The organism is Citrobacter sp. MGH103, assembly GCF_001034475.2.
Classification (GTDB): Bacteria; Pseudomonadota; Gammaproteobacteria; order Enterobacterales; family Enterobacteriaceae; genus Citrobacter; species Citrobacter freundii.
In genome coordinates this window covers 1,325,265-1,786,637 of sequence record NZ_CP073043.1, presented here as the reverse complement: position 1 = coordinate 1,786,637, position 461,373 = coordinate 1,325,265, and the positions used below count along the sequence as shown (strand labels likewise).

Below are 461,373 nucleotides of genomic sequence, written 5' to 3'. Positions count from 1 at the left end.
TCGTAGCGATTGAGTACGATCTGTCGCGTGGTATCGCCAGGGACAGTAACCACTTCCGTCACCACCCCGCGCGCAGGTGAAGAAGCAACATCGTTAACAGTTGAAAAATGAAGTGTCTTGCCACACCGCTGTTGCACGTTGTTATTCACAACATCGGTACTACAGGTTGGTTCGGTTACTCGTCCACTGATTGTTAAGGTCGCGGTATCGGAAGCAAACGCAGATGCACTTATTCCATAAGTCAAAATGATAGTTCCCATCAGCGAGCTAATTTTCATTTTTATCGTCACCTCTGTCGTTAACATCAAATAACATGCAGATGGCCTGTCAGCGTAATATGGGCAAAACGCGCTGTTCAATCCAATTGAAATTGTAGATTAATGAGATAGATTTGATCAATTGCAATGATGCATTGAGGTGATTCATTCGGAAAAAGGCATGAATTATAAACGCAGAATGAACAATATCGTAATATTTTTAAATTTAATATATTCACCGCATCAATAATACATTAATGCGGTGAATATCTGTAACGCTATAAATTACACCGCGCGGAAAGCAATCTCGCCCGGAATAACTTCTCCCTGCCAATACAGCTGTGCCGCCACACGCCCTGCAAGGTCGCGGTAAATGGCGGTAAATTCGCTGTCTGGACGGCTGATAACCGTCGGCGTACCGCGATCGAGGTCTTCACGCAGAGAAATATGCAGCGGCATTTGTCCCAGCAGTTGGGTGTGGTACTGCTCGGCCAGTTTCTGCGCGCCGCCGGTGCCAAAGATTGGCTCATGGTGACCGCAATTGCTGCAAATATGCATACTCATATTCTCAACAATACCCAATACCGGCACTTCGACTTTTTCGAACATCACAATGCCTTTTTTCGCATCGATCAGCGCGATGTCCTGCGGCGTAGTGACAACAACCGCGCCCGTTACCGGAATGTTCTGCGCCAGCGTCAACTGGATGTCACCAGTGCCCGGCGGCATATCCAGTACCAGATAATCAAGATCCGGCCATAAGGTTTCCTGCAACATCTGCAACAGCGCTTTACTGGCCATCGGGCCGCGCCACACCATCGCGTTATCGTCAGTGACCAGATAACCAATGGAGTTCGTTGCCAGACCATGAGACATGATCGGCGCCATGTGGGTACCATCTGGCGAGGTTGGACGCTGGTTTTCCGCGCCAAGCATTGTCGGGATAGACGGACCATAAATATCGGCGTCCAGAATCCCCACTTTCGCCCCTTCTGCAGCCAGTGCCAGCGCCAGGTTCACGGCGGTAGAAGATTTACCCACGCCACCTTTACCTGAACTGACGGCGATGATGTTTTTCACACCATTAATACCTGGCTGATTTTTCACGCGTTTCAGCGTCGCGATGTTATGCGACAGTTTCCAGTCGATCGCTTTCGCGCCGGTAATACGCAGCAGATCGGCGCTACATTGCTCTTTTAAGTCCTCAAACGCGCTATGCCAGACGAACGGCATGACCAGCTCAACGTGCAACGTGTCATCCATCCAGGCGACGTGGTGCAACGCTTTAAGCGTCGTCAGATTATGCTTCAGGGTTGAATGCTGAAAATTCGCCAGCGTCCCGGCAACCATGGCGCGCAGGGTCTCTGGTGATTTGGCCTGGGATTGTGCGTTCATCCCGACTCCTTTTTGTTGTTCTGAATATACAATAGTCACCAGGTAGTTTACTCCAACCGCAACAATTATTCATTTACGGATAAATGCCCTTATCGCTTGGCGCAGTAATTACCATTTTGGTACTATCAAAGCCCTTTTCACTACAAAAGAAGTAATTGCCCACTATGACTCAAGTCGCGAAGAAAATTCTGGTAACGTGCGCGCTGCCGTACGCCAACGGCTCAATCCACCTCGGCCATATGCTGGAGCACATCCAGGCTGATGTCTGGGTCCGTTACCAGCGAATGCGCGGCCACCAGGTTAACTTCATCTGCGCGGACGACGCACACGGTACGCCAATCATGCTGAAAGCACAGCAGCTTGGGATCACGCCAGAGCAGATGATCGGTGAAATGAGTCAGGAGCATCAGACTGATTTTGCAGGTTTTGACATCAGCTATGACAACTACCACTCGACGCACAGCGAAGAGAACCGTGAGCTGTCTGAGCTGATTTACACGCGCCTGAAGGAAAACGGTTTTATTAAGAACCGTACAATCTCCCAGCTTTACGATCCGGAAAAAGGCATGTTCCTGCCGGACCGTTTCGTTAAAGGCACCTGCCCGAAATGTAAGTCTCCGGATCAGTACGGCGATAACTGTGAAGTCTGCGGCGCAACCTACAGCCCAACCGAACTTATCGAGCCGAAATCCGTTGTGTCTGGCGCGACGCCGGTGATGCGTGACTCCGAACACTTCTTCTTTGACCTGCCGTCATTCAGCGAAATGCTGCAGGCGTGGACGCGCAGCGGCGCGTTACAGGAGCAGGTCGCCAACAAAATGCAGGAATGGTTCGAATCCGGCCTGCAACAGTGGGATATTTCCCGCGATTCCCCGTACTTCGGTTTTGAAATCCCGAATGCGCCTGGCAAGTACTTCTACGTCTGGCTGGACGCGCCAATTGGCTATATGGGTTCATTCAAAAACCTGTGCGATAAGCGCGGTGACACCACCAGCTTTGATGAATACTGGAAGAAAGATTCCGACGCCGAGCTGTATCACTTCATCGGTAAGGATATCGTTTACTTCCACAGCCTGTTCTGGCCTGCCATGCTGGAAGGCAGTAACTTCCGTAAGCCAACCAACCTGTTCGTCCACGGTTATGTGACGGTGAACGGCGCGAAGATGTCTAAATCTCGTGGCACCTTCATTAAGGCAAGCACCTGGCTGAAGCACTTCGATGCCGACAGTCTGCGCTATTACTACACGGCGAAACTATCTTCACGTATTGATGACATCGACCTGAACCTGGAGGACTTTGTTCAGCGCGTTAATGCCGATATCGTCAATAAAGTAGTCAACCTGGCATCCCGTAATGCAGGCTTTATTGCTAAGCGTTTTGACGGCATTCTGGCGACTGAGCTGGCCGACCCGGCGCTGTATAAAACCTTCACCGACGCCGCAGCAGCGATCGGCGAAGCATGGGAAAGCCGTGAATTTGGTAAAGCTATTCGTGAAATCATGGCGTTGGCCGACGTGGCAAACCGCTACGTTGACGAACAAGCACCGTGGGTTGTGGCTAAACAGGAAGGCCGCGATGCCGACCTGCAGGCAATTTGCTCCATGGGCATTAACCTGTTCCGTGTGCTGATGACTTACCTGAAGCCGGTTCTGCCAACGCTTGCTGAACGTGTGGAAGCGTTCCTTAACTGCGAACTGAGCTGGGATGCCATTGAGCAGCCACTGCTCGGTCACAAGGTCAACACCTTTAAAGCGCTGTACAATCGCATCGACATGAAACAAGTTGAAGCGCTGGTGGAAGCGTCGAAAGAAGAAGTGAAAGCCGCTGCCGCACCAGTAACCGGTCCGCTGGCGGATGACCCGATTCAGGAAACCATCACCTTTGACGATTTCGCCAAAGTTGACCTGCGCGTAGCGCTGATTGAAAACGCCGAATTCGTGGAAGGTTCCGACAAACTGCTGCGTCTGACGCTGGATCTCGGTGGTGAGAAACGAAACGTCTTCTCTGGTATTCGTTCTGCGTATCCGGATCCACAAACCCTGATTGGCCGCCAGACCATTATGGTTGCTAACCTGGCTCCTCGTAAGATGCGCTTCGGCATTTCTGAAGGGATGGTAATGGCCGCAGGTCCTGGCGGGAAAGATATCTTCCTGTTAAGCCCGGATGAAGGTGCAAAACCGGGCCAACAGGTGAAGTAAGTCAAGTATCTCAAGCGCTGCAACCGCAGCGCTTTTTTATTGCATCAGTTCTTCCCCTAATCTGAAATTCTCCCCTGCTCCATTTCCGGACTGCTCAGCCGCGGCAATTCGCCTTATTCTATCTCTCACTGGTGTTCGATATTCATAAAATGGAGTTTTACATGAAAGCGTTGCAAAAATTAGTTTCTCTGGCAGCTGCATCAGTTGTTGTTTTTTCCCTGGCAGGATGCGGTGATAAAGTAGAGACAAAAACATTTAATGCCAACCTCAACGGTTCGGATATCACTGTCTCTTACACCTATAAAGGTGATAAGGTCCTGAAGCAAATCTCTGAAAGTAAAATCAGCTATGCGTCAGTCGGTGCCAGCAATAAAGAAGAAGCAGCAAAAGTATTCGACGCATTAAGCGCCAAATATCAAAACATTACAGGCATAGAAGAAAAACTCATCTATTCAGATACTTACGCGCAAGAAAATGTCACTATCGATATGGAAAAAGTTGATATAAAAGCGTTGCAGGCCATTTCAGGGATGAAACTATCTGAAAACGCCGATAAAAACATCAGCATGAAGCAAATGCAAACGGTAATGGAATCGGCGGGTTTTAAAGAAGTGAAGTAAAGCATCGGCGACCCGATTTTGATCGTGGTCGCCAGCGCTGCTTTACGCTTTCTTTTTATGCTCTCGCGACGTTAAACCACGCAGAAAATAACGCAGGAACTGATCGCCGCATTCGCGATAATTCTTATGATCCGGTGCGCGCATCATGGCGGTAATTTCCGGCATCGACACACGGAATTTCTGCTCGGTCATAATTGCCAGAATATCATCGGTTTTCAGTGAAAAAGCGATACGCAGTTTTTTCAGCACCGTATTGTTGTTAACACGACGCTCAAGCGCCAGTTCCGGTGCAGAATCATCTTTACCACGCAGATGATAAATCAGACCGTTTAAAAAACCGGAGAGAATGATATCCGGGCAGCGAACAAACCCGTCTTCATCTTCTTTTGTCGTCCAGGTATCGAAATTTGCGGAGATGGATTCCATGTCAGCAAGCGCAAGAATACGCACCATGTCGTTATTGTTCGCTTTCAGGGTGTAGCGCAGGCTACGAAGAATATCGTTACTTAGCATAGAGCCTTCAACAGTCGGTGATGCAATGGCGCGCAGTGTATCAGTTTTACAGTCCAATCGCCTCTTTTAGACTTTTAAGATAACGACGACTCACCGGAACGGTCAGCCCGTTACGCAAAATCAGTTCCGCCTGGCCGTTGTCTTCCAGACGGATCTCCTGCAATTGCGCCATATTTACCAGATATTGTCTATGACAACGCAGCAGAGGAGTACGGCTCTCCAGCGTCCTGAGCGTCAGCTCAGTGAAGCCTTCTTTACCATCACTGCTGGTCACATATACGCCACTCATACGGCTGCTGATAAACGCCACGTCATCCATTTGCAGCAAATAAATTCGGCTGTGGCCGCTGCACGGAATAAACTTTAGCACCTGCTGATTTTCTGGCAGCAGTGATACATCCTGCTTCGTGCGCTCCTGACGCAAACGGATCAGCGTTTTTTCCAGCCGAGCTTCTTCGATCGGCTTGAGCAGATAATCAAACGCATGTTCTTCAAAGGCTTTCACCGCATACTCATCAAAGGCGGTCAGAAAAACAATGTACGGACGATGCTCGGGATCAAGCATGCCAACCATTTCCAGGCCGCTGATTCGCGGCATCTGAATATCAAGGAACAGAACATCCGGACGCAATTTATGTACCGCGCCAATGGCTTCCACCGCATTCGAACATTCGCCGACAATCTCGATGTCGCTTTGCTCCTGCAACAGGATCCGCAGATTTTCCCGGGCTAACGGTTCGTCATCGACAATTAGCACTTTGATCATGCCAGTTCCTCCAGAGGAAGTCGTAAAGTGATTCGGGTAAAGCGGTCAGGTTCACACGCTACGCTGATGCCAAAATCATCGCCAAACCGCTCGCGCAGTCGTTTATCGACCAGATTCATACCCAGTCCACTGGCTTCTGATGTTGGCTGATACAGCCCGGCATTGTCTTCGATATCCAGCATCAGATATTGCCCTTCTCGACGGGCGGTAATCGATACCTCACCGGTATCCAGCAGCTGAGAAGTACCGTGTTTGATGGCATTCTCCACGATGGGTTGCAGAGTAAAGGCGGGTAATTGCTGATGCGAAAGTTCTTCTGGCACCGTCAAAGTCACCTGAAGACGCGATTGGAACCGTGCCTTTTCAATTTGCAGATAAGCATTAACGTGTTCAATTTCATCGGCCAGCGTCACAATTTCCGACGGGCGTTTTAAATTTTTACGAAAGAACGTCGACAGATACTGCACCAGTTGGCTGGCCTGCTCGCTATCACGTCGGATCACAGCTTTGATGGTGTTGAGCGCATTAAACAGAAAATGGGGATTGACCTGGGCGTGCAGGAGTTTTATTTCCGACTGCGTGAGCATCGCTTTTTGCCGCTCATACTGCCCGGCCAGGATCTGCGCCGAAAGCAGTTGGGCGATCCCTTCCCCCAGCGTGCGGTTGATTGAGCTAAAGAGGCGGTTTTTGGCTTCATACAGTTTGATGGTCCCCATCACCCGCTGGTTTTCACCCCGCAAGGGGATCACCAGCGTCGAACCTAATTTACATTGCGGATGCAAAGAGCAGCGATAAGGGACTTCATTGCCGTCGGCATAAACCACCTCTCCGGTTTCAATCGCCCGTTGGGTGTACGAGGAAGAGATAGGTTTGCCCGGCAGATGATGGTCGTCACCAATACCGGTAAATGCCAGCAGTTTCTCACGATCGGTAATCGCCACCGCACCGATATCCAGCTCTTCATACAGCACCTGAGCAACCTTCATGCTGTTAACCTCGTTGAACCCCTGGCGCAAAATACCTTCCGTTGAAGCGGCAACTTTGAGCGCGGTTGCGGAAAAAGCGGAGGTATATTTTTCAAACATCGCCCGTTTATCGAGCAAAATACGCATAAATAAGGCGGCGCCGACAGTATTGGTCACCATCATAGGCGCGGCAATATTGCTGACCAGTCGATAGGCATCATCAAACGGCCTGGCGATCAATAAGATGATCAACATCTGCACCAGTTCAGCAACAAAGGTAATGGCGCCCGCCGTCAGCGGGCTGAATACTTTATCGGTACGACCACGACGGGTGAGCACGCTGTGCACCAGTCCGCCGAGCAACCCTTCCACAATGGTCGAGATCATGCAGCTAAGCGCCGTCATGCCGCCCATTGAATAACGATGTAAACCACCGGTCAGACCGACTAAGCCGCCAACCACAGGGCCGCCAAGCAGCCCGCCCATTACCGCACCAATAGCGCGAGTATTCGCAATGGAGTCATCAATGTGCAGCCCGAAATAGGTACCCAAAATGCAGAAAATGGAAAAGGTAACGTAGCAAAGCAGTTTGTGCGGCAGCCGGATAGTCACCTGCATCAGCGGAATAAACAAACGCGTTTTGCTCATGAGCCACGCGATAACGAGAAACACGCACATCTGCTGAAGCAGCAGCAACACCAGATTAAACTCGTACATACCCGCCAACCACACATCTCTTAAAAGCGCGTAACATACATGGGCTGCGCGTAACTTTCTTTGAAGTGTTGCAAAAAAAAAGGAATTTGTGAGAACGATCACTCGAAAGCGCGAGCATGACTACAAACTCACCCATTTATTGATCAAAAAACAGACAAAACTACCTGGTTCGCAAAAGAGCGTCTAAAGTAAAACTGGGACCTCGCAAGCATAAGTGAGACGACGATGGCGCTTTACACAATAGGTGAAGTGGCTTTGCTTTGTGATATCAACCCTGTCACTTTACGTGCGTGGCAGAGGCGTTACGGATTACTGAAACCGCAACGGACAGACGGCGGACATCGCCTGTTTAACGACGCGGATATCGATCGGATCCGTGAGATAAAACGCTGGATCAACAACGGTGTCCAGGTCAGCAAGGTTAAAATGTTGCTCAGCAATGAGAGCATTGATGTGCATAACGGTTGGCGTGAACAACAAGAGACGCTGTTGAGCTATTTGCAAAGTAATAATCTGCATAGCCTCAGACTGTGGATCAAAGAGCGTGGTCAGGATTATCCCGCACAAACGCTCAACACCCATTTATTCATTCCGTTACGCCGACGTCTGCAATGTCAGCAGCCGATCCTCCAGGCGTTACTGGGGATCCTCGACGGCGTACTGATCAACTACATCGCGATTTGTCTTGCCTCAGCACGCAAGAAACAGGGCAAAGATGCTCTGGTGGTTGGCTGGAACATTCAGGATACGACCCGCTTATGGCTGGAAGGTTGGGTCGCCAGCCAGCAGGGGTGGCGCATTGACGTCCTTGCCCATTCGCTGAACCAACTGCGACCGGAGCTGTTTGAAGGTCGCACCTTGCTTGTCTGGTGCGGCGAGAACCAAACGCCCGCTCAGCAACAGCAGCTGAATGAATGGCGCGCGTTGGGTCACGATATTTATCCACTCGGTATTTAATATTCTATTAACAAACGTGTACAATCCTTGAATTCACATAAGGAGTGCATAATGAGCGCAGCTAAAATCGGTGTCATTACCCTCTTCCTGCTGATGGCCATCGGCGGTATCGGCGGCGTCATGCTGGCAGGTTATACCTTTATTTTACGTGCCGGGTAAGATGTCTCGCTAATTTCTCAAAACCGCGGTCAACAATTACCGCTGCCAGCGCGACCAACAGCGCCCCCTGAATTACATAGGCGGTATTGAACCCACTCAGCCCGATAATAATCGGCGTACCCAGCGTGTTCGCTCCAACGGTTGAGGCGATGGTTGCGGTGCCTATATTAATAATCACCGACGTGCGAATCCCGGCCAGAATAACCGGGGCCGCCAGCGGTAACTCTACTTTACGCAGCCGTTGCCCCTGACTCATGCCCATTCCACTGGCAATATCCATCACGCTGGAAGAAATGCCGCCAAGTCCCGCCAGGGTTGCCTGCAAGATCGGTAATACCCCATACAGGATCAGCGCAATAATTGCCGGTTCAGGACCAAATCCCATCACCGGTACAGCGATCGCCAACACCGCAACTGGCGGAAATGTCTGCCCCACGGCGGCAATCGTTTCCACTATCGGCCTGAATTCCGCGCCCCAGGGTCGGGTTACCGCAATTCCCGCCCCAACGCCAATAATGATGGCGATCAGGCTTGAAATCCCCACCAGAGAAAAATGGGCCAGCGCCAACGCCGTAAAACTTTCCTGCTGATACACGGGACGTGGCAGCTCAGGAAACAGCGAACTAAACAGGGTCTGACTGTGAGGCAATCCAACCAACAGGATCAGAAACAACGCAACAAGCCACAGCAGTGGATCAGCAAGACGTTTCACGGGTCGGCATCTCCGAAAGCAAATCGCGAAAATGGAGCGTTCCGCAGGGTAACCCCTGCAGCGTCACGACCGGTAAAACGTCGCAACCGCGCGCCACGAACACCGATAACGCATCACGAAGCGTCATCTCATCCACCAGCGGCTCGCCGTCTGAGTGTTCTCCGCGACGGATAAAATCGCCTACCGTACGCAGCGACAACAGCCGTACGCCCAGTTCACTGCGGCCAAAAAAGGTTTGTACGAAATCATTCGCTGGCGCAGTGAGCATCGACAGCGGCGTGCCTTGCTGCACGACCTTTCCTGCATCCATCAGCACCAGATGCTCCGCCAGCCTTAGCGCCTCGTCGATATCATGCGTCACCAGCACAATGGTACGCCCGAGCAGACGGTGAATACGCGTCATCTCCTGCTGCAGCGCACCGCGGGTGACCGGGTCCAGCGCGCCAAAAGGCTCATCCATCAATAGCACCTGCGGATCTGCCGCAAGGGCACGCGCAACCCCGACCCGCTGCTGCTGTCCGCCGGAAAGCTGATGCGGATAACGGTGGCGCAAACTTTCCTCAAGACCCAGCAGCGCCATCAGTTCGTCTGTTCGGTCATCAATACGTGAGCGCGACCACTTTTGCAGTTGCGGTACGGTGGCGATGTTCTGTGCGACGGTCCAGTGGGGAAACAAGCCAATAGACTGAATCGTGTACCCCATGCGCCGTCGTAGCTCCAGCACCGGCAGGCTACGAATTTCTTCTCCGGCAAAGCGGATCTGCCCGCTGTCGTGTTCAACCAGCCGATTGATCATCTTTAGCGTGGTGGACTTCCCCGAACCTGACGTGCCGATTAGCACCGAAAAGCTGCCCTCCCCTAACTGCAGGTTAAGGTCATCAACGGCTTTTTGCTGACCATAGGTTTTACTGACCTGGCGAAATTCAATCATTATTCGATACCTTTAGCAGCGCGAGACCTAAATCAAACAGCGCATCAATCAACACTGCCAGCACAACGACCGGGATCACGCCCAACAGCACTAAATCGACGGCGCTACTGAGCAATCCCTGAAAGACCAGCGCGCCAAATCCCCCTGCGCCAATCAGCGCAGCAATCACCGCCATTCCCACGGTTTGCACCATCACCACGCGCAAACTGCGTAAGAAGACAGGCAGCGCCAGGGGAAATTGCACCGAGACAAACCGTTGACGCGCGCTCATCCCCATAGCCCGGGCGCTTTCCAGCACATCGCGCGGAACCTGATTCAACCCAGCCACAACGCCACGTACCAGCGGTAACAACGCATACAGCACCAACGCAATAAGCGCAGGCGTCATACCGGTTCCCGCGACGCCGAACTTGCCCAATAAAGGAAAGTGCTTCACCAACCCGGCAAGCGGCGCAATTAACAGGCCAAACAGCGCGACGGAGGGAATGGTCTGGATGATGTTCAGTAGTGCAAATACCGGCCCCTGACGGGCGACAGAGAAAGCACACCAGATGCCCAGTGGCACACCAATAAGCAGCGCGGGCACCACGGTAGCGAACAGAATTGTCAGATGCTGCGCCAGGGCGTCGTTGAAGATATCCTGGCGGTTGGCATATTCTTTAAGCAGGGATAGATCGTTAAACGTGCCGGAGAACAAAAGCACCAGCGGCACAATGAATATTTGAGCATGCAGCGCCCAACGCCACAGTGCCTGAGCGGTGATGCGACGAATAGCGTCACTGGCGGCCAGCAGCATCAGCCCCACGCCCAACCAGAATCCACTGCCCAGACTGGTTCTGGCCAGCGGACTCCCTGTCTTCGCCAGATACGTTGCCGTTGTACCTGCGGTTACCAGTGCGGCGATCACCAACAGTTGGCAAACGATAAGCGCCAATATATTGCCGGACCTTCCCGGTACAACGCTCAGAAGACACAGCAGCAAACAGGCCACCGCCAATCCCCATGCCGTGTCGTAGCTGATATCCCAGAGTTGACGACCTTCGCCGGACACCAGACGATTAGGTGCATAGCTAATGAAAGGCAGCGCTGCCGCCGCGAAAGTAAGAAGCACCAGCAGCAACAGCACCCGATTGACTGAAATATTCGACAAAACACCCACCCGCTGCAAACGCCGTTACTTCACCCATCCTTTTTGCTTCAGGTAATCTGCTGCGACTTTTTTCGCATCCAGTCCCTCCACGGCAATGCTGGCATTCAGTTGTTGCAACGTTTTTTCATCCAGGCTGGCAAATACCGGTTGCAGCCACTCTCCCATTTGCGGATAGTCTTTTAGCACCGACTCACGTACGACGGGTGCTGGCGCATAAATGGGCTGGACACCTTTTGGATCGCTTAAAGTTTGCAGACCGAGCGCCGCAACCGGGCCATCGGTGCCATAAGCCATCGCCGCATTGACTCCGGAGGTCTGCTGCGCCGCCGCTTTAATCGTCACCGCGGTATCTCCCCCAGCCAGCGACAACAGCTGATTTTGATTCAGTTTGAAATCATAAGCTTTTTCAAACGCAGGCAGCGCGTCAGCCCGTTCGATAAATTCAGCAGAGGCGGCAAGTTTGAACGTTCCTCCGTCCTTCAGGTAACGGCCTAAATCAGCAAGGGACTCAAGTTTGTTCTTTTGCGCAACATCCTGGCGTACTGCAATGGTCCAGGTGTTGTTGGCGGGTGCAGGGGTTAGCCAGACCAGCTTATTTTGCTCTGCATCCAGCTTTTTCACTTTGTCGAATCCAGCCTGCGCATTTTTCCACGCGGGATCATTTTCATCTTTAAAAAAGAATGCGCCATTACCGGTATATTCCGGATAAATATCCAGCTCACCGGAGGTGATTGCCCCACGCACCACTGGGGTGGTACCAAGCTGTATTTTATTGACGGTTTTCACGCCATGGCTTTCGAGCACCTGCAAAATAATGTTGCCGAGCAGCGCCCCTTCGGTATCTATTTTTGAACCGACCGTGACGGGTGACGCGGCCTGTAAGGGTAGGCTTATCGCAGCTAACAGCGCCAGCGAACCCACCGATACTTTTGAGATTATCATGCTGTACTCCTCATCCTTTTGCGGCCCTTTTCAGAGACTTGAGGAAAAAGCATAGTCGAAAAATCAGGGCTTAACCTGGCAATTGGGGAGTAAGAGAGGGATTCGTTAGCAATAACGTGATGAGAAATAAGAAGCAGACGCGGCGCATACACCTAAAGATAAAGGCCGGAAACCCGGCCTTTACTCGCTAATCAATTACAGCAGTTCAAATTCGCCCTGCTTCACTCTGGCGGAATCCACGCCGATGAAAACGTTAAATTTGCCAGGTTCTGCATCGTATTGCATACGCTGATTCCAGAACTTCAGCGCGTCAATGTCAATCGGGAAGCTGACAGTCTGGGTTTCACCCGGCTTAAGATTCACTTTCTCAAAACCTTTCAGCTGTTTTACCGGACGACTCATGGAAGCGGTCACGTCCTGCAAGTACATCTGAATCACCGTCGCACCTTCGCGCTTGCCGGTGTTGGTCACCTGCACGCTGGCCGTCACGGTCCCGTCACGCTTCATCGTTGGAGAAGAGAGCTTCACATCAGAAACCGTGAACGTGGTGTAACTCAGGCCATAACCAAAGGGATACAACGGACCATTCGCTTCATCAAAGTAGCGCGACGTGTACTTGTTCGGCTTATCTGCGTTATACGGGCGACCGGTATTGAGATGGCTGTAATAGACCGGGATCTGTCCGACAGAGCGCGGGAAAGACATCGGCAGCTTGCCTGACGGGTTGTAATCGCCAAACAGCACATCGGCGATGGCGTTACCGCCTTCCGTCCCGGCAAACCAGGTTTCGAGGATCGCATCGGCCTGTTGATCTTCTTTAACCAACGCCAGCGGACGTCCGTTCATCAGTACCAGAACCAGAGGTTTACCGGTGGCTTTCAGCGCGGCAATCAGGTCACGCTGACTCTGTGGAATAGTGATATCGGTGCGGCTGGAAGCTTCATGCGCCATACCTTGCGCTTCGCCGACTACCGCAACCACCACGTCAGACTGCTTCGCTGCGTTCACGGCTTCATCGATCATCGCCTGCGGCGAGCGCGGGTCAACCTTCACCGCCTCTTCATACAGATTGAGGAAATCGACAATGCCTTTGTCGTTGGTGATATTCGCCCCTTTGGCGTACAGCACTTTGCCCTGATCGCCGACGGCATTTTTAATCCCCGTCAGTACCGTTACCGACTGATCGGCAACACCGGCAGCGGACCAACTGCCCATCACATCACGCTTGCTGTCGGCCAACGGACCGACGACTGCCACGGTGGCGGATTTTTTCAGCGGCAACGTTTCCAGACGGTTTTTCAGCAGCACCAGGCTTTCTCGCGCTACTTCACGCGCCTCTTTACGGTGCAAACGGCTTTCCGCGTTGGTGTCCTGTGGGTCAGATTCTTTGGCCCCCAGATGACTGTACGGATCGTTAAACAGCCCCATATCATATTTCACGTTAAGCACGTGGCGCGCGGCGTCATCCAGCTCCGCCATCGTCACTTTGCCGGATTTAATCAAGCCCGGAAGATATTTGCTGTAATACTCATCGCTCATACTCATGTTGATGCCGGACTTGATCGCCACGCGCACCGCATCTTCAGGATCGGAGGCGGTACCGTGCTTAATCAGTTCTTTGATCGCACCGTGATCGGAAACGGTGATGCCCTTAAAGCCCCACTCATCACGCAGCACGTCTTTTAACAGCCATGCATCTGAGGTTGCAGGCGTACCGTTTAGCGAATTAAGTCCTACCATTACCGCACCGCTACCAGCGTCCAGCCCGGCTTTATACGGCGGCATATAGTCGTTGAACAGACGCTGTGGGCTCATATCGACGGTGTTATATTCCTTGCCACCTTCAACCGCGCCATAAGCGGCGAAGTGCTTGACGCTGGTCATCACCGAATAGCGATCCGCCGGGCTTTTACCCTGCATCGCTTCAACCATGGTTTTACCCATCGTAGCCGTTAAATACGTGTCTTCACCAAAACCTTCTGAAGCACGGCCCCAACGCGGATCGCGAGAGACATCGACCATTGGCGCCCAGGTCATATTCAGACCATCATCGGCGGCTTCATACGCGGAAATACGGCCAACGGTTCTGACCGCATCGAGATTAAAAGAGGACGCCAGGCCGAGACTTATCGGGAACACGGTACGTTGGCCGTGCAATACGTCGTAGGCAAAAAAGAGAGGAATTTTCAGGCGGCTGAGTTCCATCACTTGATCCTGCATTTTGCGGATATCCTGGCGCGTGACGGTGTTAAAAATTGCCCCAACCTGCCCGTCTTTGATCATCTCGCGGATGGCTTCTTTCGGGTTATCAGGCCCGACGCTTATCAAGCGTAGTTGCCCAATTTTCTCATCCACGGTCATCTGTTTAAGTAAATCGGTAACGAATGCATCCCGCGCTTCTGGCGTCAGAGGATGGTTACCAAACAGCGTGTCCGCCTGCGCTGGTTGCAACGCCAGACTCACCGCGACACCTACAGAACATAGCCATTTCATGTTGATTCTCTCTTTATTTTTTCCCGACGAGGCAGCGAAAATATAACAAAAACCGCAGTTTGCCGTAAGACTAAACGGGAGCGATAAAGAAAGCTAAGGTTATTCTCCTAATTTTCAAAACCAGCGCAAATCATTAGAAGACGAACCAGAGACAATATGAATGAGAAAGCGTATTGTCATACAAAGCGCTATGCTTGTTCCTGATATTGAGTCCCACCACAAGGAGTGGAGAATGTCTTCCATTACAACAGATAATAAAGCTTTCCTGAATGAACTGACCCGTCTGGTTGGTCATTCTCACCTGCTCACTGAACCTGCTAAAACAGCCCGCTATCGCAAGGGATTCCGCTCCGGCCAGGGCGAAGCGCTCGCCGTCGTGTTCCCCGGCTCGCTTTTAGAGCTGTGGCGCGTTCTCAATGCTTGCGTCGCCGCAGATAAAATTATCCTGATGCAGGCCGCCAATACCGGCCTGACCGAAGGCTCTACGCCGAGCGGAAATGATTACGACCGCGAAATTGTCATTATCAGCACCCTGCGCCTGGATAAACTGCACGTCATCGGCAAAGGCGAACAAGTGCTGGCTTATCCCGGTACAACGTTGTATTCGCTGGAAAAGGCGCTCAAACCGTTTGGCCGTGAGCCACATTCTGTGATCGGGTCATCCTGTATTGGCGCTTCGGTAATTGGCGGCATTTGCAACAACTCCGGCGGCTCGCTGGTACAGCGCGGCCCGGCATATACCGAGATGTCGCTGTTTGCGCGTATTGACGAACAAGGTAAATTGCAGCTGGTCAACCATCTGGGTATCGAGCTGGGCCAGACCCCGGAACAGATCCTGAGCAAACTTGATGACGAGCGGATTAAAGATGACGATGTCCGCCACGACGGGCGACACGCGCACGATCACGACTATGTCACCCGCGTCAGAGATATTGAGGCGGACACGCCCGCCCGCTATAACGCCGATCCGGATCGCTTGTTTGAATCATCCGGTTGTGCAGGTAAGCTAGCGGTTTTCGCCGTGCGTCTGGACACCTTCGAAGCCGAAAAAAATCAGCAGGTCTTTTACATCGGTACCAATCAGCCTGAAGTGCTGACGGAAATCCGCCGTCATATTCTGGCAAAATTCGAGCACCTGCCGGTCGCTGGTGAATATATGCACCGCGATATTTACGACATCGCCGAGCAATATGGCAAAGATACGTTTCTGATGATCGACAAGCTCGGCACCGACAAAATGCCGTTCTTTTTCACCCTGAAAGGTCGCACCGATGCGATGCTGGAAAAAGTGAAAATTTTCCGTCCGCATTTCACCGACCGGGCAATGCAGAAATTTGGTCATTTGTTCCCCAGCCACTTACCGGCACGCATGAAAAGCTGGCGCGATAAGTACGAGCATCACCTGCTGTTAAAAATGGCCGGTGGCGGCGTGGCTGAAGCACAAAACTGGCTCAGCGAATATTTCAAAACCGCTGAAGGCGACTTCTTTGCCTGTACCCCAGAAGAAGGCAGCAAGGCGTTTTTGCATCGCTTTGCGGCGGCTGGCGCGGCGATTCGTTATCAGGCCGTACATGCTGATGAAGTAGAAGATATTCTGGCGCTGGATATCGCGCTGCGTCGTAACGACACCGAATGGTATGAGCATCTGCCGCCAGAAATCAACAGTCAACTGGTGCATAAGCTCTATTACGGTCACTTTATGTGCTATGTATTCCATCAGGATTACATCGTGAAAAAAGGCGTGGATGCACATGCGCTAAAAGAGCAGATGCTGGAGCTTCTGCACGAACGCGGAGCACAGTATCCGGCAGAGCATAACGTCGGACATCTGTATAAAGCACCGGAAACATTAACCCGTTTTTACCGCGAGAATGACCCCACCAACAGTATGAATCCGGGTATTGGTAAAACGAGTAAGCAAAAGTTCTGGAAAGAATCGTAGGCCCGATAAGCGTAAGCGCCATCGGGCACGTTGCCGGGGGCGCTTCGCTTGGCCAGCCTACGGTTTAATCGTTTTGCGCGGTTTGCTCACCCGTAGCTGAACCTGCCGCCGCCATCTGCGCCGCTTTTTGCTTTTTGTAGCTCAGCGCTGCCGCCGGAACCGGCATCACCTTGCCGGTTTCAATCCAGGTGCGTAAACGGCTGGCATCGGCAAAGTGGGTATATTTACCGAACGCATCCATCACCACCAGCGCCACCGGTTTGTTATTGATCACGGTGCGCATCACCAGACAGTGGCCTGCCGCATTGGTAAATCCGGTTTTGGTTAACTGAATATTCCAGTTATCGCGGTATACCAGATGGTTGGTGTTACGGAATGGCAGCGTATAAGCCGGGTTGGCAAAGGTCGCCATATCTTCACGCGTAGTGCTTAACTGGCCAATCAGCGGATACTGCTTGCTGGCGATCAGCAGCTTGGTTAAATCACGAGCTGTCGAGACGTTATGAATCGATAAGCCGGTTGGTTCCACAAAGCGTGTCTGAGTCATGCCGAGCGCTTTCGCTTTGGCATTCATGGCTTTAATAAACGCGTTATAACCGCCAGGGTAATGATGCGCCAGACTGGCTGCCGCACGGTTTTCTGACGACATCAGCGCCAGCAGCAGCATGTCTTTACGGCTAATTTCACTGTTCAGTCGCACACGAGAGTAGATGCCTTTCATTTCCGGTGTCTGACTGATATCAACTTTCAGTTTCTCATCCAACGGCAGTCGTGCATCAAGCACCACCATCGCGGTCATTAACTTGGTAATCGACGCAATCGGACGCACAAGGTCCGGGTGGTTCGAATAGATAACTTTGTTGGTATTCAGATCAACAATCATCGCGCTACCGGACGCTATCTCAGGTTGAGAAGCCGCTGCGGTAGTTGCCGTTTTCGCCACGGCTTGGGGTGCAAAAGGAACGGCCAGCACCAGGGCAAGGCTTAATAATGAAACTCGGAATTTCAGCATGATGAGATTTCTGATAATGGTTCACGCACGTCACAACGCACACCGCCAGAGACTAAGTATTATCTCAAGCTAGCTCAGGCATCATAGCGATCCGGCAGGTTTGCCGCCACAGGAGAATCGTCTCGAAATGCTGCGTTGCTGACTTTTACGTCAACAACGCAGCGCAGACAGGTTTATCCGTCAGAATAATCGGTAGCCGTAACCCCACAGGATTACCGTAATAGCCAGCAGAACTTCCAGTACCAGCACACCGATCGCCAGCGTCGAACTGGAAAAACTTAACCCTTCCTCGCGTGTGATATTCAGGAACGTAGGTATACCGAGATAAAGTAAATAGCCGGTGTAAAACAACGCGATGGTCCCCACCAATGCGCACAGCCAGACCAGCGGATAAAGTGCGACCAGTCCGCTTAAAAACAGCGGCGTCGCGACATATCCTGCAAAAACCATACAATGCGCCAGCGATGGGCGCTGCGGGTAATTACGCGCCATCCACCAGATAACCCGTCCCATGACGGCGACGCCCGCCAGCATCACCCCGTAAAACAGAATTGCCATCGCAAATCCGGTCAACAGAGACAGCTTCAGGATATTGCCATCGCCAAAATTCCAGCCGATTTGCGTGGTGCCGATAAATGCGCAAACCACCGGGATTGCCGCCATCAGCAGTACATGGTGGGTATAGTGATGCGAAACGCTTTCGTTTTCGCTGTTGATCACGTGCATTTCACGATCGGGATGGGAAAACAGCCCCCAGACATGGTTCATACCGCCCCCTTGTTGTCAGCTCCGGACCTCAACACTTCAAGTATAATTCAGCTTTTGATTATTTTATGTACACAGAAAAAATACCGAAGCGCCGGGTAAAAAGTTTGTTCAGGCGTAGGCATGATAAGCGAAGCGCCATCAGGCATTGGAGAGCTGAGCGACCTTAAGCGCTACTACGCGGCTTTTCCGGCATCAAACAATCATAGGGTGTATGCTATTAGCAGTGGAGGTCATACAATCGTATGGATATAAATCATTATGTTGCGCAATACGGCTATGCTGCGTTAATCATCGGCAGTCTGGCGGAAGGCGAAACCATTACCCTGTTAGGCGGCGTTGCGGCGCATCAGGGCGTCCTGAAATTTCCCCTGGTGGTACTCTCGGTCGCGCTGGGCGGGATGATTGGCGATCAGTTGCTTTATTTACTCGGACGTCGTTTTGGCGGCAAAATTTTACAGCGTTTCTCGCGCCACCAGGCGAAAATTGATTACGCACAGAAGATGATCCAGCGACGTCCTTACCTGTTTGTGGTCGGTACGCGCTTTATGTACGGCTTTCGCGTTATTGGTCCCTTACTGATTGGCGCCAGTCACCTGCCGCCGAAGATCTTTTTACCGCTAAATATTCTTGGCGCGTTTGTCTGGGCATCGTTATTTACTACCCTGGGCTACATCGGTGGTGAAGTGATAGCGCCGTGGCTGCACAGCCTTGACCAGCATATCAAGCATGGCATCTGGCTGGTGCTGGTTATCGGGATTGTCGCGGGCGTCCGCTGGTGGATGAAACGGCGAAGCACGCGTAAAGCGCAATGAAGATGGCCCGACAGCGGAACACCGTCGGGCCGATTAATCAGGACGCGTGATAACCGCCGCCCAGCGCACTGGTCAACTGAATTGAGGCATCCAGCCATTGGCCCTGCAAAAGCAGACCGTTGCACTGCTCACGTAATGCCGGGATCTTTGCCTCGCTGACCCTGGAGCCCGCAATAATACCCGCATTAAAGCGCGCCTGAGCCAGCCCCACTACGCGCTGAGCGTCATGTTCAATCTGCTGCTGATGCTGATTTTTCTGCGCTAATGTTTCTACCTGCGATGCAGCACGTGCCACGTCATTCACCGCATCCACCACCGCTTTGTTGTAATTCGCCACCGTCAGGTTGCTTTGCGCTTTCGTTATGTCGAGATTCGCGTTCAGCCTGCCGCTGTCAAAGATAGGCAGTGTCAGCCCGGCGGTTACGCCCATTTGCTGCGCGGAATGGCGGAACAGGTCACTCAGATGTAACGCATCCTGTTGTAAAAATGCCATCAGATTCACATCGGGATAAAACGCCGCTTTCGCCGCATCAATGCTGCTCAGTGATGACTCAATGTACCAGTGCGCCGCCTGTAAATCCGGGCGGCGGGCCAGTAGCGAGTAACCCAATTGTGACGGGAGCTGGCTTTCGACCGCGGGCAGTGGGGTCGAATGGAGCTTCAGGGCCGTGGACTGGGCATTGGTCAGCGCGCTCAGCCGTGCTTCAATCACCTTCATTTTGCCGCTGACATCATTCAACTGCTGCTCTGTTTTGCTGGAATCAATATCGGTTTCAACGCCTTCCACTGAAGAAGTTAGACCGTTTTGATACAACTGACGATCGACGGTTATCACATTTTGCTGCTCGCTCTCGATTTGCGTCAGTACGGTTTTCAGCGCCGCCTGCGTCTGCCATTCCCAGTAAAGGCGGGAGACACCGCTCGCCAGCAGCTGCCGGGTTTGCTCGCGCTCAGCCTCACGTGCCTTAACGGCCCCAATACGCGCCGTCACTTCAGCCCGATTTTTACCCCACAGATCCAGATTCCAGCCAGCGGTTAAACCAAAGGTTCCATTGGTGTACCATGGTCCTGTTGTTCCGGCGGCCGGATCGGTAATGGCAAACGGTCCCATCAGACCCTCAGCTGACATTCTCTGACGCTCAACGTCTGCGGAGAAGTCGATCTCCGGGCCATCCTGTGCTTCCACGGCCTTAGCCTGCGCCTCCGCCAGTTGAATGCGCTGTTCCGCTACCTGCATATCAGGAGAATTTCGCAACGTGCTGTCAATCAACGCATTAAGTTGTGGGTCGTGATATGCCCTCCACCACTGGTTGTCCGGCCAGCCATTTTTTAACGCGGCAGGCAATGTGGTATCGACATTCGCAGCAGGGGTCTGCTGTGACAGAGACTGGCGGTCATCATGCATAGGCGCACAGCCTGCCATCAGAACAAAAAGCGGCAACAATGCCGTGGTGATAAACACAGAATTACGATTCATGGAGATATACAGGTAAGAAAAGATGTGCAGAGATTACGACTTGTCGCTTTTGCTTTTTTAGTTACGCGTGGCAATACATCTTTGGCAATAAAAATATAAAATCAGAAAAATATACACCTCGCGAATAATATAGGTTAAATAGTTTTAATAATTAATGGATGGAGATTTTATGTCACAGAATATCTATGACGATCCTGAGTTCTTTGCTGGATATGCCACACTGGATCGTTCAGTAAAGGGGCTCGACGGCGCGCCAGAATGGCCGACAATACAAGCGATGCTCCCCTCTCTTCAAGGCAAAAAAATTCTTGATTTGGGCTGTGGATATGGCTGGTTTTGCCGCTACGCGCGCGATAATCAGGCTGCCAGTGTAGTGGGACTGGATATTTCACAAAAAATGTTAACTCAGGCGCACAGTATGACGCAGGGTAATGGCATCGTTTATCAGCGTGAAGATCTTGAAACGCTTACCTTGTCCCCAAATTCCTTTGATCTGGTTTATAGCTCGCTTGCCTTGCACTATTTGCACGATATAGAACGATTATTCGTAACCATTTACCAGTCATTAACACCGGGAGGCATGTTGGTTTTCTCTGCTGAGCATCCAATTTATACCGCACCGCTTAACCAGGGCTGGATCAAAGATAAAACCGGGCAACTCTCCTGGCCGATTAATCATTATCAGCAGGAAGGTGAGCGCATCAGTAACTGGTTTGCTGAGGGCGTCAAAAAACAGCACCGTAAGCTGGCGACCTGGATTAATGCGCTGATTGGGGCCGGATTCGACATGGTTTGTGTCGATGAATGGGGACCTTCCGCGCAACAGATTGCTGAAAACCCAGCGTTAGATGAAGAAAAAGAGCGGCCGATGGTGTTTCTGCTCAGCGCACGTAAACCAGCATAACAGCGCCTCCAGGCAGAATGATTAATACTTTCCTATACTCAATCTGAACTTACCAAAAAAAGGAAAGTTAATGAAAATTCTGCTGTGGGTTATTCTGATTATTTTTCTGATTGGACTGTTGGTGGTAACAGGCGTGTTTAAGATGATTTTTTGATATTGCTGCCTATCAGCCAGCCCGGATAAGGCATTAGCATTTAATCCGGTCTGGCGCATCAGCTGTGTTCAAAGGGTAATAGCCTGAATCGCACGCGCGATATCCGGCGAATTGTTTAACGCACGAATTTCCTGAAACAGCGCGGTTGCCTCTGAATATTCTTTTCGCAGATACCCTAACCACTGCTTAATCCGCGCTACATGATACAGCCCGGTGTCCCCCTGCTTTTCAAGACGGGTATATTTTTGCAACAGCATCACGACATCAGGCCACGGCATACGCGGCTCGTTGTATTTCACCACGCGGCTCAGGTTTGGAATATTTAATGCGCCACGTCCGATCATCACCGCATCGCATCCGCTGATGGCCATACAATCCTGGGCGCTCTGCCAGTCCCAGATTTCGCCATTCGCGATAACCGGAATAGTCAGTCGCTGGCGGATCTCGCCAATCGCCTGCCAGTTGATATGTTCTGCCTTATAGCCCTGTTCCTTGGTTCGACCATGTACCGCCAGTTCGCTGGCGCCAGCCTGCTGCACGGCATCGGCAATTTCAAACTGCCGATCGCTGTTATCCCAACCCAGACGCACTTTCACCGTCACCGGGAGATGAGCCGGGACCGCCTCGCGCATAGCTTTTGCGCCCCGGTAGATAAGCTCAGGCTCTTTCAGTAACGTTGCGCCACCGCCGCTGCCGTTCACCAGCTTCGACGGACAACCACAGTTCAGATCGACACCGTACGATCCCAGTTCTACCGCACGCGCCGCATTCTCCGCCAGCCACTGCGGGTACTGCCCCAACAGCTGAATGCGAACCAACGTGCCGGATGGCGTCCGGCTGTTGTTATGCAGTTCCGGGCAGAGTCGATGAAATACTTTTGCCGGCAGGAGCTGATCCACCACGCGCACAAACTCGGTGATGCACAGATCGTAATCATTCACTTCAGTCAGCAGCTCGCGCACCAGTGAGTCGAGCACGCCTTCCATCGGCGCCAGTAAAACACGCATATCGTCACCCGTAAAAAAAGAGGCGCTATGGTAGCGCCTCCGTTCGGGAGATTAAAGAGGCTCAGCGTGGCAGCAGGCAGTTATCTTCTTTCCAGCCGTATAACCATTCCATACCGCGATAAAATTCCGCCTGCGATTTGTCTTTCCACAACAGATTACGCACCTGACGCTCGACGCCTGCGGCATGGTAGACGCGTCCCATTTCGCGCGTTGACCAGACGATGCGTGCGGTACGCGGAATACGCACCGACTCATACAGCGCAAAGGCATCAGCCGCATCGCCGTCACACTGCTGTAACGCTTTACCTAGCGTGACAGCATCTTCCAGCGCCATACAGGCTCCTTGCGCCATATATTGCGCCACCGGGTGCGCGGCGTCGCCCACCAGCGTGATGCGGTCGGTTCCCCATTTCTCTACCGGCTCACGATCGGCGGTTGACCAGCGCCGCCATGACGTCGGTTTATCCAGCATCTGACGCGGACGCGCATGGATCCCGGCAAAATAGGAGAGCACTTCCTCTTTACTGCCATCCTTCACGCCCCACTCTTCCTGCTGACGACTGTGGAAGGTCACCACCAGGTTGTACTGTTTGCCGCCGCGCAGTGGATAGTGCACCAGGTGACAATGCGGTCCGGCCCACAATACCGGCGCGTTAATGCGCAAATCTTCCGGCATATCATCACAATCAATCACGGCGCGATAAACGACGTGCCCGGTAACGCGTGGCGCATCGCCAATCAGAGACTGACGAACAACCGACTTCACGCCGTCACAGCCCACCAGAATATCCGCCGTCCAGCTGTTGCCGTGCTCGTCAAAGACCGTCACGTCATTCTCTGTCTGGCGAATATCAACCACGTTAGTTGAAGTGCGATACTCAACGTTAGGATGCACCAGTGCCGCTTCCCAAACGCTGGCGTGAATATCAACCCGATGGATAACCGCATAAGGACCGCCAAAGTGATCGCGGAACGCCTGCCCGGTTTCTATCCGTACTACCTCTTTCGCATTTACCGCATCCATCATCGTGATGTGGTCGGTAAAAACGGCGCGTTGACGGGCAACTTCCCCCACGCCAAGGCTGTCCAGAGCAGAGAATGCATTCGGCCCGAGCTGAATACCCGCGCCAATTTCACCAATTTCGTGCGCTTTCTCCAGCAACATCACTTTAATGCCCTGACGGGCCAGCGATAGCGCGGTCGCCGCGCCGCCAATCCCGCCACCCACGATAATTGCGCGTGTCACTTTAGCCATTGTCGTTATCCTTATCAGGCTGGAATTTTGTCTTGTTGATTCTCGGGCGCGGCGGCGATAAACGCCGGAAGCTGGGTACAGGCATCATATACCGCCTTACAGCGTGGATATCCGCTCAGATCGCAACCCATCCGCAACGCGTTTGCCCACTGCGGGATCAGACAGCAATCCGCCAGCGTCGGTACGTCCCCCACGCAAAACGTCCCCGAGTGACTCTGGCGCAACATCTGTTCCACCGCGCTTAACCCTTGCTGGATCCAGTGGGCATACCAGCGTTTTTTATCTTCTTCACTGACCTTTAGCTCTTCGCTCAGGTAGCGCAGCACCCGTAGATTGTTTACAGGGTGAATATCGCAGGCGATGGCATAAACGATTTCCAGCACCTTACTACGCGCCGGGAAATCGGCGGGCAGCAGCGGCGACTGTGGAAAGTGGCCATCCAGCCAGTCGGTTATCGCCAGAGACTGCCCGAGTGATTCTCCGTCATCGGTCACCAGCGTCGGCACCAGTCCCACCGCATTCATTCGCCGGTAGGCCAGTTCGTTCTGCTGACCAATGCGAATATTGACGCCCACCGTCTGGTAATCGAGCCCCTTCAGCGCCAGCGCAATGCGTACACGATATGACGCGGAGCTATTAAAGAAACTGTACAGCTTCATTATCCACCTCAGACAATCTTCACGGCGATGGGGGTTAAACCGTCTACGTTTCCGGTGATCACATCCCCTTTCACTACCGCCCCTACGCCTTCGGGTGTACCGGTGTAGATCAGATCGCCTGGCTGCAGTTCGAAAAAGCCTGACAGATAGCTGATGGTTTCATTCACAGACCAGATGAGGTGGCGAATATCGCTACGCTGGTGATCGTCGCCGTTGACCTGCAACCAGATTGGCGCATGGTTAACATCCACACTTTCGCTGGCTTTATGCAACGGCGCGATGGGCGCGGAGAGATCAAACGCTTTGCCGATTTCCCATGGACGCCCCATCTGACGCATCTCCATCTGCCGGTCACGGCGGGTCATATCCAGACCGGTGGCATAGCCCCAGATATATTCGTGCGCTTTTTCCAGCGGAATATCGCTGCCCTTTTTACCAATCGCCACCACCAGCTCTATCTCATAGTGATAGTTATCGGTCTGCGATGGGTACGGCAGTTCAAGGATCTGACCAGTTGCCACCGGGACTACCGCATCAGCAGGTTTACAGAAGAAGAACGGGGGTTCGCGATCCGGATCAAAGCCCATTTCACGCGCATGAGCGGCATAGTTACGGCCCACACAATAAACGCGGCGTACGGGAAATTGTTCATCACTACCAACCACCGGAACGGTAACAGGCGCTTGTGGTTCGAATACATATTGCGTCATTTTCTCTCTCCCAAATTAATAGCGTGCTTCACGGAACAGCCCCAGCGCTTCCTGAACCGGTCTGTCCGAAAAACTGAATAAGACGGTATCTTCGTGGGTCTGGAACGACACGCCGTGCCAGGTCGGCACCACAAAAATATCTTTTGGCGAAAAGTTGAAGGTCTCGTTACCGATGGTGACCTGCCCACTTCCTTCCACCACGTGATAGATAGTGCTGTCAGTGGTACGCGCCATTCGTGAGGAAAAGCCCTGCGGCAACAGTTGCAGGAAGGTTCCCATCGAAGGCATGGGATAACCGCCGGTTACCGGGTTGACGTAACGCATCTTGTAACCGTCCCACTCATCGGCGTCGCCCATACGGGTCAGGTCATGTAGCGCTTCACGGCTGCGATCGTAGCGATAGTTAAAAATCGGCGATGAGTTACCCTTCTGATGGCGCAGCGGCAGCATATTGGCCGCGTAGCGCGGTAAGTAATCCCCTTCCTGGCGCGTGACCGGCTGCTGATCTTCCGGGTAGTCTTCCGCAAAGCCGCAGCCCAGCAGGTTCACCAACGGCAGATCCAGACCGTCCAGCCACACCACCGGTTCACTGCCCGGGTTGCCGTGATCGTGCCAGCGCCACTGCGGCGTCAGAATAAAATCGCCTTCATGCATCTGGGTGCGCTCGCCATCCACAGCGGTAAATGCCCCTTTCCCTTCGACAATAAAGCGCAGCGCAGACTGGTTGTGGCGGTGACTCGGCGCAACCTCGCCCGGCATAATTAACTGCAATCCTGCGTACAGCGTTGGGGTGATTGAAGACTGTCCGCGCAACATTGGGTTTTCCAGCACCAGCACGCGGCGAATCGCCTCTTTCGCGCCAATCAGATCGCCACTTTCTAACAGCAGAGGGCGGATCTCCTGATAGTTCCAGTACGCAGGCGCGCAATGTGCGTTCGGTGTTGGCGGCACCAGGCGGTGCAGCGACTCCCACAGAGGGGTCAGATTCTGCCCGGAAATATGCTGGTAAAACTGCTGACGGCTGTTCTTAACATCCTGATTCAGTTCAGACATAGGGATTCTCCTTATTCATTCACAACACCTGCGCGAGGCAGCGTATTTGAGGCAGAGGCCGACTGGCGGATAACAACCGTCAGCAGCGTAAGCATCACCGCGCTGATGGCCGCCGGGACGGCAATAATGAAAAACAGGTTATCGAATGAGAAATTCATCGCCATCATCACGCCGCCAGAAAGCGAGCCGACAATCGCGCCGCAGCGCCCCACCGCATTAGACCAGCTGACGCCCGTCGCCCGGCTTTGTGTCGGATATAGCGTGGCGGTTAACGCATTTAGACCAACCTGAGAACCGCTGATACCAATGCCGGTGCCAAAAATAGCCAGAGCCATCAACCACAGACCGTTCTCGCTCAGGCCAATCATGACGATGCACACTGCGCCCAGTGCATAACTCACGGCCAGCACGCGGAAAGGATTGTATTTATCCATCAGCACGCCCAGCGCCAGCGCCCCCAGCGTTCCTCCAATCTGGAAGGCGGCAGTTACCCATGAGGCATGCTGCAGATCAATTCCACGATGGTTTAACAGCGTTGGCATCCAACTGGAAAGCAAATAAATAATCAGCAAGCTCATAAAGAACACTACCCATAGCATCAGGGTAATAGGCAGCTGTCGCCCGACGAACAACTGGCGAATGCTTCCTTTAGCAATCGCGGTGCCCTCGTTGAGATAAAAATGGGTAGTGTCATAACGTTCCCGGGTGATGGCGCTAACGGTTCTGGCAATCACGTTTTGCGGCAGTTGGCGACGAACCTGCCAGCGCGGGGATTCCGGAAGCGCAAACAGCAGAGCCACAAACAGCATGAGTGGTAGAACGCCTCCCAGCACCAGAATGCCGTGCCAGCCAATGACCGGCACCAGTTGCGCGCTCACAATTCCACCCATCGCCGACCCCAGGGTAAATCCACAAAACATCATGGTCACCAGCGCGCCACGCCGCCGCGCTGGCAGGTACTCTGACGTCATGGTGATGGTATTTGGCATCGCGCCGCCCAGACCTAACCCGGTAAGAAAGCGCAAAATAACCAGCGTTTGTAGATCGGGAGAAAAAGCCGAAATCAGGCTCAGGGCGCCGAACAGCGCCACGCAGAGTTCAATCACCCGTTTGCGGCCAAAACGGTCAGACAATGGGCCGCAGAGCAATGCGCCAGCGGTTAGCCCCAACAGGCCTGCGCCAAACAACGGCGCCAGATCGCCGGCAGTCAGCTGCCAGTGAGTACGAATGTCGGGAGCGATAAAGCCAATAGCTGCGGTATCAAATCCGTCGAGCATGACGACCAGAAAACAGCAAATGATAACGCGCCACTGGGTCTTACCGACGGGAGCGGAATCGATCAGTGCTTGTAGATCACGTTGATGAGTCATAGTGAATGCCTCAGTGCAGGTAGAGTAGATGTCTGTTTTGTTTTAGGTATGTTGCGACTTTGTATGTTTGGAGATGAAATGTACAATGGCTTTTCATGCAGAGGCATAACCTGGAGGTTATAGCAAATGGCAAATTGGGCGCAGAAACTTAAGTTGCAACACCTGCAAACGCTTATCGCGCTGGGCGAACAGGGAAATCTGACTCACGTCGCACGGATGATGAATATCACCCAGCCAGCGTTGTCAAAATGGTTATCACAGCTCGAAGATGAGATTGGCATCACCCTCTTTGAACGTCATAGCAAAGGCTTGCGTCCTTCCGAAGGCGGCAAACTGCTACTGCAGCATGCCCAACGCCTGCTCAATGATATGGAACGTTCGCAATATGAAATCGCCCGTTTTAAGCAAGGCGGCCTGGTGGGAAGTCTGAAGATTGGCTGCTCACCCGTGGCGACCGACTGCGTTTCACTGGCAATACTGGGTTTGCTCAAAGAGTTGCCAACCCTGAACCTTAATATCGAAGAGAAAGTGATGACCCCGCTGCTGCACGATCTGCTCGCGGGTTCGGTGGATGTCGTCGTCGGTCGCGTCGGTGGCCGGGCGCTTCAGTTGCCGCTCAATTACCAGGTGCTGTATACCGAGCCGGTCTGTTTCGTCGCCCGTCCCGATCATCCCTTGGCAAAATATCCCTTGCTCACCTGGCACGATCTGGCGAACTGGCGCTGGATTGTCTGGCCGACAGGAACCCCTATCCGGATAAGCATTGATAACGCGCTGGTTGATAACGGCGTCATGTTGCCGGAAAACATCATTGAATCGGCGTCGATCAACGTCAGTACCAACCTGCTGCAAAGTAGCGATATGATCTCTATTCTTTCTTTGCGTCTGGCACAACGGTATGCCGCCCAGGGACAGCTGGCTATTCTGAATCTGCCGAAGATTGAACAAAAAGGCAGCGTCGGCGTATTCTGGCGCAACAACGAAACACCTACTACCGCCCTGAATCGTTTTTTGTATTATCTGGCACAGGCTTAGCGCGGAGAGTTAGGGCCATCGCCCGATGTTCCAGATATCTATTTCCTCTATGCTTAGAATTCATGATGTGATCGGTAGCACGTTTTTAAGTTTAATTGTATGATGAATCAGTCTCGTCAAGGGTTTCAACTATGAGCAAAGCACTGAACGTTATCTGGCAATATTTGCGCGCATTCGTCCTGATTTATGCCTGCCTCTACGCAGGTATTTTTCTTGCGTCGCTACTTCCTATCACCATTCCGGGCAGCATTATCGGCATGCTGATTCTGTTTGTCTTACTGGCTTTGCAGGTGTTACCGGCAAAATGGGTTAACCCTGGCTGCTACGTGCTGATTCGTTATATGGCCCTGCTGTTTGTCCCGATTGGCGTGGGGATCATGCAGTACTTTGACCTGCTCCGCGCACAATTTGGTCCGGTAGTGGTGTCCTGTACCATCAGTACGCTGGTCGTTTTCCTGGTGGTGAGCTGGAGCTCGCACATTGTGCACGGTGAACGCAAAATCGTTGGGCAAAAAGGGTCTAAAGAATGATGTCGTATATCTGGTGGTCGTTACCTCTTACGCTGGCGGTATTTTTTGGCGCACGTAAGCTGGCTGCACGATTTAAAATGCCGCTATTGAACCCGCTGCTGGTTGCCATGGTGGTGATTATTCCCATTCTGCTGCTGACCGGCATTCCCTACGATCACTATTTCAAAGGCAGCGAAGTACTGAACGATTTACTGCAACCTGCCGTGGTCGCGCTGGCCTATCCGTTATACGAACAGCTGCACCAAATTCGCGCCCGCTGGAAATCAATCATTGCTATCTGTTTTGCCGGGAGCGTTGTGGCAATGGTAACAGGTACAACAATCGCTTTGTTGATGGGCGCATCACCGCAAATTGCCGCGTCTATCATGCCAAAATCGGTCACCACGCCTATCGCTATGGCCGTGGGAGGCAGTATTGGCGGCATTCCGGCTATCAGCGCCGTGTGCGTTATTTTTGTCGGTATCCTCGGGGCAGTATTTGGTCATACGTTGCTTAATGCGATGCGCATTCGCACCAAGGCCGCTCGGGGGCTGGCAATGGGCACCGCGTCGCACGCCCTGGGTACCGCACGCTGTGCAGAACTGGACTACCAGGAAGGCGCGTTTAGCTCTCTTGCGCTGGTTATTTGCGGCATTATCACCTCGTTGGTTGCCCCATTCCTGTTCCCGATTATTCTGGCGGTGGTGGGTTAACCTTCATTTTTTAGCTATTTATTTGCGATGCGTTGCACATTTTTCATTTAAGTTTCATAAGTTGCATACGTAATGGGATTTAGATCACATATAAAGCCATAACAGGTCCGTAAACTACGATTCCATTACATTGTTATGAGGCATCGCCATGCATCCACGTTTTCAAACTGCTTTTGCCCAACTCGCGGATAACTTGCAATCAGCCCTGGCCCCTGTTCTGGCGGATGCGCATTTCCCCGCCATGCTGACTGCTGAGCAGGTCTCTTTGCTGAAACGCGAATCGGGACTGGACGAAGACGCGCTGGCATTCGCTCTGCTGCCGCTGGCTGCGGCCTGCGCACGTACTCCACTGTCCAATTTCAACGTTGGGGCTATTTCTCGCGGCATCAGCGGCAACTGGTACTTCGGTGGGAACATGGAGTTCCTGGGCGCAACCATGCAGCAAACTGTTCATGCCGAGCAAAGCGCTATCAGCCACGCCTGGCTGCGCGGTGAAAAAGGGCTCGCTGCCATCACCGTCAACTACACGCCGTGCGGCCACTGTCGCCAGTTTATGAACGAACTAAACAGCGGACTGGATTTACGTATTCATCTGCCGGGACGTGCGCCACACGTGCTGCGCGATTATCTGCCAGATGCCTTCGGCCCGAAGGATCTGGAGATTAAAACGCTGCTGATGGACGATCAGGATCACGGCTTCGCACTGCAGGGCGATGCGTTGACCCAGGCAGCAATCACCGCAGCCAACAGATGTCATATGCCGTACAGCAAATCCCCAAGTGGCGTGGCGCTGGAGTGTAAAGATGGTCGTATTTTTAGCGGCAGCTATGCTGAAAATGCCGCTTTTAACCCAACCCTGCCACCACTGCAAGGCGCGTTGAACCTGTTGAATCTGAACGGTTATGATTATTCAGATATCCAACGCGCCGTGCTGGCTGAAAAAGCCGATGCGCCGTTAATTCAGTGGGATGCGACATCTGCCACGCTGAAAGCACTGGGCTGCGACAATATAGAGCGCGTGCTACTCGACTAAGTCGTGTTGCCCGATGGCGTAACGTCATCGGGCAACAGTGACTAAAATCCCCTCAATCAGATTACTGTTTCTTGCGCTACGTCTTCCGGTACAGTAGCCTGATTGAAATTCCATCCAAATAACGAGTTTTCTGCATGTTAAAGCGCGTGTTTTACAGCCTGTTAGTCCTGCTGGGCTTGCTGCTTTTGACTGTGCTTGGACTCGATCGGTGGATGAGCTGGAAGACTGCTCCCTACATTTACGACGAACTGCAGGATTTACCCTACCGCCAGGTAGGAGTGGTTCTGGGCACGGCGAAGTATTACCGCACCGGCGTCATCAATCAGTATTACCGCTACCGCATTCAGGGCGCATTGAACGCCTATAACAGCGGGAAGGTAAACTATCTGCTGTTAAGCGGCGACAACGCACAGCAAAGCTACAACGAACCCATGACGATGCGTAAAGATCTGATTGCCGCAGGCGTCGATCCCGCTGACATCGTGCTTGATTACGCCGGGTTCCGAACGCTCGACTCCATCGTGCGTACCCGTAAGGTGTTCGATACCAACGATTTCATCATTATTACCCAGCGATTCCACTGTGAACGTGCCTTGTTTATTGCGCTCCATATGGGTATCCAGGCCCAGTGCTACGCCGTACCTTCGCCAAAAGATATGCTCACCGTGCGGGTACGTGAATTTGGCGCCCGTTTTGGCGCACTTGCCGATCTCTACATTTTTAAACGTGAACCCCGCTTTTTAGGCCCACTGGTCCCTATCCCAACCATGCATCAGGTACCGGACGATGCACAGGGATATCCGGCAGTCACGCCTGAACAACTGCTCGAATTACAAAAGAAACAAGGAAAATAAGCATGGATGTACAAACCCTTTTCGTCGTGTTGGCCTTTCTGCTCATTCCCGTGTTTTGTTTTCGTGAAGCCTGGAAAGGCTGGCGCTCGGGAGCCGTAGATAAAATTAAAAAGAATGCGCGCGAACCGGTTTTCGCTTATCGCAATCAAGAGCCGCTGCAATTTTGGTCTTACGTACTGGTTTATGCTGGATGCGGGTGCTTATCCTTCGGTATGGTTATTTACTTAGTTTTTTATCGATAACGCATTTGCCTTTATATTAGCGTTTGAGAATAGCTAATATTTTGATAATAGTTACCATTTCAAGATAAGGGATTAATGCTGCCCGTCAGCATTTCCCTCAAACTATCTTCTATTTGTGAATCCTTTCACAGAATACTCTTCCTGCAGTGCTTAGCCTTAAGAATAGCCTTTCACTTTTTATATTTTGTTATTAACGGTTTGCCTTAATTTACTCAAGCATTAAGGAAGAAAATATGCCACAACAAAATTATCTGGATGAGCTCACGCCTGCTTTTACCCCATTATTAGCAATAAAAGAGGCTTCCCGCTGTTTATTATGTCACGATGCCCCCTGTAGTCAGGATTGCCCGGCGCAAACCGACCCGGGGAAATTTATTCGCTCCATTTATTTCCGTAATTTTAAAGGCGCAGCCGAAACTATCCGCGAAAATAATGCGCTCGGTGCGGTGTGCGCTCGAGTTTGCCCAACCGAAAAATTATGCCAGCGCGGGTGTACGCGTTCAGGAATTGATAAACCTATCGATATTGCGCGTCTGCAGCGCTTTATTACCGATTTTGAACAGCAAACCGCGATGAAAATCTATCAGCCGGCAACAAAAACGCTGGGCAAGGTCGCTATTATCGGTGCAGGTCCGGCAGGATTACAGGCCAGCGTAACGCTGAGCAATCTTGGTTATGACGTAACCATCTTCGAAAAACAGGCTCAGCCAGGCGGCTGGTTGCGCTATGGCATCCCAGAGTTTCGTTTGCCGCATTCGGTTTTGGATCATGAAATTGCCCGTATCGTTGAAATGGGCGTGACCATCAAGTGCAATTGTGAAGTCGGCAATGCCCTTTCCGTTGAGCAACTCAAAGCAGAATATCGCGCCGTACTGGTTACCCCAGGTATGTCTTACGGCTCAACATTGCCTCTTTTTGAGAAAGCGAATCACGTTGAAATTGCCGTCGATTTTCTGCAAAGAGCCCGGCAATCAATCGGAGATATTACCGTCGCCAAAAGTGCATTGATCATCGGCGGTGGCGACGTGGCGATGGATGTCGCCAGTACGTTGAAACTGCTGGGCTGCCCGTCAGTCACCTGTGTCGCGCGTGAAGAACTGGCTGATTTTCCGGCCAGCGATAAAGAATTCAGCAGCACCCAGGCATTAGGCGTGTCGATTATTGACGGTTTCACGCCCGTGGCGGTAAGCGGAAATCAAGTTACCTTTAAGCACGTACGCCTGCCAGGCGAACTCATGCTAGAAGCCGAGCACATTATTCTTGCCGTTGGTCAACACGCTCAGCTTGATAATTTCGCCACGTTAAAGCCACAGCGCAATCTAATCAATACGCAAAACTACCAAACTGCTGATCCGGTTCTGTTTGCTGCAGGCGATATTGTTGAAGGCGATAAAACGGTCGTTTACGCCGTGAAAACCGGAAAAGAAGCCGCTCAGGCCATTCATCACTATTTAGAGGGAGCTTGCTCATGTTAACGAAAGATCTTTCTATTACCTTTTGCGGCGTCAAATTTCCCAACCCGTTCTGCCTCTCTTCCTCCCCGGTGGGCAACTGTTATGAAATGTGCGCCAAAGCCTATGATAGCGGTTGGGGCGGCATTGTTTTTAAAACGATCGGGTTCTTTATTGCGAATGAAGTTTCCCCACGTTTTGACCATCTCAGCAAAGAAGATACCGGCTTTATTGGCTTCAAAAACATGGAGCAAATTGCCGAGCATCCGCTGGAGGAGAATCTGGCTGCTATTCGGCGACTGAAACAAGACTACCCGGATAAGGTTCTGATTGCGTCGATCATGGGGGAAAATGAGCAGCAATGGCAGGAACTGGCCCGCCTGGTTGAAGAAGCGGGTGCAGATATGATCGAGTGTAACTTCTCCTGCCCGCAAATGACCTCGCATGCTATGGGCAGCGATGTAGGACAAAGCCCTGAGCTGGTTGAAAAATACTGTCGGGCGGTTAAACGCGGTTCGTCCCTGCCAATGCTGGCTAAAATGACACCAAATATTGGTGATATGTGTGAGGTGGCGCTGGCGGCAAAACGCGGAGGAGCCGACGGCATCGCGACCATCAATACGGTTAAATCCATCACTAACATCGACCTGAACAGGAAAATCGGGATGCCGGTCGTCAACGGTAAATCTAGTATTTCCGGCTACTCCGGCAAGGCCGTTAAACCTATCGCCCTGCGATTTATCCAACAACTACGCATGCACCCTGAACTGCGGGATTTTCCGATTAGCGGCATTGGAGGAATTGAGACCTGGGAAGATGCCGCCGAGTTTTTACTGTTAGGCGCTGCCACGCTGCAGGTGACCACCGGGATCATGCAGTATGGATATCGGATTGTGGAGGACATGATCAGCGGGCTGTCACATTACCTCGCCGATCAAGGGTTTGACTCACTGGAGGAGATGGTGGGTCTGGCCAATGCCAATATAATCCCCGCCGAGGAGCTTGACCGTAGCTACATTGTCTATCCGAACATCCATCTTGATAAATGCGTCGGCTGTGGTCGTTGCTACATCTCCTGCTATGACGGCGGGCATCAGGCGATGGAATGGAATGAGGAAACCCGTACACCGCACTGCAATACAGAAAAATGTGTGGGATGTTTATTGTGCGGTCACGTTTGCCCGGTAGCCTGTATTGATCTGGGCGAGGTGAAATTTAAACCCGGAGAGAAAGAACATGCGTTAACGTTGTAACGCGGATAAAAAAGCCCGGTGCAGGTTGCGCTGCTCCGGGCTTTTTACGTTGTACGATTACTTCTTACGCGCGTACTTCAGTGAGTCCAGCGCGACCGCGAAGATGATAATGCCGCCCTTGATAATATACTGCCAGTAAGGGTTTACGCCGATGTAGGTCAGACCGTAGTTGATGACGGTGAAGATAATCACACCGGTCACCACGCCAAACACGGTACCTACCCCGCCGCTGAACGACACGCCACCAACCACGCACGCCGCAATCGCATCCAGCTCATACATAAAGCCGAGGTTGTTGGTCGCCGAGCCGATACGCCCGGCTTCCAGCAAACCACCGAAGGCATAGAACACGCCAGACAACGCATAGATAATCAACAGGTTCAGCGCAACGTTTACCCCAGACACTTTCGCTGCTTCCGGATTTCCGCCGATGGCGAAAATGTTTTTACCGAAGCGGGTCTTGTTCCACAGCACCCACACAAAGGCCACGGCAATCAGCGCGTAGAAGGTGATGTAGGAGAGTCGGAAACTGCCCAGTGCAATAAAGCCCTGTGCAAAGGTTGAAAATCCGCTATCAAAGCCAGAGATTGGCGATGCACCGACGAAGTCGTAGTACAGGGAGTTGATCCCGTAAACGATAATCATCGTACCCAGGGTGGTAATAAACGGCGTCACGTTCAGGTAAGCAATGATAATACCGTTCACCAGACCGATAATGGCACCAATCACGCAGACAATCAGCACCACTACAATGATCGGCATCGTCGCCATTTCCGGGAACACCTTGTTGGCATTCTCCATCGACTGCAACAAAGTCGCTGCAACCACTGCCGCCAGGCCAACCTGACGCCCCGCCGACAGGTCGGTCCCTTGGGTAACAATCAGTCCAGCCACACCCAATGCGATAATAATACGCACCGAGGATTGTGTGAGAATATTACTCAGGTTTAGTAAGCTTAAGAAAGTGGGATCCTGGAAAATAATAATCGCCAGCAAAACCAAAAGAACAACGTAAATTCCGCCTTCTTTCAGGTAAGTAAGAAAACTTTTCTTATTTAACGCATTCATGAGGAGCCCCTAATCTTAAAGGTGCAAAGACGCAAGACGGAGGATTTCGTTTTGCGTTGTTGTTTTAGTGTCAACAATTCCGGCAACGAGACCATTGCTCATCACCAGAATACGATCGGTAATACCCAGCAGCTCCGGCATTTCAGAGGAAATAATAATAATCCCCTTATCCTTTTTCGCGAGTTCAGCAATTAACTGGTAAATTTCAAATTTCGCGCCAACATCGATACCACGCGTCGGTTCATCCAGCATCAGTATTTCTGGCTGCGTTAATAACCAGCGGCCGATAACCACCTTTTGCTGATTACCACCGGACAGTGAACCGATTTGCGTACGATGGCCTGGCGTTTTCACCCTCATGGAGTCAATTACCCACTGGGTATCACTCTTCATGCGGGAATTATCCAACAGACCGACTTTGTTTTTGTAATTTTGGATATTAGAAATTAACGAGTTAAAACCAATGTCCAGATACGCATAAATACCGGTTGAGCGGCGCTCTTCCGTGACCAGCGCAAAACCATGGTTGATGGCTTCATTTGCACTGTGGTTATTAATCTTTTTGCCATGTAGCGTAATCGTACCCGATGATTTCTCACGAATACCAAAAAGCGTTTCAACAATATCCGTGCGTTTTGCGCCGACCAGACCGGCAATCCCGAGAATTTCCCCTTTGTGTAAATCAAACGAGATATCACGAATCGACGGCTGACGCAGCGAGGTCAGGTTACGCACTTGCAGAATGACTTCACCAGGTTTGTTTTCTTTATCCGGAAAACGTTGGTTCAGTGAACGCCCTACCATCATGGCGATGATCTTATCCATATCCAGCCCTTCCAGCGGCTGGGTCGCAATCCACTGGCCGTCGCGTAGAACGGTAATTTCATCACACAGCTGGAAAATTTCTTCCATTTTGTGAGAAATATAAACAATACCGCATCCACGCTCTTTCAGCTTACGGATGATGGTGAACAGATGATTAACTTCTTTCTCGGTTAACGATGAAGTTGGTTCATCCATGATGACGATTTTGGCGTCATAGGAGAACGCCTTCGCAATTTCAATCATCTGCATTTGTGAAACGGATAATGTGCCGACGCGCGCACGCGGATCGATATCAATATCCAGTTCATCAAATATCGCTTTGGTATCGCGGTACATTTTTTCCTGATCGACAAACATGCCTTTGGTGGGATAGCGTCCCAGCCACATGTTGTCCATCACAGAGCGTTGTAATACCAGGTTTAATTCCTGGTGTACCATCGAAATACCATTCTCAAGCGCTTCCTTAGCAGAATGAAAGTCGATTTCTTTACCCTGAAATAAAATACTGCCGGAATCTTTTTGATAGATGCCGAAAAGACATTTCAATAATGTTGATTTCCCCGCGCCATTCTCCCCCATTAAGGCGTGAATAGAATGCGGGCGGACTTTTAAATTGACATTATCAAGCGCCTTAACGCCGGGGAAGGACTTGTTGATGCCGGTCATTTCCAACAAGTATTCGCCTGACGACTGAGTATGTGTGCTGACCATAATTATACCTTGTTGGCCTTGCAGAGTGCGTTATTAAGGGCGCAATGAAATTGCGCCCACAGACGGAGTATTTACTTATTGGTGAACTCGGCCAGATTATCTTTATCGACACCTACGTACGGAACGCGAACAATCTTGTTCTCAATTTTCCAGTTAGTACCATCTGCCGCACCTTTGCCATCAGCCAGGTTTTTCGCCAGATCAAAGGTGGCTTTCGCCTGGTTATTAGCATCGTTCAGCACGGTACCGGCCATAGCGCCAGATTTCACCAGCGCCAGTGCTTCAGGCAGGGCATCCACGCCAAATACCGGTACGCTGGTTTTATTGTGTGCCTTCAGCGCTTCAACTGCGCCCATTGCCATCGCATCGTTGTTGGCGATAACGACTTCGATTTTGTTCGCGTTCGGACCGGACATCCACGCATCCATCTTATCTTTCGCCTGAGCGGTATCCCACATTGCAGTATCTAACTGCAGTTGCTCAGTTTTAATGCCTTTGTCGTTCAGCTCTTTAATCACGTAAGTAGTACGTGCTTCAGCATCCGGGTGTCCCGGTTCGCCTTTCAGCAGAACAAACTGAATTTTGCCGTCTTTGTTCAGGTCCCAGTTCGGGTTAGCTGCCCAGTGTTTGGCAATCAAATCACCCTGAATAATACCGGACTCTTTAGAGTCAGTACCGACGTAATACGCTTTGTCATAGCTGTCCAGCGCCTTGCGAGAAGGTTCTTTGTTAAAGAACACGATCGGTACGTTCTGTCCGCGTGCTTTTTCAATGACCGTGCCTGCAGCTGCCGGGTCAACCAGGTTAATCGCCAGTGCTTTAACGCCTTTTGCCAGCAGCACGTCGATCTGATCGTTTTGTTTGGACTGGTCGTTCTGCGAGTCGTTCATCAGCAGTTGTACATCTGGCGCCGCTTTGGCATCTTTTTCAATAGCCTTACGTACCACTGACATAAAGTTATCGTCATACTTATAGATAGTCACACCAATACGGGTATCAGCAGCGTGCGCAGCCGCGCCGAATAACATGCTTGCCATTACAGCAGACAGGGTCAACACCTTCTTATTCATGGTATCTCCGGTTTTATTATGCAGGGTAGTACTTGAGATAAATGCTCGGCAGGCAGAACGTTACTGAAGTGTTACTGAACGCCGAAGCTCACTTTTAAAAATATTTCTTCCGTGTCTGGCAACGCTCCCAAAACAGGCTTTAATTATCGTTTAAGGCAGCTATACCTCGATGAAAGTGATTATTCACCGTTACATAGTAGTTACAGCGCAACAAACAGTGTCATCATAGCTATCGCATTGTTAATATACTGTGAATTTACTCACATATTGAAAGCGGTTACATCGCGCTGCATTATAAGTTAGTGATCGGTGCCGCATTCTGCCGCAGCGCCACTGAATGGCGACGTACCAGCGTCGGCATAAAGCAATGCGTCGCCTGCGGATCCAACGTGCCAGCCGCGCCCTGTAGTGCAAGCTCCGTCGCCATTTTTGCCATAGAGGCAATGGGATAGCGCACGGTGGTTAACTGCGGATCGGTGTAACGCGCGATGGGAATATCATCGAAGCCAATGATTGAAAGGTGTAATGGAATAGCGATACCGTTATCTTTTAGCGCTGTCAGCGCGCCAGCGGCCATATTGTCGTTATAAGCGAAGACTGCCGTCAGTTGTAAATTGCGCCCCAGCAGTTCCACCATCGCAGACTCTCCGCCCTGCATATCGGGCGAACCGGTGCCGACCCAACTTTCTGCCGCAACAATCCCCTGCTCTTTCAGAGCAGTTAACCACCCTTCTTTGCGCATGGTGTCATCTTCAATGCGATGGCTTGATGCCAGATAACCGATGCGTTGATGACCATTATTCAGCAACATACGGGTCGCCATTTTAGCGCCGCTGATGTTATCCAGGCAGACGCAACGGTGGGCGTAACCCGGTACCAGGCGATTGATCAGCACCATGCCGGGGATTTGATCCATAAACTCGGCCAGTTCCCGATCGCTCAGTGCTTTAGAGTGTACAATCAATGCGTTACAGCGTTGGCGAATCAACACCTCAATGGCATGACGTTCTTTTTCCGCCTCATGGTAGCTGTTGCCAATCAGGACATACTTCTGATGCTGTTGGGCAACCATATCCACGGCTTTTACCAGCGCGCCAAAAAACGCATCTGATACATCCATGACGACAACACCAATCGTGTCGCTTACCTGCGTCGCCAGCGCTTGTGCGTTGGCATTAGGTCGATAGCCAAGCTGAGTGACTGCTTTCATTACCGCTTCACGCGTATCGGGACTCACCAGCGCACTGTTGTTCAGTACGCGGGAAACGGTCGCTACAGAAACGCCAGACTGCCGTGCCACATCACGAATGGTTACCATATTCACTGCCCTGTTTTAGATTGCGGCTGCCCACAGACACCCCAGGCTGGGTATTTTGTCAGCACAATGAAACGGACTGCGTGAGTGATGTCACAGGAATGAAAGCGCTTACATCCATTTTGTTAATGAATGTGATCCAGATCGTTATCTGGATGTTCGCGGTAATGATGTCCCTGCAGCACGCAGGGTTAATTGACGCCACAGCCATTCCACCGGGCCCTGGCGGTAATAACGTAGCCATATCACGGAGAAAAGTAAGTTAATGACCCAGACCGGGATGACGAAATACAGCAGCTCCAGCCGGTCGAATTTCATAAATAAGCCGAATTGATAGAACAGCGTGGTACAGATTAAGGTTTGTAACAGATAGTTGGTTAACGCCATGCGTCCCACACAGGCGACAGCAATGACCCATTTTAAACGGCTAAGCTGCGGCCAGAAACCGTACATCAGCGCGGCGTAACCAATGGTCTGCATCGGCGCTCCCAGCTCTCGCGGGGCTTGTAACAGGAAAGCACACCAGCGGTAGGCCCAGTCCAGATTCCACTGAGCGATGATAGCAGGCAGGTTTATCGCCATCCCAATAATGACCAGCAGCACGCCGGTACGTCGATAGTGTTGCAAACTGTACTGCCCTTTTAGCCAACCGCTGCGCATTAATGCCGCGCCGAGCAGCATCATCCCCGCCAGTTGCCAGCCGTACTGAGCACCCAACGCCAGCAAGCTATTGGACATCATATCCACGCGATTGCTGATTGCTTCCATTCCGCCGTTCACTTTCCAGTATTTTTCATACAGCAACGCTGAAGCATCCGGCGTCCAGGCGCGGCTGGTTTCGCTCCCGGAGATCACACCCAACAGCAGCAGTACGCCAACGCCCACCAGATACAGCAGCACACCAGTATTAAATAAGCTTTTTACCGACGGCGCATCCCGGATCAGCCGCCAGCAAATCAGGCCGATCAAGCCATATGCCAGCAGGATATCGCCATCCCAGAAGAATAAACCGTGAATAAAACCCAATAGCACCAGCAGCGTAAGCCGTGACTGGATCCAGCGTTTACCGCGTGGGAGCAGCATTTGCAGACCGGCACCGAACAGCAGCGCAAACAGCGTGAGGAATTTTACCTGCGCAAAGAGATCGAGCAGCGCCCAGGTCCAGGCATCGGATAAGGTGATGTCGCCATACCACGCAGGATTGAGATATGCCGCCTTTGGCAAGCCAAAGGCGCTAATATTGAGAAGCAGGATACCAAGAATGGCGACGCCACGAATAAAATCCAGCGTGACATTACGCTCCATGGTTCCTGCCCTAATCAGTTGTGATGACGTACTGCGCGCAGGAATTCCTGACGCGTGTTCTGGCTGGACTTAAACAATCCACCAAGAGAAGTGGTGGTGGTCGCACTGGTCGCATCACGAATGCCGCGCGCTTTCACACAGTAATGCACCGCATCAATCGACACCGCCACATTATTCGTCCCGAGCAGCGTTTGCAGCGCGGTGAGAATTTGCTGGGTCAGGCGTTCCTGTACCTGTGGGCGCTGGGCGAAGAACTGCACAATGCGGTTAATCTTCGACAGACCAATAACCGAATCTTTCGGAATATACGCCACCGTCGCTTTGCCATCGATAGTGACAAAGTGGTGTTCGCAGGTGCTGGTCAACGTAATATCGCGGACCGTGACCATCTCGTCCACCTTCATTTTATTTTCAATGACGGTGATTTTCGGGAAGTTGGCGTAATCGAGGCCGGAGAAAATCTCATCGACATACATTTTCGCAATGCGATGCGGAGTTTCCATCAGACTGTCATCGCTCAAATCGAGATTGAGCAATTGCATAATCTCGGTCATATGGCCAGAAATAAGACGTTTGCGTGTTTCGTTATCCATCTCTTGCACGGGCGGGCGCAGCGGGGTTTCGAGACCACGCGCAACCAGCGCTTCATGAACCAGTGCCGCTTCTTTACTGAGTGATGACATTTCTTCTTCTCCTGCAGGTGGGGCGCCTCTGCCCTGCATGGGGCAAAGTTTTTAGGCTGTATCACAGCCAGAACATTGTGCGTGAGGCGGCGCACATAATCCAGTATTCACCGCGATAATTATTGAAATTGGCACAGCCTTTCAGCTGTAGCAACTTCACTTTCTGTTCAGCCCGGTGACGTCGAGTGTTAATGTAAAGTTATATAGATGATGAAGTATGTTTGCTCAATGCGGAAGTGAAAGTTACTCACAGTGCAATGAATAATCTGTATTATGGTGAGTTCGCAAACACATACAGGTTCAACACAACAAGGAGCCACGCATGGAAATGCTTGAAGAGCACCGCTGTTTTGAAGGCTGGCAGCAACGCTGGCGTCACGACTCCACCACGTTAAATTGCGCCATGACCTTCAGTATTTTTCTTCCACCACCCCGCGATAACGCCCCGCCTCCGGTGCTGTACTGGCTGTCGGGCCTGACCTGCAATGATGAAAACTTCACCACCAAAGCCGGCGCACAGCGCATCGCGGCTGAGCTCGGTATTGTTCTGGTGATGCCAGACACCAGCCCGCGCGGCGAGCAGGTTGCCAACGATGATGGTTACGATTTAGGCCAGGGCGCGGGATTTTACCTCAATGCCACTCAGCAGCCATGGGCAACGCATTTTCGTATGTATGACTATCTGCGTGATGAGCTTCCGGCACTGATTCATTCGCAGTTTAACGTCAGCGATCGCTGCGCCATCAGCGGGCACTCTATGGGGGGTCACGGCGCATTGATTATGGCGCTGAAAAATCCCGGGAAATACACCAGCGTTTCAGCCTTTGCGCCGATCGTAAACCCTTGTCGCGTTCCGTGGGGCGAGAAGGCTTTTAGCGCTTATCTGGGTGAAGATAAAACACAATGGACTGAGTGGGATAGCTGCGCGTTAATGCTGGCCAGTAAGCCCACAGACGCGATTCCGACGCTAATTGATCAAGGAGACAGCGATCAGTTTCTTGCCGATCAGTTGCAGCCAGCAGTGCTGGCCGAAATAGCCCGTCAGACTGCATGGCCAATGACGCTACGCATCCAGCCAGGTTACGACCACAGCTATTACTTTATTGCGTCGTTTATTGAGGATCACCTGCGCTTCCACGCCCAGTATTTGCTGAAGTAATTTCTGAGTTGAGGGCGTAAGCCCTCTTCATTTCTCCATCATTCCTTCACTTTTTCTCCTTTTTTCTTCCTTCACTATCTTATTGATTAAAAAAGTATTTCACCCCAAATCACATCAAACACAAATGATTTCTATTATCATTTGTGTTTACAAATATTCATACTTTTGTACAATCCTCCCGCTTCTTTACTGAAAAGAGTCCTTAAAAGACAAATACATACAATTGTCATGGCCTTTCACATGACGCGCAGTTTGATTCATTTAAATGGAATGATACAAATGACTATACCTCACGTTAAGGCTGTAGCTGCCGCAGTATGCGTCGCCAGTCTCCCATCACTCGGCCATGCCGCTGAACAAGATACCGTGGTAGTTACCGCTACCGGCTTTGAGCAGAAAATTCAGGATGCCCCGGCTTCGATATCTGTTATTACCAAGCAGCAGATTGAGGACAAAGCCTATCGCGATGTCACCGATGCGCTAAAAGATGTCCCTGGCGTCGTCGTCACCGGCGGGGGGAGCAGCAGCGATATCAGTATTCGCGGTATGGCTTCGCAATACACGCTCTTCCTGGTCAACGGTAAACGCATCAGCACCCGCGGCACACGTCCTAATAGCGACAACTCAGGTATTGAACAAGGTTGGCTGCCGCCGCTTGAATCCATCGAGCGTATCGAAGTCATCCGTGGCCCGATGTCATCCCTGTACGGCTCCGACGCGATGGGCGGTGTCATTAACGTCATCACCAAGAAAGTGTCGAATACCAAAGCCTGGACCGGTTCTCTGCACGGCGATGCCACTTTCCAGGAAGACAGAGACTCCGGTGATATTTACCAGACCAACGCCTATGCATCTGGGCCACTGATTGACGGATTACTTGGCGCGAAGGTGACCGGGTTATTCTCCCATCGGGCGGAAGATAAAATCCTCAATGGCTACAATGAACAGCGTATGCGTAACGGGGGCTTAACCCTGAACTTTACGCCAGACGATAAAAACGATATCGATTTCGATTACGCACGTGAATTGCAGGATCGCGACAGTACCCCAGGCAAATCTATGGCTGAGGAAAACTGTCGTAACGGAAGCTGTAAGCCGAACAGCAAAAGCGAAAGCAAGTATGTGCACACGACGTATTCTTTAACCCATAGCGGTTATTACGATGACTTCAACTCCACCAGCTATGTCCAGCAGGAAGAGAGCGAAAACCCGGGTCGCCAGATGAAGTCCTACAACACGATTTTCAATAACCAGAACCAGGTATTCCTTGGAGCGCATACCCTGACGCTAGGCGGGCAATACCGTTATGAAAAACTGCGCGATAACGGCAACCAGCTGCAAGCGGCTGATGGGCTGAACAAACTGACCCGCTGGAGCTGGGCGTTGTTTGCTGAAGATGAATGGGCCGTTACCGATACCTTTACGCTGACCGGCGGTCTGCGTATGGATAAGGATGAAAACTACGGTGACAACTGGACGCCACGCGGCTATGGCGTATGGCATCTGAGCGATCAATGGACCTTAAAAGGCGGCGTTTCCGCGGGCTATCGCGCCCCGGATCTGCGCCAGTCTTCTGCCAGCTGGGGACAGGTCACTGGCGGCGGTCGTCTGAACGGAATCATTGTCGGCAACCCGGACCTGAAGCCGGAGAAAAGCCTCAGCGAAGAAATCGGCTTACTGTGGGATAACGGCGATAACCTCAACGCGGGCGTCACCCTGTTCAATACCGACTTCAAAAACAAAATCACCGAAGTGCGCCGTTGTAACAGCAGTTCCGATCCGGCCTGCACCATCGGCAATACCCATTATGACTTCGTCAGCGATCGCGTTAACGTCGATAAAGCCAATATGCGTGGCGTAGAATCCACCTTCGGCTGGAAGATTTCGTCAGACGTCAACTGGACGGCGAACTACACTTACACGGAATCTGAACAGAAAAGCGGTCAGTTCTCCGGCCAGCCATTGAACAAAATGCCGAAGCATATGTTTAACACGACGCTGGACTGGCAGGCCACGCAAGATCTCGGTTTCTGGAGCCGCCTGAATCTGCGTGGAAAAACGTCTGAATACCTGAGCCGTACTTCCATGGCACAGGGTACGCCGTCCTATACGCAGGTCGATGTGGGTTTACGTTACTATGCCACCAAGGATCTGTTGATGACCGCTGGCGTGTATAACGTGCTGGATAAGCAAATCGATTACGATACCTACGACACCGTTCTCGATGGTCGTCGTTACACGGTTGGCATGACTTACAGCTTCTAAGTCTGACGCAGTAAAAGACCACCTTCTTAGAAGGTGGCTTTTGAAAATGCCCCCTGTAAGGGGGGCTACTTTCACCTTTCGCTTACTACTCTAGCAATTCCATCTGTTGTTCATGTGTTTGTTCCGTTTTCTCCTGATGCCGCACATATCTTCTGATAATTTCCTCGTTCACTCCTACCGTATCTACAAAGTAACCACGCGACCAAAAATGGTTTCCCCAGAGCTTCTTCCTGATGTGTGGAAAACGATTGTAGAGCCTGATGGCACTGCGACCTTTCAAATGGCCCATTAGCGTTGATATTGAGATTTTAGGTGGGACGATGACGACTAGATGTACATGATCTGGCTGGACATTTAACTCCAGAACTTCACAATCCTTGATTCCGCAGAGAATGTAGATTGTCCTGTAAAGCTCCTTGCCCAGCTTGTCTTTGAGGATCCTGAATCGATATTTTGGTGTCCAGACTATGTGGTATTTGCAACGCCAATATACATGTGATGAACTCCTGTAAAGCCCCATGTTGGTTTGTCTCCTTTTACTTGTGGTGAGTAAGCAGAGATATTCCGGCATGGGCATTCTTCAGGCTATAGCCTTACAGGATCAATCACCACCTCCCTAGGAGGTGGTTTAGGGGTGACAATAAAAAACCCCGGCACTCATCATGCCGGGGTTTTTGTTATGCTTTTTATACTGTTATTTTTTTACGCGACCCGGGAATTTCATTTCGCTGTAGCGAACAAAATGGGTTCCTTTGGTCAGCTTATAGCCAAACCAGATAATCAGGAACAGCGGGATACCAATATAGGTAGCCATCACGCCGCCCCAGTCAATGCTGTCTTTCAGGAACGCTTCGTAGTTCTGGCCGAGAGTGATAATCAGGCACAGCACAAAGGCGAAGATCGGACCCAGCGGGAAGAAGCCAGAACGGTACGGCAGATCCTTCACATCGTGGCCCTGCAGCACATAACCGCGACGGAAGCGATAGTGGCTAATGGCGATCCCCAGCCAGGCGATAAAGCCCGTCATTCCGGAAGTATTCAGCAGCCACAAGTATACGGTCTGATTGCCAAACATCGAGGTCAGGAAGCACAGCCCCGCCACCACGGTGGTCGCATACAGCGCGTTACGCGGTACGCCGCCGCGAGACAGTTTGCCGAAAATACGTGGCGCTTTACCGTCACATGCCAGGGTGTAAAGCATACGCGTGGAAGCGTACATCCCGGAGTTACCTGCAGACAGCACCGCCGTCAGGATAACTGCGTTCATCACCGCTGCCGCAGACAGCAGACCCGCATGCTGGAATACCAGCGTGAACGGGCTAACGCTGATGTCTTTCACATCGTTACGCAGCAGGCTTGGATCGGTGTACGGAATAATCAGGCTGATAATCAAAATCGCGAACACATAGAACAGCAGGATTCGCCAGAATACCTGACGTACCGCACGTGGAATGTTCTTTTCAGGATCTTCAGATTCACCTGCCGCGATACCGATAAGCTCCGTCCCCTGGAAGGAGAAGCCGACGATCATCGCCACACCAATCATCGCAGCAAAACCACCGGCAAACGGTGCATCACCGGTCGTCCAGTTGCTCCAGCCCACCGGCTGAGCGCCTTTGAAGATACCGAAAATCATCATTACGCCAACTACGATGAAGATAATGACGGTGGTAACTTTGATCAGTGAGAACCAATATTCCGCTTCACCAAATCCGCGAACGGAAATGTAGTTCAGCAGGAAGATCACGCCGAGGAACAGCGCACTCCAGATCCAACCCGGCGTGTCCGGGAACCACCAGCTCATCACCAGCTGTGCGGCCACCAGGTCAACGGCAATCGTTACCGCCCAGTTGTACCAGTAGTTCCAGCCCAGCGCGAAGCCAAAGCCTTCTTCTACGTAGTTCTGACCGTAGGTGGAAAACGAGCCAGAAACCGGCATATAGGCCGCCAGTTCACCGAGGCTGGTCATCAGGAAATACACCATCAGACCGATCAGAATATAAGAGAACAACGCGCCGCCAGGACCCGCTGCAGAAATAGTTGCACCAGATGCAACGAAAAGACCTGTACCGATGGAGCCTCCAATGGCAATCATCGTCAGGTGACGCGCCTTCAGTTCACGACGTAGCGTGGGCGCTTCTGTGGTTTTAGTTTCGGAAACCATGTGAAAATGCTATCCATCCAAAAAATGAGGCGCGATTGTAGCAGACGAAACGGCATTCTTCCGGCACAAATGCGCTGTTATAAGAGACCTTCATGACTGGCCGCGGATTATAAGTAAAGCAGAAAATAGAGGGTGCAAGGCGGTTAAAACGCAACCGCCATTATGCAAAAAGGAGTCATTACGACAGTGAACGTCCTATTCCCCCTGCTCTACCTGGTCGCTGTAGCGCAAAAAGCGCGTAATGGCATTGGAGATATGTTTTTGTCGATGATGAACACGCCACAGCGTGCGGACCAAACGTGGAAGCGGCACAGGAACTTCGCTCAGCGTTCCCGCCTGTAACTGCTCGGCAATGACCCGCCGTGACAAACAGCTGATCCCGAGGCCATGGCGCACCGCATGCTTAATGGCCTCGGAGTTACCCAACTCCATTGCCATCTGAAATCTCGGCAAATGAGACAACAGCAGGTAATCCACCAGTTCACGCGTACCCGATCCTCGTTCACGCAGGATCCACGGCGAAGCAGCCAGTTGTTCCAGCGTAACGGGTCCCTTTGTAAGCGGTGACGACGGTGCGGCGAACACCACCAGCTCGTCTTCCAGCCACGGTTCAGAGATAATTTCCGTACTGTGACACGGCCCTTCAATCAGCCCGATGTCTACCCGGAAATCCAGCACCGCATTGATCACGTCCTGGCTGTTGCCCACGCTAAGCTCCAGCGGCAAATCAGGGAAATCATGCCGATAGCGGGCGATCATGGCAGGGAGAATATAGTTGCCAATGGTGCTACTGGCATAAACCCGGATAGCGCCATTATCTTCGCGGAAAAGCTGTTCGATTTCGGTCGTTTGCTCGAGTAGCGCCAGCGCCCGTGGGTAGAGCAAGCGCCCGTGTTCGTTGACCACCAGTCGTTTACCAACACGGTCAAACAGTTGCACGCCGAGTTGCCCTTCCAGATCGGTAAGTGCCGCACTCACCGCCGACTGCGACAATGCCAGCATGACAGACGCCTGGGTCGTTGAGCCGCTTTTTAATACCTCAGCAAACACTTCAAGTTGTCGCAGGGTGATATGCATAGTCGTTTTCCACCGGATAACCGTTACTTATACCCTAAATAATTCGAGTTGCAGCCAGCGCACATGCAACCTGAAGTATGACGGGTATACCACTTATATAGATTAATTATAAATATATAATCAATTTTATTTTTAAACCACTTCGCCGTACTCTTTTACCCAGATAAAGGAGAAGGATATGACAGAACTCACCTTGCAGACTCATCGTCGTACAGCGTGGCATTTTATTCCGGGGCTCGCCCTGAGTGCAGTTATCACTGGGGTCGCCTTATGGGGTGGATCCATTCCCGCCGTTGCAGGTGCCGGGTTCAGCGCCCTCACCTTAGCAATCTTACTGGGGATGGTTCTCGGCAACACCGTCTATCCGCACATCTGGAAAAGCTGTGACGGCGGTGTGCTGTTTGCTAAACAACATTTATTACGTCTGGGGATCATCCTCTACGGCTTCCGCCTCACCTTCGCGCAAATTGCTGACGTCGGCGTCAGCGGTATCGTGATTGATGTGTTAACGCTAAGCAGTACCTTTATGATTGCCTGTTTCCTGGGGCAAAAAGTGTTTGGTCTGGACCGCCACACCAGTTGGCTGATTGGCGCGGGGAGCAGCATTTGTGGTGCCGCCGCCGTGTTGGCAACCGAGCCGGTAGTGAAGGCGGAAGCCAGTAAGGTAACCGTCGCTGTCGCCACCGTAGTGATCTTCGGTACCATCGCTATCTTCCTGTATCCGGCAATGTATCCGCTGCTGGCACACTGGTTTAGCCCGGAAACCTACGGCATTTACATTGGTTCCACCATGCATGAAGTGGCACAGGTAGTGGCTGCCGGGCACGCCATTAACCCGGATGCGGAAAATGCCGCAGTTATTGCCAAAATGCTGCGCGTCATGATGCTGGCACCGTTCCTTATCCTGTTGGCCGCTCGCGTTAAACAGCTGTCTCCGGCTTCCGGTGGTGAGAAGAGCAAAATCACCATTCCGTGGTTTGCCATCCTGTTCATTGTGGTCGCGATTTTTAACTCGTTCCACTTTCTGCCGCAGTCGGTAGTGAACATGCTGGTAACACTGGATACCATTTTGCTGGCAATGGCGATGGCCGCACTGGGGCTGACCACTCACGTTAGCGCCCTGAAAAAAGCCGGTGCTAAACCGTTACTGATGGCCCTGCTGCTGTTTGTCTGGCTGATTGTGGGCGGTGGCGCGATTAACCTCGCTATCCACGCGCTGATGGCATAAACGAGCACGACTCCCCCCCATTAACCCGCTATACTCTCCCCTTTTGAGTATGGCGGGTTTAATTTATGAAATATATTGGAGCGCACGTAAGCGCCGCTGGCGGTCTGGCTAACGCCGCTATTCGAGCCGCAGAAATCGAAGCGACCGCATTCGCCCTGTTCACCAAGAATCAGCGTCAGTGGCGTGCCGCGCCGCTGACCACCGAAATCATTGATGATTTCAAATCTGCCTGCGAGAAGTATCACTATACTTCCGCACAAATCCTGCCTCACGACAGCTACCTGATTAACCTCGGTCACCCGGTCAGCGATGCGCTGGAAAAATCGCGTGACGCGTTTCTTGATGAAATGCAACGCTGCGAACAGCTTGGCTTATCCCTGCTTAACTTTCACCCGGGCAGCCATTTGATGCAGATTCCGGAAGATGAATGTCTGGCGCGCATTGCGGAATCGATCAACATTGCCCTTGCCCAGACCCAGGGCGTTACGGCGGTCATTGAAAATACCGCCGGACAGGGCAGTAACCTTGGCTTTAAGTTTGAGCACCTGGCCGCCATTATCGACGGCGTAGAAGATAAATCCCGTGTCGGCGTCTGTATTGATACCTGCCACGCCTTCGCGGCCGGTTACGATTTGCGTTCCGTTGAGGAATGTGAAAAGACGTTTGCGGAATTTGAACGAATTGTCGGCTTCAAGTATCTGCGCGGTATGCACCTGAACGACGCCAAGAGCACGTTTGGCAGCCGCGTTGACCGTCACCACAGCTTAGGTGAAGGCAATATTGGCCACGATGCCTTCCGTTGGATCATGCAGGACAATCGTTTTGACGGCATTCCGCTGGTGTTGGAAACCATTAATCCAGATATCTGGGCAGAAGAGATTGCCTGGCTGAAAGCCCAGCAAACTGAAAAAGCGGTGGCCTAATCATGAACGACAGGGAAAAGCAGATCCTTAAGATCTTGCGCCGCAATCCGTTGATTCAGCAGAATGAAATCGCCGATATTTTGCAGATCAGCCGTTCACGCGTCGCTGCGCATATTATGGATTTAATGCGTAAAGGCATGATCAAAGGTAAAGGTTATATCCTTACCGAACAGGATTATTGCGTGGTTGTCGGTGCTATCAACATGGATATCCGGGGTGTTGCAGACATCCATTATCCGCAGGCAGCCTCTAACCCTGGCAGCATTCATTGCTCAGCAGGCGGTGTAGGACGTAACATCGCCCACAACCTGGCGCTGTTGGGCCGCGACGTACATTTAATTTCCGCTGTTGGCAGTGACTTCTATGGCGAAACATTGCTGGAACAAACGCGTCAGGCTGGGGTTAACGTTTCCAGCTGCATCCGTCTGCATGGACACAACACCTCAACCTACCTGTCGATCGCTAATCAACAGGAAGAGACCGTACTGGCCATTAACGATACCCATATCCTGCAACAATTGACGCCGCAGTTGCTTAACGGTTCGCGAGATTTGATTCGCCATTCCGGTGTCGTACTGGCCGATTGCAATCTGACCGCCGAAGCCATTGAGTGGGTCTTTACTATTGCCGATGATATTCCGGTATTTATTGACACCGTTTCAGAGTTCAAAGCGGAAAAAATGAAAACCTGGTTTACGCGTATTCATACGCTAAAACCCACGCAGAAAGAGCTGGCGATTTTATGGGGCCAACCTATTCATACTGATGCGGATCGCGTACTGGCCGTCAATAGCCTGCATCAGCAAGGGGTAAAACGCATTTTTGTCTGCCTGGAAGATGAATCCGTTTTTTGCAGCGAAAAGGACGGCGAACAGTTTTTATTGACGCCGCCTGAGCATACGGTGGTAGACAGTTTTGGTGCCGATGACGCTTTTATGGCGGGATTACTGTACAGCTTTCTGGAAGGCAGTGAGTTTCGTGAAAGCGCGCGCTTTGCCATGGCCTGCGCAGCATTATCGCGGGCCAGCGTCAGTATCAACAACCCAACGCTCTCTGCGGATAACGCTCTGTATTTGCTGCAAACAGCTTGAATGTCTGCCGGATAGCGCTACGCTTATCCGGCCTACAAACTTTATTTTATGCCAGTCCGATAAAGAAACCGGCTATTGTGGCGCTCATCAGGTTTGACAGCGTTGCTGCTGCCAGCGCACGCATTCCAAGTTGCGCGATTTCCGGCGCACGCTGTGGCGCAATCGCCGAAAATGCCCCGACCACGACGCCAATCGAACCGAAGTTCGCGAAACCACACAACGCAAACGAGATAATCGCGATGGTCTTCACGTCCAGCGTTCCGCCCGTTTGCAGATACGGCGAGAAGTTGAGATAAGCAACAAATTCGTTGATCGCCAGCTTCTGTCCAATCAGACTACCTGCCAGCGTCGCATCGCTCCAGTCCACGCCCATAATCCACGCCAACGGGGCTAACGCATAGCCAAAGATCCCTTCCAGAGTGGCGTGGCCAAAACCAAACCAACCGCCAATTCCGCCGATAATGCCGTTAATCAGCGCGATAATGGCGACAAATGCCATTACCACCGTCGCAACGCCTGCGGCGATCTTCAGCCCGGTCATAGCCCCACTGGCCGCCGCTTCGATGATGCTTTTCGGTGGTGTTTCAGTAAATGACAGGTTTTCAAAGGTGACGCGAGATTCTTCCGTTGCCGGACTCAGCATACGCGCGAACAAAATACCGCCAGGGATTGCCATCAATGATGCCGCCAGCAAATAGTCAATCGGGACGCCCATTCCGGCGTAACCAATCATCATTGAGCCAGCAATCGAGGCCATCCCGCTACAAATAGCGGTAAACAGTTCATTACGATTAAGGCGGTCAATAAACGGTTTCACGATTGCCGGGATCTCGTTTTGCCCGAGGAAAATCGTGGTTACTGCGACAAATGACTCGATCTTACTGATGTTCAACGCCTTCTGGAAAATACCGCCGAGGATGCGGATCAATAGCCCCATCACGCCAATGTAATAGAGCAGACTGATGAGTGCGGTCACAAAAATGATGGCCGGGAGCACCCGGAAGGCGAAGATAAACCCTGCCCCGTCAAACAGCACATCCATTTTTGGCCCAACCAGGGAGCCGAAGATAAATGCGCTACCCGCGTCACTATATGACATCACCTTGTGGACGCCGAGCGCGGCCTGTTCAACCAGCCATTTTCCCGGCGGGAAATAGAGCATAATACCGCCGATGGCAATTTGCAGTACCAGCGCAGCCCCAACGGTGCGCAGACTAATACGTTTTTTATTTACTGACAGCAGAAACGCGATGGCCAGTAATACCACCATACCCACAACACTTCTCATTATATCCATAATGAAATTCCCTTCATGCCAGGAAACCCGGCGTTATCGCCAGGTTTTGGTAGGTTTGATATTCGCGGGCGACCGCATTCTGCCCGGGAAATTCTGTCAGGCGAGGCGTTGATACTCCTTCGCAATTTCACAGGCCAGCACAGCGTTGTTGAACACCAGTTGAATATTTGATTTCAGGCTGTCGCCACCGGTCAGCTCCGCAACTCGCGCCAGCAGGAACGGCGTACTTTCTTTACCCACGACGCCCTGCTCTTCCGCTTCTTTTACCGCCCGATCTATTGCCGCATTAATTTTCTCTTCTGCCATGGCAAACTGCTCCGGGATTGGATTAGCGACAACCAGGCCTCCATTAAGACCCGTTTGCCATTTCACCGCCATCGCGCGGGCAATCTCTTTAGCGCTGTCCAGACGGATACTGACTTCAAACGGACTGGTACGACAGAAAAATGCCGGTAACGCTTGGGTTCGATATCCAATTAACGGCACGCCAAAGGTTTCTAAATATTCAGTCGTTAAGCCAAGATCCAGAATAGATTTAGCACCAGCACAAATTACCGTGACATTGGTATGTGCCAGTTCCTGCAGATCCGCGGAAATATCAAACGTATGTTCAGCACCACGATGAACGCCACCAATTCCCCCGGTCGCAAATACTTTAATTCCAGCCAGCGCGGCAATAATCATCGTAGAGGCAACGGTGGTGGCACCATTTTTCCCTGCCGCGACCACAAATGGCAAATCACGACGACTTACTTTCGTAACGCTATGTCCTTCTCGTCCAAGCAATTCAATTTCATCTTTACTTAAACCTACTTTCATTATTCCGCCGATAATGGCGATGGTCGCAGGAACAGCGCCGTGCTTACGAATAGTCTCTTCTACTTCAATCGCTGTCTGAGCATTCTGCGGAAATGGCATTCCATGAGAAATAATGGTTGATTCAAGCGCAACAATCGGTTTTTTACTGTTTAATGCTTCCTGGACTTCTGGTGATATTTGTAATAATTCAGAGGAAAGAGTTAATTCAGACATTCTGTGTTCTCCACTATTGAGCTAAGGAAGGTGCGAATAAGCAGGTCATTTCTTCCCAAGCTGACTCGCTGATTAAAATTTCGCGGATCTGGGCCGATTTTTTTCCCGCAAACACATCGAATCAGCCTATTTAGGCTATTTTTTCCACCATTTCTGGCGTTATTTCCGGTTTTTACTGAGATCTCTCCCACTGACGTATCATTTGGTCCACCCGAAACAGGTTGGCCAGGGTGAATAACATCGCCAGTTGGTTATCGTTTTTCAGCAGCCCTTTGTATCTGGCTTTCACGAAGCCGAACTGCCGCTTGATGATGCGAAACGGGTGCTCCACCCTGGCACGGATGCTGGCTTTCATGTATTCGATGTTGATGGCCGTTTTGTTCTTGCGCGGATGCTGCTTCAAGGTTTTTACCTTGCCGGGACGCTCGGCGATCAGCCAGTCCACATCCACCTCGGCCAGCTCCTCGCGCTGTGGCGCTCCTTGGTAGCCGGCATCGGCTGAGACAAATTGCTCCTCTCCATGAAGCAGATTACCCAGCTGATTGAGGTCATGCTCGTTGGCCGCGGTGGTGACTAGGCTGTGGGTCAGGCCACTCTTGGCATCGACACCAATGTGGGCCTTCATGCCAAAGTGCCACTGATTGCCTTTCTTGGTCTGATGCATCTCCGGATCGCGTTGCTGCTCTTTGTTCTTGGTAGAGCTGGGGGCCTCAATGATGGTGGCATCCACCAAAGTGCCTTGGGTCATCATGACGCCTGCTTCGGCCAGCCAGCGATTGATGGTCTTGAACAATTGACGTGCCAGTTGATGCTGCTCGAGCAGGTGGCGGAAATTCATGATGGTGGTGCGATCCGGCAGGGCGCTATCCAGGGATAATCGGGCAAACAGGCGCATGGAGGCGATTTCGTACAGGGCATCTTCCATGGCACCGTCGCTCAGGTTGTACCAATGCTGCATGCAGTGAATACGCAGCATGGTCTCCAGCGGATAGGGCCGTCGGCCATTGCCCGCCTTGGGATAAAACGGCTCGATGACAGCGGTCATATTCTGCCATGGCAGAATCTGCTCCATGCGGGAGAGGAAAATCTCTTTTCGGGTCTGACGGCGCTTAGTGCTGAATTCACTATCGGCGAAGGTGAGTTGATGGCTCATGATGTCCCTCTGGGATGCGCTCCGGATGAATATGATGATCTCATATCAGGAACTTGTTCGCACCTTCCCTAACATTCGCAACAGACAAATCAGGGTTATTGGTATATTCACAGGCTAATGCCATTGATGAACACCCCTGCGCAAATCGAACCGAATCAATAAAGGGCATGCCGTCTACCCAGCAGGCGGCCAGTCCAGCCATCATCGCATCACCAGCCCCTGTGACATTAATGACGCGAGTTTTAATGGGGAGCGACCAACCACAACTCCCCGCAATATCACTGTAATAAACGCCGTCGCCGCCCATGCTGAGCACCAGCCGGTTTAAGCCGCGATCATGAAACCACGCGGCGACTTTGCTAACGTCATCACGCCCAGAAAGCGCAATACCGCTGAGCGTTTCGGCTTCAAGGCGGTTTGGTTTGAGGGTGTGAATTTTTGCAAAGCGGCCGCGAATTTTTACGCACTTCCAGGCCGACACCGGGTCAACAAACACCGGAACATCTCCGGCGTTTTCCAGTACCCATGCCAGAGCGTCTTCGCTGATATTGCAATCGGCGATAATGACTTTTGCCTGCCTAATAAAATCAAAATGCTGTGATAAAAATTCTGCTGAAATATGCTCGGTGATACTCATATCATTAATAGCCACCAGCATTTCACCAGTATTATCAAGCAGCGATAAATAACTGGATGTATTCTCTCCGGAAACGATAAGACACTTGTCGACATGTACTCCTGATTGATTGGTTTGTGCCAATAATGATTGACCATAAAAATCGTTACCAACCGCTGTTAGCAACCAAGAATTTTTACCCAGCAGCGCGAGATTATGTGCGATATTGCGTCCAACGCCACCGGGAGTGAATTTTATCTTACCTGGATTCGAATCCGCATAATTTAGAGAAGCATGCGAATACCCAGCAACATCCATATTGGCCGAGCCAATCGTTACGATGTATTCCTTTTCACGCATAGCACGTCCCCTGGCAATTAATTTGCCACAAATGAGTTCGTTAAAAATAACCAACGCCACACATCATGTTATTAGAGCATATGTTCACTATCAAACATGTGTTCATAGTAGGCGTGTTTTTGACAAAGTAAATCCATCCACAAGCTATAAAGTCGATAGATATGAACAGAATCACAATTTTTTATAGATACAGTTTGTCAGGGAGAGAGAAAATGAGAGGTAGTACACAAATTGATCAGGTTAAAAAGCATCTTTGGTCATAACCCGAGGTTTTTCAGACGCGCCAGGCGAACTGGCGCGTATCAACTAAGTGAAACCAGATCCTCTGGCATATGGTTGTACAAAATCCGCCAGAAGTGCTCAGCGGTTTTATTCAAACGTGTATCCATTCTATAAATATAGGCCTGAATAGGCACCATCAACTCCGGCGTGTCCAGACAAACCAGGCGTTTATCGCGTAGTTCGTTCACGATCGTCCACGCTGGCAGCCAGGCAATACCATGCCCATCCAATGCCATATTCTTCAATAGCTCACTCATCGAAGACATAAACAGCGTACGCGCTGAAATACTCCCCACCTCCGCCAGGTGACGGTTAACCAATCTTCCCATGTAGGATGTGCTGGTATAGTTCAGTATCGGCACCTGCGGCTGATAGATATCAAACAACGCCTGACCCTGTGAATCCGCAGCACAGACGGGATACAGCTCAGACTCAAACACCTTCAAGCCGCAGAAAGGTGACTGCATTAAGTCTTCATCGCGAAAGGAGATAATGAAATCACTTTTCCCCTCGCGCAGCGTATTCACTGCCTGGACTACGTCAATCGCTTCGACGTGGTACACAAACTCCTCGCCCCATGCCGACATTGAATGTACTAATCTGGGCAACATCGTCAGCGACAGAGAATGCGCTGCCGCTATTTTGATATTGGGAACGCCAAGCAGGTTGTGACCACTAAGCTCATCTAAGTTACATTCCAGCTGTTGCAGCAGGCTACGAGTCTGCGAATGGAATAACTTACCCTCCTCCGTCAGCTGCAGTGGACTCGTCGTACGGTCAAACAGCAACACCCCAACGGCGGATTCGAGCGCCTTGATCCGCCGGCTAAATGCCGGTTGGGATAGGTTGCGCTCCTCCGCGGCCTGGGAAAAATGACGACACGCTTCCAGCGTCAAAAAATCATATAACCATTTTGTCTCGATATTTTTCATGCCTGTCACGCGGATGTTTAAATATGTCAATTAGTCTTAAGCATCATGCCTGAATATGCCCGGAGATGATATTCAACATCAGCATCTGGTGATTCGTTTTTTGCATAACACCTTCGTTTTTGACATTAACATGTTTCTTTACCCATCGACCACGACCTCTTATCGCCGCGGAATTTCAGACACCAGCCTGATTACTGGCCTGCTGAGGTGGCAAAAGAAACTGCACCCATGCAGTTTTTGCATTGAACCATACATTATTGCATTTCTCCTCACGACACACTGCTGTTAAACATAGACACCAGACACACACCAGCCCTGATATTAAATATCGGTAATAGAGGTATATATTGTGAAAGGTTTAATTGGCGTACTTGGTGGTATGGGACCTGCTGCAACCGTCGATCTTTTTAATAAATTCGTCACCTTTACCGCAGCGCAACGCGATCAGGAACATATCCCATTAATTATTTCATCCATCCCTGATATTCCAGATCGAACTGATGCGTTAATGCATCATGGTCATTCCCCACTTCCGGCAATGCGTGATTATATGCATAAACTGGAAGATGCTGGTGCGGAGTGTATTGTGATCCCCTGTAATACTGCCCACTTTTGGTTTAATGAATTAAAAGAGTGCTGTCATACAGAGTTACTCAGTATCGTTGAAACCACCATGAATGAAGTCAAAAACTGCGGAAAATCGCGTATCGGTTTACTTGCTACCAACGCCACCCTTTACATGGGACTCTACCAAAAAGGCATAGAATCTCTTGGCTTAACCTGTGTCAGCCCTGATTCATCCGGTCAGGAAAAAGTCATGGATAGTATTTATTGCTTAAAAGCCGGCGATCTTAAGCGGGCACAAACGCTGATGAATGAACAGGCTGAAATGCTCTTTTCACGCGGTGCAGAAGTCATTGTACTGGGATGTACTGAAGTCCCCGTCATTCTTGCCAACGCAGTCAAAAACTCCCCAGATAAATATATTGACTCAACCGGTTCATTAGTACGCGCCGGTATTAAATGGTACGAAAAACGGGTTGGCAAACATCATCTTCTGGCGCAATAACAGCCGTCACCAGATTAATAAAGCATTAGACAAACACTTATTTTAATAACAAATTATTCTCTGGCGGAGGCCATTATGGTTTGGTTAGAAATTATCGTCGTGTTGGGTGCAATATTTTTTGGTATCCGCCTCGGCGGAATAGGTATCGGTTTATGCGGCGGGCTGGGGCTGGCTATTTTAACATTGGGATTTGATCTACAAATTGGTTCGCCCCCCGTTGACGTTATTCTCATTATTATGACAGTTGTCGTGGCAGCATCGGCGCTACAGGCCGCCGGAGGTATGGATTATCTGGTTCGCGTAGCCGGTAATTTCATGCGGCGTAATCCTAAATATATCAATATTATTGCACCGATTATCACCTGGTCGATGACCATTATGGCCGGAACAGGGTTCATTGTATTTTCTACCCTACCGGTGATTGCCGAAGTCGCCAAAGAGTCCGGTATCCGCCCTTCTCGTACGCTCGCCGGCTCCGTGGTCGCCTCTCAGGTGGCGATATCCGGTTCGCCGATCAGTGCCGCAATGGCGGCGATGCTGACCATTATGGAAGGCAACGGTGTCACCTTTATCCAGGTTATGGCGGTATGTCTGCCAGCTTCGTTTGTTGCCGCGATGGCCGCCGCTTTTATCGCCTCACGTCAGGGATGCGAGCTACAAGATGATGAAGTCTATCTTGAACGCCTGCAAAAAGGGTTGGTGCGTAAATATGAAGGGCAAAACAGCACTGTACCGGGTGCCAAACTCTCAGTCGCCCTGTTCATGTTGGCAACGGTCGTCATCGTTATTCTTGCCGCCTGCCCGCAGCTACGCCCCGGATTTGATGCCGGCAACCCAATGAATACCCGGGATATCATCATTATTTGTATGCTATCTGCCGCTTGCCTGATGGTGGTGTTATGCAAAACATCAACCGATGCTATTGTCCTGACCTCCACATTTCGAGCAGGGATGAGTTCACTGGCCGTCATTCTCGGGATTGTTACATTGGGAACGACCTTCATTGATGCCCACTTAGCGGAGATTAAGGATATCGCAGGCGATATTCTACGGGCTTATCCGATGCTGTTGGCGCTGGTGCTGTTTGGTACCTGCGCGCTTCTCTACTCGCAAGGCGCCACAACGCCGCTGATTATCCCTCTGGCCGTTGCACTCGGCGTACCTACATGGGCGATTCTGGCCTCCTATGTGGCGGTAACCGGGGTGTTTGTTCTACCAACATACCCGACTTCGCTGGCGGCAATGGAGTTCGACACCACAGGGACAACACGCGTGGGCAAGTATGTCTTAAACCATCCGTTTATGCTGCCAGGACTGGGTGGGATCATTGCTGGCGTTGCCTTTGGTTTTATCATAGCGCCAATGATTGCCTGAACCGTTTTACATATCTATCTTCAGGCAGCAGTTAATCGATAAAAAAAGGGGCAGAGAAATCTCTGCCCCTGATGTCAGCATTAAATCATGCCGCTTTTGCCACAACCTCATCTTCCGGGCGCTTCAGCACCGCGTAGGAGAGACCGGCTACCAGCGTACCGGCAATAATGGCCAGCAGGTATCCCAGTACCGGCGTAATTGCGCCTGGAATTAACAGAACGAAAAGCCCGCCGTGTGGCGCCATCAGCTTCGCACCCACTGCCATCGAAATAGCACCGGTAATCGCACCACCAACGATACAGCAAGGCAGAACGCGCATCGGGTCACGGGCTGCGAATGGAATAGCCCCTTCGGTGATAAAGCACAGGCCCAGTACCAGCGCTGCTTTGCCGCCTTCCTGCTGAGCTTTGTCGAACTTACGGCGCGCAACCAGCGTTGCTAAACCCAGAGCCAGCGGGGGAACCATACCTGCCGCCATGATAGCCGCCATCGGCGCATAAGTTTGCGTACTCAGCAGACCCACACCGAAAGCATACGCCGCCTTGTTAACCGGACCACCCATATCGGTACACATCATGCCGCCAAGAATCGCTCCAAGCAGCACCGCATTCGCCGTACCCATGGTTTGCAGCCAGTGGGTCAGACCTTCCAGAATGCCAGCCACCGGTTTGCCGATCAGGTAAATCATGGCCAGACCAACCACCAGGCTTGAGAACAGCGGAATGATCAGGATCGGTTTCAGCGCTTCCATACTCTGCGGGAGTTTCAACTTCGTGCTGATAAGCTTCGCCACATAACCGGCAAGGAAACCAGCAATAATCCCGCCAATAAAGCCGGAACCGGTGCTCACCGCCAGCATACCGCCGATAAGACCCGGCGTCAGACCAGGACGGTCAGCGATGGAAAACGCGATATAACCTGCCAGAACCGGCACCATCAGCGCAAAAGCTGAACCACCGCCAATCTGCATCAGCGCCGCCGCCAGCGTACCCTGCTCTTTAAACGCTTCGATACCAAAAGCGAACGAGAGTGCAATACACAGACCGCCAGCAACCACCATCGGCAGCATGTAAGAGACGCCCGTCAGCAGGTGACGATATGCCCCCGCGCTCTCTTTCTTACTTTCGGTTGCTGAAGTCTGCGCTTTACCGGTTGGCTGGTACGGGGTTGCTTCTTCCAGCGCTTTGTCCAGCTCCTGCTTGGTTTTCTTCAACGCAAGACCCGTAGAGGTGCGGTACATCGGTTTGCCGGCAAACTTCGCCAGATCAACTTCAATATCAGCTGCCACAATCACCAGATCCGCCTGAGCCACTTCTTCCGGCGTAATGGCATTGCCTGCGCCAACAGAACCTCGAGTTTCGACCTTCACCCACCAGCCACGTTTTTTCGCTTCTGTTTCAATCGCTTCAGCAGCCATAAACGTATGAGCAACGCCGGTCGGACACGCCGTCACTGCCACCACGCGTTTTGGACCACTGCTGGCGACAGGTGCTGTTGCAACCGGGGCACTGTAAGGTTTTGCATGGCCCTTCGCTTCGCTGAGGAACAGTTCAGGGTGCGCAACCGCACGACCAATGTCGCCCAGCCAGACTTTTTTGCCGTTCAGCGAACTGTCGGCAGGAAGCGTATCGCCCAGAACAATTGCCAGTTCGGCATCATTCGGATTATCAATAATTTCCAGATGTGCTTTCTGTGCCGCCGCTCCAAGCAGGGTTTTCGCCATGTAAGCGCGAGCCTGGCCGAGATTAGCGTCAATAATCAGCAGCGTTTTCATTATGCCTCTCCTGCTGTCAGTTAAACGGTTTTAAGTCGACACGCGCCATCATTGCGGCCAACTGAGGACGATCGGTAATGCCTACATTACTTTGGCTTACTGCCAGGGCGGCAACAGCCGTCGCCAGACGCAGGGTATGTTCACTGGACTCACGCATCAGCAGGCCGTAAATCAGACCGCCAACCATTGAATCACCCGCGCCGACGGTGCTGACCACCTCAACTGACGGCGGTTTAGCAATCCATTCACCTGAAGCGTTAACCCACAGCGCACCTTCCGCGCCGAGTGAAATCACCACGTGAGCAATACCCTGCTCGCGCAGCGCATGCGCCGCATCAATCACATCTTTCATTTCCGGCAGTTTGCGGCCTGCCCAGATTTCCAGCTCACGACGGTTTGGTTTCACCAGCCACGGTGCAGCTTTCAGACCCGCCACCAACGCTTCACGACTACTATCAAAGATAATGCAAGGACACTGACTGCGCAGGCGCGTCATCCAGTCGGTGAAGGCTTCCGGGCTCACGCCGGTCGGCAAACTGCCGCTGACGCACACCATGTCGAACTGGCCCAGCCAGCTCAGCGAGTCATTCACAAAGCGTTCCCAGTCAGCCGGGGTGACTTCAAAGCCGGAGAAATTAAAGTCAGATACTTCACCGTCTTTTTCGGTCAGTTTGACGTTGATACGGGTACGCCCTTGTACAACCTGAAAACGGTTGGCAATACCCAGCTCGCTGAACAACTGCTGAAAACCATCCTGGTTGTCTTTACCCAAGAAGCCGCCCACAGTGACATCGATACCTAAATCCTTCAAAACCTTAGCGACGTTAATTCCTTTCCCTGCCGCGTGCAGACCGGTAGTTTTAACCAGGTTCACTTCACCGCGTTCAATTTCCGGGCAAAAACCCACCAGGTCGTAAGCCGGGTTAAGGGTTATAGTCGCAACACGTCTGCTCATTACGCGCCCTCCCCCAGACCTGCCACGATGGCTTCGCCAATCGCCTTCAGCGCCTGTTCAGCATCTTCACCCTGGGCGGTAAAGCGCAGGTGATGTCCTTTTTTCACACCTAATGCCACAACTTTCATCAGACTGCGTCCATTCGCCGGTTTGCCGGTTCCATCAAGATTTGTCACGGTAATTTCACTGTTAAATTGTTTAATCGTATTCACCAGCATGGTGCCCGGGCGGGCATGTAAACCATGCTCATTGCGCACAATAAATTCGGCGCTCAGTACATCATCAGTTAAGGCTTCATCGCTGGTCAGCAGCGCCAGCACCGTTGCCGCATCGGCTTTCAACAAACGGTCAGCTTTATTATTCAGCAGCAGATCGCCAAGGCGCTTCAGCACGGCAACCGGTTGATCGTCATTCATGGCGACGGTCACCAGCAGGGCTGCCGCTTCACCTTCTACATCGAATGTTGTTGCTGCACGGCTGACCGCAACAGCGCTACGCACGTTGCCTTCAGCACAGTCATTCAGCCAGATCCCCTGACCGAGATTCATCGGCTGCTCATTGATTGCTCTGGCCACAAAGGTGGCGTCAACCGCACCGACTTCTTTCAGTCGTGCCGCGTTGAGTGCCTGCAGCGTCACCAGCGAGTTGGCCACGACATCCAGCGACAGCGTTTCGTTATCAAGCTTCAGCTGTTCGCTTTGCTTTTCGCCCATCAGCAGCGCACGCAGTTCTTCCGCCGTGGTCGCAGATTTCAGCTGTTCAGCGACGGAGTCATCGCTCAGCACGTGTGTCAGCTGACGCAGTAAACCGAGATGTTCATCAGAGCTTGCGGCGATGCCGATTGCCACATAAGCAACCTGCCCTTCGCCCCAGGTCACGCCCTGCGGAAACTGAAAAACCTGCACACCGGTTTTCAGCACCTGATCGCGCGTGTCCGTCGTACCGTGAGGAATCGCAATACCGTTGCCGAGGAACGTGGACGTCTGTTGTTCGCGCGCCAGCATGCCATCGACGTAGCCTTCCGCGACGTTACCCGCCTGCACTAAGGCAGCGGCAACCTGGCGAATAGCCTCTTCTTTATTCCCGGCCTGTTCGCCCGGGTGAATATCCTGAACAGATAACTGGAACATGGTTCTCCTCTCCCGCTGATTTGAAACGATTCAGCTAACATGAGAAAAAGGCGTCATCTGACTCCATCAGTTATGGCGAGATGACGCTGAAACGTTTCAAGAAGTCTTGCTCTTTTTTCTTCAGCACACAAGTAAAGTTGACAAATTACTTGCTGAATTTAGAGATAACGCACATTTTCTCTGCGAGGGAGAAAAAACTGCTGACGGAAAAACGGCGTCAGCTTGTCAGATTCAGCAACGTCAGCAAACAGCATTCTTTGACTGAAATGCTATTTTGATTTTTGATGCCGATTTTGATTTGGCTCCCTGTTTATTTTCTGACAAGCGGCGTAAACTCCGCGTCTCTTCACATCATTGATATCAAAACATGCATAACACCCCCGTAGCCGCCACACCCAAGGCGTTTGATTTAACGTCTTCGGCGTTCCTGCTTGTCGCATTTCTGACGGGTATCGCCGGTGCGTTGCAGACGCCAACGCTTAGCCTTTTTCTGACGGATGAAGTCCATGCCCGTCCCGGCATGGTCGGGTTCTTTTTTACCGGCAGCGCCGTGATCGGCATTTTGGTGAGTCAGTTTCTGGCCGGGCGCTCGGATAAAAAAGGCGATCGCAAAAACCTGATTGTGTTTTGCTGCGTGCTGGGGATGCTGGCCTGCGTGCTGTTCGCCTGGAACCGTAACTATTTTATTCTGCTGTTTATCGGGGTATTCCTCAGCAGCTTTGGATCGACTGCCAACCCGCAAATGTTCGCTCTCGCCCGTGAACACGCCGACCGCACAGGTCGGGAAGCCGTCATGTTCAGCTCAATATTACGTGCGCAGGTTTCGCTGGCCTGGGTAATTGGCCCACCGCTGGCCTACGCGCTGGCCATGGGGTTCAGCTTTACGGTGATGTATCTCAGCGCAGCGGTGGCGTTTGTTGTCTGCGGCGTAATGGTCTGGTTATTTTTACCTTCGATGAGTAAAAACGTGCCGCTCGCAACAGGCGCAGTTGAGGCCCCACGCCGCAATCGACGCGACACGCTGCTGCTGTTTGTTATCTGCACATTAATGTGGGGCACTAATAGTCTCTATATCATTAATATGCCGCTGTTTATCATCAACGAACTGCATCTGCCGGAAAAACTGGCTGGCATCATGATGGGTACCGCAGCCGGACTGGAAATCCCGACCATGTTGATTGCTGGCTATTTTGCAAAGCGTCTGGGCAAACGTCTGTTGATGAGAATTGCTGTCGTCGCCGGGTTCTTCTTTTATGCCGGTATGCTGCTGGCTCACTCTCCGGCGATATTACTTGGCTTACAGCTGCTGAACGCGATTTACATCGGCATCCTCGGCGGGATTGGCATGCTCTATTTCCAGGATCTGATGCCAGGACAGGCAGGCTCAGCAACGACCCTCTATACGAATACCATTCGCGTGGGCTGGATTATTGCCGGATCGCTGGCGGGGATTGCCGCTGAAATCTGGAACTATCACGCGGTGTTCTGGTTTGCGCTGGTAATGATCGTCGCCACCGTCGTGTGCCTGGCGCGCATCAAGGACGTTTAAGGCGCGGTCAGCGCTTCAAGCTCGATGAGATATACCATGGCCTGGTGCGTCGTCTGTCCGCACATTTCCGCACTGGGCTGTAAACCGCCGCACACTTTTGGTCGTAGCGGCGAAGCAAAAATTTTGCAACGCAGGGATTCATCCAGCTGAACGCATGGCGTATTAGCAGGTTTGCCTAACATATAATTATTCACTGTTTAAAATTCACATTCCTGCTGTTAGCATCAGATCTATCTGATCAATCAATACCATCCGAAGGGAATCACACTCAATGAAACCCAAGCTATATTCGTACGTGCGTTTTTCATCTGTGAAACAACGGGAAGGTAACTCCCTGGAGCGTCAGCAAGATACCGCTCTAAAAATTGCGGCCCGTTATAATCTCGAACTTGATACAACGGCTTTCCACGATCTCGGCATGTCTGCGTTCAAAGGAAAAAATGCTCATGAAGGGAAGCTATCGGAGTTCATCAAGCAGATTGGGGCGAAGGTTCCCGTTGGCTCGTGGCTAGTCGTCGAAAATCTTGACCGCATTAGTCGTGATGATGCCTGGAGCGCTTTGGATATATTCAAGAACATACTTAGCAGGGGGATAGTCGTTGTTACTGGCATGGATGAGAAGGTCTATAAGTACGCGGACGTAAAGAATAATCCAACCGATTTAATCATTTCATTGTTGATGTTCACACGCGCCCACGACGAGTCGTTGACAAAAAAGAATCGAGTTGAAGCCCAGGCCCGTTCGTTGATACGACACAACCTGACAAGAGAATCGGGAACACCAGCAAAAGCAATAGAATCAGTCGGTCAGAATGTTTGGTGGGTAGATACAAAATCAGGATACGTTACTCCACATCCTCTATATTTTACCGCAGCTCAGAAGATTATCGAACTTAAACAAAACGGTGAAACTCTTCTTGGAATCCAACGATATCTTAACGAACATTACCCTGCCCCTAAAAAGAGGGTTTATAAAGACCAGACAGGTCAAGCGCTGACACCCAAAACTGAACAATGGGGTAAACATTTGATCAGGACATTTTTGAACCCCACTGTTCACGGACAAAAAACCTTTACGCTGGATAAACGTGATGAATCAGGTGTCATCATATACGATTCCGAATCAGATGAGCCGTTAAAAGAAACATTCATTATCCCTGATTACTACCCTGCTCTTATGTCGGAGGTGGACTACTTGACACTTTCGAAATTAGATCGACACCGCGCCATCACTCGTAATTCATCAAAATATCCAGCAGGTAATCCTGAACCAGAAATCCCGCTACTCTCAGGTATCGGTATTCTTTTTTGCGGAAAATGTGGTTCTTTCATGTTCAAATCTGGTTCAAGTGAAAACAAGTACCGTTATATATGTGGTTCAAAAATCGTTCAGGGTAAACCTTGCGGTAAAAAAGGTTTTACGTCATACCAGCTTGAGCACACTGTTTTGCAACTAATCGCTGATCACGTCTGGAACAACCACCAAGAAGATAAAACGGCTTGGTACGAATCTGAGATTGAAAAGGCATCTGAAGCTGTTAAAAAGCTGCTAAAGCTGGCAACTTTGACAGATGACCTCGAAGAATTGGCAGATCAGATTAATGCCAATAAACAGAAAAAAATAACGCTTGAGCGAGAATATCAACAGTACAAAATCAGCCGCTCAGAAATTCAAACTACTGGCTGGGATCAATTCCGAAATTTCGATGTTCATGACACTAAAAACCCTGATCGTAAGCGAATTAGGCTGAAGATAAAGCAAGCTATCAAACGTATTGATTGCTATGACATTGATGGGCGGTATGGTCATTTTGAAGTAACCTTCGCCGACGAGACAAAACAGAGAATCGTGATTAAGTTCAATCGAAACCGATCACCTGGTGTTTCGTATGTAGAAGCACAGACAGTAAATGATCATGACTTACTAAAAATGCAAGGACTTGTGTTGCACTCCTTCATTGATGAACTGATTTCACCTGAAAAATTTGCACAGCATATTAAGGACAAGCATGAAGTCAGCATTCTAAACCCGACGTTTATAACCAAGCTGGAGGATGGTGTAAACCAAAACGAAGGTAATGGATTGGCTATCAAGGTAGCTAGCACTACAAGTAAATCGTATGCAACTGTCAACGGTATTAAATACGAGATTAACTCGCTGGAAGACTTAGAAAAACTTTTACAGTAAATCACTCTCCCCTTGCATACCTGTCAAGGGGAAGCCTACCAACGCCCTCAATAGCCCTATCTCCGTTTCCGTTACATCAAAGCAATCTCGGAATTATACACACCACAATCGATCGTTTTTATAGATCGATTTTACATTATTGATAGATTTTACAGATCAATGTAAGATCATGATTCTTCGAGTAGTGTTTCTCACTAGCAAGACTCACGGGATGGTGATCTGCCCCCGATGGAGTGCAATAGAAAGAAGGTATCCAGAATGACTATCCTTATAAAAACGTTAAAAATCATGGCATCAGGCGTTGTTCTCATTTCAGCTATAACCGCCGCCTCCAGTACCGTCTATTTCTTGCCAGAGGCGAAATCAGCAGGTGTCGCCAGCAACGACAAAAACGCCCTGATGTTTCTCGGAATGGACAGGGATGTAAATCTGAAGGGAATATGCTTCGCGATAACAAAGCAATCATCCTCGATCGTGCCGCTGGTAGATATCACTGCTACAACTGATAACGGCAGATTCACGATGCACGGACTACGCCCAAAGAATAACGACGATACGAAGGAATTAGTCTGTTCACTTGGTTCAGAAGCTGGGGATTTCTTGACTGGCATTGCGAAGTCAACCACCGTCAACGTGAAACTAGATTTCAATGGCGAGATCCGCAGTTACAGTTTCAACACTACAGAGTTCAGAAAAATACTGACTGCCAATGGTCAAGGAGTGTGGGACAAAGCAGCTAAAGATTATGCTCAGGGAGTTCGTGCACCCATTTTCTATAATAACAACCGCGAAGCCACCAAAAACAATGCAGTAACCTCAAATGTCGATACACACAGTTATAAAGCAAGCGATGAGAAACTAAATTCGGTCTGGAAAAACCTTAGCCCTGAAACTAGAAAACGATTACTCCCTTCCCAAAGAGAATGGATAAAGCAAAAATCCGGTTGCAATAATGAACAGAAATGTCTTACCGACATGACGAAAAACCGTATTCGTGAACTGGAGTCTGAAAATGAAAAATAATGCCCTGACTTTGGTTTTAAAAAACGACTGGATAACTTCGTCTTCTAGTCAAACCTATAACGGAAAATACATGGTTGGACATTTTCACCTGACAGATACGTTTATCGTTGAATATATGAATCTGATACATGGAGTCGAAATACCTGATTCATGGGTCAGCAGCGGCTTCACTAATACATCAGATACCAACACCCGTAAGGTTATGTATATGGAAGGCTGCGGTATGTTATCTAACGATACAATGAATGAGATCCGTAATGCAGTGAAGATTCCGTCTGACGACGTGAAAATTTACCACAATGGTAATAAGATTGTTAAGATAGAATTTATGGAAGATTACAATGAAATCACGAATTGAATATCGCATAAAACAATCAGTCATAACTGTTGCTATCACCTTCAGTTTTTACGTATTTCAGGGGATTGCAATAACTCCATGCCAAGCAAAATCAACTGAAGTAAAACCGACTTTACACGCAAATACTGTTTCTTTACAGCAAATCTCGCAATTATCTAGACCATCTATCATCGATATACTTCCGAGACTTTATACAGCTGAAGAGGTTTATTCACGATTTAAAGAACATGAGTTTAGTGCAACTAACGATTTCAAAAAGTGCCGATTGATGGTTACAGGTAAAATAAAAAAAATCGGTACTGTTACATTCAGTAAGAATCCGTTAGTTACATTGTATATTTCTGGTTCAAATGAAGGACTAAAGTTTATTTTTGAAAATACGGATTATAATAACGATAAGGTAGCAAAGTTAAACGTTGGAGATACAGTAATTATTGCAGGATGGCATGCACGTCCTGGAACATTTGAAGGTATTTTTTTAGATGATTCGCAAATCATGACTGGTATGATTTCAAAAAAGAAAAGGCAAATGTTGGCTGTGAATGGTGGAGTCTATGATCGGGAGATTTGTCTTAAGTAACATTATTTATTCTCTTCAAATGCAGGGGCCAAGCCCCTGCATCTTTCTTCAATGGACACTGTACCAAGGGGAATAAAACCTGTAAGGAGCTACATTAGCGTTTTTTTTTATGACATACGACTCGAAATATCGCGACAGAACATTAAAGCAGGACCTGCCCTGCAAAATGACCAATCCCCATCGACAAAAACATAGCCAGTGTACTCCAGAACATAATTCTTATGATCGCCCTGACAGGAGGTGCTTTACCTGCAACAGAGGATATATAACCAAGGACCACCAGTGAAAAAAGGGTGGAAAGGATAATAAACAAAAAAACCTGCTTTGGAGGAGATAACCATGCAACTATTAAAGGTAACACGGCACCAGCAGAAAAACTCAGAGCAGAAAAGACAGCAGCCTGAAGGGGCTGTGCAGAGTTTGTATCCGTCAGCCCAAGTTCTTCACGGGCATGAGCATCCAGAGCATTTCTCGCCATGAGCTGCTCTGCAACCCTATAGGCAAGCACAGGATCCAGTCCACGTTGTATATAAAGTGAAGTCAGTTCCTGCATTTCACCTTCATAATCGGTTTCCAACTCCCTTTTTTCCTGAGCAAGTGCAGCGTTTTCGGTATCAGCCTGAGATGAGACTGAAACATATTCTCCCGTTGCCATCGACATCGCACCAGAAACCAGTCCGGCAACACCAGCAAGTAAAACTCCCGAAGAACTGGTGTTTGCTGACGCAACACCAAGGACAAGGCTTGCTGTCGAAACAATTCCGTCATTTGCCCCCAGTACAGCCGCCCGAAGCCATCCCACTTTTTCGATGCTGTGTCGTTCAAGATGCATATCTTTGCTTTCCTTCAACTACGCACACTAATCGGAATTACGGACATATAAGAATGCCTTGACAGATAATTAAACTATTGTAGTCAATTTTATCCAGCCATTACAGCACACTTTATTAATCATCAATCTATCACACTATTCCGTAACGGAATTTTTCCTTTGGCTACGGATGGTGAGAAATATATGCAGCAACCCCATCGAACCATGCGCCCAGAAATAGGTTTCAATAAATACAGTCAGAAACTTATGCAAATTTAGGACACTTTCTGTCAGCACTGGCGACATTCCAGGAATTGTATTGAGTGCAAACCAGAAACCACCACATGATGCAACGCCCAATAGCGCAAGTACACCAAGCCCCTGGACTAAGGCAGCAATCCCACCAGCATGAGCTTCAGGGAGACGGAATGACATCAGCATTTTGATATCTTCAACCACACCTCGAAAATCAAGAGTCAGCCAAGCAAAATAGTAATGAAATCCTCGTTGTGTCAGCATCCATGCAAGCATGATTAACCCAAGAACAATCAGTGATAATCCAGTGATAACATGGAACCATGTAACGAACCCTGTGAGAGTATAGTCACTGAGAGCATCGCTTTCGGTAAGATTTGAACTAACAATCTGCAATAAAATCAATACAGCTAAGATGATATGAAGCACACGTAGAAATGGTGTGTCTTTGTGAGGGAGAGCATTACGTAAATTTTCATTCATAATTTAGCCACTTTGTTAGGGGTGGTTGACCAAATCAACATGCCTTTTTATTAACGAAACCTTAACTTATCGGAACTAAACAATACTCTTTAATCAGAGAATGGTATCTAAACCTATAGTACATCACATCAGTAATATGAAGAGATTACCATGAAGAAGTGTTTTTCCAGCCAAGAGATCATCAGTATGTTTCAGTGAAGCACGAAGCGGGTATATCCGCCCCGTGCAACATCAATAGGACTTAGCTTATGTTGAGGCAATGTAGCATCGGTAAGCATGTTTGCGACCCCAACATTTTTATATGTACTGAGCAGATAAGATAACGTATTAGAATTTCTTCACCAGGGCATAACTATCCATTCTAATACAAGCAGCTATATCATGTCAGTTCCGGGATATCTTTCCAGCATATCTACTTTCTCCTGATAGTTCCCGGTTCAGTCAACGCCAAGTTTATTATGGTATTTTCTCATCATACTGCCCAGTTTCTGTGCTGCAATTTTCCCAGCGTCAAGACCTTCCTTTTCAGCGGTACTTTCAACAGCAGTTACCTCATCAATCAGAAGTGACATACCTGCAACATACGTTTCCCTGTCATACCCCTCTACCGGGCCGTTCAAGATGGACTCTGCTGTTGATTTCAGATCCTGCATATCTTTCCTGAAAGATGTAACGTCCTCCTCCTTAAGTGCTGCGCGGTAGCTTTTATTCATCATCTTCATGGCATGTTCAACACCGTCAGAACCAGCTATTACACTGGTAGATAAAACAAGGGCTGTTCCTATTATAACACTATGCATAATTTTTCTCATAATAACCCCACATTGTTTACTATCATTTAAAAAAATCACAATCCGAAGACGTAACATTGAGCAAAGAAAATAATTATTTGCCAATTTCCCCGAAGAAAATCAGCATTAAAATTATTGTTTATGATTATTTACACTTCCATAATCAAGGCCACTTCCCTCCTTAAAAAAAGGGTCAACATGCGTCATGACATTTAATACATGATGATTATCTAAAACTGATTTCCTGGCTAAAACAGCAATGTCATGCCCTACTTTCACTGATAAATTACCATTAATTTCCAGATGAACATCAACAACAACAAGATCTCCCATTTTACGGGTTTTGAGATCATGGATACCTTCAACTCCAGGCGTTGACAATAATGTGGTTTTTATTTTATTTTCAGTTTCAATATCCACGGATCTGTCCATCAAGTCATGAAGCGAATCTGACATAAATGAATATCCCATTCTGGTTACAATCAGTCCGACAACCATTGCAGCAACTGGGTCGAGTAATTTAAAACCTGATAAGTTCCCAATAATACCAATAGCCACAACCAAAGACGAAGCGGCATCAGAGCGTGCATGCCAGGCATTAGCGACCAGCATAGTGGATTTTACTCGGGTTGCTACGGCAAGCATATAGCGAAAAAGAAGCTCTTTGATAACCAGTGCGGCTAAAGCCACCCACAGAGCAACAATATGTACCTGAGGAATATCATCTGGTTGTTTCATTTTATTTACTGCTGACCATAACATGCCGATGCCAACAATAAATAAAATTGTCCCCAGAATTAATGATGCACCATTTTCATAACGATGATGACCGTAGTGATGGTCATCATCGGGATTTTTTTTACTTTTATGGTTTGCAATGAGTACAACAAAGTCTGAGACTAAATCAGACAGGGAATGAATACCATCCGCGATAAGTCCCTGAGATCCAGAAAATATACCAGTAATCACCTGCCCGGATGTCAGAAAACAATTAACAAGCACACTAACCCACGTACTTTTACGGGCCGCGATGAAACGCTCATGAGAACTAATATCAATATCATCCGTAAATTTGTTTACCTGCACCAGAAACTCCTTATAACAGCATCAACAGTTAATACTAAACAGACTATCCTTCCCGGACAGGTTCTGTGGCGAAAATATAATAATTGGTGAGATTTATTCCTGTAAAGGACGTGCCATGTTTGTGATGACATTCATTTATCATAATTTTTAAACATTAATTTATTCTTAACAGAATATGAAAAAATTGACAGTTACCACAACTATACGCTTACGTTCAGTGTTACGTATTCGGCAAACTAAAATTATTTTACAGGTTATTATGGCAAAAAACTGGTTATGTAGATGCTAGACTATTCCGGTCCCCAGTAGTGGCTCGCTGTAATTGATAAAGACCTACTGAAATGCAAACTGAGTGGTTCAGTTACAGGAACTGACTACATCGTATACCCCAAGCATGATCTGAGAACATTCAATACAATATCTCTTTTAGGTATACCTGATAAAGACCATGATAAGAAGTCTCAATACAATCAAATTCAACCCTATTGACTACAAAACAATGTAATGTATCATATGGGTATTGATTTGATACTTAAAAGAGAATTCATAATGAATGTCCGTATCTACTGCCGTGCATCTACTGAAGGCCAACATGCTGACCGTGCATTAGTTAGCTTGCGCGAATTTGCGCAAAGCAAAAACTGGTCGATTGCCGGAGAATACATTGAGAATGCCAGCGGTGCGAAGCTGGAGCGTGTGGAACTAATGCATCTTCTTGAAGAAGCACAACCTGGCGATCTGCTTCTTATTGAAGCGATTGACCGTCTCAGTCGTCTTCAACATGAAGAATGGGCTGAACTCAAAGCTACGCTGAACAGTAAAGGGCTGGTTATTGTATCAATGGATTTGCCAACAAGCTGGCAGATGGTTGAAATGTCTGGTAGTGACCTAACCAGCGGCATTTTGAGAGCAGTTAATGCCATGCTGATCGATATCCTCGCGACAATGGCACGACAAGATTATGAAACCCGGCGTAAACGCCAGGCACAAGGGATCGCAAAAGCAAAACAGGCAGGTTTGTATACGGGGAAAGAAAAAGATATGCAAGCCCGTGAAGTGGTTCGGGAAATGCTGGCACAGAACGTTAAACCAGCCCACATCATGAAAGCAGCAGATATCAGTCGCGCCACCTTTTACCGAATCAAGAAGGAGTTAGTAAGCTAATTATATTCGATTCTGACCGGATTAATGCGCATGACCTGCTCCCCGTTGATTAGTACACCCCGATGTTAGTAATGTCTTCATAAGCCACATGAGGACATCCCCATGAAGAAGCGTTTTTCCGACGAACAGATCATCAGTATTCTCCGCGAAGCCGAAGCTGGGGTACCCGCCCGTGAACTCTGCCGCAAGCATGCCATTTCCGATGCCACGTTTTACACCTGGCGTAAGAAGTATGGCGGTATGGAGGTGCCTGAAGTTAAGCGCCTGAAGTCGCTTGAGGAAGAGAACACCAGACTCAAGAAGCTGCTTGCCGAAGCCATGCTGGATAAAGAGGCGCTTCAGGTGGCTCTTGGGCGAAAGTACTGACGACAGACCAGAAGCGGGAAGCCGTGATGTTGATGTGTGATGCGACCGGTCTGTCGCAACGTCGTGCCTGCAGGCTTACAGGTTTATCCCTGTCGACCTGCCGCTATGAGGCTCACCGTCCGGCTGCTGATGCGCATTTATCAGGGCGCATCACTGAGCTGGCACTGGAGCGCAGGCGTTTTGGCTACCGTCGTATTTGGCAGTTGCTGCGCCGTGAAGGGCTTCATGTTAATCATAAGCGCGTGTACCGGCTTTATCACCTCAGTGGCCTGGGCGTAAAACGCAGAAGACGTCGTAAAGGGCTGGCAACAGAACGTCTGCCGCTGCTCCGTCCGGCGGCGCCCAATCTGACCTGGTCGATGGATTTCGTCATGGACGCACTTTCCACCGGTCGCAGGATCAAGTGTCTTACCTGCGTCGATGATTTCACAAAGGAATGCCTGACGGTCACTGTTGCCTTTGGGATTTCAGGCGTTCAGGTCACGCGTATTCTGGACAGCATTGCACTGTTTCGAGGCTATCCGGCGACGATAAGAACTGACCAGGGGCCGGAGTTCACTTGCCGTGCACTGGATCAATGGGCCTTTGAGCATGGTGTTGAGTTGCGCTTAATCCAGCCGGGCAAGCCAACGCAGAACGGATTTATTGAGAGCTTTAACGGACGATTTCGCGATGAATGTTTGAATGAGCACTGGTTCAGCGATATCGTTCATGCCAGGAAAATTATTAATGACTGGCGGCAGGATTATAACGAATGCCGCCCGCACTCCACGCTGAATTATCAGACACCGTCTGAATTTGCAGCGGGCTGGAGAAAGGGTCATTCTGAGAATGAAGATTCCGACGTTACTAACTGAGTGTTGTATCTAATCGTGGGGGCAGGTCACGCAGACAGAACGTACTCGAATCTGACCATCCGTCCTGAGCGAAGAGGACGTTCGTTGTTTATTACTACCGGATCCACTTTGATAAAATCTGCGTATTTAATTGACAGCGAGCAGGCCAACCTGCGGAACGTTCAGGCTGATACGACTGTAAGAAGGAAAAAATAATCTTTCATTTTAGCTTCATCATATTTTGTGTGAGCACCTCGAAAGGTACAACATCACCAATTGTGTAATTGAGTTGAAAATACTGCCTAAGCTCAACGCCCCCCATAATGCGGGGTGAACCAGACTGATTGGCAGTTCGGTTAATCATTGCCGTGATGGAAGACATGCCATCATGAAGAACAATCTTGATGTTCTCACCGTCTTTACCAAACTTTTGAGAACTTACTACCGGCACATTAAAGAATCCTCTTCGCCAGTACGTATCTGTCATGTTGAAAGTGAATTGTTTAATACTGCTATGTGTGATGATTTCAGCTTCAGTTGATATTACTTCCTCACACTTCAGTTCTGGCCTCTGAATTCCATTCCATTCAGGGTTAATGGCACTAATGATGGAATCCTCAAGACCAGCAGCAAGATTTAAGTGAAATTGCCCGTAGTGCATCAGTCCCGAATCTGGAAGCACTAAGATATCAACGGCAACATTATTAGATAGCATCTCAATGATGTTAGCGTTATTTTTTATATTCGTAGTCTGGGAAGGGCCTGGACGTGAATAATGGTACATCCTGTTACGTAATAGACGAGTGGTTTTACCAACGTATTTTACCTCACCATCACAAACAAATGCATAGAGGTTGTTCTTAACATCTGTGAATCTGTCATCGAGATGGTACTTCAGGCTACCGTCTATAATCTGCCAGAATCCCACCTTGATAAAACCAATCTCAGTCAAACGATTCATGTTAGGGTTCCATATGGAATAGTAAAAGCATTATACATGCTGAACTCCTCACTGTAGCTTAACAAAATTTGATGTCAGTAATGTCCGCTGTTGACTCGGAGCGGAATGTCAAATTGGGTCTGGCTTTGTGACAAATGTTACCAACGGTGCAAATCTGAGCTAATACATTTTATTATTCGGTTCTGACCGTACAGTGATCATTGAACAAAACATTCTGCGGGTTGTGAATTCATAACACACTCACTACGTTCGTGTCCTTCGCTTCAAATGTTGAAGAGATATCCTGAATTACGAGCGAAGTGAGTTCCGTCAAGCGAAGCGAAGACGGATGGTTTACAACTGGTTAAAAACCAGTCCAAAAACTACATTTTTCTCTATATATAAAATATAATATTATAATTATGTAGTTCTATAGTTTATCTGTTAACACTCACTTCGTTCGTGTCCCTCGCTTCGCTCGGAATTTTGAAGTAATGTATACAGCTATAAGCAAAGCAATTATCGTTAAGTCATCAAACACATGACCGAAGCATCAAGTTAATCATGTATTGGTCATGCTCTCAAACGTCCTGAGTGCGATCCTAAGCGCTTTTCATGACATGGGTAATGCAATCGCATAACTTACAAAGAAAAACGCACTACGGGCTTCCTGTGCGATATTTACGAATCCAGTGCTTTACGACTCAATTTCGATGTTGAGTACATGCGTGTTCCCTTCCCTGTTTGCAACTTACCGCGTTCTTTTGCCAGGTAAGATAGCCAGAATATCGGACCTTCAAGTGATGAAGGATATTCACGATGAATGACGTAGTGATCGGGATAGTCCTTCGTAGCTTTAGACAAGTTTACCAGCGTTGCTTTACCACCTGTCAGTTTCATCCAGATTTCCGTAATAATACCAGCGATCCCTCTTTCAGGAGTTCCAAACCACCTTACCGAACGATTTGGAAGTGCAATCCAGCAATGGTAATGGGGCTGTGATGCCTTTTCCTGTTCGCAAACCCAACCGTACGCAAAATCGATAATAGGTTCCGATAAACCGTTGTTCCCTGACTCCAGGCGGGCACGTAATCGTTTGAACAGTTTGCGTATGTATTCGTTAGAGCGAAAAGGTTGAGCCAATCGAAGATTGTATCCTCTTTGAAATTGGGGAGCACAGCAATGAAACGATACAGGAAAACCAGTGTGTAAGATCTGGAAGGATGATGAATCACGAACGAAGAACATTACAGCTTTAAACAAATACAATTAACGTATATTCAGATCACTGTCTTTTACCTTACCAAATCTACCGACCTAATTATTACCGACGAGTCGCGTAGCGACGAAGTTTCACGAGGCGAAGCCGAAGTGACACACAGCATTTTTGAATGTTAACAGTAAGACTATCACTTGTTCGCTTCGCTCACTGCGTGATACTTCGTCGCTACGCGACTCGTAGTAGTTATATTATGTTATTAAAAGTTCTGATTAGGCTGATCCCTGTCATCCGTTCGCTACGCTCACGTCTGAACTCGCTTCGCTCGAAACCTTTCAGAATTATTGCTTGGGTATGATTTCAACGAGGCGCAGCCGAAGTTGCTATATATTATAGGTAAAAACAAAACCCATACAAACCAATGAGTTACAAGTATACACGTCTTTTTCATGTCTCTTTTAAGGCGTTTTAATGCAAATAAAAACTTATATATATCAGCAAGTTAAAAATACATATCTTTGCATGTCGCGTTTTTTGGGACATGCAAATTTTGATTGCCCACGAAAGATGATAAATAATGGCATCAACAACGAATCTAGGTAGACGAAACCATGAATTTACACTTTACAATTTTTCCCAAAAGAATACAAAAAGAACCCTATTTCCTTCGCGAATCCACGGTAAAACTGAACCGAGTTGGCAATAACCGAGTAAAGTCGCAATTCATTTTTAAACGTTCTTTCAGCCAAATAGCACTCATTCTGGACCTCGATAAAAGTGAAGTGGACCGGGTCAGAAAAATTAAACAACGGCTTCCTGATCATAAATTGATAGGGATTGCCCGCTGGATCATTGCACCACTTGAAAACAGCCAATCGGCTTTATGTTATCTTTTTGTCTGTGAAGACAATGTCGCGTACCTATCTGCACCTGAGATGGTTTTTACTAATGACATCATATCAATAGACTCATCAACCAGACGTTCGGTCTATAAAACAACTTACAACCTAACTAACCCCGATACGAAATATGGGTATATTAACCTTCGTTTTCATTCTGAATACAAACTGGTTACAAAAAGACGTGGTCCATCAAAAACTAAAAAATTATCCGAAGGTAAACCGCCTTCTGACTATGCATCTTTGTTGGTTGAGTATGAAGCTTTACGCAAGGAAGTCGAGCGGTTAAAAAAATATGATAACGCAGAATGAAATTATAGATGGAAACTGTTCCCAATCGAAGGTGCTGTTGCTTCCTCTAACTGGATAAGGTAAATAAAAGCTTCTTCACGGTTCGTAGAACACATATCTATCGACGGTTGTAGACTGCCGCATACTTTAGGGCGCAGGGGTGAGCCAAAGATGCTACATAGGTTATCCTCCGATAACTGAACACATCTTACATTAGCTGGTTTCCCCTGCGGCATTCCCGGAATTGGACTTGAAATCGAAGGTGCAGTACAACAAGCCCCGCAATCGATACGACACTTCATTATAGAATCCTTGCTCATCCCCCACTCAATTATTGACAGTAACAGAATGTCCTACTGACTGGTAGCCTGCCATCTATATCTATGCTTTCAGAATGTAGCCGTTAACTTCTAATGTATTGAAAAAATAAGTAAAAACATAAATTCGTTCCCATGCTTTTCTTAACCTATTCTTTTTTTCAGTGTAAAATCTTGCTCAGAAGTACTGTCATGCAACTTATTACATGGAGTTACTATGGGCTTTTATGTTAAGAAGAGCATTCGCGTTGGACCGATGAGATTCAACCTATCCAAATCAGGAGTCGGTGCATCTATTGGTATAAAAGGACTGAGGATTGGTACTGGCCCAAGAGGAAATTACATCCACATCGGCGCTGGCGGGGTCTATTATCGTGCTTCGCTTTCACCAAGTATGATCCCACAGGACGGCAAGAAGGTTCAACGTGTACCTGATGAATCCCCAGTAGAACATGACAATACGCATGCACCTCTTGAGGAAATCGAGTCATCTCATATCTCGGAAATCGTTGATTCCAATTCCCGAGAACTGCTTGAAGAGTTGAATAACAAACGTAAGAAGTTACAAATATGGCCCTTCGCTATTTTCCTTTCGATTGCAATTTTACTTTACGGTTTTTCACAGGCATGGCCTGAGTGGTGCCTGGCAATAGGATTTATCGCAGGGGGAGCTGTTTCCGTTTTTGCTTACATGTACGATCAGCTAAGAAAGACCACTGTTCTTTTTTATGACTTTGATGACGAAATGATGGCATGTTACCAGCAACTTCATGATAGTGGGGCTATGCTTGCAAGCTGCTCAAAGGTATGGCATGTAGAAGCTTCTGGAGCTGTTTATGACCCTAAATATCATGCCGGAGCAAGTAACTTGCTACGTAGAAAAACAACCTCTATCAGCAAATCAAATCCTCCCTTCGTTAAAACAAATATTGAGACGATTGCCATCAATGTAGGTCGTCAAACATTACATTTCTTTCCAGATAGAGTACTCGTTTTTGACCGTGACGGTGTCGGTGCTGTTAGTTATGACCAACTATTCATTAACGTTGGTAATAGTCAGTTCATTGAAAGCGAAAGTGTGCCCGGAGATGCCTTAGTCGTTGGCAGGACATGGAAGTATGTTAACAAATCGGGTGGTCCTGACAGACGATTTAAAGACAATACAGAAATTCCTATATGTCTATATGAAAATCTTTCGTTCACAAGTCATTCTGGACTAAATGAGTTATTACAGCTGTCTAAAATTGGGTATGGGGAATGTTTTTCACATGCAATTGAAACACTTAGCAAGAAAGTCATATCTTCTTAGTTAAGTCGTTTTTATACTGTGAATAATTGACTATTGGGCTTGCCATCAGGCATGCCAGGGATGGGACTGGAGATTGAAGGCGCGGTGCAGCATGCACCACAATCCGGACGGCATTCCATACAGTACTCTCTTTATCGTAAACCATCGGATTGTGCGGGAAGCACACAGTACCACCTTTTTGGCACCAGCAAAAGCATGAATTCCGCTTGCCTGAATGCCCCGGCGCGAGTAGTTTTACGCGATATTTTAGACACTCCTCACTACAGGATTTTTTCGATGCCAAGAGCGAACGAAATTAAAAAAGGTATGGTACTGAACTACAACGGCAAGCTGCTGATTGTAAAAGATATCGATATTCAATCACCGTCTGCACGTGGTGCAGCTACGCTGTACAAAATGCGTTTTTCTGATGTGCGTACCGGTCTGAAAGTTGAAGAGCGCTTCAAAGGCGACGATATCGTGGATACCGTCACCCTGAGCCGCCGCGGGGTTGATTTCTCCTACGTCGATGGCAACGAATATATCTTTATGGATAAAGAAGACTATACCCCGTATACCTTCACCAAAGACCAGATTGAAGAAGAGCTGCTGTTCATGCCGGAAGGCGGTATGCCGGATATGCAGGTACTGACCTGGGACGGCCAACTGCTGGCGCTTGAACTGCCGCAGACCGTAGACCTGGAAATCGTTGAAACCTCACCGGGTATTAAAGGTGCTTCAGCGAGTGCGCGCAACAAGCCAGCAACCCTGAGCACCGGTCTGGTGATCCAGGTTCCTGAGTATTTGAGTGCGGGTGAAAAAATCCGTATTCATATCGAAGAGCGTCGCTATATGGGCCGTGCAGATTAATCTCCTGTCGTTACAGGTGAACCAAAGATAATGGCATGTTATCTCTGGCAAAATGTTCCGTTCACTTTAGTGGTATCACTTCTCTGAAACCATACTGCCTGTGAACGTGTTAAGGGTACTATCGCCGTACCCTTAACAATCCCGGCTCCCGGCGGGAAAATTGCCACTTCGTGGTTCCCTCCGCTTATTCCTCCAGGCTACCGGGCCGGGCGCGAGGTAGCGTCCCTGCAAAACGCGCCCTGAACCCGCATCCATGCGGGTTCTCCCGGCCTTACGGAAACACGTCGGCAATTTTCAGCCGGACCAGCCCACACCTGACCACCTGCGTTTTTTGTTTAAACAGCAAAACAGATTTAACTGGAAGCCAGAGCGTTAAAGCGATGACCCCGGTCCGGCTGAAAATCGATGAGGCGTTGACGGCTGACCGGGGCTGCCCGCAGGGATGCGGGCAGAGGGGACGGCCTGCAAGGATGCAGGCTCGGCACCGACCCGACAGGCAGACGGCATAAGACGAATAACTCGCGCAGCGACGATTTTCCCGCCGGGAGCCTGGGATGCAAGGGAGGCGGCGGTGAGCCTCCCTTGCACGTTCACGGGTAACGGCGTTTCAGAGAAATGACTCCACTGAGGTGAACGGAACCCTATGCCGCAATCAAATATTCTCCATAATGCTTTACTGACTGGCATTACAGCGCAGGCTGTCCCTTTGTCATTTTTAGCGCTGACTGCTGAAATAAAAATCATCCATCAGCAGCGACTCCAGATACTGTTCATCCTCTTGCATAAAACGCACTATCAGATTAACCGCCTGAGGATAAAACCCCTCGTTATCCCGCACCAGACAAGCGTCGCGAAATAACGGTGCCCAGCACAGAATATGATGATGCAAAAAGTAATACTGCGCGGAGAATTTCTCCTCTTTAGCAACCATCCTCGCCATTAATGCCAACTGTACGGCAATATGATCGGAGGGTTCATTCTCCCGAGCCGCCAGCCCTTGCTCAACCAGCAGCACATTCATTTGCAGACGTTCTTCTGCCGCCGTCGTGTGTGGATAGTGCCCCGCATAGGGAGAAACACTAGCCGGCGGGGCCAGCAGAAACAACGAGGCAAAATCTGCGGCCAGCTCCAGCTGTCGGGAGTCGCGCCGCAGAACCCGGCCCAGGGTACGCTCAAAACGTTTAACATTGGCAGATAATCCGGGGATCGCCTCGAGTGAGGCAATCCATGCCTGGCTATTGCCATTTTCCAGACTGGCGAGCTGTTTTTCATCCAGCTCACGAAATAACAGTTGCGAAAACCACTGGTACACAGCCGCCCGCTGCTGATGAATTTGATTATGCTGCACTGGTCCCCTCCTCTTTCACAATCTGCGGACCACCGAAAGCCGTCACCTGCGGGGCTTTCTGCTGATAACGCTCGACCTCCACCAGCACGGTATGTGCTGAAGGCCCCTGGGCCAGCTGTGAAGTACCGATATCCGCACTCAGCACGTTCGGGTCGCCATAGGTGCATAATGTCCCGGCTTTCCCCCCTTCCTGCGGGGAGTACCACGCGCCTTCATGAATACGGACCACGCCAGGGGTAAAATCCGGACTGATTACCACGCCAGCCAGTACCTGACCACGAGCGTTAAAAACGCGGGCGATATCACCGGCTTTTAAGCCACGAGTGGTGGCATCCTGTTCGCTGATATAAAGCGGCTCTCTTCCGGCAACTGCATAGGTGTTGCGAAACGCCTCGCTTGAGCACAACTGGGAATGTAGACGTTTATCCGGATGGCAGGATTGCAAATGCAGCGGGTATTTATCTTTTTTGCCGCTATGGGTACGCTCAAAGGGTTCCATCCACACCGGATGCCCCGGACAATCCTCATAGGCAAAGCCCGCGATGGTTTTGCTGTAGATTTCAATAAGACCTGACGGCGTTCCCAGCGGATTCAGGTCTGGCTGCTCACGAAACTCACCGTGACGTACCCACGGCTGACCCGGCGGATATTCAATATATCCGTCACCCTGCCAGAACGTTGTAAAGTCCGGTAAGGTAACACCGAGCGACGCCCCCATCTTCACACCTTCGTCATAAAGCGCCTGTATCCACTGCATTTCATTCCGGTTTTCACGGTACACCGCTTCCTTATCAAATCGCTTACACAGCCCGGCAAAGATGTCAAAATCATGCCGCGCTTCGTATTGCGGTTTAACAATCTGATGCAGCGCCATCAGCCCTTTATTCGAATGCGTGCCAAACTGCTCAATATCGTTACGTTCAAAACGGGTAGTCACAGGCAGAACGATATCGGCAAAACGGCACGACGCGGTCCATTGGTGATCTAACACCACCACGGTTTCCAGCTTCTTCCATGCCTCAATCATACGGTTCCTGTCCTGCTGGGCGTGGAATGGATTGGCCGCACTGTAGATCGCCATTTTGATGTCAGGATACGTTAACGTCTCACCGTTGAAGGCAATCTTGTTGCCTGCCGCAAGCAGGCAGTCAACGATACGCGAAGTGGGGATATGCTCCGAGGCGCCGCGAAAATCCGCTTTGTACTTCGCCTGCGGGGGATTAGTAATACTCCCCAGCCCGGAGAGCACTGGCCCGGTCGATGTTACCGTCCCACCGCCGTTATAGTGCCAGCCAAATCCGACCCCGCCGCCGGGCAAACCAATTTGACCGACCATGCTGGCCAGTACCACCAGCATCCACGGATACTGCTCACCGTGGTGCATGCGTTGTACGCACCAACCGCCCATAAACTGTGTCCGGCCTTTCACCAACAGGCGGGCGAAGTCTCGGATCTGCTCTGCTGTCAGCCCGCAGATTTCTGCCGCCCATTCGGCATTTTTCGGCTGTTTATCACTCTCGCCCAGCAGGTACGGTAAAAACTGTTCAAAGCCGACGGTGTAATCGGTAATAAACGCCGTGTCGTACAGTTTTTCTTCGTACAGGGTATGCGCCAGTGCCAGCATTAACGCGACGTCGGTTTGTGGCCGCAACGCCAATTGCTCGCAGCCAAGATAGTTTTGAGATTTGCTACGCACTGGATCAACGCTGATAACGCGCATCTTATTCTGCGCTACCGCCTCTTTAATCTGCTGCCAGTAGCCAAACGCATCGTGATCGGGAACCAAAAACTCGATCTGCAAGTTCTTGATCGGATCGCAACCCCACAACACGATGGTATTGCTGTTTTGAATCACCAGCGGGAGTGACGTCTGCTGCTCATAAACTTCCAGTGAACCAATCACATGCGGTAAAATGACCTGGGCCGCTGCCGCAGAATAGTCGCCGACAGTTGTCACATAGCTACCATGCAGGCCAAGTCCCCGGTCCATCGCCCCGCCCGCTTTATGGTATTTGCCTACCATTTGCCAGTCAGCAAGCCCGGTAAATACGCCTGATGAACCATAGGTTTTTTGCACCCGCTCCAGCTCTTCGTAAAACAAATCCAGCGCCTGATCCCAACTGACCCGTACAAAACGGTTATCTCCGCGCTGGCTGCGATCCGACTTCTCACGTTTAAGCAGCCAGTCCAGACGCACCATCGGGTAGCGCACCCGCGACGGGTTGTAGACCACTTCACGCACCGCGTTCAGCATATCGCAGGGATATTTGTCATGTTTGAACGGACGGATTTCGGTCCACTCACCGTTGACCACTTTGGCTTCAAAAGCGCCATAGTGCGAACCTGATTGAATCCACTGTTCGGGATTTTCCCCCGCCGCCCACACTTTTGATATCAGCGGATTAGGCGCCAGTGCGCTGGCAGCACCCACCGCCAACATACCGCTGAGAAAACGGCGGCGGGACGGATTAAAGTCATGAATATCCATACATTATCCTTACTTTTTGTTGGTGTCAGACACATCGCTGGCGTGGGTCTGGAGGTATTTCAACAACGTACGTTCCTCCACCGGATTAAGCCGGTAATAGGTCGACATGGCTTTCAATCCAGCGATCCAGCCATTAGCGGTATATCGGGTCGTAGGAGGAGTGCTATGACAGGCGCTACAGGTGGATTGCAGCATTTGATCTGAGTACTCCCAGATTGGCGCAAGTGTGCTGATAAAGTCCTGATCGGTGGTCCAGGCGGTGACGCTCACCTGCTGCCATTCCTGATGTGAATCAGGATCGACCTGGGTTTGTAGCACTTTTACGTTCGCCATCAGGGGCTCATCGAGCACGGCGGAGAAAACGCGTTTCCCCATATACTGGGTGATCACCCGTCCACGCCCTTTGCTTTCACGCCAGCCCGTAATTTCGAGCTGGACGTTACTGCCTTCTTTTTTCAGCACCTTGGCCTCGGTGGCGGGAAATAACAGCGCCTTCCCTGCCGGACTTTCTGCCGTTGCCGCCAATGATTTTTCGCTTAATGAGAACAGTGTGGACGCATCCGTTGGCGTATCTCCCTGACGCTGTAGCTGCTTAAAGCGATCGCGAAAACCGCTGCTCATATCGGGTTTGTGATGGGCTATTCCTTTGTGGCAATCGATACAGTTACTGTCTTTTGCTGCCGCCGCGGTCATTTGCGCCGCCGCATTTGCCGATTGCTTGCCATGATCCATTGCCTCATAGCTATGGCAGGATTTACACGCCGCTGAATTATTCGCGCTCATGCGCGCCCACTCCCGTTGGGCCAGCTCCGAGCGTTTGGCAGCAAACTTTTCCGGAGTGTCGATAGAAGGAGAAATAAAGGTGTGATAGAGATCGTTTAAGGCTTCAGTTTTACGAATAAGCGTTGGCACAACGCCCGGTGGAATATGACAATCCTTACACTCAGCCCGCACGCCAGACGCGTTGCGAAAATGCACGCTGGTTTTATATTCCTCCCCAGCCGTGCGCATCGAGTGACACGATAAGCAAAATTCGGTGGTACTGGTGTAATGAACGCCTTGCCACGTTCCCCAAATAGCCAAGGCCATTACTACCGCCCCGACGAATGCGCACCACAATGCGTTCTTTCTTATCCACGACATGCTTGCCTCCATTTTTTAATAGCGACACGCTAAGGGATAATAAAAATCAAAAATAGAGACAGCGAAAGCAGATTATAGGAACAGCATCCACTCTATGAGGTGAGTCAAATAGTAAAGATCAGAAATTCGTAATATAGTGACCATCTGTAAATAAGGAATTTTTTATGCTAACACTGACGCTCAATAGAGAAAGCCGTACTCCGCTGCAACTGCAGATATTTCAATTTTATTTCCAGGCAATTCAGCAGGGTGATTTGCTTTGTGGAGACAAACTCCCCTCTATTCGCGAGCAGGCTCAGGTATTGCACGTTGCTAAAATAACGGTAGTGATGGCCTATGATAAGCTGATGGCGGCTGGGTTAATCAAGAGCCGACACGGCATTGGCTATGAAGTGATATTCACCACGCCTGTACGTATAACCCCAACTCATGTGCCCGTAACCCAAGGCTCCCCACCGGTAAAACCTAAAGCTGCCGGGGTCTCTACCGATGTTTACGCCGAGCCTGGACGAGAGTGCTACTGCCGAATGGGCGTCCCCGACCCCAACGCTTTTCCCTGGTCAAGCTGGCGGAAATGGAATAATGCTCCAAGCATACTTAAAGAACAATTATTTACCCGGTATCATTCACCAAATGGATTATTTTCACTACGTGAGCAACTGGTCAGATACCTTAATTTATCCCGCGGAATTAATACCCGAGCAGAGAACATCATCATTACCAACGGGATTCAGGAAGGATTATCACTGCTCAGCCAAATATTTATTATTCATCATGCTGTCAGTCAGCAAAAAAAGTGCCATATTGTGACCGAATCCCCTTGTTATTCTGGCGCATGGCATCTTTTTAATTATTACGGTGCAGACATTACGTCAATTACCGTAGATAACCACGGGCTGCAAACAGATAATTTACCCGAATATGAAACCCAGCTTTGTTATGTTACTCCAGCTCATCAGTATCCGATGGGAAGTGTGCTTTCGCTGGAGCGCCGTCAGTCATTATTAACGTGGGCGCAACGCGTCGGCGCTTACATCATTGAAGACGATTACGATGCCGTTTTTACCTATGGGGACAATCCCCTTCCCGCGCTGAAAGCCATGGATTATCACAACCGGGTTATCTATATGGGGACATTTTCTAAAACACTGGGGCCAGGCGCACGGCTTGGCTATCTTATTTGCCCTGATGAACTGCTTCCGGCGGTACAGAACATGAAAGCGCTCAATAACAACGGCAGTCAGTGGTTGTTGCAGCAATTTTTAGCCGAACTGATGCAAAATCAGGTTTTTTATACGCATATCAGCAAGCTGGCCTGCAGCTATGCGACGCGCCTCACTCTGTTACGCGATGGCCTGTCCACTCTGTTTCCCGAAGGGAAAATCGCTGGCGCAACGGCAGGTCTGCACCTCTCGTTACGCATTGCCAGACATACCGAATTCATCGCCAGGTTGCAACAAAGCTGCCTGTTGGCTGGGATCCGTTTCGACACTCTGCCGGATATAGAAAATGGATCAGAAGCCGCATGGCGCAAAGAAAACAGCGATGCTGTTATGTTTTTTGGTTTTGGTGGATTGCAGATACAGCAGATCAATAAAGTGCTGACAGTGCTGGAGCAGGCGCTCGCGCAGCCTTGATGAATAACAGGGATTGCGCCTGTAGCGCAATCCCTGTTGTTAGACTTACAGCAGGTCGCGGAACTGCGTTTGTTTCAGCGCCAGCTCAACGCCGCGGACTTCTGCCAGTCCTTTCAGGCGACCAATCGCCGAGTAGCCCGGATTGGTTTTCTTGTGCAGATCGTCAAGCATCTGGTGCCCATGATCCGGACGCATTGGGATAGGACGCAGGTCGCCCGCCTTTTTACGCCGCTGTTCTTCGCTCAAAATGGCAGCCACCACCGATACCATATCCACATCACCCTGCAGGTGCGCACCTTCGTGGAACGTTTTCGGGTTATCTTCACGACAGGTCGAGCGCAGGTGCGTGAAGTGGATACGATCGCCAAAGGTTTCGATCATTTTCACCAGATCGTTATCAGCGCGCACGCCGTAAGAGCCGGTACACATGGTGAAACCATTATTAATACTGTCGACGGTTTCTTTCAGCCACTGCATATCTTCGATAGTCGAAACGATACGCGGCAGACCGAGGATCGGGCGCGGCGGATCGTCAGGATGCACGGCCAGACGCACGCCGACTTCTTCTGCCACTGGCACAATCGCCCGCAGGAATACCGCCATATTTTCGCGCAGATCGTCTTTACTGATGCCGTCATATTCAGCAAGGCGCGCACGAAACTGATCCAGCGTATAGCCCTCTTCTGCACCAGGCAGGCCAGCAATGATATTGCGTGTCAGCTTTTCAATTTCTGCATCGCTCATAGCATTGAAGTAGTCCAGCGCCTGGCGTTGTTCTTCGTCGGTATAATCCGCTTCAGCTCCCGGGCGTTGCAGAATGTGCAGCTCGAAAGCTGCAAAGGCAATCTGGTCAAAACGCAGCGCTTTGGAACCATCCGGCAGCTGATATTCGAGGTCGGTACGCGTCCAGTCGAGGATCGGCATGAAGTTATAGCACACGGTATCGATGCCGCAGGTCGCAAGATTACGGATACTCTGCTGATAGTTGGCAATCCACGTTTGATATTGACCTGAACGCGTTTTGATATCTTCGTGGACAGGGATACTTTCCACCACCGACCAGGTCAGCCCTTTTTCAGCCAGAATGGCCTGACGCTGTTGAATTTCTTCTACCGGCCACACTTCACCGTTAGGAATATGGTGCAAGGCGGTTACAACACCCGTTGCGCCAGCCTGACGCACATCATCAAGCGATACCGGATCGTTAGGTCCGTACCAACGCCAGGTTTGTTCCATTGTTTTACCCCACAAGTTGTTATACCAAATTAAGTCACCTTAATGACGACTACCATACAGGCATCCGTTAGATGATCAACACATTGCCGATGATTGGTTGATCAAGCTCACATTCCCCGGATAAATGAGGCACACCAATTCAATTTGCTGTCATATAACTTTATACTGCCATTGTTAATTAATGGTTAATCAGGTGTATTTAATGAAAACTATTGCCTCAGCGCCACTGGCGGAAAATGTCATGATGCCGCAGTACGACCGCCAGCAATTAAAAACGCGGATTGTACATTTTGGTTTCGGTGCTTTTCACCGCGCCCATCAGGCGTTACTCACCGACAGGGTGCTGAATGCGCAGGGTGGAGACTGGGGTATTTGTGAGATCAGTCTGTTCAGCGGCGATCGACTGATGAGCCAACTGCGCGAACAGGATCATTTATTTACCGTGCTGGAGAAAGGAGCCAACGGCAACCAACCGATTGTTATCGGCTCCGTCAACGAATGTCTCAACGCCAGGCTGGATTCACTGGCGGCTATTATTGAAAAATTCTGCGAGCCTCAGGTGGCTATTGTCTCGTTAACCATTACGGAAAAAGGCTACTGCATCGATCCGGCTACAGGCTCGTTAGACCTCAGTAATCCACGTATTGCTCACGATCTGCAAACACCGACTGAACCGCACTCTGTCCCCGGAATTATTGTTGAAGCGCTACACCGCCGGCGTGAACGCGGGCTACAGCCGTTTACCGTCCTCTCTTGCGATAATATCCCGGACAATGGTCATGTGGTAAAAAACGCCGTACTGGGAATGGCGGAAAAACGTTCACCAGAACTGGCAACCTGGATTCAGGAGCATGTCAGCTTCCCGGGTACCATGGTGGATCGCATTGTTCCTGCCGCTACCGAAGAGTCACTGGCTGAAATCGCACGCGAGCTGGGCGTTGCCGATCCTTGCGCAATCAGCTGCGAACCGTTTATCCAGTGGGTGATTGAAGATAATTTTGTGTGTGGCCGCCCACAATGGGAAACGGCGGGTGTTCAGATGGTCGAAAACGTCTTGCCGTGGGAACAAATGAAACTGCGGATGCTGAACGGCAGTCATTCGTTTCTGGCTTATCTCGGTTATCTGGCCGGGTTCCAGCACATCAGCGACTGCATGCAGGACAGCGCATTTCGTGAAGCCGCCTACCGTCTGATGCTCAACGAACAGGCGCCTACGCTGCAAATTATCGACGTTGATTTAGACCAGTATGCCCTTAGCCTGTTGGAGCGTTTTGCCAACCCAGCGTTGAAACATAAAACCTGGCAAATTGCGATGGACGGTAGCCAGAAATTACCCCAGCGCATGTTGGAAGGGATCCGCGTACATTTAGCCCGCCAAAGTGAGTGGCCATTGCTGGCGCTCGGTGTCGCAGGCTGGATGCGTTATGTGAGCGGCGTGGATGACTTAGGCGCCGCAATTGATATTCGTGACCCACTAAGTGAGAAAATTGCCGATCTGGTTAAACAGAGTACTGAATCAGAACGTGTCAGCGCCCTGCTTTCGCTGCGCGAAATTTTCGCTACCGATCTCGTCCAGAATCCGCAGTTTGTCGCGGGCATTCAGCAGGCCTGGCAACGAATTGCCCAATACGGTGCGCATCAGGCTGTCATTGATACGTTAAAAAGTTAACGATTTCTGCCATTAAACAGGACGAAGCGCGTCTTCGTCCTCTCACCCCTTCTCTTTTTCACCGTTTTTCGCCAGGATTGTTAAATGCCATTACGGTAATTTATGATTCTGGAGTAAATGTGACTAAAACCAATCTCATCACCGGTTTTCTCGGCAGTGGCAAAACCACCTCTATTCTTCATTTATTGGCAAACAAAGATCCTGCTGAGAAGTGGGCCGTGCTGGTTAATGAGTTTGGCGAAGTTGGCATTGATGGCGCGCTACTGGCTAACAGCGGCGCACTGCTAAAAGAGATCCCCGGCGGCTGTATGTGCTGCGTTAACGGTCTGCCGATGCAGGTTGGTCTCAATACGCTGCTACGTCAGGGAAAACCTGACCGTCTGCTCATTGAACCCACCGGCCTCGGCCACCCTAAACAGATTCTGGATTTACTCACCGCACCGGTTTACGAACCGTGGATCGATCTGCGTGCGACCCTCTGTATTCTTGACCCGCGGCTGTTACTGGATGAAAAAAGCGTCGCCAATGACAATTTCCGCGATCAGCTGGCCGCCGCAGATATCATTGTTGCCAACAAAACCGACCGTGCCACGACGGAAAGCGAAAACGCCCTACAAAGCTGGTGGCAACACTATGGAGGTAATCGCCAGTTAGTTCATGCCGACCATGGACAAATTGACGGACAGCTACTGGATTTGCCCCGACTAAACCTGGCAGAGCTTCCTGCAAGCGCGGAGCACGCCCATAGTCATGCCGACAAAAAGGGGCTGGCAGCGTTGAGTCTACCCGCACAGCAGCGCTGGCGTCGTAGCCTGAACAGCGGACAGGGCCATCAGGCCTGCGGTTGGATTTTTGACGCCGATACGGTGTTCGATACTATCGGTCTGCTGGAATGGTCGCGTCTCGCTCCTGTTGGACGTGTGAAGGGGGTAATGCGTATTAAAGAAGGACTGGTACACATTAACCGCCAGGGAGACGACTGGCATATAGAGACGCAAAACGTCGCGCCACCAGATAGTCGTATTGAACTCATCGCCGATACCGAGACCGACTGGAATGCGCTACAGAGCGCATTGTTGAGACTTCGTTTAGGCGCTAGCGCGTAAGGTTGCCTTCGTTTTTTAGCAATGGTAAACGACGATGAAAACCCGATACCCTCTAATCCTCCTGCTTAATATTGCGGGCCTGGCACTGTTTCTGTCCTGGTATATTCCAGCCGGGCATGGGTTCTGGTCTTCACTGGATACGGGCGTTTTCCGCTTCTTTAACCATAAACTGGTGGAAAGCCCGCTGTTCTTATGGGTTGTTGCTATAACCAATAACCGGGCATTTGATGGCTGCTCATTGCTGGCAATGGGCGCATTGATGCTGCACTTTTGGCTCAAAGAGACATCGGAAGGTCGCCGACGCATTGTGGCTATCGGTTTGGTTATGCTGCTTACCGCAGTGATATTAAATCAGCTGGGCCAGGCGCTTATTCCCGTTAAACGTGCCAGCCCAACCCTGATGCTGGATAATATTTATCGCGTCAGTGAACTGCTGCATATTCCGACCAAAGATGCGTCGAAAGACAGTTTTCCTGGCGATCACGGCATGATGTTGCTTATTTTTTCCGCATTCATGCTGCGTTATTTCGGAAAAGTCGCAGGAATAATCGGCCTTATTATCGCTGTGGTTTTTGCCTTCCCACGCGTAATGATTGGCGCCCACTGGCTCACCGATATCGTGGTTGGTTCCATGACGGTGGTCCTGATTGGCCTTCCCTGGTGGCTAATGACGCCATTAAGCGACCGATTAGTCACTCTGTTCGTAAATTATCTACCCGGCAAAAACAAACAATTTTTAAACAAATAACGCAGAGTAATTAACATCATCAGGGATACTTCTGATTCCCTGATGATGCCTGGCAATATTTCATCATTCTGATTGTCATTCTCCTGTCATCTTATTCATGTTTAAAATGAGTAAGTTGCGTATTTTTCACCCTAATTGTTCTTAATTTAGACAATGCCGTTTATTCACTTTCTGTATCAATTTTTCTTATAAGAAATCACGTAAAATCACTCGCATTGACCGGAACGATCGGGTAATCTCGAACACGTTTTGCCTCGCGGGATAATTATTCCCTTTCAGAATAAATTTGTGCGTTCTGCCACAGATTTGACCTTAAGGAATTGTCTCATCGTGCGATGGTAATTAGTCTCGTCACGTTTGGCATTTTTTATAACGATATTTATCGTTAAGGACTTCAAGGGAAAACAAACAAAATGGTCAAATCTCAACCGATTTTGAGATATATCTTGCGGGGCATACCCGCGATAGCAGTTGCGGTTCTGCTTTCTGCATGTAGCACAACGAACACCGCCAGGAATATGCATTCTGAGACGCATGCTGTGGGCAATGGAGATAACTCTTCACTGCAAGCCTCTCAGGATGAATTTGAAAATATGGTACGTAATATCGATGTTAAATCACGTATTATGGACCAATATGCTGACTGGAAAGGCGTGCGTTACCGCCTTGGCGGCAGCACCAAAAAAGGTATTGATTGTTCAAGCTTCGTACAACGTACGTTTCGTGAGCAATTTGGTTTAGAACTTCCTCGCTCAACCTACGAACAACAGGAAACGGGTAGATCCGTTTCGCGCACTAATCTGCGTACAGGCGATCTGGTTCTGTTCCGTGCTGGCTCTACTGGCCGACACGTCGGTATTTATATCGGCAACAACCAGTTCGTACATGCCTCGACCAGCAGTGGCGTTATCATTTCCAGCATGAACGAGCCTTACTGGAAAAAACGTTACAACGAAGCTCGCCGGGTTCTGAGCCGCAGTTAATTTCGTTTGGCAGCTATCCCTTGGCTATCCTGATGAGACATATAAAAAAGCACTGCTACGGCGGTGCTTTTTTTTGCTTTGCCCTTGTGACTAAGAAAAATCTCACAACATGAGTCATTTCAGGTTATATTCATACAGGATAAGTGGTTACTTCAGGTAAACATAAGGAACTATGTTAAGGCGCTCCTCTTCTTCCGATCGGAAACTCCTGCTCACCTGCGTTATAACGGGGATAGTCGTCGCGTTACTCGTCAGCTCACTGCAGTTTTTTATGTCATGGCATCAACGAAACGCAAAGTACGACACGCTAACGTCTAACATACAAAACTATATTGAAAGTTTCTTCGCTGACCTTGAAACCACCACCAACACACTACAACCTCTGGTAAAAGACACCTGCTCGCAAGCTTCAGCTCAACTCACTTCCAGCGCCGCGTTTAGCCTGAATGTGCGGGCCTTTTTGCTGGTAAAAGACGGTATCGCTTTCTGCTCTTCAGCAACCGGTTCAATGAATACGCCTCTTCAGCAATTGGTTCCCGTGCTGGACATGACGAAAGATATCGATATGGATCTCCAGCCCGGTACGCCAATGATGCCGAATAAACCGGCAATACTCATTTGGTATCGCAATCATTCATTACAGAACAGCGGCGTTTTTGCCACCCTGAATGTTAACCTGGCACCCTATCTTCTCTATAACGCCCGGCAAGATGATTTCAACGGTGTGGCACTCATCGTCGGGAAGACGGCTATCACCACGTTTTCCAAACAATTAATCCCCGTGTCTGAACTCCCTGCTCTCCCATCATATAATGCAGCCTTGTCTACATTCCCGTTGGAGGTGCGTTTTTACGCGGATCGGTGGACATATAAAGATGTGGGATACGCCATCATGCTCGGATGCATGGCCGGGATCATGACCGCCCTCCTTCTCTGGTACTACATCTACAGCATCCGTTTACGCCCAGGCAAAGATATCCTCAACGCCATCAAACATAACCAGTTTTATGTGGTGTACCAGCCAGTCGTAGAGATGCAAACGCTCGAGGTGAAAGGCGTCGAGGTACTGTTACGTTGGAATCACCCAACAACGGGTGAGATCCCACCGGATGCCTTTATTCATTACGCTGAATCACAGAAAATGATTGTGCCGCTAACCCAGCACCTCTTTAAGTTGATAGCCCAGGACGCGCCGATGCTGCAAAAAGTATTGCCCGAGGGCGCAAAACTGGGGATCAATATCGCGCCAACGCACTTACACGGCGAGACGTTTAAGGACGACATTCGGCACCTGCACGCTTCGCTTCCCGCAAACTATTTTCAGATAGTACTGGAAATCACTGAACGAGATATGCTCAATCAGCACGAGGCTACAAAGCTATTTGAATGGCTGCATTCCGCAGGTTTTGAGATTGCCATTGATGATTTTGGCACCGGTCATAGTGCGCTTATTTATCTGGAACGCTTTACCGTTGACTACCTGAAAATCGATCGCGGCTTTATTAACGCCATTGGGACGGAAACCCTGACCTCTCCGGTTCTGGACGCCGTGTTGACACTCTCTAAACGTCTTAATATGCTGACGGTTGCTGAAGGGGTAGAAACACCTGAGCAAGCCCATTGGCTGCGCGATCGTGGGGTGCATTTTTTCCAGGGGTACTGGATTAGCCGACCATTAAAGCTTGCTGATTTCGTGCGTTGGATGGCACAGCCCAATAAGCCGACGTGGTGATCGCAGTATGCGATTCATATACTCTCACTCGCCACTACATCCCTTATCTTTCAGGCATGATGCCCGTCGGGTTGTGGCAGGAAAAGGAAATCGCTTTTATATGATCCCTCGCGTATTGCTGCTGTTTATCGCCCTCATCGGGTTTAGCGCCGAGGCGCAGTCCATCAAAGAAAGCTATGCTTTTGCTGTACTGGGTGAACCTAAGTACGCGTTTAACTTTAATCACTTCGATTATGTTAATCCCGCAGCCCCTAAAGGTGGTCAAATCACCCTCTCCGCCATTGGCACATTTGACAACTTTAACCGCTATGCAATGCGAGGTAATCCCGGCGCACGTACCGAAACGCTTTACGATACGCTGTTTACGACCTCTGACGATGAACCTGGTAGCTATTACCCGCTCATTGCCGACAGCGCACGCTATGCTGACGACTATTCCTGGGTAGAAATTGCCATTAATCCACGAGCGCGTTTTCACGATGGATCACCCATTACCGCCCGCGACGTCGCATTCACCTTCCACAAATTTATGACTGAAGGCGTGCCGCAGTTTCGTCTGGTCTACAAGGGAACAACGGTAAAAGCCATCGCGCCATTAACCGTACGCATTGAATTAGCCAAACCGGGTAAAGAGGACATGCTCAGCCTGTTTTCATTACCCGTGATGCCAGAGAAGTACTGGAAAGATCATAAGCTCAGCGATCCCTTATCCTCGCCACCGCTCGCCAGCGGCCCTTATCGCATTACCAAATGGAAGATGGGCCAGTATATTGTCTATTCGCGCGTCAAAGATTATTGGGCCGCTAATCTCCCCGTCAATCGTGGACGCTGGAACTTCGATACCATCCGCTACGACTATTATCTGGATGATAACGTCGCCTTTGAAGCGTTTAAGGCCGGTGCGTTTGATCTGCGTCTTGAAAATGATGCCAAAAACTGGGCGACGCGTTATACCGGGAAAAATTTTGCGAATCATTACATCATCAAAGATGAACAAAAAAATGAATCCGCCCAGGATACGCGCTGGCTGGCCTTTAATATTCAGCGTCCGGTGTTCAGTGACCGACGGGTGCGGGAAGCCATCACGCTGGCCTTTGATTTTGAATGGATGAATAAAGCCCTGTTCTATAACGCCTGGAGCCGGACCAACAGCTATTTTCAGAATACCGAATATGCTGCGACAAAATACCCCGATGCAGATGAACTGGTGATTCTCGCGCCCTTGAAAAAAGATCTCCCTCCTGAGGTCTTCAGCCAAATCTATCAGCCGCCAAAATCAAAAGGCGATGGCTACGATCGTGAGAACTTGCTGAAAGCCGATACCTTACTGGAACAAGCCGGATGGGTACTCAAGGGGCAGCAGCGCGTAAACAGCGTCAGCGGTAAACCTCTGAGCTTTGAACTATTGCTCCCGGCGGGCAGCAACAGTCAGTGGGTGTTGCCGTTCCAGCACAACCTGCAACGCTTAGGCATTACCATGAACATCCGCCAGGTTGATAACTCACAAATCACCAACCGCTTACGCAGTCGCGACTATGACATGATGCCAAGGTTGTATCGCGCAATGCCGTGGCCGAGTTCAGACCTGCAAATTCTGTGGGCTTCTCAATATATTGACTCCAGCTATAACGCCCCCGGTGTGCAAAGCCCTGTTATCGATAAGCTGATCGGTCAAATCATTGCCGCGCAAGGTGATAAAGCCAAACTGATCCCACTCGGCCGGGTACTGGACAGAGTTTTAACCTGGAATTACTACATGTTGCCGATGTGGTTTATGGCCGAGGATCGTATCGCCTGGTGGGACAAATTTTCGCATCCGGCTATTCGCCCAATTTATACCATTGGCCTCGACAACTGGTGGTATGACGTCAACAAAGCGGCGAAACTGCCCGCAGCCAGACGGCAGGGAGAATAGATGGGCGCTTATCTGATTCGACGTTTGCTGCTGGTGATCCCAACGCTTTGGGCCATCATCACCATCAACTTTTTTATCGTGCAAATTGCCCCCGGCGGTCCGGTTGAACAGGCCGTCGCCGCCATTGAGTTCGGGCAAAGCGGGGCATTACCTGGCGCGGGTAGCGAAGGCGTTCGCGCCAGCCATGCGCAAACCGGCGTTGGTAACATCAGCGACAGTAATTATCGCGGCGGCCGGGGTCTGGACCCGGAAGTCATCGCGGAAATCACTCGGCGCTACGGGTTCGATAAGCCCATTCATGAGCGTTATTTCAAAATGCTTTGGGACTATATTCGTTTCGATTTCGGCGACAGCCTGTTTCGTAGCGCCTCTGTGCTGACGCTTATCAAAGACAGCCTGCCGGTTTCGGTTACGCTGGGCCTATGGAGTACGCTCATCATCTATCTGGTGTCGATACCGCTTGGGATCCGCAAAGCGGTTCAAAACGGCAGTCGGTTTGATGTCTGGAGTAGCGCATTTATTATTATTGGCTATGCCATTCCGGCCTTTCTGTTTGCCATTTTGCTGATCGTCTTTTTTGCCGGAGGCAGCTACTACGACCTGTTCCCGCTGCGCGGGCTGGTTTCCGCCAATTTTGACTCCCTGCCCTGGTATCAGAAAGTGACCGACTACCTTTGGCATATTACCCTGCCGGTGCTGGCGACGGTAGTTGGTGGGTTTGCCGCGCTGACTATGCTGACCAAGAACTCATTTCTGGATGAGGTGCGCAAACAGTATGTCGTCACCGCACGCGCTAAAGGAGTCAGCGAGAAAAATATTCTGTGGAAACATGTGTTTCGCAATGCCATGTTGCTGGTGATCGCCGGCTTCCCGGCGACGTTTATCAGCATGTTTTTTACCGGTTCGCTGCTGATTGAAGTGATGTTCTCGCTTAACGGTCTGGGACTACTGGGGTATGAATCCACCGTATCACGCGACTACCCGGTAATGTTTGGCACACTCTATATCTTCACCCTGATCGGTCTGCTGCTGAATATCCTCAGCGACATCAGCTATACGCTGGTCGATCCCCGTATTGATTTTGAGGGACGCTAATGTCGCGATTAAGCCCCGTCAATCAGGCCCGCTGGGCGCGCTTTCGCCACAACCGCCGCGGCTACTGGTCGCTGTGGATTTTTCTGGTGCTGTTCGGTCTTAGTCTGTGTTCAGAGCTGATTGCCAATGATAAGCCGTTACTGGTGCGCTACGACAATAGCTGGTATTTCCCCCTGTTCAAAAACTACAGTGAAAGCGACTTCGGCGGACCGCTGGCGACCCGGGCTGATTATCAGGATCCGTGGCTACAGCAGCGCCTGGAAAACCAGGGCTGGATCCTGTGGGCACCAATACGCTTCGGGGCGACCAGCATTAACTTTGCCACCGATAAGCCCTTCCCTTCCCCGCCTTCTGCACAAAACTGGCTGGGAACAGACGCCAACGGCGGTGATGTACTGGCACGGATCCTCTACGGCACACGTATTTCGGTCTTATTTGGCTTAATGCTCACCCTGTGTTCGAGCGTGATGGGCATTTTGGCTGGCGCAATACAGGGCTATTATGGCGGCAAGGTGGACCTGTGGGGGCAACGATTCATTGAAGTTTGGTCCGGTATGCCAACGCTGTTTCTCATCATTCTACTGTCGAGCGTTGTCCAGCCTAACTTCTGGTGGCTGCTGGGTATTACGGTGTTGTTTGGCTGGATGAGCCTGGTTGGCGTGGTGCGCGCGGAATTTTTACGTACCCGAAACTTTGATTATATTCGTGCCGCTCAGGCGCTCGGCGTGAGCGATAGCAGTATTATTCTGCGCCATATGCTACCCAATGCGATGGTTGCCGCTCTGACCTTTTTACCGTTTATTTTGTGCGCCTCGATAACCACTCTAACCTCGCTGGATTTTCTTGGGTTTGGCTTACCGCTTGGCTCGCCATCGCTGGGAGAACTTCTGTTACAGGGTAAAAACAACCTGCAGGCACCGTGGCTTGGCATCACCGCGTTCATCTCCGTTGCCCTGCTCTTATCGCTTCTGATCTTTATTGGTGAAGCGGTACGCGACGCGTTCGATCCCAACAAGGCGATTTAAGATGACACAACCTCTGTTAGCTATTGACAATTTATCGGTAGGTTTTCGTCAACAAGAGACCGTGCGCACCGTGGTCAACAGTCTGTCACTGCGCGTTGATGCCGGACAAACGCTGGCGCTGGTGGGTGAGTCCGGCTCAGGTAAAAGCGTGACCGCGCTATCTATTTTACGGTTATTGCCCTCCCCTCCGGTCGTCTACCTTTCCGGCGACATCCGTTTTCATGGTGAATCATTACTTCACGCCGATGAGCAAACGCTTCGCGGCGTGCGGGGGAATAAAATCGCCATGATTTTCCAGGAACCAATGGTGTCACTGAACCCGCTCCACAATCTGGAAAAACAGCTTTATGAGGTGCTGTCGCTGCATAGGGGAATGCGTCGGGAGGCCGCGCGAGCAGAAATCCTGACCTGTCTGGATCGCGTCGGCATCCGTCAGGCGGCCAAACGTCTCGCAGACTACCCGCACCAACTGTCCGGCGGGGAACGCCAGCGCGTGATGATTGCCATGGCATTGCTAACACGACCGGAGCTGCTGATTGCCGATGAACCGACTACCGCGCTGGACGTTTCCGTTCAGGCACAGATCCTGCAACTGCTGAGGGAACTACAGCGCGAGCTGAACATGGGATTACTGTTCATCACCCACAACCTCAGCATTGTGAAAAAGCTGGCCGATACCGTGGCAGTCATGCAAAACGGTCAGTGCGTTGAGCAAAATAAAGCAGCACAGTTGCTCACTGCGCCCACGCATCCCTACACGCAGAAATTGCTAAACAGTGAACCTTCCGGCGACCCGGTACCTTTACCGGCCGGACAAGCCCCGCTGCTGGAAGTGGAAAAACTGCACGTCGCCTTCCCCATCCGCAAAGGTATCCTGAAGCGTGTGGTGGACCACAACGTCGTGGTTAACAATATCAGTTTCTCTCTGCGGCCCGGTGAAACGCTGGGGTTGGTAGGTGAGTCTGGGTCGGGGAAAAGCACTACCGGACTGGCGCTCCTGAGGTTAATCTCCTCACAGGGAAGTATTGTGTTCGATGGTCAGGCGCTGCATACCTTAAATCGTCGCCAGCTGTTGCCGGTCCGTCACCGTATTCAGGTGGTATTTCAGGATCCCAACTCCTCGCTTAACCCACGCCTGAGCGTGCTACAGATTATCGAGGAGGGGTTACGCGTTCATCAGCCAACCCTGTCAGCCGAACAACGCGAGGCGCAGGTGAAAGCGGTGATGACGGAAGTGGGACTGGATAGCGAAACGCGGCATCGTTACCCGGCTGAGTTTTCCGGCGGTCAGCGTCAACGTATTGCCATCGCCAGAGCATTGATTCTCAAACCTTCCTTGATTATCCTGGATGAGCCAACATCATCGCTAGACAGAACCGTACAGGCGCAAATCCTGACGTTGTTAAAGTCCTTACAGGAAAAGCATCGGCTGGCTTATATTTTTATCAGCCATGATTTGCACGTAGTACGCGCGTTATGCCATCAGGTTATTGTGCTACGTCAGGGAGAGGTTGTGGAGCAAGGGCAATGCGAGCACGTATTTAACGCGCCACAGCAAGCCTATACGCGTCAGCTGCTTGCGCTAAGCTGACGCTCAAAACGGATTGTTATTTGAAAACGGCTCTGCGATGGCCACGCCGAAGTTTTTCAGTCTGCAGGTCGCGGCAAATTCATCCTGGCGATTCACAAACAGGCACGGCTCCCCTTCGCATTCCAGTACGGAACAAGGAACCTCAATGTCGCTGAGGGCCTGGCTGAGCTTATGCATGACTGACCATGCGCTGTCACCATCAGGGCTGAGCAATTTGAGCGCCACCAGGCTGTTCTCATTGCTCTGACCGTTTTGCGGAATCGGTTCAACCTTTGAACCTGCGAAACCCACCGACCAACGATAGCTCTGCGGCAGACGATGAACGATTGAGAGTTGTAATGTCATCACTTTCTTTCCCTGGAAGCACAATCACTTCACAATTATTTTACATCAATATTAACACATCATTGACAATACGTCTTCAGACAGTTGGTAAACGTTTACACCCTGTCTTTATGCCGCTTTCCGAACCAGGTAATTAAAATTATTCAATGGTTCTGGCATATTTCCGGGCTATATGTACTCGTTTCTGCGATCTAACTCAACCTTTTTAACTACAATGATGTGACTTTTTACATAAATTGATTTTACATAAAATAAACATAACCAGGGGAAATGATAGATTTGCGGTTGATGTATATCAACTCTGGAGGCCTTAAGGCCCCCAGGATGTGTAATAGATCACCGTTTTTGGGCGCGACTGGCGTAAAGACAGAAGAGAATTGAACAGGTAGCGCAAAATGCGATCGACCATATCATTGGCCAGGCCGAGTTAAAGGTCGCCAGAGACAACAGCGCCCCAACGATGGCGCCAATGCCGAAGCGGAATGTCCCTGCCAGCGATGACGCCGTTCCTGCCATATGTGGAAATTCATCCAGAATAACCGCCATGGCGTTAGATGACACCATCGACACACAGCCAACAAACGCCGCAACGCCCACAACCAGGGCCCAGAACCCCAACCCAAACAGTGTGCTAAAGACCATCCAGCCAGCCATCACGAACTGGATCCACAGACCGGTACGGAACATATTCAATGCCCCAACCCGACGCACAAAGCGGCTGTTGATGATAGTCATCACGAACAGGAATACGATGTTCAGTGCGAAGTAATAACCGAAATGTTGCGGTGAAACGTGGTTGATCTCAATGTAGACAAAGGGTCCGGCGCTCAGAAACGAGAACATCCCGGCAAAACTGAATCCGCTGGCCAGCATATAGCTCAGCACACGTTTATGACGAAACAGCGAGGCAAAGTTGCCAATAGTAGTACGCAGGCGAAACGGCTGGCGACGCTCTACCGGCAGAGTCTCTTTGATCAGTGTAAGGATCATCACCGACGCCAGAATAGCTGCCATGGCGAGGATCCAAAAGATATAGTGCCAGCTCAGCCATACCAGCACCCAGCCACCGATAATCGGTGCCATTAATGGCGCAATTGTCGTGACCAGCATGACGAATGACATCATGCGCGAAAACTCTTCTTTCGGATAGATATCACGCATCAGGGCGTTGATAACCACGCTCGCCGCCGCCGCAGCCAGGCCGTGGAAGAAACGCATCACGATCAGTTGATCGATGGTTTGCGCCAGTGCGCAGGCCACTGCCGCCGCCGCAAACACCAGCGTCCCGCCCAGGATCACTGGCTTGCGTCCAAGGCTGTCTGCCATTGGACCATAGAACAGTTGCCCCACTGCGAACCCCAGAATATAGGTACTGAGGGTCATCTGCGCGCTACCTGCTGGCACACCAAACTGTTCAGAGATAACAGGCAGCGCCGGAAGATACATATCAATCGACAACGGCATCAACATGGCTAACAAGCCAAGGATAAAGACAATGGCAATTGACGAGTTCTGCCGGGTGGTCACATTTAGCTCCTGAAATTAACGCGGGGTTAAGTTAACGCTGGCGATTTCTTCTTCAGTCAAAGGACGGTATTCACCTGGCGCCAGATCCTCATCAAGCCTGATGTCACCAATCCGTTCACGGTGCAGTTCCACAACGTGGTTACCCACCGCGGCAAACATACGTTTAACCTGATGATAGCGCCCTTCGCTGATGGTCAAGCGCACCTGAGTTGGCGTAATCACTTCCAGCACGGCCGGTTTGGTCAGGTCTTTCTCATTGTGCAACTGTACGCCATGGGCAAACTGTTCGGCGGTATCATCTGCCACTGGCGACTCCAGCGTCACCAGATAGGTTTTCTCACAATGGTGACGAGGAGAGGTGATGCGATGCGACCACTGTCCGTCATCGGTCATCAGTACCAGTCCAGTGGTGTCGATATCCAGACGCCCTGCCGCATGCAGTTTGTAGGCAACCGGTTCATCAAGGAAATAGAGCACCGTCGGGTGATCGGGATCATCCGTTGAGCAAACATAACCCTGAGGCTTATTCAGCATAAAATAGCGCGGGCCATTTTGTTGAACCAGGGAATTACCGTCATATTCTACGTCGTGTTCTGGCAGCAGCTTAAAAGCGCTATTTCTGACGATTTCACCGTCGACGGTAACGCGGTTAGCACGGATCTCACGCCCGGCAATAGCGCGGCTGACGCCGAGTTGCTGAGCGATAAATTTATCAAGTCGCATGTGTGTGATTTTGCCTGTAAAAATACGAGAATCGGGTTTACGCCCGAAAAGTGGGACCGTTATCCGCCCAGTATAGCGGCGTTACACCATCCCTCAAGAGAAATGATTCATGGCATACTACTCCTTGTTATTGTTTATCATAGTGAGCCCATGATTTTTACTCTTCGCCCGTACCAAAAAGAAGCCGTGGACGCCACGCTCAACCATTTTCGCCACCACCGCACCCCGGCGGTTATCGTCCTGCCAACCGGCGCGGGCAAAAGTCTGGTGATTGCCGAGCTGGCCCGCGTAGCGCGTGGTCGCGTACTGGTGCTGGCGCACGTCAAAGAACTGGTCGCACAAAACCATGCGAAATATTGTGCGCTGGGGCTGGAAGCCGATATTTTTGCCGCAGGCCTGAAGCGTAAAGAGAGCCACGGAAAAGTGGTATTTGGCAGCGTACAGTCGGTAGCGCGTAATCTGGACGCCTTTCAGGGAGAATTCTCCCTGCTTATCGTCGATGAATGCCATCGCATTGGCGATGATGAAGAGAGTCAGTATCAGCAAATCCTCACTCACCTGACCAAAGTAAATCCTCACTTACGCCTGCTCGGACTTACCGCCACACCTTTTCGTTTGGGCAAAGGCTGGATTTATCATTTTCATTATCACGGAATGGTGCGCGGCGATGAAAAAGCACTGTTTCGCGACTGCATTTATGAATTACCGCTGCGCTACATGATTAAACACGGCTACCTGACGCCGCCAGAACGCCTCGACATGCCGGTAGTGCAATATGACTTCAGCCGCCTGCAGGCGCAAAGTAACGGCCTGTTTAGCGAAGCGGACCTGAATCAGGAGCTGAAAAAGCAGCAGCGAATAACGCCGCATATCATCAGCCAGATTGTCGAGTTTGCCCAGACGCGTAAAGGGGTGATGATTTTCGCCGCCACAGTTGAACACGCCAAAGAAATTCTGGGTCTGCTGCCTGCTGACGACGCCGCACTTATCACCGGAGACACGCCTGGCGCCGAACGCGACGTGCTGATTGAAGAGTTCAAAGCCCAACGTTTTCGCTATCTGGTGAATGTGTCGGTCCTGACCACTGGCTTCGATGCCCCGCACGTCGACCTTATCGCCATTCTGCGCCCGACCGAGTCAGTTAGCCTTTACCAACAAATTGTCGGTCGTGGGCTGCGCCTGGCGCCGGGTAAAATCGACTGTCTGATCCTCGATTATGCTGGTAACCCGCACGACCTGTACGCGCCGGAAGTTGGTGCGCCGAAAGGGAAAAGCGACAACGTTCCGGTACAGGTGTTCTGTCCTACCTGCGGCTTTGCCAACACCTTCTGGGGCAAAACAACGGCCGACGGCACGCTGATTGAGCACTTTGGCCGCCGCTGTCAGGGATGGTTTGAAGATGATGACGGCCATCGCGAACAGTGCGATTTTCGTTTCCGTTTTAAAAACTGCCCGCAGTGCAACGCGGAAAATGACATCGCCGCCCGCCGTTGTCGGGAGTGCGACACGGTACTGGTTGACCCGGATGACATGCTGAAAGCTGCGCTCAGGCTTAAAGATGCGCTGGTTCTGCGCTGCAGCGGGATGGCGCTACAAAATGGGCAGGATGAAAAAGGCGAATGGCTGAAAATTACCTATTACGATGAAGATGGCGCCGACGTCAGCGAACGCTTTCGCCTGCATACTCCCGCGCAGCGAACGGCCTTCGAGCAACTGTTTATTCGCCCGCACACCCGAACGCCCGGCATTCCCTTACGCTGGATAACCGCTGCCGATATCCTCGCCCAGCAGGCGCTGTTACGTCATCCTGATTTCGTGGTCGCGCGCATGAAAGGTCAGTACTGGCAGGTCCGTGAAAAGGTCTTCGATTATGAAGGACGCTTTCGTCGGGCACATGAATTACGCGGTTAATCGTACTTTTGATTGATGTACCAGCCGTTTGAGTATAGAATCTCGCCCGCTTTTGCATACGCAAAGCAGATCACTTACCTGTTGCTGGGTCGCCTGTAGCAGGAATTATTAAAGAGAGATTTAAATGTTTACTATCAACGCTGAAGTACGTAAAGAGCAGGGTAAGGGTGCGAGCCGCCGCCTGCGTGCCGCTAACAAGTTCCCGGCAATCATCTACGGTGGCGCAGAAGCCCCGATTGCTATCGAACTGGATCACGATGCAGTTATGAACATGCAAGCTAAAGCTGAATTCTACAGCGAAGTTCTGACCATCGTTGTTGACGGTAAAGAAGTTAAAGTTAAAGCTCAGGCTGTACAGCGTCACCCGTTCAAGCCGAAGCTGTCTCACATCGACTTCGTTCGCGCGTAATCGCAAACAAGTTGAAGAAAAACCCCGCCAAGGCGGGGTTTTTTTATGGGATTTTGTAATCGATACTGATGGTTCTCGTCGACCGGATAAGGCGTTTACGCTCTCACCCGGCAAACGGTTTTATTTCCCGCCCGACGTGCGACGCTGCAGCTGGTCGCGCAGGTTCGGCGGCGTACCTTTGATGGTCAAAGTATCTGTAGCCGGATCCCAGAAAATACGTTCACCCAGTAGCATGGCGTCGAAGTTGATGGTTAACCCACCGCCGCTTCCGGCAAATTTGGTTAACTGACGCAGCGTACTGCGATCTGCCGGGAAGCTCTCTTCCAGCTCGTAGCCTTTATCAGCGGTAAATTCGCTGAAGCTAACTTCACTGACGCCGGAAAGCTCTTTGGACAGCGACTCCAGCTCGATCTCTTCACCGGCTTGTAGCTGTTCGTTGCAGTAGCTGTACACCTGCTGACGCACGTTCTGGCGTTCAGCTTTATCGAGCTGCGCCTCGGCAGTAAAGTCATCGACCGCCTGCAGCAGGCCACGGTTTTGCGCTTTGGCGTTCAGACCTTCGCTGGCACCGAGGAAATCCATAAAGAAATCGGCGACTTTGCGCCCTACCCGCCCTTTCAGGAACGTCAGATAGCGCGTGGACTCCGGATTGGTTTCCCATTCGGTTAAATCAATACGCGCCACGATATCCGCATGATTGATGTCCAGATAGTGCGTCGGATTGATATCCAGATTTTCATTGACGCGCATGCTGCTTAAATTGTTCAGCACGGCGACCAACAGATACTCTACCGCCAGATAGCGGTAATGGCAGAACAGGACAATGCCGCCGTCGGCAAAAGGATATTTCGCCAGCTCGTCCCGCAAGCGTCCGGTCGCGGCACGACTAAATGCCAGAAAATCCTCTTCGCCCTGACGCTGTAAACGCAGCGTTTGTGCCAGTTCACTCTCTTCGCTAAACAGGCCATAAGCTTTATTCTTGGCGCTATATACCCGATGCAGCTCAGCCATCATATCGACAACCGTCGCTGTCGGTTCCAGTAATGAATCGCGCAAGACCAGCTCAAGGTTCTGCTCGTCACGTTTGATAAGCTGGTGCAGGGCAATCTGGTTGATATCCAGACTCATGATAAACTCTCCTTTTAGACCGGGCGGTATTCAACCACCTGCCGGGCAGTGACGCAATAGAAGATAAAAAAGCAGAAAAAAAACTGTCTGTACGGTAATATGTTGCCCTTTCATGAACAGACTGATTTCGATTTATGCCACAAATTTCCCGCTATAGTGACGAACACGTTGAACAACTGCTGAATGAGATGCTCAACGTACTGGAAAAACATAAGGCGCCGACCGACCTTTCCCTGATGGTACTGGGAAATATGGTGACTAACCTTATCAATACAAGCATCGCACCGGCCCAGCGCCAGGCGATTGCCAACTCTTTTGCCCGCGCATTACAGTCTTCGGTAAACGACGACCAAGCGCATTAAGAGCCTGCTCCGGGGAAACGAACAACAGTTTATGGTAACTCATCGTCAGCGCTACCGTGAGAAAGTCTCCCAGATGGTTAGCTGGGGGCACTGGTTTGCCTTGTTCAACATTCTGTTGGCCGTGGTACTCGGTAGCCGTTACCTGTTTGTCGCCGACTGGCCGACAACGCTTGCAGGTCGTATTTATTCCTATGTAAGCCTGGTCGGACATTTTAGTTTTCTGGTGTTTGCCACCTATCTGCTAATCCTGTTTCCCCTGACGTTTCTCGTCATGTCCCAGAGGCTGATGCGATTCTTATCAGCTATTCTGGCGACGGTGGGCATGACGCTGTTGCTAATCGACAGCGAAGTTTTCACCCGCTTCCATTTGCACCTCAACCCGATCGTCTGGGAACTGGTCATCAATCCTGACCAGAATGAAGCGGCGCGTGACTGGCAACTGATGTTTATCAGCGTGCCAGTGATTTTGTTAATTGAAATGCTGTTTGCGACCTGGAGCTGGCAAAAGCTGCGTAGCCTGACGCGTCGTCGCCACTTCGCCAAACCATTAGCCGCATTCTTCTTCATTTGCTTTATCGCCTCGCACGTGGTGTATATCTGGGCGGATGCCAATTTCTATCGCCCGATTACCATGCAGCGCGCGAACCTGCCGCTCTCCTACCCGATGACGGCGCGTAAGTTCCTGGAAAAACATGGTCTGCTGGATGCGCAAGAGTATCAGCGTCGCCTGATCGAGCAGGGGAATCCGGAAGCAGTTTCCGTGCAGTACCCGCTGAGCGAACTGCGCTATCGCGATATGGGCACCGGCCAGAACGTCCTGCTAATCACCGTCGACGGCCTGAACTATTCACGCTTTGAAAAGCAGATGCCTGCGCTGGCTGAATTCGCCGGGCAGAATATCTCCTTTACGCGTCACATGAGCACCGGTAACACCACAGATAACGGGATTTTTGGCCTGTTCTACGGCGTCTCACCAAGCTACATGGATGGGATTTTATCGACCCGAACGCCTGCGGCGTTGATTTCCGCGCTGAACCAGCAGGGCTATCAGTTAGGGCTATTCTCCTCGGATGGCTTTACCGGCCCGCTTTATCGCCAGGCGCTGCTATCAGATTTCTCCATGCCAAGCGTGCAAACGCAATCTGACGAGCAAACTGCAAGCCAGTGGATTAACTGGCTGGGACGCTACGCGCAGGAAGATAACCGCTGGTTCTCGTGGGTCTCCTTTAACGGGACCAACCTTGATGAGAGTAACCAGAAGAATTTTGCCAAACGCTATGCCAGCGCCGCTCAGGATGTGGATGCCAACATCAACCGCGTTATTAGCGCCCTGCGCGACTCCGGCAAACTGAACAACACGGTGGTGATTATTACCGCAGGTCGGGGCGTGCCACTGACGCAGGAAGAGAACAACTTTGCCTGGTCGCGAGGCCATCTGCAGGTTCCTCTGGTTATTCACTGGCCGGGAACGCCTGCACAGCGCATCAATAGTCTTACCGATCATACGGACCTGATGACAACGCTGATGCAGCGCCTACTGCACGTCAGTACACCTGCTAACGAATACTCGCAGGGGCAGGATCTGTTCAATGCAACTCGCCGCCATTACTGGGTTACTGCCGCTGACGGCAGCACGATGGCCGTTACCACACCCGAGATGACGCTGGTGCTGAACAACAACGGTAATTATCAGACCTATAATTTGCGCGGCGAGAAAATAAAAGATCAGAAACCGCAGCTAAGTCTGCTGTTACAGGTTCTGACGGATGAGAAGCGATTTATTGCTAACTGATTAATTATAAATCAGTTAGCGAGACATGCTCTTGCATTCGTAGCGGAAAGCAGTAGTATTAGCAGCCATAGCGTCGGCACGTAGCGCAGCCTGGTAGCGCACCGTCATGGGGTGTCGGGGGTCGGAGGTTCAAATCCTCTCGTGCCGACCAAAAATCCTCGAAGAACCAGCCTGTTACGGCTGGTTTTTTTATGCCTGTTTTCTAAGTGGGGAAGCTCTGGGGAATGAATGGGGAGAAACACCGCTCAAATATAGAATTTGCCAGGCATGGTAACTGCTGTGTGTAGTCGATGATGAAAAACCGGGTGCCTGCTGACATCCACAGACACCCGTAATCACACAGCAGTGCATATTGGATACGCTATATCCGTAGCGAGTGGGTAGATTTATAGTCATTTCAAAGACAATTGTCATTAAATCTTTGTGATTGATATCTAATATTTTTAACTAAAATATTACCAATTTCATGAGCGGTTAATTAGCCATCAAACAAGCATAATTATCCTTTCCCATTGGTGTGTTTCTATCTACATAATCGGGCAGTCATCAAACTCCGCGTTCCTGGCATCATTAATGATGTACGTGATAACTCCAAATATTGCGTGTGAGGAATTGTAGCCATCACCATCTTCTGGCAGCGCTCCCGTTCTCCAGATTTATCAGGTGGGGCTGAAGGTGGCTTCATTGTCCAGTTCCAGCTGACCTTGCTCAGTTCCTGGACAAACCGCTATGTGGTGACGGTCTTCCGGCCACTAGGTTCTTTCTGTATCGAAGCATGCCAGGCCATTTCAATATCGCTGCGTCGTGGCATCAATTAACCCCTCTTGAATACCGGATAAAAACACAGTATAAATACTGTATATATATCCAGTAAAAAGGCTACAAGCAATGTTCGTGGAACTCGTTTATGACAAAAGGAATTTTGATGGTTTGCCCGGAGCAAAAGATATCATTCTGGGAGAATTGACTAAGAGGGTTCAGCGGCTCTTCCCCGATGCTGATGTTCGGGTTAAACCGATGATGACACTACCGGCGATCAATACTGACGCCAGTAAGCATGAGAAGGAGCAGATAAGCCGTACTGTTCAGGAAATGTTTGAAGAGGCTGATATGTGGCTGGTTTCAGATTAAACGCCTTGAACCGTCATATTGCTTAAGTACAATCCGCCGTGACTGGCAATCATTCAATACTCGCACTATCGAACGTTCGCCAGTCGGCCGCAATCATGCTCTTGCATACGGTGTGGTTGCGGCAACTCTCGTTACGACTCACCATCAATTGGCCAGCCAGGTCATCTTTAATGATTTCCGTTATTACGCCAAATATCGGCAAAGGAACACTGCTTGATATGATTCAGCAACCTATGGCTATCATATATTAGGACAAAGCGACAATTTCAAGAAAAATAATACCAATGAAAATTATTCACCATTGAACAATCCTTTGCAACAACCAGTTATAGTAAGTGGCTTCAGAAATACCGGCCTCCCGGCAGACATCTTTAACGATTCGTCCGGATTCAACCGATTTAATTACGGCAATGATCTGATGCTCAGTAAAACGGGCTTTACGCATAGTGATCTCCTTTGTTGGCAGATTGATTATGCCGGAGGATCTCTAAATATGAATGGCACGATTATGCGGGATACTTACATCTGTACAGGTTTTACTACTTACCCATGCACAAATTGGGGTAAAATTTATCCTCTCATCAGCGTGATGAATCTGGACGATTGATGCGCTGAAAACAATAATGATACTAATAAAAACTCAGGAGAATAGTATGCCTGAAGCAACGCCTTTTCGGGTGCTGATTGTTGACGACCACCCACTGATGCGGCGAGGAATTAGTCAATTATTGCAACTTGATCCCGCCTTTAACGTAGTCGCGGAAGCGGGTGATGGCGCCAGCGCTATCGACCTGGCAAACCGCCTGGACCTTGATGTGATCCTACTGGATCTCAATATGAAAGGGATGAGCGGACTGGATACCCTGAATGCGCTGCGTCGGGACGGCGTCACCGCGCAAATTATTATTCTTACCGTATCGGATGCCGCCAACGATGTGTACGCTCTAATTGATGCCGGCGCGGATGGTTATTTGCTTAAAGACAGCGATCCTGAAGTCCTGCTGGAGGCTATTCGCAGTGGTGCCAAAGGTGGTAAAGCCTTTAGTACCCGCGTCAGCGAATATTTGCGCGAGCGCGACCTGTTTGGCGCTCAGGAAGACCCATTCAGCGTTCTCACCGAACGCGAACTGGATGTGTTACATGAACTTGCTCAGGGGCTGTCGAACAAACAGATTGCATCAGTGCTGAATATTTCTGAACAGACGGTGAAGGTGCATATTCGCAATCTGCTGCGCAAACTCAACGTGCGTTCTCGTGTAGCTGCCACCATTCTATTTTTACAAACACGCGGCATGCAGTAATCAGATATTGCCCGATAGCGCTACGCTTATCGGGCCTACAAGTCACGTGCATCAGTAGGCCGGATAAGACGCTTTGCGTCGCCATCCGGCATCTTCCACTCTTACTTCTCCTGCGGCGTTAGCTGCTCCATCGCCTGCTTAATGCTGCGTTCTATCACCGCCCGACGGGTATCATTGGCCGGTAATAATTTCAGCATCATCTCCCATGCCGCAACCGCCTCGCCAAAGCGCTGCTGTTCAAAAGCGTTAAACGCATACATGCTGAGAACCCGCACGTTGGCATGTTCGCCGCGTACCAACTGGCGTAGCAGCTCCCCTCCTCGACGGTTATCGTCAGGATCGGAAGAACGGGTCAGCGCTTCCGCATAGCCCAGCGCAGCATCGCTGTTTTTCGGATCCAGTCGATAAGCATTGGCATAGGCTTCAGTGGCCGTACTGGCGTTACCAAGTACCATGCCAATGCGCCCAAGCATGATCCAACCTTCAACGTTGGTAGGATCGGCTTGTAAGCGAGTGCGCAGACCCAACGCCAGACGCGTCATATCTTCTTCATTGAGCGGATCAGCTTTTGGATCCAACGCCCGCTCCAGCAGCGCCGGAGCCTGAGCGGTGGCCTGTTGCCAGGCCTGAACCTGCTTATAGTTGCCGGTTTCAAAATAGCTCACCGCACCCACGACCAGCGCCACCACGATGCCGGGCACAAACAACCCGAATCCACCGCGCTTGCCATCCGGGATAACGTCATCAGGAAACTCTTCCTGTTTCACCCGGACACGTCGGCGAGTACGGGCGAAAATAATCCAGCCACCCAGACCAATCGCGACCACCGGCATCACCCACAAAAGCACAGTAAGCGGCGTCAACGGCGGATCGTAAGTGACGAAGTTGCCGTAGCGCGCCACCATGTAGTCGACAATCTCTTTCTGACTTTTTCCTTCCTGCATCAGTTCGTACACTTTCTGACGCAGGTCGGTGGCAATCATCGAGTTAGAATCGGCAATACTGTTGTTCTGACATTTAGGACAGCGCAACTGTTCGGTAAGCTGACGGAACTGCTGCTCCTGCGCTTCATCCTTAAACTGCATCACATCGATGGTCGCAAGCGCGGATCCCGAGATAACCAGCATCAGCAGGCCCAGTAAAAATCTCATTGCGCAGCCTCCTTACTGTACTTATCCCACAACGGTTTGATCTCGCTCTCCCACACCCTGGCATTCAAATCACCGGCGTGGCGATAGCGAATAATACCGTTACCGTCGATCAGGAACGTCTCCGGCGCGCCGTACACGCCAAGATCCAGACCAAGCATACCGTCGCCGTCAAACAGGCTTAATGAGTAAGGATTGCCCAGCTCCTTCAACCAGACAATGGCTTTCTGACGATCGTCTTTATAGTTCAGACCCACTACCCGCACGCCCTGCGCAGACAGCTGATTCAGGTACTGATGTTCGGCGCGACAGGTCGGACACCAGGTCGCCCAGACGTTCAGCAGTACCGGTTTGCCCTGGGTCAGCACATCGGCCTGATAATGCTGACCCGGATTTTCCAGCGACTCCAGGCGGAATGTCGGAACGGGTTTGCCGATCAGCGCCGACTCCAGATTAGTGGGATCGTCCCCCTGAGCGTTACGCGCCAGCTGCCACAGCAGCGCCGCCGCAATGATCAGAAAAATAATAAACGGAATTAACAGTGCGTTGCGCTTCATACAGCCTCCGACGCATTTTTTTGCACCGCGGCGCGAGGACGCGTGCGCTGACGATAGCGTGGATCAAACAGGCAGAACAATCCGCCCAGCGCCATCAGCAATCCTCCGGCCCAAATCCAGCGAATAAACGGTTTGTAGTACAAACGCACAGCCCATGCGCCGTTATCCAGTTCTTCACCCAGCGCAGCGTACAGATCGCGTGTGAATCCGCCGTCAATTGCCGCTTCGGTCATCATCGAACTGGTGCTGTTATAGAAGCGTTTTTCCGCATGCAGCGTGGCTTCTGGTTTACCATCTCGGGTAACGCCAATAATGGCGACACCGCCCCGGTAGTTAGGTCCGGTAATATCTTTCACTTCGCGGAACGTGAACTGATAGTTATGGATACTAACGCTATCACCTGCCTTCATGCGCACATCACGTTCAACACTGTAGTTCTGGCTAAAGGCAATACCGACAATAGTAATCGCCAGCCCAACGTGGCCCGACACCATGCCCCAATAGCTTGGTGTTAACTTCGTTCCGCGGGAAACACGCAGGAACGCTTCGGACACCGCCAGCACGAATATCCAGCATGCCATCGCCAGCCCCACGACGGTCATCGCCGCAATGCGATCCTCAAACAGCCACGGCAGCAGCAGCGACATAACAAGCGTGGTGACAAACGCGACAAGCAATAGTGTTTTCAGCTTACGCGGTCGGTCACGGCCCCAACGCACTAATGGCCCTATTCCCAGCAACAGCGCGAACGGTGCCATCAGCCAGGTAAACATGGTGTTGAAGAACGGCTCGCCAATCGAAATGCTACCCAGCCCCAGCTGTTTGTGCACCAGCGGCAGCAGCGTACCCAATAGCACCACCAGCATGGCGGCAATCAGCAGAACGTTGTTGCCCAACAGCAGAGATTCACGCGACCACAGCGCGTTGTTTACCCGTGAGCGGACCTTGTGACCGCGAACCGCAAACAGCAGCAGGGAGCCGCCAATCACTAATACCATAAAGGCCAGAATAAACATCCCGCGCGACGGATCGGAGGCAAAAGCATGCACCGACACCAGCACACCGGAGCGCACCAGGAAAGTCCCCAACAGGCAAAGCGAGAAGGCGCAGATTGACAGCAGCAGCGTCCAGGCTTTAAAGCTGGCACGCTGTTCGGTGACCGACAACGAGTGCATCAGCGCCGTTCCCACCAGCCATGGCATAAACGAGGCGTTTTCAACTGGATCCCAGAACCACCAGCCGCCCCAGCCCAGCTCGTAATAGGCCCAGGCGGAACCGAGCACAATACCCAGCGTCAGGAACACCCACGCCGCCAGCGTCCACGGACGCGAAAAACGGGCGAAGGTACTGTCCAGTCGGCCACTCATCAACGCGGCAATCGCAAACGCAAAGGCCACGGAGAAACCGACATACCCCATGTACAGCAACGGCGGATGGAAAATAAGCCCCGGATCCTGCAACAGCGGGTTCAGGTCGCGCCCTTCAATAGGGAAGTTGGGCAACGTACGGGCAAATGGATTGGAGGTAAACAGAATAAACAGCAGAAAGCCAACGCTGACCATCCCCATCACCGCCAGCACGCGGGCGACGATGTCCAGCGGCATACGCTGGCTGAATGCCGCAACGGCGAACGTCCAGCCGCTCATCAGCAGCACCCACAGCAGAAGAGAGCCTTCATGCGCGCCCCAGGTTGCTGCCACCCGATACCAGACCGGAAGCTGGGTATTGGAATTGCTGGCGACGTAGGTGACGGTAAAGTCATTAACCACGAAGGCGTTGACCAGAATCAGGAACGCGCCCATCACACAGATAAATAACACCCAGGCAAAGGGCCGCGCGGAAGCCATCATCCGCACATCGCCGCGCGCTACGCCCCACAGCGGATAGACCGACAGCAGTAACGCCACGCCTAGCGCAAGGCACAACAGCGCATTGCCAATTTCAGGCATCATGACGTTTTATCCTTATACACGCTTTCCGGACGACGATGGTTTTCCTGCATCGCTTTTTCAACTTCCGGCGGGGTGTAATTTTCATCATGTTTGGCCAGAACCTCTTTGGCCTGTACATGATTTCCCTCGTTCAGTTCGCCCTGAACAACAACACCCTGCCCTTCGCGGAACAGATCCGGCAGAATACCTTCATAGGTTACATCCACTACACCTTCGGCGTCATAGATGCTGAAATTCACCTTCAACGACTGCGGATCGCGCTTTACGCTACCGGGCATCACCATACCGCCCACGCGCAGGCGCTGACCGACTTCAGGCATCTGCTGCGTTTCGCGCTTACCGTAGAGTATCTCTCCCGGCGTATAGAACAGGTCAATATTGGAACGTAGCGCATAAAGCACCAGCGTAATGGTCAAAGCCAGACCCGCCAGTACCGCACAGGCTATCCATAACCGATTTTTACGTCGAATATTCACGCCGCCTCCCGTTGCACTTGCGCCGCACGCATACGTGCTTCTCTCGCCCGCTGCTGCGCTACACCGCGTAAAATTGCGCGATGCTGTAACGTGGAATGCACTACCAGCACCACCAGCGGGATAACACTCATCGCTACGGCAAGCCAGACATACAAGGCGTAGCCGCCCATCGCGAAAAAATCACTCCATGATGCAAATGCAGGGGTCATTGGCGGCCTCTTTTTAAGATCAGTTCGCTCACCCACGGGCGGCGTTTTTCCATCATCAAAATCAGGTTACGCATGCGCATCAGCGCCAGCGTGACAAACAGTAACAGGTAGCCGACGATCGCCAGACGCAGAGGCGTACGCATCGCCGGATCGATGCTTTGCTGCATGCGGGTAGAACCCTGATGCAGCGTATTCCACCACTCAACCGAGTAGTGGATAATCGGTAAGTTGACCACGCCAATCAGCACCAGAATACCGGCGGCACGACCTGCCAGACGGCGGTCGTCAAAGGCATGCCACAGCGCAATGGCGCCAACGTAGAGAAACAGCAGCACCAGTTCAGAGGTGAGTCGGGCATCCCAAACCCACCAGGTTCCCCACATCGGCTTGCCCCATGCGGAACCTGTCACCAGCGCAATAAAGGTAAACACTGCACCAATCGGCGCCATCGCAGCCAGCGCCAGATTGGCCATTTTCATCTGCCAGACCAGGCCGATAAACGCGGCAACGGCCATCGAGGCGTAAATGCCCATCGACCAGATTGCCGCCGGAACGTGCAGATAAATAATGCGATAGCTCTGCCCCTGCTGATAGTCTGCAGGCGCAAAACCAAAGCCCCAGATCCATCCCGTTATCAGTACCACCGCGCTGGCAATCGCCAGCCACGGGATAAACCAGCCACAGATCTGATAGAGCCGAGGGGGCATCGCCAATTGATGAAGTGTTTTCCACATAGTTCAGTCACCAGACTCCATAAATTAAAATCCGTTGTGCCGGAGCGCCTTGCCCGGCATGCACATCTAATTCTCGTTACTGCACGCTTATCCGTAACGCCGCGGCTGTGGCAAACGGGCTTAACGTGGCGCTGCCGACCAGCAACGCACCCAGAATCGCCATGTACCCTTCAACCGGTAAGTGCATAGAAGCCGCATCCATCGCGGCGGTCGCAAAAATCAGTAAGGGTATGGTGAGCGGGAGTACCAGCACGCTTAACAGCACGCCGCCGCGCTTTAAGCCCACCGTCAACCCTACGCCCGGCGCGCCGAGAAAACCCAGCGTCGGCGTTCCGAGTAACAAGGTCAGCGCCATAATTTTCCAGCCGTACATATCCATGCCCAGCAGCATCGCCACCAGCGGCGAGAGGATCAGCAACGGCAGACCTGTCACGACCCAGTGCGCCATCACTTTCGCCAGCACCACGGCCGGTAGCGGTAACGGCAGCAGCATCAGTTGCTCAAGGCTGCCGTCCTGCAGATCATCACGAAACAGGCGTTCCAGCGCCAGCAATGACGCCAGCAGCGCCGCAACCCAGATGATGCCCGGCGCAATGCGCGCCAGCAGCTGTGGCTCCGGCCCAATACTCAGGGGGAACAGCGTAATAACAATCAGGAAGAACCATAAAGGATTAGCAATTTCCGCACTATGACGAAACGCAACTCGCAGTTCTAAACGAAAGATTCGCCACATCATTGCGTTGCCCTCTCACTGGTCAGCGCAATACGTCGCACTTTATCGGTTTCAACATTGAGCGGTTGGTGGGTGGTGAGAATAACAATACCGCCCTGCTCCGTATGCTGCGCCATACGCTGAGTCAGTCGCTCAACACCGTTCACATCAATGGCGGTAAAGGGTTCATCGAGGATCCACAGTCGGGCGCGGGTCAGCCACAAACGGGCCAGCGCCACGCGCCGCTGTTGTCCGGCGGAAAGTTGGTTCACTGGGATATCTTCATATCCGGCAAGTCCCGCCTGCGCCAGCGCAGCCAGACACTGCGCGATGTCGCCGTCATGATGGAAGAAACGCAGGTTCTCCAACGCCGAAAGCCGGGTTTTTATCCCCGGCTGATGTCCAATCCACAGTAGTTGCTGATGGTAGCTGTCCCGCACGTGATGCAGCGGTTGCTCTTGCCAGCAAACCTCCCCTGCGTCGGGACGCGCCAGCCCGGTAAGCAACCGCAGCAGAGTGGTTTTCCCTGCGCCGTTGCTGCCGGTAATTTGTACCCATTCCCCTGCGTTGACGCGAAATGACAACTCGCTGAACAGTATTCTGTCATCCCGCTCGCAAAGTAATTCTCTGGCTTCAAGCATACCTGGTTATCTACATCCTGTTAAAAGCCCGGTTTGACTTCACGCATATCAGGCAGTTTGTGCGCTATCCCTTTATGGCAGTCAATACAGGTTTGCCCGTCTTTCACGGCCTGGTCGTGCATTTTGGCCGCGACGCCTTTCTGGGCGGTTAAATCCATAAACTCGAAGTTGTGACAGTTTCGACACTCTTGCGAATTGTTATCTTTCATACGCCGCCACTCATTTTGCGCCATCGTTAAACGATGATCTTCAAATTTCTGCGGTGTATCTATTAACCCCAGTGCTTTCGCGTACAGCTCTTTACTGGCCTTGATCTTACGGATCATTTTCGGGCCCCACTCGTGTGGGACGTGGCAATCAGGGCAAGTCGCTCGCACACCACTGCGGTTGTTGTAGTGTACGGTTTCCATGTATTCCTGGTACACCGTATTGCGCATTTCGTGACAGCTAATGCAGAACTCTTCTGTATTGGCCTTTTCCATACCGGTATTAAAGCCGCCCCAGAAAATAATGCCGCCCACAAAGCCGATTAACAACAGCGTGCCGAGCGCCAGACGGCTGGGGCGACGCCACCATTGCCAGACGCGCTTAATCCAGCCTGGTTTACGGTTAGAATTTTCCATAATGACCTCTTATTTCCCGTAACCTTTCGAGGGGGTGAAGGTATTTTCAACAATCGGCGCGGCGTCAGCCTGCGGAACGTGACATTGCAGGCAGAAATAACGACGCGGCGCAACCTCAGCCAATACCTTGCCGTCGCTGTCCATAAAGTGCGTCGGACTGATGCGCGGCGCACCGGTGGTGCGATAGCTTTCCACACCGTGGCATTGCAGGCAGCGGTTAGTGTTCGTCGTCACCTGATACCCTTCAACGCTATGCGGAACCATCGGCGGCTGATTCACATAGTTCAGCGGCATGCGCTCTTGCTCTTTCGGCATGCGAATCGCCCCTTCCTGTGTTCCTGAGACTTCCGGTGACTGGCTCAGATCCACTCCGTTTGCAGCCCAAACTGCCCCACTGACTAGCAAGGCCAGCGCGGCCATCCATTGACTCAGCGCTTTAATCAGGTCATGGCTTTTCATGATTTCGCTCCCGAACTCCATCGTGTTGTTATTGTAAAAACATCCTCAGAACAGACATCCACACAGCGACCGCAGGCCATGCAATCGCGACTGGTTACCTGCACCGGACTTTGCTCATCCAGCACCGGCGCACGTAGCACATGCGGTTCCGGGCAAACATGAAAACAATCCATACAGCGGTTACATCTGTTACGTTCTTTTGCCGAAACGGTTAATGCACCTTTGCTTCCCACCACGCTATACAGCGCACCCAGTGGGCAGAGATGCCCGCACCAGCCATGCTCAACGACCAGTAAATCAAATAAAAACAGCGCGAGGATCAGCAACGCTCCGCTACCGAATCCCATTACCAGGCTACGTCCCAGCAAAGAAACCGGGTTTATCCACTCCCACAGCAGCGTACCAGTCAGCGCTGAACCGACCAGAATGACCACCAGCAGGACGTACCGTATATGGCGCGGCAGGGTCGCAGACTGATTCAGGTCAAACCTTCTGCGCAGCCAGCTGGCTAAATCGGTGACCGGGTTCATGGGACAAACCCAACTGCAAAACAGTCGTTTACCGGCCAGGGCATACAGCACCGTAATGATGGCTGCCCCCGTTAATGCCACCGTCGCTGGCAGATGCCCGCTGGCCAGGCTTTGCAGAGTAATCAGCGGATCGGTGAACGGGATAGCGTCCAGCAACAGGCTGCTACTGTAGTTGCCATGCAGGATCCAAACACCAAGCCACGGGCCGCTAAGGAACATCGCCAGTATCAGAAACTGACTCAGACGACGCAGCAGCAGCCAGCGATGACTCCTCCACCATCCTTTTTTTGCCTGCGCTTCACGCCCGGCATCACGTTTACGATTTGCCATTGTTCCCCTCCAGCCAACCGAAGCGGTAATGGTGTCCTAACTCCCCTTTCGCCAGCGACAACGGCAGCACTTTTATTGCTGGCTGCTCCAGTACGCAGACTTTTTCGCATTTCCCGCAGCCGGTACAGGCATCGCTGTGCACGGTAGGAATAAACCGCGCATGTTTGCCGGTACGCATGTTACGGTCCAGCTCCAGGGTGATCGCCTCATCGATTTTCGGGCACTCGCGATAGCAAACGTCACAGCGTAATCCCTGATAGTTGAGGCAGTTTTCGTGATCCAGCAGTACCGCCAGCCCCATACGCGAATCGTCAATGGATTCAATTTCTCTGTCCAACGCGCCGCTGGGGCAGACTTTGGCGCACGGAATGTCCTCACACATTTCGCAGGGAATATCACGGGCGATGAAATATGGCGTACCAGCCGCCAGCCCGGAGGCCAGCGTCGCCAGCTTCAGCGTGTCATACGGACATGCCTGAACGCACTGACCGCAACGTACGCAAGCGCTGGCAAATGCCTCCTCGCTCAGTGCACCTGGCGGGCGCAACCGCACGCCGGTTGCGCGTGCGGTTTGTTGTTGCAACCCCAGCGCCACGCCAACGACGGCCAGCCCGCCCGCTGCGCGAACCATATCGCGCAGAAAGCGGCGGCGGCCATTTTGGGGTTTTGCTGACCGGGACATAACGCGTTACACCTTCGCCAGTTTCACGGCGCACTTCTTGAAATCCGTCTCTTTGGAGAGCGGATCCGTCGCATCCAGCGTCAGGTTGTTCACCAGCTGTGCGGCGTCGAAGAACGGCATGTACACCAGCCCCTGCGGCGGACGGTTACGACCGCGTGTTTCAACAATCGAAATCACTTCGCCACGACGGGAAATCACTTTGACCTTATCGCCACGACGCAGATCGCGTGCTTTTGCATCCAGTGGGTGGATAAACAGCACGGCTTCCGGGAAAGCGCGGTGCAGTTCAGGCACACGACGCGTCATACTGCCGGTATGCCAGTGTTCCAGAACACGTCCGGTGGATAGCCACAGGTCATATTCTTTATCCGGCGCTTCAGCAGCAGGCTCAAACGGCAGCGCGAAGATAACCGCTTTACCGTCCGGTTTACCGTAGAACTTGTAGCTTTCACCTGCTTTCACGTAAGGGTCGTTGCCTTCGCTGTAGCGCCACTGGGTCTCTTTGCCTTCGACGACCGGCCAGCGTAAACCGCGGGCTTTGTGGTAATCGTCAAATGGCGCAAGGTCATGCCCGTGACCGCGACCAAACCAGGCGTACTCTTCGAACACCCCTTTTTGCAGATAGAAGCCCAGCTCGCGGGATTCATCATTCAGTTGATCTTCAGCCAGTTCAGTCACCGGGAATTTTGTCACTGCTGGCGTGGCAAACAGCACGTCATACAGCGTTTTGCCGCGCAGCTCCGGTTTTTGTGCCAGCAGCTCTTCGGGCCACACTTCTTCTGTTTTGAAGCGACGAGAGAACTGCACCAGTTGCCACAGATCCGACTTCGATTCGCCCGGTGCTTTAATCTGCTGACGCCAGAACTGTGTACGGCGTTCAGCGTTACCGTAGGCACCTTCTTTCTCTACCCACATCGCAGTCGGCAGGATCAGGTCAGCAGACAAGGCGCTGACCGTCGGGTACGGATCGGAGACGATGATGAAGTTACGCGGATCGCGCCAGCCCGGCATACGCTCCTCATTGATGTTCGGACCAGCCTGCATGTTGTTGGTACACATCGCCCAGTAGACATTGAGCTTGCCATCTTTCAGCGCGCGGTCTTGCGCCACGGCGTGCAGACCGATTTTTGCCGGAATGGTCCCTGACGGAATATTCCAGTGCTTCTCGCAGATATCGCGGTGTTTTTCGTTTGTCACCACCATGTCCGCAGGCAGACGATGGGAGAATGTGCCGACTTCACGCGCGGTGCCGCAGGCGGAAGGCTGGCCGGTCAGAGAGAACGGGCCGCAGCCTGGCTGGGAGATTTTGCCAGTCAGCAAGTGCAGGTTATAGACCAGGTTGTTGGCCCACACGCCGCGGGTGTGCTGGTTAAAGCCCATCGTCCAGTAGGAGATGACTTTTTTCTTCGGATCGGCATACAGCTGTGCCAGCTGTTCCAACTGATCTTTTGGTACGCCGGTCATTTCGGCGGTTTTATCCAGCGTGTACTCAGCAACGAAGGCTTTGTAATCCTCAAAGCTCATCGGTTCAGAGGCATCGGATCCCGGGTTTTTCGCCGCTTTTTCCAGCGGATGGGTCGGACGCAGACCGTAGCCGATGTCCGTCACGCCTTTACGCAGGTTGACGTGCTTGCTAAAGAAATCCTGGTTAATCGCATTGTTTTGAATGATGTAGTTCGCGATGTAGTTGAGGATCACCAGATCGGTTTGCGGCGTGAAGACCATACCGTTATCCGCCAGCTCAAAGCTGCGGTGCTGGAAAGTGGAGAGAACTGCGACGTTGACGTTAGGATCGGACAGACGACGGTTGGTGATGCGCGACCACAGGATCGGGTGCATCTCTGCCATATTCGCGCCCCACAGGACGAAGGCGTCTGCATGTTCGATATCGTCATAGCAGCCCATCGGTTCATCCATACCGAAGGTACGCATAAAGCCGACTACCGCTGAGGCCATGCAGTGACGTGCGTTCGGGTCGATGTTATTGGAACGGAAACCCGCTTTAAACAATTTGGCAGCGGCATAACCTTCCCAAATCGTCCACTGGCCAGAGCCGAACATGCCGATAGATTCCGGGCCTTTCTCTTTCATCGACGTTTTGAATTTCTCTTCCATCACGTCAAAAGCCTGGTCCCAGCTAATCGGGGTGAACTCGCCTTCTTTGTGATATTTGCCGTCTTTCATGCGCAGCATCGGCTGCGTTAAACGGTCTTTCCCGTACATGATTTTCGGCAGGAAGTAACCTTTGATGCAGTTAAGCCCACGGTTAACCGGCGCATCCGGATCGCCCTGGCATGCCACAACACGCCCTTGCTGCGTTCCGACCAATACGCCGCAGCCCGTCCCGCAAAAACGGCACGGGGCTTTGTCCCATTTGATGGCTTCTTGCTGACCGACTACCGCGCGGGCAACGCCCGGCACGCTTAACCCGGCAGCCGCCGCAGCGGCCGCAACGGCGTTAGCTTTCATAAAGCTACGACGACTGAGTTTCATGGTGTTTCCTCACCTTGCTCATCCTGCTGGTGATAAACCAGCGACACCGCCAGCACGCCCGCAACGTTGCGCACTGACTCAATTGTTTTCATTAGCGTTTCACTTTGCTCAGCTTCCACCACCACAATCAACTGACCACTTTCCACATCGCTGAGGGCAACTTCGCAACCGGGAAAGGAACGCAACTGCGTGGCGATATCGTTGATATGCTGGCTTTTGGCCTGAACGACCAGGCTGCAGACCTGCCAGTTATTGTCCATGGTTGTACTCCGCGTTAATGGCTGATACCGGGCAGATAGCGACACAGGCGCCACATCCGTTACAGTCCTGATTGTCGAGCTGCGGCTGATAAATGCCGGACAGCGTGGGGCGAAAGGTTATTGCCATGGGCTCACAGCTATCCTGACAGCGGTGACATTCAACGGACTGATGTGCGAGACAGTTTTCCCCAATCGTAAAGTTCAGATCCCATGCCCTGGTGTGGCGCGGAAGAAAAAGTGATTCGGGACAGGCTTCTGCGCAGGCATAGCAAAAGCTGCACTCGCCGTGTTTGAAATTTACGCTCGGGTAACCACCCTGGCCTCGCTGCAGGATGTCGGTTTCGCACGCCTGGATGCAGGCGTCACAACGGAGGCAATGGGCCAGAAAGTGAGAGTCTTCCTTGCTCCACGGCGGACGGATCCCTGCGCTGGCGTTTCGCCAACTGCCTGTCAACATGCCTCGACGGGATAAATCAACCATGACATTGTCCTTCCATAATGACGCCCTCCCTCGGCGGGTTGAACGACATAAAAAACTGCACTATTTATGAGTAGTTATTTTTAGCCGTAAGATATTTCAGGATGTGTTAGAGGTGCATACCCCAATTGGGGTAAATGCTGTTGCCGGATCAAAGGAGTGTTGAGTTGGCGGGAAAAAATGCGCTTTTGCTCACATTTCAATGAGTTATATAACAACGTATATAGCGACTTATTCAAAAAGACAAAGATCTCAACATTAGGATAATTCCTAGAATATATCGCTACATTGATAGTAAATTTCTATCTAATACACCTTAAATATAAGTAAATTCAGATTAATAGATTATCCAAATATGTTAACCTGCTACAGACTCGTTCATAAGACAGAAGAAAGGAAACACTGTGAACAATAAGATGAAGACAATTGTCCCTGCCGTACTTTTCGCCGCCTTTGCCAGCACCTCTGCATGGGCTGCCAGTAACGAAGCCGGCGCTCAACCGCTGGAAAAAGTCGCCCCTTATCCTAAGGCGGAAAAGGGTATGAAGCGCCAGGTTATCCAGCTTACCCCTGAGAAAGATGAATCTACTCTGAAAGTAGAACTGCTGATCGGACAAACGCTGGAAGTTGACTGCAACCAACACCGCCTGGGTGGCGAACTGGACAGCAAAACGCTGGAAGGTTGGGGATATGACTACTACGTCTTCGACAAAGTCACATCTCCGGTTTCAACCATGATGGCCTGCCCGGACGGTAAGAAAGAGAAGAAATTCATTACTGCGTATCTGGGTGATGACGGCATGCTCCGTTACAACAGCAAGCTGCCGATTGTGGTCTACACCCCGGAAAACGTGGACGTTAAATACCGTATCTGGAAAGCAGAAGATAAAATTCAGGACGCAGTCGCGCGCTAAGTCAGGATGTGCCGGATGGCGGCGTACCGCCTTATCCGGCCTACAGACGCATAAAACAGGCCGGATAAGCGCAGCGCCATCCGGCATTGTATTTACAGTGCGATATCCGCGACGGCTTTCTGTTCAGGCTGCGGTTGTGCCTGAGGTTTCAGCTGTGGTTTCGGTGCTTCATCAGCAACCTGCGGCTTGTCATATTTCAGACCCAGAACCTCACTGGTGTACTGCAACTCTTGTTCCGTAGCCTCAACGTTACCGTTCAGCTTAGTACCATAAGACGGAATGATGGTTTTCAGCTTCGCCTGCCACTCGGGGCTGGCCACTTTATCTTTAAACACTTTTTCCATCAGATGCAGCATGATCGGTGCCGCGGTTGATGCGCCCGGAGAAGCTCCCAGCAGCGCAGCAATCGTGCCTTCTTTATCGCTGACGACTTCAGTACCCAGACGCAACACGCCGCCCTTCTCCGCATCGCTTTTGATGATCTGCACACGCTGGCCCGCCTGCCATAAACGCCAGTCTTCTTTTTTCGCCTGCGGATAGTACTCTTGCAGCGCAGCAAAACGGTCGTCGTCGCTGAGCATCACCTGGCTCACCAGATATTTCACCAGATCGAAGTTATCCAGACCCACGTTGACCATCGGCATAAAGTTCGACGTGGTGGTCGAGCTGAGCAGATCCCACAATGAACCGTTTTTCAGGAACTTGGTGGAGAATGTCGCGAATGGCCCAAACAGCACAACGCGCTTGCCATCAAGGATACGCGTGTCGATGTGCGGTACGGACATCGGCGGCGCGCCAACGGAGGCCTGACCGTACACTTTCGCCAGGTGGCGGTTGACTACGTCCGGATTGTCCGCAACCAGGAACTGCCCGCCCACCGGGAATCCGGCATAGCCTTTCGCTTCCGGAATGTCGGTTTCCTGCAACAGCTTCAGCGCAGCGCCACCGGCACCGATAAAGACAAACTTCGCCTTGATATCATGTTCCGCTTCGTTATTTTTCAGATCGGCGACCGTGACCGTCCAGCTATTGTCGGCATTACGCTTAAAACCGCGCACTTCGGTGCTCAACTGCAGCGCAAAGTTGGGCTTTTTCTGCAATGAGGTAATCAACTGGCGCGTGATTTCGCCGTAGTTCACGTCAGTACCAATCTCGGTACGCGTTGCTGCGACTTTCTGTTTTGGATCACGACCTTCCATGACCAGCGGCGCCCACTCTTTAATCTGCGCGTGATCTTCAGAATAACGCATACCGCGGAATAACGTGCTCTGTTGCAATGCGGCGTAACGGGCACGCAGGAAGTTGACGTTCTCGTCACCCCAGACAAAACTCATGTGCGGAACGGTAGTGATAAACGAGCGTGGTTCATGCATCACGCCATTATTAACCTGATATGCCCAAAACTGGCGGGAAATCTGGAAGGCTTCGTTAATGTCGACTGCCTTTTCAATGCTGATGCTACCGTCTGCCTTTTTAGGCGTGTAGTTCAGCTCCATCAGTGCGGAGTGTCCCGTTCCGGCGTTATTCCAGCCATTTGAGCTTTCCTGCGCTACACCATCCAGTCGCTCAACCATGGTCATTGACCATTGCGGCTCCAGCTCCTGTAAATAGGTTCCCAGCGTGGCGCTCATGATGCCGCCGCCAATCAACAGTACATCCGTTTCCTGCTCTTCCGCCGCTTTCGCTTTTGCCGCCATCGAGACAACATTCAGCCCTACAGCCATGGTGAAGAGCATGGCAGTCACTTTTTTCATAATGTTAATGCCTTACTTTTAGTATCGCTTTTTTGCTTTTAATGCAGGTGAAAATCGAGCGGCATCAACGGTAACACTTAAGTAAAAATAATTAAATATTGTTTATAAATTATATTTAATTTTTAAAAATGTTATTAATACGTTGATAGTTTATATGGTTATTGACAATCATTTCTGGAAACCAGTCCGTCAGACGGGTACTATGCTGCGCTTTGCTATTCACCGCACGGATGCCTGTCGGTCTGCTGTATCAGGCCATTTTTGACCTGAGTGTAACTATGTCTGCAACTCAACATTCCTCTGTCGCAGTCGCGGAAAACGCGACCCGTGCCGTGCTCCGCCAACCCCGTCTGCTGGTTCGCGAAACACTGGCCGGTGTGGTAACCGCCCTGGCGCTGATCCCGGAAGTGATCTCGTTTTCCGTTATCGCAGGCGTTGATCCTAAAGTCAGTCTGATCGCCTCCGTCGTACTGTGCCTGGCGATGTCCTTTTTAGGTGGTCGTCCCGCAATGGTTACCGCCGCTGCAGGATCGGTTGCGCTGGTGATTGGTCCGATGGTGCATCAACACGGCGTGCAATACATCCTGCCTGCAGTGGTGCTGGCCGGGATGATTCATATCCTGTTTGGTGTATTGGGAATGGCACGTCTGATGCGATTCATCCCTACGGCCGTGATGACCGGATTTGTCAACGCACTAGGTATTTTGATTTTCTTTGCCCAGGTCCCTCATTTCTGGGGGAAAAGCCCGCTCATCTGGGGGCTGTTTGTCCTGACGCTGCTGATTGTACTGTGGGTTCCGCGGTTTATTAAAGCCATCCCCGCACCGCTTATCGCCATCGTGCTACTGACCTTATTCACTGTCACCAGCGGGCAACTGTTACCGACCGTCGGTGACGAAGGTTCGATGAGCGGCGGCCTGCCGGGTTTCACCCAGTTGTTGGTTCCGCTCAACCTGCAAACGCTGGCGATTATCTGGCCCTGCGCGCTGAGCATCGCTTTTGTTGGTTTGATGGAGTCGCTGTTAACTGCCCGTCTGGTGGATGACCTGACGGTGACGCCGTCGAATAAGAATCGCGAGAGTGCTGGGCTGGGGATAGCCAATATTCTGGCCGGATTTTATGGCGGCATCGCCGGGTGCGCGATGATTGGTCAAACCATCGTTAACGTCGAGATGGGCAAAGGACGCAGCCGCGTCTCGACGGTTGCCGCCGGACTGGTATTACTACTGTTAGTCACTGGATTAAGCGAAGTGATGGCAGAAATACCCATGTCGGTGCTGGCGGGAATTATGGCGATTGTGGCGGTAAAAACCTTCAGTTGGCACAGCATTCAGCCCACCACGCTGAGGAAACTCCCCGTCACTGAAACGCTGGTGATGCTGGTGACCGTCGCTGCCACGGTGTCCACCGGCAACCTGGCGATTGGCGTGGTTGCCGGGGTAATGGCGATGCTCATTCTACCGCGTATCGTCAGAAACAAACGCGCAGCTACATCAGAAACAGCGTTGCCAGACCGAGAAAAATAAAGAAACCGCCGGTATCGGTAATAGCCGTAATCATGACGCTCGAGCCGACCGCCGGGTCGCGCCCGAGCTTCACCATCGTCATCGGAATGATGACCCCCATTAATGCTGCCATCAACAAATTAAGCATCATCGCCAGGGTCATTACTCCGCCGAGCGCCATGTCATCGTACAGCCACCAGGTAATACCGCCCATAATTCCGCCCCATACGAGGCCATTAATCACTGCCACGCCCATTTCGCGCAGGATCAAAAACGTCAGGTTCCCCGGCTGAATATTTTGTAGCGCCAGCGCGCGAACGATCATGGTGATGGTTTGATTCCCGGTATTGCCGCCAATTCCCGCCACAATTGGCATCAGCGAGGCCAGCGCCACCAGTTGCGAAATCGTATGTTCAAAACCGTCGATCACCCGCGAGGCGATAAAGGCGGTACAGAGGTTAACGGCCAGCCACGCCCAACGGGTTTTTACCGCTTTGGTAACGGGCGCAAACACATCCTCTCCGGCGCTTAAGCCCCCCATTCGACGTAAATCGGTATCAGTTTCTTCATAAACCACATCGACGATCTCATCGATAGTTAAGCGGCCCATCAGCTTGCCTGAAGGGTCAACGACTGCAGCACTGACCAGGTCGTCACGTTCGAAGGTACGTGCAGCGTTTTCAGCGATATCGTCCGGAGAAAAGGTGAGCGGGTCATCTTCCATCACCTCGCTGACTTTGCGTTGCACATCATTGAGCAGAATACAGGTTAGCGTCAATTCGCCAACCAGCACTTTATTGCGATCGGTCACGAAGAGTTTATCGGTGTTCTCCGGCATTTTGCCCAACCGTCGCAGGTAGCGTTGCACCACTTCCAGCGTCACGTCCGGACGCACGGTGATGACTTCGAACTCCATAATCGCGCCGACGCGATTCTTCTCGTAATGCATTACCTGGCGGACACGCGCCCGCTCTTCGGCTGGTAACGTCGCCAGCAACCGTCCAGTGAGGTTACGCGGGAGATGCTGCACCAGATAAATCTGTTCATCGATATCGAGATATTGCAGCGCATCCAGTATTTCGCGGTCACTCATCTCATCGATCAGGTCGTCCCAGACGTTTTCAGACGCCTCAAGCAGGACGTTACCGCGCTTTTCATTTTCGACCAGTCGCCACAGGGCGTGACGCTCTTCTGAAGGTAATGCTTCGAGGGTATCGGCTAAATCGGGAGGCGGCAGGTGGGCGACCAGCGCCCCTACCTCAGCAATATCGTCGGCTAACGTACCGACGTCATATTGCTCAGCCAGGGTAAGCTTGCCCAACAGTGTTGAAATAATGGCTTTATCAGTGGTCAGCAGCCAGATAAGGCGCGCACGCTCTTCATCACGCAGCCTGGCGCTGTTTTTGTTTATTACGGACATTAATCATAAATCCATGATATGAAATATCATTAATCATGATGCCGATTTATGTAAATAACAATAAACAGTGCCGCCGGGTGGCTAAAAAACCGGCGGCACGTGGGATCAGGCTGTGCGAGCCACCGCGTCACGCGAGGCGGCTTCACGTTCATCGCCCAGCAGTTCACTCAACTGTCCGTTACGCATTTCCAGCAGACGATCGGCGTGAATAAAATAGTGATCGTCGTGGCTAATGGCGAAAATGGTTTTGCCCATTTCCTGCATCAAAGGCAATAGCACCTGATAGAACTCCCGGCGGAAATGGGGATCCTGATCGGCAGCCCATTCGTCCAGCAGAATGATGTCGCGCTCCTCCGCCAGAGCCAGCAGCAGCGCCACGCGTTTCTTCTGCCCTTTCGACAGTTTCAGATTGAGGATACGGCCATCGCTCAGCTCCAGCTTGTGCCCCATCTTCAGATGTTCCAGCCACTTCGCAACCAACTGCGGATTAGCCTCTTTACCTTCCGGCCCCAGCAGTTTGTCGAACAGCCAGACGTCAGTAAACACGGCGGAGAATAGCTTGCGGTAGTCTTCCGGTTTTTCAACGGCAACGGCCTTACCATCAAGCAATATTTCGCCTGACTGCGGCTGGTATAGACCGGTCAGTAACATCGCCAGCGTAGATTTCCCGCTACCGTTACCGCCAATCAGAAAGATCAGTTCACCGCGATGAATCGTCAGATTCACTGGTCCAACGGAGAAGGCGTTATCCTGATAGTGGAATACCACGTTACGTAACTCCAGCGTCTGCCAGTTCGGAAACGCATTTGGACGCGGGAATTCGGCCTTAAAGGGCGCAAGGGCAAACCTGTTCAGCTTGTTGAAGGCCACCTGCGCGGTGAGCAGCGTCGGTAGCGCGCCAACGGCAGAGAGCAGCGGCGTGCGCAGGAATAACAGCGTCAGCGAATAGGTCGCCGCTACGGCGGTATCGGCCCATCCCAGACTGTTAGCCATCCAGAACACCAAACCAATGGCGCCCAGCATCATAATGTTCGACCAGTTGACTGCGCTCAGGTGGAAAGTATCGGCGCGAATAATATGGTGACGGTACTCTTTGGCATCCGGGACGTACATCTGATTAAAGATATGCTCGGCACGCTCACGGTTGAGCGTCAGCTCTTTGCGCCCTTCCAGCACCGTTTGATAATCGTTGTACAACTTATCTTCAGTTTCGCGCAAGGTAGCCATGTGTTTATACACCCGCGCCACCAGCACAAATCCGCCCCAGATGGTGATTGCCATCCAGATTGCCGTCACCAGCAGCATTTTAGTCGACAGCATCGCCAGATACGCCGCCGATCCGACGGTCAGGATAATCCCCTGTACCAGCTCAGGCAGGCGGACAAAGGCGATGGTGATGTTGCGGATGTCGCTGGTTAAACCCGCCAGCAACGAGGCGCTGCCAAGCTGTTCGATACGCTCGACGTGGGTGTCCAGAATCCGTTTGATAAATTCGCTACGCAGTCGGTAGACAAAGTGGTGTCCCAGCGTGGTGAGCGCCAGTTGTGAACCGAGGGTGACGGCCATCAATAACAGCAGCAGGCCAAGAAACTCCGGTAGCACCATCAGAGTGGTGTCGACCGTTTCAATCAAACGCTGGTTGATAAACGCAATCAGCCCAATCCCCAACGCGGCGCTGGCGAGGCTGAGCGCCATCACGCTGATAAATGGCCAGCGATACTGCCGCCAGACAAGAAGTAAAAGTTCCATGCGAACAACCCGGGCAAGTAATAACAGCCCGCAGTTTAAACATCTCTTCGCTGACAGCAATAATAATTCTTATTTTTATTCTTTTTTACCTGCCTGACGAAACGTCAGATTGTAACGACAGTCTCCGGTCAACGGATGATACCCCGTTTTAAGCGGCTGGATCCCATGATAAAACAGCCGCGAATTACCGCCCCACACCACGACATCGCCATGCTCCAGCAGCAAACGCTTTAAAGGGTCATTACGGCGCAATCCGCCAAATTGAAAGATGGCCGGTAGCCCCAGCGATACAGAGACAATCGGCGCCCGCAGGTCGGGCTCGTCTTTATCCTGATGTAAGGACAGTTTTGCCCCTGGCGTGTAGCGGTTAATCAGGCAGGCATCGGGTTGAAAATCAGCATAGCCCGCCGCCGTCGCCGCCTGTTGACACAGGTCAGCAAATGCATCCGGCAGCGGCGGCCAGTGCACGCCGGTGAGTGGATCAAACGGAGAATAAAGATAGCCATGCTGATCCGTCGTCCAGCCCAGATGGCCGCAGTTGGTCATTGCCACCGACATCGTATAGCCGCCGGGCGTTACCATCTGACGAAACGGCGACTGTCTGGCGACAGCCGCTATCGCCTGCAGTAAAGTGGGTGCAGAGTCAAAAGCGAAACGTCGCAGAATAACCGCACCTGAAGCCAGCGGCTCCTGCCAGGGTTTAGCATCCGCAAAAAGATCGAGCATTATGTTTCCTCGCCAGTAGTTTCCCGTTGCAGTAACTGCGCCTTGCGCGCAATACCCCATCGGTAGCCCGAAAGTGCGCCATCACCACGGATCACCCGGTGACACGGTATAACAATCGCCAGTTTGTTGGCCCCACAGGCACTGGCCACCGCGCGTACCGCCTTCGGTTTGCCGATGGCGCTGGCCAGCTGTTGGTAGCTCATTGTTTCGCCGCACGGAATTGCGCGCAGCGCCTGCCATACCTGCTGCTGAAATGCGGTGCCCCGGATATCCAGGGGTAGCGATAGCGACGCGTCACGCGAGTTGATCGCGGCGATCACTTCGCGCACGCGCTGCTGAAAATCGGCATCTGCAGGAACATCCTGCGCGGCGGGAAACAGCTCATGCAGATCCGCAACTAACGTGGCGTCATCATCACCAAGTAAGATCGCACAGATACCCCGCTCGCTTTCTGCCACCAGACAACGACCCAGAGCGCAATCTGCGAGGGTATAGCGTACAAAAACGTTGTCGCCACCTTTACGAAATTGCTTTGCGGTCATGCCTAATGTCTGATCCGCTTTGCGGTAATAGCTGCTGCTGTCGGGGAATCCGGCGTTGAGAATCGCCTGCGTAACCGGAACACCTTTCGCCAGAGCATCGCGCAGACGGCGGGCACGCCAGGACTGCTGCCACGCTTTCGGGGTCATGCCTGTCGTAGCTTTGAACAAGCGATGTAAGTGATACGGGCTCATTGCCACCTGTTGTGCCAACTCGTCCAGCGTAAGAGGTGACTCTTGCTCCAACAACTGGCAGGCGCGGGCAATTTTGTCCAGTCGATGCTGTTGCGCGCTGTCTTTATCCGGCTGGCAGCGCTTACAGGGGCGAAACCCGGCAGCCTGCGCCTGCTGAGCATCAGAGAAAAAGCAGACATTTTTGCGCAGCGCATGTTTTGCCCGACAGGACGGACGGCAGAAAATACCGGTGGTCTGGACGGCAAAAACAAAATGACCGTCGGCGTCGGCGTCACGAGCCAAAACGGACTGCCAACGGTCATCGTCAGTGATGCGTAAACGATTTTTCATTTCGGACTCCTTTGTTAAGCATAGCGCTTAGCGTCAGTGTGTCCCCATAGCCGGATACAAAAACCCGCAATCTTGCTTTTTAATTTTTTCCGCTGACCAGAAAGCTTGTGAACTGCGGCGACATCCAGGTGTTAAACCCTTCGCCCTCTTTCATAATCATATAGACCGCCAGCCCTTCACGACGCACAACTTCTTTGGCCTTTTCCGGGCCGAGCACCATCAATCCAGTATCCCAGCCGTCAGCTTCCAGCGCCGTTGGCGCAATCACCGTTACGGATACCAGGTTGTGTTCAATCGGACGACCGGTTTGTGGATCGATAACATGGGAAAGACGCTTGCCATCCAGCTCATAATAGTTACGGTAGCTGCCGGAGGTGCTAATGCCATGCCCGTTTATGTCTACAATCGCCTGCACCGCGTTTTCACGATCGGTCGGTTTCTGAATTGCGACTCGCCACGGATGCCCTTCAGCATTCATACCGCGGCTGTTTAGCGCACCACCAACGGAAACCAGATAACGGGCGATCCCTTCCTGCTCCATTAATCGTGCCAGATGATCGGCGGCGTACCCTTCGCCAACGGTAGAGAGATCCACATACAGATCCGGCAAGTCTTTTTGCAGGTAATTCTGATGCGCTTCATTCACAACCTTTAGATGTGAAAGTCCGGTTTTCGCTTTTGCAGCGTCAATTTGCTCTTGGGTGGGAATATGCAACGGTTGCTGATCTGGGCCAAAGCCCCACAGATTGACTAACGGCCCCACGGTGATATCCATAGCCCCATCGGTTTTTGCGCCAATGCGTAGCGCCGAGGTCACGATATCCGCCATGGCGTCGCTAACCGGCCATGGTGACAAACTATTCGATAAGTTAAAGCGCATCAATGCAGAGTCATTTTTATAGGTGGAGAGCAGTTGATCATCGGCATCAAGCTGAGTCTGGATCTTCACCTGTAGTTCTGCGGCGCGTTTTGCATCGACGCCCACGACACTGACCCGCCAGAAAGTGCCCATGGTTTTACCTTCCAGAACGGTGGCTGGCGTTGTGGTCTGAGCAGGTTTCGGGGCTTCATCGCACCCGACAAAAAAAATCGTCACCGCCAGCAGCGCTGCGCGATAAAATTTCATTTCCATACGTAATTATCCTCATGCGAACGCGCGCAAGAGTACACCAAAAATCGTTGTTTGTACGGCGGAAAAACAGCATTAAAAAAGGCCCCGCAGGGCCTTTGATAACAATAAATGTAGATTAGAACTGGTAAACCAGACCCAGCGCTACGATATCATCGGTACCGATACCTGCGTCACGGGTGAACTGATTGTCATCCAGCAGGTTGATTTTGTAATCAACATAGGTGGACATGTTTTTGTTGAAGTAGTAAGTCGCGCCAACATCAACATATTTCACGATGTCTTCGTCGCCATAGCCACGGCCCAGGTCTTTACCTTTAGACTGCAGGTAAGCCACGGACGGACGCAGACCGAAGTCGAACTGGTACTGAGCAACCGCTTCGAAGTTCTGTGCTTTGTTAGCCCAACCCAGGGAGCCTGCACGCGTTGCGTTGTAGGTCTGAGTGTACTGAGTTGCAAAGTAGAAATTGTTCGCGTCGTATTTAATACCACCGGTATAGGTTTCAGCACGGTCGCCGGTACCGAAGTTCAAACGGTTCTGTTCGTCGGTACGTTTGGAACTGGTGACTGCAGTACCCAGAGAGAAGCCTTCGCCGATATCATAAGTGATAGATCCGCCAACGCCGTCGCCATTCTGACGCAGTGCTTCACGACCGTTGTTGGTCACGCCAGTGAAAGTTCTGCCGGTATCGTCTTCGCCACTCACGCTACCGTTTTTACCCTGGTACTGAATGGCAAAGTTCAGGCCATCAACCAAACCGAAGAAGTCGGTGTTACGGTAGGTCGCGAAGCCGTTACCACGCTGCTGCATGAAGTTGTCAGAACCGTAGGTGTCGCCGCCGAATTCCGGCAGAACGTCGGTCCAGGACGTTACATCGTAAACTACGCCGTAGTTACGACCGTAGTCGAATGAACCCACGTCTGCGAATTTCAGACCCGCAAACGCCACACGGGTCCAGGCGTTGTTTTCATTTTCTGCGGAGTTACCCTGAATCTGGTATTCCCACTGGCCGTAACCGGTCAGTTGGTCATTAACCTGAGTTTCGCCTTTGAAGCCGATACGCATATAGGTTTGGTCACCGTCAGCGCTTTTGTCATCGGAGAAATAGTGCAGACCGTCGACTTTGCCGTACAGGTCTAATTTGTTGCCGTCTTTGTTATAAATTTCAGCCGCATTCGCTGCGCCTGCTACCAGCAGTGCTGGTACCAGGAGGGACAGTACTTTAACTTTCATGTTATTAACCCTCTGTTATATGCCTTTATTGCTTTTTTATGCCACTGCATACTGATTAAGGTCATTAACCAGTCGGCAACTTCATTCTCCGCAAAAACACAGAATAATCCAACACGAATATGATACTAAAACTTTTAAGGTGTTTCATTTATCTGCATAGATGTTTCAAAATATTAATACAAGGGAACTTTTTTAAAATCAAAAAATAGGCAAAATAAGCACAAATAATCAAGAATCATATTGATGCCATTTAAAATCAACAAGTTACACGAAAAAATCTTATAGCACTGAATGACAAAAAAAAATCTTCACTCGCAACTAAAATAGACCCGCTATCATCATTAACTTTATTTATTACCGTCATTCATTTATGAATGTCTGTTTACCCCTATTTCAACCGAATGCTTAGCGTTCGGTTTTTTTTTACCCTTCTTTACACAAAACTTACCTTTCTGTGCTACCGATGCAAAACTATAACGACTATTAACTATCTCATAGCACTGCACTCAGATATAAGCCTGACAAATAATTGATTGTTATTTAATGCTAAATGTATACTTTCCGTACGAATATTTGTACCCGCCGTTATCCACTGTACACCTTTGCACCGTCACGGGTGCAACCAAATGAGGCGTAAAAAATGCAACCTCTGCCGCGCGGTGTAAGTGTGGTAATTCATACATTACCCTTTATACTGCCCCTTCATCTTTCGCGTCGTTTAACAGGTCATAAACACGAATGAGTCAGTCTGACACAACGGTTTCCACCCGATTCTCCCTGTTGCCAGGAAGTATTACCCGTTTCTTCTTATTACTGATCGTTGTGCTGTTGGTGATGATGGGTGTTATGGTCCAGAGCGCCGTCAACACCTGGTTAAAAGATAAGAGCTATCAGATCGTCGATATTACCCATGCCATTCATAAAAGGGTCGATACCTGGCGATACGTGACCTGGCAAATCTATGACAATATTGCCGCCTCAACCAGTTCGCCGGGTGCAGAAGGGCTGCAGGAAACGCGTCTGAAACAAGATGTCTATTATCTTGAGAAGCCACGCAGAAAGACCGAGGCGCTGATTTTCGGCTCGCATGACAGTTCTACATTGGAAATGACCCAGCGCATTTCAACATATCTGGATACGTTGTGGGGCGCAGAGAATGTCCCATGGTCAATGTATTACCTGAATGGTCAGGACAACAGCCTGATCCTAATCTCGACGTTACCGCTGAAAGATCTTACCTCCGGTTTTAAAGAATCGACGATTGGGAATATTGTCGATTCCCGGCGCGCTGAGATGCTGCAACAGGCTAATGCGCTAGATGAACGTGAAAGCTTCTCTTCACTACGCCGTCTGGCCTGGCAGAACGGGCATTACTTCACGCTACGCACGACCTTTAATCAGCCAGGACATCTGGCAACGGTTGTCGCCTTTGACCTGCCGATTAATGACTTGATCCCGCCCGGTATGCCGCTGGACAGTTTCTATCTGGAACCTGATGCCACCTCAACGACCGAGCACCTGAATGAAAAAGAGTCTCCTGACAGCGTCAGCATTAATTTCAACAACAGTAAAATTGAGATCTCTTCAGCGCTAAACTCAACGGATATGCGGCTGGTATGGCAGGTTCCGTTTGGCTCATTGCTGCTCGACACATTGCAAAGCATTCTGCTACCGCTTTTGCTGAACATTGCGTTGCTGGCCCTGGCGCTGTTTGGCTACACCACTTTTCGCCACCTCCCAGTCCGTTCCACCCAAGTGGCGCCAAACCTTGCGGCAAATAATGAACTGCGCGTTCTTCGCGCAATCAATGAAGAGATTGTTTCCCTTCTGCCGCTGGGATTACTGGTACACGATCAGGAAGCAAATCGTACGGTTATCAGCAACAAAATTGCCGATCACCTGCTGCCGCATTTAAATCTGCAAAACATTACCAACATGGCAGAGCAGCATCAGGGAATCATTCAGGCCACCATCAATAATGAACTGTATGAAATAAGACTGTTTCGCAGCCAGATCTCCCCGAGAACGCAGATCTTTATCATTCGTGACCAGGACCGCGAAGTGCTGGTCAATAAGAAGCTGAAACAAGCGCAGCGGCTGTATGAGAAAAATCAGCAGGCCCGCGCGGCCTTTATGCAGAATATTGGCAGCGCGCTGAAAGACCCCGCGAAAACGTTGGCTGCCAATGCCGCCGCGCTCAATACACCGGACAGCCAGAAACTGGCAAATCAGGCCGACGTTCTGGTGCGAATGGTGGACGAAATCCAGCTAGCCAACCTGCTGGAGAACGATGCCTGGAAAGGTGAATCCACACTGTTTTCCGTGCAGGCATTAATTGACGACGTAGTTCCGGAGGTTCTGCCAGCCATTAAGCGTAAGGGGCTGCAGCTACTGATTAAAAATCACCTTAGCGCCCATGATGAACGCCGTGGCGATCGCGATGCCTTGCGCCGTATTTTGCTGCTGTTGATCCAATATGCGGTAACCACCACGCAGATTGGTAAAATCACGCTGGAAGTCGACCAGGATGAGTCAGAGGCTGAACGCCTGACCTTCCGCATTCTGGATACCGGGCAAGGCGTCACATTGAATGAAGTTGATAATCTCCATTTCCCGTTCATCAATGACACGCAGGGCGATCGGTATGGCAAAGCCAACCCTCTGACGTTCTGGTTGTGCGATCAGTTAGCCCGTAAGCTTGGCGGACACCTGAATATCAAAGCGCGGGAAGAACTTGGAACACGTTATATCGTCCATGTTAAAATGCCGCTGCACGATCAACATGCTGATAGTGAAGAGCGCCTGTTGGATGACGTCTGCGTAATGGTTGATGTCACCTCAAATGACGTACGTAGCATTGTATTACGTCAGCTGGAAAACTGGGGGGCAACCTGCATCACGCCCGATGAACGGTTGAATAGTCAAGAATATGATCTCTTTTTAACGGATAATCCGTCTAATCTTACTGCTTCAGGCCTACTTTTAAGCGATGATGAGTCTGGCGTGCGGAAAATTGGCCCTGGCCAACTGCGCGTTAACTTTAATATGAGCAATGCTATGCAGGAAGCTGTCCTTGAGCTGATTGAAGAGCAACTGGCGCAAGAAGGGTTCCAGGAACTCCCCCTCGGCGGAGATGAAAACGCCGAACTTCATGCCAGTGGTTACTACGCTCTCTTTGTAGACACAGTACCGGATGACGTTAAGAGGTTGTATACTGAGGCGGCTATCAGCGATTTCGCTGCGTTAGCCCAAACGGCCCATCGCCTGAAAGGCGTGTTTGCCATGCTTAATCTGGTACCCGGCAAGCAGTTATGTGAAGCGCTGGAACATCTTATTCAAGAGAAAGATGCTCCAGGTATAGAAAAATACATCAGCGACATTGACGTTTACGTCAAGAGCTTGCTGTAGCAAGGTAGCCCAATACATGAACACTATGAACGTAATTATTGCCGATGACCACCCGATTGTACTGTTCGGTATTCGTAAATCACTTGAGCAAATCGAGTGGGTAAATGTTGTCGGCGAATTTGAAGACTCCACTGCACTGATCAACAATTTGCCTAAGTTGGATGCGCATGTGTTGATTACCGACCTCTCTATGCCGGGAGATAAATACGGTGATGGGATCACGTTAATTAAATATATCAAGCGTCATTTCCCGAGCCTGTCGATTATCGTTCTGACCATGAACAACAATCCGGCTATTCTGAGCGCGGTACTGGATCTCGATATTGAAGGGATCGTACTGAAGCAAGGTGCGCCAACCGATCTGCCGAAAGCGCTTGCCGCACTGCAGAAAGGTAAGAAATTCACCCCGGAAAGCGTGTCTCGTCTGCTGGAAAAAATCAGCGCCAGCGGCTACGGCGACAAACGTCTGTCACCGAAAGAGAGTGAAGTTCTGCGTCTGTTTGCCGAAGGTTTCCTGGTTACTGAAATCGCGAAAAAACTCAACCGTAGTATTAAAACCATCAGCAGCCAGAAAAAGTCGGCAATGATGAAACTCGGTGTGGAAAACGATATCGCCCTGTTGAATTACCTCTCTTCCGTAACGCTGAGTCCCTCAGACAAAGAGTAATTCTTTTAACACCAAAGTGCCTGATGGCACGCCGTTTATCAGGCCTACGAATGACACTGCGTGGTGCGTGTTCCGTAGGCCGGATAAGGCAAGCGCCGCCATCCGGCATCTGTTATTCCCGCGCCTTCCTCACCCTTTCCGCATAGACTGTCAGCGTTTGCTTCAATACATCCAACGTCACTGGCTTAGACAGACAGCTATCCATACCCGATTCCAGGCAACGCTGCTTCTCTTCGGCCAGCGCGTTGGCCGTCACGCCGACAACTGGCAGCGTTAACCCTAACTGGCGGATACGCTGGGTCAGGCGATAACCATCCATGTTTGGCATGTTGACGTCACTCAGCACAATGTCGATATGATTTTTGCTGAGCACATTGAGCGCATCCACACCGTCATTCGCGGTTTTACACTGATATCCCAACGATCCCAATTGATCGGCCAGTAAGCGCCGGTTTATAGGGTGATCGTCAACAACCAGGATCATCATGTCATCGTTCGTCGCACCGGCTTTATCCGGGGTTGGCAGCGCCGTGGAGAGCTCTTCACTCCCCAACTCTACACTGTAGATATGTGCCAACAGCGCAGGCAGTTCGTGCGGTGACGCCACGCTGTGTATCCATTCTCCAGGCTCTCTTTCCAGCGGAATGCCAATATGTCGGCGGCAGAAAATCACCGCTGCTCGCCCCTGCCAGGCCTGTTCCAGCACATCGTCGGCCACCAACAGGTCATCCGCATCGGGCTGTTGTCCCTCATATCGCAGCACCGTCATCCCATTACGCGTCAGGCTGGATTCGAGGAAATGGTACAGTGACGCATTACGTACTGCCAGCCAGCAGCGCGTGCCAGCCAATCCTTCAACACCCTTTTTCAGCGGATACTGTGCGCCATAAAGCGGAATACGCAGCGTAAACTGGCTCCCCATTCCCGGCTCGGAATCGACGGAAATATCCCCATCCATCATGCTGATCAGTTTTTCACAGATCGCCAAACCAAGTCCCGTTCCCTGGAAATTACGCTGTACGCCAGTCCCCACCTGGAAGAAAGGATCGAACAACCGAACCACCTCTTTGGCAGGGATCCCTACACCCGTATCACGCACTCGAATGCTCAGGTAGTCGCCGCTGCACTGCACGTGCAACACAATACAACCGGTATCGGTAAACTTGATTGCGTTACTCAGTAGATTAGAAATCACCTGTTGTAAACGCATCGGATCGCCATTCAGCGCCACAGGCACATCCGGATCGATAAAGCAGTACAACCCCAATTGCTTGCGGACCACCAGCGGCAAATAGTTAGCCGTAATATGGTTCATGACTTCACGCGGTGAAAACTCTCGCGGTTCAATCTTCAGCTGTTCAGATTCAATCTTTGAGAAGTCGAGAATATCGCTGATAATTTTCAGCAGCAGGCTGGAAGAGTTATTCATCGCCGTTACCAGACGATCCACCCCACTCGGTAACTCTTTGGTTTGCAACAAATCAAGGTTACCGATAATGCCATACAGCGGTGTACGTAGCTCATGGCTCACCGTCGCAAGGAACATCGATTTTGACTGGCTAGCCTGTTCCGCCGCCTGTGCCATCTCCTGCAACGACTCTTCCATTTTAACGCGCGCACTGACATCAACAAGGACACAAATTGCCACGTTTTCATTACGATAGCGCGAGTGCACAAAGCTGATTTGCAGATTGGTATTGTTGCTGGTCAGCACATCAACAAAATTGACCTGTTGGCCGCAAATAATTTGCGTCAACCGCTGACGGTCTTCATGCGTCAGCATGTTCAGATAGGTGTGCGCCAGTTCGTTACTCAGGATATTAATGCCATCCATCGTGCGCAGAATACAAATACCTACCGGCGCAGAAGCCACGATTTTACGGTTAAACTGCTCATGTTCTTCCAGCCGCTGAGCATCACTTTCCGCTGGAATAAAAATGCGCCGTTCATACATGCGCGTGAGCATAAACAATGCCGCCCCGACCAGCACGTTCAGCAAGATAGCGTTCAGGATCATCATGCGGATCCGCTCCAGTACCAGGTCGACAGGAACGGAGTACACGATGCTCAGGGAGGACGGAGGCAGATTTTTCTTCAATACCAGCTCGCGGAAACCCGGCGTGTAACCAAACCAGGAGCGCTCCTGCATCCAGTGGGGCTCAGCCTTAATATTCCCTTCAGGGCCGGTGAGAGAAATTAGCGCATGGCCATTTTCGTCGAGGATGGTCACACCCATCGGTAAACTGCCCGGCGTGAAGAAATTCTCCATGCGAATAGGCTGCTCTACGCCCAACAGCGCCTGGAGACGATTGGCGAGGTAAACCGGCGTCAGTGCATAGAAATACCCTACTCCCGGACGCGGCCCCTGGCTAATCCAGAACAAGTTGTTGCCGTTTTCTTCTTGCGTTGCATTGCGATACTTAATAATGCGCTCATGCAGAGCCTTCAGGGCCTCGTCTCGTTCGACGGGCATATCACGCAAACCGAAATTGGCCATACAGAGGTTGTCGCTGCCGATCAGGAACACTCGATTTAAATCATAAGCGGCGGAAAAGTTGTCGCGCCAGTAGCGCATAAACCATGCCAGTGATTCCAGGGAACCTCGCCAGGCGTTGCCCATTACGGAACAGTCGGAGTCGGCAAACAGCGGCTCAAAATTAGGCACGACGGTTTTATCGTCTCGCGCCCGCAACGACATCACGCCGTTTTCCGCCGTTAAGCGATTTTCGGCAATATATTTCAGCTCTTTAATCACATCAGAGGTGCGCTGAATGTAACGTTGAGCCTGATCGGAACTGAGATTAAGCTCCTGATGGATTTCAGACTCTCGCTGGTGCAGCGCATTCACAATGTAGAACACGGAGGCAAACGCAATCAGACACCAGATAACGAACGCCAGCGCTCTGAACAGGTAGCGTGAGACTTTTAGGGTTGAATGAACGGAAGCAAGGTATTTCAAAGGGGCGAAGCTCCGCCTCAGGGCATTAATAGAGTGTGGTTAAGGTAGCGGTAAATGTCCGGCGTCGCAATGCCCTCTCTTTACGGGAATATGATACACCGCTCTGAAACCATTGTCTTAACCCGTGATAATCGTCGTTTGCCTGAAAAACACTGCACGGATGTCAGAATGCGCGACCTGAGATGGCTGGCTCGTCGGTTATACCCACGACGATTACGCAACCAAATGATCATGATGGCCATTCTGATGGTCATCATTCCGACGATATCTATAGGCTATATCGTAGAAACTGAAGGCCGTTCAGCAGTCTTATCTGAAAAAGAGAAAAAACTTTCATCGGTGATAACCCTGCTAAACGATGCGCTAGGCGACCGCTTCAGTCACTACCCTGACCTGCCGCGTGAAGCGCGTATTCGCGCGCTTAATCATGAGTTGGGCCCCGTCACCGAACGGATTACGCAGGCGTTTCCCGGCATTGGCGCAGGGTATTACCACAAAGCGCTGGATGCCATTATCACCTATGCCCCCTCTGCGCTCTACCAAAGCAACGTCGGTATTACCATCACCGAGGATCATCCCGGACGCGAAGTGATGAGTAGCAACTCGCCAGTGGTCTATTCAGGGCGACAAGTACGCGGCGATATACTCAACTCCATGATCCCCATAGAGCGCCAGGGTGAAGTTATTGGCTATATCTGGGCCAATGAACTGACGGAAGATATCCGCCAACAGGCCTGGAAAATGGACGTCAGAATTATTGCTGTCCTGGTTGCCGGGCTCATCTGTAGCCTGCTGCTCATCGTGCATTTTTCACGCCGCCTCAGTGCGAATATCGACATTATCACCGATGGACTCTCAACGCTGGCACAAAAAACGCCTGCCCGATTGCCTGAACTCCCCGGCGAGTTGGGACAAATCAGCCGTAGCGTCAATGCGCTGGCGCAAACGCTACGAGAAACCAAAACCCTTAACGATCTGATTATTGAAAATGCTGCCGACGGCGTGATTGCCATCGACAGACAGGGTGACGTCACCACCATGAACCCGGCGGCAGAGCAGATAACCGGCTATACGCTGCATGAACTGGTTGGACAGTCTTACGCGACGCTCTTTGCCAACACGCAGTTTTATAGTCCGGTACTGGACACCCTTGAGCACGGTACTGAACATGTAGCCCAGGAGATTAGCTTTCCGGGACGTGAACGCACTATTGAAATCAGCGTCACCACGAGCAGGATCCATAACGCCCACGGCGAGCTGATTGGCGCACTGGTTATTTTCTCCGATTTAACCGCGCGTAAAGAGACCCAGCGTCGGCTGGCGCAAACTGAAAGGCTTGCCACCTTAGGTGAGCTGATGGCCGGCGTCGCACATGAAGTGAGAAATCCGCTGACCGCAATCCGTGGCTACGTCCAGATCATCCGCCAGCAAACCTCTCTGCCGGAGCATCAGGAATATTTATCTGTTGTGCTTAATGAAATTGATTCCATCAATAAAGTTATTCAACAACTGTTAGATTTCTCGCGACCGCGACAAAGCCAGTGGCAACAGATCCAGCTCAATGCGCTAATTGAAGAAACGCTAATTCTGGTGCAAACCGCTGGCCTTCAGGCACGGATCGCCTTTATAACGGAATTAGATCCCAGCCTGCCGCCGATCGTCGCCGATCGCGAGCTTCTCAAACAGGTGGTCCTCAATATTTTAATCAATGCGGTACAGGCGATCGCTGCACGAGGAGAAATTCGCATTCGCACCTGGCAATACTCTGCCTCGCAACAGGCCGTGATGATTGAAGATAATGGCAACGGTATCGAACTCGCCATCCAGAAGAAAATATTCGATCCCTTTTTTACGACAAAAGCATCCGGCACCGGACTTGGACTGGCGCTGAGCCAGCGCATCATCAACGCGCATCAGGGGGATATCCACGTAACCAGCCAGCCTGGCTGCGGGGCGATATTCACCCTGATGTTGCCTCTTAACCCGCAGGGAAATCCGTCAGAATGAAAACGACCTACCGTATTCTCATCGTGGATGATGAAGACAATGTTCGCCGTATGCTTGCTACAGCATTTTCCCTGCAAGGGCATGAAACGCATTGTGCCAGCGACGGGAAAGCTGCGCTGAGCCTGTTTAGCGAAACGCAGCCAGATGTGGTGCTGATGGATATTCGTATGCCGGAAATGGATGGCATCGACGCACTGAAAGTCATGCGTGCGCAGCAACCACGGATCCCCGTCATTCTGATGACCGCCTACGCCGAAGTGGAAACCGCAGTAGAAGCTCTGCGCAGCGGCGCATTCGACTACGTGATTAAGCCCTTTGATCTCGACGAGCTAAGCATGGTGATTCAACGCGCATTGCAACTGCAGGAGATGAAACAGGAAATCCGCAATCTGCATAAAGCGTTGAGCACCAGCTGGCAATGGGGACATATTCTGACCAACAGCCCACGAATGATGGATATCTGTAAAGACACGGCGAAAATCGCCCTCTCACAGGCAAATGTCCTGATAAGCGGTGAAAGTGGCACAGGAAAAGAGCTGATCGCCCGCGCCATTCACTACAACAGCAAACGCGCCAACGGCCCGTTTATCAAAATCAACTGTGCCGCCCTGCCGGAATCGCTGCTGGAAAGCGAGCTGTTTGGTCACGAAAAAGGCGCGTTTACCGGGGCGCAGACGTTGCGCCAGGGGTTGTTCGAACGCGCTCATCAGGGAACGTTATTGCTTGATGAAATTGGTGAGATGCCGCTGGTGCTGCAGGCCAAACTGCTGCGTATTTTGCAGGAGAGAGAGTTTGAACGCATCGGCGGGCACCAGACCATTCGCGTTGATATTCGTATCGTCGCCGCCACTAACCGCTGCCTGCAAACGATGGTGAAGGAAGGAACGTTTCGCGAAGATCTGTTTTACCGACTCAACGTTATCCATCTGACTTTGCCTCCCTTACGCGAGCGTCGGGAAGACATTGCCTTATTAGCGAACCATTTTTTACAAAAATTCAGCTCTGAAAATCAGCGAGATATTATCGAGATCGACCCGACGGCGATGTCGATTCTCACCGCCTGGCCCTGGCCGGGTAATATTCGCGAACTGTCAAACGTCATCGAGCGTGCAGTTGTGATGAATACCGGCGCGGTGATCTTTGCCGACGATCTCCCCGACCCGTTCCGCAGCCCGGTTAGTGCAATGACAGAGACAAAACCAACTTACTCCGGGGAACGCAATCTGAAAGAAGAGATTAAGCGTGAAGAAAAGCGCATTATCCTCGAAGTCCTCGATAATCAGGACGGCAATCGTACCCGCACGGCGTTGATGCTGGGGATTAGCCGTCGCGCTCTGATGTATAAATTACAAGAGTACGGCATCGACCCATCGGGTTCCTGATACGCTAATTTGCTATGCAGAATTTTGCACACTGCGCAAAACTCTGCATAGTCCCCTCATCTTCCTCCCAGCAAAATAAGAAAGATTATCATTTAATTTCAATGCGTTAAATAATCTCATTTCACCTTTATCATTCTGGCACCCTGCTTGCAATTCCCTGAACGTACCCAAAATGGAGTATGCAAAAAGGGAAACATAATGAAAACAAAACTGATTACCTTACAAGACGCTGCGGGCTTCTTTCGTGACGGCATGACCATCATGGTCGGTGGTTTTATGGGGGTTGGCACACCACCTCGTCTGGTTGAAGCCCTGCTGGAATCCGGCGTCCGGGATCTGACGCTAATTGCTAACGATACCGCCTTTGTCGATACCGGTATCGGCCCCCTGATCGTCAATGGGCGGGTCAGCAAAGTGATTGCCTCACACATTGGCACCAACCCGGAAACGGGTCGCCGCATGATCGCCGGTGAAATGGACGTTCAACTGGTTCCGCAAGGTACCCTGATCGAGCAAATCCGCTGCGGCGGCGCGGGTCTTGGCGGCTTTCTGACGCCCACCGGCGTCGGCACCGTCGTGGAAGATGGCAAACAGACCATGACGCTCGAGGGTAAAACCTGGCTGCTTGAACGCCCATTGCGCGCCGATTTAGCGCTTATTCGCGCCCACCGGGCTGACATGCTTGGCAACCTCACCTATCAGCTCAGCGCCCGTAACTTTAACCCTCTAATTGCTCTCGCCGCTGACATCACGCTGGTTGAACCGGATGAAATGGTTGAAACAGGTGAGCTGCAGCCTGACCAGATTGTTACCCCCGGCGCCGTTATCGACCATATCGTCATTCCACAGGAGAGCTAATCATGGATGCTAAACAACGTATTGCGCGCCGTGTGGCGCAAGAGCTTCGCGATGGCGATATCGTTAACTTAGGTATCGGCCTGCCAACCATGGTAGCCAATTATTTGCCCGCGGATATTCACATTACGCTGCAATCCGAGAACGGTTTTCTGGGACTGGGTCCTGTCACCACCGCGCATCCTGACCTGGTGAACGCGGGCGGTCAACCGTGCGGTATTTTGCCGGGCGCGGCGATGTTTGATAGCGCCATGTCATTTGCGTTGATTCGCGGCGGTCACGTTGATGCCTGTGTGCTTGGCGGGCTGCAGGTCGATGAGCAGGCTAACCTCGCCAACTGGGTGGTTCCCGGAAAAATGGTACCCGGCATGGGTGGCGCAATGGATCTGGTAACCGGTGCGCGTAAAGTCATTATCGCCATGGAACATTGCGCGAAAGACGGCTCAGCGAAAATCCTGCGTCAATGCACCATGCCGCTTACTGCGCAACATGCTGTGCACATGCTGGTCACTGAGCTTGCCGTATTTCGCTTTATTGACGGCAAGATGTGGCTGACTGAAGTCGTCGAAGGATGCGACATCGCCACGCTGCGTGAAAAAACCGAAGCCCATTTTGATATTGCCGACGATCTTCGCATCCTGCGAGGTGACGCATGATTGGCCGCATCGCTCGCTTTATGACGCGGGTGGTCAGCCGCTGGCTGCCCGATCCGCTGATTTTCGCCATGTTGTTAACGTTGCTGACCTTTGGCATCGCGTTATGGTTAACGCCGCAGACGCCCATCAGCATGGTGAAGTTCTGGGGTGACGGTTTCTGGAACCTGCTGGCGTTTGGTATGCAGATGGCGCTGATCATCGTAACCGGCCATGCGTTAGCCAGTTCCGGGCCGGTGAAAAGCCTGCTGCGTACGGCGGCATCTGCCGCCAAAACCCCCGCACAGGGCGTAATGTTGGTCACTTTTTTTGGTTCGGTGGCCTGCGTGATTAACTGGGGATTTGGTCTGGTGGTCGGGGCGATGTTCGCCCGCGAAGTCGCCCGTCGGGTACCGGGTTCCGATTATCCGTTATTGATTGCCTGCGCTTATATCGGGTTTTTGACCTGGGGTGGCGGTTTCTCTGGCTCAATGCCTTTGCTGGCGGCAACGCCCGGTAACCCGGTCGAGCACGTAGCGGGCCTGATTCCTGTCGCGGATACTCTCTTCACCGGCTTCAATATCTTCATCACCGTGGCGCTAATTGTGGTGATGCCGTTCATTACACGCATGATGACGCCAAAACCTTCAGACGTGGTGAGCATCGATCCAAAACTGTTACTGGAAGAAGCAGATTTTCAGAAGAAACTGCCGCCAGATGCGCCACCATCTGAAAAACTGGAAGAGAGCCGCATTCTGGCGCTGATCATCGGGGCATTAGGCATTGCCTATCTGGGCATCTACTTTGCCGAGAAAGGTTTCAACATCACCATCAATACCGTCAACCTGATGTTTATGATTGCCGGTCTGCTGCTGCACAAAACGCCGATGGCCTATATGCGCGCGGTCAGCGCTGCCGCACGGAGCACCGCCGGAATTCTGGTGCAATTCCCCTTCTACGCGGGCATTCAGTTGATGATGGAGCACTCCGGTCTCGGTGGGCTCATTACCGAGTTTTTCATCAACGTTGCCAACAAAGATACCTTCCCGCTGATGACCTTCTTCAGTTCAGCACTGATTAACTTTGCCGTGCCATCCGGCGGTGGCCATTGGGTTATTCAGGGACCGTTCGTCATGCCTGCCGCTCAAGCTCTGGGTGCCGATCTTGGCAAATCTGTCATGGCCATCGCCTACGGAGAGCAATGGATGAATATGGCACAGCCGTTCTGGGCACTCCCTGCTCTGGCCATCGCCGGATTGGGGGTACGCGACATCATGGGGTACTGCATCACCGCCCTGCTCTTCTCCGGCGTCATTTTTGTTATTGGATTGACCTTGTTCTGACGGCAACCTCTTATTTAAAGGAACTGAAAAATGAAAAACTGTGTCATCGTCAGCGCGGCTCGTACCGCAATCGGCAGTTTTAACGGCGCACTGGCAACTACGGGGGCCGTCGAGCTTGGAGCAACCGTCATTAGAGCCGCTCTTGAACGCGCTCACCTTGACCCACAGCGCGTGGACGAGGTGATTATGGGCAACGTGTTGCAGTCAGGGCTCGGGCAAAACCCGGCGCGTCAGGCATTATTAAAAAGCGGTCTGTCCGACACCGTTTGTGGCTTTACCGTCAACAAAGTGTGCGGCTCCGGCCTGAAAAGCGTGGTGCTTGCCGCCCTGGCAATCAAAGCGGGACAAGCCCAGGCGATCGTCGCGGGGGGGATGGAAAACATGAGCCTGGCCCCCTACCTGTTAGACGCGAAAGCCCGTTGGGGATATCGCCTTGGCGACGGGCAATTGTCTGACGTCATTCTGCGCGATGGACTGATCTGCGCCGAGCATGGTTACCATATGGGGATCACCGCAGAAAATGTTGCCAAAGAGTATGGCATCAGCCGCGAAATGCAGGATGAACTGGCTCTGCAGTCACAGCGTAAAGCCGTTGCCGCAATCGAATCTGGCGCATTTCAGGCTGAAACCGTGCCCGTGAGCGTGTCATCACGGAAGAAAACCATCATTTTTGATCGTGACGAATTCCCCAAAGCTGACTCGACGGCAGAAGGTCTCGCCGCCTTACGTCCTGCCTTCGATAAAGCAGGAAGCGTCACCGCTGGCAACGCCTCGGGGATCAACGACGGCGCGGCGGCATTAGTGATAATGGAAGAGTCTGCGGCACTGTCGGCAGGGTTAAAACCGCTGGCGCGGATCAAAGCCTGGGCCAGCGGCGGCGTGGCACCTGCTATGATGGGAATGGGGCCGGTTCCAGCCACCCAAAAAGCGTTACAACTGAGCGGGCTGCAACTGTCCGATATCGATCTTATTGAAGCCAACGAAGCCTTTGCCGCGCAGTTCCTTGCCGTCGGCAAAACGCTGGGGTTCGATCCGCAAAAGGTGAACGTCAACGGCGGGGCAATTGCGCTGGGACATCCTATTGGTGCCAGCGGCGCGCGAATTCTGGTTACGCTGCTACATGCGTTACAGGCACGGGATCAAACGCTTGGACTTGCCACGCTGTGCATTGGCGGCGGTCAGGGAATCGCGATGATCGTGGAGCGCATGAACTAAAAAAAAGGGCCGGAGTTCTCCGGCCCTTCTTATTACGTTTTAATTACTCTTCAGCGTCATCCGCTGCATCATCATCGCTTTCCGCTTCAGGCGCGATATCCTCTTCACCTTCAGCTGCACTTCCGTCGATGGAGTCGAGCTCTTCATCATCAACCGGTTCAGCAACGCGTTGCAGACCCACAACGTTTTCGTCTTCCGCAGTACGGATAAGGATAACACCCTGGGTATTACGCCCTACCACGCTGATTTCCGACACGCGAGTACGTACCAGCGTACCTGCATCGGTGATCATCATGATCTGGTCGGTATCTTCAACCTGTACTGCGCCAACAACGGAGCCATTACGCTCGGTGACTTTGATGGAGATAACACCCTGCGTACCACGAGACTTGGTTGGGTATTCGCTTTCCGCTGTACGCTTACCGTAACCGTTCTGCGTGACGGTCAGGATTGCCCCTTCACCGCGTGGAACGATCAGGGAAACAACGGAGTCTTCACCTGCCAGTTTGATCCCGCGAACACCGGTCGCCGTACGACCCATCGCGCGAACTGCGTTCTCTTTAAAACGCACCACTTTACCGGCAGCAGAGAACAGCATAACTTCGTCATTACCGGACGTCAGATCAACGCCAATCAGTTCGTCGCCTTCGTTCAGGTTGACGGCGATAATACCGGCAGAACGCGGACGGCTGAATTCGGTCAATGCCGTTTTCTTCACGGTACCGCTGGCGGTTGCCATGAAGACGTTGACGCCCTCTTCGTACTCGCGTACCGGCAGAATTGCGGTGATACGTTCGTTAGCTTCCAGCGGCAGCAGGTTAACGATTGGACGTCCACGCGCACCACGGCTCGCTTCCGGCAGTTGATAAACCTTCATCCAGTACAGACGACCACGGCTGGAGAAGCAGAGGATCGTGTCATGGGTGTTGGCCACCAGCAGGCGGTCGATAAAGTCTTCTTCTTTAATGCGTGCTGCAGATTTGCCTTTACCGCCACGACGCTGCGCTTCGTAATCGGTTAACGGCTGATATTTCACGTAGCCCTGATGAGACAAGGTCACGACAACATCTTCCTGGTTAATCAGATCTTCGATGTTGATGTCAGCGCTGTTCGCGGTAATTTCGGTCCGACGAGCGTCACCGAACTGTTCACGAATCAGCTCCATCTCTTCACGGATAACTTCCATCAGACGATCTGCGCTGCCCAGAATGTGCAGCAGTTCAGCGATCTGTTCCAGCAGCTCTTTGTATTCGTCGAGCAGTTTTTCGTGCTCAAGGCCGGTCAGTTTCTGCAAACGCAGATCCAGAATAGCCTGAGCCTGCTGTTCAGTCAGATAGTACTGACCGTCACGCACGCCAAATTCCGGCTCCAGCCATTCAGGACGCGCGGCGTCATCACCAGCACGTTCCAGCATGGCGGAAACGTTGCCCAGTTCCCACGAACGCGCAACCAGCGCGGCTTTCGCTTCTGCCGGGGTCGGCGCACGACGGATCAGTTCAATGATCGGATCGATGTTCGCCAGCGCAATTGCCAGCGCTTCAAGGATGTGCGCACGGTCGCGGGCTTTACGCAGTTCAAAAATAGTACGACGAGTTACGACTTCACGGCGGTGACGTACGAACGCGGCAATAATATCTTTCAGGTTCATGATCTTCGGCTGGCCATGGTGCAATGCAACCATGTTGATACCGAAGGAAACCTGCAATTGGGTCTGGGAGTAAAGGTTGTTCAGAACCACTTCCCCGACCGCATCGCGTTTCACTTCAATCACGATGCGCATACCGTCTTTGTCAGACTCGTCACGCAGCGCGCTGATGCCTTCTACGCGTTTGTCTTTTACCAGTTCGGCGATTTTCTCGATCAGGCGCGCTTTGTTTACCTGATACGGAATTTCGTGGACGATGATGGTTTCACGACCCGTTTTGGCATCTGCTTCGACTTCCGCGCGTGCGCGAATGTACACTTTGCCACGACCGGTACGGTAGGCTTCTTCGATACCACGACGACCGTTGATGATCGCTGCAGTCGGGAAGTCCGGACCCGGAATATGTTCCATCAGCCCTTCAATGCTGATGTCTTCATCGTCAATATATGCCAGACAGCCGTTGATCACTTCAGTCAGGTTGTGCGGCGGAATGTTGGTCGCCATACCTACCGCGATACCGGACGAACCGTTCACCAGCAGGTTAGGAATTTTGGTCGGCATGACATCAGGAATTTGTTCGGTGCCGTCGTAGTTATCGACGAAATCAACCGTTTCTTTTTCCAGGTCAGCCATCAGCTCATGGGCGATTTTCGACATACGGATTTCCGTATAACGCATCGCCGCTGCGGAGTCGCCATCGACAGAACCAAAGTTACCCTGACCATCTACCAGCATGTAACGCAAGGAGAATGGCTGCGCCATACGAACAATGGTGTCGTAAACGGCGGTATCACCATGAGGGTGGTATTTACCGATTACGTCACCAACGACACGGGCAGATTTTTTATAGGCTTTATTCCAGTCGTTGCCCAATACGTTCATGGCGTAAAGTACGCGACGGTGAACCGGCTTCAGGCCATCTCGGACGTCTGGCAGCGCACGGCCAACAATGACCGACATCGCATAATCCAGATAGGAGCTCTTCAGCTCTTCCTCAATGTTGACCGGTGTAATTTCTCTCGCAAGGTCGCTCATCTAACCGCTATCCCTCTACTGTATCCCGGATTCAAAGGTCGCAAATTATAACACATACGTGAAGATTCAGGTAAATGGATTCCCCCTGACAGAGGCTTTATTCATCCCGTCAGGCTGATATACTCATTTGCATCGCAAATTTAGGAGTAGAAGCCCCAATGAATGCCGAAAAACCCCCGGTTACTCACAACGTTGACCATGAAGAAATTGCCAAGTTTGAAGCAGTCGCGTCACGTTGGTGGGATCTTGAGGGTGAATTTAAGCCACTGCACCGTATTAACCCGCTGCGTCTGGGCTACATTACTGAGCGCTCAGGTGGCCTGTTTGGTAAAAAGGTTCTCGACGTCGGCTGCGGCGGCGGGATTCTGGCGGAAAGCATGGCGCGCGAAGGCGCAACCGTCACCGGGCTGGACATGGGCTTTGAACCTTTACAGGTCGCAAAACTGCATGCGCTGGAGAGCGGCATCCAGGTGGAGTACGTTCAAGAAACTGTCGAAGAACATGCGGATAAGCATGCGCATCAGTATGACGTTGTGACCTGCATGGAAATGCTGGAGCACGTACCAGATCCGCAGTCGGTGGTCAGGGCCTGCGCCAGACTGGTTAAACCGGGCGGCGAAGTCTTTTTTTCCACGCTTAACCGCAACGGCAAATCCTGGCTGATGGCGGTGGTCGGAGCGGAATATATTCTGCGGATGGTGCCGAAAGGCACGCATGATGTGAAAAAATTCATTAAGCCCGCTGAACTGTTAGAGTGGGTTGACCAGACCGTGCTGAAAGAGCGTCATATGACCGGCCTGCACTACAACCCCATCACCAACACCTTCAAACTCGGTCCGGGCGTTGATGTGAACTATATGGTGCATACCACCGCCAAAAGCGAATAAACCAGCGCTCATGGCCTTATGACGCTGGATTGTAGGCCGGATAAAGCGCGCCAGCGCCGCCATCCGGCACGACTCCGGGCTTTAACGCCTGATGGCGCTTCGCTTATCAGGCCTACGTTATTACGCATCGCCTACCAATCCTGAGTAGTACCGGTACAGCAATTTTTGCGCCAGATCATAAGAACTTTCCTTACCTTAGATGAAGAAATCAGCACTCGATCAAAATTTCTATTTTTTTTCTCAATTATTGACATCCCCGCCAGGCCTTATAAGACGCGCACTTAGCGATCCTCACCCTTTTGCAACCTCAATTTAACCTCAAAATCAACTCTTGTGCTGAAAAGAATCCCTACTAGAATACTCACCATATAGCGTCTATTTTATCAAACAACCCCTACATATAGTATTTATCCACAGACTTAGTCACAACATGACTCTGTGGATAATATGGGGGATATTTTTTCTTTCACGGACAGGTAAAAAACCACATGAATCAGAGTCTGCTGGTGACAAAGCGTGATGGTAGTACAGAGCGCATCAATCTCGACAAAATCCACCGAGTTCTGGATTGGGCGGCAGAAGGACTGAATAACGTATCGATCTCTCAGGTCGAGTTGCGCTCCCACATTCAGTTTTATGACGGTATCAAGACCTCCGATATCCATGAAACAATCATCAAAGCTGCCGCCGACCTGATCTCCCGCGAAGCGCCGGATTATCAGTATCTGGCCGCCCGTCTGGCGATTTTCCATCTGCGCAAAAAAGCCTACGGCGAGTTTGAACCGCCAAAACTGTTTGACCATGTCGTGAAAATGGTTGAAATGGGCAAATACGACAATCATCTGCTGGAAGACTACACGGAAGAAGAGTTCAAGCAGATGGACTCGTTCATCGTACACGATCGTGATATGACCTTCTCCTACGCTGCGGTGAAGCAGTTAGAAGGCAAATATCTGGTGCAAAACCGTGTTACCGGTGAGATCTATGAAAGCGCACAGTTCCTCTACATTCTGGTAGCAGCCTGCCTGTTTTCTAACTATCCGCGTGAAACACGTCTGCAATATGTAAAACGTTTCTACGACGCTGTTTCTACGTTCAAAATCTCGCTGCCGACGCCGATTATGTCCGGCGTGCGTACCCCAACGCGTCAGTTCAGCTCCTGCGTACTGATCGAGTGCGGCGACAGCCTTGACTCCATCAACGCAACCTCCAGCGCGATTGTGAAATACGTTTCTCAGCGTGCCGGTATCGGCATTAACGCCGGTCGCATCCGTGCGCTGGGTAGCCCGATTCGCGGCGGTGAAGCGTTCCACACCGGTTGTATTCCGTTCTACAAGCATTTCCAGACTGCGGTTAAATCCTGCTCTCAGGGTGGCGTACGCGGCGGTGCAGCCACGCTGTTCTACCCAATGTGGCACCTGGAAGTTGAAAGCCTGCTGGTCCTGAAAAACAACCGTGGCGTCGAAGGCAACCGCGTTCGTCACATGGACTACGGCGTACAGATCAACAAACTGATGTACACCCGTTTGCTGAAAGGCGGCGACATCACCCTCTTTAGCCCGTCCGACGTCCCGGGTCTGTATGACGCGTTCTTCGCCGATCAGGATGAGTTCGAACGTCTGTACACCCAATATGAAAACGACGACAGCATCCGCAAACAGCGCGTGAAAGCGGTTGAGCTGTTCTCACTGATGATGCAGGAACGTGCCTCTACTGGTCGTATCTATATTCAGAACGTTGACCACTGCAACACCCATAGCCCGTTTGATCCGGTTGTCGCGCCGGTACGCCAGTCCAACCTGTGCCTGGAAATCGCCCTGCCGACCAAACCGCTGACCGACGTTAACGATGAAAACGGCGAAATTGCGCTGTGTACGCTGTCCGCATTTAACCTGGGCGCTATCGAAAGTCTGGACGAACTGGAAGAGCTGGCCGTACTGGCGGTACGTGCGTTGGATGCGCTGCTCGATTACCAGGATTATCCGATTCCGGCCGCCAAACGCGGTGCGATGGGTCGTCGTACGCTGGGTATTGGCGTTATCAACTATGCCTACTGGCTGGCGAAAAACGGTAAACGTTACTCTGACGGCAGCGCCAATAACCTGACTCACAAAACCTTTGAAGCGATTCAGTATTACCTGCTGAAAGCGTCTAACGAGCTGGCGAAAGAGCAAGGCGCATGCCCGTGGTTTAACGAAACCACCTATGCGAAAGGCATTCTGCCGATCGATACCTATAAAAAAGACCTGGATGCTATCGTCAGCGAATCCCTGCATTACAACTGGGAAAGCCTGCGCGAATCAATTAAAACTCACGGTCTGCGTAACTCCACGCTCTCCGCTCTGATGCCGTCCGAGACCTCTTCGCAGATCTCCAACGCCACCAACGGTATTGAACCACCACGCGGTTACGTGAGCATCAAAGCATCGAAAGATGGAATTCTGCGTCAGGTCGTGCCGGACTACGAACACCTGCATGACGCATACGAACTGCTGTGGGAAATGCCGAACAACGACGGCTACCTGCAGCTGGTAGGTATCATGCAGAAATTTATCGATCAGTCGATTTCTGCCAACACCAACTACGATCCGTCGCGCTTCCCGTCCGGAAAAGTACCGATGCAGCAGTTGCTGAAAGACCTGCTCACCGCCTACAAATTTGGTGTCAAAACGCTGTATTATCAGAACACCCGTGACGGTGCGGAAGACTCTCAGGACGATCTGGTACCGTCCATTCAGGACGATGGCTGCGAAAGCGGCGCATGTAAGATTTAATCTTTTGCCGGGTGGCGTAGCGCTTACCCGGCCTACAAATTAATTCGCGGTATTGTAGGCCGGATAAGCAAAGCGCATCCGGCAGTACATTCCAGACAGGATTCACATCAATGGCATACACCACTTTTTCACAGACGAAAAATGATCAGCTTCTGGAACCGATGTTCTTCGGCCAGCCGGTGAACGTCGCCCGCTACGATCAGCAAAAATATGACATCTTTGAAAAACTGATCGAAAAGCAGCTCTCTTTCTTCTGGCGTCCGGAAGAGGTCGATGTTTCTCGCGATCGTATCGATTTCCAGGCATTGCCGGAACATGAAAAACATATCTTCATCAGCAACCTGAAGTATCAGACGCTGCTGGACTCCATTCAGGGACGTAGTCCAAACGTCGCGCTGCTGCCGTTAATCTCGATCCCTGAACTGGAAACCTGGGTGGAAACGTGGGCGTTTTCTGAAACAATCCATTCCCGCTCCTACACTCATATTATTCGCAATATCGTTAACGATCCGGCGGTGGTGTTTGACGATATCGTCACTAATGAGCAAATCCAGAAACGCGCAGAAGGTATTTCCAGCTACTACGACGAACTGATCGAGATGACCAGCTACTGGCATTTGCTCGGTGAAGGTACGCATACCGTTAATGGCAAAACGGTTGTCGTAAACCTGCGTGAGCTGAAGAAGAAGCTGTATCTGTGCCTGATGAGCGTCAACGCGCTGGAAGCGATCCGCTTTTATGTCAGCTTCGCCTGCTCCTTCGCATTCGCCGAACGTGAACTGATGGAAGGCAACGCGAAAATTATTCGTCTGATCGCCCGCGACGAAGCCCTGCATCTGACCGGTACTCAGCATATGCTGAACCTTCTGCGCAGCGGTGTAGACGATCCGGAGATGGCGGAAATTGCCGAAGAGTGCAAACAAGAATGTTACGACCTGTTCGTACAGGCCGCGCTGCAGGAAAAAGAGTGGGCGGACTATCTGTTCCGTGATGGCTCAATGATTGGCCTGAATAAAGACATTCTGTGCCAGTACGTTGAGTACATCACCAACATCCGTATGCAGGCTGTCGGACTCGATCTGCCATTCCAGACACGCTCTAACCCGATCCCGTGGATCAACACCTGGCTGGTGTCTGATAACGTCCAGGTCGCACCGCAGGAAGTGGAAGTCAGCTCTTATCTGGTCGGTCAGATCGATGCCGAAGTCGATACTGACGATCTGAGTAACTTCCAGCTCTGATGGGCCGCGTGACTTTGCGCATCTCTGGCACACAACTGCTGTGCCAGGATGAACATCCTTCCCTACTTGCCGCACTCGAGTCGCACGATGTTGAAGTCGAATATCAGTGTCGTGAAGGCTACTGCGGCTCCTGTCGTACCCGCCTGGTGGCAGGACAGGTTGACTGGATTGCCGAACCTCTGGCCTTCATTCAGCCCGGTGAAATTTTGCCCTGTTGTTGCCGGGCAAAAGGCGATATTGAAATAGAGCTGTAACGCAAGGCGGGATAAAAATTGTTACTGGCAAAAGAGCCGCCGATGAACGGCAGCCCTTTATTTCTCCTGCAGGCATGTAGGAAAACGTTAACAGCAGACGGCCTTATCTAGCAGTTAATCACGTTTCGTCCAATAAGGCCTGTGACCGGAGGTGCATCACAGGCCTTATGCCATTACTCTTTATTCAGGAATTTCACTGCTTTGTCGGGGAAGTCGGTGAACAGCCCGTCAACACCCGCTTTGTTATAAAGAATGTCATACAGCTGGTTTACGTCAGTGGTGTAATCCGGCAGTTGATCGGCGCGAACGGTATAAGGATGCACCACCATCTTATTCTGATGTGCGTCCTGCACCATGCCAGTTAACGAGATATTGCCCTTCTTCGACTTCTCATCAATCAGCATGTGGTAGTCCGGCCCAATGCCGTCCGCATACTGCGCAACCTGCTTCATGGCACCCGGTTTAAACATCCAGTCGTAGTTGTAATTAACCCAACTGCCGTCCGGCTTTTTCTCCTGAGTTTCATTCCAGTCAGTGTACGCAATCAACTGTACCAGATTGAGATCCATCCCCATCTTCGGTTCCAGTTCATTCTTAATGCGCTTTAACTCTGCGACATCAAAACACTGCAGATAGACCTTATCGTTCTTGTCGGTGTACCCGTACTTTTTCAGTACTTCCAGCGTTTTAGCCGCAATGTCCTTCCCTTCCTGATGATGGAACCACGGCGCTTTCATTTCCGGGTAAATGCCGATGTTTTTACCGGTTGAATGATTTAATCCCTGAACGAACTCAATCTCTTCTTCGAAAGTGTGCACACGGAAATCAGATTTACCCATCGGGAAACGCCCCGGGTAGGTCTGGACCTTTTTGCCATTTTCGATATCAAAGCCTTCGGTAAATTTCAGCGACTTAATCTCATCCAGCGTAAAGTCGATAGCATAGTAACGCCCATCTTTACGCGCACGATCCGGGAAACGCTCGGCAACATCGGTGACGCGGTCAAGATAGTGGTCATGCAGGACGACCAGATGGTCGTCCTTAGTCATCACCAAATCCTGTTCCAGGTAATCCGCTCCCTGAGCATAGGCCATCGCTTTCGCAGGTAACGTATGCTCCGGTAGATAACCGCTGGCGCCACGGTGCGCAATCACGATTTTATCTGCGGCAAGCGCCGCGCTGCTCACAACCATACCTGCCAGCATCAGCGCCACGCTGAGACTTTTCAATGTGGTTTTCATCTATTAGCCCCCGTTACGCTTGAGCTGCATCTCTTCGTGATGGCGTTTTTCGCCAATCATGACGACTACCAGCAGAATAACCGCCAGCACGCTACCACCAATCATCACCATAAAGCCGCCGTCCCAACCGAAGAAGTCAACGGTGTAGCCGACAATGGCGCTCGCAGCCACAGAACCGCCGAGATAACCGAACAGACCAGTAAAGCCAGCCGCCGTACCTGCCGCTTTTTTCGGTGCTAGTTCCAGCGCATGCAGACCAATCAACATGACCGGGCCGTAGATCAGGAAGCCGATGATAATCATACAAGCCATATCTACGTTCGGGTTGCCTGCCGGGTTCATCCAGTAAACGATGGTCGCAATCGTCACCAGCGTCATAAAGAACACGCCTGTCGCGCCACGGTTTCCACGGAAGACTTTATCCGACATCCAGCCACACAGCAGCGTGCCCGGAATACCCGCATATTCATACAGGAAGTAGGCCCAGGATGATTTATCCAGTGCAAAATGCTTCACTTCTTTCAGGTAAGTCGGCGACCAATCCAGGATGCCGTAGCGCAGCAGATAAACAAACACGTTGGCGATAGCGATGTACCACAACAGTTTGTTCGGCAGTACGTACTGCATGAAGATCTGCTTCGCAGTCAGCTCTTCTTCCGCTTTCTCGTTGTAATCGTCCGGATAATCGTTCTTGTACTCTTCGATTGGCGGCAGACCACAGGACTGCGGAGTGTCACGCATCAGAGCAAAAGCAAACAGCGCGACGACGATCGCACCGAAAGCAGGCATGTACAGCGCCGCTTTCCAGTCATTGAACCAGGCCATACCCAGCAGGAATAACAGAGGAGGCAGACCGCCACCCACGTTATGCGCACAGTTCCAAACGGAAACGATGCCGCCACGCTCTTTCTGCGACCACCAGTGCACCATGGTACGACCACACGGCGGCCATCCCATCCCCTGGAACCATCCGCAGAGGAACAGCAGCACAAACATAATCGCAATGCTCGATGTCGCCCACGGTACAAAGCCCATAAACAACATCACTGCCGCAGCCAGTATCAGACCCGCAGGCAGGAAAACGCGCGGATTCGAGCGATCCGAAACGGACCCCATGATGAATTTCGAAAATCCGTAAGCAATGGAGATACCGGACAACGCAAAACCCAGATCGCCACGCGAGAATCCCTGCTCAACCAGATACGGCATCGCAAGGGCAAAGTTCTTACGTACCAGATAGTACGCGGCATAACCAAAGAAAATCCCCAGAAAAATCTGCCAACGTAATCGACGATATGTCGGGTCGATCTCCGCTGCAGGTAAACGCGCCGTGTGTGACGCTGGTTTAAAAATGCTCAACATAGTGTAGCCTCCGTGGCCGTCTTTCATTCGAAGTAAACACTGCAGTTCGTCATTACTACCCTACCGCTCCCAGTGTGGCCGCGATGTTAAGGAAAGATACATAACAAAAATGTGAAACGCAGCACATATTGTTACAGATTTATGACAAATGTTCATAAAGGCGCACGAAATCACGTTTCATTTTCGAATAATGAGCGATTATGCGCGAAATCAAACAATCCATGTTTTTTATGTGGCTAAATGATAAAAAACGAACTGTGAGGAAAAACAATGAAAACTCGCGACTCGCAAACAAGTGACGTGATTATCATTGGTGGAGGAGCAACAGGTGCAGGGATCGCACGCGATTGTGCGCTGCGCGGGTTGCGCGTCATCTTAGTGGAACGCCACGATATCGCCACAGGTGCGACCGGGCGCAACCACGGCCTGCTGCACAGCGGTGCACGCTACGCCGTCACCGACGCTGAATCTGCCCGTGAGTGCATCAGCGAAAACCAAATTCTGAAACGTATCGCCCGCCATTGCGTTGAGCCAACGGACGGTCTGTTTATTACCCTGCCGGAGGATGAGCTCTCCTTTCAGGCGACCTTTATTCGCGCCTGTGAAGAGGCAGGGATTCGCGCAGAAGCGATTGACCCTCAGCAGGCACGTATTATCGAACCTTCCGTGAATCCACAGCTGATTGGTGCGGTAAAAGTGCCGGACGGCACGGTTGATCCTTTCCGCTTAACCGCCGCCAACATGCTGGATGCGCGTGAGCATGGCGCGGTTATCTTAACGGCGCATGAAGTCACGGGACTTATCCGTGAAGGGGCAACGGTTTGCGGCGTTAACGTGCGCAATCATCTGACGGGCGAAATGCAGTCCCTGCATGCACCGGTTGTGGTCAACGCTGCCGGGATCTGGGGTCAACGCATTGCGGAATATGCCGATCTGAGCATCCGTATGTTCCCGGCCAAAGGTTCGTTGCTGATTATGGATCATCGCATTAACCAGCATGTCATCAACCGCTGCCGTAAACCGTCTGACGCCGATATTCTGGTGCCTGGCGATACCATCTCATTGATCGGTACCACCTCGCAGCACATTGATTACGATGATATCGACAGCAACCGCGTCACCGCAGAAGAAGTCGACATTCTGCTGCGTGAAGGCGAGAAACTGGCGCCGATTATGGCGAAAACGCGCATTTTACGCGCCTACTCCGGCGTGCGTCCGCTGGTAGCCAGCGACGACGATCCCACCGGGCGTAACGTCAGCCGTGGGATTGTGCTGTTCGATCACGCCCAGCGTGACGGACTGGAAGGGTTTATCACCATTACCGGCGGCAAACTGATGACCTACCGCCTGATGGCGGAGTGGGCTACCGATGCCGTTTGCCGTAAGCTGGGCAATACCCAGCCTTGCACAACCGCAGACACCGCGTTGCCTGGCTCACAGGAATCTACCGAGCATACGCTTAAACGCGTTATTTCGTTACCTGCGCCGCTACGCGGTTCGGCAGTCTATCGCCATGGGGATCGTACCCCAGCGTGGCTGAGCGAAGGCCGTCAACATCGCAGCCTGGTCTGTGAATGCGAAGCGGTCACCGCAGGCGAAGTGCAATACGCCGTCGAGAATTTAACCGTCAACAGTCTGCTCGATTTACGTCGCCGTACCCGCGTCGGAATGGGGACCTGCCAGGGCGAATTGTGTGCCTGTCGCGCCGCAGGTTTGCTGCAACGTTTTAATGTCACTACCGCAGCACAATCCATTACTCAGCTTTCCGACTTCCTCAACGAACGCTGGAAAGGTGTGCAGCCTATCGCCTGGGGAGATGCACTGCGCGAAAGCGAATTCACTCGCTGGGTTTATCAAGGGTTGTGTGGTCTGGAAAAGGAGCACCAGGATGAAATTTGATACCGTCATTATCGGCGGCGGCCTCGCTGGACTGCTATGTGGCCTGCAACTGCAAAAAAGCGGACTGCGCTGCACGATTGTTACCCGCGGCCAAAGCGCCCTGCATTTTTCCTCCGGCTCACTGGATTTGCTCAGCAGCTTACCCGATGGTCAACCGGTGACGGATATAGAAGCGGGTTTGAATGCACTGCACACTCAGGCACCCGCACATCCGTATAGCACCATCGGAACGCAGAACGTTCTGGAACTGGCCCAGCAGGCGCAAAATTTACTGGAAGAATGCGGAACGCATTTGCAAGGCAACGTGCATCAGGCACATCAACGTGTTACCCCGCTGGGCACCCTGCGCTCAACCTGGTTAAGCTCCCCGGAAGTGCCGGTCTGGCCGCTGTCCGCGCAGCGTATATGCGTTGTAGGGATTAGCGGGTTACTGGATTTTCAGGCGCATCTCGCCGCGGCGTCATTACGCCAACGTAATCTCAGCGTCGAGACGGCAGAAATCGAACTGCCGGAACTGGATGTCCTGCGTGATAACCCAACCGAGTTTCGCGCCGTTAATATTGCGCGCCTGCTGGATAACGAAGATAAATGGTCGCTGCTCTATGACGCATTGCTGCCAATGGCAAAAACCTGCGACATGATAATCATGCCGGCCTGCTTTGGTCTGGCAGATGAGCGGCTCTGGCAGTGGCTTAACGAGCGCCTCCCCTGCTCGCTGACACTGTTACCGACCCTACCTCCTTCGGTACTGGGCATGCGTTTACACAACAAATTGCAGCGCCAGTTTGTGCGCCAGGGTGGTGTGTGGATGCCGGGTGATGAAGTGAAGAAAATCACCTGTCAGGACGGCGTGGTCAGCGAAATCTGGACCCGAAATCATGCCGATATCCCGTTGCGGCCACGTTTCGCCGTGCTCGCCAGCGGCAGTTTTTTCAGCAGCGGGCTGGTCGCCACGCGTGAGGCAATCCACGAACCAATCCTGGGACTGGATGTACAGCAAACAGCTACCCGCGCCGAGTGGTATCAGCGTGATGTTTTCGATCCACAACCGTGGCAACTGTTTGGCGTCACAACCGATGCCACATTGCGCCCATCACTGGCGGGAAAAACGATAGAGAACATGTACGCCATCGGTTCCGTCCTCGGCGGATTCGACCCTATCGCCCAGGGTTGCGGAGGCGGCGTGTGCGCAGTCAGCGCCTTACATGCCGCACATCATATTGCGAAACGTGCAGGAGGACAGCAATGAGCGACACACGTTTTGAAAGTTGTATCAAATGTACGGTGTGCACCACCGCCTGCCCGGTAAGCCGCGTCAACCCGAGCTACCCGGGCCCTAAGCAGGCCGGCCCGGACGGTGAACGTCTGCGCCTGAAAGATGGCGCACTATATGACGATGCGCTGAAATACTGCATCAACTGTAAGCGCTGCGAAGTGGCCTGCCCGTCAGACGTGAAAATCGGCGATATCATCCAGCGCGCGCGCGCCAAATACGACACGACGCGCCCATCGCTGCGTAACTTCGTCTTAAGCCATACCGATTTAATGGGTAGCGTTTCCACCCCCTTCGCCCCAATAGTGAATACCGCCACCTCACTAAAACCGGTACGTCAGTTGCTGGATTACGCGCTAAAAATCGATCATCGCCGTACGCTGCCGAAGTACTCCTTTGGCACCTTCCGCCGCTGGTATCGCAGCATTGCCGCACAGCAGGCGCAGTATCAGGATCAGGTCGCCTTTTTCCACGGCTGTTTTGTGAATTACAACCATCCCCAGCTTGGCAAAGACCTGATCAAGGTGTTGAATGCGATGGGAACCGGCGTGCAACTGCTGAGTAAAGAGAAATGCTGTGGCGTACCGCTGATTGCTAACGGATTTACAGATAAAGCGCGTAAGCAGGCGGTCAGCAACGTGGCCTCACTCCGGGAAGCGATTGATGGCAAAGGCATTCCGGTGATCGCCACCTCATCAACCTGTACCTTTGCGCTACGTGATGAATATCCAGAAGTGCTGGATGTCGACAACTCAGGCCTGCGAGAACACATTGAACTGGCAACCCGCTGGCTGTGGCGCAAGCTGGATGAAGGTAAAACGCTGCCGCTGAAAACGCTGCCGCTGAAGGTGGTCTATCACACGCCATGCCATATGGAGAAAATGGGCTGGACGCTCTACACGCTGGAGCTACTGCGACAAATTCCGGGGCTGGAGCTGACAGTGCTGGACTCTCAGTGTTGTGGGATTGCCGGGACTTACGGCTTTAAAAAGGAAAACTATCCGACTTCACAGTCTATTGGCGCACCGTTATTCCGCCAAATTGAAGAAAGCGGCGCTGATATCGTCGTCACCGACTGCGAAACCTGTAAATGGCAGATTGAGATGTCTACCAGTAAGCGTTGCGAACATCCTATCACCCTGCTTGCCAAAGCGTTGGGGTAACTCAGTTGCCCGGTGGTGTTTGCTACCGGGCATTTTTGCGCATCCAGTTCCGCTTATTTGAATACGTTGCAGTCGGGCGTATTTATCTCTGATTCACCCACGCAAAAAATCAATTTCTCATATGCAGCGCTTGTTAAAAGTAGATACCGTCACGCCATATTCTCTTTCTGGTGACGGACTACCATGGCTAAACCCACTACATCCACACCGCATGATGCGGTTTTTAAAAAGATCATTTCTTATCCTGAGATGGCCCGGGATTTTCTGGAGATTCACCTCCCCGCCACATTACGTGAGATATGCAATTTGCAAACGCTGAAGCTGGAGTCCACCAGTTTTATCGAACAGGATCTCCGCGCGTACTACTCCGACGTATTGTGGTCGCTAAAAACCCACGAAGGTGACGGCTATATCTATTGTGTCATCGAACATCAGAGTACAGCCGTGCAGCACATGGCATTCCGCCTGATGCGCTATGCCACCGCTGCGATGCAGCATCATCTTGATGCCGGGAATAAAACGCTGCCGCTGGTGATCCCAATGTTGTTTTATCACGGTCAACAAAGCCCCTATCCCTGGTCACTCAACTGGCTGGATGAATTTGACAATCCACAGCTGGCACGACAGCTTTATTCAGAAGCCTTTCCGCTGGTCGATATTACCGTGATACCTGACGATGAAATCGTGCAACATCGGCGTGTTGCGCTGCTTGAGTTGATGCAAAAACATATCCGCGATCGTGATTTGATGGGATTAGTGGACCGACTGGTCTCGTTATTAGTTACAAGCACCGCTAATGACAGCCAGCTACAAACGCTATTAAATTACCTGCTACGGTACGGCGACGTTTCTCACGTCAACGAATTTATCCATAAAGTTGCCGAACGTTCCCCTCATAACAAGGAGAGGCTGATGACAATCGCAGAGAGGCTCAGACAAGAAGGTCACCACGATGGGCTGCAACAAGGGTTACAACAAGGATTAGAACAAGGAGTACAAAAAGGTACGCAAGAAGAAGCAACACGGATTGCTCGCATGATGCTGGAACATGGTATTGATCGTGAAATCGTACTGGGCATTACCGGTTTTTCTGCTGACGACGGGGCGGCTAGCAACCATTAGCACAGATCTCAGGCCCGATAGCCTTATACCATCGGGCCTGATATTAGTAACTGCTTTTTAACGTTTGTGCTGATTTCTCCGGCTTAAACATTGCCAACCGGCGATCCAGCGCTTCGGTATAAAGCATGGTATCGACGCCTACAGCGACAAAATTCGCGCCCCACTGCAAACATTTTTGCGCCATTGCCGGATCGACTGCGAGGAAACCGGCGGCTTTTCCGGCTGCGCGGATACGGCGAATGCTTTGCTCGATGATCTCTTGTACTTCCGGGTGTCCGGCGTTATCCGGATAGCCCAGTGATGCAGAAAGATCCGCCGGGCCGATAAAGACACCGTCAATACCTTCAACGTCCAGAATCGCATCCAGATTATCCAGTGCGGCTTTACTCTCGACCTGCACAAGCAGGCACAGTGATTCATTGACCCGTTCCATATAATTGTCGATACGTCCCCAGCGCGCCGCCCGCGCCACGCTGGCACCAACGCCACGCTCCCCGAGTGGTGGATAACGAGTCGCAGAAACCACCTGACGCGCCTGCTCCGCACTGTCGACCATAGGAATCAGCAACGTCTGCGCACCAATATCCAACACCTGCTTGATCAACGCTTTACTGCCCTCAACGGGACGGACTACCGGCTGACTGGCATAAGGCGCAATCGCCTGGAGCTGGTGGTAGAGATCCTGCACCGTATTCGGCGCATGTTCACCATCAATCAACAGCCAGTCGTAGCCCGACGTCGCGGCAATCTCCGCCATGTAGGAGGTGGTCGAACTGAGCCACAGGCCAACCTGGACTTCCCCTTTCCGCAATCCTTCTTTGAAGGGGTTTGATAACAATGCGTTCATAACGATCCTTACAATTAATGATGCACAGTACCTGCTTGTGAAACCGAACGGTTCACACTCAGCGTAAAGATGATAAGCGAGCCAATCATCGCGACGCCCGCCAGGACCAGCAGACCTGCCGCATCGCTGGCAAACAACGTTTCAGCTTTGACGCGCAGAATGGGGGCAATAAAGCCGCCTACGGCACCAAACAGGTTGACGAAGCCGATCCCCGCCGCCAGAGCTGTCCCGGAAAGAAGCTGCGTTGGCATCGTCCAGAACACCGGCTGTACGGCGATGAAACCAACCGCAGCGACGCAAAGCGCCACGATCGCCAGTACCGGTGAAACCAGCCCGGACAAGCCAATGCCAATCCCGGCCGCCAGCAGTGTCAGCGCAGCAACGTTACGTCGATCGCCAGTGCGATCGGAATAACGCGGAATAAGCCAGGTGCCAAACAACGCCGCTACCCACGGTATCGCCGTCACGACTGAAGCCGTAAAGCCGACCTTTGTTCCCAGCAATGCGGCAACCTGAGTGGGCAGGAAGAAGATCAAGCCATACACCGCGACCTGAATCGTCAGATAGATGATCGCCAGTTGCCAGACGCGGCCATTACGCAACGCGTCCGACAGGCGCGAAGTGACCTTTTTCTCCTCTTCACTCGCCAGTTGGCTAATGAGTGCAGCCTTTTCCTCGGCGCTAAGGAAACGCGCTTGCTGTGGCGTGTCGTCAAGCCAGAAGAAGGTAAAAACGCCTGCACCTACAGCCAGTAAACCTTCGATAACGAACATCCAGAACCACCCCGGATGTCCCATAAAACCGTGCATCTCCAACAGTGCACCTGAAAGCGGCGATCCCAGGGTTAATGCCAGCGGCGCACCCATGTAGAATAGCCCCATGATGCTGGCGCGATTACGCTGGGGGAACCACTGCGACGTCAGGTATATCATACCGGGGAAGAAGCCTGCTTCTGCCGCACCCAGCAGAGTACGGATGACCAGAAACTTTGCTTCTGTGTCCGCCCATGCCATCGCCGCGGAGAGAAATCCCCACAGTAACGTGGTGGTGCCAATCCAGGTTCTGGCGCCAAATTTACGCATCAACAGGTTGGCAGGAACGCCCAGAAAGGCGTAAACCACAAAGAAAATCCCCGCCCCCAACGCATAAGCCTCATTGCTCAGGCCGGTATCAATCTGATAGGTCTCTTTGGCAAAACCGATGTTCGAGCGGTCAAGAAACGCCAGCACATACAGCGCCAGCATAAAGGGAATCAAACGGGCGCGGTTTTTCTTCACCACACCGTCAAGTAACGTGGTACTCATCGCAAGATCCTCAAAGAAATGAGGGCGTTGCCGTGGCAATGGCAACGCACAGGTCATTAGTGGCTATAAGGGCGCTTCAGATTGCAGTCGCGGTTAAGTTCGACGCCAAATCCCGGTTTGTCGAGCACCGACTTATGAATGCGGCCATTGACGGGTACGGGTTCGTCCAGAAGGATCGGATCAAACTGTGGACGCATCGTTGAGCAATCCGGGCTGGTCATCAAAAACTCACTGAATGGGGTGTTGGTGAACGTAATCACCGCATGATGCGAGTAGACCGATGAGCCATGCGGCACCACCAGCTGTCCGCGTGATTTCGCAATAGCGGCAATTTCTACTAACGTGGTTAACCCACCGCACCAGCCTACATCCGGCTGCATTATGTCGATGCCGGTTTCAGATAGGGTGCGGAAAGATTGTAGCGTTCCATGGTGTTCACCGCTGGTGACCATCATCCCTGCAGGGGCGTTGCGTTTCAGTTCGCGATAGCCTTCATACTGCTGCGGTGGCAGACACTCTTCGATCCACTTCAGATTATACGGCGCGCAGGCATGAGCCAGTTTGGTGGCATAGTTCACATCCTGACTCATCCAACAGTCGAGCATCAGCCAAAAATCAGGGCCACATTTTTCGCGCATATCAGCGACCATTGCTGCATCTTTGCGGATCCCGGCATCCCCATCTTGCGGCCCCCAGTGAGTTGGCATTTTGCCGCCAATAAAGCCCATCTCCTTTGCCAGATCCGGACGCGCGCCCGTCGCGTAGAATTGAATTTCGTCTCGTACCGCGCCACCCAACAGCTTGTAGACCGGTAACCCCACCACTTTGCCGAACAGATCCCACAGTGCCAGATCTACGCACGAGATGGTGTTCATCACCAGACCGCCAGAACCGGAGTAATACATTGTTGCGCCGAGCATCTGGTCATGAATGAGTTTGATATCGCTAACGCATTTCCCTTCAATAAAACGATTGAGATGCTTTTCTACAATAAAGCAACCCATCTCCCCTGCCGTCGACACGGCAAAACCGGTCTGCCCGTTTTCAGCTTCTACCTCAACAATCAGCGTTCCTAACACGTTGATACCAAAAGACTGACGCGATTGCTCGTATTCATGGTATTTACTCATTGGCGTGGCGATATGATCGTCAATCCAATGGTTAGCGCTCTGATCGTGATAGTCACCACCGCCAGCGCCTTTTTCCGCCGTGGCACCACCGGTAAACCAGGCGCGGACGTGTTTAATTTTAGGTAGGGTCATGATGTTCTCCTTTTTATGAAGCAAGTGAGTCGAAGGGACTTTTCCATCCCAGCAGGCGTGAAATATCTTTGGCGCAGGAAATCGCTTTACCAGCCAGATAATCACGGTTCTCTTCGTTAATTTGCAGACGCGTGCCAACCACTGAAATCGCGGCGGTCAGCTCATTGCTAGCGTTAAAAACTGGCGCAGCGACGCAGCGAACATCGGGATAATCTTCGCCATTATCAAAGCTCCATCCACGCTGACGAATACGCTCAAGCTCGTCCTTCAACTGCTGTGGTTTGGTGATAGTGGTCGGCGTTGCCTGTTCCCATATCAGTTGTTCAATAATGGCTTTACGTACGGCGGCAGGTTGCCAGGCCAGCAGACATTTGCCGATACCCGAGCGATAGAGCGAAAGACTTTTCCCTTCGTGGGAGCGCACGCTGATAGTCGATGACGACTCTACTTTCAGGATGTAATACGCGCTTTCGTGGTCGATGATCCCCAGATGGCAAAGCAGTCCGGTCTCATCCATCAGTTGTGTCAACCGTGGACGGGCCAGTTCACGTAAATCCATCTTGCTCAGGGCATGTCCCGACAGTTCAACCAGCTTGGTCCACAGGCAGTAATTCTCCTGATGATCAATGCTGATGAAGCGTTGACGTTTCAGTTCGTTCAGTAACAGATACGCGGTACTTTTTGGAATACCCAGCGTTTCTATGATGATGGCGGCACTGCATGGGCCGATACGCGCAATGAGATTGAGTATTTCAATCGCCCTGGTGAGCGCGGGAACTTTACTTGATTCCAACATACTGGACTCCAGTCTGAGATACTGGAATCAGTGTGGTGAGTTAAGGTGGTTAAAATTGTGAAGTGCATCAAATCCTCCCGCTCTTCCAGTAGGCTGGAGAAAAAACGAGTGCAATTGTGAACTAACGCACAGATTTTTTTACAGGGAGTACAATAGGTTGGACTGAAAATGGGAAGGCCAGCATGCCTTCCCGTTACGAGAAGTAGAGAGAGAATAAATCAGGCAGGTAGCATCAGAGATTCCACTACGTCGATCCAGCCGTGCTCACTGGCAATATCCTGTCCGTTAAGCCAACGGCGCAGCATATTTAGCGCCATCATTGCGCACACTTCCTGACGAATCGACAAGCTGTAGCGATTAGCGTTCAGCCGAACGCGCAAACCATATGTCCCATTGGGGGTGGCCAGTGCAAAGTTAATATGTTCGTTTTCGAAAGCTGATATCGCCAAAGCCAGCCCGGCATAATGTTTGCTACGTCGCTCGGTTACCCAATGCGCCGTTTGCGCCAGCGTTTCTTCCTGGGGCGGAACAACTTCGCTCGCCAACAACGGAGCATTAGCGCGAGAAAGCTGCAACGCGACCAGACCACCGGTAAATTGTTCGCTCAGCGTCAGGCTGTATTGCCGTTCCTGTAACGTGCGGGCAATTTGTGCGGGCAAGCCTTCCGTACCTTCGAAAATCATATTCTGTCCGGCAACTCGCTTAACTTCTGGCCACAGCGCCAACATCGCTTCACGTTGGGAATTCGGCCCGGTCAGCTTAAGCTCAATAATCGGCATTGAGGAGCGATATCCCATTGTTACGCCCGGTGGCAAAGTCAGCGGATCCAGGCTTTGTGCCAGCTCACTTTCAGAACGGCCAAAGGTGGTTAATCGCAGGCATAACGGGGGCTGAGCCAAAGAGAAACGCTCACGCAAACGCGGCAGGATCTCATGCTCAACCATGACTTTAAATTCTGACGGTACACCCGGTGTAAAGAACATCAGGCAGCGGTTAAGCTTCAGGGCGAACCCGCACGCGGTACCCACCGGATTATTGATAAACTCAGCGCTGGCCGGAAGTTCAGCCTGTTTGCGGTTGCTCGGCGCCATCACGCGGCCACGATCGCGGAAATATCGCTCCATCTCGGTCAGCCATGCTTCATGCAGCACCAGCCCTTCGCCTTTTGCCGTTGCCGCTGCCAGCGCGCTCAAATCATCGCTGGTTGGCCCCAAACCGCCATTAACGATCAGTATATCGGCGTGTTCGCTACGCTCACGCAAAACGGCGACTAAATCGTTAAGATTGTCACCTACCGTGTTGCGGCGTGTTAGCGGTAAACCCTGATTAAAGAAAAAATCGGCCAGCCAGGCGGCATTGGTGTCGACGATTTGTCCGTGCAACACTTCATCCCCGGTGGATAGCATCTCCACGTTTAACATCGTGTTCTCCTGCTTTTATGATGAAAACACTATAACTCATGGAGGGGGGAAGGCGCGACTGAACGCCGCGCCAGAAATGTTAGAAGCTGGCGTTAACCCCAACGTACGGGCCATCAGCAATTGCGTTATCACGGTTACCATCTTTACCTGCCAGGTTCAGGTAACGATAACCGGCTTCGATGCTCAGCGGACGCATAATGGTCAAACGCGCACCGGCATTTGCTTCTTCATAGCTGTCGATACCGCTGGAAAGCGAATCAGGAGAGTAATAGTACTCACCAAACAGACGAATGCTGTCGCCGATCGGCCACTGTAAACCACCACCGACAGCCGCAGCATAACCTTCATCGCCATCGTTTGGATTGGTATAAACACCTTTACCACCAACGGTCGCCAACAGTGGACCCAGCGGGATATTCAGCCCCAGGCCCAGCCCAGCAACATCGCCGTCGTCATCATTATGCATCCAGTTGCCGCTGACGGCCAGACCAGTGGTCTCAGTACCCATACCGAATCCAAGGTTGGTGTAGTCTTCGCCAGCCTGACCATTGATGCTAATCGCGTTTGCCGAAGCGGAAACAAACAGCATTCCGGCAAAACCCAACAGTAAACTTTTTTTCATTTTCTATCCTTTCCTGCAAGAATCAAAACATAGCCCCAAAACCGGTGAATTGTACTGTCAGATGACGAGGAATCAATGAGCTAAAAAAGCGATGCAAGACCATATTGTAACTAAATACTACTTAATGAGATTAGATAAGGTTAAATTTTTGTATGTAATCTATCGTTTGCATCCCTGAACGCCATTTTCAACAACAATCAATTTTTCCTCGCCCGTACGGACTTAATCGTCGATGAAGCGTTTTTTCTCCAGCCAGCAAAAGGTAAGATAGACGGATGATGGAATTCTTAATACCCGCCCTGGAAGGACTTGACCTATGCGCCAAAGAACAATTGTTTGCCCATTAATTCAAAACGATGGCTGCTATTTACTCTGCAAAATGGCTGACGACCGCGGTGTGTTTCCCGGTCAGTGGGCGCTGTCTGGCGGTGGCGTTGAGCCGGGTGAGCGCATCGAAGAAGCTTTGCGCCGGGAAGTGAGAGAGGAGCTGGGCGAGCAGCTGGTGTTATCAGAAATTACGCCATGGACTTTCAGTGACGATATTCGTACTAAAACGTACGCGGATGGCAGCCAGGAAGAGATTTATATGATTTATCTCATCTTCGATTGTGTGGCAGCTAATCGTGAAGTGAACATTAACGAAGAGTTCCAGGCGTTCGCCTGGGTTAAAGCGGAAGATCTTGGCACCTACGACTTAAATATCGCCACACGTAAAACGTTAACCTTGAAAGGGTTACTGTAAGTCCCCCGAGTTTAAACGTAATATAAACAATGATCACATTAGCGGTATTGCTCTCAGCATTCAGCAACAGAGAACAATACCGCCATAATGACTAAAAACTATTTATATTCAAACAAATAAACCACTCCCCACTGTCTTTGTTATTATCTCCCAAACCTTAAACCCTTAAGGATAAATTAACCTTCGGCCATTAACCTTTGTAGCCTGATGAAATAATTAACGACGCCCCTGTTTAGTCCTAAAAATAAAACTTCGGTAGCGTTAAATGGCTTGAAGGAATAATGATGTCTGACTTTTTGCCTTTCTCTCGCCCGGCAATGGGTGCTGAAGAGCTTGCCGCTGTAAAAGCGGTGCTGGACTCTGGATGGATAACCACTGGCCCGAAGAACCAACAGTTGGAAGAAGCCTTCTGCCAGCTCACAGGAAATCAACACGCCGTCGCCGTCTGCTCTGCCACGGCAGGTATGCACATCACACTGATGGCGTTGGGCATAGGTGCAGGCGATGAGGTCATTACGCCGTCGATGACGTGGGTTTCTACCCTCAACATGATTGTCCTGCTGGGTGCGACGCCAGTCATGGTCGACGTCGACCGCGATACACTTATGGTCACACCTGAGCAAATTGAAGCCGCCATTACCCCACGAACCAAAGCCATTGTTCCAGTACATTACGCAGGCGCCCCCGCCGATCTTGACGCGATTTATGCCATTGGCGAGCGTTATGGCATCCCGGTAATAGAAGATGCGGCCCATGCCGTAGGGACATTGTATAAGGGCCGTCATGTCGGGGCGCGCGGTACGGCAATCTTCTCGTTTCACGCCATCAAAAATATCACCTGCGCAGAAGGTGGACTGATTGTTACCGACGACAGCCAGCTTGCCCAGCGGCTTCGCAGCCTGAAGTTTCACGGTCTGGGCGTTGATGCTTTTGATCGACAAACCTATGGCCGGGCACCGCAGGCCGAAGTGCTTGCGCCAGGATACAAATACAACCTGACGGATATCAATGCCGCTATTGCGTTGGTACAGCTTAATAAGCTGGAGCAACTGAATTCACGCCGGGCGCAAATTGCCCAGCAATATCAGCAGGCGCTGGCTGATACGCCATTTCAACCGCTGGACCTGCCCCGGTGGCCGCACGTTCATGCCTGGCACTTATTCATCATTCGTGTTGACGAAACCCGCTGCGGGCTGAGCAGAGATGCCCTGATGGAAGCGCTGAAGACTAAAGATATCGGCACCGGTCTGCATTTTCGTGCAGCCCATACGCAAAAATATTATCGCGAACGCTTCACTACCCTTTCGCTCCCAAATACTGAATGGAACAGCGCGCGCATCTGCTCGCTGCCGTTATTCCCAGACATGACCGAAGCGGATACCCAGCGGGTCATTACGGCACTTCGCGAGATTGCAGGACAATAATCATGTTTGAAGCAGCACCAATCAAAAAAGTCTCGGTGGTCATTCCCGTTTTTAATGAACAGGAAAGCCTGCCAGAGTTAATCAGACGCACCAGCGCCGCCTGCGAGAAATTGGGTAAAGACTATGAAATTCTGCTAATCGACGACGGTAGCAGTGACAATTCCGCTCAGTTGATGATGAATGCCTCCCAGGCACCAAACAGCCATATTGTTTCTATTTTGCTGAATCGCAATTACGGACAGCACTCGGCGATTATGGCCGGTTTCAGCCATGTCACTGGCGACTTGATCATCACACTGGATGCCGATTTGCAGAACCCGCCGGAGGAGATCCCTCGGTTGGTCGCCACAGCAGATGAGGGGTTTGATGTGGTGGGCACGGTGCGCCAGAACCGGCAGGACAGCGTATTTCGTAAGACCGCCTCACGAATGATCAACCATCTGATCCAACGAACCACCGGTAAAGCAATGGGCGACTACGGCTGCATGCTACGCGCCTATCGCCGTCACATCGTCGATGCCATGCTGCATTGCCAGGAGCGCAGCACCTTTATCCCTATTCTGGCCAACATTTTTGCCCGTCGCGCTACGGAGATCCCGGTACATCATGCAGAGCGCGAATTTGGTGACTCCAAATACAGCTTCATGCGTCTGATCAACCTGATGTATGACCTGGTGACTTGCCTTACCACAACACCGCTTCGCATGCTGAGTCTGTTGGGCAGCGTGATCGCCGCCACGGGCTTTACCTTATCAGTCTTGCTTGTTGTTCTGCGCCTGACGCTCGGCCCACAGTGGGCAGCGGAAGGGGTATTCATGCTGTTTGCCGTCCTGTTTACCTTTATCGGCGCACAGTTTATTGGCATGGGTTTACTCGGCGAATATATCGGTCGCATCTATAACGATGTCCGCGCCCGCCCCCGCTATTTTGTTCAACACGTTATCCGCCCACAAACCACGCAGTCAACCGAGGAAAACCGCGCATGAAAGCCGTCGTATTTGCCTATCACGATATGGGATGTCAGGGTGTCCAGGCCTTGTTGGATGCAGGTTATGAAATCGCTGCCATTTTTACGCACACCGACAATCCGGGTGAAAAAGCGTTTTTTGGATCTGTTTCCCGCCTCGCGGCCAGCGCCGGTATTCCGGTTTACGCCCCGGACGAGGTTAATCATCCCCTGTGGATTGAGCGCATTAGCCAACTGGCACCCGATGTTATCTTCTCGTTCTACTATCGCCATTTACTGAGTGATGAGATCCTCAGCCTTGCCCCTAAGGGTGCATTTAATCTGCACGGCTCGCTGCTCCCGAAATACCGTGGCCGCGCGCCGCTGAACTGGGTACTGGTCAATGGTGAAACCGAAACCGGCGTCACGCTTCACCGGATGGTCAAACGCGCGGATGCGGGCGCCATTGTCGCCCAGCAGCGGGTTGCTATTTCGCCCGATGATGTGGCGTTAACGCTGCACCATAAGTTGTGCCAGGCTGCGCGTCAGTTACTGGAAGAGGCGCTGCCCGCGATTAAAACGGGAGATTATGCAGAACACCCCCAACAGGAAGCAGAGGCGACCTGTTTTGGTCGCCGTACGCCGGAAGATAGCTTCCTCGACTGGAACAAACCAGCTGCAGAGTTGCATAACCAGGTACGCGCCGTCAGCGATCCATGGCCGGGCGCATTTAGCTATGTTGGCACGCAAAAATTCACCGTCTGGTCGTCACGTGTTTGCAAAAATGACCGCACAGCCCAGCCAGGAACCGTCATCTCCGTTTCTCCTTTGCTGATCGCCTGCGCTGATGGCGCACTGGAGATTATTACCGGGCAAGCTGGCGATGGTATTGCCATGCAGGGGTCACAGCTGGCGCAGGTTCTGGGCCTGGTACCAGGTTCTCGCCTGAACAGCCAGTCAGTTACTACCGCTAAACGCCGTACTCGCGTGCTGATCCTTGGCGTCAATGGCTTCATTGGTAACCATCTGACCGAACGCCTGTTGCAAGAAGACAATTACGAAGTGTATGGACTCGACATTGGCAGCGACGCCATTAGTCGTTTTCTGCAGCATCCACGATTCCATTTCGTCGAAGGCGATATCAGCATTCACTCCGAATGGATTGAATATCATGTGAAAAAATGCGACGTCGTGCTGCCGCTGGTAGCGATCGCCACGCCAATCGAATATACCCGCAACCCGCTGCGCGTGTTTGAGCTCGATTTTGAAGAGAACCTGAAAATCATTCGCTACTGCGTGAAATACCGTAAGCGCATCATTTTCCCGTCAACCTCCGAAGTCTACGGCATGTGTACCGACAAAGTTTTTGATGAAGACAGCTCGAACCTGATCGTCGGTCCGGTGAATAAACCACGCTGGATCTACTCCGTTTCCAAGCAGTTGCTGGACCGCGTAATCTGGGCATACGGCGAAAAAGAGGGATTGCGCTTCACCCTGTTCCGTCCGTTTAACTGGATGGGACCGCGTCTGGACAGCCTTAACGCCGCGCGTATCGGCAGCTCACGCGCCATTACTCAATTGATCCTCAATCTGGTGGAAGGTTCACCTATTAAGCTGATTGAAGGCGGTAAGCAAAAACGCTGCTTTACCGACATTCGCGATGGTATCGAAGCCCTGTACCGCATCATTGAAAACGAAGGCGGACGCTGCGACGGTGAGATTATCAACATCGGTAACCCGGAGAATGAAGCCAGTATTCAGGAACTGGCAGAAATGCTGCTTACCTGTTTTGAAAAACATCCATTGCGTAACCACTTCCCGCCGTTTGCCGGTTTCCGTGACGTCGAAAGCAGTAGCTACTATGGTAAAGGTTATCAGGACGTTGAGCATCGTAAGCCCAACATTCGTAATGCAAAACGCTGCCTGAACTGGGAACCCACCATTGAGATGCAGGAAACGGTAGAAGAGACGCTGGACTTCTTCTTACGCAGTGTGGATATCACGGAACACACATCATGACCAAAGTAGGCTTGCGCATTGATGTCGATACTTTCCGGGGGACGCGCGAAGGTGTGCCCCGCCTGTTGGAGACATTGAACCGGCATAACGTTCGGGCAAGTTTTTTCTTTAGCGTTGGACCTGACAACATGGGGCGCCATCTCTGGCGTCTTGTGAAGCCACAATTTCTGTGGAAGATGCTGCGTTCAAACGCAGCATCGCTCTACGGATGGGATATATTGCTCGCGGGAACCGCATGGCCGGGAAAAGAGATTGGCCAGGCCAATGCGGCGATCATTGCGCAAACCGCCCTGATTCATGAAACCGGTTTGCATGCCTGGGATCACCATGCCTGGCAAGCGCGAAGCGGAAACTGGAATGATAAACAGCTGATTGATGATATTTCACGAGGCATTACCGCCCTTGAAGCCATCATCGGACAACCGGTTACCTGTTCTGCGGTTGCCGGATGGCGTGCCGACAACCGCGTCGTCGAGGCAAAAGAAACGTTCCATTTACGCTATAACAGCGACTGTCGGGGAACGTCTTTATTTCGTCCTGTACTGGCGTCCGGGAAAACAGGTACGCCGCAAATTCCCGTCACGTTACCAACATGGGATGAAGTGGTTGGTCAGGAGGTCCAGGCGGTGGACTTCAACGCTTATATTCTCTCCCACATCCAGATGAGCAGAGGAACACCGGTGTACACCATTCATGCGGAAGTTGAAGGCATCGCCTTTCATCAGAATTTTGACGAGCTGCTTACTCGCGCCGCCGACATGGGGATGACATTTTGCCCGCTTGGCGAGCTGTTACCAGACGATATCAGCACGCTGCCAACAGGGCAGATCGTGCGGGGAAAAATACCGGGCAGAGAGGGATGGCTCGGCTGCCAACAACCGGTGAGTGCGACACAATGAAACCTGCTGCCCGCTACACTCTGGCCTGTATCGCGTTTATTGCGCTGTATTTTATTCTCCCTATCAACAGTCGCCTGCTCTGGCAGCCTGATGAAACGCGCTATGCCGAAATCAGTCGGGAAATGCTGACGTCCGGCGACTGGATCGTGCCGCACTTTTTAGGACTCCGTTACTTCGAAAAACCGATTGCCGGATATTGGTTAAACAGCATCGGACAATGGCTATTTGGTGCTAATAATTTTGGCGTCAGAGCGGGGGCTATTTTTGCCACCTTGCTGACGGCGCTACTGGTAGCCTGGCTTGCCATGCGGTTATGGCAGGATAAGCGTACCGCCGTACTCTCTTCTGCTATCTTTTTAACGTTCTTTTCAGTTTACAGCATCGGTACCTACGCGGTACTTGATCCCATAATTGCGCTTTGGCTGATGGCGGGCATGTGCTGTTTTTGGGAAGGCATGCAGGCCACCACCAGAACGCGCAAAATCATCGCTTTTTTGCTGTTAGGGTTAACCTGCGGCATGGGCGTGATGACCAAGGGCTTCCTTGCGCTTGCCGTTCCTGTGCTCAGCGTACTGCCGTGGGTTTTCGCGCAAAAGCGCTGGAAAGATCTCATACTCTACGGTCTGCTGGCGGTTATCGGCTGCGTCGTGATTGTGCTGCCGTGGGGAATAGCGATTGCCCGGCGTGAGCCGGATTTCTGGCATTACTTCTTCTGGGTTGAACATATTCAACGCTTCGCACAGGATGATGCCCAACACAAGGCTCCCATCTGGTACTACATTCCGGTATTCGTGGCTGGCGCATTACCATGGCTCGGGCTGCTCCCCGGCGCGCTGCGTACGGGCTGGCGTGAGCGGGATGTTCCGCGCAGCGCGCTGTACCTGTTAAGCTGGATTGTCATGCCAATCCTGTTTTTCAGCATCGCCAAAGGAAAACTGCCGACCTATATTCTTTCTTGCTTCGCCCCGCTGGCGATATTAACGGCGCGCTTCGGCCTGCAGGCCGCGGAAAAAGGCTCCGCCGCACTGCGTGTGAATGGCTGGATCAACGTGCTGTTCGGCGTGACCGGCATTGTCGCCACATTTATTGTTTCCACATTGGGTCCGTTAAAGACGCCGGTCTGGTCGCATATCGAAACGTATAAGGTGTTTTGCGCGTGGGGCATTTTTATCACCTGGGCACTGTTCGGCTGGTATACGCTAAATAACCGCGAGAAGAACTGGAAATTCGCCGCGCTGTGTCCGCTGGGACTCGCGCTGTTGTTTGGTTTCTCAGTCCCTGACCGGGTGATGGAGTCTAAACAGCCGCAGTTTTTTGTCGAGATGATTAAAGAGTCGCTGGAGTCGAGCCGTTACATTCTCGCCGACAACGTTGGCGTTGCCGCAGGGCTGGCCTGGAGCCTGAAACGTGACGACATCATGATGTACGGCCAAACGGGCGAGTTAAAATATGGCCTCAACTACCCGGATGCTCAGGGGCGTTTTGTTAGTCGGGAAGACTTTGCCGACTGGTTAGCGCAACATCGTCAGCAAGGAAATATTACGCTCGTGCTCACGATTGATAAGGATGAAGATATTAATCAACTCGCCATCCCTCCCGCTGATTACATTGATAATCAGGGGCGACTGGTTCTGATTCAGTATCGACCAAAATGATCTGGATAGCCTTAGTTCTCGCCAGCCTGCTCAGCGTCTGCGGCCAGCTATGCCAGAAGCAGGCGACCCGACCAGTGTCCGTTCGTGCGCGAAAACGCCACGTCACGCAATGGATTGGGCTTGCTCTGGCAAGCCTCGGTCTGGCCATGCTGCTATGGCTGGCGGTACTGCAGAACATTCCTGTCGGCATCGCCTACCCCATGCTGAGTCTTAACTTTGTATGGGTGACGCTGGCCGCGTGGAAAATCTGGCGCGAACCCGTCACTACACGCCACTGGCTGGGAGTTGGGCTGATCATTACCGGCATTTTTATTCTTGGGAGCGCAGTGTAATGGGCATCTTTTGGGGATTATGTAGCGTTATTATCACCTCCGCAGCCCAGTTGAGCCTCGGCTTCGCAATGGATAATCTGCCGCCAATGATGCAGCCGCTGGCGTTCATCTCCGCCGTATTCTCTCTCAGTATTGGAGCGTTTGCTTTATCTGCCGGGCTGGCAGGCTATTTGCTGTCGGTTATATGCTGGCATAAAGCCCTGCACCAGCTCGCGCTGAGCAAAGCTTATGCCCTGCTCAGCCTGAGCTATGTGCTGGTTTGGGTTGCATCAATGATTCTGCCCGGCTGGCAGGGAACATTTTCAGTAAAGGCGCTGGTTGGGGTACTGTGCATCATGGCGGGTTTAATGACGATTTTTCTGCCTGCAGACAAGCACCGGCGCTGAGCTCATTTATCTGCCGACAGTCGTAACAGGCGCTCCCATTCGTCACATATGTACTGTCTGGCATCGATTATTTTAATCACGCGGGATGCATCACGATTAACACAATACTGCGCATCTTTCAGCGGTGAAAGAAGATCGCCAGGTTTAACCCGCTCGAAAGATTGCGCCTCAGCGAGCATCTTAAGCGAACCACCACTATCGCAAAGTACGATATAGAGCCTCCCTGCTTTCTTGTGACAGCAAGACTTCTTCACATGCCATTCCATAGCGCACCTTTTGTTAATAAATTTCACACCAGGTTACACTTTAGCAGATAAACAAAAGGACAATAGCTGCGGAATGACAAAAATGAGAAATGTAATTAATGCTTTCTTAATGTTAATGATGAAGCACTTACCCAATCCGACAACGCACGACGCGAGATTTTAATCCCTCCGGCTTTAAGCTCGGGTGGCAATGTCAACCAACATACCGGTTGCTGAAAGCGGGCCAGCTTATCTTTTACCCACTCTGCCAGATTAGTTTCTCCAGTATTAGCGTCATACTCAACGACCGCCACCGGGCGATGGCCAAATTCTTTGTCTTCTATCGGCACAATAAAGGCCTGCAGAACATGTGGGTGTGCGGCAATCACGCGTTCCACCTCTTCCGGCTGTATGCCTTCCCCGCCGCTAAAGAACAGATTGTCCATACGACCGACAATGGTTAACTTGCCGTCCTTCAACACGCCGCGATCGCGGGTTGCAAACCAGCCTTCCGCGTTCACTAAAGGCATAAGCTGTCCGTTACGCCAGTAACCTTGCGCCATGCTGGCGGCTCGTAGCCAAACTTCGTCATTAACGATCCTGACTTCCCGCCCTGGTAAAGCAGAGCCCACATCCGCCAGGCCATCTGCCTCTTTCGCACAAACCGTAGAAGCAAACTCCGTCAATCCGTAACCGCACCAGCAACGAATCCCCTGTTCACGCGCCTGTTCCGTCAACTCAACAGGAATTGCCGCACCGCCCAGCAGCACCGCTTTTAGCGTGACTGGTGTGTTATTAACAAGTAAGCGCCACAGTTGCGTGGGCACCAGTGAAGCGTGAGTGCATCCAGCCAGCATTTGATCCAGCGGCTGTTTGTCGCGCACGGTCATTCGCGCTCCGGCGAACAACCATCGCCACAAAATGCCCTGCCCGGAAACATGAAACAGCGGCAATGAGAGCAGCCAGTCATCCTCAGCACCAAACGGCATTAATGACAGTACGCCCTGCGCGCTTGCCAGATGCGCCTGACAGGTATGCACCGCCGCCTTTGGTAATCCGGTAGAACCTGAGGTTAACGTCATCGTGCTCAAACGCTCGGGCAACCATGCGGCGGCGTGATCGCCTGGCAACGACTGCATCTGTAACGGACTGAGTTCCGGGAGTGCGATAGCAGCCTCCAGATCCAGCGCAAAACGTAGCGTTAAGTCCGGGACCAGCGCATCAAGCAGCGACTGAGGCAACTGTGGGTTCACAGGTAAAACCCGCGCCCCACACTGCAGCAGCGCGAGCCAGGCCAGCAAAGCGCGCGGATGATTCCAGGCGCGAAGCAGGACGCCATCGCCTTCTTCCACGCCCTGAGCGGCAAAACCGCAGGCCAGATGGTCGATGCGCGCGCAGAGCTCGCTCCAGCTTAATGCCTCATCGTTGAGGCGTAAGGCTGGCGCCTTCGCACGAACCTGTCGCCAGTGACGCCACGGCCAGTCACTGGGTTGTATCAGGCCCGATAAGCTCACGCTATCGGGCATTTCCTGCTGGGTCATAGCAGACGTTCCAGCGCATCAACGTCGATACACGGCAATGCGCTACCCGGCCAGGTGCGTACCTGCTGGCACTGCATCAGGCTCAGGGTATCCAGACCCGGGATGGTTTGCGGCGTCAACCAGGCGGCAATTCGCGCCAGCTGGGTTAAGCCCAGACTCGACTCGATTGACGAACTGATAACGGCAGTAAGACCAAGCGCATGCGCCGCTGCCACCTGTTCACGGACTTTATCGAGACTGCCGGTCAGCGTAGGTTTGATAACCACAGCCTTGACGCCCTCTTCGGCTTCGAAGGTGAAATCCGCTTCACGCAGACTTTCATCCCAGGCGATGGCAATGCCGGTTTCACGCGCGAAGGCACGAGAATCATCACGGGTTTTGCACGGTTCTTCGAGGAAGGCAATGCGTCCGCGGTACTCCGGATTAACGTATTTCGCGAACTGCTGAGCTTTCAACGGCGTCCAGGCCCGGTTGGCGTCAAGTCGCAAATGCAGCTCCGGGATCGCCTCAAGTAACAGATTGGCTACCATGCCGTCGCGAACCGCTTCATACAGACCGACCTTAATCTTCGCCACTTTTTCGCCCGGCATGTCCGCCAGTTGCAGTACCAGATCGTCAGGATCGCCCGTACACAGCGGTGCAGCACGATAGTCTGCGTCCTGTGGCAATACGCCAGCCAGTTCGGCCAGCGCACAGCTTACGCCAAAGGCGACCGAAGGCAGTTGCGGTAAGGAGGCATCCCCTTGCAGCCAGCCTTTCACCCAGGCCAGCAACTCGGTTTGCGCTTCTTCCCAGCTTTCCTGACTGAAGCCCGGCAGCGGGGAGATTTCTCCCCACCCTTCACGCTCACCGTCACGAAGACATACGTATAACCCGTCACGCGTTTTTAACCGCCTGTCGCGCAGAATCACCCCCGCGTCCATGGGGATCTGCCAGCGGTATACCTGCGCGCTACGCATTACGGATTCCGTTTGAATTTGCTGAAATCAGGCTGACGTTTCTGGTTAAAGGCGTTACGGCCTTCCTGACCTTCTTCCGTCATGTAGAACAGCATAGTGGCGTTACCTGCCAGCTCCTGCAGACCTGCCTGACCATCACAGTCGGCGTTCAGTGCAGCTTTCAGGCAGCGCAGCGCCATTGGGCTGTTTTGCAACATTTCGCGACACCAGCGTACTGTCTCTTTTTCCAGATCCGCCAGCGGAACCACGGTGTTGACCAGCCCCATATCCAGCGCCTGTTTCGCATCGTACTGACGGCACAGGAACCAGATTTCACGCGCTTTTTTCTGACCGACGATGCGCGCCATATAGGAAGCGCCCCAACCGCCGTCGAAGGAACCGACTTTAGGACCGGTCTGACCGAAGATGGCGTTTTCAGCCGCAATGGTCAGGTCACACATCATGTGCAGCACATGACCGCCGCCAATGGAGAAACCTGCAACCATCGCCACGACCGGTTTCGGACAGGTACGAATCTGACGCTGGAAGTCCAGCACGTTCAGGTGATGCACACCGGAGTCATCCTGGTATCCGCCGTAGTCGCCACGTACCTTCTGATCGCCGCCTGCGCAGAACGCTTTGTCACCAGCACCGGTCAGAATAATTACGCCGATGTTGTCATCATAGCGAGCATCCGCCAGCGCCTGGATCATCTCTTTCACAGTGACCGGACGGAAGGCATTGCGTACCTGCGGACGATTAATGGTGATTTTTGCGATACCGTCGGTGGATTTCTCGTAAAGAATGTCGGTATAGCCTTCAGAGCAATCGTGCCATTCTACTGGTGCGTAAAGCATTGTTTCATCAGGATAGATCATAAAATGTCCTATAGTCAGCGACGCAGAATCTGAGCCAGACAGTCCACTACACCCGCGGGGTTGTCCCGATGCGCGTTGTGTCCGGCATTACGAATCACATGGTTTGGTACTGATATTTCCGCCACCAGAGCGCGGAATTTATCGTCACGTTCACCACATAAATAATAAAACGGAAATGTGCACGTCGTGAGTTGCGCACGTAAATCAGGTTGTACGGCAAGCGAGGTGGCCTCCAGCATTGCCGCCAGCGTTTGCCCATTATTCTGGCTACGCAGAGCGACCAGCGCCTCTCTTTGTACCGTGTTCAGCGAGGAAAAAACGGGCTGTTGATACCAGTCATTAAACACCTCACGTAGCGGCTCTGCGCGAAAACGCGCAGCCCAGCGGCCATCCGAGAGACGACGCTGAACGCGCGCCTCTTCGCCTTGCAAGCCTGGATGTCCACCTTCTACCACCAGACCACAAAGCCCTGGCATCTCCTGACAGGCCGCCATCATCGCGACTCTGCCACCAAGAGAGTATCCCACCAGCCAGTAGTTGTGTATGTTGTAACTAAGTAGAGTATTACGCAGCAAAACGTTTACGTCATCGAATCCGCTCACGCTGATGTCAGCAGAGCCACCGTGTCCCGGCAGATCGATGTATAGCCGCGAATAATCCTGAAACGCTTCGCCGACCGTCTGCCATTCCCGACAATCGCCAGAGAAACCGTGCAGGAAAACCAGCCAGGGAAATCCCGCCTGGCCCTCTTTCGCCTGCGCATGCAGGATCATAGATGACTTACCTTCGCCAGCAGTTGCTGCAAGGTTTGCGCCCCGTCAGTTTCATTCACCACCAGCTCAATCACCGTGGCCGCAGGAGTACGCCAGGCGTTAGTCAACGCGCTCTCCAGTTGCTCCCAGTTTTCCGGGCGCTGGTATTTAAGGTTAAACATGGCGGCAGCATGCTCGAAATGTACGTTCTGCGGCATCAGATAGAACCGTTCGCGTTCGCTGGCTGGCGTCGGCAGCAGAGAAAAAATCTGTCCGCCGTTATTGTTGACCACTATCAGGACAAACGGTGCAGAAACCTGGCGCAATAACGCCAGCGCATTCAGGTCATACAATGCAGATAAATCGCCAACAATCGCCAGCGTCGATTTCGCGCTGGCACGCTGTACACCTGCAGCCGTTGACAGCAGGCCGTCAATACCGCTCGCGCCACGGTTGCTATAGACCGGGTAACCAGCCGGAAGCTGCGACAGCGCATCAATCAGGCGTACCACCAGACTGTTACCCACGAACAGCTGCCCCTGCTCCGGCAAGTATTCGCGAATACGGTGGGCTAATTGCGCTTCACCAAACGCCTCACGACGGGCTTCTACCGCCTGCCAGGCCAGTTGCGCCAGACGAGGGATTTCCACGTACCAGGGCTGACGTTTCTCCGCCGGATGCAGCTCCAGCCAGTCGCCAACTTTCGCCGCCAGCCTGCGGCCACGATGGTGAGCCGGATCGAGGCGGCCTTCGATATTATCGACAATCCAGTATTCCTGCGGATCGCAACTGGCCTGCCATTGCAGGAGTCGTTTTCCGGTCAGGCTGCTGCCAAGCTGCACCACAATCTGCGCCTGCTGTAACTCAGCTACCGCTTTCGCATTTCCCAGCCACAGGTCGGCGCACGGCAGCGGTTGTCCGGTTTGCGACAGAACATCACCAATCAGCGGCCAGCCTAACGTCTGCGCCCACTGCGCAACTTTCTTACCTTCTTCAGCGCTCATGCGGCCCGCAATGACTACGCCGCGTTTTTGTCGCCAGAAAAACCAGTCGCGCTGTTTGTCGCTTTCCAGCCGACGCGCTTCTCGCAGCCAGGGTTTATCGTCCTGCCACCAGTCGCCGAGGCGCTGCTGCCAGGCAATCCCCGTTTCGTCCATATCGCCATACAGCGGTTCCGCAAACGGGCAATTGATATGAACCGCCCCGCTATGCAGGGTTGCTAACGCATTATCAATAGTGGACACCAGCCAGCTTGCCGGAATGTCCTGAGTCGGACGCGGTAAAGAGAGCGTTTGCGATGGATGCGAGGCAAACATTCCGGCCTGACGAATCGCCTGGTTCGCACCACAGTCGATAAGCTCTGGCGGTCGGTCTGCCGTAAGTAAAATTAGTTTTTCACCGGTCAGGCCCGCTTCAATCAACGCGGGATATAAATTCGCCACCGCGGTACCGGACGTCACAATCACGGCGACAGGCTGACGGCTAACTTTTGCCAGACCTAAGGCCAGATGCCCAAGACCACGCTCGTCAAAATGGGTGTGATGGATGAATGCGGGGTTTTCCGCTGCCGCCAGCGTCAACGGTGTAGAACGAGAGCCAGGGGCAATGCAGACATGCCTGACGCCGTGGCGAGTGAGTGCTTCCAGAATGACCGCCGCCCAGCGTCGGTTAAATGCGCTTACTGACATGAGATTGTCCGGTATCAATATTGCGACACAGTATAAAGAATCGAATAAATGGATTTTTGATATGAGTCGGTAATGTGTGACTCATTAGGCTTCCATCTGTAATAAAGTACGTAAACCCGCCGCTTTGTTGTCTATTTCTTGCCATTCCTGCTCAGGATCTGAACCACGTACGATCCCTGCCCCGGCATACAGGCGCACCACGTTTGCGCTAATTTTCGCCGAACGTAGTGACACGCAAAACTCACTTTGGCGCAGTGAAAGATAACCCGCAGAACCGGCATACCACTCACGTTCAAAGGGTTCATTTTGTTGGATGAATTCACGCGCCAGCTCTCGCGGAATACCGGCGACAGCCGCCGTGGGCTGGAGTTGCATCAGGCAAAGCGTATCGTCGGCCTGATTCAGTTCCGTCCAGATGCAACGGCGCAGGTGCTGCACTTTACGCAGCCTGAGCACCTGTGGCGGCAGCACGTCGAGAGTTTGCGTACAGCCTTGCAGGCGCTGGCAAATATCTTCAACCACCAGCATATTCTCACGCTGGTTTTTATCATCTTTCATTAGCCATTCACCCAACTGCCAGGCCCGATGATCCTCTGGATGATTGGCCACGGTTCCGGCCAGCGCCTCGGTGCGCAGCGCCGTGTCTCGCCGCCGATACAGACGCTCAGGGGAAGAGCCAAGAAAAGCGGAGTCGGCAGAGAATGCCATAAAGAAATGGTAGCAGTTCAGGTTTAAGCGACGGCTGGATGCCATCACGGCCGCGGCATTAACCGACTGAGAAAACTGTAAGTCGGTCGCCCGTGCCAGCACAACCTTATCGAGGTCTTCTCCTGCGATTGTTTGCGTGGCGAGTTTTATCAGATTTGTCCAGCCAGCTTTATCCGGCCAGTTCTGTTCTCCCGTCAAACTGAGACGCAACGCGGGTAGCGGCTTAACATTGGCGAGCGATGAGATAAACGCCACCGCCTGCGCGGCGTCGTCACGTAACGATACGTCGCTGTAGAGATGTAAGCGTAAGCTCGCCACTCCGGCGCAACGTCGCCACTCCAGCCGCGGCAGCAGCAAATTGCCACGCTGTGGCTCAAAGGCATTCAGGCCCCAGATGCGCAGGTCGGGATGATTATCATGCTGGTGTAAAAATTGCTGGGCCGATTCCAGCGAGGAAAATGCGGCGACGGCCCCTAATACAGCGGCCTCTTCGTCGCCGTTACGCTGCTGCCAGTAAAACTGGGGCCAGACGGGTTGACTGGCCAGCCATCCTAAAGCGTCAAACGCATCATTCAGTGGGAAAGGTATATCGTAAATACGAATTCCAGGTGCTGCTGGCATCTCTTGCGATAAATGACGCATCAGACTTTCCAGCGCAGTAGTGATTGAATGCACGCGGACCTCTCCCTGTTAAAAACCTCACATTATACGGGGTACTGAGCAGAAAAAGCAGTACCCCCAGTTAGGGAGTACGTACAAATGCGATGACAGAACGGAATTTATCGCCGTGCTAACAATAATCCCATCACTAAACCGACTGTGGCGCCAACGCCGATCCCGCGCCAGGGTTTTTCGTGCACATAATCATCCGCCCGACAAACAGCTTTTTTCGCACGGTAATAGTAGCTGTCAGAAGCATGGCTGACGCGATTTCTCACCTCTTCTAACGCCCGTTCTGCCCGCGCTTTTAACTCAAGGTATTTTTGATCTGCTGGGTCGCCAGAAGAACGCAGCACCTCTTCCAGCGTTTCACTTAATAATTCCAGATCATCATCGATACGTGATTCATAAGAATGAAAAGACATTATATTCTCCCTTTCAATTGACGTACCCGCTAACTATAGACAACCTGGACTGTTTGCGCCTGTTTACGCCTGATGTGCTTCCCGCGCCATTCCGACGTGTGGAATACCGTCTTCGTCATAGATATCCGTTACCGGAACAAAGCCAAAGCGCGCATAGAACGATTGCAGATGCGCCTGCGCGCCCAGATATAACGCCTTGTGTGGCCAGTGTTGCGCGCAGGATGCCAGCGTCTGGGCCATCAGCTGTTGCCCCAGTTTTTCACCGCGCAGCGCTTCGCTTACAATCACCCGACCAATCACCACCGGCTCCAGCTCGTCATCGCTTTTCAGAATCCTCGCATACGCCACCAGCTCATCGTTATGCCAGCCCAGAATATGGCGATTCTCTCCAACCAGGTCATCGCCATCCACATCCTGGTACGGACACTGTTGCTCAACTACAAACACCGCGCATCGCAACTGAAGTAGTGCGTACAGTTGTTGGGTACTCAGCTTTGCATGGTGGAGATCTTGCCAGTGAATCATTGTCTGCCCCTATGTTGTGATAACCTGAACACCCTGCCTTATTGATGGCGAAAAGTGTAACGCGAAGATGGAATTACTATTTTTAGGCACGTCAGCGGGAGTCCCCACTCGCTCACGCAATGTAACGGCAATTTTACTGAATCTGCAACACCCGACTCAGGCGGGGCTGTGGCTTTTTGATTGCGGTGAAGGGACGCAGCATCAGATGCTCACCACTCCTTTCAATCCAGGAAAACTCGATCGTATTTTTATCAGCCATCTGCACGGCGATCACCTGTTTGGTTTACCGGGACTACTGTGCAGTCGCTCAATGGCCGGCAATGTCCAGCCTCTGACGCTTTACGGGCCAAAAGGGTTGCGAGAGTTTACCGAAACCGCATTACGTCTGAGCGGCTCCTGGACCGATTATCCGATGGAAATTGTGGAAATCACCGCAGGTGAGATTGTCGATGACGGCCTGCGTAAAGTCACGGCGTACCCGCTGGCGCATCCGCTGGAGTGCTACGGTTTTCGCATTCAAGAGCATGACAAACCCGGTGCGCTTGACGCTAACGCCCTGAAGGCGGCAGGTGTTAAAGCGGGCCCGTGGTTTCAGGATTTGAAAGCCGGGAAAACTATCGTGCTGGAGGATGGACGTACGATCCACGGCGCCGACTTCCTCGCCCCGGCCACCAGGGGAAAATCAGTCGCTATTTTCGGTGACACAGGACCCTGCGCGTCCGCCATTGAACTGGCTCGAGGTGTAGATGTCATGGTACACGAAACCACGCTGGATGCCTCAATGGAGGAGAAAGCGAACAGTCGCGGGCACAGCTCAACCCGACAAGCCGCACAGCTGGCGCTGGATGCCGGAGTGGGACGCCTGATCATGACCCACGTTAGCTCACGCTATGATGAAAAAGGCTGTCAGCGTTTGCTTGAAGAGTGCAAAGCGATTTTTCCAGACACGGAACTGGCTCACGATTTCGCCATTTTCAGCGTTTAACGCTTTATTTTTCCGCCTCAGTGCCGATAACAGTGGAAAGGCTGGCTTTCACACTGAGGACAGGATGAACAATTTCCAGAAAGATATTGATGACAGGACAAACCTAACCCTGTCTAACCGTTTTGAACTACTGCTATTTCGCCTCGGCAAATCTGTTGAGGAGCAGAAATCAGAGCTATTTGGCATCAACGTATTCAAGCTGCGTGAAATCGTGCCGATGCCGACCTTTACGCGTCCGGCTGGTATGAAGGCCCCGCTGCTGGGTATGGTTAATATTCGCGATCAGGTGATCCCGGTGATTGACCTGCCCGCCGTCGCGGGCTGTAAACCAGAGACCGGACTCAACATCCTGTTGATCACAGAATATGCCCGCAGCGTCCAGGCGTTTGCGGTGGAGTCAGTGGAAAACATTATGCGCCTGGACTGGCAACAGGTGCATACCGCCGAGAAAGCCGTCAATGGTCGCTATATCACCAGTATCGCTTGCCTGGACGACAACAAAGAGACCAACAACCTGGCGCTGGTGCTCGACGTTGAGCAGATCTTGTATGACATCGTACCGGCGAACCACGACCTGCGCGCAACCGATCTGAAAACCAATAAATTCAACATCACGCCGGGTGCGGTGGCGATTGTGGCAGATGATTCAAAAGTGGCCCGTGCAATGCTGGAAAAAGGGCTTAACGCCATGGAAATCCCGCATCTGATGCATGTAACGGGCCAGGATGCGTGGGAAAAAATACAGCAGCTTTCCGCAGAAGCACTGGCGGAGGGCAAGCCTATTAGCGAGAAGATCGCCCTGGTACTCACCGATCTCGAAATGCCGGAGATGGACGGTTTTACGCTTACCCGCAAAATAAAAACCGACGAACGCCTGAAGAAGATCCCGGTCGTTATCCACTCTTCGCTTTCCGGTAGTGCGAACGAAGATCATGTTCGCCGAGTAAAAGCGGATGGCTACGTGGCCAAATTCGAAGTCAATGAGCTTTCTTCAGTGATCCAGGAAGTGATGGATCGCACAGCAAAAGGCATCAGCGGTCCGCTGGTGAGCCGTCAGCTATTGAACTGACCGTATTTCACGCATAAAAAAACCCGCCTCGGCGGGTTTTTTCGTTACTGCATGTAGCCTTACATCAGCGGAGTCGCTAACTGCACAATGCTGATCAGCGGTTGCGGGTAAATACCCAGCACCAGTACCAGCAGGGCAGAAATCAGCACCACGATACCGCCCGCGCTGTACTGCCAGTTGGATGGCGCATCGCGGTTCAGCTGTTGCGGTGCGCTCAGGTACAGGCTCACGGCAACACGCAGGTAGTAGTACAAACCAATCGCCGAACCGACCACCACAGCGGCAACCAGCCACCACAGGTTAGCCTGCACACCGACTGCCAGTAAGTAGAACTTACCGATAAAGCCCAGCGTCATCGGGATACCGGCCAGAGACAGCATCATTACCGTCATCACTGCCGCGAGGATCGGACGATGCCAGAACAGACCACGGTAGGAGAACAGAGAGTCCGCATCCGGGCCACGGTACGGGCTGGACATCAGGCTGACCACACCGAACGCGCCGAGGCTGCTGAACAGGTAACCGGCCAGGTAAACGCCAACCGCTTCCATCGACATCTCGCCGCTCTGCAGAGCAATCAGCGCCACCAGCAGGTAGCCGAGATGAGAGATAGAAGAGTAACCGAGCAGACGTTTAATATTGGTCTGGCTCAGCGCCATCAGGTTACCGAAGATGATGGAAGCAAAGGCAATCACGCCCAGTACAATACGTACCGCTTCGCTATCCCCTACCGGTGCGTACAGGAACAGACGCATCACCACGCCGAAGATAGCGATTTTGCTCGCCGTCGCCAGGAAGGTGGAAACCGGAGCCGGAGCGCCCTGGTAAACGTCTGGCGTCCACAGGTGGAACGGAACCAGCGAAAGTTTAAAGCCGAGGCCAACAATCATCAGACCGAAGCCCGCCAGCAGCAGCGGTTCGTGCAGCATGCCGTCGCCGAGGCTCTTACCGAGCGCAACAAACGACAGATTGCCAGACTGCGCGTACACCAGCGCCATACCGAACAGCAGGAAGGAAGACGCTGCGGCAGACAGAATGGTGTATTTGATACTGGCTTCCAGCGAACGTTTCTGACGGAACGCATAGCCAACCAGACCAAACAGCGGCAGAGAGATCAGCTCAATACCAAGGAATAGCGCCGCCAGATGGTTAGCATTAGCCAGCAGAATACCGCCGAGCGCGGCAATCAGCACCAACAGGTAGAACTCTTCCCGGTTGTCATCGTAGCCTTCCAGCCACGGGTAAGCGAAGGTACAGGTGGCAAGACTCGCCAGCAGCACCAGTCCGGTGTAGAGCATGGCGAAACCGTCAACCCGCATCAGCGGGGTGACGTCCATGGCGCCCGCCTGGCCAACAAACCAGAGCGAAACCAGCGCGGCGTTAAGCCCAATGACCGATAACGTGGCATTGAGGAAGTGATTGCGTCGCCACGCAATGGAGAGCATCACAACCACCACCGTCAAGCCGACGATCAGCAGCGGTAGCAGCGCAATCAGGTGTTGTGGAGTTATTGTCATGGCGATTTACGGCCTTGTAGTAGTAACGGAATTAACAAACCACTGCTGGATGTTGCTCATCGCAGAATGCGAGGTATCCAGAATCGGCTGCGGATAGAAGCCAAGCAGTACCAGAAGCACGACCAGCAACAGGATGATAAACAGCTCACGCAGCGACATCCCTGGCAGTTCAACACTGGCAATCTGGCTCTTCGCTTTACCGAAGTAAGCGCGATGCAACATCGCCAGCGAGTAAACAGAGGCAAACACCAGACCAAAGGTCGAGATCACGGTAATGACCGGAACCACCTGGTAGCTGCCAAACAGAATCATAAATTCACCAACGAAGTTACCTGTACCCGGCATACCCAGAGTACACACGGCGAAGAACATTGACAGCGCAGGCAACCATTTCATTTTGCCCCACAGGCCGCCCATCATACGCATATCACGCGTGTGCAGACGTTCGTACAGCTGACCACACAGAATGAACAGACCGGCTGCGGACAGACCGTGCGCAATCATCTGGATAACAGCCCCCTGGTACGCCAGCTGGCTGCCGGTGTAGATAGCAATCAGTACGAAGCCCATGTGCGATACGGAGGTGTAAGCGATCAGGCGTTTGATATCGTACTGATTAAAGGCCATCCACGCGCCGTAGAAGATACCGATAACGCCCAGCCACATTGCGATAGGTGCAAACTCCGCCGACGCGTTCGGGAACAGCGGCAGAGAGAAGCGCAACAGACCGTAAGCCGCGGTTTTCAGCAAGATCCCTGCCAGGTCAACGGAACCTGCCGTCGGCGCCTGGGAGTGTGCATCCGGCAACCAGCCGTGCAGCGGAACCACCGGCATTTTCACCGCGAAGGCGATGAAGAAGCCCAGCATCAGCAGATATTCCACACCGTGGGACATCGGGGTATTCAGCAACTCTTCATAGTTGAAGGTCCACACACCGGTCGCTTTATAGTGCACAAACACCAGCGCCAGGATGGCAATCAACATCACCAGACCACTCGCCTGGGTATAAATGAAGAACTTGGTCGCCGCCGTGATACGCGTTTTACCGTCAGAGGCTTTATGCCCCCACAACGCGATCAGGAAGTACATCGGCACCAGCATCATTTCCCAGAAGAAGAAGAACAGGAACATGTCGATGGCAAGGAACACGCCGATCACGCCGCCTAAGATCCACATCAGGTTCAGATGGAAGAAGCCCTGGTATTTTTCGATTTCATTCCAGGAGCAAAGTACCGCCAGAACACCGAGCAGACCGGTCAGCACTACCATCAGCAGCGACAGACCGTCGATAGCCAGATGAATAGAGATGCCAAAACGTGGGATCCACGGCAGGACAAACTCAGACTGCCACTGCGGAATGCCAGCGGATTGCGTCAGTGAATAGCCGCCCTGCAACCACAGTTGCAGGCCAAGCGCCAGCGTCAATCCCATGGTAATCAGCGCGATCCAGCGCGGCACCTTCACGCCAAAGCGTTCGGTCTGCCAGCACAGGAAGCCACCGATAAAGGGAATTAATATTAGCCAGGGTAGTAACATGGCGATCTTTATTCCTTGTTAAAGTCCCATCAGGACCTGATTTTCAACGAATTCTCAAACAGAAAATTCACTTCGGATTGCGGCTTTTTTTTGCCCGGTGGCGCGAACGCTTACCGGGCCTACAGATTCCCGTAGGTCGGATAAGCGCGAGCGCCATCCGACATCAACCCCACAATCCTCAAACTCAACGCAGTACCATCAACAGTGCCAGCACAACGACGGCGCCGATGCTCATTGATGCGACATACCAGCGCAGATAACCGTTCTCGCTCAACAACAGGCCTTTACCTGCAAAGCGGGAAAGGATCGCCGGAATGTTCATCATTGAGTTGAGCGGATCGCGTTTCAGCAACCAGGCAACACCCAGGAACGGCTTGACGAACACTTTGTCATACAGCCAGTCGAAGCCCCAGGCGTTATACCACCAGGTACCCAGCAGGCGGCCCGGCGCACTGTTGGCAATCGATGTCACAAGCTGGCGTTTACCCAGCCACAGCCATGCTGCGATCAGGATGCCCGCAATCGCTACGATACCGGAGGTAATTTCCAGCGTCATGACGCGACCATGCTCAAGCTCGGTCGTCGCAGGCAGTACACCCTGCAGCGGCGGCACAATCAGCGCGCCAACGAAGGTGGACAGGATCATCAGCACAATCAGCGGCAGATGATGGGTAATCCCCTTCCCTGCATGAGCGTGAATTTGTTCTTTACCGTGGAACACGATGAAAATCATACGGAAGGTATACAGAGAGGTCATGAACGCACCGACCAGACCTGCAACCATCAGATTAATATGACCATTCGCCATTGCACCGGCCAGAATCTCATCCTTACTGAAGAAGCCAGCGGTAATCAGCGGCAGAGCCGACAGCGCCGCGCCACCGATCAGGAAGCAGAGATACACCAGCGGAATTGACTTACGCAGTCCGCCCATCTTGAAGATGTTCTGTTCGTGGTGGCAAGCCAGGATAACCGAGCCGGATGCCAGGAACAGCAGCGCTTTAAAGAAGGCGTGCGTCATCAGGTGGAAAATCGCCGCATCCCACGCCTGTACACCGAGAGCCAGGAACATATAACCAATCTGGCTCATGGTGGAGTACGCAAGAACGCGTTTGATGTCGGTCTGTACCAGCGCAGCAAAACCCGCCAGCACCAGAGTGATGGCACCGATAATCCCCACCAGGTGCAGAATTTCTGGGGTCATCAGGAACAGGCCGTGCGTACGTGCAATCAGGTAGACACCGGCGGTAACCATCGTCGCAGCGTGGATAAGCGCAGAGACAGGCGTCGGGCCGGCCATCGCATCAGCAAGCCATGTTTGCAACGGCAACTGCGCAGATTTACCGACCGCACCGCCCAGCAGCATCAGGGTTGCCCACATCAGCATGTTGTTACCATCTGCAAAGTGCGCAGGCGCCAGTTCCACCATTTCGCGGAAGTTCAGCGTGCCCAGCTCGTTGTAGAGGATGAACAGCGCGAACGCCAGGAATACGTCACCAACACGGGTTACCACGAAGGCTTTCATTGCCGCAGCGCCATTCTTCGGATCGGTGTAGTAGAAACCAATCAGCAGATAGGAGCACAGGCCCACGCCTTCCCAGCCGAGGTACATCAGCAGCAGGTTATCCGCCAGCACCAGAACCACCATGCTGGCGATAAACAGGTTGGTGTAGGCGAAGAAACGAGAATAGCCCTCTTCTCCGCGCATATACCAGGAGGCGAACATGTGGATCAGGAAACCAACGCCGGTCACCACGGAGAGCATGGTCAGCGACAGGCCGTCCAGCACCAGGTTAAAACCGATGTTGAAGTCGCCGACTGACATCCAGGTCCACAGCGGCTGGCTGTAAGCCTGCTGGCCATTGGCAAAGAAATCAACGCCAACAAACGCAGTCACCAGCGCGGCCAGACCAATCGACCCGACACCCACGGTAGCGGACAGATTTTCTGACCAACGACCACGGGAAAACGCCAGTAATACAAAGCCAATAAATGGCAGAATAATGGTTAAGGCAAGCATGTTCATCCACGCATCTCACTTACTGAATCGATGTTCAGGTTCTGGCGACGGCGATGAAGTTGCAGCAACAGCGCAAGTCCAATGCTCGCTTCCGCAGCCGCAAGGCTGATGGCGAGAATGTACATCACCTGACCATCGGTCTGGCCCCAGTAGCTTCCGGCGACCACAAAGGCCAGCGCGGAGGCGTTAATCATGATTTCCAGTCCGATCAGCATAAACAGCAGATTGCGGCGGATAACCAGACCGGTCAAACCCAGGACGAATAAAATCGCAGCGAGGATCAGTCCATGTTGTAAGGGGATCATGCGTGCTCCTCCGTTTTTCTTTTCGCGCGGTCATCAGTGCGATTGCTCAGCACTTCACCTGAACGCTCTTCGCGCCCCACGTGGAAGGCCACAACCAGGCCCGCCAGCAGCAGCATCGAAGCCAGTTCGACCGCCAGTACATACGGTCCGAACAGGGAAATACCGACTGCTTTCGCGCTAATTGGCGTCCCGTCGATGCCCTGATCGTTTACGCCCAGAATGGCGTAAACAATGACCACCAGCATGATGGCCGACAGAATCGCCGGACCAATCCACACCTGAGGTTTCAGCCACTGGCGTTCCTGTTCAATTTCAGAACCACCGAGGTTGAGCATCATTACCACGAATACGAACAGCACCATGATAGCGCCCGCGTAGACGATAATTTCCAGTGCACCGGCGAAGTAAGCGCCTAACGAGAAGAACACCCCGGAAATCGCCAGCAGCGAAATAATCAGATACAGCAGTGCGTGTACCGGATTGGTGTGGGTGATCACCCGCAAGGTTGCGAGAATGGCTATCAGGCCACAGATATAAAAAGCGAACTCCATTGCCCCTCTCCTTACGGTAACAGGCTCTTGACGTCGATAGGCTTAGCTTCGTTCTCTGCTTCGCCCTTATCTTTGCCGTCGATTGCCATACCTGCGATCCGGTAGAAGTTATATTCCGGGTATTTGCCCGGACCGGAGATCAGCAGATCCTCTTTCTCGTAAACCAGGTCCTGGCGCTTGTACTCACCCAGCTCGAAATCTGGAGTCAGCTGAATAGCCGTTGTCGGACAGGCTTCTTCGCACAGACCGCAGAAAATGCAGCGTGAGAAGTTAATGCGGAAAAACTCTGGATACCAGCGGCCATCTTTGGTCTCTGCTTTTTGCAAAGAGATACAGCCTACCGGACACGCTACCGCACACAGGTTACAGGCAACGCAGCGCTCTTCACCGTCTGGATCACGAGTCAGAACGATACGACCACGAAAACGGGGCGGTAGATAGACCGGCTCTTCCGGGTACATCTGCGTTTCGCGTTTCGCGAACGCATGCAGGCCGATCATCCAGATACTGCGTACCTGGGTGCCGAAACCTACGAACAATTCTTTTAAGGTCATGGTCTTTGTGTCCCTTATTGCGCCTGCCAGAGAATGACAGCCGCCGTTACCAGCAAGTTGACGAGCGTCAGCGGCAGACAGACTTTCCAGCCGAAGGACATTACCTGGTCATAACGAGGACGCGGTAACGACGCACGAATCAAAATGAACATCATCATGAAGAACGCGGTTTTCAGCGCGAACCAGACGAATGGCGGTAAGAACGGGCCATGCCAGCCACCGAAGAACAGGGTAACCATCAGCGCAGAAATGGTGACGATACCGATGTACTCACCCACGAAGAACAGACCGAATTTCATACCGGAATATTCAATGTGGTAACCGTCGGCCAGTTCCTGCTCGGCTTCTGGCTGGTCAAACGGGTGACGGTGACACACCGCCACGCCCGCGATGGCAAAGGTGACAAAACCAAAGAACTGCGGAATAACGTTCCAGATATCAGCCTGGTTGTTGACGATGTCGGTCATGTTAAATGAACCGGCCTGCGCCACCACGCCCATCAGGGAAAGTCCGAGGAACACTTCGTAGCTCAGGGTCTGCGCAGACGCACGCATCGCACCGAGCAGGGAGTATTTGTTGTTACTGGACCAGCCGGCGAACAGCACCGCGTATACCGCGAGGCCCGCCATCATCAGGAAGAACAGGATCCCGATGTTCAGGTCAGCAACCACCCAGTTCGGACTCACTGGCACGATGGCGAAAGCCAGCAGCAGCGAGGTGAAGGCGATCATCGGTGCCAGGGTAAAGATGACGCGATCCGAGAATTTCGGGATCCAGTCTTCTTTAAAGAACATCTTGATCATGTCCGCAACCAGCTGGAGCGAACCGCCCCAGCCAACACGGTTCGGTCCGTAACGGTTCTGGAACAGACCCAGCAGACGACGTTCGCCAAAGCTCATGAATGCCCCGCAGGTGACCACCACCAGCAGGATCACCACCGCTTTGAGAATGCTCAGCAGGATCTCAATCAGATCGGGTGTAATCCAACTCATTGTTGTGCCTCCTGCAGATCCTCAAGACGCGCACCTGCCAGAACCGGCGCGATGCCAGGCATGCCCATCGGTAAACCAACCTGCCCTGCCGTTAATCCTTCAGCGATTTCAACCGGCAGCGTAACCGTGTTGCCATCGTAGCTGAAAGAAACGCGCGTACCGGCATTAACACCCAACTTCGCGGCATCAGCCGGGTTGAGTTTGATGTACGGCTGCGGCATACGGGTCTGGAAGACCGGCGCACGCTGGGACATTTCATCACTACCAAACAGGTGATAGTAAGGCGCAATACGCCACTGACCTTCCTGAGCCTGGAAGCTCGCCGGAACGGTTGTGAAGTACTCCATATTCCCCGCAGAAGCTTCGATCAGGCGCACGCCCGGATCGCCATGACGCAGTTTACCGCCCACTTCATCCTGGAACTTGTTCCACGCCTGTGGGGAGTTCCAACCCGGAGCCCAGGCAAACGGAATTTGTGAACGCGGTGCAGACGGCTGGTTGTTCCCTTCCATAGAGAAAGCGAACATGGTGTCTTTGTCCTGCGGTTGACGCGGTTCGTGTACGCTGATGTTGGCGCGCATTGCGGTACGCCCACTGTAGCGGTGCGGTTCACGCGCCAGCTTCTGTCCACGGATACGGAAGCTTGCGTCCGGCGCGGCATCTTTAATGCCCGCCAGCTGCGGCAACTTCTCAACGACCGCGTCGATAACGTGGTCGAGCTGCGTCCAGTCCACTTCACGGCTCTGCACGGTGCTGTGCAGCGAGTGCAGCCAGCGCCAGCTTTCCAGCATTACGGTGTTGCTGTCGTAGTAGGATGGGTCATAAACCTGGAAGAAACGCTGGGCGCGGCCTTCGTTGTTAATCACCGTACCATCGCTTTCGGCGAAGCTTGCAGCGGAAAGCACCAGATGGGCGTTTTCCATAATTGCCGTACGCTGATGGTCAACGACCAGTACCAGCGGCGCTTTCGCCAGCGCGGCATCAACGCGAGCGGCTGAAGCATGGCGATGCAGGTCATTTTCCAGCACCACAACAGCGTCAGCGCGGCCTGTTTCCAGCTCGGTCAGCGCATCGTCAAGGGAACCACCGCCAATCATGCCGAGGCCCATGCTGTTAACCGAGCGAGCAATCATGGTGATGCCAACGTCTGCGCCACGGCCTTTCAGCGCCTTCGCCACGTTGGCAGCCGCCTGAATCACTTCGGCGCTACCGGCGTTGGTGCCGGAAATAATCAGTGGTTTCTTCGCCCCGGCTAGTGCCTGAACGATAACGTCAATTTTGTTCTGCAGGTCACGGTCGATACCGTCAACCGCCGGCGCGTTGTTATCCAGCGCGTGGGCGATAGCGAAACCTAAACGCGCCTGATCTTCAACCGGTGCACGATAGGTCCAAGCGGCGATATCGTCCAGACGGGTGTTATCGACGTTGGTAACGAATAGCGGATGCTTAGCACGCTGGCCGATATTAAGGATTGCTGCGATCTGCCAGTCAGCCACTTTCTGTGCCGCCGCCATTTCACGCGCTTTACCTTTCACCGCCTGACGCACCGCCAGCGCAACGCGTGCGCCGGTCTGGGTGACATCTTCGCCCAGCACCAGAACCGCATCATAAGATTCGATTTCGCGCAGTGCCGGAGTATGAATCCCGCCGTCACGCAGTACGCTCAACGCCAGTTGCAGACGATCCAGTTCGCCCTGAGCGATACCGGTATAGAAGTTATCCGCACCGACCAGTTCACGCAGCGCGAAGTTACTTTCAACGCTGGCGCGCGGGGAGCCGATACCAATCACTTTCTTCGACTGACGCAGAATATCTGCCGCGCCCTGCATCGCCTGCTCGGCGTTCAGCGTGATCAGGTCATCGCCACGACGCTGTACCGGCTGACGCGGACGGTCTTTCAGGTTCACGTAACCATAGCCGAAACGACCACGGTCACAGAGGAAGTAGTGGTTAACGGTACCGTTATAACGGTTTTCGATACGACGCAGTTCACCGTAGCGCTCGCCCGGGCTGGTGTTACAGCCGATGGAACACTGCTGGCAGATGCTCGGCGCAAACTGCATGTCCCATTTACGGTTATAACGCTCGGAGTGCGTTTTATCGGTGAAGACGCCGGTTGGACAAATTTCAACCAGGTTGCCAGAGAATTCGCTTTCGAGCGTACCGTCTTCCGGACGACCGAAGTAGACGTTGTCATGTGCGCCATACACGCCCAGATCCGCACCATCGGCGTAATCTTTGTAGTAACGTACACAGCGATAGCAGGCGATGCAGCGGTTCATTTCGTGAGAGATGAACGGCCCCAGGTCCTGGTTACGGTGAGTACGCTTCGTGAAGCGGTAGCGACGGAAGCTGTGACCGGTCATGACGGTCATATCCTGCAGGTGGCAGTTGCCGCCCTCTTCACAGACCGGACAGTCGTGCGGGTGGTTAGTCATCAACCACTCCACGACGCTTTCGCGGAACTGCTTCGCTTCTTCGTCATCAATAGAAATAAAGGTGCCTTCGGTGGCCGGTGTCATACAAGACATCACCAGGCGACCACGCGTGTCTTCCGCGTTCTGATATTGCTTCACCGCACACTGGCGGCAAGCACCGACGCTTCCCAGCGCCGGGTGCCAGCAAAAGTACGGAATATCAAGGCCAAGAGACAGACAAGCTTCCAGCAGGTTGTCCGCTCCGTTGACCTCATATTCTTTGCCGTCTACATGAATCGTAGCCATAGTCAGCATGCTTCCAGTTGGCTCGGTCGTAACCGAGCGTTAATCGAATTTCTTATCGCGACACAGGGCTAACCCTGTGATCACCAGCGCTCTTTCAGCAGGTTCGGCTGAATACCACCAATAGCGTGGGTATTGCTGAAGGTCTGCTTGATGCCAGCTTCGAATTCTTCGCGGAAATATTTAATGGCGCTCTGCAGCGGTTCCACTGCACCCGGTGCGTGTGCACAGAAGGTTTTACCCGGGCCGAGGAAACGACACAGTTGCTCAAGTGTCTCGATATCCCCAGGCTGGCCTTCGCCACGCTCAAGCGCGCGCAGAATTTTCACACTCCACGGCAGACCATCACGGCACGGCGTACACCAGCCACAGGACTCGCGGGCAAAGAACTCTTCGAGGTTACGCACCAGAGGAACCATGCCAATCTCGTGATCGACAGCCATTGCCAGCGCGGTGCCCAAACGGCTACCTGCTTTACCAATGCTTTCGAATTCCATCGGCAGATCGAGGTGTGCTTCGGTCAGGAAGTCAGTCCCCGCGCCGCCAGGTTGCCAGGCTTTGAACTTCAGGCCATCGCGCATGCCGCCCGCGTAATCTTCGAGGATCTCACGCGCGGTAGTACCGAAAGGCAGTTCCCACAGGCCAGGGTTCTTCACACGACCGGAGAAGCCCATCAGCTTGGTGCCCGCGTCTTTGCTCTTCGAAATGTTCTGGTACCACTCCACGCCGTTCGCGAGGATAGCCGGTACGTTACACAGGGTTTCGACGTTGTTTACGCAGGTCGGCTTACCCCATGCGCCAGAGCTTGCCGGGAACGGCGGCTTGGAGCGTGGGTTAGCACGGCGACCTTCGAGGGAGTTGATCAGCGCGGTTTCTTCACCGCAGATGTAACGCCCTGCCCCAGTGTGGACAAACAGTTCGAAGTCGAAACCGGTGCCCATAATGTTTTTGCCAAGCAGACCGGCTTCGGTCGCTTCGGCGATAGCGCGACGCAGATGCACGGCTGCTTCGATATATTCACCGCGCAGGAAGATGTAACCACGGTACGCTTTCAGCGCAAACGCGGAAATCAGCATGCCTTCCACCAGCAGGTGCGGCAGCTGTTCCATCAGCAGACGGTCTTTATAGGTGCCCGGCTCCATTTCATCGGCGTTACACAGCAGGTAACGGATGTTCATGGATTCGTCTTTCGGCATCAGGCTCCACTTCAGACCGGTGGAAAAGCCCGCGCCTCCGCGCCCTTTCAGGCCAGCGTCTTTTACCTGATTAACGATTTCGTCCGGTGACAGCCCGGTCAGGGCCTTACGCGCACCTTCGTAGCCGTTCTTGCTACGGTATTCGTCCAGCCAGACCGGCTGTTTGTCATCACGCAGACGCCAGGTCAGCGGATGGGTTTCGGGAGTACGGATAATGTCTTTCATTTATACCGCTCCAGCAGTTCGGGAATGCCTTCCGGGGTCAGATGAGCGTGAGTATCCTCATCGATCATCATGTTTGGCCCTTTGTCGCAGTTCCCCAGGCAACAGGTCGGCAGCAGCGTAAAGCGACCATCAAAAGTCGTCTGCCCCGGCTTGATGTTGAGTTTTTTCTCAAGCGCGGCCTGGATCCCCTGGTAGCCGTTGATATGGCACACCACGCTGTCGCAATAGCGGATCACGTGGCGACCTACCGGCTGGCGGAAGATCTGGCTATAAAACGTAGCAACACCTTCTACGTCGCTTGCCGGAATACCCAGCACATCAGCGATCGCATAGATCGCCCCATCCGGCACCCAGCCACGCTGTTTCTGAACGATTTTCAGCGCTTCAATGGACGCCGCACGCGGGTCTTCGTAGTGGTGCTTCTCGTGCTCAATCGCTTCACGCTCAGCCGCACTCAGCTCAAAAGCCTCGGTTTGTGGTTGTTGATTCTCGTGCATAATTAGCGGTCCACATCTGACATAACAAAATCGATACTACCCAGATGGACGATTAGGTCGGACACCAGGCTGCCACGTACCGCTACCGGGATCTGCTGCAGGTGCGCATAGCTCGGGGTACGGATACGGGTACGGTAACTCATGGTGCTGCCATCGCTGGTCAGGTAGTAACTGTTGATACCCTTGGTCGCTTCCACCATCTGGAAGGACTCGTTTGCCGGCATAACCGGACCCCACGAAACCTGCAGGAAGTGGGTGATAAGGGTTTCGATATGTTGCAGCGTGCGCTCTTTCGGTGGCGGCGTCGTCAGCGGGTGATCCGCTTTGAACGGGCCTTCCGGCATGTTATTGAGGCACTGCTCAAGGATGCGCAGACTCTGGCGCAGCTCTTCAACTTTCAGCATCACGCGGGTATAGCAGTCGGACACACCGCCGCCAACCGGGACCTCAAAGTCAAAGTTTTCATAACCAGAGTACGGACGCGCTTTACGCACGTCGAAATCAATACCGGTCGCACGCAGCGCAGCACCGGTACAACCCCAGTCCAGCGCTTCTTTCTTACCGTAAGCGGCAACACCCTGCGAACGGCCTTTCAGGATGGTGTTACGCAGCGCGGCTTTCTCGTAAGAATCCAGACGTTTTGGCATCCAGTCGAGGAAATCACGCAGCAGTTTGTCCCAACCGCGCGGCAGATCGTGTGCCACACCGCCGATACGGAACCAGGCCGGGTGCATACGGAAACCGGTGATCGCTTCCACGACGTCGTAGATTTTCTGACGGTCGGTAAAGGCGAAGAATACCGGGGTCATCGCGCCGACGTCCTGAATGAACGTGGAGATGTACAGCAGGTGGCTGTTGATACGGAATAGTTCAGACAGCATGACACGAATCACGTTGACGCGATCCGGCGTGGTGATGCCTGCCAGTTTCTCAACCGCCAGTACGTAAGGCATTTCGTTAACGCAGCCGCCGAGGTACTCGATACGGTCGGTGTACGGAATGTAGCTGTGCCAGGACTGACGTTCGCCCATCTTTTCAGCGCCACGGTGGTGGTAGCCGATGTCAGGTACGCAGTCGACGATTTCTTCGCCATCAAGCTGCAGCACAATACGGAACGCACCGTGGGAAGACGGGTGGTTAGGACCGAGGTTGAGGAACATGAAGTCCTCGTTTTCGGTGCTACGCTTCATGCCCCAATCTTCAGGTTTGAAGGTCAGCGCTTCCATTTCCAGATCCTGTTTGGCTTTAGTCAGCTCAAACGGGTCGAATTCGGTTGCACGCGCCGGGTAGTCTTTACGCAGCGGATGGCCTTCCCAGGTATGCGGCATCAGCAGACGCGTCAGGTGCGGGTGACCTTCGATGTCGATGCCAAACATTTCCCAGGTTTCACGCTCATACCAGTTGGCGTTCGGGAACAGTTTGGTGAAAGTCGGTACGCGCAGATCGTTTTCAGACAAAGCCACCTTGAGCATGATATCGCGATTGCGTTCAATGGAGATCAGGTGATAGAAAACGGAAAAATCCGCGGCGGGTAACCCTTCGCGGTGCGTACGCAGACGTTCGTCCATGCCGTGTAAGTCAAACAGCATGACGTAAGGTTTCGGCAGTCTCTTTAAGAAATCGCCAACTTCCAGTAATTGTTCACGCTTGACCCAAACAACGGGTACCCCGGTGCGAGTCGCCTGAACGGTAAAGGCATCCGGCCCAAAACGGTTGCGCAGTTCGCCAATGACCGGGTCATCAAGGTGATCCCGTGTTTGCCATGCGGCGTCTTGCGCGGTTAAGTCGGTCATATTGTTCACCATTGCAAATGGTCCGTGGTGGTCGGCAGTGCTTCGCGCTATTTATGTAGTGATAAGCGAAGGAAGTGCTGCTGCCGACAGGCGCAAATTAAATCTCGTCTGGTGTACGAAGATTCGTTACAGCAATACGTTCGCCGCGTTTACGCTCGCGTTCTGACTGCATATTGGCGCGATAAACGCCCTGATCGCCAACCACCCAGGAGAGCGGACGGCGTTCTTTGCCAATGGAATCTTGCAGCAGCATCAGAGCCTGCATATACGCTTCTGGGCGCGGCGGACATCCCGGGATGTACACATCGACCGGAATAAATTTATCAACGCCCTGCACCACAGAATAGATGTCGTACATCCCGCCGGAGTTGGCGCATGCGCCCATGGAAATAACCCATTTCGGTTCCAGCATCTGATCGTAGAGGCGCTGAATAACTGGCGCCATTTTGGTAAAGCAGGTTCCGGCTACGACCATCAGGTCAGCCTGACGCGGCGATGCACGCAGTACTTCCGCACCAAAACGGGCCACATCGTGCACGGCGGTAAACGAGGTCACCATCTCAACGTAGCAGCAGGAAAGGCCAAAGTTATATGGCCAAATTGAGTTTTTACGGCCCCAGTTAACCATGTCATGCAGTTTGCCCATGAACACGTTTTTGTTAACTTCTTGTTCCAGGGGGTCGGTTACGATCTCCTGTTTTTGCAGGGGGTAACGGTCGTTCTCACCGTTAGGATCTATGCGGGTGAGCGTATAATCCATCTTAATGCCTCGCGGTTAGCGTTGACGATTAGCGATACTGTTCGTTTCCGGGTTCATACGCTCGCGGCGTGAACGCGCGGGCGTCCAGTCCAGCGCGCCAATACGCACCAGATAAACCAGACCTGCCAGTAACACAAAAATAAAAATTGCAGCTTCCACAAAGCCAATCCAACCGCTTTCACGGATAGAAGTTGACCATGCGAACAGATACAGCGCTTCAACGTCGAAGATAACGAAGAACATGGCTACCAGATAAAACTTGGCAGACAGGCGCAGGCGGGCGGTGCCGACCGAGTCGATACCTGATTCAAACGGCACGTTTTTAGATCTCGCGCGTGCGCGACCCCCTAAAAACCAGCCGCCGACGAGCATCAGGCAACACAGGCCAATGGCAACGATAAGAAAGATAGCGAATGCCCAGTGATGAGCGATGATTTCAGTGGATGTTGACATACTCATTGCTTACTCATCAAAAGTAGCGCCAAATTCTCTGCTCTTTTCGGCAGATGAACGCCACATCGATTCATGGGGAGGAATAAAAAAAACCTTACAATCACTGTGAAAAATCATTTTATACAGCTAATTGATGGGGTTTTTTACTCCTTTCTATAACCTTTTGTCAACTTTAACAAAAGTTTCCTCACATTATTTTACACTAATCCAACTTCATTAACATAAAGTGCTCTTTAGACCCATTTCGATTGCATCATCGGTCATTTTTAATGTTGTTGAATCGTGTCCGTAGTGAAGTAAAAAAGATAATACACGTCTATTTTGACAGGAATTCACCCAGATGCCTCCCCCTAAATGGGAGTATTTTCTTGATCTGTGACACGCTTTTGTTAATTCACCATAAAAAACAGCAACAATTTCTCTAGTTTTTTAACATGGAAACATTTAGCAACGCGGCTGATTATTTTTCACCCTATTGTCAGTCTGTTTTTTTACCTGCTGATTTTGTTAAGTTTTAGTATATGAATGAACAGAAAGCAGTAATATTTGCATAAAAAAAGAGCCGCTGGATGTTTTTTCATCATCAGTGGCTCTTTTTTACACTTACATTTTTAAACGTTTTTTGTGACGCTTTACTCAAAGTCGCCTTCAACAATCAGCGAGTCATCTCCCCCTTCAGGGGTAAACTGATTGTATTGCCAAGGATTTTGATATGTCTGCATCGACTTAAAGATAGCCTGAGCTAATTCATTTTGCGTGGCCGGATCGCTGCACAACAGATACTCGGTATCAGGCAGAGGTGGTAATCCGTCCGCCGCACCCAGTACGCGTAAATCCGGGCTCATCATTTCTACAGGACGCGCAGTAACGCCAAGCCCTGCTTTTACCGCCGCGCGGACCGCAGGTAATGTTGAAGCGACATAAGCCAGACGCCACGGGATCTGTGCGGCATTCAACGTCGCCAGCACGATATCGCGAAACGGGCTGGGATCGTCCAGCAGAACTAACGGCACGGGTTCGCCTTTTTGCAGGATATATTCGGCTGCGCAATACCAGTGCGTCGGTGAAGTCCGCAAATTCAGGCATTCAAAATCGTCAGGGCGATTCGTGGTTACCACTAAATCCACTTCTTGCGACTTAAGCATCTCCACCATGTAAGCATTGCGTTTCACTCTTACATCAAGGGCAAGTTTCGGATAAACCGAACTAATGCGGTTAAGCAGAAATGGGAGTATGGTGTCGGCGGATTCATCAGAAGCACCGATAGTTAACACCCCCTGAAGATTGTTAAACATCAATGATGAGCATGCCTCATCATTGAATCGCAGTATTTTCCTGGCGTAACCCAACAGTTGGATACCATGTTCGGTCAGCAGTTTGTTGCGTCCATGACGCGCGAACAACTCTTTCCCCACAAGTTGCTCAAGGCGCTGCATTTGCTGACTTACCGCAGACTGAGTTCGACATACTGCAGCTGCCGCAGCCGCGAAGGTATTTAGGTCGGCAACAGCAACAAAGGTTCTCAGCAGATCGAGGTCGAGGTTAATTATCGGACGATTTGCATTTATCATAGTTTTTCACTTACTCGCGGGTCATACCGGGTTAATGCTGTGCATTCAGAATCAAACAACTCCATTTGTAATGTGCCTCCCTTCAGTTTCGCTTAGTGTAACCAAGTGAAAATAAGGATGTATTTGGTTTAACAAACGAAACAATGCTCTTTCTGAGCTATTTTAAAACCCGTGATATTCATCGGAATATAGCAACGAGAAAGAGCCGTATTTTTAGCTGCCGGATGATTCTGACTAATGGAAAACATGTAAATTTTGTAAATTTAAAAAATAGTTAACGAACAATAATTTACACATTAAAAACTAACTTTTCAGTATGTTATGAACAACCAACAAACATTTGAATTATCGTAAAACTCGTACTACACACCATTTCATAGGAGTTATCTTAACCTAAAACCACTATATTTATAAGTGTTATTGCGAATAATTCCGGGCGAATTGGTGTTATGTCAGTGCAACGGTTTTCGTATTATTAGTCCACTCAATTTGATGTCGTTTAAATAATAAATAATAATTAATTAAGAATCTCTCAATTCATTAATTATGCTTAACAATGGATTCACACCGCGTCACGTAGGGATCAGACCGATAACAGAATTCGTGGATGAAACCTCAGTATTTTCGAATCCCGCCGTATCGCACAGATATCGGCTGCATTTTGTTTTATAGGGCTAACTTTTTTCGACCAGACAAATCACCATACCAAAGCCAACAAAGCAAAATATAAATCATAAAAAACACAACAATCCAGATTATTGCACTGTAATAATTGCATAATTTAGTTATTAAAAGTTAATTATTGTCCTCCTGCTTTCCAAAATCTTCTACTAAAGACCCTTCAAAACTCACCGTCGTGGGAGTACATTGTGCTGGGCTGACTTCCACGGCAGGGAGTGGCATTCACAGCTAAAAAGGTCAACGTTCATGTCCCCCATTGAAAAATCCAGCAAATTAGAAAACGTCTGTTATGACATTCGCGGCCCGGTTCTGAAGGAAGCAAAGCGCCTGGAAGAAGAAGGCAACAAAGTTCTGAAACTGAACATCGGCAACCCTGCGCCTTTCGGGTTTGAAGCACCAGATGAAATTTTAGTGGATGTGATCCGCAATTTGCCAACTGCGCAAGGATATTGCGATTCCAAAGGCCTTTATTCAGCCCGCAAAGCAATCATGCAGCATTACCAGGCCCGCGGGATGCGCGATGTAACCGTAGAAGATATCTATATCGGTAACGGCGTATCCGAATTGATTGTGCAGGCCATGCAGGCATTGCTGAACAGTGGGGACGAAATGCTGGTTCCTGCACCTGATTATCCACTGTGGACGGCGGCGGTTTCGCTCTCTGGTGGTAATGCCGTGCACTACCTGTGTGATGAATCATCAGACTGGTTCCCGGACCTGGACGATATCCGCGCCAAAATTACGCCGCGTACGCGTGGGATCGTCATCATCAACCCCAACAACCCAACCGGCGCTGTTTATTCTAAAGAGCTGCTGATGGAGATTGTTGAGATTGCTCGCCAGAACAACCTCATCATCTTTGCAGATGAGATTTACGACAAAATTCTCTACGATGACGCCGAGCACCACTCGATAGCGGCAATGGCCCCGGATCTGCTGACTATTACCTTTAACGGCCTGTCAAAAACCTATCGTGTTGCCGGTTTCCGTCAGGGCTGGATGGTACTGAACGGACCGAAGAAACATGCCAAAGGGTATATCGAAGGCCTTGAGATGCTGGCTTCTATGCGCCTGTGTGCGAACGTCCCTGCACAACATGCCATTCAGACCGCGCTGGGCGGATATCAGAGCATCAGCGAATTCATCATGCCTGGCGGACGTCTGTATGAGCAACGTAACCGCGCCTGGGAACTGCTCAATGATATTCCTGGCGTCTCTTGCGTAAAACCGCGCGGTGCACTGTATATGTTCCCGAAAATTGACGCCAAGCGCTTCAATATTCATGACGACCAGAAGATGGTGCTCGACTTCCTGTTGCAGGAAAAAGTACTGCTGGTCCAGGGGACGGCATTCAACTGGCCGTGGCCGGATCATTTCCGCATCGTTACGCTGCCGCGAATTGATGATATCGAAATGTCGTTGAGTAAATTTGAGCGTTTCCTGTCAGGGTATCGCCAGCTGTAACCACGCAAAGTGCTACCGGGTTTGCATCCGGTAGCACTCTCTGCGCAAAATACCGTTACTGAAGTCACTGAGTAAGGGTCGTTATGAAGCAGAGCCACTTTTTTGCCCACCTCTCCCGTCTGAAACTCATTAACCGCTGGCCGCTGATGCGCAACGTGCGCACCGAAAACGTGTCCGAACACAGTCTGCAGGTTGCTATGGTTGCTCATGCGCTGGCCGCGATCAAAAACCGTAAATTTGGTGGTCAGGTAAATGCTGAGCGTATTGCCCTGCTGGCGATGTATCACGATGCGTCAGAGGTGTTAACCGGCGATCTCCCTACCCCAGTGAAATATTTCAACTCGCAGATTGCTCAGGAATATAAAGCGATAGAGAAAATTGCCCAGCAAAAACTGGTCGATATGGTTCCCGATGAGTTACGCGATATTTTTGCACCGCTCATTGATGAACATGCCTTAAGTGAAGAAGAAAGATCGATTGTTAAACAGGCCGATGCCCTGTGCGCGTATCTGAAGTGCCTGGAAGAACTCTCCGCCGGTAACAACGAATTTCTGCTGGCGAAAACACGTCTGGAAAAAACGCTGGAGTCACGACGCAGCGAAGAGATGGACTACTTTATGGACGTGTTTGTCCCAAGCTTTCACCTTTCATTAGATGAAATCAGCCAGGATTCACCGCTTTAAACGATTTTGCCGGATGCGTCTAACGCCTTATCCGGCCTACAGGTAACGTGATATCCGTAGGCCTGATAAGCGCAGCGCCATCAGGCGTTTACTGCGGCGGTCAAAACGGGAACAGCATCGGGATCATCACCACGCACACTGCCATGACAATCACCGTAAACGGTACGCCAATCTTCACGAAGTCGCTAAAGCTGTAGTTACCCGGCCCGAGCACCAGTGTGTTTACCGGTGAAGACACTGGCGTCATAAAGGCTGCGGAAGCCGCCATCGCAATCACCATCGCAAACGGATACGGCGAAACGCCCATCGACTTTGCCGCCGCCAGCGCAATCGGCGCCATCAGTACCGCCGTCGCGGTGTTAGAGATAAATAACCCAATGGTCGCGCACAGCACGAACAGGCAGCCCAGCATCATATACGGGCCGTACCCACCACCAACGTCCATTAGCCCTTTCACCACCAGATCGACGCCGCCCGTTTTCTGTAATGCCAGCGCAAAAGGCATCATCCCGACAATCAAAATAATGCTTGGCCAGTGAATGGCTTTGTAGGCGCTTTCGGCATCGATGCAGCGGAATTTTCCCATCAGCAAACAAGCGATAATCGCGGCAACCGTATTAGGGATTTCATCTGTGAGCATTAACGCGACCATCAGTACCAGACAGAAAATCGCATGCGGCGCCTGGCTGTGCGCCGGAGAAGCTTCACTGACTTCCACAGGCATATTTAGCACCACAAAATCGCGCCCTTTTTGTCCAAGCAGCGTGATCAGCTTCCAGTTGCCCACCACTAAAATGATATCGCCCATCAACAGCGGCTCATCAACCACCGCCCCGGCCAGCGCCGTACCATCGCGCTTCAGCCCAACGACATTCAGCCCGTAACGCGTACGAAAAGCGATTTCCCGTACCGTTTTGCCGATCAATTCCGACTCAGGGATCAGAGAGATTTCGGCCATGCCCACATCAAGCGCCTGCTCGGAGAAGTATTCTCCACGCAGCACCATCGGTTCCAACAGTTGCTCAGCGCAAAATTCACGCAGGTCGACATCGGCCGCAGACATATCAATCAGCAATACGTCACGAGCACGAAACTCAGAAACCCCGTTTACGTCAACGATCACGCGACGAAAGCGACGCCAGCGCTCCACGCCAATCACGTTTGCCCCGTAGCGCTCACGCAGTTTCAGGTCGTCCAGACGCTGGCCTATCATAGGAGAACCCGGGCGAATCGCCAGGCGACGCGCGCGCCCGGTCAGGCGATATTCTTTAATCAGATCGCGAAAGGTCCGGCGCTTCCAGCCGTCGCCCGGCTGCCCGGAGTCTTCACCCTTCAGCATAAAACGCATCACCAGCATATAAATTATGCCAAGTACCAACACCACCAATCCCAGTGGGGTTACGCTAAAAAAGCTAAAACCATTAAGTCCTTCACGTAACAGTTCACTGTTGACGACCAGGTTTGGCGGCGTTGCCACCAGCGTCATCATGCCGCTTATCAAGCCGGCAAAACTTAGCGGCATCATCAGGCGTGAAGGGGAAATTTCCATGCGCATGGAAACACTTAAGACAACCGGAATAAAGATGGCGACCACACCGGTCGAACTCATGAATGCACCGAGACCAGCTACGGTTATCATCAGCAACACCAGCATTTTGACTTCACTGCTACCGGCGACCTTCACCAGCCAGGCGCCCATTACTGTCGCCACACCGGTACGCACGAGGCCGTCACCGATAATGAATAAAGCCGCTATCAAAATAACGTTAGGATCGCTGAACCCTGAAAAAGCCTCTGTGATGCTCAATGTTCCACTCAGAACAAAGGCAATAATGACCAGCAAAGCGATCGCGTCCATACGCACTCTGCCAGTTGCAAACAAGACGACGGCAATCGCCAGCAATGAGAGAACCCATATCAATTCACCGTTCACAACATATCCTTGTTAAATGAGAGGGATGGACTGATTCTGCCATAAAAAAGCCCCAACAATCTGGGGCTAAATCATGATCAGGTATTTCTTATAACGACCACATTTCCGTTGGGTTGTTTGGTCACAGAAATATGTTCCAGACTGGTCAGCGAAAAATCAACCTCGTCCAGACGCGGCGTATCAGTTGGCGCGTTGACCGCGATGACATGACACCCAGCTGCCAGTCCTGAAAGCACCCCGGCGGGGGCATCTTCCACCACGGCACATTCCTGCGGCGCCAGGCCCAGAAGCTGAGCGCCTAACAGATACGCGTCTGGCTCTGGTTTCCCTCTTTTTACCCGCTCGGCGGTGACAAACACTTCAGGAGCAGGAAGCCCAGCAACACGATGGCGCGCCCGTGCGACCGGCATAGAGCCTGAGGTCACAATCGCCCATGGAATACCCGCTTTATTGAGATGGTTGAGTAAATCAACAGCCCCAGGCAGCGCAGTGATCCCGGCGGTTTCTGTCGCTTCGATCTGCTCCAGACGGGTAAACTCCGCGGCGATCTCTGCCTCAGATTTGCCCACCATAAAGTGTCGCAGGGAGGTAATGGCCTGCTTGCCATGAATAAAGCCGAGCACCTCGGCGTGATCGAGGCCAAAACGATCGGCCCAGTTGCACCACGCACGCTCTACTGCGGGTAAGGAATCGACCAGCGTTCCATCCAGATCAAACAGAAAACCTTTGCACTGCACGCTCGCCCCCTCAGGCATTAATGATTTGGTTAATTTCATTCGCGCTCAGGTGATACTGGCGCGGGCAAGAGTGCCAGACATTCAACATACGCTGATATTTTTCCCACATCGGGGTCTGGGCGTTGAAGCCATGCGTACCCGCATCAAAGTGGGTATAGCGACCTTCCACATTCACCATAAAGCGAACGTATCCGAGGAAACGGGCTTCCGTTGCGGCGTCAAAACCGAGGAAAGTCACGCGGCGCTCATCAATAGCCTGTGCATCCTTAAGATTAGTCCAGGACACATGTAATGCGTGATACATCTCCATAATATCGATAATCGTACGACAGGTTTCTTCCGTCAGTTCACCAAACTCACGATCCAGCTCACGCATCTGCAAGCCGTAACCGCGTTCAATAATCGTCTGCAAACGACGATAACGCTCGGCGTTAGTTGGGTCGAGCATAGTCATCATTTTGTACTGATTCGACAAAATCAGACGTTGAGCGTTGGTCATTTCCATTTGGGACTCCTGTATCACTACTACTGCGATGAAAAAAAAGAAGGCATCTTGTGCCTTCTTTTATATGCGTAATCAGGGGTCAATTACAAATCATCAAGGAAAGTTTTATCCAGTTGTTTGAAGGCGCGCTTAAGCGTGTCAGCCAGCGCCTGGTAATCCGGCTTTCCTTCTACCGGAGAGAGCGCCTGCCCGGCTTCTTGCAATTTACCTCGAACTTCGTAGAACCAGTTGAGTATTGAAGGCGGTAGCGGCGTTACGGAACGTTTACCCAGCCACCACATGCCCTGCATCGGCAGGCTGAGCGCAAACAGCGCAGTCGCCACGGCCGGTCCCAACTGTCCCCCTAGCGCAATTTGCCAGCATAAGGTGAAGACGGCGATAGGCGGCATAAAACGGATTGCGTAACGTGTCATACGGATCACACGGTTCTCTACAAACACGGGCGCGAGGCGCTTTTCCATTGGCCACGTCTTCGCGTAGTGCTGCCCCCGGCGAAACAAGCTAAAAAAATTGACGGAACGATTATCCGGTGTCGACATGGCGGTTACCTCAACTTCACATATAAAAATTAAAAAAATTGTGCAAAACAACAACTACAAGGGACATCGTTCAAAACATTTTGTCTTTGATACCCACATTCAGGTATCCTGTGCCGGCCTGTAAGGCCTTTAGTCCAAAATCATTGAGTCGTCAAATTGACACATAGTATGCCATTGGCTGAAAAATACGCAAAATGACATAGACTCAAAGGTATTTATTCCATCGTGCCCAAAAAGACCATGGCGCATGATGTTAATCATAAACGTCGGTGTCATCATGCGCTACGCTCTATGACTCCCTGACGTTTTTTTAGCCACGTATCATAAATAGGTACTTCCATGTCGAGTAAGTTAGTACTGGTTCTGAACTGCGGTAGCTCCTCACTGAAATTTGCCATCATCGATGCAGTAAACGGTGAAGAATACCTTTCTGGTTTAGCCGAATCTTTCCATCTCCCAGAAGCACGTATCAAATGGAAAATGGATGGCGGTAAACAAGAAGCGGCTTTAGGTGCAGGCGCCGCTCACAGTGAAGCGCTGAATTTTATCGTTAATACTATTCTGGCACAAAAACCAGAACTGTCTGCTCAGCTGACTGCGATTGGTCACCGTGTTGTTCACGGCGGCGAAAAATACACCGGCTCTGTAGTTATCGACGATTCCGTTATTCAGGGTATCAAAGATGCAGCCTCTTTTGCACCGCTGCACAACCCTGCACACCTGATCGGTATCGCTGAAGCGCTGAAATCCTTCCCGAATCTGAAAGACAAAAACGTGGCCGTATTCGACACCGCGTTCCATCAGACTATGCCGGAAGAATCTTACCTCTACGCCCTGCCGTACAGCTTGTACAAAGAACATGGCGTTCGTCGTTACGGCGCGCACGGTACCAGCCACTTCTTCGTCACTCAGGAAGCGGCTAAAGTGCTGAACAAACCGGTTGATGAGCTGAACATCATCACTTGCCACCTGGGCAACGGCGGTTCTGTATCTGCTATCCGTAACGGTAAATGTGTTGATACCTCCATGGGTCTGACCCCACTGGAAGGTCTGGTGATGGGTACGCGTTCCGGTGACATCGACCCGGCGATCATCTTCCACTTGCACGACACCCTGGGCATGAGCGTTGACCAGATCAACAAAATGCTGACCAAAGAGTCCGGCCTGCTGGGTCTGACCGAAGTCACCAGCGACTGCCGCTATGTTGAAGATAACTACGCGACTAAAGAAGACGCTAAACGTGCAATGGACGTTTACTGCCACCGTCTGGCGAAATACATCGGTTCTTACACTGCGCTGATGGATGGTCGTCTGGATGCCGTTGTCTTCACCGGTGGTATCGGTGAAAACGCCGCGATGGTTCGTGAACTGTCTCTGGGCAAACTGGGCGTTCTGGGCTTTGAAGTAGACCACGAACGTAACCTGGCCGCACGTTTCGGCAAATCTGGTTTCATCAACAAAGAAGGTACCCGTCCTGCGGTGGTTATCCCAACCAACGAAGAACTGGTTATCGCGCAAGACGCGAGCCGTCTGACCGCCTGATTTCACACCGCCAGCCTAGCTGGCGGTGCTGTTTTGTAACCCGCCTGAAACGGGCGGTAACGAAAGAGGATAAACCGTGTCCCGTATTATTATGCTGATCCCTACCGGAACCAGCGTCGGTCTGACCAGCGTCAGCCTTGGCGTGATCCGCGCAATGGAACGCAAAGGCGTTCGTCTGAGCGTCTTCAAGCCGATCGCTCAACCGCGTGCCGGTGGCGATGCGCCAGACCAGACTACCAGCATCGTCCGTGCTAACTCCTCTCTGCCAGCCGCTGAGCCGCTGAAGATGAGCCACGTTGAATCTCTGCTGTCCAGCAATCAGAAAGATGTGCTGATGGAAGAGATCATCGCGAACTACCACGCGAACACTAAAGACGCTGAAGTTGTCCTGGTTGAAGGCCTGGTCCCAACCCGTAAACATCAGTTCGCGCAGTCTCTGAACTACGAAATCGCGAAAACGCTGAATGCAGAAATCGTCTTCGTTATGTCTCAGGGCACCGATACCCCGGAACAACTGAACGAGCGTATTGAACTGACTCGCAGCAGCTTCGGTGGCGCGAAAAACACCAACATCACCGGCGTAATCGTTAACAAACTGAACGCACCGGTTGATGAGCAGGGCCGTACTCGCCCGGATCTGTCCGAGATTTTCGACGACTCTTCCAAAGCGAAAGTGATCAAAGTTGATCCGGCTAAACTGCAAGAATCCAGCCCGCTGCCGGTTCTGGGCGCGGTGCCATGGAGCTTCGATCTGATCGCTACCCGTGCAATCGATATGGCGCGTCACCTGAACGCCACCATCGTAAACGAAGGCGATATCAACACCCGCCGCGTGAAGTCTGTGACTTTCTGCGCACGCAGCATTCCGCACATGCTCGAGCACTTCCGCGCAGGTTCTCTGCTGGTAACATCTGCCGATCGTCCTGACGTGCTGGTTGCAGCATGCCTGGCAGCGATGAACGGCGTAGAAATTGGCGCCCTGCTGCTGACCGGCGGCTACGAAATGGACGCGCGCATTACCAAACTGTGCGAACGTGCATTCGAAACCGGCCTGCCGGTATTCATGGTAAACACCAACACCTGGCAGACCTCTCTGAGCCTGCAGAGCTTCAACCTGGAAGTTCCGGTTGACGATCACGAGCGTATCGAAAAAGTTCAGGAATACGTTGCTAACTTCATCAACGCTGACTGGATTGAATCTCTGACCGCAACGTCTGAGCGCAGCCGTCGTCTGTCTCCACCAGCGTTCCGTTATCAGTTGACCGAGCTGGCACGTAAAGCGGGCAAACGCGTTGTTCTGCCGGAAGGCGACGAACCGCGTACCGTTAAAGCGGCAGCCATCTGTGCTGAACGTGGTATCGCAACCTGCGTACTGCTGGGTAACCCGGATGAGATCACCCGCGTTGCGGCCTCTCAGGGCGTTGAACTTGGCGCTGGCGTAGAAATCGTTGATCCAGATGTGGTTCGCGAAAGCTACGTTGCTCGTCTGGTCGAACTGCGTAAGAACAAAGGCATGACCGAAACCGTTGCCCGCGAACAGCTGGAAGACAACGTGGTTCTCGGTACCCTGATGCTGGAACAGGACGACGTTGACGGTCTGGTTTCCGGTGCCGTTCACACTACTGCGAACACCATTCGTCCACCGCTGCAGCTGATCAAAACTGCACCGGGTAGTTCCCTGGTGTCTTCTGTGTTCTTCATGCTGCTGCCGGATCAGGTTTACGTTTACGGCGACTGCGCGATCAACCCGGATCCAACCGCAGAACAGCTGGCAGAAATCGCTATTCAGTCCGCTGAATCCGCGATCGCCTTCGGTATCGAACCGCGCGTTGCGATGCTCTCCTACTCCACCGGTACCTCTGGTGCAGGTAGCGACGTAGAGAAAGTTCGTGAAGCGACTCGTCTGGCGCAGGAAAAACGTCCTGACCTGATGATCGACGGCCCGCTGCAGTACGACGCCGCCGTTATGGCTGACGTTGCGAAATCCAAAGCGCCGAACTCTCCGGTTGCAGGTCGCGCTACCGTGTTCATCTTCCCGGATCTGAACACCGGTAACACCACCTACAAAGCGGTACAGCGTTCTGCCGACCTGATCTCCATCGGGCCGATGCTGCAGGGTATGCGCAAGCCGGTGAACGACCTGTCTCGTGGCGCGCTGGTAGACGATATCGTCTATACCATTGCACTGACCGCGATCCAGTCTTCCCAGCAGCAGCAGTAATCTACCGAGTGTGCCGGATCTCTTATCCGGCAACACATCTACTTATCAAACCGGAAATAGCTGATATTTCCGGTTTTTTTATGTCTGTTTCCCCTTTGGCATAATCTGAAATATTTGCCTGAATGCGCTGCATCAATGAATAACTATTCTTCTGTTCGCATACTTACCCTCTTTGCGTTGCAACAGGGATAGTCTTTCATGTCAGCAGTAACAGAATCACGGCCAGCCAAAAAATGGGCGATGCCCGACACGCTGGTGATTATTTTTTTCGTCGCCATTTTAACCAGTCTGGCGACATGGGTTGTTCCCGTCGGGATGTTCGACAGCCAGGAAGTGCAATATCAGGTTGATGGACAAACCAAAACCCGTAAGGTGGTTGACCCCCATTCCTTTCGTATTCTGACCAATGAAGCTGGTGAAGAGCAGTATCACCCAGTTAAGTTCTTTACCACCGGAGATGAGCGCCCTGGCCTGATGAACTTCCCGTTTGAAGGCTTAACCTCCGGCTCTAAATTCGGCACCGCCGTTGGCATCATTATGTTTATGCTGGTGATTGGCGGCGCGTTTGGCATCGTGATGCGCACCGGAACCATTGATAACGGCATCCTGGCGCTCATCCGCCATACCCGGGGTAACGAGGTCTTGTTTATCCCAGTGCTGTTTATTCTCTTCTCCTTAGGCGGCGCGGTGTTTGGCATGGGGGAAGAGGCGGTTGCCTTTGCCATTATCATCGCGCCGCTGATGGTCCGGCTAGGTTACGACAGTATCACCACCGTTCTGGTTACCTATATCGCGACTCAGATTGGTTTCGCCAGCTCATGGATGAACCCATTTTGCGTGGTGGTCGCGCAAGGCATTGCGGGCGTTCCGGTGCTCTCCGGCTCAGGTTTGCGTATCGTGGTGTGGGTCGTTGCCACAATGATTGGCCTGACCTTCACGCTGGCCTATGCGGCGCGCATCAAAAAGAATCCGCAGCTGTCGCGCGTGCATGAATCAGACCGTTTCTTCCGCGAACAGCAGGATGAAGTCATTGAGCGCCGCTTCACGCTCGGCGACTGGCTGGTGCTGATGGTGCTGACGGGCGTGATCGTGTGGGTCATCTGGGGCGTTATCGTCCACGCATGGTTCATTCCTGAGATCGCCAGCCAGTTCTTCACCATGGGACTGTTGATTGGCATTATCGGCGTGGTCTTTCGGCTCAACGGCATGACGGTCAATATTATGGCATCTTCATTTACCGAGGGTGCGCGGATGATGATTGCTCCTGCCCTGCTGGTTGGTTTTGCCAAGGGCATTTTACTGCTGGTCGGTAATGGAGAGGCGGGTGAAGCCAGCGTGTTAAACACGCTGCTGCACAGTATTGCCAACGGCATTAGCGGTCTGGATAACGCCATAGCAGCGTGGTTTATGCTGTTGTTCCAGGCGGTGTTTAATTTCTTCGTCACCTCCGGCTCCGGTCAGGCAGCGTTGACCATGCCGCTGTTAGCGCCGCTGGGCGATCTGGTTGGCGTCAACCGTCAGGTTACCGTGCTGGCCTTCCAGTTTGGCGACGGATTCAGCCATATTATCTATCCGACGTCGGCATCTCTGATGGCTACGTTAGGTGTTTGTCGGGTGGATTTTCGTAACTGGCTGAAGGTAGGTGCTACGCTGTTGGGGCTGCTGTTTATTATGTCCAGCGTGGTGGTGATTGGCGCACAAATGATGGGCTACCATTAAAAAGCGCACGTCCGGCCTACTCGATTTCTCGACGCAGTAGGCCGGATGAACAGAGGTTACTCAGCTTCTTCCTGCTTTTCGGCTTTCGCACCTTCATTCTTGGCGTTGCGGGTCATCCACAGCGCCAGGGCTTTCAGGGAGTCCGGTGTAAATTCGTCGCAGCGCGCGGTAATTTCTTCCGGCGTCAGCCAGCAAACTTCGCTAATTTCTTCTTCCTGCAGCGCGAACGGTCCGTGGGAAACACAGCTAAACAGCCCGCCCCATACGCGACAGTTCTGGTCTTCAAAGTAAAACTGACCATGCTCGGCAAACGGCACGCCCGCAATCCCCAGTTCCTCTTCTGCTTCACGGCGCGCTGATTCCAGCATCTGCTCGTCAGCCTGAACAACACCGCCTGCGGTGGCATCCAGCATACCGGGCAAAAAATCTTTTGTCTCAGTGCGACGTTGAACCAGAATTTTGCCCATACCATCATGCACAACGATATACGTTGCACGATGGCGTAAGCGTTGCGCCCGCATTTGTTCCCGGCTGGACTGTGCAATGACTTCGTTGTCTTCATTCACAATATCCACCCATTCAGTACTTGCCAAACGACGCTGTTCCACCATCAGGAAACCTTCTTTTTTCTGGCGCTCTTACGGCGCGTTTATGTTTGTGGGGTAAATTACGGATTAATCTCGACCTGTGCAATAACACTTTGATCATTGAGTGCCGTTACGCTGAGAACATTATCATCCAGAATCCCGTAACTTGCCGCAAAGCCCCCTTTAGGGATGCTTACCGAGCCGGGATTGAAATGATAGATATCCTCGCGCCGCTCAGCAACCGGCAGATGAGTATGCCCATAAACCAGAACATCGCCCGCATTGAGCGCCGGCATATTTTGCGGGCCAAAAAGATGTCCGTGCGTCAAAAAGAGTCGCTGGTTTTCTGTCAGAATTTGCTGCCACGGCGCAGTCATCGGAAAATGCAGGAGCATCTGATCTACTTCGCTGTCGCAATTACCACGCACCGCAATAATTCGCGATGCCTGTTCATTCAGCCGTTCTGCAACCTGCGCAGGTGCATAGCCTTCTGGAAGCGCATTACGCGGCCCGTGGTTTAAAACATCACCCAATATCACCAGCCATTGCGCACCGTTTGCGTTAAACAGTTCGAGCACGCGTTCCGTGGCTGGCAACGAACCATGAATGTCCGATGCGAACATCAGTTTCATCACTCACTCCTCGTTGAAAAGTACCTTGTAATGATACTGGATTACGGCCCGTTTTTCAGCAGGAACGCTTCGCTGAAAGCGCGATAAAACGCTGTACTGAAGCGCGCTGCCACTGGAAGGTAGCGTATTCCGCAAGCGCTTCCGGAACCTCATCGCCATTCAGGACCAGACGATTAAGCATTAGCGCTAAATCACAGTCAGCGATACACCATTCGCCAAATAAATTCTGCTTACCGTGGCTCAGTAAACTGCCGGCAGTAGCGAACAATTTTTCCGCACTGGCTTTTCCCGCTTCGCTTAACGGTCCTTTCTTCACGCCAGCAAAAACCACATCCGTTGAGCGTTCCTCACGGATAGGCATTAAATCGCTGCGGATCCACGCCTGAACCTGGCGCGCCCGCGCGCGTTTTTGCACATCGTGCGGATAGATACGCTCCCACTGTGGCGGCGCAAAGCTCTCTTCCAGGAATTCCGTAATCGCTGATGATTCGCTCAGTTCAAAACCATCGATCTCAAGAACCGGTACGCGGCGCGTCAAGGCGTAACCTTGCCATGAAGGTTGCAAATGTTCGCCACTGTTGAGGTCAACAGTTTTCAGCGTAAAAGGCAGCCCTTTCTCTTGCAGAGCGACATAAACAGACAGCACGTAAGGGGAGAAAAAATTGGCATCTGACCACAGCGTAATTGCAGGTTTGCTCATAATGTCCTCTGAAGTGTATTAGCTTGCTTTCAAAATATAGAGTCTTTCTCTCGCTGTCACTTGATGAAAACTCAAGCACGCCAACAGGCTCTATACTTGTTATGACCCGGTTCATGACAAAACGGATGCTGAAAATGATCGATCTCTATTACACGCCATCGCCAAACGGTCACAAAATCACGTTGTTTCTTGAAGAGGCGCAGCTGCAATACCGTCTGATTCATGTCGATATCAGCAAAGGTAGCCAGTTTCACCCCAATTTTCTGCAGATCTCACCGAACAATAAAATCCCGGCCATTATCGATCATGCCCCGGTGGACGGCGGAAGGCCCATCAGCTTGTTTGAGTCCGGAGAAATTTTACTCTATCTGGCGGAAAAGAGCGGTAAGCTGCTCAGCGGTGAATTACGCGAACGCCACACCACGCTGCAGTGGCTGTTCTGGCAGGTCAGCGGTCTGGGTCCTATGCTGGGGCAGAATCATCATTTCAGTCATTACGCTCCGCAAACGATCCCTTACGCCATTGAAAGATACCAGGTTGAAACCCAGCGCCTGTACAACGTGATGAATAAACGTCTGGAATCGTCACCCTGGCTGGGAGGCGATCACTACAGCATTGCCGACATTGCAAGCTGGCCGTGGATCCACGCCCATCAGCGTCAGCGCATCGACCTCGACAACTACCCGGCGGTCAATAACTGGCATGAACGCATTCGTACACGTCCCGCGACTGAACGCGCCATGCAGCACGCACAAAGCGAGAAGCGATGACGCAATTCGGTTCTCGTGTATCATGCAAAGGTTCATACATGGAGGAAACCTGCAATGTCACAACCTGACGCTATTATTCGTATAAAAAACCTTCGTCTGCGCACTTTTATCGGCATCAAAGAAGAGGAGATCCTTAACCGCCAGGATATCGTCATCAACATTGCCATTCACTATCCGGCAGACAAAGCCCGTACCAGCGAAGATATCAACGACGCGCTGAATTATCGCACAATAACCAAGAGCATCATTGCCCACGTGGAGGGTAACCGCTTCTCATTGTTAGAAAAATTAACTCAAGATGTGCTCGATATCGCACGCGAACATCACTGGGTCACTTATGCTGAAGTGGAGATAGATAAACTTCACGCATTGCGTTACGCCGACTCAGTTTCTATGACACTGAGCTGGCAGCGCTAAAACGTAACCCGGGAGGCGACATGCAGATTCTGATTACCGGCGGTACTGGCCTGATTGGACGTCATCTGATCCCCTGCCTGCTGGAACTGGGGCATCAGATAATTGTAGTGACACGTACCCCTGATAAGGCTCGTCAGATTCTCGACTCTCGGGTCACGTTATGGAAAGGACTGGAAGAGCGGCAACATCTCAATGACATTGATGCCGTGATTAACCTTGCCGGAGAACCTATTGCCGATAAACGCTGGAGCGCACAGCAAAAGGAACGCCTGTGCCAGAGCCGTTGGGGCATTACGCAGAAACTGGTCGATTTAATCAATGCCAGCGAGACGCCGCCCTCAGTGTTAATCTCCGGTTCCGCTACCGGTTACTACGGCGATTTGGGCGAAGTTGTGGTTACGGAAGAAGAGCCACCGCATAACGAATTTACCCATAAGCTGTGCGCCCGCTGGGAGCAAATTGCCAGCACTGCGCAAAGCGACAAAACCCGCGTGTGTATGCTGCGTACCGGCGTGGTACTAGCCTCTGCTGGCGGTATTCTGGCGAAAATGGTCCCGCCGTTTCGTCTTGGCTTAGGCGGCCCAATCGGTAACGGACGACAGTATATGGCCTGGATCCATGTTGATGATATGGTCAACGGAATTATCTGGCTGCTGAATAATGATCTACGCGGTCCCTTCAATATGGTTTCGCCATACCCGGTGCACAATGAGCAGTTTGCCCACGCGCTGGGACACGCTCTAAACCGCCCTGCCATTCTGCGCATTCCCGCCACCGCTATGCGGCTGCTGATGGGCGAGTCTTCGGTGCTGGTCCTCGGCGGGCAGCGAGCATTGCCCAAACGCCTGGAAGCGTCCGGTTTTGCATTTCGCTGGTACGATTTAGAAGAAGCGTTGGCGGATGTGATCCGATAATCCCGTAGCTCTATTCACGGTCGCTGTTGTGGTGGTAAGGTTATAGGCCAGATTTCCGCAATGGCGACGTTATGGCGATAATTTCGACTCCCCGACTTACCCTCTCCTTATTTAAATTTTCTGACTGGTCATTTTTCCAGAGATTACGTGAATGCCCGGAAGTCATGCGCTATATGGGTGATATTGCCCCAGCGAAAGACACGCGTCTGTTATTCGCCAGACGTCTGGCTGCACAGCATACTTTTGTCATCCGCGAGCATAACAAATCAACACCTCTCGGTGATATTGGTCTGCAAATCAGCCATTTATACCCACACGAGGCCGACCTCGGCTACGCCATTTTGCCAGAAGCTCAGGGGAAAGGGATTGCCAGCGAAGCCGTGACGGCAGTGTGCCAGTACGCTTTCGAGCGCACGGACGTCACGGCGATAAACGCTTACGCACTCGCGGAGAATAAGGGTTCTGTTCGTATTCTGGAAAAAACGGGGTTTGTGCGTACCCAGGTACTGGAAAAGGCGTATGAGATTGATGGCATCGCCTACGACGACTGGGTGTTTCGGCTGGAGCGCGACGCGCTAAAATTGTAAGCCCGGAAAATGTAACGCCTCCGGGCAGGTGATTTACTTCAACGAACCTTTGAGGAACTGCTGCAAACGTGGGCTTTGCGGATTACCGAATACCTGCTCCGGGTCGCCCTCTTCCTCAATTTTCCCCTGATGCAGGAAAATCACGTGCGTGGAAACATGACGGGCAAACCCCATTTCGTGAGTCACCACCACCATGGTTTTCCCCTCTTCGGCCAGCTGTTGCATAATGCGCAGCACTTCACCCACCAGCTCAGGATCTAGTGCCGATGTGGGTTCATCAAACAGCAACACTTCCGGCTCCATCGCCAGCGCACGGGCAATGGAAACACGCTGCTGCTGACCACCGGACAGATGCACCGGATATTTGCCCTGCGCGCGCTCATCAATGCCCACTTTAGCCAGATACTTCACCGCACGGTCGCGGGCTTCCTGTTTGCTCAGCCCCAACACCTGGATCGGCGCTTCCATGACGTTTTCCAGCACCGTCATGTGGCTCCACAGATTAAAGTGCTGAAAGACCATCGTCAGACGCGTGCGCAGCAGGCGCAGCTGATTTTTGTCCGCAACCTTGAGCTGACCGTCTTTGTCGCGCACCAGACCAATATTCTGACCACTGACTACAATCGACCCGGCGCTTGGTTTCTCAAGAAAGTTAATGCAGCGCAGGAAGGTACTTTTACCGGAACCTGACGAGCCAATAATACTGATAACATCACCCGCGTTGGCCTGCAGCGACACCCCTTTCAGCACTTCATGTTCGCCGTAGTGCTTATGTAAATCGATAACGTTTAATTTATTTTCAGACATCGTGTTACTCGAATCATTTAGAGGATACATGCTGCAACCAGCGTTTTTCCGCTTTACGGAACAGACTGATCAGGACATACGAAATAATCAAATACAGTACAGCGGCAATACCGAAGGCGGTAAACGGCTGATACGTTGCCGAGTTGATATCGCGGGCGATTTTCAACAGGTCTGGTACCGTTGCGGTAAACGCCAGCGCCGTGGAATGCAGCATTAAAATGACTTCATTGCTGTAAGCTGGCAACGCAATACGCAGCGCGGAAGGTAAAATAATGCATCGATACAGTTTGAATGACGAGAAACCGTATGCGCGAGCAGCCTCAATCTCACCGTGAGGCACAGAACGGATAGCCCCGGCGAAAATCTCAGTGGTATAGGCGCAGGTATTCAGCGTCAACGCCAGCACGGTGCAATTCAGCCCGCTGCGGAAAAACGCGTTGAGGAAGTCCGTGCCTTTGACGATCTCCAGCGTATACATCCCGGAATAAAACACCAGTAGCTGAACGTACAGCGGCGTGCCACGAAAAATATAGGTGAACAGCCAGATAGGAAACTGGATAAATTTATTACTGGAAACGCGGCCAATAGCCAAAAAGAGCGCAAGTATTCCGCCCATCACTACTGACGAAATCAAAAGCCACAGGGTGATAGCGACGCCAGTGTAGCGATATCCGTCGGTCCACAGCAGGGACTTCCAGTATTCCTGAATAATCTCGATCACAGGTCAGCCCTCTTTACACCCACGGAATAGCGGCGCTCAAGGTACAGCAGCACACCATTAGAAACAGTGGTAAACACCAGATAGATGACCCCGCACACGACGGCAAAATAGAACGGCTCCCAGGTACTCTTCCCGGCAAGCTGGGTCGCTTTCACCACGTCTTCCAGGCCGAGCAGCGACACCAGTGCCGTAGCCTTAAGAATAACCTGCCAGTTATTACCTATTCCCGGTAAGGCATAACGCATCATCGCCGGGAACATAATGCGACGAAATATTTGTGAGCTGGTAAAGCCAAACGCCGTCGCGGCTTCAATATGGCCTTTTGGTACAGCCATAAACGCACCGCGAAAAGTTTCGGTAAAGTAGGCACCGTAGATAAATCCAAGGGTGATAATGCCCGCAACCATCGGATCGATATCAATCTGGCCGATACCGATGGCATCGGTAATGGTATTCAGCGCGATTTGTAATCCGTAGAAGATGAGCAGCATTAAGACCAGATCGGGCACGCCGCGGATTAGCGTTGTGTACCCTTCGAAAATAAGCCCCATTGCCCGGCTTTGCGACAGCTTTGCTGCTGCGCCGACAAGACCTATCAGAACCGCCAGTACCACCGAGCTGAGTGCCAGCTCCAGCGTAACAATTGCGCCCTGTAAAATTACACCTGAAAAGCCATACAACATGCTGCCTGTCCTGTCGTGTGTGGTGGAGTAGTAAGCCTCTTTTGATATTTTGTCTCGTCACTTTATGCCTGATGGCGCTTCGCTTATCAGGCCTACAAGCTTTCGTCGTAGGCCTGATAAGGCGCAGCCGCCATCAGGCAATAAGTCGATCAAAAATCTACGGGCTTTATCAGCACCTGCGGTAATTAACCGCCGTAAACATCAAAATCGAAGTACTTTTTCGCCAGCTTCTCGTAAGTACCGTCAGCTCGCATTTCGGCAAAGGCTTTGTTCAGCGCTTCGCGCAGCTCGTTATCGTCTTTGCGCAGCCCCATACCGGTACCCACGCCGAACAACTTCTCGTCTTTCACAGACGGACCGCCGAATTTGTAATCTTTACCGACTGGCTGTTTCAGGAAGCCTTCGCTGGCCGCGACTTCATCCTGGAACGCGGCGTCAATACGCCCGGCAGTCAGGTCAGAATAGATATTGTCCTGCCCCTGATAAGAGACAATCTCAATACCTTTTGGCGCCCAGTGTTCGTTGCCGAACGTTTCCTGGGTGGTGCCCTGCAGCACACCAACACGTTTACCTTTCAGCGACTCAATGGTCGGCTGAATAGCTGAATCTTTAGCGACAACCAGACGCGAGTCGGCTGCATAAAGCTTGTCAGTAAAAGCGATTTCCTGCTGACGTTTTTCAGTAATGGAAAGCGAGGACATGATGGCATCGATTTTCTTCGCTTTTAGCGAAGGGATCAGCGCGTCCAGCGGGTTTTCCACGAAGGTACATTGCGTATTAATACGTTTGCACAGCTCTTTAGCCAGATCGATATCAAAACCGACTAATTCACCCTGGGCATTTTTCGATTCGAACGGCGCATAAGTAGGATCGGTACCGATACGAATTTTTTGCGGAATGGCTGCAAATGCTGCGGTAGCACTGGAGAAAGCCAGAACCAGAGAAAGAGACAACACCAGTTTTTTCATAACTATCCTCAACAGACTGTCTTTTATAGGGGATCTTTACAGGACCAGGTGCAGTTATCGTGCCATTAATCAGGCCGACAAGGCAAAGCATTCTACCCTGCCGGCGGTATTTATTTGCATGAAAAGCGCTTAAGTATGCACTCATGCTTATTAAGTCAGCTATAAAAGCACCAAAACAGTGCACTGAATGTATTATGCACCGTAATGGTTACCCGCAATGGTGCAGTCAATTCCCCACGCCGCTGTATTAATCGCCGTAGACATTAAAATTAAAATATTTGCTCGCCATTTTGTCGTAGGTGCCGTCTTTGCGCAGTTCACCCAGCGCTTTATCAAAAGCGGCTTTCAGCTCGGTGTCATCTTTGCGCAAACCAATCCCGGTTCCGTCGCCAAAGTATTTTTTATCTTTCACCGAAGGACCTGCAAAGTCGTAGTCCTTACCGGCAGGTTGCTTCAGGAAGCCTTCGCTGGCCGCGACCTCATCCTGCAACGCTGCGTCGAGACGGCCCGCCGTCAGATCAGAATAGATAAGATCCTGGTTCGCATAGGCCACCACATCCACGCCTTTACTACGCCAGTTGTCATTGGCATAGGCTTCCTGAGTAGAGCCTTGCAACACGCCAACGTGTTTACCCTTGAGGGAGTCCAGAGTCGGTTTAATTGGGGAACCTTTCGCGGCGATCAGCCGTGAGTCTGCTGCGTAAAGTTTGTCTGAGAATGCAATCTCTTGCTGACGCTTCTCGGTGATAGAAAGCGAGGAGATAATGGCATCAATTTTTTTCGCTTTCAGCGACGGGATCAGCGCATCAAAGTCGCTGGCAACCCAGGTACATTTGATCTGCATGCGCTTACACATCTCATTTCCCAGATCGATATCAAAGCCGACGAAGTCGCCTTTGGCATCTTTAGAGGAAAAAGGTGCATACGTTGTATCTGTACCAATACGAACCGTCTGCGGAAGTGCTGCGTAGCTGGCCGCGGTGGCGGAGAGTCCTACCAGCAAAGACAAAGCAAGAACCGTCTTCTTCATACATAACCCTCAAGTGGCGTAATTTTATTATGTTTTACGTTGTGTTGTGTGTTTGCAGACTTTTTCATGCAGGTCTTATGCCATTTTCGCGTCGATGAGGATATTCGACGTTAAATATGTTAATAAAACGTTGCAATAATGTCCTGATTTTGAAGATAGCAGGTCTGACGGTTGAACCGCAGCGTTTCGTTGAGTTTTAACGAATTAAATGTTGAGGATATGATCGCGGTTACAAAATTGCCCTGAAACAGGGCAACGGATATTTCTTTGCACGCTGATGGAACGGCTTACGCCCCTTGCCAGCGGGTGAACAGGTCCTGCGGAAGGGTAATATCAAACTGGTCAAGCACGCGATTAACCGTTTGATTAATCACATCATCGAGCGTTTGTGGACGATGATAGAACGCCGGGACTGGTGGCATAATCACTGCGCCAATTTCTGCCGCCTGAGTCATGAGGCGCAGATGCCCCAGATGCAGCGGCGTTTCGCGTACACACAGCACCAGCGGACGACGTTCTTTCAACACCACATCTGCCGCACGGGTAAGCAACCCATCGGTGTAACTGTGGACAATGCCGGAAAGGGTTTTGATTGAACACGGCAGGATGACCATGCCGGCGGTCTGAAAAGAGCCGGAGGAGATACTGGCGGCGATATCGCGCGTATCATGATTCACATTTGCCAGCGCCTGCACGTCACGCACAGAGAGGTCCGTTTCCAGTGCCAGCGTCTGCCGGGCAGCGGCACTCATCACCAGATGGGTTTCCACATCGGTAACGTCACGCAAAACCTGCAGCAGGCGCACGCCGTAAATTGCCCCGCTTGCGCCAGAAATACCAATGATGAGTCGTTTCATGTGTAATAGCCCTTACTTGCTCAGGGCCGACTTTGCAGGAAATTACGGTGAGTTGCAAGCAAGGGTGCAGGTTGCGCCCTTGCTTGCGAGCAAACATTAACCTTCGTTGTGCATTTCAAGGTTTTCCGCTTCGTTCTGACGCAATACCGCTTTAGCATCATCATTACGCAGGGAGTCGAGGAAATCGAGATATTGCTGGTCGACGTCTTTGGTGACGTACACACCGTTAAACACTGAACATTCAAACTGCTGAATATCCGGATTCTCAGCACGGACAGCTTCAATCAGATCGTTCAGATCCTGGAAGATTAGACCATCTGCGCCGATTATCTGGCGAATCTCGTCCACTTCACGACCATGCGCAATCAGCTCCGTCGCCGTAGGCATATCGATGCCATAAACGTTCGGGAAGCGAATTTCCGGGGCGGCAGAAGCCAGATAAACCTTCTTCGCTCCGGCTTCACGCGCCATCTCGATAATCTGTTCTGAAGTGGTGCCGCGCACGATGGAATCATCCACCAGCAGCACGTTTTTATCACGGAATTCCGCACGGTTAGCGTTCAGCTTACGGCGTACTGATTTACGGCGCAGCTGCTGGCCCGGCATGATAAAGGTACGTCCCACATAGCGGTTTTTCACAAACCCCTGACGGTACGGCTTACCGAGAATACGGGCAATTTCCAGCGCGATATCGCAGGAGGTTTCCGGGATTGGGATTACTACGTCGATGTCCAGATCTTCCCACTCACGGGCAATTTTTTCGCCAAGCTTAGTCCCCATATTCACACGGGCGCTGTAGACAGAAATCTTGTCGATAAAGGAGTCAGGACGAGCGAAGTAAACGTATTCAAACAGACACGGATTGCTCACCGGGTTATCAGCACACTGACGGGTAAACAGCTGGCCTTTTTCGGTGATATACACCGCTTCGCCAGGGGCTACGTCGCGCAGGAATTCAAAGCCCAACGTGTCCAGCGCTACGCTCTCAGACGCCACCATGTACTCGGTACGGCCATCGCCAATATCGCGTTTGCCCATTACCAGCGGACGGATACCGTTAGGGTCGCGGAAGGCAACCATACCGTGACCGATAATCATCGCCACGCAGGCATAGGCGCCGCGAATCTGGCGGTTGGTTGCCGCAATGGCAGCAAAAATATTGTCGGCCTCCAGCGGGTAATGGCGGAAGTTATCCAGCTCGCTGGCGAAAATATTCAGCAGAATTTCAGAATCTGAAGTGGTATTGATGTGGCGGCGCTTTTCTTCAAACAGCTTTTTACGCAACTCATGCGCGTTGGTCAGGTTGCCATTATGGGCAAGCGTGATGCCATACGGTGAGTTGACGTAAAAAGGTTGAGCTTCGGAGGCGCTGGAGCTGCCAGCCGTTGGGTAACGCACATGACCGATGCCCATATTGCCCTGCAAACGCTGCATATGGCGCGCTTCAAAAATATCGCTCACCATTCCGTTTGCTTTACGCAAGCGGAAGCAGTTGTTGGCATCAATGGTGATGATGCCCGCAGCATCCTGACCACGATGCTGGAGCACCGTTAACGCGTCATAAATCGACTGGTTTACCGGCATAACACCGGCGATACCGACAATACCGCACATACGTCTTTTCCTCGTTCAGCAACGACCCAAAGTTTATACTTTGGGCAAGAAACTTGACGAGCTTTGCAGATAGTCAAAGAACCATCTGATGATGAAACTGAACTGCGGAATCAGCTGCGACTTACCCCAGTCTTCACTTTTCGACAGACCGGTAAAGGTATCGAGAAAGAACAGTATGGCGGCAACGATCAACGCTCCACGCAAAGCACCGAAGCAGATCCCCAACACCCTGTCGGTACCCGACAGTCCTGTTTTCTCTACCAGTTGGCCTATCACAAAGTTAACGATAGCGCCGACGATAAGTGTCGCGATGAACAGTATCGCGATAGCAATCCCATTTCGAACCAGTTCGTCTTCAAAGCCCGTAAACCAGACAGACAGGTAAGTGTAGTAATGGCTGGCGACAAAGAAAGCACAACCCCAAGTCACCAACGATAATGCTTCACGAACAAAGCCACGGATCAGGCTAACCAGACAGGAAAAACCAATCACCGCGATAATGGCGTAATCAATCCAGACCATATGTGTCCCACGATTTTACGCCCTGTCGTCCTGTTCGGGGCGCATTCTAACAGAAAAAGAAAACGTTTGCGTAGGGATTTCCTTTCCACGCGTAAATAAAAATGGCGCTGAAAAAATCTTCAACGCCATACCGTTTTATGCCTCTTCGGGCACTGCCGGATAGCGGTGAAAACACCGTATCCGGCCTGAATCAGAGCTGCGCCGTAAACAGCGCAATCCCTTAATTAGGGGTGTACCCCATCACGACGCCACTCAGACCAGAGATCTTCTGCAGCTCGCCCAGCGAGTTCTTTAGCTTATCTTTGGAGGCGTCCGGCCCGACGAGAATGCGGGTTATTTTACCCTGCACCGGCGTTGACGGGGAAGTATATACCCGGAAGCCCGCGCCACGAAGTTTACCCACGATCTCATTGACCTTATCCGCATTTTTCAGCGCACCGAGCTGTACAACGTACGCTTTGCCGGTTGGGGCTGGCGCTTCTTCAGCGGCCGGTTTCGGCGCTGGAGTCGGTGCCGGCGTCGGAGCGACGGCAACAGGCTGCGGTTTCGGTTTAGGTTTCGGTGGTTCCACAGGCGCAGGGACAGGATCTAATTCCGCGCTGTTTGCCGTCGTCAAACGTGATGGATCCAACGATGGCGCGGCAGCATCACCCGCACGCACCTCTTCTGCCGCCCCTTCCGGCGGCTGAGTCGGCAGCGCCTGCGTCGCTGCAGGCATCATGTCTGGTTCATCGCGATCACCGGGTTTAGGCACCAGTGGGATCGCTGCAAATTCATCCTGATAATGCTTTTTCTGCCCGTCAAGCAGCCCGGGAAGCACAATTACCCCGAGCGCGACTAGCACAATTGTGCCGACTAATCGATTCTGAAACTTACTCGCCACCGCTTCTCCCCACGTCTATTACTTCCATGACATGTGCGACAGTGTGAAAGGATCCACACACCAACACGGTATCTTCTGGCTTCGCCTCAGCAAGTGCTGCAGACCATGCCTGCGCCACGCTGTCATAAGCGTTGCCTTTGCCCAGGTGCTCCAGCAGTTGTTCTGCCGTTGCGCCACGCGGCCCTTCCAGGGGCGCACAGTACCAGACGTCAACCACGCTTTTTAACCAGGCTAACGTACCGGCAATATCTTTATCATGTAGCATACCGATAACCGCAAGTACACGCCCGCTTTTCACTAACTTTTTCAGACGTCCGGTCAGATACTCTGCCGCATGCGGATTATGGGCAACATCGAAAATCACTCGCGGCGACTCGCTCACAATCTGGAAGCGCCCCGGTAAAATCGCGCGTTCGATGCCGTCACGAATCGCCTGCTCGCTAACGTTCAGCCCGCTTGCGCGCAGCGCGGCCAGTGCGGTAGCAGCATTAGGTTGTGGCACCTGCGGCAACGGCAAATGCGCCAACGTTCCATGAGCATCCGTAAACGACCAGTCGTTCTCAGTGACCGCATAGCGCCAGTCCACGCCGCAGCGTTGCAAAATCGCCCCGCACTCTTGCGCGACATCCGCGATGGTGTAAGGCATTTCAGGTTCGCCGACGATAGCCGGTTTCTCTGCACGGAAAATGCCCGCCTTCTCACGACCAATACTTTCGCGATCCGGGCCCAGCCAGTCAGTATGGTCAAGCGCAATACTGGTGACTACAGCGACATCGGCATCGACGATATTGGTGGCGTCAAGGCGGCCGCCTAATCCCACTTCCAGAATAACGACATCCAGTTGGGCCTGTTTAAACAGCCAGAGTGCCGATAACGTACCGTATTCAAAGTAAGTCAGGGAAATATCACCACGAGCGTCTTCAATCTCAGCAAACGAGGCGGTATGGGCTGATTCCGGCAGTTCCCCCCCCTGCACGCGTACGCGTTCCGTGTAACGCACCAGATGAGGCGAACTGTACACCCCAACTTTATAGCCTGCCGCAGTCAGCACAGACTCCAGCGTACGACAGGTCGTGCCTTTTCCGTTGGTTCCTGCCACCGTAAACACAAATGGCGCGGGTTTCAATACACCCAGTTTGCGCGCTACCTGGCTTACGCGTTCAAGGCCAAGATCGATGGTTTTACTGTGCAGGTTTTCCAGATAAGAAAGCCACGACGCCAGGGGCGACGCGGCTTGAGGAATACGTTTATTGTCCATGATGCCTGTAATTTTATTACGTAGATTAAAGCAAAAGGCAGCGCCAGTTGGCCCTGCCCTTTTTTACTCGTCGTCTTTCAAGCTGCAGGTGTGTTGGCTGCTCTCGCTCACCCGAATCACTTGCCCGTGCAAGCTCATCGGGGTTCACTCTCTTTCCGCCTTCCTGCAACTCGAAATCCATAGAGTAAGTTATCAGGCTTCTGATTCCTGATCGGGTACCGGAGATACCACCTCGCCTTCACGCGGCTCATCCGGATTCGGCGCAGGAAGATTCATCAGCTTCGCCAGGATACTTGCCAGTTTCAGGCGCATTTCCGGACGGCGGACGATCATATCGATAGCGCCTTTTTCAATCAGGAACTCGCTGCGCTGGAATCCCGGCGGCAGTTTCTCACGTACGGTTTGCTCGATAACACGCGGACCCGCGAAGCCAATCAGTGCTTTCGGCTCTGCAATGTTGAGATCGCCCAGCATCGCGAAGCTTGCGGAAACACCACCCATTGTTGGGTCGGTCAGTACAGAAATATACGGTAAACCGCGTTCCTGCATTTTCGCCAGCGCAGCAGAGGTTTTTGCCATCTGCATCAGAGACATCAGCGCTTCCTGCATACGCGCCCCGCCAGAAGCGGAGAAGCAGATCAGCGGACAGTTGTCTTCCAGTGCCTGCTCAACGGCACGGACAAAACGCGCACCGACCACAGAGCCCATGGAGCCGCCCATAAACGCGAACTCGAATGCCGCAGCAACGACCGGCATACCATGCAGCGTGCCTTTCATCACCACCAGCGCATCTTTCTCGCCGGTTTCTTTCTGCGCAGAAGCCAGTCTGTCTTTGTATTTTTTAGAGTCACGAAACTTCAGCACGTCTTTCGGCTCAAGCTCGCTACCCAGTTCCACAAGAGAACCTTCATCTAACAGGCTATGCAGGCGATTGCGCGCCGACATGCGCATATGATGGTCACACTTCGGACAGACCTCAAGATTACGTTCCAGCTCAGCACGGTATAAAACCTGACCGCAGCTATCACACTTGGTCCACACCCCTTCAGGAATGCTTGCCTTGCGGGTGGGAGTAATGTTGCTTTTAATTCGTTCAATCCAGCTCATTGGTGACCTTTCTGCCTGAACCCTAGTCAGCTTTGTTATAAGGGGCGCATAATGCCATTTTTGCCCCTAACAGACCATGAATGTTGCACATTAAAACATAACAGCCCGAAACTTTGGATAAAAAAGTGGTCGAACCGCTGAGTTACTTTCTATTTTGCAGCCCGTGACGCAGCACGTTTATGGCGAATTACTTCAATCACCCCCGGCAATACGGAAAGGACGATAATCGCCACAATCAGTAATTTCAGGTTTTCCTGGACAATCGGCAGATCGCCGAACAGGTAGCCTGCGTAGGTGAACAACAATACCCACAGCAATGCACCTACGACGTTATACATCGCAAAGTGACGGTAGGACATATGTCCCATACCGGCAACAAACGGCGCAAATGTGCGCACGATAGGCACGAAACGCGCCAGGATAATCGTCTTACCGCCATGACGCTCGTAGAACGCATGGGTTTTATCCAGGTAGCTGCGGCGGAAAATTTTGGAGTTCGGGTTACTGAAAAGTTTTTCCCCGAACAATCGGCCAATCGTGTAGTTCACTGCATCGCCCACAATCGCCGCCACAATCATCAGCGCCACCATCAGATGAACATTGAGATCATTGGTCGGCAGCGCAGAAAGCGCACCAGCAACAAACAGCAGCGAGTCTCCCGGCAGGAATGGTGTCACCACCAGCCCGGTTTCGCAGAACAGGATCAGAAACAGAATCGCGTATACCCAGATACCGTATTCCGCGACCAGCTCCGCCAGGTGCACATCAATGTGCAGGATAAAATCAATAAGAAAGTAAATCAGGTCCATAGTTATGCCTTTATACGACTCAAATTAGTCCGCCAGAAATAGCGGGCCCATAGGCGGTTTTGGCAGGTCGAACCGGTCCGGGTAATCTACTGCAACCAGATACAGTCCTTCCGCTTTCGCCGTTGCCGCTGCCAGCGTTCTGTCCTTTGCCGCTAACAGTTCTGCTATCCAGCTCTCCGGCTGGTTGTTGGCGCCAACTTCCATCAGGCTGCCGACAATATTCCTGACCATATGATGTACAAAGGCATTCGCTTTAATATCCACCACCACATATGCACCGAAACGTTCGACGTTAATGTGCATCACGTTACGCCACGGTGTGCGCGACTGACACTGCACCGCCCGGAACGAGGTAAAATCATTTTCGCCAATCAGACACTGGGCTGCACGATGCATACGCTCAGCGTCCAGCGGTTCATAATAATGGGTTACCCCTTTACCCAAAACCGCAGGGCGCAACCGATGATTGTAGATGATGTAGCGATAACGGCGAGCCGTAGCGCTAAATCTGGCATGAAAATCATCAGGTACAGCTTTCACCCAGCGCACGGCGATGTCACCAGGTAAATTCGCATTTACCCCCAGTGTCCAGGCCGCATCTTTACGCTGGGCAGTGGTTTCAAAATGCACGACCTGCCCAGTGCCATGAACGCCCGCATCCGTGCGACCTGCACAAAAAACATTAATGCGTTCGTTCGCCACCTGAGAAAGCGCTTTTTCCAGTTTTTCCTGAACGCTACGCACTTCGTTCTGGCGCTGCCAGCCATAATATTTGCTGCCGTCATACTCAATGCCCAGCGCAATTTTATGGGTTGACGGCTGTTGCTGGTCAGACATTAGTACAGGTACTCCTGCACCAGTTTTTCCGCAATTTTCACCGCCATTAACGCGCCGCCAAAGCGTACGTTGTCTGCCACAGACCAGAACTGAACTTGCTCCGGCATACCGTAATCGTTATGCACGCAGCCAATAGAAAGGTGCGGCGTGCCCGATGCATCGCCAACCTGGGTCGGGAAGTCGGTTTCTTCCGACAACACCACGTCTTCGCCGCGTGAAAACGCATCACGTGCTTCTTCCGCCGCCAACGGGCGCAGAGCCTCAAAATTCACCATCTGCGCGTGGCCATAAAACACCGGGGACTGCACGATGCTGGCTGAGATAAGCAGACCGTCATCCTGCATAATTTTGCGCACTTCATCAACAATACGACGCTCTTCACGCACGCTGCCTTCGCGATCGGGCAGCAGCGGCAGCATATTGAACGCCAGCTGACGACCAAAGAAATCATCTTCGTCAATCGGGATGCCGTTAAGCAATTTCGCGCTTTGTCCGGCCAGTGCGTCTACGGCTTTTTTGCCGTGAGCGGAAGCCGAAATAATATTGGTCACCGTAATCCGTGACAGCCCGCCGTCATCAATCAATGGTTTCAGCGCAGACAGCAACTGGCTTGTCAGGCTGTTTGGTACCGCAATCACATTGCGGTTACGGTAATCCGCCAGCACGAACGGGTTAACGTCCGGAACCACCAGCGGAACGTCTGGTTCAAGCGCGAACAGACCGCTGCTGTCAATCACCAGGCAACCCGCATTTGTTGCTTCTTCTACCCATGCGGCGGTGGCTTCAGTGCCCGCAACAAAAAATGCCAACTGTGCCTGCGTCCAGTCAAAGTCTGCAACGTCCTGCACTATGACCGATTTACCGTTAAAACGCAGATGCTCACCGGCGCTTTCATTACGCGCCAGCGCATAAATTTCACCGACCGGGAACTGGCGTTCAGCCAGCGTATCGAGCAGGGCTTCGCCTACGGCGCCCGTTGCGCCCAGAATGGCAATATTCCAGCCTTCAGACATGGTGATTTACTCCAAGAAATACGTAAGCGTCCCTGTCGCATTATTCGACAGGGAGCATTAAGAAGACATTAATGTGCCGGATGATGAACAGCGTTAAAACCCAGCTTACACAATAAGGCAGCAGCCGTTGCGTCGTCACACATCACATATAAAGACGACCATTCACGACGCTCAAGGTAATTTTTACGCAGTTTATCAAACTCACCCGGAATTCCAGCGACTTTACGCAGCGGCGCATCATCGCGGCGCACATCATACACTAAATGCACCAGCCTTTTCAGCGTTGGCTGATCTAACGGGCCATGCAGGGTGATACGACCAAATTCCGGCGTGGGTAACAGGGTACTGAGCGCAACGTGCTGCTCGTGACCAATAAACTTACTATAGGCCTCAAAGACCTGCGTGGTGCCACGCGCTTTTCCTTCGAGGGTATACCCGGCAATGTGCGCCGTGCCGATATCGGCTTTCTCCAGCAACGCCACATTGAGATCCGGCTCTCCTTCCCAGACATCCAGCACAACGCTCAGCGACTGACCTGCATTCAGCCGGCTCAGCAATGCTGTATTGTCGATGACCGGCCCACGGCAGGCGTTGATCAGAATAGTGCCCGGCTTCAGTCGGCTAATCAGCGCATCATCCGCCATGTGCAGCGTTTTGTAGGGTCCGTCCTTAAACAGTGGCGTATGGAAAGTCAGCACATCGGCTTGCTCTACCAGTTCGTCCAGTGAGCGGAAATCGCCCTCGTCACCGCGATCGGCTCGCGGTGGATCGCACAGCAGCGTGCGGATCCCCAGCGCTTCCAGACGCGCCTGCAAACGCCCACCCACGTTGCCCACACCCACAATGCCTACGGTGCGATCGCGTAACGCAAACCCGTCACGCTCCGCCAGCATCAGCAACGCTGAAAAAACATATTCTACGACCGCTATCGCGTTACAACCGGGCGCGGCGGAAAAACCGATCCCCGCCTGTGCAAGCCAGGCGTCATCCACATGGTCTGTGCCAGCGGTTGCCGTACCGACAAATTTAACCGGTTTTCCGCCAAGCAGTGATTCATTTACTTTCGTCACCGAGCGCACCATTAAAGCATCCGCATCATCCAGTTCAGCAACGGGAATCGGACGACCGGGAACCGCTTTGACCTCCCCCAAACGACTGAACAGTTCGCGGGCATAGGGCATATTTTCATCAACGAGGATTTTCACGTCTTTCGCACCTGTTTGAGAACGAGAGTTAACCGGGCAAGTGTGCCATAATCTCGCCGCCAGGCATACTGCGAGACCTGGTCAGCACAGATTTAAGGAACAGAGATGATGCAGCCCATTTCAGGTACGCCCGCACGCCCTCCCGGCGAAGGCCAAAATGCCCCTTCCGCTGCGGGTGAACAACCGTTATCCACGCAACAACGTACTGTGTTGGAACGACTAATTACCCGTTTGATTTCACTCACCCAGCAGCAAAGTGCTGAGGTGTGGGCCGGAATGAAGCACGATCTGGGCGTCAAAAGTGATACTCCGCTGCAGTCACGTCACTTTCCAGCCGCTGAGCAAAACCTTAACCAACGGCTGGGAGTTGCTCAGCAAAATCATGTTAATCGTCAGGTGCTTTCGCAGCTCACTGAATTACTGAGCCAGGGAAATAATCGCCAGGCGGTGAGTGATTTTATCCGTCAGCAGTATGGGCAAACGGCACTCAGTCAGCTCACGCCTGAGCAGTTGAAGAACGTACTCACACTGCTGCAGCAAGGGCAGCTGTCGATACCACAGCCGCAGCAGCGCCCGGCAACCGATCGCCCGTTGCTCCCCGCAGAGCACAATACGCTGAACCAGTTAGTTACCAAACTGGCGGCGGCCACGGGAGAATCCGGGAAGATGATCTGGCAGTCGATGCTGGAGTTGTCTGGCGTAAAAAGCGGTGAGCTGATCCCTGCCAAACAGTTTACGCACCTGGTCACCTGGCTGCAGGCGCGCCAGACGCTCAGCCTGCAAAGCGCCCCGACGCTACAAACGCTCCAGGCTGCGCTGAAGCTGCCATTAGAGCCGAATGAGCTGACAGCAATAAAAGAGTACGCGCAGCAGACGTATCAGATCCAACCACAATCGATTCTGACCACGGTGCAGGTACAGGACTTGCTCAATCAAATTTTCCTGCGTCGCGTGGAACGAGAACGCGAGCTCAGCGATCCGCGTCATCTGCAACCCATTTACAGCCCGTTCGCGCCGATGATTGAAACGGTTAAATCTCTGTCGGCACGACCGGGACTGTTGTTTGTTGCATTGATGATTGCGTTAGCCATTTTCTGGCTGGTCGCTTAACCTTTACGCAGCGTAAGCAACGTTACAATAATCCCCACCACGGCTGATATCGCCCCGGCAAGGAACACTGAGGAATAACCGTACGCGGTAGCCAGCACCCCGGCGACCGGACCGCTTATGCCGTAGGAGATATCCTGAAATGCGGCGTAACCGCCCAGCGCCGTACCGCGAACCTGCGCGGGTACTCGCTTCACCACCTCGACGCCCAAGGCCGGGAAGATAAGCGAACACCCGGCCCCGGTTAATGCCGCTCCAAGCAGTGCAACCCAGGCTGTTGGGGCCTGCCACAACAGAATCAGTCCTGCGGTTTCCACCAGCAAAGAGACAACGGCAACCTTCACGCCGCCGAACCGGTCCGGCATCCAGCCAAACAGAATGCGCATCAGCACAAACGCCCCGCCAAACGCGGTCAGGGTGAACCCCGCCATCGTCCAGCCGTTGCTGACAAAATAGAGTGAAATAAATGTACCGATCACCGCAAAGCCAACGCCCTGCAGCGCCAGGCCCAGGCCCGGTTTCCAGATAAGCCCTACCACGCTCCATAACGAAGGACGTTCTCCTGCATGTGCAGGCACTTTACGCACGGTGCCGTTGAATGCCCATGCCAGCAGCGGTAATACCATCGTCGTCCCCGCCAGCGCCGCGAAGCCAAAGTGGCTGTGGATCAACAAGCCCAGCGGCGCACCGGCGGCCAGCGCGCCGTAAATCGCCATTCCGTTCCATGACATCACCTTACCGGAGCGTGTTGGGCCGACCAGCCCCAGCCCCCAGGTCAACGTTCCGGTGAGCAGTTGGCTTTCGCCAAAACCGAGGATCAAACGACCGACGATTAGCAACGCAAATTTTACGGGAACAGAAACAGGTAATAGCGCGGCTAAAAGCCACGCCGCACCCGCCAGCCCACAGGCAAACATCCCCTGTAGCGCCGAGCGTTTGGCACCATATTGATCGGCTAACCGCCCGGCGTAGCCGCGTGTTAATACCGTCGCCAGAAACTGTACGCCGACGGCGATGCCGACCATGGTATTGCCATAGCCCAGCTCCTGGTGCACAAACAGAGGAATGACGGGCAAAGGTAAACCGACCGTCATATAGGTCAGGAAAACCGCAAAAGCGATGCGAAACAGCGAAACGTTCGCCGAAGGTGTTTTTTCTTGTTGGGTTACAGCTGTCATGCGTTACTCCAAAATGCAGAGTAAGGCGAGGAATGCCCACGCCCCCTCTACCTGACTATCAGGATTAAGGTGCGTTGGATAACGTTAAACGCTTACGCATTATCAAGAGGATAATGTTGAAGCTGGAGTCTGCCTGCGAGTGCCCCCGACTGTCAACTGTGAAAGCACAGGTGCGTATATCAAAATGCTGACTTCTCTACAAACAAAAAGGGAAATACCGCATCAATGCCTTTCGCTCTGAACTTCCCGGTTACCTGCTCACGTTGATGCGGCGTCAGGAGTCGGAACATCATATCCCAAATCTCTTTAGGTTCGGCTTCCTGCGCGATATTGTGGTCTGGTGCTACTGTGTTCTCGTTTTCATTCAGATACGAGCGTACATACAGCGGAAACACTGAAATATGAAATTCCTCGGCCTTAGACTTCGCGCGCTTACGTTTGACACCCGCTTTTCCTTCACTGTAGGTATTTAAGCGCAAGCGTACAGCGGGTGCGCTTCTCGGAAACCCTGGCAATTCAAGACACTCCTTCACCGTGAACCACTCTTTTACCATCAGTTTCTTTCCTTTCTGCTGATGAAATAAAAATATTTTTTCTTTTCCGCGAAATTTCAAATTAATTCTGGCAATATTCCTACGATAAAAAGAAAGTAACGTTCTTTTGTCTTTCTAATTTATAACCTGAAAAATATCGGTGCCGATAACACATCTTCTTAGGATTACAGAATGGAACACAAAAGCCAAGACTGGCATCGTGCAGATATTAAAAGTGCACTGGAAAAAAGAGGTATTACGCTCAGAGAGCTTTCGCGTTCAGCGGGGTTATCTCCCGACTCTTTACGCAATGTATTTACCCGCAGTTGGCCTCGGGCGGAGCTGATCATCGCGCAGGCGCTTGAAACTACGCCGGACGTAATTTGGCCATCACGCTATCTCTCTAAATCAGAGAAACAACCCCCCAAAAAAAAATAACCATCAATTATAAATAAATTAATAAAAATTCATTCAACCAATTAATTTATATTAAAGGCTAATGTATTAAAGATATTAATAGCATTATCGGTCATTTTTATCAGTTTGAATCCTGTTAAAGAAATACACGTTGTTATTACATAATCAATTAACAGGAACATCGATGAGCTGGAATAAAACAACAGCAGTTAATCACGCTAAATCACACGCGGGGTCACATTCTCAAGGACGCTGTGCGGAATATACCCGCAAAGCCATTCAGGCAGGAGGCATCACTCTTGGGCATACTTATCATGCCAAAGATTATGGCCCCATGCTAAGAAGTGCCGGTTTCAGCCCCATCGGCACATTTGAACAGCCCCGGGCAGGAGATGTCATCATCATTCAGCCTTATGAGGGAGGAAACCCAAGCGGGCATATGGCGATATTTGACGGTCAGGCGTGGTACTCCGATTTTAGACAACGTGATATGTGGGCCGGACCTGGCTATCGGGCGGCAAAACCGTCATTTACTATTTACAGGAAACCATAATGAAATCGCTCTCGCTGGTTGCTCTGGTTTTGTTACTTTGCGGCTGCTCTGCGGCGCGCCACGACAGCTCCCGGGATGTAAAACTATTCTATCTCGCATGGATGTCCGCTTACACACAAGAGCGGGATACATCCGCACTCATGCAACGCTATGTGGCGAAAGACGTTATCAATCGTCTGGCTCTGATTGACAGCCTTTACGAGCAGGAAATACTGAATTCGGACTACTTTATGTACGTTCAGGATTACGATCCGGAGTGGATCCCGCTGTTACGGGTTAAACCCGCTCAGCCGTTTCTCGGTGGCGAAACGGTGGAAGTACAATTAGGCGGGCCGAGGGGAGAAGCCCCCATACAGCTGGAGGTGTATACGCGTTGGGAAGAAGGACGCTGGAAAATTTACCGCGTACGGGATCTGGACAATCAATTTGAACACCCTATCTACAGCGCCGGTGATATTGCACGCGCTAAAACCTGGTCCGCACAAATCGCGCCGGAATACGAAAAGATGAACAGATAAAAAAAGGGAGCCATCAGGCTCCCCTCTTGCATAATCTTTCAGTCTTACGCTTACAGCTTACGCATAACCAGCGTAGCGTTGGTGCCGCCAAAACCGAAGCTGTTAGACATAACAGTCGTCAGCGCCTGCTCGGTCGGTTTGGTCACGATGTTCAGACCTGCCGCCTGCTCGTCCAGTTCTTCAATGTTGATGCTTGGCGCGATAAAGCCGTGTTCCAGCATCAGCAGAGAGTAGATAGCTTCCTGAACGCCAGCCGCGCCCAGTGAGTGACCGGTCATGGCTTTGGTTGCGGAGATTGCCGGGCTGTTGTCGCCAAACACTTCACGAATCGCACCCAGCTCTTTCACGTCGCCTACCGGAGTAGAAGTACCGTGGGAGTTCAGGTAGTCGATCGGCGTGTCTACGCCGTGCATCGCCATCTGCATGCAACGTACTGCGCCTTCGCCAGACGGAGCAACCATGTCTGCGCCATCGGACGTTGCGCCGTAACCGACGATTTCCGCATAGATGTGCGCGCCACGTGCCAGCGCGTGTTCCAGCTCTTCAACCACGACCATACCGCCGCCGCCTGCAATAACGAAACCGTCACGGTTTGCGTCATAGGTACGGGAAGCTTTCGACGGATCGTCATTATATTTGGTAGACAGCGCGCCCATGGCGTCGAATTCACACGCCATTTCCCAGCACAGCTCTTCGCCGCCGCCAGCGAAAACGATGTCCTGTTTGCCCAGCTGAATTTGCTCTACCGCGTTACCGATACAGTGCGCGGATGTCGCACAGGCAGAGCTGATAGAGTAGTTTACGCCGTGGATTTTGAACGGCGTTGCGAGGCAGGCAGAAACGCCGGACGCCATCGCTTTGGTGACCACATACGGGCCAACCGCTTTCAGACCACGCGGGCTACGCATTGCGTCAGCACCGAACACCTGAAAACGCGGGGAGCCGCCGCCGGAACCTGCAATCAGGCCAACGCGCGGGTTGTTCTGGTAATCTTCTGCTGCAAGGCCGGCATCAGCCACTGCCTGTTCCATAGAAAGGAATGCATAGATGGATGCGTCGCTCATGAAGCGCACTACTTTGCGGTCAATGAGGCCAGTGGTATCCAGTTTTACGTTGCCCCATACGTGGCTACGCATGCCGGAGTCCTTCAGCTCCTGAGAGAAAGTGATCCCTGAACGTCCTTCACGCAGAGATGCCAGGACTTCCTGCTGGTTATTACCGATGCTGGAAACGATGCCCAAGCCAGTAATCACTGCACGTTTCATTCAATACCTCTGTAAGTCGCACTATTTTAAAGTTTCGAGTGGCACAATAGCGTACACTTGTACGCCGAACAAGTCCGATCAGCCATTTAATGTGGAAATTTGCGCAGCCAGGCACTCATCGCTAAGATCGGGGCACAGCCTGCCAGACGAGTAACTTACGTGAAACAATACGCTATACAACCTGCCAACCTTGAATTCAACGCTGAGGGTACACCTGTTTCCCGAGATTTTGACGATGTCTATTTTTCTAATGATAACGGGCTGGAAGAGACACGTTACGTCTTTCTCGGCGGGAATCATCTCGCCCAGCGATTCCCTGCGCATTCACGTCCCCTCTTCGTGGTGGCAGAAAGCGGGTTTGGCACCGGACTTAACTTCCTGACACTCTGGCAGGCATTTGCCGAATTCCGCGATACCCACCCTGACGCTACCCTGGAAAGATTACATTTCATCAGTTTTGAAAAATTTCCGCTGACGCGTGAAGATCTGACCTTAGCCCATCAGCACTGGCCAGAACTTGCCCCGTGGGCCACGGCGCTACAAGAGCAATGGCCGCTGCCGCTGGCGGGATGCCATCGCCTGCTCCTTGATGAAGGACGCGTCACGCTGGATCTGTGGTTTGGTGATATTAATGAACTGACCAGCAAGCTGGATGACTCCCTGAATCAAAAAGTGGATGCCTGGTTTCTGGACGGTTTCGCGCCGGCAAAAAATCCGGATATGTGGACGCCAACGCTGTTTAACGCAATGGCCCGTCTGGCTCGCCCCGGCGGCACGCTGGCGACCTTCACCTCAGCAGGCTTTGTGCGTCGGGGATTGCAGGAAGCCGGATTTACGATGCAAAAATGCAAAGGCTTTGGTCGCAAACGAGAAATGCTTTGTGGCGTAATGGATAAGACGCTGGCGCTCCCCTCCTCGGCACCCTGGTTTGCACGTACCGGAACAGATAAACGCGAAGCCGCCATTATTGGCGGGGGGATTGCCAGCGCATTGCTGTCGTTGGCGTTACTACGCCGCGGCTGGCAGGTCACGCTCTATTGCGCCGACGACAACCCAGCCGGGGGTGCATCCGGCAATCGCCAGGGCGCTCTTTATCCGCTACTGAGCAAGCATGACGCGGCCATTAATCTCTTTTTCCCCACCGCGTTTACTTTCGCCCGCCGGCTGTATGACGCCCTCCCCGTTGAGTTCGCGCATGACTGGTGCGGCGTGACGCAACTGGCGTGGGATGAGAAAAGCCAGCAAAAAATCGACCAAATGTTGTCCCTTGAATTGCCCGATGCGCTCGCCGTCGGGGTTGACGCAGAGCAGGTTTTACAAACGACAGGCGTAAAAACCGGATGCGGCGGGATTCAGTACCCCGCCGGAGGATGGCTATGTCCGGCACAGTTAACCGCCGCCGTATTCGACTATGCCGCAACGCTGGGATTACGCACCCGGTATCAACATACGCTGGCCTCACTGTCTCGACAGACAGAAAACTGGAAATTGGCGTTTGCCAGTGGAGCAACCGCCACTCACGCTGCGGTAGTTCTGGCTAACGGGCATCGCATTAACAGCGTTGAACAAACGCAGTCGCTACCGGTGTACTCCGTAGGCGGTCAGGTGAGTCACATTCCTGCTACGCCTTCGCTTTCAGCGCTGCGTCAGGTGCTGTGCTATGACGGCTACCTCACGCCGCACAACCCGCAAAACCAGCAGCACTGCATTGGTGCCAGCTATCATCGCGGAAGTGAAGAAACGGTGTATCGCGCTGACGATCAGCAGCAAAACCGTCAGCGCTTAATAGATTGTTTCCCGAATGCCGCGTGGGCAAAAGAAGTAGACGTTAGTGGCAATGCCGCCCGTTGTGGAGTGCGCTGCGCCACGCGCGATCACATGCCAATGGTCGGCAACGTCGCGGATTATGACGCCACGCTCAGCCAGTATGCCACTCTTGCCGAAGACAGAGAGCACGCCGTAAACGCCCCGGTTTATTCCGATTTATTTATGTTGGGTGCGCTGGGCTCGCGCGGGCTGTGTACTGCCCCGCTATGTGCAGAAATTCTGGCATCGCAAATGAGCGATGAACCTATCCCTATGGATGCCAGCACGCTGGCTGCGCTGAATCCGAATCGTCTGTGGGTAAGGAAGTTATTGAAGGGTAAAGCGGTGAAATAAGATACCATCTCATCATTGCCTGATGGCGCTACGCTTATCAGGCCAACAATCCCCGTCCACGTAGGCCGGATAAGACGCCTTCGCGTCGCCATCCGGCACAATCCACTGCAATTATTATTGCGTTGCCTTTTGAAATAAAGTGTCCCACATCTCTTTCACTAACGCCTGGTCACGCGGCGAGAGTTCGCCAGCGCTGATGGCTTTTTCCAGGCTGCTGGTCACATTGGCGTACAATGCCTCAGCGGAATGGTCCTCGCCAGCATCCAGCTCAGCCACAGCCAGCGTCAGGTGCCCACGCAAATAACCACTGGCAAACAACTCATCATCGCTGGCGTGCTCTACCATATCGTCGATTAATGCCAGAATGCGTGATTCAAACTCCGCGATCATCTTCTTTCCTCATTGTAAACGTGGCAGCGGCTTCAGTTGAGCGCTTCGGGCCACGGGAATTGTTCCGCCGTAAGTTCAGGCGTGTGATAATAATTCTGTAACGCGTTAATAAAACGCGCCGGACGTTCAGGGATCCCCTTTTCCAGGTACTCCATTACCTGAGCATGAACACGGCGCTGGAATACCACGCGGTCCGGTTCAAAGTCCCCTTCGAGGTTGTCGCAACTGACGTTAAACGGGTACCCCGCCGCCATGCAAAACAACCAGTCAAACGCCTGCGGCTTCACTTCCACATCTTCAAACTGGCATTGTGTCTTCGCGTCGCGTCCGTCCGGGCAGTACCAGTAACCAAAATCGACCAGCTCACGACGAGCTTTACCGGCGATGCACCAGTGTGAAATTTCGTGTAACGCACTGGCGTAGTAACCATGCGCAAAAACGATACGGTGATACGGTAATTCCGCATCCGCAGGAAGATAGATCGGTTCGTCGTCGCCTTTAATCAGACGGGTATTAAATTCATCGGCAAAGCAGCCGTTAAAAATCTCAATTAACTGTTCGTAGTGGTGCGTATTATTCATTAATTCATCCCCAGCCAGTGGAGAATCTCCTGTCCATGATTATCATAAAGTAGCTTGGCGCTCATCACGGCGGAGACAATAACGATCATTGGCCGAATGAGTTTTTGTCCTTTGCTGAGCACCAGTCGAGAGCCCATCCGCGCGCCAATAAACTGGCCAATGAGCATCACAAAACCTGTCGCCCAAATCACTTTGCCGCCGAGGGCAAACAACAACAACCCACCGATATTCGATGTGGCATTTAATACTTTGGCGTGGGCCGTCGATTTCGCCAGGTTGTATCCGCACAGCATGACAAAGGCCAGCGCGTAGAACGACCCTGCCGCCGGACCAAAAAAGCCATCGTAAAAACCGACGCAGCCTCCCGCCACCAGCGCGAAAGGTAAACCGTGCAATCGACGCTGTCGGTCCTCTTCCCCCACTTTCGGCATCAACAGAAAGTAAAGGCCAATACAGATAACCAGAACCGGCAGGATCTGGCGCAGAACATCTGACTGCACGTGCTGAACCAATAGCGCCCCGCTCATTGATCCGACAAACGTCATGAAGATATTGAGCTTCTGATCCGCCAGATTAACCACGCCACGACGAATAAAATAGAGGGAGGAAGAGATAGATCCCCCGCAGGCTTGCAACTTATTGGTCGCCAGCGCTTGCGCTGGTGGCATCCCGGCCGCCATCAATGCCGGGATGGTGAGTAGACCACCGCCTCCGGCCAGAGAATCAATAAAACCTGCCAGCATCGCCACAAAAAAAAGCACACCTAACAGCAGTGGCGACACCATAAACAGAGAGGCAAAATGATCCATTAGAGTACATGCTCGTCCAGTAGCGCCTGGCAGGAAGGCGGCAACGGCGGCGGTGTCTTCTTCTCAGGCTTGGTGGTTCCAGGTTTTGGAGGTTCGAACCAGCTTTGCAGCTCTGCGCCACAGCCGTCACCCGGTGGCGGTAACGGTTGATCTTCGCACTCAAGGCTGTCGGCAGGGCAACGTAACCGCACGTGCATATGCGCACGATGCTGGAACCATGGCCGCACTTTACGCAACCAGTCCCTGTCGGTCCCTGCATCCAGACAAAGTTGTTGCTTAATCGCCGGATTCACGAAAATACGCGTTACTTCATTATCTTTTGCAGCCAGCCTTACCAGGCTAAAAATCTCCGGTTTCCACAGTGATGGCACAACACGTTTGCCGTCCTGTGAGACCAGATCTAACGCCTGCGGCCGCAGCAGTTGCGACTGGGTCCAGCGCGTTTTCGGCAGTTGCAGGAAAATATCCACATCCAGTCCCGTCTGGTGGCTGGCGTGACCGCCATTGAATCGCCCACCGGCCGGCATACCCATATCGCCGATTAACACCGTGCCCAGCCCCTGACTATTAGCCTGATTACTCAGACGCTGGATAAACCTCACCAGATCCGGATGGCCAAAGTAACGACGCTGATCGGTGCGCATCACCTGATAATGTTCTGACTGTACAGGCAGCGTATCTGCGCCAACAATACAGCCATTGGAAAACGCGCCGATAGACTGCGCGCTGCCCGCAACCGGATGGGTAATTTTCTGCCAGGGCGTCGCCGCCAGACAGGCGGTACTGGCAAACAGAGCCAGCGCCGCAAGTGCCGTTTTTTTCATCTCTTACCAGCGTGGAATATCGGTCTTCACGTCCGCATTTTGCGCCCGCTGACGCAGCAGGTGATCCATCAATACGATCGCCAGCATCGCCTCGGCGATCGGTACGGCGCGGATCCCAACGCACGGATCGTGACGACCTTTAGTGATCATTTCGACTTCTTCACCAAAGCGGTTAATGGTGCGCCCTGGAACGGTAATACTGGACGTCGGTTTCAGCGCCATATGAGCAATGATTTGTTGCCCGCTGCTGATCCCACCCAGAATGCCGCCCGCATGGTTACTCTGGAAACCTTCTTTGGTGATTTCATCTCGGTTCTGGCTGCCACGCAGCGCAACAACGTCAAATCCGTCGCCAATCTCAACGCCCTTAACGGCGTTAATGCTCATCAGCGCATGGGCGATGTCAGCATCCAGGCGGTCGAATACAGGTTCGCCAAGACCCGCAGGCACACCGCTTGCAACAACGGTCACCTTCGCCCCGATGGAGTCGCCCTCTTTCTTCAGCCCGCGCATCAGTTCGTCCAGCGCTTCGAGTTTATCCGGGTCCGGACAAAAGAACGGGTTAAGTTCCACCTGGGACCAGTCTTTGATCTCCAAAGGAATATCACCCATCAGCGTCAGGCAACCACGAATCTCAACGCCGAACTTTTCCGCCAGATATTTTTTGGCAATCGCTCCGGCCGCCACGCGCATCGCTGTTTCACGTGCGGACGAACGTCCGCCACCACGGTAGTCGCGCAGGCCATATTTTTGCTCATAGGTATAGTCGGCGTGTCCTGGACGAAAAACGTCCTTAATCGCGCCGTAATCCTGTGAACGCTGATCGGTATTTTCGATCAGCAGGCCAATGCTGGTGCCAGTGGTAACGCCCTCGAACACCCCGGAGAGGATTTTCACCTGATCCGGCTCACGACGCTGCGTAGTGTAGCGCGATGTGCCAGGACGCCGTCTGTCGAGATCGTGCTGCAGGTCAGCTTCTGTCAGAGAAATGCCCGGCGGAACACCATCGACAATACAACCGAGCGCCAGCCCGTGTGATTCGCCGAAAGTGGTTACGCGAAAGAGTTGTCCAATTGTGTTTCCTGCCATCACGGCTCCGTTATGAGTGTTGTGTATGTGCGCGTGTAATTAGTCTTTATAAATGCTGAAGTGCTCACGAGCAGCAACTAACTGCTCTTTGGTCAGCATGAATACGCCGTCACCGCCGTTGTCGAACTCCAGCCAGGTGAACGGTACATCCGGATATTGCTCTATCAGATGTACCATGCTGTTTCCGACTTCACAAATCAGAATACCGTTATCTGACAGGTAGTCTGGGGCGTTCCCCAGAATGCGGCGGGTAAGTTTCAGCCCATCACTGCCGGACGCCAGACCCAGCTCAGGTTCGTGACGATATTCGTTTGGCAGATCGGACATATCTTCCGCATCGACATACGGCGGGTTGGTCACAATCAGGTCATACTGGACTTTCAGCAGATCGCGGAACAGATCGGAACGGATCGGCGTGACGTGATGGATCAGGCCGTGTTCTTCAATATTGTGTTCGGTCACCGCCAGTGCGTCAGTGGAGATATCCACCGCATCAACTTCGGCTTCCGGGAAGGCATACGCGCAGGCAATGGCAATACAACCGCTGCCGGTACACATATCGAGGATATGCTGCGGCTGCTCATTAATAAGACCCGCAAAGCGGTTATTGATAAGCTCGCCAATCGGTGAACGCGGAACCAGCACGCGCTCATCAACATAAAACTCATGCCCGCAGAACCAGGCTTTGTTGGTCAGATAAGCAACCGGAATGCGCTCGTTGACGCGGCGAATCACGCGTTCAACAATACGATGACGCTCGCTGGAGGTCAGACGCGCTGTACGCATGTCTTCCGGAATATCCAACGGCAAATAAAGTGACGGCAGCACCAGTTGTACGGCCTCGTCCCATGGGTTATCCGTGCCATGGCCATACCAGATGTTCGCCGCGCTAAAACGGCTGACCGCCCAACGCAACATGTCCTGAATGGTATGCAGTTCACTCACTGCTTCATCGACGAAAATTTTATCCACGTATTCCTCCAGGGCATGCTCGTATTAATTTCGGCGGCTAGTTTGCCACGAAGACGGCGATAAATCAGCATTCACACAGGGCCTGAGCGCGAAAATTGCGTTTTAAGCGATCGGATGCCCGCCGAGTCGGGTTAAACTAATGGAAAATAAAAGTTGAGACTCTCGAATGAAAAAGAAAACATCGCTCAGCGAGGAGGATCAGACGCTGTTTCGCCAGCTGATGACCGGCACGCGTAAAATTAAACAGGACACCATTGTTCACCGACCTCCACGTAAAAAAATTGCCGAGGTTCCGGTTAAAAGACTGCTACAGGAGCAAGCTGATGCCAGCCACTATTTCTCGGATGAGTTTCAGCCGCTGCTGAATACGGACGGCCCGGTAAGATACCTGCGTGCCGACGTCAGCCATTTCGAACTGAAGAAAATGCGCCGTGGCGATTACTCTCCGGAGCTGTTTCTCGATCTGCATGGGCTGACCCAGCAGCAGGCCAAACAAGAGTTAGGTGCGCTGATTGCCGCCTGTCGTCGTGAGCATGTATTTTGCGCCTGCGTGATGCATGGCCACGGAAAACATATTCTGAAACAGCAAACGCCGCTCTGGCTGGCCCAGCATCCGCACGTGATGGCTTTTCATCAGGCACCGAAAGAGTACGGTGGCGACGCCGCGCTGCTGGTGCTAATTGAAGTAGAAGAGTGGCTACCGCCCGAACTTCCGTGATGCAGAAAAACAGAAAGAGCCGCGTTTGCGGCTCTTTGCATTTTCGGATGAGGGCTGCGCCTTATCCGATACCAACCTTTTTAAATCGCTTTTGCCATTTTCAGGTTACACGGGCTCATCTGCCAGTTAAAAGTCCCCTTCCCGCTCTCATCAAGCGTTACGCTGGCAATCGCTGATGTGGTAAACATCGGCGGTGTTTCACCTGGGCAAAGCTCAGACACCAGATACCCCACTAAAGGCAAGTGAGAGATAACCAGTGCCGTGGCGATACCTTCATTGGCCAGAGCCTGTAAATAGGCACTGACCAGACCGACATCGCCGCAGGGAGTCAACTCCGGCAAAACATCCACACCGGTTGGCAGATTCATACATTCCCCCACCACATCCAGCGTTTGTTCGGCTCGTAGGAACGGGCTCACCAGAACACGTTCGATATCCACTTTTTGACCTTTCAGCCAGTTCGCCATCAGGCGAGATTCGTCACAACCACAGGAGGTTAAGGGACGAACCGAATCACTGGCGGCATCGAGGGCCGCGTCGCCGTGACGCATGATAAAAACTTGCATATTGCACCGCTTTTGTTAACCAGAATCACCAATACCTTTATTCACAGCCCCTATTGGCTGTGATAACGATATGGTGGCCGGCATTGTGCCTTATCCATTCACCGAATGAAACGCTGTTTTTTACCTCAACGGCGTAAGTATAGTCAATCTCTGTTTACATTTTGAGCGCGAGCCATACATTCAGTGCGGATTCATCCTACCTTTGACCTCATGAATTCAGGTCAGTTTCCCCAATATTCCAGAATCTTTCACTGTGTGCCGCCATCTGCAATAACTGCTCACACGGCGCAAACCGCGAGCCGTATTGCGTGGTCAGCCGTTGCAGAGTCGCAACCACTTCTCCCGCGCCGAGTGAATCCATATACCGGAACGGGCCGCCGAGGAATGGCGGAAAACCAATACCAAATACAGCGCCGATGTCGCCATCACGTGCGCTACGGACTATCTTCTCGTCGAAACAACGAGCTGCTTCATTGAGCATTAACATGACGCACCGCTCTGCTACCTGCGCAGCGGTAAGTCGGCCCTGACCCTGAACGCCAATAAGCGTATAAATTGCAGGGTCGACCTGTTTTTTGCTTTTACGCCCTTTCACACCATAAAGATAGAAACCCCGACCATTTTTTCTACCTTTGCGATCGTCATTCAAAATTGAAGCAACAACATTTGCAGGCGCGCTAAAACGTTCTCCGTATGCAGCCTCAAGCACTGGTATAATTTTAGTGCCCGTATCAATTCCGACCTCATCCAAAAGTTGGATTGGCCCAACTGGAAAACCAAACTTAACCAGCGCGGCGTCTATGGTTTCGACCCGCTCGCCCTCGGTCAACATACGAATCGCTTCGTTAATGTAAGGCGCTAAAATGCGGTTAACGTAAAAGCCGGCCTTATCTCTGACCACTATCGGCGTTTTGCCCTGTTTTTTCGCTAACTTAACGGTAGTTGCAATCGTCTGCTCGGAGGTCGTGGCATGTGGGATCACTTCGACCAACGGCATTTTTTCCACCGGACTAAAAAAGTGTAAACCAATCACTTGTTCAGGCCTGGTAGCATTCGCAGCAATATCGCCAATGGGCAAAGATGAGGTGTTAGAAGCAAAAACGGTATGAGGTGCGCAATTTTGCTCAACTTCTGCCACCATCCGTTGTTTTAGCGACAAATCTTCAAACACGGCTTCAATAATCAAATCGCGATGCGCAAAGCCACGGTAGTCGATCGATCCCGAAATCAGCGCCAGTTGTTTATCGCGTTCGCTGGCTTTGATATGACGGCGACGAACCTTCGTTTCAAGCTGATCCCAGCTATACTTCAGCGCATGGTTGATTCCCTTAGCGTTTATATCTTTGATGCGCACAGGCAAGCCGCCTTTACAGGCCGTCACATAAGCAATACCGCCCCCCATCAGACCGCCGCCCAAAATGCCAACGCTGTCCAGCGGGCCGGGCTTCGCATCACTTCCCGGATCCTTTTTCACGTCGGTGTTGGCAAAAAAGATGTGCCGTAGCGCCTGAGACTGGGATGTCATCGCCAACTCACCAAACGCGCGGGCCTCTGCGTCGTAACCACTACTGCTGCCTTGCGCTAGCCCGGTTTCGATGACCTCAAGGATACGTTCTGTTGCAGGGTAGTTACCTTGCGTTTTTTGCGCCGTCTTTTTACTGGCCATGCGGAACAACAGCGCCCGCCCCAGCGGCCCCGCCAACACTCGCTCTCTCACGGGCAGTGTTCGTTGCGCAGAACTGTCCTTTTTAGCCAGTTCAACGGCCGCTTCCAGCAAAATGGAATGCGGTACAACCTCATCCACTAAACCAACTTTCAGCGCCTGTTTTGCGCGTAATTGTTTTCCGGTGAGGATCATATCCAGTGCGGTACTGACGCCAATCAGGCGCGGCAGCCGCTGCGTACCACCGGAGCCGGGCAACAAGCCAAGTTGTACTTCAGGTAAACCCAGTACGGTTTTAGCATCATCGGTACAAATACGGTTGTGGCACGCCAGCGCCATCTCCAGGCCACCGCCGAGGCATGCACCATGAATCGCGGCGATAACCGGGATCGGTAAAGCATTAATTTCAGCCATCATCTGCTGCCCCTGACGGGCCAGCGTTTCGGCTTCCTGCGCGCTGCGACAGCTACCAATCATGTTGATATCTGCCCCGGCAATGAAGTTATCGGGTTTAGCCGAAATAAACACCACACCACGCAATGCTTTGTTATCGCGGATTTGTTTCAGAATGGCCCGCACCTGAGAAGCAAACTCTGCTTTCAGGGTGTTCATTTTCTCTCCGGGCACATCAATGGTGACAACAGCAACGTTATCCAGACGTACGTTTAGTGTAAAAGCCGATGTCATTTCCATTATTCCGCCTCCAGAACCATTGCCGCACCCAGACCACCAGCTGCACAGGCTGTCACTAAACCAAAACCGCCGCCACGACGACGCAGCTCATGGAGGGTTTGAGTGATCATGCGCGCACCGGTGGCAGCAAAGGGGTGTCCATAGGCAATCGATCCGCCCAGCACGTTAAATTTACTGTCATCAACCTCGCCAGTGGCATGCCCCCTGCCCAGCACGTCGCGGGCAAAACGTTCGCTACCCAACAGCTGAAGATTCGCCAGCGTTTGCGCGGCAAAGGCTTCATGCATATCGATCAGGGTTAAATCTGCCATCGTCAGACCGGCTCTCTCCAGGGCAAGCGGTGTTGACCACGCCGGTCCCAGCAGCATGTCCTGCCAGACATCGATGGCGGTAAAAGCAAAACTACGCAAGTACCCCAGCGGCACCAGCCCCAACTCTTTCGCACGCGACTCTGTCATCATGATCACGGCGGCTGCGCCGTCCGTTAGCGGGGTACTGTTTGCCGCGGTGACGGTGCCGTGCTTGCGGTCAAACGCCGGACGTAGTTTGGCGTAATCGGCCAGCGTAGAGTTACCGCGAATGTTGTTATCTTCTGAAAAAGGATCTTTAAACGGTGGCGCGTAGGTAGTCATTACCTCATCTGCCAGCTTTCCTTCAGCCCATGCCTGAGCGGCACGCTGATGAGAGCGGTGCGCCAGAGCATCCTGCTGCTCTCGGGTAATACCATAGGTTTTGGCCATTTGCTCAGCCGTATCCCCCATACGCAAACCGGTAGAATACTCGGCGACGGCTGGCGGCACAGGCATCAGGTCACGTAAGCGCAATCGGGAAAAGAGTTTAAGACGTTGACCGGTTGTCCGGGCCTTATTGACATCCACCAGCACCCGCGCCAGCTTTTTACTAACGCCAATAGGCAAGACTGACGAGGAGTCCGCACCACCCGCAATTCCAGCACGAATAGACCCCGCCATCAGACTTTCCGCGACATTCGCCACCGCCTGGAAACTGGTCGCGCAGGCCCTGCTCACGCTGTATGCATCGGTATGTACATTCATGCCGGTTCCCAGCACAATTTCACGAGCAATATTTGGTGCTTCAGGCATTTGCACCACCTGACCAAAAACCAGTTGCTCGATCACATCGGCAGGAATTTCGCTGCGCGCCAGCAGCTCACCGACGACCATTTTACCTAAATCAACGGCGGGAATGCCATGAAACGCGGTAGCCTGACGAGCAAATGGCGTACGCAATCCACTTACAATGGCAATACGGTCGCCCTGGCGGGTAACCAGCGGTAAAGCCTGACTCATAACACTCCCCTGTAAAAAAATAAAATAAGTGGTCTGACCTGATCATAGTCTTAACCAATTTTTTACATTTAGCCAAGCGGGGAGAAAAGAAAGTGGGAGCTAAGACACAGTGAATAATCACTGACAGTTACGAAAAAGCCCTTGCTATCAGATAGCAAGGGCTTTTGCAGAGGGGATTAACGCAGGCCCAGCTGGAAAATCAGCGTTTCAGCTTCACAGGCAAAAACAAAGTCGATATCCAGACGCACACCTTCTGACACTTCAGTAAAGGTCGAAGTGATTTGGCAAGGCTCAGATTCCACGCCACGTGCCTTTTCAGTCAGAGCGGCCAGTGTTTCTTCTGCCTCTGCGCGATTCGCGAACACACGGCTGTAGGACGCGGTGCAATCGGAGTTGTCCATGATGGTGCCAACATCCATACAGCAGCAAACCGGGGTTTCATCAGCACTGCATTTACTCATTGTAGATTTCCTCTGTATTCGCACCTGAGGTGCCAGATAAACGATAGGGATATTTTACGCTCCCATTATTCGCCTCTCCAGTCGTTAATTGTACGAAATGCGATAAGTGACCGAAATCACACTTAAAAATGATCTAAAACAAAAATCGCCCAAACAGGTGAGTGCGCACCTCCGCAATTTTGCCAGCTGGATCGCGTTTCTCTGATCAAATTTGAAAATATTTATAAACATACTTGCAACATTCCAGCTGGTCCGACCTATACTCACGCCACTGGTCTGATTTCTAAGTCGTACCTCAGACCCTACACTTCGCGCTCCTGTTACGGTATGTAACATTGTTTGTATAAAAATAAATCTATGAGGTTATGGTCATGAGCCAGAAAACCCTGTTTACAAAGTCTGCTCTCGCAGTCGCAGTGGCAATTATCTCCACACAGGCCTGGTCTGCAGGCTTTCAGTTAAACGAATTTTCTTCCTCTGGCCTTGGCCGGGCATATTCGGGTGAAGGCGCAATTGCAGATGATGCAGGAAACGCCAGTCGTAACCCGGCACTGATTATGATGTTCGATCGCCCTACTTTCTCAGCAGGTGCGGTGTATATCGATCCAGACGTTAATATTTCCGGTAAATCGCCATACACCGGACGCAGCACTGATGCGGACAACATCGCGCCTACGGCGTGGGTTCCCAATGCTCACTTCGTGATGCCTATCAACGAACAGTTTGGTTGGGGTGCTTCCGTTACCTCAAACTATGGTCTGGCTACCGAATTTAACGACAGCTACATCGTTGGTGAATACGGCGGTAAGACCGACCTTAAAACGGTCAACCTTAACCTGAGCGGTGCCTACCGTCTGAATGATAGCTGGAGCTTCGGTCTCGGTTTTAACGCCGTTTATGCTGATGCAAAAATTGAACGTTATTCTGGTGAGCAAACGGCTGCATTACCGAAGGTCAGCAACAAAATTGCCAGCCTGAAAGGGGACGAATGGGGCTACGGCTGGAACGCCGGGATTTTGTACGAACTGGATAAAAATAACCGTTATGGTTTAACGTACCGTTCTGAAGTTAAAATTGATTTTGATGGCGATTATAAGAGTGGCATCCGTACCCAGGCGAACGCCATACCTGGCGCTGGCACTACATTCCCATGGGGAACGACCAATGCCACCGTCCCGGGTTCTCTGACGCTTAACCTGCCTGAAATGTGGGAATTGTCAGGTTATAACCGTATTGCACCACAGTGGGCTATCCACTACAGCATGGCCTATACCAGCTGGAGTCAGTTCCAGGAGCTGAAAGCAACAGGTTCCAATGGACAGACACTGTTCTATAAAGAAGAAGGCTTCAAAGATTCTTACCGCATTGCATTGGGTACGACTTACTATATGGATAAAAGCTGGACGTTCCGTACCGGTATTGCTTATGACGATAGCCCGGTTCCAGCAAGCAAGCGTTCCATCTCGATTCCGGATCAGGATCGCCTGTGGTTGAGTGCAGGTACAACTTATGCGTTCAATGACGATGCCTCTATCGACGTCGGTGTGTCTTACATGCACGGACAAAAAGTAACAGTGCAAGAAGGCAACTATACTTTCGACTCTGAAGGTAAAGCCTGGCTGTTTGGTACAAACTTCAACTACGCATTCTGATTTTCTTCATACGTAAAAAAGGTGAGCTTTTTAGCTCACCTTTTTATTTGCCCAATTCCTTACTCAGAATCGATCTCTTTTAAATCGTCCTGAATGTCTTTCGCGTTCGGGTTTTCTTCTGGTTTGAGTTTCCCACCGTTCGCAATAAAGTCATGACGCTGGAAGTAAGCTTCACGCACCATAATGTAAGGATCGGAAGACTGACGCAGCAGACCGTCAGAATCGAGCAATTGCGCGCGAGTTTCAATCCCTTCAACCGTCCATTTGCCTATCGACAACGGCCAGGTCAGCCAGGACAGTACCGGATACAGGGTATCGACCATATCGCCGCCGTCATCACGCAGTGTGAAACTACCGTAGAACGGAAGCTGCATATACGGCCCGTAACCCACGTCATAGTGGCCTAACGTACTGCCAAAGCGGTGTGGTTCAACGCGCTGCAACTTCGGATTAGCCATACCTGCCACATCGATAAAGCCGCCCATACCTAACAGGGTATTCAGGAAAAAACGGGTAAAGTGCACCATCCCCTGATAAGGATCGCCTTGCAGGAAATAGTTGACCATGACGGCCGGTTCTTCAAGGTTCCCCGTAAAGTTGCTTAAACCATTACGCGCCGGCTGCGGAACATAATCACGCCAGGCCACTGCTACCGGTCGAACAACATAGGGATCCAACACGTTAAAGTTGAAGTTGTACATGGTACGGTTGAACCCTTCAAATGGGTCCGAACGCCCCTGCTGCTCAGTACCGGAGCTCGCACACCCCACCAAAAGTGTGGTTCCCAGCGCAAGCGCCGACAGGCGAAGCTTCATAAGTATCTCCCTGTGTTTTATGGCTATCGCTGATTGCCATCCATGACGGAACGATGACGTATCCGCCTGTTTAGATGTGAGCGATTGTAACAGCACGTCAAATGATGTCTATATACCCTGTCTTACTGATTTGATCATAGCCTGGTAATACGTACTCCGCGGCGGTTCTATTCTAACTAACCCGATAAAAACAAACGTTACCATTTTTGCTATCTCAGACTTTCTCCCGCTGATTTTCAGACAAAAGCCGCTACGCTTTAGCAATACGTGCTTATTCAGGATTCGGCCATGAATGACATCAAGAAAGATAAGATTGATCGACACAGCGACGAACTCGAAGTGGAAAGCGATGAAAAACTAACAGGGAAAAAGATAGAGCTTGATGAGGACAGACTCCCCTCCCGCGCCATGGCGATCCATGAACATATTCGCCAGGATGGGGAGAAAGAGATGGAGCGCGACGCAATGGCCCTGCTGTGGTCAGCCATCGCAGCAGGACTGTCGATGGGCGCCTCGCTACTGGCTAAAGGGATTTTTCACGTACAGCTGGAAGGTGTGCCAGGGGGATTTTTACTCGAGAACCTCGGTTATACTTTCGGCTTTATTATTGTCATTATGGCCCGCCAACAACTCTTTACCGAAAATACCGTCACCGCCGTACTGCCGGTGATGCAAAACCCTACCCTCGGCAATTTTGGCCTGTTGATGCGCCTGTGGAGCGTGGTACTGCTGGGTAATATTATTGGCACCGGGGTTGCAGCATGGGCGTTTGAACATATGCCGATTTTTGATGAAGAGACCCGCGATGCTTTCGTCAAAATTGGCATGGATGTGATGAAAAACACTCCTGTGGAGATGTTTTCCAACGCCATCATTTCTGGCTGGTTAATTGCCACGATGGTGTGGATGTTCCCCGCTGCCGGGGCGGCAAAAATTGTGGTCATTATTCTGATGACCTGGCTGATTGCGTTAGGTGATACCACGCATATCGTCGTTGGCTCCGTGGAAATTCTCTATCTGGTCTTTAATGGCACGCTGCACTGGAGTGATTTTTTCTGGCCCTTTGCGCTACCAACGCTCGCCGGGAATATCTGTGGCGGAACGTTTATTTTCGCGCTGATGAGCCATGCGCAGATCCGCAATGATATGAGCAACAAACGCAAGGAAGAAGCCCGGTTACAAGCAAAGCGTGATGAGCAAACGCAGAAAAACCAGAAAAAACAGGCCTGAATGGTGACTGTTTGAGCAGTCGGGCGGCCTGAGACTTACCGTTGTGAGTAAAAAACGCTATACTCGTGCCGCTTCGTCCCCTTAGTTAAATGGATATAACGAGCCCCTCCTAAGGGCTAGTTGCAGGTTCGATTCCTGCAGGGGACACTCTGAAATTAATGCATCCTGTTTAAATCCAATCAATTACCAGCCAGTTCATCACTGGGCCAGGCGGTAGAACGGCACATTCCTCACTGTTGCAGTAAGATTGTCGGACACCATTGTCTGCTTGGTAGCTATCCGCATCCCTGCTTTTCTCAGCCTCAACACATCAGCGGCAATACGCTGGCTGCCAAACCAGAAAAGCCCGTCCAGCGCAGTGACATCAAGGCCCGATTCAAGTGCCAGCTTCAGACGTTCGCGTGGTGCTTTTACTGTTTTAGCAATCTGCTGATATGGCGCTTCGCTTGAACCTGCAGGGCTAATGCGCCGGATTCGATGCGACAGGCGGTACTGAAATTCATCCGGTATCCCACCGAGACTCGCTTTCAGGCTGTAAACACAACCAAAGCGTTTTCCGTTAAAGATGACGTTTTTCTGACTAAGCTGCAGCTCTTCACGCACGCTGGCAATCAGTTGCGGGGTACGGAGTAATAACAGGCGGAAAGGCAACTCAAAACTGGTCACGTAATCCACATTCAATAAAGCAATACGCAGACGCTCTTGCGGTCCCGCCTTCAATTCGCGACATTCAGTAATAACATCAGCCCACTGGCCGGTAAGGCGGGAACTCTCAGTCGCCTCAGTAAAGCTGTATTTTTCAGTCTCATAATCAATACGTTCAGTCACACGGAATTCCCTTCTGGCCACATCTCGGTATCGGTTGTTCACTTTACCAGCGACAAGATTGCTATGTCAGGAATCTTTTCTTAACCCGCCCAATATTTGCTTCATACCATCACACTAAGATGACGACAACTGACCGATCCGGCGCGTTTACCGGATCGGTACAGCGGCGTCATGTCAGACAACAAAACGATTGACCAGCCCCTTCATGGTGACCGACAGATTGTCCAGCCGCTGGCTGTCGCTCGCGGCCTGAGAAACCAGCGCCGCATTTTGCTGCGTAACCTGCTCCATCGGTCGCAGAGCTTGGTTTATCTGGGTTACCCCTTGCGACTGTTCCGTCGCCACACGCGCGATATCCGCAATATATTGCTTCATACTGGTGGTATTGTCCGCTGCCGCTTCCAGCGCGGTAGCAGACGCCGTGACCCGCTCAACGCCCTCACTAATTTTAACCATATTCTGCGCAACCAGCTCGCGGATCTGGTTAGCTTCTTTGGCGCAACGCTGCGAAAGATTCCGCACTTCACTGGCCACAACCGCAAACCCCCTGCCCATCTCTCCTGCCCGCGCAGCTTCCACTGCCGCATTCAGCGCCAGTAAGTTAGTCTGAAACGAGATATCATCAATTGAGGTCACAATATTCGATATTTTCTCACTGGAAGCGCGAATATCCCCCATACTCTGGTTCGCCGCAGAGGCAACGTTACTGGCCTGTCGGACCTCTTTTTCCAGCCTGATTGTCAGATGCTCCGCTTCGCGGGCATTATCCGCTGTTTGCGTAATCGCAGTTGATAGCTGCTCCATACTGGCCACGGCTTGTACTATTGATGCAGCCTGTTCATCTGTACGTTGAGCCAAATCCTGATTTCCCACCGTAATACTGCTGCTGGCATCGGACAAAACCACGGCACCTTGTTTAATCTCCTGTACGATATGCTGAATACTTTCCAGCATCGTGTTATAGGCACGATTAAGTGAGGAAAGCTCATCTTTACCCGGCGTCGCCAGACGTTGAGTCAGATCGCCATTCATCCCCGCAATCTTGCGCAGCGTGTCGCTGAATTGGCGATGCATATTGATTGCGATGGCTCCAGCGAAGGTCAATGATGCCAGTAGCGCTAACAAGCTGACGACCATATATATTTGCCAGTTTTTTCGTGCATCCTGCGCGAGTTTTTCTGCATTCGCCAACAGAAGATTTGCCGTCACATTTTCTATCTGCCGCATCACTTCAATACGCTGGGTTTGTACTTTGAACCAGGTAGTAGGATCGACACCAAATCCACCGTTCTCGACATGATTAAACGCGGTTTCACGAAATGAGAGGGCTTTTGACGCTTCTGCAGATTGTAAGCGATTTTTCAACATGGCCGCCTGTTCCGGCGAGCTCAGGCGCAACGATTGTGCCAGCCAGACGTTCTGTTTACTGACGACATCACTGAGCTGATGTAACTGTCCGTCGGCGAAATGACCGGAGGAAAAGATATTTGATAACAGTGCCCGTTCAATACCCGCTTGTTCTTTCAAATTCAGCAGATTGTAGTAGGCGGCGAATGCGTTTGCCATTTCGCCAGAATCCGTCAACTGCCCCAACTTGCCGACAAAACTCAGCACATCAGCAATGACGTTGGTGTAAAACTTAACCACATCTGCGGCCGGAAGCCCCAACTGCGTGATATTTTCCCGGATGGTGGCGAGCGAAAGAATGTTTTTCTTAAACGCAGCGACAGAGGTAGCAACATCCCCTTCCGGTAATGCAGTATCGGACAACGAGCGCACGAATACCTCGATCTCGCGATCGGTCAAAGCCCGCTGTGCGTTTAACTCATCTTTAAACGTAGTCCCTGCAGCCCCCAAAAATCCGACACTCATTCCCCGTTCTTTTTGCAGTTCATGCACCACATTTCCGGCACTGCGTGCGAGCGCTGTCAGTTGGGCAATATTCTCCATCTGCCGTTCTGTCTCAATGCGCGTCAATATTCCTGAACCTGCAAACCAACACAACGCCAGTAATAGTGGTTGTAGCGCGATTATTAACTTCATTTTCATCGGCATTCGATAAACCCACCACATGCCACTTCCCTCCATTGTCCATATTTTCATTATGGTTATCGGCGTAAAGAAGCGGCTCTTTAAATTTGAGCAATGGGCAACTGTTTGTTTTTTAGATTAAATATTTACCAGAATAACTCTATTTAATTACTTCAATCAGAATAAAACGCTGACTAATGTGAATCTGCAAACCTATGCTCCATTTTATTAACTTATTCGGCATATTATTTTTTATTAAAAAAATCAGGTAATCATCAACTGATTCAGCAAGGGAGAGAGACTCAGGACAGTGATAGCAGTCGAGATAACAACCGTGACTGCGGCCATCATTATGGCGTCCCGCCGAACGTTAAGGTTATAATCCTTACAACGATTTTTTGGATTAGAAGCGACAATGACAAAACTTACCCTACAAGAACAGATGCTTAAAGCGGGTCTGGTCAGCAGCAAAAAAATGGCGAAAGTGCAGAGAACGGCGAAAAAATCGCGCGTTCAGGCTCGTGAAGCCAGAGAAGCGGTTGAAGAGAATAAAAAAGCGCAGATCGAGCGTGATAAGCAACTCAGCGAACAACAGAAGCAGGCCACGTTGTCTAAAGAGTATAAAGCGCAGATCAAGCAACTAATTGAAATGAATAAAATCACCATTACCCGTGGCGATATTGGTTACAACTTTACTGACAATAATCTGATCAAAAAAGTCTATGTTGATAAGGTGACTCAGTCTCAGTTGATCAAGGGCCGCCTGGCTATTGCCCGTCTGACGGCTGAAAGTGGTAGCGAGAGCGAATACGCCATCATTCCGGCAGTCGTCGCCGACAAGATTGCCCAGCGCGATGCAAGCTATATCGTGCTTAATTGCGAACTGAGCCAGGAAGCTAAGGATGAAGACGATCCGTATGCTGATTTTGTCATTCCTGATGATCTGATGTGGTAAGCAAAACCCCTCAATAATCACCCGGAATTTCGTCACATATTTCGGTGAACGCTCACGCCGCCACCGAAATACTGTCAACGCCTCTTCATCCCCACATTCCGCCTGCTAAAACTTATAGTGTTCTTTGCTCAGTCCGTATTTTCTCATGCGTAAATAGAGTTTTTTACGCGGGATTTGTAAATACTCTGCGACTTCATTAATACGCCCCTGATGGATATTTAGCGCTTCAGTAATGATCTGCCGCTCGTACTCGTCGACCCGACGATCGAGCGGTGTCGGTTGAGGCAAATGCAGTTGCGGATTCGCGGTTTCAGCCAGTGGCAATAGCCCAACGGCAAAAAGTTCGGCGGCATTGGCCAGTTCCCGAACATTGCTTAACCACACGCGACGCCGCATACCTTTTAGTAATTCCCCGTCAACCTCAGGCACAGGATGGTTCAGACGCAGACAGGCTTTCTGCAGATAATGGCGAAACAGCGGTTCAATATCATCCGGGCGCTGAGACAACGGCTGGCAACCAATTTGCGTCATCGCAAAACAGTAATAGAGTTCGGCCACAATCTGGTTGGTTGCCGCCAGTTCCACCAACGAAGTGGCGCCAATGCCAATTAAGCGAAACGGACGTCGCTCCTGACTTTGCAAATGCACCAACTGGTGTTGCTGTTCACGCGTCAGGCACTCAATATGGCTCAGAACCAGCGTTCCCCCTTGCGCCTGGGCAATAAGGTCATTGAGTTGTTCCGAGTTCCCGGGCGTCAGTTCACCGCGAATAAACGCGCCTTCAGCGCTGCGCCCAAGTTGATGTAAATAACGGGCCCCGGTCATACGCCCGGTTCCCGGCTCGCCATAAAACCAGACGGCAATATCCGTTTCCGCCAGTTGCCGTAAACGCTGGCGATACTGATTAACCCAGTCACTGTAACCGACCAGTTCAACTTGTAGCTTTTGCTGGCAATAGTGACGACGTGCAATCACAGATTTTCTCTGACGCAACGCATCCTCTACCAACACCAGCAGTTTGCCAGGATCAACCGGTTTTTGCAGAAAGTCCCACGCCCCTTTCTTCACCGCGTCCACCGCCATCGGAACATCGCCATGCCCGGTGATCAACAGGATCGGAAGCTGATTGTCATCCTGATGAAACAACGTCATCAGGTCGATTCCGTTACAGCCAGGCATACACACATCGCTCAGGACAATCCCTGGCCAGTCGGCCTGCAACCAATTTCGGGCATCAAAAGGGTTACTGCATGCGAATACATGATATCCCTCCTGTTCAAGCAACAGGGTGTAAGCGTCGAGAACATCGGCATCATCATCAATAAGCAGAACAGAATATTCATCACTCAACATCGTTTACATCCGTCAGATTAAATTGCAGAACGACGCAGGCATTGCGCCCCGGGGTCGACGCCAGGCGCAGTTCGCCGTTCATTTGCATCATTAACGATACACAAATCGATAAGCCAATACCGAGGCCAACATCCTTACTAGTGGTAAACGGTTTTAACAGTGATGGTAATAATGCCCCAGGCCAGCCGGGGCCATTATCGCTGATAAAGACGCACAACCGGCTGCCTTCGGCCTGCCAGTGAACATCTATTTTCGCCGCAACCGGACAGGCATCCAGCGCATTTGCCAGGACGTTTACCAGCACCTGCTGAATACGCACTTCATCACCAGCCACCCACACGCTCCGGTCTGGGAGCATCAACGTACCCTGCTGTGGCTTATGCCGCATGGACAACAGTTCCCAGGCAGCGTTGAACGTTTGTCGGAGATCGACCGGATGCAGAGGCGTATCTGGCTCGGCCCGGCGCGCAAACTGACGCAGCGAACGGATAATGGCATCAATGCGAGTAATCAGTCCCTCCGCTTTGGTTAATGTGCTTCTGGCCTGAGCGGATTGCCCCTGTTCAATTGCCCTCCCCGCCGTAAACAGGTACATCGACAGCGCATTCAGCGGTTGATTAATCTCGTGCGCCAGCGTGGTCATAGTCTGGCCGACCACCGCCAGTTTTGCGGTTTGGATCAGCTCATCCTGCGTTGCGCGAAGATCGGATTCAATCTCTTTGCGCTCGGTCACTTCCTGCTCCAGCTGATTTTTTTGCGCACTCAACTGGCCCAGAGTATGGCGCAGCAAGCCTGCGATACGCCCCAGTTCATCGCGTCCATATACCGGGATAGTGGCATCCGTTCTGCCAAGACCAATTTGCACCACGGCCTGGTTGAGCGCAGTAAAACGTTTCACCAGACGCGAACGAATGAAGTAGTGATTAAGCCCCCAGGCGAGAAGTAGCGCCAGCAGCGTCGCCAGCAGGATAAGTCCACCGCTGACACGAACAATTTGTTCCAGCCGTTGGTTAAACGTCTGCATTTGCTGATGGCTACTCCCCAGTTGCGCTTCAAGCAGTGTTCGAAAGCGCCCAAGTGTGGCCTCTCTGGCATGGCTGGCATCAACGAGCGCTTTTTGCGCGGCGACATAATCGCGCATGGTATCGGGCATTTTATTTTTCATCATCCCGATTTCCAGCAGCTCATCGATAGTTTGTCGCAGTGTGATAGTGCTGGGCCAGTCATCAAGGGTACGGATATTTTCATCCGCCGTTTTCTTCAGATTTTCCAGGTAGCGGATGTGATTCTCCACCAGCATTCCGTCGTCGCTACCCGATTTCAGTTCATTAAGCCTGTCGCGTAAATCATCAACGATCTGGTTTTCAATTCTTGCCAGGGTGTAAACCTGCTGCTGCTCGTTTTGCACCTCTCGGGCACGTTTGAGATACAGCGCCGCATCACCATTTTTGGCCTCGATTTGATCCAGCAACGTCCCCTGCTGCCAGGTAAAATCCTGCACCAGTGAATTCAGCTCAGTAGTAAAATCATCATGTAGCCAATCAATGCGCGCGGAAAGTTCGCTCACTTTTTCGCGTACAAGGAACATGTTGTAGAGCACCCGGTCCAGTTCTGCCATCAGCGCCCGGCTGTCTTGCAAAATCACCGCCAGCTGCTGCTGTTCTGCTGGTTGTAACCCCCTGCTCAGCACTTCGATTTTATCCAGATGCGAGATTATCTGATTGCGCAGTTGCAGCCTTACCGTCGTATTGGGAGCCAGCAGGAATTCATTAAGCTGGTCCACAACCAGGTTGAGATTCCCTTCAATCAAAAAAGCGGAATGCACGCGCGGGAAGTAATCATCAAGCGAATAGCGTATCTGCGAGCTCTGCTCATGCCAGGAGTACAAACTGACGCAGCTTACGCTCAACGTCAGTAATGCGCCCGTCAGAAAGGCTCCTCGCAGACTGCTGCTGATGCTGAGCTGACGCAGACGGTGCAGTATCGATCCACCTTTCATTTTAATTCTTCCAGTTTTGATATCGCCTGACGCTGATTTTTAAGAAACCAGAGCTGCCACTCCATCATCTGCTGTTCGGCAATGCTTTTATTATCAAACTGCGCAAGCCAGGCTTCATCTTCACTACTTTTGGCATCTATCGGAACGCTGGTCAGTAAGGCTCTGATTTCGGGTAGCGGGCGTTTCAGGCGAGCTTCCGCACTGTATAGCGCCCGCCATGCATCCTTTAGTTGCGCAAGACGAAAACTGATTGCGGTATCAAACATCCGCTGCACCAACTGTTGCCGCTTAAGGATCAGCCGATAATTAAGCGCAGGCTGGTTCATTAAAATAGCCTGCTGAGCAGCGCGGGGATTATCAGATGCGAGCTGCGTTACCGGGTATTTCCCCGTATTAGCATCCGCAAGGATCCGCTGTCCCTCCGGGCTTAACAAATAGCGGATAAAACGACGCGCTTCATTGGGGTGCTGGCTGTTATTGAGAACAGCAACATAGGTTGGCGATACTGCCGAGCGTGGAAAATAAGTAAACGCCAGGTGAGGATCGTTAAGCAACAAGTTGGCATAATTATCAATGACCGGCCCCGCAACGCCAAGGCCGCTCTTAATTTTGTCGGCTACGCCAAAACTGCGTGATGAAATCGTCACCAGATTTCCAGCACTCGCCAGTAATGTCGCCCAGCCCTCTTCCCACCCTTTTTGCTGTAGCAACGACTCAACCATCAGATGGTTGGTATCGGAACGCGAAGGGCTACTCATTAACAAAGCGTTCTGATATTTAGGATGCGTTAAATCCCCCCAGTCAGCAGGAGGCGACAAATGACGCGCCGCCAGCGCAGAACGGTTAATCAACAGGCCAAAACCAGATATCGCAACAGCCACGGAGGTAGAACGAATCGAGTCCGGCACCAGCCGCTGGCTTTCCGGCAGCACATTATCGAAGGGCGCCAGCTTCTGATGCTCCTGAAGATGCTGCAACAGCATGGGCGACGAGGTCAAAATCAAATCGACGTTCTCCGCATTGGCAGTATCAAGCAGTTGTTCCAGTGAACTGCTGGTCCGGTTTAATGTGCGAATCATCACCGACCCCGGTTCCGTCTGCCAACGCTGAATAATCCAGGCCGTTGCCCCCGGTGAAAAGGTTGTTGCCATTACCAGCTCTTTACCCTGCGCCAGATAACTCACCGACAGCGACATAAAACAGAGCAAGATCGCCCAACAACGCCCCCGGCCCAAAAGTCTGTTTGTGATCCCGTTCATAAATACCAACATGTGCAAAAAATAATATTGAGACAAAACTTACCCGTTTATCACTGCCAGAGGGAAGAATAAGGTTATTCGTAGAATAACCAAACGGAAAGTGACGGCATCGGTAAAGAATACCCGAAAACGCAGCCTGAATTTGTTAATATCCGCACACGCCGATGATAAAAACGTCCGTAAAAGAATAGAATTGAAAATCCATTATTTAAAAAGAGTCAAAATCAGCCACGCAATCCACAAATTGTGTCAATAGTGACTCATTTCATCAACTTGAGTTTCTCTGCCGTCTATTTCACTCTTCACTGCGAAAAATCCTGATATTCACATCAATATAAATTTAGGTGATGATATGTTATCAATATTTAAAGCAGGGCCAGCGGCAAATAAAGTCCCGGCGGAGAAAGTCCAGGAAACTTATGGCCGATACCGCATTCAGGCATTACTCAGCGTATTTCTTGGCTATCTTGCGTACTATATTGTGCGCAATAACTTCACGCTCTCAACACCGTACCTGAAGGAACATCTGGATCTCAGTGCCACACAAATTGGTCTACTCAGCAGCTGCATGCTTATTGCTTATGGGATCAGTAAAGGCATTATGAGCAGCCTGGCAGACAAGGCCAGCCCTAAGGTCTTTATGGCATGCGGCCTGATTCTGTGCGCCATTGTAAACGTCGGTTTAGGATTCAGTACTGGATTCTGGATTTTTGCCGCTCTGGTCGTTTTCAACGGTTTATTCCAGGGTATGGGCGTTGGCCCTTCATTTATTACCATTGCCAACTGGTTTCCACGTAAAGAACGTGGGCGCGTTGGCGCATTCTGGAATATCTCTCACAATGTTGGCGGTGGTATTGTTGCCCCGATCGTGGGTGCCGCCTTTGCCATTTTGGGGAGCGAGCACTGGCAAAGTGCCAGCTATATTGTTCCGGCCGGTGTGGCCGTCCTGTTCGCTTTTATTGTGCTAATGCTGGGGAAAGGTTCACCCCGCCAGGAAGGCTTACCGGCTCTGGAACAAATGATGCCGGAAGAAAAAGTCGTATTAAATTCCCGACACGCTGTCCAGGCGCCAGAAAATATGAGTGCCTTCCAGATCTTCTGCACTTATGTGCTGCGTAATAAGAATGCCTGGTATGTTTCACTGGTAGATGTCTTCGTCTATATGGTGCGTTTTGGCATGATTAGCTGGTTGCCTATTTATCTGTTAACCGAAAAACATTTTTCGAAAGAGCAAATGAGCATCGCTTTTCTGTTTTTTGAATGGGCGGCAATCCCTTCAACATTACTGGCGGGTTGGCTTACCGATAAACTGTTTAAAGGCCGTCGCATGCCGCTGGCCATGATTTGTATGGCGCTGATTTTCGTCTGTTTGATCGGCTACTGGAAAAGTGAATCCCTGCTGATGGTCACTATTTTTGCCGCCATTGTGGGTTGCCTGATCTATGTTCCACAGTTCCTCGCTTCTGTTCAGACGATGGAAATCGTCCCCAGCTTCGCAGTGGGGTCTGCGGTAGGTTTACGCGGATTTATGAGCTACATTTTTGGCGCGTCGCTGGGAACCAGCCTGTTTGGCGTAATGGTCGACAAAATGGGATGGCATGGCGGATTCTATCTGTTGATGGGTGGGATTGTCTGCTGCATCCTGTTTTGCTACCTCTCTCATCGTGGCGCGCTGGAGCTCGAACAACAGCGAAAAAATGCTCAGCAAGAGGAAGCCTCACTCCAGTTGGCGGATGCCCGGTAATTCATTTCGCTCTCACAAAAAAGTGCCAGCGATGCTGGCACTTCAATAACTCAGATAAATAAAAAAGCTCAACGTGATAATTTATTGCTAAACGTAACATTCCAAATTATTGCTTACCGTAACCCACCATAAAGCGAATAATCAAACCGCAAGCAGGAGCAAGAAACAGGAATAACCCGGTTACCATTTCGTTACCGTTGGTCAATCGCATAGTAAAAAAGTAAATTAATGCCGTAAGAATGGCCATGCCGAGAAAAGCGCTGATTGACGCCGCAGCGCCCATAACCTGCCAGATATAGCAACTGACGCACAAAATGCTCAGAGCGAGAAAGATCCAGAAATAGAGCATAGCGATACCTCCTGTTTGCCGTAAACTTAACGTAAGTCCTTACACTCCCTTAACTTTATATTCTAAGACAATTCCTATCCTCGTGCAATTTCAGCAACATCTTAGTTACAAAAATCCTTCACCTGCATACTATTACTCTTTCGGGCAGACATTTATTTAATCTGCATAAAAACAACGGATTATATATAGGTTAATTTTTGTTCTTAATCGCCTTAAAAACATTTACGAATCTTGAGTAATTATTTCTGGCTGACATTAATTTTCGGGTGTACATTGTGCGTCCGATCATTCATGCCCCCTCGTGGTTTTGTCCTGACTCAGTTTTACACTCTTTACAGGAACCAATGTCGTTCATGGCGGCCTAACGATCAGTACAGAGTGTAAAGCGAAAGACAAAGAATCTTCGCGATACATCTATTTCGTATCAACAACAGGTGCTTATGTTCCCCCAATGTAAATTTTCACGCGCGTTTTTGCATCCGCGCTACTGGCTCACGTGGTTTGGTGTTGGAGTGCTCTGGTTACTGGTACAGCTTCCCTATCCCGTATTGTGTTTTCTTGGTACCCGTACAGGAACGCTGGCTCGTCCATTTTTAAAACGCCGTGAATCTATTGCACGTAAAAATCTCGAACTCTGTTTCCCAAATTTGTCGCAGGAAGAAAGAGAGAAACTGGTCGATGAGAATTTCCGTTCACTCGGCATGGGGCTACTTGAAACAGGTATGGCCTGGTTCTGGCCGGACCGTCGAGTGCGTAAATGGTTTGATGTAGAAGGACTGGACAACCTGAAGCGCGCCCAGTTGCAAAATCGTGGCGTGATGGTTGTCGGCGTACACTTTATGTCGCTTGAGTTGGGTGGCCGCGTAATGGGGCTTTGTCAGCCAATGATGGCGACCTATCGCCCGCACAACAATAAGTTGATGGAGTGGATCCAAACCCGTGGTCGTATGCGCTCCAACAAGGCGATGATCGGCAGAAATAATCTGCGTGGTATTGTCGGTGCTCTGAAAAAAGGAGAAGCCGTATGGTTTGCCCCCGATCAGGACTACGGTCGTAAAGGAAGCTCGTTTGCCCCCTTCTTTGCCGTCAAAGATGTGGCAACCACCAACGGTACCTACGTGCTGTCGCGTTTGTCTGGTGCAGCGATGCTGACCGTAACCATGGTGAGAAAAGCAGATAACTCTGGTTATCGCCTGTTCATCACGCCTGAAATGGAAGGTTACCCGTCTGATGAGTGCCAGGCAGCGGCCTATATGAATAAAATTATCGAAAAAGAGATCATGCGCGCCCCCGAGCAGTATCTCTGGATCCACCGTCGCTTCAAAACGCGCCCGATGGGTGAAGCCTCGTTGTATATCTGAAAAGAAAGGCCTTGCGGCCTTTCTTTTTTTCTACGGCTGAATTACTTCACGCCCCATTTATTGTGGAGTTCAGTCATTCGTTCGCTATAGCTTCGGGCAATGCAGGCTGGCTCATCATCCTTCTCCTTCCAGCACTCGTTGCGTCCTTTGATCCAACCGCGCTGCTCTGCTTTTAACATCGGATCATTCTTCGATTTAGTCAGTGCCTGTTTAAAAATTTCGTTCAATTTCAGATCCATTGCAGAGAGCGATGGGCTCTGGCAAATAATATCTTCCGCACTTCCCTTTTGAACAGCAGAGCAGGAGTAAGACGGACCTGCGTTGGTCGATTTTTTCGCTGGAGAATAATCAATATTATCCTCCGGCAGGCAAACCCCGTGCTTACGATTAGGTCCAGTCCAGGATACGTCCGGATTTCCGTCATCTTTGCGGGAGATAGAAACGGTATTTTTACCACTTGTCGCCTCCCAATAGTTTTCATTGAAAGCCTTCACCGTCGCCTTCCCGCCATCAATCCAGACATTGCCTTTACCATCACTATTCACACCACCAATACTTGCGCAGCTGAAATTGAACGCCAGCGGCGAGGCCGCCATCGACGTCAACGGCGTAAGAGCGAGTGCTAACATCATTAACCTGGTCATTTTTAACCTTTTCATTATTAAATTTCGCGAAAAATTAACCGCATTAACATCATGGCGATATGAGAACTATCCGAGTAAGCATTCCGTCGCTCAATAGCAATTTATTACCGAAAGAAATTAAACTGTCGCCGAATCACGACACTTGTAAGTTATTAAAATTAAATAAAAAAATGCCTCTTGTCTCACCTCATTTTTAGGCGTACATTAGCGCCGTCTGGAGCATTAAAGCTCAGAATTCTGAGGTGATGCAGCCAAGTAAACGAGGGGAATTCTCCATTTCGTTTATGCGTGCATCAGCTCTCTGTCAGGTAAGCATATGTTCATTTAGACATACCCAAGGTATGCGGAGAGATGAAAAGTGAAATATTTCTTTATGGGCATTTCTTTTATGGTCATCGTTTGGGCCGGTACTTTCGCCCTGATGATCTAAATTAAAAGACGCAGCAAAAAACAGGAGCCATCAGGCTCCTGTTTGCATTTTGGGGGAACATTCGGTCAGTCGGTACTTTCAGAAGTCGATTTTGCACTGGTCGGTAACAGGCCATCTGCACGGAACATTGCTTTGATACCGCGAATAGCCTGACGGGTACGGTCACGGTTTTCAATTAACGCAAAACGCACATGCGTATCACCATAATCACCAAACCCAATCCCCGGTGAAACGCATACCTTCGCTTCATTCAGCAGTTTCTTGGCAAACTCAAGTGACCCCATCCCGGCGTATTGCTCTGGAATTTTCGCCCAAACGTACATCGAGGCCTTGGGCATCTCGACCATCCAGCCAGCTTCATGCAGCCCTTTGACCAGCACATCACGACGACGTTTATATTGCTCTGCAATATCTCGCACGCACTGCTGATCGCCTTCCAGCGCGGCGATAGCCGCAACCTGTAACGGTGTAAAGGTCCCGTAATCGTGATAGCTCTTAATTCGCGCCAGCGCGTTCACCAGCGTTTTATTGCCCACCATAAAACCGATACGCCAGCCCGCCATGTTGTAGCTTTTCGACAGAGTGAAAAATTCAACTGCGACATCGCGAGCGCCCGGTACCTGCATTATCGATGGCGCTTTCCAGCCGTCATAAACAATATCAGCGTAGGCCAGGTCGTGAACCACCAGCACGTCATAGCGTTTAGCCAGAGCCACAACTTTTTCGAAGAACTCCAGCTCAACGCATTGTGACGTCGGGTTCGACGGGAAACCTAAGATCATCATCTTCGGTTTCGGATAGCTTTCGCGAATCGCGCGCTCCAGCTCATTAAAGAAATCGACGCCTTCGACCAGCGGCACAGATCGTACCTGCGCGCCGGCAATCACCGCGCCATAAATATGGATGGGATAACTTGGGTTGGGTACGAGGACCGTATCACCGTGATCGAGCGTTGCCAGCATCAGGTGCGCAAGTCCCTCTTTGGAACCGATGGTCACAATGGCTTCGGATTCAGGATCGATCTCAACGTCATAGCGTTCCTGGTACCAGCGGGAAATCGCCCGACGCAGACGCGGAATACCGCGAGAGGTGGAATAACCGTGCGTATCCGGGCGCTGCGCCACGGTACACAGTTTTTCAACAATGTGAGGAGGCGTGGCCCCATCCGGGTTCCCCATGCTGAAGTCGATAATATCTTCGCCGCGCCGACGCGCAGCCATCTTCAGTTCAGCCGTGATGTTAAAAACGTACGGGGGAAGGCGATCAATACGCGTAAAGCGACGTTCAGGGCGGGAGTCAGCCATAATATCCTCAGATTAACGTTAGCGCCCGGACCGTCCGAGCGACGCTGCCACGATGGTGGCACGTTTAGAAAATAGCCTGAATAATTTCCTTCTGTCGAGAGGCAAAACAAAATATTTTTTCCTGACAAAAAAGAGGAACAACACAGTAAAATGAGGAAATATTCATTTTCACAACCCGCTTAAAATTACCATCATTTAACATTTTGTTGTTAAATACATTACCTTGAATGCAGCGCTGACAGGACAGGTATTGTAAATACAACAATCATGCAACAATCCCCTTTTAATATTATGGTTTTTCCTCATTAGGCACAGGCTGCGTGGGTGCTGGTCATCCTGGCCCAGGTTACCTATCATAGAGGTTTAACCCTTGCGCAAGAGTCACCCGTGCACGAAATATTCAATATGCTGCTGGCGGTATTTGACCGGGCAGCACTGATGCTGTTCTGTCTGTTTTTCCTGATTCGTATCCGCCTGTTCCGCGAACTGTTGCACAAATCAGCCCACTCCCCAAAAGAGCTGCTCGCCGTTACCGCGATTTTCTCAATGTTTGCCCTGTTCAGTACCTGGTCCGGCGTACCGGTTGAAGGCTCACTGGTTAACGTGCGTATTATCGCGGTCATGTCAGGGGGGATTCTGTTTGGCCCGTGGGTCGGTATCATTACGGGCCTCATCGCGGGTACCCACCGCTATCTGATCGACATCGGCGGCGTCACCGCCCTGCCCTGTTTTATCACCAGTATTCTGGCAGGCTGTATTGCCGGGTGGATCAACCGTAAGATCCCTAAAGCGCAGCACTGGCGAGCGGGCATTTTAGGCGGAATGCTGTGCGAATCCCTGACGATGATCCTCGTCGTCGTCTGGGCCCCCTCTATCACATTGGGACTGGATATTGTCTCAAAAATCGGTATCCCAATGATCCTGGGCAGCGTCTGCATCGGCTTTATCGTCATGCTGGTGCAAAGCGTGGAAGGCGAGAAAGAGGCCAGCGCCGCGAAGCAGGCCAAGCTGGCGCTGGATATTGCCAACAAAACCTTGCCGCTTTTTCGGCAGGTTAACAGCGAGTCGCTCCGCCAGGTATGCGAAATTATTCGCCATGACATCCATGCGGACGCCGTCGCGATTACCAATACCCAACACGTTCTGGCCTACGTTGGCGTGGGGGAACTTAACTACCGTGATAACGATGATTTCGTCAGTCCTACCACGCAGCAGGCGATCAATTACGGAAAAATCATCATTAAAAACAATGATGAAGCGCATCGCACACCGGAAATACACTCCATGCTGGTGATCCCGCTGTGGGAGAAAGGTGTTGTCACCGGTACGCTAAAAATCTACTACTGTCACGCCCACCAGATAACCTCCTCGCTGCAGGAAATGGCTATTGGCCTGTCGCAAATTATCTCGACTCAGCTTGAAGTTTCCCGGGCGGAACAGCTACGCGAAATGGCAAATAAGGCAGAGCTACGCGCACTACAAAGTAAAATAAATCCTCATTTCCTGTTTAACGCCCTGAACGCGATTTCATCCTCGGTACGACTTAACCCAGACACCGCACGCCAGCTCATTTTTAATTTGTCGCGTTATCTTCGCTACAATATCGAATTAAAAGACGATGAGCAGATCGATATCAAAAAAGAGCTGTATCAAATCAAGGATTACATCGCCATCGAACAAGCGCGTTTTGGCGACAAACTAACGGTTATTTATGATATCGATGAAGAGGTAAGCTGTTATATTCCCAGCCTGCTGATTCAGCCGCTGGTAGAAAACGCTATCGTCCATGGGATTCAGCCCTGCAAAGGGAAAGGTGTGGTCACCATCAGCGTGGCGGAGTGTGGTAACCGGGTACGGATAGCCGTGCGGGATACGGGCCACGGTATCGATCCAAAAGTGATTGAACGGGTCGAATCCAATGAAATGCCGGGCAATAAAATTGGTCTGTTGAATGTGCACCATCGCGTTAAGCTGCTCTACGGTGAGGGATTACATATCCGCCGTCTGGAGCCAGGCACTGAGATTGCCTTTTATGTACCGAATCAGCATTCGCCCGCAGCCGCACCGGCCACATTGTTGCTTTAACCAGGAGTGAAGTCGTGAAAGTCATCATTGTTGAAGATGAATTCCTGGCCCAACAGGAACTGAGCTGGCTGATAAAAGAGCACAGCCAGATGGAGATTGTCGGCACGTTTGACGATGGTCTGGACGTGCTGAAATATCTCCAGCACAACCGCGTTGACGCCATTTTTCTGGATATTAATATTCCCTCGCTGGACGGCGTATTGCTGGCACAAAATATCAGCCAGTTCGCGCATAAACCCTTTATTGTGTTTATTACCGCGTGGAAAGAACACGCCGTTGAAGCCTTCGAACTGGAAGCTTTTGACTACATTCTGAAGCCGTACCAGGAATCACGCATTGTCAGCATGTTGCAAAAGCTGGAAGCCGCCTGGCAACAGCAGCAAACGGGAGCTTCGCCCGCCAGTCCGATGGCCCGTGAAAACGACACGATCAACCTGATCAAAGATGAGCGGATCATCGTGACCCCGATCAACGACATCTACTACGCAGAAGCCCATGAAAAGATGACGTTTGTCTACACCCGGCGCGAATCGTACGTGATGCCGATGAACATCACCGAATTTTGCAGCAAACTGCCGGCTTCGCATTTCTTCCGCTGCCACCGCTCGTTCTGCGTGAATCTGAATAAAATCCGCGAGATCGAACCCTGGTTTAACAATACCTATATTTTGCGCTTAAAAGATGTTAGAACCATTTAGTAATGTCACTTTTTATCCAGATAGAAACGTCACCTTAGAGTAAGCTAAACTGAATGCAATTCTAAGGGACTCAACGCATGTTGGTGACCATGTCAGATAAAGAGATCCACCGCCTACCGGTGATACAGGCAGTTTGTGAAAAGCGTCTACGCCGTCGTGATGCAGCATCACAGCTTGGCATTTCAGAACGTCAGGCGCAACGACTTATCAATCGTTACCGAGTTTCTGGTGCTGAAGGACTTGTCAGCCGCAAACGCGGCCAGCCCAGCAACCGCCGGTTGACCGAATCTCTCAAACTACGAGTACTCACGCTGATACGTGAAAACTACAGTGACTTTGGGCCCACACTGGCCGCAGAAAAACTCAGAGAGCGCCATAATATCCGGCTTTCAATCGAGACCGTCCGCAACTGGATGACGTCTGACGGACTCTGGGTCCCGCATGCTCGCCGTAAGTCACGGGTTTATCAACCCCGACATCGGCGTGATTGTCTGGGTGAACTTATCCAGATCGACGGCTCCCACCATGACTGGTTTGAAGGCCGTGCGCCAAAATGCTGCCTGCTGGTCTTTATCGATGATGCCACCGGGCGTCTGATGCATTTGCGGTTCAGCGAGTCAGAAACAGCCTTTGACTACATGCTGGCAACCCGGGAATACATCGAGCAGCATGGGAAGCCGGTATCGCTGTACAGTGACAAACACGCAATATTTCGCGTCAGTGGTCCGGAGAAACGCAATACCACCGTTACCCAGTTCGGACGTGTGCTTTATGACCTGGCAATCGAGCTTATTTGTGCCAACAGCTCTGAAGCTAAAGGCCGCGTGGAACGTGCGAATCAGACACTTCAGGATCGGCTGATCAAAGAAATGCGTCTGGAAGGTATAACCGGCATTGAGGCCGCAAATGCCTGGCTTGCCACTTTCATCGCTGACTTTAACAGCCGGTTTTCACGACCGGCTAAGTTCCCCAAAGATTTGCATCGTCCGGTGCAGGAAAGCCCCGATGAATTAAGAGACATCTTTGCCTGGCATGATGTTCGTACCGTGTCGAAATCACTGACCTTCCAGTACGATAAGATCCTTTATCTCATGGACACCACAGAAGAAAATAGCCGTCTTGCCGGTGAAAAAATTAAAGTACTGGATTATCCCGATGGCACCCTCGCCTTCCTCTATGGGCACCGGAGCCTTAAGTGCCAGGCATTTGATAAGCTGGCCTGTGTCGACCAGGGGCAGATTGTTGATAACAAACGTCTCGGGACTGTACTCCGACTGGCTCAGGTAAAACAGGATGAGCGGGAAAGCGAAGGCAAACGGGAACGAAGCAAAAAATCGCCCAGCCGTAAGGCTCAGGTGCGCATCCAGGAACAGCTCCGGGCTATCAATCCCGTTCTGGCAGACCCGAGCTTGTTTGTGGCAAGTTCAAAGCGATAGAATCGACCATCAGTGCTGCAAAGTACCGGAACAGTGAGTCCCCAAAAGGATACTTGAGATGATTAAATTCCCGACTACAAAGCGCGTTGATTTGTATAAAACTGCTGTCAGCTCTGAGCAATTACATCTAGATCTGGTTGCGGCTCAGGAGTTCATGTTCGATGCCTGGGAAAATGATGACCTGGAAGTTGTGCTGAAACTCATCAGAAAAGCTATCAAGAAATCCCCGCTCTGTGCTGACGCATACTCATTCTACTGCGAGATATCTCAAGAACCTCCTGAGTCAAAAATCGGGAAGCTGGAGACTGCTTTGTACGCAGCCAGCATTGCACTTGGCGAGGATTTTCAGGAGTTCGCAGGACGTTTCTGGGGATTTGTCGAAACACGTCCATATATGAGAGCAAAAGCAGCTTTGGCTGAGGCCTTATGGGAGTCTGGTAATTTTTATCCGGCTATGGCTCATAGCCGCGAAATGCTGAAGCTCAACCCGAACGATAACCAGGGGATTCGTCATTTATTAGCGAACTATTACCTTGAGCTTGAAATGGTGGATGATCTGGCCTTGCTACTGGACGATTATCCTGGGGATATGCGTTCGTTTTTTCAGTATACACGCGCCCTACTCGCCTACCGACAGTCATCCCCGGATGCCGATGATATCGCTAAAGCTGCGATTGATTCTAATAGACACATCCCCGGCTTGTTATCGAAGTGCAGATTACAGATCAAGTCTAACAGTGGATATATCACGTTAGGTGGAATGGATGAAGCCATTTATTATGTGAATCATAATATAAAGCCTTGGATTCGCACCTCTGGCGCAATTGATTGGATTGTAAATAATTCATTAAGTAAAATATAAGGATTTAGTTTTAATGTTTAATCTAATTATGGGCGGAGAACCTGACTATTTTGAACATTGGCCCATGTATGAACGGGTTAGTGGGAGTTGTGATTTTCCTATATCACGTATGTTAGAAGGCACCTCTGATGACATCCGGTTGAAGTTAACGCCTTTGAATGATAAAGCATTATCTTATATTGAGAAATTACCTACGCTTTTTATGTCAGAACTTTATTCCCGAGACAATGTTGAATACATTACTTTGCGACTTGGTGTAATTTCAAATCTACGAACAGTTAACAAAAATGTTGAGTTTGATTTCAGAATCACTCACTCACAAGATGATGTCGTAGTGATAAACAAAGAGTTATATCAAACAGCTTTAGAATTAGGTGCATATGGGCTGAAACGGACTCACTGGGGAATAAAAGCACGTGATTTAAATCAAACATTAGCACTTCTAAATATAACGACAAGAAGTACACCACTTCCTCCTACTGAAGCACTTCCTGATGAAGTTGATAACTACCCAATAATAGATAATGTTCAAAGTTTCATGGCGCGTGTTTTAGAACAAGATCATGAAGAAGATGCAGAAATATTTTATCGTGGACATTCTGATGTATCTTACGAGTTGGCTCCATCAGTTTTCAGGAAAAACAAAAAAGGTAACTTCAAGCATTTGCACAGTGAATCAAATTTAGTCCGTGAAGCCCTAACAGCAAGGCCAACTGAGTTTGTTGATGATAAAACAATGCTAGACAAGTTAGTAAGGATGCAACACTACGGACTACCAACTCGTTTGTTGGATATAACATCAAATCCACTAATCGCTCTGTATTTCGCTTGTTGCGACATTAGTAATAATGAAAATACAAATGAGGTTGATGGACATGTTATTATTTTCAAAACAAAAAGGGATCGTATAAAATTCTTTGACTCTGATACAGTAAGTTGCATATCAAATATATCAATGCTAAGTCAAACACTGAAAGATCAGCTGGATTGTAAAATGGACAAGGAGGCTTTCAATAAAACTGAAGCTTGTCAAAAACTCATACATTACATTAAAGATGAAAAACCTTATTTTAAAGATGTAATTATACCATCAGATTTGGAAAGGTTAATTTTCGTTAAAGGAAGAAATAATAATGAAAGGATGTCATCACAGTCAGGTGCATTCTTATTATTTGGGAATAATGCTGTTTATCCCGATTTAGTTTCAAACCCTGATGATGCTATGCAAGAGTTTAAAGTAGAAAAAATAGTGATCAGAAACAAAGCTAGAATACTTAAGGAACTCGCAAGGTTAAACATTACAGATGCGACAGTTTATCAAGGCATGGAAAGGACAATGAAACTAATTGCGGCCAAATTTTCCGCAGGAGATTGATCTTCATGTGGTTTTTTGACACACTAGCCTGTCGCTACTGGCATTGGTCCCTTGTATGCTAAGCATATGAACTCTGGTGTGTGTTGGACAGGAGCAATTAACCAGTCGTATAGTAAAATTTGAATGTAAAAATATAAAACAAGGAGTTGAGAATGAACCCCATTACTTTGAGTGAAATGAGTGATGAAGATGAAGAGGTAAAAATCATTTCTTCATATGAACCTCAAGATGATGAGATTGCGATCGTTTTTGATAGTTCAAAAATTACTGGAGGTAATGCACTGGATTTTTTCCAGTTCACCAAGCAATCACATTCTAATGTTAAAGTGTACGGAGATTCTAATGGTGTTTCGTACCTGCAATTAAACAGTATAACGTTAGCGTTAGGCACTTTCTTTGCCACATCAGTAATGATACCTTTTTTAGTAAATCTTGTTTCAAATTATATTCAGAAAAAAATTGATAACTTTGGAACTAGAGATATAGACGTTAAAGTCTCTATAATTAAAAAAAATAAATCAGGAAAACATGTGAAATACACTGTTTCTGGAAAAGTAGACGATGTTTTAAAAGTAATTAACAAAATCAAATAAAAATCTATATAGATATTATGAATATTCACGAAAAGTTAAAGCGTTGGATGTGTATTACTCAAGAAGATAGTGCTATTCTTGATTATCTTAATGCTGAGTTAAAAAAAGCTCAATCCTTGAGCTTGAATAATGAATCAAACAGATTGTTTTTATACAAAACAATTTTACTAGCCCATTTAAAATATATTCAAGTCATTAATTTACTTACAAGAGGTGATTTTTATGAAGCATGGGTAGAACTTGAAAGGATAGAAATAGATTTAATACATATTAAAGAAAATAATGAGTTTCTGCCTGAGGTTAATTTCTATGGTGTTAACTTCTTAGCGAGAATGGTATGTAATTGGCAGGCGTTATTCCCATATAAAATCTTCGGTAGTTCTCGTGAAATAATAAAAGAAGTGAAATGTTCAGTATGTAATACAACCCGTAGTTTTATTAATGATTGTGGTCATGTTAAAAATAAACTTTATAATGGAGTTCTTTGCTTTGATGAAGTGATCGATTTTGAATTAATTACTTATGACATAGTTAGTAATCCCGTTAACAAATGTAGTGTTTTTTTCTCCAATGATGGTGATCATTATAACTATTCAACTTTAATTAGTGTTGTCAAATACATACAATCCCCACATCAAATTTTCAATATTACGACCTGGAGATTTAAGGCGAAAGAACATGATGGAGTATTATCGCCAGAAAATATTTGTCCATGTGGAGATTCTTTAAAAAAATATGCAGATTGTTGTTTGCCACGTAATGGTATTTATAAAAAACATATAGATATTTGGTTTCCCTTCCCGTTGAATGTAGAACCTATTTAGAACCAGATATTCAATAACTAAAGATCCCGTTGACACAGATATTTCCATATTAAGATGTTTTCGTTATATTTTTATTCCAGTCTTTCATATTTAACTTTTGCTTTATTAATTGGTTGAGTGGGATAACGCAGCAGTCACATTAATATGATTACATAGGCTGAAAGTGCCCTTTCTATCTTGCACAAAGAGGTGACATTTTAAACTTGCTTTGACAAAAGATCTGGAATTTGAAATCCCGGTTAGTCGGAGTAAAGTGAAAGAGTTCAGACAGTTAATGCACTTATAGCGCAGAGAAAGAGCGATGAAAGAGCCAGGCCTTCCCGCAGACCAACAGTTTTTCGCCGATCTGTTCAGTGGCCTGGTGTTAAACCCACAGCGTCTGGGGCACGTGTGGTTCGCAACCCAGCCCACCACGTTACCGACCGGCAGTTTATGTATTGATCTTCCGCGCCTTGATATCGTGCTACGTGGGGAATACAGCAACCAACTGCAAAAACAGCAGCATAGCCTGGCAGAAGGCGACATGCTGTTTATCCCGGCGAAAGCGGCCAATCTGCCCGGCGGCGACAAACCCGTGATGCTGCTGAGCCTGGTTTTTTCTCCGGCATGGCTGGGACTCTCTTTTTACGATAATCGAGCCGCATCGCTGCTTCGTCCGGTACGCCGTATTGAGTTACCCCATCCACAGCGCGGCGAAGGCGAGGCAATGCTCACCGCATTAACGCATTTAAGCCGCTCTCCTCAGGCCCAGGATATCATTCAGCCGTTGGTGCTTAGTCTGCTGCATCTGTGTCGTAGCGTGGTGAATACCCGCCCAGACACAGAGCGCCCACGCGCTGAATTTCTCTATCATAGTATGTGTAATTGGATACAAGATAACTATGCCCAGCCGCTGACTCGCGAAAGCGTGGCGCAGTTTTTTAATATCACACCCAATCACCTGTCAAAAGTGTTTGCCCAGCACGGCACTATGGGGTTCGTCGAGTATCTGCGGTGGGTAAGAATGGCGAAGGCGCGCATTATCTTGCAGAAATACCATCTGTCGATTAGCGAAGTCGCACAGCGGTGTGGATACCATGACAGTGATTATTTCTGCCGCCTGTTCCGGCGTCAGTTTGGCCTGACGCCGGGAGAGTACGGCGCGCGTTTTCAGTCAGCGCGTTGATTATGTCAACACCTGCCAAGGCCGCCGCATCTTTGCTTTATGGTGAGTCGTTACAGCCGATGTCTGTGTGTTTAGCCCAATTGACCATTCCCTGGAAATCAACAATCACCACGGATTCATCGCCAACCACCCAGGCATCATGGCCTGGAGGAATGCGCGACAGCTCACCGGGCTTACAATCAAATTCGCTGCCATCATCCATTTTTACCCGCAGCACACCGGAAACGTGGTACTGAAAATGAGGGGCTTCGCAACTCTTCGTTCCAGCGATAGGTTGAACTGACGTAGACCACCGCCAGCCTGGTTCCAGGACCGCACGGCCGACAATTGCACCTCCCACATCGAGAAGCTCCAGTCGCCCGTGAGGGAACTCACGAACTTCGTCTGGAAGACCAAATGACTTCACTTCTGCTTTGTCCATTGCGCACCTCCTTAGGTTGATTACGCGCATGGCCGCTCTTAAATTATATCAGCAGCGGTCATTTATTGTACGATTCGTAATCTCAGCCAGGATCGTTGTAAAATAACGGCCTTTAGCTAAACCCTGCAGGCTTACTCAATAAAGTGAATATACGATGAAGAACAGACGTGCACTCTCCCTGATGTGTTTTCAGATGCTGGAATCAGGTGCGGATCGTCGGACCGTGAAAAGAGCCCTGACCTCCCGCCGTGTTAAAGGTCGCCAGGCGGTAGTGCTGCTCTGCAAACAAGAGATGACGTTGTTGAGGGCCGGGAAACTACCGTTCTCTGATTGATAATTTCCCTTTCTGACCCTCTTATCCACTCTTGCTGTCAAACTTAAAACGTCAGTTCTGCCTCCAGCAGCGCAAGAATGCTCTCAGCATTTTCAGCGGCAAACAACGACTGGCGGAACTGCTTGTTCACCAGCTTGCGCGCCAGCTGCGAAAAGACCTTCACGTGGTTTATGCCTTCATCGGCACCCAGCGTCAGCATGATCACCAGTTCCACATCACCCATCTCAGACTGCCAGTCAACGGGCTGCAGAAGCCGGGCAATGCTGATGCTGGAATGGCGGATCCACTGGGATTTCGTGTGCGGAATAGCCACGCCGAAGCCGACGGCGGTGGTGACGATCTCTTCACGCTGCCAGACATCTTCTTCCAGTTCAAACGGATGTTCAGTCCGTCCATTAACGCCAAGATTGCCGCACAGGAACTGGATCACCTGCTCTTTGTTTCTCAGAGATTCGCCGACAAAGATGTTCTCCAGCGCCAGCAGCGGACGCACATCTTTCTGCGGTGCAAACTGGTTTAGCAGATCTTCTATCTCCTGAGCGCTACGGCATTCGCAGGCCTGCATGGCGAGCTCACGACATGCCCGGCCGTCCAGTTGACGAAGCTGGCTTTTTACCGCCGGAATACGTGGGCTGCTCATGCTCAGCTCATCCAGCCCGAGGCCCAGAAGCAGCGGTAAATAACGTCCTTCACCGCCCAGTTCGCCGCAAATACCCACCCATTTACCGCGTTCGTGCGCCACGCGAACAATCTGCTGTAACATACGCAGGAACGACGGCGTAATCGGGTTGTACAGCGGCGAAACGCGCGGGTTATTGCGATCAACGGCGTACAAATACTGGGTCATGTCATTTGAGCCAATACTGAAGAAATCCACCTCATCACAGAAATGGTCGATGATGTAACACACCGAAGGGACTTCAACCATAATCCCCAATGAGATTGTCGGAGCATGACGTAAGCCATCCGCTTTCAGTGCCACCAACGCTTTTTGCAGTTCGCTTTTTACCCATAAAATCTGGTCGAGGCTGTGCACCATCGGGATCATCAGTTGCGCATTGCCGAAGGTCGCCGCCCGTAAAATCGCGCGCAATTGAGTGCGAAAAAGCCCGGCAAACTCCGGATAAATCCGCACCGCGCGATAGCCCAGGAACGGATTCTCTTCCTGCGGAATATTAAGATAGCGGATGTTCTTATCGCCGCCGATATCCATGGTGCGAAAGATAACCGGCTTGTCGCCCGCGGCCAGTAAGACCTGCTGGTAGGCTTCAAACTGTTCTTGCTCATCAGGTGCGCTGTCGCGGTCCATAAACAGCATTTCAGTACGAAACAGCCCAATCCCTTCCGCACCATTGGCAAACGCTCCCGGCGCTTCCAGCGCGGTACCGATATTCGCTGCAACGTCAATACGCTGATGATCTTTGGTCAACGCAGGCTGGGCGGCATCAAGCGCCTGCCGCCGCTGGCATTCATCGGCCAGCTTTTGCGCAATCGCGTAATAGCCGCGAACGGCATCGTCTGGATTGATGGCTAATACCCCACATCGGGCATCCAGTACCGCATGCTGCCCGGAATACCGGTTAATGGCCGCCAGCGGCAAGCCGCTAAGTACCGGAATAGCTGACGCACGGGCAAGGATCAAGGTATGTGAAGTGCGCCCCGTTTTCTCCAGGATCATGCCAGACAGATGCTGCAAATCGAGGCTTAAAAACTGGCTGGGCGTCAAATCCTCAGCAACCAGAATCGTCGGTTTATTCAGCACCAGCGCATTACGCGGTCGTCTTTCAGGCCAGGTGATGTGCAGCAACTGTTCGCTGATATCACGGATATCACTGACGCGTTCGCGCAGGTAATCACTACCGGAGGCCGACAGCTTGTCGCACACCAGCTCCATATAGGCAATGATTGCCGCCCCTAGCCCCAGATGTTGCTCCAGCATTAAGCGGCGAATATTCCCGGCAAACTCGTCATCCTGAATCAGAGACAGATGCGCGCTAAGGATGGTTTTACTCTCGCCGTCGCGCTCGCGCAGCTGCTGATTGAGCTGTTCGGCAAGCGTCGCCAGACTATGCTCCAGCCGGGTATTGTCTTCCGCACTCGCCGCAATCGCACGATAACTTTCCAGGTTATCACTCTGCCAAAGCGTGAGCGTACCTGCTCCTACGCCCCCTGCCAGCACGCTGCCGTACAGCAGGTCCGGGTTGAGGCGAATCAGCGAACGCGGCAACGGGTGCGCCGCCAGTTCCGCCGGGGTCGGCTGAACGCTATCGCTGTCAATAAACCGGTGCTGCAGGTACTCCTCCAGCGCTCGCCGGGCCTGTTCTTCATCGCGACCAGTAATGGACAGGCTGCAACTGTCGTTAAACAGCGTTCCGGTACCTATCAGCGCCAGCGAGCTTTTTGCATCCGCCCGCGCATTCTGGCGATGATTAATAAATATCACCTCACTTTGCCACTGGCAGCACTGTTCTTTCAGCTCCCACGCCGGACGTGCATGCAGACCATTGGGTAACGGGCAAAGAAATTGAATCGTTAGCATAACAACTCCTGATTAGCGTGAAATCAGCACCTGAAATCCGTCAGATGAGCCACGGTTTCGCACGTAAGATGTGAAATAAGAGCCGACAACAGCTGCTGCGTCTGGATGATGTCCCGGCAGTCGGCAATCGACGCCGCGCAATGTCCATACCGTGTGGCGGGTCCCATGACAACCGTTGGGATCCCTGTGCCGCTTACGTGCACCGCCCCGCCGTCGGTGCCGCCGTTACTGAACATATCGAGCTGCAGGGAAATACCCGCGTCAGCGGCCACGCTTTCAACCCACGCCGTCAGCTTTGGCGGTGCAATCAGCGATTTATCGCTTAACACCAGCATCGGGCCTTTACCGAGCTGTCGGTGATTGGCCACACTGTAATCAAAGTTTTTGGCCCAGCAGGCGGTATCCAGCACAAATGCCACATCCGGTGCGACAACGCGTGCAGCCGTTTGTCCTCCGCGCAGTCCCACTTCTTCACTGGAACTGGCCACCAGCCAGACCTCGCAAGGAAGTATGGCGTTATGCCATTCACGCAGTAGCGCCACCAGCAAATAACATCCAAGACGGTCATCAAAGGCTTTGCCCATGATTCGCTGGTGCGGCAAGACCTGAAAGGTTGTGTCGAATGTGACGCGATCGCCGGGGCGTACGCCGGCCTGGAGTACCTCATCATAAGATCGCGCGCCAATATCTACCCGCAGCGTATTGACCTCATTACCGCAGCGCTCTCCGTCGAGCAGACCGGGAATTTTGCTCTCTTCACGGGTGGTGATCCGCACCGGCTGCAGTTGTCTGGCCGCCATACGCACATTTCCCACCGGCAATACATCGATCGCCCCTTCGCTGGAAATACTACGCACGATAAATCCCACTTCATCCATATGCGCGCAGATCATCACCTTCGGACCGGTTGATTCATTGAGACGGATCAGCACCGATCCCAGACCATCGAAGCGCACCTCTTTATTAAGACGATCCGCCTCCTCAAGCAGGATCTGCCGCACTTCCTGTTCTGACGAGGCGATCGCGTCCGCCTCGCTCAGCGCCTTTAGTAACGATAAATCCATTACGCCTCTCCCGTGTGTAGCAATGTTTTCGCCATGGTATAGAGCACCTCGCCGCCGTCAGGCGTAACCAGCACAACATCTTCAATACGCACACCCCCCTGCCCCGGCAGATAAATACCCGGCTCAACGGTGAGCAGCATGCCAGCGACCAGAGGTGTTGTGTCGTCGGAGGAAAAACGTGGGTTTTCATGCACTTCAATGCCGATAGCATGTCCGGTGTTGTGACCAAACGCATCACCATAGCCCGCCTGGGTAATGACCCGCCTGGCTGCGGCGTCTACCTCATTGCATCGCACACCTGGTCGAATTGCCGCCACCGCGGCACGCTGCGCCGCAAGGACAATCTGGTACACGGCAAACAGCGCGCTTTCTTCCACTGGCTGGTTCGCATCGGGGATGCGAAAGGTTCGCGTCATATCCGAGCAATAACCCTGATACAGCGCGCCAAAATCCAGCGTGATGAACTCACCCGCCTCAACACGTTTGTCGCTGGCTTTGCCGTGTGGCAGCGCGCCGCGCCAGCCGCTGGCGACAATGGTGTCAAAAGAAGCTTTATCTGCGCCGAGCGTGCGCATAAACCACTCCAGTTCAGCGGCAATTTCGCGCTCACTGAGACCGGGTTGAATAAAGCGTCGTATATGTTCCGCGCTGAGGTCAGCTATCCGGCAGGCTTCGCGGATGCAGGCTATTTCCTGCGCCGTTTTCACCTGCCGGAGCACATCCGGTACGGCGCTCACCAGTCGGGCGCGCAGTTTGTCCGACCACGCGTTCGCCGTTTCCCAGCTTACTTGCTCACCTTCGAATCCCACCGTCTGCAGCTTTTCGTGCGCAATAATGTGATTCACCTGCGAAAACAGCGTCTGCGCTCCATCGAGCCGATGGATCTGATAGCCCTGAGTACGCGTGGCAATATCGGTGTAGTAACGGGCATCAACCAGGATATGCGCACTTTCATGGCTGATAAACACAAACCCTGAACTGCTGGAGATCCCCATATGCGGCTGTTTGTTCTGCCGTGATGACAACAGCATCGCGTCGAGTTGTTGCGCCGTTAACCAGTCGCGAAGTGAAGCAAGTAAGCTCATAGTTACAATCCTTTTAATCAGAGGCTTTCAATCAGCAACTTGCCTTTGCGATACATCAGATGGCGAAGGAACACCACCATCAGCGCCGTAATCACCGCACCTAACAGGATCCCCGCCATATAGACGCCGAGGTTAGTCACCAGCGGCCACGCCCAGATAGCGGATTCCGGGAACCACTGCACGGCCCCCAGCCAGACGGCAGCCGTCGACCCAACAATGGCGCCAACCATATAAGAAGGAATTGCGGTGATGGGGCTTTCCAGTGCAAACGGGATCGCCCCTTCGCTGATTCCCATAAATGCGAGGAACATTGCCGTTTTCCCCTGCGGGTAAAGCTGTGCGCTGAACAGGCGTTTGCCGGTTAAGCGACGGTCAATAAGCGTGGCCAGTCCGAGGCCAATCGGCGGAATGACAATCGCAATAGAGCGCGCGGTGACCGGCAGAACGTGATCGGTAGTAAAGCTGAAGGCGACAAAACCTGCGGCTTTATTAATCGGGCCGCCGAGATCAATCGCCGTTGCCGCGGAAATCCCCATCGCGTACATCAGCGTGCCTTTCTCGCCAGCCGCCGTCAGCAAAGTACGGATCCCGCCGTTAATCCAGCCGCCAAACGGCGTTATCACGTAATACATCGCCAGCATGACGAAAATGGCGGAGAGAATGGGCAGTAAAAAGGTGGTTTTGAATGCCAGCAGGAAATCAGGCAGCTGGATTTTTTGGTTCATCCACTTCACCAGATACCCGGCGACAATCGAGATAATCAGCGCACCAATAAAGGTTGACGGAACCGGAGCACTGGTTACCCATTGCAGCGTTGATGGGTCAAAATTCAGTATTTGTGTCGGCTGAGTAGACATCAGCCCGCCAATGAACCCCGCCGGAAACGCCAGCTTGCCGCCGATGGAGTTGGCGACAAACGCAGCAAACATCGGAATAGCAAAACCAAACAGCACGCCGCCAAAAGATTGCGACAGCCAGGCAAACTTCAGTAATGAGAGATTAAAACCGGTAAATTTTCCGCTGTTCAGCGCATCCATGATGCCAGTGTCAGCAGGAATATCGAGCCAGCTATAGGCGATCAGTTGCGAGAAGGCGAGAATCACCCCGCCCATAATTAACGTCGGCACCATGCGTGAAATACCCGACATCACATGTTGCGGAAGTTCGCCCCAGAAGCTATTGCGGGAGGCCGGTGGATTTTTTATTGCCGCTGCCGCACCAGATGCGCCAGGCACAACGGTTGCACTGCGTTTTTTAATGGCCATACGTAATTCCCTGTCGATGATTATTGTTGTTCAGCGGCAACCATCTCTTCGATCTCTTTAATGATGCCGGCAGCATTTTTTATCGCGTCCTGTAGCGTAATTTCGTAGACATCACGCGACTCAAAACGCTCGTTATCTTCCGGAGTTACGGCAACTGAATGGATGATTAACGTCGCCTCAGCAATATCCTGCGCCGTCAGGCGATTTTGTATTCCGTCAGCGCCTTGGGTTTCGATTTTCACTTCATAACCGGCTTCAACCGCGGCTTCTTCCAGCGCCTGAGCCGCCATAAAGGTGTGGGCCAGCCCCATTGGGCACGCGCAGACGGCAATTAATTTTTTGCTCATAATTATTTCCTCGTAATAGTTAACGAGTGAAATTATGGTCCGAGGAAAGTAACAACCGTTATCAGACAAATAATGCTTTTACTGGACAAATAATCCAGCAATCAGGAAGTGTGACGAAGGTCGGAAAGGTGGGCGGCAGGCATAAAAAAACCGCGTGATTTACGCGGTTTTGCAGATTTCTGATTGAAGAATTAAAGAATATGGCCCAGCGTCTGACGCAAATGCGCACCTGCGCCAAGTAGTCCAGGATTATCGTGCACAATCAGGTACACCGGAATATCCTGCACGTAGGCTTTAAAACGGCCTTTATCTTCAAAACCACCGCGGAAGCCTGAAGCCTTAAAGAAGTCGAGGAAGCGCGGTACGATACCACCGGCGATGTACACACCGCCAAACGTCCCAAGGGTTAACGCCAGATCGCCACCAAAACGCCCCATAATGACGCAGAACAGCGACAGCGCCCGACGACAGTCAATGCAGGAATCTTCCAGCGCCCGTGCGGTGATATCCTTCGGCTGCAGATTTTCCGGCAACCGCCCGTCTGATTTGACGATGGCGCGATACAGATTCACCAGCCCCGGACCGGACAGCACACGTTCTGCGGAAACATGGCCAATTTCGGCGCGCAGGACTTCAAGGATAATTCCTTCTTCTTCGCTGTTAGGCGCAAAATCTACATGACCGCCTTCACCGGGCAGGCTTACCCAGCGTTTGTCCACATGCACCAGATGCGCCACACCGAGCCCGGTTCCTGCGCCATAGACGGCTATCGGTTTACCTTCAATAGGTTCCGCGCCACCAAACTGGATCAAATGCTCTTTTTTCAGCATCGGGATCGCCATCGACACGGCGGTGAAATCATTGATGATTTCCAGATGGCTAAAGCCCAGATTTTTTTTCATCTCAGCAATAGAGAATGCCCAGGTATGGTTGGTCATTGCCACCCAGTCGCCAGTAATCGGACAGGCAATGGCAATGCAACCATCTTCGACGCTGACGCTATGCTCATCCAGGTACACGCGCACCACGGCTTCCAGACTAGGGTAATCCAGCCCGGAATAGGTTTTTGCCTGCGAAATCTCGCCGCTGGCAATATCGCACAGAGCAAGACGCGCGTTGGTGCCGCCAACATCCCCTACTAAAGCATATTTTGTCATTCTTCCACTGCTCCGCTAAAGTCAGATTAAATCTTTGCCACACTGTAAATTCATGGGGACATAACAACAACGGTCTGAAGGCTGATGCCCGTGGAAAATCGATCCAGATCACACAATTACTTTATCGTTTCAGCACCATTTGCAGCGATGTCGTCAGGCAGGCTGTGCAAACTATGTCTATGACTCTGTTTTAAGGAATAGAAAATGCTCCATCCGCGAGCCAGAACGATGCTCTTGCTATCAACCCCAGCGCTAATCATTGGCATAGCGTCCAGCCTGGTGTTGATCGTTGTGATGAAAGTGGCTTCCGTTTTACAGCAGTTTTTGTGGGAACGTCTGCCTGTTAGCATCGGTATAGCCCAGGACTCTCCGGTCTGGATTATCGGTATGCTGACGCTCACGGGGATCATGGTCGGGTTAGTTATCCGTTACAGCCATGGTCACGCAGGTCCGGATCCGGCCTGTGAACCGTTAATTGGTATGCCGGTGCCAACGTCAGCACTACCGGGCCTGCTGGCAGCGCTAATCCTTGGCCTCGCGGGTGGCGTCAGTCTGGGTCCGGAACACCCCATCATGACCGTAAATATCGCTCTGGCAGTGGCACTTGGTAGCCGCATGTTTCCCCGCATTGCGAAACTGGACTGGACCATTCTCGCCTCTGCCGGCACCATCGGCGCGCTATTTGGCACCCCCGTTGCCGCTGCGCTGATATTTTCGCAAACGCTGAATAGCTCAAACGATGTGCCCTTGTGGGATCGCCTGTTCGCGCCGTTAATGGCCGCGGCCGCGGGTTCGCTAACCACCAGCCTGTTTTTTCACCCCCATTTTTCACTGCCCATCGCGCACTACACGCAGATGCACTTGATCGATATCCTCAGCGGCGCGGTTGTTGCCGCAATCGCTATTGCTGCCGGAATGGTAGCCGTCTGGTGTCTGCCACGTTTGCACCATTTAATGCATCGATTAAAACACCCGGTACTGATCCTCGGGGCAGGCGGTTTTATCCTTGGAATTTTGGGTGTTATCGGCGGGCCGCTTACCTTGTTTAAGGGACTGGACGAAATGCAGCAGATGGCGTTTAGCCAAACGCTGGGGACATCGGATTATTTCATGCTCGCCGTAATTAAGCTGGCGGCGTTAGTAGTTGCGGCAGCGAGTGGTTTTCGCGGAGGGCGAATATTCCCGGCGGTATTCGTTGGTGTCGCCTTGGGTCTGATGCTGCACGCCCATGTTGAAGCGGTGCCGGCTGCCATCACGGTTTCTTGCTCTATCCTCGGGCTGGTGCTGGTCGTCACCCGCGACGCCTGGCTGAGCCTGTTTATGGCAGCAGTGGTGGTACCAGATACCACCCTGCTGCCGCTGCTGTGCATCGTCATGCTGCCCGCCTGGCTGCTGCTGGCAGGCAAGCCGTTGATGGTCGCTGAACGCCCTGATAAATAGCTATCCGCCGTTGCGAGATTCCAGCGCACGGGTCACCGTGCGCAATAATTCAGGAAGATCGGCTTTCGGTAGCACTACCTCAATTAACGACAATCGTTGCGGATGGGACAGCCTGGCCAAAACTTCCTCCAGCTGTACCGCCTGCCTCACCCGCCAGCATTCCGCCTGGCATTCACGACTAAACGCCTGCGGCACCAACGTCCAGCTCCAGGCGGCGATATCGTTATAGCGCTGATTTGCCCCGTGTATGGCCCGCTCCACGGTATAGCCGTCATTGTTGAGGAGTAAAATAACGGGTGATTGCCCGTCTCTGAGCATGGAGCCCAGCTCCTGAATGGTGAGCTGCGCCGCGCCATCGCCAATAATCAGGATCACCCGACGGTCCGGACAGGCCGTTTGCGCGCCGAATGCCGCCGGTAGCGCATAGCCTATCGATCCCCACAGAGGCTGAACGAGCACCTCCGCCCCGCCGGGTAGCGAGAGCGCAGCCGCGCCAAAGGCGGCGGTTCCCTGATCGACGAGGATAATGTCATTAGGCGCCAGATACTGCTGCACCGTATGCCAGAAGTTTTCCTGCGTCAGAGGCCCCTTCTCAGCCTGAATGCGCGCAACTGGCGGACGTTCTGGCGGCAGTGAAAACGACATTTCCAGACACAGCTCCCGCAATGTGGTGACCGCCTGCTCCATCGGGATGTTAAACCAGCTGGTTCCAATCCGTGAGGCATGTGGCTGAACATCAATGGTGCGCTCCTGCGGTAGCTGTTGCGTAAACCCGGCGGTCAGGGTGTCGACAAATTGTGTGCCGACACAAAATATCGTGTCGGCATCTTCGATAGCCAGACGAACATAATCGCTACTGGCTCCGGCACTGTATGTGCCAACAAACGCAGGATGACGTTCATCGAACAGCCCTTTGCCCATCAACAACGTGGCGTGGGCCATCGGCGTTTCCGCCATCCAGCGCTGTAAAACCGGCTGCAAACCAAAACGTAGCGCGAGAAAGTCCGCGAGCAGCGCAACGCGTGGGCTGTCCAACAATCGTTCACGGGCATGGTAGCGAAACGCTTCTGCCACACTGCTCTCCGGCTCGCTCAGAGGAACAATCAGGATGTCATTCGGTGGTGTGGCGGGCTGTTTTGCCACATCAGCAGGTAACATCAGATAGCCCGGCCTGCGTTCGATGAGCATTGCTCGCAACACGCGGTCAATTTCATAACAGGCGTTTTGTTCATCCAGTACCGCGCTCGCCGTCGTCACCGCCTGCTGCATACGGTAAAAATGTTGAAAGTCACCATCACCCAGCGTGTGATGCATCAACTCCCCACGACGCTGTGCACCGCGACAGGGCGCGCCAACAATATGCAAAACAGGAACATATTCCGCATAACTTCCTGCGATACCGTTAATCGCACTTAACTCGCCCACACCAAACGTGGTGAGCAGCGCCCCTACCCCAGAGACCCGTGCATAGCCATCTGCCGCATAAGCCGCATTCAACTCGTTCGCACACCCGACCCAACATACGTTGGGATGTTCAATCACGTGGTCAAGAAACTGCAAATTATAATCGCCAGGCACACCAAAGAGATGGCCGACGCCACAGCCTGCCAGCCTGTCCAGCAGATAATCAGCAACGGAATACGGGGTTTGCATGACAGCTATCCTTCTGACGGTAACCTCATGTTGAGTATCGAAGAACTGTGATGACTGTCCAGGAAAGTCGCTGTGAAGGGGTGGAAAGCAGGATTTACAGTTTTGGCGGTAAAAATTCATTGAAGAATAGACGGTGTAACCGTATACACTGAAAGACACACGCATTGTGGAAGGGGGTGACATGGTTTATCACGCAGATGAAAATCGTTATCAGACAATGGAGTACCGCCGCTGCGGTCAGAGCGGCCTTAAACTGCCGATTGTCTCGCTGGGTTTGTGGCACAATTTTGGCGATACCACACAGGTCGAAAACAGTCGGGCATTATTACAGCGCGCATTCGATCTGGGGATCAACCATTTTGATCTGGCAAATAACTATGGTCCACCGCCGGGTTCGGCAGAACGGAATTTTGGTCGGATCCTGCAGGAAGATTTTTTACCGTGGCGAGATGAGCTTATTATCTCCACTAAAGCGGGCTACACCATGTGGGAAGGTCCCTACGGTGACTGGGGTTCACGCAAATATCTGATTGCCAGTCTCGATCAAAGCCTGAAGCGCCTGGGACTGGAGTATGTCGATATTTTCTACCACCATCGCCCCGACCCTGAAACACCGCTCAAAGAAACCATGCGCGCACTGGATCACATCGTCCGTCAGGGCAAAGCCCTGTACGTCGGGTTGTCTAACTATCCAGCAGATCTTGCCAGACAGGCGATTGAAATACTCGACGATTTAGGTACGCCATGCCTTATTCACCAGCCCAAATATTCCATGTTTGAACGTTGGGTCGAAGGCGGTCTGCTGTCGTTGTTACAGGAAAAAGGTGTCGGCAGCATCGCCTTCTCACCGCTGGCTGGCGGACAGTTAACCGACCGCTACCTGAACGGCATTCCTGCGGATTCTCGTGCGGCAAGCGGCAGCCGTTTCCTGAACCCGGATCAAATTACGCCAGAGAAACTGGAGAAGGTGCGGGCGCTGAATGCGCTGGCAGAACGACGCGGGCAAAAGCTTTCCCAGATGGCGCTGGCATGGGTGTTACGGGATGACAAAGTCACGTCAGTGCTGATTGGCGCGAGTAAAACGGCGCAGATTGAAGACGCTGTCGGCATGCTGGCAAACCGTCACTTTACGTCTGAAGAGTGCGCGGAGATTGATGCTATCCTGAGTTGATTGAAATAAAGACACATTTATTAACAAAAAGTGCTCTCACTTACGATTTAAGAGTTAAGGCGATGAAACGGGGCTTTACTGCCCCGTAATATTACGTTAACAGGCCGGCTACGGCTCGATCGTGAAGGAGAGAAAACATGTTCAGGTCACTGATTCTGGCGGCAGTCTTATTGGCTTTTACACCGCTGTCCGCGAACGCTGGCGAAATCACCCTGCTGCCATCAATAAAATTGCAAATTGGCGATCGCGATAACTACGGTAACTACTGGGATGGCGGCCGCTGGCGCGACCGGGATTACTGGCACAATAACTATGAGTGGCGTAAAAATCGCTGGTGGCGTCATGACAATGGCTATCATCGGGGCTGGGATAAACGCAAAGCTTATGAGCGCGGCTACCGTGAAGGCTGGAATGACCGTGACGACCACCGCGGTCGCGGGCGTGGTCACGGACACCACCATTAATGTAACAAAAGGGCCTGTGGGCCCTTTTGTTTTTACAAACCGAGTGCAGTTCCTACCAACAGCCAGATATTGAGCGTCACCACCAGCACAACAATCACCCAGCCTACCTGTTTTACCCATCGGGTATTCACCAAATCGCCCATCAGCTGACTGTTGCTGGTGAAAATCAACAGCGGCACCAGCGCCAGTGCAATACCAAAACTGAGCAACACCTGGCTCATCACCAGAATACGCGTTGGATCTAATCCCATCAGAATCACAATAAAGGATGGCATCATGGTGACCGTACGGCGAACCCAAAGCGGAATGTGAAAACGGATAAACCCTTGCATCACCACCTGCCCCGCCAGCGTACCGACCACGGTAGAGGAAAGTCCCGCAGCCACCAGGCTTAAACCGAACACTGTCGCCGCAGCGTGACTCAACAGCGGTTCAAGTGTCAGATACGCTTGATCGAGATCGGCAATACCGGTATGCCCGCTAAAATGAAATGCAGCGGCAGCCGTCGCCATCATCGCCAGATTGACAAATCCGGCAATCGTCATGGCGATAGCCACATCCCATTTCGTGGCCGCATAGCGCTGTTGACGTGTTCCGCCGTGCAGATGCTGGGTTAAGGAAGAGTGCAGATAAATGACATGCGGCATGATAGTCGCACCGAGCACGCCAGCGGCGAGGAACACCGCTTCGGAATTAGGTAGGCTCGGGATAACCATCCCCTTGCTAAGTTGCGCGAAGTTCGGCTGGGAAAAGATCAATTCCACAATGTAAGCCGCAGCCACAAACAGCAGCAAGCCGCCAATCACTTTTTCCAGCGGTTTTTGCCCGCGGCGCTGCAACATCAGAATCAAAAAAGTCGCGATACCGGTGAGCACGGCACCCTGCAATAACGACACGCCGAGGATCAACTTAAAGCCAATCGCGGCACCAATGAATTCAGCAAGGTCTGTCGCCATGGCGATAATTTCGGCCTGCACCCAGTAGAACCACACCACCGGACGAGGATAGTGATCGCGAATTTGCTCCGCCAGGTTTTTACCCGTGGCAATGCCAAGCTTTGCCGATAGCACCTGGATCAGCATCGCCATCAGGTTTGCCCAGACCACCACCCACAACAGTTTATAGCCAAAGCTGGCCCCTGCCTGGATGTTGGTGGCGAAGTTGCCCGGATCGATATAGCCGATCGCCGCGATGAACGCAGGTCCCATTAATGCGAGCTTCAACTTGCGCGCTGCCCGTCCACTGCTACTCTCAACGCGATCGTTAGTCATTTTAGTGCCTCAGAAACATAGCCTTTGCTATGTTTCAAGCTACGCCTATTGAGAATGATTATCAACTTCATTTTAATGGGTGAAGTTGATTTCTCTGATAGTGTTTGTCTATGGATCGATAAGGATTCTGGGATAAACGGTAAGATGTTTAATTATTGTTATAGATTAGCACAATGACATAACTTTTCACTTCGATACTAAGCATAACGGAAGTGTATCACCGATCACTAATTTTGAATCTCGTCACAGGTCCTTATTATAGTGTGTGTTTGATCTCGTTTTCTTTATGGTTGTTACATAGAATGTGCACGAAAACTAAACCTGCCTCATATTTGGAGCAAATATGGACCGCGTCCTTCATTTTGTATTGGCATTGGCCGTTGTTGCGATCCTTGCGCTGCTGGTAAGCAGTGACCGTAAAAAGATTCGCATTCGTTATGTTATTCAACTGCTTGTTATTGAAGTGTTACTGGCGTGGTTCTTCCTGAACTCCAACGTCGGCCTGGGCTTCGTAAAAGGCTTCTCCGAAATGTTCGAAAAACTGCTCGGTTTTGCCAACGAGGGGACGAACTTCGTCTTCGGCAGCATGAATGATCAAGGCCTGGCATTTTTCTTCCTGAAAGTGCTGTGCCCTATCGTCTTTATCTCCGCCCTGATCGGTATCCTTCAGCATATCCGTGTGCTGCCGGTTATCATCCGCGCAATTGGTTACCTGCTTTCCAAAGTGAACGGTATGGGCAAGCTGGAATCCTTCAACGCCGTCAGCTCTCTGATCCTGGGTCAGTCCGAGAACTTTATCGCCTATAAAGATATTCTCGGCAAAATGTCTCGCAACCGTATGTACACCATGGCTGCAACGGCGATGTCTACCGTTTCCATGTCTATCGTCGGCGCGTACATGACCATGCTGGAGCCGAAGTACGTTGTTGCGGCGTTGGTACTGAACATGTTCAGCACCTTTATCGTGCTGTCGCTGATCAACCCTTACCGCGTTGATGCCAGCGAAGAAAATATCCAGATGTCTAACCTGCATGAAGGTCAGAGCTTCTTCGAAATGCTGGGTGAATACATCCTGGCGGGTTTCAAAGTGGCAATTATCGTTGCGGCGATGCTGATTGGTTTCATCGCGTTAATCGCTGCCCTGAACGCCCTGTTTGCCACCGTGACCGGCTGGTTTGGCTACAGCATCTCCTTCCAGGGCATCCTGGGTTACATCTTCTACCCGGTTGCATGGGTAATGGGTGTACCGTCCAGCGAAGCGCTGCAGGTGGGCAGTATCATGGCGACAAAACTGGTTTCCAACGAATTCGTTGCGATGATGGACCTGCAGAAAATCGCCTCTACGCTCTCTCCGCGCGCTGAAGGCATCATCTCTGTGTTCCTGGTCTCCTTCGCTAACTTCTCTTCTATCGGTATTATCGCCGGTGCGATTAAAGGTCTGAACGAAGAGCAAGGTAACGTAGTTTCCCGCTTTGGTCTGAAGCTGGTGTACGGCTCTACGCTGGTGAGCGTACTGTCTGCATCTATCGCGGCACTGGTGCTGTAAGCGTAAGACAACATCGTAGTGATGAGGCCGGGGAATTTCCCCGGCTTTTTTATGCCTGCTATTCAGCAGAGCGGAGAGATATCGGTAAGAATCGACAGGATGCAGAAACAAAAAACCCCCGCTTTTCAGCGAGGGTTTAAATTTTGGTGGAGCTAAGCGGGATCGAACCGCTGACCTCTTGCATGCCATGCAAGCGCTCTCCCAGCTGAGCTATAGCCCCACGATGCTTTTACGTATATACCAAATTCGTTGGGATAAAATTTGGTGGAGCTAAGCGGGATCGAACCGCTGACCTCTTGCATGCCATGCAAGCGCTCTCCCAGCTGAGCTATAGCCCCATTACGTAAAGCTTGTCGAGTTGACGGGCGGCATCATATGAATTCCCTTCGCGTGTGTCAACGGCAAAATTAACTCATAGAATTCAATCGCTGAAAAAGCAGTCAAATGAAGAACATTGCGTAACAACTCGCATTCAGTAGTTAAACGCGTCACGGTTTCTACTAAAATGGTGCTATAAAATGAGCCACTAATTAACCCCACGACTATTCAGGGAATCGTTATGTTCAAGGAACGGATGACGCCAGAAGAACTTGCTAATCTGACCGGATACAGCCGACAGACCATCAATAAATGGGTGCGCAAGGAGGGTTGGGCTACATCACCAAAACCAGGCGTACAGGGCGGTAAAGCGCGTCTGGTTCACGTCACCGAACAAGTTCGTGAATACATTCGCAGTGCTGAGCGTTCAGCCGAAGGTTTATCAGATAATTTATCGTTATCAGGCGATACCTCTATCGAAGCTCTACTGATTAGGCTCGCCAAAGAGATGACTCCGTCAGAACAGAAAATGTTTACGTCACTGATCCTGCGTGAAGGCATTACGGGTTTATTACAACGCTTAGGGATCCGCGACAACAAATAATATGAAAAAATTACGCAGCAAAATGACGACCGAAGAACTGGCGGACTGTCTCGGAGTTGCCAAACAAACCGTCAATCGTTGGATCAGAGAACAAAACTGGACCACCGAAAAGTTTCCCGGCGTTAAAGGGGGTCGTGCAAGGCTGATTCATATCGACTCCAGCGTCCGCACGTTTCTGCTCAATATTCCGGCTTTTCGCAAAGTACCTGAAATTTATCAGGCAGAGGAACCGTTGGCAGAATACAACCACGTGGTGCGTAGCCACGCCTGTCGCCAAATAATTAGCGCACTGGACAACATGTCCCCAACGGAACAAGAAAAGCTGGCAATGTATATTTCTCGCGAAGGTATTCGCACTTTCCTTACCCGTCTGGGTATTGATGAGTCTGAATAACAGGCAAAAAAACGGCAGGATGCGCTCCTGCCGTTGTTTCATCGCTCAACCGATCTTACTGCTGGCTTTCACGCTCAGCAATAAACGCCAGCGCTTTATTAATACGCTCAATGCTGCGGGATTTACCAATCGCATGCACTGTGACGTCTAACGCCGGAGACTGACCCGCACCGGTTACGGCTACGCGCAGCGGCATCCCAACTTTACCCATCCCCACTTCCAGCTCATCAGCGGTCGCCTGAATCGCGTGGTGCACGTTTTCTGCCGTCCACTCGCTGATAACAGCCAGTTTATCGCGAACCACTTCCAGCGGCTGACGTGCTACCGGACGCAGGTGTTTCTTTGCGGCGTCCGCGTCGAACTCAGCAAAATCTTCGTAGAAGTAACGGCAGCTCTGCGCCATCTCTTTCAGCGTTTTGCAGCGCTCACCCAGCAGTTTAACCAGCTCAGACAGCTGCGGGCCGACGCGAGTATCGATATTTTCCTGCTCAATGTGCCATTGCAGATGCGTTGCCACATATTCCGGTGCCAGCGCATTAATGTAGTGATGGTTCAGCCACTGCAGTTTTTCGGTGTTGAACGCACTGGCAGACTTGCTCACCGCACCAAGGGAGAACAGTTTGATCATCTCTTCACGGGTGAAGATTTCCTGATCGCCGCTGGACCAGCCCAGACGCACCAGATAGTTCAGCAGCGCTTCCGGAAGGTAACCGTCGTCGCGATACTGCATAACGCTGACCGCACCGTGACGTTTAGAAAGTTTTTTACCATCGTCGCCGTTGATCATCGACACGTGTGCATAAACCGGTACCGGCGCATTCAGCGCTTTCAGGATGTTTATCTGACGCGGAGTGTTGTTGATATGGTCTTCACCACGAATAACGTGAGTGATTTCCATATCCCAGTCGTCGACCACCACACAGAAGTTGTAGGTCGGGGAACCGTCGGTACGGCGGATGATCAGATCGTCCAACTCCTGGTTGCTGAATTCGATCGGCCCACGGATCTGGTCATCAAAAATAACGGATCCATCCTGCGGGTTGGCAAAACGCACCACGCATGGTTCATCAGCAGCATGATGTTCATGACCGTGGCGGCAGCGACCGTCGTAACGAGGCTTCTCACCGTTTGCCATCTGCTCTTCACGCAACGCGTCCAGACGTTCTTTGGAGCAGTAACATTTATACGCGGTACCGGCTTCCAGCATCTCATCAATCACGGCGTTGTAGCGATCAAAACGTTTGGTCTGGAAGTACGGGCCTTCATCCCATTCCAGATTCAGCCAGTTCATGCCATCCATAATGGCTTCAATAGCTTCCGGAGTGGAGCGTTCGAGATCGGTGTCTTCAATACGCAGCACAAACTCACCGTCATGGTTACGTGCAAAAAGCCAGGAATATAGAGCAGTACGCGCACCACCGACGTGCAGGTAACCTGTCGGGCTTGGCGCGAAGCGAGTTTTGATTTTCATGAAATGGCCTTACGTTTATAAAGATGCCGACAACCGGCAAATCCTGGGAAGATTATCAGGCTCGTATTCTATCACTGTGGTCTGATTCCTCAATGTTGTTCAGGTTGGAACATCACGCTTTGCCATTTTCGTATACAAATCATGCTGCATGGATTGATTTGCGATCGTTTTGTTTAAATTTACGACGAACGAACAAATTCTTTAGAAAATGCGTTGACTCATTTTCAACTCTCCCTATAATGCGACTCCACACAGCGGGGGTGATTAGCTCAGCTGGGAGAGCACCTCCCTTACAAGGAGGGGGTCGGCGGTTCGAACCCGTCATCACCCACCAACTACTTTATGTAGTCTCCGCCGTGTAGAGTAAGAAATTGAGAAGTGGGTGATTAGCTCAGCTGGGAGAGCACCTCCCTTACAAGGAGGGGGTCGGCGGTTCGATCCCGTCATCACCCACCACTTTCTCGCCAGCTGGATTTCTTACAATAAAATTGAAGTACCGAAGTGGGTGATTAGCTCAGCTGGGAGAGCACCTCCCTTACAAGGAGGGGGTCGGCGGTTCGATCCCGTCATCACCCACCACTTCGGGTCGTTAGCTCAGTTGGTAGAGCAGTTGACTTTTAATCAATTGGTCGCAGGTTCGAATCCTGCACGACCCACCAATGTAAAAAGGCGCCCTAAAGGCGCCTTTTTGCTATCTGCGATTTGTAAAATTCGAACCTGCGGCAGGTTCGGTGTTGAGCGCAGCGAAACAACGGAGCCGGTTACGGCGACGGCCCGAAGGGCGAGCAAAGCGAGTCATCCTGCACGACCCACCAATGTAAAAAAGCGCCCTAAAGGCGCTTTTTTGCTATCTGCGATTTGTAAGATTCGAACCTGCGGCAGGTTCGGTGTTGAACGCAGCGAAACAACGGAGCCGGTTACGGTGACGGCCCGAAGGGCGAGCGAAGCGAGTCATCCTGCACGACCCACCAATGTAAAAAGGGCGCTGGCGGCGCCTTTTTGCTATCTGCGATTTATACACTTGCCTGATGCGTACGCTTATCAGGCCTACAGACGATACCGCACACGTAGGCCGGATAAGACGTTAGTCGCCATCCGGCACAGACGTCATACCGTCAATGCCGCTACCAGTTTCTCTAGCGCGGGTGTCGCCTGCTGTTGGTCATACACAATATACAAATCCGCCGGAATACGTTCCTCTAACGGTCGAAATACCACTCCAGGCCAGTTCATCTGGGCGTAGCTATCGGCAATCAGTGTAATCCCAATCCCCATGCTGATCATCGCCAGCACCGTTTGCGGCTCCCTCACCTCACGGATAATCATCGGGGAAAATCCAGCGCTCAGGCAAACTCGCTGCAAAAATGCCCAGTCGGTATGAATGGAGGGCATCGTGACAAAATATTCATTTCTCAACGCTTCCAGCGGTACGGATTCACAGGCGGTAAGAGCATGTTCTTCTGGTATGGCCACTAAAAATGAGGACTCATGTAAGCGCAGGCTGGTAAATCCGGGAGAGGGTTCAGTAGCCATGCGCCAAATCCCCGCATCCAGTTCACGTCTTTCCAGCATCGTCATCTGCATTGCGGGCATGTTCTCGCGAAACTGCACCTCGACGTTGGGATTTTCCTTCAGAAAACGCCGCATCACCGGACGCATTTTTCCCCACATTGCGGTACCAATGACGCCTAGCTCAATTCGCCCTGCCTCACCGCGACCAATCTGTTCCACTCGTGCCAGCGCCTGATTAGCACTGGATAACAGTCTGCGCGATTCTTCCATCAAAATTTTTCCGGCGTGGGTTAACGCCACGCTGCGGGAATGACGGATAAATAGCAACGTGCCGAGCTGTTGTTCCAGCTCTTTAATATGCGTACTGAGGGGCGGTTGCGACATATTCAGGCGAGCAGCAGCGCGTCCAAAATGCAGTTCTTCTGCGACGGCAAGAAAATAACGCAGTAACTTCAGATCGATGCGGTGCGTGCGTTCCATGGATAATGCGCTCCTGAGTGAAGATTAATGCGCAAAGTTACCACATTGCATCGCAGAAAATGAAACGGCGGGTATCAGAACCCGCCGCTAAAGGAGCATTAATGTGCCAGTGATTTCTGCGCCAGTCGTTCAGGCTCATGCTTATATTTAAAGAACAATGCAAAGATAACCGCCAGGACCAGCGCGTAAGCGGCAAACACCAGCCAGATAGTTTGCCAATCCTTGACGCCATCGACAGAAAAATAGTCCACCGCCATCCCGCTCAGGATTGAACCCACCCACGCGCCAATGCCATTTACCATCGTCATAAACAACCCTTGGGCGCTGGCGCGAATGCTTGAGTCAACTTCCTGCTCGACAAATACCGATCCGGAGATGTTGAAGAAATCAAACGCGCAGCCGTATACGATCATCGACATCAGCAGCAGCACAAAGCCAAACGGAGACGGATCGCCAAAGGCAAAGAAGCCAAAGCGCAGCGTCCACGCCAGCATACTCATCAGCATCACTGTTTTAATGCCAAAGCGTTTAAGGAAGAATGGAATAGTGAGGATAAAACCCACTTCCGCCATCTGAGAAACCGACAGCAAAATGGAGGGATATTTCACCACAAAGCTGTTGGCAAACTCAGGGTTACGGGCAAAATCATGCAGGAACGGATTGCCAAAGACGTTGGTGATTTGCAGCACCGCCCCCAGCATCATGGCAAACAAAAAGAAAATTGCCATACGCGGATTTTTAAACAAAACAAACGCATCCAGCCCCAGTTTACTGGCCAGCGTGGCGGATTCTTTTTTCCCTGCAACCGGTATTTTCGGCAACGTCAGCGCATACAGAGCCAGCAGCAGCGATGCGCCTGAAGCGATATAAAGCTGTGCGCTGCTCAGCTCCAGCCCCATTAAGCTGACCGTCCACATCGCCACAATAAAACCTATCGTGCCAAATACACGAATTGGCGGGAACGCGGTGACCGGATCCTGACCCGATTGTGCAAGGCATGAATATGAGACGCTGTTCGATAACGCAATCGTCGGCATATACGCCATCGCGTTAACCAACATTACCCAGAACATAGTCTGTGGATCGGTAACGGTTGTGGCGTACAGCAACACGCCAGCACACACCAGATGGCACAGCATATAAGCGCGCTCTGCACGCAGCCACTTATCGGCGATGATCCCCATAATGCCCGGCATAATAATCGCTGCCAGCCCTTTCGAGCTGTAGACCATACCCACATTCGCGCCGGTAAAATCCAGGGTGTTAATCATGTAAGAACCCAGGGTTACCAGCCAGCTTCCCCAGATGAAATATTGCAAAAACGACATGAGCTTTAAGCGAGATGCGATACCCATTTTTCCGTTCCTTGCCATAAAGTAAGACCCCGCAAGCGGGGTCATGTTTTAATTATTCAGGCCAGTTTGCGCAAGAAGCCACAGATAAGATTGATGAAGTTCTGCCGGGAGAGTTCCGCTGCAGCCAACGTCTGTGCGTGAGATAACTTCACATCTCCCAAACCTTCAGCCAGGTTGGTGATGGCAGCCACCGCAACCACTTTCAGACCGCAGTGGCGCGCAGAGATAACTTCAGGCACCACCGACATCCCCACCACGTCGCCGCCAATAATTTGCATCATGCGGATTTCTGCCGCCGTTTCAAAGTTCGGTCCCGGATAAGAAACAAACACCCCTTCGCTCAGCGGAAACCCTTCTTCTGCGGCGACGGTTTGCAGGATCGCACGATAGTCAGCATCATAGGCATTCGCCAGCGAAAAGAATCGCTCACCAAAACGCTCATCGTTTAGTCCGACCATTGGTGTACCTGGCATCGTATTAATGTGATCGCTAAGCGCAACGAGACTACCTGGTCCGACTTCGGGGCGCAAAGAACCTGCGGCATTAGTACAAAATAACAGTTCGCAGCCCAGCAGCTTCAGGGTGCGAATGGCGTCGGTCATCACCGTCATGCCGCGACCTTCATAAAAATGCCCACGCCCTTTCATACAAGCCACCGGAATACCCGCCAGATTTCCCAGCACCAGCTCACCGGCATGACCATGTACAGTACTGACAGGGAATCCCGGCAATTTTTCGTAAGAGATGGCCACTGCATCCTCGATTTGATCCGCCAGAGCACCGAGGCCAGAGCCAAGAATAAAGGCTACGCGCGGGGTGAAATCGGGTTTGTAACTACGAATGATGTCGGCGCTATACCAGGGATTTTGCGAGAAAAGAGAGTGACTCATGAGATATCCTTAATACTGAGTAGTCGAAAATAATGTCGCGTACCGCACTGTTATAGCGAGACTACGCAATCGATTACCAATACCGTTTATCCCGACAACCGATAGTAAATCGGTATCGATGAGTCGCCCTAAACCAGCCTGAAATCACATTTTTTTCGGGCCAGAAATGGCACAGGAATAGAGATACATGAAGATTTGGAACTTTTATTATTAAACTCCGCTCCGCCATATTGTAACTGAAGTTCTGTTCACTAATGCCGATACTCATGTTTTATGGCGTGAGGAATCCGTATGACAACGATTAACGTTTCCACCCCAACTGTTCAAAGCAGTAGTGGTGGTGGAAAAGCCCCAGCCGGGAATGACATCTCCGCTCAGATTGCACAAGTCACCCAAAAGATAACCAAGCTAACTCAGCAGCTCAAAGATATTCCCAATAGTAGTGGCAGTGTTGAGCAGAAGCGCGAACAGCAGGAACTTATTCAGACACAAATCAAGATGTTACAAGCACAGCTGGCTCAACTGTTGCGACGGCAGGCCGAGGAGTCACAGCAAAAGCAAAGCGCCGATCAGAGAAAAGCTGAGGGCATCAACACGGCTTCCGACCAACATCAGGTCGATATTTATATCTGATACAACGGATCACGGGCACGACCAGCGGTTAATTCACTGGCCTGCATACGCACCACGTCCCACAGCGCCTGAGCCGCGGTTGATAAAGAGCGGTTTTTACGTCGAGCCAGCATCAGTTGCCGTTCAACTACCGGCGTCAGGCGCTTAACCTGCAAGTGACTGCCCTGTGGTAAGGGGAGCGCCAGTGCGGGCAGTACGCTGATGCCAATCCCCGCCTCCACCATCGGGAACAGCGTGGCGGGATGACCAATCTCCTGAACGATGTTGGCATCAATGGAAAAATGGGCCAACGCCGCATCGATCAGCGGTCGACTACCGGAAGCGTAATCCTGTAACACCAAACGTTCGTGATACAAATCCTGCCAGTTCACCCACTCACGTTGGGCTAACGGATGATCCTGGCGACACAGCAGCAGGAACGGTTCGGACAGTACGGCTTCACATTGCAGGTCGGTCACCGCTCCGGGATCAATCACAATGCCAAAATCCACCTCTCCCTGGCGAATACTTTCCAGCACCCACTGCTGGGGCCTGTCGTGCAGCACAAAATCGATCGCAGGATAAAGCTCATTACTCTGGGCAATACACTGTGGAATAAGGTGAGCAGAGATTGTCTGGCTGGCGGCAACACGCACCGTTCCGGTTAACTGTGTCCCCACCTGGCCTGCTTCACGCAGCGTGCTGTGCAGTTCATCCAGAATACGTTCCAGGCGCGCCGCCAACTGGTGCCCCGCTTCCGTCAGCACCACTTCCCGCGTTGTTCTATCTAACAACCGCACACCCGTCTGCCCTTCAAGCTCTTTAACGCTGTGGCTGACCGCAGACTGACTTAAGCCAATGATATCCCCCGCCCGGCTAAAACTTTTGGCCTGGGCGACGGTAACAAAGATACGCAACTGACGCAGAGAGTAATTCATCTATTCGATTCATATATGGATGCAATAAATCAATTTTATTTCTCAAATGGAAAAACGCAAAATGTTGCTACTGAATTTCAGGAGCTTTTATGAAACTTTTTCGTATCCTTGATCCGTTCACGATTACGTTGATTACGGTCGTATTACTGGCGTCCTTTTTCCCGGCCGAAGGTGGCTTTGTGCCTTTCTTTGAAGGCTTAACTACCGCTGCCATTGCCCTGCTGTTTTTTATGCACGGGGCCAAGCTCTCTCGTGAGGCAATTATTGCCGGCGGTAGTCACTGGCGTTTGCATCTGTGGGTGATGTGCAGCACGTTTGTTGTTTTCCCGGTGCTGGGCGTTCTGTTCGCCTGGTGGGCACCAGTTAATGTTGATCCGATGCTGTACACCGGTTTTCTGTACCTGTGTATTTTGCCAGCCACGGTGCAGTCGGCAATCGCCTTTACGTCGCTGGCGGGGGGTAATGTTGCCGCCGCCGTGTGTTCCGCTTCGGCCTCCAGCCTGCTGGGTATTTTTCTCTCACCGTTGCTGGTTGGCCTGGTAATGAATATGCATGGCGCAGAAGGCAGCCTGGAGCAGGTGGGGAAAATCATGCTGCAGCTGCTGCTGCCGTTCGTACTGGGACATCTTTCGCGTCCGTGGATTGGTAACTGGGTGTCCCGACATAAAAAATGGATTGCAAAAACGGATCAATCATCCATTTTATTGGTGGTTTACTCCGCCTTCAGTGAAGCCGTGGTTAACGGGATCTGGCACAAAGTGGGGATTGGCTCACTGCTGTTTATCGTGGTGGTCAGCATCGTATTGCTGGCAATCGTGATTGGCATCAACGTCTTTGTTGCGCGTAAATGCGGCTTCAACAAAGCCGATGAGATCACCATTGTCTTTTGCGGATCGAAAAAGAGCCTGGCGAATGGGATCCCAATGGCAAATATTCTGTTCCCGACGTCAGTGATAGGAATGATGGTGCTGCCGCTGATGATCTTCCATCAAATTCAGTTGATGGTTTGTGCGGTGCTGGCACGTCGCTACAAGCAACAGACGGACGCATTGCAGGCGCAGCAGAAAAGCCGCGCCGCAAAGGCTTAAAGCGGGCGTTTCAGGGGCTGCACCAGTTGCGTCAGCCCTTCAGTTTTAATCAGCAGCGTGATTTGCATCAGTTCGCCGAGCTTGCCCGGCGGGAATTCATCCTTACGGGCAAACCACAGCAGATACTCTTCCGGTACATCAATCAGCCGACGCCCTTTATATTTGCCAAAGGGCATCACGGTATTGGCGATTTCAACCAGCTGCTCTTTTTCCATCTCAGGCACCCAGTAAGCGGATCATTTCAGCTTCGTCGATCACTTCAATGCCCAACTCCTGCGCTTTTGCCAGTTTAGAGCCCGCCGCTTCCCCCGCAATCACTAGATCGGTTTTCTTCGACACGCTACCGGCCACTTTTGCCCCCAGCTCGGTCAGTCGTGCTTTGGCATCATCGCGTGACATCAGGCTCAGGCTCCCGGTCAGCACCACCGTCTTACCCGCGAAGGGGCTGTCGATTTCTTCAGCGTTGATAACCACCGGCGCTGGCCAGTGAATCCCCTGCTCCAAAAGCTGGACGATCACCTCGCGGTTACTCTCTTCGGCAAAGAAATTAAACACGTGGGTCGCCACCACGATGCCGACATCCGGCACTTTTTGCAGCTCTTCAACAGAGGCGGCTTCCAGCGCGTCGAGCGTGCCGAAATATGCCGCCAGACCTGCAGCCGTCGCTTCGCCGACTTCACGAATACCCAGCGCATAGAGGAAACGGGCAAACGTGGTCTCTTTCGCTTTTTCCAGCGCATTCACTACGTTTTGCGCCGACTTCGGCCCCATGCGATCAAGACCGGTCAGCTTACCTGCGGTCAGCGTGAAGAGATCCGCTGGCGTATGGACATACTCTTTCTCGACCAGTTGATCGATAATTTTGTCGCCCATGCCGTCGACATCCAGCGCACGGCGGGAAACGAAGTGTTTCAATGATTCCTTCCGCTGTGCCCCGCAGATTAAACCTCCGGTACAACGAGTAACCGCTTCGCCTTCCACACGCTCAACGTCAGAGTTGCATACCGGACAGTGGGTGGGAAACTCGATTTCGCGGGTATTGTCCGGGCGCTCGGAAAGCACGACGTTCACTACCTGCGGGATGACATCGCCCGCACGGCGAATGACGACTTTATCGCCAATACGCAAACCAAGACGCTCAATTTCATCCGCATTGTGCAAGGTGGCGTTACTGACCAACACCCCTGCAACCTGAACTGGCTCAAGGCGGGCGACAGGCGTAATCGCCCCTGTACGTCCAACCTGAAACTCAACATCGCGGACAAAGGTCATCTGCTCCTGCGCCGGGAACTTAAAGGCCACCGCCCAACGCGGCGCGCGGGCAACAAAACCCAGTTGTTCCTGCAAGGCCATAGAGTTGACTTTGATCACCACACCATCGATATCGAATCCCAGCGTCGGTCGGTCTTCTTCAACCTTATGATAGTAAGCAAGTACTTCCTCCGGAGAGTCGCAAAGCGCCACTCTGTCGCTCACCGGCAATCCCCACTCTTTAAATTGCAGCAGACGGCCCAGATGGGTATCGGGCAACACACCACCTTCCAGCACACCAACGCCATAGCAGAAGAAAGTAAGCGGTCGCTTCGCAGTGATACGCGGATCGAGCTGGCGTAATGACCCAGCCGCCGCATTACGCGGGTTAGCAAACACTTTGTTGCCAGTACGGCGGGCCTCTTCGTTGATTTTTTCAAACCCGGCCTGCGGCAGGAACACCTCGCCGCGCACTTCCAGACGCGTCGGAATGTTATCGCCGCGCAGTTTTAACGGGATCGCACGAATGGTGCGCACGTTCGAGGTAATGTCTTCCCCGGTGGTGCCATCGCCGCGCGTTGCGGCGCTAACCAGCACGCCGTTTTCATAGAGAATACTCACCGCCAGCCCGTCAAGCTTCAGCTCACAGCACCAGGTTAGTTTGTCCGTACTCTTCAGTCGGTCCTGTACGCGCTTGTTAAAAGCGAGAAAACTCTCTTCATCAAACACGTTATCCAGCGACAGCATCGGCACTTCATGGCGAATCTGACTGAACGCCGTTAACGGGGCGGCGCCAACGCGTTGGGTTGGCGAGTCAGGGGTAATAAGGTCCGGATGCTGCGCTTCCAGCTCGCGGAGTTCGCGCAGCAGACGATCGTATTCCGCATCGGGAATTTCCGGCGCGTCCATCACATGGTAGAGATACTCATGATGGCGAAGCGTGGTTCGCAGTTCTGTCAGTTGTTGTTCGATTGATTCCATATCGCACCATCAATGATAAAAAACCCCCGACAGGCGGGGGTTTAGCAAGGAGATGTCACGCCAAAGGAGAATCAGGCGCGAGATTCTTTAACTTCGCGGATGCGGTCCTGATACTCGCGCAGTTTCTGCGGCGTCATCATGCGACGTTGATCGTCAAGCACCACACCACCCACTTCATCGGCGATGTGCTGTGCGGACTGCAGCATCAGCTTAAAGTTTTGCAGCTCGTCCCCATAGGACGGAACCTGCATAAAAATAGTTACGCCAGGGGTGCTGAAATCACCCGTCATTTCGGGGTCAAACGTTCCTGGGTTAACCATATTGGCAAGACTGAACAGCGACGGACCGCTGCCATCCGGGCTCAAATGACGATGGAAAATATTCATATCGCCAAATTTAAAGCCGGCTTGCTGAATGCTATTGAGCAGCACTTCACCGTTGAGCTCGCTACCGTGATGCGCCGCAACGTTCATAATAATGACCGCTTCTTTACGCTGCGGTTTTTCAGCAGCAGGCGCTTCTTCAACTACCGGCTCAGGCTGCGGTTGATGTTCAACGGCAGGCTCTGCGGGCTGGAAAGTCTGCGGCGCAGGTTGCGGTGCTTGCTGCACGGGCTGCTGAACCTGCGGAGCAACGGGCTGATGCTGCATCGGCTGCTGTACAGGTTGTTGCTGAACAGGCTGATGTTGCACCGGCTGCTGCGGTTGTACAGGCTGCGGCTGAGCATGCGGCGGCGGTACCGGCGCTTGTGCAGGCTGCTGCGCGGGTTGACGCGGCTGAGCCGAAGCATAAGGCGGCTGGTACTGGTGTTGCGGCGACTGAGGAGGAACACCATGTTCCTGCGCGTTACCGGGAGCATGATTCACACGATGAACGCGAACTTCGCCCACGCCTTCGTCTTCCTCGACGTTGTCGTCGAACGAATCCTCGTCTTCACGTTTAGACTTCATGCGTTTCAGTGGGCGATCGCGGAATATAGAAGACCGCTCTTTACGGCTAGTCCAAAAACCATGTACCAGTAAAGCGATTATGGCGATCGCGCCAACAATGATTAATATCAGACGCAAATCCTGCATCATTATATTCTCTGTTGTTCTAACACCTTGCCACCACGGCAAACATTTACTCACTAAGAGTATTTGTCGATTACGCCAAGTGCAAGTGCACTCTTGGCTTTCACGGCATAAAGATGAATAAAATTGTGCTTTTTGCTGTTTTTTCGAACATTTCTGAACAGCTTAACGCTCAACAACCCGGTAAGATACGCAAAGTTTACCAGAGCTTATATAACAAGGAGTATGTCCTGACCATGGTTTCATCATCTGCAGTCGTACCTCGCAGCGGCCTTTATTACTTTTCACAGGGATGGAAGCTCATCACCCAACCGGGCATTCGTCGCTTTGTCATCCTGCCTTTGCTGGTGAATATCCTGCTGATGGGCGGCGCATTCTGGTGGCTATTCACACAACTCGATAGCTGGATCCCCTCGCTGATGAGTCACGTCCCTGACTGGCTTCAGTGGCTCAGCTACTTGCTGTGGCCGATTGTCACTATCTCCGTACTACTGGTGTTCGGCTACCTGTTTTCCACCATAGCCAACTGGATTGCCGCACCGTTTAACGGTCTGCTGGCTGAACAACTGGAAGCGCGCTTAACGGGCGCAACACCGCCTGACACCGGCGTTCTCGGCATCATGAAAGATGTTCCCCGTATTATGAAACGTGAATGGCAAAAGCTGGCGTGGTATCTCCCGCGCGCCATCGTGTTGCTGATCCTCTATTTCATTCCGGGTATTGGGCAGACCGTCGCCCCGGTGCTGTGGTTCCTGTTCAGCGCATGGATGCTGGCCATTCAGTACTGCGATTATCCGTTTGATAACCATAAGGTGCCTTTTAAGGAGATGCGCGTCGCGCTGCGTACACGCAAGGTCACCAATATGCAATTTGGCGCATTAACCAGTTTGTTCACCATGATTCCGGTGCTCAATCTGTTCATCATGCCGGTCGCGGTTTGTGGTGCCACGGCGATGTGGGTAGACTGCTATCGTGCTAAGCACGCGTTATGGAAGTAATGCAAAAATGTGTAAAAGCGGGCTGGCTTATGCCCGCTCTTATTCCATACTGCAAGGCATTATTTCCCATCAGCATATAGATATGCGATTTCCTTACTTCCCCATACTTTCTCAACAGGTATGCTGAAGCGGTATCCCAATTTCATACAGTTAAGGACAGGCCATGAGTAAGATTTTTGAAGACAACTCGCTGACTATCGGTCATACGCCGCTGGTTCGACTGAACCGTATCGGTAACGGACGCATTCTGGCGAAGGTGGAATCTCGTAACCCGAGCTTTAGCGTCAAATGCCGTATCGGTGCCAATATGATTTGGGATGCCGAAAAACGTGGTGTACTGAAACCGGGTGTTGAGCTGGTAGAACCGACCAGCGGCAACACGGGGATTGCGCTAGCCTACGTTGCCGCAGCCCGCGGTTACAAACTGACTCTGACCATGCCGGAAACGATGAGCATTGAGCGCCGCAAGCTGTTGAAAGCTCTGGGTGCGAACCTGGTGCTGACCGAAGGCGCAAAAGGGATGAAGGGTGCAATCCAGAAAGCGGAAGAAATTGTCGCCAGCGATCCGGAGAAGTTCCTGCTGCTGCAGCAGTTCAGCAACCCGGCGAACCCGGAAATTCACGAAAAAACCACCGGCCCGGAAATCTGGGAAGATACCGATGGCCAGGTTGATGTCTTTATTTCCGGCGTAGGTACCGGCGGTACATTGACTGGTGTGACCCGTTATATCAAAGGCACTAAAGGCAAAACCGATCTGATCACCGTCGCGGTTGAACCTACCGACTCCCCGGTTATCGCCCAGGCGCTGGCGGGTGAAGAACTTAAACCGGGCCCACATAAAATTCAGGGGATTGGCGCGGGTTTCATTCCAGGCAACCTTGATCTGAAACTTATCGATAAAGTCGTCGCCATCACCAATGATGAAGCAATCTCTACTGCGCGTCGCCTGATGGAAGAAGAAGGTATTCTGGCGGGCATTTCTTCCGGCGCTGCTGTTGCTGCCGCGCTTAAGCTGCAGGAAGATGAAACCTTTACCAATAAGAATATAGTGGTTATTCTACCGTCATCGGGTGAGCGTTATCTGAGCACTGCACTGTTTGCCGATCTCTTCACAGAGAAAGAACTGCAACAGTAATGCCAGCATGTTAAAAACGCGTAAAAAAGCACCCATTTGGGTGCTTTTTTGTGGCCTGCTTCAAAGTTTCAACTCGCCTGGCATTGATTCAACCCACCAGAACTGGTATTTAACCAAGCTAATTATTTTGATGCGCGAAATTAATCGTTACAGGAAAAGCGCTAGCTGAATCGATTTTATGATTTGGTTCAACTCTTCCTTTCGCGGCATAATGTTTAATGACGAACGAAACGTCAGCGGCAAGAAGTTGCCAGCAACGGATTGCACCGAACTCCTTTTGTGTCGCGTCCAGTTTACGCCGATGCTAACAATACAGGCTAAAGTTGAACCGCCAGGCTAGACTTTAGTTCCACAACACTAAACCTATAAGTTGGGGAAATATAATGTTCCAGCAAGAAGTTACCATTACCGCTCCGAACGGTCTGCATACTCGCCCTGCTGCTCAGTTTGTTAAAGAAGCAAAAGGCTTTACTTCTGATATTACTGTGACTTCCAACGGCAAAAGCGCTAGCGCCAAAAGCCTGTTTAAACTGCAGACTCTGGGCCTGACTCAGGGTACCGTTGTTACCCTGTCCGCAGAAGGTGAAGACGAGCAGAAAGCAGTTGAGCATCTGGTTAAACTGATGGCTGAACTCGAGTAAGTTCAACGAGTTCTTTTAAATATCAGTCACAAGTAAGGTAGGGTTATGATTTCAGGCATTTTAGCATCCCCGGGTATCGCTTTCGGTAAAGCATTGCTACTGAAAGAAGACGAAATCGTCATTGACCGGAAAAAAATTTCTGCCGACAAGGTTGATCAGGAAGTTGAACGTTTTCTGAGCGGTCGTGCCAAGGCATCTGCGCAACTGGAAGCGATCAAAACCAAAGCTGGTGAAACGTTCGGTGAAGAAAAAGAAGCCATCTTTGAAGGGCATATCATGCTGCTCGAAGATGAGGAGCTGGAGCAGGAAATCATAGCCCTGATTAAAGATAAGCACATGACGGCTGATGCAGCCGCGCATGAAGTTATCGAAGGTCAGGCCACAGCCCTGGAAGAGCTGGATGATGAATACCTGAAAGAACGTGCGGCTGACGTACGTGACATCGGTAAACGCCTGCTGCGTAACATCCTGGGTCTGGCAATTATCGATCTGAGCGCTATTCAGGAAGAAGTTATCCTGGTAGCCGCAGACCTGACCCCGTCAGAAACCGCACAGCTGAACCTGAACAAGGTGCTGGGTTTCATTACTGACGCGGGCGGACGTACTTCCCATACCTCTATCATGGCGCGTTCTCTGGAACTGCCTGCCATCGTCGGTACGGGTAGCGTCACCTCTCAGGTTAAAAACGACGACTATCTGATTCTGGATGCCGTAAACAATCAGGTTTACGTCAATCCGACCAACGACGTTATCGAGCAACTGCGTGCCGTTCAGGAGCAGGTTGCAACCGAGAAAGCGGAACTCGCTAAGCTGAAAGATCTGCCGGCTATCACGCTGGACGGACATCAGGTTGAAGTTTGCGCCAATATCGGTACCGTTCGTGACGTTGAAGGCGCTGAACGTAACGGCGCTGAAGGTGTGGGTCTGTACCGCACCGAATTCCTGTTCATGGACCGTGATTCGCTGCCAACTGAAGAAGAACAGTTTGCTGCGTATAAAGCCGTTGCTGAAGCCTGTGGCTCTCAGGCGGTCATCGTTCGCACCATGGACATCGGCGGCGATAAAGAACTGCCGTACATGAACTTCCCGAAAGAAGAGAACCCGTTCCTGGGCTGGCGTGCCGTGCGTATCGCCATGGATCGTAAAGAGATCCTGCGTGACCAGGTCCGCGCGATTCTGCGCGCCTCTGCTTTCGGTAAACTGCGCATTATGTTCCCAATGATCATCTCTGTTGAAGAAGTGCGTGCACTGCGCAAAGAGATTGAAATCTACAAACAGGAACTGCGCGACGAAGGTAAAGCATTTGACGAGAGCATTGAGATTGGCGTGATGGTGGAAACACCGGCTGCGGCAACAATTGCGCGTCATTTAGCCAAAGAAGTTGATTTCTTTAGTATCGGCACCAATGATTTAACGCAGTACACCCTGGCAGTTGACCGTGGTAATGATATGATTTCACACCTTTACCAACCGATGTCGCCATCTGTGCTGACGCTGATCAAGCAAGTTATTGATGCTTCTCATGCTGAAGGCAAATGGACTGGCATGTGTGGTGAGCTTGCAGGCGACGAACGTGCTACACTTCTGTTGCTGGGGATGGGTCTGGACGAATTCTCTATGAGCGCCATTTCTATCCCGCGCATTAAGAAGATTATCCGTAACACGAACTTCGAAGATGCGAAGGTGTTAGCAGAGCAGGCTCTTGCTCAACCGACAACGGACGAGTTAATGACGCTGGTTAACAAGTTCATTGAAGAAAAAACAATCTGCTAATCCACGAGATGCGGCCCAATTTACTGCTTAGGAGAAGATCATGGGTTTGTTCGATAAACTGAAATCTCTGGTTTCTGATGATAAGAAAGACACCGGAACTATTGAGATTGTTGCTCCGCTCTCTGGCGAGATCGTCAACATCGAAGACGTGCCGGATGTAGTTTTTGCTGAAAAAATCGTTGGTGATGGCATCGCTATCAAACCAACCGGTAACAAAATGGTTGCTCCTGTTGACGGCACCATCGGCAAAATCTTTGAAACCAACCACGCTTTCTCTATCGAATCCGACAGCGGCATTGAGCTGTTTGTTCACTTCGGTATTGATACCGTTGAACTGAAAGGCGAAGGCTTCAAACGCATCGCTGAAGAAGGTCAGCGCGTGAAAGTGGGCGACCCGGTTATTGAATTCGATCTGCCGCTGCTGGAAGAAAAAGCCAAGTCTACCCTGACTCCGGTTGTTATCTCCAACATGGACGAAATCAAAGAACTGATCAAACTGTCCGGTAGCGTGACCGTGGGTGAAACCCCGGTTATCCGCATCAAGAAGTAATTCTTGCCGCAGAGAAAAATGGCGCCGATTGGCGCCATTTTTTTATACACTTCATCCGCCATTAAATGTGTGCAGTCACCGGGCGATAACACGCCTCGCGCATCAGGATTTTCATGCCCTCCGGCCCGCTCTCCAGCATCCGTCGTTCCGAATCCGCCACTAACAACTCACAGTCGTAACCACCCGCAATGCCGAACATAGCCCGCGCCACGCAGATATCTTCCAGTGCCGCTGTCCCGCAGGTATCAAAGTGTCCAACCATACGCCCATTCTGGCGAACTACCAGCCGGTAACTCTTCATCGCGCCTCCCCTGCCGGTGGCAGAATTAATTCATCACAACCGCACTGGTGCGTCCACGTCATCACGTCCAGCACCCGCTGTGCAGCATCGTGCGTCGCGGTCGTCAGCGCTTTCCCCATCACAAGGCCGCTCACCAGCTCGGCACAGAACAGATCGCCAGTCCCCTTCAGATCCGTTTTCACTCGCGGATGAGCTAACACCTCAACCGTTTCAGCCGTCACCACCGCAACATGAATAATCTCTTCCGTATCCCCCGGCGCACTGGTGATCACCACCCATTTCAGGGTGTCGGTGAGCAGTGATTGTGCCGCCGTAATGGCTTCATCAAGCGTACGACACGGCTTTCCGCTCAGCATTTGCAGCTCGAACACATTTGGAGTCAGCCCCTGAGCCAGCGGTAGCAGGTGCTGACGATAAGCCTCCGGAATTTCGGCTTTAACATACATACCGCTATCCGTATCGCCAATCACGGGGTCGACCAAAATGCACAGGTCCGGATGCGTGGTCAGAACGGTTTTCAGCCACTGTGCCAGCAAGGCGATTTGTTCCGCGCTGCCCATGTACCCTGTCGTCACCGCCTTTAGCTCGCGCAAGGCATCACGCTCGTTTAAGGCGCGGAGATAACCGCTAAACCAGTCTGCTGGAATAACGCCGCCGTAGAAGGTTTCATAATGCGGGGTATTACTGAACAGTACCGTAGGTACTGCCGTCACGCGTAACCCCTGCGCTTTAATGGCCGGGACGGCGATGCTGTTACCTACGCTGCCATAAACCACCTGTGACTGAACGGCGACGATATCGGTCTGTAACGCCCGATGCGTGTCGTCGAAGAGCACTGACTGGATATCACTCTCCTGCTCCATAAATTTCTCCTCTCGCTGGACAGCGGGTCTACGCCTCACTATTATCGTCATATGCTAAAATTCATTTTGTCATAGGTCAATAATGATCGACGGAAAAACCGCTAACGAAATTTTTGACAGTATCCGTCAACATGTCACTACAGGCACGCTGGCAGTGGGAGAAACGTTACCGCCAGTGCGGGAACTGGCAACGGAATTAAACGTCAACCGCAATACTGTCGCGGCGGCTTACAAACGCCTGGTCACCTCCGGGTTGGCACAGAGCCTGGGACGCAACGGTACGGTGATTAAGGGGATTACTGCCCCCGTAGCACTGGAAGGTGGTAATCCGGATACTCCGCTTATCGATCTTTCCGGCGGTAATCCAGCGCCCTCGCGACTTCCTGACCTGAGTGATTATTTTGCGAAGATAAATAAGAGTCCGCGCTTGTACGGCGATGCCGCTGTGTCACCTGGACTTAAGGCGTGGGCATCAGAATGGATGCAAAATGCAATGCCCGACAAAGGGGAAATTGATATTACCAGCGGTGCCATTGATGCTATCGAACGGCTACTGTGCGCCCATTTGCTGCCTGGTGATAGCGTTGTCGTAGAAGATCCATGCTTTTTAAGCAGCATCAACATGCTGCGCTATGCTGGATTCTCAGCAAACCCGGCCAGCGTTGACCGCGAAGGCATGCTGCCGGACCAGCTGGAACTCGCGCTACAGAAAGGCGCGCGGGCAGTAATTCTGACACCGCGCGCGCATAACCCGACAGGATGCAGCCTGAGCGCCTCACGCGCGGCGCAATTGCAGGAAATTCTGGCCCGCTATCCGCAGACGCTGGTGATTGTCGACGACCACTTTGCGCTGCTATCTGCTTGCCACTGGTATCCGGTGATTGCGAAGGAAACCACGCACTGGGCGGTTGTCCGCTCGATGTCAAAAACGTTAGGACCAGATTTACGCCTGGCCATTGTGGCCAGCGATCCGCTCACTTCAGGGAAGCTACGTTTAAGGCTTAACTCCGGCAGTCAGTGGGTCAGCCATCTGCTGCAGGATTTGGCCTGCGCCTGCCTGAATGACGAGACTTACCAACACACGCTGGCGCAAACTCAGCAATTTTACGCCGCCCAGCAGCAAAAGTTGACGGCAGCTCTGCGGCGACATGGCATTAAGTTGCCCGTTGGTGACGGTCTGAATATGTGGCTACCGCTGGAAGATAACAGCCAGGCGATCGCTTTTGCGCTGGCAAAGTCCGGCTGGCTGGTACGCGAAGGCGAAGTGTTTGGCGTCAATACGCCAGCCCACGGCCTGCGCATTACGCTGTCAACATTATCAGACAGCGACATTGATAAGCTGGCGACTGATATCCATCAGGCGCTAAAGCGCTAACAGGAGAGAAAAAGTGCGAGTTCATTTTGTTATTCATGAGTCTTTTGAATCTGCTGGCGCGTATCTGCCGTGGGCTGAATCACGCGGCTATACCATCACCTGGTCGCACGTTTACGCCGGGGAAGCGGTCCCTGCGAACGCGGATGGCTTCGATATGTTGGTGGTGTTTGGCGATCCGCAGTCACCACGAACCACGCTGGCAGAGTGTCCGTACTTTGATTCTCATGCCGAGCAGCATCTGATCAATCAGGCGATTGCGGCACGTAAAATTGTGGTGGGGATCTGCCTGGGTTCACAGTTAATCGGCGAAGCGCTGGGTGCGAAGGTGTGCCAGAGTCCGGAAAAAGAGATTGGTCACTACCCGATCACCCTGACCGAAGCAGGCCAACAGCATCCGTTGTTCAGCCATTTTGGTTCACCGCTTACCGTCGGTCACTGGCACAACGATATGCCTGGATTAACCGACCAGGCGACAATTCTCGCCACAAGCGAGGGCTGCCCGCGACAAATCGTACAATACGGTAATTTCGTCTATGGTTTTCAGTGCCATATGGAATTTACGGCTGATGCTATAGAAGGGCTTATTCAACACTCCGAACAAGAACTGGCGGAAGCTAAAGGCAAGCGCTTCATCCGCTCCGTTGAAGAGATGCGCGCATGGGATTATCAGCAGATGAATGAGAAGCTGTGGCAATTCCTTGATAAGCTTGTGGAAAAACGTAACGATTGATTATGGCTGGCCGGATAAGACGCTTTACGTCGTCATCCGGCGATCGTGCCGTACGTTTGCCTGATGGCGCTATGCTTATCAGGCCTACAAACTAAATCCCTGATCCCTGGTTAAAGTGCTCTTCGCCAAACACGCCGGTTGAAAGGTAGCGATCGCCGCGATCGCAGATGATCGCCACCACCACCGCTCCCGGATTTTGTTCGGCCACGCGAATCGCTCCGGCTACTGCGCCGCCGGAACTAACGCCGCAGAATACACCCTCTTTCACCGCCAGCGCGCGCATGGTGTTTTCCGCATCGTTCTGATGAATATCCAATACCTCATCCACCAGCGAGGCGTTAAAAATGCCCGGCATATATTCCGCAGGCCAGCGGCGAATTCCCGGAATACTACTGCCCTCTTCCGGCTGCAGGCCCACGATGGTAACCGCTTTTTCTTGCTCACGTAGAAAACGCGACACACCGGTAATGGTGCCTGTTGTTCCCATACTGGAGACAAAGTGGGTAATACGACCTGACGTCTGCTGCCAGATTTCCGGTCCGGTGGTGGTGTAATGCGCGTACGGGTTATCCGGATTATTAAATTGGTCGAGAAGTTTACCTTCTCCGCGCTGCGCCATTTCAAGAGCTAAGTCACGCGCGCCTTCCATCCCCTGCTCTTTGGTCACCAGAACCAGTTCAGCCCCGTAAGCACGCATCGCCGCTCGGCGCTCCTGGCTCATGTTGTCTGGCATCAGCAGCTTCATGCGGTAGCCCTTCAGCGCGGCGATCATTGCCAGAGCAATTCCGGTATTACCGCTGGTAGCCTCGATCAGTACATCACCAGGCTTAATTTCTCCACGTTTTTCCGCTTCGACAATCATCGACAGCGCAGCCCGGTCTTTCACCGAACCCGCGGGATTATTGCCTTCCAGCTTGACCCAAATTTCACTGCCGTTATCCGGCGCCAGACGTTGTAGTTTCACCAGAGGCGTATTGCCAATTGTTTGTTCTAATGTGTTCACGTTTTGAGCTCGTAAAAAAGCCCGGGGGCGCAGCGCTTACCGGGCGATAAACATACTTTTTAACCTATCAGGCACTTTGCGCCAGAGCAAGTTCCTCTTCACGCGTTTCAATGCGCTGGTCGCCGTTATACAGACGCGCATTTTGCAGCCCGACAAACAGCCGCTCGCCGCGGCTTGGGGAATCATCGCCCTGCATGATGACCGTCAGCGGTTCGTTATACCACCCCAGCGGTTGCACAACTAATTGGGTGTAGTGTCCTTTCGGGCTGGCTTCCAGTACCTGTACCGGCAACGGCGAATCCAGGCTGGTACGACGGCTGACGTCCACTTCCCACGGACGCAGAAACAGATCCACCGGTCCCTGATAACCAGGCGTATAACCCAGCGGCCAGCGGTGTGCGCCCACGTGGAATTGTCCACCGCGAATCGTTCCTTGTAGGCGGTTAACCTCGCCCATAAATTCCAGGACAAAACGGGTAGCTGGTTCGCGCCATACCTGATCGGGTGCATCGGCCTGCTCGATATGACCCTGACTCATCACTACCACGCGATCGGCAACTTCCGTCGCTTCTTCCTGGTCGTGGGTAACAAACACGCTGGTGAACTTCAGCTCTTCATGCAGCTGACGCAGCCAACGACGCAGTTCTTTACGTACCTGCGCATCGAGCGCGCCAAACGGCTCGTCGAGCAGCAGGATCTGCGGCTCTACCGCCAGCGCACGCGCCAACGCCACACGCTGCTTTTGCCCACCAGAAAGCTGCGCTGGGAAGCGGTCCGCCAGATGAGCCAATTGAACCATCTCCAGCAGTTTGGTGACTTTTGCTTTGATGGCCGCCGCATTCGGGCGCTCACGCCGTGGCAGGACCGTCAGACCAAACGCGATATTGTCGAAAACGGTCATATGACGAAACAGCGCATAGTGCTGGAATACGAATCCCACTTTACGGTCGCGAGCATGCAAACGACTGACGTCGGTGCCGTGAAAACGGATATGCCCGCTGGACTGATGCTCCAACCCGGCAATAATGCGCAGCAGCGTGGTTTTGCCCGAGCCGGATGGCCCCAGCAGCGCGACCATCTGACCTGAAGGAATATCCAGCGAGATATCGTTCAGCACCTGGGTGCGACCAAAAGACTTCTTAATATTGGCAATCTCAATGCTCATGATTTTCCTCCTGCTGCGCGCGTTTCTCCTGGTTCTCCAGACGCCATTGCAACATGCTCTTCAAAAACAGGGTAATAATCGCCATCAGCGTTAATAGCGCCGCGGCGGTAAAAGAGCCGACCGTGTTGTAGTCCTGCTCCAGTAATTCAATTTGTAGCGGTAGCGATAGGGTTTCGCCGCGAATCGAGCCGGAAACCACCGACACCGCGCCAAACTCGCCAATCGCACGGGCGTTGGTCAACACCACGCCGTACAGCAGCGCCCAACGGATATTTGGCAGCGTAACGCGGCGGAACATCTGCCAGCCGGACGCGCCCAGCAACACAGCCGCTTCATCTTCATTGCTGCCCTGGCTTAACATCACCGGCACCAACTCTCGCACCACAAACGGACAGGTCACGAATACCGTCACCAGCACCATCCCCGGCCAGGCAAACATAATTTGCAGGTTATGCTCATCCAGCCATCCACCCAGCGGACCGTTAGAGCCGTAAAACAGCAGATACACCAGGCCGGCAACCACCGGCGAGACGGCAAACGGAATATCCAGTAAGGTCAGCAACAACTGGCGTCCTGGGAAGTTAAAACGGGTCACCAGCCAGGCCAGCAACACACCAAACACCAGGTTCACCGGCACCGCAATCAGCGCAATCAGCACCGTCAGCCAGATGGCATGCAGCATGTCCGGATCCGCCAGGTTCTGTAATACCGGCATTAATCCCTTGCTGAACGCCTGCACGAAGATGTAAATCATCGGCACCAGCAAAATAAACGCGGAGACCAGCATGCCCGTGCCGATCAGAAACCATTTCCCCCAGTTGATGCGGGGCGCGCCATAGCGTTTCAATTGGGTAATGTCTGCCATTAGTGACCTACCACACGTCGACCAAAGCGACTTTGCAGGGTGTTAATTGAAAACAGCAGCAACAACGAAGCCCCGAGGATCACAGAAGCAATCGCGCTGGCGGCCGGGTAGTCAAACTCCTGCAAGCGAACAAAAATCATCAGCGAGGTCACTTCCGTTTTCCATGCGATGTTCCCAGCGATAAAGATAACCGCGCCAAACTCACCGAGGCTGCGGGTAAACGAAAGCGCAACGCCCGCCACCAGCGCGGGGGACAGCTCCGGCAGCACCACTTTACGGAAACTCTGCCAGCGCGTAGCACCGAGCGTTTCCGCCGCTTCTTCATATTCGGGACCTAATTCTTCCAGCACCGGCTGGACGGTACGCACCACAAACGGAATGCTGGTAAACGCCATCGCCACCGCGATACCAAGCCAGGTGTAGGTCACCTTGATATCCAGCTTCGCCAGCCACTCGCCGTAGAAGCCATTAACCGAAAACAGCGACGCCAGCGTCAGACCCGCCACCGCCGTAGGCAGCGCAAACGGCAGATCCATCAGTGCATCCAACAGCGTACGGCCAGGAAAGCGATAGCGGGTTAAGATCCACGCCATCAGCAAACCGAACACGCCGTTAAAAATCGACGCCACAAACGCCGACAGCAGCGTCACTTTATAAGCCGCCACCACCTGCGGATTGGTAATCACATCCCAGTATTGCGCCCAGCTCATTTGCGCCAGTTGCATCACCAGCGCGCTCAGCGGCAGCAGCAATATCAGGCAGACAAACAGTAAGCTTGTACCCAGGCTCAAAGTGAAGCCGGGCAGCACGCGTCGGGAAGAAACAGCAAACATTTACTTACGCCCCGCCGCCAGCAGTTTGTCCAGCTCTCCACCGCTGACAAAGTGTGTTTTCATCACTTCAGGCCACGAACCAAACTTATCTTCCACACGGAACAATTCGGTCTGCGGGAATTTATCTTGCTGTTTGTCCATCACCTGCGGGTTATTCACGCGGTAGTAGAAATCGGTAATAATGGTTTGCGCCTGCGGGCTGTACAGCCAGGTCAGGTACGCTTTAGCTGCTTTTTCAGTACCGTTGGCTTGCACATTTTTATCTACCCAGGCCACCGGGAATTCGGCGAGGATATTGGTTTTCGGGATAACCACTTCAAAACCCTGCGCTTCATACTGTTTACGAATGTTGTTCACTTCTGATTCGAAGCTGATCAGCACATCGCCCAGACCGCGCTCTGCAAAGGTGGTGGTAGCACCGCGACCGCCGGTATCAAACACTTCGACGTTTTTCAGAAACTGGGTCATGAACTGTTCGGTTTTGGTTTTATCACCACCGTCAGCTTTATCCGCAGCACCCCACGCCGCCAGATAGGTATAGCGCGCGTTACCGGAGGTTTTTGGGTTCGGGAAAATCAGTTTCACATCAGAACGCACAAGGTCATTCCAGTCATGAATGTTTTTCGGGTTCCCCTTACGCACCAGGAAACCCATGGTGGAATAGAACGGCGAGCTGTTATTCGGCAGGCGGCTTTGCCAGTCGGCGGGGATCAGTTTGCCTTTGTCATGCAGGATCTGCACGTCGGTGATCTGGTTATAGGTCACCACATCGGCTTTCAGCCCCTGCAGAATCGCCAGAGCCTGTTTTGATGACCCGGCATGAGATTGTTTAATCGTCAGTTTGTCACCGCCGTTATCCTTAGCCCATTGCTGTTCAAACGGTGGATTAAGGGCGGCAAAAAGCTCACGGGAAACATCGTATGAACTGTTCAGCAGTTCCGTTGCCTGCGCCTGCCCCACCAGCAACAGCATGGCTGCCAGCGTCAGTGTTCTTTTTTTCAGTAAGTTAACGGCCATTGCGCACCCTTATAAATTTAATGACTTTCTTATGGTCATCATATTTATAACCAGTGCTAAAGGAGTAACGGTTTTATATACCGTTTGATGATTTGAAAGTTGAAAAGAGAATAAGAGAATCCCTCCCCACACCGAGTGAGGAGGAGACCGGCATCAATCAGACGCCGACGCTAACGCTTTCAGGCAGGGTGCTACCGCCATCAATCACGTTTTGCGTGCCAGTTAAGTAACTGGACTCATCCGAGGCCAGGAACGCCGCCAGTTCACCGACCTCAAGCGGACAGGCCAGACGACGCATCGGGATCGCTTTCGCCATTTCGACTAAAACGGATTCAGGATCTTCCGGGTTAGATTGACGCGCAATGCTTTCCGCCATCGGCGTACGAACGTAGCCTGGGCAAATGGCATTAACGCGAATGCCTGACTGCGCATATTCTACCGCCAGGGATTTGGTCAAACCGATGATTGCGGCTTTCGACAGTGCGTAGGCCGTTTCGCCCGGGTCGGCAACCATATCGCCGGTCACCGATGACATCATCACGATGCGCCCGTCTTTGCGCGCAATCATCTCCGGCAGAACGGCTTTCGTCACATTCCAGACGCCTTTAATGTTGATATCAATGTGGAAATCGCGATCTTCATCGCTCATATCAAGGAAGTTGCCGAGGCGGCATACGCCGGCATTGTTCACCAGAATATCGATTTTGCCTTCAATCTGCTTCGCGCGCATCACCGCTTCCTTGACCGACGCAAAATCTCTGACGTCAGCGTGAACGGCTGTGCAACGGTGCCCTCGCCCAGCCAACTCATCCGCCAGTTTTTCAATCTCATCGGAGATATCCAGCAGAATTAAGTTCGCACCATGGCGGGCAAACGTTCTGGCGATACCCTCGCCAATACCCTGAGATGCGCCCGTAATCAATGCTGTTTTGCCCGTGAGTTTTCCCATTTCAATATTCTCCTTTTGAATATGAAGCCTTCGCTTCATTCACGCAGAAGATACAGCAATAACAAATTAGTGCTGAGGAATAGCTCACTAAATCAGGTTAATCTCAGGTAAAAAAAATCCCCGACGATGCGGGGATGTCTATTTCGTGGCCGATAACAGGATCAGATCGCCATTACAGCGCCATTAAACGGTCCAGCGACGGTGCAAAGTAATAGCCGCCGGTTACCGGTTTGGTGAAGCGCAGCATTGCATCACGCTTACCGTCGGTGTCACCAAACATGCTCAGCAACTGTTGTTCAATGTTGTGCAGACGGGCGCAGTAGGCGCAGAAATAGAGACCATGCGTGCCGCTGGCAGTGCCGTATGGCAGGCTCTGGCGTACAATTTTCAGCCCTTTACCGTCTTCTTTGAGGTCAACACGGCTCAGGTGAGAGGTGACCGGACGGTCATCACCGTCGATCTCTTCGTTGGCTTCCTTGGTGCGACCAATCATCATTTCCTGGTCATGGATGCTCATGCGATTAAGCTGCTTCAGGTTATGTTCCCAACGCTGCACAAACACATAGCTGCCACCGGCATCCACACCATCTTTGATAACGGCGACTTCACGGCGCGTTTCTTCGCCTGCCGGGTTTTCCGTACCGTCAACAAAGCCGCTGAGATCGCGCTCTTCGACCCAACGGAAACCGTGGATTTCTTCTTTGACTTCAATACAGTCGCCAAATGCTTCCATTGCCGCCTGCGCAACGGAGAAATTCACGTCATGACGCAAAGAGAGAATATGGATCAACACGTCATATTGGGTTGCTGGTGCCAGACCTTTACCGTAAGGGATAAAGTCTTTTAACTCTTCAGCACCGACGCCGCCGCTCAATGCACGCCAGGTGTTGTTGCCAAAAGCGACAACCGCGCCCAGATGCGCATCCGGGAACTTAGCTTCAAAGGTCGCCAGCTTATCGGCGAAGGTTTTGCTGGCCGCACGCAGGGCCTCAACGTCGCCTTTAACATTGGCTTCAATCCAAATCGCCGCACGGCAATGTTCTGGCAAAATGCCACTCTGAACCTGAGACATTGTTCCTCCTGAAAAAAAGATGCCACGACATCGTGGCATTGATTGGCGCTATTCTACCTGTTTTTTTAACAAGCCGATTTGTTCAGACGCAAATTAACGCCGCCAGATAATTTTGCTTACTTTCCACGCTTTCAGCGTGTCGTCAGACGGCATTATATCCTCAGGCCCGCTCCATTCACCGGAAAAAATATAGCTAATATGTTGACTTCCTTCAGCTTTACACTCAACGCCCGCGCTGTCATCGCCGGTTGCCTTTTGGCAATTACCGAAAGCTTTAGTGTAAAGGTCGCTAAACGGTGTACCGATTTCGACACCCGCGACTGACGAAATATCGTGGTCTAACACATCAATACGACTAATGGTTCCCTGGCTGCCATTGATGACTATCGCCAGCTTGTCGTCTTTCATCGCTTCATAGAAGCGCACCACATTTCCGTTATCAGTCTTCATCCCGCTACGCAGGCGGTAATCACCGTCCAGCGCATCAGCAATGGCTTTTTCATCCAGCGGTGTCGCGCCCGTTAACGCTCCGACGCCCTGCTCTGTGACCTGCGTTGAAGAACCAAACCAGTTCCACGGATTAGCGGCAGACCAGTTCACCGAGGACAACGTTGAACACCCGGCCAGTAGCAGCGGCATCGCGCATAAAGTCAAACGCAGTGATTTCATTTCACTTCCTTCCTTATTTATCAACGTTGCTTGGAGTCCGGTTTCCCCAAAAAGTGCCGTTATTCTTTCTCAAGGGAAAAACAGGCGCGCAGACGTTGATTGGTTAACAGCCAGATCAGTGCGACGATATCCGCCACCAGCAGCGCCAGCCCGACACCGTTGAGCGGATCGCCTGTCAGCCACATCACCGGCTGCCAGCACAGCAGCACCAGTTGAGCGAGAATCAATAATCCGCGCAGCCAGCGCCAGATTACCGGAAACGCAAAGCGTCGCCCGCTGAGTAAAAACGCCAACACGGCGGGAACGCCGGGGAGCAAACCCAGCCAGAATGCGTCATGATCGGGATAAAACAGATTCAGCAACGTGTTGCCCTGCTCACGAGAAGAACCGGCTATCACAAACAAAACCCAGGTGCGTGCCTGTAACAACAGTACGCACCAGAAGAGAAAAGGCAGGCGAAGACGCCCATGACCGTCATAGTCGGCCGGATGAAACTCAGTACTCTTCATCTTCAATCAAACGCTTGCCCAGATTGAGTACATCCGCATGTTCATAGCCCAGACGTTCATACATGCCCTGTACGACATCGTTATCGTCACGCACCATGATTTGAATCTTCGGGCAACCGCGGGCAATGAGCTTTTTCTCCAACCGGTTGAGTAGCGCATTAGCGATACCGCGACCGCGAAACTCAGGATGCACGCCCAGGTAATAGGCGGAACCGCGATGCCCGTCGTATCCGCCCATCACCGTACCGACCACCTCACCGTTCACTTCAGCGACGAGGAACAAGCTGACGTCATGATTGACTTTACGTTCGATGTCCATTTCAGGGTCGTTCCATGGACGCAGCAAATCACAACGCTCCCAGAGGGTGATCACCTCTTCGAAATCTTCCTGGCGAAAAACGCGTATTTCCATGGTATTGGTTACCTTTTCAGGACGTTAAAAAGCGATTATGGCGCGAACGGCTGATTTAGCCAATATCTGACGCGAAGCGGCGGAAAAAATGGCATAATACGGAATTGTCACGTATTGAAATGAAAAGTAAAACAATTCTTATCTCGATCCGTCGCAACGGACTACGCGATACGATATAACGTTTAGAACCTTTTTTTTACAACTCAGGCCGTATGAGCACTTTTAAACCACTAAAAACACTCACATCGCGCCGCCAGGTGCTGAAAGCCGGGCTGGCCGCCCTGACGCTGTCAGGCATGTCGCAAGCCATCGCTAAAGAAGAAGCGCTAAAGACCAGTAATGGACACAGCAAACCGAAAGCGAAAAAATCAGGCGCTAAGCGTGTTGTTGTTCTTGATCCGGGGCACGGCGGGATTGATACCGGCGCAATTGGTCGCAACGGATCGAAAGAAAAGCACGTGGTGCTGGCGATTGCCAAAAACGTGCGCTCAATCCTACGCAACCAGGGGATTGATGCACGCCTGACCCGCTCCGGCGATACGTTTATTCCGCTCTACGATCGCGTCGAGATCGCCCACAAACATGGCGCAGATCTTTTCATGTCGATCCACGCCGACGGTTTTACCAATCCGAGCGCTGCGGGTGCTTCGGTCTTTGCCTTATCCAATCGCGGTGCCAGTAGCGCCATGGCGAAATATCTGTCCGATCGTGAAAACCGGGCCGATGAAGTCGCCGGGAAGAAGGCCACCGACAAAGATCATTTGTTGCAGCAGGTGCTGTTCGATCTGGTGCAAACTGACACCATTAAAAACAGCCTGACGTTAGGCTCGCATATTCTTAAGAAGATCAAGCCGGTACACCGTCTGCACAGTCGCAGCACGGAACAAGCCGCCTTCGTGGTGCTAAAATCACCTTCGATTCCGTCGGTCCTGGTCGAAACCTCGTTCATCACCAACCCGGAAGAAGAACGATTACTGGGGACGGCTGCGTTTCGTCAGAAAATCGCCACCGCTATCGCCAATGGCATCATCAGCTATTTCCACTGGTTTGATAACCAGAAAGCACACTCGAAGAAACGTTAACCATGAAGCCCGATGTACAACGCGTAAAACAGTTCCTGCTCAACCTGCAGGATGAGATTTGTCAGCAGTTATCCACCATAGACGGCACCGAATTTGTTGAGGATAACTGGCAACGCGAAGCGGGCGGCGGCGGGCGCAGTCGAGTGTTGCGTAACGGCGGTATTTTCGAGCAAGTAGGCGTCAACTTCTCTCATGTCCATGGCGATGCAATGCCGGCCTCGGCTACTGCACATCGCCCGGAGCTTGCCGGGCGTAGCTTTGAAGCGATGGGCGTCTCGTTGGTGGTGCATCCGCAGAATCCTTACATTCCGACCAGCCATGCCAACGTACGTTTTTTTATCGCGGAGAAACCGGGCGCCGACCCGGTGTGGTGGTTTGGCGGCGGCTTTGACTTAACGCCCTACTACGGCTTTGATGAGGATGCAGTTCACTGGCACCGCACGGCGCGGGATCTATGCCAACCGTTCGGCGAAGATGTTTATCCCCGTTACAAAAAGTGGTGCGATGACTACTTCTTCCTCAAGCACCGCAACGAGCAGCGCGGCATTGGCGGGCTGTTCTTCGATGATTTGAATACGCCAGATTTCGAGCACTGCTTCGCCTTTATGCAGGCTGTTGGAAAGGGTTATACCGAGGCGTATTTGCCCATCGTTGAGCGCCGCAAAGCAATGAGCTGGGGCGAGCGTGAACGCAATTTTCAGCTTTATCGTCGCGGACGCTATGTGGAATTTAACCTGGTATGGGATCGCGGCACATTATTCGGTTTGCAAACCGGCGGGCGCACGGAATCGATTCTGATGTCGATGCCGCCGCTGGTACGCTGGGAGTATGACTGGCAGCCAGAAGCGAACAGCCCGGAAGCCGCCCTTAGCGAGTTTATTCAGGTCCGCGACTGGGTGTAATGGCCTGATAGCGACACAATTCGTAGGCCGGATAAGACGCAAGGCGTCGCCATCCGGCAGCGCAGCAAGCACAATTGCCTGATGGCGGCTAACGCCTTATCAGGCCTACTCAAGCTATACCATCACGCCCACTGGCGCATACGCTGATGCAGCGTCAACGACGGTTTCTCCGCAAACAGTTGCTGGTAGTCGGTAGCAAACTGCCCTAAATGCCAGAATCCCCACTGCATGGCGGCGTCTTTCACCGTCGCACTCTGCGACCACGGGCTTATCAACTCACGGCGCACGGCGTTCAGGCGAATACGTTTCAACCAGGCATTCGGGCCAATACCGAGGATCGCGTGAAAGGCGTTTTGCAACGTCCGGCGGCTAACGTGCAGTTGATTGCATAAATCGAGCACGGTCAGCGGCTCTGACATATTTTCCAGCACATATTCTCGCGCACGCGACAGCAAGCGACGATAGCTCTGATGGCTGATGCTCTCCGCAGTCATAATCGGCTGCGCTTCTTCCAGCATAGTCCCCATCGCCAGCAGCAGGTTATCGCCCAACACTTTGCGTACCGCAGGTTGGCGAAGGTTTTCCGGGTTTTCGCTAAACGTCGCCAGCGCCTGCTGCACAAAGCCCCATAGCGCGGCTTTGTGTTGTTCTTTCACTTCCAGCGCCGACTGGTTGCGCAGCATATGCAACACCCTTTCCGGGTTATGCAGGAAGTTAGCCTGACGGGCAATGGCCTCTTCAGAAATGACGACACCCAAAATGGTGTAGTCATCCGGCGTACTTAGTTCAAACTCCGTCCCGCCTGGGCGGGTGGCAATTTCAGCGTTACCCAAACACTGGGTACCAATAAATCCCTGCTCGCCGCGCGTGGCCGGAATGCCAAACCAAAATGAGTTTGGCCAGACAAGGCATGACTGACGCAGCGCCAGTCCGGTGTATTCACGGAACACCTGAATATCATCGAGCAGGATTTCCGTGAACTCGCCATGAAATTTTCCCGGATGCAGCTGGTCGTAGATCTGCTGCCAGGCTGTAATCGTCAGCGCGTGCTCATACACATCCGTTGTCCGCCGTTGATGAACGTTGTCCACTTCCACTTTCGGCGTCAATTTAACGTCTTCGGGTAATACTTCATGATAAAGATGGTGCAAGTTTGCAGTACGGTTCTTTTTCATGATCTTTTAAGCCGGAAGCTTCAACGAAGCCCCCGGCCCTCCGACAGGTTAATTTTTTAAGCGATAGCGACTACTGCGTTTACGCAACGCTCCGTCAGAAAAGAGCTGTTCCAGCGCATTTCTGGCTTCATCAAGTGACCAGCCAAAGTGGGCAGCCACTTCCCCTGCCGTCATTCCTTGACGGACCGATGTTAACAGCGCCAGCAATTCATCAGAGGATTCAGATGACACAGGTGCTTCCTGCGTCTTCTCTGGGGCCACATCTGACTTCACTTCAGGCTTCTGCTCTGGTTTCTTCGGGTCTGGTTTCTTCGGCTGGCGTTTAAAACCGCCGATCAGCCACTGGGTGTCATCGTCCGGCCGGCCTATTTCCTTACGGCTGATAACACGGCCTGTACGCGCTGCAGCTGCACTGCCAGCATCCAGCGCTGCTCGGCATGCCGCCAGATCGCCTTCCACCACCAGCGTCAGCCGACCAGGATCGAGCACTTCGTGGCTAAGCAGGCGCACATTCGCGGCTTTCAGCATGGCATCGGCCGCGTCCACGGCAGCCACCATGCCATCCACTTCCAGTAATCCCAGTGCATTGATCATCACTACCTCTCTTACGCGCGCTGGATTGGATTACGGGCAATATCCAGAACGGCATCGGCAAAGGCGTTACATGCGGCTTTACAAGCGGCCTGGCTACCGGTCAAAAACGCTGCTGAATAGTTGGTTTCTGACGGCGGTGGTACATAGGTTACCAGTTGTACATCGGCAGATTTCAGCGCGGCATCAATACCAAATGTCGCTTCCAGCGGCGGTGCTACCAGATACGCCATCGGATCGCCCAGTCGGCATCCCGCGGTCGCGGAAAGATACGAACCGGTACGCGAAACCACATGCGCCAGGAAGGCGGTATCTTCTGCGTCATTCGCCCACTGGAATGCCGCACCGCTTTCAATATTGGCCACCATCGCGTCCAGACCCGCGCGAACTTCGGCCGGGTTTGGTCCACCGAGCATAATCAGCACTTCGCCCGAGGTTGGAGAGGGACTGTGCGCCGCACCGGCATACAGCGAGCGGCCATAAACCACTTCCACCATCGCCTGTTTTGTCGCTTCATCTGCGGCAATATACGCCACGTCATCAGAGTCTGCTGTGATGAGTCCGAGGCTACGTATATGTGGCGGTAATTTAAGTTCGCGGGCAAAACCGTCATTTACCGAGGCAATCACACGCATCGCGGTGACTGAAGGTCTAATCAAATCTAATGCTGGCATGATGCCTCCTTAACGGGTCATATTGATGCCGGATGCTTTTTGCTCCAGCATGCGCTTGGCCAAATCCACAATCACCGCCGCCGCTTCAACCGGTGGCGTACCGCCCTGGTGAATGTTCGAGATGCAGGTACGGTCAGCCTCAACGGTGGTTGCCACACGCGGCGAATAGACGGCGTAGCAAGAAAGACTTTCCGACTGGCCGAGGCCCGGACGCTCACCAACCAGCAGGATCACCGCTTTTGCACCCAGCAGTTCGCCGATCTGATCTTCAATTTTCACGCGCCCATAGCGAACAAAGAACGGCGTCCCGACCTTCAATCCGGCCTGTTTTAAGCCCGACAACAACGGCGGCAGGATCTCTTCGTAGTTGGCGGTGATGGCGTCAGTAGACAGGCCATCAGAAATAATCACCTGCACATCCGGATTCATTACACACTGTGATTTCAGTGCTTCAATGGCTTCCGCACTCAGACGACGTCCCATGTCCGGGCGCGTCAGATACAGGTTTTTGTCGCTGATTTCCGAGCGCACTTCCAGTAGTCCCTGGGCTTTTACCCACTCTTCCGGCACTTCTTTCAATACCGTATCTTTCGAACGCGAGTGGTCGGCCAGGAAGCGCAGCAGTGCCTGAGTGCGCGGACGTGGACCGGCACGACCGGTACATACACGCGCAGCGGTGCTACGGCGCAGTTCGGTCAGCACTTCTGCACGGTGCGGGTTCTCAACGCCAATCCACGCTTTCGCTTCAGCTGAACCTAAGTCCATCGCACAACTTTCACCGGTCGGCGCGGCGCACTGCGTAGTGCTGCATTTCACTTCCGCTGATGGCGCTTGAACCTGCGGCTCTCCCATTGACGCCATTACGCTGCGTACAATTTCTTCAATCTGTTTTTGATCCATCGTGTGTCATCCCCGCGTCATCAGAAGAACAGTGACGGATCGCCCGCCCGTTTGGTCAGGCGACCGTTTGCCATAATGCCCATGGTTTCCAGCCAGCGTTCAAACTCCGGCGACGGGCGCAGGTTCAGCAACTGGCGCACGGTCGCGGTGTCGTGGAAGGCGGTGGTCTGGTAGTTGAGCATGATATCGTCACCGAGCGGCATGCCCATGATGTAGTTGCAGCCAGCGGTGGCGAGCAGAATCATCAGGTTTTCGTTGAGGTTCTGGTCAGCATCAGCATGGTTGGTGTAACAGCAGTCGCAGCCCATTGAGATGCCGCTCAGCTTGCCCATGAAGTGATCTTCTAAGCCCGCGCGAATAATCTGACGGTCGTTGTAGAGATATTCCGGCCCGATAAAGCCCACCACGGTGTTCACCAGGAACGGATCGTAGTGACGCGCCAGCCCGTAGTTACGCGCTTCCATCGTCACCTGATCGGCACCAAAGTTAGCGCCAGCGGAGAGCGCAGAACCTTGCCCGGTTTCAAAGTACAGGCAGTTTTCCCCGGCGATACGGTTGAACTCAGCGCCCACTGCACGCGCTTCATCCAGCATGGCCAGCTCAACGCCAAACTCTTTTAAGCCTTTTTCGCTACCGCAGATACTCTGGAAAATCAGCCCGCCCGGCGCACCGCGACGAATCGCTTCAATCTGGGTGGTGACATGCGCCAGTACGCAGCCCTGGGTCGGAATATTGAACTTGTCGATAACGCCATACACGGTATCGAGCACGCGGCTTAAGTTTTCCACGTCATCTGTGACCGGGTTGACACCGATCACCGCATCGCCCGCACCGAAAGACAGTCCTTCATAGATTTGCGCCGCAATACTCTGCACATCGTCACGGGTATCGTTCGGCTGCAAACGGCAGCTAAAGGTGCCCGGCAGACCGATGGTGGTGTTAGCCTTTTTGATCACCGGCATTTTCTTACCGCCGTAGATCAGGTCCGCGTTAGAGCAGATTTTTGCTACCGCAGCGACCACTTCCGACGTTAACCCTTTACGCGTAAACGCAATGTCATCAACAGAGGTTTCATCGCTCAGCACGTACTCGCGCAGCTCGCTGATACTCCAGTTTTTGATGCGGTTATAGGCCGTTTCGTTGACGTCATCCTGAATAAGACGCGTCACGCAGTCCTCTTCATAGGAAATCACCGGGTTATTACGGATATCCGCTACCGTCATTTCCGACAATACCTGCTTAGCCGCCACGCGCTCTTGCGAACTGGTTGCAGCGACACCTGCCAGCACATCCCCCGAACGCAGTTCGTTGGCTTTTGCCAGCACCTCTTTAACATCCTTAAACTGATAAACATTGCCGAACAATGTGGTCTTTAGTTTCATAAGTCGTTCCCTCAGGAAGGAAATGCGAGTGATTTCACCGTCACCGGCACAACCGATCCGCCAAAAAGAGGCGTACCAATGTCGATATAGTCCCCCGCCCGGACAACCACCTCATCGATGACCGCCAGCGGGTGTTGCTGTAACTGTGGGCGTAACAGCATGCCCAGGGCTTTACCAAAATCCTGCTCGGCTACCACCAGCAGGGGATGCGGATTCGGATAGCGCGCGACAAAGGCCAGCAACGCATCAATCACCGTTAACAGCGCGGCGTAGCGCACCGGCAGAGAAGCGGGCAGCGCCAGCACGTAGGCGTCCGTTTGCGGGTCCAGATCGAGCTGCATTAGTGCCTGTTGCCAGGCGGCCACCAGATCAGCCTCATCAACCGGAATCGCCACCGGCAGATTGCGCAGCGGAAGCGCCACACCTTCCAGCCAGATAGTGCTGCCCGAAAGCGACAGCGTATGCGCACCGGCGCCAATCACTGTGGCGCGCACGGTTTGCGCAGGGAACTGCACGTTCATCTCACGCAGGCGCGGATGTTCATGCAGCGCCGTCGCTAACAGCGGCCCAATGTCGGAAAAACAGAACGGATCGGCAGGTTGGTTGCGGTAGCACTCGCCCACCCCGCCGGACAACGTAATCACTTCCGGCTTCACGCCCGCCGGTAACAGAGCGGTTTGCATCAGCGCCTGTGCCAGCGGTGATAACGTGCCGTCAATCACCTCCACAATCAGCGCCGCCATCCGTCTAGCCACCTGAACAAGCTGCGCCGCATTGAGGGTTCGGGCATCAGTGCCTGGACCAAATACGTCATCCACAATCATTTGTCCCGGCTGATGCGCATGCACCACGCGCCCCTGACCGTCCGTTTCCAGTAGCCGTCCGCCGACGTTCAGACAGGCCGATCCGCTGACTTTTCCGGCATCGAACAGAACATAGTTCGACGTACCGCCGCCGATGTCGATATTCAGTACGCGGCACAACTTCTGCTCGGACAGGGTTTGTGCCCCCGCACCGTGACCAGCAATCACCGATTCCAGATGCGGACCGGCGCTGGCAACCACGAAATCCCCCAGCGACTGGGAGAGCGCCATCACCGCCGGGCGCGCGTTGCGCGTTTTGGCACTTTCCCCGGTAATGATGATCGCGCCGGAATCAACCGTTTCCGGCGCAATGCCCGCCGCCTGATACTGGGCGAGGATCAGTGCTTTCAGTTCGGCCTCTTTCAACCCGCCCTGCTTATCAACGGGGGTAAAGAACACCGGGCTTTGCCAGCTAATTTCGCGTTTGATGAATTCGTAGCGCGGCACCTGCGACACTGCCGCACGGTTGACCAGCTCAAGGCGTGAGAAGATCACCTGAGTGGTGGTGGTGCCGATATCGATACCGACGCTGAGTAGCTGGCGAGTATTCACGATTGCGCCTCCGGATTGGTTTCTGCTGGTGCCGGAACATCTTCGTCTTTCGGTACTAACAGCATAGCCACACCAATCGCCGTCACGCCGCCGATCAGCTTGCCGACAATCATCGGGAAGATCATGGCGTTCATGTTGGCAGCGGCGAAACCTAAGTGGTCACCCAGAGCGAAGGCCGCGGAAACCGCAAAGGCGCAGTTGATCACTTTGCCGCGGGTATCCATGTTTTTCATCATGCCGAACATTGGGATGTTATTGGCAAGCGTTGCCACCATACCCGCAGCCGCAATGTTATTGACTTTTAACAGGTTGCCGACGCTCATCAGCGGTTTTTCAAACCAGCGGGTCAGCAGCAGCACCATCGGGTAGGCACCCAGCAGCACACAGGAGATAGAACCGATAACTTCGATGGCGCGCATCACTTCACCCGGCTTGTCGCCTGGCGCCATGAAAATAGGATCAAGACCTGGGATCAGCTCCCAGCCGAGCAGGAACTTGATGACTGCCGCAGCCAGACCGAGGGTGATCAGCGCTACCAGGAACTTGGCGAAGATCTGGAAGCCGTTGATCATTTTTTCCGGGATGAATTTCAGTCCCAGCGCCACCAGCACGGCTACGATCAGCACCGGGATCATGTTCATCAGGATCAACGCAAAGGTGAACTCCACCGGCTGACCGTTGATTTCCACGCCGGAGTACATCGCGACCAGACCACCCGCAATACAGCCAATCGGAATGGTGACAATACCGGCCAGCACGCCCAGCGCCAGATAACGACGGTCAGACGGTTCAATAATTCCCAGCGCAACCGGAATGGAGAACACCAGCGTCGGCCCCATCATCGCGCCGAGAATCAGGCCAGAGTACAACCACGCCGCCACATCGCCGCCCGCCAGCTCTTTCGCCAGGAAGAAGCCGCCCATATCGCACGCCAGCAGCGTTCCGGCAAACATCGACGGGTTCGCGCCCAGCATTTCGTACAGCGGAATAATTACCGGCCCGAGCACATGCGCCAGTACCGGCGCCAGCGCGGTCATACCGACCATCGCCAGGCCCAGCGCGCCCATTGCCATAAAGCCTTCTTCAAACTGACCGCCCGACCCCTCAATGCTCTTACCGAACCTACCGAGGAAGCGCGCCGAACCGCCGAACTGCGACAGGATCCTGTCCACGGCGGCAATCAGCATAAAGAACATCATGATGTACATGATGATTTCGTTAATTCCCATAGCCCCTACTCCCTGTCATTTGTGATTTGTAGGCCGGATAAGACGTTTACGTCGCCTCCGGCATTAACGCCGTGTTATTGCCGGATGGCGGTGCAAGCACCTTATCCGGCCTACAGGCATTACCCGGCAGCCGCGTACAGGTCGATAATCTGTTCCTGCGTGGCGGTGCGTGGGTTACTGCGAATACAAATATCCTCCAGCGCGGCGTGTGCCCATGCGCTGTAATGCTCGGGTTTTGCTCCAACGTCTGAGAGTCGTTTGGTCTGGCCCACTTCGCTAATCAACTCGCTGACCGCGTTGATAGCATCACGATCGTCCGATTTCTTGTTGGTTAACGCGCGTCCGATATGGCTGAAGCGCTCACGACACACCATGCGGTTGAACCCCATTACCGTAGGAAGCAGCATGGCGTTAGCCTGTCCGTGTGGGATATGCAACGTCGCTCCCGGCTGGTGCGCCATCGCATGGCACAGGCCCAGCCCTGCGCTGGAAAACGCCATCCCGGCCATACAGGAAGCCAGCAGCATGCTTTCGCGCGCCGCCAGATCCTGACCGTAGCCGACGGCCTTCGGCAGCGATTTACCTATCATCGCAATCGCGCCAATCGCCAGACTGTCGGTAAACGGCGTCGCGTTCAGCGCGCTATACGCTTCAACGGCGTGCGTCAGTGCATCAATCCCGGTCATTGCCGTTACATGTGCAGGCACGCCTTCCGTCAATGCAGCGTCCAGGATCGCCACATCCGGCATCAGGGTTGCGTGGGCCAGCACTTTTTTGAGTCCAGTCGCGGCGTCGATTATTACCGTGACGTTGGTGGTTTCTGAGCCCGTTCCGGCGGTAGTCGGTACGGCAATCAGCGGCAAACGTGGGCGTAACGCGCTGCGCTCGTCCATGTCTGCCAGCGTCTGAGTGGGGTTGGTCACCAGCAACGCCACTGCCTTGGCGGCATCGAGTACGGAGCCACCGCCGAAGGCCACAACGCCATCGCACTTCGATTCACGCAATTGCGCGACCGCCGCGCAGACGTCCGTAATGCACGGTTCGCCCACCGGACATGGCCACAGCGTCATCGCCACGCCTTTCATCGCCAGACTGCGCTCCAGTGCGGCGGTCATCCCCGCCTGATGCAGGAAGCTGTCCACCATGACGAACATATGCGTCAATCCGCGCGTTTGTGCTTCCTGTCCGCAGGTACTGAGCGCTCCCAGCCCACAAAGGGTGACCGGTGGAACGCTAAACGTTTTTACGCGTTGCAGATTCAGGGTATCGAATGCCTGAAAGAGCGCGGTCTGCAATTCAGCTTGCATAGATTCCTTCCGCTTTTTCTTTTCCGCTGTTGGCAATCGCCAGCGGGGTCATAAACAGGCTGTGCTGGGGTAAATGCACCTGCAGTTCCGGAAAACGCTTACGGAACAGCTCATCAACGCCCGGCTGCATGCAGGAACCACCGGCCAGCCATAAATCGGTAACGCCCTGCCCCGCAATATGATGAGCCACGATTTCCGCCATTTTTTCGTAGACAGGCTTCACCACCGGCCAGATTTCTTTGCCATTGCTACGCTTGTACTGCTCGGCTTCTTCTAACTGGATACGACGGTTCCCGGCCAGCGTCAGAGAGATATGATGCCCACCGGTTGCTTCATCAGCGGAGTAGGTCACCTTGCCTTGTTTAACGATCGCAATCCCGGTAGTGCCACCACCAATATCCACCACGCCGGCGTTATCGAGCTGCAACAGATCCGCCACCGCTGTCGGTTCGTCGAGCACATGGCTCACTTCAAGCCCGGCAGACTCCAGCACGTTAATAGAGATGCGAGGGTCAGTTCCCGGTGGAAATGAGGTTGCCGCATGGGTAAAGCGGCAACCCAACTGTTGTTCGAGCGTATCGAGATGGCGACGAACGATGGTCACCGCACCAAAGAAATCCCAGACGATGCCATCGCGCACGACATCGGCCCAGTCCAGGCAAACCGCGACCGGCTGTCCGTCACTGTCCACAACCATCGACACCACATCACACGTTCCCAAATCAATGCCCAACCACAGCGGTGAATCGCTCTTAGTGGGCGTCTGGTTACATAGCGTTGCCGCTTTTAGCAGTCTGGGTGTCAACCAACGTTGTTCGTCGTGCGCCATCTCATTTACTCCTTATACAATTCTGAAGGCGTCTACCAACACACAGCGACGCAGACGCACAAACGTACGCGCACTGGTCACCCCTTCCCCGGTTGGTGTGGTAATGGTCATCGTGGTCCAGCCTTCACCGCCCAGTCCAAGACCGGCAATGCACGGTCCGTTCTTAACGAAGATGCTGGTATCAATGGCGTTTGCCATACGGTTCATGTTGTCGATATTGCGTGAGTGCATCGCCGCCGTATGGTGGCAACCGCCTTCAAGCTTGACCGCCAGTTCAATGGCTTCATCGACGTTAGCAACCCGCACGACCGGTAGAACCGGCATCATCAGTTCGATGACGGCAAACGGATGCGTCGCGGAGGTTTCGACGAATAACAGACGGGTTTGCTCCGGTACGTTCAGACCAATCGCCGCAGCGATTTTGCCTGCGTCACGACCAACCCAGTCACGACTGACCGTGCCTTTACCGCGCTCATCGATATTTTTCAGCAGCACCGGCTGCAGCTGTTCGGCCTGGGCCGTGGTGAGTTTCACCGCATGCTGGCTTTCCATCAGACGCATCAGTTCATCAGCAACGCTATCGACCACGATCAGCACTTTTTCGTCAGCGCAGATGATGTTGTTGTCAAACGATGCGCCTTTGACTACCGACTGCGCCGCGCGTGCCAGGTCAGCCGTTTCATCAACCACCACCGGCGGATTACCTGCGCCAGCGGCAATCAAACGTTTGTTGGTGTGCTTACGCGCGGCATCTACTACGGCTTCACCACCGGTCACCACCAGCAGGCCGATACCTGGGTACTTGAACAGACGTTGGGCAGTCTCGATATCTGGGTTGGCAACTGTCACCAACAGGTTTGCCGGACCGCCTGCGGCAACTACCGCCTGGTTAAGCAGAGTGATAGCGCGCTGAGAGACTTTTTTCGCCGCCGGATGCGGTGCGAAAACCACGCTGTTACCAGCGGCAATCAGGCTGATGGCGTTGTTAATGACGGTCGCGGCCGGGTTGGTGGATGGGGTTACCGAGGCCACCACGCCCCACGGCGCGTTTTCAATCAGCGTCAGACCGTTATCGCCGGTCAGAACCTGTGGAGACAAGCATTCCACACCCGGCGTGCCGCGCGCCTGCGCCACGTTTTTGGCAAATTTATCTTCGACGCGTCCCATGCCGGTTTCAGTGACGGCAAGTTCCGCTAATTCTCTGGCGTGCTTTTCGCCCGCCTCACGTAGCGCCGTGATAGCCAGTTGGCGCATGGCGACGCTTTTCAGCCCCTGCTGGGCCAGTTTTGCTGCCGCCACTGCGTCATCCAGGGAGGCAAAAACGCCCATTTCTTGAACGGCACTGACGGGTTGGCTGCTGTCTTTCATTTTCAGCAGTACCGCTTTCACGACCTGTTCAATATCCTGTTGATTCATGATTTTCTGCCTTATTTATGGAAGATCACCTGACCACCTGCCACCACTTCATCGACAATGCCAATCACGCACAGATCGACAGGCGATGATTCATTCCGGTGCGCCTGACGGGCGGAGCTTCCGCTGACCAGCAGCACCCACTCTCCGGTTCCCGCCCCGATGCTGTCGATAGCAACAGCACATTGCCCGTCGGGATTTCCCTGGGCGTCAATCATTTCCACCATCAGCAACTTGTCGTGCGCGAGCCCCTGATGGCGTACGGTACAAACAATTTGTCCTGTAACGATTGCCAGTTTCATACGCGCCTCCGTGGCATATTTCAGGTAAAACCTCCCCCTACCCTCCGCAGAAGGTAATGTGAAAAGGAGAGAGGGTGACGCCAGCAATGAAGTCTGTGGCGTCACATGGACGACTTACATGTCGTTGCTGTCGCCTTTAAAGCTGATCGGGAACACTTCTTCCAGATCGCCGTGCGGACGCGGGATCACGTGCACTGAAACCAGCTCGCCAATACGCTGTGCTGCCGCAGCACCTGCGTCCGTTGCAGCTTTACATGCCGCTACGTCGCCACGGACCATGGCAGTGACCAGACCGCCACCGATCTGCTTCACGCCAACCAGTTTCACGCGTGCCGCTTTAACCATTGCGTCAGAAGCCTCAATCAGTGCAACCAGGCCCCGGGTTTCAATCATTCCTAATGCTTCCATTGTGTTTTCCTCTCATTAAGGGGTCCTGAACGGGACCTTATACAACCAGTGTGTGCGAGGCGTTTTCACGACTCATGTCAGTCTGGCGCGGCACTGCTGCCACCAACGCCAGTTCGATAATTTCCTGTACGCTACAGCCACGAGAGAGATCATGAAGCGGTGCGGCAAGCCCCTGAATCAATGGCCCTACTGCGCGATATCCTCCCAGACGCTGAGCGATTTTGTAGCCAATATTGCCTGCCTCCAGCGATGGGAAGACCATCACATTGGCATTGCCCTTTAACGGACTGGCGGGCGCTTTTTGCGCAGCGACATCCGGAACAAAGGCGGCATCAAATTGCAGTTCACCGTCCACGGTAAGCTGCGGGGCACGCTCACGAACGATCTCGGTCGCCTGCTGCACGTTAGCGACGTTAGGATGGCGAGCACTGCCATTACTTGAAAACGACAGCATGGCCACGCGCGGCTCTTCACCTGTGATCGCCTTCCAGGTTTCAGCGCTGGCGATGGCGATATCCGCCAGCTGTGCAGCGGTGGGCTGCGGCACAACGCTACAGTCTGCAAATCCTAATGACGGCCCGAGATACTGCGGCAGCATCAGGAAAATTGACGACAGCGTTTTGCAACCAGGCTGTAATCCAATAATGCGCAACCCTGCACGCAGCACGTTTGCCGTTGATGACAGGTTGCCCGCAATACACACATCGGCTGTACCGGCACTGACCATCGCGGCGGCGAACATCAGCGGATCGTTGAGCTTCTCCCGCGCATCCGGCGGCGTTTTTTCGCCCGCCGTTGCCCGCCAACGCAGGGCAAACTCTTCACGCATCTGTACATTGCTTTGTGGATCAATAACCTGAATACCGTCCATGGCTACGCGATGGCTGAGCGCAAACTGGCGTAGCGCAAACGGGCTGGCGACGAGAATGGGGCGTGCCAGACCGTGCTGATGCAGGTAATTGGCCGCCTTCAGCACCCGGACATCCAGCGCATCCGGGAACACTACTCGTGCAGGTGAGCGTTGGGCGAGTTGACGAGCACGTTCAATGATCATTGCTTCTCCCCCAGTCTCTGTTGAATTTGACTAACCGTCAGCGGATGCTTCGCAACACTCAGAATCATCATCACGTAGACCGTACTGGAAAGGCGGTTGAGCGCCTGCATAATGTCCGGTCGCATAACCTCAAAACTGCGAGTGATGAATACCTGGGCCGCCACCGTCTCCGTTTCACGGACTTTGGTACGCAGCAGATTAAGTAACGCGCAATCACGTCCATGGCTGGCTTCAGGCACCAGATGGTCGTGGTCCAGATAGCGCAGCGGTTGATGCGAAAGACGGTGTAAATCTTCGTCACTTAAACCCACGACAGCTTGTGCTGCCAGCGGCTCATCCATGGCGTCTGCGCGCATAATATTGCCCAGGCGCGAGCGGATATCCGCCAGCCACGGCTGCCATGGTTCTGCCATCTCAATCTGCAACCACACGGCCAGGGCGATGGTGCTGTCCAGCGCGGCGCGAAATCCCAGCCGAGGGTCACTTTTGGCGACCATCTTGTCCGCCGTCAGATGCGTCAGGGTGTCCGGTTTCTTCGCCACCGGTTGATGGCACAGTTCGCAGCTGGCCTGTGGATGCGTATCACTGCTGGTTAATCCATGAACCGGCTGCGGCTGCTGTTCTTCGTCATCAATAAACAGGCTGCCCTGCTCGTCAATAAACTTAATGCGCAGATGTCGGCTTTCCAGTAATTCCCGGGCAGACGGCGTCAGGCGAGCGTCAGCGGGGAGATGAATTTCAGCCCCTTCGCTGAGCGTATGATTCGCTCTGAGCCATGCTTCGGTAATGAAATCCTTCATACATCCGCCTTAGCAGGACTGCCAGTTCGCAGGCCAGGCCACATACAGAAACTTCACCGTCGATGGCGTACCAAATTCGATGCTGGAGCCTTTCGGGATAAACATCACGTCCCCGGCTTTTGCAATCATGGTTTCGCCTTCGTGGCGAACATGCAGCTCTCCTTCCAGAATCATGTCGATTTCGTCGTAGTTCAGCGTCCATGGGAAAAAGGCGTTATCCCACTGCATAAACCCGGCGGCCATGCTGCTACCGTCCTGGTCGGTCACCAGATCGGTTAAGCCCACGCAGTGCGGCTGCGCGCCGTCAAAACGACCAAACTTCACGCTGCTGCCGTCGATGACTTTCACACCGCCTTTGCCGGTCACCGAGTTAAAGCTCGGCTGCATTCCGCCCTGCTCCAGCGACTGCTTTTCCTTCATGACTTTGTCCATCAGCTGCGCGACCAGGCTTTCGGTAAACTGCCCTTCCGGTAACTGCGCAATGATGGTTTCGCGAATACGCTGGCTTTCCGTTTTGCCATCAATCACCGCAGCCGGAGCAGCAGCGACGGCGCCTGGCGCGGATTCATCGCATTCACTGATGGTAACGCCCAGCAGCTCCGCAACTTCGCGCGCCTCCGGGGTGATGATGCTGGCGCGCAGAACAACCGACATTTCCTGTTCGCCGCGTGCGTGGGCCGCACGAATATCGTTAGCTGTGATGAGTTTTTTCACCTGCCCTTTCCTCCTTTTGGCTGAGCTCAGTCAGATAATCCACCAGGTGCTGCACACTGCGCGGGTCATGGCTATTGAGCTCAAAAATCGGCTCCTGAAACCCCATCCCGCGAAGTAGTTGTCGCGTTGCGGCGACGTCGGCATCCGGCATGTCCGTTTTACTGATAACGGCGATTTGTCGTTTACTGGCACCGATATCCAACAGCCCGGCAGGTAAGCGACTTTCTTTATCATTTGCCGCGTGTATATAAATCAACGTATCAACATCCTGCAGCGTGGTAATTAAGGCGTGATACCAGCGCGGATGGCTAAAATATTCCCCTGGCGTATCGATATCGCCATTTTCATTAAACTCCACGGCCTGTGTTTTTCTGGCGAGGGAATAATTCCCCTGTAGCGCATTAAAGAGCGTTGTTTTCCCCGCCCCCACCGTACCGACAAACGCAATACGTTTCATCGCCGCCTCTGATTAACTTTTTGTCAGGTTGCACAAAGTGAAATTTAATAATCGACCCAGACCGCTTACCGTCTGTAATAACGCTTCTTCTACTGCGCCTACCGAGCCGTAGATCACCAGTGCGCCGCTGAATCTATCGAGAAAACCGATATGTACATCCGCCGCCTTCATGGCTAAGTCACCGGCAATCATCGCGGTTTCGCCTGGCGTCAGCGTCATGATGCCGATAGCGCCCGCTTCGGGAACGCCGATCTTTTTCGCTAATTCCTCGCCGGGGTGCGCAATGAGATGCGCCAGCGTGACCTGTTTCCCCGGCACAAATTCCTGAATAATGCGTTCTTTTTCCATTGCTCACCGCCTCCGCTAAAACTGCCCTTATCGTAGCAATTTTTTGTCAGAGTAAATAACAAAATTCGGCAACCAGGTTTAAAAGGTGAAGTAGATCACTAAGAAAGGGAAAATAAAAAGGCGCGAGAGAAACCCGCGCCGGAAATTAATTAAAGTGAAATTACAGCGGCTGCGTTTGGGCTTCTACAACCGCCAGCGCCACCATATTAACGATACGACGAACAGAGGCGATCGGCGTTAATACATGAACAGGTTTCGCAACCCCCATCAGCACCGGGCCAACCGTTACGCCTTCAGAACTGGAAACGCGTAGTAAGTTGTAACTAATACGGGCCGCTTCCATATTCGGCATCACCAGAATATTCGCTGAGCCTTTCAGCGGACTGTCCGGCATGCGGTCATTACGGATACTTTCCACCAGCGCGGCGTCGCCGTGCATTTCGCCGTCAATCATCAACTCTGGCGCGCGCGCCTTAATCAGCTCCAGCGCTTCGCGCATTTTGCTGGCCGACGGGCAGTCAGAGGAACCAAAGTTGGAGTGCGACAGCAACGCCACCTTCGGTTCAATACCAAAGCGACGCACAGTCTCTGCCGCCATCACAGCGATTTCCGCCAGTTGCTCAGGCGTAGGATCGTCGTTGACGTAAGTATCGGCGATAAAAGTGTTACCACTTGGCAGCAGCAAGGCGTTCATCGCCCCAGCAGTATGCACGCCGTCACGATGACCAAACACCTCTTTCACCACGCTGAAGTGCTCATGGTAGTCACCAATCGTACCGCAGATCATCGCATCCGCTTCGCCACGCTGCACCATGATTGCACCGATCACCGTAGTGTTGGCAATCACCGCACGCTGCGCCTGCTCCTGGGTGATCCCACGGCGCTTCATAATCTGGTAGTACTCGCTCCAGTACTCTTTAAAGCGTGGATCGGATTCGTTGTTGACGATCTCAAAATCGACGCCCGCTTTGATCTGCAGCCCCAGTTTCTGGATACGCATTTCAATAACGCTCGGACGACCGATCAGGATTGGTTTTGCCAGTCCTAAAGTAATCAGCTCCTGAGTAGCATGCAGTACACGCGCTTCTTCCCCTTCCGTCAGCACCACACGCTTCGGCGCTTTGCGTGCCAGGGAGAAAATTGGCTTCATGAACAGGTTGGTTTTGTAGACGAATTCAGTCAGCTTATCGATGTAAGCGTCAAAGTCGGCAATCGGACGCGTGGCCACACCAGAGTCCATCGCTGCTTTCGCCACAGCAGGGGCGATTTTGACGATCAGACGCGGGTCGAACGGTTTCGGAATGATGTATTCCGGGCCGAAGCTCAGGTCCTGATCGCCATAAGCAGAGGCCACCACTTCACTCTGCTCGGCATGCGCCAGCTCAGCAATGGCGTGCACCGCCGCCAGTTTCATCTCTTCGTTGATGGCCGTTGCACCGACATCCAGCGCACCGCGGAAGATGAACGGGAAGCACAGGACGTTATTAACCTGGTTCGGGTAGTCTGAACGGCCAGTACAAATGATTGCATCGGAACGCACCTCTTTTGCCAACGGCGGCAGGATTTCCGGTTCCGGGTTAGCGAGTGCCAGAATCATTGGCGCACGCGCCATCTTCTTAACCATTTCCTGCGTCAGCACTTTCGGACCGGAGCAACCGAGGAAAATATCTGCGCCGTCAATGACATCATCCAGCGTACGCTTACCGTCATCCACCACCGCATAAGCCGCTTTGGTTTCCGCCATGTTCGGTTCGCGGTCTTTGTAAATCACGCCTTTGGAGTCACAGACCACAATATTGTGTTTCTGCATACCCAGCGCTACCAGCAGGTTCATACAGGCAATCGCCGCTGCGCCTGCGCCAGACACCACCATGCGCACGTCGGAGATATTTTTCTCAACCACCCGCAGACCGTTCAGAATTGCGGCAGTACTGATGATTGCCGTACCGTGCTGGTCATCGTGGAAGACCGGAATATTCATGCGTTCGCGCAGCTTTTGCTCAATGTAGAAACACTCCGGCGCTTTGATATCTTCGAGGTTGATACCGCCAAACGTGGGTTCCAGGGCCGCAACCACATTGATAAATTTATCCGGATCGAGTTCATCGACTTCAATGTCGAACACGTCGATCCCGGCGAATTTCTTAAACAGAACGCCTTTACCTTCCATCACCGGTTTGCCGGCCAGTGCGCCAATATTGCCCAGGCCCAGCACCGCCGTACCGTTGGAAATAACCGCAACCAGGTTGCCGCGCGCGGTGTATTTGTAGGCTGCCAGCGGGTCCTTTTCAATTTCAAGACACGGTGCAGCCACGCCCGGCGAGTAGGCCAGCGCCAGGTCGCGCTGCGTTGCCAGAGGCTTGGTCGGAGAAACCTGGATTTTACCGGGTACCGGAAATTCGTGGAAATCGAGGGCGCTTTGTTTTAACTGGTCATCCATCTTGTTGTTCCTTTCACGTATCTATCAAAAAAGTGGCGCGGGTAACCATTCTACTGAGCCGCACATTATCACCTCAGTCAACGGCACAAACTTTGAAGGTCCCCAAACTCTCACCATTCAAAGAAAGAATTTGTTATCAATTTATAACAGCCATGTTACCTGCTTAATCCAGCAATACCATGCTTGTCTGCTATGCTTTTTGCTGACAACGCCCGCAATTTTCCCAAAAGTGTGAATCACAACACGCATCTAACACTTTACTTTTCAAGGAGTATTTCCTATGACCCGTAAAGAGCTTGCCAATGCCATTCGTGCGCTGAGTATGGATGCCGTCCAAAAAGCTAACTCCGGCCACCCAGGAGCACCAATGGGGATGGCCGATATCGCCGAAGTGCTGTGGAACGATTTTCTACGCCATAACCCGACCGATCCCACCTGGTACGATCGTGACCGGTTTATTCTGTCCAACGGTCACGCCTCAATGCTGCTTTACAGCCTATTGCATCTTTCCGGTTACGACCTGCCGATCGAAGAATTAAAGAACTTCCGTCAGCTCCATTCAAAGACGCCAGGTCACCCGGAAATTGGCTACACGCCGGGCGTGGAAACCACCACCGGACCGCTGGGCCAGGGTTTAGCCAACGCCGTCGGCATGGCCATTGCCGAGCGCACGCTGGCAGCGCAGTTTAACCAGCCGGACCATGAGATTGTTAACCACTTTACCTGGGTCTTTATGGGCGACGGCTGTCTGATGGAGGGTATTTCACACGAGGCTTGTTCGCTGGCGGGCACGCTGGGGCTTGGCAAACTCATCGGCTTCTACGATCACAACGGCATCTCAATTGATGGCGAAACCGACGGCTGGTTTACCGACGATACTGCAAAACGCTTTGAGGCTTACCACTGGCATGTAGTGCACGATATTGACGGTCATGACCCTGAGGCGGTGAAAAAAGCCATTCAGGAAGCGCAGGCTGTTACCGATAAACCGTCGCTGATTATCTGCCGCACGGTGATTGGTTTTGGCTCACCGAATAAAGCCGGGAAAGAGGAAGCGCACGGCGCTGCGTTGGGCGAAGAAGAGGTGGCGCTGACCCGGCAGAAACTGGGGTGGCATCATCCTGCTTTTGAAATCCCCAAAGAGATTTACCGGGCGTGGGACGCACGCGAGAAAGGCGAAAAAGCGCAACAGAGCTGGAAGGAGAAATTCGCAGCTTACGAACAAGCCTACCCGGAACTGGCGGCAGAGTTTACTCGCCGGATGAGCGGCGGACTGCCTAAGGAGTGGGAAGCAACAACCCAGAAATATATTACCGACCTGCAAGCCAACCCAGCCAAAATAGCCACCCGTAAAGCTTCGCAAAATATCCTGAATGCCTATGGGCCGATACTGCCAGAACTTCTCGGCGGCTCGGCGGATCTGGCACCCAGCAACCTGACCATCTGGAAAGGCTCCTCCTCTCTTAAAGAGGATCATGCAGGAAACTACATCCACTACGGCGTGCGGGAATTTGGCATGACCGCCATTGCCAATGGTATCGCGCACCACGGGGGCTTCGTACCTTACACTGCCACGTTCCTGATGTTTGTCGAATATGCCCGCAATGCCGCGCGCATGGCGGCGCTGATGAAAGCCCGACAAATCATGGTTTATACCCACGACTCGATTGGCCTAGGGGAAGATGGTCCCACGCACCAGGCCGTCGAACAACTCGCCAGTCTACGCCTGACGCCTAATTTCAGTACCTGGCGACCATGCGATCAGGTTGAGGCGGCAGTAGGCTGGAAGCTGGCGGTCGAACGCCATGACGGGCCAACGGCGCTGATCCTCTCGCGGCAGAATCTGGCGCAGGTTGAGCGCACGCCTGAGCAAGTGCAGCAAATTGCCCGCGGCGGCTATGTGCTGAAGGACGGCGGCGGTAAGCCGGATGTTATCCTGATTGCTACCGGTTCAGAAATGGAAATCACGCTGCTGGCGGCGGAAAAACTGACCGGCGAAGGCCGTAACGTGCGGGTAGTTTCTCTGCCTTCAACCGATATCTTCGACGCCCAGGATGAGACGTACCGGGAGTCGGTCCTGCCGGCAAACGTCAGCGCGCGCGTGGCGGTAGAAGCCGGTATTGCCGACTACTGGTACAAATATGTTGGGCTGAAAGGGGCGATTGTTGGGATGACGGGCTATGGGGAGTCGGCGCCAGCAGACAAGCTGTTCCCGTTCTTCGGCTTTACGGTGGACAACATCGTGGAGAAAGCACACAAGGTGCTTAACGCGTGATCCACAGCGTGGGCCAGGCGTCTGGCCCATGCCAGTTATCGCAGCTTGGCTCCTGGGCATAACGCACCAGACGAAAACGCTGACCATCGTAGCGCCAGCGGGTCTGGATCCCGCAATCTGCCATCCCTCGTCCTTTGGCGAGGGTTACCAACTCCCGCGACTTCTCGTCAAACGTAGCGTTGGTCAGCTCCATATCGCGACTTTCCGCATCCGTTTTAAAAGGCAGGCTTAACCGTACCGCGCGTGAAGTCAGCGGGGTTGTACGTGAAACCACCCACGCCAGATCGATAGTGTTATACGCTCCGGCCTCACAGCCAATCATCAGCAGCGCTTTATCATCCGTTAGGGCCGTGACGCGCATCTCGCGACGCAGCGGATCGATAGAGCAACGAATACCGTTGATTCGCCAGTTACCATAGTCCAGCAGTTCACTGCGCTCTTGCTGTGTGAGAGGCGTTGGTGTTGGGTTAATGACCGCTACGCCTTTCAGCGCGGGAGCAGGAGGTACACTGAGCGGAGGCTCGTCACCTTTTTCGATCCATGCGGTTTCGCTGCCAACCCGTTTTTGCTGGGCATCGATAAACAACAATGCGGCTTTTAGCCCGAGCAGCGAAAGATTTTGCGCACCTTTTTGCAGGGTAATCGCCTTCGCGTCCTGTACGGTTTGTAAAAATGCGCTAATGGTGGCCGGATCATCGGTCATCAGTTGCCATGGGGTAATACGCCAGTGCTCGCCGCTCAGCGAGAGCGGCGCACCATCCAACAATAGACGCGGCGCAATATCGCTCTCTTTGACGTTGGACGATTCCAGCCCGCCCAGCTCAATACGCAACACGGCGTCAGTATGTGCCCCGGCGCTGCGGCTCAAGGTCATGACCAGGCCGTGGTGCTCTCCGGTATTGCGCGCCACGCAAAAATTTTGGTTATTACACGTCACCTGCCAGTCAGAAAACGCCTGTTGCGCGGGCGCAGCCCAGAGCAATCGGGCTGGTAGCAACCCGAGCAGGAAAAGGAGAATAACGCGATAGCGCATGGACGGTACAACCCCGAAGTCAAAACACACAGCCTAAGCGGTATCTTCCTTGCGCGACTGATGTGGCTCAATAAGAATTGTCGGATTGGCCGTAAATTTGTAAAGAAATATAAATCCCGCGCATTAGTCCATGAGATGCGACGACTGCAAATAGTTCAACAATAGCACCGTTTTACCGTCACGGATCTCACCCGTTTTGATCATTTCCAGCGCCTGGGTGAACGGCAGTTCCAGAACTTCAATATCTTCATCTTCCACACCGCCACCAGCGTTTGCTCGCTGGCTGTCACTGTATTGTGCAATGAAGAAGTGGATTATTTCCGTCACGCCGCCCGGCGACATGTATAACTCAAACAGTTTGCGCACTTCGCCCACTTCAAATCCGGTCTCTTCAATGGCCTCTTTGCGAATGCACGCTTCCGGTTCGTCGTTATCCAACAGCCCAGCGCAGGTTTCAATCAGTTGACCATCTTCATTACCGTTGACCCAGGTGGCGACGCGGAACTGGCGAATTAAGACCACCGTTTTCTTCTCCGGGTTATACAGCAGGATTGTGGCACCGTTACCGCGATCGTAAACCTCGCGTTTATGACGAATCACCTCCCCAGTGCTACGGGTCAGGTCATAAGTGATATTGCGCAGGATGAAGTAGTTATCGGAGAGGACTTTATCTTTGATGAGGGTAATTTTTTGCGACATACCGGCTCCACAGCAAGAAGTGAGAAATAATACTACGCCGTGAAACCGGGTTTGTCTTGGAACAATGTAGGCCTGATAAGCAAAGCGCCATCAGGCATTCATGCGGCACATTGCCGGATGACAACGCTAACGCGTTTTATCCGGCCTGGACGCCGATTAGTGAGATTTGACTGATTTTACGCCCAGCCAGTCGACGATCCCCTGGGCGGCGTGCCGCCCCTCCGCCATGGCCGTCACCACCAGATCCGCACCGCGTACCGCGTCGCCACCGGCAAAGATTTTCGGGTTACTGGTTTGGTAACGGTATGCGCTTTCAACATCGGCGGCAATGCGCCCCCAGTTATCGACCTTAACGCCATGCGACTCCAGCCACGGCATGCCGTGTGGGTGAAAACCAAACGCCATGATCACCGCATCTGCGGGCATCACAAACTCACTCCCGGCGATGGGAACCGGGCGACGACGCCCCTGCGCATCAGGTTCGCCAAGTTGGGTACGTAAGAAACGCACGCCGCTGACTCGCCCATCGGCATGCAACACCAGCTCAACCGGCTGGACGTTAAACTCGAAGTTTGCCCCCTCTTCCCGGGCGTTCTTCACCTCTTTTTTCGAACCCGGCATGTTGGCTTCATCACGACGATAGGCGCAGGTCACCTGGCTTGCACCGTGGCGCAGCGCGGTACGTACACAGTCCATGGCCGTATCGCCTCCGCCCAGAACCACCACGTTCAGTCCAGCGGTATCGATAAACGGTTCTTCAGGCAACTCATCCAGCCCCATCACCTGCTTGGTATTGGCAATCAGGAACGGCAGCGCATCATATACGCCTGGCGCGTCTTCATTTGGCAGGTCCGCCTTCATGGAACGATAGGTTCCCACCCCCACGAACACGGCATCGTAATCCTCCAGCAACTTTTCAAGTGCGACGTCCTTACCCACTTCACAGTTAAGTTCGAAATGAATCCCCATAGCGCTGAAGATTTCACGGCGACGCGTCAGCAGCGATTTGTCCAGCTTGAAGGCCGGAATACCGAACGTCAACAAACCGCCAATTTCAGGATGGCGATCGTACACGGTGGCACTGATACCGCTACGCGCCAGCACATCCGCGCAGGCCAGACCCGCCGGACCCGCGCCAATAATGGCAACACGCTTGTCCACTTTCTGCACATGGCTTAAGTCCGGCCGCCATCCTTTACTCAGCGCCCGATCGGAGATGTAACGCTCAATATTACCGATGGTGACTGCGCCATGCTCACTACGCACCGTGCATGCCCCTTCGCAGAGTCGATCCTGCGGGCATACACGCCCGGTCACCTCCGGCAAGCAGTTGGTTTGATGTGAAAGCTCAACCGCGGCATCGATGTTTCCGGCTTTGACCAGCTCAATCCACTGCGGAATGTGGTTATGCAACGGACAGGTCCATTCGCAAATACTGTGGTCGCCGCATTTCAGGCAGCGAGAGGCTTCCCGCTCCGCCTGCGCCGTACGAAACGGCAGATAGATCTCTTCAAAGCTGGTTTTCCGGGCATCAATCGCCAGTTTATCCGGTTCACCACGCGCAGGCGTCGCCTGCATTTGCTCACGTTTGGTGATGACATGTGGAACAAAATCGGTAGTGCTGGCGTGCCATGGCTGGCTTTCCAGACTTGCGGTACGCAGCCTACGCGCTTTTGACAGACCGGTAAGCGAATTTTCCGTCACCAACTGTACCGCCTGCGCCGGGCAGTTCTCTACGCAGGCGGGCCCCTGTTCACGCCCCTGGCACAGATCGCATTTGTGCGCGGTGGCTTTCACCTTCCCTTTGGCGACAGGAGTGAGTACGATCTGCATCGTGCCGAAAGGACAGGCAACGACGCACGATTTACAGCCAATGCACTTTTGCGGGTTCACCTGAACGCTGTCGTTATCATGGCTAATTGCCCCATTTGGGCAACTTCTGGCGCAGGGTGCATCTTCGCAGTGGTGACAGGTCACCGCGCTGCGCTGCTGCTGATGTTTAATGACGGTAATTCGGGGCTGAAAATGCCGTTGGCTCAGGACATGCTGTTCGCCATTGTGAGCCATGACGCAGGCGACCTCACAGGCATGGCATCCCAGGCACTGCTGGCTATTGACCATAATAAAACGATTCATGGCTTCCTTCTTTTTTGGTTGCAAAAACCTTATTCTTTATAAGAGTGTTATTAACCGACACGGAAGGAAGCGGCAATGTTCATTTGCCCAGGAAGCACAACTATTTATGCAGAACCTGTGGCAGATCAATTTATTTCATCGCATATGAAATTGTGTTTCAGTTACCATCCAGTTTCATGGCGTTTTATTAACCTTTATCAAATACACCGCATCGTTCACGCTGTTTTCAGGCGCGACGTGTATTGTGTGAGGATGCACAAGTGACGGTAAAGCGTCCGGTCTCGGCCAGTCTGGCTAAAGCTTTTTTCTACATAGTGCTGCTGTCAATTCTCTCAACAGGTATTGCGCTGCTCACGCTGACCAGCAGCTTGCGAGATGCCGAAGCCATCAACGTTGCTGGCTCATTGCGCATGCAAAGCTACCGTCTGGGTTACGATCTGCAAAGCCAGAGCCCGCAGCTTAACGCCCACCGCCAGCTTTTCCAGCAGGCGCTAAACGCACCGGCATTACAGAATCTGAATGCGTGGTATGTGCCACAAGCGGTAAAAAGCCGCTATGGACGTCTGCATGCTAACTGGCTGGAAATGAATGCCCGCCTGATCGACGGCGATTTAAAATGGTACCAGGCCAATATCAACAACTACGTCGATCAAATCGATCTCTTCGTGCTGGCGTTGCAACATTATGCCGAGCGTAAAGTCATGCTGGTATTTGGCATCTCGCTGGCAGGCGGGATCGGCATATTCACCCTCGTCTTCTTTACCCTGCGGCGCATTCGCCAGCAGGTAGTGCGTCCGCTGAATAAACTGGTGATGGCCAGTCAGCAAATTGAACACGGTCAGTTTAATATCCCACCGCTGGATACCGGTTTGCCCAATGAACTGGGGTTGCTGGGCAAAACGTTTAGCCAGATGTCGAGTGAATTACACAAGCTGTATCGCTCGCTGGAAGCGTCTGTTGCCGAGAAAACTCACGATCTCCATGAAGCCAATCGCCGTCTGGAGGTGTTGTATCAGTGCTCCCAGGCGTTAAATACCAGCCAGATTGACGTGCACTGCTTCCGCCATATTTTACAGATCGTCCGCGAACATGACGCCGCGTATTTCCTTGAGCTCACCGTCGGTGATAACTGGCGGATTAGCGAAGGGACTAAAAGCCTGGAGCTGCCGATGCAGATCCTGCCGGTCACTATGCAGGAAACCGTCTACGGCGAACTGCACTGGCAAAGTCCAAACGTCAATGCTTCTACTCCGCTGCTTAACAGCGTTTCCTCAATGCTGGGACGCGGGTTGTACTTCAACCAGGCACAAAAACATTTTCAGCAACTGTTGTTAATGGAGGAGCGAGCGACGATTGCACGCGAACTGCACGACTCGCTGGCACAGGTGCTCTCTTATTTACGCATTCAGTTGACGCTGCTGAAGCGTTCAATTCCGGAAGATAACGCCCCAGCGCAAAGCATCATGGCGGATTTCTCCCAGGCGCTGAACGATGCCTACCGTCAGTTACGCGAACTGCTCACCACCTTCCGTCTGACCTTACAACAGGCAGACTTACCCTCCGCCCTGCATGAAATGCTGGAAACGCTGCAAAATCAAACCTCAGCTAAACTCACACTCGACTGTCGGTTACCCACGCTGGCGTTGGATGCGCAAATGCAAGTGCACCTGTTGCAGATCATCCGCGAAGCGGTGCTGAACGCCATTAAGCATGCCAGTGCGAGCGAAATTGCCGTCAGTTGCGTAACGGCTCCGGACGGCAACCACACGGTTTATATCCGCGATAACGGCATCGGCATTGGCGAGCCGCATGAGCCTACAGGGCACTATGGACTAAATATTATGCGTGAGCGGGCGGAAAGACTAAGCGGCACGTTGACCTTCTCTCAACCTTCCGGAGGAGGAACGTTGGTAAGCATCAGTTTCCGTTCGGCTGAATCAGACAGTGATCTAACGTAAAGAACCGCAAAGCGCCGTCGGGTCTGGATCCTGGCCTGACGGCGTTGGCACGAAAGGTATGCTGTAAACGGGCATGATAATTTACATTATCTTCTTTTTTTCTCCACGTTTGACCCGTACCTTGCCGCTAAAGTGAAGCAAGCCATACCCATAACGATACGCAGAAACACGAGGTCCTCTTTTAATGGCGAATTTTTTCATCGATCGCCCCATTTTTGCCTGGGTGTTAGCTATCCTGTTGTGCCTGACAGGAGCCCTGGCTATTTTTTCACTGCCCGTTGAGCAATATCCCGATCTGGCGCCGCCAAATGTACGGGTCACCGCCAACTATCCTGGCGCCTCGGCTCAGACTCTGGAAAACACCGTCACCCAGGTGATCGAGCAGAACATGACCGGCCTCGATAACCTGATGTACATGTCGTCGCAGAGCAGCGGGACAGGCCAGGCGTCAGTTACGCTGAGCTTTGTCGCCGGAACCGATCCTGATGAGGCCGTCCAGCAGGTGCAAAACCAGCTGCAATCGGCAATGCGTAAACTGCCGCAGGCGGTACAGGATCAGGGGGTCACGGTGCGTAAGACCGGGGACACCAATATTCTGACAATCGCCTTTGTCTCCACCGATGGCTCAATGGATAAGCAGGACATCGCCGACTATGTCGCCAGTAACATTCAGGATCCGCTCAGCCGTATTAACGGCGTGGGGGATATTGACGCTTACGGCTCACAGTACTCCATGCGTATCTGGCTTGACCCAGCCAAACTGAACAGTTTCCAGATGACCGCTAAAGATGTGACCGACGCTATCGAGTCACAGAATGCGCAGATTGCGGTCGGACAACTTGGCGGTACGCCTTCGGTGGACAAGCAGGCGCTGAACGCGACGATCAACGCCCAGTCGCTACTGCAGACTCCGGAGGAATTCCGCGCCATTACTCTACGTGTCAACCAGGATGGCTCAGAAGTTAAACTGGGCGATGTGGCGACGGTCGAAATGGGTGCTGAAAAGTATGATTACCTCAGCCGCTTTAATGGAAATCCTGCCTCCGGTCTGGGCGTGAAGCTGGCTTCAGGCGCCAATGAAATGGCGACGGCGGAACTGGTCATTAACCGTCTGAACGAGCTGTCGCAATATTTTCCGCATGGGCTGGAATATAAGGTGGCATATGAAACTACCTCCTTTGTCAAAGCCTCAATCATCGACGTGGTAAAAACCCTGCTGGAAGCGATCGCGCTGGTATTCCTCGTGATGTACCTGTTCCTGCAAAACTTCCGCGCCACGCTGATTCCCACCATCGCCGTTCCCGTCGTCCTGATGGGTACCTTCTCCGTGCTTTACGCCTTTGGCTATAGCGTTAACACCTTGACGATGTTTGCGATGGTGCTGGCGATCGGCCTGCTGGTCGATGATGCCATTGTGGTAGTGGAAAACGTCGAGCGTATTATGAGTGAGGAAGGGCTCACACCGCGGGAAGCGACACGGAAATCGATGGGGCAAATCCAGGGCGCGCTGGTTGGTATTGCCATGGTGCTGTCGGCGGTGTTTATCCCGATGGCCTTCTTCGGCGGCACTACCGGAGCTATTTACCGCCAGTTCTCGATTACTATCGTCTCCGCAATGGTGCTGTCTGTTCTGGTGGCGATGATCCTCACTCCTGCTCTGTGCGCCACCCTGCTCAAACCGCTGCATAAGGGCGAGCATCACGGACAAACCGGTTTCTTCGGCTGGTTTAACCGAATGTTTAATCGCAACGCCGAGCGCTACGAAAAAGGCGTTGCCAGGATCCTGCACCGCAGCCTGCGCTGGATACTGATCTACGGCCTGCTGCTCGGCGGAATGGTTTTCCTGTTCCTGCGCCTGCCAACCTCCTTCCTGCCGCTGGAAGACCGCGGCATGTTTACCACCTCGGTACAGCTGCCCAGCGGCTCCACACAGCAGCAAACATTGAAAGTGGTTGAGGAAGTAGAGAAGTATTACTTCACCCATGAGAAAGACAACATTATGTCGGTCTTTTCCACGGTCGGTTCAGGCCCTGGCGGGAACGGTCAAAACGTGGCGCGTATGTTTGTCCGTTTAAAAGACTGGGATGAGCGCGACACCACTACCGGAACCTCTTTCGCCATCATTGAACGTGCGACCAAAGCCTTTAATAAGATTAAAGAAGCCCGCGTCTTCGCCAGTAGCCCTCCGGCTATCAGTGGCCTCGGAAGCTCTGCCGGTTTCGATATGGAGCTGCAGGATCACGCTGGTGCGGGGCATGACGCGTTAATGGCCGCGCGCGACAAGCTGATTGAGCTGGCCGGGAAGGATTCTTCCCTGACCCGCGTTCGTCATAACGGTCTGGACGACAGCCCGCAGTTGCAAATTGATATCGATCAGCGCAAAGCCCAGGCACTGGGCGTTTCCATCGACGACATCAACGATACATTGCAAACGGCCTGGGGTTCCAGCTACGTCAATGACTTTATGGACCGCGGTCGCGTGAAGAAGGTTTACGTGCAGGCGGCAGCAAAATATCGCATGCTCCCTGACGACATCAATTTGTGGTACGTCCGTAATAACAACGGCGGCATGGTGCCTTTCTCGGCCTTTGCCACGTCGCGCTGGGAAACCGGTTCACCGCGTCTGGAACGCTACAACGGCTACTCCGCGGTCGAGATTGTCGGAGAAGCCGCGCCCGGCGTCAGTACCGGTACAGCGATGGACATAATGGAATCGCTGGTGCGCCAGTTGCCGACCGGATTCGGCCTCGAATGGACTGCGATGTCTTATCAGGAACGGCTATCGGGTTCTCAGGCCCCCGCCCTGTACGCCATTTCTCTGCTGGTGGTATTCCTGTGTCTGGCGGCCCTGTATGAAAGCTGGTCAGTTCCCTTCTCCGTCATGCTGGTTGTGCCGCTGGGGGTCATTGGTGCTCTGCTGGCGACCTGGATGCGCGGTCTGGAAAACGACGTGTACTTCCAGGTCGGGTTACTTACCGTTATCGGGCTATCGGCGAAGAACGCAATCTTGATTGTTGAATTCGCCAATGAGATGAACGAGAAAGGACACGATCTGCTCGATGCCACGCTCCACGCCTGTCGCCAGCGCTTGCGTCCGATTCTGATGACCTCGCTGGCGTTTATCTTTGGGGTTCTGCCGATGACCATCAGCAGTGGCGCAGGTTCTGGCGGTCAACATGCGGTGGGGACAGGCGTAATGGGTGGAATGATTTCAGCCACTATCCTGGCGATTTACTTCGTGCCCCTGTTCTTTGTGCTGGTACGCAGACGCTTCCCGTTGAAACCGCGCCCGGAATAATCGGGCACAAAAAAGGCGACTTACGTTGAGTCGCCTTTTTTATCCTTTACAGGATATGAATTTCTTCCAGAAAATTATTTACGAAGCATCACTTCGATAAAGTCTTTCCAGTTCCCCAGTTCACGTTCAATCATAACAACCTCTCTTATTATTATGAGCATTCTACAAAATCATCATCATCAAAAGAAGAACATTTAACCGATGGTTGTGATTACATCCTCCCGTGTTTGGGGTTTATGTGATCACTATGCGCCATACCCATAAATTTTATGTGACTTACTGCAATATTTTGAAATATTCATACATCATCTACTACTTTTGCAATTCTGATGGAAAAACAGGCTGATGCAAACAGGCAGATTCTGATTTTTAGTTATACGGTATTTTTGGAGCTTTCAGGAATCATTATTCACTGTTGTTCAACAATGTTATATTTTTCTATAACGATTGAATGACAATATGTATTATTCATTGCCACATAATAAAAGAATAAATATTCAAATTACGTCAATAAGGATTCAAATGATCACCCTCTACGGCATTAAGAATTGCGACACGATTAAAAAAGCCAGACGCTGGTTGGAAGCACAAGGTATTGACTATCGCTTTCATGATTATCGCGTCGACGGTCTTGACAATACGCTATTACAGTCCTTTATCAGCGAATTAGGTTGGGAAGCGCTGATCAATACACGTGGAACCACCTGGCGTAAACTCGATGAATCCACGCGCAGTCAAATCACCGATGCGGCTTCCGCCACCGCATTGATGATTGAAATGCCAGCAATTATCAAACGCCCATTGCTCTGCGCGCCGGGTAAGCCTATGCTGCTTGGTTTCAGTGAATCCAGTTATACTCTGTTTTTTAATGAGGTGTAGTCTATGTCGTGCCCGGTTATTGAGCTGACACAGCAGCTTATTCGCCGTCCTTCCCTGAGCCCGGATGATGCCGGGTGCCAGGCGTTAATGATTGAACGCCTGCGCGCGGTAGGTTTTACCGTTGAGCGTATGGATTTTGGTGACACACAGAATTTTTGGGCATGGCGCGGTAAAGGTGAGACCCTGGCATTTGCCGGTCACACCGACGTAGTGCCCGCCGGCGATGTCGATCGTTGGATCAATCCACCGTTCGAACCGACCATTCGCGATGGCATGCTGTTCGGGCGTGGCGCTGCCGATATGAAAGGCTCACTGGCAGCGATGGTCGTGGCCGCAGAGCGTTTTGTCGCCCAGCATCCAAACCATCAGGGTCGTCTGGCATTTTTGATAACGTCCGACGAAGAAGCCAGCGCCAAAAACGGCACCGTAAAGGTGGTTGAAGCACTGATGGCGCGTAATGAGCGACTGGATTATTGTCTGGTTGGCGAACCGTCCAGCACGGAAATCGTTGGCGACGTGGTCAAGAATGGACGTCGTGGTTCACTGACCTGCAACCTGACCATTCATGGCGTGCAGGGGCACGTAGCCTATCCGCATCTGGCCGATAATCCGGTACACCGCGCGGCGCCAATGCTCAACGAACTGGTGGCGATTGAGTGGGACCAGGGTAACGAGTTCTTCCCAGCGACCAGCATGCAGATTGCCAATATTCAGGCAGGTACCGGCAGCAACAACGTTATCCCCGGAGAACTGTTTATCCAGTTCAACTTCCGTTTCAGCACTGAGCTGACCGATGAGATGATTAAAGCACGAGTTCACGCGCTGCTGGAGAAACATCAGTTGCGCTATACCGTCGACTGGTGGCTTTCCGGTCAGCCGTTCCTGACTGAACGCGGTAAACTGGTGGATGCAGTAGTGAACGCCATTGAGCACTATAATGAGATTAAACCGCAGTTACTGACTACAGGCGGGACGTCCGACGGGCGCTTTATTGCCCGCATGGGGGCACAGGTAGTCGAACTTGGGCCGGTCAACGCCACTATTCATAAAATAAATGAATGTGTTAATGCCGCCGACCTGCAGCTGCTTGCCCGTATGTATCAACGTATCATGGAGCAACTCGTCGCCTGATGAGTGTTCCTGCAAGAGGAAAAATACATGGACTGGCTAGCAAAATATTGGTGGATTCTGGTGTTGGTGTTTCTGGTAGGCGTGCTGCTTAACGTTATCAAAGATCTCAAGCGCGTCGATCCAAAGAAATATCTGGCCAACAAACCGGAGCTTCCCCCGCATCGTGACTTTAACGATAAATGGGATGACGACGACGATTGGCCGAACAAGGATCAACCGAAGAAATAATTTCCAGGCCAATAAGTCACGTAGGCCCGGTAAGCGTTAGCGCCACCGGGCGTTAAGTGCCGGATGGCAACGCTCCGCGTTTTATCCGGCCTACGGTTATCAATCAGATCATCTCAATCACATCATCATCGTGAGGCTTACCGCCGCTCAGCGCTTCATCAAAGTAGTGCTTCGGTACGGTAAAACGCAGATGATCGAGCGCAAACTGCATGCTGCGTTCATCAATGGCGTGCCCCAGGTTTTCGACGATATCCAGCGTCACATCCCCACCCGCAGCAATTAATGCCTCCTGCGCGGCAACGGCATGGGAGAGCTCTATCACCCGGTCTTCACCACCGTGAATCAAATGCACCGTCGTTGCGGTAGTTGCAACCTCCGGTAAGGTGGCATAGCGACCATTGAAGGCAATGACCCGCGACGCCAGCCCCGGCTCGGCTTTGATGCTCTCAAGCGACATAATCGAACCCTGAGAAAAACCAATCAGCGCGGTTGCCTGCGGTGAAACGCCGCTTTGTTTCTGCCAGTAGCGCACGGTTTCGATAAACACCGGCATAATCGCGTCGATACGCGCCTGGCGGTTCTCTTCCGTTACGCCCTGTACCGAAAACCACTGACGTCCGGAAGTCGTACCGTAAGGCTCTGCCCCGCCAATGCTGACGATTAACGCATCCGGAAACAGCGGCGCAAACCAGGAGCCAATTTCACCCATGGCAACCGGGTTATCCCCGACGCCATGAAACAGCAGCAGTAGCTGTTGAGCGGGTTTATCGGGACTTTGAACAACAAAATGGTCATGTTTCATGGCGATCTCCTTAACTGATGAGAATCATTCTACGCCGCTTAACCGCAATGACCATGCCAGGAAATTGAAGATGTTAGTGAAAAAATTGCCATTGCATAATGCGATTATGTAGCCGCTGTTCACGTTCAGCATCCAGCTGATTTAACGCTTGTGCCGCTTCGACGCGCTGAACGACCAGCAGCGCTTTACGACCTGAGATCTTCAGCTGTTGGCACAATTCGGCGTCGCTGCGTTTAGCCTGTATACGTCCGCGCAATGCCGGAAGAGGTAATTCACTGTGCTCAAGCAGACGACTCAGACAGCCTAGCGACGTCAATAATGGCCGATGCGCGAAGGCAAACCCAGCCAGCTCAGCCCAGTCATCCTCATTAAGCGTAGTCTCTTTCAGCGGGACCAGCGGAATGCTCTCACCATTCCATCGCGCAAGGATTTCCGCGTCACGCCGCAAATGCTGGTGCTCCCGCTCGGCAAGGCGCTTTCCCGCTTCGCTGATGGGCAGCAACGCCATGGCGGTATAACAGCCGCTGCTGGCTTCCCGGTGATTTCCCATTCGCACCAGCACAAAACCGCAGCGCTGCCAGAAACGCCATAGTTCAGCCGTATACCCAAAACTGACCGACAGATAGTCACACGATGTGGAATAGTGGTGGGCCAGCATAATCAGCTGTTGCCCAATACCTTCTCTTTGGCGCGCAGGATGAACCGCAATTCGACTGACTCGCCTCCCGACGAGCGTCGCCGCCAACGGGTCACCACCGTGCGCCGCCAGCGACTGCGCAACCAGATTCCCCCTCGGTCGACGATATCCGGCCCAGACGGCCTGGCTTAATTCTGCGGATAGTCCCCCTTCATCGACCAGCCAGACAGCACCCGCCACTGAGTCAGCGGTTGATGCCTGAAGAAAATGCTGACCAGGCGCGTCCATCATTCGCCGCAGGTCTAATGGCGAGGTGCGATAATGCGCTCCGGAGAGCAACTGGTATACCGCTAACGGCAGCGCCGGGCTAGCATCCCAGGACTGTTGCTCAAATGCCGAGAAGTGAAGCTCCCCCAATGGGGCATGCGTGAACGTTTCATCATCAAACACCAGCGCATCGCTGACAATTTGCTCCAGCGGACATCCCTGCGCCCAGCGTACGGGTTGTTGCAACTCATAGCGTCGAAGATTGGGGAAGCGGGCGCAGAATTTCAGCAAGAAGCCTCTACCCGTTCCCTCGTAGCCTTGTACTGTAGTGGTTAACAGCGTACGAGGAAAACGCGCCACCAGTTGGTGTAGCAGCGGCGCGGGGATCGCGGCGGCTTCATCCACAATCAGCCAGTCTGCGGTTTCAGAACTGCTTAATAGTGCATCCGGCGCCATAAAGCGGTAACGCTCTGCAGCAAATTGTGCCAGCACATCCGTTGCAGCTTTGGCAGGTGCGGTCACAATCGCAGTGCCGTTAATCCGCGCTATGAGTTGCCCTGCCAGAGCGGATTTGCCCCGACCCCGTGCGGCCGTCACCGCAACCACACCGGGAGGCATAGCCAGCAAATGATTTAACATCATCGCCTGTTCTGGTTGGGGTTCGCCGGTTGCCGCAAGCCAAGCTGCGCGAGCAGGAAAGTGCGGACAGGAAACCGGCTGATGCTGCTGCCAGTGCAGAGCCTGTCTATCGAGGGAAATCACCCGTTTGACGTGCTCAACAAAGTGCGGTGTGGGAATGGGCTCAGCACAATCGCTCCAGCGTAGTGAATCCACGTCTGGATGCGTGTGCCAGGAATGCCAGGGTGGGGTCAGCAAAACCAGCCAACTGCCGGCAAGCAGTGTACCGCTTAAGGCGGCAAACGCCGCAGCGTCAAATCCCTGCCCGGCGTCGAAAACTGCATGACGAAACTCGCGCCCCAGTAACGTTTGCAGCGCCTGTGGCGTACAGTTCGGTTCAGCAGGGGCATTCGCCCCTACCCACAACCAGTCGCCGGGTAATATGTCGCGTAGCGCTAACGCCTGCCCCTGACACCAGTTCTCCTCGCCGCTGATAATCAGCAAACGACGGATCCCCTCACGAGCCATCTGTTCGGTTAACGCCCTCAGCGCCGTGTTATCGGACATCCCTGCCTCTGTATCTTAAATACCTTTACCAAAGGTATTACATTGTCCCGGATCGCCGCTATCAAAACCGCGTTTGAACCAGGTAAAACGCTGTTCAGAGGTTCCGTGAGTAAAGCTGTCCGGTACGACGCGTCCTTGTCCCTGCTGTTGCAAACGATCGTCACCAATGGCCTGTGCGGCGTTTAGTGCCTCTTCCAGGTCACCAGACTCCAGCACGCCCTGCTGCTGCATGCTGTGGCCCCAGACACCGGCAAAGCAGTCCGCCTGCAGTTCCATACGAACGGAAAGACGGTTCACCTCAGCTTGTGAGGCGTTCTGCTGCATCTGGCGAACCTTCGGTTCAATACCCAGCAGTTTCTGCACGTGGTGACCCACTTCATGGGCGATAACATAGCCCTGCGCAAAATCACCATCAGCGCCCAGCTTGTTTTTCATGTCATCATAGAATGAAAGGTCGATATATACCGTACCATCTGCCGGACAATAAAACGGCCCCATCACGGACTGGCCCGCGCCGCAGCCGGTGCGCGTCGCGCCCCGGTACATCACCAGCTTCGGCTGTTGGTAGGTGCGGCCCATTTTTTCAAACTGCTGTCCCCAGGTATCTTCTGTTGTAGCCAGAATCACCGAGGTAAATTTTGCCGCTTCATCATCGTTTGGGCTGATGGAGCGTGATGATTGTTGTTGGGAGACCGGCTGGCCGGTCATTAATCCGGTGAGATCCACGCCATAATAACCCGCCACCAGCACCACAATCAGCAGGATGATACCGCCTTTACCACTGGGCAGACGAAAACCAGGCCCACCCATAGAGGGGCCGCCGCCAGAGCTGTTTCGTCTGTCTTCCACGTTGTCACTTTCACGACGCCCTTGCCAGCGCATAATCACCTCAACTTTTTATTCATTATGATGATGATCGTAGGCGGTTCGGAACAGGATTACCATAAGAAATAGTAATCAAATCAGGTGGGGTTAATGAGCCGGAGAGCGATCGCCGGCTCAGGGGGAAGATTAGTCTAACTTCACACCCAGGCGATGCGCGACGGCTTCATAGGCTTCGATCAGGCCGCCCAGACTCTGGCGGAAGCGATCTTTGTCCATTTTATCCAGCGTTTCTTTGTCCCACAGGCGGCTACCGTCCGGTGAGAATTCATCACCCAGGACGACTTCACCTTTATACAAACCAAACTCAAGTTTGAAATCGACCAGAATCAGACCAGCATCATCAAACATCTTTTTCAGCACGTCGTTAGCTTTGTAGGTCAGCTCTTTCATACGTGCCAGATTCTCTTTGCTCACCCAACCAAAAGTTTCGCAATAGGAATCGTTAATCATTGGATCGTGCATAGCATCGTTTTTCAGGAACAGATCAAACAGCGGCGGATTCAGTTCAATACCTTCCTCAACGCCTAAACGCTTAACCAGAGAGCCTGCCGCGCGGTTACGTACCACACATTCAACCGGTACCATATCCAGCTTTTTCACCAGACATTCGGTATCAGAAAGCAGTCGCTCCATCTGGGTAGGAATACCCGCTTCTTGCAGTTTAGTCATAATGAAATGGTTGAATTTGTTGTTCACCATGCCTTTACGGTCAAACTGTTCAATGCGCGCGCCATCCCCTGCTGACGTATCATTGCGGAATTCGAGCACCAACAGGTCCGGGTTTTCCGTGCTGTATACGGTCTTCGCTTTACCACGATACAACTCAGCTTGCTTTTGCATCTTTATTACTCCTGGGTGTGAATTAACGATAAATATTGCGTTTTTCTGCCGACGCACACGTTTGCGTATCATATCAGAAAAAAAGGGCTGGAGTTATCCAGCCCTTTATTTTTACTTACTGAACGCTGCCTGGAAGACGGCGACCAGCGCGTCGTTCTGGCTTTGCGTCAGGGTATGCCCCTTCGGATCGATAAACTGCAAGCTACTGCGGTTGTCTAAATCACCGACCTGCAGTTTATAGTCGCCGGATACCAGACCTGGGTCACTTGCGCCCAGCTCCTGCCAGCTGCTATCAGACAGAGGTTTGTAGGTCACCGCGATGCTACCCTGAGAACGGGTGCTGTCGGTTACCTTCATCCCCACTTTCTCAAGCGCTGCTGGCAGACGCTGCCACACCACGTTGAACGGCCCGCGTACCACCAGCATTGGTAAACCGGTGTCATCGGCTGCGCTCTGAACATCCATGGTGGCTGCAGAGCGGTTCTGCGCGGCATTCGCGGCATCGGTGGCGTTCTTATCCAGACCAGCAGAGATAACGTTCATCATCTCAGCGCTGTAACGCTGCATTGATGCCGCATCGGCTACGGGTTTACCCGCCTGCTCGAGGTTAACCAGTTTCACCGTTACCGCTTGCTGATAGCCCTGCGGTTTAACCGAGATTTGATAACGTCCACGGTACTGCTCGTCTTCATCCAGACGGTTCCAGTCGACCCAGTCGGTGGTCAGCGTCTGGCTGGCATCATCACGTTTGGTGATCGTGTAGTTTTTAGACTGAATGACGCTCACGACCTGCGGCCACAGCGTGTTGCCACGACCATTTTCCACCAACAACGTTGAGGTATCGCCTGCGATTTGCGTGCGAGCGCCAGTGACTAACGCTAACGGCTGAGCCGGTGGACGAATATCCAGCGCTTTACCCACGGCACCACTGCCGTTGGTTACCGGGATATTATAGTCGCCCGACATAACCGGCAAAATCATCCCAGCTGGAGCATGAAGCTCAGCAAGCGGTGCGGCCTCCAGATAGGATTCATCACCGCTCACCTGGCGCTTATAGCGCGAGTCAGAGCTACAGGCCGCGAGCAACATAACAAGCGAAACACCCGCAACCTTGGCCAGGCGCGACTTTTGTACTGAGTAAGCCATCAAATCTCCCTAAACTTTACAGCAAACCGGCATGCTTAAGCGCCGCTTTGACGATTTCACGAGCATTGTCCGTGATTGGCGTCATCGGCAGACGTAGCGTATCGGTCGCCACAAGTCCCAACTCCTTACACGCCCATTTCACGGGAATAGGATTGGGTGCGACAAATAGTTTGTTGTGTAACGGCATCAGACGCTGGTTAATCACCCGCGCCTCGGCAAATTGCCCGGCTGCCGCCAGTTTGCACATTTCAGCCATATCACGTGCCGCAACGTTAGACGTTACGGAAATCACGCCATGACCACCGAGCTGCATAAAATCCAGTCCGGTCGCGTCATCACCGCTGAGCAGAATAAAGTCGTCCGAAACCAGCTCTTTGATCTGGTGAACGCGACTTAAGTTCCCCGTGGCCTCTTTAATAGCGATAATATTTTTAACTTTCGCCAGACGACCAACGGTTTCCGGCAGCATATCGCAGCCAGTACGGGACGGCACATTATACAGAATTTGCGGCAGGTCAGTATGCTCAGCGATGGCTTTGAAATGCTGGAACAAACCTTCCTGGGTTGGGCGGTTGTAGTAAGGCGTCACCGTCAGGCAGCCAACAACACCGCTGTCGTTGAAACGCTGCGTCAGACTAATGGCTTCCGCGGTCGCATTGGCGCCGGTTCCGGCAATAACCGGAATACGCCCGTCAGCCAGCTCCAGCGTCATCATCACCACATCGCCATGTTCATCATGACTCAGGGTGGCGGACTCACCGGTGGTGCCAACAGAAACGATCGCCGAGGTGCCGCTGGCGACATGATAATCAATCAGTTTTTTCAGGCTCGACCGGCAGACTTTACCTTTCTCATCCATCGGCGTAACAAGCGCGACAATACTTCCCGTGAACATGGGCCATCCTCTGTGCAAACAAGTGTCTCAATGGTACGTTTGGTACGACAATAAAAGCAAGCGACCAGAGCCGTTCTGATTGTTGTATGCATGTTTTTTTTATGCTTTCCTTATGATTACCTCACCGCTCAAAGGAAGAACAGGTTTGACATCGTCATCGCAACACTATCTGGTCATCACTGCGCTGGGTGCCGACCGCCCAGGAATTGTGAACACCATCACACGTCATGTCAGCAGTTGCGGCTGTAATATCGAAGACAGCCGACTGGCCATGCTGGGTGATGAGTTCACGTTTATCATGTTGCTGTCGGGCACCTGGAATGCCATCACCCTGATTGAATCAACCCTGCCATTAAAAGGCGCAGAGCTGGATTTACTCATTGTGATGAAGCGCACGACCGCGCGCCCTCGTCCGGCGATGCCTGCTACGGTATGGGTGCAGGTCGATGTCCCTGATTCTCCCCATTTGATTGAACGCTTCACCGCACTGTTTGACAGCCACCAAATGAATATTGCGGAACTGGTTTCACGCACGCAACCGGCTGAGAATGGAAAGGCGGCGCAGTTGTTTATTCAAATTACCGCACATAGTCCTGCGTCACATGATTCGGCAAATATTGAAGATGCGTTTAAAGCACTCTGTACAGAACTCAATGCGCAAGGCAGTATTAACGTCGTCAATTACTCACAGCATGATGAACAGGATGGAGTTAAGTAATGAACCCACTGAAAGCCGGTGATATCGCACCGAAATTTAGCTTGCCGGATCAAGACGGAGAACAAGTAAATTTAACCGACTTCCAGGGACAGCGTGTTCTGGTTTATTTTTACCCGAAAGCCATGACACCCGGCTGTACCGTACAGGCCTGCGGCTTGCGCGATAACATGGATGAGTTAAAAAAAGCTGGTGTTGAAGTGCTGGGGATCAGCACCGACAAACCAGAGAAGCTTTCCCGATTCGCGGAGAAAGAAGTCCTGAATTTCACGCTCCTGTCCGATGAAGATCATCAGGTTTGCGAGCAGTTCGGCGTCTGGGGTGAGAAGTCATTTATGGGCAAAACCTACGATGGCATCCACCGCATCAGCTTCCTGATTGATGCCGAAGGCAAAATTGAGCACGTGTTCGATGACTTCAAAACCAGCAATCACCACGACGTGGTACTGAACTGGCTGAAAGAGAACGCCTGATTTACGTTTTGCTGGAAAAAGCCTGATGGCGCTTCGCTTATCAGGCCTGCGCAGCTTATTAATATTGCGAAACTTGTAGGCCGGGTGAGGCGTAGCCGCCACCCGGCATAAACGTGAATCTGTACTTTTTCAGGCTGACATCCGCATAAACGTTTATTCAAACGTCCCTTTTACGCAGGCCTTCTTTTCTCTGACCACGGTTTTTCCCTTCGCCCAAAGGTGATTAACCTCCAACGCATCGTTAAGCACCAGAATGTCCGCATCGCATCCCACCGCCAGGCGCCCCTTATGTTCGAGCCCTAAAAATTCTGCGACCGTACGCGTCAGCGGACAGAGCGCCTGTTCCAGCGGTATGGCATGAACTTTCACCAACTGGCGCACCGTTTCAGCCAGTGATTCAAACCCCGCGACACCGATACCGATGAGATTACCTAACTCATCAAATTCCGGCTGGCTGCCGTTGCCATCCGAGCTAAGGGTAATGCGCGACAGTGGCACGTTCTGCCGCAGCGCCGTGGCGATAGCCGTGGCGGGGTCGACGGGCTCATCAATGCTGCTGGTAATGTCGATATAACCACCTTTACGAGCATACTCCAGCGCCGCCTGGAACAACGGTTCCGCACGGTTAACGTGTGTCGGCAACAGTTTAGTAATCGGCACATCGCAGCAGTTGAGGATCTGGTACAACGGTTCCAGCATGCGCGGGCTATCGCCCATATGGAATACACTGATCCCCGGTTTGCGTCCTAACAATCCACCGACGCGCGACTGCGCTGCCATGTTTGCCAGCACCGAGGTATCTGGGGCTGAGGAACGATGGTCCGAAATCGCACATTTTACGCCAATGATTTTATCGATCAGCGCCACGTCACGATCGATGCTGCCGGTGATCGTCGGGGAAGGCAGAGAATACGCCCCAGTAAGCATCCATGCGCTGATGCCTTCAAACTCCAGCGCGCGGGTTTTTGCCAGCAGCGATTCCGGATGACGGGTAATGCCATCGGTACCCAGCAAACCCACCACCGAAGTTACACCAGCTTCAACCAGGCGTGACAAGCGCACTTCCGGCGTGCGGGTATGCGGCCCTGCTTCCCCGCCGCCGCCAATCAGATGGACGTGTTGATCGATAAATCCTGGGCACACAATCGCGCCGTCAAGATTGATACACTCACAACCGGGAAAGTCTTCAGGAGAAATTGACGGGGCGATGGCAACAATTTTACTGCCGGAGACCAGTATATCCTGTCGCCCTAAATCTTCCGGCGCGTACACGTGTCCCTGCTGGAACAACGTCAAATTAAGAATTGAACAGTTCATAACCTTCCTTGTCAGGCAATTACCTGCATAACCCAAATAGAGAGCAGCGCATTAATGACGCATACCGCAATAATCAGCGGGTAGTAACGGGGATGGACCCCCGCAGTTCCCAGGCAGCGTCCCACATTTTGCACCGGATTGCCCATCAGGTAGATAGCCGGTAGCAATACAGTCGCATCATGTCCCGAAAGCGTACCAGCAACAACCAGACTGGCACAAACGCCGACGCCGCCTCCCATACTCATCACCGCCGCCAGCAGCACGGTGGCAGATTCCCCCGGTAGCCCCCACAACGCCATCACCGGTTCGCACACCCGCCCGACAATCTCGAGCAATCCCGTCACCTTCAGCGCCTGAATAATCACAAACGCCATCACCACGTTAGGTAACAGGCTGGTTGTAGCAATTGTAAACCCGCGCCGCGCGCCATCGATAAACATATCCATGACGTTTTTACGTACCTGCGTTGTCATCTCAGACCTCCTGCTGCAGACGGCGATTTTCCAGCTGCGCAATCCACAAACGCAGCAGGTTCGCTCCCACAAATTTGAAGACAAGGATCACCGCCAGCGGCGTAATCACCGGAACGGTAACCACCGTAAACAGCGCAGCGCCAGAGGAAAAATAGTTGGTAATACACGCGCTGCCGCTGGTTTGCCAGCAGGCAAAAATGGCACGCTCCTGTTCAGTAATAATGCCCTCTTCCGCCATCTCTTTGGTCATCCCGGCCGCGGCATCGGTATTTTGCAAATTCGCAATTAGCGCCAGCGAACAAACTCCCGGAATACCGAGTAACGGGCGCAGGACCGGCGTCATCAGCTGTTGTGCCGCACGTAACCCCCCCAATCCTTCGGTGACGGAAATAATCCCGAGTGAAAGAATGACGGAAGGTGCCAGCTCAAGCGCGAATAAGAAGCCGTCTTTGGCTCCCATCCCTCCAGAGCCGCGAAAAGAGACCGCCGTATCGCCTGTGGCATTAATCTGCCCAAACGCGCCGTTGAGGACGGTGAAGTCAAAGACCCGCCACCATTCGGTACTTTTCGCAAACATGCCGGAAAAAAGGATAATCGTAATAAAAAAAGCGAGATAACCGCCCCATCCTACCTTTTGCTGCGTGTGTGTGTTGTGACCCATTTTGTTCTCCTGTTGGTCTTATTCCTTGCGTGACAGAAAGACATCACGCAGGTCAAGTTAAAGACAAATGCGGAGAAAAACGACAGCAGAAGAGATTATTCAGAAAGTGTGGATAGAGGTCAGACAAGTTCGGATCCGGCGACATGATATCGCCGGATCTTGCAGATTAGGGTTCGTCAACGACCTGACCATCCGGCCAGGCGTGCATTACCGCTTTGATTAACGTCGCCAGAGGGATCGCAAAGAATACGCCCCAGAATCCCCACAGACCACCGAAAATCACCACGGAGAGAATAATCACCAGTGGATGCAGATTGACCGCCTCGGAGAACAGCACGGGAACCAGCAGATTGCCGTCCAGCGCCTGGATAATCAGGTACACGGCAAAACAGCTCCAGAACTCGGTGCCAAGCCCGAACTGAAACAGCGCCACGCCAACTACCGGAATCGTCACCACAAAAGCGCCGATATACGGGATCAGCACAGAGAACCCTACCAGCACCGCCAGCAGCAGCGAATAGTTGAGACCAAACAGCAGGAAGCCGAGCCAGGTCGCCACGCCGACCACCACCATTTCCAGCACCTTTCCGCGGATATAGTTGGTGATTTGCTGGTTCATCTCTTTCCACACCTGCCCCGCCAGCCCACGATTACGCGGCAGCACCCGGCGCACGGCGTTCAGCATCTGTCCTTTATCTTTGATCAGGAAGAACACCATCAACGGGACGAGAACCAGATAGACCGCCAGGGTCAGCAATCCAACCAGTGAGGCTAACGAATATTTCACCACCGAATCGCCCATGGTGAGCATTCGCGAGCGCATATTTTCCGCCATCGCATCAATGATGCCCGCATCCATCAGCGCCGGATAACGCCGCGGCAAGGTAGCAGCAAAATCAGACAATTTATTAAGCATGCCAGGCATGTCGCGGATCAGATAGATCCCCTGCTGCCATGCAACGGGCATCACCACAAACGCCATCAGCAGCAAAATACCGACAAACACCACCAGCACAATCGATGTCGCCCAACGCCGTGAACACCCAATATGTTCCAGCCGCACAGTCGGCCATTCAAGCAGGTACGCCAGCACTATGGCGACCAGTAGCGGCGCCAGAAGACCGCTAAAAAAGAACAGGATGCCAAAACCGGCAACCAGAATAATCAGCAGGGCGATGGCTTCGGGGTCGCTAAAGCGGCGACGATACCATTGCATCAACATTTCGAGCATAAAACCCTTCCATGAACCCAATAGCGGGATTGCGATCCCGAATTGTATCGAAATGTCACAAAAAAGACTTCGCTTTTTATGGCTGATTACGCAAAGTGAAAAGACATTTTTCCTGGGTGTTCATCGTCAGGTTTCGCAGTTACACTCCGTAAGCTTGCGGAGTGTGAACGATACTTCACAGCATTGGTCAAATGGCTATCTCAAAAAAGAATACAGGACAGAGGTTATGTTCAGGCAGTTGAAAAAAAACCTGGTTGCTACCCTCATTGCCGCACTGACTATCGGTCAGGTTGCGCCCGCATTTGCTGATACTGCGGACACCCTGCCTGATATGGGAACGTCGGCAGGCAGTACGCTTTCCATAGGACAGGAAATGCAGATGGGCGATTATTACGTACGCCAACTGCGCGGCAGTGCGCCATTAATTAATGATCCATTGCTCACCCAATACATTAATGCGCTGGGGATGCGTCTGGTCTCGCACGCCGACTCGGTAAAAACACCCTTCACATTCTTTTTGATTAACAACGATGAAATCAACGCCTTTGCTTTCTTTGGCGGCAACGTTGTCTTGCACTCCGCACTGTTCCGCTATTCCGACAACGAAAGCCAGTTAGCATCGGTCATGGCGCACGAAATCTCCCACGTCACTCAGCGCCACCTGGCGCGTGCAATGGAAGATCAGAAACGCAGTGCGCCGCTAACGTGGGTAGGTGCGCTAGGTTCAATTTTATTAGCGATGGCTAGCCCGCAAGCGGGTATGGCGGCGCTGACCGGTACGCTGGCGGGAACACGTCAGGGGATGATTAGCTTTACGCAACAAAACGAACAGGAAGCAGATCGCATCGGTATTCAGGTGCTACAACGCTCGGGATTCGATCCCCAGGCCATGCCGACGTTCCTCGAAAAACTGCTCGATCAGGCCCGTTACTCTTCGCGTCCGCCGGAAATTTTGCTGACTCACCCTCTGCCTGAAAGCCGCCTGTCGGATGCCCGTAACCGCGCCAACCAGATGCGTCCGGTGGTCGTCCAGTCGTCAGAAGATTTTTATCTGGCTAAGGCACGAACCTTGGGCATGTACAACTCTGGTCGTAACCAGTTGACCGATGACCTGCTGAGTAACTGGTCGAAAGGCAACGTACGTGAGCAACGTGCGGCGCAATATGGTCGGGCATTGCAGGCGATGGAAGCCAGCAAATATGACGAGGCGCGTAAAGCGCTGCAACCGCTGCTGGCAGCAGACGCGAACAATGCCTGGTATCTCGACCTGGCAACGGATATCGATCTCGGCCAGAAGAAAACCAGTGATGCCATTAACCGCCTGAAAAACGCCCGCGACCTGCGCACTAACCCGGTACTGCAGCTCAACCTGGCGAATGCGTATCTACAGGGCGAACAAGCTAAAGAGGCGGCAACCATCCTGAATCGCTATACGTTTAACCATAAGGACGACCCTAACGGCTGGGATCTGTTAGCGCAAACGGAAGCCAACCTGAACAACCGCGATCAGGAGCTGGCGGCGCGGGCGGAGGGGTATGCCCTCGCTGGACGTCTGGATCAGGCGATTTCGATGCTCAGCAGCGCAAGCTCTCAGGTGAAATTGGGTAGCCAGCAACAGGCCAGATACGATGCTCGTATCGACCAGCTACGCCAGCTGCAAGAGCGCTTTAAACCGTACACCAAGATGTAACAGGAAAGAAAAATGTCAGACGCGATTAAAATCTACCATAACCCACGCTGCTCCAAGAGCCGTGAAACGCTGGAATTACTGAAGTCCAATGGCGTGGACCCGGAAGTGGTGCTGTATCTGGAAACCCCGGCTGACGCCGCGACCCTGCATGAACTTCTGCAGATGCTGGGTATGTCCAGCGCGCGTGAGCTGATGCGCCAGAAAGAGGATCTCTATAAATCGCTTAACCTGGCGGACAAAAATCTGAGTGAAGATGCGCTGATTCAGGCAATGGTGGAAAACCCAAAACTGATGGAGCGCCCGATCGTAGTTGCCAAAGGTCAGGCTCGAATTGGACGTCCGCCGGAGCAGGTACTGGAAATCGTCGGTTAACCGAAACCTGCCGCAGTCATTTGGCTGCGGCGCTTACAGCTTCAGAATTTCTTTTACGAACGGAATGGTCAGCTTACGCTGGGCGGTGATCGATGCGTGATCAAGCTGATCCAACGTCATAAACAGCGTACGCATTTCCCGATCCAGACGCTTAAGCAGAAAGCGGCCCACATCTTCCGGCAGTTCAAATCCGCGAAGTCTGGCGCGTAATTGCAACGCCTGCAGCTTATCTTCATCGGAAAGTGGTTGCAGCTTGTAGATTTGCCCCCAGTCCAGACGCGAAGCGAGATCTGGCAATCCCAGATTCAACTGTCTTGGTGGACGATCGCCGGTGATCAGCAGGCGTGTTTTCCCCGACTCCAGGATACGGTTGTAGAGATCAAAGATCGCCATTTCCCACAGCGAATCACCGGCCACACATTCGATGTTATCGATGCATACCAGCGATAAATGCTCCATCCCGTCGAGCACCTCGGGGACGAACCAGGTACGTTTGTCGAGCGGCACGTAGCCTACCGCATCGCCGCGCGCGGACAGTTCCGCACAGGCTGCATGCAGCAAATGACTACGGCCAGCGCCTTCACGCGACCAGAGATAAATATACCCGCTATGTTCCTGACGCAGCACGTTTTGCAGTGCAGCCAGTAAAGAGGAGTTATCCCCCGGCCAGAAACTTGCGAAAGTTTCGTCGTCAGGAAGATAAAGTGGCAAAGAGAGCTGTGCCGGTGTGTTCAGAGATACCTCAACCCAGGATTTCATAAAATCGCGTTGAGTTTAACACAGAAATGCGTCGCGATAGAACCGGGCAGCATCGCCACCCGGTCAAAGGTTTACTGTTGCTCAGTGTCGGCATCTTTGGCGTCGAGCACCACTTCTTCTGGACGCAGCAGGCTGATAACTTTGAAAATCAGGCTCAGACAGACACCCACAATGGTCGCCAGCGCCATGCCTTTCAGCTCAGCAGCACCGATGTGAACTTTCGCGCCGCTGACGCCGATGATCAAAATGACCGAGGTCAGGATCAGGTTCTGTGCTTTGTTGTAGTCAACTTTTGACTCGATCAACACGCGAATACCGGAAGCGCCAATCACGCCGTATAACAGCAGAGATACACCGCCCATGACCGGCAGCGGAATGATTTGGATCGCCGCAGCCAGTTTACCCACGCAGGAGAGCAGAATGGCGAAAATCGCCGCACCGCCAATAACCCAGGTACTGTAAACGCGGGTAATCGCCATGACGCCGATGTTCTCGCCGTACGTGGTGTTCGGCGTAGAACCGAAGAAGCCGGAGATCACCGTCGACAGGCCGTTAGCAAACATAGAACGATGCAGGCCAGGATCGCGAATCAAATCTTTTTTCACGATATTCGCCGTTACCACCAGGTGGCCGACGTGTTCAGCAATAACCACCAGCGCCGCAGGCAGAATAGTCAGAATAGCGACCCATTCAAAGCGCGGTGTGTAGAACGTCGGCAGAGCAAACCAGTGAGCCTGCGCTATCGGCGTGGTGTCCACGACCCCCATCACGAAGGAGAGCGCGTACCCGGCCAGCACCCCAATCAAAATCGGGATAATCGCCATAAAGCCACGGAACAGCACGGAACCAAATACCGTCACCGCCAGCGTCACCATTGAGATGATGATGGTTGTTGAGTCTGGCGCTTGTCCTTCCGCAGGCAGCAATCCCGCCATACCCGCAGCGACACCCGCCAACTCCAGACCGATAACGGCAACGATTGCGCCCATCGCCGCAGGCGGGAACATTACATCCAGCCAGCCAGTACCGGCTTTCTTAACGATGAACGAAACCAGGCAGAACAGGATGCCACACATAATGAAACCGCCCAGCGCCACTTCATACCCTAGCGGCAGCAGCAGCAGAACTGGGGAAATGAACGCAAAGCTTGAACCGAGGTAAGCCGGAATTTTACCTTTACAAATAAAGAGATACAGTAAAGTACCAATACCGTTAAACAGCAGAACGGTAGCTGGGTTGATATGAAACAGGACTGGCACCAGTACCGTTGCGCCAAACATGGCGAACAGGTGCTGTAAACTAAGCGGGATTGTCTGTAAAAGCGGCGGTCTTTCACTCACCCCGATAGCACGGCGCGTCATAGTGTTTTCCTCTGAGTGTTGTTTGTTATTAGCGATTGGGTTGTTTTATTCAAAAAAAAGCCGACTCTTAAAGTCGGCTTCTTTTCACTTATTCGTTTACTTGGTACCAAAAATCTTATCGCCGGCATCGCCGAGCCCCGGAATAATGTATCCGTGCTCGTTCAGTCCCTGATCGATGGAGGCAGTGTACAGCTCAACATCCGGGTGCGCTTTTTCCAGCGCCGCGATACCTTCCGGCGCTGCAACCAGCACCAGGACTTTAATGCTGCTGCAGCCTGCTTTTTTCAGCAGGTCGATGGTAGCGATAACGGAACCGCCGGTTGCCAGCATCGGGTCAACGATCAGCGCCATACGCTCATCAATGTTAGAAACCAGCTTCTGGAAGTACGGAACCGGCTCCAGCGTCTCTTCATTACGGTACATACCGACCACGCTGATACGCGCGCTCGGAACGTTTTCCAGAACGCCTTCCATCATGCCCAGGCCCGCACGCAGGATTGGCACAACGGTGATTTTTTTACCTTTGATTTGGTCAACTTCAACCGGGCCGTTCCAGCCTTCGATGGTCACCTTTTCGGTTTCCAGACCGGCGGTTGCTTCATAAGTCAGCAGGCTGCCAACTTCCGAGGCGAGTTCACGAAAGCGTTTAGTGCTGATGTCGTTTTCACGCATCAGTCCCAGCTTGTGTTTGACGAGTGGGTGTTTGACTTCCACGATCTTCATACTCTTCTCCTTTCCTCAGACGAGTGGCAACCACAAAAAAAATCGCCGGATTATACCGCTTTTCGTCTCTGGCGCAACACTGCATACGCTTGATATGGATCAACCAAAATCGTTTGCGTCTGGATGATGAGTATAAAACACCCCCCACAATAAGTGCGGGGGTTGTTATCAATGCTATGAATTTTATAGATTTTCAGCATTACTCTGGATGACGTTTTGATACCATGAAAAAGATTTCTTCGGCGAGCGTGCTAATGTCCCACTCCCGTCATTATTTTTATCAACATAGATAAAGCCGTAGCGTTTTTTCATCTCCCCCGTCCCGGCCGAGACTAAATCAATACAGCCCCACGGGGTATAACCCATCAGATCCACGCCATCTTCCACCACCGCTTTTTTCATTTCGCGGATATGCGCGGCCATATAGTCAATACGATAGGAATCATCCACCGAGCCATCGGCCTGCTGCACGTCAATCGCCCCAAAGCCGTTTTCAACAATAAACAGCGGCAACTGATAATGATCCCAGAACCAGTTCAGCGAATAGCGCAGACCGACGGGATCAATCTGCCAGCCCCAGTCCGACTTCTGCACGTACGGGTTAGAAACCAGGCTTTTCGACTCGTCGTAATCCAGTTGTGGGTTGTCCGCCGTTGCCTGGGTCGCGAAAGACATATAATAGCTAAAGCCGATGTAATCAACGCAGCCCTCGGTCAGCGCCTGACGGTCTTCCTCGGTGATATCCAGTTCAAAGCCACGACGGGTAAAGTAATTGAGAAGATGCTGCGGGTATTTGCCGCGCACATGGACGTCAGTAAACCAGTAACGCCGGTGCATAGCATTCATCGCCATCATCATGTCGTTCGGCGCACAGGTCAGCGGATAAATTGGGCACATCGCAATCATGCAGCCAATTTGCAGCGCCGGGTTAATTTCACGCGCGACCTTCACCGCCAGCGCGCTTGCCACCAGCTCGTAGTGCGCCGCCTGGTACATGACCGGCTCGCGGTCTTCACCAGGCAGATATTTCAGGCCAGAGTTAGTAAAGGGCGCGAAGTCTTCGTGATAATTTGCCTGATTGTTAATCTCATTAAACGTCATCCAGTACTTCACTTTGTGCTGGTAACGAGTGAAAACCACCCGGGCAAAACGGACAAAAAAGTCGATAAGCTTACGGTTGCGCCAGCCGCCGTACTCCGTCACCAGATGGTAGGGCATCTCGAAGTGCGACAACGTAATCACCGGTTCAATGCCATATCTCAGACATTCGTCGAACAGATCATCATAGAACTGCAGGCCAGCTTCATTGGGTTGCGCTTCGTCACCTAAAGGGAAAATCCGCGTCCAGGCAATAGAAGTGCGAAAACATTTAAACCCCATTTCGGCAAACAGCTTGATGTCGTCTTTATAGCGATGATAAAAATCGATGGCATCGTGGTTAGGGTAGTTTTTACCGGCAATCACACCGTCAGTAATTTCACGCGCCACGCCATGCGCCCCCGCCGTCATGACATCGGCAACGCTAATTCCTTTACCGCCCTCCTGCCAGCCACCTTCCAGTTGATGAGCGGCGACAGCGCCACCCCACATGAAATCTGCTTTAAATCCTGACATCCCCTTCCCCTATCGTGATGACTCTGCGCAAAACGCTCCAAATGAGGCCCGCAACAGAAAACAGAAACCGGTTTCAGTACGATACTGTGCATTCGGCTGGCAGGTTTCAAGCACAAGGCTGTACCCGGTTTCATTTTCGTGGCGCAGTTCAAACAAATAGATAAATGATTGTAAAATGCTGAAAAAACCAGCAGATAAAACTTGATGCAGAGCAGGCTCGCAAACGTTTGCTTTCCCTGTTAGAATTGCGCCGAATTTAACTTTTACTGCAAGTAAACATGTGGGGAAGCAGGCAGTGACCGATAAAACCTCTCTTAGCTACAAAGATGCCGGTGTTGATATTGATGCAGGTAATGCTCTGGTTGATCGAATCAAAGGCGTAGTAAAGAAAACGCGTCGTCCGGAAGTTATGGGTGGTCTGGGTGGCTTCGGTGCGCTGTGCGCATTGCCGCAAAAATATCGTGAACCGGTACTGGTTTCCGGCACTGATGGCGTTGGTACAAAACTGCGTCTGGCGATGGATCTGAAACGCCACGACACTATCGGCATTGACCTCGTCGCAATGTGCGTCAACGACCTCGTGGTTCAGGGCGCTGAGCCGCTGTTCTTCCTCGACTACTATGCAACCGGCAAACTGGATGTGGACACCGCAGCCAGCGTCATTAACGGGATTGCCGAAGGCTGCCTGCAGTCTGGCTGTGCGCTGGTCGGTGGGGAAACAGCTGAAATGCCGGGGATGTACCACGGCGAAGATTACGACGTGGCTGGTTTCTGCGTTGGCGTCGTCGAAAAATCAGAGATTATCGACGGTTCTAAAGTGGCTGACGGCGACGTACTGATTGCGCTCGGCTCCAGCGGTCCGCACTCCAACGGTTACTCTCTGGTGCGTAAAATCGTTGAAGTCAGCGGTTGTGACCCGGAAACCACCGAGCTTGAAGGCAAGTCGCTGGCCGATCACCTGCTGGCTCCGACCCGCATTTACGTAAAATCCATTCTGGAACTGATCGAGAAGGTTGATGTGCACGCCATTGCCCACCTGACCGGCGGCGGCTTCTGGGAAAATATTCCACGCGTTCTGCCAGACAACACGCAGGCCGTGATCGACGAGTCTTCCTGGCAGTGGCCAGCCGTCTTCAACTGGCTGCAAACGGCGGGTAACGTCAGCCAGCATGAGATGTATCGCACCTTTAACTGCGGCGTAGGTATGGTTATCGCCCTGCCAGCTCCGGAAGTGGATAAAGCCCTGGCTTTGCTCAATGAGAAAGGTGAAAACGCATGGAAAATCGGTATCATCAAAGCTTCTGATTCCGAACAGCGTGTGGTCATTGAATGAAAAACATTGTGGTGCTCATTTCCGGTAACGGAAGCAATTTGCAGGCGATAATAGACGCCTGCGAACAGAAAAAAATCAATGGCACCATAAGTGCAGTATTCAGTAACAAGGCCGATGCGTTCGGCCTTGAACGCGCACGCGAAGCGAATATTCCAGCGTACTCGCTGGAAGCCGCCCAGTTTGCAAGTCGCGAAGCCTTCGACCGCCAACTGATACAAGAAATTGACGCCTGGGCGCCGGATGTCGTGGTGCTGGCCGGTTATATGCGCATTCTCAGCCCGGCGTTTGTCGCGCACTATTCTGAACGATTGCTGAATATCCACCCGTCTTTATTGCCAAAGTATCCCGGCCTGCATACGCACCGCCAGGTACTGGAAAACGGCGATGAAGAGCATGGTACCTCAGTCCACTTCGTCACTGATGAACTGGACGGCGGACCCGTTATTCTTCAGGCCAAAGTTCCGGTATTTGAAGGCGACAGCGAAGATGATGTCACGGCACGGGTTCAGGCTCAGGAACATACCATTTACCCACTGGTGGTAAGCTGGTTTATTGATGGTCGCCTGAAGATGCGTGATAACGCTGCATGGCTGGATGGCGTTCGTCTGCCGCCGCAAGGCTACGCCGCCGACGAATAATAAAATTCAACCTGTAAGCCGCATGTCACCATCCGGCTTACAGGCATAACTACCTTTTCCGGTTAATACCACCGGTATTCATCTACGCTCCCCCTTTCTCTTTGCTATCAGACGGTTTATTGTCATATTTTTCTGGCACAGTTGGACATCTGAGAGCAATGCTCGCCATAATAAATCGGTAGTGTCCCGTGAATGAAACGGAGTAAAAGTGGTAATGGGTCAGGAAAAGCTATACATCGAGAAAGAACTCAGTTGGTTAGCGTTCAACGAACGTGTACTCCAGGAAGCTGCTGATAAGTCAAACCCGTTGATCGAACGGATGCGTTTCTTAGGCATCTATTCCAATAACCTCGACGAGTTTTATAAGGTTCGTTTTGCCGAACTGAAGCGCCGAATCATTATTAGCGAAGAACAGGGTTCAAACTCTCACTCCCGCCATCTGTTAGGCAAAATCCAGGCCCGCGTATTAAAAGCCGATCAGGAATTTGACGGTCTGTACAACGAGTTGCTGCTGGAGATGGCGCGCAATCAGATTTTCTTAATCAATGAACGCCAGCTATCGGCCAATCAGCAGAGCTGGTTGCGTCATTACTTCAAGCAATATCTTCGCCAGCACATCACGCCGATCCTGATTAACCGCGAGACGGATTTAGTCCAGTTTTTGAAAGATGACTACACCTATCTGGCGGTAGAGATTATCCGCGGCGATACAATCCGCTACGCGCTGCTGGAAATCCCTTCCGACAAGGTTCCCCGTTTTGTGAATTTGCCGCCGGAAACCCCGCGGCGTCGCAAACCGATGATCCTGCTGGACAACATCTTACGCTACTGCCTGGACGATATTTTCAAAGGGTTCTTTGATTACGACGCACTTAACGCCTATTCGATGAAAATGACCCGTGACGCCGAATACGATTTGGTGCACGAAATGGAATCGAGCCTGATGGAGCTGATGTCCTCCAGCCTGAAACAGCGTCTGACCGCAGAGCCTGTACGCTTTGTCTATCAGCGCGACATGCCCAATGCGTTGGTCGAGGTGCTACGTGAAAAACTGACGATTTCTCGCTACGACTCAATTGTTCCCGGCGGGCGTTACCATAACTTCAAAGACTTTATTAACTTCCCCAACGTTGGCAAAGCCAACCTGGTGAATAAGCCGCTGCCGCGTCTGCGCCACATCTGGTTCGACAATGAGAAATTCCGTAACGGATTTGATGCAATCCGCGAGCGCGATGTGCTGCTGTATTACCCGTATCACACCTTTGAGCACGTTCTTGAACTGTTGCGCCAGGCGTCTTTCGACCCGAGCGTGCTGGCGATAAAGATCAACATCTACCGTGTGGCAAAAGACTCGCGCATCATCGACGCGATGATCCATGCCGCGCATAACAGTAAAAAAGTCACCGTGGTAGTGGAATTGCAGGCGCGCTTTGATGAAGAAGCCAACATTCATTGGGCCAAGCGCCTGACCGAAGCGGGCGTTCACGTCATCTTCTCCGCGCCGGGTCTGAAAATTCACGCCAAACTGTTCCTTATCTCGCGTAAAGAAGGTGATGAAGTCGTGCGCTATGCGCATATCGGGACGGGCAACTTCAACGAAAAAACGGCGCGGCTGTACACCGACTACTCGTTGCTGACCGCTGATTCACGCATCACCAACGAAGTGCGTCGGGTGTTCAACTTCATCGAAAACCCGTATCGTCCGGTGACGTTCGATTATCTGCTGGTTTCTCCGCAGAACTCACGCCGTCTGCTGTACGCGATGATCGACAAAGAGATCGCCAATGCGCAGCAAGGCCAGCCTTCAGGTATCACGCTAAAACTGAACAACCTGGTCGATAAAGGCCTGGTTGATCGTCTCTATGCGGCCTCAAGCTCAGGCGTACCGGTTAATTTGTTGATTCGCGGAATGTGCTCACTGATTCCAAACCTGGAAGGCATTAGCGACAATATTCGTGTTATCAGCATCGTTGATCGCTATCTTGAACATGACCGGGTCTACATCTTCGAGAACGGGGGCGACAAGCAGGTGTATCTCTCCTCCGCAGACTGGATGACAAGAAACATCGATTATCGTATCGAAGTTGCTACACCGCTTCTTGACCCGCGCCTTAAGCAGCGCGTGCTGGATATTATCGATATCCTGTTCAGCGACACGGTGAAGGCCCGCTTCATCGATAAAGAACTCAGTAATCGCTACGTACCGCGCGGAAACCGCCGTAAGGTTCAGTCACAATTGGCGATTTACGACTACATCAAATCACTCGAGCAACCTGACTAAAGATATGCCAATACACGACAAGACTCCACGACCGCAGGAATTTGCTGCGGTCGACCTTGGTTCAAACAGTTTCCATATGGTCATTGCCCGCGTGGTTGATGGCGCAATGCAGATTATCGGGCGGCTGAAACAGCGCGTTCATCTGGCGGATGGTCTCGGCGAAGATAACAAGCTGAGCGAAGAGGCAATGGAACGCGGATTAAGCTGCCTGTCGCTGTTCGCCGAACGCCTGCAGGGCTTTCCCCCGTCAAGCGTATGCATCGTGGGAACCCATACTTTGCGTCAGGCGCTGAATGCGACCGATTTTCTCAAGCGAGCGGAAAAAGTCATCCCCTACCCGATTGAGATTATCTCCGGTAACGAAGAAGCCCGACTGATTTTTATGGGCGTGGAGCATACTCAGCCGGAAAAAGGCCGCAAGCTGGTTATCGATATCGGCGGTGGCTCAACAGAACTGGTGATCGGCGAAGATTTCGAACCCAAGCTGGTCGAAAGCCGCCGTATGGGCTGCGTCAGTTTTGCCCAGATGTATTTCCCGGGCGGTGTTATCAGCCGGGAAAACTTCCAGCGTGCCCGCATGGCGGCAGCGCAAAAGCTTGAAACTTTAACGTGGCAGTTTCGCATTCAGGGCTGGAACGTCGCAATGGGCGCGTCAGGCACGATTAAAGCGGCACACGAAGTGCTGCTGGAGATGGGTGAAAAAGACGGTTTTATCACCCCCGAACGCCTGGACAAACTGACATCTGAAGTGCTGAAGCATGCGTCATTTGATGCGCTCAGCCTGCCGGGGCTGTCAGAGGAGCGAAAAGCGGTATTTGTTCCTGGGCTCGCGATTCTGTGCGGCGTTTTTGACGCGCTGGCTATCCGCGAACTTCGCCTTTCTGATGGCGCGCTACGCGAAGGCGTACTGTACGAGATGGAAGGACGTTTTCGCCACCAGGACGTTCGTAGTCGTACCGCCAGTAGTCTGGCGAACCAGTACAACATTGACAGTGAACAGGCCCGGCGCGTGCTGGAAACAACGATGCAAATGTACGACCAGTGGCATACGCAACAGCCCAAACTGGCCAATCCTCAACTGGAAGCATTACTGCGCTGGGCAGCGATGCTGCATGAGGTTGGGCTGAACATCAACCACAGCGGCTTACATCGCCACTCTGCTTATATCTTACAAAACAGCGATTTACCGGGGTTTAATCAGGAACAACAACTGATGATGGCAACATTAGTTCGTTATCATCGCAAAGCGGTGAAACTGGATGACTTGCCCCGCTTTACACTGTTCAAGAAAAAACAGTTTCTGCCGTTAATTCAACTGTTACGCCTGGGCGTGCTGCTGAATAATCAGCGTCAGGCGACCACCACGCCGCCAACCCTGACTCTGATAACCGACGACAACCACTGGACCTTACGTTTCCCGCATGACTGGTTTAGCCAAAATGCGCTGGTGCTGCTCGATCTGGAAAAAGAGCAGCAATACTGGGAGGGCGTAACCGGCTGGCGTCTCAAAATTGAAGAAGAAACCTCACCCGATATCGCCGCATAAACTCAGAACAGGTGCCAGCGCGTCTGGCGCCTGTTCTTCCAGCGTTTCATGCAATGGCTGTGGTTTACCAATCAAGTACCCCTGCATGTAGTCAATCCCCAGCGAAATTACGGCACTGCGTATTTCTTCACTTTCGACGTACTCTGCAACCACCAGCATTCTTTTCATCCGAGCCAGATGGCAAATAGAAGCCACGATTTGGTAGTCGAGGCTATTCGAAACGATACTGCGAATAAAGCTGCCATCAATTTTCAGGATATCGGCACTCACATTCTTCAGCCGCGCATAGCTGGCGTAACCCGTCCCAAAATCATCAATCGCAATCTGACAGCCCAGTGATTGCAGCTGCAGTAACGTTGCCTGTGCCTGTTCCGCATTGGTTAAGGCGTTGCTTTCCGTGACTTCAAAAATCAACTGCCACGCTTCAACCTTGTACTTAACCAGTAGCTGGTTGATGTCATGCGGAAGTCGGGCGCGACATATCGACGTGGGTGACAAGTTAATGGCAAACCGACGGGCGGGCATTTTTTCCCGATTCTGTGCCATAAACTTCAGCGTATTTTCAATCACCCACATATCGATGCTGGACGACAAGCCAAACTCATGCGCGATCGGCAAGAAGCAATCAGGCGGGATGGTTTCACCGTCATCTCCCTCAAGGCGCAGCAGGATTTCATGATAAACGTCGCCGCGTACGCCAAAAATCGGCTGCGCCATCAGGAAAAAACGATTGTGCTCCAGCGCCAGCTGTAGACGATTCATCATCGCAACCTTATCTTTCAGGTCACGTTGCAAGTGCATGACGCCTCGGCGCTGCAAGTTCTCTGGTGAATTGGTCGCCAGAGAAAGCTCGGCAATGGTGCTTAACTCTCCCAGTAACAGATAGATATGGTTAACAGGAGAACGGACACAGCAAAAACTGATCCCCACCTGCGGCTGTAAAAGCATGCCATCCCAAATAAAACGGAACTGCTTGATATGCCTGTCCAGGGCTTCAATGCGCTCCTGATACGACTCAGTGTTAAAACGCAAAACTAAGTCATTACCCGATAACTGATAGACATGCTCATCCTGTGCCAACAGTGGCGTTATCCACTGTGAGAGTTTTTGCTTGTACTGGATACGCAGCATAATGCCGTAATTTTTTACCAGTAGCTCCATGCCCGGAACACGCAAAAAGCAGAGCACTGACCATGGCGTTTTTTTCAAATCCCGGTTCAATGCGCGCAAATTTGGCAGATGCACCATCGGATCAAAGAATGCCAGACGATGGTTGCGCCGGGTAACAAAGCGTTGGCGCGTTGCCAGTACGGCAATGAAGTTCACGATGAAGGAGAAAACAAGATAACTCGATGAGGTAATGGCAAGCTGGGTATCGTAGCCAGAATACCAGGGCATATAGCGCTGGTAATAATGAATTGCGGTAATAAGTACGACAGACCATATCAGCGAAATAAATCTGTAACCGTAACGCATTGCTCCCCAGAGCATGACAGGTAGCAACAACGACAGAGTATAATTTGTGCTGAATATTGAGCTTTGTTCATTTAACGGCATACACAGCAATGCCATAAGTACAGCCAATATAATCAGCCAGACCGCAAACTCAGTTTTGGTAACTTTGGTATCAAACTGCTGCTTTAATTGAGAAAAATAGCCTCTGACATGCAAAGGGTTGCGGATCGTGCGAATAATAAAGTAGCACAAAGGAACCCCAATCAGATTCCCGACCAGCATAGCCTGATAGTTGATCAACGTGCCAGTATTAAAGGGCATAACCCCCACCATGCCGGATTTACTCTCATAAACGCCCACAAATGCGGCAAACTGGAAGAGGATCAGAAACAGCGTCGCCGGGCAGAAGACCTGCCAAAACATGCGCTGAAACATCAGGTGGGAGTTACCGTGAGATACGTTGTTCCGCCGGGGTGCAAATACTTTATACCCTCCCCAACTCAGCACTATCGTTACAATAAAGTGCGAAATTATTGAGAGCGTTTCAAATAACCCAACCTGCGGATATTTGTAGCAGATAATGGAAATGATAATTCCCGGCAATGCCGCCCAGCCAAAAAATAGCATCAGGCTAATCATCAACGCCAAAGGCATGTAGAAAAGAATTACGGTCCCAGTACTAATATGGGCATAGGTATTGGCAGTGCTCAATATAGGCAACAGCAAAGATGGTATGATGAGAGGTAACGCCCACCATCTATCTCTCATACAAATATAATTTTTATTGAGTTTCATAGATGCTCAGTAGAATCCCGCACATCCTGCAGGGGGTATTCAGACAGGCATCCCACCTGACTCTAAAACGATGAAGTTAAATACATTACTATGTCTCATCGATTTTAGTTATCAGTAAAGGGTGACGTTTGATATATATCAAAAAAAAAGCCCCTCATTAATCAATTATTACTATTTTCATCGTTTCTTATCGTTAATTCATTATTAATGCAAATAATAATATTAATTTTCATAACATATGAGGATAAAACAACTGAAGCAATTTTACATAACGAAAAATTGACCATTGCCTCACAGTATGCCTTAATGTGAGTATCGCCCTCAGTTGGGTACACTACAAGGAACCTTTTGTGAGCCAGGTTACCAGCCTACGCAAACGACACCGATTTAATAGTCGCATGATCCGGATCGTACTGCTTATCAGCTTTCTCTTCTTCTTCGGACGCTTCGTCTACTCCGCTATAGGTGCGTGGCACCACCACCAGAACAAAAAAGACTCTCAGCAGATCACCCAGCCGCAACAGGCATCTCCTGCTCAAACCGACGTGCGCTGATCGCTCGCGCCTGTAATATCTCAGCATTAAGATTCCTTACCGGATGGCTAATCGCCTGACATTTAACCATCCGGTAAGGGATTTGAGTGATGAAACAATACGCTGCCTTACCCACCACACGCACGGAGTTATCGGATAATAGACCGTGTTTTTCGCAAAAATTCACAATCTTTTAATCCCACTTCACCGCACCATTCGCGTTCATTTTTACGTTCCGATTTACTGGGTATAAAAAGACACACTGTGTTCAAATAGACGTCAATTAATATCACCAGAAAATATCACAGGTGAAAGCATTAATATTGTGTATGAAATTAAATGCTTATTTGAATCATTACCATTTTAAATTCTACAGGGTAATACCATGAGTGGTTTTTCATTATTTCCGAAAATAAGCAGCGGTCTTGAATGGATCGCTGGACACAGCGATGCGGTTATTCAATTCGGCTGGAATATCGTTGCCGCCGTAATTTTACTGTTTGTCGGTAAATTTGTCTCTCGCCTGATCTCCAGTGGTCTGGAAAAATTACTGTTAAAACGTAAAGTTGACCGAACCATTATCCAGTTCTTCACCGCGCTGGTACGTTACATTACCCTAGCCTTTGCCGTTGTTGCCGCATTGGGTCGCGTCGGTATCGAAACATCCTCCATTATTGCCGTCATTGGTGCCGCCGGGTTGGCCATTGGACTCGCGCTACAAGGATCGCTTTCCAACTTTGCCGCTGGCGTATTATTGGTCTCCCTGCGTCCATTCCGCGCCGGAGAAGTGGTACAAATTGGGGCAGTTACCGGAACGGTGGAAAAGGTGCATATTTTCTCCACCACCTTGCTCACCGCCGACAGCAAAGAAGTGGTCATTCCAAACGGTAAGATCATCGCTGACAATATCATTAACTATTCCCGCCACCCTTTCCGCCGTATCGACCTGGTGATCGGCGTCGGCTATCAGAGCCGGATAGCTGACGTTAAGCGCGTGATTAACCATATTATCGAGCAAGATACCCGCATCGATAAGCAACGTGGGGTAACCGTTCGTCTGGGAGAACTGGGCGCTTCAGCATTGAATTTTTACGTCCGCGTATGGGTACCCAACATCGAATACTGGAATACCTATTACGATCTGCTGGAAAACATTAAAGAAGCCCTGGACGCCAACCATATCTCCCTGCCGTATCCGCAGATGGATATTCGCGTTGAGAACGTAGCCCCCCAATCTCAACCCCAGCTACAGTTGGTTGATTAATTCACAGCGCTTCGGTATGAGCGCAATAAAAAACCCTCTATAAAAAGAGGGTTTTTTTACATATTACCGGTTCAGAAACCGCTAACAGAAAGGGCTATTATTCCCACTCAATGGTAGCCGGTGGCTTACCGCTGATATCATAAACGACGCGGGAAATGCCGTTCACTTCGTTAATGATGCGGTTAGAGACACGGCCTAAGAAATCATACGGCAGGTGTGCCCAGTGCGCGGTCATAAAGTCGATGGTTTCTACTGCACGCAGGGAAACAACCCAGTCGTACTTACGGCCATCGCCCATGACGCCAACGGAACGTACCGGCAGGAACACGGTGAACGCCTGGCTGACTTTGTTGTACAGGTCAGCTTTGTGCAGTTCTTCAATGAAGATAGCATCCGCGCGACGCAGCAGGTCGCAGTACTCTTTCTTCACTTCGCCAAGCACACGTACACCCAGCCCCGGTCCCGGGAACGGGTGACGGTACAGCATGTCGTACGGCAGGCCCAGCTCCAGACCAATCTTACGCACTTCGTCTTTGAACAGCTCACGCAGCGGCTCAACCAGACCCATCTTCATCTCTTTCGGCAAACCGCCCACGTTGTGGTGAGATTTGATAACGTGCGCTTTACCGGTGGCGGAAGCGGCAGATTCGATCACGTCAGGGTAGATGGTGCCCTGTGCCAGCCACTTAACGTCTTCCAGCTTCAGCGCTTCTTCGTCGAACACTTCAACGAATACGCGGCCGATGATCTTACGTTTCGCTTCCGGGTCGTTCTCGCCTTTCAGCGCGTCGAGGAAACGCTGTTCGCCTTCAACGTGAACGATGTTCAGGCCGAAATGGTCACCAAACATATCCATTACCTGCTGTGCTTCGTTCAGGCGCAGCAGACCGTTGTCGACGAACACGCAGGTCAGGTTTTTTCCGATTGCACGGTGCAGCAGCATCGCAGTCACAGAGGAGTCAACGCCACCGGACAGACCGAGGATAACTTTGTCATTGCCAACCTGCTCACGAATGCGGGCAACGGCGTCATCGATAATTTTTGCCGGCGTCCACAGCGCTTCACACTGGCAGATATCGCGCACAAAACGCTCCAGCATGCGCATGCCCTGACGGGTGTGGGTAACTTCCGGGTGGAACTGCACGCCGTAGAAGCGTTTTTCTTCGTGCGCCATGATAGCAAACGGGCAGCTGTCGGTGCTGGCAACAGTCACGAAACCTTCCGGAATGGCAGTCACTTTGTCGCCGTGGCTCATCCACACATCCAGCAACGGTTTGCCGTCTGCGGTCAGGGAGTCTTCAATACCGCGGACAAGCGCGCTGTCGGTCTGAACTTCAACCTGCGCATAGCCAAATTCACGTTCGTTAGAACCTTCAACATGACCACCGAGCTGCATTGCCATGGTCTGCATGCCGTAGCACACGCCGAACACCGGCACGCCCGCATTGAAAACGTATTCCGGCGCACGCGGGCTGTTTTCTTCGGTGGTACTTTCCGGGCCACCGGAAAGAATAATACCGCTTGGGTTGAATTCGCGAATTTGTGCTTCCGTAACATCCCATGCCCACAGTTCACAGTAGACGCCCAGTTCACGTACGCGACGTGCAACCAGCTGAGTGTACTGCGAGCCGAAATCGAGGATGAGAATGCGATGTTTATGAATATTGTCTGTCATTGACGCTAATTCCGAGGCAAGTGAAACAAATTCGCCCGGCATGTAGCCGGGCGCGGAAACTTATCAGGAGCCCATGCGGTAGTTAGGGGACTCTTTGGTGATGGTCACATCGTGAACGTGACTTTCCTGAATACCCGCACCGCTGATGCGTACAAACTCTGCTTTCGTTCGCAGCGCGTCGATAGTACCACAGCCGGTCAGCCCCATACAGGAGCGCAGGCCGCCCATCTGCTGGTGAATGATCTCTTTCAGGCGGCCTTTATAGGCTACGCGGCCTTCAATACCTTCCGGGACCAGTTTGTCAGCGGCGTTATCGCTCTGGAAGTAACGGTCAGAAGACCCTTTGGACATCGCGCCCAGAGAACCCATACCGCGGTAAGATTTGTAAGAACGGCCCTGGTACAGTTCGATTTCGCCCGGGGATTCTTCAGTACCCGCCAGCATGGAACCAACCATCACTGCGGCAGCACCAGCGGCAATCGCTTTAGCGATGTCGCCGGAGAAACGAATACCGCCATCGGCGATAACCGGAATACCGGTGCCTTCCAGCGCTTCAACGGCATCAGAAACGGCGGTGATCTGCGGAACACCGACGCCGGTCACGATACGGGTAGTACAGATGGAGCCAGGGCCGATACCCACTTTAACAGCGCTGCAGCCAGCTTCAGCCAAAGCGCGAGCACCTGCGCCCGTAGCAACGTTCCCGCCGATAATCTGCAGATCAGGATATTTAGCGCGAGTTTCACGAATACGCTGCAGTACGCCTTCAGAGTGGCCGTGAGAGGAGTCAATCAGCAGTACGTCAACGCCCGCGGCAACCAGCGCGTCAACACGCTCTTCGTTACCAGCACCTGCGCCTACAGCTGCACCAACGCGCAGACGACCATGCTCGTCTTTACAGGCGTTAGGTTTACGTTCAGCTTTCTGGAAATCTTTAACGGTGATCATACCGAGCAGATGGAAGCTGTCATCAACAACCAGCGCTTTCTCAACGCGTTTTTCGTGCATTTTGGCGAAAACGACATCGCGCGCTTCGCCTTCACGAACGGTCACCAGACGCTCTTTTGGCGTCATATATACGCTAACCGGCTGGTTCAGGTCAGTCACAAAACGCACGTCACGGCCGGTGATGATACCGACCAGTTCGTTATCTTCAGTCACCACCGGGTAGCCTGCAAAGCCGTTACGCTCGGTCAGTTCTTTCACTTCGCGCAGAGTAGTGGTTGGCAGTACGGTCTGTGGGTCAGTTACCACGCCAGATTCGTGTTTCTTCACGCGGCGAACTTCTTCAGCCTGGCGCTCGATGGACATGTTTTTGTGGATAAAACCGATGCCGCCTTCCTGGGCCAGGGCAATTGCCAGGCGCGCTTCCGTCACGGTGTCCATTGCTGCGGAGAGCATAGGAATGTTCAGGCGAATGGTTTTCGTCAACTGGGTGCTGAGGTCAGCAGTATTCGGCAGAACGGTAGAATGAGCGGGAACGAGGAGGACGTCGTCAAACGTCAGGGCTTCTTTTGCGATACGTAGCATGGGCAATATCTCACCTGGGAGGTTATTAAATATTGCCGCGGCATTATACAGAGCGTAACCGATTGCATCCACACTTTTTTGCAAAAAAACCTTGCGCTCCTCTGTGAGCATGTTACTTTCGACTGAATAACCTGCTGATTTAGAATTTGATCCCGCTCACATGTTATCCTCTCAGACCACCTCAATTTTTACCGTAAGCCGCCTGAATCAGACGGTTCGTTTGCTGCTTGAGCAGGAAATGGGGCAAGTGTGGATCAGCGGTGAAATCTCCAATTTCACTCAGCCGTCCTCGGGTCATTGGTACTTCACGCTCAAAGATGACACCGCTCAGGTTCGCTGCGCGATGTTTCGCAACAGCAACCGCCGGGTAACGTTCCGCCCGCAGCACGGGCAACAGGTGCTGGTGCGCGCCAACATTACATTGTATGAGCCGCGTGGGGACTACCAGATAATTGTTGAGAGCATGCAGCCTGCGGGTGAAGGTCTGTTGCAACAGAAGTATGAGCAACTGAAGGCCAAACTGCAGTCTGAAGGGCTGTTCGATCAGCAGTTCAAAAAAACGCTGCCCTCACCGGCCCACTGCGTCGGGGTGATCACCTCTAAAACCGGTGCCGCGCTGCACGATATTCTCCACGTGCTGAAGCGTCGTGACCCTTCCCTGCCCGTAATTATCTATCCAACCGCTGTCCAGGGCGACGATGCGCCGGGGCAGATCGTTCGCGCAATTGAGCTGGCAAACGCCCGTGGCGAGTGTGACGTATTAATCGTCGGGCGCGGCGGCGGCTCGCTGGAAGATTTGTGGAGCTTTAACGACGAGCGCGTAGCACGGGCGATATTTGCCAGCCGTATTCCGGTGGTGAGTGCCGTCGGCCATGAAACCGATGTGACCATTGCCGATTTTGTCGGCGACCTGCGCGCGCCAACGCCGTCGGCGGCCGCAGAAATTGTCAGCCGCAATCAGCTTGAACTGCTGCGTCAAATTCAGCATGGTCAGCAACGTCTGGAAATGGCGATGGATTACTATCTCGCCAACCGAACTCGCCGATTTACCCAGCTTAATCACCGCTTGCAACAGCAGCATCCGCAGCTGCGTCTGGCCCGCCAGCAGACCGTGCTGGAACGACTGCGTCAGAGAATGAACTTCGCACTTGAGAATAAAATTAAACAGGCCAATCAGCGTCAGCAGCGCATGCTGCAGCGGCTGAACCAGCAGAACCCACAGCCGCGCATTCATCGCGCGCAGTCACGGGTGCAGCAACTGGAATATCGACTGGCGGAAAATATCCGCGCGCGGCTAAGCGAGCAGCGCGAGCGTTTCGGCAACGCGGTCACCCATCTGGAAGCCGTCAGCCCGCTGGCAACATTAGCGCGCGGCTATAGCGTCTCCACCGCACAGAATGGAGAGGTGCTGAAGAAAGTAAAACAGGTGAAAAAGGGTCAACAAATAACGACCCGACTCGAAGACGGCTGGGTGGAGAGTGAAGTGATGGCAGTCACTCCCCAGAAAAAAACGCGCGCACTGAAAACCCGCTAGTACGCGCGTTCTTTTACTCTCTCTTATTGCCGCTTATGCTTATCACGTAAAGTTGAGACACTCTGAGCGTGTGGATTCATCAGGCAAACCAGTGCCTGATTATCGTTTGCCGTTTTCGTTGCATTCACATAGCCGCTGGTAAGATCGATGGTCTGGTAGTTCTGGCCCACTCTGTCGAATACCCACCAGGCAATATTTGAGCGATCGATCGGCCAGCCAAAACGTTCACCTAATTGACCGCCCGGGTAATCACTGTAAAGTCTTTGCATTTCTTTCAGCGTCGGCTGATGATCATCGGAACAGCCAGATTTACTTGCCAACCCTGCGCCACCATGGTTAAACAATGACCAAGTTTCATTGCCAATGCTGTAAGAACCAAAGGTGTTATCATGCGACGGCGCTTCATTCATCAACAGTGGTCGCTTAAAGACTACGCCATCGCTGCTGGTCACCGTTTCCGGCATATGCCCCCAGTATTGAGCCTTGTCACTATCGGGGCTGGAAATTACGGTAAAGATCACGTTAAGCGAAGAGGTCAAATTAGGATAATCGTCCATCTTCGCCGAAATCGCCGTTTTCAGCCCCATCGCAGTGTCCTGACGCAGGCTAAACGTCGCCTTACCGCCCGCCCCCGTCACGCCGTGATAGACATCAATATGATCATCCAGTAGCACCGTTGTCGCCACTGGCGTCAGTTCCTGCAGAAAAAGATCGTCCGTCACGCCGCCGTTCCCGGTAGTTTTCGCTTCCCCCCGGCGAGACAGACCTTGACTACGCGAAATCGTAAATGCCGCATTCGCAGACGGATTGCCGCTGCTGTCTTTCATGGTGACGGTGAGCGGGATCTCTTCTCCTTTTTTGACTTTCACCGCATCGCTTACCGTATCGAGGGCAATACTGGAAGTCAGTTCAATCGTCGCCGGTACCGGTGAATGCGGGTCGACCAGGCAAACCTGCGCCCCTGTTACACTCCCTGAACTACTTGATGACGATACGTTCCCCACATCCAGCCGCATAGACTGATAGTTCCCGGTATTCGCCGCGCGATCTACCGCAAACCAGAACCATTTTTCATTCACCGGCCAACCATAACGTTCAAACAATGCGCCGCTGGGATTATCTGCATACAATGTTTGTAGATCGCTTAATAAAGGCTGATACGCCTCATCACAGTCGGACTTCCCGGCCGTCAGCGTGGTGGATTGCAACCTCAACGGCCAGCGTTCATTGCCGCTGTTGACGCTGGAAGCGTAACCCGACGTCTCCGCAGCAAGATAAGGGCGATGGAATGTAACGCCAGCGCTGTTAGTCACCGTTTCCGGCATATGGCCCCACATGGCGGCCTTATCGCTGTCCGGGCTGGTGAGAACGGAAAAGATTACGTTTTTACTCACCGTGGCTAAACTGTCTCCCTCCACCGTGGCGGTTACCGTCGTTTTCAGGCCGCTCGAATTGTCCTGCGCTAACGCCAATTGCGCTTTACCATCAGCATCCGTCATTCCATACCATTTCGACGAACCGGAATTGAAACTCGTCGCACTCCCCTCAGGCGTAACGGGCGTCAAGGTCATGTAAGCCTGGTTGTTTGATATCACCGTACTGGCTCGCGTGGTCGATGAAGAACGCCCCAGCACCACCACGGTATTGGCCTGTGGGATGCCGGCAGCATTTTTTACGCTAACCGTTAGCGGTAACGTTTCACCTTTCTTACCCATGAAGCTTGCGTACGTCTCATTCCATGGCATGGAAGAGTCAAGCGTAATAGCATACTCACGTTGTGCCGTCAGACACAGCTGCGTTACGTTGGTCGGGGACGAAGATGCCGTTGTGTTCATGACACCATTACGAAAATTTATGTATTGATATAATGACGTTTGCCCGCTTAGCGTCTTATCACCTGCCCACCATCCATACGAGGCGATCATCGGAAGACCGTAATCAGCGGTTAATGCACTATCCGGGTGATCGTTATACGGCGACGTTAAATCGGCCGCCGTCGGCATTTGGCTCATAGTGCAGGCCCCGCGCCCGCTATTTACATTTTTCACCGTATACCACATTTCATTGTTTTGTATGACCCCCTCCGTATCCGTGGTTGAATTCAGCTCATACCTCAGCCTTGGGCGCATAAATTCCGCGCCGTTGCTGGCGGTGAAGGTCTCCGGCATATGCCCCCACATCTGGGCTTTACTGCTGTCTGGACTGGTAAGTACGGTAAACACTGTCGACAGCGACGAGGTTGCCGCTGGGGTTTTATACAAGCTGGCGTTCAACACCGTTTTCAACCCCGGCCCAGTATCTTCACCTACATCAAGAGACAGCGTGCCGTCCGGGCCGGTGACCCCATAATAGGTACCGTTATAAAGCCAGGTCTGCGGCGCCTGTCCGGTCAGCACCAGCTCCATGGTTGGTATGGTCCAGGAAGTAAGCGCACTGTTGCCGCGTATCGAACCTCGGTCACGCGTCAGGGTAAACGCAGCGTTCCCTACCGGGTTACCGACAGCATCCGTGGTGGTGATCGTTAACGGCACTCTTTCACCCGTCTTCACTTTCACCGCTTGCGCGGTTTCGTCTATTGCCACCGTCGAGGTCAGCGCGATCGTCGTGGCCTGTGTAGCCCCCGTACTCGTACAAATCTGGTACTGCATGGCGCTGGTATCCGTCGCCGACACCGAATGATGACTGCCATCATCCAGATCAACGACATAAAAATCGATGGGCGCTTCAGAAGAAAACTTACTCACATAGCTACCACTCCAGTAGGAGTAGTCTATCGGCCAGCCCTGTGCCGTCTTGATGCTTCTGTCCGGGTATTGGCGATAAAGCGCGTCCAGAGCGTCGATGGTAGGGTAATACCCGGCCGCGCACATCTCCGCATTGTTCTTGCGGCCATCAGGGCCGTAAAAACGGGACCACGCCTCGTTATCTTCCGTATAGCTCATCACATTGAGAGTATTACTCAGCTCCGCGTACAGCAGCGGCCGGTGGTAGCTCGTACCGTCTGCCGCCGTCAGCGTGTCCGTCATATGCCCCCACAGCGTCGCCTTGTCCGAGTCGGGGCTGGTGACCACCGTAAAGATGGTGTCGAGGCTGGCACTCACGCTGGCATTGCCGTACAGCGCCGCCGTTATCGCCACTTTAGTGCCGTGCGTATCCGGGCGGGTCACATTGACGATTTTGCTGCCGTCCTCGCCCGTCAGGCCGCCGATTTTCGTCGCCGTATCGTTAACAGATTCGCCGTCAATGACCACCGGCGACACAATACCATCACCGCTGCCAGCGGCATGTTTAACATTCTGTCGGGTAAAACCATCACCACGGCTCATGACAAAAGGCGCTTGCGGCACAGGGTTTCCATTGGCGTCTTTCACCGTGACCTTCAGTTGTAGCGTCTCACCTTTCTTCACTCTTACCGCATGTACGCTATTAACGTTGTTGTCATACCACTGCGACGCATCCACCGGTTCAATGGTGATGGACGCCGCCGCCGGGTTATCGCTGGTCAGGCAACTGACGTAATCCGAAACATCGCCCCCCGCCGTCACTTCACCACCCGACAACGATATCTGCTGCCAGCTGGACTGGCTGGCGTACGTGACGGACCAGTAGTTAAGCCCCACAGGCCATCCGGCAACCGTATGTATCTCGCCGTCATTGTTGGCATTGTACAAAGTGGTAAGCTGGTCGATACGCGGCAGACGATTAAGCGCACATCCCCCGGCGGCGGTATTTCCCAGTGCATCGGCATGCATCACGCGGGCCCAGGTTTCATTCACTTCATCCTGGGTTCGGGTCGCCCCCACCTCTACCGCCAGTTTCGGGAGTTCAAACGTGAGATTATCCACGGTTATGACGTCCACCATATGCCCCCACATATGGGCTTTTGGCGTATCCGGGCTTGTCGGAACGGTAAACTTCACGCTACGCGAGATAGGCGAGTTCAGCAGTGAATCAATCGGTACTACGCTTAGCGGTGTGATTACCCCCACGCCGCGTGGCTGCTCAAGAATAATTTGCGCGTCACCGTTAGCATCCGTAGTCCCCTCATACGTCATTGAAGATGTACCCGCGCCATAGGCAACGCTGTCAAATAGCAGTTCCCCCTGACTTGGGTCAGTAAAGCCGGTGGTCATCCCGTTGCGATTTTTGCCGAGCCCCATGGTGACTGAAAACTTCACATTCGCTATCGTTGCTCCATTCAGCGCATTTTGTGAATGGACGTTCATTTTGATTTGCTCGCCAACTTTGGCGACGGGCAGGCGTAACGAGACATCGTCATTGAAATAGACGCTCAGTTGAGCCACCATTTCATTGGCTGAACAGGTCAGATAATGGGCCACTCCGCCGATACCTTTACTGCCATCGCCCAGATTGAAATACGCCATCTGCGCGGCATCATCGGCAATATAGGTCCCCGATGCCGTCGGCCAGCCGTATTCGGTCAGGAGCTTATTATCAGGATGCTCGCCGTAGAGCGTTGCAAGCGACCCCGTATCAGGTACCTGCCCTGCGCCGCACTGATTCGTGGCAGAGATCAGAGAATCGAAGGTGGCCCATTCTTCGCTATTTTCACTTTGCTGACCGGTTTTATGACTTGTTTCGGACGCCAATAGCGGACGCTTGTAGAGATTACCCTTCTCCACAATACCCCGTTGCATATGGCCATACATATTCGCCCCGTCAACGTCCGGGCTGGTTATCACGGTGAAAATCACGTTAAACGGCAGAGTGACTCGTTCGCCTTCATCATCGTTCATCACAATGCGGATCGGCGTGTCCACCCCCACCCCGCTGTCGTGGCTCAATGACAGATGCACCTGCCCGTTGGCGTCTGTCACCCCGGTATAATGCTCCGGGGACGACGCGCGCATATCATTGCTGCGGATAACCACCCGCTGATTATCCCACTCATCTTTGTGCTCCCCTTTGCGGTTAGACGCAGGGTCGACAAACAGTTCCAGGTAACGATAAGGCAACGGTTTGTTGTTATTCCGGTCAACCACGCTGGCTATCACATCAATCATCTCGCCGACCTGCGCCTTGTATGGCGCATCGGGAGAAAGGGTGATTTTTGGAAAGGCTAAAGGCAGCGCTTTATCCACGCAACTCACCAGTAAAGCCGTACTGTTGCTTTCTCGTATCACCGCCCCGCTCCCCATACTGGTGGCGTAGTGATAAATATCGAGCTGATCTTTCGTGGACGACCAGTAGGTATCAATTGGCCAACCGGGATAGGCCGCCGCGGTGCTGTGGGCGGCCCGCAGCGCCACCAGCTGTTCGGCATCCGGCAAAATAGCACAGTGGTTATCCGCGCTATCCCAGGTAAACTGCGCCCAGATTTCATTGTTGGCAGCAAAAGTAGCACTAGTGCCACTGGTTTCCGCCGCCAGTTTTGGACGCGTGAAGGTATAGGTGACGCCATCGACGTTTGCCGTAGCGCTTTCGTCCATATGCCCCCACATCGCCGCTTTGTCGCTGTCCGGGCTGGTCAGGGTGGTGAAAATGACATCGACGCTGTCTTTTAGCACCGTATTGTTTGCCGGCATCACCGTCAGGGTAGTTTTTACGCCGGGGCCGTTTGCCTGGGTGACGGTCACTGTCGCTTTGCCGTCAGCGCCCGTAACACCGTGATATTCCGTCGCCGTGGTGGTCAGTTCCGTATCACCAACGTGTACCGGTGCATTATTGTTGACGATGTTCTGGCGGTTAAGCGCATCGCTGCGGGTAATAATAAATGCGGTATTGCCCACCACGTTACCGGCGCACTCGCGGGTGGTAACGGTCAGCGTGATACTTTCCCCTGCTTTGACCTTGGCTGCTTTTAACGTGTCGTCCATCGGTACGGCGCTGAGTGACAGTGGCTCGCCCACGGCGGTAGCTACGTCAATCGCCACTTTTTGTTCGGTTAAAGCAACCGTATTGCTGTTCGGTGTTCCCGTCGACGTAATGAGGTAAAGCGCGGGTAGCGCACTGCTATCTTCCAGCTGCGGCCAGACCACGTAATGCCCGCCGGCCATATTCTGCGCACAGAACGTTTTATTGGCGACCGGCTGCGGGTTAAGCGGTTCATCCGGTGTGGCGGCATCTGCCCAAACTAAACTGATAACGGGCGCCTGTTCGCTTTCCCAGCGCAGCGGCGGTATGGCGAACAGATCGCCCTCGGTATCGAGCGGATTAGCCAACTGCAGTGCGCTGGCTGAATCGTCAACGCTGAAGTCGCGGGGCATCGCGCTGAAGGCCACAGCGTGCGCTTCACCGGGAGAGAGCACAACGCTGCCCTGATAAACCGGAACGAACGCGCTGTCCGCCGTCGGCGGGGTGCCGTTTATCGCATCCGTAGCTGTGCGCAACTCCTGCCATGCCCCACTTTTTAGTGCAGAAAGTACCGGCACTGCACCCATTAACAGAGCTAACGCCAGTAAAGAGCGATAAACTTTATTCACCTGCCAGATCCCCCATCCTTGAGCAGTCACTACCCATTTATTTTGTGTTCGCGTTTCAACACACTTTGCTTAACCCCAAGCTAAACAAAGGGCGCGGAAAAACCGCTCCCCAAGGAAGCGGTCTTGCACGGTTTTATTTACGTTGATAGTCGATAGACAAGCCATAGCCCTGGACGCCATCGTTGCCGAGGGTAACGCCATCGGCATTATCGAAGGCAGCCTTCGCTTCGGCGTTGGTAAGCGGAATAACCAGATCGCTATTGTTGTAGGTAGCGTTGACAATCCCACCCACAGTGCCCAACTGCAGACTGTTACCGGTGAATTTCCAGCGGTAGTTGTAATCACTGGTAACTTCTTCACCTGCATCGTAAGAGCGACTGGCGTTTTTATCTTTCCACAGCAGCACTTTATAGGTGGTGTTGGTTTTAAGTTTGGTGCTCGTGCCCAACAGATTGGTTGTTGTACCCGCCTCGTAGATGACGACGTGGACATTTTCATCGACCACCGGACCTTCCGGAATGTCATCATCGTCAGAACCACCGCCAGCGTTGGTCGACAGATCGTTTAGCAGCAATTCTGTGGCAACATTCGGATCGCCGGTAGTTGTGGTAGGCGTAATTTTAATACCGATGTAGCGATCGGCATCCGCAGCCTGAATTTCATAGGTGTCGCTGCCTTTTGTACCTATCTCTTGTGCATCGCCGCCATTCTGATCGCTATAGCTCATCCACTGCACAGTCGCTTTGGTCGCCGTGTTATCCGCATCCAGGTCACCTTCCGTATCGCCGATAGCCCAGTTGACCGTCACTTTGTCGCCCGCGTGAAACTGCCGGTCACCTTCAGTTGCCACGGTTCGACTACCACGGTCAATCGTCACCGTGACATGTGCTTTATCCGTTTCCGACGTTTTATCTGCAGCCCGTGTAATCCACGGGATAGTCCCTTGAATAGTACCGGTACTTTCTGTCGCACTTTGCCACTGACCGGCTTTCAGACTCCCATTAGCCGCGACTGCAGGCACAGCACAATACCCTGCCACAGCCAACGCCAGTGCGACCTTCGTCAGCCGCCGTTTTAATACTAATTGCATCAAGACTCTCCTTTTTCTTCAACATTCAGCGACTGGCTGGTCAGCCACTACGCTGACACTATTTCTGGCTATACACCACGCGTATGCCATAGCCCTGAATACCATCCTGCTCATGAGCAGCGAATTTTTGCGCAGCCTCTCTATTTGTTGCTGGCAACACCAGATCTTCATTGCGGGTATTGGCTTGTGCTCCGGTATTTCCCGTCGCGCTTTGCCCGGTAAATTCCCATTGATAGTCATAAAGCGACATTTCATCTTCTGTCAGTTGTTCTGACATCTGGAAAACGCCGTCTTTATTGGCATCACGCCACAGTACAAATCGATAGGTATTATTGACGACAGGATGTCTATCTTGTTTGCCGCTCAAATTAACGGGAGAAGATGTGTTCATTTGATAAATGAGCGCATTCAACGCATCAAGCGCATCACCGGTAAACGTCACGTCAACATAGTTACTGTCGCCGTAGGCGTCTTCCTTCGCTTTCCAGCGAAACGTACCAGGAAGCGTACTGGAGAGCGTGACGGTTCCCGCCTTTTTGTCACGGCTGGCAATGAAGACGCAGGGCAATTCGGCGGTACAAGCGCTGGAGGAAAGCGACACCTTTTTGTCATTGCTGTCATAGAGTTCAGGCGCCATAGCCTCATCCACCAGCGCTTTACCGTTACGATCGGTCGTATCCCCAAATGAATCTGTCAGCACCAGGTCCATCACAACACCATCGACGCCATCCGCCAAAGCGCTGGCCTCATGGCTATGATCGGTACGATCGGCGTCAGCGACGTTATCGACAATCAATTCGATTTTACGATCCTGCTGGACGGTAATTTCCACAGCACCCGAGTTTTGCTTATTCCCCTTTTCATCTTCCAGGGTCATGCGCACTTTCCAGGTATTTAACTCTGTACGCTGTGCTTCTGTATCCGCATTGACCCACGCCGGGAGGACCAGATTCCAGCGATTATTATTCCCTTCAGTGAGGGCATCAGCTTTTACCACTGGCATCACTAATGTGCGATTGGCATTATTTTTTGCCTGCCAGGAGGCGGAGATGATTTTGTAGTGATGAGAGACAAGCGCATTGATCGTCCACTTACATTTCTCCAGTCCCACCGCAGACTCAGGCGTGTCTTCAATTACGCATTCAGGATGGACATTGGTTGCATCGGCTTTGAGCCATAACGCAACATTAAGGGGATCTTTTTCGCGGTATTCAAGAACGATAAAATTATTACGCTCGACAAAATCGGTACGGCTGCCCATTAAAGAGCGCTGAATTTTTACGTTTTCCGGATCAAGCTGAGCCGCCAGGGGCGTACCTAACTGATAAGTGACGGTTGCGTTGATGCTAAGGTCGGCATTATCTCCAGTGCCGGCTTTGTAATCTGTACCCAACGTGACCATCGGCACAGGCATGTAATTGAGACCAACGGTTACCGCATGGGGATTTTTTTGTAAATTGTCGGTACCAAATAATGCCACTTCATCGCCATAGTACTGCTCGTAGACTAATTTCCCACCGAGCTGTGGATAAAATGACAGCCAGCTTTCAGCCCGAATATCCCATCCCCGGGCGGGGCGCTCTTCATAAAACTCGAAATCCTCAGACTCTTTCCAGTCAGAAAGTGGATGGTAATAGTTGCCAGAGAGCTTCAGATAATCTGTCCATGCCTCAGTGCCCAAACCTAAGCGACGGTGCCCACGGGTAAAATCGTAGTCATAAAAAGCGTTGCCGCCGAGTAACCAATCCCCCACATTTTGACGCAAGCCAAAACCGATATTTCCAATGGTCCGATCCTCTTTACGCTGCGCGGAGATTTGGCTAAAAATCAATGTATATTGGTTGTCGTATAAGGGAACAAAATAGTCGAGAGAGCTACCATCAAGATCGCCCCCTTCGCCAACAGATAAACTGGTCCGTACTTTTCCGTACGGTGACATTAACCCTTCTATATACGATTGCGTGGAGGAGGTAATTTGATTTTGCAAATAGCTTTGCGCCTGTGATTTCAACGCGTCAGGCGTCAGGTTTTCAAAGCCTTGTGTCGCAGAATTAATAAAATAGTCGGCACCTTTCTCTTTAATAGATTGATCTTCGTTATTATGCTGTTCTTTTTGTACCGATTCACTGCCGAGATCGGGCAACGTAGACTCGCTTATGTCATTTGCTGCTGCAGGCGCAACAATATTGTCCCCGGCAATAACTGCGCCAGAAACGGATAGCACGAGCAAGATAACAAAGCGCACCCTTCGGGCCATAACATGTTCCTGTATTAACAAAGTTGCTGTACAACAGGAACATTATATTTATGATTTACCCTAATGAATGCCTTTACAACCTAAATATAATCCTAAAAAATCAGCCGAATTATCAAAGCAAGATAAAACATTTGTAATAATAGTTAAAGCTGATTAGTATTCATAAAAATATTAATCAGCAAAAATTATTCATAATATAATTTATATTACGGCATTATATTCCACGCGTTTCTTCGAAATCAGTCCATGACCATTCTGACAGAAATAATCCACCGCTCCGCAGGCTTTTAATACTTGCAGTGGCAGATGGCATTCCGGACAACGCGCTTCCAGTTGAATATCTTTGTGACAATGCTCGCAGTGCGCCACACCATTTTGTGGCTCCAGCTCTGCATGACAATCCGGGCAGGTAATCGACATATCGTGTCCTTATACAGAAAATGTATTGCTGATTTTATTTTAACACCATGCGCTTAATGTGGCCCACGTAACTGCTGCTGCAATGTTAACAGGCACTCCACTTCTTCCAGCCTGCGCAGTGTCGTTTGGCTCACCTCCTGCGGACAACGTTCAAACAAACTTTGCGCTCCCAGAATTTGCTCAGCGAGGCAATGGGCGTAAATCGTACCGGTAATGCTCCAGCTTTGTACCGCCTCGCCGTCAATCACTTCCAGTACATCTTCTGTACCGCGTCGGTCATGGCTGATAATACGTCCGTCACGCAGATAAAGCCGCAGACCTTTTTGCCCACCAGCTGGCCCCGCATATTTGTTGAGCCAGATATCCAGTGGAATGCCGCTAATCTGCCCCTGAAGATGCGCCTCGCCTTCTGCCGTGGTCAGGTCACTCCGGGGGATCTCACGTCCCAGACGGTCTTTAGCACTCACTAACCGCAGCACCATCTCATTATTCCCTCCCAGATACCGTACCGTTTCCCGCAGCATTGCTAACACGTGCGTACCGATATCCAGAATCACGCCATCCGGGTGGCGAAGTTCACGCGTGTCCGGTTCACCGGTGGCAAAGTTAAGCGCTATCGGCTCCCCTGCGACGTTAAATCCACTTGGCTCCTGCAAAAAACCTTCGATTTTCACAATCTCGGCAAAAGTGCTGACCACCCCTCGTTTCACCATTTCGATGCGCGCCATCCAGTGGTCGAGTGCCAGTACACGGTCGGCGGCTCCTGGTTGAGCCAGCAGCATTTTCAGTTTTTCAATTTGGGAGAGCGTGGCGACAATAGGTTTTTCAACCACGATACGTGCGATGGGAGAGGCCAGGGCTTGTTCAAGCACCTCAAGGTGATGCAAGGATGCGGTCGTGATGAACAGGGTATCAAGAGGCTGAGTAAACAGCACTTCGAGCGACGTACAACGCGTCACACCTGCTGGCTGTTTTGTGGGTTGAACATCAAACCCCACACAGCGTAATGAATCACCGAAGAGGCTACGTAATGCGGGCAAGTATGCCGTTTCAACGACTGCGCCCAGCCCAACAAATCCTAACAGCATGTTCTCACCTCAAAAGTTGAATTACCGGGGCATAACGTCTGCCCCGGCATCATCGAGGTGCTATCAGGCGCTAGTTGCCGGTTTAGTCTGTGTATTCTCCAGCATGCGACGAATCGGAACAATGAGAACGATCAGTACCGCGGCGCAGATAAGCAGCGCAATCGAGCAGCGCGCGAAGAGATCTGGCAGCATATCAAGCTGGTCGGCCTTCACATGACCACCAATCAGACCCGCGGCCAGGTTACCCAGCGCACTGGCGCAGAACCACAGACCCATCATCTGTCCACGCATTCTTTCCGGTGCCAACAGCGTCATGGTCGCAAGACCAATTGGGCTCAGACACAGCTCGCCGAGCGTAAGCATCAGGATACTGCCTACCAGCCAGAATGGAGAAACACCCGCGCCGCCATTTGCCAGCACGTCTTGCGCCGCGAGCATCATCACGCCAAAGCCCGCCGCTGCGCAGAGAATGCCGATGACAAACTTGGTGATACTGCTTGGGCGAATATTCATGCTCGCCAGTTTTGGCCACGCCCAGCTGAATACCGGGGCCAGCAGAATGATGAACAAAGCGTTAATCGACTGGAACCATACTGCCGGGATTTCAAAATCGCCGATCATACGGTTAGTGTAGTCGTTGGCGAACAGGTTGAACGAGGTAGGTTTCTGCTCAAAGGCAGACCAGAAGAACGCAGCGGAAACCAGCAGGATAAAGCAAACCAGCAGCCTGGCGCGTTCTTTACGGTTCAGCCCCGCAAAGACGAACAGATAGATAAAGTAAAGCGCAACTGACGCGGCAATCACGTACACCAGCATGCTGGCAACCGCGACCGGGTTAATCACAATCACTCCCTGCGCAATCAGGGTAACAACAATTGCTACACCAACTGCCAGCGCCAGCAGCCACGCGCCCACACCATTACGTTTCACAACCGGGCTGTTCCAGGTCGAGTCCAGGCCCACTTCGCTATCGTAGCGTTTCATCGCCGGAACGGCAAAGATACGGAAGATGAGCAACGCCACCAACATTCCGATACCACCGATACCAAAACCCCAGTGCCATCCGTGAGTTTTAATCAGCCAACCGGAGATCAATGGCGCGATGAAGGAACCCAGGTTGATACCCATGTAGAACAGCGAGAAACCGCCGTCACGGCGCGCATCGCCTTTTTTATACAGCGTACCCACCATCACCGAGATACAGGTTTTGAACAGGCCAGAACCGAGCACAATGAACATCAGGCCAATAAAAAACAGGTTGTCACCCATGATGGCCGAGAGCGCAATCGACAGGTGACCAAGTGCTATCAGGATGGAGCCATACCATACCGCTTTTTGTTGACCAAGCCAGTTATCCGCCAGCCAGCCACCTGGCAGCGCAGCAAGATACATGGTACCGGCAAAGATACCGACAATCGCCGAGGCATTTTCACGCGCCAGTCCCATGCCGCCGTCATAAACGGTAGCCGCCATAAACAGGATCAGTAACGGACGAATGCCATAAAACGAAAAACGCTCCCACATCTCAGTAAAGAACAATGAGCCGAGCGGATAAGGATGACCGAAGAAAGTTCGGCTTTCTTTTTGATTAACAGAGGATTGCATAATTCTCCCGAAAGTTATGTCGTCGTGCGTGTAAACACCGCGATGTACGCCGACCAGTTACATAGCTGGTCGATTTTTTACATGCGGCGAAGATTTATTTAACCATTTGATAACCTGGCAGTAGTTTTGTCTAGTACCAACAGGGGGACTTTAAGATGAAAACTCGACAATTGTCTACTTTCTTAGATTTAAACTTGGTAAAAAACGAATAGTGATTGACATTGCGCGGGCTGAGGTTGACGTTGGAATAACGAAAAAAAACCCGCGACAAGCGCGGGTTTTCATCTGTATCAGCAACGATTACTTGCTTTTTTTAATGTGTTTAATCAAACGCTTACGTTTACGCATCTGAGTCGGAGTCAGCGTATTGCGTTTGTTTGCAAACGGGTTTTCCCCTTCTTTGAACTGAATACGGATCGGCGTCCCCATTACGTCCAGAGATTTGCGGAAATAGTTCATCAGATAACGCTTGTAGGAATCCGGCAGGTCTTTGACCTGGTTACCGTGAATCACCACGATTGGCGGGTTATAACCGCCCGCGTGGGCGTATTTCAGCTTCACACGACGACCACGCACCAGTGGCGGCTGATGATCTTCTACTGCCATGGTCATGATGCGCGTCAGCATCGCGGTGCTCACGCGACGGGTGGAGCTGTCATAAGCTTCACGGACCGATTCAAACAGATTACCCACACCGCTGCCGTGCAGCGCAGAGATAAAGTGTACGCGTGCAAAATCAATAAAGCCCAGACGGAAGTCCAGCGTCTCTTTGACCTGCTCTTTTACTTCCTGCGTCAGACCATCCCACTTGTTCACAACGATAACAAGTGAGCGCCCACTGTTGAGGATAAAGCCCAGCAGCGACAGGTCCTGATCGGAAATCCCTTCGCGTGCGTCAATCACCAACATCACCACGTTGGCATCTTCAATCGCCTGCAGCGTTTTGATAACTGAGAATTTTTCTACCGCTTCGGTAATTTTGCCGCGCTTACGCACGCCCGCGGTATCGATAAGCACATATTCGCGCTCATCGCGCTGCATCGGAATATAAATACTGTCACGCGTGGTCCCCGGCATGTCGTAAACCACCACACGATCTTCGCCAAGAATACGGTTAGTAAGTGTGGACTTACCTACGTTCGGGCGACCCACGATCGCCAGTTTGATCGGCAAATCCTGCGGATTGAAATCATCTTCAGGCTCTTCTTCGCCATTTTCTTTGGCTTCCAGCTGCGCCCAGTATTCCGCGTCTTCGTCCACTTCTTCCTGCGGAGCAACGTCATCCATCCACGGCAGCAGTACATGCTCCAGCAGGCTGAGAACGCCACGACCATGGGACGCCGCAATCGGATAAATTTCACCCAGACCCAGAGAGTAGAAATCAACAACCGCCTGGTCAGGATCGAGTCCGTCAGTTTTGTTGGCTACCAGGAACGTCGGTTTCTGGCGCGAGCGCAGATGTTTCGCAATAGCTGCATCCGCTGGCATCAGGCCAGCACGCGCGTCCACCATGAACAGCACAACGTCCGCTTCTTCGATAGCCAACAGCGACTGTTCCGCCATACGAGTTTCAACACCGTCTTCGGTGCCATCAATACCGCCGGTATCAATACAGATAAACTCGCGGCCTTCAATTTCCGCACGACCGTACTTACGGTCACGAGTCAGACCCGGGAAATCCGCAACCAGCGCATCTCGGGTGCGAGTTAGACGGTTAAATAACGTGGATTTGCCAACGTTAGGGCGCCCGACAAGCGCGACCACAGGTACCATGTTTAAAGCCTCATTTAAAAAATCATCAGACAACGGGCACATTTTTGCTCCGTTGTTAAAAACAGTAAAACGGCCCCTGCACCAGGAGCCGTTTTTCAAAGCGAGCGGCCGCGACGATTAACGCGTAATAGAGTACAGCGTACCGTCTTTCGCCTGGATCAGCAGTTTACCATCAGCAGAGACCGGCTCGGTCAGGAAACCTGAGCTGTCAACTTTCTGCTGGGCAACAAAACGGCCATCGTCAACGTTAATCCAGTGCAGGTAGCCTTCGCTATCACCGACGACCAGATTGCCGTTATACAATACCGGGGACGTCAGCAGACGGTGCAGCAGATCGCTTTGCGTCCACAGCGTCACGCCGCCATCGGTGGTCAGTGCCAGCACGCGGTCGTTCTGATCAACCAGGTAGATACGGTTACCGTCGACGATGAAATCATTCACCGAGCCCAGTTCGCGTTTCCACATGATCTGACCGCTGCGCAGATCCAACGCCGTCAGGTTACCATTATAAGCCAGCGCGTAAACAACGCCATTGACGATAACCGGCGTGGTATCAACGTCGCTCAGACGATCGATTTCCGTTGGGCCTGTCGCCTGAGAGATACGCTGCTGCCAAATCATCTGGCCCTGCTGCATAAGCACGGCGCTTACGCGACCGTTATCACCGCCAACAATAGCTGCGCCAAAGGCGGTTGCCGGAGCGGATTCGCCACGCAGAGACAGAGAAGGCATGTCGAGGTTAACGGTCCATTTGATGGCGCCGTCGGCTTCATTTAAGGCCTGCAACTGACCGTTGCTGGTGTGGATCAATACCACGCCATCGCTCACAACAGGACGAGACAGCGCTTCACCAGCGACTTTCGTCTGCCATGCGGTAGTACCGTCACTGGTGTTCAGCGCATAAACCTGTGCTTTTTCACTGCCGATATAAACATGACCGCCGGACACGGTTACACCGCCAGAAAGCTGTGCAGATGCACGGGAGAACCAGCCATCTTTCTCACCCAGATTCACAGACCAGACTTCTTTGCCGTCGCCTGTGTTCAACGCTTTAACTACACCAGCGCGAGAGGCAGCATAGACAACATTATCCGCCAACGCAGGATGAAGATTGGAATAGAAATCACCAATACCGTTTCCTACAGAGGTGCTCCATTCCGTAGACGGAGTAAACTGGTTTTCAACCACCGGTAATGGGGACATCTTAACGACATCTTCTTCGCCACTAAACAGTGAACAGCCGCTCAATAGGGTAACGGAAAGCAGCCCTGGCAGAAGTAATTTACGCAATTGCATCGGGTCCCTCTCAGATGGACAAATTATTGATTTTCATCTGCATCATTTCGCTCAGAGCAGGAGAGGCATCGCTTTTCACACCCGCTTCCCATGCGCTACGCGCACCTTGTTTGTCGCCTTTACTCAGCAACGCTTCACCACGCAGATCGGCAACAATGGCCGCCCACCCTTCACCTTTAATGGTTTCGAGTGTTTTCAGCGCGGTATCAGCCTGTTTAAGCTGAACCTGAACACGAGCCAGACGCAGGTTTATCACTGCTTTGAGATTTTCATCGCTGGTCGCAGCCAAGCCTTGTTGCAGCTGGCTTGCGGCTTTCTCAAGTTCATTTTGGTCAACAAACTGCTGCGCCAGTTCCAGTGAAGCCAGCGCGCCATAGGTATTTTTATTCTCTGCAGCAAATTTCTCAGCGGCAGGAATGCTGTCCGGTTTACCCGCGCTAACCGCAGTCACCGTATTTTGATACGCCAGAGAAGCAGAGCGTGCGGACTCCGTCTGATGGCTGGTCCAGTAACGCCAACCAACCAGCGCGCCAACCCCTAAAATGATCCCAACAGCCAGCGCCTTGCCGTTTTCAGCAAAGAAGCGTTTTACCGCATCAACCTGGTCGTGTTCGTTCTCGTAAATTTCCACGCTGTCCTTCTCCTTAGCCCAGTAAAGTGCGCAAATGCGCGGCAACGCTATCCTGCGCTACTGCCGTTTGCTCACCAGAGCGCAAATCCTTCACTACAACAGTACCGTCAGCCACTTCGGACTCGCCCAGTACCAGTGCAACGCGGGCGCCCCACTTATCGGCACGGGCAAACTGTTTCTTAAAGTTGCCGCCACCGTGGTTTGTCATCAGTTTCACACCAGGAACTTCATCGCGCAGACGTTCTGCAAGCGTCATTGCTGCCGACTGCGTGTCCGCCCCTGAAGCGACCAGGTATATATCGACAACAGGATCTGCGTTAAATTCCGGATTAACTGCCTGAACTAACAAAACAAGTCGTTCCAGACCCATAGCAAAGCCCACGGCAGGCGTTGCACGACCGCCAAGTTGCTCTACCAGACCGTCGTAACGACCACCGGCACACACGGTACCCTGAGAGCCCAGGCTGCTGGTGACCCACTCAAATACGGTGCGGTTGTAGTAATCAAGACCACGAACCAGACGCTGATTGACGGTGTAGGCAATGCCTGCGGACTCCAGCAGTTTGCACAAACCCGCGAAGTGCTCGCGCGAGTCGTCATCCAGATAGTCGCCCAGTGCAGGCGCGTCGTTGAGCAGCGCCTGTACTTCCGGGTTTTTGGAGTCGAGAACGCGCAGCGGGTTGGTGTACATACGGCGCTTGCAGTCTTCGTCCAGTTTCTCTTTGTGCAGTTCCAGGTAGGCAACCAGCGCATCACGGTAGTTAGCGCGGGCTTCAAGCGAACCGATTGAGTTCAGCTCCAGGCTGACATGCTGAGAAATACCCAGCGCGCGCCACCAGCGAGCGGTCAGCATAATCAGTTCCGCATCGATGTCCGGGCCTTGCAGGCCAAACACTTCGACACCCAGCTGATGGAATTGACGATAGCGTCCTTTCTGCGGACGTTCGTGGCGGAACATCGGCCCGATATACCACAGACGCTGTTCCTGATTGTACAGGAGACCATGTTCGATGCCGGCGCGTACGCAGCCCGCAGTCCCTTCAGGACGCAACGTCAGGCTGTCGCCATTACGGTCCTCAAAGGTATACATCTCTTTTTCAACCACGTCGGTGACTTCACCGATCGCGCGTTTGAATAACGGGGTCTGCTCTACAATCGGCAAGCGGATTTCACTGTAACCGTAGCTGCCGAGCACGTTTTTAAGAGTGCCTTCAATGCGCTGCCAGATGGCGGTTTCGCCAGGCAGATAATCGTTCATGCCGCGAATGGCTTGAATGTTTTTTGCCACGTTTATTCTCTTTATGAATATAAAAATGAACCCTCAGCGCTAACCCGAACAATGCGGGCGCCATGCGGGTTCAATCATACACGGGAAGCATGCCGCTTCCCATCACGTTGTTATTTTTCAAGCTGCTGCACGTCGATACGACGCGCTTCGTCCAGAATACTTGCTTTGGCACGAATGCGGGCTTCAAGCTGCGTAATCATGTCGTCGTTATCGAGTCTGTCCTTACGCACGCCGTCTTCATACAGGCCGCTTTTCTTGTTACCGCCCGTCACGCCCAGCGTAGAAACCAGCGCTTCACCAGGGCCGTTTACTACGCAGCCGATGATCGAAACGTCCATTGGCGTAATGATATCCTCCAGGCGTTGCTCCAGCGCGTTAACCGTACCGATAACGTCAAACTCCTGACGCGAACAGGTTGGGCAAGCGATGAAGTTGATCCCGCGCGCGCGAATGCGCAACGATTTCAGGATATCGAAACCAACTTTGATCTCTTCCACCGGATCGGCCGCCAGAGAAACACGCAGCGTATCGCCGATCCCTTCAGATAACAGCAGGCCAAGGCCGATCGCGGACTTCACCGAACCACTACGCAGGCCACCAGCTTCGGTGATCCCCAGATGCAGCGGTTGATCGATCTGTTTCGCCAGCAGGCGATAGGATTCTACGGCGAGGAAAACGTCAGACGCTTTAACACTAACTTTGAATTGATCGAAGTTCAGACGATCGAGGTGATCCACGTGGCGCATAGCGGATTCCAGCAGCGCCTGAGGCGTCGGTTCACCGTATTTTTCCTGCAGATCTTTTTCCAGCGATCCGGCGTTGACGCCGATACGGATAGGAATATTTTTATCACGAGCGCAATCCACCACCATGCGAATACGCTCTTCACTGCCGATATTACCTGGGTTAATACGCAGGCAATCAACGCCGTATTCCGCCACCTTCAGTGCGATACGATAGTCGAAGTGTATATCGGCAACCAGCGGGACGTTAACCTGCTGTTTGATAAGCTTGAAGGCTTCTGCGGCATCCATTGTCGGTACAGAGACACGAACAATGTCTGCGCCTACGCGTTCCAGCGCTTTAATCTGATTAACCGTCGCTTCCACGTCCGTGGTACGCGTATTAGTCATAGACTGTACGGCGATGGGCGCACCATCGCCGATCGGCACGTTCCCAACGTAAATGCGTGTCGATTTTCTACGTTGAATTGGAGCCTGGTTATGCATTAAAAAATCTCCCGCATTGCCGTCTGTTACTGAGCCGGTGATTGTTCGGCATTAACGGTCAGACGCGCAACCTGGTTAGTTCTGATAAAACGACTCAGATCGACAGGTTTACCCTGGAACTGAATCTGCACTGCCGCCGGAGCACCAATCTTCAGTTTGTACGGTGCCTGACCGGTCAAATTCAGATTGCCATCTTTACGCTGCATCCCGCTGAACAGTTTTTTACCGGTCGCATCGGTGACTTCCAGCCAGCAATCGGCGGTAAAGTTCATCACCAGCGCGTTAGGATCGGCTGCAGGTGTAGTCACACCTGCCTGATCGGTCGGCAACGGTGCCGCGGTAGCTGGCGCTGCGGTTGCAGTATCGACGTTAGCCTGAGAAGGGGCAACGACGGCGTTTTGTTGCGCATCAGCAGCCGGGGCCTGAGCCGCTGCGGTATCTTGTTGCACTGGCGCTGAATCCGTTACCGCGCCATTTTCAGCAGCCGACGTGGTATCCGGGCTTGCTGCAGCGCTGGTATCTAACGGTACATTCTGCGCCCCCTCTTTACCGGCATTCAACTCAGCGGAGGATTGATCGGCCATGGTGGTGATCTCTTCCTGCTGCGCTTTATGGTTCTGCCACCACCAGGCACCAGTCAGTCCGACAACGACAAACAGTACCAGCCAGGTAAAGGTCATTAACCAGCCGTCGCGTTTCTTACGACGCTTACCGAGCGAGAAGCTCTGCATCGGTGCGACTTTGGCAGGACGAATCGGAGCCTGTTTTTCCAGCCCTGGCAACAGTTCTTCTTCAGGAATATGCACCAGACGCGCATAAGAACGGATATACCCGCGCAGGAATGTTGAAGCGAGATCGACTGGCGCCTTATCTTCTTCAATATCGCGTACCGTGGAGACCTTCAGGCAAAGTCGCTCCGCGACTGCCTGCTGGCTGAATCCGAGTTGTTCACGGGCATTGCGCAGACGAATGCCGGTGGATAGTGTTTCATTTTTGTCGTGCGTGGCTTCAGTATTCATTCGCTACAGCTGCGTAATATTTGGGTTCTGATGCCGGCGAGCCACAATGCTCACCCACACCGCGAAACATCTGGTCAGTTAACCTTCGTCAGACAGTATAAAACGGTCAGACTATCAATGACAAAACGGCGTAAACCTGAGGGCTAAACACTTGTTACGCCGTTACATACTGCCTTAAAGTCGACAAAAACGCACCGTTATTATTGACCTGACGACGACAACAAAAAACCTCATATGGCTTACGTTGCACTACGGTACAGGAATTATACCGTAGTGCGCCAACATCAAACGGTCTTAATGTCGATAGCGTCGCCCTGCATACGCTTACGCAAAGTACGCTTGGTACGGTCGATAACGTCGCCCGCCAACTGACCACAGGCTGCATCGATGTCATCGCCACGTGTTTTACGCACAATGGTGGTGAAACCATAGCTCATCAACACTTTGGAGAAACGATCGATACGGCTGTTAGAACTACGGCCATACGGCGCGCCCGGGAACGGGTTCCACGGGATCAGGTTGATCTTACACGGCGTATCTTTCAGCAGTTCTGCCAGCTGATGCGCGTGTTCAGTGCCATCATTGATGTGATCTAACATCACATACTCAATGGTCACACGGCCCTGGTTAGCGTTGGATTTCTCCAGATAACGACGAACCGCGCCAAGGAATGTTTCGATATTGTACTTTTTGTTGATCGGTACAATTTCGTCACGAATTTCATCGTTCGGCGCATGCAGAGAAATCGCCAGCGCGACGTCAATCATATCACCCAGCTTATCCAGCGCAGGGACAACGCCCGAGGTGGAGAGCGTGACGCGACGCTTGGACAACCCAAAACCGAAGTCATCCAGCATGATTTCCATCGCCGGCACTACGTTGGTCAGGTTGAGCAGCGGCTCACCCATCCCCATCATCACCACGTTGGTGATAGGACGCACGCCCGTTGCTTTGACCGCGCCGACGATTTTCGCCGCGCGCCAGACCTGACCAATGATCTCCGATACCCGCAGGTTACGGTTAAAGCCCTGTTGCGCCGTAGAGCAGAATTTACACTCTAATGCGCAACCGACCTGTGAAGAAACACACAGGGTCGCACGATCGTCTTCCGGGATATACACCGTTTCAACGCGCTGATCGCCAACCGCGATAGCCCATTTGATCGTACCGTCAGAAGAACGCTGCTCTTCCACCACTTCCGGGGCGCGAATTTCAGCCACTTCTTTCAGCTTGTTACGCAGCACCTTATTGATGTCAGTCATGTCATCAAAGTTGTCGCTGCAATAGTGGTACATCCACTTCATGACCTGATCGGCACGAAACGGTTTTTCGCCCATCTCTTTGAAGAATTCGCGCATTTGCTGACGGTTCAGATCCAGCAGGTTAATTTTTCCATTTTTATTTGGAACCGCAGGAATGACGACTTCAGAGGTGTTAACTAATTCAGACATAATTTTTTCCGGCCTCGTTGTTACACGTTGTGGCCCGTGGAGGGTTAAAAAGAAACGCCCCGGCAAGCGATCTGCTCTTCCGGGGCGTTGCATTGTACAAAGTCTGGCGCAGGGATGCCACGTTTGCACGAAGCATTAGCGAAAATAATATGTAAATCGCTAATTCATCTCCAAAGGATTTCGCGTCGCAGGAAGGCGGCAAGTTCAAGCATCCCCGGGAGCATAGAAAACTATGTGACCGGGGTAAACGAATGCAGCCAACGCATCTGCGACGTGAAAGACGCGGGAGATTAGCGAGTGCGCGGGCAAACCTCACCTTCACCAAAGAAATAGGCGATTTCGCGCGCCGCTGACTCAACGGAGTCGGAACCGTGAGTACCGTTCTCGGTGAAGCTGTCAGCATAGTCTGCACGCAGAGTACCGGCCAGCGCATTCGCCGGGTTGGTTGCGCCCAGCAGATCGCGATGACGCTGTACGGCATTTTCGCTTTCCAGAACAGAAACAACGATCGGACCGGAGGTCATGAATTCAACCAGACCGTCAAAGAACGGTTTGCCATCGTGCTCAGCATAGAAACCACGCGCCTGCTCAACGGTCAGGTGCAGCATTTTAGTCCCGACGATTTTGAACCCTGCTGCTTCAAAGCGCGCAAAGATGCTCCCAATAACGTTTTTTGCCACCGCGTTTGGTTTGATGATGGAAAAAGTACGTTCAATAGCCATGATAACCTCTGTAATGTGTTCTGTTGTTGTCTATATAGATGTACGACCTGGCGCGGATTATAAAGAGCATCCCGGCAATTGACTATTGATGAAGGTAACATTTCTTTAAAATAAGATGAATTTTAGCAACAAACAGTCACCAACTGGTCTACTGCATCGAAAATCTCACCGTCGCTACCTGGCCTGCATCATCCATCACCAGCAGTTGATAATCCCCTTTAGTCGCCAGCAGTAGCGTAAGACGACGTCCGCGTTCATCCAGCCTTTCACCGTTAAGAAACCACCAGCGTTCACCGCTCCCACCGCTGGTTTGCACTGGCAATGAGGCTTGAGCAGAACCGGGTAAACGCTTCACAATCGCGCCATCACGAATGCCTGTCAACTGCAACGGCTGCGAAGCGTCTTGTCCCAGCGGCGGACATGTGGCAGAAACTGGCGGTAATCTCGCCCCACGACGTTCTGATTCCGGTAGCCATGGCTCCAGCGGCAACGGCCAAACGATTAACGTTTGCTCGTGCGCCTGCGGGCAATCCGCCGCCACACGTTTGCCTTCATCATCCAGCCAGACAGGAAAACGAATGCCATTAACCCCTTCCTGCTCGGGCAATAATAACGTTGGCGGCTGACTGCCATCCAGTAACCAGGTTGCCAGACGGCGACGGCAGTTGCTGTCACCGGGGGCTAGAGATTGCCCGCCCGGCCAGCACACCACACCGCGACTCACGGATTCAGGGCGTGGATCTTCCGGCTGATTTGTCCCGCGAGAGAGCAAAAGATTGTTGACCTGATTGAGCAACGGCACGGCACTGGCGAAACCAAACTGACCCACCACCGGCGTACCGTCGGGCCTGCCGGTCCAGATACCGATCACATAACGCGCATTAACGCCAATCGCCCAGGCATCGCGATAGCCATAGCTGGTGCCCGTTTTCCACGCCAGAGGAACCACTCTGCTCAGCGCGTTATCCGGCAGCGGTTGCGCTTCGTCAGCCATAATGCGGCGAATAATCCACGCCGCGCCCGCCGACATCAACGGACGTTCCAGTAGTGGGTCACCCGGCTGCAGACGCAGTTTTCCCGCTTTTCCCTGGCGGGCAAAGGCGCTGTACGCTGCGGCCATATCTTCCAGCCTTGCCCCCGCGCCACCTAAAATCAGCGACAGATTCGGCGCAGCTCCTGCGGGCAGATACAGCGGTAAGCCGACGTTACGTAACGATGCGGCAAAACGCTTCGGGCCATAGGCTTCGAGTACCTGCACGGCGGGTAAATTCAGCGAGCGCACCAGCGCTTCGCTCATGCTCACCGGGCCATGAAAACCGCTGTCAAAATTCCCCGGTCGATAGTCCCCGGTTCGCCGCGGGACATCCTGCAATAACGAAGCGGGATGAATGAGTCCGTCATCCAGCGCCAGGCCATAAACAAACGGCTTCAGCACCGAGCCAGGCGAACGGATCGCATTCACCATATCCACATGACCAAAACGGGAGTCGTCATTCATATCTACCGACCCCACCCAGCCACGCACGCTCATATCGGTGTGATCGACCACGATCATCGCCAGCGAACTGCGCGCAGGTAAGCGCCCCTTCCAGTTTTGCGCCAGCTCTTCCAGTTGACGCTGCAATCCGGCATCAAGGGTAGTCACGATTTTATCGCTTCGGCTTTTTCCCAGCATCATGCGCGAGAATAACGGTGCTAACTGCGGCATTTGCCGGGGCGCCAGCCAGACCGGTTCTTCACGCGACTCCTGTACCTGTCTGGCAGGCCAAATGCCCTGGGTCGCCATACGTTCGAGCACTTTATTACGCGCCGCTTCAGCACGGTCCGGCCAGCGATCCGGACGCAGACGGCTCGGTGCCTGTGGCAAAACAGCCAGCAGCGCGGCATCGGAGTAACTCAATTGCGCGGGTGATTTACCAAGATAAGCCCAGCTTGCCGCCCCCACGCCCTGCAGCGTACCGCCAAACGGCGCGCGGTTGAGATACAGTGTCAGTATGTCGCGTTTGGAGAGATGCCATTCCAGCTGCAATGCGCGCCAGAGTTGGCGAAACTTGCCGCCAAAGGTTCGCGGATGGGGATCGAGTAATCGTGCGACCTGCATGGTGAGCGTACTACCGCCAGAAACCACACGCCCAGAGGAGAGGTCTTGCCATGCCGCGCGCAGTACTGAAAACGGATTGACGCCGGGATGCTTCCAGAACCAACGGTCTTCGTAGTTAATTAACGCCTCAAGGTAGCGGGGCGACACCTCATCAATCGTTACCGGATACCGCCAGATACCATCCGCATCGGCGAAGCGCCACAGCGGCGTACCATCATGAGCCACCACGACCCGCGCCGGATCGACTTCGTGCAGCGGCAGCGGCCAGATTTTATCTGCCGCCCAAACCGCCGCCACAAACAATAGTGCAACGGCTGCCAGCCAGAGCCAGCAGCCGCGTTTACCCAACCCGCGTATCATTTACGGTCTGACAATCAAAAGTCCCTCTGTCGCACCGGTCGCGCGCCACTGCGGAATATACATTGATTCCACCTGCGGGACAGGAACCCGGTAGGTCCCCGGCGTTACAGCCCGCGCCAGATACACCAGCGTAACTGGCTGTCCTTCGTTGACCGCCACCGCGGCGACAAAGCGATCGTCACGGAACTCAACGTGCTGGATATCTGCCTGCTGCATCTGATTGAGCAGATTCGCCACTTCGCTGCCGCTATCCTGCAGGCTGGCGCTGCCGTTGGCCAGATTCTGGTTTTCCAGTTCCAGTCCTGCTGGCAGTAAATCGACCACCAGCGCATCCGGCACGTTCTGGCTGGCTTTTACCTCCAGCCAGACCAGCACCAGTTCGCCGCTACGCAGCGAATCCAGCGATTTGCTATTTCCGTCAGTTCCCAGGATTTGCCGCTCAATATGCAGAACGTTGCTGGCAGGCGTCGGTGCGGTTTGTGGATAACCACTCACATCCAGACGCAACCACAGCGGTAGATTACCGGTATTGGTGACGCTCAGCGTAGACAGCGCATCGGCATCCAGATTGCGGGTTAGCGATTTATCCCCTGCTAATGGTTGTTCCGAGAGTGACGTTTGCGCCTGCCACGTACCAGGCAAATCCTGTAACGTACGCGCGGCAAGGAACAACGCATTATTTTCCTGAGTCGAGAGCCAGCGCTGTCCAAAGGCCTGTTCTGACAACGTGTTCAGCAGCGTATTCTGCACGTCAGGTTTGATCTTGTTCTCTTCGAGCAAGGCCAGCATCAACGCGTTATCCCGTAAGGCACTGCCGTAATCCGCCATCCACTGTTGCGTATCGCGGCGCGGTGTATTCAGGGCCAGCGTCAACGCCTGTTCACTGCGATTGGCATCGCCCATATTTTTCAGCGCGATCCCCAGTTGTAACAGCGGTAAACCAGAGGCTGCTTGCGCACGACGCTCCCAGATCTCACGCAATGCGCCGAGCGGAGCTTTTTGCTGATGCGCCAGAACCAACGCGGCGTAGGCTTGTACGGCAAACCGGCTTGCTGAAGAGTCGTCGGTATAGCGAATCGACATCATGCCCGGATCCTGCAAATAGCGCAGTAGCCGCTCGTTGCCCCGGTTAATTACCTCTACCGGGACACTGTAGCCCTGTTCATTTGCCCGGACGAGGAAATCCATGACATACGCGGTCAGCCAGTACTCTTCCGACCCGTTTTTATCCCACAGCGCAAAACCGCCGTTATCACGCTGCATCTGCACTAAACGGGAAATCCCAATATCAACTGCCGCGCGACGTTTTTCATCGCTGTCGCCCACAATACCTAACGCCTTCAATTGCGCAGCGTTGGTGTATAAGGATGGGAACAACCCGCTCGCCGTTTGCTCCAGACAACCGTAAGGGTACGCTTTCAGTTCGCGGATATAGCGCGCCAGATTTAGCGGCGGCTTACCGCTGAACAGCAGTTGCCCCTGCATCGTCACAGGGGAGAAATTGGTCAGTTCTTCGCCCGAAAGCTGCCAGGTCGCGCCCGGCTGAAGTGCGACACCGTTATTAACGGTTTGCGCCGGGAACGCCGGACGCACGCCAATCTTCCACTGTTTATGCTGAACAGGCAGCGTTTCACCCGGTAAAGTCAGACCGCTAATTTCTGCCTGAATTTCGCCATCGCCAAACCCTTCCCGCGCGCGCACCGGAATAAACAGCATAGTCCTTACGCCTGGCGCCAGATTTACCGGCGCGGGATCTTGCCCCATCAGCTCCAGTAAACCATTGGCCGCGAGCTTAATATTCAGCGTTTGCGGTTTGTCAGTCAGGTTAGTCACGTCCAGCGTCAGGCGCGAGGTATCGCCTCCCGCCAGAAAACGCGGCATATTCAGTTCAGCAATTACTGGCGCGGCAACAATCACCTTGCTTTCGCTGCTGCCAAAGTCATCCGTCGTCCAGGCCTGCGCCATTACCCGCAGCTCGCCGTTGAAATCACCAATAGGTAACGTCACCGTACCTTCGCCCTGCTCGTTAAGCGTGACCGGCAGCGCCTGTTGCGCCACGATATTGACGTGATTAACCGGTGGCTTACCGCCGCGTTTTAATTCATCGCCATCACCACCAAAGCGCAGCGCCGCCAGGCGTCCTTGCCCTTCGATCACCTGGCCGTAAATATCATAAATATCTGCGCCATAGCGTTTTTGCCCGAAAAACGCCTGCCACGGATCCGGCGTGGCGTAATCGGTAATGTTCAGCACCCCGCTATCAACGGCAGAGACCAGCACGTTAACCTGTTTTGGTACGTCGCCATTTTTGACGCTGGCTTTAATCTTGACGGTCAACGGCTGGTTTGGACGTATTTTCGCCGGGTTTTCCAGCGCCAGCGCCAGACGACGGTTTTCGTCACCTAACGGCAAATGCAGTAAACCGACCGCCCGTTTTGGCGTTGCCGAACGGGACTTGTCGCCAGGACGAACCACCAGCGCACTAAGATACAAATCGTGGCGATTCCAGGTTTTATCGATTGGGATGGAGATATCAAGACCATCCGCCGGTACGTCTATTTCTTGCCACCACAGCGGGCCTTCGCTGGATTCCACCATCGCATAACCTTTGCCAGCAGCGGGAGCGGCAACGTGCAGCTTCATGGTATCACCGGGACGATAGCTGGGTTTGTCCAGTTTCAGCGTCACGCGATCGGGACGCACAGCCCCACTGCCGTCGCTGTTATCCTGCCAGCTATAACCGGCCCAGAAGCGTACGCTGCTCACCGCATCATTCGGAGCTTTCACTTCCAGACGATAGGCGCCCCACTCAACCGGGAAGCTGACTTTACCGGTTTCATCGGCCTTAAGATCCAGAGTCTGCTCACCTTCAACCAGATCCTTTTGATCGAACTGTGATTGCCAGCCCTCGCCTTCAGACCAGTTCCAGTAATAATCTCGTCGCTCGCGGATCAAACGCACCTGCAAACCCGACACCGCTTTTTTCTCTCCTTGCGCATCGGCATACACAATGTCGAAAGCGGCGTTGCTGTTTTCATCAACGATAGGCTGATTCACGGTGGTATCGGTGCGGTAGTCATAGACAGCTTTTGCCGCAAACTGCGGACGAATACCCGGCAGCGTATCCGCAGGCCAGATGGCTTGCTCAACCCGACGCGTCACCGGGCGGCCACCTGATTCCAGCAGGCTGGCTTGCAGGATCACCTGTAACGGAGAATGCGTCTCCTGCCATTGGCTGTTGGTGGTCACTTCGCCGCGTCCGTGGTCATCCAGCGTAAGCTGAACTTCATCGAGGCTGCGGGACAGGTTTTCTTCGGCGATATTCCCAAACTGGAAGCCCGGCAATGCCTGAACGGCATCTCGTAATGGACGCAGATAAAGCTGCCCTTGCAGAGCATTACCGCTAGCGGGCGCGCCGTACAGGTAGTAGCCCACCACCGAGAACTTCACTTCATCAGTTGGTGCCACCGGGATCTTATTGGCGGAGAGATTGAGCGCCATCCGCTCAGGCATAAAATCTTCGACGTGGAAATCCCACATCCGTGACTGGTTGTCGCCCGTATTAGCACGAATATGCCACATACCCGTTGGCGCGTTGGTGTCCAGCGGCCAGCTAAAGCGGTACAGACCGTTATCCGGCTGGCTAACTACCGAGCGTAAAACCTGTCCGTCGGGCTTCACGACCTCCAGCTTCACCGGCTGGTCGGGCAACGTTTTGCCATCGCTGTCACGCAGTAATCCGTTGAGGATCACCGTTTCGCCAGGACGATAGAGATCGCGTGGGCCGAACATAAAGAACTGCTTGCTGTATCCCGGCGCACCGGCAATATCAAATTCAGCCAGATCCAACGCCGGGAGCTTCAGATCCAGCAGCGTGGTTTGCCCGTCTTTGCGTGCCAGCAATAAAGCCGCGTCTTTATCAGTCTCCAGTTTGACATGACCCTGAGCGTCGCTGGTAGCCTGCGCCAACGTCTGTCCTTTTTCATTGAGTAACGTGACCTCAATCCCCTGCTGCGCGGCGCCGTTTTCCAGACTCTGCGTAAAGACATCCAGTTGATTATGGTAACGGTGTACAGACACACCAATATCGCTGAGCGTGAACAGCGTAGCGGCATTACTGTAGTTGTATTGTCCAGCCTGATTCATCACCGCGATGTAAACACCAGCTTGCTGCAACGGCTTGATATCGCTCAGCGGCAACAGCAGCTTCTCACGGGTGTTGCGCGCAGGATTGAGGTCAAAGCGTCCGGTATACACCAGTTCCGCCATTTTCAGCAGATTGTCAGATTCCCAGTTAGTCAACGAATTGCGGTATTCCCACTGGCTGACGAACGCACCGAGTGACTCAGGCTTCACGCGAAAGAAGTTCACATCTACGCTATTAACGTTAAGGGCCATCACCGGCAGCCCTTCAATCACTTTTCCCGGCAGCAGCGAGCCGCGACTGGCAAACCCTACGCTTGGCTGGACGTCGCGAGTGGTAATGTTTTTTTCATAATCAATAGCGAACGTCGCTTTATTCAGCGCCAGCAAATCACGCTCAATGGTAACGACCAGTTCCCGGTTAGGTTCCAGATGGCGTAAGCGTAGCTCTTTTAGATTTGGCGCCAGCTCCCAGGCACCATCCACTTTGCCGCTTTTTTTATCAACAACGTGCACGACGCGGGAAAAATCTTGTTCCGGATCGAGGGGAATGGAGAAGGTCAACACGAGCGTTGCCGCACCGTCGAGCTGGGCCTCTGAGGCATCCAGCAGCGTCAGCGACTTGCCCTGGCTTTGCTGCATCAGTTTTTGTAATTGAGCCTTATCTTTTGCTGGCGCTGTCTGTGGCGCAGGCGCATCAGGCTTCGCAGCCGTCGGTGATTTTTCGTTATTATTATCGCACCCGACCAGTGCCAGCATCAGCATGCAGGCCGCTACGCGTAAATGTTTCATTTTTCATCCCTGGCCGTAGTGGCCCGTTAGCTACGTAGAACAACTATTATGCGTCAGATTTCCGGCGGTGGAAGTCAGTAACTGAACAACGTTGTCTTAATTTTAGTGATTAATGTGGATTCACCTGACAAATCAGCCTGTTTTACTTGTCGCTTTACGGTAAACATCCGACAATTTGCCAAAACCTGGTAAAAATGGAGATGCCTATGACCACCGCCTTCTTTGTCGCTGCCGACTGGCTTGCCGAACACATTGACGACCCGGAAATACAAATTCTTGATGCCCGAATGGCACCTCCAGGACAGGAAGATCGCGACGTTGGCGAGGAGTATCGTGCGGGCCATATTCCTGGCGCAGTCTTTTTTGATATTGAAGCGCTTTCCGATCATACCTCACCGCTACCGCATATGATGCCGCGCCCGGAAGCTTTTGCCGTTGCGATGCGCGAACTGGGCGTTGATCAAGATAAGCATCTGGTTATCTACGATGACGGTAATCTGTTTTCCGCGCCACGCGCATGGTGGATGCTGCGGACATTTGGCGTCGAAAATGTCTCCATTCTGGCGGGCGGTCTGGCAGGCTGGAAGCGCGATGATCTAATGCTCAAGGAAGGCGATGAGGATTTACCTGAAGGTGAATTTAACGTGGCCTTTACGCCTGGCGCTGTTGTGCGTGTTACCGATGTACTGCTGGCCAGTCATGAAAAAACCGCACAGATTGTCGATGCGCGACCGGCTGCGCGTTTTAACGCAGAAGTTGACGAACCTCGCCCGGGCCTGAAGCGTGGTCATGTGCCCGGTGCGCTTAATGTACCGTGGACAGAATTGGTTCGTGACGGCGAGCTGAAAACTACCGACGAACTGGATGCTATTTTCTTCAGCCACGGCGTGAGCTTTGACCGCCCGATTATCGCCAGCTGCGGCTCCGGCGTAACGGCTGCCGTGGTGGTGCTGGCACTTGCCACGCTGGGCGTTTCTAACGTCGCATTGTATGACGGCGCATGGAGCGAGTGGGGTGCTCGCAACGATTTACCGGTAGAACCATCTGAGGCTAAATAAAATCTGATTTATTCATCTTTTTCGTCCACAAAAAAACCGCTCAAATGAGCGGTTTTTTTGTGCTGGTCCGGTTCGCGGCCTTTCCAGCAGGCTATGTCACCATAGCAATGCAAGCGTACATCAGTGGGCAAATAGTCCCTTTTAAGGGAGTGAATGTCAAGTTAATTAGCTGCGAAACTATTCACTATTTGAGGTATTATCTTTTCCGGCCCTTTTCGCCGCCTCGCAAGCGGGCACTGGTTTCAGGAAAGGATGTCCCATGGCCGTATATGCAAGCGTACATCAGTGCTTGCTATCACGGCATTATCGCCAGTGGTGCTGTCGTGATGCGGTCTTCGCATGGACCGCGCAATGAAGATACGATACTTCTGTATCGTGCTTGTTGTATCTGGTGCATTGTGTCTTCACGGTGATCGGAGTTACTCAGGTAATTCTGCACGCGTGATGTTCAGCGCCCAGAGCAAGTAAGCCAGGTAGCCGCCTTTCGGGGCGGCTTTCCTTCACTCAGATAATCCGATTCTGTTTAAAGTCGCGCAGGAAACCGCCCCAGCGACGTTCATAGAACGGTGCGATGTGCTCAGTGATAAAGTGGCTCACGCCCTTCTCACCTTTCCTCACCTGGCAGATGTCAATGGGTTCATCACCCGGCAGTGTATCGGTCGCGACGCTGCCCGCAGCGTGGATGATCTCTTCAATATCCCCTTCCGCTTCAATACCAATCAGCAGATTCGGCTGGGCTTCCGCGCTTTCTTTGATTGAGCAGAGAAACGCGCGTTTTACCGGCTTAATGGTTTTAAACAGCGTAGTCAGCGAGTCAATCATCTGCGCCGGAGGTTCAGCGACTTCAGAGAGGATCAGCGATTCACCGCCTTCCAGTACTTCCTGGGTGCTGAGCGGATTCCCCTCTTCCCCCATCAGCAGGCTGATTTCACGCGGCATAAATTCTTTGCCGGTCGGCAATTTCGCGTTGAGAAACAGCGTTTCGCCGAGCGTCATTTCAAACAATGTACGCACCGGCATGACGACAAATGCCTGCTCATCTTCAACCGCCTGCTGCAGAGCTTCCAGGGAGGTGAAGAACGGGATCACGGTTGTGCCGTCTTCTTTTTCCCAGTGCTGAAGGTCGAGGGCGCTGTCTTCAACCACCGCCTCGCCTTCTGCGGCTGTACCCGGCACCCAGACGGTAGACTCCAGTAAAGTACGGAAAAATGCCGGACGATGCGCAGGCTCTGTCGCCGCTTGCTCCAGCAGGGTTTCTAATTCGTTTTTCGTTTCGGACATAGAGATCACAAATTATGTATATGGGTTGTAGGCCTGATAAGACGCACGGCGTCGCCATCAGGCAAAATGCCGGGTGGCACTTCGCTTACCCGGCCTACAAAAACACCGTTCAGGCAATCAGCAGATTTGCAATCGTGCGCACACCCAGACCAGTTGCGCCCGCAGACCACTGCTCAACTGGCGCTTTGCGATAGGTTGCAGAGCAGTCGATATGCAGCCAGCCTTGCTGATAGTTTTCCACAAAATGGGACAGGAAGCCCGCCGCGGTGCTTGCGCCAGCCGGATAGGCCGCACTGCCGGTATTATTCAGCTCGGCAAAGTTAGACGGCAGTTGGCTACGGTGGAACTCTGCCAACGGCAGACGCCAGAACGGCTCGTTTTCTTGCGCCGCACTTGCCAGCAGACGGGTAGCCAGTTGATCGTCAAAGCTGAACAGCGCATGGTAATCGTTGCCCAGCGCAGTTTTCGCCGCGCCGGTCAGCGTGGCGGCATCAATGATCAATTCTGGTTTTTGCGCGCTGGCGTCGATCAGTCCATCGGCCAGTACCAGACGCCCTTCGGCATCGGTATTCATCACTTCAACTTTTTTACCGTTGCGATAGTGAATAATATCGCCGAGTTTAAAGGCGTTGCCGCTAATCAGGTTATCCGCGCAGCACAGATACAGCTTCACGCGCTTGTTCAGACCACGGGTGATGGCGAACGCCAGCGCGCCGGTCACCGTTGCCGCGCCGCCCATATCAGACTTCATCGAGTCCATAAATGCGCTTTGCTTGATGCTGTAACCGCCGGAGTCAAAAGTAATTCCCTTACCCACCAGGCAGGCATAAACCGGGGCTTCTTTATCGCCAGTTGGATTGTAATCCAGCGCCAGCAGTACCGGAGGACGTTCGGAGCCACGACCTACGGTATGCAATCCCATGTAGTTCTGCTCGCGCAGATCTTCGCCTTTAGTGATGCGGTAAGAGACGTTATCGCAGGCAACAGAGCACAGCAGGTCTACTGCGCGTTGCGCCAGCTGTTCCGGGCCCAGTTCTTCTGCCGGGGCGTTAATGGTATCGCGCACCCAGTCAATAATTTTCAGGCGGTTATCCAGCTCTTTGCGCTGCGCCTCATCCAGAGCGGCCCACTCAACTTTGCGGGTGCCTTTTGGTCCTTTGTAGCCCTGCCAGAACGCCCAGCTACGTTCAGTATCCCAGCCTTCACCATCCAGTTGGACATGTTTAATACCCAGGCCGTCAATTTTACGGGCGGCGCGCTGGATAAGGCCGAGGTCATCTTTTCCGTTCAGGTGCAGGGTAATGCCATCATTATTAATGCTGTATGTCGCCTTTTCACCCCAGCGGGCATCAGCGGGTTGCGTGGAAAGCGTAATTTTCATGGCTTCTGTCATTTTATTTATCCTTATTTTCGCGCATACAGGAAAACGGGCCACCCGTGGGCAGCCCGTTGACTTATTCGGCTTCGTCCAGCCAGACCAGCAAAATGGCCTCAAGGATTTTTTCGTTCGATGCCTGTGGATCATCATCGAACTCTTCCAGGTCACAGATCCACTGGTGCAGATCGATGAAACGAACGGTCTTGGGGTCGAGATCGGGGAACGCGTCGTACAGCGCCTCGCCGATTTCACGGCTATCGGTCCACTTCAGTCCCATACTACCCTCTGTTAATGCTCACGTGCATGATTGATTGTGTAACGTGGGATTTCGACCACTAAATCGTCCTCGGTGACACGTGCCTGACAGCTTAAACGGCTCTCCGGCTCCAGTCCCCAGGCTTTATCCAGCATGTCGTCTTCTTCTTCTGTGCTTTCCGGCAAAGAATCAAAACCTTCACGTACGATGCAGTGGCAGGTTGTGCAGGCACAGGATTTTTCACAGGCGTGTTCAATCTCGATACCGTTACGCAGGGCAACGTCAAGAATGGTTTCGCCGGTCTCAGCTTCCAGAACTGCGCCATCGGGACAGAGATCCTGATGAGGCAAAATAACAATCTTTGGCATATTAAACCTCGTCCACGGAATGGCCTTTCAGCGCGCTACGGACGGATTTGTCCATGCGGCGAGCGGCGAATTCCTGGGTTTGTTTGTCTACGTTTTTAATGGCTTGTTCTATCGCGTCAACATCGTCACCCAGTGCAACCTCGCTCAAATGCGCGGCGGCGGTGTCGATAGCCTGACGTTCTGCGGCGCTTAACAGCGCGGCATCAGCGTTCAACGCACCGGATAAACTTTCCAGTACGCGTGCCGCTTCGACTTTCTGTTCTGCCAGCATACGGGCTTTAACGTCCTGCTCGGCAAAACTCATCGAATCCTGAATCATGGAGGCGATTTCACTGTCGGTCAGACCGTAGGACGGTTTAACCTGAATTGAGGACTCAACGCCGGTGGATTTTTCCATGGCGGTGACGCTCAGCAGGCCATCGGCGTCCACCTGGAAGGTCACGCGGATGTGTGCGCCGCCAGCTGGCAATGCCGGGATGCCGCGCAGCGCAAAACGCGCCAGTGAACGGCAGTCCTGCACCAGCTCACGCTCGCCTTGCATTACGTGAATGGACATCGCGGTTTGGCCATCTTTAAAGGTGGTAAAGTCCTGCGCGCGCGCCACCGGAATCGTGGTGTTACGTGGGATCACTTTCTCCACCAGACCGCCCATGGTTTCCAGTCCCAGGGACAGCGGGATAACGTCCAGCAGCAGCATTTCGCTGTCTGGTTTATTTCCGACCAGAATATCTGCCTGGATTGCCGCACCAATAGCGACCACTTTGTCCGGGTCAATAGAAGTCAGCGGCGTACGGCCAAAAAATTCACCGACGCGTTCACGCACCAATGGCACGCGAGTTGAACCACCGACCATCACCACTTCCAGCACATCCTGCGGCTCCACGCCCGCATCTTTCAGCGCGCGACGGCAGGCCAGCAGCGTACGCTTGACCAGTGCGGAAATGAGTTCATTAAAGGTTTCACGGGTGATTTCACCCTGCCATCCCGCCACGTTAACCGTTACAGAATCAGCGTCGCTAAGCGCGATTTTCGCGGCAATCGCGGCATCCAGCAGTTCACGCTGTACGCGGTTATCGCTACGATCGGCCACGCCAGCCTGCTCACGAATATAATCGGCCAGCAGATGGTCAAAATCGTCGCCGCCGAGCGCGGAATCACCGCCGGTCGCCAGCACTTCAAACACGCCGCGGCTCAGGCGCAGAATAGAAATATCAAAAGTACCGCCGCCAAGATCGTAGACCGCAATCACGCCTTCCTGACCGGAGTCCAGACCATAGGCAATCGCAGCTGCGGTCGGTTCGTTCAACAGACGCAATACGTGCAGGCCCGCCAGACGCGCGGCGTCTTTGGTCCCCTGACGCTGTGCATCGTCAAAGTAAGCCGGAACGGTGATTACCACGCCGTCCAGTTCGTCGGACAGTGATTCGGTTGCCCGCGCGGCCAGCGCTTTCAGAATATCCGCGGAGACACGCACCGGATTAAGCAATCCGGCAGCGGTTTCAATCATCGGCAAGCCGTTTTCGCTTGCCTGGAACGTATATGGCAGATGCGGGTAACGCGCCTGGATATCCGCCAGAGAGCGGCCCATCATGCGTTTTACCGAACTGACGGTGTTTGCCGTATCCAGCGCAGCATTGGCGCGGGCATCGTAACCGACAGAATAACCCTGCTGCTGATAGTGAACCACTGACGGCAACAGGTGGCGACCTTCATGGTCTGCCAACGTTTCGGCCTGGCCGCTGCGTACGGTCGCAACCAGGGAATTGGTGGTGCCTAAATCAATACCTACCGCCAGACGACGCTGGTGCGGCGCGGCGCTCAGACCAGGCTCACTAATTTGTAATAAGGCCATTTTCGCTTCCGGAAATTAAAAATCGAGCAGTTTTTCTTCGAGTTGTTCTGCACTGCTTCGCAGTTTATCGAGAAAACGCAGCTTACGCACGGTATCTGCCGCTGCGTCCCACGTCTCGCTATCCAGCTGTTCCACCATCAGTTGATGACGAACGTTATACATTTCGCTGACGCGTTGCATAAACGCATCTAAACGTTGACTGTCTTTTGCCTGTTCAATTTCGTCCAGCTCTTCCCGCAGCTCCAGTTGTTCCATCAGAAACGCGGTATCGCGCACCGTGTGCTGCTCGCTACGGATGTCAAAGCCGTGTAAAGACAATAAGTATTCGGCGCGCATCAAAGGATGACGCAGCGTTTGCCAGGCCTGGTTGATAGTGGCGGACTGCGAAACCGCAGCAAGTTGTTCCGCCTGGGAACTGCTGGCAAATTTATCAGGATGATACTGACGTTGTAGATCCTGAAAACGTAGGCTCAGCGCCTGAGTATCGAGCTGATAACGGGCCGGTAAGCCAAAGAGGGTGAAGTAGTCCATAACATTCTCAGGGCATCGATTCTCTGTTGTTCACGGGAGCAAAACCAGAGAGTCAGGTAAAACAAACCCCACGCGCAGGCGACCACGGTGGGGTTATCGGTAAGCGCGTTACACGTGGAAGCTTTCGCCGCATCCACATTCGTCTTTCACGTTCGGGTTAGTAAACTTAAACCCTTCGTTCAGACCTTCTTTGACGAAGTCTAACTGCGTACCGTCGAGGAATTGCAGGCTCTTACCGTCGACCACAACTTTAACGCCTTTGTCTTCAAACACGGTATCTTCAGCCGCCGGCTCGTCAACAAATTCCAGTACATAGGCCATACCTGAGCAGCCGGAGGTTCTCACGCCCAGACGCAGACCAAACCCTTTACCGCGGTTTGCCAGGAAGGTATTTACACGCGCTGCTGCACTGTCGCTTAAGGTAATCGACATAATAAAACCTCAACTCTTAATTATTTTGCTTCACGTTTGCTTTTGTAATCCGCAATCGCGGCTTTAATCGCGTCTTCAGCCAGAATAGAGCAGTGAATTTTCACCGGTGGCAGTTCAAGCTCGTCGGCGATATCGGTGTTTTTAATCGCCTGTGCTTCGTCCAGAGATTTCCCTTTTACCCATTCGGTAACCAGAGAGCTGGAAGCAATAGCGGAACCGCAGCCGTAAGTCTTGAAACGCGCGTCTTCAATGATACCCTCATTGTTGACTTTGATCTGCAACTTCATCACGTCGCCACAGGCCGGTGCACCCACCATGCCGCTGCCCACGTTCTCGTCGCTGTTGTCAAAAGAACCCACGTTACGTGGATTCTCGTAATGATCGATTACTTTTTCGCTGTAAGCCATGCTGAATTCTCCTTATCGGTACCGATTAGTGATGTGACCATTCAATGCTGTTCAGATCCACGCCCTGTTTGAACATTTCCCACAGCGGAGAAAGGTCACGCAGGCGGCCGATGGAGTTGCGAACCAGATTAATGGCGTAGTCAATCTCTTCTTCGGTAGTGAAACGACCTAAAGAGAAACGAATTGAGCTATGTGCCAGCTCGTCGGTCATCCCCAGCGCGCGCAGCACGTAGGATGGCTCCAGGCTTGCAGAAGTACATGCAGAACCGGAGGATACAGCCAGATCTTTCAGCGCCATAATCAGCGATTCGCCTTCAACATAGTTGAAGCTAACGTTGAGAATGTTCGGTGCGCCCTGCTCGAGATCGCCGTTAAGATACACTTCTTCCATATCTTTCACGCCGTCCCACAGACGGTTACGCAGACTGCGCAGGCGCGCCATCTCGGTTTCCATCTCTTCTTTGGCAATGCGGTAGGCTTCACCCATGCCGACGATCTGGTGCACAGGCAGCGTACCGGAACGCATACCGCGCTCGTGACCGCCGCCATGCATCTGCGCTTCAATACGAATACGCGGTTTACGACGCACGTACAGCGCACCGATACCTTTCGGACCATAGATTTTGTGGCCGGAGAAGGACATCAGATCAACTTTCAGTTGGCTCAGATCGATAGGCAGTTTGCCCACGCTCTGGGTCGCATCAACGTGATAGATGATGCCGCGCGCACGGCACATTTCGCCGATAGTCGCGATATCCTGCACCACGCCGATTTCGTTATTCACGTGCATGATGGACACGAGGATAGTGTCGTCACGCATTGCCGCTTCAAGTTCTTTCAGGTCGATAATGCCGTTACGCTGCGGGGCGAGGTAGGTGACTTCAAACCCTTCGCGCTCCAGCTGACGACAGGTGTCCAGCACGGCTTTGTGTTCGGTTTTGCTGGTGATGATGTGCTTGCCTTTTTTCTGATAAAAGTTGGCTGCACCTTTAATCGCCAGGTTATCGGATTCAGTCGCACCGGAAGTAAAGACGATTTCACGCGGGTCAGCGCCCACGAGGTCAGCAATCTGGTTACGGGCGATATCTACCGCCTCTTCAGCCTGCCAGCCGAAACGGTGTGAACGAGACGCTGGGTTACCAAAGTTTCCGTCCAGGGTCAGACACTGCATCATTTTCTCGGCAACACGCGGGTCCACCGGCGTGGTTGCGGAGTAGTCGAGATAGATCGGTAATTTCATTGCTCTATAAACTCCGTACATCGCTTCAATGCAAGGAATCAGGCAACCGGCTGGATGTACGACCGAGTTAACGGGGTGTGTAGCACCCCGGCCTGATTCTAAAATACTTTTATTATGCGCGTAACTTAACGTCGATCGCGTCTTGTGCACGATTAGTGCGTGGAGCGTCATGGGTGTGCTGGCGACCAGACACATCCAGGACTTCCTGATTATTCACCAGTTCGCCCAACGTAATGTTGTTGAGGAAACCGGTCAGACGATCGCTCAGATCGCGCCACAGCGCGTGGGTCAGGCATTTATCGCCGCCCTGACAACCGCCTTTGCCCTGGCAACGGGTCGCATCTACAGACTCGTCCACAGCGCTGATTACTTCACCTACTGCGATGCTGCCGGCATCTTTACCCAGCAGATACCCGCCGCCTGGTCCACGTACGCTGGAAACCAGACCGTTTTTACGCAAACGGGAAAACAGCTGCTCCAGATATGACAGGGAAATTCCCTGACGTTCAGAAATATCAGCCAACGGTACCGGGCCCGTTTCGGAGTTGAGCGCAACGTCCAACATTGCGGTCACGGCATAACGCCCTTTTGATGTCAGTCTCATGTCTTACTTAGCCTCAAACTCGCCCCTGCCCGGGGTTTTTTATTGTAAAATGGGGGTATTGCATAGCAGGGGCAAGTCTGACATTCCCGACTAAATCAGTCAACTATTTACTTGACTAATTTAGTCAGGTATTTAACCTTCAGTGCCATTTTTACTTGCCGGAGGCGTTACGTTTACTTGCCTTTATTCTGTTGCTCAATTGAAGCTAAAATTCCGCGCAAAATGTTCAGCTCCTGGCTCTCAGGACGCGCACGCGTAAACAGACGGCGCAGCTTGTTCATCACCTGTCCCGGATGCCCTTCACGGATAAACCCGGTCGACAGCAGCGTTTGTTCCAGATGACCGTAAAAACGCTCTAAATCATCGACCAGCGGATACTCAGCTTCTTCGTATTCTGTGGTCTTCTCGCTTTCCTGCGTTGCCAGCCAGGCCATGCGCACTTCATAAGAGATGACCTGCACCGCCATCGCCAGGTTCAGCGAACTGTATTCCGGGTTCGCGGCAATAGCGACGTGGTAATGGCACTTCTGCAGTTCTTCATTCGTCAGGCCAACACGTTCACGGCCAAACACCAGCGCTACGGGCGAATTCGTCGCTTCAGAGACGCTTTTTAAACCGCATTCACGCGGATCCAGCATCGGCCACGGTAGTGTACGGGAGCGCGCACTGGTGCCTACTACCAGGCTGCAACCTGCCAGCGCTTCATCAAGAGTATCGACGATCTGCGCGCTGCCGATTACATCACTGGCACCTGCCGCCAGAGCGATGGCCTGAGAGTCCGGTTTAACCAGTGGATTTACCAGCCACAGATTGGTTAAACCCATGGTTTTCATTGCGCGGGCTACAGAGCCCATGTTGCCAGTGTGAGAGGTTTCCACCAGCACGATTCGAATATTTTGCAGCATTGTATTTCTTCGGCTAAAGATTATTCGGGCATATTATCATAAAACGAAGACATATTCCGAACTCGCTGCTATACTCTGCGCCGTTTTCCCGTTCTTTAACATCCAGTGAGAGAGACCGATGCATCCGATGCTGACCATCGCCGTGCGCGCAGCGCGCAAGGCGGGTAATGTAATTGCCAAACACTACGAAACCCCAGACTCTGTAGAAACCAGCCAGAAAGGCAGCAATGATTTCGTGACTAACGTCGATAAAGCCGCCGAAGCGATTATTATCGAAACTATTCGCAAATCTTACCCACAGCACACCATCATCACCGAAGAAAGCGGTGAGCACGCAGGTGAAGATCAGGATGTTCAATGGGTTATCGATCCACTGGATGGTACTACCAACTTCGTAAAACGTCTGCCGCACTTCGCGGTATCTATCGCAGTACGCATTAAAGGCCGTACTGAAGTCGCCGTTGTTTACGATCCAATGCGTAACGAACTGTTCACCGCCACTCGCGGCCAGGGCGCACAGCTGAACGGCTATCGTCTGCGTGGCAGCACCGCCCGCGATCTGGACGGCACCATCATCGCCACCGGTTTCCCGTTCAAAGCGAAGCAGCACGCCGCTTCTTACATGAAAATTCTTGGCAAAATGTTTACCGAGTGCGCTGACTTCCGCCGCACAGGTTCTGCTGCGCTGGATCTGGCTTACGTTGCCGCTGCGCGCGTTGACGGTTACTTCGAAATCGGTCTGAAACCATGGGATTTCGCAGCAGGTGAGCTGATTGCGCGTGAAGCTGGCGCACTGGTTTGCGACTTCACCGGTGGTCATAACTACCTGGCAACCGGCAACATCGTTGCAGGTAACCCGCGCGTTGTTAAAGCCATGTTGGCTAACATGCGTGACGAGCTGAGCGATGCGCTGAAGCGTTAATCTGCTGTGGTGCCGGATGCGACGTTTTCGCGTCTTATCCGGCCTACAAGTCATACCATTTCGCTCACTAACCTAAAACGGTCTTATCCCTCGCCCCACCGGCACCGCACTCATCCACATCACTACCGCAGCAACAATAAGCACCGCACCACCGGCTAACGCCAGCGTCGTCCAGCCAATCTGTCGCCACAGCACCGGCGCTTTATGCCCGCTAATTTTCACCGCCAATGAGCGAAAGCTATGTACCAGCAAAGCCAGTGACGTAATCGTCAAAGAGGTTCCTGCCGCCATCGCCAACGCCGACGCCATACCCCAGCTAAAGACGCCAACCACTTTACTGAACAGCAGCACCATAATTGCGCCAGAGCAGGGACGCATGCCCATAGAGAGAATAATCATCAACCGGGCGCGCCAGTCATCGCCGCTTTGCAGTTGTTCCGGGTTGGGCAAATGCTGATGCCCGCAGCCGCAGCCCTCGTGATGCACATGGTGCGGCGTAAAGGCGGTGAATTTCGGGCGCATCAGCAGCTGGCGCAATTTCTTTAGTGCACGGACACACAATAAAACGCCCAACACGCCAACCAGCGCATAACTTCCTTTCTCCAGCCAGAAACTGCTCATATGCAGCTGTCGGGCAGGCAGTTGCAGCACCGTGAGCACTACAACCACCAGTCCTATTGCCACCAGCCCCTGCAATAGGGAAGACGCCAGCGTCAGCCCAATGCTCGACTTGAGCTTCGACGGATGCGTCGCAAGCCAGGTCGTGATGACGATTTTGCCGTGCCCCGGCCCCAATGCGTGCAATACCCCATATATAAAGCTAAACAACAGCAGAGATCCGCCCGCACGTGTGGGGTTCGCGGCAACCGCTTTCAGCAACCCGCTCATCTGCTGGTTAACGTCGCGCTGCCAGACGACACTTTGCATCATTACCTGAGGCCAGGCCTGCCACAACCACAGCCCCCCGCCTGTCGCCAGCAACAAAAAGACCGCCAGTGGCCATAGCGTGAGCCAACGGCGTCTGGCTGCGCGTTGTTGATAAACTACTGACATTGCAGCGTCACCGTCTGTGCAAACTGTTTACCCAACTCCATATCCTCCGGCGGTGCGTCTTCTTTATCCAGCGACTGCGCAAAACTCAACATGTTTTCATTCGGCGTCGGCGTATGCATTGAAATATGGCATTGCTGGCTTATGGTCTGCGAAAGCCGGGCGTCGCTGTCTTTGTCATAGCTCATATCGACGTAGTAGGTCGGATCGAAGGTTGAAATAGTATATTTTTGACCGCTCAGTGGTTGAGCTTCGGCCAGCGGCAGAACGAACGTCAGCACCGCCTGGTGTTCTTCACGCTCCATGCCATATTCCGTCGGTCTGTTTTTAAACTTTACCTTTTTCCCATCGTGCCACACTTCGGTGAAATAGTGCTGCCCGAGAACGTTGGCCATCACTTCCGCCGCCAGTTTTTTCCAAATTTCATCACCAGGTTTAGCATTCCCCGCGTCGTAAAGCAGATCCGCCGACGTGATTTCATCCATCGTCCAGCGCATTTTTAGCGCGACGAACCGATCATTTTCGCTCACAACTTCGGTTTTCAGATGAATAAAGCTGTGGGGATGCGCACCTGCGCCAAAAGACAGGACAGCGAGAAACAACGTCATAAAGATACGTTTAACGCCTTGCATGAGTTCTCCACGATAAAAATCAACACCGCCACAAATAATGATGCCGTATTTGGCGCAAGTGTGCCGAGGATACCATTGAACGAAAAAATGTTGAGCCCCCTTTTCCGGTATCGATTCAGTTCTCAGTTTCGATAATTTCTTCTTCGGAAAATTCCACCCAAACACCTTTTCGGCGTCAAAGCCTAAGTCAAATGATAATAAAATGTTAATTAAAAGTTTCATTTTAATGTTTATTTAACACTTAGTTTGAACACTTGAATGCAAAATCATTCAAATTTAACTAATTGTTAACCATTTTATTTCTATAAATTCACAATGGTGGGCGTATATCACATTCTCCAAACTTATGATTCATTCCCTCTTCCATTCGTTGTTAACTTCACGCCGTGACATGTCCTGCCCCCTACGAAAGGTACAACTATGAAATTCAAACTCGCATTACTCAGTGCAACCCTGGTTTCTGCATGCATGTTGTCCGGCACGTCCTTTGCGGCGGAAAAATATGAAATTGCTGTGGTTGCCAAAGTCACTGGTATTCCCTGGTTTAACCGCATGGAAACCGGTGTTAACGAAGCAGCAAAAAAACTGGATGTGAACGCTTACCAGACCGGTCCGTCTACGCCGGACCCGGCACAGCAGGTCAAAGTGATTGAGGATCTGATCGCCAAAAACGTCAACGCGATCATCGTGGTACCAAACGATGCCAAGGTTCTTGAGCCAGTACTGAAAAAAGCGCGCGATAAAGGCATTGTGGTCCTGACGCACGAATCCCCGGACGAGCAAATCGGTCAGTGGGATATCGAAACCATCGATAGTGAAAAATACGCACAAGCCAACGTCGATGAGTTAGCGAAAAATATGGGCGGCAAAGGCGGGTATGCAATCTATGTTGGTTCGCTGACGGTCCCACTGCATAACGCGTGGGCGGATTATGCAATTAAGTACCAGAAAGAAAAATATCCGGAAATGTTCGAGGTCACTTCACGCCTGCCGGTCGCGGAAAGCATTGATAAATCTTACGCCACCACGCTGGATCTGATGAAAACCTATCCGCAGATGAAGGGCATTATCGGCTTCGGCTCACTGGGTCCAATTGGTGCGGGTCAGGCTGTGCAGAAAAAACGCGCCAAAGATAAAATTGCCGTCGTCGGGATCGCCATGCCAGCACAGGCTGCGCCTTACCTGATGCGCGGTGATATCAAAAAAGCGCTGCTGTGGGATCCAAAAGACGCGGGCTATGCACTGGTAACGGTTGCCGATCAGCTGTTGCAGGGCAAAGAAGTCAATGCAGATCTGAGTATCGACGGTTTAGGGAAAGCCGATATCGACACGGAGAAGAAAGTGATCCGCTTTAACAAGATCCTCGAAGTCACCAAAGACAACGCACAGTCACTCGGTTTCTAAGGCTTTTGCCAACACCAGGGAAACCATAACGCCGACCGTCTGGTCGGCGCTATCTACCAAACTAACACTCAGCGTCCATCAGGGCGCTCGCAGGGGTATTGTCCATGACAGACACCACCGCATTTATCACTCTTGAGAATATCAGCAAACAATTCCCGGGCGTGCTGGCGCTGGATAACGTGAATCTGACGCTGAGAAAAGGCGAAGTTCACTGTCTGGCGGGTCAAAACGGCTGTGGTAAAAGTACCATTATTAAAGTGATCTCCGGGGTTTATCACCCGGAAAAAGGCGCGCAGATTTTACTCGATGGCAAACTGTTCCATCACCTGACGCCGCAGCTTTCGTCCCACTACGGCATTCAGGTTATCTACCAGGACCTGTCGTTGTTCCCCAACTTTAGCGTCGCAGAAAATATCGCGGTCAACCGCTATCTGCCGGGCGGTGATATCTGGGTGCGTCGTGGTGCTATGAAACAGCAGGCGCTGGCAGCCATGAAACGTATCGGAGTGAATATCGATCCCGATAAAAAAGTAGAAAAACTCTCGATTGCCGACCGACAACTGGTCGCTATTTGCCGGGCAATTGCCGCAGATGCGCGTCTGGTTATTATGGACGAGCCCACCGCCTCGCTAACCCGCCAGGAGGTCAATGGACTGCTGAAGGTGGTTAACGAACTTAAAGCGGCCGGCATTTGCGTGGTGTTTGTCAGCCATCGTCTGGATGAAGTAATGGAAGTGGCAGACCGTATCAGCGTCATGCGCGACGGCAAACTGGTGGGCACATATCCTGCCAGCGAACTCGACAGCCACGAGCTGGCTTTCCTGATGACCGGACAACGCTTCCACTACAGCCCGCTGCCGGAGAAATCATTCGACGATCGAGAACCCCTGCTGGAGCTGCGCAACCTCAGCCGCAGAGGCAAATACCAGAACATTAATCTGTCGCTGCATGGCGGCGAGATTGTCTCGATTGTCGGCCTGTTGGGCGCCGGGCGTACCGAGCTTTGTTTGAGCCTGTTTGGCATGACGCACCCGGAAAGCGGCGAGATGCGTATTAACGGTCAGCCGGTCACGCTTCATAATAACCACGACGCCATTAAGCACGGGATCGGCTACGTCTCAGAAGATCGCCTGACGCAGGGGCTGATCATGGAGCAGTCGATTTACGACAACACCATCGTCACGGTGTTTGATCAACTGCACACCGGTAGCGGCTTGCTCGATCATCGTAAAGCGCAAAAGCTGGTCGCCGATTTAATCCGCGAACTGAATATCAAAGTGTCCGATCCGCACCTGCCGGTCAAAACCCTTTCCGGCGGCAATGCCCAGCGTATCGCCATTGCCAAATGGGTGGCGACCAATCCCCGCATCCTGATCCTCGACTCGCCTACCGTCGGCGTGGATATCGCCAACAAAGAGGGCATTTACCAGATAGCCCGCGATTTGGCGGAACAAGGTATGGCGGTGCTGATGATTTGCGATGAAATTCCGGAAGCATATTACAACAGCCACCGCGTGCTGGTGATGCGTCGCGGCAGACTGGTGGCGGAATTTAATCCTCATCACTGCCGTGAAGAGGAGATTGCTGAAGTGGTCGAGGTAATCAATGAATAAGATGCATCTGTCCCGTTTAATCGGACAACATGAATTCTGGCTGGGCCTGCTGGTCGTAGCGCTCGCGGTTGGGCTAAGTGTCAGCACCGATGAGTTCCTCTCGCTCGGCAATCTGACAGATGTGGCCACCAGCTACGCGATTCTCGGCATTCTTGCCTGCGGGTTGTTTGTGGTGCTGATTTCCGGTGGGATCGATATCTCCTTTCCGGCGATGACCGCGATTGCCCAGTATGCGATGGCCAGTTGGGTGATCGGCCACGGCGGCAACTTCGCACTGGCGTTAACCATTGCGATTGCGGTGGGTCTGCTGCTTGGACTGATTAATGGCTTCCTGGTCTACTGGCTGCGCGTTCCGGCAATCATCATTACCATCGCCACGCTGAACGTCTACTACGGCCTTCTGGTTTACGCCACCAAAGGCACCTGGCTGTACGGTTTCCCTGACTGGTTTATGAACGGCATTAACTGGTTCTCCTTCACCGCGGCAGATGGCTACGACTACGGCCTGACCCTGCCCCTGCTGTGCCTGGCGGCGGTGATCGTCTTTACCGCAGTGCTGATGAACTATACCCGTCTTGGCCGTCAGGTTTACGCCATGGGCGGCAACCGCGACGCGGCCTCACGCCTGGGGCTGAATCTGCTGAAACTGCATTTCTACGTCTATGGCTATATGGGCATTCTGGCAGGTGTTGCCGCCGTGGTTCAGGCGCAAATCACCCAGTCAGTTGCACCCAATTCGCTGCTCGGCTTTGAGCTGACGGTGCTGGCGGCGGTCGTGCTCGGCGGAACCAGCATGAGCGGCGGGCGCGGTACGTTGACCGGAACCCTGCTCGGCGTTGTCTTGCTCGCCTTCTTACAAAATGGTCTGACGCTACTCAGCGTCTCCTCTTACTGGCACACCGTATTCAGCGGCGCCATTATCCTGGTCAGCATCAGTGCCACGGCCTGGAACGAAAAACGCAAACTGGCAAGGGAGCTTTGAGATGAAAACAATCGCCAGATTTTTACCCGGTGATGCCATCATTCGTCTGCAATGCGTCATTATTGTGGTCGTCGCCCTGGTTTTCTCAGCCCTGCTCGGCAGCCGTTTTTTTAGCGTCGCTAACTTCCAGTCGATAGGCTCACAGTTACCGATCCTCGGCATGCTGGCCCTCGGGATGGGTATGACCATGCTGACCGGCGGCATTAACCTGTCAATTATTGCCGGGGCGAACGCCTGCTCGCTGGTAATGGCAGCGATTATCGTTACCCATCCGGATAACCCGCTGTTTCTGGTGCTGGCGCTGCTGGCAGGCGCAGCCGTGGCGGTGGCTATCGGTACGCTCAACGGCGCGCTGATTGCCTGGGTCGGCGTCTCACCGATTCTCGCCACCCTCGGCACGATGACACTTATCTCCGGGCTGAATATTCTGCTCTCCAACGGGACGGTGATTTCGGGTTTCCCGACCGCCATTCAGTACCTTGGCAACGCCACGATTGCGGGTATTCCGGTGGCACTGTTGCTCTTTTTCCTGGTGGCAATCCTGCTATGGGTACTGCTGGAGCACACCACGCTGGGGCGCAGTCTTTATCTCGTCGGCTCCAATGAACAGGCTACCCGCTACAGTGGTGTGAATACCGTACGGGTACAAATTTCCGTGTACGTGATTTCAGCCCTGCTCGGCTGGGTCGCCGCCATTCTGATGATGGCGAAATTCAACTCGGCAAAAGCCGGATACGGTGAGTCCTACCTGCTGGTCACCATCCTTGCCTCCGTACTCGGTGGCATCAATCCGGATGGCGGCTTCGGACGCATTATCGGCCTGGTACTGGCGCTGATTGTGCTGCAAATGCTGGAAAGCGGTCTTAACTTGCTGGGGGTCAGCAGCTATCTGACGATGGCGCTGTGGGGCGCGGTGCTGATCCTCTTTATCGCATTACAGAATCGTAAAGCCTGATTTCAGGAGAAAAAATTATGGCAAGTTACTTTATTGGTGTGGATGTCGGAACCGGAAGCGCCCGTGCTGGCGTGTTTGATCTCAACGGCAGAATGGTCGGCCAGGCCAGTCGGGCCATCGAGATTTACCGTCCGCAGGCCGATTTTGTTGAGCAGTCTTCCGATAACATCTGGCAGGCGGTGTGTAACGCGGTTCGCGATGCGATTAACCAGTCGGATATCAACCCTATCCAGGTGAAAGGTCTGGGCTTTGACGCGACCTGTTCACTGGTGGTGTTGGACAAAGAAGGTAAACCACTGACCATTAGTCCGTCCGGGCGCAGCGAACAGAATATCATTGTGTGGATGGATCACCGCGCCATTACTCAGGCTGAGCGCATTAACGCCCTGCATCATCGGGTGCTGGACTACGTTGGCGGTATTATCTCCCCGGAAATGCAAACGCCCAAACTGCTGTGGTTGAAGCAACATATGCCCAACACCTGGGCCAATGCGGGATACTACTTTGACCTGCCCGATTTCCTGACCTGGCGCGCAACGGGCGATGACACGCGCTCACTGTGCTCGACGGTGTGTAAATGGACCTATATGGGCCATGAAGACAAATGGGATGCCAGCTATTTCCGCCAGATTGGGCTGGAAGACTTGCTGGAACATGATGCCGCCAAAATTGGTCGCTACGTGAAAACCATGGGCGAACCGCTCGGTCATGGTCTTTCTGCGCGCGCCGCCAGCGAAATGGGGCTGATTCCGGGGACCGCTGTCAGCGTCTCGATCATCGATGCCCACGCCGGTACGCTCGGCACGCTCGGCGCGAGCGGTGTTTCCGGCGAGGTAGCGGATTTCGATCGCCGCGTCGCGCTGATTGGCGGCACCTCTACCGGACACATGGCGATTTCCAAAGAGCCGCGTTTTATCGGCGGTGTTTGGGGGCCTTACTACTCAGCAGTGCTGCCAGAATACTGGCTTAACGAAGGTGGACAGTCGGCAACCGGGGCGTTAATCGACCACGTTATTCAGTCGCATCCTTGTTACGAAACCTTGTTGACCCAGGCTAAATCTCAAGGGCAGACCATTTATGAAGTGTTGAATACGCTGCTGCGTAAAATGGCCGGTGAGCCGGAAGATATCGCATTTTTAACCCGCGATATGCACATCCTGCCCTATTTCCACGGCAACCGTTCACCGCGCGCCAACCCAACGCTCACAGGCGCTATCACTGGACTGAAGCTGTCGCGCACGCCGGAAGATATGGCGTTACAGTACCTCGCGACCATTCAGGCCATTGCGCTGGGAACCCGTCATATCATTGAAACGATGAATCAAAGCGGCTACACGATCGATACCATTATGGCCAGCGGCGGCGGGACGAAAAACCCGATCTTCGTTCAGGAGCATGCCAACGCCACCGGCTGTGCGATGCTGCTGCCTGAAGAGAGCGAAGCCATGCTGCTGGGTGGCGCCATGATGGGAACTATCGCCGCGGGCGTGTTCGATACCTTCCCGGAAGCAATGTCAGCGATGAGCCGGATTGGTAAAACGGTTACCCCGCAGACTAATCGCATTAAGCAGTACTACGATCGCAAATATCGGGTATTCCACGAGATGTATCAGGATCATATGAAATACCGCCAGTTGATGCAGGAGGACGCATGAGTAACTCCTGGTCTCAGGCCAGCGGCGTATTCCAGCTCTATAGCGATGCCCTGGCGGGGTTGGGGCAGCACCTGACTGAACCGCTCTGGCTGTCGCTGATGGCGGAGCTGCGCGGTTGTCAGGGCAAAATCGTCGTCACCGGCGTCGGTACCTCTGGCATTGCAGCGCGTAAAGTCGCACATATGCTTGCCTGCGTGGAACGTCCGGCGATTTACCTCAACGCGACGGACGCAGCACATGGCGATCTCGGTTTTTTACGCGCCGACGACCTGGTGATTATGCTGTCACGCGGGGGGAATTCGGACGAGCTCACCCGGCTGCTGCCCGGGTTGGCTGCGAGGAATGTGCCCATCCTGAGCGTGACTGAAAACGCCGATTCGGCCATTGCTAAAGCCTCGAGGCTAGTGATTTCCACCGGTGTACAGCGCGAGGCCGATCCGCTGAACATGTTGGCTACCACCTCTATTTTACTGGTGCTGGCTATCTTTGACGCCGCCTGTGCCTGTCTGATGAGCGAGAGCGGATACTCAAAGGAAACGCTGCTGGCGGTACATCCGGGCGGCGATGTGGGATTAACGCTGAGTCGTGAGAAGTAACGCCAGACAGCTGTTACGGAGGTAATGAATCTGTTGCCTCCGTCGTATTGCTACGTTCACTTTAGGTTTTTCACTTCTCTGAGATAGCATTTTCATACCTCCCTCCGCCAGTATTCCCCCTTCTGGCATTTTTTATATCTCAACAAAAAGATAAAACAGTGAAAAAGCGGATTAACGCGCTGCGTTCCACTACCGCTATCTGTTCCGCACGTTAAAAATTCTGTGACGCTCTCCAGCATTCCTGGTGGAAAGCATTCCATTCCTCAAATCTATGAGCAAACTTTAGCTATTCTTATCAAACATACTTACGGGAGACCCTACAGATGATGTCAACGCTTGCTCCGCCATCTGTACTTTCCGCTCCCCAGCGCCGTTGCCAGGTTCTGCTGACGCTTTTCCTGCCGGGGCAAATCGCGACTACACAAACCTTCAGCAGCCTCAACGGTGTCGATGATGCCACGGTTCAGGAAGATATTATTGGCGCAGGGCTCGAAATCCAGCGCTATCACCGGCTCACGATAGCCACCGCGCAGAATGGTGGCTATGCGATCGAAGGAACCCCGCTAAATCAGCGTCTGTGTCTGTTGCAGTGGCTGCGCCGTGGCCTGCGGATTTGCCCTACTTTTATCGCTCAGCATTTCACGCCCACTTTAAAAATTGCTCTTAAACAACAAGGTATCGCACGTACTCTGTATGACGACACCAATCTGCATGCGCTCATCAATCTGTGCTCCCGGCGCTTACAGAAGCCGTTTGAGTGTCGTGACATCCAGTTCCTGCGCTTGTATTTACAATATTGTCTGCTACAGCACCACGCGGGGATCACCCCGGAGTTTAATCCACTCCAGCAACGGTGGGCGCAATCCTGCGCGGAGTATCCGCTCGCCGAGGAAATTGGCCGCCACTGGCAGCGCCACGTCATGCAAAGTGCGCCGCTGGGCGAATCGCTGTTTATGGCGTTGTTATTCTCAATGATCCGCATCCCCGACCCGATCCGCGATAATCACCAGCAGGATCGCCGCCTGCGCCTTGCTATTGCGCAGCTGGTGTTGCGTTTTCGCGAGTATGGCAACGTGCGCTTCAGCGACGAGCAAGGGCTGAATGACCAGTTGTATATCCACCTGGCCCAGGCACTGAACCGCAGCGTGTTTGCCATCGGCATTGATAACACGCTACCGGAGGAGTTCAGCCGACTTTATCCCCGGCTGGTTCGAACTACCCGCGAGGCGATTCACGGCTTTGAAGCGGAATACGATGTCCAGTTTTCAGAAGAAGAGATCGGCCTGGTCGCCGTTATTTTCGGCGCCTGGCTGATGCAGGAGAAGGATTTGCACGAAAAGCAGATTATCCTGCTGACCGGTAGTAACGAACAACTTGAAGCGCATATAGAGCAACAGCTGCGCGAACTGACGCTGCTGCCGCTCAACGTAAAGCATATGCCGATGCAGGATTTTCAAAAAGAGGGAGCGCCGCGTGGCGTAACGCTGATTATTACACCGTACACCACGCCGCTACCGCTGTTTTCTCCCCCGCTGATTCATGCGGATCTGGCGCTTACGTCTCACCAGCAGCAGCAAATCCGCAAAATCCTTGAATCATAACGTCGCAGGCTGCGCCACCACTTTCGGGCGCAGAACGATAGCTGGTAGCGCCACCAGCGCCATCACCCAGAATACGCCGCTGCCCAGGTTCTGGTACAGATAGCCGGCGAAAACGGTCATGATGGCGATACTGCCGCCCATCGCCACCGCAGAATATACCGCCTGCAGACGAATCACTTCACTGCCCTGTCGCGCAGCAATGTAACGCATCGCCGCCAGGTGGCAGACGGTAAACGTTCCGCAATGCAGGATTTGCACCACAATCAGCCATGGCAGCTCTGTGCTCCAGCCCATCAGACCCCAACGCGCCACGCCGCAAACGGCGGAAAGCAGCAGAAGATCGCGAGCGCTAAAGCGGCGGAACAGCTTGTGGCTGAGCGCAAAAATAATCACTTCCGCCACCACGCCTAATGACCATAAATAGCCCACCGCCGAAGCGGAATACCCGGCAGACTGCCAGTAAATGGCGCTGAAACCGTAATAAGCTGCATGCGCGCCCTGCAGCAGACTCACGCAGGCCAGAAAGCGCCAGCTTTGGGTTATTAGCGCGCGCCAGGCGGGCCATCCTGCGCTCTCCTGCTGACGGTTTTCACCCGCTGGTTGCACGCTCGGGCGAATCATCATGCCCAGCAGCATTGAGGCGGCGCCAAGCGATAACAGGACCAGGATCACCCGATAGTCGAACAGGCTCACCAGTTTGCCGGTCAACGCAGAGCCGATCACAAAGGCCACGGATCCCCACAGTCGCACCCGACCGTAATCCATGGTTATCTGTTTTTGCCAGGTGTTGGCCAGCGCATCCGTCAGCGGTACCAGCGGTGAGAAAAACAGGTTAAAGCCGACCATCACCACCATCAGCCACGCCACGTTAGTCCCCGCCCAGAAGGCCAGCGCAAACACCAACGTCAATAAGGCCAGAATACGTAACGCTGAGATCAGCCGAGAGGGATCGCTCACACGCGGCGCAATCAGCAAGCTACCGAGAAAACGGGCAATCAGCCCCGCACCCAGCAGTAAACCGATGGTTTCCGGCGTCAGCCCTAACCCTTCGAGCCAGACGCTCCAGAAAGGCAGAAAGATACCGTAGCTAAAAAAGTAGGTGAAATAACCGAGCGCCAGCCAGCGCGTGGAATGCAAAGCCATGAATCCCTCCCGTTTGGAGGCGATAGTCTGGCGACAAACGCAGGCTGGCGCAAGAGAGCATTAACAGGCAGATAACATGATTTTTGCCCTATTCGACGCTAATTTGCATTGCAAAATGGCAGCGTTCTCCCTGCGCTAAAACCTGCAATCCCGGCTGCCCCTGCATGTTGTGGGCATTCACCGGATGCGTTTGCGGCTCCAGGCACAGGAACTCCTCACCCGACATTCTGAACAGCATCAACCACGGAGTTTGCGCTAAAATCGTGACTTTCATCACATCCCGCTGAATAACGGCCCGCCCGCTCCAGCCAGAATATCCGACATTCAGCCAGCTATCCTCACCGTATTGCGCATGCATGAAATCCGCCGCTGAAGGGATATCGCATTGCCATTCCAGCGGCAGATGCTGTTCCCCCTCCGGCCAGTAACCGCTGGCAGTGAACTGCGCCGTGCTGCGCTTATCAAAGGCGAAAAACGGATGGAACCCACAGCCGTAAATCATTGGCTGTTCACCGCAATGAGTGAGCGTCAACGAGGCGTGCAGGCTTGAGGTTTCCAGTTGATAGCAAAGCCGCGCCGTATAGTCGTAGCCGCAGGGGTGCCAACTGCGCAACTGCAGCAAACAGCCGCTTTGGGTAGCGGTAATAATCTGCCAGCGTTGCAGCCAGCCGTCACCGTGCAGGAAGAAAGTGTCGTCTGCGCCATGCTGAGGTAAAACCACCTCTTCACCGCGCAGCATAAAACGATTTCCCGCCACCCGATTCGCGACCGGCAGCATCGGGAACAGGCCGCAATCACCAGGCTGCTGACCATGACCTTCGCGTAAAATGGCCTGTTGATGTTGTAACGAAACCAGGCTTAATAGAGAACCGCCCTGCGGATCGACGCACATCCGCAGATGTGCGTTTTGTAGCGTCAGCAGACCATCCATTAGCGGGCGCTTCGCGGTTGGGTTGATGCACCAACTTTTGTATGCTGCGCCGCCAGCTGTTCTTCCAGCGCTTCCAGCGTCACGCCTTTGGTTTCCGGTACATTACGCAGAACATAGATGAAGCCCATCGCGCAAATCACACCGTACAGCAGGAAGCTTCCCGACGCGCCCAGACTCGCATTGAGCAGCGGGAAGGTATAGGTCAGCAGGAAACAAGCAATCCACAGCGCCAGCGTCCCCAGCGACATTGCCAGCCCGCGCACGCGGTTGGGAAAAATTTCTGATAGCAGCACCCAGGTCACCGGCGCCAGCGTCAGAGCATAAATCGCGATTGCCGCCAGCACCAGAACCAGAACCGGCCAGCCCATAATGCCCAACCCGTACGCCCCGGCAATCAATACGTAGATAACCGTCAATCCTGACGCGCCGAACAGCATCAGTTTACGACGGCCAATTTTGTCCACTAACGGCAGAGCAGCAAGGGTAAAGACCAGATTGATGATCCCTGTCGCCACGATCGATTTTAACGTACCGTTGATGTCGAATCCGGCAGAGGCGAAGATCTCCTGCGCATAGTTGAAAATAACGTTGATCCCACACCACTGCTGGAACACTGCCAGCACCATGCCAATAATCACGATCGGTTTGATCTGCGGTTGTAACAGCGTTGACCACGCGACCTTGTGATTATCTTTTTGCAGCGTATGTTCAATCTCTTTCAGCGTTTGCCCGGCATATTCCGCCGAACCAATGCGCTGCAGCATGGCACGCGCACGATCGGCTTTGCCCGCTTTCACCAGCCAGCGCGGCGATTCAGGTACAAAGAACATCAGCACCAGGAAAATTACCGCAGGCACTAATTCAGCACCAAACATCCAGCGCCAGCCTGTCTGACCGTTCCAGCTTTCAACAATGGCCTGCTGCGTAGCGCCTGTGGCAACAGGTTCGGCAATCATCAGGTTGATAAGCTGCGCCGCCAGTACGCCAATGACGATGGTGAGCTGGTTAACGGCAACAAAGCGACCTCGCTTTTCCGCCGGGCTGACCTCGGCGATATACAGCGGACTTAGCGCAGACGCCAGACCAATCCCCACGCCACCCACAATGCGATAGACAATAAACATATCGAAGTTACTGGCGACGGCAGTTCCCCATGCAGAAGCGCTAAACAGGATCGCTGAAAGAATCAGCGGCATTTTTCGGCCAAATTTATCGGCGCACCAGCCGGAAATCAGCGCGCCAAAGATACAACCAACCAGCGCGGAACTCATCGCCCAGCCGGATTGCGCCGGATCGGTAATCGAGAAATATGCTTCATAGAAGGGTTTTGCCCCGCCGATCACCACCCAGTCATAGCCAAACAGTAAACCTCCGCAGGCCGCAACCAGGCAGATAGTCCAGACGTAACCAATCTTTAAATGTGTCTGCGCGTTATTCATTATGATTCCTCTTTCAGGGAAACGCAGGGTACAGTAGGTTTCGGGTGAGGTTATCCCCCACCCGTTTCGGGTGTTACTGGAAAAGCCTTACGTTAATGGCGTGACGCAGCAGTAATGCCTTGTCATGTGCCGGATTGAGTTGCAGGAGTTCATCAAGTTCACGCTGACAGGCGGCGCTATTTCCTAGCCCCAGATGCCCGAGCGCATTGATAAACAGGCAGTGTTGCTGGTGTTTTGCTTGTGCTGAGGTATCCAGCACCACCAGGTCGGGTAGCGATACGGCAAAGAAATCGACATCCGGCACGTTGTCGTGATGCGACTCAACCCATTGCAGGAAGCTATTGAACAGAGCGTCCGCCTCTGCATCATCGCCAAGTTTTCTCTGCGCCATACCCTGCCAGAAGAGATAGTCCACTGGCTGGTCGTTGTAGTAACGTCCGGCATCCAGTGAGCTTCCGCCGCGCGTCGCACGGGAGAAGTAGCGCTGAGACTCTTCGAAATGGCCTTGCAGCTGCGCGCAATACCCCAGCAAATACCAGATGTCGTTATCCGTTTGCCCTGGCAAACGGCCTTCCCCGAGGTTTTGCGGATAGTGCAGCGCCTGTTGCAGTTGCGTAATAGCAGTTTGCGGGTCGCCGGACTGCACGGCAGCCAGCGCACGATGTAATTGATTAAGCAGATATTGCCCGGTGGCTTTACCTTCACCGCCTTCCCACGGATGGAACACCCGCTCACGTAATACTGCGGCGGCATCGTCATAGCGCCCCAACCCATTCCACAAGCTGAGCAGTTCCACCGTCAGATCATCACGCTGGAAGACAATCTCTTTGCTGGCTTCCAGCCGCTGCAGACGCTGTTCAGCCGGTTGTGCCATCAGCTTGTTGAGATAGTCGAGTTCAAACAGGAAGCGGGCATTTTGCGGCTCCAGCGCCACGGCTTGCGACAGATACTGTTTCGCCTGCTGCGCATCGTGCAGTTTGTTCCAGGCGTAAATCCCCAGTAAACGATGCGCCGGAGCGAAATCCGCTTCCTGCGCAAGCGTGAACTGCCAGCAGGAAACCGCCTCGGCATAACGTCGTTTGCTGTACCAGAAACAGCCGAGTAAATAGCGGGCAAATGCGCTCTGCTCAAGGCTTTGCAGCATCTGTACTTCATCCAGCGTATTGGGAAAACGGACGCGATTTTGCAGACACTTACGCGCTCGTTCAATGAAGGGTTGTGGATTATCGCTCAGCGAGGCGCGCCACAGCATCGGCAGCGTTTCCTGGCTGTCGAGCAGTTCCAGCACGCCACGGGCAGCATCCTTTTGCCCCAAAGAGGTCAGCCAGCCTGCCAGTTCACACGCGTTGGTCCCGCGACGCCCGGTAATCGTGATCAGCGCAAGCGCTGTCGCCTCGTCCTGGCAGATAGCCCAGCGCGCATAGTGCAGGGTATAGCTCAGCGGATAATCCACCAGCTGTTGGCGAATGTAGTCCAGCGCTTGCGCATTGCGATCAAGCTTTGCCAGCGCCAGCGCTTTCAATCCCATCGCCAGGTTATTACTGCCGTTAAAGCGCAGGCTCTGCTCCACCTTTTCCAATGCGCCAGCGTAGTCCTGACGCTTCATCGCCAGACGCGCTAACGACCAGAAAGCCGCATCCCGGCAGTTGCCGCTCCAGCTGGCCTTATAATAATTATCCCACGCGCTGTCATCATCGCCCTGACGTTCCTGTGCGGCGGCCAGCAGCATACTCGCCTCGCCATCACGCGGATTTTTATTGAGCTTATGCGCCCGCTCCAGCGCCTTGCCGGCACATTGTGCCGCCAGCGCCCAGTCGGCGCGGTTTAGCGCCAGCGTCCCCAGGGCCACATTATTGCGGTAGTCCAGCGGATCAACGTCCAGCGCGCGGCGATAATAATCTTCGGCATAGCGGCTGGCATGGTTGTACTGCTCCAGATGCTGACCAATAAAATAGAGTTCATCGGTATTAGAAAGCGCTTCTGGCAGCGCTGGCGCGACGGCCGCCGATGGCAGTGGTAACTCTTGCGCGATGTGCTCTTCGTACTGCAAAAGCGTAGTGCCATCGGCGCCAGTGACAGTCATCGTTACCCGCGCATGGTTATCGTCAGACACATCAGCCAGCCAGCTTTGTCCGGGCTCCAGGGTCAGCGTATGCTCATAGAACGGTTGTCCATCGGCAGAAAGCGTAATCTGCACGTCGTGCAGCGGCGCAATCGCATAAACGCCCACAGAAAGCTGGTTACTCTCACGTACCAGACGAAGCGCCAACTGCGTACTGGCGTTTTGCACCATGCCCAGTTCGCTGTAGGGCAGGAAGTTTTGTACGAAGACTTTCTCTTCGTACGGCGCAAGCCAGGTGAAATCCGGCTGGTTGTCGGTAAAGACCCCGGTCATCAGTTCAATATAAGGACCGTTGTCATCGGTAAGGTTACGATCCCAGGCAACGCCAAAGTCGCCATAGCCCCAGGTCCACTGTTTTTTCCCTGGCGAAACGTGGTGGTCAGCCACATGTAGCAGCCCGCCTCGCTCACCGTGATGCCATGCACCAACAAAATCATAATCTGATTTTTCAGCCATGTAGGAGGTCGGTACCGGCACGTTTTTGTAGCGCGAGATATCCACGCCAGCCGAGTAGTCCACTTTATAGTATGTGCCGGTGGCGATAGGAAACGCAGAAACATCACGCTTACCGTGGTCAAATACTGCGGTCACATCCGGCGGAAACACGCTCTGGTGATCGTCGCCGCCCTTCACCGCTGGATTCGCCCACCATAAAAAATGGCGCGGCGTAGCGTTACCGTTAAACACCTTCCCGGTTATCTCGATCAGGGCGCGATCCGGATACAGCGTAAATCCGGTCATCACCTGTAAACCGCGCATAGGTTCTACCTCACCCATCCATACGGTATATTCGCCATGCTCACCCTGCTGCTGCGTAAAATCGACTGGCATAAAAGTGGTTGGGCGATGATGCTGCGGCCAGTTAAATTCAATGCCACCAGAGATCCACGGCCCAAGCAAACCAACCAGAGCGGGCTTCACCACTTCGTTGTAGTAGACAAAATCGCGTTGCTGTACTTTGTCATACGCTCGATGAATACGCCCGCCTAACTCCGGCAACAGCATGACGCGAATGAAGTCATTCTCCATCCACACCGCCTGATAGTCGCGCATTTCACGTTTGCCGGTCAGCGTATCAATCACGCCATACGGATACACCGCGCCAGAAGATCCCTGGTAAACCCGCTTTTCCAGAAACATTGGGTTGGCATCTTCTTCACCCGCCGTCCACGTTGGGAGGGTTATCGTTTCTTGCCAGACTTTAACTGAACCGTACATGCCGCTCTCCACTCAATAAGCAAAAGTAAAAATTCAACTTGATGCTATTCTGCGGCAGTTAAGTGGCGCTAAAATGCGCAATGCTCACGCAATATAGTTAAGGGAGTTAAGTGAATGCAGCGTTCGGGGTTCAACAACGCCAGGGTTCGTCAGGCGAATAAGCAGATCTTTTTGTCGCACCTGTGGCGGGAAAAGCAGCTCAGCAAGTCACAGCTGGCGCAGCTCACCAGCCTGTCGATCCCGGCGGTCAGCAATATCCTCGAAGAGCTAATGGATGAGGGGAGGATCAGTCATTCGCGAAAAACCTTAAGCCAGCGCGGTTTGAGCAGCGGCAGCTATCATTTGCCAGAAAAAGGCGCATGGACGCTATGTATCAACGTCACCCCTACCAGTATCACCAGCCAACTGGCGGACGCACGGCTGGTTGCCATCGGCGACTGGCGTCATGAAGTCATTAAGCCGGAAACCCCCAAAGCGCTGCTGTCAGCCCTGGCTGCACACTGGCGGGAATACCGTCGACAATTTCCCGAGGTCACGATTAATCTGGCGCTCGGCGTTCACGGCCAGGTTGATCCGATCACCGGCGCATCAAAAACCATGCCCCAGGCCCCGTGGAAAACACCGGTGGAAATAAAATATCTGCTGGAAGAGATGCTTGGCGTACAGGTCCGCCTGGACAATGACTGCGTGATGCTGGCGCTGGCCGAAAAATGGCAAAACCCAGCGACTAACGGTGATTTTTGCGTGATTAACGTTGATTACGGTATCGGCTCATCGTTTGTGATTAACGACAATATCTGGCGCGGTAGTCTGTATGGCAGCGGCCAGATTGGACACACCATCGTTCATCCCGATGGAATTGCCTGTGACTGCGGTCGCTATGGCTGTCTGGAAACGGTGGCGTCATTGAGCGCGTTGAAAAAACAGGCCCGCGTGTGGATGAAATCGCAGCCGACGTCCCTTTACGATCCGGAAACGCTCACCACCGACCAGCTTATTACTGCCTGGCAGAACGGTGATGTTCGTATTCAGGCTTGGGCCGAGCATGCCGCCAGCGCCATTGGGCTTAGTTTATATAACTTTCTGAATATACTGAATATTAATCAGATATGGTTGTACGGTCGTAGCTGTGCTTTTGGCGATAGCTGGCTCAATACCTTGGTGCAGCAAACTGGGTTTAACCCGTTTGATCACGGTGATAACCCGCGCGCCAGAGCGACTCAGATAAGCTTCGGCCAGCTCAATCGTGCCCAGCAACTCATGGGAATTGGCTATCTGTATGTCGAGTCACAGCTCAGCGAGTTGTAACCATTACACCGTCAGACTCACGGCCAAACGTTCATGTACCGTGGCGATAAAATCGGTCAGTGCCGGTTTGAGCGATCCTTTTTTCCACGCCATCAGCAACGCGATGGTTGGGACATCACCAATAATTGGCCGAAAAACCACCTGTCCGGTATTAAAATTATTCATATAACCGGGTATCAAAGTCACCCCCAACCCCATGCCGACCAGGTTCATGGTCACCAGAATGTTGGTTGCCACTTGCACAATGTTAGGCTGGCTTTTTTGCTGCTGAAACCAGTTTTTGACAATCATCGCTAACGCGCCGGAATAGGCCGGATCGGTGCTGACAAAATTCACGCCGTGTAGTTGTTCTGCGGAGATTGCCTGCTCATCAGCTAACGGATGATTCACCGGTAACACAACTACCAACGGCTCATGAATCAGCTCCAGATAATCGAGATCCGGGCTGTACACCGGGTGGCGCATTAAGCCAACGTCCAGCTCTCCGCTGAGGATCTTCTCTTCCTGCTCGGTGGTGATCAGACTCACCAGTTCAATGTGCGTATCCGGTTGTTTTAAACGAAACAAAGGCAGCACCTTCGGCAACAGATTGACCTCTGCGGAAGGGACAAAGCCAATGGAGAAATGATTATCTTCCTGCACCGTTCTACGGGCACGAACTTTGGCGTTTTCCGCCTGTTCGAGGATCGCCAGCGCATCTTGTAAAAAGCACTCACCGGCCGCCGTTAGCGCAACTTTTCGTTTATCCCGCACCAGCAACGAAACGCCCACGCAGGTTTCAAGATCGCGGATCTGGCTGCTTAATGACGGCTGAGAGGTATGCAGCTTTTCTGCCGCCCGGGTGAAATTCAGCGCCTGCGCCACTGCTACGAAATAGCGTAAGTGCCTCAGTTCCATGCCCTTCTCCTTGTTATCGAAAAAATGTCTCAACTGGTAGAAATTTACTATTTCACAGATTGATAACTAACCAGCAACATCCTTAGGGTACAAAAAAAGAAGGTCAATACATCTTAGCTTTCAGGATTAAAAAATATGACCACACCCTCAAATTTAGACATCTACCAACTGATCGACACGCAAAACGGTCGCGTAACCCCACGAATTTATACCGACCCTGAAATTTACCAACTGGAGCTGAAACGCATCTTCGGACGCTGCTGGCTATTTCTCGCCCACGAAAGCCAAATCCCCAAACCCGGTGATTTTTTTAACACCTACATGGGCGAGGATGCGGTGGTGGTGGTTCGCCAGAAAGACGGCAGCATCAAAGCGTTTCTCAACCAGTGTCGCCACCGTGCGATGCGCGTCAGCTACGCCGACTGCGGCAATACCCGCGCCTTTACCTGCCCGTATCACGGCTGGTCGTACGGTATTAACGGCGAGCTGATCGACGTCCCGCTGGAGCCGCGCGCTTATCCGCAAGGTTTATGCAAATCGCACTGGGGGCTGAACGAAGTGCCTGGCGTAGAGAGCTACAAGGGACTGATTTTTGGTAACTGGGATACCTCCGCGCCTGCGCTTGGCGATTATCTCGGCGACATCGCCTGGTATCTCGACGGCGTACTCGATCGTCGTGAAGGCGGCACCGAAATCGTCGGTGGCGTACAAAAGTGGACCATCGATTGTAACTGGAAATTCCCCGCCGAACAGTTTGCCAGCGACCAGTATCACGCGCTGTTCAGCCATGCCTCTGCGGTGCAGGTGCTGGGAGCGAAAGACGACGGTAGCGATAAGCGCCTCGGCGATGGTCAGACCGCCCGCCCGGTGTGGGAAACCGCCAAAGACGCGCTACAGTTCGGTCAGGATGGGCACGGCAGCGGATTTTTCTTTACTGAGAATCCCGATGCCAACGTCTGGGTCGATGGTGAGGTCTCCAGCTACTACCGCGACACCTACGCGGAAGCCGAGCAACGCTTGGGCAAGGTTCGCGCCCTGCGTCTGGCCGGTCACAACAACATTTTCCCAACGCTTTCCTGGCTCAACGGTACCGCCACGCTGCGCGTCTGGCACCCGCGTGGGCCGGACCAGGTTGAGGTGTGGGCGTTCTGTATTACCGATAAAGCCGCCTCTGATGAAGTGAAAGCCGCGTTTGAAAACAGCGCCACGCGGGCTTTTGGCCCCGCCGGGTTCCTGGAGCAGGACGACTCGGAAAACTGGTGTGAAATTCAAAAACTGCTGAAAGGTCATCGCGCACGCAACACGAAATTGTGTCTGGAAATGGGGCTTGGCCAGGAGAAACGCCGTGAAGACGGCATTCCGGGGATCACCAACTACATCTTTTCGGAAACCGCCGCGCGTGGCATGTACCAACGCTGGGCCGATTTGCTCAGCAGCGAAAGCTGGCAGGAAGTGCACAAGAAAACCGCCGCCTACCAGCAGGAGGTGATGAAATGAGCGCTTTAGTTTCTCTTGAACTGCATCATCGCATCAGCCAGTTTCTGTATGAAGAAGCGCGTATGCTCGACGACTGGCAGTTTCGCGACTGGCTGGCGCAGCTGGATGACGACATTCGCTACACCATGCGTACCACGGTGAACGCCCAGACGCGCGACCGTCGCAAAGGCGTGCAGCCGCCGACCACCTGGATTTTCAACGACAACAAAGACCAGCTCGAACGTCGTATCGCGCGGCTGGAAACCGGCATGGCCTGGGCGGAAGAACCGCCGTCGCGTACCCGTCATCTGATTAGCAACTTACAAATCAGCGAAACCGACGTGCCCGACGTGTTCGCCGTGCGCCTCAACTATCTGCTGTATCGCGCGCAAAAAGAGCGGGACGAGACGTTTTACGTCGGCACGCGCGTGGACAAAGTCCGTCGTTTGCCCGGCGATGAGTGGCGCTTACTGGCGCGTGAGATCGTGCTGGATCAAGCGGTGATCACCTCCCATAACCTGAGTGTACTGTTCTGATGAGCCGTGTATTTGCCTGCCCTGTAGGGGATTTGCCGGAGGGTGAAGCGCTCCGGCTTGATACCTCGCCCGTCATCGCGCTGTTCAATGTTGGCGGCGAGTTCTATGCCATTAACGATCGCTGTAGCCACGGTAACGCCTCGATGTCGGAAGGCTATCTGGAAGAAGACGCTACGGTGGAATGCCCACTGCATGCCGCCAGCTTCTGCCTGAAAACCGGCAAGGCGTTGTGTTTACCCGCCACCGATCCGCTAACCACCTACGCAGTATATGTGGACGGTAGCGATGTGTTTGTTGATATTCCGGAGGACGCCAGATGAGCGATTTACGCGATAACGTGGTCTTTATCACTGGCGGCGGCTCCGGTCTTGGCCTGGCGCTGGTCGAGCGTTTCATCGAAGAAGGTGCGCGGGTCGCCACGCTGGAACTGTCGCCAGCTAAAGTTGCCAGTCTGCGTCAGCGCTTTGGCGAACATGTGCTGGCTGTGGAAGGCAACGTCACCTGCTACGCCGACTATCAGCGCGCGGTGGATCAAATCCTGATGAATTACGGTACGTTGGACTGTTTTATCGGTAATGCGGGCATATGGGATCACAACGCCTCGCTGGTCAATACGCCTGCAGACGCACTGGAGAGCGGCTTTCATGAGCTGTTTAACGTCAACGTGCTGGGTTATCTGCTGGGGGCGAAAGTTTGTGCCCCCGCACTTATCGCCAGCGAAGGCAGCATCATTTTTACCTTGTCCAATGCGTCATGGTATCCCGGCGGCGGCGGCCCTCTGTATACCGCCTCTAAACATGCGGCTACCGGGCTGATTCGCCAGTTGGCCTACGAGCTGGCGCCAAAGGTACGTGTTAACGGTGTCGGTCCGTGCGGTATGGCGACAGATCTACGCGGCCCGCAGGCGTTGGGACAAAACGATACATCGATTATGCAGTCGCTGACACCGGAAAAAATCGCCGCTATTTTGCCGCTACAGTTCTTCCCTGAACCTGCGGATTTTACCGGCCCGTATGTGATGCTGGCGTCAAAACGCAACAACCGCACATTAAGTGGCGTAATGATCAATGCCGACGCCGGTCTGGGTATTCGCGGTATTCGTCACGTTGCCGCCGGACTGGATCTCTGAGGAGGCGTTATGAACCAAAAAACTATCGCTATCGTCGGCGGCGGCCAGGCTGCTGCTATGGCTGCTGCCGCACTGCGCCAGCAGGGATTTGACGGTGAATTACACCTGTTTTCCGATGAGCAGCATCTGCCCTATGAACGCCCACCGCTCTCCAAAGCGATGCTGCTGGACGACAATCCGCAACTTCAGCCGATACTCCCCGCTGGCTGGTGGCGGGAACACAACGTACAGCTGCATCTGGGTGTTACTGTACAGACGCTCGGCCGCCAAACGCATCAGTTGGTGCTGGCTGATGGGCAGAGTTATCCGTGGGATCGGCTACTGATTGCGACGGGCGCTGCGGCACGCCCCCTTCCGCTGTTGGATAAGCTGGGCGATCGATGCTTTACTCTGCGTCATGCCGCTGATGCCGAGCGCCTGCGCGACACTTTGTTGCCGGGTAAGTCGATTGTCATTGTCGGTGCGGGAACCATTGGTCTGGAACTGGCGGCCAGCGCGACTCAACGAGGCTGTCAGGTGACAGTGGTGGAGCTGGCACCAACGGTCATGGGCCGTAACGCGCCTGCTCCGGTGCGCGACTACCTGCTTGCCCGCCACCAGCAGGCGGGCGTGCGGGTGTTACTCAACAGCGCCATTGAACACGCCGAAGCGGGAGAGTTTCTCTCGCTGACGCTGCAAAACGGCGAGACGCTGCTGGCCGATGCGATGGTTTACGGCATCGGTATCGTGGCCAATGATGCGCTGGCCCGCGAAGCGGGGCTGGAGACGGCGAACGGCATTATCGTTGATAGCGCCTGCACCACCTCCGATCCGGACATTTTCGTCGCCGGTGACGTAGCGATAACGCGCAAGCCCGACGGTTCGTTAGTACGCATGGAAAGCTGGGAAAACGCCAATTTTCAGGCACAGATTGCCGCCGCCGCAATGCTAAATCTGCCGTTGCCGGAGAAGACACCTGGCTGGTTCTGGACCGACCAATTTAATGACAACCTACAATTTGTTGGCGATATGCAGGGAGAAAGCTGGTTCATACGCGGCAATTCAGATGCGCATAAAGCAATATGGTTTAACCTGCAGGATGGCGTGATTGTCGGCGCAGTAACGTTGAATCAGGGCCGAGAAATACGTTTATTGAGAAAATGGATTCAGGCAAAGAAAAAGCCACCAATGGCGGCTTTAGTCGATGAAACAATCTTGCTTAAGTCAATATAACTGCCGGATGGCACTTCGTTTATCCGGCCTACATGTGAGTTACCTGTAGGCCGGATAAGGTGTTTACACCGCCATCCAGCAATCAGTATGGCTTACGCGTAAACCGGGAAGCGTGCGCAGATATCCAGAACTTTACCTTTGACGCGCTCGATTACGGCTTCGTCATTGATGTTGTCCAGCACATCACACATCCAGCCAGCCAGCTCTTTCGCTTCCGCTTCTTTGAAGCCACGGCGAGTGATTGCCGGAGAACCGATACGGATACCGGAAGTCACAAACGGGCTCTTCGGATCGTTCGGTACGCTGTTTTTGTTAACGGTGATATTAGCGCGGCCCAGCGCGGCATCAGCTTCTTTACCGGTCAGGTTTTTATCAACCAGATCCAGCAGGAACAGGTGGTTTTCAGTACCGCCAGAAACCACTTTGTAGCCACGGTTCAGGAACACTTCCACCATCGCTTTGGCGTTTTTAGCAACCTGCTGCTGGTAAACCTTGAACTCAGGCTCCATCGCTTCTTTCAGCGCCACGGCTTTCGCTGCGATCACGTGCATCAGCGGGCCGCCCTGCGCGCTTGGGAACACAGCAGAGTTCAGTTTTTTGTACAGCTCTTCGTCACCGCCTTTCGCCAGGATCAGGCCACCGCGTGGACCCGCCAGGGTTTTGTGGGTGGTGGTGGTCACAACGTGTGCATGTGGAACCGGGTTCGGATAAACGCCTGCGGCAATCAGCCCCGCAACGTGCGCCATATCGACGAACAGGTATGCACCGATGCTGTCAGCGATTTCACGCATTTTTGCCCAGTCAACAACGCCGGAGTAAGCAGAGAAGCCACCGATGATCATCTTCGGTTTGTGCTCTTTGGCCTGCTTCGCCATGTCTTCGTAGTCAATTTTGCCGGACTCATCAATACCGTAAGGGATGATGTTGTACAGTTTGCCGGAGAAGTTAACCGGGGAGCCGTGAGTCAGGTGGCCGCCTTGTGCCAGGTTCATACCCAGAACGGTATCACCCGGTTGCAGCAGAGCGGTGTAAACAGCGAAGTTAGCCTGAGAACCAGAGTGCGGCTGTACGTTAGCGTAGTCAGCGCCAAACAGCTCTTTTGCACGATCGATAGCCAGTTGCTCAACGATATCAACGTACTCGCAACCGCCGTAGTAGCGTTTGCCCGGATAACCTTCAGCATATTTGTTGGTCAGCTGAGAACCCTGCGCCTGCATAACACGCGGGCTGGTGTAGTTTTCGGAGGCGATCAGTTCGATGTGCTCTTCCTGACGTACTTTTTCCTGCTCCATAGCCTGCCACAGTTCGGCATCATAATCGGCAATGTTCATTTCACGCTTTAACATCCGCATCTCCTGACTCAGCTAACAATAGAATTTCGGCCTAAAAAGGCAGTCCCGTTGGACGACGGCCAACAGTATAACCGAATCATTCTTCGATAACAGGTCTTGACAAAGGATTTTACGCAAACGATTACCTTCACGGCACGCAAGGCTTTGGAGAACAAAGGTCTGCTGAATTTCAACGGATTTCTTTTCAGGTTTGTGATGCAGATTTTTCACGATGTAACCTTTACAACGCAAAGTTACAAAGAACCATTTACAATGCAGGGGTATTTTTTATAAGATGTATTTGATATACATCATTAAAGTCTCAGATAAAGGAAGACCGTATGCTTGACGCACAAACCATCGCTACAGTGAAAGCCACCATTCCCCTGCTGGTTGAAACAGGTCCGAAGCTGACCGCACATTTCTATGATCGCATGTTTACGCATAACCCAGAGCTGAAAGAAATTTTCAACATGAGTAACCAGCGTAATGGCGATCAGCGCGAGGCGCTGTTTAACGCGATTGCCGCGTATGCCAGCAATATCGAAAACCTGGCGGCGCTGTTGCCAGCGGTTGAGAAAATCGCGCAAAAGCATACCAGTTTCCAGATTAAACCAGAGCAGTACAACATCGTGGGTGGTCATTTGCTGGCAACGCTGGACGAAATGTTCAGCCCAGGCCAGGAAGTTCTGGATGCGTGGGGTAAAGCGTATGGCGTACTGGCGAACGTTTTCATCAACCGTGAAGCGCAAATCTATAGCGAAAATGCCAATAAAA

At 52.3% G+C, this 461,373-nt stretch carries 412 protein-coding genes, 8 tRNA genes, 2 other RNA genes and 8 pseudogenes (2 of these 430 running past the window's edge); 168 read left to right on the top strand and 262 right to left on the bottom strand.

Going from position 1 to position 461,373, the window contains the following annotated elements:
- On the bottom strand, positions 1-278 hold the 5' portion of the coding sequence (locus tag SK33_RS08415) for a DUF2574 family protein (RefSeq protein WP_032949634.1). 4 nt of this gene lie to the left of the window's left edge; only the first 278 of its 282 coding nucleotides appear in the window; the start codon lies at positions 276-278; its stop codon lies beyond the left edge, outside the window.
- Between the two features lie 264 nt (positions 279-542).
- Complete coding sequence (gene apbC / locus SK33_RS08410; protein ID WP_003027343.1) at positions 543-1,652, bottom strand: iron-sulfur cluster carrier protein ApbC; 1,110 nt, start codon at positions 1,650-1,652, stop codon at positions 543-545.
- A gap of 164 nt (positions 1,653-1,816) precedes the next feature.
- Here apbC and metG point away from each other — a divergent pair, with 164 nt between their 5' ends.
- A complete protein-coding gene (gene metG / locus SK33_RS08405) occupies positions 1,817-3,850 on the top strand; it encodes a methionine--tRNA ligase (RefSeq protein ID WP_003027344.1) in 2,034 nt (677 codons plus the stop codon).
- A gap of 161 nt (positions 3,851-4,011) precedes the next feature.
- A complete protein-coding gene (locus SK33_RS08400; protein WP_048218227.1) occupies positions 4,012-4,470 on the top strand; it encodes a YehR family lipoprotein in 459 nt (152 codons plus the stop codon).
- A gap of 42 nt (positions 4,471-4,512) precedes the next feature.
- On the opposite strand, the gene SK33_RS08395 is transcribed toward SK33_RS08400, so the two are convergent.
- From SK33_RS08395 to SK33_RS08385, 3 genes are read right to left on the bottom strand one after another with little or no spacing between them, the layout of a single operon-like run.
- On the bottom strand, positions 4,513-4,983 hold the full coding sequence (locus SK33_RS08395) for a DUF1456 family protein (protein ID WP_003027346.1): 471 nt from the start codon (positions 4,981-4,983) through the stop codon (positions 4,513-4,515).
- Between the two features lie 46 nt (positions 4,984-5,029).
- Positions 5,030-5,749 (bottom strand): two-component system response regulator BtsR, encoded by a 720-nt coding sequence (gene btsR, locus SK33_RS08390; protein ID WP_003027347.1) that lies wholly within the window; start codon positions 5,747-5,749, stop codon positions 5,030-5,032.
- Entirely contained in the window at positions 5,746-7,431 is a 1,686-nt protein-coding gene (locus SK33_RS08385; RefSeq protein ID WP_003027348.1) for a sensor histidine kinase, read from the bottom strand. The genes btsR and SK33_RS08385 overlap by 4 nt, the downstream gene beginning before the upstream one ends.
- A gap of 225 nt (positions 7,432-7,656) precedes the next feature.
- Here SK33_RS08385 and mlrA point away from each other — a divergent pair, with 225 nt between their 5' ends.
- Together mlrA and SK33_RS08375 are read left to right on the top strand one after the other, a co-directional pair.
- A complete protein-coding gene (mlrA, locus tag SK33_RS08380) occupies positions 7,657-8,388 on the top strand; it encodes an HTH-type transcriptional regulator MlrA (protein WP_003027351.1) in 732 nt (243 codons plus the stop codon).
- A gap of 51 nt (positions 8,389-8,439) precedes the next feature.
- Positions 8,440-8,547: a protein YohO gene (locus tag SK33_RS08375; RefSeq protein ID WP_003027354.1), complete on the top strand. Its 108-nt coding sequence runs from the start codon at positions 8,440-8,442 to the stop codon at positions 8,545-8,547.
- On the opposite strand, the gene SK33_RS08370 is transcribed toward SK33_RS08375, so the two are convergent.
- The 5 genes from SK33_RS08370 to bglX all read right to left on the bottom strand — a co-directional run bounded on the left by SK33_RS08370 (position 8,528) and on the right by bglX (position 14,775).
- A complete protein-coding gene (locus SK33_RS08370) occupies positions 8,528-9,259 on the bottom strand; it encodes an ABC transporter permease (RefSeq protein WP_048218229.1) in 732 nt (243 codons plus the stop codon). The two genes, SK33_RS08375 and SK33_RS08370, sit on opposite strands and share 20 nt — an antisense overlap.
- A complete protein-coding gene (locus SK33_RS08365; RefSeq protein WP_048218230.1) occupies positions 9,243-10,190 on the bottom strand; it encodes an ABC transporter ATP-binding protein in 948 nt (315 codons plus the stop codon). The genes SK33_RS08370 and SK33_RS08365 overlap by 17 nt, the downstream gene beginning before the upstream one ends.
- Complete coding sequence (locus SK33_RS08360) at positions 10,183-11,349, bottom strand: ABC transporter permease (RefSeq protein WP_048218231.1); 1,167 nt, start codon at positions 11,347-11,349, stop codon at positions 10,183-10,185. Before SK33_RS08360 ends, SK33_RS08365 begins: the two co-directional genes overlap by 8 nt.
- Positions 11,350-11,364: 15 nt before the next feature.
- A complete protein-coding gene (gene osmF / locus SK33_RS08355; protein WP_003840148.1) occupies positions 11,365-12,282 on the bottom strand; it encodes a glycine betaine ABC transporter substrate-binding protein OsmF in 918 nt (305 codons plus the stop codon).
- A gap of 195 nt (positions 12,283-12,477) precedes the next feature.
- Positions 12,478-14,775: a beta-glucosidase BglX gene (gene bglX / locus SK33_RS08350; RefSeq protein ID WP_049015356.1), complete on the bottom strand. Its 2,298-nt coding sequence runs from the start codon at positions 14,773-14,775 to the stop codon at positions 12,478-12,480.
- Positions 14,776-15,007: 232 nt separating this feature from the next.
- On the opposite strand from bglX, the gene dld reads away from it, so the two are divergent.
- Positions 15,008-16,717: a D-lactate dehydrogenase gene (gene dld, locus SK33_RS08345; RefSeq protein WP_048218232.1), complete on the top strand. Its 1,710-nt coding sequence runs from the start codon at positions 15,008-15,010 to the stop codon at positions 16,715-16,717.
- 64 nt (positions 16,718-16,781) lie between these two features.
- Here the strand turns inward: dld and pbpG are convergent, their stop codons facing one another.
- Together pbpG and SK33_RS08335 are read right to left on the bottom strand one after the other, a co-directional pair.
- Positions 16,782-17,729, bottom strand: coding sequence for a D-alanyl-D-alanine endopeptidase (gene pbpG, locus SK33_RS08340; RefSeq protein WP_003027363.1), 948 nt, complete (start codon positions 17,727-17,729; stop codon positions 16,782-16,784).
- Positions 17,730-17,909: 180 nt separating this feature from the next.
- Positions 17,910-18,497 (bottom strand): Yip1 family protein, encoded by a 588-nt coding sequence (locus tag SK33_RS08335; protein WP_003840142.1) that lies wholly within the window; start codon positions 18,495-18,497, stop codon positions 17,910-17,912.
- A 242-nt stretch (positions 18,498-18,739) separates the two neighbouring features.
- Between SK33_RS08335 and SK33_RS08330 the strand changes: the two genes are divergently transcribed.
- Positions 18,740-19,309, top strand: a complete 570-nt coding sequence (locus SK33_RS08330) for a DedA family protein (RefSeq protein ID WP_016150646.1) — start codon at positions 18,740-18,742, stop codon at positions 19,307-19,309.
- Positions 19,310-19,346: 37 nt separating this feature from the next.
- Here the strand turns inward: SK33_RS08330 and mdtQ are convergent, their stop codons facing one another.
- On the bottom strand, positions 19,347-20,786 hold the full coding sequence (gene mdtQ, locus SK33_RS08325; RefSeq protein ID WP_048218233.1) for a multidrug resistance outer membrane protein MdtQ: 1,440 nt from the start codon (positions 20,784-20,786) through the stop codon (positions 19,347-19,349).
- A gap of 169 nt (positions 20,787-20,955) precedes the next feature.
- Between mdtQ and SK33_RS08320 the strand changes: the two genes are divergently transcribed.
- Together SK33_RS08320 and yohP are read left to right on the top strand one after the other, a co-directional pair.
- Complete coding sequence (locus SK33_RS08320) at positions 20,956-21,690, top strand: class I SAM-dependent methyltransferase (RefSeq protein WP_048218234.1); 735 nt, start codon at positions 20,956-20,958, stop codon at positions 21,688-21,690.
- Positions 21,691-21,760: 70 nt separating this feature from the next.
- Complete coding sequence (gene yohP, locus SK33_RS26720; RefSeq protein WP_015572324.1) at positions 21,761-21,844, top strand: small membrane protein YohP; 84 nt, start codon at positions 21,761-21,763, stop codon at positions 21,842-21,844.
- Between the two features lie 68 nt (positions 21,845-21,912).
- On the opposite strand, the gene dusC is transcribed toward yohP, so the two are convergent.
- From dusC to mhbT, 6 genes are all read right to left on the bottom strand, one after another.
- Positions 21,913-22,851, bottom strand: coding sequence for a tRNA dihydrouridine(16) synthase DusC (dusC, locus tag SK33_RS08315; RefSeq protein ID WP_048218235.1), 939 nt, complete (start codon positions 22,849-22,851; stop codon positions 21,913-21,915).
- 61 nt (positions 22,852-22,912) lie between these two features.
- Complete coding sequence (locus tag SK33_RS08310) at positions 22,913-24,106, bottom strand: 3-hydroxybenzoate 6-monooxygenase (protein WP_046670064.1); 1,194 nt, start codon at positions 24,104-24,106, stop codon at positions 22,913-22,915.
- Positions 24,107-24,120: 14 nt separating this feature from the next.
- Complete coding sequence (gene maiA, locus SK33_RS08305; RefSeq protein WP_048218237.1) at positions 24,121-24,765, bottom strand: maleylacetoacetate isomerase; 645 nt, start codon at positions 24,763-24,765, stop codon at positions 24,121-24,123.
- Positions 24,766-24,773: 8 nt separating this feature from the next.
- On the bottom strand, positions 24,774-25,475 hold the full coding sequence (locus SK33_RS08300) for a fumarylacetoacetate hydrolase family protein (protein ID WP_048218238.1): 702 nt from the start codon (positions 25,473-25,475) through the stop codon (positions 24,774-24,776).
- Positions 25,476-25,490: 15 nt separating this feature from the next.
- On the bottom strand, positions 25,491-26,528 hold the full coding sequence (gene gtdA, locus SK33_RS08295; protein ID WP_003840127.1) for a gentisate 1,2-dioxygenase: 1,038 nt from the start codon (positions 26,526-26,528) through the stop codon (positions 25,491-25,493).
- 11 nt (positions 26,529-26,539) lie between these two features.
- Positions 26,540-27,898 (bottom strand): 3-hydroxybenzoate transporter MhbT, encoded by a 1,359-nt coding sequence (gene mhbT, locus SK33_RS08290; RefSeq protein WP_003027377.1) that lies wholly within the window; start codon positions 27,896-27,898, stop codon positions 26,540-26,542.
- Positions 27,899-28,024: 126 nt separating this feature from the next.
- On the opposite strand from mhbT, the gene SK33_RS08285 reads away from it, so the two are divergent.
- The 8 genes from SK33_RS08285 to preA all read left to right on the top strand — a co-directional run bounded on the left by SK33_RS08285 (position 28,025) and on the right by preA (position 34,988).
- The gene (locus tag SK33_RS08285; RefSeq protein ID WP_003840122.1) at positions 28,025-28,933 is read left to right on the top strand and encodes a LysR substrate-binding domain-containing protein; all 909 of its coding nucleotides are present in this window, start codon (positions 28,025-28,027) and stop codon (positions 28,931-28,933) included.
- 131 nt (positions 28,934-29,064) lie between these two features.
- Entirely contained in the window at positions 29,065-29,463 is a 399-nt protein-coding gene (locus SK33_RS08280) for a CidA/LrgA family protein (RefSeq protein WP_003027379.1), read from the top strand.
- The gene (locus tag SK33_RS08275) at positions 29,460-30,155 is read left to right on the top strand and encodes a CidB/LrgB family autolysis modulator (RefSeq protein ID WP_003027380.1); all 696 of its coding nucleotides are present in this window, start codon (positions 29,460-29,462) and stop codon (positions 30,153-30,155) included. The genes SK33_RS08280 and SK33_RS08275 overlap by 4 nt, the downstream gene beginning before the upstream one ends.
- 148 nt (positions 30,156-30,303) lie before the next feature.
- Entirely contained in the window at positions 30,304-31,188 is an 885-nt protein-coding gene (gene cdd / locus SK33_RS08270) for a cytidine deaminase (RefSeq protein WP_048218239.1), read from the top strand.
- A 134-nt stretch (positions 31,189-31,322) separates the two neighbouring features.
- Complete coding sequence (gene sanA, locus SK33_RS08265; protein WP_003027383.1) at positions 31,323-32,042, top strand: outer membrane permeability protein SanA; 720 nt, start codon at positions 31,323-31,325, stop codon at positions 32,040-32,042.
- Between the two features lie 2 nt (positions 32,043-32,044).
- Positions 32,045-32,284, top strand: coding sequence for a DUF2542 family protein (locus SK33_RS08260; RefSeq protein WP_003027385.1), 240 nt, complete (start codon positions 32,045-32,047; stop codon positions 32,282-32,284).
- A gap of 233 nt (positions 32,285-32,517) precedes the next feature.
- The gene (locus SK33_RS08255) at positions 32,518-33,759 is read left to right on the top strand and encodes an NAD(P)-dependent oxidoreductase (RefSeq protein ID WP_048218241.1); all 1,242 of its coding nucleotides are present in this window, start codon (positions 32,518-32,520) and stop codon (positions 33,757-33,759) included.
- Positions 33,753-34,988, top strand: coding sequence for an NAD-dependent dihydropyrimidine dehydrogenase subunit PreA (preA, locus tag SK33_RS08250; RefSeq protein ID WP_016150653.1), 1,236 nt, complete (start codon positions 33,753-33,755; stop codon positions 34,986-34,988). The genes SK33_RS08255 and preA overlap by 7 nt, the downstream gene beginning before the upstream one ends.
- Positions 34,989-35,045: 57 nt before the next feature.
- On the opposite strand, the gene mglC is transcribed toward preA, so the two are convergent.
- The 6 genes from mglC to folE all read right to left on the bottom strand — a co-directional run bounded on the left by mglC (position 35,046) and on the right by folE (position 41,965).
- Complete coding sequence (gene mglC / locus SK33_RS08245) at positions 35,046-36,056, bottom strand: galactose/methyl galactoside ABC transporter permease MglC (protein ID WP_048218242.1); 1,011 nt, start codon at positions 36,054-36,056, stop codon at positions 35,046-35,048.
- Positions 36,057-36,071: 15 nt separating this feature from the next.
- Positions 36,072-37,592 carry a galactose/methyl galactoside ABC transporter ATP-binding protein MglA gene (gene mglA / locus SK33_RS08240; protein WP_003027396.1) on the bottom strand — a complete coding sequence of 507 codons (1,521 nt, stop codon included), beginning with the start codon at positions 37,590-37,592 and terminating at the stop codon, positions 36,072-36,074.
- 71 nt (positions 37,593-37,663) lie between these two features.
- Positions 37,664-38,662 (bottom strand): galactose/glucose ABC transporter substrate-binding protein MglB, encoded by a 999-nt coding sequence (gene mglB, locus SK33_RS08235; RefSeq protein ID WP_003027399.1) that lies wholly within the window; start codon positions 38,660-38,662, stop codon positions 37,664-37,666.
- Positions 38,663-38,954: 292 nt separating this feature from the next.
- Positions 38,955-39,980: an HTH-type transcriptional regulator GalS gene (gene galS / locus SK33_RS08230; RefSeq protein WP_003027402.1), complete on the bottom strand. Its 1,026-nt coding sequence runs from the start codon at positions 39,978-39,980 to the stop codon at positions 38,955-38,957.
- Positions 39,981-40,124: 144 nt separating this feature from the next.
- Positions 40,125-41,282: a DUF418 domain-containing protein YeiB gene (gene yeiB, locus SK33_RS08225; RefSeq protein ID WP_003027405.1), complete on the bottom strand. Its 1,158-nt coding sequence runs from the start codon at positions 41,280-41,282 to the stop codon at positions 40,125-40,127.
- Between the two features lie 14 nt (positions 41,283-41,296).
- Positions 41,297-41,965 (bottom strand): GTP cyclohydrolase I FolE, encoded by a 669-nt coding sequence (folE, locus tag SK33_RS08220; RefSeq protein WP_003027410.1) that lies wholly within the window; start codon positions 41,963-41,965, stop codon positions 41,297-41,299.
- 322 nt (positions 41,966-42,287) lie between these two features.
- On the opposite strand from folE, the gene fghA reads away from it, so the two are divergent.
- Both fghA and SK33_RS08210 read left to right on the top strand, forming a co-directional pair.
- On the top strand, positions 42,288-43,124 hold the full coding sequence (gene fghA, locus SK33_RS08215; protein WP_048218245.1) for an S-formylglutathione hydrolase: 837 nt from the start codon (positions 42,288-42,290) through the stop codon (positions 43,122-43,124).
- A gap of 279 nt (positions 43,125-43,403) precedes the next feature.
- The gene (locus tag SK33_RS08210; RefSeq protein WP_048218247.1) at positions 43,404-45,389 is read left to right on the top strand and encodes a ligand-gated channel protein; all 1,986 of its coding nucleotides are present in this window, start codon (positions 43,404-43,406) and stop codon (positions 45,387-45,389) included.
- A gap of 85 nt (positions 45,390-45,474) precedes the next feature.
- Here the strand turns inward: SK33_RS08210 and tnpA are convergent, their stop codons facing one another.
- The 3 genes from tnpA to yieE form a co-directional block, all read right to left on the bottom strand.
- Complete coding sequence (tnpA, locus tag SK33_RS08205) at positions 45,475-45,909, bottom strand: IS200/IS605 family transposase (protein ID WP_041162689.1); 435 nt, start codon at positions 45,907-45,909, stop codon at positions 45,475-45,477.
- Positions 45,910-46,083: 174 nt separating this feature from the next.
- A complete protein-coding gene (gene lysP, locus SK33_RS08200) occupies positions 46,084-47,553 on the bottom strand; it encodes a lysine-specific permease (RefSeq protein WP_003027419.1) in 1,470 nt (489 codons plus the stop codon).
- A 195-nt stretch (positions 47,554-47,748) separates the two neighbouring features.
- Positions 47,749-48,630, bottom strand: a complete 882-nt coding sequence (gene yieE, locus SK33_RS08195) for a DNA-binding transcriptional regulator YeiE (protein ID WP_003027421.1) — start codon at positions 48,628-48,630, stop codon at positions 47,749-47,751.
- 178 nt (positions 48,631-48,808) lie between these two features.
- Between yieE and SK33_RS08190 the strand changes: the two genes are divergently transcribed.
- From SK33_RS08190 to SK33_RS08180, 3 genes are all read left to right on the top strand, one after another.
- Positions 48,809-49,858: a YeiH family protein gene (locus tag SK33_RS08190; RefSeq protein ID WP_003027424.1), complete on the top strand. Its 1,050-nt coding sequence runs from the start codon at positions 48,809-48,811 to the stop codon at positions 49,856-49,858.
- Positions 49,859-49,923: 65 nt separating this feature from the next.
- On the top strand, positions 49,924-50,781 hold the full coding sequence (gene nfo / locus SK33_RS08185) for a deoxyribonuclease IV (RefSeq protein WP_003027428.1): 858 nt from the start codon (positions 49,924-49,926) through the stop codon (positions 50,779-50,781).
- Between the two features lie 2 nt (positions 50,782-50,783).
- Positions 50,784-51,872: a sugar kinase gene (locus SK33_RS08180; protein ID WP_003027430.1), complete on the top strand. Its 1,089-nt coding sequence runs from the start codon at positions 50,784-50,786 to the stop codon at positions 51,870-51,872.
- A 46-nt stretch (positions 51,873-51,918) separates the two neighbouring features.
- Here SK33_RS08180 and SK33_RS08175 read toward each other — a convergent pair whose 3' ends face one another.
- The 6 genes from SK33_RS08175 to hypT all read right to left on the bottom strand — a co-directional run bounded on the left by SK33_RS08175 (position 51,919) and on the right by hypT (position 57,544).
- The gene (locus SK33_RS08175) at positions 51,919-53,169 is read right to left on the bottom strand and encodes a NupC/NupG family nucleoside CNT transporter (RefSeq protein WP_003027431.1); all 1,251 of its coding nucleotides are present in this window, start codon (positions 53,167-53,169) and stop codon (positions 51,919-51,921) included.
- A gap of 96 nt (positions 53,170-53,265) precedes the next feature.
- On the bottom strand, positions 53,266-54,201 hold the full coding sequence (locus tag SK33_RS08170) for a pseudouridine-5'-phosphate glycosidase (RefSeq protein WP_003027432.1): 936 nt from the start codon (positions 54,199-54,201) through the stop codon (positions 53,266-53,268).
- Entirely contained in the window at positions 54,189-54,392 is a 204-nt protein-coding gene (locus tag SK33_RS26635) for a hypothetical protein (protein WP_326928976.1), read from the bottom strand. Before SK33_RS26635 ends, SK33_RS08170 begins: the two co-directional genes overlap by 13 nt.
- On the bottom strand, positions 54,374-55,354 hold the full coding sequence (locus SK33_RS08165; protein ID WP_000019445.1) for an IS5-like element ISKpn26 family transposase: 981 nt from the start codon (positions 55,352-55,354) through the stop codon (positions 54,374-54,376). The genes SK33_RS26635 and SK33_RS08165 overlap by 19 nt, the downstream gene beginning before the upstream one ends.
- Positions 55,355-55,394: 40 nt before the next feature.
- Positions 55,395-56,330, bottom strand: a complete 936-nt coding sequence (locus tag SK33_RS08160; protein WP_048218249.1) for a pseudouridine kinase — start codon at positions 56,328-56,330, stop codon at positions 55,395-55,397.
- A 302-nt stretch (positions 56,331-56,632) separates the two neighbouring features.
- Entirely contained in the window at positions 56,633-57,544 is a 912-nt protein-coding gene (hypT, locus tag SK33_RS08155) for a hypochlorite stress DNA-binding transcriptional regulator HypT (protein ID WP_044711435.1), read from the bottom strand.
- 349 nt (positions 57,545-57,893) lie between these two features.
- Between hypT and SK33_RS08150 the strand changes: the two genes are divergently transcribed.
- Both SK33_RS08150 and SK33_RS08145 read left to right on the top strand, forming a co-directional pair.
- Positions 57,894-58,613 (top strand): aspartate/glutamate racemase family protein, encoded by a 720-nt coding sequence (locus SK33_RS08150; protein WP_003027440.1) that lies wholly within the window; start codon positions 57,894-57,896, stop codon positions 58,611-58,613.
- A 75-nt stretch (positions 58,614-58,688) separates the two neighbouring features.
- On the top strand, positions 58,689-59,987 hold the full coding sequence (locus tag SK33_RS08145; RefSeq protein ID WP_003845167.1) for an anaerobic C4-dicarboxylate transporter: 1,299 nt from the start codon (positions 58,689-58,691) through the stop codon (positions 59,985-59,987).
- Between the two features lie 85 nt (positions 59,988-60,072).
- On the opposite strand, the gene fruA is transcribed toward SK33_RS08145, so the two are convergent.
- From fruA to fruB, 3 genes are read right to left on the bottom strand one after another with little or no spacing between them, the layout of a single operon-like run.
- On the bottom strand, positions 60,073-61,761 hold the full coding sequence (gene fruA / locus SK33_RS08140; RefSeq protein WP_003840084.1) for a PTS fructose transporter subunit IIBC: 1,689 nt from the start codon (positions 61,759-61,761) through the stop codon (positions 60,073-60,075).
- 16 nt (positions 61,762-61,777) lie between these two features.
- Complete coding sequence (fruK, locus tag SK33_RS08135) at positions 61,778-62,716, bottom strand: 1-phosphofructokinase (RefSeq protein WP_003027446.1); 939 nt, start codon at positions 62,714-62,716, stop codon at positions 61,778-61,780.
- Positions 62,716-63,846 carry a fused PTS fructose transporter subunit IIA/HPr protein gene (gene fruB / locus SK33_RS08130; protein ID WP_048218252.1) on the bottom strand — a complete coding sequence of 377 codons (1,131 nt, stop codon included), beginning with the start codon at positions 63,844-63,846 and terminating at the stop codon, positions 62,716-62,718. Before fruB ends, fruK begins: the two co-directional genes overlap by 1 nt.
- A gap of 367 nt (positions 63,847-64,213) precedes the next feature.
- Here fruB and setB point away from each other — a divergent pair, with 367 nt between their 5' ends.
- Positions 64,214-65,395 (top strand): sugar efflux transporter SetB, encoded by a 1,182-nt coding sequence (setB, locus tag SK33_RS08125; protein ID WP_016150664.1) that lies wholly within the window; start codon positions 64,214-64,216, stop codon positions 65,393-65,395.
- Here setB and SK33_RS08120 read toward each other — a convergent pair.
- Positions 65,392-65,571: pseudogene (locus tag SK33_RS08120) on the bottom strand (YkgJ family cysteine cluster protein); the annotation flags it as partial. The gene setB and the pseudogene SK33_RS08120 sit on opposite strands and share 4 nt — an antisense overlap.
- Before the next feature lie 95 nt (positions 65,572-65,666).
- Between SK33_RS08120 and SK33_RS08115 the strand changes: the two are divergent.
- The 4 genes from SK33_RS08115 to SK33_RS08100 all read left to right on the top strand — a co-directional run bounded on the left by SK33_RS08115 (position 65,667) and on the right by SK33_RS08100 (position 69,544).
- The gene (locus SK33_RS08115) at positions 65,667-67,583 is read left to right on the top strand and encodes a recombinase family protein (protein WP_046481650.1); all 1,917 of its coding nucleotides are present in this window, start codon (positions 65,667-65,669) and stop codon (positions 67,581-67,583) included.
- A gap of 258 nt (positions 67,584-67,841) precedes the next feature.
- Positions 67,842-68,606, top strand: a complete 765-nt coding sequence (locus tag SK33_RS08110) for a lysozyme inhibitor LprI family protein (RefSeq protein WP_176217760.1) — start codon at positions 67,842-67,844, stop codon at positions 68,604-68,606.
- Complete coding sequence (locus tag SK33_RS08105) at positions 68,596-68,964, top strand: hypothetical protein (RefSeq protein WP_046481651.1); 369 nt, start codon at positions 68,596-68,598, stop codon at positions 68,962-68,964. The genes SK33_RS08110 and SK33_RS08105 overlap by 11 nt, the downstream gene beginning before the upstream one ends.
- Positions 68,948-69,544 carry a hypothetical protein gene (locus tag SK33_RS08100; RefSeq protein ID WP_048218260.1) on the top strand — a complete coding sequence of 199 codons (597 nt, stop codon included), beginning with the start codon at positions 68,948-68,950 and terminating at the stop codon, positions 69,542-69,544. The genes SK33_RS08105 and SK33_RS08100 overlap by 17 nt, the downstream gene beginning before the upstream one ends.
- Positions 69,545-69,686: 142 nt before the next feature.
- Here the strand turns inward: SK33_RS08100 and SK33_RS08095 are convergent, their stop codons facing one another.
- The 4 genes from SK33_RS08095 to SK33_RS08080 form a co-directional block, all read right to left on the bottom strand.
- Positions 69,687-70,376, bottom strand: a complete 690-nt coding sequence (locus SK33_RS08095) for a VIT1/CCC1 transporter family protein (protein ID WP_016240364.1) — start codon at positions 70,374-70,376, stop codon at positions 69,687-69,689.
- Positions 70,377-70,511: 135 nt separating this feature from the next.
- A complete protein-coding gene (locus SK33_RS08090) occupies positions 70,512-71,093 on the bottom strand; it encodes a cytochrome b/b6 domain-containing protein (RefSeq protein WP_046481655.1) in 582 nt (193 codons plus the stop codon).
- 437 nt (positions 71,094-71,530) lie between these two features.
- Positions 71,531-71,905, bottom strand: coding sequence for a cytochrome b562 (locus SK33_RS08085; RefSeq protein WP_011977761.1), 375 nt, complete (start codon positions 71,903-71,905; stop codon positions 71,531-71,533).
- 111 nt (positions 71,906-72,016) lie between these two features.
- A complete protein-coding gene (locus SK33_RS08080; protein ID WP_048218263.1) occupies positions 72,017-72,970 on the bottom strand; it encodes a cation diffusion facilitator family transporter in 954 nt (317 codons plus the stop codon).
- Between the two features lie 549 nt (positions 72,971-73,519).
- On the opposite strand from SK33_RS08080, the gene SK33_RS08075 reads away from it, so the two are divergent.
- Positions 73,520-74,134, top strand: a complete 615-nt coding sequence (locus tag SK33_RS08075) for a recombinase family protein (protein ID WP_046481659.1) — start codon at positions 73,520-73,522, stop codon at positions 74,132-74,134.
- 102 nt (positions 74,135-74,236) lie between these two features.
- A protein-coding gene (locus SK33_RS08070) for an IS3-like element ISSen4 family transposase (RefSeq protein WP_085950818.1) occupies positions 74,237-75,357 on the top strand; the annotation gives its coding sequence in 2 pieces (ribosomal slippage) (positions 74,237-74,495 and positions 74,495-75,357; 1,122 coding nt in all).
- 199 nt (positions 75,358-75,556) lie between these two features.
- On the opposite strand, the gene SK33_RS08065 is transcribed toward SK33_RS08070, so the two are convergent.
- The gene (locus tag SK33_RS08065; protein WP_046481660.1) at positions 75,557-76,297 is read right to left on the bottom strand and encodes a GIY-YIG nuclease family protein; all 741 of its coding nucleotides are present in this window, start codon (positions 76,295-76,297) and stop codon (positions 75,557-75,559) included.
- A gap of 660 nt (positions 76,298-76,957) precedes the next feature.
- Positions 76,958-77,398, bottom strand: a pseudogene (locus SK33_RS08060) (YagK/YfjJ domain-containing protein); the annotation flags it as partial.
- Between the two features lie 708 nt (positions 77,399-78,106).
- On the opposite strand from SK33_RS08060, the gene SK33_RS08055 reads away from it, so the two are divergent.
- Positions 78,107-78,706 (top strand): hypothetical protein, encoded by a 600-nt coding sequence (locus SK33_RS08055; protein WP_046481664.1) that lies wholly within the window; start codon positions 78,107-78,109, stop codon positions 78,704-78,706.
- Between the two features lie 2 nt (positions 78,707-78,708).
- Here the strand turns inward: SK33_RS08055 and SK33_RS08050 are convergent, their stop codons facing one another.
- Positions 78,709-78,987 carry a YkgJ family cysteine cluster protein gene (locus tag SK33_RS08050; RefSeq protein WP_052746920.1) on the bottom strand — a complete coding sequence of 93 codons (279 nt, stop codon included), beginning with the start codon at positions 78,985-78,987 and terminating at the stop codon, positions 78,709-78,711.
- A gap of 232 nt (positions 78,988-79,219) precedes the next feature.
- Between SK33_RS08050 and SK33_RS08045 the strand changes: the two genes are divergently transcribed.
- Complete coding sequence (locus tag SK33_RS08045) at positions 79,220-80,311, top strand: DUF4236 domain-containing protein (RefSeq protein ID WP_046481666.1); 1,092 nt, start codon at positions 79,220-79,222, stop codon at positions 80,309-80,311.
- A gap of 35 nt (positions 80,312-80,346) precedes the next feature.
- Here the strand turns inward: SK33_RS08045 and SK33_RS08040 are convergent.
- A pseudogene (locus SK33_RS08040) lies at positions 80,347-80,430 on the bottom strand (YkgJ family cysteine cluster protein); the annotation flags it as partial.
- Between the two features lie 157 nt (positions 80,431-80,587).
- Between SK33_RS08040 and yeiP the strand changes: the two are divergent.
- Positions 80,588-81,160 (top strand): elongation factor P-like protein YeiP, encoded by a 573-nt coding sequence (gene yeiP / locus SK33_RS08035; protein ID WP_003027452.1) that lies wholly within the window; start codon positions 80,588-80,590, stop codon positions 81,158-81,160.
- Positions 81,161-81,875: 715 nt separating this feature from the next.
- On the opposite strand, the gene torD is transcribed toward yeiP, so the two are convergent.
- The 3 genes from torD to torC are packed head-to-tail and all read right to left on the bottom strand — an operon-like array spanning position 81,876 to position 86,139.
- Positions 81,876-82,508 carry a molecular chaperone TorD gene (gene torD / locus SK33_RS08030; RefSeq protein ID WP_003027453.1) on the bottom strand — a complete coding sequence of 211 codons (633 nt, stop codon included), beginning with the start codon at positions 82,506-82,508 and terminating at the stop codon, positions 81,876-81,878.
- On the bottom strand, positions 82,498-84,996 hold the full coding sequence (torA, locus tag SK33_RS08025; RefSeq protein WP_048218268.1) for a trimethylamine-N-oxide reductase TorA: 2,499 nt from the start codon (positions 84,994-84,996) through the stop codon (positions 82,498-82,500). Before torA ends, torD begins: the two co-directional genes overlap by 11 nt.
- A gap of 9 nt (positions 84,997-85,005) precedes the next feature.
- Entirely contained in the window at positions 85,006-86,139 is a 1,134-nt protein-coding gene (gene torC, locus SK33_RS08020) for a pentaheme c-type cytochrome TorC (protein ID WP_032939215.1), read from the bottom strand.
- Positions 86,140-86,303: 164 nt separating this feature from the next.
- Here torC and pdxR point away from each other — a divergent pair, with 164 nt between their 5' ends.
- On the top strand, positions 86,304-87,776 hold the full coding sequence (pdxR, locus tag SK33_RS08015; RefSeq protein WP_048218269.1) for a MocR-like pyridoxine biosynthesis transcription factor PdxR: 1,473 nt from the start codon (positions 86,304-86,306) through the stop codon (positions 87,774-87,776).
- Between the two features lie 45 nt (positions 87,777-87,821).
- On the opposite strand, the gene uxuA is transcribed toward pdxR, so the two are convergent.
- Positions 87,822-89,012, bottom strand: coding sequence for a mannonate dehydratase (gene uxuA, locus SK33_RS08010; protein WP_003845159.1), 1,191 nt, complete (start codon positions 89,010-89,012; stop codon positions 87,822-87,824).
- A gap of 202 nt (positions 89,013-89,214) precedes the next feature.
- Here uxuA and SK33_RS08005 point away from each other — a divergent pair, with 202 nt between their 5' ends.
- The 9 genes from SK33_RS08005 to yejF all read left to right on the top strand — a co-directional run bounded on the left by SK33_RS08005 (position 89,215) and on the right by yejF (position 100,876).
- A complete protein-coding gene (locus SK33_RS08005) occupies positions 89,215-90,681 on the top strand; it encodes a mannitol dehydrogenase family protein (RefSeq protein WP_048218273.1) in 1,467 nt (488 codons plus the stop codon).
- A 119-nt stretch (positions 90,682-90,800) separates the two neighbouring features.
- Complete coding sequence (locus SK33_RS08000) at positions 90,801-91,787, top strand: CobW family GTP-binding protein (RefSeq protein ID WP_048218274.1); 987 nt, start codon at positions 90,801-90,803, stop codon at positions 91,785-91,787.
- Positions 91,788-91,821: 34 nt separating this feature from the next.
- Entirely contained in the window at positions 91,822-92,535 is a 714-nt protein-coding gene (locus tag SK33_RS07995) for a phosphatase PAP2 family protein (protein ID WP_032949667.1), read from the top strand.
- A gap of 413 nt (positions 92,536-92,948) precedes the next feature.
- Positions 92,949-93,518: a bifunctional murein DD-endopeptidase/murein LD-carboxypeptidase gene (gene mepS, locus SK33_RS07990; protein ID WP_048218276.1), complete on the top strand. Its 570-nt coding sequence runs from the start codon at positions 92,949-92,951 to the stop codon at positions 93,516-93,518.
- Between the two features lie 172 nt (positions 93,519-93,690).
- Positions 93,691-95,250 carry a cyclic di-GMP phosphodiesterase gene (locus SK33_RS07985; protein ID WP_048218277.1) on the top strand — a complete coding sequence of 520 codons (1,560 nt, stop codon included), beginning with the start codon at positions 93,691-93,693 and terminating at the stop codon, positions 95,248-95,250.
- Between the two features lie 100 nt (positions 95,251-95,350).
- A complete protein-coding gene (locus SK33_RS07980; protein ID WP_048218279.1) occupies positions 95,351-97,165 on the top strand; it encodes an extracellular solute-binding protein in 1,815 nt (604 codons plus the stop codon).
- Positions 97,166-98,260, top strand: a complete 1,095-nt coding sequence (locus SK33_RS07975; protein WP_048218281.1) for a microcin C ABC transporter permease YejB — start codon at positions 97,166-97,168, stop codon at positions 98,258-98,260.
- Complete coding sequence (locus tag SK33_RS07970; RefSeq protein ID WP_048218282.1) at positions 98,260-99,285, top strand: ABC transporter permease; 1,026 nt, start codon at positions 98,260-98,262, stop codon at positions 99,283-99,285. Before SK33_RS07975 ends, SK33_RS07970 begins: the two co-directional genes overlap by 1 nt.
- Before the next feature lies 1 nt (position 99,286).
- The gene (gene yejF / locus SK33_RS07965) at positions 99,287-100,876 is read left to right on the top strand and encodes a microcin C ABC transporter ATP-binding protein YejF (protein WP_044701144.1); all 1,590 of its coding nucleotides are present in this window, start codon (positions 99,287-99,289) and stop codon (positions 100,874-100,876) included.
- Between the two features lie 3 nt (positions 100,877-100,879).
- On the opposite strand, the gene SK33_RS07960 is transcribed toward yejF, so the two are convergent.
- From SK33_RS07960 to rsuA, 3 genes are all read right to left on the bottom strand, one after another.
- Entirely contained in the window at positions 100,880-101,224 is a 345-nt protein-coding gene (locus SK33_RS07960) for a YejG family protein (protein ID WP_085951589.1), read from the bottom strand.
- A gap of 333 nt (positions 101,225-101,557) precedes the next feature.
- On the bottom strand, positions 101,558-102,748 hold the full coding sequence (locus SK33_RS07955) for a Bcr/CflA family multidrug efflux MFS transporter (protein ID WP_003027494.1): 1,191 nt from the start codon (positions 102,746-102,748) through the stop codon (positions 101,558-101,560).
- A gap of 15 nt (positions 102,749-102,763) precedes the next feature.
- Positions 102,764-103,471 carry a 16S rRNA pseudouridine(516) synthase RsuA gene (gene rsuA, locus SK33_RS07950; protein ID WP_003027496.1) on the bottom strand — a complete coding sequence of 236 codons (708 nt, stop codon included), beginning with the start codon at positions 103,469-103,471 and terminating at the stop codon, positions 102,764-102,766.
- Between the two features lie 150 nt (positions 103,472-103,621).
- On the opposite strand from rsuA, the gene SK33_RS07945 reads away from it, so the two are divergent.
- Positions 103,622-105,382, top strand: coding sequence for a DEAD/DEAH box helicase (locus SK33_RS07945; protein ID WP_048218285.1), 1,761 nt, complete (start codon positions 103,622-103,624; stop codon positions 105,380-105,382).
- Positions 105,383-105,506: 124 nt separating this feature from the next.
- Positions 105,507-105,791 carry a 50S ribosomal protein L25 gene (rplY, locus tag SK33_RS07940; protein ID WP_003027502.1) on the top strand — a complete coding sequence of 95 codons (285 nt, stop codon included), beginning with the start codon at positions 105,507-105,509 and terminating at the stop codon, positions 105,789-105,791.
- 120 nt (positions 105,792-105,911) lie between these two features.
- Here rplY and yejK read toward each other — a convergent pair whose 3' ends face one another.
- Positions 105,912-106,919 carry a nucleoid-associated protein YejK gene (gene yejK / locus SK33_RS07935; RefSeq protein ID WP_003027504.1) on the bottom strand — a complete coding sequence of 336 codons (1,008 nt, stop codon included), beginning with the start codon at positions 106,917-106,919 and terminating at the stop codon, positions 105,912-105,914.
- 134 nt (positions 106,920-107,053) lie between these two features.
- Between yejK and SK33_RS07930 the strand changes: the two genes are divergently transcribed.
- From SK33_RS07930 to SK33_RS07920, 3 genes are all read left to right on the top strand, one after another.
- On the top strand, positions 107,054-107,281 hold the full coding sequence (locus SK33_RS07930; RefSeq protein WP_003027506.1) for a YejL family protein: 228 nt from the start codon (positions 107,054-107,056) through the stop codon (positions 107,279-107,281).
- A gap of 31 nt (positions 107,282-107,312) precedes the next feature.
- Complete coding sequence (gene yejM / locus SK33_RS07925) at positions 107,313-109,073, top strand: LPS biosynthesis-modulating metalloenzyme YejM (protein ID WP_048218287.1); 1,761 nt, start codon at positions 107,313-107,315, stop codon at positions 109,071-109,073.
- Between the two features lie 74 nt (positions 109,074-109,147).
- Positions 109,148-109,224: transfer RNA gene (locus SK33_RS07920), tRNA-Pro, on the top strand.
- 376 nt (positions 109,225-109,600) lie between these two features.
- Here the strand turns inward: SK33_RS07920 and SK33_RS26390 are convergent.
- Positions 109,601-109,751 (bottom strand): annotated as a pseudogene (locus tag SK33_RS26390) (S24 family peptidase); the annotation flags it as partial.
- Positions 109,752-109,961: 210 nt separating this feature from the next.
- On the opposite strand from SK33_RS26390, the gene SK33_RS07910 reads away from it, so the two are divergent.
- Positions 109,962-110,204 (top strand): DinI family protein, encoded by a 243-nt coding sequence (locus tag SK33_RS07910; RefSeq protein WP_003027513.1) that lies wholly within the window; start codon positions 109,962-109,964, stop codon positions 110,202-110,204.
- 322 nt (positions 110,205-110,526) lie between these two features.
- Here SK33_RS07910 and SK33_RS07905 read toward each other — a convergent pair.
- Positions 110,527-110,649 (bottom strand): annotated as a pseudogene (locus SK33_RS07905) (transposase); the annotation flags it as partial.
- 208 nt (positions 110,650-110,857) lie between these two features.
- Here SK33_RS07905 and narP point away from each other — a divergent pair.
- Entirely contained in the window at positions 110,858-111,505 is a 648-nt protein-coding gene (narP, locus tag SK33_RS07900) for a nitrate/nitrite response regulator protein NarP (protein WP_003027518.1), read from the top strand.
- A gap of 101 nt (positions 111,506-111,606) precedes the next feature.
- On the opposite strand, the gene SK33_RS07895 is transcribed toward narP, so the two are convergent.
- From SK33_RS07895 to SK33_RS26715, 16 genes and pseudogenes are all read right to left on the bottom strand, one after another.
- On the bottom strand, positions 111,607-112,656 hold the full coding sequence (locus SK33_RS07895; RefSeq protein WP_048218290.1) for a cytochrome c-type biogenesis protein CcmH: 1,050 nt from the start codon (positions 112,654-112,656) through the stop codon (positions 111,607-111,609).
- Positions 112,653-113,210 carry a thiol:disulfide interchange protein DsbE gene (gene dsbE, locus SK33_RS07890; protein WP_003027524.1) on the bottom strand — a complete coding sequence of 186 codons (558 nt, stop codon included), beginning with the start codon at positions 113,208-113,210 and terminating at the stop codon, positions 112,653-112,655. Before dsbE ends, SK33_RS07895 begins: the two co-directional genes overlap by 4 nt.
- The gene (locus tag SK33_RS07885; RefSeq protein ID WP_003027529.1) at positions 113,207-115,162 is read right to left on the bottom strand and encodes a heme lyase CcmF/NrfE family subunit; all 1,956 of its coding nucleotides are present in this window, start codon (positions 115,160-115,162) and stop codon (positions 113,207-113,209) included. Before SK33_RS07885 ends, dsbE begins: the two co-directional genes overlap by 4 nt.
- Positions 115,159-115,638: a cytochrome c maturation protein CcmE gene (gene ccmE, locus SK33_RS07880; protein WP_016150677.1), complete on the bottom strand. Its 480-nt coding sequence runs from the start codon at positions 115,636-115,638 to the stop codon at positions 115,159-115,161. Before ccmE ends, SK33_RS07885 begins: the two co-directional genes overlap by 4 nt.
- Positions 115,635-115,847: a heme exporter protein CcmD gene (gene ccmD / locus SK33_RS07875; RefSeq protein ID WP_003027536.1), complete on the bottom strand. Its 213-nt coding sequence runs from the start codon at positions 115,845-115,847 to the stop codon at positions 115,635-115,637. Before ccmD ends, ccmE begins: the two co-directional genes overlap by 4 nt.
- Entirely contained in the window at positions 115,844-116,581 is a 738-nt protein-coding gene (locus SK33_RS07870) for a heme ABC transporter permease (protein ID WP_032949675.1), read from the bottom strand. Before SK33_RS07870 ends, ccmD begins: the two co-directional genes overlap by 4 nt.
- Positions 116,582-116,657: 76 nt before the next feature.
- The gene (gene ccmB, locus SK33_RS07865) at positions 116,658-117,317 is read right to left on the bottom strand and encodes a heme exporter protein CcmB (RefSeq protein ID WP_048218292.1); all 660 of its coding nucleotides are present in this window, start codon (positions 117,315-117,317) and stop codon (positions 116,658-116,660) included.
- Entirely contained in the window at positions 117,314-117,934 is a 621-nt protein-coding gene (gene ccmA, locus SK33_RS07860; protein ID WP_003027545.1) for a cytochrome c biogenesis heme-transporting ATPase CcmA, read from the bottom strand. Before ccmA ends, ccmB begins: the two co-directional genes overlap by 4 nt.
- A gap of 20 nt (positions 117,935-117,954) precedes the next feature.
- Entirely contained in the window at positions 117,955-118,557 is a 603-nt protein-coding gene (gene napC / locus SK33_RS07855) for a cytochrome c-type protein NapC (protein ID WP_003027548.1), read from the bottom strand.
- A gap of 9 nt (positions 118,558-118,566) precedes the next feature.
- A complete protein-coding gene (napB, locus tag SK33_RS07850; RefSeq protein ID WP_003027550.1) occupies positions 118,567-119,016 on the bottom strand; it encodes a nitrate reductase cytochrome c-type subunit in 450 nt (149 codons plus the stop codon).
- Positions 119,013-119,876 (bottom strand): quinol dehydrogenase ferredoxin subunit NapH, encoded by an 864-nt coding sequence (napH, locus tag SK33_RS07845; RefSeq protein WP_003839440.1) that lies wholly within the window; start codon positions 119,874-119,876, stop codon positions 119,013-119,015. Before napH ends, napB begins: the two co-directional genes overlap by 4 nt.
- On the bottom strand, positions 119,863-120,558 hold the full coding sequence (gene napG / locus SK33_RS07840) for a ferredoxin-type protein NapG (protein WP_003027555.1): 696 nt from the start codon (positions 120,556-120,558) through the stop codon (positions 119,863-119,865). The genes napH and napG overlap by 14 nt, the downstream gene beginning before the upstream one ends.
- Positions 120,559-120,564: 6 nt before the next feature.
- Positions 120,565-123,051 (bottom strand): nitrate reductase catalytic subunit NapA, encoded by a 2,487-nt coding sequence (napA, locus tag SK33_RS07835; protein WP_048218294.1) that lies wholly within the window; start codon positions 123,049-123,051, stop codon positions 120,565-120,567.
- A complete protein-coding gene (napD, locus tag SK33_RS07830) occupies positions 123,048-123,311 on the bottom strand; it encodes a chaperone NapD (protein WP_003027560.1) in 264 nt (87 codons plus the stop codon). The genes napA and napD overlap by 4 nt, the downstream gene beginning before the upstream one ends.
- Positions 123,301-123,792: a ferredoxin-type protein NapF gene (gene napF, locus SK33_RS07825; RefSeq protein ID WP_003027564.1), complete on the bottom strand. Its 492-nt coding sequence runs from the start codon at positions 123,790-123,792 to the stop codon at positions 123,301-123,303. The genes napD and napF overlap by 11 nt, the downstream gene beginning before the upstream one ends.
- A gap of 375 nt (positions 123,793-124,167) precedes the next feature.
- Positions 124,168-124,227, bottom strand: a pseudogene (locus tag SK33_RS26715) (hypothetical protein); the annotation flags it as partial.
- Between SK33_RS26715 and eco the strand changes: the two are divergent.
- Positions 124,206-124,703 (top strand): serine protease inhibitor ecotin, encoded by a 498-nt coding sequence (gene eco / locus SK33_RS07820; protein ID WP_003027568.1) that lies wholly within the window; start codon positions 124,206-124,208, stop codon positions 124,701-124,703. The pseudogene SK33_RS26715 and the gene eco overlap by 22 nt on opposite strands.
- A gap of 92 nt (positions 124,704-124,795) precedes the next feature.
- On the opposite strand, the gene mqo is transcribed toward eco, so the two are convergent.
- Positions 124,796-126,457, bottom strand: a complete 1,662-nt coding sequence (gene mqo / locus SK33_RS07815) for a malate dehydrogenase (quinone) (RefSeq protein ID WP_016150680.1) — start codon at positions 126,455-126,457, stop codon at positions 124,796-124,798.
- Between the two features lie 278 nt (positions 126,458-126,735).
- Between mqo and SK33_RS07810 the strand changes: the two genes are divergently transcribed.
- Positions 126,736-127,983, top strand: coding sequence for a SulP family inorganic anion transporter (locus SK33_RS07810; protein ID WP_048218905.1), 1,248 nt, complete (start codon positions 126,736-126,738; stop codon positions 127,981-127,983).
- On the opposite strand, the gene mgtE is transcribed toward SK33_RS07810, so the two are convergent.
- The 6 genes from mgtE to SK33_RS07780 form a co-directional block, all read right to left on the bottom strand.
- Positions 127,946-129,382, bottom strand: a complete 1,437-nt coding sequence (mgtE, locus tag SK33_RS07805; RefSeq protein WP_016150682.1) for a magnesium transporter — start codon at positions 129,380-129,382, stop codon at positions 127,946-127,948. The two genes, SK33_RS07810 and mgtE, sit on opposite strands and share 38 nt — an antisense overlap.
- A gap of 105 nt (positions 129,383-129,487) precedes the next feature.
- A complete protein-coding gene (locus tag SK33_RS07800; protein ID WP_003027580.1) occupies positions 129,488-131,131 on the bottom strand; it encodes a multidrug ABC transporter permease/ATP-binding protein in 1,644 nt (547 codons plus the stop codon).
- A 75-nt stretch (positions 131,132-131,206) separates the two neighbouring features.
- Entirely contained in the window at positions 131,207-131,857 is a 651-nt protein-coding gene (gene alkB, locus SK33_RS07795; RefSeq protein ID WP_003027582.1) for a DNA oxidative demethylase AlkB, read from the bottom strand.
- Positions 131,857-132,921, bottom strand: coding sequence for a bifunctional DNA-binding transcriptional regulator/O6-methylguanine-DNA methyltransferase Ada (gene ada, locus SK33_RS07790; protein ID WP_016150683.1), 1,065 nt, complete (start codon positions 132,919-132,921; stop codon positions 131,857-131,859). Before ada ends, alkB begins: the two co-directional genes overlap by 1 nt.
- Positions 132,922-133,000: 79 nt before the next feature.
- Positions 133,001-134,053, bottom strand: coding sequence for an FAD:protein FMN transferase ApbE (apbE, locus tag SK33_RS07785; protein ID WP_016150684.1), 1,053 nt, complete (start codon positions 134,051-134,053; stop codon positions 133,001-133,003).
- Between the two features lie 115 nt (positions 134,054-134,168).
- A complete protein-coding gene (locus tag SK33_RS07780; RefSeq protein ID WP_003027588.1) occupies positions 134,169-135,284 on the bottom strand; it encodes a porin OmpC in 1,116 nt (371 codons plus the stop codon).
- A 738-nt stretch (positions 135,285-136,022) separates the two neighbouring features.
- On the opposite strand from SK33_RS07780, the gene rcsD reads away from it, so the two are divergent.
- On the top strand, positions 136,023-138,692 hold the full coding sequence (gene rcsD, locus SK33_RS07775) for a phosphotransferase RcsD (RefSeq protein WP_003845134.1): 2,670 nt from the start codon (positions 136,023-136,025) through the stop codon (positions 138,690-138,692).
- A gap of 16 nt (positions 138,693-138,708) precedes the next feature.
- Positions 138,709-139,359 (top strand): response regulator transcription factor RcsB, encoded by a 651-nt coding sequence (gene rcsB, locus SK33_RS07770; protein WP_003027592.1) that lies wholly within the window; start codon positions 138,709-138,711, stop codon positions 139,357-139,359.
- A 112-nt stretch (positions 139,360-139,471) separates the two neighbouring features.
- Here rcsB and rcsC read toward each other — a convergent pair whose 3' ends face one another.
- Positions 139,472-142,318: a two-component system sensor histidine kinase RcsC gene (gene rcsC, locus SK33_RS07765; RefSeq protein ID WP_048218297.1), complete on the bottom strand. Its 2,847-nt coding sequence runs from the start codon at positions 142,316-142,318 to the stop codon at positions 139,472-139,474.
- Positions 142,319-142,486: 168 nt separating this feature from the next.
- Between rcsC and atoS the strand changes: the two genes are divergently transcribed.
- The 6 genes from atoS to SK33_RS07735 all read left to right on the top strand — a co-directional run bounded on the left by atoS (position 142,487) and on the right by SK33_RS07735 (position 149,752).
- Positions 142,487-144,325, top strand: a complete 1,839-nt coding sequence (gene atoS, locus SK33_RS07760) for a two-component system sensor histidine kinase AtoS (RefSeq protein ID WP_048218906.1) — start codon at positions 142,487-142,489, stop codon at positions 144,323-144,325.
- Positions 144,322-145,707 carry an acetoacetate metabolism transcriptional regulator AtoC gene (gene atoC / locus SK33_RS07755; protein ID WP_048218299.1) on the top strand — a complete coding sequence of 462 codons (1,386 nt, stop codon included), beginning with the start codon at positions 144,322-144,324 and terminating at the stop codon, positions 145,705-145,707. Before atoS ends, atoC begins: the two co-directional genes overlap by 4 nt.
- 198 nt (positions 145,708-145,905) lie before the next feature.
- Positions 145,906-146,565: an acetate CoA-transferase subunit alpha gene (gene atoD, locus SK33_RS07750; RefSeq protein WP_048218302.1), complete on the top strand. Its 660-nt coding sequence runs from the start codon at positions 145,906-145,908 to the stop codon at positions 146,563-146,565.
- Between the two features lie 2 nt (positions 146,566-146,567).
- A complete protein-coding gene (locus tag SK33_RS07745) occupies positions 146,568-147,218 on the top strand; it encodes a 3-oxoacid CoA-transferase subunit B (protein WP_048218305.1) in 651 nt (216 codons plus the stop codon).
- Positions 147,215-148,537 carry a TIGR00366 family protein gene (locus tag SK33_RS07740; protein ID WP_048218308.1) on the top strand — a complete coding sequence of 441 codons (1,323 nt, stop codon included), beginning with the start codon at positions 147,215-147,217 and terminating at the stop codon, positions 148,535-148,537. The genes SK33_RS07745 and SK33_RS07740 overlap by 4 nt, the downstream gene beginning before the upstream one ends.
- Before the next feature lie 30 nt (positions 148,538-148,567).
- Entirely contained in the window at positions 148,568-149,752 is a 1,185-nt protein-coding gene (locus tag SK33_RS07735) for an acetyl-CoA C-acetyltransferase (RefSeq protein WP_048218310.1), read from the top strand.
- Between the two features lie 43 nt (positions 149,753-149,795).
- On the opposite strand, the gene gyrA is transcribed toward SK33_RS07735, so the two are convergent.
- A complete protein-coding gene (gyrA, locus tag SK33_RS07730; protein ID WP_048218312.1) occupies positions 149,796-152,432 on the bottom strand; it encodes a DNA topoisomerase (ATP-hydrolyzing) subunit A in 2,637 nt (878 codons plus the stop codon).
- Positions 152,433-152,590: 158 nt separating this feature from the next.
- On the opposite strand from gyrA, the gene ubiG reads away from it, so the two are divergent.
- From ubiG to SK33_RS26385, 5 genes and pseudogenes are all read left to right on the top strand, one after another.
- A complete protein-coding gene (gene ubiG / locus SK33_RS07725) occupies positions 152,591-153,319 on the top strand; it encodes a bifunctional 2-polyprenyl-6-hydroxyphenol methylase/3-demethylubiquinol 3-O-methyltransferase UbiG (protein WP_003027601.1) in 729 nt (242 codons plus the stop codon).
- Positions 153,320-153,807: 488 nt separating this feature from the next.
- Positions 153,808-156,093, top strand: coding sequence for a class 1a ribonucleoside-diphosphate reductase subunit alpha (gene nrdA / locus SK33_RS07720; RefSeq protein ID WP_003027604.1), 2,286 nt, complete (start codon positions 153,808-153,810; stop codon positions 156,091-156,093).
- 110 nt (positions 156,094-156,203) lie between these two features.
- On the top strand, positions 156,204-157,334 hold the full coding sequence (nrdB, locus tag SK33_RS07715) for a class Ia ribonucleoside-diphosphate reductase subunit beta (protein ID WP_003834668.1): 1,131 nt from the start codon (positions 156,204-156,206) through the stop codon (positions 157,332-157,334).
- Positions 157,334-157,588, top strand: coding sequence for a ferredoxin-like diferric-tyrosyl radical cofactor maintenance protein YfaE (gene yfaE, locus SK33_RS07710; protein ID WP_003027609.1), 255 nt, complete (start codon positions 157,334-157,336; stop codon positions 157,586-157,588). Before nrdB ends, yfaE begins: the two co-directional genes overlap by 1 nt.
- A gap of 21 nt (positions 157,589-157,609) precedes the next feature.
- Positions 157,610-157,699: pseudogene (locus tag SK33_RS26385) on the top strand (hypothetical protein); the annotation flags it as partial.
- A 62-nt stretch (positions 157,700-157,761) separates the two neighbouring features.
- Here SK33_RS26385 and glpQ read toward each other — a convergent pair.
- Both glpQ and glpT read right to left on the bottom strand, forming a co-directional pair.
- The gene (glpQ, locus tag SK33_RS07705; RefSeq protein ID WP_003027612.1) at positions 157,762-158,829 is read right to left on the bottom strand and encodes a glycerophosphodiester phosphodiesterase; all 1,068 of its coding nucleotides are present in this window, start codon (positions 158,827-158,829) and stop codon (positions 157,762-157,764) included.
- Between the two features lie 3 nt (positions 158,830-158,832).
- Positions 158,833-160,191, bottom strand: coding sequence for a glycerol-3-phosphate transporter (gene glpT, locus SK33_RS07700; protein ID WP_032949686.1), 1,359 nt, complete (start codon positions 160,189-160,191; stop codon positions 158,833-158,835).
- 270 nt (positions 160,192-160,461) lie between these two features.
- Between glpT and glpA the strand changes: the two genes are divergently transcribed.
- The 4 genes from glpA to SK33_RS07680 all read left to right on the top strand — a co-directional run bounded on the left by glpA (position 160,462) and on the right by SK33_RS07680 (position 165,648).
- Positions 160,462-162,090, top strand: a complete 1,629-nt coding sequence (gene glpA / locus SK33_RS07695; RefSeq protein WP_046670096.1) for an anaerobic glycerol-3-phosphate dehydrogenase subunit A — start codon at positions 160,462-160,464, stop codon at positions 162,088-162,090.
- Positions 162,080-163,339, top strand: coding sequence for a glycerol-3-phosphate dehydrogenase subunit GlpB (gene glpB / locus SK33_RS07690; protein ID WP_003839405.1), 1,260 nt, complete (start codon positions 162,080-162,082; stop codon positions 163,337-163,339). The genes glpA and glpB overlap by 11 nt, the downstream gene beginning before the upstream one ends.
- Positions 163,336-164,526 (top strand): anaerobic glycerol-3-phosphate dehydrogenase subunit GlpC, encoded by a 1,191-nt coding sequence (gene glpC / locus SK33_RS07685; protein ID WP_003027620.1) that lies wholly within the window; start codon positions 163,336-163,338, stop codon positions 164,524-164,526. The genes glpB and glpC overlap by 4 nt, the downstream gene beginning before the upstream one ends.
- Before the next feature lie 183 nt (positions 164,527-164,709).
- Entirely contained in the window at positions 164,710-165,648 is a 939-nt protein-coding gene (locus SK33_RS07680; protein WP_048218315.1) for an Rpn family recombination-promoting nuclease/putative transposase, read from the top strand.
- 43 nt (positions 165,649-165,691) lie between these two features.
- Here the strand turns inward: SK33_RS07680 and yfaU are convergent, their stop codons facing one another.
- The 6 genes from yfaU to SK33_RS07650 all read right to left on the bottom strand — a co-directional run bounded on the left by yfaU (position 165,692) and on the right by SK33_RS07650 (position 171,900).
- Positions 165,692-166,495 carry a 2-keto-3-deoxy-L-rhamnonate aldolase gene (yfaU, locus tag SK33_RS07675; protein WP_048218317.1) on the bottom strand — a complete coding sequence of 268 codons (804 nt, stop codon included), beginning with the start codon at positions 166,493-166,495 and terminating at the stop codon, positions 165,692-165,694.
- 14 nt (positions 166,496-166,509) lie between these two features.
- Positions 166,510-167,799 (bottom strand): MFS transporter, encoded by a 1,290-nt coding sequence (locus tag SK33_RS07670; RefSeq protein ID WP_003839398.1) that lies wholly within the window; start codon positions 167,797-167,799, stop codon positions 166,510-166,512.
- 56 nt (positions 167,800-167,855) lie between these two features.
- Complete coding sequence (rhmD, locus tag SK33_RS07665) at positions 167,856-169,061, bottom strand: L-rhamnonate dehydratase (protein WP_003839396.1); 1,206 nt, start codon at positions 169,059-169,061, stop codon at positions 167,856-167,858.
- Positions 169,062-169,074: 13 nt separating this feature from the next.
- Positions 169,075-169,857, bottom strand: a complete 783-nt coding sequence (locus tag SK33_RS07660) for an IclR family transcriptional regulator (RefSeq protein ID WP_003027633.1) — start codon at positions 169,855-169,857, stop codon at positions 169,075-169,077.
- A 218-nt stretch (positions 169,858-170,075) separates the two neighbouring features.
- Entirely contained in the window at positions 170,076-171,278 is a 1,203-nt protein-coding gene (locus SK33_RS07655) for a nicotinamide mononucleotide deamidase-related protein YfaY (protein WP_048218320.1), read from the bottom strand.
- 79 nt (positions 171,279-171,357) lie between these two features.
- Positions 171,358-171,900, bottom strand: a complete 543-nt coding sequence (locus SK33_RS07650; RefSeq protein WP_003027640.1) for a YfaZ family protein — start codon at positions 171,898-171,900, stop codon at positions 171,358-171,360.
- A 316-nt stretch (positions 171,901-172,216) separates the two neighbouring features.
- Here SK33_RS07650 and nudI point away from each other — a divergent pair, with 316 nt between their 5' ends.
- From nudI to arnF, 8 genes are all read left to right on the top strand, one after another.
- Positions 172,217-172,642, top strand: coding sequence for a nucleoside triphosphatase NudI (gene nudI / locus SK33_RS07645; protein WP_003027643.1), 426 nt, complete (start codon positions 172,217-172,219; stop codon positions 172,640-172,642).
- A gap of 284 nt (positions 172,643-172,926) precedes the next feature.
- Positions 172,927-174,066, top strand: coding sequence for a UDP-4-amino-4-deoxy-L-arabinose aminotransferase (arnB, locus tag SK33_RS07640; protein WP_003027645.1), 1,140 nt, complete (start codon positions 172,927-172,929; stop codon positions 174,064-174,066).
- Positions 174,067-174,068: 2 nt separating this feature from the next.
- The gene (gene arnC, locus SK33_RS07635; RefSeq protein ID WP_003027648.1) at positions 174,069-175,052 is read left to right on the top strand and encodes an undecaprenyl-phosphate 4-deoxy-4-formamido-L-arabinose transferase; all 984 of its coding nucleotides are present in this window, start codon (positions 174,069-174,071) and stop codon (positions 175,050-175,052) included.
- Entirely contained in the window at positions 175,049-177,031 is a 1,983-nt protein-coding gene (gene arnA / locus SK33_RS07630) for a bifunctional UDP-4-amino-4-deoxy-L-arabinose formyltransferase/UDP-glucuronic acid oxidase ArnA (protein WP_003027650.1), read from the top strand. Before arnC ends, arnA begins: the two co-directional genes overlap by 4 nt.
- Positions 177,028-177,930 carry a 4-deoxy-4-formamido-L-arabinose-phosphoundecaprenol deformylase gene (gene arnD / locus SK33_RS07625; RefSeq protein WP_003027653.1) on the top strand — a complete coding sequence of 301 codons (903 nt, stop codon included), beginning with the start codon at positions 177,028-177,030 and terminating at the stop codon, positions 177,928-177,930. Before arnA ends, arnD begins: the two co-directional genes overlap by 4 nt.
- On the top strand, positions 177,927-179,585 hold the full coding sequence (gene arnT / locus SK33_RS07620) for a lipid IV(A) 4-amino-4-deoxy-L-arabinosyltransferase (RefSeq protein WP_048218321.1): 1,659 nt from the start codon (positions 177,927-177,929) through the stop codon (positions 179,583-179,585). Before arnD ends, arnT begins: the two co-directional genes overlap by 4 nt.
- Complete coding sequence (gene arnE / locus SK33_RS07615; RefSeq protein ID WP_003027661.1) at positions 179,582-179,917, top strand: 4-amino-4-deoxy-L-arabinose-phosphoundecaprenol flippase subunit ArnE; 336 nt, start codon at positions 179,582-179,584, stop codon at positions 179,915-179,917. The genes arnT and arnE overlap by 4 nt, the downstream gene beginning before the upstream one ends.
- Positions 179,917-180,303, top strand: coding sequence for a 4-amino-4-deoxy-L-arabinose-phosphoundecaprenol flippase subunit ArnF (gene arnF / locus SK33_RS07610; protein ID WP_003027663.1), 387 nt, complete (start codon positions 179,917-179,919; stop codon positions 180,301-180,303). The genes arnE and arnF overlap by 1 nt, the downstream gene beginning before the upstream one ends.
- 2 nt (positions 180,304-180,305) lie before the next feature.
- Here the strand turns inward: arnF and pmrD are convergent, their stop codons facing one another.
- The 9 genes from pmrD to SK33_RS07565 all read right to left on the bottom strand — a co-directional run bounded on the left by pmrD (position 180,306) and on the right by SK33_RS07565 (position 188,663).
- The gene (gene pmrD / locus SK33_RS07605; protein WP_048218323.1) at positions 180,306-180,569 is read right to left on the bottom strand and encodes a signal transduction protein PmrD; all 264 of its coding nucleotides are present in this window, start codon (positions 180,567-180,569) and stop codon (positions 180,306-180,308) included.
- A gap of 95 nt (positions 180,570-180,664) precedes the next feature.
- Entirely contained in the window at positions 180,665-182,089 is a 1,425-nt protein-coding gene (gene menE, locus SK33_RS07600; RefSeq protein WP_048218324.1) for an o-succinylbenzoate--CoA ligase, read from the bottom strand.
- The gene (menC, locus tag SK33_RS07595; protein ID WP_003027669.1) at positions 182,086-183,048 is read right to left on the bottom strand and encodes an o-succinylbenzoate synthase; all 963 of its coding nucleotides are present in this window, start codon (positions 183,046-183,048) and stop codon (positions 182,086-182,088) included. Before menC ends, menE begins: the two co-directional genes overlap by 4 nt.
- A complete protein-coding gene (gene menB / locus SK33_RS07590; RefSeq protein ID WP_003027671.1) occupies positions 183,048-183,905 on the bottom strand; it encodes a 1,4-dihydroxy-2-naphthoyl-CoA synthase in 858 nt (285 codons plus the stop codon). Before menB ends, menC begins: the two co-directional genes overlap by 1 nt.
- Before the next feature lie 14 nt (positions 183,906-183,919).
- Positions 183,920-184,678, bottom strand: coding sequence for a 2-succinyl-6-hydroxy-2,4-cyclohexadiene-1-carboxylate synthase (gene menH / locus SK33_RS07585; RefSeq protein WP_048218325.1), 759 nt, complete (start codon positions 184,676-184,678; stop codon positions 183,920-183,922).
- Positions 184,675-186,345, bottom strand: coding sequence for a 2-succinyl-5-enolpyruvyl-6-hydroxy-3-cyclohexene-1-carboxylic-acid synthase (menD, locus tag SK33_RS07580; protein WP_048218327.1), 1,671 nt, complete (start codon positions 186,343-186,345; stop codon positions 184,675-184,677). Before menD ends, menH begins: the two co-directional genes overlap by 4 nt.
- 84 nt (positions 186,346-186,429) lie before the next feature.
- Complete coding sequence (gene menF, locus SK33_RS07575; protein WP_003845093.1) at positions 186,430-187,728, bottom strand: isochorismate synthase MenF; 1,299 nt, start codon at positions 187,726-187,728, stop codon at positions 186,430-186,432.
- Positions 187,729-187,832: 104 nt separating this feature from the next.
- A complete protein-coding gene (elaB, locus tag SK33_RS07570; RefSeq protein ID WP_003027683.1) occupies positions 187,833-188,138 on the bottom strand; it encodes a stress response protein ElaB in 306 nt (101 codons plus the stop codon).
- Positions 188,139-188,201: 63 nt separating this feature from the next.
- A complete protein-coding gene (locus SK33_RS07565) occupies positions 188,202-188,663 on the bottom strand; it encodes a GNAT family N-acetyltransferase (RefSeq protein WP_003027684.1) in 462 nt (153 codons plus the stop codon).
- A 67-nt stretch (positions 188,664-188,730) separates the two neighbouring features.
- Here SK33_RS07565 and rbn point away from each other — a divergent pair, with 67 nt between their 5' ends.
- Together rbn and SK33_RS07555 are read left to right on the top strand one after the other, a co-directional pair.
- The gene (gene rbn, locus SK33_RS07560) at positions 188,731-189,648 is read left to right on the top strand and encodes a ribonuclease BN (RefSeq protein WP_032949697.1); all 918 of its coding nucleotides are present in this window, start codon (positions 188,731-188,733) and stop codon (positions 189,646-189,648) included.
- Between the two features lie 64 nt (positions 189,649-189,712).
- Positions 189,713-190,717 carry a chemotaxis protein gene (locus SK33_RS07555; RefSeq protein ID WP_003839364.1) on the top strand — a complete coding sequence of 335 codons (1,005 nt, stop codon included), beginning with the start codon at positions 189,713-189,715 and terminating at the stop codon, positions 190,715-190,717.
- Between the two features lie 59 nt (positions 190,718-190,776).
- Here the strand turns inward: SK33_RS07555 and nuoN are convergent, their stop codons facing one another.
- The 14 genes from nuoN to lrhA all read right to left on the bottom strand — a co-directional run bounded on the left by nuoN (position 190,777) and on the right by lrhA (position 207,407).
- Positions 190,777-192,234 carry an NADH-quinone oxidoreductase subunit NuoN gene (nuoN, locus tag SK33_RS07550; protein ID WP_048218328.1) on the bottom strand — a complete coding sequence of 486 codons (1,458 nt, stop codon included), beginning with the start codon at positions 192,232-192,234 and terminating at the stop codon, positions 190,777-190,779.
- Between the two features lie 6 nt (positions 192,235-192,240).
- Positions 192,241-193,770, bottom strand: coding sequence for an NADH-quinone oxidoreductase subunit M (gene nuoM, locus SK33_RS07545; protein ID WP_003027692.1), 1,530 nt, complete (start codon positions 193,768-193,770; stop codon positions 192,241-192,243).
- Between the two features lie 184 nt (positions 193,771-193,954).
- Positions 193,955-195,796, bottom strand: a complete 1,842-nt coding sequence (nuoL, locus tag SK33_RS07540) for an NADH-quinone oxidoreductase subunit L (protein WP_003027695.1) — start codon at positions 195,794-195,796, stop codon at positions 193,955-193,957.
- Complete coding sequence (gene nuoK, locus SK33_RS07535) at positions 195,793-196,095, bottom strand: NADH-quinone oxidoreductase subunit NuoK (RefSeq protein ID WP_000612644.1); 303 nt, start codon at positions 196,093-196,095, stop codon at positions 195,793-195,795. The genes nuoL and nuoK overlap by 4 nt, the downstream gene beginning before the upstream one ends.
- Complete coding sequence (nuoJ, locus tag SK33_RS07530; protein WP_003028059.1) at positions 196,092-196,646, bottom strand: NADH-quinone oxidoreductase subunit J; 555 nt, start codon at positions 196,644-196,646, stop codon at positions 196,092-196,094. The genes nuoK and nuoJ overlap by 4 nt, the downstream gene beginning before the upstream one ends.
- Before the next feature lie 11 nt (positions 196,647-196,657).
- A complete protein-coding gene (gene nuoI, locus SK33_RS07525; RefSeq protein ID WP_048218330.1) occupies positions 196,658-197,200 on the bottom strand; it encodes an NADH-quinone oxidoreductase subunit NuoI in 543 nt (180 codons plus the stop codon).
- A 14-nt stretch (positions 197,201-197,214) separates the two neighbouring features.
- The gene (nuoH, locus tag SK33_RS07520; protein ID WP_003028063.1) at positions 197,215-198,192 is read right to left on the bottom strand and encodes an NADH-quinone oxidoreductase subunit NuoH; all 978 of its coding nucleotides are present in this window, start codon (positions 198,190-198,192) and stop codon (positions 197,215-197,217) included.
- The gene (gene nuoG, locus SK33_RS07515) at positions 198,189-200,915 is read right to left on the bottom strand and encodes an NADH-quinone oxidoreductase subunit NuoG (protein WP_048218907.1); all 2,727 of its coding nucleotides are present in this window, start codon (positions 200,913-200,915) and stop codon (positions 198,189-198,191) included. The genes nuoH and nuoG overlap by 4 nt, the downstream gene beginning before the upstream one ends.
- Before the next feature lie 80 nt (positions 200,916-200,995).
- Positions 200,996-202,333 carry an NADH-quinone oxidoreductase subunit NuoF gene (gene nuoF / locus SK33_RS07510; RefSeq protein ID WP_003839356.1) on the bottom strand — a complete coding sequence of 446 codons (1,338 nt, stop codon included), beginning with the start codon at positions 202,331-202,333 and terminating at the stop codon, positions 200,996-200,998.
- Positions 202,330-202,830 carry an NADH-quinone oxidoreductase subunit NuoE gene (gene nuoE / locus SK33_RS07505; protein ID WP_003028069.1) on the bottom strand — a complete coding sequence of 167 codons (501 nt, stop codon included), beginning with the start codon at positions 202,828-202,830 and terminating at the stop codon, positions 202,330-202,332. Before nuoE ends, nuoF begins: the two co-directional genes overlap by 4 nt.
- 2 nt (positions 202,831-202,832) lie before the next feature.
- Positions 202,833-204,635: an NADH-quinone oxidoreductase subunit C/D gene (gene nuoC / locus SK33_RS07500; protein WP_003028072.1), complete on the bottom strand. Its 1,803-nt coding sequence runs from the start codon at positions 204,633-204,635 to the stop codon at positions 202,833-202,835.
- 85 nt (positions 204,636-204,720) lie between these two features.
- Positions 204,721-205,383: an NADH-quinone oxidoreductase subunit NuoB gene (gene nuoB, locus SK33_RS07495; protein WP_003028075.1), complete on the bottom strand. Its 663-nt coding sequence runs from the start codon at positions 205,381-205,383 to the stop codon at positions 204,721-204,723.
- 15 nt (positions 205,384-205,398) lie between these two features.
- On the bottom strand, positions 205,399-205,842 hold the full coding sequence (nuoA, locus tag SK33_RS07490; RefSeq protein WP_003028077.1) for an NADH-quinone oxidoreductase subunit NuoA: 444 nt from the start codon (positions 205,840-205,842) through the stop codon (positions 205,399-205,401).
- Positions 205,843-206,468: 626 nt separating this feature from the next.
- Positions 206,469-207,407 carry a transcriptional regulator LrhA gene (gene lrhA / locus SK33_RS07485; protein WP_003028079.1) on the bottom strand — a complete coding sequence of 313 codons (939 nt, stop codon included), beginning with the start codon at positions 207,405-207,407 and terminating at the stop codon, positions 206,469-206,471.
- 927 nt (positions 207,408-208,334) lie between these two features.
- Between lrhA and alaA the strand changes: the two genes are divergently transcribed.
- Together alaA and yfbR are read left to right on the top strand one after the other, a co-directional pair.
- A complete protein-coding gene (gene alaA / locus SK33_RS07480) occupies positions 208,335-209,552 on the top strand; it encodes an alanine transaminase AlaA (protein ID WP_003028082.1) in 1,218 nt (405 codons plus the stop codon).
- 83 nt (positions 209,553-209,635) lie between these two features.
- Positions 209,636-210,235: a 5'-deoxynucleotidase gene (yfbR, locus tag SK33_RS07475; RefSeq protein WP_003028083.1), complete on the top strand. Its 600-nt coding sequence runs from the start codon at positions 209,636-209,638 to the stop codon at positions 210,233-210,235.
- A gap of 100 nt (positions 210,236-210,335) precedes the next feature.
- Here yfbR and SK33_RS07470 read toward each other — a convergent pair whose 3' ends face one another.
- From SK33_RS07470 to yfbV, 4 genes are all read right to left on the bottom strand, one after another.
- Entirely contained in the window at positions 210,336-212,168 is a 1,833-nt protein-coding gene (locus tag SK33_RS07470; protein ID WP_003028084.1) for an SLC13 family permease, read from the bottom strand.
- Between the two features lie 77 nt (positions 212,169-212,245).
- Positions 212,246-212,923, bottom strand: coding sequence for a sugar phosphatase (locus tag SK33_RS07465; protein ID WP_085952518.1), 678 nt, complete (start codon positions 212,921-212,923; stop codon positions 212,246-212,248).
- Positions 212,916-213,410, bottom strand: coding sequence for a YfbU family protein (locus SK33_RS07460; RefSeq protein WP_003028086.1), 495 nt, complete (start codon positions 213,408-213,410; stop codon positions 212,916-212,918). Before SK33_RS07460 ends, SK33_RS07465 begins: the two co-directional genes overlap by 8 nt.
- Positions 213,411-213,493: 83 nt before the next feature.
- The gene (yfbV, locus tag SK33_RS07455) at positions 213,494-213,949 is read right to left on the bottom strand and encodes a terminus macrodomain insulation protein YfbV (RefSeq protein WP_003028087.1); all 456 of its coding nucleotides are present in this window, start codon (positions 213,947-213,949) and stop codon (positions 213,494-213,496) included.
- 339 nt (positions 213,950-214,288) lie between these two features.
- Here yfbV and ackA point away from each other — a divergent pair, with 339 nt between their 5' ends.
- The 3 genes from ackA (at position 214,289) to yfcC (ending at position 219,431) form a co-directional block, all read left to right on the top strand.
- The gene (gene ackA / locus SK33_RS07450; protein ID WP_048218331.1) at positions 214,289-215,491 is read left to right on the top strand and encodes an acetate kinase; all 1,203 of its coding nucleotides are present in this window, start codon (positions 214,289-214,291) and stop codon (positions 215,489-215,491) included.
- Between the two features lie 76 nt (positions 215,492-215,567).
- Complete coding sequence (pta, locus tag SK33_RS07445) at positions 215,568-217,712, top strand: phosphate acetyltransferase (protein ID WP_003028094.1); 2,145 nt, start codon at positions 215,568-215,570, stop codon at positions 217,710-217,712.
- A gap of 198 nt (positions 217,713-217,910) precedes the next feature.
- On the top strand, positions 217,911-219,431 hold the full coding sequence (yfcC, locus tag SK33_RS07440) for a putative basic amino acid antiporter YfcC (RefSeq protein WP_048218332.1): 1,521 nt from the start codon (positions 217,911-217,913) through the stop codon (positions 219,429-219,431).
- A 56-nt stretch (positions 219,432-219,487) separates the two neighbouring features.
- Here the strand turns inward: yfcC and yfcD are convergent, their stop codons facing one another.
- The 3 genes from yfcD to yfcF are packed head-to-tail and all read right to left on the bottom strand — an operon-like array spanning position 219,488 to position 221,350.
- On the bottom strand, positions 219,488-220,042 hold the full coding sequence (yfcD, locus tag SK33_RS07435; RefSeq protein ID WP_003839343.1) for an NUDIX hydrolase YfcD: 555 nt from the start codon (positions 220,040-220,042) through the stop codon (positions 219,488-219,490).
- A gap of 56 nt (positions 220,043-220,098) precedes the next feature.
- Positions 220,099-220,650, bottom strand: a complete 552-nt coding sequence (gene yfcE, locus SK33_RS07430) for a phosphodiesterase (RefSeq protein WP_048218333.1) — start codon at positions 220,648-220,650, stop codon at positions 220,099-220,101.
- 55 nt (positions 220,651-220,705) lie between these two features.
- Positions 220,706-221,350: a glutathione transferase gene (gene yfcF / locus SK33_RS07425; protein ID WP_003839339.1), complete on the bottom strand. Its 645-nt coding sequence runs from the start codon at positions 221,348-221,350 to the stop codon at positions 220,706-220,708.
- Positions 221,351-221,484: 134 nt separating this feature from the next.
- Between yfcF and yfcG the strand changes: the two genes are divergently transcribed.
- The 4 genes from yfcG to SK33_RS07405 all read left to right on the top strand — a co-directional run bounded on the left by yfcG (position 221,485) and on the right by SK33_RS07405 (position 224,038).
- Complete coding sequence (gene yfcG, locus SK33_RS07420) at positions 221,485-222,120, top strand: GSH-dependent disulfide bond oxidoreductase (protein ID WP_048218908.1); 636 nt, start codon at positions 221,485-221,487, stop codon at positions 222,118-222,120.
- A 54-nt stretch (positions 222,121-222,174) separates the two neighbouring features.
- Positions 222,175-222,537: a dihydroneopterin triphosphate 2'-epimerase gene (gene folX, locus SK33_RS07415; RefSeq protein WP_003028107.1), complete on the top strand. Its 363-nt coding sequence runs from the start codon at positions 222,175-222,177 to the stop codon at positions 222,535-222,537.
- A 20-nt stretch (positions 222,538-222,557) separates the two neighbouring features.
- Entirely contained in the window at positions 222,558-223,451 is an 894-nt protein-coding gene (locus SK33_RS07410) for a TIGR01777 family oxidoreductase (RefSeq protein WP_003028110.1), read from the top strand.
- A gap of 71 nt (positions 223,452-223,522) precedes the next feature.
- Entirely contained in the window at positions 223,523-224,038 is a 516-nt protein-coding gene (locus SK33_RS07405) for a GNAT family N-acetyltransferase (protein ID WP_016150708.1), read from the top strand.
- Between the two features lie 33 nt (positions 224,039-224,071).
- On the opposite strand, the gene hisP is transcribed toward SK33_RS07405, so the two are convergent.
- The 15 genes from hisP to pdxB form a co-directional block, all read right to left on the bottom strand.
- On the bottom strand, positions 224,072-224,845 hold the full coding sequence (hisP, locus tag SK33_RS07400; protein WP_003028114.1) for a histidine ABC transporter ATP-binding protein HisP: 774 nt from the start codon (positions 224,843-224,845) through the stop codon (positions 224,072-224,074).
- A gap of 13 nt (positions 224,846-224,858) precedes the next feature.
- Positions 224,859-225,566, bottom strand: a complete 708-nt coding sequence (gene hisM, locus SK33_RS07395) for a histidine ABC transporter permease HisM (RefSeq protein ID WP_003028116.1) — start codon at positions 225,564-225,566, stop codon at positions 224,859-224,861.
- Positions 225,563-226,249 carry a histidine ABC transporter permease HisQ gene (locus tag SK33_RS07390; RefSeq protein ID WP_003028118.1) on the bottom strand — a complete coding sequence of 229 codons (687 nt, stop codon included), beginning with the start codon at positions 226,247-226,249 and terminating at the stop codon, positions 225,563-225,565. The genes hisM and SK33_RS07390 overlap by 4 nt, the downstream gene beginning before the upstream one ends.
- A 185-nt stretch (positions 226,250-226,434) precedes the next feature.
- Entirely contained in the window at positions 226,435-227,217 is a 783-nt protein-coding gene (gene hisJ / locus SK33_RS07385) for a histidine ABC transporter substrate-binding protein HisJ (RefSeq protein ID WP_003028120.1), read from the bottom strand.
- A 247-nt stretch (positions 227,218-227,464) separates the two neighbouring features.
- The gene (argT, locus tag SK33_RS07380) at positions 227,465-228,247 is read right to left on the bottom strand and encodes a lysine/arginine/ornithine ABC transporter substrate-binding protein ArgT (protein ID WP_003028123.1); all 783 of its coding nucleotides are present in this window, start codon (positions 228,245-228,247) and stop codon (positions 227,465-227,467) included.
- A 287-nt stretch (positions 228,248-228,534) separates the two neighbouring features.
- Positions 228,535-229,104, bottom strand: coding sequence for a UbiX family flavin prenyltransferase (locus SK33_RS07375; RefSeq protein WP_003028125.1), 570 nt, complete (start codon positions 229,102-229,104; stop codon positions 228,535-228,537).
- A 96-nt stretch (positions 229,105-229,200) separates the two neighbouring features.
- Entirely contained in the window at positions 229,201-230,718 is a 1,518-nt protein-coding gene (gene purF, locus SK33_RS07370) for an amidophosphoribosyltransferase (RefSeq protein ID WP_003028127.1), read from the bottom strand.
- Between the two features lie 33 nt (positions 230,719-230,751).
- Positions 230,752-231,240, bottom strand: coding sequence for a colicin V production protein (gene cvpA / locus SK33_RS07365; RefSeq protein WP_003028129.1), 489 nt, complete (start codon positions 231,238-231,240; stop codon positions 230,752-230,754).
- Positions 231,241-231,460: 220 nt separating this feature from the next.
- On the bottom strand, positions 231,461-232,123 hold the full coding sequence (dedD, locus tag SK33_RS07360) for a cell division protein DedD (RefSeq protein ID WP_048218334.1): 663 nt from the start codon (positions 232,121-232,123) through the stop codon (positions 231,461-231,463).
- Entirely contained in the window at positions 232,113-233,381 is a 1,269-nt protein-coding gene (gene folC / locus SK33_RS07355; RefSeq protein WP_003839318.1) for a bifunctional tetrahydrofolate synthase/dihydrofolate synthase, read from the bottom strand. The genes dedD and folC overlap by 11 nt, the downstream gene beginning before the upstream one ends.
- 192 nt (positions 233,382-233,573) lie before the next feature.
- Positions 233,574-234,488 carry an acetyl-CoA carboxylase, carboxyltransferase subunit beta gene (gene accD / locus SK33_RS07350; protein WP_003839317.1) on the bottom strand — a complete coding sequence of 305 codons (915 nt, stop codon included), beginning with the start codon at positions 234,486-234,488 and terminating at the stop codon, positions 233,574-233,576.
- 149 nt (positions 234,489-234,637) lie between these two features.
- Positions 234,638-235,297 carry a DedA family protein gene (locus tag SK33_RS07345; RefSeq protein ID WP_003028140.1) on the bottom strand — a complete coding sequence of 220 codons (660 nt, stop codon included), beginning with the start codon at positions 235,295-235,297 and terminating at the stop codon, positions 234,638-234,640.
- A 24-nt stretch (positions 235,298-235,321) separates the two neighbouring features.
- Positions 235,322-236,134, bottom strand: coding sequence for a tRNA pseudouridine(38-40) synthase TruA (truA, locus tag SK33_RS07340; RefSeq protein WP_003028142.1), 813 nt, complete (start codon positions 236,132-236,134; stop codon positions 235,322-235,324).
- A complete protein-coding gene (locus tag SK33_RS07335) occupies positions 236,134-237,147 on the bottom strand; it encodes an aspartate-semialdehyde dehydrogenase (protein ID WP_003028144.1) in 1,014 nt (337 codons plus the stop codon). The genes truA and SK33_RS07335 overlap by 1 nt, the downstream gene beginning before the upstream one ends.
- 68 nt (positions 237,148-237,215) lie before the next feature.
- Positions 237,216-238,352 (bottom strand): 4-phosphoerythronate dehydrogenase PdxB, encoded by a 1,137-nt coding sequence (gene pdxB / locus SK33_RS07330; RefSeq protein WP_048218336.1) that lies wholly within the window; start codon positions 238,350-238,352, stop codon positions 237,216-237,218.
- Between the two features lie 108 nt (positions 238,353-238,460).
- On the opposite strand from pdxB, the gene flk reads away from it, so the two are divergent.
- Positions 238,461-239,462 (top strand): flagella biosynthesis regulator Flk, encoded by a 1,002-nt coding sequence (gene flk / locus SK33_RS07325; protein WP_003845068.1) that lies wholly within the window; start codon positions 238,461-238,463, stop codon positions 239,460-239,462.
- Here flk and SK33_RS07320 read toward each other — a convergent pair.
- Positions 239,459-240,637, bottom strand: coding sequence for an MFS transporter (locus SK33_RS07320; RefSeq protein ID WP_032949703.1), 1,179 nt, complete (start codon positions 240,635-240,637; stop codon positions 239,459-239,461). The two genes, flk and SK33_RS07320, sit on opposite strands and share 4 nt — an antisense overlap.
- A gap of 179 nt (positions 240,638-240,816) precedes the next feature.
- A complete protein-coding gene (locus SK33_RS07315) occupies positions 240,817-241,191 on the bottom strand; it encodes a hypothetical protein (RefSeq protein ID WP_032949704.1) in 375 nt (124 codons plus the stop codon).
- Positions 241,192-241,362: 171 nt separating this feature from the next.
- Between SK33_RS07315 and SK33_RS07310 the strand changes: the two genes are divergently transcribed.
- From SK33_RS07310 to SK33_RS07300, 3 genes are all read left to right on the top strand, one after another.
- On the top strand, positions 241,363-241,608 hold the full coding sequence (locus SK33_RS07310) for a helix-turn-helix domain-containing protein (RefSeq protein ID WP_048218338.1): 246 nt from the start codon (positions 241,363-241,365) through the stop codon (positions 241,606-241,608).
- Positions 241,609-241,771: 163 nt separating this feature from the next.
- Complete coding sequence (locus SK33_RS07305) at positions 241,772-242,140, top strand: hypothetical protein (RefSeq protein ID WP_048218339.1); 369 nt, start codon at positions 241,772-241,774, stop codon at positions 242,138-242,140.
- Positions 242,140-242,658: a YbjP/YqhG family protein gene (locus tag SK33_RS07300; RefSeq protein ID WP_048218340.1), complete on the top strand. Its 519-nt coding sequence runs from the start codon at positions 242,140-242,142 to the stop codon at positions 242,656-242,658. The genes SK33_RS07305 and SK33_RS07300 overlap by 1 nt, the downstream gene beginning before the upstream one ends.
- Before the next feature lie 50 nt (positions 242,659-242,708).
- Here the strand turns inward: SK33_RS07300 and fabB are convergent, their stop codons facing one another.
- Positions 242,709-243,923, bottom strand: a complete 1,215-nt coding sequence (gene fabB / locus SK33_RS07295) for a beta-ketoacyl-ACP synthase I (RefSeq protein ID WP_003028160.1) — start codon at positions 243,921-243,923, stop codon at positions 242,709-242,711.
- 159 nt (positions 243,924-244,082) lie between these two features.
- On the opposite strand from fabB, the gene mnmC reads away from it, so the two are divergent.
- Positions 244,083-246,083 carry a bifunctional tRNA (5-methylaminomethyl-2-thiouridine)(34)-methyltransferase MnmD/FAD-dependent 5-carboxymethylaminomethyl-2-thiouridine(34) oxidoreductase MnmC gene (mnmC, locus tag SK33_RS07290; RefSeq protein WP_032949706.1) on the top strand — a complete coding sequence of 667 codons (2,001 nt, stop codon included), beginning with the start codon at positions 244,083-244,085 and terminating at the stop codon, positions 246,081-246,083.
- A 114-nt stretch (positions 246,084-246,197) separates the two neighbouring features.
- Here the strand turns inward: mnmC and SK33_RS07285 are convergent, their stop codons facing one another.
- The 6 genes from SK33_RS07285 to prmB are packed head-to-tail and all read right to left on the bottom strand — an operon-like array spanning position 246,198 to position 250,748.
- A complete protein-coding gene (locus SK33_RS07285) occupies positions 246,198-246,473 on the bottom strand; it encodes a YfcL family protein (protein WP_003028163.1) in 276 nt (91 codons plus the stop codon).
- A gap of 32 nt (positions 246,474-246,505) precedes the next feature.
- Entirely contained in the window at positions 246,506-247,054 is a 549-nt protein-coding gene (locus tag SK33_RS07280) for an elongation factor P hydroxylase (RefSeq protein ID WP_003834819.1), read from the bottom strand.
- Positions 247,054-247,863 (bottom strand): sulfite exporter TauE/SafE family protein, encoded by an 810-nt coding sequence (locus SK33_RS07275; protein ID WP_003028167.1) that lies wholly within the window; start codon positions 247,861-247,863, stop codon positions 247,054-247,056. Before SK33_RS07275 ends, SK33_RS07280 begins: the two co-directional genes overlap by 1 nt.
- Positions 247,863-248,687 carry a penicillin-insensitive murein endopeptidase gene (gene mepA / locus SK33_RS07270; RefSeq protein ID WP_003028168.1) on the bottom strand — a complete coding sequence of 275 codons (825 nt, stop codon included), beginning with the start codon at positions 248,685-248,687 and terminating at the stop codon, positions 247,863-247,865. The genes SK33_RS07275 and mepA overlap by 1 nt, the downstream gene beginning before the upstream one ends.
- A 3-nt stretch (positions 248,688-248,690) precedes the next feature.
- Complete coding sequence (aroC, locus tag SK33_RS07265) at positions 248,691-249,776, bottom strand: chorismate synthase (protein ID WP_048218342.1); 1,086 nt, start codon at positions 249,774-249,776, stop codon at positions 248,691-248,693.
- Positions 249,777-249,815: 39 nt separating this feature from the next.
- On the bottom strand, positions 249,816-250,748 hold the full coding sequence (gene prmB, locus SK33_RS07260) for a 50S ribosomal protein L3 N(5)-glutamine methyltransferase (RefSeq protein ID WP_003028173.1): 933 nt from the start codon (positions 250,746-250,748) through the stop codon (positions 249,816-249,818).
- Positions 250,749-250,914: 166 nt separating this feature from the next.
- On the opposite strand from prmB, the gene smrB reads away from it, so the two are divergent.
- Positions 250,915-251,466, top strand: a complete 552-nt coding sequence (gene smrB, locus SK33_RS07255) for an endonuclease SmrB (protein WP_003839296.1) — start codon at positions 250,915-250,917, stop codon at positions 251,464-251,466.
- Positions 251,467-251,546: 80 nt separating this feature from the next.
- Here smrB and sixA read toward each other — a convergent pair whose 3' ends face one another.
- The 4 genes from sixA to SK33_RS07235 all read right to left on the bottom strand — a co-directional run bounded on the left by sixA (position 251,547) and on the right by SK33_RS07235 (position 256,159).
- The gene (gene sixA / locus SK33_RS07250; protein WP_003028179.1) at positions 251,547-252,032 is read right to left on the bottom strand and encodes a phosphohistidine phosphatase SixA; all 486 of its coding nucleotides are present in this window, start codon (positions 252,030-252,032) and stop codon (positions 251,547-251,549) included.
- 208 nt (positions 252,033-252,240) lie between these two features.
- Entirely contained in the window at positions 252,241-254,388 is a 2,148-nt protein-coding gene (gene fadJ / locus SK33_RS07245; protein WP_032949707.1) for a fatty acid oxidation complex subunit alpha FadJ, read from the bottom strand.
- Complete coding sequence (gene fadI / locus SK33_RS07240; protein WP_003028183.1) at positions 254,388-255,698, bottom strand: acetyl-CoA C-acyltransferase FadI; 1,311 nt, start codon at positions 255,696-255,698, stop codon at positions 254,388-254,390. The genes fadJ and fadI overlap by 1 nt, the downstream gene beginning before the upstream one ends.
- Positions 255,699-255,874: 176 nt before the next feature.
- Positions 255,875-256,159: a YfcZ/YiiS family protein gene (locus SK33_RS07235; protein ID WP_003028186.1), complete on the bottom strand. Its 285-nt coding sequence runs from the start codon at positions 256,157-256,159 to the stop codon at positions 255,875-255,877.
- 371 nt (positions 256,160-256,530) lie between these two features.
- On the opposite strand from SK33_RS07235, the gene fadL reads away from it, so the two are divergent.
- The gene (fadL, locus tag SK33_RS07230; RefSeq protein WP_003028188.1) at positions 256,531-257,811 is read left to right on the top strand and encodes a long-chain fatty acid transporter FadL; all 1,281 of its coding nucleotides are present in this window, start codon (positions 256,531-256,533) and stop codon (positions 257,809-257,811) included.
- 59 nt (positions 257,812-257,870) lie between these two features.
- Here fadL and mlaA read toward each other — a convergent pair whose 3' ends face one another.
- On the bottom strand, positions 257,871-258,626 hold the full coding sequence (mlaA, locus tag SK33_RS07225; protein WP_003028190.1) for a phospholipid-binding lipoprotein MlaA: 756 nt from the start codon (positions 258,624-258,626) through the stop codon (positions 257,871-257,873).
- 288 nt (positions 258,627-258,914) lie between these two features.
- Here mlaA and SK33_RS07220 point away from each other — a divergent pair, with 288 nt between their 5' ends.
- Together SK33_RS07220 and SK33_RS07215 are read left to right on the top strand one after the other, a co-directional pair.
- Positions 258,915-259,856, top strand: coding sequence for a formate/nitrite transporter family protein (locus tag SK33_RS07220; protein WP_046670109.1), 942 nt, complete (start codon positions 258,915-258,917; stop codon positions 259,854-259,856).
- Between the two features lie 75 nt (positions 259,857-259,931).
- A tRNA-Arg gene (locus SK33_RS07215) sits at positions 259,932-260,003 on the top strand.
- Between the two features lie 51 nt (positions 260,004-260,054).
- Here SK33_RS07215 and SK33_RS07210 read toward each other — a convergent pair.
- A complete protein-coding gene (locus SK33_RS07210) occupies positions 260,055-260,684 on the bottom strand; it encodes a DNA-binding protein (protein WP_003028217.1) in 630 nt (209 codons plus the stop codon).
- A 174-nt stretch (positions 260,685-260,858) separates the two neighbouring features.
- Positions 260,859-262,757, bottom strand: a complete 1,899-nt coding sequence (locus SK33_RS07205; protein WP_048218344.1) for a methyl-accepting chemotaxis protein — start codon at positions 262,755-262,757, stop codon at positions 260,859-260,861.
- Between the two features lie 373 nt (positions 262,758-263,130).
- Between SK33_RS07205 and SK33_RS07200 the strand changes: the two genes are divergently transcribed.
- Positions 263,131-263,670, top strand: coding sequence for a DUF2058 domain-containing protein (locus SK33_RS07200; protein ID WP_003839289.1), 540 nt, complete (start codon positions 263,131-263,133; stop codon positions 263,668-263,670).
- 105 nt (positions 263,671-263,775) lie between these two features.
- On the opposite strand, the gene pgtA is transcribed toward SK33_RS07200, so the two are convergent.
- From pgtA to pgtC, 3 genes are read right to left on the bottom strand one after another with little or no spacing between them, the layout of a single operon-like run.
- Positions 263,776-265,023 (bottom strand): two-component system response regulator PgtA, encoded by a 1,248-nt coding sequence (pgtA, locus tag SK33_RS07195; protein ID WP_003028223.1) that lies wholly within the window; start codon positions 265,021-265,023, stop codon positions 263,776-263,778.
- Positions 265,013-267,007, bottom strand: coding sequence for a two-component system sensor histidine kinase PgtB (gene pgtB, locus SK33_RS07190; RefSeq protein WP_171858318.1), 1,995 nt, complete (start codon positions 267,005-267,007; stop codon positions 265,013-265,015). Before pgtB ends, pgtA begins: the two co-directional genes overlap by 11 nt.
- An 11-nt stretch (positions 267,008-267,018) precedes the next feature.
- Positions 267,019-268,218 carry a phosphoglycerate transport regulator PgtC gene (gene pgtC, locus SK33_RS07185; RefSeq protein ID WP_113772684.1) on the bottom strand — a complete coding sequence of 400 codons (1,200 nt, stop codon included), beginning with the start codon at positions 268,216-268,218 and terminating at the stop codon, positions 267,019-267,021.
- 415 nt (positions 268,219-268,633) lie between these two features.
- Between pgtC and pgtP the strand changes: the two genes are divergently transcribed.
- A complete protein-coding gene (gene pgtP, locus SK33_RS07180; protein WP_003028229.1) occupies positions 268,634-270,025 on the top strand; it encodes a phosphoglycerate transporter PgtP in 1,392 nt (463 codons plus the stop codon).
- Between the two features lie 106 nt (positions 270,026-270,131).
- On the opposite strand, the gene SK33_RS07175 is transcribed toward pgtP, so the two are convergent.
- Entirely contained in the window at positions 270,132-270,374 is a 243-nt protein-coding gene (locus SK33_RS07175; RefSeq protein WP_003028231.1) for a YfdY family protein, read from the bottom strand.
- 440 nt (positions 270,375-270,814) lie between these two features.
- On the opposite strand from SK33_RS07175, the gene lpxP reads away from it, so the two are divergent.
- A complete protein-coding gene (gene lpxP, locus SK33_RS07170) occupies positions 270,815-271,735 on the top strand; it encodes a kdo(2)-lipid IV(A) palmitoleoyltransferase (RefSeq protein WP_032949710.1) in 921 nt (306 codons plus the stop codon).
- Positions 271,736-271,776: 41 nt separating this feature from the next.
- On the opposite strand, the gene SK33_RS07165 is transcribed toward lpxP, so the two are convergent.
- Positions 271,777-272,394: a lysozyme inhibitor LprI family protein gene (locus SK33_RS07165; protein WP_048218347.1), complete on the bottom strand. Its 618-nt coding sequence runs from the start codon at positions 272,392-272,394 to the stop codon at positions 271,777-271,779.
- Positions 272,395-272,737: 343 nt separating this feature from the next.
- Between SK33_RS07165 and ypdK the strand changes: the two genes are divergently transcribed.
- Entirely contained in the window at positions 272,738-272,809 is a 72-nt protein-coding gene (gene ypdK / locus SK33_RS07160) for a membrane protein YpdK (protein WP_010723117.1), read from the top strand.
- Positions 272,810-272,874: 65 nt separating this feature from the next.
- Here ypdK and alaC read toward each other — a convergent pair whose 3' ends face one another.
- Positions 272,875-274,113, bottom strand: a complete 1,239-nt coding sequence (gene alaC / locus SK33_RS07155; RefSeq protein ID WP_048218348.1) for an alanine transaminase — start codon at positions 274,111-274,113, stop codon at positions 272,875-272,877.
- A 387-nt stretch (positions 274,114-274,500) separates the two neighbouring features.
- On the opposite strand from alaC, the gene SK33_RS07150 reads away from it, so the two are divergent.
- The 9 genes and pseudogenes from SK33_RS07150 (at position 274,501) to SK33_RS07115 (ending at position 283,151) form a co-directional block, all read left to right on the top strand.
- Positions 274,501-276,198: a sensor histidine kinase gene (locus tag SK33_RS07150; RefSeq protein ID WP_048218910.1), complete on the top strand. Its 1,698-nt coding sequence runs from the start codon at positions 274,501-274,503 to the stop codon at positions 276,196-276,198.
- A gap of 14 nt (positions 276,199-276,212) precedes the next feature.
- Positions 276,213-276,896: a two-component system response regulator YpdB gene (gene ypdB / locus SK33_RS07145; RefSeq protein WP_048218349.1), complete on the top strand. Its 684-nt coding sequence runs from the start codon at positions 276,213-276,215 to the stop codon at positions 276,894-276,896.
- 89 nt (positions 276,897-276,985) lie between these two features.
- On the top strand, positions 276,986-278,332 hold the full coding sequence (locus SK33_RS07140) for an ISNCY-like element ISLad2 family transposase (RefSeq protein ID WP_076611902.1): 1,347 nt from the start codon (positions 276,986-276,988) through the stop codon (positions 278,330-278,332).
- A 58-nt stretch (positions 278,333-278,390) separates the two neighbouring features.
- Positions 278,391-279,194, top strand: coding sequence for a hypothetical protein (locus SK33_RS07135; protein ID WP_000589340.1), 804 nt, complete (start codon positions 278,391-278,393; stop codon positions 279,192-279,194).
- 13 nt (positions 279,195-279,207) lie between these two features.
- Positions 279,208-280,569, top strand: coding sequence for an FRG domain-containing protein (locus SK33_RS07130; protein ID WP_000482601.1), 1,362 nt, complete (start codon positions 279,208-279,210; stop codon positions 280,567-280,569).
- Between the two features lie 152 nt (positions 280,570-280,721).
- Positions 280,722-281,162 (top strand): hypothetical protein, encoded by a 441-nt coding sequence (locus SK33_RS07125; protein ID WP_016239970.1) that lies wholly within the window; start codon positions 280,722-280,724, stop codon positions 281,160-281,162.
- A gap of 17 nt (positions 281,163-281,179) precedes the next feature.
- A complete protein-coding gene (locus SK33_RS07120) occupies positions 281,180-281,986 on the top strand; it encodes a hypothetical protein (protein ID WP_016239971.1) in 807 nt (268 codons plus the stop codon).
- Between the two features lie 214 nt (positions 281,987-282,200).
- Positions 282,201-282,272 (top strand): annotated as a pseudogene (locus SK33_RS26710) (hypothetical protein); the annotation flags it as partial.
- Between the two features lie 15 nt (positions 282,273-282,287).
- Positions 282,288-283,151, top strand: a complete 864-nt coding sequence (locus tag SK33_RS07115; RefSeq protein ID WP_048218351.1) for an AraC family transcriptional regulator — start codon at positions 282,288-282,290, stop codon at positions 283,149-283,151.
- A gap of 37 nt (positions 283,152-283,188) precedes the next feature.
- Here SK33_RS07115 and SK33_RS07110 read toward each other — a convergent pair whose 3' ends face one another.
- Positions 283,189-283,572, bottom strand: coding sequence for a cupin domain-containing protein (locus tag SK33_RS07110; RefSeq protein WP_003028244.1), 384 nt, complete (start codon positions 283,570-283,572; stop codon positions 283,189-283,191).
- Positions 283,573-283,726: 154 nt separating this feature from the next.
- On the opposite strand from SK33_RS07110, the gene SK33_RS07105 reads away from it, so the two are divergent.
- Complete coding sequence (locus SK33_RS07105; protein ID WP_071524306.1) at positions 283,727-283,906, top strand: hypothetical protein; 180 nt, start codon at positions 283,727-283,729, stop codon at positions 283,904-283,906.
- Positions 283,907-283,949: 43 nt separating this feature from the next.
- Here SK33_RS07105 and ptsP read toward each other — a convergent pair whose 3' ends face one another.
- The 6 genes from ptsP to glk form a co-directional block, all read right to left on the bottom strand.
- Positions 283,950-286,445 carry a phosphoenolpyruvate--protein phosphotransferase gene (gene ptsP, locus SK33_RS07100; RefSeq protein WP_048218353.1) on the bottom strand — a complete coding sequence of 832 codons (2,496 nt, stop codon included), beginning with the start codon at positions 286,443-286,445 and terminating at the stop codon, positions 283,950-283,952.
- A 23-nt stretch (positions 286,446-286,468) separates the two neighbouring features.
- Positions 286,469-287,509, bottom strand: coding sequence for an aminopeptidase (gene ypdE, locus SK33_RS07095; protein WP_046670117.1), 1,041 nt, complete (start codon positions 287,507-287,509; stop codon positions 286,469-286,471).
- The gene (gene ypdF, locus SK33_RS07090) at positions 287,509-288,594 is read right to left on the bottom strand and encodes an aminopeptidase (protein ID WP_048218354.1); all 1,086 of its coding nucleotides are present in this window, start codon (positions 288,592-288,594) and stop codon (positions 287,509-287,511) included. Before ypdF ends, ypdE begins: the two co-directional genes overlap by 1 nt.
- Before the next feature lie 17 nt (positions 288,595-288,611).
- A complete protein-coding gene (locus SK33_RS07085; protein ID WP_003028252.1) occupies positions 288,612-289,859 on the bottom strand; it encodes a PTS fructose transporter subunit IIC in 1,248 nt (415 codons plus the stop codon).
- A 20-nt stretch (positions 289,860-289,879) separates the two neighbouring features.
- Positions 289,880-290,206 carry a PTS fructose transporter subunit IIB gene (locus SK33_RS07080; RefSeq protein ID WP_003028254.1) on the bottom strand — a complete coding sequence of 109 codons (327 nt, stop codon included), beginning with the start codon at positions 290,204-290,206 and terminating at the stop codon, positions 289,880-289,882.
- Between the two features lie 191 nt (positions 290,207-290,397).
- On the bottom strand, positions 290,398-291,363 hold the full coding sequence (gene glk, locus SK33_RS07075) for a glucokinase (protein ID WP_046670120.1): 966 nt from the start codon (positions 291,361-291,363) through the stop codon (positions 290,398-290,400).
- A 204-nt stretch (positions 291,364-291,567) separates the two neighbouring features.
- Between glk and SK33_RS07070 the strand changes: the two genes are divergently transcribed.
- Positions 291,568-292,803, top strand: a complete 1,236-nt coding sequence (locus tag SK33_RS07070; RefSeq protein WP_016150726.1) for an ion channel protein — start codon at positions 291,568-291,570, stop codon at positions 292,801-292,803.
- On the opposite strand, the gene SK33_RS07065 is transcribed toward SK33_RS07070, so the two are convergent.
- Positions 292,804-294,456: an alpha-keto acid decarboxylase family protein gene (locus SK33_RS07065; RefSeq protein WP_048218355.1), complete on the bottom strand. Its 1,653-nt coding sequence runs from the start codon at positions 294,454-294,456 to the stop codon at positions 292,804-292,806. It lies immediately after the preceding gene.
- A gap of 181 nt (positions 294,457-294,637) precedes the next feature.
- On the opposite strand from SK33_RS07065, the gene mgrA reads away from it, so the two are divergent.
- Entirely contained in the window at positions 294,638-295,627 is a 990-nt protein-coding gene (mgrA, locus tag SK33_RS07060) for an L-glyceraldehyde 3-phosphate reductase (protein WP_003839244.1), read from the top strand.
- Between the two features lie 137 nt (positions 295,628-295,764).
- On the top strand, positions 295,765-296,091 hold the full coding sequence (gene ypeC, locus SK33_RS07055; protein ID WP_048218357.1) for a DUF2502 domain-containing protein YpeC: 327 nt from the start codon (positions 295,765-295,767) through the stop codon (positions 296,089-296,091).
- 32 nt (positions 296,092-296,123) lie between these two features.
- On the opposite strand, the gene SK33_RS07050 is transcribed toward ypeC, so the two are convergent.
- The gene (locus tag SK33_RS07050; RefSeq protein ID WP_003028272.1) at positions 296,124-297,362 is read right to left on the bottom strand and encodes an Nramp family divalent metal transporter; all 1,239 of its coding nucleotides are present in this window, start codon (positions 297,360-297,362) and stop codon (positions 296,124-296,126) included.
- Positions 297,359-297,433 carry a hypothetical protein gene (locus SK33_RS26705; protein ID WP_418222155.1) on the bottom strand — a complete coding sequence of 25 codons (75 nt, stop codon included), beginning with the start codon at positions 297,431-297,433 and terminating at the stop codon, positions 297,359-297,361. Before SK33_RS26705 ends, SK33_RS07050 begins: the two co-directional genes overlap by 4 nt.
- A 272-nt stretch (positions 297,434-297,705) precedes the next feature.
- Here SK33_RS26705 and nupC point away from each other — a divergent pair, with 272 nt between their 5' ends.
- The gene (gene nupC, locus SK33_RS07045; protein WP_003028275.1) at positions 297,706-298,908 is read left to right on the top strand and encodes a nucleoside permease NupC; all 1,203 of its coding nucleotides are present in this window, start codon (positions 297,706-297,708) and stop codon (positions 298,906-298,908) included.
- A 144-nt stretch (positions 298,909-299,052) separates the two neighbouring features.
- On the opposite strand, the gene SK33_RS07040 is transcribed toward nupC, so the two are convergent.
- Both SK33_RS07040 and SK33_RS07035 read right to left on the bottom strand, forming a co-directional pair.
- Positions 299,053-299,128: transfer RNA gene (locus SK33_RS07040), tRNA-Ala, on the bottom strand.
- Between the two features lie 42 nt (positions 299,129-299,170).
- Positions 299,171-299,246, bottom strand: a tRNA-Ala gene (locus SK33_RS07035).
- A gap of 221 nt (positions 299,247-299,467) precedes the next feature.
- Between SK33_RS07035 and SK33_RS07030 the strand changes: the two genes are divergently transcribed.
- On the top strand, positions 299,468-299,830 hold the full coding sequence (locus tag SK33_RS07030; protein ID WP_003028277.1) for a YfeC-like transcriptional regulator: 363 nt from the start codon (positions 299,468-299,470) through the stop codon (positions 299,828-299,830).
- Position 299,831: 1 nt separating this feature from the next.
- A complete protein-coding gene (locus SK33_RS07025; protein ID WP_003028279.1) occupies positions 299,832-300,224 on the top strand; it encodes a MerR family transcriptional regulator in 393 nt (130 codons plus the stop codon).
- 55 nt (positions 300,225-300,279) lie between these two features.
- Here SK33_RS07025 and gltX read toward each other — a convergent pair whose 3' ends face one another.
- A complete protein-coding gene (gene gltX / locus SK33_RS07020; protein ID WP_032949732.1) occupies positions 300,280-301,695 on the bottom strand; it encodes a glutamate--tRNA ligase in 1,416 nt (471 codons plus the stop codon).
- Between the two features lie 258 nt (positions 301,696-301,953).
- Here gltX and SK33_RS07015 point away from each other — a divergent pair.
- The 6 genes from SK33_RS07015 to SK33_RS06990 all read left to right on the top strand — a co-directional run bounded on the left by SK33_RS07015 (position 301,954) and on the right by SK33_RS06990 (position 302,666).
- A tRNA-Val gene (locus tag SK33_RS07015) sits at positions 301,954-302,029 on the top strand.
- Positions 302,030-302,075: 46 nt separating this feature from the next.
- Positions 302,076-302,151 (top strand) — tRNA-Val (locus SK33_RS07010).
- Between the two features lie 47 nt (positions 302,152-302,198).
- Positions 302,199-302,274: transfer RNA gene (locus SK33_RS07005), tRNA-Val, on the top strand.
- A 4-nt stretch (positions 302,275-302,278) separates the two neighbouring features.
- Positions 302,279-302,354: transfer RNA gene (locus SK33_RS07000), tRNA-Lys, on the top strand.
- Between the two features lie 29 nt (positions 302,355-302,383).
- Positions 302,384-302,510, top strand: a non-coding RNA gene (locus tag SK33_RS06995) — RtT sRNA.
- A gap of 29 nt (positions 302,511-302,539) precedes the next feature.
- Positions 302,540-302,666, top strand: a non-coding RNA gene (locus tag SK33_RS06990) — RtT sRNA.
- A 136-nt stretch (positions 302,667-302,802) separates the two neighbouring features.
- Here SK33_RS06990 and SK33_RS06985 read toward each other — a convergent pair.
- The 3 genes from SK33_RS06985 to xapA form a co-directional block, all read right to left on the bottom strand.
- A complete protein-coding gene (locus SK33_RS06985) occupies positions 302,803-303,687 on the bottom strand; it encodes a LysR family transcriptional regulator (RefSeq protein ID WP_003038118.1) in 885 nt (294 codons plus the stop codon).
- Positions 303,688-303,785: 98 nt separating this feature from the next.
- On the bottom strand, positions 303,786-305,042 hold the full coding sequence (locus SK33_RS06980; protein ID WP_048218359.1) for a nucleoside permease: 1,257 nt from the start codon (positions 305,040-305,042) through the stop codon (positions 303,786-303,788).
- A gap of 56 nt (positions 305,043-305,098) precedes the next feature.
- A complete protein-coding gene (gene xapA / locus SK33_RS06975; RefSeq protein ID WP_003838576.1) occupies positions 305,099-305,932 on the bottom strand; it encodes a xanthosine phosphorylase in 834 nt (277 codons plus the stop codon).
- Positions 305,933-306,223: 291 nt separating this feature from the next.
- Between xapA and SK33_RS06970 the strand changes: the two genes are divergently transcribed.
- Positions 306,224-306,565 carry a FlxA-like family protein gene (locus tag SK33_RS06970; protein WP_003038109.1) on the top strand — a complete coding sequence of 114 codons (342 nt, stop codon included), beginning with the start codon at positions 306,224-306,226 and terminating at the stop codon, positions 306,563-306,565.
- Here SK33_RS06970 and SK33_RS06965 read toward each other — a convergent pair.
- A complete protein-coding gene (locus SK33_RS06965; RefSeq protein WP_003038106.1) occupies positions 306,556-307,482 on the bottom strand; it encodes a LysR family transcriptional regulator in 927 nt (308 codons plus the stop codon). The two genes, SK33_RS06970 and SK33_RS06965, sit on opposite strands and share 10 nt — an antisense overlap.
- Before the next feature lie 89 nt (positions 307,483-307,571).
- On the opposite strand from SK33_RS06965, the gene SK33_RS06960 reads away from it, so the two are divergent.
- Entirely contained in the window at positions 307,572-308,570 is a 999-nt protein-coding gene (locus SK33_RS06960) for a bile acid:sodium symporter family protein (protein WP_003038103.1), read from the top strand.
- On the opposite strand, the gene SK33_RS06955 is transcribed toward SK33_RS06960, so the two are convergent.
- The 3 genes from SK33_RS06955 to zipA all read right to left on the bottom strand — a co-directional run bounded on the left by SK33_RS06955 (position 308,567) and on the right by zipA (position 311,881).
- Positions 308,567-308,785: a DUF3820 family protein gene (locus tag SK33_RS06955; protein ID WP_003038102.1), complete on the bottom strand. Its 219-nt coding sequence runs from the start codon at positions 308,783-308,785 to the stop codon at positions 308,567-308,569. The genes SK33_RS06960 and SK33_RS06955 overlap by 4 nt on opposite strands.
- A 1-nt stretch (position 308,786) precedes the next feature.
- A complete protein-coding gene (ligA, locus tag SK33_RS06950; RefSeq protein WP_032949736.1) occupies positions 308,787-310,802 on the bottom strand; it encodes an NAD-dependent DNA ligase LigA in 2,016 nt (671 codons plus the stop codon).
- 71 nt (positions 310,803-310,873) lie between these two features.
- Entirely contained in the window at positions 310,874-311,881 is a 1,008-nt protein-coding gene (zipA, locus tag SK33_RS06945) for a cell division protein ZipA (RefSeq protein WP_003038097.1), read from the bottom strand.
- Positions 311,882-312,111: 230 nt separating this feature from the next.
- Between zipA and cysZ the strand changes: the two genes are divergently transcribed.
- The 5 genes from cysZ (at position 312,112) to crr (ending at position 316,972) form a co-directional block, all read left to right on the top strand.
- Positions 312,112-312,873 (top strand): sulfate transporter CysZ, encoded by a 762-nt coding sequence (gene cysZ / locus SK33_RS06940; protein WP_003038094.1) that lies wholly within the window; start codon positions 312,112-312,114, stop codon positions 312,871-312,873.
- Between the two features lie 163 nt (positions 312,874-313,036).
- The gene (gene cysK, locus SK33_RS06935; RefSeq protein ID WP_003038091.1) at positions 313,037-314,008 is read left to right on the top strand and encodes a cysteine synthase A; all 972 of its coding nucleotides are present in this window, start codon (positions 313,037-313,039) and stop codon (positions 314,006-314,008) included.
- A gap of 383 nt (positions 314,009-314,391) precedes the next feature.
- Positions 314,392-314,649, top strand: a complete 258-nt coding sequence (ptsH, locus tag SK33_RS06930) for a phosphocarrier protein Hpr (protein WP_003038086.1) — start codon at positions 314,392-314,394, stop codon at positions 314,647-314,649.
- Positions 314,650-314,694: 45 nt separating this feature from the next.
- The gene (gene ptsI / locus SK33_RS06925; RefSeq protein ID WP_044701750.1) at positions 314,695-316,422 is read left to right on the top strand and encodes a phosphoenolpyruvate-protein phosphotransferase PtsI; all 1,728 of its coding nucleotides are present in this window, start codon (positions 314,695-314,697) and stop codon (positions 316,420-316,422) included.
- A 40-nt stretch (positions 316,423-316,462) separates the two neighbouring features.
- Positions 316,463-316,972, top strand: coding sequence for a PTS glucose transporter subunit IIA (gene crr, locus SK33_RS06920; protein WP_000522253.1), 510 nt, complete (start codon positions 316,463-316,465; stop codon positions 316,970-316,972).
- A gap of 61 nt (positions 316,973-317,033) precedes the next feature.
- On the opposite strand, the gene SK33_RS06915 is transcribed toward crr, so the two are convergent.
- Positions 317,034-317,273: a hypothetical protein gene (locus SK33_RS06915; RefSeq protein WP_003038077.1), complete on the bottom strand. Its 240-nt coding sequence runs from the start codon at positions 317,271-317,273 to the stop codon at positions 317,034-317,036.
- Positions 317,270-318,136 carry a pyridoxine/pyridoxal/pyridoxamine kinase gene (gene pdxK / locus SK33_RS06910; protein ID WP_003838557.1) on the bottom strand — a complete coding sequence of 289 codons (867 nt, stop codon included), beginning with the start codon at positions 318,134-318,136 and terminating at the stop codon, positions 317,270-317,272. Before pdxK ends, SK33_RS06915 begins: the two co-directional genes overlap by 4 nt.
- An 82-nt stretch (positions 318,137-318,218) precedes the next feature.
- Here pdxK and ptsJ point away from each other — a divergent pair, with 82 nt between their 5' ends.
- Both ptsJ and SK33_RS06900 read left to right on the top strand, forming a co-directional pair.
- The gene (ptsJ, locus tag SK33_RS06905; protein ID WP_048218364.1) at positions 318,219-319,511 is read left to right on the top strand and encodes a MocR-like B6 salvage transcription factor PtsJ; all 1,293 of its coding nucleotides are present in this window, start codon (positions 318,219-318,221) and stop codon (positions 319,509-319,511) included.
- 13 nt (positions 319,512-319,524) lie between these two features.
- Positions 319,525-320,241, top strand: coding sequence for a type 1 glutamine amidotransferase (locus SK33_RS06900; RefSeq protein ID WP_048218366.1), 717 nt, complete (start codon positions 319,525-319,527; stop codon positions 320,239-320,241).
- 91 nt (positions 320,242-320,332) lie between these two features.
- On the opposite strand, the gene cysM is transcribed toward SK33_RS06900, so the two are convergent.
- The 10 genes from cysM to SK33_RS06850 form a co-directional block, all read right to left on the bottom strand.
- Positions 320,333-321,244: a cysteine synthase CysM gene (gene cysM, locus SK33_RS06895; protein WP_003838552.1), complete on the bottom strand. Its 912-nt coding sequence runs from the start codon at positions 321,242-321,244 to the stop codon at positions 320,333-320,335.
- 67 nt (positions 321,245-321,311) lie between these two features.
- On the bottom strand, positions 321,312-322,409 hold the full coding sequence (cysA, locus tag SK33_RS06890) for a sulfate/thiosulfate ABC transporter ATP-binding protein CysA (protein ID WP_003038066.1): 1,098 nt from the start codon (positions 322,407-322,409) through the stop codon (positions 321,312-321,314).
- Positions 322,399-323,274, bottom strand: coding sequence for a sulfate/thiosulfate ABC transporter permease CysW (cysW, locus tag SK33_RS06885; protein WP_003038064.1), 876 nt, complete (start codon positions 323,272-323,274; stop codon positions 322,399-322,401). Before cysW ends, cysA begins: the two co-directional genes overlap by 11 nt.
- Positions 323,274-324,107, bottom strand: a complete 834-nt coding sequence (gene cysT / locus SK33_RS06880; RefSeq protein ID WP_003038061.1) for a sulfate/thiosulfate ABC transporter permease CysT — start codon at positions 324,105-324,107, stop codon at positions 323,274-323,276. Before cysT ends, cysW begins: the two co-directional genes overlap by 1 nt.
- Positions 324,108-325,124 carry a thiosulfate/sulfate ABC transporter substrate-binding protein CysP gene (cysP, locus tag SK33_RS06875; RefSeq protein ID WP_048218368.1) on the bottom strand — a complete coding sequence of 339 codons (1,017 nt, stop codon included), beginning with the start codon at positions 325,122-325,124 and terminating at the stop codon, positions 324,108-324,110.
- Between the two features lie 157 nt (positions 325,125-325,281).
- Positions 325,282-326,073: an SDR family oxidoreductase UcpA gene (ucpA, locus tag SK33_RS06870; protein WP_003038057.1), complete on the bottom strand. Its 792-nt coding sequence runs from the start codon at positions 326,071-326,073 to the stop codon at positions 325,282-325,284.
- 172 nt (positions 326,074-326,245) lie between these two features.
- Positions 326,246-327,145 carry a porphyrinogen peroxidase gene (gene yfeX, locus SK33_RS06865; protein ID WP_003838547.1) on the bottom strand — a complete coding sequence of 300 codons (900 nt, stop codon included), beginning with the start codon at positions 327,143-327,145 and terminating at the stop codon, positions 326,246-326,248.
- A gap of 93 nt (positions 327,146-327,238) precedes the next feature.
- Positions 327,239-327,814 carry an RpoE-regulated lipoprotein gene (locus SK33_RS06860; protein WP_016150735.1) on the bottom strand — a complete coding sequence of 192 codons (576 nt, stop codon included), beginning with the start codon at positions 327,812-327,814 and terminating at the stop codon, positions 327,239-327,241.
- 59 nt (positions 327,815-327,873) lie between these two features.
- On the bottom strand, positions 327,874-328,323 hold the full coding sequence (locus SK33_RS06855; protein ID WP_003038050.1) for a DUF2919 domain-containing protein: 450 nt from the start codon (positions 328,321-328,323) through the stop codon (positions 327,874-327,876).
- Entirely contained in the window at positions 328,310-328,735 is a 426-nt protein-coding gene (locus tag SK33_RS06850) for a GNAT family acetyltransferase (protein ID WP_003038048.1), read from the bottom strand. The genes SK33_RS06855 and SK33_RS06850 overlap by 14 nt, the downstream gene beginning before the upstream one ends.
- Positions 328,736-328,947: 212 nt before the next feature.
- Here SK33_RS06850 and amiA point away from each other — a divergent pair, with 212 nt between their 5' ends.
- Both amiA and hemF read left to right on the top strand, forming a co-directional pair.
- Positions 328,948-329,817, top strand: a complete 870-nt coding sequence (gene amiA / locus SK33_RS06845) for an N-acetylmuramoyl-L-alanine amidase AmiA (RefSeq protein WP_003038046.1) — start codon at positions 328,948-328,950, stop codon at positions 329,815-329,817.
- 2 nt (positions 329,818-329,819) lie between these two features.
- Complete coding sequence (gene hemF / locus SK33_RS06840; RefSeq protein WP_048218370.1) at positions 329,820-330,719, top strand: oxygen-dependent coproporphyrinogen oxidase; 900 nt, start codon at positions 329,820-329,822, stop codon at positions 330,717-330,719.
- A gap of 122 nt (positions 330,720-330,841) precedes the next feature.
- On the opposite strand, the gene eutR is transcribed toward hemF, so the two are convergent.
- The 18 genes from eutR to maeB form a co-directional block, all read right to left on the bottom strand.
- Positions 330,842-331,894: an HTH-type transcriptional regulator EutR gene (eutR, locus tag SK33_RS06835; protein WP_003038041.1), complete on the bottom strand. Its 1,053-nt coding sequence runs from the start codon at positions 331,892-331,894 to the stop codon at positions 330,842-330,844.
- Between the two features lie 48 nt (positions 331,895-331,942).
- Entirely contained in the window at positions 331,943-332,488 is a 546-nt protein-coding gene (gene eutK / locus SK33_RS06830) for an ethanolamine utilization microcompartment protein EutK (protein WP_048218371.1), read from the bottom strand.
- 11 nt (positions 332,489-332,499) lie between these two features.
- Positions 332,500-333,159 (bottom strand): ethanolamine utilization microcompartment protein EutL, encoded by a 660-nt coding sequence (eutL, locus tag SK33_RS06825; protein ID WP_003838537.1) that lies wholly within the window; start codon positions 333,157-333,159, stop codon positions 332,500-332,502.
- A gap of 9 nt (positions 333,160-333,168) precedes the next feature.
- On the bottom strand, positions 333,169-334,059 hold the full coding sequence (gene eutC / locus SK33_RS06820; RefSeq protein ID WP_003038033.1) for an ethanolamine ammonia-lyase subunit EutC: 891 nt from the start codon (positions 334,057-334,059) through the stop codon (positions 333,169-333,171).
- Positions 334,060-334,079: 20 nt separating this feature from the next.
- A complete protein-coding gene (gene eutB / locus SK33_RS06815) occupies positions 334,080-335,441 on the bottom strand; it encodes an ethanolamine ammonia-lyase subunit alpha (RefSeq protein WP_003038029.1) in 1,362 nt (453 codons plus the stop codon).
- An 11-nt stretch (positions 335,442-335,452) separates the two neighbouring features.
- Positions 335,453-336,856, bottom strand: a complete 1,404-nt coding sequence (eutA, locus tag SK33_RS06810) for an ethanolamine ammonia-lyase reactivating factor EutA (protein WP_003038026.1) — start codon at positions 336,854-336,856, stop codon at positions 335,453-335,455.
- Positions 336,853-338,085: an ethanolamine utilization protein EutH gene (gene eutH / locus SK33_RS06805; RefSeq protein ID WP_048210966.1), complete on the bottom strand. Its 1,233-nt coding sequence runs from the start codon at positions 338,083-338,085 to the stop codon at positions 336,853-336,855. Before eutH ends, eutA begins: the two co-directional genes overlap by 4 nt.
- Positions 338,086-338,204: 119 nt before the next feature.
- On the bottom strand, positions 338,205-339,392 hold the full coding sequence (gene eutG / locus SK33_RS06800) for an ethanolamine utilization ethanol dehydrogenase EutG (RefSeq protein ID WP_003038020.1): 1,188 nt from the start codon (positions 339,390-339,392) through the stop codon (positions 338,205-338,207).
- Positions 339,382-340,221, bottom strand: a complete 840-nt coding sequence (eutJ, locus tag SK33_RS06795; RefSeq protein ID WP_003838530.1) for an ethanolamine utilization protein EutJ — start codon at positions 340,219-340,221, stop codon at positions 339,382-339,384. The genes eutG and eutJ overlap by 11 nt, the downstream gene beginning before the upstream one ends.
- A gap of 12 nt (positions 340,222-340,233) precedes the next feature.
- Positions 340,234-341,637, bottom strand: a complete 1,404-nt coding sequence (locus tag SK33_RS06790) for an aldehyde dehydrogenase family protein (protein ID WP_048218373.1) — start codon at positions 341,635-341,637, stop codon at positions 340,234-340,236.
- Between the two features lie 11 nt (positions 341,638-341,648).
- The gene (eutN, locus tag SK33_RS06785; protein ID WP_003038011.1) at positions 341,649-341,936 is read right to left on the bottom strand and encodes an ethanolamine utilization microcompartment protein EutN; all 288 of its coding nucleotides are present in this window, start codon (positions 341,934-341,936) and stop codon (positions 341,649-341,651) included.
- A gap of 114 nt (positions 341,937-342,050) precedes the next feature.
- Positions 342,051-342,344 (bottom strand): ethanolamine utilization microcompartment protein EutM, encoded by a 294-nt coding sequence (gene eutM, locus SK33_RS06780; RefSeq protein ID WP_003835054.1) that lies wholly within the window; start codon positions 342,342-342,344, stop codon positions 342,051-342,053.
- A gap of 37 nt (positions 342,345-342,381) precedes the next feature.
- Positions 342,382-343,398, bottom strand: coding sequence for a phosphate acetyltransferase (gene pta / locus SK33_RS06775; RefSeq protein WP_048218375.1), 1,017 nt, complete (start codon positions 343,396-343,398; stop codon positions 342,382-342,384).
- Complete coding sequence (gene eutT / locus SK33_RS06770) at positions 343,395-344,198, bottom strand: ethanolamine utilization cob(I)yrinic acid a,c-diamide adenosyltransferase EutT (protein ID WP_003038004.1); 804 nt, start codon at positions 344,196-344,198, stop codon at positions 343,395-343,397. The genes pta (SK33_RS06775) and eutT overlap by 4 nt, the downstream gene beginning before the upstream one ends.
- A gap of 9 nt (positions 344,199-344,207) precedes the next feature.
- Positions 344,208-344,912 (bottom strand): ethanolamine utilization acetate kinase EutQ, encoded by a 705-nt coding sequence (gene eutQ / locus SK33_RS06765; protein WP_003038001.1) that lies wholly within the window; start codon positions 344,910-344,912, stop codon positions 344,208-344,210.
- Positions 344,890-345,369: an ethanolamine utilization acetate kinase EutP gene (eutP, locus tag SK33_RS06760; protein WP_003037998.1), complete on the bottom strand. Its 480-nt coding sequence runs from the start codon at positions 345,367-345,369 to the stop codon at positions 344,890-344,892. Before eutP ends, eutQ begins: the two co-directional genes overlap by 23 nt.
- A gap of 12 nt (positions 345,370-345,381) precedes the next feature.
- Positions 345,382-345,717, bottom strand: a complete 336-nt coding sequence (gene eutS, locus SK33_RS06755; protein ID WP_003037995.1) for an ethanolamine utilization microcompartment protein EutS — start codon at positions 345,715-345,717, stop codon at positions 345,382-345,384.
- A 160-nt stretch (positions 345,718-345,877) separates the two neighbouring features.
- Positions 345,878-348,157 carry an NADP-dependent oxaloacetate-decarboxylating malate dehydrogenase gene (maeB, locus tag SK33_RS06750; protein WP_003838520.1) on the bottom strand — a complete coding sequence of 760 codons (2,280 nt, stop codon included), beginning with the start codon at positions 348,155-348,157 and terminating at the stop codon, positions 345,878-345,880.
- Positions 348,158-348,437: 280 nt separating this feature from the next.
- Here maeB and tkt point away from each other — a divergent pair, with 280 nt between their 5' ends.
- Entirely contained in the window at positions 348,438-350,432 is a 1,995-nt protein-coding gene (gene tkt, locus SK33_RS06745) for a transketolase (RefSeq protein WP_032949754.1), read from the top strand.
- Here tkt and SK33_RS06740 read toward each other — a convergent pair.
- From SK33_RS06740 to aegA, 3 genes are all read right to left on the bottom strand, one after another.
- Positions 350,422-351,465, bottom strand: coding sequence for a DUF1176 domain-containing protein (locus SK33_RS06740; RefSeq protein WP_048218911.1), 1,044 nt, complete (start codon positions 351,463-351,465; stop codon positions 350,422-350,424). The genes tkt and SK33_RS06740 overlap by 11 nt on opposite strands.
- A gap of 123 nt (positions 351,466-351,588) precedes the next feature.
- Positions 351,589-352,164, bottom strand: coding sequence for a GDP-mannose pyrophosphatase NudK (nudK, locus tag SK33_RS06735; protein WP_003838513.1), 576 nt, complete (start codon positions 352,162-352,164; stop codon positions 351,589-351,591).
- 156 nt (positions 352,165-352,320) lie between these two features.
- Positions 352,321-354,300, bottom strand: coding sequence for a formate-dependent uric acid utilization protein AegA (aegA, locus tag SK33_RS06730; RefSeq protein WP_048218376.1), 1,980 nt, complete (start codon positions 354,298-354,300; stop codon positions 352,321-352,323).
- Positions 354,301-354,560: 260 nt separating this feature from the next.
- Here aegA and narQ point away from each other — a divergent pair, with 260 nt between their 5' ends.
- Both narQ and acrD read left to right on the top strand, forming a co-directional pair.
- Complete coding sequence (gene narQ, locus SK33_RS06725) at positions 354,561-356,258, top strand: nitrate/nitrite two-component system sensor histidine kinase NarQ (protein ID WP_003037982.1); 1,698 nt, start codon at positions 354,561-354,563, stop codon at positions 356,256-356,258.
- 184 nt (positions 356,259-356,442) lie between these two features.
- Positions 356,443-359,556, top strand: a complete 3,114-nt coding sequence (acrD, locus tag SK33_RS06720) for a multidrug efflux RND transporter permease AcrD (RefSeq protein WP_048218377.1) — start codon at positions 356,443-356,445, stop codon at positions 359,554-359,556.
- A 74-nt stretch (positions 359,557-359,630) separates the two neighbouring features.
- Here the strand turns inward: acrD and ypfM are convergent, their stop codons facing one another.
- Positions 359,631-359,690 carry a protein YpfM gene (gene ypfM, locus SK33_RS06715; RefSeq protein WP_001386977.1) on the bottom strand — a complete coding sequence of 20 codons (60 nt, stop codon included), beginning with the start codon at positions 359,688-359,690 and terminating at the stop codon, positions 359,631-359,633.
- Between the two features lie 388 nt (positions 359,691-360,078).
- Between ypfM and SK33_RS06710 the strand changes: the two genes are divergently transcribed.
- The 3 genes from SK33_RS06710 to SK33_RS06700 are packed head-to-tail and all read left to right on the top strand — an operon-like array spanning position 360,079 to position 361,794.
- Positions 360,079-360,435, top strand: coding sequence for an ArsC family reductase (locus SK33_RS06710; protein ID WP_048218378.1), 357 nt, complete (start codon positions 360,079-360,081; stop codon positions 360,433-360,435).
- 3 nt (positions 360,436-360,438) lie between these two features.
- Positions 360,439-361,566: a succinyl-diaminopimelate desuccinylase gene (dapE, locus tag SK33_RS06705; RefSeq protein ID WP_003037976.1), complete on the top strand. Its 1,128-nt coding sequence runs from the start codon at positions 360,439-360,441 to the stop codon at positions 361,564-361,566.
- Positions 361,567-361,593: 27 nt separating this feature from the next.
- A complete protein-coding gene (locus SK33_RS06700) occupies positions 361,594-361,794 on the top strand; it encodes a membrane protein (protein ID WP_003037974.1) in 201 nt (66 codons plus the stop codon).
- Between the two features lie 103 nt (positions 361,795-361,897).
- Here SK33_RS06700 and ypfH read toward each other — a convergent pair whose 3' ends face one another.
- From ypfH to dapA, 6 genes are all read right to left on the bottom strand, one after another.
- On the bottom strand, positions 361,898-362,596 hold the full coding sequence (ypfH, locus tag SK33_RS06695) for an esterase (protein WP_003037972.1): 699 nt from the start codon (positions 362,594-362,596) through the stop codon (positions 361,898-361,900).
- Between the two features lie 73 nt (positions 362,597-362,669).
- A complete protein-coding gene (locus SK33_RS06690) occupies positions 362,670-364,685 on the bottom strand; it encodes a tRNA(Met) cytidine acetyltransferase TmcA (protein WP_048218379.1) in 2,016 nt (671 codons plus the stop codon).
- A gap of 15 nt (positions 364,686-364,700) precedes the next feature.
- On the bottom strand, positions 364,701-365,567 hold the full coding sequence (ypfJ, locus tag SK33_RS06685) for a KPN_02809 family neutral zinc metallopeptidase (RefSeq protein ID WP_003037967.1): 867 nt from the start codon (positions 365,565-365,567) through the stop codon (positions 364,701-364,703).
- Positions 365,568-365,696: 129 nt separating this feature from the next.
- Positions 365,697-366,410, bottom strand: coding sequence for a phosphoribosylaminoimidazolesuccinocarboxamide synthase (purC, locus tag SK33_RS06680; RefSeq protein WP_003037964.1), 714 nt, complete (start codon positions 366,408-366,410; stop codon positions 365,697-365,699).
- Between the two features lie 111 nt (positions 366,411-366,521).
- Positions 366,522-367,556: an outer membrane protein assembly factor BamC gene (bamC, locus tag SK33_RS06675; protein ID WP_032937846.1), complete on the bottom strand. Its 1,035-nt coding sequence runs from the start codon at positions 367,554-367,556 to the stop codon at positions 366,522-366,524.
- Between the two features lie 16 nt (positions 367,557-367,572).
- Positions 367,573-368,451 (bottom strand): 4-hydroxy-tetrahydrodipicolinate synthase, encoded by an 879-nt coding sequence (dapA, locus tag SK33_RS06670; protein WP_048218380.1) that lies wholly within the window; start codon positions 368,449-368,451, stop codon positions 367,573-367,575.
- Between the two features lie 145 nt (positions 368,452-368,596).
- Between dapA and SK33_RS06665 the strand changes: the two genes are divergently transcribed.
- Together SK33_RS06665 and bcp are read left to right on the top strand one after the other, a co-directional pair.
- Positions 368,597-369,169 carry a glycine cleavage system transcriptional repressor gene (locus SK33_RS06665; RefSeq protein ID WP_003037954.1) on the top strand — a complete coding sequence of 191 codons (573 nt, stop codon included), beginning with the start codon at positions 368,597-368,599 and terminating at the stop codon, positions 369,167-369,169.
- Positions 369,169-369,639, top strand: coding sequence for a thioredoxin-dependent thiol peroxidase (gene bcp, locus SK33_RS06660; protein WP_003037951.1), 471 nt, complete (start codon positions 369,169-369,171; stop codon positions 369,637-369,639). The genes SK33_RS06665 and bcp overlap by 1 nt, the downstream gene beginning before the upstream one ends.
- Before the next feature lie 153 nt (positions 369,640-369,792).
- Here bcp and iadA read toward each other — a convergent pair whose 3' ends face one another.
- The 4 genes from iadA to SK33_RS06640 all read right to left on the bottom strand — a co-directional run bounded on the left by iadA (position 369,793) and on the right by SK33_RS06640 (position 373,321).
- Positions 369,793-370,956 carry a beta-aspartyl-peptidase gene (iadA, locus tag SK33_RS06655; RefSeq protein WP_003037949.1) on the bottom strand — a complete coding sequence of 388 codons (1,164 nt, stop codon included), beginning with the start codon at positions 370,954-370,956 and terminating at the stop codon, positions 369,793-369,795.
- An 11-nt stretch (positions 370,957-370,967) separates the two neighbouring features.
- Positions 370,968-371,429, bottom strand: coding sequence for a YjiG family protein (locus SK33_RS06650; protein ID WP_003037948.1), 462 nt, complete (start codon positions 371,427-371,429; stop codon positions 370,968-370,970).
- A gap of 1 nt (position 371,430) precedes the next feature.
- On the bottom strand, positions 371,431-372,090 hold the full coding sequence (locus SK33_RS06645; protein WP_003037944.1) for a nucleoside recognition domain-containing protein: 660 nt from the start codon (positions 372,088-372,090) through the stop codon (positions 371,431-371,433).
- A 166-nt stretch (positions 372,091-372,256) separates the two neighbouring features.
- Positions 372,257-373,321: an AI-2E family transporter gene (locus SK33_RS06640; RefSeq protein WP_003037941.1), complete on the bottom strand. Its 1,065-nt coding sequence runs from the start codon at positions 373,319-373,321 to the stop codon at positions 372,257-372,259.
- 226 nt (positions 373,322-373,547) lie between these two features.
- On the opposite strand from SK33_RS06640, the gene bepA reads away from it, so the two are divergent.
- Both bepA and arsC read left to right on the top strand, forming a co-directional pair.
- Positions 373,548-375,011 (top strand): beta-barrel assembly-enhancing protease, encoded by a 1,464-nt coding sequence (gene bepA, locus SK33_RS06635; protein ID WP_048218382.1) that lies wholly within the window; start codon positions 373,548-373,550, stop codon positions 375,009-375,011.
- A gap of 12 nt (positions 375,012-375,023) precedes the next feature.
- On the top strand, positions 375,024-375,383 hold the full coding sequence (arsC, locus tag SK33_RS06630) for an arsenate reductase (glutaredoxin) (RefSeq protein WP_048218383.1): 360 nt from the start codon (positions 375,024-375,026) through the stop codon (positions 375,381-375,383).
- 33 nt (positions 375,384-375,416) lie between these two features.
- On the opposite strand, the gene SK33_RS06625 is transcribed toward arsC, so the two are convergent.
- From SK33_RS06625 to SK33_RS06610, 4 genes are all read right to left on the bottom strand, one after another.
- Positions 375,417-376,118, bottom strand: a complete 702-nt coding sequence (locus SK33_RS06625) for a DnaA inactivator Hda (RefSeq protein ID WP_211924219.1) — start codon at positions 376,116-376,118, stop codon at positions 375,417-375,419.
- A 95-nt stretch (positions 376,119-376,213) separates the two neighbouring features.
- Positions 376,214-377,503, bottom strand: coding sequence for a uracil permease (gene uraA, locus SK33_RS06620; protein WP_003037932.1), 1,290 nt, complete (start codon positions 377,501-377,503; stop codon positions 376,214-376,216).
- 96 nt (positions 377,504-377,599) lie between these two features.
- Positions 377,600-378,226, bottom strand: a complete 627-nt coding sequence (gene upp / locus SK33_RS06615; protein ID WP_003037929.1) for a uracil phosphoribosyltransferase — start codon at positions 378,224-378,226, stop codon at positions 377,600-377,602.
- A 183-nt stretch (positions 378,227-378,409) separates the two neighbouring features.
- A complete protein-coding gene (locus SK33_RS06610) occupies positions 378,410-379,840 on the bottom strand; it encodes a 6-phospho-beta-glucosidase (protein WP_016150748.1) in 1,431 nt (476 codons plus the stop codon).
- A 295-nt stretch (positions 379,841-380,135) separates the two neighbouring features.
- Between SK33_RS06610 and purM the strand changes: the two genes are divergently transcribed.
- The 4 genes from purM to ppx all read left to right on the top strand — a co-directional run bounded on the left by purM (position 380,136) and on the right by ppx (position 385,638).
- On the top strand, positions 380,136-381,173 hold the full coding sequence (gene purM, locus SK33_RS06605) for a phosphoribosylformylglycinamidine cyclo-ligase (RefSeq protein WP_003838485.1): 1,038 nt from the start codon (positions 380,136-380,138) through the stop codon (positions 381,171-381,173).
- Entirely contained in the window at positions 381,170-381,811 is a 642-nt protein-coding gene (gene purN / locus SK33_RS06600; RefSeq protein ID WP_048218384.1) for a phosphoribosylglycinamide formyltransferase, read from the top strand. The genes purM and purN overlap by 4 nt, the downstream gene beginning before the upstream one ends.
- 214 nt (positions 381,812-382,025) lie before the next feature.
- Positions 382,026-384,092, top strand: coding sequence for a polyphosphate kinase 1 (ppk1, locus tag SK33_RS06595; RefSeq protein WP_003037917.1), 2,067 nt, complete (start codon positions 382,026-382,028; stop codon positions 384,090-384,092).
- Positions 384,093-384,096: 4 nt separating this feature from the next.
- On the top strand, positions 384,097-385,638 hold the full coding sequence (gene ppx, locus SK33_RS06590) for an exopolyphosphatase (RefSeq protein ID WP_003037914.1): 1,542 nt from the start codon (positions 384,097-384,099) through the stop codon (positions 385,636-385,638).
- Here ppx and SK33_RS06585 read toward each other — a convergent pair.
- On the bottom strand, positions 385,618-387,888 hold the full coding sequence (locus SK33_RS06585; protein WP_008319753.1) for a bifunctional diguanylate cyclase/phosphodiesterase: 2,271 nt from the start codon (positions 387,886-387,888) through the stop codon (positions 385,618-385,620). The two genes, ppx and SK33_RS06585, sit on opposite strands and share 21 nt — an antisense overlap.
- 350 nt (positions 387,889-388,238) lie before the next feature.
- Between SK33_RS06585 and SK33_RS06580 the strand changes: the two genes are divergently transcribed.
- Entirely contained in the window at positions 388,239-388,442 is a 204-nt protein-coding gene (locus SK33_RS06580; RefSeq protein WP_071524479.1) for a YfgG family protein, read from the top strand.
- Positions 388,443-388,806: 364 nt separating this feature from the next.
- Positions 388,807-389,685, top strand: coding sequence for a small-conductance mechanosensitive channel MscS (gene mscS / locus SK33_RS06575; RefSeq protein WP_032937867.1), 879 nt, complete (start codon positions 388,807-388,809; stop codon positions 389,683-389,685).
- A 97-nt stretch (positions 389,686-389,782) separates the two neighbouring features.
- Here mscS and guaA read toward each other — a convergent pair whose 3' ends face one another.
- On the bottom strand, positions 389,783-391,360 hold the full coding sequence (gene guaA / locus SK33_RS06570) for a glutamine-hydrolyzing GMP synthase (protein WP_003037760.1): 1,578 nt from the start codon (positions 391,358-391,360) through the stop codon (positions 389,783-389,785).
- Between the two features lie 63 nt (positions 391,361-391,423).
- On the bottom strand, positions 391,424-392,890 hold the full coding sequence (gene guaB / locus SK33_RS06565; protein WP_003037756.1) for an IMP dehydrogenase: 1,467 nt from the start codon (positions 392,888-392,890) through the stop codon (positions 391,424-391,426).
- A 160-nt stretch (positions 392,891-393,050) separates the two neighbouring features.
- Between guaB and xseA the strand changes: the two genes are divergently transcribed.
- Complete coding sequence (gene xseA, locus SK33_RS06560) at positions 393,051-394,424, top strand: exodeoxyribonuclease VII large subunit (RefSeq protein WP_048218385.1); 1,374 nt, start codon at positions 393,051-393,053, stop codon at positions 394,422-394,424.
- A gap of 23 nt (positions 394,425-394,447) precedes the next feature.
- Here the strand turns inward: xseA and SK33_RS06555 are convergent, their stop codons facing one another.
- The 16 genes from SK33_RS06555 to SK33_RS06480 form a co-directional block, all read right to left on the bottom strand.
- Complete coding sequence (locus SK33_RS06555; RefSeq protein WP_048218386.1) at positions 394,448-400,867, bottom strand: adhesion domain-containing protein; 6,420 nt, start codon at positions 400,865-400,867, stop codon at positions 394,448-394,450.
- 133 nt (positions 400,868-401,000) lie between these two features.
- Positions 401,001-401,957 carry a SinI family autotransporter-associated protein gene (locus tag SK33_RS06550; RefSeq protein ID WP_048218387.1) on the bottom strand — a complete coding sequence of 319 codons (957 nt, stop codon included), beginning with the start codon at positions 401,955-401,957 and terminating at the stop codon, positions 401,001-401,003.
- A 58-nt stretch (positions 401,958-402,015) separates the two neighbouring features.
- Complete coding sequence (sinH, locus tag SK33_RS06545) at positions 402,016-404,214, bottom strand: intimin-like inverse autotransporter SinH (protein WP_048218388.1); 2,199 nt, start codon at positions 404,212-404,214, stop codon at positions 402,016-402,018.
- A gap of 201 nt (positions 404,215-404,415) precedes the next feature.
- Positions 404,416-404,634 carry a zinc ribbon domain-containing protein gene (locus SK33_RS06540; protein ID WP_003037742.1) on the bottom strand — a complete coding sequence of 73 codons (219 nt, stop codon included), beginning with the start codon at positions 404,632-404,634 and terminating at the stop codon, positions 404,416-404,418.
- 53 nt (positions 404,635-404,687) lie between these two features.
- Complete coding sequence (locus tag SK33_RS06535) at positions 404,688-405,722, bottom strand: Gfo/Idh/MocA family oxidoreductase (protein ID WP_048218391.1); 1,035 nt, start codon at positions 405,720-405,722, stop codon at positions 404,688-404,690.
- Between the two features lie 63 nt (positions 405,723-405,785).
- Positions 405,786-407,327, bottom strand: a complete 1,542-nt coding sequence (locus tag SK33_RS06530; protein ID WP_003037736.1) for a peptide MFS transporter — start codon at positions 407,325-407,327, stop codon at positions 405,786-405,788.
- A 300-nt stretch (positions 407,328-407,627) separates the two neighbouring features.
- Positions 407,628-409,100, bottom strand: coding sequence for a ribosome biogenesis GTPase Der (gene der / locus SK33_RS06525; protein WP_003037733.1), 1,473 nt, complete (start codon positions 409,098-409,100; stop codon positions 407,628-407,630).
- A gap of 117 nt (positions 409,101-409,217) precedes the next feature.
- Positions 409,218-410,396, bottom strand: a complete 1,179-nt coding sequence (bamB, locus tag SK33_RS06520; RefSeq protein ID WP_048218392.1) for an outer membrane protein assembly factor BamB — start codon at positions 410,394-410,396, stop codon at positions 409,218-409,220.
- Positions 410,397-410,406: 10 nt separating this feature from the next.
- Positions 410,407-411,027: a YfgM family protein gene (locus tag SK33_RS06515; RefSeq protein ID WP_003037727.1), complete on the bottom strand. Its 621-nt coding sequence runs from the start codon at positions 411,025-411,027 to the stop codon at positions 410,407-410,409.
- Positions 411,028-411,040: 13 nt separating this feature from the next.
- A complete protein-coding gene (gene hisS, locus SK33_RS06510) occupies positions 411,041-412,315 on the bottom strand; it encodes a histidine--tRNA ligase (RefSeq protein ID WP_003835173.1) in 1,275 nt (424 codons plus the stop codon).
- 110 nt (positions 412,316-412,425) lie between these two features.
- Entirely contained in the window at positions 412,426-413,544 is a 1,119-nt protein-coding gene (gene ispG, locus SK33_RS06505) for a flavodoxin-dependent (E)-4-hydroxy-3-methylbut-2-enyl-diphosphate synthase (RefSeq protein WP_003037720.1), read from the bottom strand.
- 26 nt (positions 413,545-413,570) lie between these two features.
- Positions 413,571-414,563: a cytoskeleton protein RodZ gene (gene rodZ, locus SK33_RS06500; protein ID WP_048218393.1), complete on the bottom strand. Its 993-nt coding sequence runs from the start codon at positions 414,561-414,563 to the stop codon at positions 413,571-413,573.
- Between the two features lie 284 nt (positions 414,564-414,847).
- On the bottom strand, positions 414,848-416,014 hold the full coding sequence (locus SK33_RS06495; protein WP_003037713.1) for a bifunctional tRNA (adenosine(37)-C2)-methyltransferase TrmG/ribosomal RNA large subunit methyltransferase RlmN: 1,167 nt from the start codon (positions 416,012-416,014) through the stop codon (positions 414,848-414,850).
- Positions 416,015-416,304: 290 nt separating this feature from the next.
- On the bottom strand, positions 416,305-416,736 hold the full coding sequence (ndk, locus tag SK33_RS06490; protein WP_003037710.1) for a nucleoside-diphosphate kinase: 432 nt from the start codon (positions 416,734-416,736) through the stop codon (positions 416,305-416,307).
- A 148-nt stretch (positions 416,737-416,884) separates the two neighbouring features.
- The gene (gene pbpC / locus SK33_RS06485) at positions 416,885-419,197 is read right to left on the bottom strand and encodes a peptidoglycan glycosyltransferase PbpC (RefSeq protein WP_003037707.1); all 2,313 of its coding nucleotides are present in this window, start codon (positions 419,195-419,197) and stop codon (positions 416,885-416,887) included.
- A complete protein-coding gene (locus SK33_RS06480; RefSeq protein WP_048218395.1) occupies positions 419,198-424,132 on the bottom strand; it encodes an alpha-2-macroglobulin family protein in 4,935 nt (1,644 codons plus the stop codon).
- 206 nt (positions 424,133-424,338) lie between these two features.
- Between SK33_RS06480 and sseA the strand changes: the two genes are divergently transcribed.
- Both sseA and timP read left to right on the top strand, forming a co-directional pair.
- Positions 424,339-425,190: a 3-mercaptopyruvate sulfurtransferase gene (sseA, locus tag SK33_RS06475; protein ID WP_003037701.1), complete on the top strand. Its 852-nt coding sequence runs from the start codon at positions 424,339-424,341 to the stop codon at positions 425,188-425,190.
- A 339-nt stretch (positions 425,191-425,529) separates the two neighbouring features.
- Positions 425,530-425,658 (top strand): small toxic inner membrane protein TimP, encoded by a 129-nt coding sequence (gene timP, locus SK33_RS26380; protein ID WP_306419305.1) that lies wholly within the window; start codon positions 425,530-425,532, stop codon positions 425,656-425,658.
- Positions 425,659-425,694: 36 nt separating this feature from the next.
- Here the strand turns inward: timP and sseB are convergent, their stop codons facing one another.
- From sseB to trmJ, 11 genes are all read right to left on the bottom strand, one after another.
- Positions 425,695-426,471 carry an enhanced serine sensitivity protein SseB gene (gene sseB, locus SK33_RS06470; RefSeq protein ID WP_003037698.1) on the bottom strand — a complete coding sequence of 259 codons (777 nt, stop codon included), beginning with the start codon at positions 426,469-426,471 and terminating at the stop codon, positions 425,695-425,697.
- Between the two features lie 109 nt (positions 426,472-426,580).
- Positions 426,581-427,864, bottom strand: coding sequence for an aminopeptidase PepB (gene pepB / locus SK33_RS06465; protein ID WP_048218396.1), 1,284 nt, complete (start codon positions 427,862-427,864; stop codon positions 426,581-426,583).
- A gap of 61 nt (positions 427,865-427,925) precedes the next feature.
- Positions 427,926-428,126 (bottom strand): Fe-S cluster assembly protein IscX, encoded by a 201-nt coding sequence (iscX, locus tag SK33_RS06460; RefSeq protein WP_048218397.1) that lies wholly within the window; start codon positions 428,124-428,126, stop codon positions 427,926-427,928.
- An 11-nt stretch (positions 428,127-428,137) separates the two neighbouring features.
- On the bottom strand, positions 428,138-428,473 hold the full coding sequence (gene fdx, locus SK33_RS06455) for an ISC system 2Fe-2S type ferredoxin (protein WP_003037690.1): 336 nt from the start codon (positions 428,471-428,473) through the stop codon (positions 428,138-428,140).
- 1 nt (position 428,474) lies between these two features.
- On the bottom strand, positions 428,475-430,325 hold the full coding sequence (gene hscA / locus SK33_RS06450) for a Fe-S protein assembly chaperone HscA (RefSeq protein WP_048218398.1): 1,851 nt from the start codon (positions 430,323-430,325) through the stop codon (positions 428,475-428,477).
- 15 nt (positions 430,326-430,340) lie between these two features.
- Positions 430,341-430,856 carry a co-chaperone HscB gene (gene hscB, locus SK33_RS06445; RefSeq protein ID WP_003037683.1) on the bottom strand — a complete coding sequence of 172 codons (516 nt, stop codon included), beginning with the start codon at positions 430,854-430,856 and terminating at the stop codon, positions 430,341-430,343.
- Between the two features lie 108 nt (positions 430,857-430,964).
- A complete protein-coding gene (gene iscA, locus SK33_RS06440) occupies positions 430,965-431,288 on the bottom strand; it encodes an iron-sulfur cluster assembly protein IscA (protein ID WP_003037681.1) in 324 nt (107 codons plus the stop codon).
- Between the two features lie 20 nt (positions 431,289-431,308).
- Positions 431,309-431,695, bottom strand: a complete 387-nt coding sequence (iscU, locus tag SK33_RS06435; RefSeq protein ID WP_002913991.1) for a Fe-S cluster assembly scaffold IscU — start codon at positions 431,693-431,695, stop codon at positions 431,309-431,311.
- A 25-nt stretch (positions 431,696-431,720) separates the two neighbouring features.
- Positions 431,721-432,935, bottom strand: coding sequence for a cysteine desulfurase (gene iscS / locus SK33_RS06430; protein ID WP_003037677.1), 1,215 nt, complete (start codon positions 432,933-432,935; stop codon positions 431,721-431,723).
- 112 nt (positions 432,936-433,047) lie between these two features.
- Entirely contained in the window at positions 433,048-433,539 is a 492-nt protein-coding gene (iscR, locus tag SK33_RS06425) for a Fe-S cluster assembly transcriptional regulator IscR (protein ID WP_003037674.1), read from the bottom strand.
- Positions 433,540-433,712: 173 nt separating this feature from the next.
- A complete protein-coding gene (gene trmJ / locus SK33_RS06420) occupies positions 433,713-434,444 on the bottom strand; it encodes a tRNA (cytosine(32)/uridine(32)-2'-O)-methyltransferase TrmJ (RefSeq protein WP_048218399.1) in 732 nt (243 codons plus the stop codon).
- Between the two features lie 118 nt (positions 434,445-434,562).
- Between trmJ and suhB the strand changes: the two genes are divergently transcribed.
- Positions 434,563-435,366, top strand: coding sequence for an inositol-1-monophosphatase (suhB, locus tag SK33_RS06415; RefSeq protein ID WP_003037670.1), 804 nt, complete (start codon positions 434,563-434,565; stop codon positions 435,364-435,366).
- Between the two features lie 72 nt (positions 435,367-435,438).
- Here suhB and SK33_RS06410 read toward each other — a convergent pair whose 3' ends face one another.
- Together SK33_RS06410 and SK33_RS06405 are read right to left on the bottom strand one after the other, a co-directional pair.
- Complete coding sequence (locus SK33_RS06410) at positions 435,439-436,419, bottom strand: nickel/cobalt transporter (RefSeq protein WP_048218400.1); 981 nt, start codon at positions 436,417-436,419, stop codon at positions 435,439-435,441.
- A complete protein-coding gene (locus SK33_RS06405) occupies positions 436,410-437,048 on the bottom strand; it encodes a DUF1007 family protein (protein WP_032949790.1) in 639 nt (212 codons plus the stop codon). Before SK33_RS06405 ends, SK33_RS06410 begins: the two co-directional genes overlap by 10 nt.
- A 420-nt stretch (positions 437,049-437,468) precedes the next feature.
- Here SK33_RS06405 and SK33_RS06400 point away from each other — a divergent pair, with 420 nt between their 5' ends.
- The 7 genes from SK33_RS06400 (at position 437,469) to csiE (ending at position 445,854) form a co-directional block, all read left to right on the top strand.
- On the top strand, positions 437,469-438,452 hold the full coding sequence (locus SK33_RS06400; RefSeq protein WP_003037665.1) for an autoinducer 2 ABC transporter substrate-binding protein: 984 nt from the start codon (positions 437,469-437,471) through the stop codon (positions 438,450-438,452).
- Positions 438,453-438,556: 104 nt separating this feature from the next.
- Positions 438,557-440,065, top strand: a complete 1,509-nt coding sequence (locus SK33_RS06395; RefSeq protein ID WP_048218401.1) for a sugar ABC transporter ATP-binding protein — start codon at positions 438,557-438,559, stop codon at positions 440,063-440,065.
- Entirely contained in the window at positions 440,058-441,047 is a 990-nt protein-coding gene (locus SK33_RS06390; RefSeq protein WP_003037661.1) for an ABC transporter permease, read from the top strand. The genes SK33_RS06395 and SK33_RS06390 overlap by 8 nt, the downstream gene beginning before the upstream one ends.
- 1 nt (position 441,048) lies before the next feature.
- Positions 441,049-442,002 carry an ABC transporter permease gene (locus SK33_RS06385; protein WP_003037658.1) on the top strand — a complete coding sequence of 318 codons (954 nt, stop codon included), beginning with the start codon at positions 441,049-441,051 and terminating at the stop codon, positions 442,000-442,002.
- 17 nt (positions 442,003-442,019) lie between these two features.
- On the top strand, positions 442,020-443,657 hold the full coding sequence (locus tag SK33_RS06380) for an FGGY-family carbohydrate kinase (RefSeq protein ID WP_003037655.1): 1,638 nt from the start codon (positions 442,020-442,022) through the stop codon (positions 443,655-443,657).
- Entirely contained in the window at positions 443,654-444,253 is a 600-nt protein-coding gene (locus tag SK33_RS06375) for a KpsF/GutQ family sugar-phosphate isomerase (RefSeq protein ID WP_048218402.1), read from the top strand. Before SK33_RS06380 ends, SK33_RS06375 begins: the two co-directional genes overlap by 4 nt.
- Positions 444,254-444,576: 323 nt before the next feature.
- Positions 444,577-445,854 carry a stationary phase inducible protein CsiE gene (gene csiE / locus SK33_RS06370; RefSeq protein ID WP_048218403.1) on the top strand — a complete coding sequence of 426 codons (1,278 nt, stop codon included), beginning with the start codon at positions 444,577-444,579 and terminating at the stop codon, positions 445,852-445,854.
- Here csiE and SK33_RS06365 read toward each other — a convergent pair.
- The 4 genes from SK33_RS06365 to SK33_RS06350 form a co-directional block, all read right to left on the bottom strand.
- A complete protein-coding gene (locus SK33_RS06365; protein WP_003037650.1) occupies positions 445,849-446,997 on the bottom strand; it encodes a 3-phenylpropionate MFS transporter in 1,149 nt (382 codons plus the stop codon). The genes csiE and SK33_RS06365 overlap by 6 nt on opposite strands.
- 88 nt (positions 446,998-447,085) lie before the next feature.
- Entirely contained in the window at positions 447,086-447,928 is an 843-nt protein-coding gene (locus SK33_RS06360; protein WP_048218404.1) for an aldose 1-epimerase, read from the bottom strand.
- On the bottom strand, positions 447,928-449,367 hold the full coding sequence (locus SK33_RS06355) for a sugar porter family MFS transporter (protein WP_003838420.1): 1,440 nt from the start codon (positions 449,365-449,367) through the stop codon (positions 447,928-447,930). The genes SK33_RS06360 and SK33_RS06355 overlap by 1 nt, the downstream gene beginning before the upstream one ends.
- Before the next feature lie 73 nt (positions 449,368-449,440).
- The gene (locus SK33_RS06350; RefSeq protein WP_048218405.1) at positions 449,441-452,707 is read right to left on the bottom strand and encodes a DUF5107 domain-containing protein; all 3,267 of its coding nucleotides are present in this window, start codon (positions 452,705-452,707) and stop codon (positions 449,441-449,443) included.
- Between the two features lie 114 nt (positions 452,708-452,821).
- Here SK33_RS06350 and SK33_RS06345 point away from each other — a divergent pair, with 114 nt between their 5' ends.
- Positions 452,822-454,015 carry an ROK family transcriptional regulator gene (locus SK33_RS06345; RefSeq protein WP_032949798.1) on the top strand — a complete coding sequence of 398 codons (1,194 nt, stop codon included), beginning with the start codon at positions 452,822-452,824 and terminating at the stop codon, positions 454,013-454,015.
- Between the two features lie 3 nt (positions 454,016-454,018).
- Here the strand turns inward: SK33_RS06345 and hcaR are convergent, their stop codons facing one another.
- Positions 454,019-454,912, bottom strand: coding sequence for a DNA-binding transcriptional regulator HcaR (hcaR, locus tag SK33_RS06340; RefSeq protein WP_032949800.1), 894 nt, complete (start codon positions 454,910-454,912; stop codon positions 454,019-454,021).
- Between the two features lie 135 nt (positions 454,913-455,047).
- Between hcaR and hcaE the strand changes: the two genes are divergently transcribed.
- From hcaE to hcaD, 5 genes are read left to right on the top strand one after another with little or no spacing between them, the layout of a single operon-like run.
- On the top strand, positions 455,048-456,409 hold the full coding sequence (gene hcaE / locus SK33_RS06335; RefSeq protein WP_048218406.1) for a 3-phenylpropionate/cinnamic acid dioxygenase subunit alpha: 1,362 nt from the start codon (positions 455,048-455,050) through the stop codon (positions 456,407-456,409).
- Positions 456,406-456,924 (top strand): 3-phenylpropionate/cinnamic acid dioxygenase subunit beta, encoded by a 519-nt coding sequence (gene hcaF / locus SK33_RS06330; protein WP_016150770.1) that lies wholly within the window; start codon positions 456,406-456,408, stop codon positions 456,922-456,924. The genes hcaE and hcaF overlap by 4 nt, the downstream gene beginning before the upstream one ends.
- A complete protein-coding gene (hcaC, locus tag SK33_RS06325; protein ID WP_003838408.1) occupies positions 456,924-457,244 on the top strand; it encodes a 3-phenylpropionate/cinnamic acid dioxygenase ferredoxin subunit in 321 nt (106 codons plus the stop codon). Before hcaF ends, hcaC begins: the two co-directional genes overlap by 1 nt.
- Positions 457,241-458,053 carry a 3-phenylpropionate-dihydrodiol/cinnamic acid-dihydrodiol dehydrogenase gene (gene hcaB, locus SK33_RS06320; protein WP_048218407.1) on the top strand — a complete coding sequence of 271 codons (813 nt, stop codon included), beginning with the start codon at positions 457,241-457,243 and terminating at the stop codon, positions 458,051-458,053. Before hcaC ends, hcaB begins: the two co-directional genes overlap by 4 nt.
- 9 nt (positions 458,054-458,062) lie before the next feature.
- Entirely contained in the window at positions 458,063-459,265 is a 1,203-nt protein-coding gene (hcaD, locus tag SK33_RS06315) for a phenylpropionate dioxygenase ferredoxin reductase subunit (RefSeq protein ID WP_048218408.1), read from the top strand.
- 92 nt (positions 459,266-459,357) lie between these two features.
- Here hcaD and glyA read toward each other — a convergent pair whose 3' ends face one another.
- The gene (glyA, locus tag SK33_RS06310) at positions 459,358-460,611 is read right to left on the bottom strand and encodes a serine hydroxymethyltransferase (RefSeq protein ID WP_003037627.1); all 1,254 of its coding nucleotides are present in this window, start codon (positions 460,609-460,611) and stop codon (positions 459,358-459,360) included.
- Positions 460,612-460,937: 326 nt separating this feature from the next.
- On the opposite strand from glyA, the gene hmpA reads away from it, so the two are divergent.
- Positions 460,938-461,373 carry the 5' portion of an NO-inducible flavohemoprotein gene (gene hmpA / locus SK33_RS06305; protein ID WP_048218409.1) on the top strand. Its footprint extends 755 nt past the window's final position, so the window shows 436 of its 1,191 coding nt (coding positions 1-436); the start codon lies at positions 460,938-460,940; the stop codon falls past the right edge of the window.

Bases quoted from the DNA above. Each gene is read 5' to 3' on its own strand.
- apbC (WP_003027343.1), bottom strand. From the start codon at position 1,652: ATGAACGCACAATCCCAGGCCAAATCACCAGAGACCCTGCGCGCCATG.
- metG (WP_003027344.1), top strand. From the start codon at position 1,817: ATGACTCAAGTCGCGAAGAAAATTCTGGTAACGTGCGCGCTGCCGTAC.
- SK33_RS08400 (WP_048218227.1), top strand. From the start codon at position 4,012: ATGAAAGCGTTGCAAAAATTAGTTTCTCTGGCAGCTGCATCAGTTGTT.
- SK33_RS08395 (WP_003027346.1), bottom strand. From the start codon at position 4,983: ATGCTAAGTAACGATATTCTTCGTAGCCTGCGCTACACCCTGAAAGCG.
- btsR (WP_003027347.1), bottom strand. From the start codon at position 5,749: ATGATCAAAGTGCTAATTGTCGATGACGAACCGTTAGCCCGGGAAAAT.
- SK33_RS08385 (WP_003027348.1), bottom strand. From the start codon at position 7,431: ATGTACGAGTTTAATCTGGTGTTGCTGCTGCTTCAGCAGATGTGCGTG.
- mlrA (WP_003027351.1), top strand. From the start codon at position 7,657: ATGGCGCTTTACACAATAGGTGAAGTGGCTTTGCTTTGTGATATCAAC.
- SK33_RS08375 (WP_003027354.1), top strand. From the start codon at position 8,440: ATGAGCGCAGCTAAAATCGGTGTCATTACCCTCTTCCTGCTGATGGCC.
- SK33_RS08365 (WP_048218230.1), bottom strand. From the start codon at position 10,190: ATGATTGAATTTCGCCAGGTCAGTAAAACCTATGGTCAGCAAAAAGCC.
- osmF (WP_003840148.1), bottom strand. From the start codon at position 12,282: ATGATAATCTCAAAAGTATCGGTGGGTTCGCTGGCGCTGTTAGCTGCG.
- bglX (WP_049015356.1), bottom strand. From the start codon at position 14,775: ATGAAATGGCTATGTTCTGTAGGTGTCGCGGTGAGTCTGGCGTTGCAA.
- dld (WP_048218232.1), top strand. From the start codon at position 15,008: ATGTCTTCCATTACAACAGATAATAAAGCTTTCCTGAATGAACTGACC.
- pbpG (WP_003027363.1), bottom strand. From the start codon at position 17,729: ATGCTGAAATTCCGAGTTTCATTATTAAGCCTTGCCCTGGTGCTGGCC.
- SK33_RS08335 (WP_003840142.1), bottom strand. From the start codon at position 18,497: ATGAACCATGTCTGGGGGCTGTTTTCCCATCCCGATCGTGAAATGCAC.
- SK33_RS08330 (WP_016150646.1), top strand. From the start codon at position 18,740: ATGGATATAAATCATTATGTTGCGCAATACGGCTATGCTGCGTTAATC.
- mdtQ (WP_048218233.1), bottom strand. From the start codon at position 20,786: ATGAATCGTAATTCTGTGTTTATCACCACGGCATTGTTGCCGCTTTTT.
- SK33_RS08320 (WP_048218234.1), top strand. From the start codon at position 20,956: ATGTCACAGAATATCTATGACGATCCTGAGTTCTTTGCTGGATATGCC.
- yohP (WP_015572324.1), top strand. From the start codon at position 21,761: ATGAAAATTCTGCTGTGGGTTATTCTGATTATTTTTCTGATTGGACTG.
- dusC (WP_048218235.1), bottom strand. From the start codon at position 22,851: ATGCGTGTTTTACTGGCGCCGATGGAAGGCGTGCTCGACTCACTGGTG.
- SK33_RS08310 (WP_046670064.1), bottom strand. From the start codon at position 24,106: ATGGCTAAAGTGACACGCGCAATTATCGTGGGTGGCGGGATTGGCGGC.
- maiA (WP_048218237.1), bottom strand. From the start codon at position 24,765: ATGAAGCTGTACAGTTTCTTTAATAGCTCCGCGTCATATCGTGTACGC.
- SK33_RS08300 (WP_048218238.1), bottom strand. From the start codon at position 25,475: ATGACGCAATATGTATTCGAACCACAAGCGCCTGTTACCGTTCCGGTG.
- gtdA (WP_003840127.1), bottom strand. From the start codon at position 26,528: ATGTCTGAACTGAATCAGGATGTTAAGAACAGCCGTCAGCAGTTTTAC.
- mhbT (WP_003027377.1), bottom strand. From the start codon at position 27,898: ATGACTCATCAACGTGATCTACAAGCACTGATCGATTCCGCTCCCGTC.
- SK33_RS08285 (WP_003840122.1), top strand. From the start codon at position 28,025: ATGGCAAATTGGGCGCAGAAACTTAAGTTGCAACACCTGCAAACGCTT.
- SK33_RS08280 (WP_003027379.1), top strand. From the start codon at position 29,065: ATGAGCAAAGCACTGAACGTTATCTGGCAATATTTGCGCGCATTCGTC.
- SK33_RS08275 (WP_003027380.1), top strand. From the start codon at position 29,460: ATGATGTCGTATATCTGGTGGTCGTTACCTCTTACGCTGGCGGTATTT.
- cdd (WP_048218239.1), top strand. From the start codon at position 30,304: ATGCATCCACGTTTTCAAACTGCTTTTGCCCAACTCGCGGATAACTTG.
- sanA (WP_003027383.1), top strand. From the start codon at position 31,323: ATGTTAAAGCGCGTGTTTTACAGCCTGTTAGTCCTGCTGGGCTTGCTG.
- SK33_RS08260 (WP_003027385.1), top strand. From the start codon at position 32,045: ATGGATGTACAAACCCTTTTCGTCGTGTTGGCCTTTCTGCTCATTCCC.
- SK33_RS08255 (WP_048218241.1), top strand. From the start codon at position 32,518: ATGCCACAACAAAATTATCTGGATGAGCTCACGCCTGCTTTTACCCCA.
- preA (WP_016150653.1), top strand. From the start codon at position 33,753: ATGTTAACGAAAGATCTTTCTATTACCTTTTGCGGCGTCAAATTTCCC.
- mglC (WP_048218242.1), bottom strand. From the start codon at position 36,056: ATGAATGCGTTAAATAAGAAAAGTTTTCTTACTTACCTGAAAGAAGGC.
- mglA (WP_003027396.1), bottom strand. From the start codon at position 37,592: ATGGTCAGCACACATACTCAGTCGTCAGGCGAATACTTGTTGGAAATG.
- mglB (WP_003027399.1), bottom strand. From the start codon at position 38,662: ATGAATAAGAAGGTGTTGACCCTGTCTGCTGTAATGGCAAGCATGTTA.
- galS (WP_003027402.1), bottom strand. From the start codon at position 39,980: ATGGTAACCATTCGTGATGTGGCACGGCAGTCTGGCGTTTCTGTAGCG.
- yeiB (WP_003027405.1), bottom strand. From the start codon at position 41,282: ATGGAGCGTAATGTCACGCTGGATTTTATTCGTGGCGTCGCCATTCTT.
- folE (WP_003027410.1), bottom strand. From the start codon at position 41,965: ATGTCATCACTCAGTAAAGAAGCGGCACTGGTTCATGAAGCGCTGGTT.
- fghA (WP_048218245.1), top strand. From the start codon at position 42,288: ATGGAAATGCTTGAAGAGCACCGCTGTTTTGAAGGCTGGCAGCAACGC.
- SK33_RS08210 (WP_048218247.1), top strand. From the start codon at position 43,404: ATGACTATACCTCACGTTAAGGCTGTAGCTGCCGCAGTATGCGTCGCC.
- tnpA (WP_041162689.1), bottom strand. From the start codon at position 45,909: ATGGGGCTTTACAGGAGTTCATCACATGTATATTGGCGTTGCAAATAC.
- lysP (WP_003027419.1), bottom strand. From the start codon at position 47,553: ATGGTTTCCGAAACTAAAACCACAGAAGCGCCCACGCTACGTCGTGAA.
- yieE (WP_003027421.1), bottom strand. From the start codon at position 48,630: ATGCATATCACCCTGCGACAACTTGAAGTGTTTGCTGAGGTATTAAAA.
- SK33_RS08190 (WP_003027424.1), top strand. From the start codon at position 48,809: ATGACAGAACTCACCTTGCAGACTCATCGTCGTACAGCGTGGCATTTT.
- nfo (WP_003027428.1), top strand. From the start codon at position 49,924: ATGAAATATATTGGAGCGCACGTAAGCGCCGCTGGCGGTCTGGCTAAC.
- SK33_RS08180 (WP_003027430.1), top strand. From the start codon at position 50,784: ATGAACGACAGGGAAAAGCAGATCCTTAAGATCTTGCGCCGCAATCCG.
- SK33_RS08175 (WP_003027431.1), bottom strand. From the start codon at position 53,169: ATGGATATAATGAGAAGTGTTGTGGGTATGGTGGTATTACTGGCCATC.
- SK33_RS08170 (WP_003027432.1), bottom strand. From the start codon at position 54,201: ATGTCTGAATTAACTCTTTCCTCTGAATTATTACAAATATCACCAGAA.
- SK33_RS08165 (WP_000019445.1), bottom strand. From the start codon at position 55,354: ATGAGCCATCAACTCACCTTCGCCGATAGTGAATTCAGCACTAAGCGC.
- SK33_RS08160 (WP_048218249.1), bottom strand. From the start codon at position 56,330: ATGCGTGAAAAGGAATACATCGTAACGATTGGCTCGGCCAATATGGAT.
- hypT (WP_044711435.1), bottom strand. From the start codon at position 57,544: ATGAAAAATATCGAGACAAAATGGTTATATGATTTTTTGACGCTGGAA.
- SK33_RS08145 (WP_003845167.1), top strand. From the start codon at position 58,689: ATGGTTTGGTTAGAAATTATCGTCGTGTTGGGTGCAATATTTTTTGGT.
- fruA (WP_003840084.1), bottom strand. From the start codon at position 61,761: ATGAAAACGCTGCTGATTATTGACGCTAATCTCGGCCAGGCTCGCGCT.
- fruK (WP_003027446.1), bottom strand. From the start codon at position 62,716: ATGAGCAGACGTGTTGCGACTATAACCCTTAACCCGGCTTACGACCTG.
- fruB (WP_048218252.1), bottom strand. From the start codon at position 63,846: ATGTTCCAGTTATCTGTTCAGGATATTCACCCGGGCGAACAGGCCGGG.
- setB (WP_016150664.1), top strand. From the start codon at position 64,214: ATGCATAACACCCCCGTAGCCGCCACACCCAAGGCGTTTGATTTAACG.
- SK33_RS08115 (WP_046481650.1), top strand. From the start codon at position 65,667: ATGAAACCCAAGCTATATTCGTACGTGCGTTTTTCATCTGTGAAACAA.
- SK33_RS08110 (WP_176217760.1), top strand. From the start codon at position 67,842: ATGACTATCCTTATAAAAACGTTAAAAATCATGGCATCAGGCGTTGTT.
- SK33_RS08105 (WP_046481651.1), top strand. From the start codon at position 68,596: ATGAAAAATAATGCCCTGACTTTGGTTTTAAAAAACGACTGGATAACT.
- SK33_RS08100 (WP_048218260.1), top strand. From the start codon at position 68,948: ATGAAATCACGAATTGAATATCGCATAAAACAATCAGTCATAACTGTT.
- SK33_RS08095 (WP_016240364.1), bottom strand. From the start codon at position 70,376: ATGCATCTTGAACGACACAGCATCGAAAAAGTGGGATGGCTTCGGGCG.
- SK33_RS08090 (WP_046481655.1), bottom strand. From the start codon at position 71,093: ATGAATGAAAATTTACGTAATGCTCTCCCTCACAAAGACACACCATTT.
- SK33_RS08085 (WP_011977761.1), bottom strand. From the start codon at position 71,905: ATGAGAAAAATTATGCATAGTGTTATAATAGGAACAGCCCTTGTTTTA.
- SK33_RS08075 (WP_046481659.1), top strand. From the start codon at position 73,520: ATGAATGTCCGTATCTACTGCCGTGCATCTACTGAAGGCCAACATGCT.
- SK33_RS08065 (WP_046481660.1), bottom strand. From the start codon at position 76,297: ATGAATCGTTTGACTGAGATTGGTTTTATCAAGGTGGGATTCTGGCAG.
- SK33_RS08055 (WP_046481664.1), top strand. From the start codon at position 78,107: ATGAATTTACACTTTACAATTTTTCCCAAAAGAATACAAAAAGAACCC.
- SK33_RS08050 (WP_052746920.1), bottom strand. From the start codon at position 78,987: ATGAAGTGTCGTATCGATTGCGGGGCTTGTTGTACTGCACCTTCGATT.
- SK33_RS08045 (WP_046481666.1), top strand. From the start codon at position 79,220: ATGGGCTTTTATGTTAAGAAGAGCATTCGCGTTGGACCGATGAGATTC.
- yeiP (WP_003027452.1), top strand. From the start codon at position 80,588: ATGCCAAGAGCGAACGAAATTAAAAAAGGTATGGTACTGAACTACAAC.
- torA (WP_048218268.1), bottom strand. From the start codon at position 84,996: ATGGATATTCATGACTTTAATCCGTCCCGCCGCCGTTTTCTCAGCGGT.
- torC (WP_032939215.1), bottom strand. From the start codon at position 86,139: ATGTCGTGGATAAGAAAGAACGCATTGTGGTGCGCATTCGTCGGGGCG.
- pdxR (WP_048218269.1), top strand. From the start codon at position 86,304: ATGCTAACACTGACGCTCAATAGAGAAAGCCGTACTCCGCTGCAACTG.
- uxuA (WP_003845159.1), bottom strand. From the start codon at position 89,012: ATGGAACAAACCTGGCGTTGGTACGGACCTAACGATCCGGTATCGCTT.
- SK33_RS08005 (WP_048218273.1), top strand. From the start codon at position 89,215: ATGAAAACTATTGCCTCAGCGCCACTGGCGGAAAATGTCATGATGCCG.
- SK33_RS07995 (WP_032949667.1), top strand. From the start codon at position 91,822: ATGAAAACCCGATACCCTCTAATCCTCCTGCTTAATATTGCGGGCCTG.
- mepS (WP_048218276.1), top strand. From the start codon at position 92,949: ATGGTCAAATCTCAACCGATTTTGAGATATATCTTGCGGGGCATACCC.
- SK33_RS07985 (WP_048218277.1), top strand. From the start codon at position 93,691: ATGTTAAGGCGCTCCTCTTCTTCCGATCGGAAACTCCTGCTCACCTGC.
- SK33_RS07980 (WP_048218279.1), top strand. From the start codon at position 95,351: ATGATCCCTCGCGTATTGCTGCTGTTTATCGCCCTCATCGGGTTTAGC.
- SK33_RS07975 (WP_048218281.1), top strand. From the start codon at position 97,166: ATGGGCGCTTATCTGATTCGACGTTTGCTGCTGGTGATCCCAACGCTT.
- SK33_RS07970 (WP_048218282.1), top strand. From the start codon at position 98,260: ATGTCGCGATTAAGCCCCGTCAATCAGGCCCGCTGGGCGCGCTTTCGC.
- yejF (WP_044701144.1), top strand. From the start codon at position 99,287: ATGACACAACCTCTGTTAGCTATTGACAATTTATCGGTAGGTTTTCGT.
- rsuA (WP_003027496.1), bottom strand. From the start codon at position 103,471: ATGCGACTTGATAAATTTATCGCTCAGCAACTCGGCGTCAGCCGCGCT.
- SK33_RS07945 (WP_048218285.1), top strand. From the start codon at position 103,622: ATGATTTTTACTCTTCGCCCGTACCAAAAAGAAGCCGTGGACGCCACG.
- rplY (WP_003027502.1), top strand. From the start codon at position 105,507: ATGTTTACTATCAACGCTGAAGTACGTAAAGAGCAGGGTAAGGGTGCG.
- yejK (WP_003027504.1), bottom strand. From the start codon at position 106,919: ATGAGTCTGGATATCAACCAGATTGCCCTGCACCAGCTTATCAAACGT.
- SK33_RS07930 (WP_003027506.1), top strand. From the start codon at position 107,054: ATGCCACAAATTTCCCGCTATAGTGACGAACACGTTGAACAACTGCTG.
- yejM (WP_048218287.1), top strand. From the start codon at position 107,313: ATGGTAACTCATCGTCAGCGCTACCGTGAGAAAGTCTCCCAGATGGTT.
- SK33_RS07910 (WP_003027513.1), top strand. From the start codon at position 109,962: ATGTTCGTGGAACTCGTTTATGACAAAAGGAATTTTGATGGTTTGCCC.
- narP (WP_003027518.1), top strand. From the start codon at position 110,858: ATGCCTGAAGCAACGCCTTTTCGGGTGCTGATTGTTGACGACCACCCA.
- SK33_RS07895 (WP_048218290.1), bottom strand. From the start codon at position 112,656: ATGAGATTTTTACTGGGCCTGCTGATGCTGGTTATCTCGGGATCCGCG.
- dsbE (WP_003027524.1), bottom strand. From the start codon at position 113,210: ATGAAGCGCAACGCACTGTTAATTCCGTTTATTATTTTTCTGATCATT.
- SK33_RS07885 (WP_003027529.1), bottom strand. From the start codon at position 115,162: ATGATGCCTGAAATTGGCAATGCGCTGTTGTGCCTTGCGCTAGGCGTG.
- ccmD (WP_003027536.1), bottom strand. From the start codon at position 115,847: ATGACCCCTGCATTTGCATCATGGAGTGATTTTTTCGCGATGGGCGGC.
- SK33_RS07870 (WP_032949675.1), bottom strand. From the start codon at position 116,581: ATGTGGAAAACACTTCATCAATTGGCGATGCCCCCTCGGCTCTATCAG.
- ccmB (WP_048218292.1), bottom strand. From the start codon at position 117,317: ATGATGTGGCGAATCTTTCGTTTAGAACTGCGAGTTGCGTTTCGTCAT.
- ccmA (WP_003027545.1), bottom strand. From the start codon at position 117,934: ATGCTTGAAGCCAGAGAATTACTTTGCGAGCGGGATGACAGAATACTG.
- napC (WP_003027548.1), bottom strand. From the start codon at position 118,557: ATGGAAAATTCTAACCGTAAACCAGGCTGGATTAAGCGCGTCTGGCAA.
- napB (WP_003027550.1), bottom strand. From the start codon at position 119,016: ATGAAAAGCCATGACCTGATTAAAGCGCTGAGTCAATGGATGGCCGCG.
- napH (WP_003839440.1), bottom strand. From the start codon at position 119,876: ATGGCAAATCGTAAACGTGATGCCGGGCGTGAAGCGCAGGCAAAAAAA.
- napG (WP_003027555.1), bottom strand. From the start codon at position 120,558: ATGTCCCGGTCAGCAAAACCCCAAAATGGCCGCCGCCGCTTTCTGCGC.
- napA (WP_048218294.1), bottom strand. From the start codon at position 123,051: ATGAAACTCAGTCGTCGTAGCTTTATGAAAGCTAACGCCGTTGCGGCC.
- napD (WP_003027560.1), bottom strand. From the start codon at position 123,311: ATGGACAATAACTGGCAGGTCTGCAGCCTGGTCGTTCAGGCCAAAAGC.
- napF (WP_003027564.1), bottom strand. From the start codon at position 123,792: ATGGTTGATTTATCCCGTCGAGGCATGTTGACAGGCAGTTGGCGAAAC.
- eco (WP_003027568.1), top strand. From the start codon at position 124,206: ATGAAGACAATTGTCCCTGCCGTACTTTTCGCCGCCTTTGCCAGCACC.
- mqo (WP_016150680.1), bottom strand. From the start codon at position 126,457: ATGAAAAAAGTGACTGCCATGCTCTTCACCATGGCTGTAGGGCTGAAT.
- SK33_RS07810 (WP_048218905.1), top strand. From the start codon at position 126,736: ATGTCTGCAACTCAACATTCCTCTGTCGCAGTCGCGGAAAACGCGACC.
- mgtE (WP_016150682.1), bottom strand. From the start codon at position 129,382: ATGTCCGTAATAAACAAAAACAGCGCCAGGCTGCGTGATGAAGAGCGT.
- SK33_RS07800 (WP_003027580.1), bottom strand. From the start codon at position 131,131: ATGGAACTTTTACTTCTTGTCTGGCGGCAGTATCGCTGGCCATTTATC.
- alkB (WP_003027582.1), bottom strand. From the start codon at position 131,857: ATGCTCGATCTTTTTGCGGATGCTAAACCCTGGCAGGAGCCGCTGGCT.
- ada (WP_016150683.1), bottom strand. From the start codon at position 132,921: ATGAAAAATCGTTTACGCATCACTGACGATGACCGTTGGCAGTCCGTT.
- apbE (WP_016150684.1), bottom strand. From the start codon at position 134,053: ATGGAAATGAAATTTTATCGCGCAGCGCTGCTGGCGGTGACGATTTTT.
- SK33_RS07780 (WP_003027588.1), bottom strand. From the start codon at position 135,284: ATGAAAGTTAAAGTACTGTCCCTCCTGGTACCAGCACTGCTGGTAGCA.
- rcsD (WP_003845134.1), top strand. From the start codon at position 136,023: ATGAGTCAGTCTGACACAACGGTTTCCACCCGATTCTCCCTGTTGCCA.
- rcsB (WP_003027592.1), top strand. From the start codon at position 138,709: ATGAACACTATGAACGTAATTATTGCCGATGACCACCCGATTGTACTG.
- atoS (WP_048218906.1), top strand. From the start codon at position 142,487: ATGCGCGACCTGAGATGGCTGGCTCGTCGGTTATACCCACGACGATTA.
- atoC (WP_048218299.1), top strand. From the start codon at position 144,322: ATGAAAACGACCTACCGTATTCTCATCGTGGATGATGAAGACAATGTT.
- atoD (WP_048218302.1), top strand. From the start codon at position 145,906: ATGAAAACAAAACTGATTACCTTACAAGACGCTGCGGGCTTCTTTCGT.
- SK33_RS07745 (WP_048218305.1), top strand. From the start codon at position 146,568: ATGGATGCTAAACAACGTATTGCGCGCCGTGTGGCGCAAGAGCTTCGC.
- SK33_RS07740 (WP_048218308.1), top strand. From the start codon at position 147,215: ATGATTGGCCGCATCGCTCGCTTTATGACGCGGGTGGTCAGCCGCTGG.
- SK33_RS07735 (WP_048218310.1), top strand. From the start codon at position 148,568: ATGAAAAACTGTGTCATCGTCAGCGCGGCTCGTACCGCAATCGGCAGT.
- gyrA (WP_048218312.1), bottom strand. From the start codon at position 152,432: ATGAGCGACCTTGCGAGAGAAATTACACCGGTCAACATTGAGGAAGAG.
- ubiG (WP_003027601.1), top strand. From the start codon at position 152,591: ATGAATGCCGAAAAACCCCCGGTTACTCACAACGTTGACCATGAAGAA.
- nrdA (WP_003027604.1), top strand. From the start codon at position 153,808: ATGAATCAGAGTCTGCTGGTGACAAAGCGTGATGGTAGTACAGAGCGC.
- nrdB (WP_003834668.1), top strand. From the start codon at position 156,204: ATGGCATACACCACTTTTTCACAGACGAAAAATGATCAGCTTCTGGAA.
- yfaE (WP_003027609.1), top strand. From the start codon at position 157,334: ATGGGCCGCGTGACTTTGCGCATCTCTGGCACACAACTGCTGTGCCAG.
- glpQ (WP_003027612.1), bottom strand. From the start codon at position 158,829: ATGAAAACCACATTGAAAAGTCTCAGCGTGGCGCTGATGCTGGCAGGT.
- glpT (WP_032949686.1), bottom strand. From the start codon at position 160,191: ATGTTGAGCATTTTTAAACCAGCGTCACACACGGCGCGTTTACCTGCA.
- glpA (WP_046670096.1), top strand. From the start codon at position 160,462: ATGAAAACTCGCGACTCGCAAACAAGTGACGTGATTATCATTGGTGGA.
- glpB (WP_003839405.1), top strand. From the start codon at position 162,080: ATGAAATTTGATACCGTCATTATCGGCGGCGGCCTCGCTGGACTGCTA.
- glpC (WP_003027620.1), top strand. From the start codon at position 163,336: ATGAGCGACACACGTTTTGAAAGTTGTATCAAATGTACGGTGTGCACC.
- SK33_RS07680 (WP_048218315.1), top strand. From the start codon at position 164,710: ATGGCTAAACCCACTACATCCACACCGCATGATGCGGTTTTTAAAAAG.
- yfaU (WP_048218317.1), bottom strand. From the start codon at position 166,495: ATGAACGCATTGTTATCAAACCCCTTCAAAGAAGGATTGCGGAAAGGG.
- SK33_RS07670 (WP_003839398.1), bottom strand. From the start codon at position 167,799: ATGAGTACCACGTTACTTGACGGTGTGGTGAAGAAAAACCGCGCCCGT.
- rhmD (WP_003839396.1), bottom strand. From the start codon at position 169,061: ATGACCCTACCTAAAATTAAACACGTCCGCGCCTGGTTTACCGGTGGT.
- SK33_RS07660 (WP_003027633.1), bottom strand. From the start codon at position 169,857: ATGTTGGAATCAAGTAAAGTTCCCGCGCTCACCAGGGCGATTGAAATA.
- SK33_RS07655 (WP_048218320.1), bottom strand. From the start codon at position 171,278: ATGTTAAACGTGGAGATGCTATCCACCGGGGATGAAGTGTTGCACGGA.
- SK33_RS07650 (WP_003027640.1), bottom strand. From the start codon at position 171,900: ATGAAAAAAAGTTTACTGTTGGGTTTTGCCGGAATGCTGTTTGTTTCC.
- nudI (WP_003027643.1), top strand. From the start codon at position 172,217: ATGCGCCAAAGAACAATTGTTTGCCCATTAATTCAAAACGATGGCTGC.
- arnB (WP_003027645.1), top strand. From the start codon at position 172,927: ATGTCTGACTTTTTGCCTTTCTCTCGCCCGGCAATGGGTGCTGAAGAG.
- arnC (WP_003027648.1), top strand. From the start codon at position 174,069: ATGTTTGAAGCAGCACCAATCAAAAAAGTCTCGGTGGTCATTCCCGTT.
- arnA (WP_003027650.1), top strand. From the start codon at position 175,049: ATGAAAGCCGTCGTATTTGCCTATCACGATATGGGATGTCAGGGTGTC.
- arnD (WP_003027653.1), top strand. From the start codon at position 177,028: ATGACCAAAGTAGGCTTGCGCATTGATGTCGATACTTTCCGGGGGACG.
- arnT (WP_048218321.1), top strand. From the start codon at position 177,927: ATGAAACCTGCTGCCCGCTACACTCTGGCCTGTATCGCGTTTATTGCG.
- arnE (WP_003027661.1), top strand. From the start codon at position 179,582: ATGATCTGGATAGCCTTAGTTCTCGCCAGCCTGCTCAGCGTCTGCGGC.
- arnF (WP_003027663.1), top strand. From the start codon at position 179,917: ATGGGCATCTTTTGGGGATTATGTAGCGTTATTATCACCTCCGCAGCC.
- pmrD (WP_048218323.1), bottom strand. From the start codon at position 180,569: ATGGAATGGCATGTGAAGAAGTCTTGCTGTCACAAGAAAGCAGGGAGG.
- menE (WP_048218324.1), bottom strand. From the start codon at position 182,089: ATGACCCAGCAGGAAATGCCCGATAGCGTGAGCTTATCGGGCCTGATA.
- menC (WP_003027669.1), bottom strand. From the start codon at position 183,048: ATGCGTAGCGCGCAGGTATACCGCTGGCAGATCCCCATGGACGCGGGG.
- menB (WP_003027671.1), bottom strand. From the start codon at position 183,905: ATGATCTATCCTGATGAAACAATGCTTTACGCACCAGTAGAATGGCAC.
- menH (WP_048218325.1), bottom strand. From the start codon at position 184,678: ATGATCCTGCATGCGCAGGCGAAAGAGGGCCAGGCGGGATTTCCCTGG.
- menD (WP_048218327.1), bottom strand. From the start codon at position 186,345: ATGTCAGTAAGCGCATTTAACCGACGCTGGGCGGCGGTCATTCTGGAA.
- elaB (WP_003027683.1), bottom strand. From the start codon at position 188,138: ATGTCTTTTCATTCTTATGAATCACGTATCGATGATGATCTGGAATTA.
- SK33_RS07565 (WP_003027684.1), bottom strand. From the start codon at position 188,663: ATGATTCACTGGCAAGATCTCCACCATGCAAAGCTGAGTACCCAACAA.
- rbn (WP_032949697.1), top strand. From the start codon at position 188,731: ATGGAATTACTATTTTTAGGCACGTCAGCGGGAGTCCCCACTCGCTCA.
- SK33_RS07555 (WP_003839364.1), top strand. From the start codon at position 189,713: ATGAACAATTTCCAGAAAGATATTGATGACAGGACAAACCTAACCCTG.
- nuoN (WP_048218328.1), bottom strand. From the start codon at position 192,234: ATGACAATAACTCCACAACACCTGATTGCGCTGCTACCGCTGCTGATC.
- nuoM (WP_003027692.1), bottom strand. From the start codon at position 193,770: ATGTTACTACCCTGGCTAATATTAATTCCCTTTATCGGTGGCTTCCTG.
- nuoL (WP_003027695.1), bottom strand. From the start codon at position 195,796: ATGAACATGCTTGCCTTAACCATTATTCTGCCATTTATTGGCTTTGTA.
- nuoK (WP_000612644.1), bottom strand. From the start codon at position 196,095: ATGATCCCCTTACAACATGGACTGATCCTCGCTGCGATTTTATTCGTC.
- nuoJ (WP_003028059.1), bottom strand. From the start codon at position 196,646: ATGGAGTTCGCTTTTTATATCTGTGGCCTGATAGCCATTCTCGCAACC.
- nuoI (WP_048218330.1), bottom strand. From the start codon at position 197,200: ATGACCTTAAAAGAATTGTTCGTAGGTTTCGGCACCCAGGTACGCAGT.
- nuoH (WP_003028063.1), bottom strand. From the start codon at position 198,192: ATGAGTTGGATTACACCCGATCTGATTGAGATCCTGCTGAGCATTCTC.
- nuoG (WP_048218907.1), bottom strand. From the start codon at position 200,915: ATGGCTACGATTCATGTAGACGGCAAAGAATATGAGGTCAACGGAGCG.
- nuoF (WP_003839356.1), bottom strand. From the start codon at position 202,333: ATGAAAGACATTATCCGTACTCCCGAAACCCATCCGCTGACCTGGCGT.
- nuoE (WP_003028069.1), bottom strand. From the start codon at position 202,830: ATGCACGAGAATCAACAACCACAAACCGAGGCTTTTGAGCTGAGTGCG.
- nuoC (WP_003028072.1), bottom strand. From the start codon at position 204,635: ATGGTGAACAATATGACCGACTTAACCGCGCAAGACGCCGCATGGCAA.
- nuoB (WP_003028075.1), bottom strand. From the start codon at position 205,383: ATGGATTATACGCTCACCCGCATAGATCCTAACGGTGAGAACGACCGT.
- nuoA (WP_003028077.1), bottom strand. From the start codon at position 205,842: ATGAGTATGTCAACATCCACTGAAATCATCGCTCATCACTGGGCATTC.
- lrhA (WP_003028079.1), bottom strand. From the start codon at position 207,407: ATGATAAATGCAAATCGTCCGATAATTAACCTCGACCTCGATCTGCTG.
- alaA (WP_003028082.1), top strand. From the start codon at position 208,335: ATGTCCCCCATTGAAAAATCCAGCAAATTAGAAAACGTCTGTTATGAC.
- yfbR (WP_003028083.1), top strand. From the start codon at position 209,636: ATGAAGCAGAGCCACTTTTTTGCCCACCTCTCCCGTCTGAAACTCATT.
- SK33_RS07465 (WP_085952518.1), bottom strand. From the start codon at position 212,923: ATGCCTGAGGGGGCGAGCGTGCAGTGCAAAGGTTTTCTGTTTGATCTG.
- SK33_RS07460 (WP_003028086.1), bottom strand. From the start codon at position 213,410: ATGGAAATGACCAACGCTCAACGTCTGATTTTGTCGAATCAGTACAAA.
- yfbV (WP_003028087.1), bottom strand. From the start codon at position 213,949: ATGTCGACACCGGATAATCGTTCCGTCAATTTTTTTAGCTTGTTTCGC.
- ackA (WP_048218331.1), top strand. From the start codon at position 214,289: ATGTCGAGTAAGTTAGTACTGGTTCTGAACTGCGGTAGCTCCTCACTG.
- yfcC (WP_048218332.1), top strand. From the start codon at position 217,911: ATGTCAGCAGTAACAGAATCACGGCCAGCCAAAAAATGGGCGATGCCC.
- yfcD (WP_003839343.1), bottom strand. From the start codon at position 220,042: ATGGTGGAACAGCGTCGTTTGGCAAGTACTGAATGGGTGGATATTGTG.
- yfcE (WP_048218333.1), bottom strand. From the start codon at position 220,650: ATGAAACTGATGTTCGCATCGGACATTCATGGTTCGTTGCCAGCCACG.
- yfcF (WP_003839339.1), bottom strand. From the start codon at position 221,350: ATGAGCAAACCTGCAATTACGCTGTGGTCAGATGCCAATTTTTTCTCC.
- yfcG (WP_048218908.1), top strand. From the start codon at position 221,485: ATGATCGATCTCTATTACACGCCATCGCCAAACGGTCACAAAATCACG.
- folX (WP_003028107.1), top strand. From the start codon at position 222,175: ATGTCACAACCTGACGCTATTATTCGTATAAAAAACCTTCGTCTGCGC.
- SK33_RS07410 (WP_003028110.1), top strand. From the start codon at position 222,558: ATGCAGATTCTGATTACCGGCGGTACTGGCCTGATTGGACGTCATCTG.
- SK33_RS07405 (WP_016150708.1), top strand. From the start codon at position 223,523: ATGGCGATAATTTCGACTCCCCGACTTACCCTCTCCTTATTTAAATTT.
- hisP (WP_003028114.1), bottom strand. From the start codon at position 224,845: ATGTCTGAAAATAAATTAAACGTTATCGATTTACATAAGCACTACGGC.
- SK33_RS07390 (WP_003028118.1), bottom strand. From the start codon at position 226,249: ATGTTGTATGGCTTTTCAGGTGTAATTTTACAGGGCGCAATTGTTACG.
- hisJ (WP_003028120.1), bottom strand. From the start codon at position 227,217: ATGAAAAAACTGGTGTTGTCTCTTTCTCTGGTTCTGGCTTTCTCCAGT.
- argT (WP_003028123.1), bottom strand. From the start codon at position 228,247: ATGAAGAAGACGGTTCTTGCTTTGTCTTTGCTGGTAGGACTCTCCGCC.
- SK33_RS07375 (WP_003028125.1), bottom strand. From the start codon at position 229,104: ATGAAACGACTCATCATTGGTATTTCTGGCGCAAGCGGGGCAATTTAC.
- purF (WP_003028127.1), bottom strand. From the start codon at position 230,718: ATGTGCGGTATTGTCGGTATCGCCGGTGTTATGCCGGTAAACCAGTCG.
- cvpA (WP_003028129.1), bottom strand. From the start codon at position 231,240: ATGGTCTGGATTGATTACGCCATTATCGCGGTGATTGGTTTTTCCTGT.
- folC (WP_003839318.1), bottom strand. From the start codon at position 233,381: ATGGACAATAAACGTATTCCTCAAGCCGCGTCGCCCCTGGCGTCGTGG.
- accD (WP_003839317.1), bottom strand. From the start codon at position 234,488: ATGAGCTGGATTGAACGAATTAAAAGCAACATTACTCCCACCCGCAAG.
- SK33_RS07345 (WP_003028140.1), bottom strand. From the start codon at position 235,297: ATGGACCTGATTTACTTTCTTATTGATTTTATCCTGCACATTGATGTG.
- truA (WP_003028142.1), bottom strand. From the start codon at position 236,134: ATGTCTGACCAGCAACAGCCGTCAACCCATAAAATTGCGCTGGGCATT.
- SK33_RS07335 (WP_003028144.1), bottom strand. From the start codon at position 237,147: ATGTCTGAAGGCTGGAATATTGCCATTCTGGGCGCAACGGGCGCCGTA.
- flk (WP_003845068.1), top strand. From the start codon at position 238,461: ATGCAGCCCATTTCAGGTACGCCCGCACGCCCTCCCGGCGAAGGCCAA.
- SK33_RS07320 (WP_032949703.1), bottom strand. From the start codon at position 240,637: ATGACAGCTGTAACCCAACAAGAAAAAACACCTTCGGCGAACGTTTCG.
- SK33_RS07315 (WP_032949704.1), bottom strand. From the start codon at position 241,191: ATGGTAAAAGAGTGGTTCACGGTGAAGGAGTGTCTTGAATTGCCAGGG.
- SK33_RS07310 (WP_048218338.1), top strand. From the start codon at position 241,363: ATGGAACACAAAAGCCAAGACTGGCATCGTGCAGATATTAAAAGTGCA.
- SK33_RS07305 (WP_048218339.1), top strand. From the start codon at position 241,772: ATGAGCTGGAATAAAACAACAGCAGTTAATCACGCTAAATCACACGCG.
- SK33_RS07300 (WP_048218340.1), top strand. From the start codon at position 242,140: ATGAAATCGCTCTCGCTGGTTGCTCTGGTTTTGTTACTTTGCGGCTGC.
- fabB (WP_003028160.1), bottom strand. From the start codon at position 243,923: ATGAAACGTGCAGTGATTACTGGCTTGGGCATCGTTTCCAGCATCGGT.
- SK33_RS07285 (WP_003028163.1), bottom strand. From the start codon at position 246,473: ATGATCGCGGAGTTTGAATCACGCATTCTGGCATTAATCGACGATATG.
- SK33_RS07280 (WP_003834819.1), bottom strand. From the start codon at position 247,054: ATGAATAATACGCACCACTACGAACAGTTAATTGAGATTTTTAACGGC.
- SK33_RS07275 (WP_003028167.1), bottom strand. From the start codon at position 247,863: ATGGATCATTTTGCCTCTCTGTTTATGGTGTCGCCACTGCTGTTAGGT.
- mepA (WP_003028168.1), bottom strand. From the start codon at position 248,687: ATGAAAAAAACGGCACTTGCGGCGCTGGCTCTGTTTGCCAGTACCGCC.
- aroC (WP_048218342.1), bottom strand. From the start codon at position 249,776: ATGGCAGGAAACACAATTGGACAACTCTTTCGCGTAACCACTTTCGGC.
- smrB (WP_003839296.1), top strand. From the start codon at position 250,915: ATGAAAAAGAAAACATCGCTCAGCGAGGAGGATCAGACGCTGTTTCGC.
- sixA (WP_003028179.1), bottom strand. From the start codon at position 252,032: ATGCAAGTTTTTATCATGCGTCACGGCGACGCGGCCCTCGATGCCGCC.
- fadJ (WP_032949707.1), bottom strand. From the start codon at position 254,388: ATGGAAATGACATCGGCTTTTACACTAAACGTACGTCTGGATAACGTT.
- fadI (WP_003028183.1), bottom strand. From the start codon at position 255,698: ATGAGTCAGGCTTTACCGCTGGTTACCCGCCAGGGCGACCGTATTGCC.
- SK33_RS07235 (WP_003028186.1), bottom strand. From the start codon at position 256,159: ATGAGTAAATGCAGTGCTGATGAAACCCCGGTTTGCTGCTGTATGGAT.
- fadL (WP_003028188.1), top strand. From the start codon at position 256,531: ATGAGCCAGAAAACCCTGTTTACAAAGTCTGCTCTCGCAGTCGCAGTG.
- mlaA (WP_003028190.1), bottom strand. From the start codon at position 258,626: ATGAAGCTTCGCCTGTCGGCGCTTGCGCTGGGAACCACACTTTTGGTG.
- SK33_RS07220 (WP_046670109.1), top strand. From the start codon at position 258,915: ATGAATGACATCAAGAAAGATAAGATTGATCGACACAGCGACGAACTC.
- SK33_RS07205 (WP_048218344.1), bottom strand. From the start codon at position 262,757: ATGTGGTGGGTTTATCGAATGCCGATGAAAATGAAGTTAATAATCGCG.
- SK33_RS07200 (WP_003839289.1), top strand. From the start codon at position 263,131: ATGACAAAACTTACCCTACAAGAACAGATGCTTAAAGCGGGTCTGGTC.
- pgtA (WP_003028223.1), bottom strand. From the start codon at position 265,023: ATGTTGAGTGATGAATATTCTGTTCTGCTTATTGATGATGATGCCGAT.
- pgtC (WP_113772684.1), bottom strand. From the start codon at position 268,218: ATGTCGCTGTCGGTGAGTTATCTGGCGCAGGGTAAAGAGCTGGTAATG.
- pgtP (WP_003028229.1), top strand. From the start codon at position 268,634: ATGTTATCAATATTTAAAGCAGGGCCAGCGGCAAATAAAGTCCCGGCG.
- SK33_RS07175 (WP_003028231.1), bottom strand. From the start codon at position 270,374: ATGCTCTATTTCTGGATCTTTCTCGCTCTGAGCATTTTGTGCGTCAGT.
- lpxP (WP_032949710.1), top strand. From the start codon at position 270,815: ATGTTCCCCCAATGTAAATTTTCACGCGCGTTTTTGCATCCGCGCTAC.
- SK33_RS07165 (WP_048218347.1), bottom strand. From the start codon at position 272,394: ATGAAAAGGTTAAAAATGACCAGGTTAATGATGTTAGCACTCGCTCTT.
- alaC (WP_048218348.1), bottom strand. From the start codon at position 274,113: ATGGCTGACTCCCGCCCTGAACGTCGCTTTACGCGTATTGATCGCCTT.
- SK33_RS07140 (WP_076611902.1), top strand. From the start codon at position 276,986: ATGTCAGATAAAGAGATCCACCGCCTACCGGTGATACAGGCAGTTTGT.
- SK33_RS07135 (WP_000589340.1), top strand. From the start codon at position 278,391: ATGATTAAATTCCCGACTACAAAGCGCGTTGATTTGTATAAAACTGCT.
- SK33_RS07130 (WP_000482601.1), top strand. From the start codon at position 279,208: ATGTTTAATCTAATTATGGGCGGAGAACCTGACTATTTTGAACATTGG.
- SK33_RS07125 (WP_016239970.1), top strand. From the start codon at position 280,722: ATGAACCCCATTACTTTGAGTGAAATGAGTGATGAAGATGAAGAGGTA.
- SK33_RS07120 (WP_016239971.1), top strand. From the start codon at position 281,180: ATGAATATTCACGAAAAGTTAAAGCGTTGGATGTGTATTACTCAAGAA.
- SK33_RS07115 (WP_048218351.1), top strand. From the start codon at position 282,288: ATGAAAGAGCCAGGCCTTCCCGCAGACCAACAGTTTTTCGCCGATCTG.
- SK33_RS07110 (WP_003028244.1), bottom strand. From the start codon at position 283,572: ATGGACAAAGCAGAAGTGAAGTCATTTGGTCTTCCAGACGAAGTTCGT.
- SK33_RS07105 (WP_071524306.1), top strand. From the start codon at position 283,727: ATGAAGAACAGACGTGCACTCTCCCTGATGTGTTTTCAGATGCTGGAA.
- ptsP (WP_048218353.1), bottom strand. From the start codon at position 286,445: ATGCTAACGATTCAATTTCTTTGCCCGTTACCCAATGGTCTGCATGCA.
- ypdE (WP_046670117.1), bottom strand. From the start codon at position 287,509: ATGGATTTATCGTTACTAAAGGCGCTGAGCGAGGCGGACGCGATCGCC.
- ypdF (WP_048218354.1), bottom strand. From the start codon at position 288,594: ATGAGCTTACTTGCTTCACTTCGCGACTGGTTAACGGCGCAACAACTC.
- SK33_RS07085 (WP_003028252.1), bottom strand. From the start codon at position 289,859: ATGGCCATTAAAAAACGCAGTGCAACCGTTGTGCCTGGCGCATCTGGT.
- SK33_RS07080 (WP_003028254.1), bottom strand. From the start codon at position 290,206: ATGAGCAAAAAATTAATTGCCGTCTGCGCGTGCCCAATGGGGCTGGCC.
- glk (WP_046670120.1), bottom strand. From the start codon at position 291,363: ATGACAAAATATGCTTTAGTAGGGGATGTTGGCGGCACCAACGCGCGT.
- SK33_RS07070 (WP_016150726.1), top strand. From the start codon at position 291,568: ATGCTCCATCCGCGAGCCAGAACGATGCTCTTGCTATCAACCCCAGCG.
- SK33_RS07065 (WP_048218355.1), bottom strand. From the start codon at position 294,456: ATGCAAACCCCGTATTCCGTTGCTGATTATCTGCTGGACAGGCTGGCA.
- mgrA (WP_003839244.1), top strand. From the start codon at position 294,638: ATGGTTTATCACGCAGATGAAAATCGTTATCAGACAATGGAGTACCGC.
- ypeC (WP_048218357.1), top strand. From the start codon at position 295,765: ATGTTCAGGTCACTGATTCTGGCGGCAGTCTTATTGGCTTTTACACCG.
- SK33_RS07050 (WP_003028272.1), bottom strand. From the start codon at position 297,362: ATGACTAACGATCGCGTTGAGAGTAGCAGTGGACGGGCAGCGCGCAAG.
- nupC (WP_003028275.1), top strand. From the start codon at position 297,706: ATGGACCGCGTCCTTCATTTTGTATTGGCATTGGCCGTTGTTGCGATC.
- SK33_RS07030 (WP_003028277.1), top strand. From the start codon at position 299,468: ATGTTCAAGGAACGGATGACGCCAGAAGAACTTGCTAATCTGACCGGA.
- SK33_RS07025 (WP_003028279.1), top strand. From the start codon at position 299,832: ATGAAAAAATTACGCAGCAAAATGACGACCGAAGAACTGGCGGACTGT.
- gltX (WP_032949732.1), bottom strand. From the start codon at position 301,695: ATGAAAATCAAAACTCGCTTCGCGCCAAGCCCGACAGGTTACCTGCAC.
- SK33_RS06985 (WP_003038118.1), bottom strand. From the start codon at position 303,687: ATGGAACGCACGCACCGCATCGATCTGAAGTTACTGCGTTATTTTCTT.
- SK33_RS06980 (WP_048218359.1), bottom strand. From the start codon at position 305,042: ATGGGTATCGCATCTCGCTTAAAGCTCATGTCGTTTTTGCAATATTTC.
- xapA (WP_003838576.1), bottom strand. From the start codon at position 305,932: ATGAGTCACTCTCTTTTCTCGCAAAATCCCTGGTATAGCGCCGACATC.
- SK33_RS06970 (WP_003038109.1), top strand. From the start codon at position 306,224: ATGACAACGATTAACGTTTCCACCCCAACTGTTCAAAGCAGTAGTGGT.
- SK33_RS06965 (WP_003038106.1), bottom strand. From the start codon at position 307,482: ATGAATTACTCTCTGCGTCAGTTGCGTATCTTTGTTACCGTCGCCCAG.
- SK33_RS06960 (WP_003038103.1), top strand. From the start codon at position 307,572: ATGAAACTTTTTCGTATCCTTGATCCGTTCACGATTACGTTGATTACG.
- SK33_RS06955 (WP_003038102.1), bottom strand. From the start codon at position 308,785: ATGGAAAAAGAGCAGCTGGTTGAAATCGCCAATACCGTGATGCCCTTT.
- ligA (WP_032949736.1), bottom strand. From the start codon at position 310,802: ATGGAATCAATCGAACAACAACTGACAGAACTGCGAACCACGCTTCGC.
- zipA (WP_003038097.1), bottom strand. From the start codon at position 311,881: ATGATGCAGGATTTGCGTCTGATATTAATCATTGTTGGCGCGATCGCC.
- cysZ (WP_003038094.1), top strand. From the start codon at position 312,112: ATGGTTTCATCATCTGCAGTCGTACCTCGCAGCGGCCTTTATTACTTT.
- cysK (WP_003038091.1), top strand. From the start codon at position 313,037: ATGAGTAAGATTTTTGAAGACAACTCGCTGACTATCGGTCATACGCCG.
- ptsH (WP_003038086.1), top strand. From the start codon at position 314,392: ATGTTCCAGCAAGAAGTTACCATTACCGCTCCGAACGGTCTGCATACT.
- ptsI (WP_044701750.1), top strand. From the start codon at position 314,695: ATGATTTCAGGCATTTTAGCATCCCCGGGTATCGCTTTCGGTAAAGCA.
- crr (WP_000522253.1), top strand. From the start codon at position 316,463: ATGGGTTTGTTCGATAAACTGAAATCTCTGGTTTCTGATGATAAGAAA.
- SK33_RS06915 (WP_003038077.1), bottom strand. From the start codon at position 317,273: ATGAAGAGTTACCGGCTGGTAGTTCGCCAGAATGGGCGTATGGTTGGA.
- pdxK (WP_003838557.1), bottom strand. From the start codon at position 318,136: ATGGAGCAGGAGAGTGATATCCAGTCAGTGCTCTTCGACGACACGCAT.
- ptsJ (WP_048218364.1), top strand. From the start codon at position 318,219: ATGATCGACGGAAAAACCGCTAACGAAATTTTTGACAGTATCCGTCAA.
- cysA (WP_003038066.1), bottom strand. From the start codon at position 322,409: ATGAGCATTGAGATTGCCAATATTAAGAAGTCTTTTGGTCGCACCCAG.
- cysW (WP_003038064.1), bottom strand. From the start codon at position 323,274: ATGGCAGACATTACCCAATTGAAACGCTATGGCGCGCCCCGCATCAAC.
- cysT (WP_003038061.1), bottom strand. From the start codon at position 324,107: ATGTTTGCTGTTTCTTCCCGACGCGTGCTGCCCGGCTTCACTTTGAGC.
- cysP (WP_048218368.1), bottom strand. From the start codon at position 325,124: ATGGCCGTTAACTTACTGAAAAAAAGAACACTGACGCTGGCAGCCATG.
- ucpA (WP_003038057.1), bottom strand. From the start codon at position 326,073: ATGGGAAAACTCACGGGCAAAACAGCATTGATTACGGGCGCATCTCAG.
- yfeX (WP_003838547.1), bottom strand. From the start codon at position 327,145: ATGTCTCAGGTTCAGAGTGGCATTTTGCCAGAACATTGCCGTGCGGCG.
- SK33_RS06860 (WP_016150735.1), bottom strand. From the start codon at position 327,814: ATGAAATCACTGCGTTTGACTTTATGCGCGATGCCGCTGCTACTGGCC.
- SK33_RS06855 (WP_003038050.1), bottom strand. From the start codon at position 328,323: ATGAAGAGTACTGAGTTTCATCCGGCCGACTATGACGGTCATGGGCGT.
- SK33_RS06850 (WP_003038048.1), bottom strand. From the start codon at position 328,735: ATGGAAATACGCGTTTTTCGCCAGGAAGATTTCGAAGAGGTGATCACC.
- amiA (WP_003038046.1), top strand. From the start codon at position 328,948: ATGAGCACTTTTAAACCACTAAAAACACTCACATCGCGCCGCCAGGTG.
- hemF (WP_048218370.1), top strand. From the start codon at position 329,820: ATGAAGCCCGATGTACAACGCGTAAAACAGTTCCTGCTCAACCTGCAG.
- eutR (WP_003038041.1), bottom strand. From the start codon at position 331,894: ATGAAAAAGAACCGTACTGCAAACTTGCACCATCTTTATCATGAAGTA.
- eutK (WP_048218371.1), bottom strand. From the start codon at position 332,488: ATGATCAATGCACTGGGATTACTGGAAGTGGATGGCATGGTGGCTGCC.
- eutL (WP_003838537.1), bottom strand. From the start codon at position 333,159: ATGCCAGCATTAGATTTGATTAGACCTTCAGTCACCGCGATGCGTGTG.
- eutC (WP_003038033.1), bottom strand. From the start codon at position 334,059: ATGGATCAAAAACAGATTGAAGAAATTGTACGCAGCGTAATGGCGTCA.
- eutB (WP_003038029.1), bottom strand. From the start codon at position 335,441: ATGAAACTAAAGACCACATTGTTCGGCAATGTTTATCAGTTTAAGGAT.
- eutH (WP_048210966.1), bottom strand. From the start codon at position 338,085: ATGGGAATTAACGAAATCATCATGTACATCATGATGTTCTTTATGCTG.
- eutG (WP_003038020.1), bottom strand. From the start codon at position 339,392: ATGCAAGCTGAATTGCAGACCGCGCTCTTTCAGGCATTCGATACCCTG.
- eutJ (WP_003838530.1), bottom strand. From the start codon at position 340,221: ATGGCGCACGACGAACAACGTTGGTTGACACCCAGACTGCTAAAAGCG.
- SK33_RS06790 (WP_048218373.1), bottom strand. From the start codon at position 341,637: ATGAATCAACAGGATATTGAACAGGTCGTGAAAGCGGTACTGCTGAAA.
- eutN (WP_003038011.1), bottom strand. From the start codon at position 341,936: ATGAAACTGGCAATCGTTACAGGACAAATTGTTTGTACCGTACGCCAT.
- eutM (WP_003835054.1), bottom strand. From the start codon at position 342,344: ATGGAAGCATTAGGAATGATTGAAACCCGGGGCCTGGTTGCACTGATT.
- pta (WP_048218375.1), bottom strand. From the start codon at position 343,398: ATGATCATTGAACGTGCTCGTCAACTCGCCCAACGCTCACCTGCACGA.
- eutT (WP_003038004.1), bottom strand. From the start codon at position 344,198: ATGAAGGATTTCATTACCGAAGCATGGCTCAGAGCGAATCATACGCTC.
- eutP (WP_003037998.1), bottom strand. From the start codon at position 345,369: ATGAAACGTATTGCGTTTGTCGGTACGGTGGGGGCGGGGAAAACAACG.
- eutS (WP_003037995.1), bottom strand. From the start codon at position 345,717: ATGGAAAAAGAACGCATTATTCAGGAATTTGTGCCGGGGAAACAGGTC.
- maeB (WP_003838520.1), bottom strand. From the start codon at position 348,157: ATGGATGACCAGTTAAAACAAAGCGCCCTCGATTTCCACGAATTTCCG.
- tkt (WP_032949754.1), top strand. From the start codon at position 348,438: ATGACCCGTAAAGAGCTTGCCAATGCCATTCGTGCGCTGAGTATGGAT.
- SK33_RS06740 (WP_048218911.1), bottom strand. From the start codon at position 351,465: ATGCGCTATCGCGTTATTCTCCTTTTCCTGCTCGGGTTGCTACCAGCC.
- nudK (WP_003838513.1), bottom strand. From the start codon at position 352,164: ATGTCGCAAAAAATTACCCTCATCAAAGATAAAGTCCTCTCCGATAAC.
- aegA (WP_048218376.1), bottom strand. From the start codon at position 354,300: ATGAATCGTTTTATTATGGTCAATAGCCAGCAGTGCCTGGGATGCCAT.
- acrD (WP_048218377.1), top strand. From the start codon at position 356,443: ATGGCGAATTTTTTCATCGATCGCCCCATTTTTGCCTGGGTGTTAGCT.
- SK33_RS06710 (WP_048218378.1), top strand. From the start codon at position 360,079: ATGATCACCCTCTACGGCATTAAGAATTGCGACACGATTAAAAAAGCC.
- dapE (WP_003037976.1), top strand. From the start codon at position 360,439: ATGTCGTGCCCGGTTATTGAGCTGACACAGCAGCTTATTCGCCGTCCT.
- SK33_RS06700 (WP_003037974.1), top strand. From the start codon at position 361,594: ATGGACTGGCTAGCAAAATATTGGTGGATTCTGGTGTTGGTGTTTCTG.
- ypfH (WP_003037972.1), bottom strand. From the start codon at position 362,596: ATGAAACATGACCATTTTGTTGTTCAAAGTCCCGATAAACCCGCTCAA.
- SK33_RS06690 (WP_048218379.1), bottom strand. From the start codon at position 364,685: ATGTCCGATAACACGGCGCTGAGGGCGTTAACCGAACAGATGGCTCGT.
- ypfJ (WP_003037967.1), bottom strand. From the start codon at position 365,567: ATGCGCTGGCAAGGGCGTCGTGAAAGTGACAACGTGGAAGACAGACGA.
- purC (WP_003037964.1), bottom strand. From the start codon at position 366,410: ATGCAAAAGCAAGCTGAGTTGTATCGTGGTAAAGCGAAGACCGTATAC.
- bamC (WP_032937846.1), bottom strand. From the start codon at position 367,556: ATGGCTTACTCAGTACAAAAGTCGCGCCTGGCCAAGGTTGCGGGTGTT.
- dapA (WP_048218380.1), bottom strand. From the start codon at position 368,451: ATGTTCACGGGAAGTATTGTCGCGCTTGTTACGCCGATGGATGAGAAA.
- bcp (WP_003037951.1), top strand. From the start codon at position 369,169: ATGAACCCACTGAAAGCCGGTGATATCGCACCGAAATTTAGCTTGCCG.
- iadA (WP_003037949.1), bottom strand. From the start codon at position 370,956: ATGAACTGTTCAATTCTTAATTTGACGTTGTTCCAGCAGGGACACGTG.
- SK33_RS06650 (WP_003037948.1), bottom strand. From the start codon at position 371,429: ATGACAACGCAGGTACGTAAAAACGTCATGGATATGTTTATCGATGGC.
- SK33_RS06645 (WP_003037944.1), bottom strand. From the start codon at position 372,090: ATGGGTCACAACACACACACGCAGCAAAAGGTAGGATGGGGCGGTTAT.
- SK33_RS06640 (WP_003037941.1), bottom strand. From the start codon at position 373,321: ATGCTCGAAATGTTGATGCAATGGTATCGTCGCCGCTTTAGCGACCCC.
- bepA (WP_048218382.1), top strand. From the start codon at position 373,548: ATGTTCAGGCAGTTGAAAAAAAACCTGGTTGCTACCCTCATTGCCGCA.
- arsC (WP_048218383.1), top strand. From the start codon at position 375,024: ATGTCAGACGCGATTAAAATCTACCATAACCCACGCTGCTCCAAGAGC.
- uraA (WP_003037932.1), bottom strand. From the start codon at position 377,503: ATGACGCGCCGTGCTATCGGGGTGAGTGAAAGACCGCCGCTTTTACAG.
- upp (WP_003037929.1), bottom strand. From the start codon at position 378,226: ATGAAGATCGTGGAAGTCAAACACCCACTCGTCAAACACAAGCTGGGA.
- SK33_RS06610 (WP_016150748.1), bottom strand. From the start codon at position 379,840: ATGTCAGGATTTAAAGCAGATTTCATGTGGGGTGGCGCTGTCGCCGCT.
- purN (WP_048218384.1), top strand. From the start codon at position 381,170: ATGAAAAACATTGTGGTGCTCATTTCCGGTAACGGAAGCAATTTGCAG.
- ppk1 (WP_003037917.1), top strand. From the start codon at position 382,026: ATGGGTCAGGAAAAGCTATACATCGAGAAAGAACTCAGTTGGTTAGCG.
- ppx (WP_003037914.1), top strand. From the start codon at position 384,097: ATGCCAATACACGACAAGACTCCACGACCGCAGGAATTTGCTGCGGTC.
- SK33_RS06585 (WP_008319753.1), bottom strand. From the start codon at position 387,888: ATGAAACTCAATAAAAATTATATTTGTATGAGAGATAGATGGTGGGCG.
- mscS (WP_032937867.1), top strand. From the start codon at position 388,807: ATGAGTGGTTTTTCATTATTTCCGAAAATAAGCAGCGGTCTTGAATGG.
- guaA (WP_003037760.1), bottom strand. From the start codon at position 391,360: ATGACAGACAATATTCATAAACATCGCATTCTCATCCTCGATTTCGGC.
- guaB (WP_003037756.1), bottom strand. From the start codon at position 392,890: ATGCTACGTATCGCAAAAGAAGCCCTGACGTTTGACGACGTCCTCCTC.
- xseA (WP_048218385.1), top strand. From the start codon at position 393,051: ATGTTATCCTCTCAGACCACCTCAATTTTTACCGTAAGCCGCCTGAAT.
- SK33_RS06550 (WP_048218387.1), bottom strand. From the start codon at position 401,957: ATGCAATTAGTATTAAAACGGCGGCTGACGAAGGTCGCACTGGCGTTG.
- sinH (WP_048218388.1), bottom strand. From the start codon at position 404,214: ATGGCCCGAAGGGTGCGCTTTGTTATCTTGCTCGTGCTATCCGTTTCT.
- SK33_RS06540 (WP_003037742.1), bottom strand. From the start codon at position 404,634: ATGTCGATTACCTGCCCGGATTGTCATGCAGAGCTGGAGCCACAAAAT.
- SK33_RS06535 (WP_048218391.1), bottom strand. From the start codon at position 405,722: ATGCTGTTAGGATTTGTTGGGCTGGGCGCAGTCGTTGAAACGGCATAC.
- SK33_RS06530 (WP_003037736.1), bottom strand. From the start codon at position 407,327: ATGCAATCCTCTGTTAATCAAAAAGAAAGCCGAACTTTCTTCGGTCAT.
- der (WP_003037733.1), bottom strand. From the start codon at position 409,100: ATGGTACCTGTGGTCGCGCTTGTCGGGCGCCCTAACGTTGGCAAATCC.
- bamB (WP_048218392.1), bottom strand. From the start codon at position 410,396: ATGCAATTGCGTAAATTACTTCTGCCAGGGCTGCTTTCCGTTACCCTA.
- ispG (WP_003037720.1), bottom strand. From the start codon at position 413,544: ATGCATAACCAGGCTCCAATTCAACGTAGAAAATCGACACGCATTTAC.
- rodZ (WP_048218393.1), bottom strand. From the start codon at position 414,563: ATGAATACTGAAGCCACGCACGACAAAAATGAAACACTATCCACCGGC.
- SK33_RS06495 (WP_003037713.1), bottom strand. From the start codon at position 416,014: ATGTCTGAATTAGTTAACACCTCTGAAGTCGTCATTCCTGCGGTTCCA.
- ndk (WP_003037710.1), bottom strand. From the start codon at position 416,736: ATGGCTATTGAACGTACTTTTTCCATCATCAAACCAAACGCGGTGGCA.
- pbpC (WP_003037707.1), bottom strand. From the start codon at position 419,197: ATGATACGCGGGTTGGGTAAACGCGGCTGCTGGCTCTGGCTGGCAGCC.
- SK33_RS06480 (WP_048218395.1), bottom strand. From the start codon at position 424,132: ATGAAACATTTACGCGTAGCGGCCTGCATGCTGATGCTGGCACTGGTC.
- sseA (WP_003037701.1), top strand. From the start codon at position 424,339: ATGACCACCGCCTTCTTTGTCGCTGCCGACTGGCTTGCCGAACACATT.
- timP (WP_306419305.1), top strand. From the start codon at position 425,530: ATGGACCGCGCAATGAAGATACGATACTTCTGTATCGTGCTTGTTGTA.
- sseB (WP_003037698.1), bottom strand. From the start codon at position 426,471: ATGTCCGAAACGAAAAACGAATTAGAAACCCTGCTGGAGCAAGCGGCG.
- pepB (WP_048218396.1), bottom strand. From the start codon at position 427,864: ATGACAGAAGCCATGAAAATTACGCTTTCCACGCAACCCGCTGATGCC.
- iscX (WP_048218397.1), bottom strand. From the start codon at position 428,126: ATGGGACTGAAGTGGACCGATAGCCGTGAAATCGGCGAGGCGCTGTAC.
- fdx (WP_003037690.1), bottom strand. From the start codon at position 428,473: ATGCCAAAGATTGTTATTTTGCCTCATCAGGATCTCTGTCCCGATGGC.
- hscA (WP_048218398.1), bottom strand. From the start codon at position 430,325: ATGGCCTTATTACAAATTAGTGAGCCTGGTCTGAGCGCCGCGCCGCAC.
- hscB (WP_003037683.1), bottom strand. From the start codon at position 430,856: ATGGACTACTTCACCCTCTTTGGCTTACCGGCCCGTTATCAGCTCGAT.
- iscA (WP_003037681.1), bottom strand. From the start codon at position 431,288: ATGTCGATTACCTTAAGCGACAGTGCAGCAGCGCGTGTAAATACCTTC.
- iscU (WP_002913991.1), bottom strand. From the start codon at position 431,695: ATGGCTTACAGCGAAAAAGTAATCGATCATTACGAGAATCCACGTAAC.
- iscS (WP_003037677.1), bottom strand. From the start codon at position 432,935: ATGAAATTACCGATCTATCTCGACTACTCCGCAACCACGCCGGTGGAC.
- iscR (WP_003037674.1), bottom strand. From the start codon at position 433,539: ATGAGACTGACATCAAAAGGGCGTTATGCCGTGACCGCAATGTTGGAC.
- trmJ (WP_048218399.1), bottom strand. From the start codon at position 434,444: ATGCTGCAAAATATTCGAATCGTGCTGGTGGAAACCTCTCACACTGGC.
- suhB (WP_003037670.1), top strand. From the start codon at position 434,563: ATGCATCCGATGCTGACCATCGCCGTGCGCGCAGCGCGCAAGGCGGGT.
- SK33_RS06410 (WP_048218400.1), bottom strand. From the start codon at position 436,419: ATGTCAGTAGTTTATCAACAACGCGCAGCCAGACGCCGTTGGCTCACG.
- SK33_RS06405 (WP_032949790.1), bottom strand. From the start codon at position 437,048: ATGCAAGGCGTTAAACGTATCTTTATGACGTTGTTTCTCGCTGTCCTG.
- SK33_RS06400 (WP_003037665.1), top strand. From the start codon at position 437,469: ATGAAATTCAAACTCGCATTACTCAGTGCAACCCTGGTTTCTGCATGC.
- SK33_RS06395 (WP_048218401.1), top strand. From the start codon at position 438,557: ATGACAGACACCACCGCATTTATCACTCTTGAGAATATCAGCAAACAA.
- SK33_RS06390 (WP_003037661.1), top strand. From the start codon at position 440,058: ATGAATAAGATGCATCTGTCCCGTTTAATCGGACAACATGAATTCTGG.
- SK33_RS06385 (WP_003037658.1), top strand. From the start codon at position 441,049: ATGAAAACAATCGCCAGATTTTTACCCGGTGATGCCATCATTCGTCTG.
- SK33_RS06380 (WP_003037655.1), top strand. From the start codon at position 442,020: ATGGCAAGTTACTTTATTGGTGTGGATGTCGGAACCGGAAGCGCCCGT.
- SK33_RS06375 (WP_048218402.1), top strand. From the start codon at position 443,654: ATGAGTAACTCCTGGTCTCAGGCCAGCGGCGTATTCCAGCTCTATAGC.
- csiE (WP_048218403.1), top strand. From the start codon at position 444,577: ATGATGTCAACGCTTGCTCCGCCATCTGTACTTTCCGCTCCCCAGCGC.
- SK33_RS06365 (WP_003037650.1), bottom strand. From the start codon at position 446,997: ATGGCTTTGCATTCCACGCGCTGGCTGGCGCTCGGTTATTTCACCTAC.
- SK33_RS06360 (WP_048218404.1), bottom strand. From the start codon at position 447,928: ATGGATGGTCTGCTGACGCTACAAAACGCACATCTGCGGATGTGCGTC.
- SK33_RS06355 (WP_003838420.1), bottom strand. From the start codon at position 449,367: ATGAATAACGCGCAGACACATTTAAAGATTGGTTACGTCTGGACTATC.
- SK33_RS06350 (WP_048218405.1), bottom strand. From the start codon at position 452,707: ATGTACGGTTCAGTTAAAGTCTGGCAAGAAACGATAACCCTCCCAACG.
- SK33_RS06345 (WP_032949798.1), top strand. From the start codon at position 452,822: ATGCAGCGTTCGGGGTTCAACAACGCCAGGGTTCGTCAGGCGAATAAG.
- hcaR (WP_032949800.1), bottom strand. From the start codon at position 454,912: ATGGAACTGAGGCACTTACGCTATTTCGTAGCAGTGGCGCAGGCGCTG.
- hcaE (WP_048218406.1), top strand. From the start codon at position 455,048: ATGACCACACCCTCAAATTTAGACATCTACCAACTGATCGACACGCAA.
- hcaF (WP_016150770.1), top strand. From the start codon at position 456,406: ATGAGCGCTTTAGTTTCTCTTGAACTGCATCATCGCATCAGCCAGTTT.
- hcaC (WP_003838408.1), top strand. From the start codon at position 456,924: ATGAGCCGTGTATTTGCCTGCCCTGTAGGGGATTTGCCGGAGGGTGAA.
- hcaB (WP_048218407.1), top strand. From the start codon at position 457,241: ATGAGCGATTTACGCGATAACGTGGTCTTTATCACTGGCGGCGGCTCC.
- hcaD (WP_048218408.1), top strand. From the start codon at position 458,063: ATGAACCAAAAAACTATCGCTATCGTCGGCGGCGGCCAGGCTGCTGCT.
- glyA (WP_003037627.1), bottom strand. From the start codon at position 460,611: ATGTTAAAGCGTGAAATGAACATTGCCGATTATGATGCCGAACTGTGG.